Below are 456091 nucleotides of genomic sequence, written 5' to 3'. Positions count from 1 at the left end.
TGAGGGCGATGGTGATCTCGGCACGCTGCGGAACCTGGTGGTTCCGGTCGATCTTCGCGAGGAACCGCGGAACATCGCCCTCGCGGGCCATCGCCAGGGTCGTGCGGCCGATTCCGGTCAGCAGCGCCAGGAGCGCGCCGAGCGAGGCGGCAGCCGCGGCCACGCGGAGCACCGGAATCCACACCGATGCACCGGCTGCGGCGAGCAGATCGACCAGCGGCGCCGTCGCCCCGATCGCTTCGGCACCGAGCACGAGCACGACGACCGACCCGACCAGTGCGTACACGACAACGGCGCCGCCCAGGGCGAACACGATCGCACGGGGGATCGTGCGGGCGGGGTCGACGACCTCTTCGCCCATCGTCGCGATGCGCGCGTATCCGGCGAACGCGAAGAACAGCAGCCCGGCTCCCTGGAGCACCCCGTAGACCGTCGCCTCGGGCAGCGGAGGAGGAGCGGCCGTCGGGGCGGCTGCTATACCGAATCCGACCGCGACCGCGAGCCCGAGCAGCGAGCACGCCACGAGGATGCGGGTGACCAGTGCTGTGCGGGTCACACCGAAGCAGTTCACGACGGCGAGAAGCACGACGGCCGAGACGGCGACGGGCACCTGCCAGCCGGCGGGGGCTGCATAGGCGGCGAACGTCATGGCCATGGCTGCGCAGCTCGCGATCTTGCCGATCACGAAGCTCCACCCCGCGATGAAGCCCCACCAGGGGCCGATCTCGGCGCGGGCATAGGCATACGTGCCGCCGGCGACGGGGTGGGCGGCGGCGAGCTGCGCCGACGAGGTGGCGTTGCAGTACGCGACGACGGCGGCGATCGCGAGGGCGATGAGGATCCCGCTCCCGGCGACCCCGATCGCGGGTGCCCACACCGCGAAGACGCCGGCGCCGATCATCGATCCGAGGCCGATGGCGACGGCATCCGCGAGTGTCAGGCGACGGGCGAGGGGCATCCCGTCATCGTGGCACGCGGCGGTGAACGGCGGGTGACGCCGCCCCCGCGTGCGCCCCAGCCGTCACTGCGGCGGGCAGGGTGAGGGTGGCGGGATCGGAGCCTCCCACACGCACGGTCTGCTCGCTGGCGATCAGGCGCGAGTGATCGCGCACCGGATCATCGGTGCCGGAGTTGCGCAGATGCAGCGGGTGGGCGCCGGACGACACCTGCACGCGCAGACGCGACCCTGCGGCGAAGCGGTGGGCAAGGGGCGCGAGTTCGAGCCGGATACGGCCGGTGTCGTCGGTGCCGGTGTCGTCGGTGCCGGTGACGTCGGTGCCGGTGTCCTCGGTGCCGGTTTCGTCGGGCGAGAGACGTCGATACCCGTCGGTGACCGCTCGGGAGACGCCCCTGGAGTCGACCTCGCAGAGACGCACGAACAGGTCGGCTCGAGGATTCGACGATGCGAGACGCAGGGCGATCTCGGGCACTCCGATGACGATCAGGTCTTCCGGAAGCGGATCACCGGTGAACACGAGGACATCGTCCCGGCGTTCGCGGGTGCTTTGTCTGCGTCGCCCTGCGGAGAAGGGATTGAGCGTGCGTCCGCCCCCGTCCGGCGTCGGGTCCGCCGGGTCGTAGCGGTATGTCAGCTCGGCGGTGGGGTGCTCGACACCGCTTCGGTCGAGTCGTCCGTCGGCGGTGAGGGCCATCGACATCGCCGAATGCGGCGGGGGCCAGATCTCCAGCTCCCGCGGGCCACCTCCTCCGGTCACGTCGAGGCGTACGCCCTCCGCGGCGGCGTCCGCGCGGAAGGAGCGCAGTACCTCGCAGGCGCCGATCACCGTGATCTCGGGGGCACCGTGCACCCAGTCGCCGATGATGAGGCGCACCGGGCGCCCCGCATCGCGGAGTGCGGCGTAGTCCGCCAGCTGACCGACCAGGAACAGGTCCTGCCATCCGGCCACGAGAGTGACCGGCGGGATGCTCTCGATGTCCTGTGCGAAGTGCATCGGCTCCCACCAGGGGTCGCCTTCGTCGCTGTGCTCGACCCAGTCGCGGAAGAACTGCGGGTCCGCGCCACGTGCCACGCGCACCGCGTCTGCAGGCGGGATCGCGAGCGCACCCCGACGGAAGGCGCGGCGGGCGCGCAGCAGTGCCCACGCCTTCGACGGCAGCGACCGCTCCTGGATGTCCAGCGCGTACGCCCACGTGAGCGGCGTGTCGATCGAGAATCCGCCGCCCGGGTAGAGGATCGCGTCGTCGAACCGCCGCGCCGAGATCGCGATGCCCAGGGCGTCCGGACGCACGTCGCCGTCGCAGTAGGCCCACTGGGTCACGCCGAAGTAGCTTCCGCCCCAGGAGTGCACGCGTCCTGTCGCCCACGGCTGCGCGCGCAACCACCGCATCGTCGCCTGTCCGTCGGAGACCTCGTCGTGCAGCGGGTCGAACACTCCTCCCGACCCGAATGTGCCCCGGCAGCTCTGCACCACGACATGGTGCCCGCGTTCGGCGAGGAACAGGGCCACCCCGGCGATGCCGTCACGCCCGTACGGGGTGCGGATCAGCACGGTGTGCCCGTCGGATCCCTCCGCATGCCAGTGGTCGGTGAGGAGTGCGGCTCCGTCGTCCGCCGAGACCGGGATGTCGGCCGTGCGCGTGACCTTCCGATGCGTCTGCGGGGGCATGTCGACGGATCGGGAGAGGCGTCGGTACTCACGGCGGGCTGTGCCGCCGAGACGGGGAGCATCGGTCATCGCACGCCCTTCACTCTGGTGACCGCGAATGCGGCGATCACGGCCATCACGACCGCGCCGATGTAGAGGGCCGCGAAGTTCTCACCTGTCGGCGAGCCTATGCGGGTGGCGAAGAATCCGAAAACGGGCACGAGGATGCCCGGCAGCAGATAGGCGAGGGCCACGATGCCGAGATCCTTGCCGGCGTCATCCACGGAGGGGAGGCACTCCGTCATCAGGGCGACATCGGCCGCGATGTAGGCGCCTTGACCGGCCCCGACGACCGCGATCCCGACGAGGAAGAACGCGATGTCACCGAAGGAGATCGCCAGTATCAGGCCTGCCGCGCTGGCGAGTGCGCCGATGACGACGCTCGGCTTGCGGCGGCCCGTGCGATCGGAGATCACCCCGAACACGAATGCCATCACCAGGTTCATGAGCGTGAAGGCCGCCGTGGCCTGCGTCTGCACCGCGGCGATCTCCGTCGGGTCGTCGATGCCGAAGCGGCCCGAGATCGTCAGGTAGAGGTAGCTCGTGACCGACACGATCGATGCGGTCATGAAGAAGCGGCACAGCCAGGCCCAGGCGAAGTCGGGGTAGCGGCGGGGGCTCAGCCAGAACGTCGCCAGAACGGCGTTCCAGTCCATCGGGTCGGCGGGCTGCCGGCGACGGATGTCCTTCAGCGTGAAGAACAGCATCAGTGCCAGGAGCACGGAGAACCCGCCGGGGATCAGGAACATGCCGACCTGGCCGATCGGGGCGACCACTCCGGCGAGCGACACTCCGCCGAGGATCCCGATCGCGGTGGCGGCCCCCGTGACGGCCGACATGATGGCGCGGATGCTGCGGCGGATCTGGTCGGCGAACAGCGTGTGGACCGTCATCGACACGGCGCCCCAGCCGACCAGGACCAGGATGGTGCCGGCTCCGAGCGCGAGGAGGGAGGGGGCGGTCGCCTGCACGACGTATCCGGCCAGGGCGATCAGCGAGCCGGAGAGGATCCAGGGGCGGCGGATGCCGAGGCGGGACATCGATCGATCGCTCAGACGACCGAAGATCGGCGTCGTGATGAGGATGGCGGCGCCGCCGAGCGTGAGGATGATGCTGAGGTCGCCCGTCGCCTGGTCGGGGTCCCACTCCTTGAGGAGCTGGGGGATCGCGACGCTGGCGACGCCCTGGGCGATGCCGGATCCGAGCCACGCGAGCACGAAGGCGATCCAGAACCAGCGTGTCTGGCGCTGACCGGGGATCGCGTCGGTGGTGAGTGGCGGAGCGGGGTCTGCGGGGAAGACAGGATCGACTGCGTGGGTGGACATCATCGTCTCCGGATCTCGGTCGGGGTGGGGAAGGGTCACAGGTGCGCTCCCGTGGTCGTCACTGCATCCGCGGGGGAGTGGCCGGCGGAGCGGTAGGCATCGGCGAGTTCCCGGACGAAGACGTCGCGCCACTGGCGTGCCCTCTCCCACCGGCCGGTCAGGCCGGGGGAGGCATGGTCGTGGCCGGCGCCGATGCGCAGGACCACGGGGACTCCGGCCTCGCGCAGCGCGTCGGCGTACGCCATCGCGCCGTCCAGGAGGGGATCGAATTCGGCGGCGAGGATCAGGGCGGGAGCGAGGTCGCGGTGGTCTGGCGCGTCCAGCGGAGAAGCGTCGGCGAGGGGAGCGCCGGCGCGATAGACCTCGGCGAGGTGCATGGCCGCCTCCCAGTCCGCGGCGGCGAGGCGGCGGGGCATCGATGCGCCGACGAGGCGCAGCGCGGCCGGAAGCACTTCGAGCGCCTGGTGGTGCAGAGATGTTCCGGCGTCGCGCTCGCGCAGCGCGGCGGAGGCTGCGATGGTCGCGCCGGCGGAGTTGCCGCCCACGCCCAGCCGATCCGCATCGATCGCGAGCTCGTCGGCACGTTCGCGCAGATCCGCCAAGGCCGCGACGGCGTCGTCGACCGGAGCGGGGAACGGGTGCTCGGGCGCCAGCCGGTATTCGAGCGAAATGATCTGGACGCCGGAGCGCAGTGCGCGATCCGCACAGAGCCGATCGTTGAGCGACTCGTCGATCGTGCCGCCGGTCCAACCGCCGCCGTGCAGCCACAGCATCGTGGGGAGGGCGCCCGGCGCGGCTGCGGTGCGGAACCGTCGGGCGCGCAGCGGACTTTCCCCTCCCGCCACCGTCAGATCGTCGATCTCCACGCCCGAGGGGACCGGCGCGGTGAACTCGGAGGCCAGGAGGTCGCTCAGCTCCCGCTGCGCCCGGCGACGCGCACCCATGGCAGGCGACTCCAGCTCGGGGAGGGTCGCGGAGAGCTCGCGGATGCGCTGGATCCACTCCAGGATCGCCGGACTCAGCGGCGGCTCGTGCTGCTCCTGGTCGCTCATGACGGCGTCCTTCCATGGAGGGTGCGCAGCTCGGAGACGACCAGGCGATGCGCGGCATCCGCTGCGGGCACGAATCCGGTCGAACCGAGCGAGCCGTGCGTCTGTCCGATGAAGCGCATCGCGGTCACCGGGACCCCGGAGGCGGAGAGCGCTCGGGCATAGGCTTCTCCGTCGCCGCGCAGGGGGTCGAGCTCGGAGGTGAGGATCACGGCGGGCGGAAGCCCCTCGTGCGATGCGGCCCGCAACGGGGACGCATACGGGAGGCGAGCGGCCGCGGCATCCTCGCCGACATACTGCCGGACCAGGGTGCGGCCGACCGCGCGCACGATGACTCCCGGCATCCGCGCATCGATGCCGGCCATATCGGCATGACCCATGGTCAGGTCGAGTGCGGGGTTCTCCAGCAGCTGCAGGGCGATCGGATGCGCCGAGCGATCGCGGTTCATCAACGTCACGGCTGCGGCGAGGTCGCCTCCCGATGAGGCCCCACCCACGGCGAGGCGGTCCGGCGATGCCCCCAGCTCCGTCGCGTGGGTGTGCGTCCACTCGAAAGCCGCCCAGCACTGCTCCGGTTGGGTCGGGAACTGCTGCTCCGGGGCATGGGCGTAGTCGGCGGCGACGATCACGATCCCCGCATCCCGCGCTCGGGCTCGGAACCGCGCGTCCCACGAGACCCAGTCGATCCCGGCGATCGTGAATCCGCCGCCGTAGAAGTACACCAGCGCGGGGAGGCCCGAGCCGGGTGGCGTGCGCTCCTCGCCGGGCCAGTAGACGCGCACGCGTACGTCGGGGTGCCCGTCGACCGGAACGATGTGCTCCTCGGCGGCGGTGGGGAGCGGCGTGATCCCGAGCGCGGCGCTCACGGTGTCGTCGTTCCTGGCAGCGACCCGGCGTCGTCCTGCGGGGTCTGCGGGTTCCTCCTCGATCAGAGGCGCGACCCGCTCCTCCCACGCCGCCACGGCGCTGTCGAGGGTCGGGCGCCGGAATCGGGACCGCGGTGTCGGCATCGGGCATCTCCTTCGACGGTTCCGCACCGGTGGGTTCCGACCGGGGCGGGTTCCGACCTAGTCTGAGGAATCGAAGAACTTCGATGAAGAAGGGAGGTCCGAGCATGCGCGCACGACCGGGGCGGGTCACCATCTACGACGTCGCGGAGCGCGCGGGAGTGAGCATCTCCACCGTGTCGCTGGCGGTGAGTGCGCCGCACAGGGTGCGACCCGAGACCCGCGAACGCATCGTCGCCGCGGCCACCGCGCTCGGGTATCGGATGACGCAGGGGCGACGCGTGGGGGCCGCGCGCATCGCGGTCGCTGCACCGTTCACGACCTACCCCTCGTACCTGCGTCGCCTGTCCGGGATGCTCCGCAGGGCCAGGGATGCGGCGGTCGACATCATCCCCTACGACCTCGATTCGGCGGCGGCCGCCGATGAGCCGCTGCTCGACGTGCTGCCCACGCGCACGGACGCCACCGGCCTCGTGGTGATGGGGGTTCCGCTCGGCGGCGCGGCGCGACGGGCGAGCAGGGCCGCGCGCATCCCGGTGGTCTACGTCGACGTGGTGCCGACGCGGTCGGACGTGGGAGGTCCGGTCGTCCTCGTCGACGACCGTGACGGCGGTGCGCAGATCGGCCGCCACCTCGCCGGCCTCGGACATCGTCGTGTCCTGTTCGTGCATGAGCCGCAGCGCTCGCCGGCCTACGTGTCGGCCGGGATGCTCCGTATCGAAGGGCTCACGCAGCACCTGGCGATGACCGACCTGGCGGTCGCTGATCCCTCCGCGGTCGACGGCCGGGTGATCGCTGCGGCCCGCGCCGCGGGTGCGACGGCGATCGTCGCGAACCACGACCAGTTCGCCGCCGCGGTGCTGTCGGCGTTGCGCGCGGACCCCGGCACCGCTCCGCTCGCGGTCGTCGGCTACGACGACGGCGAGGTCGCTGCGGCGCTCGACCTCACGACCGTGCGGCAGCCGTTCGAGGAGAGCGGTCGCACGGCTCTGGAGCTCGTCCTCGGACTGGTGTCGGGCGCATCGACCGCGCACGACACCGTGCGCCTCGCCCCCACCCTGATCGCGAGGGCGTCGACGCTCGCCGGCGGGATCAGCCCCGCGAAGCGGTGACGCGCTTCTTCTCCCGGATGTAGACCTCGCGGCGCACCTTCGCGACGACGTCGCCCTCACGGTCGGTGATGACGGTCTCGAACCACTCGAGCACCTTGGCTCCGCCGCGTGCACGCTCGCGGATCTCCTCCGCCTTCTCCTTCGACACCTCGAACTCGGCGGTGAGCACGCCTCGGCCGGGCTTGAGGAACTCGATCTCGCCGCGGGTGTCCCACACGACGTGGTCGCGTCCGAGCTGGTGCATGACCAGCATGAAGAAGTACGGGTCGGTCATCGCCGACATCGAGCCGCCGAACGCGGTCTTGACGTAGTTGCGGGTGAAGACGTTGACGTGCAGCTCGACGGTCGCGTGCGTCCAGTCCTCGCTGAAGCGGCGGATGCGGATGCCGCTGAAGAGGTTGGGGATCCACAGGCTCATGCCGATCGCGAGACGGCGGGGAGTGATGCGCATGAAGGCCAGTGTGCGGCACCAGGGCGGAAGCGACGAAGACGTCTGGAGGGTTGGCACAGTTGTTATAGTTCGCATAGAATAAGTAGCGATGATAGGAGAGGAGGGCCGGATGCTCATCCGCGTCGATCCCGACAGCCCCCGCGCGCTCTACGACCAGGTGGCGGCCTCCATCCGCTCCGACATTCTCACCGGGGTCCTCGCGCCCGGCGATCGCCTTCCCGCGGCCCGCGACGTCGCCGAAGCGCTCGACATCAACCAGCACACCGTCCTGCACGCCTACCAGCGGCTGCGCGATGAGGGGTTGGTCGATCTGCGTCGCGGGAGGGGAGCGGTCATCGCGGCCTCGGCTGCGCCCCTCGCCGAACTCGCTCACGACATCGACGAGCTGGTGCGCCGTGCCGCAGCCCTCGGCGTCTCCGCCGACACGCTCGCCGGCATCGTTCATGCGCACCGTGACGCCCGATCCGATCTCGACCGTTCTGATCTCCCCCGTTCCGATCCCGACCGCCCCGACAGCCGCGAGGAGGACTCGCCATGACCATCCACGACCTCACCCGCACGCCGCCTGCGCTGCTGCGACGCGCTCGGCTGACCTTCTTCGTCGTCGCGGTGATCCTGCCGATCGTGATCACCGCCGTCGCCGTCGTGATCCTGCTCGCCTGGCTGCCCACGCTGCCGCCACAGGTGGCGACCCATTGGGGTGTGAGCGGCGCCGACCGGTTCGGCCCGCCGTCCGTGTATCTCTGGATCCTCGTCGGGGTCGGGCTCGGCTTGCCGGCGCTGATGGCGATCGTCACCCTCGCGTCCGTCGGTGCGCACTGGGGCGGGGCGGCCCGGCTGATGGGCGCACTCTCCGCGGGGATGTCCGCCTTCGCGGCCGTGATGAGCCTCGGATCCCTCGCGATCCAGCGTGAGCTCGCCGACCCCGCGGAATCGCCCGGCATCGGGGGCACCATGGCACTCGCGTTCGCCGCACTCCTTCTGGTCGGCGGCATCGCCTGGGCCGTGCAGCCGCGCGTGCGGCCGGAGCAGGGGCGCACGCTCGAACCCCGCTACTCGGTGCACGTCGCGAAGGGCGAACGCGTCGTGTGGGTCGCCACGACGACGATGCCGCGCGGCGCGCTCGCCTTCCTGCTGTTCGTGCTCCTCGGTCTCGTCGCGCTCGCCGCGTACATGCTCGGCACCGGCGTCGAGGGTGGCTGGATCGTCGCGCTGGTCGTGGTCGTCGTGGGCTTCGCCCTCGCGGCGACCGCCTCGTTCCGCGTCACGGTCACACCGGAGGGCTTCTCCGCTCGTGCCCTGCTGGGCTGGCCGCGCATCCGTGTCCCGCTCGACGAGGTCGAGGCGGCGCGCGCTGTCGACATCTCCCCGTTCGGCGAGTTCGGCGGCTGGGGATGGCGCATCGCCGTCGACGGGCGCACCGGGATCGTCATGCGCCGCGGATCTGCGATCGAGGTCTCCCGACGGGGCCGGCGACCCTTCATCGTCACCATCGACGGCGCGGAAGAAGCCGCGGCGCTGCTCCAGGCCTATGTCGACCGCGCGCGGACCGTGGCCATCCCCTCGACCGATCGATCGACGGACTCCGGAAAGGAGACCTCATGAACGACCAGACCCTGAACCAGCGCCGTGTGCCGTGGACCGCGGTGATCGTCTTCGTGGCGGTCTCCTTCGTCCTCTCCTGGCTGGTCGCCCTGCCCCTGTGGCTGGGCGACGGGCTCGCCGAGCCGAGCTCGGTGTTCCTGCTGCCGGTGATGATGTTCACGCCTGCGGTGGCGGCTCTCATCGTCACTTTCGCGATGCGCGTCCCCGCACCCGGGCAGCGCGCCCGCTTCCTCGGACTGTGGCCGCTGCGCCCCGCGAAGCGCGTGATCTGGCTCATGGTCGCGGGGTGGCTCGTTCCGCCGCTGCTCGTGGGCCTGGGCGTCCTGCTCTCCGCCGCGCTCGGTTTCGTGCAGCTCGACCTGACATTCTCGGCTCTCGCAGCCGAGCTCGAGAAGGCAGTGCCGGCCGGAACGCCACTGCCTCCTGTCCAGGTCGTCGTGTTCGCGCAGCTCGCGATGATCCCCATCGGCGCGCTGTTCAACAGCCTCTTCGCGTTCGGCGAGGAGCTCGGCTGGCGGGGGTGGCTGCTTCCGGCGCTGCGTCCGCTCGGCACGTGGCCGGCTCCGATCCTCAGCGGCGTGATCTGGGGCGTGTGGCACAGCCCGATCATCCTGCTCGGCTACAACTTCGGGCGCACCGACATCACGGGCATCCTGTTCATGATCGGTGGATGCGTGGCCTGGGGCGTCCTGCTCGGCTGGCTGCGGCTGCGGTCCGCATCGGTGTGGCCGGCGGTCATCGCGCACGGATCTCTGAACGCCGCGGCGGGGCTCATCCTCATCGTCGCCGCGACGCAGCCCGACCTGGCGTTGGCGGGACCACTCGGCGTCGCGACCTGGGTCGTCCTCGCGCTCGTCGCGGTGGTGCTGCAGCTGACGGGACAGTTCCGTGCCCAGCCCGAGCTCGCCGACGCGTCGGGGCGGCTGCTCTCGGCACCGCGGCCTTGACGGAGGGCGGCGCCGGGGGTTGGCTGAGGCCATGGAATCCACCCCCGCCGCCTGGTCCGACGCCGACAGCTTCCTCTCCGATCTGCTCGTCGGTCCCGATCCGGCGCTGGAGTCGGCCCTCACTGCGCAGCGGGCCGCCGGCCTCCCGGAGATCGAGGTCGCGCCCGTCGCCGGCAAACTGCTGAACCTGCTGGTCCGCATCAGCGGCGCGCGCCGCGTGCTCGAGATCGGCACGCTCGGCGGCTACTCGACGATCTGGCTCGCCCGCGCCGTCGGCGCCGAAGGACGGATCGTGACGATCGAGGCGGAATCGGACAACGCGGCGGTCGCCCGTGCCAGCATCGACGCCGCGGGGGTCGGTGATCGCGTCGACATCCGGGTGGGGCGGGGAGCGGACGTGCTGCCGACCCTGGTCGGCGGATTCGATCTGGTGTTCATCGACGCCGACAAGGAGTCGAACACGATCTACCTCGATTGGGCGGCGAAGCTCGGGCACTCCGGCACGGTGATCGTGCTCGACAACATCGGGCGCGAGGGCGAGATCGTCCGCGACGACAGCACCGATCCCAAGGTCGTGGGCACCCGCGACGGACTGCGGATGCTGGGGGAGGATCCGCGCTTCGATGCCACGGCCCTGCAGACCGTGGGCGTGAAGGGATGGGACGGCTTCGCGATCGCCGTGGTCGTCTGACCTTCCGGGGCTTCCCGCCGCGGGCGATTCGCGTCCGGGCGAGTCCCGGAGTCCGTCGGGAGGCCGGGCTAGACTGGGCGCGGATCGACGACGCTCCACACAACGTTTTCCCCCTGAGCAAGGAGCACATCAGTGGCACTGATCGAGGCTGTAGGCGCACGCGAGATTCTCGACTCGCGCGGAAACCCGACCGTCGAGGTGGAGGTCCTCCTCGACGACGGCATCGTGCAGCGGGCGGCCGTTCCGTCCGGCGCATCCACGGGCGCGTTCGAGGCGTACGAGCTCCGCGACGGAGACAAGAGCCGCTACGGCGGCAAGGGCGTGCTGAAGGCCGTCGAGGCCATCATCGATGAGCTCGGACCGGCGATCGAGGGTGTCGAGGCGAGCGAGCAGCGCATCGTCGACGAGATCCTGATCGATGTCGACGGCACCGAGAACAAGAAGCGCGTCGGCGCCAACGCCATCCTCGGCGTGAGCCTGGCCGTGGCCAAGGCCGCCGCGGACTCGGCCGACCTCCCGCTGTTCCGCTACCTCGGCGGCCCGAACGCGCACGTGCTGCCCGTTCCGCTGTTCAACGTCATCAACGGTGGCGAGCACGCCGACAACGGCATCGACATGCAGGAGTTCTTCCTCGCGCCGATCGGCGCCGAGACCTACTCCGAGGCACTCCGGTGGGGTGTCGAGACCTACCACGTGCTGCGCGCCGAGCTGAAGGCCGCCGGCTACGCGACCGGTCTGGGCGACGAGGGCGGCTTCGCTCCCGACCTGCCCAGCAACCGTGAGGGCCTCGACTTCCTGGTGAAGGCGATCGAGAAGGCCGGGTTCACGCCCGGAACCGACATCGCCCTCGGGCTCGACGTCGCCGCGACCGAGTTCTTCAAGGACGGCGTCTACCGTCTCGACAACAAGGACTGGGACGCCGCCGCGCTCACCGAGTACTACGTCGGACTCGTGAACGACTTCCCGATCGTCACGATCGAAGACGCTCTCGCCGAGGACGACTGGGACAACTGGAAGCACCTCACCGACGTCCTGGGCTCCAAGGTCCAGCTGGTCGGCGACGACCTGTTCGTCACCAACCCGCAGCGTCTCGCCGACGGCATCAAGCGTGGCGTCGCCAACTCGCTGCTCGTCAAGGTCAACCAGATCGGCACGCTCACCGAGACGTTCGACGCCGTCAGCCTGGCGCAGCGCTCCGGGTACACGGCGATGCTCTCGCACCGCTCGGGCGAGACCGAGGACACCACGATCGCCGACCTGGTCGTCGCGACCAACGCGGGCCAGATCAAGGCGGGCGCCCCTGCCCGCAGCGAGCGTGTCGCGAAGTACAACCAGCTGCTGCGCATCGAGGAAGAGCTCGGCGACGCCGCGGTCTTCGCCGGCCGCTCGGCGTTCCCGCGCTACCAGGCCTGAACGCACGACACATCGAAGAAGCCGCCGACACGGCGGTGAACACCGCCGCTGAGCCGGCACGACGAAGGAGGAGCCGTGGCACGACGACCGGCTCCTCCTTCGTCGTCTCCGCGAGCGCAGCCGACGCCCTCGCCCACGAAGAAGGGCGCGAAGCCCCGGGCGCAGGCAGCGACGACGTCGTCTCGGCGTGCGTCGAGCGCGTCCCGAGGCGAGGCGCCTCGCGTCGACGTGCGCGAGTGGGCATCCGGCATCCGGCTCTCGGCGTTCTCCGTCATCATGCTCTCTCTCGTGGTGCTGGGAGCCTGGGTGCTCGTGCCCACGCTCGGGACCTTCATCGATCAGCGTCAGAAGATCGCTGCTCTCGAGGCATCGGTGAAGGTGAGCGAAGACCAGATCGAGGCGCTCGTCGCGGAACGCGAGCGTTGGAACGACCCCGCGTACATCGCCACCCAGGCCCGCGAACGCCTCTACTACGTCAAGCCCGGCGAGGTCGTCTACCTGGTCGACAACGACCTCGACCCCGCAGCACTTCCGCGTGAGCAGGACCCCGTGAGCGAGACGCTCGTCGAGACGCCGACGGACTGGATGCCGCAGTTGCTGCGCACCGTGGTCTCGACCGGGCTCAGCGACACGGCCGCCGTCGCTCCCTGAGCATTCGCTCCGAGCATCCTCCCTGGCGGCTCCCCTACGCTGGTGGGGTGACCACGCCGCCGTTCCCCGCCCCCACGCCCGCCGAACTCGCCGTCGTATCGGCTCAGCTCGGTCGTCCCGCCCGAGGCGTGGTGGGCATCGCGGCCCGCTGCGTGTGCGGCAACCCGACGGTCGTCGCGACCACCCCGCGTCTGCCGGACGGCACGCCGTTCCCCACGTTCTACTACCTGACGCACCCGGCGGCGACCGCGGCGATGTCGACGCTCGAGGCCACCCAGGTGATGCCGGAGCTCGCCGCCCTCCTCACCGACGACGAAGACGTGGCCGCGGCCTACCTCGCAGCCCACGAGGCCTATCTCGCCGACCGTGGGCAGTTCGGAGAGGTCTCCGAGATCGACGGCATCTCCGCCGGAGGCATGCCCACGCGTGTCAAGTGCCTGCACGCCCTGGCCGGACATGCCCTGGCTGCGGGCCCCGGGGTCAACCCGATCGGCGACGCCGCACTCGCACGCTCTTCATGGTCGCCCTCGGTCTGCCGCTGCGAAGACCCCGGTGCCGCCGTGCGCGACGGGGCGGCCCCCTCGGCATGACCGCGCGCCGGAAGCTGCGCAGCGCTGCCGCCATCGTGGTGGTCGCGGCGACCGTGCTGCTCATCGGCGCTTCCGCCACGCCGCCGCCGATCCCCGATGACCCCGCAGATCCGGTCCGCGCCTCGGAGTACTGGCTCGACGGCGCACGCATCCGCGAGGCCTGGCAGACGACCCGCGGCAAGGGCGTGACGATCGCGGTGATCGACACGGGCATCGGCAAGGTGCCGTCGGTCTTCGGCGACGCGGTCGTCGGGGGCACGGACGTGTCGGGGGCCGGGACTCCGGACGGACGCACCCCGCTGGGCGCGGTCGACGGCAACCACGGATCCTGGGTGGCTTCGCTGGCTGCCGGACGCGGTGCACCGGACGGAACGGGCATGATCGGCGTGGCTCCGGAGGCCAACCTGCTCTCGATCTCCGTGGGTTTCGGTGCGGCCGCGACGGTGCCGTTCACGGAACAGGTGGCGAAGGGCATGAAGTGGGCCGTCGACAACGGGGCCGACGTCATCAATCTGTCGTTCACCACGAACACGCTCGATTGGGACGAGAGCTGGGACGAGGCGTTCCTGTACGCCTTCGAGCACGACGTGGTGGTGGTCGTCGCCGCCGGCAACCGGGGGAGCGGGACGAACATCATCGGCGCCCCGGCGACCATTCCCGGCGTGCTCACCGTCGGCGGCGTCGACCAGACGGGCACGGCCAGCATCGAGGCGTCGACGCAGGGCATCACGATCGGGATCTCGGCGCCCAGCGAAGGCCTGATCGGTGTCTCGGCCGATGGCTCGGTCGTCCCCTGGCGCGGCACGAGCGGTGCGGCGCCCATCGTCGCCGGAGTCGCGGCGCTGATCCGCTCGGCGCACCCCGACATCAAGGCGATCGACGTCATCAACCGCATCATCAAGACCGCGATTCCGGTCGACGATGCGATCAAGCCCCAGGATCCGCTGTACGGGTACGGGCTGGTGGATGCGGCGGCGGCGATCTCTGCAAACATCCCCGCAGTGAGCGAGAACCCCATGGGAGACCTGGCGGAGTGGATCCGCGTGTTCCGCCGTGCGCAGTCGGAACCGCAGCCGGTGGAGACGAGGACTCCGGTCGCCGTTCCCCCTCTTCCTGCCGCAGACGCTCCGACCGAGGCGGGTTCACCGTTGCTTCCCAGCGCGGATTCACTGCGCTACGGTACCCTGCCGCTCATTGCGCTCACCGTCCCTGGTATCCTGGTAGCGCTTGGCGTCACCGCAGCTGCCCGGCGCATCCGATCGGCGCGCATTTCCGTACGCCACACCCCCGACTCCGAGGAGTAGTTCTTCTGTGCCTCAGAACAGCACTGTGCCCAAGATCCTGATCGTCGGCGGAGGGTACGCGGGTTTCTACACCGCGTGGAAGCTCGAGAAGCACCTGCGCAAGGGCGAAGCCGACGTGACCATGGTCGACCCGCTGCCGTACATGACGTACCAGCCGTTCCTGCCCGAGGTCGCCGCCGGCTCCATCGAGGCGCGACACTCGGTGGTCGCGCACCGTCGTCACCTCAAGCGCACGAACGTCCTCACCGCCAAGGTGACGAACATCAACCACGCGCAGAAGGTCGCGACCATCACACCGCCCGTGGGTGAGCCGTACGAGTTCGCGTACGACCAGATCGTCGTCACCGCCGGTGCCGTGTCGCGTACCTTCCCGATCCCCGGCATCGCCGACAACGCGATCGGTCTGAAGACGATCGAAGAGGCCGTCGCGATCCGCGACAAGGTCATGTCGAACTTCGACAAGGCCGCGTCCCTCCCGGCCGGCCCTGAGCGCGACCGTCTGCTGACCGTCGTGGTCGTCGGTGGTGGCTTCGCCGGCATCGAGGTGTTCGCCGAGCTGCGTTCGCTGGCGTCCGCGCTGGTGGCCAAGTACCCGCAGATCAGCTTCGACGACACGCACTTCCACCTCATCGAGGCGATGGGCCGCATCATGCCCGAGGTCTCGCTGCAGACCAGCGAGTGGGTGCTCAAGGACCTGGCCAAGCGCGGAGCCAACGTGCACCTCGACACGCAGCTGACGAGCGCCGTCGACGGCAACGTCGAGCTTTCCACCGGTGAGGTCATCCCGACCGACGTCATCGTGTGGACCGCGGGTGTCATGGCCAACCCGACCGTCGTCCGCGGCGGAGACCTGCCGGTCGAGGAGCGCGGTCGCATCCAGACCCGCGCCGACCTGCGCGTCGGCACCCCCGAGGCGTTCGTCGAGGGAGCCTGGGCGGCCGGTGACGTCTCGGCCGTTCCCGACCTGTCCGGTGGCGGGGTCGGCGGCTTCTGCGTGCCGAATGCCCAGCACGCGGTCCGCCAGGCCAAGCTGCTCGCGAAGAACCTCGTCGCGGTCCTCCGGGGAGAGAAGCCCAAGGAGTACTTCCACAAGAACCTCGGTGCCGTCGCCGGCCTCGGCCTGTACAACGGTGTCTTCCAGTCCGGCAAGATCGCCCTCAAGGGTTTCGTGGCCTGGGTCGCGCACCGCGGCTACCACGGTCTTGCGATGCCCACGTGGGAGCGCAAGTTCCGCGTCATCTGGGGCTGGTGGAACAACCTGTGGCTCGGCCGCGACCTGGTGAACCTCGAGACCGTGCAGAACCCGCGCTACGTCTTCGAGGAGTTCGCGGCGCGCCCGCGCCCGGCTGCTCCGGCCGCGCCCGTGGCAGAGGCTGCTCCGGCCGCGAAGGCTGCTCCGGCTGCGAAGAAGTCGGCGGCCAAGGCCGCTCCGGCCGCATCGGCTGAGGTGACGGAGAAGCCGGCTGCGAAGAAGCCGGCGGCGAAGAAGCCCGCAGCGAATAAGCCCGCCGCCGAGAAGGCCCCCGAGCCGGCCGAGGCTGCCGCCAAGTAGCAGACACGCTCGCACACGAACATCGGCCCCCACGCGCTCCGCGTCGGGGTCGATGTTCGTCTCTGCGGGGCGGCTCCGAGGCCATGCATAGGTACGGCCGGTATCGTCACGCGAGCAAGGGGAGTACTCCCGAATGCGGCGACGTCGTCATTACGAGCACGAGATCGTGCTCCGGCCCGCCGGCCCGTGAGGGTGGAGGAGACCTTGGCACCCGCATCGCGGGCTGCCGAGAGAACCCTGCCGTCGTCCCGGCGTCGTGGATCCGCGGTGGTCCGCACCACGAAAGGGACCACTCATGGGAAAGCTCTCCCGACTGATCGGAATGGCATCCGAAGCACTCGAGAAGAACGCCGGCACGGGGCGCGACCCTCACGCGGGCGACCGATCGCGCTCGCAGGACGGGTCCCGGTCGACGGACTGGGGAGGCATGCTCCGTGGAGCAGTCGACGCGGTCCGCGGTCCTGCCGACCCCGCACGGTCGTCAGGCCAGGACAGGCCTTCGTCGGCCGACCCGTACGCGCCGCCGGCCGCGTCCGGTGGACGACCGCGTCCCGCGCACACGGCACCATCTGCTGCAGACCCGTACGCGCCGCCTCCTCCCGGAACCGCGCGGGGCTCACACGCCGTGACCGACGCCGACCGAGCGGCCATCGCCCGCTACGACTACCTCCTCCAGACGGCGGATCCGCAGCGTGTCGAACAGATCCACCGCGAGGCGTTCGCCCGCCTCACACCTGACCAGCGCGCGCAGGTCGAGGCCCGGATGAGGCAGGAGCTCGAACCCGGTGAGCGACCGCGGTCCTCGTCGGCGGACGACCTCGCCCGCGCCGCCGGACGTGCTGAGGCCATGAAGCCGGGCCGGATGCGCGGACTGCTGTCGCGAGCACGTGGAGCCGGTATCGGTGGCGCGGCTGGTGGTGCGGCGGTCGCGGCTGGCGGCGCGGCCGTCGGATTGCTCGGCGTGGTGGCGGGCGGGGCCGTCCTCAGCACCGTGGCGGGGCCCCTGTTGGAGCAGGCCGCGAACAGCGGCGTCGACTTCGGCGCTATGGCGGAGGGCATCGACATCGAGTCCCTGGCCGCCGGCATCGACGTCGAGTCGCTCACGGGAGGTGCCGGTGAGCTCCTGGGCTCGGCCGGCGAGACCGTGTCGGGTCTGGGCGATGCGGCGAGCGGGTGGGGCGAGCAACTCGGCAATCTCGGCATCCCCGGTATCGGCGACATCTTCGGGCGCTGATCGCGGATGGTCCTCACTGCTGCCGCCGATCATGGCTTCACCGGGCTCACCGGATTCGCGGCCGACGTCCTCACCGCACTCGGGGATGTCGGGGTGGGTGTGCTGGTCTTCCTCGAAGTCCTGGTGCCCCCCATCCCGAGCGAGGTCATCCTGCCGTTCGCGGGGTACCTCAGCCAGAGCGGCGCCCTGAACCTGGGGTGGTTGATCTTCTGGAGCACCCTCGCGTCCCTGCTGGGCGCTTTGCTGCTGTACGGACTCGGTGCCGCGATCGGCATGGATCGGGCCGTGCGCATGCTGGCGGCCACTCGGCTGGTGAGCCGGTCCGACCTCGAGCGGGGAGGGGACTGGTTCGTGCGCAGCGGCGGTTGGACCGTGCTGGTCGGGCGGATGGTCCCCGGCGTCCGCAGCCTCATCTCGATCCCGGCGGGCGCATCCCGCATGAACCTCGTGACGTTCAGCATCTACACGGTCATCGGCAGCGGCCTCTGGAACACACTCCTGCTGGGCGTCGGCGCAGCGCTGGGCACGCAGCACGAGCAGTTGGAGCAGTATCTCGGCTATCTCGACTACGTCGTGTACTCGGCGATCGCGATCGCACTCGTCGTCCTGATCGTGCGGAGGATCCGTGAGGCCTCGGGCGAGAAGAAGCGAGCCATCGACGTCGAAGACTGAGAGGGCGGGGGCGGAACCCCGGTGTGCCCCCGCTGGGACTCGAACCCAGACTGAAGCGATTTTAAGTCGCCTGCCTCTGCCATTGGGCTACGGGGGCCTCGCCGCCAGCCTATCGCCGTGCCCGCATGCGACGCGGTGCCGCAGGGGGTGATCCCGAGTCCGATGAGGCCTTAGGGTGGGGGAGTGCTCGACCTCATCGACGAACTGAGCCCCGTCCATGGTGCGCCCGCGGTCGCCCCCGAGTGGGAGGACCCGGCCCGCTACTGGCCGCGCCTGTCCGCCGTGACCGGGCATCTCCCCGCCCCGGTCGCGGTGATCGACCGGGAGGCGCTCCGCTACAACGCCATGGACCTTCTGGTGCGCGCCGGCGGGCTGCCGATCCGTGTCGCCTCAAAGTCGGTGCGCGTGCGATCCGTGCTCGATGCCGTGCTCGCGCTGCCCGGGTTCCACGGCATCCTCGCCTTCACGCTGGAGGAAGCGCTCTGGCTCGCCGAGACGCACGACGACATCGTGCTCGGCTACCCGACCGTGGATCGCGGAGGACTGGAACGGCTGTTCGCCGACGAGCAGGCCGCGCAGCGCATCACCCTGATGGTCGACGACCTCGTGCATCTCGATCTGATCGACAGCGTCGCCGGCCCGGGGTCGCGCCCCGAACTCCGCGTCGCGATCGACGTCGACGCCTCCTGGCGCTCGTCGCTCCTCGGCCACATCGGCGTGCGTCGTTCGGCGCTCTTCAGCGCCGGAGAGGTGGCGGCATTCGCTCGCAAGGTGGTCGCGCGGCCAGGATTCCGACTCGTCGGACTGCAGATGTACGACGCGCAGATCGCGGGCCAGGGCGACGACGCCGGCCCCGATGCGCCGTTGATCCGGATGGTGCAGGCCCGCTCGCGCAATGAGCTGCGGGAACGCCGGGCAGCCATCGTCTCCGCCGTCGGCGCGATCGCTCCGCTGGAGATCCTCAACGGCGGTGGCACCGGATCGCTCGAGTTCACCGGAAGCGATGAGTCCCTCACCGAGGCGAGTGCGGGGAGCGGGCTCCTGGGCGGCCATCTGTTCGACGGGTACCGTTCGTTCCGACCGGCCCCAGCCTCGGCGTTCGCGTTCGACGTGGTGCGGCGCCCGGCCGTCGACATCGCCACCGTGCTCGGCGGAGGCTGGATCGCCTCCGGCCCCGCAGTCGCGTCCCGTCAGCCGCGTCCCGTATGGCCGGAAGGGCTCCACACGCTCTCCCGGGAAGCGGCCGGAGAAGTGCAGACACCGCTCCAGGGTCCGACGGCCACGTCGCTGGGTGTGGGGGACCGGGTCTGGTTCCGCCATGCCAAGAGCGGCGAACCGGCCGAGCGCATCGAGAGTTACCACCTGGTCTCGGGCGACGAGATCATCGACGAGCTGCCGACCTACCGCGGCGAGGGAAAGGCCTTCCTGTGACGAGAATCGGCGGCACCTGGCAGAACTGGGGCCGCTCGGCCTCGGTCCGACCCGTGCGTGTGGAGCGTCCGCGCAGCCCGGAGGGCGTGCAGCGCGCGGTGATCGCCGCAGTCAAGCACGGGCTGCCGGTGAAAGCCGTCGGCGCCGGTCACAGCTTCACGGGCATCGCGGTGGCCCCGGGCGTCCTGCTCGAGCTCGACGACCTGCAGGGCCTCGTCTCCGCGGACGCCGCCACCGGGCGCGTGACGTTGCTCGCCGGCACTCGGCTGCACCGCATCCCGGCTCTGCTCGCGCCCTACGGGCTCGCGATGGAGAACCTCGGCGACATCGATCGGCAGTCGATCGCCGGTGCGATTTCGACGGGCACGCACGGAACGGGAGCCGGATACGGCGGCCTCGCGACCCAGGTGGTCGGTGTCACGATGGTCACGGCGGCCGGCGAGTTCCTCCGCATCGACGAGGAGCACGAGAATGAGCTCCTGCCCGCCGTGGCGTTGGGCCTCGGCGCGCTCGGCATCGTCGTCGAGGTGACTCTCCAGTGCGTGCCCGCGTTCGTCATGCACGCGACCGACGAGCCGGTGGCCCTGGACGAGGTGCTGGCCAGCCTCGACGAGCGCGTCGCTGCCGCCGATCACTTCGAGTTCTACTGGTTCCCCCACACCGATGTGGCCCTGACCAAGCGCCAGACGCGCATGCCGGAGGCGACGGTCCGCAAGCCGCTACCGGCGGTCGGGCGATGGATCGATGAGACGCTGCTCTCGAACGGCGTGTATCGCGTGGTGTGCGCGGCGGGCCAGGTCATCCCCGCGATCACTCCACCCTTCAGCCGGCTCGCCGTCAAGCTCACGGGCGATCGCGAATACACCGAGCTGTCGCACCGGGTGCTCATCCAGAGCAGGACCGTGAGATTCCGCGAGATGGAGTACGCGATCCCCGCCGAGAACGCCGTGGCCGCCTTCCAGGCGGTCCGGGCGCTCATCGACCGACGAGGGTGGCGGATCGAGTTCCCGATCGAGGTGCGGTTCGCGGCCGCCGACGACCGCTGGCTGTCGACGGCCCATGGGCGTGCCAGCGCCTACATCGCCGTGCACCGGTACTGGCGAGCCGACCCCACGGAGTACTTCGGTGCCGTCGAAGAGATCATGCACGAATACGGGGGACGCCCGCACTGGGGCAAGCTCCACACGCTGACCGCGGAGACGCTCCGGGAGCGGTACCCGCGGTTCGACGATTTCGTCACGCTGCGCGATCGCCTCGACCCCGAACGTCGATTCGCCAACCGCTATCTTGAACGGGTCCTCGGCAGCTGATCGGTCTGCGGTTGTCGCCGGGCATGCCCAGTCCACGTGCAGGCTGCGCGTCTAGGATGAGAGAAACACGAGGAAGGGTGGGCCTCTGATGGAATGGCTCGTGCCGGTACTGATCGTTGTCGGAGTGATCCTGCTCGTCGGCATCTATCTGTGGGCCACGTACAACTCGCTGGTGCAGCTGAACGTCCGCGTCGATGAGGCGTGGAGCGGAATCACGGTGCAGCTGAAGCGACGAGCCGACCTCATCCCCAACCTGATCGAGACGGTCAAGGGATATGCCTCCCATGAGAAGGCCGTCTTCGAGAACGTGACTCGTGCGCGTGCCGAGACCCTGTCGGCGGGAGGCCCCGGGGAAGCGGGCATCGCCGAGGGACACCTGCAACAGGCTCTGCGCAGCCTGTTCGCGGTCGCCGAGGCGTACCCGCAGCTGCAGGCGAGCACGAACTTCCTCCAGGTGCAGCAGGCACTGGTCGACACCGAGGACAAGATCCAGGCCGCACGCCGTTTCTACAACGGCGGTGTGCGCGAGCTCAACACCAAGATCAAGGTGTTCCCGAACAACCTGTTCGCGAAGGGCTTGGGCTTCTCCGAGCGGGAGTTCTTCGAGGTCGCCGACAGCAGCGCCATCTCCGAGCCACCGCGCGTGCAGTTCTGATGACCTCCGCCTGACCAGACCCCTCTCACCACGGTGAGAGCACGAGACCGTCGGCGGTGAATGAGACATCGCCGCGCAGGCTCCAGGAGTCGGTGCGATACGTGGTGGTGCGAGGTTCGCCGTTCTGGCCGGTCCCGGTGACGGTGGCCACGAGAACTCCACCCTCCGCTGTGAAACCGGCTGGGGACAGCGCGATGGTCGGTGACTCGTCGATCCGATAGCGGATGCCGGTCACATCGCGGAACTCCGTCCCCCAGGGGATTCGGATTCCGCAGCCCTCCGCCTCCGTGGTGGCTGGGGCGGTACAGGTCTCGAGGAGCTCGTCGAGACTGTCCTGTGCGGCAGCAGTCGCTTCCGGGCGCACGGCGACATCGACCGTCGCCGTGGTCTTCGCGCCGGGCAGCACCGACACCGAGCTCTCGCCGTCGAGCAGCGTCGTCGGCGCGACAGCCACGGTGTAGGTCGCAGGCAGCAGCGGAATACCCTTCCCTGCCGGAATGGTCGCGTCGCCGATCGCCACGTCGGAGCCGATGCTCGATTCAATGGTCAGGCTGCCCAGACCCGCGGAGTCGACGATCCAACGGTCCTCCACGACGCCGAGGCTCAGTTGCGCCTCCTGCGACGCGCCGTCGAGGCGGAAGGAGATGTCGACGACGGCGGATGCTCCGTCGGCGTCTTCACGGACGCGCGTGACCTTGGCATCCTCGATCAGTGAGGTCGCGGCGTCGAACGCGTCAAGGGCGGTCCTCGAGACCTTCATCCCGGTGGCTGCCACAGCATCGGGGTCGCCGGATTCCAGGGCGTGCAGGTAGTCGAGTGCCGCCTCCTCGGGAGTGGACGAGTGGGCTGTCGACTGCCAGATCCACAGGCCCGCGGCGGCCAGGACGAGTCCCGCGGCACCGCCGATGAGCCACCAGCGCGCCTTTCTCACGTCCGGCTCTCCCGCGCATGCAGATGACGGCCCACGGCACGGCTGTTCGCCAGCGCTGCATGCAGGGCATCGGTGGCGTCGCCCCAGCCGGAGACCGAGACGTTCTCCAGACCCTGCCACCCCGCCGCGAGGGCGAGCTCTGCCGCGATCGGTTCCGCATCGCCGGGGCGCGCCTGCGGTTCCCACCAGGCGGACTGGACCTGCAGCGTCGACGTCGCGCGGTCGGCCTTGAGGTCGACCCGCGCCACGATGCGGTCGCCGACGAGGACGGGCAAGGAGTAATAGCCGTACCGACGCTTCTCCGCCGGCACATAGATCTCGATGCGGTAGTCGAGTTCGAACGCGCGGAGTGCTCGATCGCGGAACCACACGACGGGGTCGAACGGGGTCAGGATCGCGGCCGCATCGATTCCCCGGGGAAGCACCGCGTCACGATGCCGCCAGGCCGCGAGCGGACGCCCGCCACGTTCCCAGCCGCGCACCTGCACCGGCTGCAACTCGCCCGCATCGGCGAGGTCGGCGATCGAGCGGGCGACGGCCGCCCGGTCGCGGATCCGGTAGTAGTCTGCGAGGTCGGACTGCGTCGCGACACCGCTCGAACGGGCCGCGCGACGCGTCAGCTCGAGAATCGCATCGGCGCGGGAGACCTCCTCCGAGCGGATGCCGTCGGGGATCACATGCTCGGCCAGCGCATACGTGCGCTCGAAACCGCGGCGCCCGCTGATCGCGACGTCGCCGACACGCCACAGGTGCTCGAGGGCGAGCTTCACATCGTCCCAGTCCCACCACGTTCCCCGCTCTCGGGGTGCATCGGCGCGGAGGTCGGCCGGCCGCAGCGGCCCACGCGCGCGCAACTCGTCCTGCACCCACTGCACCGTGCGCGCGTTGCTGCTCATCCAGGAGTCCTCGCCGGCCCACCGCCGACGGAAGTCCTCCATGCGGAACCGCCACAGCGGCCAGTCCTGGATCGGGATGAAGGTCGCCTCGTGCGCGAGGTACTCCACGTAGTGGGTCGTGCGGGAGAGGAAGACGCGGTCGAGGAGAGCGGGTTCATACGCGCCGAGTCGCGAGAACAACGGCAGGTAGTGGGACCGGGCGAACACGTTGACCGAATCGATCTGGAGCACCCCGAGCCGGTCCATGACCCGGTGCACGTGCCGCCCCGTGACCGATGCGGGGCGGGTGCGTGTGAAGCCCTGAGCAGCCAGAGCGATGCGGCGTGCCTGGGTGGAGCTGAGGGTGTCGGTCACACGGCCAGGGTATCTCCGGCCGCCGACATGCCACCCCCCGGAGAAGGGATGCGTCCGACGGCATACGGCATGACCGTAGACTTGGGCGATGAGCGAGGACCAGCGACCCCGGCTGCGAGATCTGTTCCGTCCGCGCCCGGTCTCCACCGACCGCACCGTGACGACCGAGGCCGACGAGGCGGTGCCCCTGCCCCTGCGGATAACGGCGGGATATGCCTGGCGGCTGCTCCTGATCGCCGCCGCGATCGGCGTCTTCATCTGGCTGGTGATGCTGCTCAAGCTCCTCGTCATCCCGCTGATGGTGGGCATCCTCATCACGGCGTTGCTGTGGCCGGCGTTCTCGTGGATGCTGCGACGTGGTCTTCCGCGCTGGCTGGCGATCGCGCTCTCGCTGATCGGCACGGCCGCCATCGTCACCGGATTGATGTGGCTCGTCGTCTGGCAGGTGCGGGCTCAGCTTCCCGACGTGCAGGCGCGCTCGACCGAAGCGTTCGATCAGTTCCAGGTGTGGCTGCACGACGGTCCGCTGAACCTCTCGGACACGCAGATCGCCGACTACCTCCAGCAGGGTCTGGATCTCATCAGCGAGCAGGCGCAGGTCCTCTGGACGGGCGCGCTCGCCATCGGCACGACGGTCGGTCACGTCGCCACGGGCGCCCTGCTCGCGCTGTTCATCCTCATCTGCCTGCTGGCCGATGGTGCGGGGATCTGGCGCTGGACCCTCAAGATCTTCCCGCGTCGCGCCCGCCCGGCCGTCGATGGTGCCGCGCGCAACGGCTGGACCACGATCGTGAACTACGCGCGCACCCAGCTCTTCGTGGCCACCATCGACGCGATCGGCATCGGCCTCGGGGCGTTCCTCCTCCAGGTGCCCCTCGCGCTCCCGGTCGCCGTGCTCGTCTTCCTCGGCTCGTTCATCCCGATCGTGGGTGCGGTGGTGACCGGCGCCGTCGCCGTGTTCCTCGCGCTCGTGTACAACGGTCCGTGGATCGCGCTCTGGATGCTCGTGGTGGTCCTCGCCGTCCAGCAGATCGAGGGGCATATCCTGCAGCCGATCATGATGGGTTCTGCGGTCAAGGTGCACCCGCTCGCCGTCGTCCTCGTAGTGGCGGGTGGCGCGATGATCGCCGGCATCCCCGGCGCCCTCTTCGCTGTGCCGCTGGCGGCCTTCGTCAACGTCGCCGCGGTGACCATCAGCTCGGGCTCCTGGCGCACCGGCGTCGGGCCGAGCGGAGACCTTATCTGGAGCACAGTTCCGCGCGAGCGGAGACGGAGGAATCGATGAGCGCAGTCCCCAGCCTGACCGAGTTCGAGCACGCCGCTCAGAGTCTGGCTGAGGTGATCTCGCACACGCCGACGCTGCCCTCGCGAGCCCTCTCCGACATCCTCGGAGCCCCCGTCCTGCTGAAGATGGAGAATCTCCAGCGCACCGGGTCGTTCAAGATCCGCGGGGCGGCGTACCGGCTGTCGAAGCTGAGCGCCGAGGAGCGCTCGCGCGGCGTGGTCGCGGCGTCCGCGGGAAACCATGCGCAGGGAGTGGCGCTCGCCGCGCAGGAGCTCGGCATCCCCGCCACCATCTTCATGCCGTTGGGCGTTCCCGTGCCGAAGCTGCTCGCCACGCGTGGCTACGGAGCGGAGGTCGTGCTGGAGGGCGAGACGGTGGCGACATCCCTGCGTCTCGCCGCCGAGTTCTCGGAGCGCACGGGGGCGGTGCTGATCCACCCGTTCGACCACCGCGACGTGGTGATCGGGCAGGGAACGCTCGGTCTCGAGCTTCTCGAAGATGCACCCGACGTCGACACCGTCGTGCTCGGCATCGGCGGGGGAGGTCTCATCGCCGGCGTCGCCGCGGCGGTGAAGGCACGCGCCGCCGAGCTCGGGCGCACGGTCCGCATCATCGGCGTGCAGGCCGAGAACGCGGCCGCGGTCCCGCCCTCGCTCGAGGCCGGAGAGCCCGTCGACATCGTGACGCGACCGACCATCGCTGACGGCATCCTGGTCGCTCGACCGGGCGCGGTCCCCTTCGACATCATCAAAGAGCTCGTCGACGAGGTCGTCACCGTCTCCGACGATGACCTGGCGAGGGCCATTCTCATCCTGCTCGAGCAGTCGAAGGTCGTGGTGGAGCCCGCCGGTGCGGCCGGTGTGGCGGCGATCCTGGCCGGCAAGGTGTCGGCCACCGGGACCACGATGGCCGTGTTGTCGGGCGGGAACATCGATCCGCTCCTGCTGCAGCGCGTGGTCTCCCACGGACTCGCCGCCTCCGGTCGCTATCTCACGATCCGCATCCCTCTGCCCGACCGTCCCGGCCAGCTGGCCCGCGTGTCGGAGCTCATCGCCGAGGCCGGTGCGAACGTGATCGAGGCGATGCATACCCGCCACGGCCACGGCCTCCAGATCAGCGAGGTCATCCTCGAGCTCAGCGTCGAGACGCGTGGACCTGAGCACTCGGAGCACACGCTCGACACGCTGCGCCGCGCCGGCTTCGAGCCCATCCTCGTCCCCGATTGAGCACACCGATCGATCACGCAGAAGCGCCCCCGCGTCCGACAGGATGCGGGGGCGCTTCTGACGGGATGCTCAGCCCGTGTAGGTCTCGACGTTCACGATCTCGACGCTGATCGATCGCCCGTTGGGAGCCTCGTAGGAGGACTTCTCGCCGACCTTCAGGCCGAGGATGGCCTGACCGAGGGGGCTGGCTTCGCTGTACACGTCGAGGTCGCTGCCGGCCGCGATCTCACGGCTGCCGAGGAGGAAGACCTCTTCACCGCCCGCGACGAGGGCGGTGACCACGGTGCCGGGCTCGACGATCCCGCGGCTGGCAGGAGCCTCGCCGACCTTGGCGGTCTTCAGCAGGCCTTCGAGAGTGCGGATGCGCGCCTCCTGCTTGCCCTGCTCGTCCTTGGCGGCGTGGTATCCGCCGTTCTCCTTGAGATCGCCCTCTTCGCGGGCCGCCTCGATGCGCTTGGCGATCTCGTCGCGGCCGAAGGTGGACAGGTGCTCCAGCTCGGCGACGAGCCGGTCATACGCTTCCTGCGTGAGGAAGGGAACCTGAGCATCGGTGGACATGACGAAGCTCCTTCTTTCGGGATCCCTCCGGCATGCTGCGGGGGATATGCCAAGACGCCCCGGCACGGTGCCGGGGCGTCGTCTTGTCTGGCACGAGTCTAAGCGACCCAGCAGGCGTTCACCAAACCTGTGGTGGCTGCCGAGACGGTCGGAATGGTGACGGAGCGGGCCTGGGAGTGGCTGTCTCCGGCCTCGATCTCGACGATCTTCCAACCCACTACGCCGAACTCCTCGTCGAGGGCCTCCACGGCGCACACGACATCCTTGCCCTGCACGCCGGTCACCTGGAAGCTGATGTTCACGGAGTGCTCGTCGACGAGTTCGAAGCCCAGGTCGTCCGCGTCGACGGACGCCATCGACTGGGCGACGGTCATCCAGCTGAACGCGCCCACGATCAACAGCGCGATCACGCCACCGATGATCCACGGCGTCCGGCGTCGTCGGGTTCGGCCATAGCGTTCGTCGAGCTCTTGTGCGGTCGTCACAGGTGGGTCTTCCGGTCGTTAGGCTGGTGTTACCAGGTTATGCGACCTGCGTACGAAAGGCCGATTCATGTTCTCTCTGTCCGAGACCCCGATGCCGACGCCGAGCATGACCGTCGATCCGGTGTCGGTCACCCCGGGGTTCGTCGGCTTCGCCGCGATCGTCGTGGTCGTGATCGCGGTGATCCTGCTGATCTGGGACATGAACCGTCGCATCCGCCGGGTCCGGTACCGCGAAGAGGTGCGTGACGAGCTGGACGCCGAAGAAGCGGCGCGGGCCGAGGGCGGTGCCGCTGCACCCGGAGCGAACGAATCGACAGCCGACGGCACGACCTCAGCGGAGGGCGAAGGCGACACGCCCGCTCGCTGACCGACCGCTACGGTGCGCCCAGCGAGGGCGACAGCGGTGACAGCGCGATGAGCAGGCACGCGGTCCAGTGGCACAGGAACGCGAGCACCGTGCACACGTGGAAGATCTCGTGGAACCCGAAGTGCCCCGGCCAGGGGTTGGGCTTCTTGAGCGCGTAGACGACGGCGCCCCCCGTGTAGAGAAGGCCTCCCACGATCACCAGCACCATCATCGCGAAGTTCGCGTTCATGAGGTCGACGATGTACATCACGGCCGCCCAGCCGAGCAGCAGGTACAGGGCGACGTAGAGCCAGCGCGGCGCGTGGATCCAGAAGACCCGGAAAAGGATGCCGACGAGGGTTCCGCCCCACACCAGGCAGAGGAGCAGTACGCCCTTCGCGGGCGGGAGCGCCAGAACCGCCAGAGGAGTGTAGGTACCGGCGATCAGCAGCAGGATGTTGGCGTGGTCGATGCGCTTGAGCAGCACCTTCACCTTCGGCCGCCAGTCGATGCGGTGGTAGAGCGCCGAATTGCCGAAGAGCAGCAGCGAGGTGAGCATGAACACGGCGGAGGCCCACTTCGCCGGGGCGCCATCGGCCACGACGATGAGGACGATGCCCGCGATCAGAGCCACCGGGAACGTGCCGGCGTGGATCCATCCGCGCCAGGTCGGTTTGACCTCGGTCGCCGCATCCACGGCGGCCGCTTCGAGCAGGGGCAGCTGGGGGACGTCGGGGCCGGAGGGCTCGGGAGTGCTCACGTGCTCACTCTAAGCCGACGCGCATACCCCACAGGGCACATATCCTCAGCGCGCACACACGATGCCGCGGGCCTCGACACGGTAGCGTAGGGAGGTGATGTCACGCGAGAGCCCGGGGCGAGGGCCGCTGTATCGGCTCTACACCAGCCGGCTGCGTCGCCACCTCGATCCGGCCAGCGTGCCGCATCATGTTGCGATGATGATCGACGGCAACCGTCGCTGGGCGCGTCAGCTCGGACTGGACACGCCCGCAGAGGGTCACAGGGCGGGCGCCGCCAAGATGCGCGAGTTCCTCGGCTGGTGCGACGAGCTCGGTGTGCGCGTGGTGTCGCTGTATCTGCTCTCGAGCGACAACCTGCGAAAGCGCGATTCCGCGGAGCTCACCGACCTCATCGAGATCATCGCCGAACTCGCCGAGGCTTTGTCCCGTGAAGGCAACTGGCGGGTCAAGCACGTCGGCCGATCCGACATCCTCCCGGCGGAACTCGCGCGCGTGCTCTCCGACGCCGAGAAGCGCACGAAGGATCACACCGGATTGCACGTGAATCTCGCCGTCGGCTACGGCGGACGCAATGAGATCGTCGACGCGGTGCGGAGCATCATCACGAAGCACGAGGCATCCGGCGGCACGCTGGAAGACCTCGCCGCCCATCTCACGCCCGAGATGATCGGCGAGCACCTCTACACCGGCGGTCAGCCCGATCCCGACCTGGTGATCCGCACGAGTGGGGAGCAGCGGCTGAGCGACTTCCTGTTGTGGCAGAGCGCGCACAGCGAGTTCTACTTCGTCGAGGCGCTGGGTCCTGATCTCCGACAGGTGGACTTCCTCCGTGCGATCCGCGACTACGCCGATCGGGACCGACGCTTCGGGCGCTGAACGGGTGTCGGGAGGCCGGGGACCAGGGACCTGTGAGCCGTGCCACAATGACGCAGTGAGCACTTTCCGGGACTATGTCGACACGTTCGACACCGAGTCCGGCTATCTGAACTGGGCGGCCTTCGGTCCGCTGTCGCCGTCCGTCCGTGAAGAGGTCTTCGCCGACGCCGATCTGCTCGGCAGCGGGCGGCCGTCATCGCTCTCCCTGGTCGCCGAGCGCATCGGTCAGGCCCAGGAGCTCGTCGCCGAGCTGCTGGACGCGGAGGCCGACGACGTCACTTTGCAGCCGTCGTCGACCCACGGGCTCATGCACGCGCTGTTCGGGCTCTCCGGCGACGTGATCGCGAGCACCGCCGAATTCCCGAGCGTCAGTCTGACCCTGGAGCGCGCATCCACGGCATCGGATCGAACGGTCGCACCGCGCTGGATCACACCCGGCGACGGGCGGGTGACACCCGAGACCGTGATCGAGGCCCTCGATGACGAGGTGGTCGCGCTGGCGGTGAGCCACGTCGACTTCCGCACCGGATTCCGCGTCGATCTCGCGGCGCTTCGCGAGTCGATCGGGCCCGACCGCCTGCTCATCGTCGACGCCGTCCAGTCGTTCGGTGTGATCGACGCCGACTACTCCGCTGCCGACGTGGTGGTCGGACACGGCTACAAGTGGTTGCGCGCGGGTCGTGGCAGCGCCTTCGCGTGGTTCTCGCCCCGTGCACGAGAGCGCATCACCCCCGTGTTGTCCGGTATCACCGGCACGACGGCTGCGGCGCTGTTCGTCGACGAACTGCCTGCACCTGCGCCGTCGGCCCGCGCCTTCACCGTGAGCCAGCCCGACACGCTCGCGGCCGGCCGACTCGCGATCGGCGTGCGCGACGTGCGCGATGCCGGCGTCGTCTCGATCGAGGAGCGGCTCGCCCAGAACGTCGACACCGTGATCGAGATCGCCGACCGCCACGGCATCGAGGTGAGCTCCCCGCGCGAGCGCAGCCGGCGTGCGGGCATCGTCGCGCTCGCTCCGGAGGAGCCCGCGCGGCTCGCCGCGGCACTCGCCAACGCCGGAGTGGTCGTCACGGCACGGGGTGCCTCGGTGCGGATCGCGCCGCACGCGGGCACCGACGCCGCGACATTCGAGCTCCTCGACGATGCTCTGCGGGCGTTCGGCAACGAGACGTTCATCAGCGCGTAACGAATCATTGGCGTGTCGAATTCGGGTTAATCACCCGCACGGTCGTACGTTCTAGGCATCGGGCAAGGCGCCCGTTCGAGTCGGCCTCAGGTTGACGACTCGTGACCCCCTGGTCGACTCGTTCGAATAGCCGGGATTCCCCGGGTCGGGAGTGGGTCGTGACCACACGTACAGCGCAGCAGGCCACCAGCACCGCGCAGCAGTCCACCCGTAAGACGTCGAGCCGGGCATCGTCCGCCGATCCGGATCAGGATCTGCGCACGTATGTCCTCGACACCTCTGTCCTGCTGAGCGATCCGCAGGCGTTCTTCCGTTTCGCGGAGCACTCGGTCGTCCTTCCCGTCGTCGTGATCACGGAACTCGAGGGCAAACGCCACGACCCGGAGATCGGCTACTTCGCACGGCAGGCCCTGCGCCACCTCGACGACCTGCGCATCGAGCATGGACGGCTCGACTTCCCGGTGGAGGTCGGCGAGGGTGGCACGCTCCGCGTCGAGCTGGCGAACACCGACTCCTCCGTGCTTCCCGCCGGCATCCGCCTCAGTGACAACGACACGCGCATCCTCTCGGTCGCCATGCACCTCGCGCAGGACGGGCAGGACGTCACGATCGTCTCGAAGGACCTGCCGATGCGCGTCAAGGCCGCCTCTCTCGGCCTGCGCGCCGAGGAGTATCTGGCCGAGCAGGCGGTGGACTCCGGGTGGACCGGCATCTCGACGCTCGACCTCTCCGGTGACGACATCAGCGACCTCTACGAGAGCGAGGTCGGCATCAGCGAGCAGGCACGCGGTCTCCCGGTGAACACCGGACTGATCATCCACTCCGAGCGCGGTTCCGCGCTCGGCCGGGTGACGGGCGACGGCGAGTACCGACTCGTACGAGGAGACCGCGACATCTTCGGTATGCACGGCCGTTCGGCCGAGCAGCGCATCGCGATCGACCTGCTGCTCGATCAGGAGGTCGGCATCGTCTCCCTCGGCGGACGCGCCGGTACCGGCAAGTCGGCGCTCGCGCTCTGCGCCGGACTCGAAGCGGTGCTGGAGCGGCAGCAGCAGAAGAAGATCATCGTGTTCCGGCCGTTGTTCGCCGTCGGCGGGCAGGAGCTCGGCTACCTTCCCGGCGACCAGGGCGAGAAGATGGGGCCCTGGGGTCAGGCGGTGTTCGACACGCTGGGCTCGGTGGTGTCGGGAAACGTGATCGAGGAGGTCATCGAGCGCGGACTGCTCGAAGTGCTCCCGCTGACCCACATCCGCGGACGCTCCCTCCACGACGCGTTCGTGATCGTCGACGAGGCGCAGTCGCTCGAGCGCAACGTGCTGCTGACGGTGCTGAGTCGGATGGGCCAGAATTCCCGGGTGATCCTCACCCACGACGTCGGTCAGCGCGACAACCTCCGGGTCGGACGTCACGACGGAATCGCCAGCGTGATCGAGACGCTGAAGGGGCACGACCTCTTCGGGCACGTGACTCTGACGCGCTCCGAGCGTTCGGCCATCGCCGCCCTCGTCACCGAGCTCTTGGAGGGTGGAGAGCTCAGCTGACGACGGAAACAGCGGATGCCGCGGGGACTCGCTCCTCGCGGCATCCCCGGTTTCGGCTCGGTGCCGTTTCGTCCGTTCGCATGGACCCCGCCCGATCGCATGATGATTTGTCGTGCTCGGTCATGCATTCGTCGGATGGTCATGCGCCTGAGACGCGGAAGCGAATCAATCGGACTGCACGGCGGCGCGTTCCGCACTCGTGCTCACCGTTCACGTGAAGGAGTACTGTTCGAGTGGGCGCACGCCCTCAGAATCGGACGATGATCGACGTCAACGTGTTCCTCGAACGCCTGGGAGGCGTCGCACGCGGAACCCGGCTGCAGGCCTTCGGATGCTCGCGATCGCGGCTGGGCGCGGAGTGCAGAGCGGGTCGTATCGTCCGCGTGCGTCCGGGCGTGTTCGCATCTCGACGCGCAGCGACCGATGTGGTCGCTGCAGCGGCTCACGGGGGCGCCCTCACGTGCGCGAGTGCCTTGAGGATCAGGGAGGTGTGGACGCTGGAGGTTCCGACGGAAGTGCATGTCTGGATGGGGCTCGGCGGGCGGCGACATCACCCGGAGCACTGCGGCTGCGTCGGGCACTTCACCCGCGGTCGCATGGAGGTCGGCATCGCGCCGATCGAGGTCGCGTTGACCCACGCATACGCCTGCTACGGGGAGGAGTTCTTCTTCGCCGCATACGAGTCGGCTTGGAACAAGCGGATGCTGACGGCTGCGGCGCGTGCGCACGTCCGCTCTGCCCTTCCTGCGACGGCGCGCTGGCTCGTCGATTTCGCGCGTCCGGACGCCGAGAGCGGCCTGGAGTCCCTGGTGCGGCTGAGGCTCCATCTCATCGGAGTCGCTGTGCGCACCCAGGTGGCCGTCGACGGGGTCGGGCGGGTCGACTTCGTGATCGAAGATCGTGTCATCCTCGAGGCCGACGGTCGCGAGAACCACGACGGTGCCGCGAAACGGCATCGTGATCTCATGCGAGACGCGCGCGCATCCGACCTCGGCTTCGAGACGCTCCGCTTCGACTATTCGATGATCGTGTACTCGTGGGACGTGGTCGAGGCGGCGATTCTGGCCGCGCTCGCACGGGCTCGTGCGTGAAGTGGCGCACCTGCATGAGGTGATGCCGGATGCACGTGCCGTCCCGCCGAATGGTCATGCAATCGTCGATTGGTCATGCGTGTGCACCGAGAGCGGGGAAGCGGGCCCGGAAAAAGCGGATGCCGCGAGGAAGAGTCCTCGCGGCATCCGCTGTTTCGCGCTATGGGTCAGCCCGGGTGCGTCATCGACAGCAGGTCGAGCTTCTCGTCGAGCTGCTCCAGGGTGAGGTCGCCGCGCTCCACGTAGCCGAGGTCGATCACGGCATCGCGCACCGTGATGCCCTTGGCGACCGAGTGCTTGGCGATCTTCGCAGCGGCTTCGTAGCCGATGAGCTTGTTCAGCGGGGTCACGATCGACGGGCTCATGCCCGCGAAGGCAGCGGCGCGCTCGACGTTGGCCTGCAGGCCGTCGATCGTCTTGTCAGCGAGCACGCGCGAGGCGTTCGACAGCAGACGGATCGACTCGAGCACGGCCGTGCCCATGACGGGGATGGCGACGTTGAGCTCGAAGGACCCGGATGCGCCCGCCCAGGCGACGGTCGCGTCGTTGCCGATCACGCGCGCGCACACCATCAGCACGGCTTCGGGCACGACCGGGTTGACCTTGCCGGGCATGATCGAGGATCCGGGCTGCAGGTCGGGGATGTGCAGCTCTCCGAGACCCGTGTTGGGGCCGGAGCCCATCCAGCGCAGGTCGTTGTTGATCTTGGTCAGCGAGACTGCGATCGTGCGCAGGGCGCCGGAGGCCTCGACGAGACCGTCGCGGTTGGCCTGCGCCTCGAAGTGGTCCTTGGCCTCGGTGATCGGCAGCTCGGTCTCCGCTGCCAGCAGCGCGATGACCTTCTGCGGGAAGCCGAGCGGGGTGTTGATGCCGGTGCCGACTGCGGTGCCGCCGAGCGGGACCTCGGCGACGCGGGGGAGGGCCGACTGCACGCGCTCGATGCCGAGGCGGATCTGGCGGGCGTAACCGCCGAACTCCTGGCCGAGCGTGACGGGCGTCGCGTCCATGAGGTGCGTGCGACCGGACTTGACCGCGTCCTTCCATAGCTCTGCCTTTGCCTCGAGGGCGACGGCAAGGTGGTCGAGCGCGGGGATGAGAGTATCGATGAGAGCCTGGGTGACCGCGATGTGCACCGAGGTCGGGAACACGTCGTTGGACGACTGCGAGGCGTTCACGTGGTCGTTGGGGTGCACCGTCGCGCCGAGGATGCGCGTCGCGAGCGTGGCCAGCACCTCGTTCATGTTCATGTTCGACGAGGTGCCGGATCCGGTCTGGTACGTGTCGACCGGGAACTCTCCGTCATGGGCGCCGGACGCTACCTGATCGGCGGCCTGGGCGATGGCGTCGGCGATGGCGCCGTCGAGGGTGCCGAGCTCCTTGTTGGCGAGCGCCGCGGCCTTCTTGATGCGGGCCAGGGCAGCGATCTGCGTCGACTCCAGACCCTTGCCCGAGATCGGGAAGTTCTCCACGGCGCGCTGGGTCTGCGCTCCGTACAGCGCGTTCACGGGCACCCGCACCTCACCCATGGTGTCGTGCTCGATGCGGTAGTCCTGCTCGGTCATTCCGAACCCTCCTCGGTTGCGGGGTCAGTTCCCTCGGTGGTGACGCCGTCGGCGTCGATTCCGACCGTGATCACGGGCACCGCGGTGCCCTCGGCCAGACGGTAGTTGGCGCCGACGATGCCCAGGCGGCCCGCGGAGACGGCGTCGCTGATGATCTCGGACGACTGCAGCAGGTCGCTCACCGTGTTGCGCAGGTGTTCGATGCCGACGAGCTCCGAGTCGATCTCGGCGACGGTGGTTCCGCCGTTCTCGGCCAGCACCTTCCGCGCCGCGGGGACGATCGGGGCGATCAGCTTCCAGATGTGCGGTGGCAGGGGAGCGGCGTCGATCGCGGTGCCCTCGATCGCTGCGCGCACGGCGCCGCAGGAGTCGTGGGCGAGAACGACGATCAGGGGCACTTCGAGCACCGCGACGGCGTATTCGAGGCTCGCGACGATCGACTCGCCGATCACCTGTCCGGCGTTGCGCACCACGAACAGGTCGCCGAGGCCGAGGTCGAAGATGATCTCGGCGGCCAGACGCGAGTCCGAGCAGCCGAAGAGCGTCGCGACCGGGTGCTGGGCCGCTGTCAGATCCTTGCGGCGGGCGACGTCCTGGTTCGGGTGCCGCGGCTCGTCCTGCACGAAACGGCGGTTGCCGTCCTGCATCTGCTTCCAGGCGGCGGTGGGGGTCAGCGGGTGCGTCATGAAGCCTCCGAGATGGTGCGGATCTGCGGAATGAGCGACTCGGCGAGCTCAGCGGTCGAATCCGCCGACCGCGATCCGTAGAGCAGGATGTAGTCGTCGCCGGCCTGGGTGCCGATGGCGTAGGTGACGTTCGCGTTGGATTCGGCGCTGCCCGGCTTGTAGACGTCCCAGTCGAGTCCGCCGATGCGCACCGTGTCGGTGGGGGCAATGCCGTTCAGGCGCTGCGGTGCCCAGGAGGAATCGGCGTCGAACGCTTGCGCGACCTTGATGAAACCACGTTCCTTGTCGGACTTGGGAGCGAGGGTGACCTCCCACACCACGGTGGCTCCACCCTGCATCTCTGCACCGTTCGCACGCCAGAAGTCGCCGAGCTCGGGGATGAGGACAGGGCGGTCCATCGAGGACTCCACACCTTCGGCGACCGCGGCGACGTCGAGGGGCTTCTGCTCGACGGGGGCGCCGCGAGGCACGGCGAAGATGATGACGGCGACCACGGCGAGAGTGACCAGCAGCGCGGCGACGAGGTTGCGCACCGTCTGGCTCGATCGGTAGGCCTTGCTGGATGCGGCCTTGCGTGCGGCGGTCTCGTCCGGAGTCTCGGGGCGGCCGAGTTCGGCGATGATCGGGGGCTGCTTGCTCATGAATCTCCCGCCGGGGTCTCGGCGTCGGAAGCCGCGGCGCGGGCGGCATCCAGGCGGCGCTTGGCCCCCAGCAGCCACTCCTCGCAGCGGGCGGCGAGAGCCTCACCGCGTTCCCAGAGGGCGAGGGAGTGCTCGAGCGTCGGGGAACCCTGCTCGAGTTCGGCCACGACCTTGACCAGCTCGTCACGGGCCGCCTCGAACGACAGCGTGTCCACAGGGGTGTCGTTCAGGGCGCTCACTCCTCCATCTTACGTCGTGTGCCGCGGGTGCTCGGCTCAGGCGTCTTCCGCGATCTCACCCTCCGAGCGGGCGCTCAACGAGCCCCGATCGAGGGTGATCGTGAGCGCGCTCCCGGCCGGCGCGTCGGCGGCGTCACGCAGGATCACGCCGCCGTCGAGATGGGCGATGGCATAGCCCCGGGCCAGCGTCGCCGCGGGGGAGAGCGCGCGCAGCGACGCGCGGAGCTCGCCGGTGCGGCGGCCGGCGTCGTCGAGCTGTCGGTTCACGGCGTCTCGTCCACGTCCGAGCAGCAGCCAGATCTCCTGGGCGCGGGCGTCGATGATCGGCGCGGGCGAGCGCAGCACGGGGCGCGAGCGCAATTGCTCCAGCTGCGAGATGTCGTGGGTGAGTCGCTGCGTCAGCCGCGTGGTGGCGCGGGAACGCAGCTGGGCGATGAGCGCACGCTGTTCGCCGACGTCGGGCACGACGCGTTTCGCGGCGTCGGTCGGGGTCGAGGCGCGCAGATCGGCCACGTCGTCGAGCAGCGGGTGGTCGTTCTCGTGCCCGATCGCACTCACCACCGGGGTGGAGACCGCGGCGACCGCTCGCACCAGCTTCTCGTCGCTGAAGCCGAGCAGCGTCTGCGGGTCGCCGCCGCCGCGGGCGATGATGATCACGTCGACCTCGGGGTCGGCGTCGAGTCGAGCGAGGGCCGCGAGCGTGTCGGGAACGCAGCGGTCGCCCTGCACAGCGGCGTACTCGGTGCGGAAGCGCACCTGCGGCCAGCGCAGTTCGGCATTGCGGTGGACATCCTTCTCGGCGTCGGACCGCTCACCGGTGATCAGACCGATCACGTGCGGGAGGAACGGCAGGCGCCTCTTCCTGGCCGGGTCGAACAGACCCTCCTGCCGCAGCTGCACGCGGAGCTTCTCGAGCCGCTCGAGCTGGTCGCCGAGCCCGACGTGCTTCATCGCGGAGACCGCGAAGCTGAAGTCGCCGGCCTTGACGAAGTAGTCGGCCTTCACTGCGGCGACGACGTGATCACCGACGCCGATGTCGGACGGGATGCGTCCGCGCACGCTCGACCACACCCGGATGGAGATCTGCGCATCGGAGCGGGTGTCCTTCAGTCGCGCGAACACGTTGCCGGCGCGGACGTTCCAGGAGGTGATCTCGCCCTCGACCCAGACGGTGTTCCACCGGGCGATGAAGTCGCGGATGGTCGCATTCAGACGCGTGACCGAGGTGGGGGCGTCAGCGGTCGAGTCGCGGGGTGCGACGGAATCGGCCGGAGGGGTCTCGCCCTGGCCCGTCGTCGCTTCGAAGACTGTCATCCGCTCCCGTTCCGTGCCCCTGAACCTCCCCGGCCGCGCACAGCTGTGCGACGGTAGAATTCAAGGGTGACTTCGACTGCCGTTCATCTCCCCGTGCCCCGCCTTCCACGAGTGCGTGCGGCGGCCGGGCGGCTTCAGGATAACCCGGTGGCCGGACACAAGCGCGTTCTGCTCGCCGCACCGCGCGGCTATTGCGCCGGCGTCGACCGCGCTGTGGTCGCCGTCGAGAAGGCCCTCGAGCGCTATGGCGCTCCGGTCTACGTGCGCAAGCAGATCGTGCACAACATCCATGTCGTGACGGAGCTCGAGGAGAAGGGCGCGATCTTCGTCGAAGAGGTCGACGAGGTCCCCGAGGGCGCTCACGTGGTCTTCAGCGCTCATGGCGTCTCGCCGGCGGTCGTGAACGCGGCCGCCGATCGCGGACTCCACGCGATCGACGCGACGTGCCCGCTGGTCACGAAGGTGCATCGCGAGGCCGTGCGTTTCGCCCGGGACGACTTCGAGATCCTGCTCATCGGCCACGACGGCCACGAAGAGGTCGAGGGAACGGCCGGTGAGGCTCCCGAGCATGTGACGGTCGTGAACTCTCCGGAAGAGGCCGACACGGTCGTCGTGAAGGATCCGAACAAGGTCGTCTGGCTCTCGCAGACCACGCTCTCGGTCGACGAGACGATGGAGACCGTCAACCGCCTGCGCACTCGTTTCCCCGAGTTGCAGAACCCGCCGTCCGACGACATCTGCTACGCCACGCAGAACCGCCAGGTGGCGATCAAGAAGGTCGCCGCCGGTGCGGATCTCGTGATCGTCGTGGGCTCGTCGAACTCGTCCAACAGTGTGCGCCTCGTCGAGGTCGCGCTCGAGTACGGGGCGAAGGCCGCTTATCGCGTCGACTACGCCGAGGAGATCCAGCAGGAGTGGCTCGACGGCGTCGAGACCGTCGGCGTGACCAGCGGCGCCTCGGTGCCCGAGGTCCTGGTGCGCGAGGTGCTCGACGCGATCGGCGACGCCGGTTACCGCGACGTCGAAGAGGTGAAGACGGCAGAGGAGGACCTCATGTTCTCCTTGCCCAAGGAACTGCGTCAGGACGCTGCGGGACAGCGCGACGCGCGGGCACTCGGCGGTCGTGCATCAGGAGGAGGCGCGTAGCGGTGAACGCCGCGGAGGCGGAGCCCACCCTCATCGGGTCGGTGCAACGCGCTCTGCGGCTGGTCGACATCGTGGCCAACTCTCCTCGTCCTCTTCCGCCCAAGATGCTCGCGGCGATCACCGGTCTGACCCCGGGCACCACCTACAACCTGGTGCGCACGCTCGTGCACGAGGGGTATCTCGCGTCGGAACCCGACGGGGTCGTGCTCGGCGCCCGGTTTCCGTCTTTCCAGGAGCAGATCAGCTCGCGGGGCGTGTTCCTCGCCCGCGTGCGCGCGGCGCTCCGCGAGGTGACGGAAGACGTGGGTGCCACGGCCTATCTCTCACGCTTCGACGACGGGGAGATGCACCTGGTCGATATCGTCGACGCGGTCCGCAACCCCCGCATCGAACTATGGGTGGGGCTACAGTCGAGCGCCCACGCGACGGCGTTGGGGAAGCAGATCCTCGCAGCCCTGCCGGAAGCCGATCGCCTGGACTACCTCTCGAGGCACCGTCTGCCGGAACTCACCCCGCGGACGATCACCGACCGCAGGGCGCTGCTCACTCAGCTGGACCGCTCGCCGGGCTGGGCGATCGATCGGGAGGAATACGCCATCGGCGCCACCTGCGTCGCCGTGCCGGTCATCGCGCCGGGGATCACCGCGTCCCTGGCGATATCGCTGCCGGCGGATCGGGCCGTCGTGGATCGCACGCTCGTCTCGGCTCTACAGCAGACCGCGCGGAAGCTCTCGCTGCAGTTGGGGGCGGATGCGCTGGACGAGGGGAGCTCCGGAGCGGAGTTCACTATCTGAAGTACGACCCCTGGTATTGCGGCATGCGTTTTCCTACTATGGGGAGAGTAGCGGCATACATGAACGCTACTGATCGCCTTCAGCGTCCCCAGCGCTGGCGATCAATCTGGATGAGGAGCGTCCCCAGTGCTCCACGTCCGCGGCCCCGAGAAGTCCCCACTTCTCCGGGGCCGCTATCGTTTCCGGCGCGCGGTCCCGCGGCGATCGGCTGTGAACCGGCCAGAGGTGGGGCCGTTAGCATGGCGAGATGAGTGAAGAACGGCCCCGGTACGGCGAAATCGCGACTCCCGAGGAGCAGCGACGAGCGGCCGGTCTGCCGCCGCTCGAAGACGTGGTGATCGCACCGCCCACGACGCCCCTGCCGCCTGCTCCACAGGCAGGTCCTTCGACGAGTGATCCCGCGACGAAGCGATCGCACCCTCTCGATCGTTTTGCGACGATCGCGATGCTCGCCTACGGGCTGATCAACATCGTCGTCACCGGTCTGTCCTACCTCGACCTGCCCACGGTCATGAACCAGACGATGAAGGTCCTCGGCATCGAAGGGGAGTTCACGAACTTCGCGCAGGGGAAGACCTGGGGGACGATCGCCGCGATCGTGCTCGCGGTCGGATGGTCTGTCACCGCCGCGCTCTCGATCCGTCGCCTGCGTCGAGGACGGATCACCTGGTGGCTCCCGATCGTCGGCGCAATCATCACGATGGGCGTGGTGTCGATCTGCATCGCGGTGCCGATGATGAGCGATCCGGCGTTCGTCGCCCACCTCGAGCAGATGACGGCTCCCTGACCTCATCCCGTCGGCGTCGACGCACGACGCCCCTCGGCTACGAAGAAGGGGCCCGGCAGGAATGCCGGGCCCCTTCTCTCGTCTCGCGACCGATCAGCTCTGGGACTGGCCGTACGAGCCGAGCTGACGGGTCGACTCGACCACGCGGGCAGCCATCGCCGACTCGGCGATCTTTCCCCAGGCGCGCGGGTCGTACTGCTTCTTGTTCCCGACCTCGCCGTCGACCTTGAGGACGCCGTCGTAGTTCTTGAACATGTAGTCGGCGATCGCACGCGTGTAGGCGTACTGCGTGTCGGTGTCGATGTTCATCTTGATCACGCCGTTGGCGACCGCGAGGGCGATCTCCTCATCGGTGGAACCCGATCCGCCGTGGAACACCAGGTCGAGCGGCTTGGCGCCGGTGTTGTACTTGGCGGCGACCTCGGCCTGGATCTCGCCGAGGAGCTCCGGGCGCAGCTTCACTCCACCGGGCTTGTACACGCCGTGCACGTTGCCGAAGGTGAGGGCGGCGATGTAGCGGCCCTGCTCGCCGAGGCCCAGTGCCTGGACGGCCTGGTCGACATCGGCGAAGGTCGTGTAGAGGGCTTCGTTCGAGCCTTCGTGCTGCACGCCGTCCTCTTCGCCGCCGACGACGCCGATCTCGACCTCGAGGATGGCGTTGATGTTCTTCATGCGGGGGAGCAGGTCCTTCGCGATCTCGATGTTCTCCGCGAGGGGAACTGCCGAGCCGTCCCACATGTGGGACTGGAAGATCGGGTTGCGACCGGCCTTGACCTCTTCTTCGGACGCGGCGATGAGCGGCTCGACGAAGCCCGCCAGCGCATCCTTCGGGCAGTGATCCGTGTGCAGTGCGACGGTGATCGGGTAGTTCTTCGCGACCTCGGTGGCGAAGCGGGCGAACGCGAGGGCGCCCGTGGCGCGGGCCTTCACCGTGTGGCCGGCGAAGTAGTCGGCTCCACCCGTGGTGACCTGGATGATGCCGTCGGAGCCGGCTTCGGTCAGCCCCTGGAGGACGGAGTTGATCGTCTGCGAGCTGGAGACGTTGAATGCGGGGTACGCGAAGCCGCCGGCCTTCGCGCGGTCGAGCATTTCGGCGTACTGATCCGGGGTGGCGACGGGCATGAGAACTCCTGCGATAGGGGAAGCCGGGACAGCTGCCACTCTATCGGGGCGTGTGGGCCTCTACCGCAGTCATGACCTCCAGTGCGCAAGACCGCTTCTGCTTCCTTGTTAAGAATCGCGAATCCTTCGCGGGATACGGGCCGAAAGGGGCCGGATTCGGACCCGTCGGTGGCTAGGCTGACCGCATGGTGAGTCTGACAGCGGATCTGAGCCCTCTTCGTCCCGACCGTAACCTCGCGATGGAGCTGGTGCGTGCGACGGAGGCCGCGGCGATCCGCGCGGTGCCGTTCATCGGCCGCGGTGCCAAGGAGGCGGCGGACGGTGCGGCTGTCGATGCCATGCGCGCCTTCCTCGGCACGGTCGACTTCCAGGGCCGCGTCGTCATCGGCGAGGGGGAGAAGGACAACGCCCCGATGCTCTTCAACGGCGAGGTGGTGGGCACGGGCCGCGGACCTCTGTGCGACATCGCGGTCGACCCCATCGACGGAACCTCTCTCACGGCCGCCGGTCGGCAGAACGCCCTCTCCGTGATCGCCGTCTCGGATCGTGGCACGATGCTCGACGCATCGACCGTCTTCTACATGGACAAGCTCGTCACGGGCCCGGCAGGTGTCGGGGTCGTCGATATCCGTCTGCCGATCGGTGAGAACATCCGCAAGCTCGCGGGTGCGCTGGACAAGCCGGTCGACGAGATCGTCGTCTCGGTGCTGAACCGCCCGCGTCACGAGCAGCTGATCCAGGAGATCCGCGACGCCGGCGCCGGCACCCGTCTGATGAGCGACGGTGATGTCGCCGGTGGCATCAACGCCGCCCGTCACGATGCGCGCACCGACATGTGCGTCGGGGTCGGCGGCAGTCCGGAGGGCATCGTCACGGCGTGTGCGATCAAGGCTCTCGGCGGGCACATCCAGGGTCGCCTCTGGCCCCGCGACGATGACGAGCGTCAGCGCGGCATCGACGCCGGACTCGACATGGACAAGGTCTACGAGGCGGATGACCTGGTGCAGGGGAACAACACGATCTTCGTCGCGACCGGTGTCACCGACGGGCAGCTCGTCGCCGGCGTCCGTCGCGAACGCGGCTACGTCTACACCGAGAGCGTCGTGCTCCGCGGGGCATCCGGAACCCTTCGGCGCATCGCATCGGAGCACCTCGTCTCGAAGTGGCTCTGATCGTTCGGGAGCCTGCCTTCACGTGATCGTCGGCCGGGGAACCGGTGGCATCGTTATCGAGCCGGTATCGCCCGGCAGGGGCACGATCCACGGTTCTCCGGGGCGCCGTGTCACAATTGTCACTGGGTTTGTCGCCGTCGACGGAGCCGCCAGGCACCGCAGGCACAGGAGGGCGAACAGATGACAACGCAGCACACGAGCGGCTCGAAGGCCGCCCCGACGAAGATCATCACGACCAACACGGGCCGCATCCTGCGGGTGAGCGCCGATGCGGAATCCGTTCCGACACCGCCCGTCGCCACACCGGCCGCTTCGGTGGTCGATCCGGCTCGCCGGGCCGACGTGCTCTTCCGTGTGCGTCGAGACGAGGGACACGAGATCAGCGCCTGGTGGATGATCGGCGCGTTCCTCGCGACCAGCGGTCTCGTCATCCTGCTGCTCAGCGGCGTTCCCGGCATCGCCTGAGGGCCGTCCCCGGTCGCTGATCCGCCCGCATCATCCCTCGTCGAGTCGATGCCGCACGTCGCCGACGTCCGCACGGACCGTCTCGCCACGCGTGGCCTCGAGAGCGGCGATCCCGCCGGTCTGCGACGCATGATCGCCGGAGGCGGTGTCATCCGTCGTGAGGAGCTCAGGTGCGGTGAATCTTCTGGCTGCGCCCACCGTGGTGGCAGATGCGGTCGCGAGCGCAGAGGCATCGACGCCTGGGAACTGGCGGGCGGTGACGAGCACGCGCGTCTCGAGTGAGCCGGCGAATCGGTTGTAGCTGTCGACGGTGCGCTCCAGCGCCCGACGCAGGTCGTCGGCATGCCCGGCGAGCGTACCCAGCCGGTCGTACAGCTGTGTGCCGAGGGCGAGCAGCGTGCGCGCCTCGGTCGACACCTCCTGCTGCGTCCAGGTGAAGGCGACGGTCTTCAGCACCGCCCAGAGGTTGACGGGGGAGGCGAGCGCCACCCGGCGGCTGAACGCATAGTCGAGCAGGGTCGGGTCCTCATCGATGGCGGCGGCCAGCAGCGACTCGCTCGGCAGGAAGCAGATCACGAACTCGGGACTGGCATCGAGCCCGGCCCAGTAGGCCTTCTTCGCCAGGGCGTCGATGTGCGCACGGACCGCCTTGACGTGCTTCTGCATCAGCGTGCGGCGTTGCGGCTCTCGCGCATCGCCCCCGGGGAGAGCGGAGGCCTCGAGGTAGGCGTCGAGAGGCACCTTGGCGTCGACCGCGATCGAGCTGCCGCCGGCGAGGCGGATGACCATGTCGGGCCGCCCCTGACCACGGTCGGAGGAGATCGTCGCCTGCAGGTCGAAGTCGATGTGACGGGTGAGCCCGGCAGCCTCCACCACGCGGCGCAGCTGGGTCTCTCCCCAGACACCGCGCGTGGCGGTGGAACGCAGAGCGCCGGCCAGCGATTCCGTCGTCGCCCGCAGCGCCTCGTCGGACTCCTGGGCGCGACGCAGCTGCTCTTCGAGAGTGCCGAACTGGGCGTGCCGCTCCCGCTCGATGGCCGTGACCTTGGTCTGCATCTGCTGCAGACTCTCGCGGACCGGAGCCAGGGCCGTCAGCACCGCGTTCTGCTGCTGCACCCGCTGCGCCTCCGCACGCTGCTCGTTCCGCGCATGCTCGACGGCGTCGCGGTACAGGTCGTACTGCCGGTCGCGATCGTCACGCGCGGCCGCCAGCTCGGCCTGGGCACGCGCGAGGTCAGCTGCCCCGCGACCGGCACGGAGGAACCAGCCCACGGCGACACCCGCCGCGAGGGCGACGAGGAGGAGAACGACAGCCAGAGCATCCATGTGTTCATGATGCGGCCGGCATCCGACATTCCCGGGTCGCCGCGCACGGATGCCGTGTGACGCGCCGGCCGCGGTGCGGCGGTGCGGCGGTTCAGGCTCTGCGGTTCAGGCCCGGCGGTTCAGGCGACGGCGCGCTCCAGAACGGGCGCGACGGGTGCGACGGGAGCGGTCACACGCAGGCTCAGGGCATCGGCGAGTGCGAACACGTCGGCCGCGCCGGCCCTCGCGGCCGCATCGATGACGATCTGCGCGCAGGCGCGGGCATCGGCGAGGGCGTCGTGGTGCGCGAACTCCTCGAATCCGGCAGCGGCGGCGGCGATCGGCAGGCGATACGAATCGAGTGTGTACGTCTTGCGGGCGACCTGCAGGCTGCACAGCGAGCGGTAGGGCGGGCAGAGCTGCCCGGTCGCCTCGGAGGCGCGACGCAGGACGTTGAGGTCGAAGCCCGCATTGTGCGCCACGAGCACGTCGGCCCCGGCGAACGCGCACAGGCGATCGAATTGATCGACCCACGTGGCGGCCGACAGCACGTCCTCGGGCTGGATGCCGTGGATGCGGACGTTCCACTCCTGGAACTCGTCGTGCCCTGGCGGTGGTTGGATCAGCCATCCCGTGGTCGCGACGACTTCACCGCCGCGCACGCGGACGAGACCGACGGAGCAGGCAGAGGCCGGACTGGAGTTCGCGGTTTCGAAGTCGATCGCAGTGAAATCCAGTGGCACATCCCCACTTTCCCCCGGCGGCTCGCCGAGGGGTCGGAGACTCGCCGTATGCTGGCGACATGGCTGAGGACATGGCGACGTCGTTCGGAGCGCAGGCCGGGGATTACGAGGCCGGACGGCCCGACTATCCGTTCGAGGCGGTGGCGTGGATGCTCGAACGGATGCCCGCGGATTCCCGTCGCGTCGCCGATGTCGGCGCGGGAACGGGCAAGCTCACGCGCGTCCTCTCGCAGGCTCCCGACGCCGAGGTCGTCGCGGTCGACCCCGACCCGGAGATGCTTGCCACGCTCCGCGCTGCGGTTCCGGGGGTGCCCACCTTCGTCGGGTCCGCGGAGCAGCTGCCGCTTCCGGACGCGAGCGTCGACGCCGTCGTGCTGGGGCAAGCCTGGCACTGGGTGGATCCGGTCGCCGGCTCCGCGGAGATCGGGCGCACCGTACGCAGCGGGGGAGTGCTCGGCCTCATCTGGAACATCCGCGACGATCGTGTCGAGTGGGTCCGCAGGCTCACCGAGATCATGCACGGCAGTCACGCCGAGATCATGCTCGCCGAGGGAGATCCGGTCGTCGCCGCGCCGTTCGGGCCGCTCGAGCAGGAACGCTGGGAATGGGTCCGCCCCGTCACCCGCGACGTGCTGCACCGGATGGCGGCATCACGGAGCTACATCATCACCGCCCCTGACGAGGAGAAGGAGCGCATCCGCCGGGAGCTCGACGCCCTCTTCGATGAGCTCGACCTGCATGGCGATGCGACCATCGACCTTCCGTACGTGACCCGTGCGTACCGCGCCGTCCGCGACTGACCCACAGCTCCCGCAGGATCGCCGGGCACCGGCCAGGTAGACTCGTGCCCCGTGGCTCTCACTATCGGCATCGTCCGTGATGGCAACGTCTAAGTAAGTCCACTTCTATCGCGGGGCAGCACATGGCAGGCCCCGCCAGTGGTCTAGGACGTCGCCCAACTCCGTATCTCGGCCTCCATCGATGGGTCAGCAGCGCCGTGGAGTGCGAATACGGGGGCCGCGGGCGAGCCGCCAATGGTGCAGTACGAGATGGTGTCGCCAACTGCGGATGTGGCGGGTACGATGACGAGCCACGGCGGGTCGGCTTCGATTGCTTCCACCGTCGCTTGGTCCTTCTTGAACTCCGGCGAGCCGCCGTGGTCTTGCGTGGTCTTTTCGATGCAGAGATCGACGAGTAGTGAGTCGGTGAACTCCGCCTCAGCAACCGGAGCTGACGTCGGGGAAGAGGTGGGGGTCGCGGTCGCGGCGGAGCCGTTGGTGGCCGACTCGACCGGTGCCGGAGAATTGATGGGTCCGGTCGCGGTACAGCCGGTCAGGGCGACGAGGGTGAAAATAGCCGCGAGGCCGATTCGTGTGCGCATATTCGAATGCTACTGAGCTTGCGGCGAACTGCACGAGTGACCACGCGGGAAGGAGCGCCCGATAAGCTCTTCATGCCATGCCTAACTTATCCATAGGAATCGTCGGCCTGCCCAACGTCGGCAAGTCCACCCTCTTCAACGCACTCACCAAGAACGACGTGCTCGCGGCGAACTATCCGTTCGCGACGATCGAGCCCAACGTCGGCGTGGTGAACCTGCCCGATCCGCGTCTGGAGAAGCTCGCGGAGATCTTCGGCAGCGAGCGGATCCTCCCCGCCGCCGTGTCGTTCGTCGACATCGCCGGCATCGTGCGCGGTGCGAGCGAGGGGGAGGGCCTGGGCAACAAGTTCCTGGCCAACATCCGTGAGGCCGACGCCATCGCGCAGGTCGTTCGCGGCTTCGCCGACGACGACGTCGTGCACGTCGACGGCACGGTCAACCCGGCATCCGACATGGAGACGATCAACGCCGAGCTCATGCTCGCCGATCTGGAGACCGTCGACAAGGCGATCGCCCGGTACGAGAAGGAAGTCCGCGGCAAGAAGATCGAGCCTGTCGTGCTCGAGACTGCGAATGCGGCGAAGGATGCGCTGGAGCGCGGCGTGCTGCTCTCGGTCGCCGGCATCGACCTGACGCCCATCCGCGAGCTGGGTCTGCTCACCGCGAAGCCCGTCATCTTCGTCTTCAACGTCGACGAGGCCGTGCTGACCGACGACGCGCGCAAGGCGGAGCTCGCCGCTCTCGTCGCCCCGGCGAAGGCCATCTTCCTCGACGCGAAGATCGAGTCGGAACTGATCGACCTCGACCCGGAGGATGCGGCGGAACTGCTGGCTTCGACCGGCCAGGACGAGTCCGGACTCGACCAGCTCGCCCGCATCGGGTTCGACACGCTCGGCCTGCAGACGTACCTCACGGCCGGTCCGAAGGAAGCTCGCGCCTGGACGATCCCCAAGGGGTCGAAGGCGCCTCAGGCGGCCGGTGTCATCCACACCGACTTCGAGAAGGGCTTCATCAAGGCCGAGATCGTCTCGTTCGAAGACCTGGTCGAGACCGGATCCGTCGTCGAGGCCCGCGCCAAGGGCAAGGCCCGCCTCGAAGGCAAGGACTACGTCATGCAGGATGGCGACGTGGTGGAGTTCCGCTTCAACAACTAGCGCGATTCGTCGGGCGCCTGCCAGGGTAACCCTGTGGACACTGTGGAACGCTCTCGTCGGAGCCTCGCGCTGAAGATGCTTCCCGCCGTGGCGATTCTGTTCGTGACGTGGGCGGCTCTGTGGGCGGCGCAGTACATGCCGACGCTGTGTGCGTTGGCATCGCCGTGCCCGGCTCCCGATGTTCGTGTTGCGCCCGCTTTGCTGTTCGGAGGGCTGATGCTGGTGCCCATGGGAACCCTGGTCCTCACTACCGCCGCCGGTCGTTCGAACGGGTGGGTGCGGGGTGTCGCTTATGTCATGCTCGTGGGTTTGGCGATCGTGGGCCTGGCTGCGGTGATGTTCTCCGGAGGATTCACGATCCCGTTCGTGTAGATTCGCCGGCCCGTTCTGCCTGATCATCGTCATCGTCGCGCTCGTGCTGACCCGCCGACTCGAGAGATCTCGTATCGGCGCTCGCGGAGAACCCGCGTCCGCGGCCCACCCGCACGGGTGACAGGATTGACGGATGACCGCAACACTCGTGGCCCAAGGGCTGGCCGGCGGGTATGGCCACCGCACCCTGTTCGATTCCCTCGACCTGACCGTCACCGCGGGTGACGTCGTCGGCCTCGTCGGGGCGAACGGGGCGGGGAAGTCGACCCTTCTGAAGCTGCTGGCCGGTGTCGACGAGCCCCAGGCCGGCACGATCCGGCTCTCACCGGCGGATGCCTTCGTCGGCTGGCTGCCGCAGGAGCACGAACGCATCGTCGGGGAGAGCGTCATCGACTACATCGGCCGTCGTACCGGTTGCGCGGCCGCGACCGAAGCCATGGATGCTGCCGCAGCGGCCCTGGGGGACCCGTCTCTCGCCGCTCCTGGCACCGATCCTGCCGACACCTACTCCGTCGCGCTGGACCGCTGGCTGGCGAGCGGTGCCGCCGACCTCGACGAGCGACTTCCGGTGGTGCTCGCCGACCTCGGACTCGACCTGGGCGACGACCTGGCCGCAGCGATGATGACCTCGCTGTCGGGCGGACAGGCCGCCCGCGTGGGGCTCGCCGCGCTGCTGCTCTCGCGCTTCGACATCGCGCTGCTGGATGAGCCGACCAACGACCTCGACCTCGACGGGATCGAGCGGCTGGAGGCCTTCGTGCGCGGACTCCGCGGCGGTGTCGTCGTGGTCAGCCACGACCGCGAGTTCCTCGCGCGCTGCGTGACCCGCGTGCTGGAACTCGATCTCGCGCAGAACAGCAACCGGGTGTTCGGCGGTGGTTATGACGCGTACCTGGAGGAGCGGGCCACGGTGCGTCGACACCAGCGCGAGAAGTACGACGAGTTCGCCGACAAGAAGGCCGACCTCGTCGCTCGTGCCCGGACCCAGCGCGAGTGGTCGAGCCAGGGTGTGCGCAACGCGATGAAGAAGGCTCCGGACAACGACAAGATCAAACGCAAGGCGTCGGCCGAGTCGAGTGAGAAGCAGGCGCAGAAGGTGCGTCAGATGGAGAGCAGGATCGCCCGGCTCGAAGAGGTCGAAGAGCCGCGCAAGGAGTGGCAGCTCGAGTTCACCATCGGCTCGGCACCGCGCTCCAGCTCGGTCGTGTCGACACTGAGCTCGGCCGTGTTCCGGCAGGGGAGCTTCCAGCTCGGACCGGTGTCGCTCCAGGTGAACGTGGGGGAGCGGATCGGCATCACCGGCCCCAATGGCGCGGGGAAGTCGACGCTGCTGCGCGGGCTGCTCGGGCGGCAGCTTCCGGACGAGGGCAGGGCGAGTCTCGGTGCGAGTGTGCAGATCGGGGAGATCGACCAGGCCCGCGCCCAGCTCGTCGGCACGCAGCCGCTCGCTGTCGCCTTCGAGGGGCTCGTGCCGGAGATGGCGTCCGGCGAGGTCCGTACTCTCCTCGCGAAGTTCGGACTCAAGGTCGATCACGTGATGCGCGCTGTCGACGAACTGTCGCCGGGGGAGCGCACCCGCGCCGGACTGGCGTTGCTGCAGGCGCGGGGCGTCAACCTGCTCGTGCTCGACGAGCCGACGAACCACCTCGACCTGCCCGCGATCGAGCAGCTCGAACAGGCGCTCGAGTCCTACGAGGGAACCCTGCTGCTGGTCACCCATGACCGGCGGATGCTCGCGACCGTGCAGACCGACCGGCAGTGGCGGGTGGAGGCCGGGCAGGTCGTCGAGGCATGACGAGCGTCGTCATCGACAGCGTCCCGCACGATCGGCTGACCACGAACGACCTGGCAGGGCTGCGGGAGCTTTTCCACGCCGAGTACTCCGCGGAACTCGGGGTGTGGAATCCTGATCAGCCCTACGGTTACGCGCCGCACGACCTCCATGTCATCGCCCGACTCGATGATGCCGTGGTGGGACACGTCGGCTGGGCGCGGCGCACCATCAGCGTCGGTGCAGCCGAGGTCGTGATCGCCGGAGTCGGTGGGGTTCTGATCGCCCCGCAGGCACGAGGAGAGCGGGTCGGCGCCCAGCTCATGGAGTGCGCAGCCGCATCGATGACGGAGGCCGGGGGCATCGCGTTCGGGTACCTCGGATGCCGTGAAGAGGTCGTCGCCTTCTACGAATCCTGCGGATGGCACCGCGTCTCTGCAGCGGAGCACTCGATCGATCGCGCCGGTCAGCCCACCACGCAGCCTCCGGGGCCACCGATTCTGACACTCCCGCTCGGCTCCCCACCGCGCAGGTGGCCCGAGGGCACGATCGATCTTCGCGGGCGGGCCTGGTAGCGGCCGACTCTGCTGATCCGCTGCCGGAACGTCTTGCTGACCGCCGGGTCGGGATACGCTGGAACATGGCGGCTTCGGCCGCGGTTCGGTCGCTGGCGTCCACCGTGGACGTTCCGCCGGAGTTCCTGACCCTGACGGCACGAGGAGATTGACGCCGATGACCGACACCCAGATCTTCGAGCCCGACGGCCGCGCGATCCCCTTCGTCGACGAGGGCGACGGTCCCGTCAAGCTCGTCCTGATCCAGGAGCGCGATCTGGCGGCGGATGTTCTCGGCGTCGTCGCGCACTACCTCGCCGAGGAGGCGGGCTTCCACGTGCTGCGCATCGGTCATCGCGCCGAGGTCAAGCATGAAGAGGTCTCGCTGGAGGATCGGGTCGAAGACGTACTCGCCGTGATCGATCACGTCGGTCTGGGCGACACCTGGATCGGCGGCCATGGCTTCGGCGGTACCGTCGCACGGGCCTTCGCTCTGGCCCACGCCGATCGCGTGAACGGCCTGGCCCTGCTGGCTGTCGAAGAGAATGACATTCCGCTCGCGCCGGTGATGCCGATCCTCATCATCCAGGGCACGAAGGACATCGACGCTCCGTTCGCAAACGGAGAGCAGCTGCAGTCGACGGCGCCGGAGCGCGCGAGCGTGAAGAGCATCGACGGGGCCGATCACATGTTCCCGATGACGCACCCGATCGAGACCGCCGTGGTCATCGAGGAGTACCTCGACTGGGACTGAGCACCTCGCCCAGAGGCCCTCGCCGAGCGACTTGACCCGCTATCGACCCTGACGCTTCTTGTACGGCTTCGGCTGCCCCTTCACGGCGGGCGTGCGGCCCTTGCCCTTCGATGCTTTGGCCTTTCCTCCGGCCGGGGCGGGTGCATTGCGCACCGGCTCCGGAGCCGCGGCGACCTCTGCCTTCGCTTCGACGAGGAGGAGTTCGCCGACAGGGGTGAGCCGGGTCGGGCCTTCGCGATGGACGATCGGATGACCGACCTCGGCTTCGAGCTTGTCGATCGACGTGTAGAGGGAAGCCAGCGGGATGCCGAGCTTTTCCGCCGCACGCGGGAAATGCAGTTCCTCCGCGAGGACGACGAAGCGGCGGAGCAGAGAGATCTTCACGGTGGCCTTTCCAGAGTTCGCACGGGTGTGCGAGCTTCTTCCAGGTTACGCGGTGCAGGCAGACGGATGCCGCGACCCCATCGGCCGCGGCATCCGGAATCCTTCGGTCAGGCGACCTGAGGGGTGACGGCGAAGGACACGGAGCCTTCGTCGTCGACGCCGGCATCGAGGATCTTGTCGTCGAGTGCAGCGGCCGCCGACTCATCGAGGAACAGCCGGGTGCCGGCGACCTCCACGACCTGGTCCTGCGGCTCGGGGTCCGCGGCGACGAGCACGGCGAGGCGTGCACCGCCCTCGGGTCCCTGGGCCTCGGTGGAGTGGATGCGGAGCCCGGCATCCGGTGCGTCGGTCTGACGGCTGACAAGGGTCGTCACGATGGCGGAGGCGTTGTCGGTGAGGGTGAGCACGAGACTCTCCTTCCGGTTGGGGCATGCCACGGTCGCGGCATGTCCGGGCCACGATGCCGGACCTCGGAGATCGTCTCAACCCCCTTGCGCGGATTCGGAGGAGGCTCTTACCCTGCTCGCAGGTTCTTGCGCAGAAACACCTGCGCGGTGCCGTCGCCGTCGGGCACCCGCTCATGCTCCTCATAGCCGCACGACTCGTACAGGCGGATGTTCGCCTCGCTCAGGCTTCCGGTGAACAGCTCGGCGACGTCTGCGCCCGAGGCCTTCTCGGCGCTCTCGAGCAGCAGCCTCCCGATTCCCTCGCCCTGCATATCGGGGGCGATCGCGATCCTGCCGATCAGGAGCAGACCGTCCTTCTCGACGTAGCGGATGGCACCGACGAGGCGCCCGTCGATGCGCGCCGTCAGCCCGGACTCGGACCGCAGCTCCGCCTCCAGCTCGGAGAGCGTCTGCGTCAGCGGCGGCATGTCGACGCTCCCGTAGATCGCGGCCTCCGAGACGAAGGCGGCGCGCTGCACGGTCAGCACCTCGCCGGCATCCGCGTCGCCGATCGGGGAGATCACGATCGCCGGCCGGGTTCTGCTCGGATCTTCGTTCACGGAGTCTTCGTTCACGGAGTCTGCTTTCACGTTGTCTGCGTCATTCACCCGAGCCACATTCCGGGTCGCCTCCCCACGGTGTCAACCCCCTCGCCGCGCGTCGCCGCCCCGGCTAGCGTCACCGGTAGGAGGTCACACCATGGCTGAAAGCAAGACCACGAAGACCGGCGGCTCGACGAAGGGCGCGGCGAAGACGACCAGGCAGCAGAACGCGGAGAAGGGGTTCACCGCCTCGACGACGCTCGCGAACAACCTGCAGGCGGTGCTCGTCGACCTGCTTGATCTCGCGATCCAAGGAAAGCAGGCGCACTGGAACGTCGTCGGACGCAACTTCCGCGACACGCATCGTCAGCTCGACGAGATCATCGACGATGCACGGGCCTTCAGCGACACGATCGCGGAGCGCATGCGTGCGCTGCACGCCGTCCCCGACGGGCGCAGCGCGACCATCGCGAAGACGACGTCGCTTCCCGAGTTCCCTGCGGGGGAGGTGTCGACGACGGAGACCATCGACCTGATCACCGAGCGCCTCGAGGCCGCGGTGGGAACGGTGCGCGACGTGCACGACGCCGTCGACGAAGAGGACCCGACCTCGGCCGACCTCCTGCACGCCATCATCGAGCGGCTCGAGCAGTTCGCGTGGATGGTCAGTGCGGAGAACCGGAGTCCGGCGGGTCGCTGAGCCCTCTCGCGTCCGCGGAGTCGCCGTCACTCGTCGGCGGCTCCGCGGACGAGTGGACTGCCACGCATGACGCGGGGCAGCGCCACCCACAGGGATACCACCAGGACGACCGCTGCGACGAGAGCGATGATCCCCGCCGTACGGTCCACCGTGAAATCGACGATCAGGGTCGTCACGCCGATGGTCAGGGCACCGATGACGACCAGGTCGATACGGACGATCCGGGCGGCGATGCGGACGAGGTCGGGCTTGCGACGGCGGCCGAAAAGTGCACGATGCATCCCCACCGGCGCGAGTGCGAGGATGGTCGCCACCGCAGCGAGAGCGACGAGGACGACGTACAGATCTCGCTGGAGCTCGTCCATGTCGGTGAAACGCGGTTGGAAGGCGACGGCGAGGAGGAATCCGGTGAGGATCTGCGTACCGGTCTGCATGACGCGCAACTCCTGCAACAGCTCGTCCCAGTTGCGATCCGCGCGTTCATTCGCGGTCTCGTCGCGTCCGTCGGCACGGTCGTCGAGACCGTCCCCACGACCAGATGGTTCTGATGTCATGGTCTCAGTGTGGATTCCGCACTCCGGTGCTGTCCAGACGCGTGCACCCGCGGAACGAAAGAAGGCACGATGACGCTCCCGCCGATCCGCGACTGGTGGTCCGAACTCTCGGAAGACGGGCGCCGGGCGGTGCTCGACAGCAAGACCCCGCACCTGGAAGAGGAGGTGCGCGAGGAGATCCGCGTCATCACCGGCGCCGTGGTCGGGATGGTGGAATCGCTGAGCGACGACGACCTCGAGTACGCCCGCTCGCACGCCGAGCACGAGGAATGACCTCCTGCGTGCACGGCTCGGTTGCTTACGCGTCGTCGGTCTCGGTCGTAGCCGCATCCTCTTCACGCAGCCGTGGTTCGGTGCGTCGTTCCGGGCGCACGCCGGCCTTGTCGGCGTAGAACGCGCGGATCCGGTCCATGTCCGACGCGACATCGCCGGTCAGGTCGATCGTCGGCCCGAGTCCCGTGGTCATGGTCGTCCGATCGACGAACCCGAGCGTCACCGGCATGCCTGTTTCTCGGGCGATCCGGTAGAAGCCCGATTTCCAGTACTCGTTGCCGCCGCGGGTGCCATCCGGGGTGACCACCAGGCCGAAGACCGTGCCGTCGTGGACCTGGCTCACGACGTCTTTCACCACGCGTGCCGGATCGGCGCGGTCGACGGGGATGCCGCCGAGGCGACGCATGATCGGCCCTCGCCAGCCGTGGAAGAGGCTCTTCTTCCCCAGCCAGTGCACGTCGATATCGAGCTTCCAGGCGATGGCGAGCATCAGGACGAAATCCCAGTTCGACGTGTGGGGCGCGCCCACGAGCACGGTCGGGCGCGTCGGCGCGGCCTCGCTCACGAGCGTCCATCTGCTGAACGCCCAGAAGATGCGGGCGAGGAGTCGTGTGAGCATGGATCAACCGTAGGGGAGAACAGCTGTCCGCCCGCTGTCGACGCCTCCCGGGCAGGTTCGGCGCCACCGCCTCCGGGCGGGCGTACGATCGAGGGATGAAGAAAACGCAGCAGGACTCCGTGCAGCAGGAAGCGCCCGTCGGGCTGCAGCCGCTCCTGGACTCTCTGAATCTGCTCGAGGGCGATGCTGCCGGCTATTGCAGCAATGGCGTCTGCCAGTTCCCCGCCCCGAAGAGCGAGTAAGCGGCAGACGCCATCGCAGGCCGTCTACGGAGGGTCAGTGACCGCCGTGGAAACCCTCGCCGGCATCGTCGGCGGGCTTGCGGACGAACGGGCTGAGCGCCACCGCCGCGAGCGAGATGATCGCCGCGATGAGGAACGCCATGCGCGCGCCGGGAGCGCCGGCGACCGCGGTCGACAGCCCCTCCTGCTCGCCCGCGTGCAGGATCGACGAGTACGTCACCAGCAGCAGCGCGACACCGGCCGCGCCGCCGACCTGCTGCAGCGTGTTCAGCACCGCAGAACCGTGCGAGTACAGCGATCGCTGGAGCGACCCGAGCGAGGCGGAGAACAGCGGCGTGAACGACATCGCCAGGCCGACCGACATCGCCGCCTGCACGATGATGAGAACCCACCATACGGTGTGCTCGCCCACCGTCGAGTAGAAGAAGAGCGACGCCGAGACCAGGATCGTGCCGGGGATGAGCAGCGGACGCGTGCCGCGCGCATCGTAGACACGGCCCATGACGGGCCCGAGCAGCCCCATGAGCAGCGAGCCCGGAAGCAGGATCAGGCCGGACTGCAGCGGGTTGAGACCGGCGACGTTCTGCAGATACTGCGGAAGCAGCGTCAGCGTGCCGAACATCGACAGCGCCAGGATCGACATGATGATCACCGACAGCGTGAAGTTGCTGGAGCGGAACACGCGCAGATCGAGCAGCGCGTCGTCGACGCGCTGCAACACGAGCTGACGCCAGACGAACAGGCCGAGCGACACCGCGCCGACCACCAGCGAGATGATGCCGGCGGTCTCGCCCGATCCGCCCTCGCCGCCGAACTGGCTGAGTCCGAACACGATGCCGCCGAAGCCGAGCGCCGCGAGCGGGATCGACAGCACGTCGAGCGGCACGGCGCGGGTCTCACCCAGGTTCGTCATCCACTTGACGCCCATGAACAGGGCGATGAGGGAGATCGGGAGGATGATTCCGAAGAGCGCGCGCCAGCTGGCGAGTTCGAGCACCGCACCCGCGAGGGTCGGGCCGATGGCGGGAGCGAGCGAGATCACGAGGCCGACACGGCCCATCATGCGACCGCGGGACTGCGGCGGCACGACGTTCATGATCGTCGTCATGAGCAGCGGCATCATGATGCCGGTACCGGCCGCCTGGATCACACGGCCGACGAGCAGCACGGCGAAGCCGGGGGCGACGAGCGCGACGAGCGTGCCGAGCGAGAACGCGATCATCGCGGCGATGAAGACCTGACGCGTCGTGAACCGCTGCAGGATGAACCCGGTGGTCGGGATGACCACGGCCATGGTGAGCATGAAGGCGCTCGTGAGCCACTGGCCGAGCTCGGGCGGAATGCCCAGGTCGGTGTTCAGATGAGGGATCGCGATCCCCATCGTGGTCTCGTTGAGGATGGCGACGAAGGCGGCGACCAGTAGCAGCCAGATCACCCGCATGTCCTTGCGGGAGATCTCGCCCCCTGCCGCTGCGGGGGTCGTCGAGATGGAGCCGGTATCGACGGCAGACATGGGCGGCCTCCAGGGCGAAGAAGAAACGGAGTATCGCGAGAGTTCGCAAGAGTCACTCAGCGTAACGGCAGCCGCGGACATTTCATTCCGAATTCACAGATATCCGCCGACGGCGGAGGCGCGGGCCTCGGTGTCCCCGCACGTGAGTACGCTGGCGCCATGAGCATGGGCGGCGGCATGGGCGGTGGCCCGCGGGGTGGTGGCTTCCGCGGGGTCGACGAGAGCGCGCAGCGGAAGCTGAATGCCGAGGCCCCCCGGATCAACGGCCTCGGTGCGCGGGTCGTCTCGCTGTTCCGCGCGTATCGCTGGCGCATCTTCTCCACCGGCATCCTGGTGGTGGTCGGCGCCGCGATAGCCGTCGTGCCGCCGCTGATCGTGCAACGGATCTTCGACGATGCACTCTTCCCCGTCGCCGGGGGAGGGCCGCACCTCGAACTGCTGGCCTGGCTCGTCGCCGCCATGATCGGTCTCTTCCTGCTCTCCGCTGCTCTCGGAGTGGCCCAGACCTGGCTCACGGCAACCGTCGGCAACAGTGTCACCGGCGACCTGCGTGTGAAGCTGTTCGAGCACCTGCAGGCGATGGAACTCGGCTTCTTCACCCGCACCAAGACGGGCGTCATCCAGTCACGCCTGCAGAACGACGTGGGTGGCGTCTCCGGCGTGCTGACGAACACCGTCACCAGCATCCTGGGCAACGTCGTCACGGTGATCGCCTCGCTCGTCGCGATGATCCTGATCGACTGGCGTCTCACGCTCATCGCCGTGATCATGATGCCGTTCCTGATCTTCGTCCAGCGCAAGGTGGGCCAGGTGCGGGCACGTATCGCGGGAGAGACGCAGGAATCGCTGTCCGAGCTCACCTCGATCACGCAGGAGACGCTGAGCGTCTCGGGCATGCTGCTGTCGAAGGCCTTCAACCGCCAGCGCACCGAGTCGGAGCGCTACCAGGCGGAGAACCGCAACCAGGTGGTCCTCCAGGTGCGCCGGGCGATGAGCGGCCAGGGTTTCTTCGCCGTCGTGCAGGTGCTGATGGCCAGCGTTCCTGCCGTGATCTATCTCGTCTCCGGATACCTGATCGCCGGCGGCACCGGGGCGATCACCGCAGGAACCGTCGTCGCGTTCACCACGGTGCAGGCGCGGCTGCTCATGCCGTTGATGGGTCTGATGCGGGTGTCGCTCGATCTGCAGACGTCGTCGGCGCTGTTCGCGCGCATCTTCGAATACCTCGACCTCGTCCCGGAGATCCAGGATGCGCCCGACGCGATCACGGTCGACGACGCACCCGGGCCGCGAGGACGCCTGGAGTTCGCCGAGGTGGTGTTCCGCTACCCGGACGCGTCCTCCGACGCCCGTCCGACGCTCGACGGAGTGTCCTTCGTGGCGGAACCCGGCCAGCACGTCGCGTTCGTGGGCCCCTCGGGCGCCGGCAAGACCACGATCCTGTATCTGGCTCCTCGCCTGTACGAGGCGAAGGGAGGAGCCGTGATGTTCGCCGGTGCCGACGTGCGCGCGCTCACGCAGGAGTCGATCATCGACAACGTCGGCATCGTGTCGCAGGAGACGTACCTCTTCCATGCCACGATCCGTGAGAACCTGCGCTACGCCAAGCCCGATGCGACCGAGGAAGAACTGATCGCCGCTTGCACCGCCGCGAACATCCACCACATCATCGCCGGCTTCGAGCAGGGCTACGACACCGTGGTGGGGGAGCGCGGCTACCGGCTCTCCGGTGGCGAGAAACAGCGCATCGCGATCGCCAGGGTGCTGCTGAAAGACCCTCCGGTGCTGCTCCTCGACGAGGCGACCTCGGCACTCGACACGGTCTCGGAGCGCGTGGTGCAGGAGGCGCTCGACGAGGCCGCGAAGGGGCGCACGACCCTCTCCATCGCCCACCGGCTCTCGACGGTGATGGGCGCGGACGTGATCCACGTTCTGGAGGCCGGGCGCATCGTCGAGTCGGGTTCGCACGTCGAACTGCTCGCCCGCGGCGGTCTGTATGCCGAGCTCGCGGCCGAGCAGGTTGCGGCGTCGCGCGTGCTCGAGACCGAGGCCGCCGTCGAGGAAGAAGTGACCGGGGGCGCCGTGGCACCCCTCGCCGATCGCCGCGCGGACAAGGCGCCCGCCGATTCCGCGGGGGCGGATGCGGTCGCGACCATCACCGCTGCGGTGCCGCTGCTCGCCGAGCCTCGACCGGACGAACGGGTCTACCCGCCTGAGCACTGAGTACTGAGCCCTGAGTACTGAGTACTGAGCCCTGAGTACTGAGCCCTGAGTACTGAGTACTGAGCCCTGAGTACTGCACCCTGAGGCGGCGTCGTGGCGGCGAGCGTCAGTGTACCGAGAGGCCGCCGTCGACGAACAGCGACTGGCCGGTGACGTAGGCCGAGCCGGCTCCGGCAAGGAACACCGCCGCTCCCGCGAAGTCGCTCGGCAGACCGTTGCGCCCGATCATCGTGCGCGCGGCGAGCTCCGCGACCTTCTCCGGGTCCTGCTGCAGCCGGGCGTTCAACGGGGTGAGCACGAAGCCGGGGACGAGCGTGTTGCTGGTGACGCCGGTGCCACCCCAGGCCTCGGCCTCGGAGCGCATGAGCGATTCCACCGCGCCTTTCGACGCGCCGTAGATGCCGCTGCCCACGAAGGCGCGGTGGGCCTGCTGGGAACTGATGTGAATGAGTCGACCGTACCCGCGTGCGGCCATGCCCTGCGCAAAGCGCTGACCGAGCAGGAACGGCGCGAGGGCGTTGACCGTCATCGTCGCGTCCCAGTCGTCTTCGGTGATCTCCGCGAACGGCGGGCGGATGTTGATGCCGGCGGAGTTGACGAGGATGTCGGGCGCGCCGAACGGTGCGGCCGCGGCTTCGCCGACCGCGTGGATCCCGTCCCTCGTGCTGAGGTCGCCGATCACGCCGTGGGCGCGGCATCCGAGCGCGCGCAGCTCGTCGACCGTCTCGCGGATGCGATCCTCACCGCGCGCGACGATGACCGTCGACGCTCCGGCGCGAGCGAGTGCGGTGGCGATCCCCCGGCCGATCCCGGAGCTGCCGCCGGTGACGACGGCGGTGCGACCGTCGAGTGAGAACAGGGAGGAGAGGTAGTCGTTCATGTGTTCACCGTCAGGGTTCGGAGGGCGGGGATCACCACGCGAGCGCGGCGGCGATGGCGGGGTCGGGCGCGGCGTCGGCGAACTCGGGGAGGGCCCGCAGCTCCGAGATGAAGGCGTCGACCTCGGCGGCGTAGGTCGGGTCGGCATGGCTCTCGGCGATCTCGAGGAGCGAGGCGACGTCCATCGCGAGGATGAGTTCGATGCGAGCGGTCACCGAGGCGTGGGCACCGGCCTCGTGCAGCACGTGGAGGCCGCCGCGGAGGGCCGCGAGGTAGTCGCGCAGCACCGGCAGCTGTGCCTTGCCCTGAGTGATTGAGGTGCCATCGGCGCGGAGCCGCCAGCGCACGACCACATCGGGGATCACATCGAATGCGCGTGCCCGGGTGTACATGAGCTGCGCGACCACCTGGTCTTCGTAGGCGACCCCCTCGGGGAAGCGCAGGTCGTGCCAGAACGAGGTGCGGCTCACCTTCGACCAGGCGACGATGTTCGAGACCGCCAGGGGGTGCGCGGCGAGGGTCGTGCCGAGTCGCTCCGGAGACGTGGCCGCAGCGACCCAGGGCTGCACGCGGCCGGCGACGTAGCCGTCACCGCGGACCCGCGAGCGTACGTAGGCGCCGGCGACGAAGTCGCTTCCGGTCCGGCCCAGTGTCTCCGTCATGCGGGCGAGGGCGTTCGGCAGCAGTTCGTCGTCGCCGTCGAGGAAACCGAGGTACGGGGTGTCGACGAGCTCCAGACCGACATTGCGCGCGGCGCCGAGACCGCGGGAGGCCCCGTGGCGGATCGTCGTGAAGCGGGGGTCTTCGGCTGCGGCGGCGTCGAAGATCGCTCCTGTGTCATCCGTCGAGCCGTCGTCGATGAGGATCGCCCGCCATCGTGACTCGGTCTGCGCGCGCAGCGAGTCGAGAGCGGCGGGGGCGAAGGCCGCGATGTCGCGTCCGGGGACGATCAGCGTCACGATCGGGGCGGAGGCAGTCACCTGCTGAGTCTATGACCGTGGCTCAGCCGCGGGCCGCGCGCACCGACTCGGCGACGAGCACAGCCAGCCGTTCGGGAGCATCCGGGGGCAGAGCCGCGCGATCGAACGTGAAACGTACGGCGGTCTGCGCCACTTCGGGGGCCACACCGCAGGCGAGCAGCACGTGCGACGGCTCGTCGCTGCCCGCCGCGCATGCCGATCCGCTCGACGAGATGACCCCGCGGCGCTCCAGCTCGAGCAGAATCGACTCCCCGCTGGTGCCGGCGAACGTGAAGCTCGCCGTTCCGGGCAGACGGCCTCGGGAATCCCCGGTGAGCGTGGCATCGGGGATGCTCGTGAGCACCTGGGTGATGAACCGCGCGGTCGCCGATCCGACCTGCGCCGCAACCGTTACGCGTTCCGTCTCGGCGAGTTCCAGCGCCGTCGCGAGTGCGACTGCGCCCGCGACGTTCTCGGTGCCTGAGCGTCTCCCGCGCTCCTGGCCGCCGCCGTGCAGCAGCGGCTCCACCGGCACGCGCCCACGGACGGCCAGGGCACCGATGCCTTTCGGAGCCCCGAGCTTGTGGCCGGCGATCGACACCGCGTCTGCGCCGAGATCACCCAGAGGGAGCCATCCCGCCGACTGCACGGCATCCAGATGCAGGGGGACGCGGGCGGCACGGGCGACGGCGGCGAGCGCCGACACATCCTGGACGGTGCCGATCTCGTTGTTGGCGTGGCCGATCGAGATCAGAGCGGAGTCGTCCCTGATCGCCGCAGCCAGGTCATCCGGGTCGATCCGTCCGCGCGAGTCCACGGGCAGGAGGGAGACCTCGATGGCGTGGAAGCGTCGTAGATAGTCGGCGGATCCGAGGATCGACTCGTGCTCGATCGGCGAGGTCACCAGATGCCGCCGCCCCGTCTCGAGAGCCGCGAGCATGATGCCCTTCACCGCGAGGTTGTTCGCTTCGGTGCCGCCGGCGGTGAACACGACGTCGCCCGTCCGCATCCCCAGCACGCGCGCCACCCGTGCACGGGCATCGTCGAGCGCGCCCGCCGCGGCCTCGCCGGCCGTGTGATGGCTCGACGGGTTTCCGAACACGCCGGAGAGGAACGGCCGCATCGCTTCGAGCACCTCCGGTCGTACCGGGGAGGTCGCGGCGTGATCGAGGTAGAGCATGCCGGTGCGGGGCAGGTCCGAGGGCGACATCGCGGTCAGTCGATCCGCAGATCCAGGCCCAGATCGAGGGCGCGCGCGGAGTGTGTCAGCGCCCCCACCGAGATCACGTCCACTCCGGTGCGGGCGATGTCGCCGACCGTGTCGAGGTTCACGCCTCCCGAGGCCTCGACCGTGGCACGGCCGGAGATGAGGGCCACCCCCGCGCGCAGGTCGTCGAGCGAGAAGTTGTCGAGCAGCACGGTGTGGGCACCGCCGTCGAGGACGGCGGGGATCTGGTCGAGCCGGTCGACCTCGACGACGACGTGGGTCGTGTGCGGGAGGCGGGACAGTGCCTCGCGGAGCGCCGTCGCGAGGTCGAGCCCCGAACGCGTGAGCACGGCCAGGTGGTTGTCCTTCGCCATCACGGCATCCGACAGCGAGTACCGGTGGTTGTGTCCGCCGCCCGATTCGACCGCATGCCGTTCGAACGCCCGCAGTCCCGGCGTGGTCTTGCGGGTGTCGGCGATGCGAGCACCAGTGCCCTCGATCGCGGCGACGTACGCGGCGGTGAGGGTGGCGATACCGCTCATCCGCTGCGTGAAGTTCAGGCCAACGCGCTCTGCGGTGAGCACACTGCGGGCCGACCCCGAGACCGAGGCGAGCACGTCGCCCGCGGCGAACTCGTCGCCGTCACCGACGTGCAGGTCGATGTCGAGAGTCGCGTCGGTGAGCCGGAACGCGGCGGCGAAGACCTCTCCACCACTGAAGACTCCGGGTTCCCGGGCGACGAGATCGGCGGTCGCGGTGGCATCCGCTGGCAGCAGCGTGGTACTGGTGACGTCCCCCCAGGGCGCGTCTTCTTCGAGGGCCGCGCCGACGACGCGGTTCATGGTGGCGGTGGTCAGCATCAGACGGGCTCCAGGATCGATGAGGGGAGGCGAGAAGAGGCATCGGCGGCGGGTTCCGCCGCATCGACACGATGGTGGGCGCCGACGGATACCGTGCGGGCGAGCGCTGCGGTGGCCGTCGCCTGCGCGAGCAGCAGCAGATTCGCGTCTTCGTGCGCCGACACGGTCGTCGGCGCCGAGCTCTCCGCGGTCCAGGTCTGCAGGACGTCGAGCGCGCGGGAGAGACCGTCTCTGTTCCGCAGCAGTCCGACGTCTTCCCACATCAGCCGCTGCAGCGAGGTGCGGCTGAACGCGGGGGCGATCGCACCGCGGCTCCCTTCCGCACGGGGGCGGGCCTGAGGGGAGCCGTGCGCGACATCCGCCCAGGGTCTCGTCAACGCCGCCGCCGCACGGGCCCCGAACACCGCGCCTTCGAGCAGCGAGTTCGACGCCAGACGATTTGCCCCGTGCACCCCGGTGCGTGCCACCTCTCCCGCGGCGAAGAGGCCGGGCACGGTGGTGCGGCCGTCGAGGTCGGTGACCACGCCACCCATCAGGTAGTGCGCGGCCGGCGTCACGGGGATCGGTTCGCGGGCCCAGTCGAAGCCGCGTTCTCTGGTCACCCGATCGATCGTGGGGAACCTCCGCGCGAGGGTCTCGGCACCGAGCATCGTGGCGTCGAGCCTGACCGGGGCGGCCTGAGCCGTGGCGCGGCGTGCGATCGCTCGCGCCACCACGTCGCGCGGTGCGAGCTCGCCGTCGGGGTGGCTGTCGAACACGAACCGACGGGCGTCGTCGTCGATCAGTGTCGCGCCCTCGCCGCGCACCGCCTCGGAGATGAGGAACGCGGGGCCCTTCGCCAGGATCGTCGGATGGAACTGGACGAACTCCAGGTCGGCGACCGCAGCGCCCGCCCGTATCGCGGCGGCGATGCCGTCTCCGGTCGTCCCCGCCGCGTTCGTCGTGTGCGCGTAGAGGTGGCCGGCGCCGCCGGTGGCGAGGATGACGGCATCGGCGGGGATCTCGGAGACCTCACCGTCGAGGAGGATCCGGATTCCGCGCACGGCGCCTTCCTGCCTCAGCAGGTCGACCAGGAAGGCATGTTCGATGAGGGGGATGTCCGTCCGCCGCACGGACGCGACGAGCGCCGCGGAGATCGCCGCGCCCGTGGCGTCACCTCCCGCGTGCACGATGCGGGCGTGGCGGTGGGCGGCTTCACGCCCGAGCAGCAGAGTGCCGTCCACCGCACGATCGAAGCCGACACCGCGTGCGATCAGCTCGGCGATCCGTGCCGCTCCGTCCGTGACCAGCACCTGCACGGCGTCCCGGTCCGACAGCCCGGCACCGGCGTCTCGGGTGTCGGCGGCGTGCAGTGCGGCAGAGTCGTCCGGACCGTAGATGCCGGCGACGCCACCCTGAGCGAGCCCGGTGCAGCCGTCTCCGAGGTCGCGCTTGGTGACGATCGTCACGTCGTGTCCGGCCTCGTGCGCATGAAGCGCCGCGGTGAGTCCCGCAATGCCCGACCCGACGACGATGACGTTCATCGTGCGCCCGCGACCACCGGAGGCCTCGCCGCGAGCATCCGCTCCAGCGCCACACGCGCGGGGTCGGCCACATCGTCGGAGACGGTGATCCGGTTCGGCGTGCGGCCGGCCACCAGCTCCTCCAGAACCCAGGCCAGGTATCCGGGGTGGATGCGGTACATCGTCGAGCAGGGGCACACCACCGGGTCGAGGCAGAAGATCTCGTGCTGCGGGTACTGGGCGGCGAGCCGGCGGACGAGGTTGATCTCCGTGCCGATCGCGAATGTGGTCGGCTCGGTGGCCGTGTCGATCGCCCGGCGGATGTACTCGGTCGAACCGGCCTCATCCGCGGCGTCGACGACCTCCATCGGGCACTCGGGGTGCACGATCACGCGCACGCCGGGGTGCTCGGCACGGGCCTGGTCGATCTGGCCGACGGTGAAACGCCGGTGCACCGAGCAGAAGCCGTGCCACAGGATCACGCGCGAGTCGAGCAGGTCTGCGGCCGAGGATCCGCCGAGCGCTCGCCGTGGGTTCCACATCGGCATGTGTTCGAGCGGCACCCCCATCGCCTTCGCGGTGTTCCGACCCAGGTGCTGGTCGGGGAAGAACAGCACGCGGCGCCCACGCTCGAAAGCCCACTCGAGCACGGTCTCAGCGTTGGACGAGGTGCAGACGATCCCGCCGTGCCGTCCGACGAAGCCCTTGATCGCCGCTGAGGAGTTCATGTACGTCACCGGGATCACCGGCACGCGGCCGTCGGCGTCGACGGCGTCGAGGTCGCCGAGCACGTCTTCGAGCTGTTCCCAGCAGTCCTCGACCTGGTCGATGTCGGCCATGTCCGCCATCGAGCATCCGGCGGCGAGGTTGGGCAGGATCACCGCCTGGTCGGGCTGCGAGAGCAGATCAGCGGTCTCGGCCATGAAGTGCACGCCGCAGAACACGATGGCTTCGGCATCCGTCCGTCCCTTGGCCGCGGTCGCGAGCTGAAACGAGTCGCCGACGTAGTCCGCATGCTGCACGACCTCCTCGCGCTGGTAGAAATGGCCCAGGATCACGACCCGGTCGCCGAGGGTGGCTTTCGCGGCGCGGATCCGTCTGTCGAGCTCCTCCTCCGTCGCCTCGCGGTACTCGGTGGGCAGCTCTCCCTGACGCGGCGCCCCCGTCGGGATCACGTCGCCCATAGAAGAGCCGGGTCCGTAGCCCGGTCGCGCGTCGAAGTCCCACGGACCGGCGGCGAGGTCGGTGGTGCATGTGGCGTCGGTCGACGCGCCGCTGACGATGGCCTGGATCGCATGGTCGACCGAGGCGTCCAGCGGCGGGACGGCCGGCGCGGGGACGAAGGTGATACTCATCGGGTGCTCGTTTCTTCGGGACCGAGCGGGCCGCGATCGGCCAGCTCGACGTCGGTGTTGTCGCGGTACAGACGTGCAGGTCGGTGGCTTCCGGTGCGGAACCGGTCGGTGGGGAGCAGGTTGCCCGCGGCCTCCACCTGACGCCGGAAATTGGCGGGGTCGAGGGTGCGGCCGAGAATCGCCTCGTAGGCTTCGCGCAGCTCGGCGAGGGTGAACTCCGCAGGAAGGAATCCCTGGGCGACGCGGCTGTAGCCGACCTTGTTGCGCAGACGCCACAGCGCGTACTCGATGATCTTCGCGTGGTCGAAGGCCAGCTGCGGCAGCTCGTCGATGTCGAACCACTCCACGTTCTCGGGCGCGTGACCGGACGCGCGATGCGCCGCGCTCTGCGCTGTCACATCGTCCTGTCGCAGCAGCGCCCAGTAGACGATCGACACGACCCGGGTGGGGGAGCGGTCGACGGCGCCGAAGGCGTAGAGCTGCTCGAGGTAGCTGGGGGAGAGTCCTGTGGTCTCGGCCAGGGTGCGTGCCGAGGCGTCGACGGGCGATTCGGTCGGGGTGAGCCAGCCGCCGGGGAGAGCCCATCGATCGGCGTACGGCTCGCGGGTGCGCCGCACGAGGGGCAGCGCGAGGACCGCGCGTCCGTCGTCCGTGCGACGCAACGTCAGGATGACCGTCGAGACGGCGACCCGGATGTCGCTAGTTTGAGTCATGGACACCTTAACCTCCGACACCGATCTTAGTGTCATTCGGACACTTAGTGGGCGCCGATGACGGCGGTCCGCGTCGAGTCCGAAACGTTATCTCGTGGGCGCAGGGAAGCTTGTTCGGCGGGGCGGGGTTTGTTAGGTTACTGTCCTAACAAACCCCTTCGGGAGGAGCCGACCGGCTGCCTCCCAGGGCCCAGGAACCCCACCTCCGGGGTTCTGCTCCATCCGGAGCGATCCCTCCTGCAGTGCAGCACCGAGAGGAAACAAGAGAAATGATCCGTAACGGAAGGCGCAAGATTGCGCTCACCGCGATTGCCGGAGCATCCGTCCTCGCCCTGGGCCTCACGGCCTGTGGTGGCGGCAGCGACAGCGGCAACGCCGATGGCGACCGGGCCCTGCGTGTCTGGGCCGGCAGCCAGACCCCGATCGCCGCGAACTACAACCCGTTCGCACCGACAGTGCTTCATGGCGCGCTCGGACCGATCTACGAACCGCTGTTCTTCTACAACAAGACCGCGGACTCCGAGCCGGTCGGCCTGATCGGTGACTCGTTCGAGTACAACGAGGACGGCACGGTCATCACCGTGACCATCAAGCCCGACCTCAAGTGGAGCGACGGCGAGCCGCTCACGGCCAAGGACGTGGCGTTCTCGTTCAACTACGAGGCCAACAACCCCGAAGGCAACGGTCTAGTCTCCGCCGAGGCCACCGACGACACGACCGCCGTCCTGACCTACTCGTCCGCGCAGTACACCACGGAATTCCAGCGGATGGGGTCGAGCTACATCCTCCCCGAGCACGTGTGGAAAGACGTCAAGGACTTCGCCAACTTCACGAACGAGGACCCCGTCGGATCCGGCCCCTACGTCGTCGACAAGACCACGAGTGAGTCCTACACGCTGGTGGCCAACGAGAACTACCGTGATGCCGACAAGCTCGGCATCAAGAAGGTCCAGTACATCGCGGTCGACAACAACCAGACCGCTCAGGATCTGCTCGCCGCCGGCAAGCTCGACTGGACCGGCATGTTCATCCCGAACCCGGACGACGTGACCGGCAACGGCAAGATCGACTGGATCAACACGCCCCAGGACCCGACGGTTCTCTACACCTGCTCGAACGCCGACCTCGGCTGCACCGGTCCGCAGACCGACGTCGCCGTGCGTCAGGCGCTCAACGTCGCGATCGACCGCTCCACCATCAAGGACAAGGCGTTCGTGGGGCTGACGGGCGACATCTCTCCCGCGTTCACTCTGCTGCCGCGCGACGAGAAGTGGCTCGCCGATCCGGCCAACGAGGTCAGCCCGCAGGAGGCGAACGCCGCCGAGGCTGGTTCGATCCTCGAGGCCGCCGGCTATACCAAGGGCTCCAGCGGCATCTACGAGAAGGGTGGCGTGCCGCTCGAGCTCACGCTCACCTCGGTCGACGGGTGGACCGACTACAACGACGCCGCGAAGCTGATCGCCGAGCAGGCAGAGGCGGCCGGCATCAAGATCACGGCATCGACCGTGCAGTGGCAGGAGTTCTCCGACTCCCGTCAGGGTGGCGACTTCCAGCTGATCATGGGTGGTGTGATCGGCACGTCCGTCGCCGACCCGTTCCAGATCTACCGCGACTGGTTCGGCGGCACCGCCGTCGAGTCGACGAGCCCCGTCGGCACGGAGGTCCCGGCAGGCCGTTGGAACTTCAGCCGTTACAGCAACCCGGTCGTCGACACCGCGATCCAGTCGGCGATCAGCACGAACGACGAGGCGACGAAGAAGGAGCTGTACGCGACGATTCAGACCGAGATCGTCCGTGACCTGCCCTACATCCCGCTCGTGATCAACGCGACGCAGACCTTCTACAACACGAAGGACTACACGGGCTGGCCGACCGAGGAAGACCTCTACGCCTTCCCGCCGTCCTGGGGTGCGATCGCGGCAGGCTACGTGCTGACGCAGCTGCAGCCGGTCAAGTAGTAAAGGAGTCGGGGAAGAAGGAAGTCAGGAAAACAGTGACATGAAGTTCTATGCACGAAGAATCGGGTTCTACGCGTTCACGCTCTGGGCCGCGATCTCCATCAACTTCCTTCTTCCCCGGCTCATGCCGGGGAACCCGGCCGACATCATGATCGCCAAGATGCAGCGAGCAGGCGGTGAGGTCTCCGAGACCGCCATCCGCAACATCAAGCTCCTGCTCGGCGGCGACGATTCCTCTCTCTGGGAGCAGTATCTGTCCTACTGGGGACGCATGTTCCAGGGCGATCTCGGAGTATCGGTCACCAAGTTCCCCACTCCGGTGACGGAGCTCATCGCCGGTGCGCTTCCCTGGACGCTCGTCCTGGTCGGCACCGCGACCGTCATCTCCTTCGTCCTCGGCGTCGTGCTCGGCGCCTGGGCCGGATGGAAACGAGGCACCTGGGTCGACCACCTGATCCCCGTCACGACTGTGCTCCAGTCGATCCCGTACTTCTGGTTGGCGCTGATCCTCGTCTCGGTGTTCGCGGTCGGTCTCGGCTGGTTCCCGATCTTCGGCGGGTACGACGTCTTCGACTACCCGGACGGCCCCGAGCCGACCTGGGCGTTCTTCACCGACGCCGTCGCGCACGCGATCCTGCCCGCTATCACGATCGTGATCAGCTCGGTCGGCGGGTGGATGTTCGGCATGCGCAACATGATGGTCTCCACGCTCGCCGAGGACTACGTGCTGACGGCGGAGGCGAAGGGTCTCCGGCCCCGTCGCGTGCTCACCACCTACGCGGCCCGCAATGCGGCGATCCCCTCGATCGCGGGCTTCTCGATCACGCTCGGTTTCGTGGTCGCCGGCTCGATCGTGATGGAGCAGGTGTTCACCTACCCCGGAATCGGCAAGCTGATGTTCCAGGCCGTGACCAACAACGACTACGCGCTGATGCAGGGACTGTTCCTCGTCATCACCCTGACGGTGCTCGCCGCCAACTTCATCATGGACCTCGTCTATGGCTTCATCGACCCGAGGGCTCGCCAGAATGTCTGACACGAAGAACCCGCTCCTGACGCAGGAGCCACCCGTCACCGCCCCGGCCAGCACGGTCTCGCTCGCCACGCAGCAGGGGCGCAAGCGTCGTCGCATCCTTCCCAGCACTTCGCCGAAGTTCATCGTCGGCGTGATCCTGGTCGCGGCCATCGTGCTGTTCGCGATCATCGCGCCGATCTTCTCGCAGGACCCGCGCAGCACGGCGAACCCTGCGCTCCAGCCGCCCTCCGCGGAACACTGGCTCGGCACCACCAAGCTCGGCAACGACATGTTCGCGCAACTGGCGATCGGCGCTCAGGGGTCCCTGCTCATCGGTGTGACCGCCGGCGGCATCGCGATCGTGCTGTCGTTGTTCTTCGGCGTTCTGGCCGGATATCTGGGCGGCTGGCGCGAAGACGGTCTCGCACTCCTCACGAACGTGATGATCGTGATCCCCGGGCTTCCGCTGGTGATGGTCATCGCCTCGTTCGTGCCGCAGCGCAGTTGGCAGCTCGTCGCGTTCGTGCTCGGCATCACCTCCTGGGCCGGGGCGGCATATGTGCTCCGGCTCCAGACACGATCGCTCCGTACGCGTGACTACGTCTATGCGTCGAAGGTCGCAGGGGAGCGGTCGTTCCGCGTGATCCTGGTCGAGATCATGCCGAATCTCCTGCCGCTGCTCACGGCCCAGTTCCTCTTCGCGATCATCTTCGCGATCCTCGGAGAGGCCGGCCTGTCCTACCTCGGTCTCGGCCCCAACTCCTCGATCACGTGGGGGTCGATCCTCAACGACGCGCAGTCGGGGCAGGCCCTCGGACGCGGTGCCTGGTGGTGGTTCGTCCCGCCGGGGCTCATGATCGCGATTCTCGGCGCCGGCCTGTCGCTCATCAACTTCGCGATCGACGAGGTCATCAATCCGAAGCTACGCAATGCGCCCGAAGCCGCGCGGCGTGTGCGCAAGGCCGCCAAGACCAAGGGAGTCACCGCATGAGCGAGCCGGTCCTGACGGCGCGGAACGTGTCGATCGAGTATGAGGTGGATCCGCCGGTGAAGGCCGTGCGGGATGTGTCGCTGACGTTGAACCGGGGCGAGATCCTGGGGTTGGCGGGGGAGTCGGGCTGCGGGAAGACGACCCTGGCCTACGGCATGAACCGTCTGCTCAAGGCTCCGGCTCTGATGACGGGCGGGGAGATCGTGTTCCATGACCGGGATGGTCATGACATCGACATAGTGGGACTGGACGGCGAGGGTCTGCGCGCGTTCCGGTGGGACAAGATCTCGATGGTGTTCCAGGGGGCGATGAACTCGTTGAACCCGGTGATCAGTGTCAAGGCACAGATCTTCGACATCTTCGACACGCACCGGCCCGGGATGAGCAAGAAGGCGAAGACCGCGCGGGCGGAGGAACTGCTGACGCTCGTCGGCGTGGACCCCAACCGCCTGTCGAGTTTCCCGCATGAGCTGTCGGGTGGCATGAGGCAGCGCATGATGATCGCGATGGCTCTGGCCCTCGATCCGCAGGTGATGATCATGGACGAGCCGACCACGGCGCTGGACGTGGTCGTGCAGCGGGGCATCATCCGGGAGATCATGCGGCTGCGGGAGAAGCTCGGATTCGCGGTGATCTTCATCACGCATGATCTGCCGATGCTGATCGAGATCAGTGATCGGATCGCGATCATGTTGCAGGGGCAGATCGTCGAGGAGGGAACGGCGGAGGAGATCTACCGGACTCCGCAGCACGAGTACACGAAGCGGTTGCTGTCGAGCTTCCCGTCGCTCAAGGGCGAGCGGGGCGACTTCGTCCGCACCGGTGTGAGCCAGGAGGGCGTCCGATGACCACGAGCATCACGAGCTCCACCGCGGCCGTGCCGCAGGTGGCGACGTTGGAAGCGCGGAATCTGGTGAAGGATTTCCACCTGCGGTCGGGATTCAAGACCAGCATCCTCCATGCGGTGAAGGACGTGTCGTTCACCATCGAGGCGGGCAAGACGGTCGCCCTGGTGGGGGAGTCGGGGTCGGGGAAGTCGACGATCGCCCGGATGCTGATGAAGCTGGAGACGCCCACCAGCGGCGAGATCCTGTTGGACGGGAAGGCGTCCGGGGCTCGGGGGCGGGCGTTGGAGCGCTACCGCGCGGACGTGCAGATGGTGTTCCAGGACCCGTTCGCGTCGTTGAACCCGTTCCACACGATCGTTCATCATCTGGAGCGGCCGATCCGTCTGCACCACCCGGAGCTGTCGCGGGCGCAGGTGCGGGAGCGCGCGGTGGAGCTGTTGGAGCGGGTGCGTCTGACCCCAGGGGAGAGTTTCGCGGAGCGGCGCCCGCACGAGCTCTCGGGCGGGCAGCGACAGCGTGTCGCGATCGCGCGGGCTCTCGCCCCGGGCGCCCGGTTCATCGTCGCCGACGAGCCGGTCTCGATGCTGGACGTGTCGATCCGGCTGGGGGTGTTGAACCTTCTCGCAGATCTGCAGCGCGAGGAGAACCTGGGTGTGCTGTACATCACACACGACCTGGCCACGGCGAGGCACTTCTCGGATGAGATCATGGTGCTCTACAAGGGCGACGTCGTCGAGCGCGGCCCCGCGGACGAGGTCATCCTCAACCCGCAGCACGAATACACCAAGACGCTCCTCGGTGCAGCACCAGAGCCCGACAACCTCGGCCGCCTGCGCGACGAGGTGCGGGCCGAACTCGGCATCACCCGCTGACGGCCGGCGCTCCGCCTTCGAATCGCGTGAATGGTCGCGTCTGACCCCGGAACGGGACCATTCGCGCGATTCGAACGCGCTTCCGGAGAATCCGGCACCGAGGATCCGACCGGCTAGACTGGACCCACAATTGAAGACAGGCCGAATGAACCACGCGGGAGAGCCCCGGCGAACGCAGCCGGGCACCGAAGGAGCAAGCCTCCCCGCCAATCTCTCAGGTACGCGTACCGCGCGGTTCCGGCCACTCTGAAAAGCGATCCGGCGACTCTGCGGATCCGCCGACGGTGAAAGCCCCGCCTCCGCGCACGGGTGAAGCTCTCAGGCCCATGACAGAGGGGGAGTTCCGAGGAACGACGGTGCCGCCGTTCCGCCCGACACAGCCCGGGAGAACTCCATGTCCGACCCCCGCTACACCCCGCTGCGCGCATGCCATGAGGCGCTGGGCGCATCGTTCACCGACTTCGGCGGCTGGCAGATGCCGGTGCGGTACACCTCCGACCTCGCCGAACACCACGCCGTGCGCCAGAGCGCGGGCATCTTCGACATCTCGCACATGGCCGAGTTCACGGTCCAGGGCAGCGGAGCCGCCGATTTCCTCGACAACGCCCTGGCCGGCCGCCTCTCGGCGCTGGCCGTCGGGAAGGCGAAGTACTCGCTCCTGCTCGCCGAGTCCGGCGGGATCATCGACGACGTGATCGTCTATCGCCTCGAGGGCGATGACTTCCTCATCATCTCCAACGCGGCCAACCGCGACGCCGTCTCCGCTGCTCTGCGCGATCGCACCGACGGCTTCGACGTCGTGGTGCAGGACGTCTCCGACGACTATGCACTCATCGCCGTGCAGGGACCGAACGCCGAGGCCATCCTCGCCGAGACCCCGGGCATCACCGACGTCAGCATTCCCTGGACCGAGCAGAAGTACTACGCCTGGGCGTCCGCGAACTACGACGGCGTGCCCGTCCTCCTCGCGCGCACCGGTTACACCGGCGAGGACGGCTTCGAGCTTCTGGTCGCCGCCGACCGCGCCGCGTCGCTCTGGGATGCGCTCCTCGCCGCGGGCGCACCGCACGGCCTCGTCCCCGCCGGACTCGCCGCGCGCGACACCCTGCGGCTCGAGGCGGGTATGCCCCTGTACGGACACGAGCTGAGCCTCGACACTCGGCCGGCGCAGGCGGGCCTTGGCCGGGTCGTCGTGAGCGCGAAGGAGCAGTTCGTCGGCAAGGCCGCTCTCTCCGCCGCTGCGGAGTCGGCCGAAGCACCGGAAGCGCCGGTCCTGGTCGGACTCGTCGCCGAGGGCAAGCGCGCCGGTCGCGCCGGCTACGCCGTGGTCGACGAACACGGGTCGGTGCTCGGTGAGATCACGAGCGGCGCGCTCAGCCCCACGCTCGGTCATCCGATCGCGATGGCCTACGTGACCCCGTCTTCCGCGGAAGAGGGAACCGCAGTATTCCTTGATGTGCGGGGAACCAGAATCCCCGCGACCGTGACCGCCCTGCCTTTCTACCGGAGGACCAAATGACCGATCTCGCCGCACTCCACTACACCGAAGAGCACGAGTGGATCGCCGCTGACGGCGACACCGTGACCATCGGGATCACCGACTACGCCGCCGAGAAGCTGGGCGACGTCGTGTTCGTCGAGCTCCCCGCAGTCGGCACCGAGGTCACCGCAGGAGCGGTCGTCGGCGAGATCGAGTCGACGAAGTCGGTCGGCGAGCTCTACGCTCCCGTCTCGGGCACGGTCGTCGAGATCAACGACGCAGCGGTGGATGACCCGTCGCTCGTCAACGCGGCGCCGTTCGAGGGCGGATGGCTGCTCAAGGTCACCGTCGCCGCCGGTGCTCTCGACGGTCTGCTCGACCGCGACGCCTATGTCGCTCTCACGGAGGGCTGATTCTCCAGTGGTCACTTTCGCCGATCGTCACATCGGACCCACGGATGCCGCGCAGCGCACGATGCTCGCCGCCCTCGGTCTCGACACCACCGCAGCCGACTCTGCGCTGAGTCCGGTAGAGGCGCTCATGCGCCAGGCCGTGCCGGCGTCGATCTACACCGGTCCGTCTGCCGAGGCCACGGATGCGCCCTCGCTCATCCCGTCCGCGGCGAGCGAGACCGAGGCTCTCGCCGAGCTCCGGACGCTCGCGTCGCGCAACACCGTGAACCGCCCGATGATCGGCTTGGGATACTACGGCACCATCACGCCGCAGGTGATCCAGCGCAACGTGCTGGAGAACCCCTCCTGGTACACGGCGTACACGCCGTACCAGCCGGAGATCTCCCAGGGGCGTCTGGAGGCGCTCATCAACTTCCAGACGATGGTCGCCGAGCTCACCGGGCTGACCACGGCCAACGCGTCGATGCTCGACGAGTCGACCGCGGTCGTCGAGGCGATGCTGCTCGCCCGTCGTGCCTCGAAGTCGGCGTCGACCGTGTTCGCGGTCGACGCCGATGCCCTCCCGCAGACGAGGGCGATGCTCGACACGCGTGCTGAGGCCCTGGGTATCGAGATCGTCACGGTCGATTTCGCCGCTGGCGAGGAGCTGCCGGCCGACCTGTTCGGTGTGTTCGTCCAGTACCCCGGGGCATCCGGACGGGTCTGGGACCCGTCCGCCGTCTTCGACGCCGCGCACCTCTCCGGTGCTCTCGCCGTCGCGGCGGCGGATCTGCTCGCACTCACCCTGATCGCCTCGCCCGGATCCCTCGGCGCCGACGTGGCGGTCGGCACGACCCAGCGCTTCGGCGTGCCGATGGGCTTCGGCGGGCCGCACGCCGGCTACATGGCGGTCCGCTCCGGCCTCGAGCGTCAGCTGCCCGGTCGACTCGTGGGAGTGTCGGTGGATGCCGACGGCAAGCCCGCGTACCGGCTCTCGCTGCAGACGCGCGAGCAGCACATCCGTCGCGAGAAGGCGACGTCGAACATCTGCACCGCCCAGGTGCTGCTGGCCGTCATGGCATCGATGTACGCGGTGTACCACGGCCCTGACGGGCTCCGGGCGATCGCCCTGGACGTGGCCCGCAAGGCGGACGCTCTGGCCACGTGGCTCATCGAGCTCGAACTCGACATCGAGCACAGGGAGTTCTTCGACACTCTCCGTGTCCGTGTGCCGGGCCGCGCCTCCGAGATCGTCGCCGCCGCGCACGACGCGGGCTATCTCCTCCACGAGGTCGACGCCGACACCGTCGGCGTCTCGGTCGATGAGACCACGACGTTCACCGACCTCGATCGGGTCGCGGGCTGCTTCGCGTCGGGTACAGGGCGCTCTTTCGGCTACATCGCCGCCTCCGAGCACGGCCGGCTTCCCGAGGCGCTGCGGCGTCACGACGAGTACCTCACGCACCCGGTCTTCCACTCGCATCGCTCGGAGACCGCCATGATGCGGTATCTGAAGAGCCTCTCCGACCGCGACTACGCGCTCGATCGCGGCATGATCCCGCTGGGCTCGTGCACCATGAAGCTCAACGCCGCCACCGAGATGGCTGCCATCACCTGGCCCGAGTTCGCCGGCATCCACCCGTTCGCCCCGGCGTCCGACGTGCAGGGCTACCTCGAGCTCATCGACCAGCTCGAGGGCTGGCTCGCCGAGGTCACCGGTTACGACGCGGTCTCGCTGCAGCCGAACGCCGGTTCGCAGGGTGAGCTCGCGGGTCTCCTGGCCATCCGCGGGTACCACCACGCGAACGGCGACACCCACCGCACCGTGTGCCTCATCCCCTCGTCGGCCCATGGCACGAATGCGGCATCGGCCGTGCTCGCGGGCATGAAGGTCGTCGTGGTCGCGACGGACGAGCTCGGCAACGTCGACCTCGACGACCTGCGCGCGAAGATCGCCCAGCACGCCGACGACCTCTCGGCCCTGATGATCACCTACCCCTCCACGCACGGTGTGTACGAGGAGCAGGTCGTGGAGATCACGGCCGCCGTGCACGACGCCGGTGGGCAGGTGTACGTCGACGGCGCCAACCTCAACGCCCTGCTCGGCTATGCGCGCTTCGGTGACCTGGGCGGCGACGTCTCGCACCTCAACCTGCACAAGACATTCGCGATCCCGCACGGCGGTGGCGGCCCCGGCATCGGGCCGGTCGCGGCGAAGTCGCACCTCGCACCGTTCCTGCCTTCGCACCCCCTCGCGCAGAGCGCGGAGCACTTCGGCGGCTTCACGTTCGAGGGCGGTGTGATCTCCGCCGCTCCCTACGGGTCCGCGGGGATCCTGCCGATCTCGTGGGCGTACGTGCGCATGATGGGCGCCGACGGGCTGCGTCGCGCCACGGCAGCAGCCGTGCTCTCGGCGAACTACATCGCCGAGCGCCTCGGCGGCCATTTCCCGGTGCTGTACACCGGCGAGAACGGTCGGGTGGCGCACGAGTGCATCCTCGATCTGCGTCCGCTCAAGGAAGCCACCGGCATCACGGTCGACGACGTCGCCAAGCGCCTCATCGACTACGGCTTCCACGCGCCGACCATGTCGTTCCCCGTCGCGGGAACCCTGATGGTCGAGCCGACGGAGTCGGAGGACCTCGACGAGATCGAGCGCTTCATCGAAGCGATGATCATGATCAAGGCCGAAGCGGAGGCCGTCGCTGCCGGTCGCTGGCCGGCCGATGACAACCCGCTGGTGCACGCGCCGCACACCGCTGTCTCGCTCATCGCGGGGGAGTGGAACCACGCGTACTCGCGCGAGGACGCCGCCTACCCGGTGCATGCGCTGGTCGCCGGAAAGTACTGGCCGCCCGTGCGCCGCATCGACCAGGCCTACGGCGACCGCAATCTGGTGTGCGCCTGCCCGCCCGTGGAGGCCTTCGCCTGAGCCTCGTGCTCATCCGAGCAGGCGGTGTCGCGCTTCCGAGTGGAGCGCGGCACCGTCTTCTGTTTCGTGGTGTTTCCCCGGTGTTACAGATGGTCACCACTCAGTAACAGTTCGTTAGCTGAGGGCGGCTGCGACAGAGGCGCGGGTTACTCTCAGGTATCCCTGCGTGCTCGACGATGCGCACGCAGAACCCCGAATGTCCACAGGAGGACACAAAGTGAAGCGCAACAAGATCGCCCTTGCGGGCACCGCGTTGTTCGTGATCGGCGCGCTGGCGCTGGCGGGCTGCGCCAGCGGTGGCGGAAACGACTCGAAGGGCGACGCCGGCGGCAACGTCGACGCGGACGCTATCATCACGACGAACGGATCCGAGCCGGAGAACCCGCTCATCCCGACCAACACCAACGAGGTCGGTGGCGGAAAGATCCTCGACGAGATCTTCGCTGGGCTGATCTACTACGACGCCGACGGCAAGCCGGTCAACGACGTGGCTGAGGAGATCACCACCGAGGACCCCCAGCACCTCACGGTCAAGCTCAAGAAGGGCGAGACCTTCACCGACGGCGAGGAAGTCACCGCCGACAACTTCATCAAGGCGTGGAACGAGGGCGCGAAGCTCTCCAACGGCCACCTCTCCAGCTACTTCTTCGAGGACATCGAGGGCTTCAGCTACGACGAGGACTCCGAGCTGACCGGCCTGCAGCAGGTCGACGACTACACCTTCACCATCGCGCTGAACAAGCCTGCGTCTGACTTTGCTCTGCGTCTCGGCTACTCCGCGTTCTACCCGCTGCCCGATGTCGCTTTCGAGGACATGGACGCCTTCGGGCAGAACCCGATCGGCAACGGTCCGTACAAGATCGCCGGCGATGACGCGTGGCAGCACGACGTCCAGATCGAGCTCGTCCGCAACGACGACTACGACGGCGGTCGCAAGGCAGCCAACGGCGGTCTCACCATCAAGTTCTACGCGACGCAGGAAGCGGCTTACGCCGACCTGCTGTCGAACGAGGTCGACGTCATCGACGCGATCCCGACGAACTCCCTGGCGGTCTTCACCGACGAGCTCGGCGACCGCGCCGTGAACCAGCCCTCCGCTGTGTTCCAGTCGTTCACGATCGGCCAGTTCCTGCCGCACTTCAGCGGCGAAGAGGGCAAACTGCGTCGTCAGGCGATCTCCATGGCGATCAACCGCGACGAGATCACCAAGACGATCTTCTCGGGCACGCGTACGCCCGCGAAGGACTTCACGTCGCCCGTCATCGACGGCTGGTCCGACTCGGTCCCCGGCAGCGAGGTCCTCGACTACGACCCCGAGAAGGCGAAGGAGCTGTGGGCCAAGGCCGACGCCATCGCCCCCTGGGACGGCGAGTTCAAGATCGCGTACAACGCAGACGGCGGGCACGACGCCTGGGTCGACGCGGTGAGCAACAGCATCAAGAACACGCTCGGCATCGAGGCGTCCGGCGACCCGTACCCGACCTTCCAGGACCTGCGGACCAAGGTCAACGACCGCACCATCACCACCGCTGCACGTTCGGGATGGCAGGCCGACTACCCGGGTCTGTACAACTTCCTCGGACCGCTCTACGCGACGGGCGCCGGTTCCAACGACGGCGACTACTCGAACCCCGAGTTCGATGACCTGATCAAGGCCGGCATCAGCAACCCCGACGCCGACGCACAGATCGAGGACTTCACCAAGGCGCAGGAGGTTCTGTTCAAGGACCTCCCGGCGGTCCCGCTGTGGTACTCGAACGTGACCGGCGGCTTCAGCGAGAACGTCAGCAACGTGACGTTCGGCTGGAACTCGGTTCCGCTGTACTACGAGATCACGAAGGCCGGCGAGTAAAGCCCGACGGCACTTCACCTGTGAGGCGGTGACGATTCTTCGTCACCGCCTCACAGGCTTGTGTTCGCCTCGCTTCTCTCACCCCTCTAAGAAGGGACAAGCGGATGCTCGGTTACATTCTGAGACGTCTTCTGCAGGTGATCCCGGTCTTCTTCGGAGCCACCCTGCTCATCTACTTCCTCGTGTTCGCCATGCCTGGCGATCCGATCCTCGCTCTGTTCGGGGACAAGACCCCGAACCCGGCTGTCATCGAACAGCTCCGCGAGCAGTACCACCTGAATGACCCGTTCATCGTGCAGTACTGGTACTACATCACCGGCGTCTTCCAGGGTGACCTCGGAACGACCTACTCGGGTCGTCCGGTCTCGGCGGTCCTGGCAGCCACCCTCCCCGTCACCGGGCGCCTCGCTGTCATGGCGATCGGGATCGAGTTCACGCTCGCGATCATCATCGGAACGATCTCGGCGCTGCGCAAGGGCAAGCTGTTCGACAACGTGTCGCTCGTCGTCGCCCTCGTGGCGATCGCGATCCCGATCTTCGTGGTCGCGTTCCTCGCACAGTACTTCCTCGCGATCCAGCTCGGATGGTTCAAACCCACCGTGGGTGCGGATAACGACTGGGGCGGTCTGTGGCTTCCGGCGATCGTGCTCGGATTCAGCCTCTATGCCGTGAGCATGCGTCTGATGCGCAGCTCCGTCATCGAGACCCTGAACCAGGACTGGGTACGCACCGCCTACAGCAAGGGACTGTCCAGGGGTCGCGTGCTTCCCGTGCACGTGCTGCGCAACTCGCTGATCCCCGTCATCACCAACTCCGCCACGAACTTCGGCGTGCTGCTCGTCGGTGCGACCGTCACCGAGGGAATCTTCAACGTCCCCGGTGTGGGTAACACGCTGTTCCAGGCGATCCAGCGCGGCGAAGGCCCGACGGTGGTCTCGTTCGTCACGGTGTTCGTCATCCTTTACGTGCTGGTGAACCTTCTCATCGACCTGCTCTACGGTCTGCTCGACCCGAGGATCCGCTATGCCTGACACCACTCCGCAGCACTACGTCGCCCCGGTCGAGACCGAGTCGATCTCTGTCGACGCCGTCCGCATCTCGGACAAGCCCAGCAACCTGTGGAGGGATGCCTGGGCCGACCTGCGCCGTCGTCCTCTGTTCTGGTTCTCGATCGCGCTCGCGCTGTTCTTCCTCGTGATGGCGTTGTGGCCGACGCTGTTCACCACGACGCCGCCGAACGACGACTGCCAGCTGTCCAACAGTAACGGCGGCCCGACCGAGGGACACCCCCTCGGCTTCACGTTCCAGGGATGCGATATCTACGCCCGCATCGTGTGGGGATCGCAGACGTCGCTGGCCGTGGGCCTGATCGCCACGGTGATCTCGTCCGTGCTCGGCCTGATCATGGGAGCCCTCGCCGGTTTCTACGGCGGCTGGCTCGACGGGCTGCTGTCGCGCATCGGCGACATCTTCTTCGCCATCCCGTACATCCTCGCGGCCGTCGTCGTGATGACGGTGTTCCGTGACGCCCGTTCGGTGTGGACCCTGGCATTCGCGATCGGCGCCTTCGCCTGGGCCTCCACTGCGCGAGTCGTGCGAGCGGAGGTGCTCCGAGTGCGACAGGCCGACTTCGTGATGGCGTCCCAGGCTCTCGGGCAGTCGAAGTTCCGGATCCTCGTGAATCACGTCGTCCCGAACGCGATCGCTCCGCTTCTCGTCGTCTCGACCCTCGGGCTCGCCGCGGCCATCGTCGCCGAAGCCACGCTCTCGTTCCTCGGAGTGGGTCTCGGCAGCAATGTGATGTCGTGGGGTAACGACATCGCGAAAGCCCAGGCCTCGCTTCGCGTCGCTCCGATGGCTCTCATCTATCCGTCGATCGCCCTCACCCTGGCGGTGCTGGCGTTCGTGACCCTGGGCGAGCTCATCCGAGACGCCCTCGACCCGAAGGCGAGGGCACGCCGATGAGCGAGCGCATCACCGAACAGGTCCCTCTGCTGAGCGTCCGCGACCTGAAGGTCGCCTTCCGCACCCAGGAGGGGCTGCGCGAAGTGCTCCACGGAGTCAGCTTCGACATCATGCCGGGAGAGACCGTCGCCATCGTCGGCGAGTCCGGGTCGGGCAAGTCCACGACGGCGACCGCCATCGTGAACCTGCTTCCCGGAACCGGACAGGTCACCGGCGGGTCCATCACGCTCGAGGGGCGAGAGCTCACGACGCTGAACCGTCGCCAGATCGAAGCCGTCCGCGGCCGGGACATCGGCTTCGTGCCGCAGGACCCGATGTCGAACCTCAACCCGGTCTGGAGCATCGGCTTCCAGGTCAAGGAAGCGATCCGAGCGAACGGCATCGCGGGAGATCGTGGGAGCGCCAAGGCGCGCACGGTCGAGGTCCTGCAGCAGGCGGGGCTGGCTGACGCTGAGAAGCGACTGCATCAGTTCCCGCACCAGTTCTCGGGCGGAATGCGACAGCGCGCGCTGATCGGGATCGGTCTCGCCGCCGACCCGAAGCTGCTGATCGCCGACGAGCCGACCTCCGCGCTGGACGTGACGGTGCAGCGCGTGATCCTCGATCACATGGCTTCGCTCACGCGCGACAAGGGCACCTCGATGCTTCTGATCACGCACGATCTGGGCCTCGCAGCCGAGCGTGCGAACAAGATCATCGTGATGAACAACGGCAACATCGTCGAGGCAGGTCCGAGCCGGCAGATCCTCGAGGACCCTCAGCACCCGTACACGAAGCGTCTGGTCGCCGCGGCGCCCAGCGTCGCCTCGCAGCGCATCCAAGCGGTGGTGGAGGACCGGGGCATCGAGACGACCGAAGACCTCGCTGCCATCCCTCCGACGGTGCGGGTCGCCGGCCTCACGAAGGACTACAAGATCCGTCAGGGGAACTTCCGCAGCGAAGCCTTCCGTGCTGTCGACAACGTGTCCTTCGAGATCCCGCGCGGCAAGACCCTCGCTCTCGTCGGAGAGTCGGGATCGGGCAAGTCCACGGTCGCCAAGATGGTCCTGAAACTCGAGGAGCCGACCAGCGGCACCATCGAGATCGACGGCGTGGACGTGTCAAAGCTGTCGAATGCTCAAGCATTCGGCCTGCGTCGACGGATGCAGCCGGTCTTCCAGGACCCATACGGTTCGCTCGACCCGCTGCGCAACATCGGCAACACCATCGCCGAGCCACTGCAGATCCACGGCGTCGGCGATCGCTCGTCGCAGCGCGAGCGGGTCGAGGAGCTGCTGGATCAGGTCTCGCTGCCGCGCGTGCTCGCCACCCGGTACCCGAATGAGCTGTCGGGTGGGCAGCGTCAGCGCGTCGCGATTGCTCGAGCGCTGGCCCTCAAGCCCGACATCATCGTGCTAGACGAGGCGGTGTCGGCGCTTGACGTGCTGGTGCAGGATCAGGTCCTGCAGCTCCTCGCCGAGTTGCAGTCCGAGCTCGGCCTAACCTATCTGTTCATCACGCACGACCTTGCCGTCGTCCGCGTATCGAGCGACCTCGTGTGCGTGATGGAGAAGGGGAAGATCGTCGAACAGGGCACTGTCGACGAGATCTTCGCCAACCCGCAGCAGGAGTACACCGACCGTCTGCTCAAGGCGATCCCCGGGGCGTCGATCCCTCTCGGCGGTCGCTGACGGTGATCGAGCCACAGCACCCCGAGGGCGCGCGTACCTATCGCGCGTCCTCGGGACTGGTCATCCTGATCCCGAGCACGCTACTCGCGCTCTTCCTTCTTGGCGACGCCGTTGTCCGGGGGAGCTGGGCGCAGATGCTGCTCCTCGCGCCTTGGGTGCTGCTCGCACTGTGGATCGTGTACGAGCTCAGCTACATCTCCTCGGTGCGCGTGGATGCCGAAGGCGTCGTCGTGCAGAACCTGCTCCGTCGTACCAGCTTCGGGTGGGGGAACGTGCGTGACATCGACCTTCGCTGGCAGCTGCTGTTCTCGCTCGATGACGGGCGTGAGCTCTCCTGCTACGGCGGGCCTGCTCGGGCGCGTCCGCCGCGACCGGGACGAGGCGAGGACGCCGAGCCGAAGGCCCCTGCCGGGTTCCGCGCTCTCGCGGACATCCGTGACCTGTGGGCGGCGGCGTCACCGGCGAACTCGTCTGTACGTCGGACCTGGGACGTTCCCGCACTGATCGCGCTTGCGGTGATCGTGTTCTGGGCGCTGGGAGCGATCGCCATCGCCGGTGCCGCGGCGTAGTGACCTGACGCCAGGGCTCAGCTCGGCAGTCCGAACAGCTCGGGCCACGTCGATGCGGCCCACGGGTACCCCACGAAGGCGGCGGCGTCGATCACGAAGTGCGCGACGAGGAACGGCATCAACCGCCCGGTGCGCTGATACAGCCAGCCGAACAGCAGCCCCATCGCGAGGTTGCCGATGAACGCGGGATATCCCTGATACAGGTGATAGCTCGCGCGCAGGATCGACGTCGAGACGATGATCACCCATGGGCTCCATCCGAGCTGGCGCAGCCGTGTGAAGAGGTATCCGAGCACGACGAATTCCTCCTGGAGGGACGCGCGGGCCGCGGCGAGCAACAGGACGGGCACGGTCCACCAGTACGCGTCGATCCCCGCCGGATCGATCGCCACCGTGAGTCCGAGCGCCCGCCCGGCGAGGTAGAGGCCGAGGCCGGGGATGCCGATCGCGAGCACGAGCAGGATGCCGCGGCCCGCATCCTTCGCGATCCCGGTGCCGTCCAGACCCAGTCGCGCCAGATGCGGGCGGCGGGACTGCCACAGCAGGAAGCACACCAGCAGCACGGGGACGAGCGAGAATCCGATGGCGAGCACCTGGTAGATCAGGTCGAAGATCTCCCTGTCGCTCCGCGAGGGATTGAGCTTCGCCACCTGATCGGCGATCGGCACATCGTCCGTGAGGCGGTACGCGAGCTGAACGATCGCGTAGACCGCGGACTGGCCGAGGCCCAGCGCGAGGACGATGGCGATCTCCCACCACAGTCGCGCGCGGGAGGGTGCGGGGGAGAGGTCGGGGAGGTCCCACGGAGCCTGCGGTCGGGTCACGATCTCGATGCTACGACCTGCTTTTCAGGAACAAGCCCTGAGCTTGCGTTATCCTGGAACGTCGGCTTCCCGGCGAAACCCCACATCTTTTAGGACACCTGCATGGCGCACGCCCTTCGTTCTGACCTCCGCAACGTCGCGATCGTCGCGCACGTCGACCACGGCAAGACCACTCTCGTCGACGCCATGCTGCGTCAGACGGGCTCCTTCGGCGAACACGCCCACGTCGATGAGCGCGCCATGGATTCGAACGACCTGGAACGTGAGAAGGGCATCACGATCCTCGCCAAGAACACGGCGATCACATACAAGGGCAAGCACGCCCAGGGCAAGGAGATCACGATCAACGTGATCGACACCCCCGGTCACGCCGACTTCGGTGGCGAGGTCGAGCGCGGCCTGTCCATGGTCGACGGTGTCGTGCTGCTGGTCGACGCGAGCGAGGGTCCGCTGCCGCAGACCCGCTTCGTGCTGCGCAAGGCGCTCGAGGCGAAGCTCCCCGTCATCCTCCTGGTCAACAAGACCGACCGTCCTGACGCCCGCATCGCGGAGGTAGAGGAAGAGGCGCACGACCTGCTGCTGGGTCTCGCCTCCGACCTGGTCGACGATGTGCCCGACCTCGATGTCGACGCGCTCCTCGACGTTCCGGTGGTCTACGCCTCCGGTCGTGCCGGTGCGGCATCGCAGAACCGTCCCGCCGACGGCTCGCTGCCGGACAACGACGACCTCGAGCCGCTGTTCGAGGCGATCCTCGAGCACGTTCCCGCTCCGGAGTACGACGACGAGCACCCGCTGCAGGCCTGGGTCACGAACCTCGACTCCAGCCCCTTCCTCGGCCGTCTGGCGCTGCTGCGCGTCTTCAACGGCACGCTGAAGAAGGGCCAGACCGTGGCCTGGGTCCGTTCCGACGGCACGCACCAGAACGCGCGTATCACCGAGCTCCTGAAGACCCGCGCGCTCGAGCGCTACCCCGCCGAGTCCGCCGGTCCCGGCGACATCGTCGCCATCGCCGGCTTCGAGAACATCACGATCGGCGAGACCATCGCCGACCCCGAGGACGTGCGCCCGCTGCCGGCCATCACGGTCGACGACCCCGCCATCTCGATGACGATCGGCACCAACACCTCGCCCCTCATGGGCAAGGTCAAGGGGCACAAGCTCACTGCTCGCATGGTCAAGGACCGTCTCGACAAGGAGCTCATCGGAAACGTCTCGCTCAAGGTCGTCGACATCGGGCGTCCGGATGCGTGGGAGGTGCAGGGCCGTGGAGAGCTGGCCCTCGCCATCCTCGTCGAGAACATGCGTCGCGAAGGTTTCGAGCTCACCGTCGGCAAGCCGCAGGTGGTCACGAAGAAGATCGACGGCAAGACCTACGAGCCGTTCGAGCACCTCACGATCGACACTCCGGAGGAGCACCTCGGGGCGATCACCCAGCTGCTCGCGAACCGCAAGGGTCGCATGGAGAACATGACCAACCACGGCACCGGCTGGGTGCGCATGGAGTTCATCGTCCCGTCGCGCGGCCTCATCGGCTTCCGTAGCGAGTTCCTCACCACCACGCGTGGTACCGGAATCGCGAACGCGATCTCGCACGGGTACGAGCCGTGGGCCGGTTCCATCACGACGCGTCAGAACGGCTCCATCGTCGCCGACCGCCAGGGCGTCGTCACCCCGTTCGCGATGATCGCCCTGCAGGAGCGCATGTCGTTCTTCGTGCAGCCCACGCAGGAGGTCTACGAGGGCATGGTGATCGGCGAGAACTCCCGCGCCGACGACATGGACGTGAACATCACCAAGGAGAAGAAGCTCACCAACATGCGTGCGGCGAGCTCCGACACCTTCGAGTCGATGACGCCTCCGCGCCAACTGACGCTGGAGGAGAGCCTCGAGTTCGCCCGCGACGACGAGTGCGTCGAGGTGACCCCCGAGGTCGTCCGCATCCGCAAGGTGAACCTCGACGCGAACACCCGCGCGCGGGAGACCGCTCGTCTGAAGCGTCAGGACGCGAACGTCTGAGACCACACTCGGCGAAGCTCCGAGTGAGAGGGCCTCGTGCCGCCGGAAGGCGTGCACGAGGCCCTCTTCTCATGTAAATCCCAGGTGAGGGATGGTTTTCGCTCAGGTTCGTGGTTCAGAGTGGTTGACTTGCGCCTGGGACGAGCTCCCGATGAGTCTCCTGCAAGGGCGTACGACCACCCGAAAGTCGAACCCATGCTTCAGAAAACCCGTGCGCTTCGGCGCGCCTCCGCGGCGGCGTCCGCCCGTTCCGCCGCCCACCGCCCCATGACCCTCCTCGGCCTCGCCTCCGCCACCCTGGTCGGCATCACCCTCAGCGTCGGCCTCGCGTCCGCGCCGGCGGTCGGAGCCATCAACCCCGCGGTGGCCGTCACCGCCCCCGCGCTGGCCGGTGCAGAACCCCTCGCGCAGATCACCGAGGATGCGGCCGCCACGCTGGCGAAGGCGAAGGATGCCGCGACGGCGGCATCCACGCTGGAATCCGAGGTCGTCGCGTCCGGGCTCGACGTCGGCGCGGTGACGTCCGTCGACACCACCGACCTGCAGAAGGACATCGACAAACTCGACGACATCGACGTGACGCCGGTGCTCCTGGTGGGGTCCTCGCCGACGAGGTCGAAGAGGAGACGGCGAACGTCGTCTCCGATACCGACGAGCTTCGGAGCGCGCTCACCGCTGCGCAGCAGAAGCAGGCCGAGGAGGAGGCAGCCAGGGTCGCGGCGGAGCAGGCCGCTGCGCAGGCCGCGGCGGAACAGCAGGCCGCAGCTGCTCTGGCCGCAGCCAACACCCCGGAAGGCGCCAAGGCAGCCGCGCAGCAGATCATGTCGAGCACCTACGGATGGGGCGGCGATCAGTTCTCCTGCCTGAACTCGCTGTGGAACAAGGAGTCCGGTTGGAACTACCAGGCGTACAACCCGAGCGGCGCCACCGGCATCCCGCAGGCCCTTCCCGGCAGCAAGATGTCGTCCGCGGGCTCCGACTGGCAGACGAACGCGGCCACCCAGGTCGCCTGGGGTCTCGGATACATCTCATCGGTGTACGGAACGCCGTGCAGTGCGTGGTCGCATTCCCAGGCCATGAACTGGTACTGACCCCGGGTCATCCCGCCGAGGATTCTCTAGCCGAAGGCGGCCGTCGAGCGCTACGGTGACTCTGACGGCTGGGGGCGTCACGGATCCGAGGAGGAGATGTGCTCGACCCGACGGCGTGGCGCGGTGTTCCGCAGGAGGTGTCCACCGGCACCCTGCCGGGATGGGATCGCGTCGAGGAGCTCGTACGCGAGGCGCACTCCCGCTACGCGTGCGAGCACTCGGGCGGCGTCGCCGACTACATCCCCGTGCTTGCGGAGGTGGATCCGGAACTGTTCGGGCTGGTGGTGATCGAGGTCGGCGGCGGGCTGCACGACGCCGGCGATGCCCTGCACCCGTTCTCCATCCAGTCGATCTCGAAGATGTTCGTCTACGCACTGGCGATCCAGGAGCACGGCCACGAACGTGTGCGCGACATCGTCGGCGTGAACAACACCGGACTCGCGTTCAACTCCGTGATGGCGGTCGAGCTCAACGATGGGCACCCGATGAACCCGATGGTCAACGCGGGTGCCATCGCGACGACCGCGCTCATGCCGGGCGGCACCGCCGTCGAGCAGTGGGAGCGCGTGCGGGAAGGACTCTCCGCCTTCGCCGGGCGACCGCTGAGCCTCGACGGCGTCGTCTATGCCTCGGAAGCGCAGACGAACGACCGCAATCGTGCGCTGGGGCGTCTGCTGCGCAGCTACGGTCGGCTCGAGGGGGATCCCGATGAGGTGGTCGACGTCTACACGCGTCAGTGTGCTCTGGCCGTGACGGCTCACGATCTGGCGGTGATGGGGGCGACGCTCGCCGACGGGGGAGTCAACCCCGTCAGCGGTGAGCGGGTCGTCTCGGAAGAGGTGTGCCGAGACACCCTGGCCGTGGTCGCGTCGACCGGGCTGTACGAACGCTCCGGCGACTGGCTGTTCGAGATCGGGCTCCCGGCGAAGTCCGGCGTCTCCGGAGGCGTCGTCGCGGTCGCCCCCGGGAAGGGCGCGGTGGCCGGCTTCTCGCCACGGCTCGACGAGGCCGGAAACTCGATCCGATCGCAGATGGCGATCGGCTATCTGTCGCGCGTCCTGGGGCTGAACCTGTTCGCCTCCGCCCCGGCGCGCAGAGACCCACCCGCTTTCTCGACCGCACCGCAGGAGCACTCATGATCCAGCGGTTGCAGAGCCCGACCAAGACCTCGTGGCTGCCGATGGTCAGCCTGTTCCTCGCTCAGGTGCTGATGTCGTTCAACGTGGCGGCGCTGCCGATCTCGCTCGGCGGCATGGTGAGCGAATTCGGTGTTCCGCCCACGGTCGCGAGCACCACCATCGTCATGTACGGCCTCGCGGTGGCCGCCCTCGTGATGACCGGAGCGAAACTCGGCCAGCGGATCGGCTGGGTCGTCATCTTCCGGATCGTGATCGCGCTGTTCGCAGGCTCCTCGGTCATGATGATCCTCGCTCCCACCGTGTGGTGGGCGATCGCCGGCCAGGCGGTCGCGGGAGCAGCCGCGGCGATCATCGTGCCGTCGATCGTCGCACTCATCGCCGAGAACTACCGCGGACCGCAGCAGGCGACCGCCATCGGCGCGATCGGTTCGGCCCGCGCGATCTCGGGGGTGAGTGCCTTCCTCATCGGCGGCACCCTGGGAACGCTGGTCGGCTGGCGCCCGATGTTCTTCATCGTTCTGGGGATCGCCGTGGTGGTCTTCGCGCTGAGCTTCACCCTGCGCGGTGATCGCGGTGACGCCTCGATCCGCATCGACCTCGTGGCGTCGCTGCTGATCGGAGCGGCGATCGTGCTGCTGACGCTGGGTTTCAACAACCTGAACTCCTGGGGTGCCGTGGCGGCGACGACCGACGCTCCCTTCAACATCCTCGGCCTCTCGCCCGCTCCCGTGTTCATCGTCGTCGGCCTCGTGCTCGGCCAGGCGTTCTTCCTGTGGACGAGGAAGCGGATGGCGGAGGGGAAGGTGCCCCTGATCGACCTGAGCGTCCTCGGCTCTTCGCGGGAGCGGGCCGCCGTGTACGCCATGTTCATCGTGGTCGCGCTGGAGGCGTGCGTGAACTTCACGATCCCGCTCTACATCCAGATCGTGCAGGGCCGTACGCCGTTCGACACCTCCATGGCCATGATGCCGTTCAACCTCACCGTCTTCGTGACGGCCACCCTGGTGGTGCGACTGTACCGGCGCTTCCCTCCACGCACGATCGGTGTCGTGGGGTTCATCCTCACCACGGTCGCCCTGGTGTGGTTGTCGTTCGTCGTGAACAACAACTGGGAGACGATCCCGACCATCGTCGGGCTCATCGTGTTCGGCATCGGTCAGGGCGCGCTCGTCACGCTGGTGTTCAACGTGCTCGTGACCGCAGCCCCCGCCGAGCTCGCCGGTGACGTCGGGTCGCTGCGCGGCACCACCCAGAACCTCGCATCGGCGGTCGGCACCGCGCTGGCGGGCGCACTTCTGGTGTCGCTCCTCGGACTCAGTGTCGGTCGTGCCGTGGTCGAGCACCCCGAGCTGCCCCCGTCGCTCGTCGCCCAGGTCGACATGGACAATCTCAACTTCATCAGCAACGACGACCTGCGCGTCGCGCTCGAAGCGACCGACGCGACGCCCGCGCAGATCGACGCGGCGGTGGTGGTGAACGAGGAATCGCGGCTCGGCACGCTCAAGCTCGGCCTGCTGCTGCTGGCGGGGGTCAGCGCGCTGGCGATCCTCCCGGCCTCGCGGCTGCCGCAATACCGGCCGCACGAGATCCCCGACCCGTCTCCGGCCGCCGGTCCGGAATGACGGTCAGCGGAGCTCGGATATGAGCACGGCGCTGGTTCCCGATGCGGTCGCCTCGAAGATGTGCGTGGCATCGCCGGGGTACGTGAGATAGTCGCCGGGGTTCAGCAGCACCGGTTCACCCGCCGGGCCGATCCGCGCCTGCCCGGTCATCAGGATCACGTGCTCGATCGTCCCGGGGTGATGAGGATCGGAACGGCGGGCATCGCCGGGCTCGGCCTGGATCAGGTAGATGTCACGGCGGGCTCCCGGCGGGCTCGCCGACAGCAGTGTCGCACTGTACGCCGCGGCGGAGGAGGGGACGCCGGCGAGATCGTCGGCGCGGATGAGCGTCGGTGCGTTCGCCTGCTGATCGACCAGCACGGCGAAGGGCACGCCCAGCGCGACGCCGAGAGCCCACAGCGTCTCGACGCTGGGGTTCCCGGCGCCGCTCTCGAGCTGGGAGACGGTCGCCTTGGAGATGCCGGCGCGTCGAGCGAGCTCGGAGACCGACAGGCCTGCGGTCTCTCGCTCCCGGCGCAGGGTGCGGGCGATACGTGTGCGGAGTTCCTCCATGTGTTCATCATGTCAAACGTTCGTTCGCTTGACTATCCGATCTCGACTGTTCAGAATTATGATCATGTGTTCAGTGGAGCGAACGACAATGCGCGGGATGCCTGATGACCGCGGAGCGTGAGGTCTGGCGCGAAGCGCTCGGGGTCGTCATCGCGACCAGTGCGTACGGTGTCTCGTTCGGTGCGCTCGCCGTGGCATCGGGCCTCGACGTCTGGCAGACCTGTGTGCTGAGTCTGCTGATGTTCACGGGCGGATCGCAGTTCGCCTTCGTGGGCGTCTTCACGGCCGGGGGGCTTGCGGCCCTGCCATCGGCGGTCGCTTCGGCGGCACTCCTCGGCGTCCGCAACGTCGCCTACGGCATGCGGATGTCATCGATCGTCGGGGGAGGTCCCGTCCGTAAGGCGGCGGCCGCCCATTTCACGATCGACGAGTCGACGGCGGTGGCGATATCGCAGGGCGACCCACGGCTGCGACAGGTCGGCTTCTGGGTGACCGGGATCGGCATCTTCGTCGGCTGGAACATCACCACCCTCATCGGAGCGCTGGTGGGGGATGTGCTCGGAGATCCTCGGACATGGGGGCTGGATGCGGCGGCAGCCGCCGCCTTTCTAGCTCTGCTCTGGCCTCGTCTCCAGCAGCGCCAGGCCATCGCGGTCGGCATCGCCGCGGCGGTCGTCGCCGCGGCCCTCACTCCGTTCCTGATGCCCGGCCTGCCCGTGCTCGTCGCCGCGGTCGTCGCTATCGCGGTCGGCTGGTTCAACTGGATGGGGCGTCCGACCGCGCCGGGCCGCCCATCGTCGGGTGCGGGGTCGGAGGTGAGCTCATGAGCCTGTGGAGCGCGATCCTCCTCGCAGCGTTGATCTGTCTGGCGCTGAAGGCCGCCGGCTACCTCGTTCCTCCCCGGGTGCTCGAGGCGCCACGCACGGCCCGCATCTCGGATCTTCTGACGGTCGCGCTGCTGGCCGCCCTCGTGGCCGTCCAGACCCTCGGCGATGGGCAGGCGATCATCGTGGATGCACGTGTGCCCGCACTGCTGGTCGCTGGTGGGCTCCTGTGGTTGCGGCAGTCGTTCCTCGTGGTCGTCGTGGCGGCCGCGCTGGTCGCCGCCCTGCTGCGCCTGTTCGGCCTCGCCGGCTGATGCTGCGCCCCTCCGCCTGTTCGGCGGGGCCTCGTCGGTAAGATCGACAGGTGCGCGTGAGCTGGATGTCGAGAGTGTTGTCATGGATCGCTGCCGCCCTGGTGGGCGGCGTCTACGGCATCGCCGGCACCATCAGCCACAGTGTGATGTGGGGCCCGATCCCGATCGGCATGATCGTGGCCGCCATCGCCTGCGCGGCCATCCTCGTCGCCGTCCGCGCTCTGACCCACGACAGGGGCGCGGCCGTGGCCGCCGGTCTCGGGATGATCGGCATGCTGGTGCTGATCTCCGGCGAAGGGCCCGGAGGGTCCGTCGTGGTCCCGGCCTCGTTCGCCGGACAGATCTGGACCTATCTGGTCGCCGGAATCGTGCTGCTGGTCGTCGCGTGGCCGTCCGTTCGGCGTCTTCCCGTTCGCACCGAGGGGCCAGCCGCGCAGGAACCCGAGCCCCGCGAGTCGTAGACTGAAGGGGTGACGTATGTGATCGCCCTCCCGTGCGTCGATGTCAAGGATCGCGCCTGCATCGACGAGTGCCCCGTTGACTGCATCTACGAGGGCGAACGCTCGCTCTACATCCACCCTGACGAGTGCGTCGACTGCGGTGCCTGCGAGCCGGTGTGCCCGGTCGAAGCCATCTACTACGAAGACGACCTTCCCGACGAGTGGCAGGACTACTACAAGGCCAACGTCGAGTTCTTCGACGAGATCGGGTCGCCCGGAGGCGCAGCCAAGGTCGGCGTGTACGCGTTCGACCACCCGATCATCGCCGCTCTCCCGCCGCAGGGCGAGTAGGCGCATTCCGTGAGCGTCCGCGACCTCGCCGACTACCCGTGGGATGCCGTCATCCCGTTCCGTGAGCGTGCCGCGCGGCATCCGGACGGTCTGATCGACCTCTCGGTCGGTTCTCCCGTCGACCCGACTCCCGAGATCATCCGGCGCGCACTGGCGGAAGCCACGGACGCCCATGCCTACCCGCAGACGGTCGGAACGCCGAGCCTGCGCGAAGCCATCGTCGAGTGGTACGCGCGACGCCGGGGGGTGCCCTACCTCCGTGTCGACAACGTTCTTCCCACGATCGGCTCGAAGGAGCTCGTCGCACTGCTGCCGACCCTGCTCGGTCTCGGCGACGGCGACATCGTCGTCCACCCCCGCGTGGCCTACCCGACCTATGAGGTGGGCGCCCGCGTCGTGGGGGCGACGCCGCTGCCCGCGGATGATCCGGAGGAGTGGCCGGAGGGTACGAAGCTCATCTGGATCAACACCCCGGGCAATCCGGACGGGCGCACCTGGACCGTGAGCGAACTCGCCGCCGCCGTCCGTCGTGCCCGTGAACTCGGTGCCGTGCTCGCGAGCGATGAATGCTACGCGGAACTCGGCTGGGACGGCGAGTGGGCGACCGAGCCGATCCCCTCCATCCTCGACCCGCGGGTGACGGACGGGAGTCGAGCGAACCTGCTCAGCGTGTACTCCTTGAGCAAGCAATCGAACCTCGCCGGGTACCGCGCAGCCTTCGTGGCCGGATGCGCACGCATCGTCGGCGAGCTTCTCACGGCGCGCAAGCACCTCGGTCTCATGCCGCCGGCGCCGGTGCAGCACGCGATGGCGGTCGCCCTCGGCGACGACGAGCACGTGGCGGAGCAGAAGGAGCTCTACCGCGTCAGGCGCGACGCCCTGCGTCCTGCTCTGGAGGCCGCGGGCTTCCGCATCGACGGCTCCGAGGCAGGACTCTATCTCTGGGTGACGGAGGGGCGCGATGCCTGGGAGTCGATGGAGCGACTCGCCGCTCTCGGCATCCTCGCCGGTCCCGGGCCCTTCTACGGTGCCGACTCCGGGGAGCACGTCCGGCTGGCGCTCACGGCGCCGACCGCGCACGTCAGAGAGGCGGCGCGCCGACTCTCTGACGGCGATATATAGGTTCTCTCCCTGAAATGGGCTTCCCTTTGGCGGATGTCACAGTAGGCCTGCGCGACTACTAGGCTGTAAAGGCGATTCGGTCGTGACCCGACCTGGCGCTTCAGCGCCGTGAGATCGCCAGTTCAGGCTTGATCAAGATCTTGTCCGACAGCACCGCGACGAGCGGGCTCGGACACTACGAGGAGGTCCGCGTGAGTGCAGCGGCAGACCAGACGGCGAAGCTGACGATCGGCGACACGACCGCCGAATTCCCGGTGCTGCGCGGCACGGCGGGGCACGACAGCATCGATTTCTCCACGCTGACGCGGCAGACGGGGTACACGGGCCTGGACTACGGGTTCGTGAACACGGCCTCCACGAAGTCCGAGATCACGTTCATCGACGGCGACAAGGGCATCCTGCGGTATCGCGGGTATCCGATCGAGCAGCTCGCGGGCTCCACCAGCTACCTCGAGGTGGCCTGGCTGCTCATCTACGGCGAGCTGCCGTCCGCCTCCGAACTCGCGGAGTTCGACGAGAAGATCCGTCGCCACACTCTGCTGCACGAAGACCTCAAGCGCTTCTTCTCGGCGCTGCCGCACACGGCGCACCCGATGTCCGTGCTGTCTTCGGCGGTCGCCGCGCTGTCGACGTACTACGAAGGTCAGACCGACCCGCACAACCCGGAGCACGTCGAGCTGAACATGGTGCGCATGCTCGCCAAGCTCCCCGTGATCGCGGCGTACGCGCACAAGAAGAGCGTGGGCCAGGCCTTCCTCTACCCGGACAACTCGCTGAGCTTCGTCGACAACTTCCTGAAGTTGAACTTCGGTGTGCACAGCGAGGAGTACGAGGTCAACCCGGTGATGTCGAAGGCTCTCGAGCTGCTCCTCATCCTGCACGAAGACCACGAGCAGAATGCCTCGACGTCGACCGTCCGCCTGGTCGGTTCCACCGGTGCGAACCAGTTCGCCTCGGTCTCGGCCGGCATCCAGGCGCTCTCCGGCCCGCTGCACGGCGGTGCGAACGAGGCCGTGCTGACGATGCTCGGGCAGATCCGCGACTCCGGCCAGAGTGTCTCGCGTTTCGTCGAGCGGGTGAAGAACAAGGAAGAGGGCGTGAAGCTGATGGGCTTCGGGCACCGGGTGTACAAGAACTACGACCCGCGCGCCAAGCTCGTCAAGGACGCGGCCGACGAGGTGCTCTCGTCGCTGGGTGTCACCGACCCGCTGCTCGACCTCGCGAAGGAGCTCGAAGAGCTCGCGCTGGCCGACGACTACTTCCGCGAGCGTCGCCTGTACCCGAACGTCGACTTCTACACCGGTGTCATCTACAAGGCCATGGGCTTCCCGACCCGTATGTTCACGGTGCTGTTCGCCATCGGGCGCCTGCCCGGTTGGCTCGCGCAGTGGCGTGAGCTGCAGCTCGACCCCCAGACCAAGATCGGCCGCCCCCAGCAGCTGTACACGGGGTCGCCCGAGCGGTCCTTCCCGACGCGCTGAGCTCCGGACCAGAAAGCGCCCCCTCCGTCGAGACGGAGGGGGCGCTTTTCTGCGTGAGTGCTGCCGGCCGGTGTCAGCGGCCCTGTGAACTGCGGCCGCCCTGGCGGGACTGGTTGCTCTGCGTGGAGTACCCGCCGCCCTGACCATTGCCGGATGCGCCGGAGCGGGGACGACGACGGCGACGCGACGGCGGGTTCGCCGCACCGTTTCTCTCGCCGCCCGCGGGGCGCTGCTTCGACGACTGTCGCTGCTGCTGCGGAGCCTGCACGGGCGCCGGACGCACGTGAGGTGCGCGCTCGGGAACCAGCGCGGTGACGGCAGCGGCCGTGACATCTTCCAGCGGGGCCGAGATGGCGGCCTTGCGCAGGAGGTCCTTGACGTCACGGCGCTGCTCGGGGAGCACGACCGTGACGACGGTGCCTGCGGCCCCGGCGCGGGCCGTGCGGCCGGAACGGTGCAGGTACGCCTTGTGCTCGACGGGCGGGTCGACGTGGACGACGAGATCGACGTTGTCGACGTGCACGCCACGGGCGGCGACATCGGTGGCGACGAGCACGCGCACTCCACCGTCTTCCGGGGCCGCGGAGAAGGCACCGAGGTTGCGTTCGCGGGCGTTCTGCGAGAGGTTGCCGTGCAGGTCGACCGCGGGGATCCCCGCGGCGGTGAGCTGCTTCGCGAGCTTCTTCGCCTGGTGCTTGGTGCGGGTGAAGAGGATGCGACGACCGGTGCCCGAGGCGAGCTCACGCACGAGGGCCGTCTTGTTGTCGGCCGAGTCGACGACCAGGACGCGGTGCGTCATCTCGCCGACGGGCACGCTCTCCTCGTCGACCTCATGGCTGACCGCGTTCGAGAGGAAGCGGCGGGCGAGGGTGTCGATGCCGCGGTCCAGCGTGGCGCTGAACAGCAGGCGCTGCCCACCGGCCGGCGTGGCCGTGAGGATGCGGGTGACGCCGGGGAGGAAGCCGAGGTCGGCCATGTGGTCGGCCTCGTCGAGCACGGTGACCTCGATCGCACTCAGGCGCACGACCTGCTGCTTCATGAGGTCTTCGAGTCGACCGGGGCAGGCCACGACGATGTCGACGCCGCCGCGAAGCGCCTGCTCCTGCGGGCGCTGGCTGACCCCGCCGAAGACGGTCGTGACGCGCAGGCCTGCGGCCTCCGCGAGCGGCGCGATGGTCGCGGCGATCTGGGTCGCGAGTTCACGGGTGGGCGCGAGGACGAGTCCGCGCGGAAGGCCGGCGCGACGCTGACCGCCCGAGGCGGCGAGGCGTGCGACGAGCGGCAGAGCGAAGGCGATGGTCTTGCCGCTTCCCGTGCGTCCACGGCCCAGGAGGTCGCGTCCGGCGAGGGAGTCGGGAAGGGTATCGCGCTGGATGGCGAATGCCTCGGTCTTGCCGGAATCGGCGAGAACGGCGGCGAGCTCGGCAGGAACGCCGAGTTCAAGGAAAGTAGACATGCAGAAACTCCGTCAGCGCACGAGTGAACGGCGCGAGATAGGGGGTGAGGTGGGCGACGGCGCAGGAATTGCGCATCGGTTCGCCGTTCGAAAGGCCAGCTCATGCTGGTGGTGGGAGCAGTTCCGCTCGCTTCGGTCCTCGGAGACCCCGTGACGACGACGATGTTGCGGGACCGGCGGTACGCGCAACGATGTCAGTCTACCAGTGCGCGCATGCCGTCGGCTGCATGTCGCCTCCCGCGCGGGTCGTCGGCTCCGCGGAGACGGGCCGGAAGACTGCTCTCAGGCGTGCAGAGCCTCGTTCAGGGTCACTCCGACACCGGCGCGACGGACGGCTTCCACCGCACCGCTGAGCGAGTTGCGGCGGAAGAGCAGGCCGTCCTGACCGGAGAGCTCCGCACCCTTGACGGTCTTGCGCCCGCCGTCGGCGGTCACGGGTCCGTCGACGAGGACGATCTTGGTGCCTGCGGTGACGTAGAGCCCCGCTTCGACGACACAGTCGTCACCGAGCGAGATGCCGATGCCCGCATTCGCGCCGAGCAGGGTGCGGGCGCCGATCGACACCCGATGCGTTCCACCACCCGAGAGGGTGCCCATGATGGAGGACCCTCCGCCGATGTCGCTGCCGTCTCCGACGACCACACCCTGCGAGATGCGGCCCTCGACCATCGATGCGCCCAGTGTGCCGGCATTGAAGTTGACGAATCCCTCGTGCATGACGGTCGTGCCGGGGGAGAGGTACGCCCCCAGGCGCACGCGGGAGGCATCGGCGATGCGGACGCCCGCCGGCTGCACATAGTCGGTCAGGCGGGGGAACTTGTCGAGCCCCTGCACCTGGATGCCCGCGCGCTGGAGCTGCGGGCGCAGGCGGGCGGCGTCAGCGGGGAGGACGGGCCCGGCGTTGGTCCAGGCGACATTCGGAAGGTGTCCGAAGACGCCGTCGAGGTTCAGCTCGTTCGGGCGCACGACGAGATGCGACAGGGCATGCAGGCGCAGATAGGCGTCGGCGGTGGAGGCCGGTGCCGTGTCGAGGTCGATCTGCAGCTGCACCACCTCGATCGTGACGTCGCGTCGTTCGTCGCTCCCCGCGAGGGGTTCGAGCGCAGCGACAGCCACCTCGTCGGTCGTGACCGCACCGGTGTGCACCTCGGGGTACCAGGCGTCGAGAACCGTGCCGTCCCCGGCGATGGTGGTCAGGCCGATACCCCATACGGTGCGTGCGTCGCTCATCCCTCCACGCTATCGCGCTCCCGGGGCGACGACCGCACTCATGACAGGGTAAGTAGGCTGGACCCATGGTGCTCGATCTGACCGCGTCCTCCGTCGACCTCACCCGTGCGATCTGCGACATCCCGAGCGTCTCCGGCGACGAGAAGACACTCGCCGATGCGATCGAGGCCGCAGTGTCCCCGCTCGACCATCTGGAGGTCTTCCGCCACGGGAACACGATCGTCGCCCGCACCGACCGCGGCCGGGCACAGCGCGTCGCCATCGCCGGTCACATCGACACCGTGCCGATCAATGCGAACCTGCCCACGCGCGACATCGAGATCGAAGGAGTCCCCCATCTCTGGGGTCGCGGCACCGTGGACATGAAAGCGGGCACCGCCGTGCAGCTGAAGCTCGCGGCCGAGCTGACCGACCCCGCGATCGACATCACGTGGATGTGGTACGACAACGAGGAGATCGAGGCGTCGAAGAACGGTCTCGGTCTGCTCGCCGCCGTGCGTCCCGACCTGTTCGAGGCGGACTTCGCGATCCTCGGCGAGCCGTCCAACGGTGAGGTGGAAGGCGGTTGCAACGGAACGCTCCGTGCGATCGTGCGCACCACCGGGGTGCGTGCTCACAGCGCGCGTGCCTGGATCGGCGAGAACGCGATCCACCGCGCGGCGCCCGTCCTCACGCGTCTGGCGGAGTACCGCGCCAAGGAGGTGCTGGTCGAGGGGCTGCTGTACCGCGAGAGCTTGAGCGCCGTGCGCATCGCGGGCGGCGTCGCGGGGAACGTCATCCCCGACGCCTGCGAGGTGGAGGTCAACTACCGGTTCGCGCCGAGCAAGTCTGCGGCCGATGCCGAGGCTCACCTCCGCGGAGTCCTCGCCGGCTTCGACGTCGAGATCACGGATGCCGCCGAGGGGGCGCGTCCCGGGCTCGACGCCGAGATCGCGAAGCAGTTCGTGGCGGCGGTCGGCGCCGAGCCGCGCCCGAAGTACGGGTGGACCGACGTCGCGCGATTCTCCGCGCTCGGGATCCCGGCTGTGAACTACGGGCCCGGCGACCCGCACCTCGCCCACCACGATGAGGAGCGTGTACCCCTCGCGCAGATCGACGCCGTGGAGCGGGGCCTGCGCGCATGGCTCACCTCGCACTGAGCGCAACGCGCCGCTGGGCGAAGGCGCCGGTCGCCGTGCGCGTGGCCGTCGTCTACCTCGGAGCCCGGGTCGTCACGACGGTGTTCCTGGTCATCGCCGCCTCACTGTCGACCTCGTCCTCGCGGTTCGGCGCGGAGGCGGGGCTCATCGATTTCGTCCTCGGCTGGGACGCGCAATGGTACTGGTTGGTCGCCGAGAACGGCTACCCGACGGATCTGCCCCTCACCGACTCGGGTGACGTCGCCGAGAACGCCTGGGCGTTCATGCCGGTGTTCGCATATGCGGCCAAGGGGATCGGCGTACTGCTCGGGTCCTGGGGTGCCGGTGCGCTCCTGCTCTCGCTCGTCGCCGGGTACCTGGCCTGTCTCGCGCTTCACCGCCTGCTTCGTGATCGCATCGGCAACTCCGCGGCGACGTGGGCCGTCGTATTCTTCGCGGCGGGACCGATCGCGGCGATGTTCCAGGTGGGGTATGCCGAGACGCTGTTCCTGCTGCTGCTGTTCCTCGCCCTCGATGCGACGACGCGGCGCACCTATGCCTGGCTGTACATCCTCATCCCCGTGATGGCCTTCACACGACCCGGTGTCCTGGCCTTCGCCCTGTTCCTCGGGCTGCACGGACTGCTGCGGTGGATACGACGTCGGCAGGATCCGCTCACCGGGCGCGAGATCGCACACATCCTCGCGCTCGGCGCGCTCGCGACTCTGTCCGGTTTCGCCTGGCAGGTGATCGCCGGCATCGCGACGGGGGATCCCGGTGCGTATCTCGCGACCGAGCTCGCGTGGCGCCAGCACTGGATCACCGGCGGAGTCGAGGGTTTCATCCCGTTCGAAGGGTGGATCCAGGCATCGCAGTTCTGGTTCGCCCTCTGGGGGATGCCGCAGTGGTGGGGGCCGATCGTGCTGGTGCTGTCGGTGGTCGGCGCTGCTGCCGCACTCCTCTTCTCTCCGCAGGTGCGCGCTCTGGGCGCCGACATCCGTCTGTGGAGTGCGAGCTACCTGCTGTATCTGCTCGCGGTGTTCTTTCCGCAATCGAGCACGTTCCGCCTGCTTCTCCCCCTGAGCCCGCTCTGGGGAGCGGTCGCGGTGCCGCGATCGCGGCTCTGGCGTGTCGGCGTGCTGGCCGCATGTCTCCTCGGGCAATGGTTCTGGATCTACCACGTGTATGCGCTCGGAAGCACGTTCTGGCAGGTGCCGTGAGGGTGAAGCTCGACCCAATTGTTGCTCCGTGACCTCCAGGTCCCGGTGACACCCGATAAACTCATCCCATACCACCGGAGGAAAGGGAGCCACGATGGCAGCGATGAAGCCGAGGACCGGAGACGGACCTATGGAAGCCGTGAAAGAAGGACGACTCATCATCGTGCGCGTTCCACTCGAAGGCGGCGGCCGCCTGGTCGTCTCCGTGAACGACGCCGAGGCCAAGGAGCTTCACGACGTGCTTGCCGCCGTCGTGGCACCGGCCTGATCGACCTGGGGTCCGCGTCGGCGGATCCGAAAGGGCGATGGATCCTCGGATCCATCGCCCTTTTCGCACTGTCTCGAGCCGCGCGGTCAGCCGCGTTCGGCGAGACTGATCAGCTGCAGCAGACCTTCGCCGGCGGGGGAGACCGTGGCGAGGACCGCCGAGGATTCCTGCGTCTCCTGCACGAGGGACCGGTAGGCGGAAGTGATCTCGTCGCGCTGGACCGGATCGGCGACGCGACCGCCGGCGAGCACGCGGGGCACGAGCACGAGTCCGCCGGTGCGCGCGAGACGCAGACCGTGTTCGACGTACTCGATGACATGCTCGGGGTCGGCGTCGACCAGCACGATGTCGTAGGAGTTCTCGTTCATGCGGGGGAGAACGTCGATCGCGCGGCCCGTGATGAAGCGGGCTCGGGTGGACGGCACCTTGGCATCGGAGAAGGCCTGTCGCGCCGCGGCGAGGTGCTCCGGTTCGTTGTCGATCGAGGTGAGGACCGCCTGGGGTGCGCCGCGCAGCAGCCAGAGACCGGAGACTCCGGCACCGGTGCCGATCTCGACGATGGAGCGGGCCGAGGTCGCGGCCGCGAGCACGGCGATCTGCGAACCCACGGCGGCGCTGATCGGCATCGCTCCCAGTTCGACCGCATGCGCGCGTGCGCGGCTGATGGCGTCGGGTTCCACGATGGACTCGCGCAGGAAACGCGCGTTCGCGTCATGCTCGCTCATGGCCTGTTTCTCCCTGCCTGACTGTGATCCTCTCCAGAGTATTCGGTCGGCGAGTGCGGGGACCGCAGGCGCGGCGGTAGCCTGTAGAGATGACGTTCGGGCTCACCTTCGAGAAGCTGTTGCTGATCGGCCTCATCGCGGTTCTGATCATCGGCCCCGAACGTCTCCCGCGAGCCGCGGAGAGCTTCTCGCGCATGGTCCGCAAGGCCGGCGAGTATCTGCGCGCGACCAAGTCGAGGGTGCGCGAGGAGATGGGGCCGGAGATCGACGACGTCGACTGGCGCAAGCTCGACCCGCGCCAGTACGACCCGCGCCGGATCATCCGCGATGCGCTCATGGAAGAGCCCCAGCCGGCGACCCCGCTGCAGGCGGCCCAGACCATCGCGGAGCCGATCGCCGGAGCTGCGGCCGCGGCGACCACGGCTCCCGCGACCCGAGCCGTTCCGCAGGAGTTCAGTGCGTCGAACCGCCCTCCCTTCGACGCCGAAGCCACCTGACGGGAACGCTCGCCGATCGAGCACGCAGGGCTCTGCGCGCTCGGCGCCTAGGAGATCTTCGAGCGGAGGGTGGCGATGTCGTCGTCCGTGAGCAGGCCACGAGGGATCGCGGTCGCGGCCGAGGTGTCTCGCAGCTTCAACAGCACGGCGTCCTTGCCCACTCGCATCCTCTGGAAGGTGCGGTAGGCGATGTCGGAGCGACGACGGCCGCTGCCCATCTGCAGGCTGTCCTCTTCCAGCGATGCCCACACGACGGTTCCGACGGGCATCGCGATCCGGACGGCGGTTCGCGCGCCCGATACGGACATCACGACGGCGAAACCCGCGAGCGCGACGATGATGACCGGCATCCATCCTGCTCCGAAGGGGCCCTGTTCCCCCGGACGGACGGGCGTGCCGAGGTTGAGGATGCTGAGCACGAGGGCTGCGGCGAGGGCGACCCACATGACGAGGGCTGCGGGTCGGGTCAGCGAGTAGATCGCTGCATCCCGAGCCATTCGTCGCAGCAGACCCTCATCGACGGTCAGAGAGCGGGGAGGCATCGGTCCATCTTCCCACGCGTTCAGGTGAGCGACATCGGCAGCGATCGACCGGAGAGGCCCCTGCCCCGCCGCGCCAGGGTGCTCGCGAGGTCGCGGATGGTCGTCGCCGCGACATCGTCGCTCTCGGTGGAGACGACCGGCTCGCCCGCGTCTCCGCCCTCGCGCAGAGCGGGGCTCAGGGGGATCGAGGCCAACAGTGGCACAGGGACTCCCGGTTCGGAGAGAGCCTCCGATACGGCGGCGCCTCCGCCCGAGCCGAACATGTCGATGACCGTTCCATCGGGCAGTGTGTACGCCGCCATGTTCTCGATGACGCCGATCACGCGCTGACCCGTCTGACGCGCGACGAGACCGCTGCGGATCGCCACCTCGGCGGCAGCGGTCTGCGGGGTGGTCACGACGAGCACTTCCGCATGGGGGAGGAGCTGGCCGATCGAGATCGCGATGTCGCCCGTCCCCGGCGGCATGTCGATGAGGAGGACGTCGAGGTCGCCGAAGAAGACGTCGGTGAGGAACTGCGAGACCGTGCGGTGCAGCATCGGCCCACGCCACGCCACCACCGATTCGCCGTCGCGGAGGAACATCCCGATCGAGATCGTCTTCACGCCGTGCGCGACCGGGGGGAGCATCAGGTCGTCGATGCGCGTCGGCTGCGTGCCCGCAGGGATGCCGAGGAGCCCGGGGATCGAGAACCCGTGCACGTCGGCGTCGACGAGACCGACGGACAGACCCTGCGCGGCGAGTGCGACGGCAAGGTTCGCGGTGACGGTGGACTTGCCCACACCCCCCTTGCCGCTGGAGACGAGGATCACACGGGTGAGGGAATCGGGCCCGAACGGCATGTGGCGTGCGGGCCTCCCGGCGCGGAGTCTCTCGGTGAGAGCCTTGCGTTCTGCCGGCGTCATCACGCCGACCTCGACGTCCACCTCCGCGATGCCCGGAACGGACGCCGCGGCATCGCGGACGTCCGACTCGATCCGCGCCGCCGCTGGACAGCCGACGATCGTGAGGACGATGCCGACGCGGGCTCGACCGCCGTCGACGGAGATGTCCCGGACCATGTCGAGATCCCCGATGGGTCGACGGAGCTCGGGATCCGTCACCGCGGCGACAGCCGCGCGGACACGCTCCGCCGCGGTCACGACGCGGCGCCGGATCGGGGCTTCTCCGGCGCGTCTTCGAGCTCGGCGAGAAGGGCTTTGAGCTCCTGGCGCAGCACGTCGCGCGTGACGACCTGCGAATTGCGCTCTTCGAGCGACATGCGCAGAGCCACGATCTCGCGGGCCAGGTACTCGGTGTCGGCCAGGTTGCGCTCCGCACGCTGGCGGTCCTGCTCGATCTGAACCCGGTCGCGGTCGTCCTGACGATTCTGCGCGAGCAGGATGAGCGGTGCGGCGTATGAGGCCTGCAGGGAGAGCATCAGGGTCAGTGCCGTGAAGCCGAGGGCGGCGTCGTCGAAGCGCAGCTCGTCGGGCATCAGCGTGTTCCAGACGATCCAGACCACACAGAACAGGCTGAGGATCAGCAGGAACGCGGGGGTCCCCATCGCGCGAGCCACCCACTCCGTGAAGCGCCCGAAGCGGTCGCGAGACGTCGCCCGGGGCCGTGTCGTGGTGCGGCCCGGCGCATCGAGGCGCGGAGAGCGGGGCATCAGCGCGTCTCCTTCGTCGGGGCGGCGGGGGTGGATCCAGGGACGGTGCTCGCAGCGGGGGAGGTGTCCTCGCTGTCATGCGAACGCCAGTCGTCCGGAAGGAGGTAGTCGAGGACGTCGTCGATGCTGATCGCTCCGACGAGGCGATGCGCCGCATCGATCACGGGGAGCGAGACGAGGTCGTAGCTCGCCAGCAGCCGTGCCACCTCGGCGGCGGAAGCGGTCACGGGCACGGGCTCGAGGCTGTCGTCGAGGATCGCGCCGAGTCGCTCATGCGGCGGGTAGCGCAGCATCCGCTGGAAGTGCACGAGCCCGAGCAGGCGCCCGGTCGGAGTCTCGAACGGCGGGAGGGTGACGAACACCGCGGCGGCCAGCGCGGGGTGCAGTTCGTGGCGGCGGATCAGCGCGAGCGCCTCGGCGACTGTGGCGTCGGCCGAGAGGATGATCGGCTCAGGCGTCATCAGACCGCCGGCGGTGTCCGGGCCGTAGCGCAGCAGCATCCTGACGTCTTCGGCTTCTTCCGGCTCCATGAGCTCCAGAAGCTGCTCCAGGCGGTCAGGCGCCAGCTGGGCGAGCAGGTCGGCCGCGTCGTCCGGTTCCATCTGGTCGAGGATGTCGGCGGCGCGTTCGTCTCCCAGACGGTCGAGGATGTGCACCTGTTCGTCTTCGGGCATCTCCTCGAGGGCATCGGCAAGGCGGTCGTCCGACAGCTCTTCGGCCACCTCGATCATGCGCTGCTGCGGAAGGTCGAGAAGCGTGTTGGCGAGATCGGCGGCGTGCAGCTCGGAGTACGAGGCGACGAGCTGCTCAGCCGACTGCGACTCACCGGGAGCGCGTTGCTCGGCGACCTCGCTCCATGCCGCGAACGTCGTCGGACCCTTCGCGAACGGGGAGGCACTGGTCTTCGGTCGGCGGAGGAAGAGCTGGCTGATCGCCCATTCGCCGAGGCGGTTCGGTTCGATCGCGATGTCCTCGATGACCGCGGTACCGCTGCCATCGACGAAGCTCACGCGTCGTCCCAGCATCTCGGCGAGCACGCGCACCTCGCCGGCGCGCGGGGAGAACCGCCGCACGTTGATCAGGCCCGTGGTGATGACCTGGCCGGAACGGATCGAGGTGACGCGTCCGATCGAGAGGAACACGTGGCGTCGTCCCGGGATCTCCACGACCAGACCGATGACGCGGGGCGCCGCGGTACTTCGATACACGACGACGACATCTCGGACCTTGCCGAGCCGGTCGCCGACGGGATCGAAGACGGCGCACCCGGCAAGGCGCGCGGCGAAAACCCGTTGTGTGCTCACTTCTCCAGCGTAGTCGGCGGCTCGCGTCTCCGGCGGGTCGGCCGTGCCTCGGGCCGTCCGACGGCACGCGTGGAAGAATAGCCGGATGAGCATGCTGAACCGGCCCGCGAGCGGCACAGACACCGGCGAGATCGTCGCGTCGATGCGCGACTACGAGAGCGCGCAGAAGACGGTCTCGAAGCTGATCGCGGGGGAGGTGCCGGCGCGCGACATCGCCATCGTCGGTCAGAGCGTGCGCACGGTCGAACGCGTGACCGGCAAGCTCGGCTACGCCGCCGCCGCGCGCTCCGGGGCGATCAACGGTGTGTTGATCGGGCTCTTCCTCGCCGCCATCCTCGTGCTCGGCAACCCGGAGGTGCCGATCCAGCTCTTCCTCGGCTTCGTCCTCATCGGTGTCGCGGTCGGGATGATCCTCAGCCTGGTCACCTACGCGATCGTCCGTCGCCGGCGCGACTTCGCCAGCGTCACGCAGTTCGCGGCCGATCACTACGAGGTCACCGTGCTGTCCTCGTCGCTGGGCAAGGCCCGGCAGGTCCTCGGCGCGAACAAAGTGGCGCCCGTGCGACCGCCGGTCAACCTCGACGAGCCGCCGCGCTACGGCGAGCGGATCACGCCCGGCGCGACCTCGCCTGAGCCCGCCCCGGCACCCGGGGATCCCGTGATCCCGCCGCGCCCGGCCGACCCCGTCGCACCGCCGGTCGCCGACCCGGTCGCCGACCCCGAACCCGAGACGACGCCCGAGCCCGGGTCCGCATCGGCGGGGACCGCTGCTCCGTCGACCGTGGCCCCGGTCGAGCCGGACGCCGCTCCCGGCACTGACGGCATCCAGGGCGAACGGGCATGACGGCGGCCTCCCCGCTCTCCGTCTGATGGTCGAGATCCAGGTCGCGCTCCCGACGGGACTCACCGCCGTGTCCGCCGACTGGACAGTCGGTGACAACGGGGTGACGGTGATCGTGGCCCACGGTGCAGGGACCGGCAAGGACCATCCGTTCCTCACCGGCTACGTCGATGCGCTGAGCGCGATGGGCTTCTCGACCCTCCGTTTCAACTTCCCGTATGTGGAGCAGGGGCGACGGATGCCGGGACCCGCCGCGCATGCGATCGCCACATGGAACGCCGTCGCGGCCTTCGCACGCGAGTCCGATCCCTCGGCGACCCTGTGGGCGACGGGCAAATCGTACGGCGGACGCATGGCGTCGATGGCGGTCGCCGAGGGCATGCGTGTCGACGGTCTCGTCTACCTCGGGTACCCGTTGCATCCGCCCGGACGTCCGGAGAAGCCACGGGTCGAGCATCTGCCGGGGATCACGGTCCCGCAGCTGTTCGTGGAGGGGACGAACGATCCCTTCATCCAGCCGATCTCGCAGTTCGAGGAGGCGATCGCGACCTGTCGGGATGCGCGCGTCGTCTGGATCGACGGAGGAGGACACACCTTCGAGGTGAAGGGCCGCAAACGCCCCGCCGCGGAGATCGGGGCCGCACTCGCCCCGATCGTGGCGGAGTTCGCCCTCGGCGGCGCGGAGGAGTGAGGGCCTCGGTCGGACGCCCCCTCAGTCGATGAGCCTCGACAGCTCCTCATCCGCGAGCACGCGCCCCACGGTCGAGATGCCCAGTGCGCTCATCCGCGGGTTCGATTCCGCGTAATACCATCCGAGCCCGAGCGCCTGCTGCAGCGCCCATCCCGCGCCGCGCCGCCACTCAAGGTCGTCGACAGCCAGGCCTTCGCGGAGCAGGTGTCGTCCCGGCGCGTCGAAGAGGTGCCAGGCGGCGACCAGGTCGAGTGCGGGATCCGCGGGACCGAAGTCACCGCCGTCGAGCACACCGGCCAGACGGGTATCGCCCTCGTGCTCCGCGACGAGGAGATTGAACGGCGTGAGGTCCCGGTGGCTCATCACCGGAGCGCTGGCGGACGGGAGCTCGCGCAGCACCGACCAGAGCCGCCCTGCGCGGGCCGCATCGAAGAGATGCGCACTCCGCCTCAGGCACGTCGCGACCCATTCGTCGTGGTCTCCGAGGTCTCCGCCCCGGCCCCTGCCGTCGAACACACGGTCGCGCACGTCGACGGCGCGCAGCGCCCGGATGAGGGCGACCAGGTCGTGCGCGAGCGTCTCGGACGTGGAGGAGAGCACAGGATCCGCCGGGTCACCCTCGACCCACGTCTGCACAGCCCAGGCCGAGTCGAACTCCTCCGACGCGGAGGCCGTGCCGTAGGAGCGCGGCGCGGGGAACGGGCTCGACGCCGCGAACTCCTCGAGTGCTGCGGCCTCGCGGACGAGCTCGTGCGCCGCTGCACCGAGGAGGGGGAAGCGGGCGACGAGTCCGTCGCCCACCCGGATGATCCTGTTCACCGTGCCCGTCATGGGGACCGGTCGCAGGGTCTCGCCACCGAGCTCGGGGAAGCGGCGCGCGATCAGGTGCGCCGCGACCTCGGTCTCGAGTGCGAGCTCGCCCTCATGCATCCGTCGGTGTCAGCTCTGCAGTCGCGCCATCCACGCCTCGACCTCGTCGGCCGTGCGGGGGATGCCGGCCGAGAGGTTCACGGGGCCGTCGTCGGTCATCACGATGTCGTCCTCGATGCGCACGCCGATGCCACGGAGCTCGGCCGGCACGGTGAGGTCGTCGATCTGGAAGTAGAGTCCGGGTTCGATCGTGAACACCATGCCCGGGGCGAGGATGCCGTCGTAGTACATCTCGCGACGGGCCTGGGCGCAGTCGTGCACGTCGATGCCGAGGTGGTGCGAGGTGCCGTGCACCATGTACCGACGGTGCTGGCCGCCCTTGTCGGCATCCAGAGCCTCTTCGGCGGTGACGGGCAGCAGACCCCACTCGGCCGTCCGCTCGGCGATGACCTTCATGGCGGCTCCGTGCACGTCACGGAAGCGTACACCGACCCGAGCGGCGGCGAATGCCGCGTCGGCGGCCTCGCGCACCGTCTCGTAGACGCGCCGCTGCACGTCGGTGAACGTGCCGGAGACGGGCAGCGTGCGCGTGATGTCGGCGGTGTACAGGCTGTCGGCCTCCACACCCGCATCCACCAGGATCAGGTCACCGGGAACCACGGTTCCGTCGTTGCGCGTCCAGTGCAGGTAGCAGGCGTGCGGGCCGGAGGCGGCGATCGTGTCGTAGCCCTCGCCGTTGCCGTCCTCGCGTGCGCGGCGGTGGAAGACGCCTTCCACGACGCGCTCGCCGCGTGCATGAGCCGTCGCGGCCGGAAGCTCGCGGATGATGTCGTCGAAGCCGTTCGCCGTGATCTCGACGGCGCGGCGCATCTCGGCGATCTCGAACTCGTCCTTGATGAGGCGCAGCTCCGAGACGAAGCGCGTGAGGTTCTCGTCCTCGTCGAGCACCAGCTCGCCCTCGACGGCTTCCCGGTCGTCCAGATGGGCGGTGGCGATGTCGAGATCGGCGGCGACCCCGGCGAGGGACGGTCGCGGACCGATCCAGAACTCTCCGACCGTGGCGTCGGCGTAGAACTCCGTCGTCGTGCGGTCGGCGCGCTCGCGGAAGAAGAGGGTGATGTCGTGGCCGGTCTCGGTCGGTGCGAAGACGAGGACCGAGTCGGGCTCGGCATCCGATGCCCACCCGGTGAGGTGTGCGAAGGCGGAATGCGCGCGGAAGACGTAGTCGGTGTCGTTGCTGCGCTGCTTGAGAGAGCCGGCAGGGATCACGAGGTGCTTGCCGGGGAAGGCCGCGGAGACGGCGGCACGACGCGTGGCCGCGTACGACGCCTGGGCGCGCGGCGCGGGAAGCGTCTCCGGGCGTTCGGCCCAACCGGTCGAGATCGTGTCGAGGAAGCCCTGGGGGAAGGGCTGCTTGCGGTTGGTGGTGCCGTTGTCGACAGACGCTTCGACGGTGGGTTCTGCGATCGTGTCGCGCTCTCCTGTGCTCATCCCTCCAGTCTGTCACCTGGCGGGCGGGTGCGGGAGTCAGCCGGCGGGCTCGAGCTGCACGACCAGAGCGCGGTGGTCGCTGCCACCGGCATCGTCCAGCACGACCGACCCCGTCGGAGACCAGTTCTGCGACGCCATCACATGATCGATCGGGGCGCCGGCGAGGGCAGGGAGAGAGCTCGGCCAGGTACCCGTGAGGCCGTTGCCGGTGCGGGACGCGACATCGCGGCAGTAGCCGATATCTCCGCCCTCGACTCCGAGAGGGGCCATGTGGTCGATCGTCGCGTTGAAGTCACCGGCCAGGATGAAGTCGCCCTGGGGGCACTGATCCGCGATCCACTGCAGGTCGCTGCGCCACTGCTGCATCTCCTCCATGCGCGGCGCGACCGCGTGCACGGCGACGATGGTGGGGCCGGAGCCGTCGATCGGCATGAGCACGACGCTGGGCACCGAGCCGGTGTTGCTGGTGCCATCCTTCGCCGACTCGATCACGGAGTACTCCCCGAGGTCCGGGGCGACCAGCACGGTCGTCTGCCACGACTGCGGCCCGTCCTGCACATCCGGGCGGAACTGCACGTGGTGCACCCACATCGGGTGTCCCTGCTCGCGGAGCATGATAGCGATGCGCTCGCCGACGGCCTCGGTCGTCTCGGGAAGGGCGACGATGTCGGCCCCCTGATCGAGGATCTGCTGGGCGATCACCTCGGCAGACACCGCTTCTCCCGCCGTGTTCCAGGTGAGCACGCGGACACTGTCCTCGGTCTTCTCCGGGAGCGGTGATCCCCCGAAACCGCGAACGGCACCGATCGCCGCGGTCGCGCCGGCGCCGAGCAGCGCAACGATCAGGACAGAGGCGGCGAATCCGCGGAGCGGACGGGCGAACAGGAGCAGGAGCGCGAGCACCGCGACGACGAGGAATCCGCCGAGCACGATGCCGCGCGCGGACACGAGCTGCGCGAACGGGTAGGTCTGCTCGAGACGGAAGAACTGCGGCCACACCACGACCGCCGTCGCGATCGCGAGCAGCACGGTGAAGAGGATCCCCAGGAGACGAAACATCCCCACCAGCCTAGGAGCGTCGCCTGTGAAGTCCCTGCCTCGACATCCGCTTCCGTGCGCCTCCGCGTCCGCGCGGGTCGCCGCTCGGTACGCTCGGAGGATGGCCTCTTCGTCCCACGGATTCGCCGGTCCCGCCGACCTGCACCTGCACTCCAACCATTCCGATGGCACGGAGTCGCCGGCCGAGGTCGTCCGGCAGGCGCACGCGCACGGGGTGCGCACGCTCGCGCTGACCGATCACGACCGCTCGACCGGTTGGGGCGAGGCGGGAGACGCCGCCGTCGCACGGGGGATGACCTTCATCCCGGGGATGGAGCTCTCCGCGAAGCACGAGTGGCGCAGCGTGCATGTTCTCGGCTACCTCTTCGATCCGGAGGATGACGCACTGCGGGCCGAGACCGATCGCATCCGCGGTGATCGGATCGGCCGTGCCGAGCGGATCGTCCGCAACATCGGGCGAGACTACGACCTGCAGTGGGACGACGTGGTGGCGCAGACGGCACTCGACGCGACGGTGGGGCGTCCGCACATCGCCGACGCCCTCGTCGCCCGCGGCATCGTGCGGGATCGGAGCGAGGCGTTCGACGGCATCCTGCATCCACGGGAGGGGTACTACGAGCCGCATTACGCACCCGATCCGCTGACCGCTGTGCGTCTGATCACCGAGGCGGGGGGAGTGGCGATCATCGCCCACCCCGTGACGGCGGGGCGCGACCGCATGATGCCCGTGGCGTTCATCGAGCGCCTCGTCGATGCAGGCCTCGGCGGGTTCGAGATCGAGCATCGCGAGAACACGGAGGCAGGCAAGCGGCTGCTGCGAGAGATCGCCGCGAAGCACGACCTCATCATCACGGGCTCGAGCGACTATCACGGCGACGGCAAGCCCAACCGTCCCGGCGAGAACACCACCTCTGACGAGATGGTGGCCAGGCTCATAGCACGCGGCACGGGCACCGCCCCGCGTTTTCCCTGATCCTCGGCATTCTGGCGGTCATCTCCCGGCGAGCTGTCGAGCGGGACCGATACCGTCCGAGGCATGCAGCGAGCGACTTCCCTCGAGCGACGCGTCGACGCGTGGGCTCATCGCCTCCTCCGCGATGCCCCGTCGAACGGCATCCGCGCCGGCCTGATCGAGTTCGCGGTGTTCGTCGTCAAGCAGGCGTGGGCGTGCATCTTCGGGGCGGCGCTGCTGGTCCTGATCGTCGCCGCGCGTCTGTGGTACCCCGACGATGCGGTGCTCGCCCGCAACGACGCACTCACCATCGCCGCTGTGCTCATCCAGGTGGCGATGCTCGTCTTCCGACTGGAGAGCGGGCGTGAGCTGTGGGTCATCGTCCTGTTCCACATCACCGGCACCGCCATGGAGCTCTTCAAGACCGACGTGGGGTCGTGGGCGTATGCCGCGGACGGGATCCTCCGCATCGGCGGTGTCCCGCTGTTCAGCGGTTTCATGTATGCGGCGGTCGGGTCGTACATGGTGCGCGTCTATCGGCTGTTCGACCTCGGGTTCACGCGGTATCCGCGGCGATGGATGACGGCCGTCCTCGCAGCGGCGATCTACCTCAACTTCTTCACCCACCACTGGTGGTGGGATGCCCGCTGGGTGCTCCTGGCGGGAGTCGTGGCGCTCTGGCTGCCCACAGTGATGCACGCGCGGGTGTGGCGGCGCACGATCCGTCTGCCGCTCTTGGCCGTCTTCGGCGGGGTCGCGGTGTTCATCTATCTCGCGGAAAACATCGGCACGTGGGCGGGCGCATGGGCCTACCCGGATCAGGCCGGAGGCTGGCAGCCGGTCTCGTTGAGCAAGCTGAGCTCGTGGTTCCTGCTGATGATCATCTCGGTCGTGCTGGTCGCCTGGGTGTATCCGCCGCAGGTACCGGCAGCCGTGCTGCGCACGGCCGACGAGGCACGCGCACAGGAGCCGGATGTCGGCGACCGACGGTGAACCCGCCGCAACCGGCTCTCGGCTTCCGCGTCCGCACATGCGAGAGGGCGCATACGCCGGAGTGAACCCGGTGGATGCGCCCTCTCGGTGACGTGCTCAGGCCCCGGTGACGGGAGCCGCGCCGGCGCCGGAACCGCCACGACGACGACGGCGACGACGTGCCGGAGCCGGCTTGCCGTCGTGGTGCTCCTTGCCCGCACCGTCATGCGTGCCCGCGCCCTCGGCACCGCGATCGGCGGCCGGTGCGGACTGCCCCTCGCCGGACGTCGACTCTGCCGCGCCTTCGGTGAAGGTCGAACCGACCGGAGTCGTGCTGTTGCGACGGCGACGACGGCGGCGGGTGCCGCCCTCATCGGTCCCCTCGGCGGCGGCGTCGGCCGCGCGCTCGGGTCGACGGGTGCGCTCGGTCTTCACGGACTCCGTCTTGGGCGCCGACACCAGGCGGCCCTTCGTGCCCTGGGGGATGTTGAGGTCCTCGTACAGATGCGGGCTGGACGAGTAGGTCTCGATGGGCTCGGGCTGGCCGAACTCGAGGGCGCGGTTGATCAGGGCCCACTTGTGCAGGTCTTCCCAGTCGACGAAGGTGACCGCGATGCCGGTCTTGCCCGCGCGGCCCGTACGGCCTGCACGGTGCAGGTACGTCTTGTCCTCATCCGGGATCGTGTGGTTGATGACGTGCGTCACGTCATCGACGTCGATGCCTCGGGCGGCCACGTCGGTCGCGACCAGGACGTCGCGCTTGCCCGCCTTGAAGGCGGCCATCGAGCGCTCGCGCTGATCCTGACCCATGTCACCGTGCACGCCACCCACATTGAAGCCGCGGTCGCTCAGCTCGTCGACGAGGCGCTGCGCCGCGCGCTTCGTGCGGGTGAAGATCACGGTCTTTCCGCGACCCTCGGCCTGCAGGATGCGGGCGATGACCTCGTCCTTGTCCATCGAATGCGCACGGTAGACGAGGTGCTTGATGTTCGCCTGCGTGAGGCCCTCGTCGGGGTCGTTCGCACGGATGTGGATCGGGTTCGACATGAAGCGACGTGCGAGGGCGACGATCGGGCCGGGCATCGTCGCGGAGAACAGCTGCGTGTGACGGACGGCCGGGACTTTCTGGAAGATCTTCTCGATGTCGGCGAGGAAGCCGAGGTCGAGCATCTTGTCGGCCTCGTCGAGCACGACCTCGGTGGCGTGCGAGAGGTCGAGCAGGCGCTGACCGGCGAGGTCGATCAGTCGACCGGGTGTGCCGACCACGATCTGCGCGCCGGCCTTGAGCTGGTCGATCTGGCCCTCGTAGGCCTTGCCGCCGTAGATGGCGACGACGCTGGTCGAGCGGTTGCTGGTGAGCAGGTCGATGTCCTCGTACACCTGCACCGCGAGCTCGCGCGTCGGCACCACGATGAGTGCCTTGACGCCGTGCTCCGGGTCCTTGCCGAGGCGCTGGACGACGGGGATGCCGAAGCCGAAGGTCTTGCCTGTTCCCGTCTTGGCCTGACCGATGATGTCCTGGCCGGGAAGGCCGAGGGGGATGGTCTGCTCCTGGATGGGGAACGCGTCGACGATGCCCTTGGCGGCGAGTGCGTCGACGATGTCCTGATCGATGCCGAGATCGGCGAAAGTTGTCACTTTATTCAGATTGCCTGTCCGGCGAGCCTGCGGGATCGCCACGTTAACGGATCCACGCCGTCTCTTGTGCCACAGGCGCGGGGCCCCGCTCCGACGGCGGGGACACGCCCAGCCTACCCCGAGGGGCGCCTCCGGCCAGGAAGGAGCGTTCGGCACGAGTATTGTGAACGTCGTGGTGGACTCGGGAGGACGACCTCGTGGTTAAGTGGTTCTGGCAGCGCGACGACGCGCCGCGACGCACCCTCGCGCTGCGCGGCAGAGGCGAGCAGGGAGATGCGACGCGCATCGACTTCGCCGAACTCGCCCCCGAACTCAATCGGTTCCTCGGGCAGGCCGCCTATCTGCAACTGGGCTACTTCGAGACGCTGACGCGTCTCATCCGCGCCACGACCGCGCTCTCCGAGAAGGAGTCGCTGTCTCGTGCGGCAGGGGCCGCCTTGACCAAGCACCGGGGGATCGTGGAGCTCATCGCCGAGCACGGGGACGACCCCACGCAGCTGATGCTCCCGTTCCGGGAGAACCTCGACGCGTTCCGTCGAAAGACCATCGGCGCGCGCCCACGGGAGACGCTTCTCGCCGTGTACATCACCGCCGGAATGCTCGACGACTTCTATCTCGCGCTGGCGTCCAGCTACGGAGACACCGGGCGGCGCGTGGCGGAGATCCTCCGCGAGGACGACGCTCGACACGAGATCGTCGCCATCATCCAGGAGACGATCGAGAGCGACGAGGAGTGGCGTTCGCTGCTGTCGATGTGGGCGCGCCGCCTGGTCGGCGACACGATCCTCGTCTGCCGCTCTGCGCTGCGGCCCGAGCGTCTCGAGATCGACGAGGAGCGCATCGAACCGGTCTACACCGAGCTCATGGGTGCGCACGCTCGTCGCATGGACGCGATGGGACTGGCGTCCTAGGCGACGCAGTTCGACGGGTCAGATGCCCAGCGCCGCCCTGCTCTGGGCGTCGGAGCGCTTGCGCATCCCGGTGATGGCCACGGTCGCCAGTGCGGCGACGACGGGAGCGCCGAGGACGCTCGCGAGCCACAGCCAGATACTGTCCTCGCCCACACCGGCCCACTGCAGGCCCGTGTAGGTGAGCGCCGATACGGCGGTGGCGATCGCCGGGGTCAGGGCGACGCCGCGCAGCTCGCGATCGCGGATCAGGAAGTGCGCGGCGATTCCCAGAGCGCACGCGCCGATGAGTGCGAGGAGGATGTACATCGCGCGGTCAGGCGACGAAGCCGACGCGGCGCGATTCCTCGGTGCCCAGCTCGATGTAGGCGAGGTTCGCGGTCGGGACGATGTAGGAGTTGCCCTTCACGTCGGCGAAGCTCACGTGCGACGCGCTCTGCTCGAGCGCCGCGGCGACCTGGGTGCGGACCTCTTCAGCGCTGGCGCCGGTGTCGAAGCTCAGTTCACGGCCGGTGTTGATGATGCCGATGCGGATTTCCACGCGTGCTCCTTGAAGTTCGGGGACTGCGCCAACTCTACCCCGCGGGCACCGGGCAGGATCGGCCGCGGGGACCGGTTTCGCCGTGAGCGCACAGCGCGGACGACTGCGACCCCGGACGTGCCTGGCGGGTGCGGGCTGCGATGTCCGCACGTCCGGATAGCGTGGAGGTCATGACACCCGATACCGCTCAGCGCGCTGTGATCGCCGCAGAGCCGTCGGCATCCGGCGTCGTCATCGGCGCGCCGGGAACGGGCAAGACGCGCACCCTCATCGAGCGTGTCGTGCACCTGCTCGACGTCGAGGGGCTGCGCCCCGAACAGGTTCTCGCCCTCACCCCGAACCGCCAGGCGGCGACGGCTCTGCGCGATCGGATCGGCGTGCGCATCGGTCAGGCGACGCCGGGACCGTTGGCCAGATCGCTCGGTTCCTTCGCCTTCCAGCTCGTCCGTGGAGCGATGGTGCGAGAAGGAGCCGAACCGCCGGCGCTGCTGACCGGTGCCGATCAGGACCGCATCATCGCCGAACTGCTCGCCGGAGATGCGGAAGACGGGCGCATCCGGTGGCCCGACGCGCTGAGCACTTCCGTGCGCGCCTCGAAGGGGTTCCGCTCCGAGCTGCGTGCCTTCCTCGCCGAGTGCACCGAGATCGGCGTCGACGCCGCGGAACTCCGGGCCTCGGGAAACGAGGTGTGGGTGGCGACGGCGGAGTTCCTCGTCGAGTACCGCATGGTCCTCGACGCGCTCCGCTCGGCGCACCGCGACGCCGCTGATCTGCTCAGCGAGGCGAGCACCATCCTGGATACGGCAGACGCGAACACCCTCGGCCCGCTCGCTCCCTTGCGCGTGGTGCTCATCGATGACGCGCAGGAGCTCACCCGCGGTGGGATCGCCGTCGTGACGGCCTTGCGCAGCCGCGGGATCGCCGTGCACGCCTTCGGCGATCCCGACATCTCATCCGGGTCGTTCCGTGGAGCCAGCCCCGAGCTGTTCGCCCAGCTCGCCGGCGTGCTGGGAGACGTGCACGTACTCGACGGGCCGCACCGCCAGCGTCCGGCGCTCACGGCGCTCACCCGCACCGTGACGCAGGCGATCGGCGTGTCCGGACGGGTCGAGCACCGGCGCGCTCCGGTGCCGGTGACCGCCGAAGAGGTCGAAGCCGGAGTCGCGACGTTCGTTGCTCCTTCCCCCTATGAGGAGCTCGATCGCATCGCCGGCGTCATGCGCGAGTGGCACCTCTCCGACGGCATCCGCTGGGACCGGATGGCGGTCATCGCCCACGACACCCGGCAGGTCACCGCACTCGAGACCGAACTCGCCGCCAGGGAGATCCCGACACGAGCGGCCGGTGTGCAGCGCCCGCTCGGCAGCGAGGGGATCGTACGCGACATCGTCGGCATCGTGCGTCTGGCACTCACCCCGGTCGAAGAGCGCACGTCGCCCGCACTCGAGGAGGCGCTGCGCACCCCCTTCGGAGGGATGGACGCGATCGGGCTGCGGCGACTGCGTGCGCGCCTCCGACACGTCGAACTCGAGCAGGGAGGATCGACGCCTGCACGCGAACTGCTGCGCCGGGCGATGGCGAATCCTGCGCACCTCACGCTGATCGACGCTCCGGAATCGCGCACGGCCGAACGGTTCGCCGAGACGATCGAAGCGCTCTCCCGCGGCGCGGCGGCGGGGGAGACGATCCACGACCTGCTGTGGCGGGTCTGGGATCAGGCTCGGGCCGTCGACGGCCGGCGGCTGCAGGTCGCCTGGCGCGAGATCTCGCTGCTGCCGACGGGAGCGGAGACGGCTCGTTCGCTCGATGCGCTGGTCTCTCTGTTCGACTCCGCGAAGCGCTTCGTCGAGCGTACGCCGAACGAGAGGCCCGAGGTCTTCGTGCGCGACATCCTCGACAGCGAGGTTCCGGAGGATTCGCTGTCGACTCCCGACCGGCCGGGAAAGGTCACGCTGCTGACCCCCGCCACCGCCCTCGGCACGGAGTTCGACGCGGTCGTGGTCGCCGGCGTGCAGGACGGCATCTGGCCGAACGTGCGGTTGCGTGGCGGTCTGCTGCAGACCTGGCGTCTGCCGGATGCGATCCAGGCCGCCCGCACGGGGATCTCCATCGAGGCTCCAGGGGTCCTCGACCGTCGACGTGCGGCACTGCACGATGAGCTCCGGCTCTTCGTGCGCGCTGTGTCGCGCGCACGCGATCGTCTCCTGATCACGGCGGTGGACGACGACGACCTCACGCCCAGCCCGTTCTTCGGCTTCCTTCCTGCGCCGGAACCACCCGAGCGGCATGCCTCGGCGGAGCACCCGCTCACCCTGCGCGGACTCGTCGCGCGGCACCGACGCACGCTCACGACGACGGTCGCCGAGCCGGTGCGCCGTGCCGCCGCGGCACAGCTCGCCGTCCTCGCTCGCGAAGGCGTCCCTGGAGCCGACCCGGCGGAGTGGTACGGGATCACCCCACCATCGACGCAGGCGCCGCTGCGCGATCTCGCCGTCACCGGAGCCCGGGTATCGCCCTCGAAGATGGAGTCCTACGAGGAATGCGGCCTCAACTGGGTCGTCTCGGCGCTCGGCGGCGACACCGTGATGCCGCCGACCGCCGGCATCGGCACGATCGTGCACGAGGCGATGGAGAGGGTACCCGAAGGAGATCTCGAGCGGATGCGGGAGATCGTGGCCGAGCACTGGCCGGAGCTCGATTTCGAGACCGAGTGGATCGGACGCAAGGAACGACGTCGTGCCGATCTGCTCGTCGATCGGCTGCACACCTACCTGGGCGACGTGCGCCGGGAGGGAGGGCGCGTCATCGGCAGTGAGGTCGAGTTCCGCTTCGCCGTCGACGTGGCTCCCGCGACCGACGAGGAGATCGCGCCGACGGTGCACGCGGTGGGGGAGGACCGGGCGAATAAGGCGATCATCCACGGCTACATCGACCGTGTGGAAGCCTACCCGCCGGGCGCCGGCGAGCATCCGGCAGCTCGAGGCCGCGGCTGGGAGCCGATGTCGGGGGGTCCTGACGGCCCGACGGTCGTGGTCGATCTGAAGACGGGGAAGAACGATCCCGAATCCGACTCCGGTGTGATCGAGCACGCGCAGCTGGCCGCCTATCAGGTGGCGGTCCAGCAGGGACTGATCGAGGGGGCGCCGTCGTCGTCGCTGGCCGGCGCTCGACTCGCGATCGTCTCCAAGACACTCGCCAAGAGCGACTACCGCATCGCCCATCAGCACACGCTCGACGATGAGTCGCGAACGGCGTTCCTGAAGCGCGTGTCGGATGCGGCTCGCGGCATGTCGGCATCGAGCTTCACCGCGCAGGTCGAGTCGCACTGTGCGGACACGCAGCGCCGAGTGCACCCCTGCCGCATCCACACGGTGCCGGCGGTGAGCTCATGACGGGCGTGAGCGGACCGGAGCGGAGCGGCGCAGGGTGGAGCGGCGGTGCGGGCATCTCCGCCACAGACATCGCGGCTGCGCTGGGGCAACCGTCGCCGACACCCGCACAGCAGCGGGTGATCGAAGCGCCGCCGGAGCCTGCCCTGGTCGTCGCCGGAGCAGGAAGCGGTAAGACCGAGACGATGTCGGGGCGGGTGGTCTGGCTCGTGGCCAACGGGCACGTCCGCCGCGACGAGATCCTCGGCCTCACCTTCACGCGCAAAGCCGCAGGAGAGCTCGCGGAACGGATCGCCCATCGGCTCGCGGTCATCGACGAGTACGGACGCCGGGGGCTCCTCCCGCATCTGCCCGAGATCGTGGCGGACGGGTCACTTCGGAGGGTCGACGAGGCCGTGCCGGGCCGACAGCGTGAGCTGGTGCGCGCGCACGTGCTCGACGAACTCGCTGCGCACCGCGGAACGGGATGGGATCCGGTGACCCCTCGTGCTGCGGAAGACCTGATGATCCGGCCGCGCGTCTCGACCTACAACGCCTTCGCCGACGGCATCGTCCGTGAGCACGCGGCGCGCATCGGACGGGACCCCGACGTGGCGATGCTCAGCCAGGCCGCCTCCTGGATGCTGGCACGCGAAGTGGTGCTCCGCAGCGACCTCCCCGAGCTGGAGAACATCGATTTCGCGCTCGGCACGGTCATCGACGCTGTGCAGAGGCTCGCCGGCGATGCCCTCGACCACCGCGTCGACCTCGACCGTGCCGAGCACATCGCCCGCGATCAGGCACTCGCGTTCGAGCCCTATCGGGGCAACGCCGACGTCGAGAAGGCGGCGGTGAACCTGCTCAGTCTGCCGACGCTGACCCGCCTCGTGCGCGACTACATCGCCGAGAAACAGCGCCGAGGCGTGCTCGACTTCGCCGACCAGGTGGGCGGGGCCTACGACATCGTCGAATCGGCTCCCGACGTACGGGCCGAACTGCGCGAGCAGCACCGTGTCGTGCTGCTCGACGAGTACCAAGACACGTCGGTCATCCAGACCCGCTTCCTCGCCGAGCTGTTCCGCGACTCCGCGGTGATGGCCGTGGGCGACCCGCATCAGTCGATCTACGGTTGGCGAGGTGCGAGCGCCGACAACCTCTACGCCTTCTCCCGCACGTTCTCGAGCACCGCAGCGGCGCAGACCTACAGCCTCATGACCAGCTGGCGCAATGATCGAGGCATCCTCGGGATCGCTAACCGCGTGCTCGAACCCCTGCAACGCCCGGGGCTCGACGTGCCGCCGCTCGAACCGCGCCCCGGCGCCGGGGAAGGCACCGTGACCATCGAGTACCCGTTCACGGTCGACGAAGAGGCATCCGCCGTGGCGGAATGGTTCGCCGAGCGCCGTGCCGCGCACGACGCCCGCAGCGCCGGTGAGTCCCCGGGCGCGAAGCCGCACACCGGTGCCATCCTGTTCCGTTCGAAACGCCACATGCAGACGTTCGCCGCCGCGCTCGCGGCGCGTGGCATCCCGCACCGCATCCTCGGCCTCGGCGGTCTGCTGGCGACGCCGGAGGTGGTCGACGTCGTGTCGACGCTGCGCGTGGTGCACGACCCCACCGCGGGGTCGGCGCTCATCCGCCTTCTCACGGGTCCTCGTTTCGGTGTCGGCGTTGCCGACATGGCGGCGCTCTACGACCTCGGGCGCACACTCTCCGAGCGCGACCCCGCCATGGCTCCGTTGCCCGAGGAGGTGCGCGCGCGGCTGCGTTCCTCGCGGGGGGCCGACGAGGCGGTCTCGATCATCGACGCGGTCGACGTGGTGCGTGCGGTGCGCGACGACTATCGGCTCCTCGAGTCCATCACGCCCGACGGCAGGGCGAGGGTGCGTGCGGCGGGGGAGATGCTCGAGCGACTGCGCCGCGCGTCCTCCCAGCCGATCCCCGAGCTGATCCGGCTGGTCGAGCTCGAACTGCGGCTGGACATCGAGTTGGCGGCCAACGAGACCAGAGGCCCGGCCCGTGTCGCCGCGACCCAGCTGCGGGCCTTCGCCGATGAGGTACGAGCCTTCCTCGCGGCGGACGAGCGGGGGAGCATCGGCAGTCTGCTCGCGTGGCTCGACAAGGCCGAGAGCACCGACGAGCTCATGCCCCGGCCCGAGCCGCCGGAGGCCGGAGTCGTGCAACTGCTGACGATCCATGGGTCGAAGGGGCTGGAATGGGACGCGGTCGCCGTGGTGCGGCTCGTGATCGACGAACTTCCCAGCCGGGTCTCCGACACCTCCGGCTGGTTCGGCTTCGGAGTCGTTCCGTTTGCTCTGCGCGGTGACCGCGACGCGCTGCCCCGATTCGAGTGGGATCCGGTCGAGGCGATGGGTGACGAGGCCGACCCCGTCAAGCGCCAGAAGCTCGCGCAGGCCTCACTGTCCGGTGGTGCGACGAAGGCGAATCCCCGGGGCGGCGCGATCAAACGCTTCAAGGATGCCTACCGGACCTATCAGCAGCAGGAGGAGCGGCGTCTGGCGTACGTCGCGGTCACCCGCGCGCGCACCGATCTGCTTCTCAGCGGTGCGCATTGGGCAGGACAGAAGTCTCCGCGCACCCCGAGCCCCTATCTGGTCGAGGCCATCGAGGTGCAGGGGCTCGACGAGGTCGAGGCGGTCGACCCCGACGACAACCCCTATGACGGCCCCGGTTCGACGTTGCGGTGGCCCCTCGACCCGTTGGGGGCACGACGAGAGGTCGTGTCCGCGGCGGCTGCGGCCGTGGATGACGCCGCCCGCAGAGGGACGGCGGAACCGTCGGTGGAGCTCGCCCGCCTGCTGGCCGAGCGTGCGGCGAGGCAGCGCGGAACCGACGCGGACGCCCCGACGCGCGTCCCGGCATCGCGATTCAAGGACTACGTCACCGACTTCTCCGGCACGCTCTCCTCGATCGTCAGACCCATGCCCGAGCGACCGTACCGGCAGACCCGGCTCGGCACGCTGTTCCACGCCTGGGTGGAACAGCGTTCGGAGCTGGTCGGTGTCGGCAGCCGCCCGGATGAGGCCCTCTGGGAGCTCGACGAGGATGAGATCGCGTCGGAACCCGCGCAGGCGACGGTGGAGACGCGGGAGGGGGCGGCAGCGACCGCAGATGCCGCCGATCTCGCCGCTCTGCAGGCGACCTTCGAGCACAGCGAATGGGGAGGACTGCAGCCGATCGCCGTCGAGATCGAGATCGACTTCGCCCTCGGCGCCGGACTTCCCTCGTCGGAGGTGGCAGGATCGCACATCGTCATCTGCAAGCTCGACGCCGTCTACCGACGTGCCGACCGTGGTGGACGCATCGAGATCGTGGATTGGAAGACCGGGAAGGCTCCGCGAACGGCAGACGAGCGCGAGGAGCGGATGCTGCAGCTGGCGCTCTACCGTCTGGCGTACCATCGGCGCTTCGACGTGCCTCTGGAGGACATCGACGTCGCGCTGTACTACGTCGCGGACGACCTGATCATCCGTGGCGACCGTGTCTACTCGGAGGAAGAGCTCTTCCAGCGCTGGAGCGCCGCCCGCGCCGCACGCTGAGCTTCGTCCGAGTCGGACTCGTCGTACTCGGCCGCAGCGTCCGATGCGGAAGGACGTGTCTGTTCGCGGGGCTCGAAACCACGGGTACCCGCGAAGATGCTCCGCGCCTCGGAGAGATCCTCGGTCTCGACATTGAGCATCTCGGTGCGGTGAGCGCTGTCGTCCTGGTCCCGGTCGGTCGTGCGTCCGGTGTCGATGGTGCGCACCGGTTCCAGTGACTCCGTGTCCTGCGGCGACGACTCCGCCTCCTCCGGGACTTCGATCCACAGTTCTTCGGGGTTGTAGGCATCGGTGTGCATGGAGGTGTCGACCTCGGCGACGGCATCCCGGGGCACGCGGTCGAGCGCGTCCATGGCGGAGTCGACGCCGGCAGCGCGGGCATCGATGATGCTGAGGTCGTCCGTTCGCAGGCCCTCGGCGAGAGCATCGAGCAGTGCGGCGGCATCGTCGACGATGTCCGGCCGATGCATGGAGTCGCCGTGCACGAGCCAGCGTGCGAACTCGAGTTCGGCGAGCAGGCGGGCTCGCACCTCGAGGCCGGGATCGGGGGCACGGTCGACGGCGCGGGCATACGCGGCGTGGACGTCGTCTGACGCATCGGGAGCTGCGGAGAGCCAGGAGAGGTCGACCGCCGGGTCTCCCACCGCGAGCCCATGCCAACCGACGAGGCCGACCACTTCGGGCCCGCGCTCCGGATCGTCGTCGAACAGGAACGAGGTCGACTGCACGCCTCCGAGGACCACGGTGGACTCGAAGCGCCAGAGGTCGTCGTCGGCGACGGCATCGCGCCAACGCACTGTGAGACGTGCCGGCACGCGTCCGGTGGCCGCCGCGGTGTCGATCAGGCGCTCCAACTCGGCGCGGCTCTCTTCGGCGGTGCGGGTTCCGAGTCCTGCGCCCCGGACGACCGAGGTGGGAAGGCCGTGCACGGCGGCGATCGCGGCTCCCATCGACGGCGCGGCACCGCGCCCCGCGGGCACCAGGGCCGCCTCGATCTGGAAGCCGGGGAGGAGCTCGGTGACGAGTGCGCGACCCTCGCCGATGCGCGTCTCCCCGATGTAGGCGGGCACGCGGAACGGCAGCATGGCGCGGGCGCCGTCGGTGAGCGCTCGAAGAGCGAGGGCTTCGGCGGCGAGTTCGCGCGCCGTCTCGTCGTCGTCCGCGACGCGGATCGCGAGTTCACGGCCGTCCGCCAGCGAGGCGATGGCGGAGTCGAATCGACCGTCGCCGTCCGCGCTCAGACCGCGGGCACCCGTGACCTCCGCCCCGGGCAGTGCGGCGGTCACTGCCGCGGCTAGAGTGAAAGGAGAGCGTCCCATGCCCCCAGGGTAGGTCGGCTCAGGGGCGGTCCCGCCTCCGCCACGCCCGTGAAAGAGGGAGTCGATGACCATTCAGCGCCCGTCCCTCGACCGTGCAGCCGAACTCCGCGAGGAGCCGGATGTGCTCGATCGTCTGCGCGCCGACCCGGCGACCCGCGTCATCGTCGTGCGTGAGGGACGTGTCCGGGTCGTCGATTCCGCGCTGCTGCGCGTCGCACCGGATGCGGTCGTCGAGGCGACCTGGGCTCTCCTCGGCCGCGATATCGACGGCACCGTGCTGCTCCTCGCCGCCGCCCCGCCGGAGAACGACGCACTCGACACGGCCCCGGACGAGATCTGGCTCGGCCTCCGTGACCTCGGCGGACGTCTCGACGGGCAGGAGTCCGAGCTCCTGATCGGCGCGATCGCCCTCGCGGGATGGCTGCGCGATGCCCCGTTCTGCCCTGCGTGCGGTGGAGCGACGCGACTTCAGCAAGGCGGATGGTCGCGGCGCTGCCTCGTGTGCGGGCGCCAGCATTTTCCGCGCACGGATCCAGCGGTGATCGTCGCCGTCGAGAGCCGGGACGGCGAGCGCCTCCTGCTCGGCGCCAACGCGAACTGGGGCGGACGGATGTTCTCGTGCTTCGCGGGCTTCACCGAGGCCGGGGAGTCCCTCGAATCGACCGCATATCGCGAGATCGAGGAGGAGTCGGGCGTGCGACTGTCCGCTCTGCGGTACGTCTCGTCCCAGGCCTGGCCGTTCCCGCGCTCGCTCATGGTGGGCTTCCGCGCCGTGGTCGACGACGAGTCCGCTGCACGCCCCGACGGGGAAGAGATCATCGAGGTGCGCTGGTTCACGCGCGCGGAGATCGGCTCCGCACTCGCCGGAGACGGGCCTGTGGGCCTTCCGGGCCCGGCATCCATCGCCCGTGCCCTGATCGTCGAATGGTACGAGGACCACGCGTGAGCGCACTCGATGCCCTCGATGAGCGGCAGCGGGCAGCGGCATCCGTGCTGCGGGGACCCGTCGCCGTGCTCGCCGGTGCCGGGACCGGAAAGACACGGGTGATCACGCATCGCATCGCGCACGGCGTCGACACCGGCGCCTATTCGCCTTCGCGTGTCATGGCCGTCACGTTCACCGCCAAGGCCGCGGGCGAGCTCCGCGGTCGCCTGCGTGCTCTCGGAGTCGAGGGTGTGGCTGCCCGCACCTTCCACGCGACAGCACTCGCTCAGCTGAACTTCTTCTGGCCCACGCTGGCCGGTTCCCCGGCGCCCTCGATCATCGACAACAAGGTGCGGATGCTGGGGCAGGCCGCCGACGCGATACGCCTCCGTCCCAGCACGGCCACACTGCGCGACATCGCCTCCGAGATCGAGTGGCGCAAGGTCTCGATGCTGTCGATCGACCAGTACGCGGCACTCGGGCGTCCGATCAGCGGTGTCGATGCGGGCCAGCTGATCGAACTGATGCGGGGATACGAAGCACTGAAGGACGATCGTCGTCAGCTCGACTTCGAAGACGTGCTCCTCGCCTGCGCGGGCATGCTGGAGGCGGAGCCCCGGGTCGCCGCATCCGTCCACGAGCAGTACCGGCACTTCACGGTCGACGAGTTCCAAGACGTCTCGCCGTTGCAGAACCGGCTGCTCGAGCTCTGGCTGGGCGATCGCCATGACATCTGCGTGGTCGGCGATGCCAGCCAGACCATCTATTCGTTCGCGGGGGCCGAGCAGCGGTTCCTGCTCGATTTCGAGCGCCGCCACCCGGACGCGACGGTTGTGAGGCTGGAGACGAACTACCGCTCGCAACCGCCGATCCTCACCGCAGCCAACGCCCTGATGCACGGCCGCCCCGGCGCGTTGGAGCTCGTGCCGGCCCGGGAGCAGTTCACCGCGGATGCGCCGACCATCACCGCCTACGACACCGAGGGGGAGGAAGCCGCGGGGATCGCTGCGGCGATCTCCGCCCGCATCGAGGCGGGTGCCTCCCCCTCGGAGATCGCAGTCCTCTACCGGGCGCACGCGCAGTCCGCGGTTCTGCAGCAGGCGCTCGCGGCCGAGGGCATCGCGACGTCGGTGCTGGGCGGCACACGCTTCTTCGCCATGCCGGAGGTTCGTCAGGCGATCCTCGCGCTCCGGGCCGCCGCCGTGGCTCCCAGCGAGCAGGGCTTCCTCCCCGGGGTGGAGCGGGTGCTTCGCGAGCTCGGTCTCACAGAGGAGCCGCCGGCGGCAGGGGGAGCGCAGCGCAGCGGATGGGAGGCGCGACGTGCCATCCTCCGGCTCGCGGAGGAGGCGGGGCCCGAGGCGGATCTGCGAAGCTTCAGCGACGCGCTGATGGCGCGGGCGAAGGACCAGCACGAGCCGACCATGCGCACCGTCACGCTGTCGACCCTGCATGCCGCCAAGGGGCTGGAGTGGCCGCACGTGTACCTCGCCGGATGGGCGGAGGGATCGCTGCCGATCTCGTATGCGACGACGTTCGAGGCGATCGACGAGGAGCGGCGACTGGCCTACGTGGGCGTCACGCGCGCCGCCCGTACGCTGGCGCTGTCGTGGTCGAGATCAGCGGGTCGGGGGGAGCGCTCTCCGTCGCGGTTCCTCGCTGAGATGGGGACCACGGGCCGCGGCACCGGCATTCTTCGTGAAACGACACCGGACGCCACTCGCGGGAACCGTCCGCGCTGATCCGCACCATCCTCCCGGACGCACCTTCGTCGTCGGCGAGGAGCAGCGCGGCGAGCCGCCCGGCTTCAGCGACCTGCGCGGCGCGGATCGGGCCCGGATCACGACCGATCATCTGCGTGTGCAGCAGTGGCCAGGCCGGGTCGAGGTCTCGGGCATGGGCGTCGCGACACGCGAGACAGGCGGACACACCGGGGACCACGAGCGGCCCGACGGTCACGCGGCCGGGCTCGAACGCGACCGGTAGGTGCGCGACGTCCTCGCGCAGGTAGCGGGCGAACTGCAGTGCCGCGGACACGCCGTTCACGAGCACGATGGCCACGCCGGGCCGGTGACCGATGTCCACGAGTTCGATGCCTTCGTCGGAGAGTGCCTCGCGCATCCGGTACTCGCTCCGGCCGTCGGCGATCCCGATGTTCTCGACCCAGGCAGGGCGTGCCGCAGCGACATCGTCGAGGAGCACGTCGTCGAGACGCGCGAGGAGTGTGCGTGCCGCCTCCCGCGGAGCGCCGGCCGCGTGCGCGATCACGTCGAAGGAACCCCGCCGGAAACCGGAGCGCAACCGGCTGAGAAGCGGTTCCACCCAGGGGTCCTCCGCATCGATGCGCAGGCCGCCGTCATCTCCGAGCTGAAGGGTGTGCTCGTCGCGCCACAGCAGGGGAGAGCTCGGGTGCAGACGTGTGAGGAGCGGAGGGGTGAGCGGCATCTCTCCGATTGTGGGGAGGATGGCGGCATCGCGGGGCCGCAACCGGGCATCCGTGGACAACTCGCCGACGTTCGTCGAGCGGGGGAGGAGAGGTGCGGGCATCCTCGGACGCCCGCACCCTGCCTCAGACCGGTCGGTCGCCCTCCGGGGCCGCGTCGCCGTCTCCGTCCGCTTCATCCGTGGTTCCCGCTGCGGGCTCGTCGGCCGAGAAGTCGTCGCCGTCGAGCAGGCGGGCCAGTGCTTCATCGAACTCGTCGGCCACCGGCTGTTCGCCACGCTCAGCCGCCTGCAGCCGGGCGACGAGTCCGCTCGGGTCGTCGATGTCCTCGGCCGTCGGCATCAGGTCGGGGTAGTCCCACAGCGAGTCGCGTCCGCTGATGCCGACGGCGTCGGTCACCGCCTGCCACATCGCGGAGGCTTCGCGTATGCGTCGGGGGCGCAGCTTGAGCCCGACCAGTGCGCCGAGTGCGTCTTCCGCAGGACCGCCGACGGCGCGTCGGCGTCGAGCGGCTTCCGCGATGCGGGCACCGTCGGGCAGCCGCGAGGTCGCCTCGGCTGTCACCACGTCCACCCAGCCGTCGATCGTCGCGATGAGGTTCTCGAGTCGGGTGAGCGCCTCGCGCTGCGCCTCGCTCTGCACGGGGAGGAGAGCGCCGCCCTCGATCGCCGCGCGCAGTTCCTCGGGGTCGGAGGGGTCGAGGCGGCTGGCCACGTCTTCCAGCGCGTCCACATCGACGGTGACTCCGCGCGCGAAGTCGGTGATCTGCGCCATCACGTGCAAGTGGAGCCACTTCGCGTGCCGGTAGAGCCGCGCGTACGCGAGCTCGCGGGTGGCGAGGTAGAGCGCGATCTGGTCTTCGGGGATCTCGAGACCTTCGCCGAACGCGGTGAGGTTCTGCGGGATGACGGCCGCCGTCCCCGCGGGGAGCACGGGGATGCCGACATCGCCTCCGGAGACCACCTCGAGCGAGAGGTTGCCGAGCACCTGACCGAACTGCGCGGCGAACACCGAGCCGCCCAGGCCTCGCATCAGCTTGCCTGCCCCCTGGACGACGTCGCGCATCTCCTCCGGCACCTGCGTGTCCAGCGCGGAGGTCAGCGCGTCCGCGATGCTCGTCGACACCGGGTCGGCGATCTCCTTCCACACCGGCAGCGTCTTCTCGACCCACTCCCCGCGGGTCATCGCTGTCGGTGTCTCGGAGAGCTCCGAGATCGTCGTCGCCTCGCCGAGCCACAGATTCGCCAGCGCGAAGGAATCGGCGAGCGAGGTGCGTGAACCGTCGGTCACACCCTGCCCGTCGCGGTTGGCGATGAACAGGGCCTGGCGCAGCGCGTTCTCCCAGGGATCGCCACCGAAGGCGCCCTGCAGCTGCGACATGATCGTCTGCATCATCGCGGGATCGAGTGTGAAGCCGTCCATCCCCTCGAAGGCGCCCCGGAGCGCTTCGGGGTCGATGTCCCCGCCGCCCTGATTCGAGAGCATCTTCCGCAGGAACTCCTGGAAGTCCTCGGGTGTCGGGTCGTTGTCTGCCATGTCGCTCGCCCTCTCAGCACTTCTGTTGCCGTGGCCTCTACGCTAGTCACAGGTTTCTGCGCGCGAACCCGATGCGGGCAGATCGGTGTACGCCGCTCGCGAACGACGGAGGAATGCAGTGGATCGAACGCGGTCTGGGAAGCTCGGACTCGGAGTCTGGGCGCTGATCGTCGCGCTCATCGCCCTTGTTGTGCTGACGTTCCTGCCGTCGCCCTACGTGATCCAGCGGCCGGGCCCGGTGTACGACACCCTCGGCACTGCGGAGGGAGCGGACGGCGAGCAGGTTCCGCTGATCAGCGTCGAGGGCGCCGAGACCTTCGAGACCGCGGGCACTCTGGACCTCACGACGGTCCAGGTCGTCGGCAACCGCGAGCGCACACCGAGCTGGTTCGAGCTGGCACTGGCGTGGATGGACTCGTCCAAGGCGGTCGTCCCGCTCGACACGGTGTTCCCGCAGGGGGTGACGAGTGAGCAGCGCGACGAGCGCAACGCCACGCTGATGGTGGACTCGCAGCACGAGGCGACGGCCGCTGCGCTGAACGAGCTCGGGTACGACACCGGTGCTCAGGTCGTCGTCGTCGACGCCGTCGCCGACTCCCCGGCCGCCGGCATCCTCGAAGCCGACGATGTGATCACCGCGATCGACGGCACGCCGGTCACCTCTGCGACGCAGCTGCGCGAGGCGATCCAGGCTGCCGAGGGAGCCCCCGTGCAGCTCACCGTGCTGCGCGCCGGAGCCGAGCAGACCGTCGAGATCACTCCCGAGAAGCACACCGAGGGCGACGCGACCCTGTGGCTCATCGGCATCACGCTCCGCACCGACTACGACTTCGAGATCGACGTCACGATCCAGCTCGACAACGTCGGCGGCCCCAGCGCCGGGATGATGTTCGCGCTCGGCATCATCGACACCCTGACCGAGGGCGAGCTCAACGGCGGGAAGGACGTGGCCGGTACCGGCACGATCGACGCGGCCGGCACCGTCGGGCCTATCGGCGGCATCCGGCAGAAGCTCTACGGTGCCAGGGACGCGGGGGCCGAGTACTTCCTCGCTCCCGAGGCCAACTGCGACGAGGTCGTCGGGCATGTGCCGGACGGGCTCCAGGTCATCCGCACCGCGACGCTCGACGAGTCTCTCGCCGCGCTCGAGGTCATCGCGGACGACGGAGACGTCGCCGCTCTTCCGACCTGCGAACGCGCCGGGAGCTGAACACACATGTGCGGCCGTGACCTCGCCGTGACCGGGATGACAGCCTGCCCACAGTGAGCGATGCCTAGGATGGTGGGGTGACCTCCTCGCCTTCAGCTCCGAACCCGGCCACGCCTCGAACCTCACGACGCATTCTCGGCATCTCCCTGGTGATCATCGCCGCCTTGATCGCGGTGTTCTTCGTGTTCGCCTCCCTGTACACCGAGTTCCTCTGGTTCGACCAGGTGGGCTTCACCGGCGTCCTCACGACGCAGTGGATCGCCACGGCGGTGATGTTCGTGGTCGGCTTCCTCGGGATGGCCGTTCCGCTGTTCGTCGTCATCCAACTCGCGTACCGCCTGCGTCCGGTGTACGTGCGACTCAGCTCGCAGCTGGATCGGTACCAGGAGGTCATCGAACCGCTGCGTCGCCTGGCGATGTGGGGCATGCCCATCTTCTTCGGACTGTTCGCCGGCTTCGCGGCCGCGGGGCAGTGGAAGACCGTCTGGCTCTGGGCCAACGGTGTGGCGACGTCCGACGTCGACCCGCAGTTCGGCATCGACACCGGCTTCTACATGTTCGCGATGCCGTTCTACACGATCCTGCTCGCCTTCATCTCGGCCGTTCTGCTGCTCTCGCTCCTGGTCACCGCCCTCGTGTCGTACCTGTACGGCTCGGTGCGCATCGGCCAGGGTGAGCTGCGCATCTCGAAGCCCGCACGCATCCAGCTCGCGGTCATCGCGGGCCTCTACCTGCTGGTGCAGGCGGCGAGCCTCTGGCTCGATCAGTACAAGACGCTCGTCGAGCCCGACGACCGCATCACGGGCGCGGCGTACACGGGCGTGAACGCGACGATCCCGGGTCTCGCGATCCTCGCGATCATCGCCGCCGTCGTCGCGATCCTCTTCTTCGTCACCGCCGTCATCGGCCGCTGGCGCTTCCCGCTGGCCGCGACGGCGCTGCTCATCGTGGCGTCGCTCGTCGTCGGCGTGGGATACCCGTGGGTGGTCACCACCTTCCAGGTGAAGCCGAACCAGAACGCCTACCAGGCCGAGTACTACCAGCGGAACATCGACGGCACGAAGGAGGCGTACGGGGTCGCGGACCTCGAGACCACGCCCTTCGCCGCCAAGACCGACGCAGAGGCGGGGCAGCTGCGCGCCGACGCCGAGACCACCGCCTCGACGCGCATCATGGACCCGAAGGTCATCCCGCCGACGGTACGCCAGCTCGAGCAGTACCGCGGGTACTACCAGTTCCAGACGACGATGGACGTCGACCGGTACGAGATCGACGGGAAGATGCAGGACACCGTGGTTTCCGTGCGCGACCTCGACATGTCCGGACTCGGCGACGGCGACAACTGGAACAACCGCGTCGCGGTCTACACCCACGGCTACGGCCTCGTCGCAGCCGCCGGAAACCAGCGCACCACGGACGGCGAACCGGTGTTCCTCGAGCGCGGCATCCCCACCTCCGGGTTCCTGTCGGACCGCGAGAACTTCGAGCCGCGCGTGTACTTCGGCGAGAACTCGCCCGAGTACTCGATCGTCGGCGCCCCCGAGGGGTCGGAGCCTGCGGAGATCGACTACCCACGCGGCAAGGACGGCTCGAGCGAGACGAAGACCACGTTCGAGGGGAACGGTGGTCCGAAGATCGGTGACACGTTCACGAAGCTCCTCTACGCGCTGAAGTTCCAGTCCGAGCAGATCCTGTTCTCGAACCTGGTGAACGAGGACTCGCAGATCCTCTACGACCGCGATCCCAAGACGCGCGTCCAGAAGGTGGCGCCGTACCTCGAGCTCGACAGCGACCCGTACCCGAGCGTGGTGGACGGCCGCATCGTCTGGATCGTCGACGGCTACACCACGAGTCAGACGTACCCGTACTCGACGAGCGTGAGCCTGTCGGATGCGATCGCCGACTCCAACATCCCGTCGCCGACGCTCGCCATCGACGACATCAACTACATCCGCAACTCGGTCAAGGCGACAGTCGACGCCTACGACGGCTCCGTGACGCTCTACGCGTGGGACGACGAGGACCCGGTGCTGAAGACCTGGCAGAAGGTCTACCCGTCGACGGTGAAGCCGATCAGCGAGATGTCCGGCGAGCTCATGAGCCACGTGCGCTACCCGACCGACCTGTTCAAGGTGCAGCGTGACATCCTCGGGGTCTACCACGTCGACAAGGCCGGATCGTTCGCACAGCAGGACAACCGGTGGCAGACGCCGAACGACCCGCGCAGCGAATCGATGCTGCAGCCGCCGTATTACCTGACCATGCAGATGCCGGGGCAGGACACTCCGAGATTCTCGATGTTCTCGACGTTCATCCCGAACTCGCAGGGCGCGGGTGGAAGCCGTGACGTGCTGATGGGCTACCTCGCGGTCGATTCGGACGCCGGCTCGGAGAAGGGCAAGAAGGCAGAGGGTTACGGCCAGCTGCGCATGCTCGAGATCGACACCGACACGACCGTCCCCGGCCCCGGTCAGGTGCAGAACACCTACAACTCGGACACGTCCGTGGTGCCTCAGCTCAACCTGCTGCAGCAGGGGGAGTCCGAGGTCATCTACGGCAACCTGCTGACACTGCCCGTCGGTGGCGGTCTGCTCTACGTGCAGCCCGTGTACGTGCAGTCGTCCGAGGGGACGCAGCTGCCTCGACTGCAGAAGGTGTTGGTCGCCTTCGGTGACCGCGTGGCTTTCGAGAACACGCTCACCGAAGCCCTCGATACCCTCTTCGGCGGTGACTCCGGTGCAACCGGCGGCGATGACACGGTCGAACCTGATCCGGACGCTCAAGTGCCCGATACCGGCGAGGTGCCGACGACGGAGCCCACGCAGCCCACGGGGGCCGAGGCGGAGGCGCTCGCGGCTGCGCAGTCTGCCTTGGTCGACCGTGAGACGGCACTGAAGGCGGGAGACCTCGCGAAGTTCGCCGAGGCGGACGAGCGTCTCACCGCAGCGGTGCAGAAGCTGATCGAGCTCGACTCCGCCGCAGGCAACTAATTCGAGACATCCGCATCGAATGGGCGTCCCTCCGGGGGCGCCCGTTCGCGTCTGTCCGGTGGACCTTCCTCGGTCAGGCGGGCCGAAGTGCGGCGGAGGCGGCGTCGATGGCCTCGACGTCGAGGGAGAAGTACGCCCAACGTCCACGCTGCTCGCGCCTGACGAGTCCTGCGTCGGAGAGGATCTTCATGTGGTGGGAAACGGTGCCCTGAGAGAGCCCGACGGGCTCCGTGAGATCGCAGATGCACGCCTCCCCGCCGTCACCGGCGGCGATGAGGGAGAGCAGACGCACACGGGTCGGATCTCCCAGCGCCTTGAACACGCGCGCCACCTTCTCGGCCTCCTCGGTGCTGATGGTCGAGGTGATGCGCGGTACGCAGCAGGAGGTGCCGGCGTCGATCGTGGCAGGGATGGTCATAGGGCCATGCTACCCACGTATTGACAAACATCGATAGATCACGCACTGTGTTCATATCGAAGTTCATCAATGTAAGGAACGTGATGTCCGAGCTTCCCGTCGTCGTCATCGGCGCAGGCCCCCAGGGGCTAGCCGTCGCCGCACACCTCACCGAGCGCGGGTGCGATGTGATCGTGTTGGAACGTGGGTCGAGCCCCGCCACCGCGGTCTCCGAGTGGGGGCACGTGCGCTTGTTCTCCCGCTGGCCCGAGCTGACCGATGCGGCCTCCCGTCGCCTGCTGGAACCCTCGGGATGGACCCCTCCGACGGACGGGTATCCGACCGGCGCGGAGTGGATCGTGCGGTATCTCGCGCCCCTCGCTGATGTGCTGGGGAAGCGGGTCCGCTACTCGACGACGGTCACCGGCGTCGCGCGCAAGGGGCGGGACCGTGTGGTCGAGAGCGGTCGCGCAGGACAGCCCTTCGTCGTTCATGCGATCGGCGCGGATGGTGAAGAACTCCGGATCGGTGCACGTGCCGTCGTCGATGCGAGCGGTACCTGGGGTCGCCCCAATCCGGCCGGAGCCGAGGGACTCCCCGCGATCGGCGAGACAGGCTTCGCCTCGCATATCTCCTACCGGATTCCGGATGATGTCACGGCCCAGGCCGGGCGGCACGTGGTCGTCATCGGGTCCGGGCACTCGGCCACGCACACCGTGCTGCGCCTGACCGCGTTGGCGCGACGACACCCCGGTACACGGGTCTCGTGGCTGATGCGCCGGGGAAAGGCGGCGTCCCGCCTGCTCGGTGGCGCAACGGGCGATGCGCTTCCCGAGCGCGCGGCGCTGGGCGCGCGGGCTCGAAAAGTCATCGAGTCCGGTCTCGTCGATGTCATCCAGGGGTTCCGCGTCGCGGAGTTCCGCGCGGACGAAGAGGGTCTCACGATCATTGCGGACAGCGGAGGTGCGGTGAGGGGCGTCTCGCACGTGTTCGCCTTGACGGGATTCCGTCCCGACCTCGGCATGCTCTCGGAGGTGCGTGTGGCATGGGACCCGACTCTGGAGGCGGTGGCCGGCATCGCCGCGGACATCGACCCGAACGTCCACTCCTGCGGGTCGGTCGGGGCGACAGGGGCGGCCGAGCTCACCCAGCCGGAAGACGATTTCTACATCATCGGCGCGAAGAGCTACGGGCGTGCGCCCACATTCCTGGCGCTCACGGGATTCGAGCAGGCACGCAGCGTCGCCGCACGGCTCGCGGGCGACCTGATCGCCGCGCGGAGCACGCAGCTCACCCTGCCTGCGACGGGTGTCTGCGGGGGATCGGGTGACTTCGATGGCGAAGGCGGCGGCTGCTGTGGGAATCCCCTCGTCCAGGTCGGCACGGTTCGGGCGAGAATGGAGTTGATTCCGGCAACCGCCGATCACGCCGCAGAGAACTCCGACAGCACGCCCGCGAGGAGCATCCGATGACCGACGTACCCGTCAAGCCCTCCGTCCTCTTCGTCTGCGTGCACAACGCCGGCCGCTCGCAGATGGCCGCGGGTTTCCTGCGTGACATCGCGGGGGATCGGATCGACGTGCGCTCTGCCGGTTCCCTGCCCGCGGATCAGATCAACCCGGTCGCGGTGGAAGCCATGGCCGAGCTCGGTGTCGACATCACGGCGGAATCGCCCAAGGTGCTGACCACCGAAGCCGTGCAGGCCTCCGATGTCGTGATCACGATGGGCTGTGGCGATGCCTGCCCGTTCTTCCCGGGAAAGCGCTACGAGGACTGGGAGCTCGACGATCCTGCCGGACAGGGGATCGACGCCGTGCGACCGATCCGGGACGACATCCGCGCCCGGATCGAACGTCTGGTGGCCGACCTGATCTGAGCCGGGGGCGACGCACTCGATCGAATCCGATCGAGTGCGTCGCACGCGAAGCAAAGCGAAAGGCCCCCTGACCTGGATTTCTCCGAGTCAGAGGGCCTTTCATTTGTTGCGGGGACAGGATTTGAACCTGCGACCTCCGGGTTATGAGCCCGGCGAGCTACCGAACTGCTCCACCCCGCGGCACAAGAAGAAACTTATCACGGATTCCGGAGTCGGTCGAATCGAGAGGGCATCGGGGCGACGTCCCGGGCGTGTCGATGCGAGAGGATGGAGTCATGTCCGAGATCGCAGCCGTCCCCGTCGCCGTGTGCCAGTTCGCGCCCACCGCATCCCGAGCCGACAACCGCGAGCGGATCGCCGAATTGACGGCCGATGCCGCCGCACGTGGTGCGAAGCTGGTCGTGTTCCCGGAGTACTCGAGCTACTTCGTCGATCCTCTGGACGAGAGCCTCGCGGCGAACGCCGAGGACCTCGATGGGGAGTTCGTCGCGACCTTGGCCGCTCTGGCCGCCGAGTACGCCGTCGTGATCGTCGCCGGTCTCGCGGAGCGGGCCGCGGACGGTGAGCGGGTGCGGAACTCCGTCGTGGCGGTGCGCGGCGACGGCATACTCGCCGTGTACCGCAAGCAGCATCTGTACGACGCATTCGGGCAGCGGGAGTCCGACTGGGTCGAACCGGGTGAGCTGGGCCTAGCGGCCATCTTTGACCTCGGCGGTCTGCGCTTCGGACTCATGACCTGCTACGACCTCCGCTTCCCCGAGGTGGCCCGTTCGCTCGTCGATGCGCAGACCGACGCCCTCGTCGTGCCGGCGGAGTGGGTCAGAGGACCGCTCAAGGAGCATCACTGGACCACGCTGCTCGCCGCCCGTGCGATCGAGAACACCGTCTATGTGATCGCCGCGGACCACCCGACTCCGATCGGCGTTGGACATTCGCAGGTCATCGATCCGCAGGGCGTGATCCTCGCCGGTGTGGGCACTGCTCCCGGGATCGCGGTCGCCGTGGTGGAGGGGGAGACGATCGCGCGCGTGCGGGCGACGAACCCGTCGCTGCGGGTGCGGCGCTACGCGGTCGTGCCGCATGACACCGTCCCCGGCGGAGCGGTCGCCCCCGGGGCTCCCTCCTGATCCGCAGTCAGGCGGAGAAGCCTGCGAGACGCGCAGCTGCCTCTTCGAGCACGTCGACGCGCTTGCAGGCCGCGAAGCGCACCAGGCCCGAGTACTCGCCCCGGTGCGCCTCCGAGACGAAGGCCGTGAGCGGGATCGCGACGACGCCCGCGCGTTCGGGCAGAGCGCGGCAGAACGCTGCGGCGTCCGCGCCGCCCAGTGCGGTCGCATCGGCGACGGTGAAGTAGCCGCCCTGCGGGGCGTGCACGGTGAATCCGGCCTCCCTCAACCCGGCTCCGAGGATCTCGTGCTTTCGCGCGAGCGCGGCGGCCGCATCCGCGAAGTACGCGTCGTCCATCCGCAGCCCCACAGCGATGGCAGGCTGGAAGGGGGAGCCGTTCACATACGTGAGGTACTGCTTCACCGTCAGCACGGCCGTGATGAGCGCGGCCGGCCCGTGCACCCAGCCGATCTTCCATCCCGTCGTGGAGAAGGTCTTGCCGGCGGACGAGATGGTCAGTGTGCGCTCGGCCGCTCCGGGGAGGGTCGCGATCGGCGTGTGCGGCGCATGGAAGGCCAGGTGCTCGTACACCTCGTCGGTGACGATGATCGCGTCGTGCCTCTCCGCCAGACGCACCACCTCGCTGAGAACCTCGCGCCCGAACACCGCGCCCGTGGGGTTGTGCGGGTCGTTGACCAGGATGATCCTGGTGCGGTCGGTCACCGCTGCCGCGAGTCGGTCGAGGTCGGGCTGGAAGTCCGGGGCCCGCAGCGGGACGGTGCGAAGGCGCGCCCCCGCGAGAGCCACGGCCGCGGCGTAGGAGTCGTAGTACGGCTCGAACACGACCACCTCGTCGTCCGGGCTGTCGATCAGCGCCAGCAGTGTCGCGGTCAGCGCTTCCGTCGCCCCGGCCGTCACGATCACCTCGCGTGTGGGATCGACGGTCAACCCGTAGAAGCGACGCTGATGAGCGCTGATGGCGTCGAGGAGATCCGGGGTTCCGCGACCGGGAGGATATTGGTTCGCTCCATCTGCGATGGCCTGTCGCGCCGCCTCCAGCACCGCTGCGGGACCGTCTTCGTCGGGGAAACCCTGACCGAGATTGATCGCTCCGGTTCGGGCCGCTGCTGCCGACATCTCTGCGAAGATGGTGGGCGCGACGGTTCCGTCCGCAGCGAGCAGACCTGCACCCGCTGCTGTACGACGCCATGCGCCGGGAATGACACTCATGAAGAACAGGCTAAGGCCATAGCTGAAACTCATCTTCGGCATAAGGAACGCACAGATACAGGCGTCATTCTGAAATGGTCGTCGAAGGAGCACACACCATGAACGAAGACAACCCCCAGGACCAGTCGGCACCCGCGTCGAACGACGCCGTGCCGTCCACCGAGGCCGCAGAGGTCGCCGCTCAGTCGGCGACGGATGCCGCCGCTGACAACGCCACACCGGCGCCCGCCACGCCGGCGTCGGCCGCGCCGGCACCCGTCACACCGGCGTCGGCCGCGCCGGCGCCCGCTGCGCCGGTGCACGGGCATGAGATGCCGTCGACGTTCGCCTCGCAGGCCCCGGCCGCACCGGTGATCGCACCGGTCCCGCAGGGCTACGCGGCACCCGCCACCACCGCGCCGGCAACCGCCACCGCGCAGGGCGCGGCGTTCGGCATCCCCACCGCATCGTCGTACACCCAGCCGACGCAGCCGCTCGACGGCGGTGCCGGCCTTCCGGGCGAGGGGACGAAGACCAAGGAGCAGAAGCCTCGTAGCGGCGCGAAGTTCGCCGCTTTCATCGTCGCGGCCGCTCTGGTCGGCGGGGTCGCCGGTTTCGGCGGAGGCGCTCTGCTGAACGGGCTCCAGGACCAGCCCTCCTCGGGCACGGCGACCGGGCCGCAGACGGTGACCGTGAACAACCCCGGTTCCGTCAACGAGACCACGGCTGTCGCGACCGCCGCACTTCCGTCCGTCGTCACCATCGAGGTGGCGGGCTCCGACCAGGCAGGCAGCGGATCCGGTGTCATCATCAGCGATGACGGCTACGTGCTCACCAACACGCACGTCGTGACGCTGGGCGGCGCTGTCGCGGATCCGACGATCCGGGTGACCACGTCCGATGGACGCATCTTCGAGGCGACCGTGGTCGGCACCGACCCGATCTACGATCTGGCCGTGATCAAGCTGAAGGATGCCAAGGGGCTCACCCCGATCGACTTCGCCGATTCCTCGAAGCTCAACGTCGGCGACACCGCGGTGGCGCTCGGAGCCCCGCTCGGGCTCGCGAACTCGGTCACGACGGGCATCGTGAGCGCGCTGAACCGGAGCATCCAGATCGCTTCCTCCGCTCTGCCCGACTCGTCCTCCGAGGACGCTCCGAACCAGCAGCAGACGCCCGATCAGGGACAGGGCCAAGGGCCGTTCCAGTTCGACATCCCGGGCAGCGGCACGCCGCAGACCTCGGACTCCATCTCGATCGCCGTGATCCAGACGGATGCCGCGATCAACCACGGGAACTCCGGTGGTGCGCTCGTGAACAGCAAGGGCGAGCTGATCGGTATCAACGTGGCGATCGCGAGCTCGGGAAGCTCCGAGGAGTCGGGCTCGATCGGCATCGGCTTCGCCATCCCGTCGAACATCGCCAAGCGGGTCTCCGACGAGATCATCGCCGACGGTGCGGCGACGCACGGCCTTCTCGGCGCCTCGGTCCAGGACGCGTCGAGCGTGCAGGGTGCCACCGTCTCCGGCGCGTACATCGCCAAGGCGACGGACGGCGGCGCTGCGGCTGCGGCCGGCATCCAGGAGGGTGACGTCGTCACCACGTTCAACGGAGTCCCGATCACCAGCGCGAGCGATCTCACCGCTCAGGTGCGTGCGGCGGCGGCCGGCAGCGATGCCAAGGTCACCTACGTGCGCGGCGGCAAGCAGTATGACGTCGAGGTGAAGCTCGGCGAACTCGCCGGCTGAAGCCCACCGCGCGCCGAGAAGGACGCCACCCCGCGATAGGCTCGCGGGGTGGCGTCCTTCTCTTTCGGCACCGGCAATGCGGCCAAGCTCCTGCGGATCCCGCTGTATGCCGTCGGACGCATCGGCACGGTCCTCCTTCCGCGCGGTCGGCGCTGGGTCTTCGGCTGCGGAGCCGGGGTGGGCGACGGCGCCCTCGCACTGCAGCGCTTCGCATCGGCGGCCGGCCACGACACGATATGGCTCACATCGTCGGAGCGCGAGGACCGGGATGCGGCGGCGCTCGGCATCCGGTCCGCGCGCAAGGGCGGGCTTCGCGGCTGGTGGCACACAGCGCGGGCCGGGGTGCTCGTCGTGACGCACGGGCTCGGCGATGTGAACCGCTACGCGAACGGCGGCGCCTTCGTGGTGCAGCTCTGGCATGGGATCCCCCTGAAGCGCATCGGCCTGGACTCGCCCGCGACGACCCAGGTTCCGAATGTTCCCGGCGCAGCGCTGCTCCGCCGTGCCGTCGGCATCCTCTACCGCGCGGCGGCCCAGCGCATCCGAGTGCTCCCCGCGGCTTCGCACCGCGCGAGAGGGCGTCTGGAGTCCGCCTTCGGACTCGGGGGCGACCGCGTAGTGGTGACTGGAGAACCCCGAGTCGACGTGCTCTCGCGTGGTGCGGTCGACGAGGTGCGGTCGGCGGCATCCACTCTTCTCCGTGCAGTGGCGGGAGAGATCCCGGAGACGGCGCGCTCCATCCTGTATGCGCCCACCTGGCGTGACGGTGCCCCCGACCCCGCGGTTCCCACGGCCGACGAGTGGATCCGCATCCTCCGGCTCCTCGAAGAACGTGACGCCGTCCTTTTCGTACGCTCGCATCCTCTCGGCGAAGGCGGGTATGCGCCGCCACTTCCGAGCAGGCGGGTGCGCGCGCTCGGGGCCCCAGTGCTGTCGGACGTGACACCGGCGCTCGCGGCATTCGACGTGCTCGTGACCGACTACTCGTCACTCGCGTACGACGTCGGTCTCCTGCGCATGCCGGTGCTCTTCCTGGCTCCCGATGCGGAGGAGTACGCCACCACCCGTGGGTTCTACGGTCGGTTCGACGACGTCGCGGGCCCGGATGCCGCCGCTGACTGGACGGAATTGCTCGCGCAGCTCGACGCCCTCCTCGCAGACGATGCCGTCCGCGACGCGGCATCCGTCCGTTCCGCTACGCTCAGCGCGGAGATGCACGCGTATCGGGACGGACGCAACACCGAACGCGTCTATCAGGTCATCCGCGCACGGGGGATTCCCGCGCCGAAGGGAGCAGTATGACAACGGCCCGCATCGATGACGCGGCGGAGGCCCTGATCATCGAAGGGACCGGTCAGCGACCGGAGACGGCCGACCTGCGCGGACCGCGGGCGCACGTCGAGGCTCGTATCAGCGGAGGCGGCGCGACCTGGAAGGCGACGTTCCCGCTGCAGGCATCGCGTTGGGGCGGGCCCTCGCTCCCGCTGCCGACCGGCTCCTACGAACTGCGGATCGCCGGCGCCGACCTCGACGGCGTGCGCATCGCTCCGGTGGTGCTCACCGGGGTGCGCATCGCCGTCGATGCCGGTGTCGTGCGCATCGCCGCGCCGATCGATCCGGTGTACGAGACGGCGGAAGGAGGATCCACCCTCGAGGAGAGGTACGTCGCACAGGTGGGAGGCACGGAGAACGCCGTGTTCTTCGAGAGCTTCTACGGACGCAGCGTCGGCTGCAACCCTCGGGCCATCGACCGGGAACTGGCGGCGCGAGCCCCCCAGGTGCGACGGTATTGGAGCGTGGTCGACCTCTCCGTCGAGGTGCCGGAGGGCGCGATCGCGGTCGTCGAGGGCAGCCCGCAGTGGTGGCACGCACGCGGAGCCGCTCGACTGCTGGTGGTGAACGACTGGCTGCGACGGCGCTTCGCTCGCAAGCCCGGCCAGAAGGTCCTCCAGACCTGGCATGGCACGCCCCTCAAGCGGCTCGCGCTGCACCGTCCCGGTTTCGATCCGCGCCGGATGGCGGCGGTCGTGAAGGAATCCCGGCGCTGGGACGTCCTGCTGGCGCAGAACCCGTATTCCGAGCGCATCCTCCGGAAGGCGTACGCCTTCTTCGGGCGACCGATCTGGGTGGAGGGATACCCCCGGAACGATGCGCTCACGACGGGTGATCCCGTCGCGGTCCGTGCAGCGCTCGGCATCGGCCCCGATGAGCGGGTGCTGCTCTACGCGCCGACCTGGCGTGACGATCGCGCCGAGATGGTCGACTTCGTCGACGCGGAGCTTCTGGCACGCCAGGCGAACGCCGTGGTCCTCGTTCGCGGTCACTCCCGCACTCTGGAACAGGGGCGGGATCTCGCCGGTGCACGGGTCATCGATGTGACCGGCTACCCGGAGACGGCGCGGCTGCTGCTCGCCGCGGATGCGCTGATCACCGACTACTCCTCGGTCATGTTCGACTTCAGCGTCACCGGCAAGCCGATGTACTTCCTGGTGCCCGACATCGATCACTATCGCGGACAGCTGCGCGGTTTCTACTTCGATCTCGCGGAGAGGGCGCCCGGTCCGCTCGTGCGGACGCAGGAGGAACTCACCGCTGCCCTCGACGACGAGCGCCACGAGGCGACGTATGCGGATCGCTATGCCGCCTGGCGCCAGCAGTTCAACGCTCGCGACGACGGTCATGCCGCGCGGCGCGTGGTCGACCGCATCCTGGACCTCGGGTTCGTCACGGCCTGAGCGCGGCGGGGCGCGAGCACGCTCGCGTGGAACACCTCCGGCGAGAGATCTCGTCAGCGGGGGTGTCAGCTCGACGGTTTCCGTGCGAGGGGGTCAGGGCAGCGGGGTGTTGCGGGTGCCGAGACGCGAGGCGTCCACGGTGTCGTGGGCTCCCCGGAGCACGCCTCCGAGGAAGCCCAGACCCCAGGAGATGTGCATCGTCGGCAGGACGAGGAGCGTCCACATCCGCTGTCGCACGCCCCCTCCGCCGGGAGCCAGCGCGACGCCGAGGATGAGCAGCAGGTAGAGGGCGAGCGGTCCGTACACGAGAAGGGAGGCGACCATCGAGGCCACCCCGGTGAGCACGCCGGTCACCTGCAGGACCCCGACGAGGACGGCGAGGGCGACGGCCACGACAAGCGCGGGCGGGGCGAAGTATCGAAGCCCGTTGCGCCGTCCGAACCGCCGAACGAGCTCGCCCCGCCAGGCTCCGGTGGCACGGAACTGTCGGGCCAGACGCAGCCAGCTCTCCCGTGGCCAGTAGGTGACGGACAGGTCGGGGTCGAACCAGACCCGATGACCTGCCTGGCGGATCCGGAGGTTGAGCTCCCAGTCCTCGCCGCGTCGAATCGTCTCGTCGAACAACCCGACCTCGTCGAGCACGTCACGCCGCATCACGCCGAGGTAGGCCGACTCCGCCTCGCCTTCCTGGGAGCTCCCGTGATATGCGCCACCACCGAGCCCGACCGGCGAGTTGTACAGACGCGCCACGGCCTTCTGGAAGGGGGTGCGTCCTTCGGCATGCATCACGCCGCCGACGTTCGCGGAGTCGGTGCGTTCCAGGGTCTTCAGCGCCCGAGCGGCGTACCCGGGGGAGAGCTCGGAGTGCGCGTCCACGCGCACGATCGTGTCGTAGCGGCTTGCGCGGATCGCGGCGTTCAGGCCGACGGGGATGTGCGCCGCAGGATTGTCGACCAGCCGGATGCGGTCGTCCGCGTCGGCGAGCCGTCGCGCGAGCTCGGTGGTGCCGTCCGTCGACGGCCCCAGCGCGAGCACGAGTTCGGTGGGAGCGTCGACATCCTGTGCGAGCACCGACGCGATCGCGTGTTCGAGGTATGCACGCTCGTTGAGCACCGGCATCACGAAGGACACCCCGGGCCGGGGAGTGGGGAATTCGTCTGCGGGCACATGACGATCATGGCACGGCGTCGACGGACGTTGCCTGAGGGTGTGGGAGGGGCAGACCTCGGGTACGTGGCTGGGGCTCAGCCGGAGGAAGCGACGCGGACGAACTATTCTGGAGGGATGGGTGCACTGTCTGACGCGAAGAAGGCATATCGTCTGCTGAAGCGGGCGCTCGCGTCTCGCACCGCTGTGCAGCGTGTGCGGCGGCGTCTCGCCGAACGCGAACCGCTTCCGGCCGATCATTTCAAGGTTGCGGTCTACTTCGCCGACGGCGCGGTGAACATGTACCAGATGCGCCAGTGGTACCGCCCGCTCGCCGAGCTCTCGAAGCGCTGGCCCGTCGTCGTGCTCTCCCGCCAGGCGACCGGGACCGAGAAGCTGCTCGAGGAGGATTCGCCGCCCGTGGCTTTCGTGCCGAAGGTGCGCGACATGGAACGCTTCATCGCGACCCAGGACATCCGCCTGGTGCTCTACGTGAACCAGAACACTCGGAACTTCCAGATGTTCCGCTACGGGCGGCGTTGGCACGTGTTCATCAACCACGGCGAGTCCGACAAGATGTACATGACGACGAACCAGTACAAGGCCTACGACTACGCGTTCGTCGCCGGACAGGCCGCCCGTGATCGTCTCTCGCGCACGCTGTGGGACTACGACGTCGACCGCCGCACGATCGAGATCGGTCGCCCGCAGGCCGATCATTACGCCGGCACCCTTCCGTACACTCCCGATGAGCGCACCGTGGTGCTCTACGCGCCGACGTGGGAGGGAGACCGACCCAGCGCGCACTACGGTTCGATCGCATCGCACGGCGAGGTTCTCGTGTCTCGCCTGCTCGCGACCGGCGCCCACCGTGTCATCTACCGTCCCCACCCTCGCAGCGGGGTCGTCGACGAGGAGTACGGAGCCGCGCACCGACGGATCGTGGCTGCGATCCATGCGGCGAACACGGCGGACCCGAACGCACACCACATCTACGATGCAGCTCCGGAACTCGGTTGGCAGCTGACGGCGGCTGACGTCGCGATCGTCGACATCTCCGCGATGGTGTACGACCGGCTTGCGGCGGGGAAGCCGCTGATGATCACGCGTCCGACCGACGAGCAGGCATCGATCGACACGCAGGGCTACCTGGCGGACTGCGAATGGTTGACCGCCGAGGCGGCGGCCGACATCGTGGCCGAGGTCGACCGCGTCCGCGCGGATGAGGCTGCGATCGCCCGGTTGCGGATGTGGGTCCAGCACTATTTCGGTGACACGACGCACGGGGTGGCCACCGCGAAGTTCCATGCGGCTGTCGACGGCCTCATGCAGGAGTGGGAGCGCTGGCAGGCTCACGAGGTCGGGACCGTTCGAACCGACGAGGATGACGACGACGACGAGGAAGCCGACGAGGACTCCTGATCATGGATCTCCCCCTCGCGCGTGCGATCGCCGCTCGTCTCGATCTGGTGGGTGCCACCGGCTCCACGAACGCCGATCTGCGCGCGCACGCGTCCGATGCCGACGCGTGGCCGCACCTGGCGGTCCTGGTCACGCACGACCAGACGGCCGGACGTGGCCGCCTCGACCGCACCTGGACGGCACCCGCGGGCGCGGCCATCGCCGTCTCGGTCCTGCTTCGGGCGCTTCCCGCCGATCCTGCCGCGCGCGGGTGGATCCCGCTCGCCGCAGGGGTGGCCATGGCGGAGGCGATCGCTGAGCAGCTTCCGACGCACGACGTCGCCGTGAAGTGGCCGAACGATGTCCTCGTGGATGGACGCAAGATCTGCGGCATCCTCGCGGAAGCGACGACGGACGCCGTCGTTCTCGGCGCCGGCGTGAACACCGCCATGACGGCCGAGCAGCTTCCCGTGCCGTCGGCCTCGTCGTTCGCCGCACTCGGCGCCGTCGCGGACGACGATCTCCTGCTCTCCAGCTACCTCGAGAGACTCGACGGCCTGCTCTCCGCGCTGACCGTCACGGAGAACGCGGTCGTGAGCGGTCTGCACGGCGCCGTGTCGGCGCGGTGCGCGACTCTCGGGCAGACGGTGCGGGTATCGCTGCCGGCTGGACGCTCTCTCGAAGGAGTGGCGACGGCGATCGACCCGGACGGTCGTCTTCTCGTCGAATCCGAAGGTCTCGAGCACGCGATCTCTGCGGGGGATGTCGTGCACGTGCGCCCGGCCGGAAGCTGACACGCCGCCGCACAGACGGCTTTGTCGCAGATCACGGGCACAATGGTGGGGTGACCCAGCCTGTGACGCTCGGCGGGCGGCCCCTGATGCCGCCGCCCGGTACGCCTTCGGAGGAGCTGCTGATCGCGCGCTTCCGAAGCCACGCACGTCGGCTGTTCTGGTCGGCTCTCGTCCTCATCGCCACCTTCGGGGCGACGGCATACTTCTTCGGCAACCTCCCGGCGGGGTTCGAGGACTGGATGCTCCTCGCCGCGGCGGGTGCGCTGTTGCTGTTCGCCGTCGTGCTGCCGTTCATCGTCTGGTACTCGCGGAGCACCACCGTCACGACGCGGCGGGTCATCGTCCGCCAGGGGATCGGTTCTCGTCGGCGCCATGAGATGTCGCATGCCCGGGGCTACACGATCGCCGTTCGGCGGGGGCCCTTGCAGCGGTTGTGGGGGTCGGGCACGATCACCCTCTCGAACGGCGTCGACGCGCCGCTGCGACTGCCGAACGTGCCGAACGTGACTCTGGTGCACGAGACTCTTGCCGACCAGATCGAGGTCGGGCAGATCCTCGCCCACCGCGACGCGCAGGCCGTCGGCGACTGAGTTCCCTCGCCGGGCATGCCGCGGAGCGAGCCGGCGCCGGCGACGCCCATCGGCAACCGGTCGTGCGCGCCCGGTCGCGTGCGGAAGAATGGGTGCAGACGAATGGAGGCGGCACATGGCGTTGCGTGTTGGCGTGATCGGCGGAGGACAGCTGGCCCGGATGATGATCGCTCCGGCGGTCGAGCTCGGGATCGAACTGCGGGTGCTCGCAGAGGGGGAGGGGATGTCTGCCGAGCTGGCGTCCACCGCCGTGGGCGACTACCGCGATCTTGATACGGTGCGGGCTTTCGCGGCCGGCGTCGATGTCGTGACCTTCGACCATGAGCACGTGCCGCAGGACGTTCTCCGACAGCTGGTCGCGGACGGCGTCTCCGTGCACCCGGGGCCGGATGCGCTCCAGTACGCCCAGGACAAGCTCGTGATGCGCGCGCGCCTCGCAGAGCTGGGGATCCCTCAGCCCGAATGGGCGGCTGTGCGCACCGCCGCCGAACTGCAGGCTTTCCTGGACGAGCACGCCGGAGCAGGCGTGGTGAAGACGCCACGCGGAGGCTATGACGGCAAAGGCGTGCGGGTCGTGCGTGCGGCGGAGGAGGCACAGGACTGGCTGGCGGCGCTCGCCGACGGAGACGCCCTGCTCGTCGAGGAGCTCGTCCCGTTCGTGCGTGAGCTCGCCCAGCAGGTGGCGCGTGGCGTCGGCGGCGAGATCGTCGCCTACCCCGTCGTCGAGACCGTTCAGCGCGACGGGGTATGTGCCGAGGTCATCGCCCCGGCTCCTGCCGCGACCGAGCGTTTGGTGGAGGTCGCGGAGTCGATCGGTCGCACCATCGCGGAAGGTCTGGGCGTGACGGGCATGCTGGCGGTTGAGCTGTTCGAGACCGACGACGAGCGGATACTCGTCAACGAGCTCGCGATGCGTCCGCACAACAGCGGCCACTGGAGTCAGGACGGCGCCGTCACCGGCCAGTTCGAACAGCATCTGCGGGCGGTCGCCGATCTTCCTCTCGGGAGCACCGCGCCGAGCGCCGCGTGGTCAGTGATGGTGAACATCCTCGGCGGCCCGGCCGAAGGGACGTTGGACGAGCGCTTCGGGGCCGCGATGTCTGAGCACCCGCAGGCGAAGATCCACACCTACGGGAAGGCGCCCCGGCCCGGTCGGAAGGTCGGCCACGTGAACGTTGCAGACGATGATCTCGACGATGCGGTCTACGTCGCCCGTGCCGTCGCCGCGCACTTCGTCTGATCAGATCGCATGTGGCGGCTCTTCGCCACACATGCGCGGCAAGTGGTGTGCCGTTCGGGGAATCTCACAGCGGCAGACCGTACCCTGATCTGGTGACCGAGCCACTGCATTCTTCCGCCGAGCCCCTGGTCGGCGTCGTGATGGGATCCGACTCCGACTGGCGCGTGATGAGCGATGCGTCTCAGGCGCTCACGGATTTCGGGATCCCCCACGAGGTGGAGGTCGTCTCCGCGCACCGCACACCCGACAAGCTCATGTCGTACGCGCGCGACGCGCGTTCACGTGGCATCCGCGTCATCATCGCCGGTGCCGGGGGAGCCGCCCATCTGCCCGGCATGCTCGCCTCCATGACACCGCTTCCCGTCGTCGGCGTGCCGGTGCCGCTCGCATATCTCGACGGCATGGATTCCCTGCTGTCGATCGTGCAGATGCCCGCGGGTATCCCGGTGGCGACCGTGTCCATCGGCGGGGCGCGCAACGCCGGTCTGCTGGCCGCGCGGATTCTCGGAACGTCGGATGAGGCTCTCGCCGATAGCGTCGAGGAGTACGCACGTGCGCTCGAGGCGCAGGTCGAGGAGAAGAACGAACGGCTGAAGGGTTCACTGTGACTCTTGCGCCTCCGCGCGCAACACGGCGCCCGCTCATCGAGACCCGGCCGCTGCGGCATCCTGATCCCGCCGATTCGGGGACGATGGTCAAACGCGGGTGGTGGCTGATCGCGGTGAACCTCCTGGTTCCGGGCTCCGCGCAGGTGCTCGCCGGCAACCGTCGCCTCGGGCGATTCGGTCTCGGTGCCACGTTGCTCTCCTGGTTCCTCGCGATCGTGGCACTGGGCCTCGCGCTCTTCGCCCGCCCTGTCCTGCTCTGGCTCACGATCGGTGGCGGGTTCTTCTCCGCCGTGGTCCTGACGATCGTGCAGGTGCTGCTGGTGGGGTACGTCGTGCTCTGGGCCGTGCTCACCTTCGACACTCTCCGCCTGGTGCGACTCGTGAAAGTGCCTGGGCCGTCCCGATTCGCCATCCCGGTCGTCGCGTTGGTGCTGTTGGGACTCGTGGGAGGCGGCGCAGGCTACGCTGCGACCGCCGTCGGATCGGTGCGCAACACGATCGGCTCGATCTTCGGACAGAGCGGACCGAGCGTGCAGCCCAGCGACGGCTACTACAACATCCTTCTCCTCGGCGCCGACAGTGGTGACGGGCGCGATTCGATGCGGTTCGACAGCATCTCGGTGGTCTCCGTGAACGCCGACACCGGGGCTGTCACGATCACCGGTATCCCGCGAGAGCTTCCGAATGCGCCGTTCAGCGACGGCAGTCCGATGCAGGAGCTGTATCCGAACGGGTTCGAAGGCCATGGCTCATCGACCTGCGGCTGGAACGGCTGGATGAACCATGTACGGAACGCCGCGGAGGTCTGTCGAGAGGATGGTGGCACCGGCCTCTATCCGGATGCCAAGGCCAACGGCTCGGAACCCGGGATCGAGGCGACGAAGGACGCGGCGGAGGGAGTTCTCGGAATCGAGATCCCGTACTACGTCTTCGTCGACATGCACGGCTTCGCAGAGCTCGTCGACGCTCTGGGCGGCGTGGAGATCGACGTCACCGAGCGTCTGCCGAAGGGCGGCCCGCCGGAGGGATGGACGGGCAGCGATGTGAACGAGTGGGCTATCGGATGGATCGAGCCCGGCAAGCAGCGCATGGATGGCGATACGGCGCAGTGGTACGCCCGCTCGCGGTACACCACCAGCGACTGGGATCGCATGAAGCGTCAGAGAGAGCTGCAGGCCGCGATTCTGGCGCAGTTCACCCCGCAGACGGTTCTCACGCGTTTCAACGAGGTGGCCGCGGCGGGGACGGCGCTGATCAGCACCGACCTTCCCTCCGACAAGCTCCCGGAGTTCTTCGATCTGATGCTCAAGGCCAAGGAGCAACCGGTCACCTCGATCGAACTCACACCCGAGACCGGCGTGGACGAGCACCAGCCCGACTACGCATTCATCCACGAGATGATCCAGCAGAAGCTGCATCCTCCGACGGAGACGCCGACTCCTGAGCCGTGACCCCGGGTGTCCCGGAGCGGCGGAATTCTGTGCTGGTCCGTGCCCGCTGGAGCGCGAGGTCAGTGCGCATGACAAAGCCCACGGTCGCCTCCCGAAGGAGAGCGGCCGTGGGCTTCCGGTGGGTTCCACCGGATGCACCAGACGACGGTGATCGGAGGGGGAGGGATCACCGTCGTCCAGTCGACCACCGCACGAGGCGGCAGCCGGACCTAGGCGCGCTTGCGGCGTGCAGCTCCGACCGCGACGAGTGCTCCGCCGGCGACCAGCGCAGCTGCTCCGCCGCCGAGGATCCACGGCGAGACGTTCCCGCCCGTGAGGGCCAGCTCGATACCCCCGCCGGTGAGCGGCAGCTCAGAACCTGCGGCCGCGACTCCAGGATCGTGGTCGCAGCTCACGGCAGCATCGTGGCCGTGCGAGACCGTGATCGTCGCCGTGTACGCACGCGAGCCGTTGAAGGCGACGGCGTAGGAGCCCTCTCCGTCGGACGGCGGACGGAACGTGAGCGTCAGGCTGCCGTCTCCGGCAGCGGTGTTGCCGGAGACCGCGGCTTTCCCTGCGTTGTAGCCAGAAACCGAAACGTTCACGTTCTCGGACGGCAGGAAGTAGCCCGGTCCGAACACGATCGTCGAGGCTTCGCAGATGTCGATGATCGGATCGCCGACCTTGGCGCCGGGAGGCGTCGGATACGAGTCGGACGACGCGGACGGAACCGTCGGCGCAGCGGTTGCGACGGTGGGCGCGACGAGTACGAGCGCGCCGGCGGCAAGGCTGATGGCAGCCAGTTTCTTCAGCATGATTTCTCCCCAGAATTTCACGCGGAATCGCCTTTGGATACACCCCTGCATCCAACTGCGTGACGTCGTCCTGCCCCCACGGCAGGATTGCGGACGTCAGATATTCCCCAGTGAGTCGACAGTACCCTATCGAGCTGTCAATGTCACGAAGCGCATCGGAGCGGTGATCGACTCGTGACGGGGGTGTCGATCAGCGGGGTGTGCAGCACTTCGGTGAGACGCTCACCTGCGCCGGTGCCCTGGAACTCGATCGTGATCGTGGTCGATTCTCCGGGCGCGAGGGAGACCTCGTGCTGCACCGCCGATCGATCCCCGATCATCGCCGTCTGCACGCCCTCCTCTGCGCCGTCCCGATCGATATGCGACGGTGTCGACCCCTCGGGGCCGTATACGGCGATCAGAGTGCGCACCGTTCCTGCCGGTACGCCGTAGAAGCCATCGGCCGTGACGTAGGCGGGCAGGGTGGTCGCGGCGTCGGCGGGGGCTGTGTTCGTCCACGTCACCCGCACCTGCGTGGTGGGTGTTCCCTGGCACGTGCCGACCGATGTCGAGATGGCGGCGCGGGTGTAGTAGTCCATCTTGCCGCCGGTGGTGTCGTTCATCAGCACCCCGACGGAGGTCGTATCGGAGGTGTCGTCGGGGATCGTCCCGCCCAGGGCGGAAGCCGCGAGCACGGTCTCCTCGGGCTCGTGGGCACTCCAGATGCGGATGCGTCCCTCGGCCGCCGAGTCAGAGAGAGCTCCGAGCAGTGCGCGCGGTTCCGCGCGGGACAGGGCGGCACCGAACAGGGCTCCAGCGGCCTGAGCGAAGATCTCGTCCTGTACCGCGGGATCGGGGACGGCAGCGTAGATCTCCGACAGGAGGATGTCGGTGATGTTCTCGGACGTGGCCGTGAAGGGGCCGAACGTGAGATCTCCGGTCGCGGCGATCAGATGCTTTGCGACGACGGCGTCCACGGCGATGACGCCGTCCACGGTCCCGCCGAACCGTCCCTCCCACCGCGCGGCGATGGCGGCGCCGGCCTCACGGAAATCAGGGATGCTGGTGAGATTCTGCAGATATCGGCCGGGGCGATCCTCGAACAGGGCGATCGTGGAGTCGCTGAGAGGCAGGCCGGTCTCCAGCGGAGGAAAGTCCCGAGTCGATGCCTGGGTCTGAAGCGAGATCTTGCCGCCCTCGGCATGCAGCAGGGCGATCGATCCGATGATCCCGCCCGAGGATCGCAGCTCCGCGTTGTTCTGCATCGCGAGCACATAGTTGCGCGGGCCTTCGCCGCCGAGCATCGTCGGCAGCAGCACGGCGGCGCCGTGGAGCGAGCCGACGACGGTCGCCGCCTCGTCGACCGATGAACGCATGGTGCGGATGGCATCGGCGAGCGGGGGGAGCGTGGCGTCCGCGTCGATGCGTCTGCCCTTCGACTCCGCGGTGCCGAGCGCCGTGTCCGCGGCGCCGAGCGGGCCGGCGATCTCGGCGAACGGTGCGAGGTCGATGGTTCCGCCGGCGAAGCCGAGGCTCGCCAGGTCGAAGTCCGCGGCAACATCCAGGAGCGGCGTGAGGGCGTCGTTCGACACATCGTCGGCGATCTCGGCGATGTCGCTCACAGCGCTGAAGTTCGGTCCGATCCAGGGGAGGGCGCCGAAAGCGTGCCACACCGGGTCGGAGGTCAGGGCGTGCGCAGACTCCGCGTTGTGAGCGATGCTCCGCGCGATCGGCCTCGCGCCGTCGAGATCACCGGTAGCGATCGAGGCCTTCAGCTGCGAGGCACCCTTCGCGACCTGCTGAAGGTCGTTCACGGCGCCGATCCCGCGGACGGTGACCCAGCCGACGGCGATGAGGAGAAGGGTCAGCAGAATGCCGACGGTCCACCCGATCCATCGGCGCCGGACGGGAAGTCGACCATCGCTCACCCGAGCATTCAAGCATGAACCGCTGCGGCCGTGGTGGGCGAAAACTGTGCGAACGCTGACACTACGGCGGCGCGGGCGCTGACCTCACGGGGGGAGCGGCACAGCGGGGATAGCCTGTGTGCATGGGTGCTCGACTGCGTGTTGTTCTGGATCAGCTCGTGGATGTCGTCGATGCCGATCACGCGGACGCCGCGGTGGGAATCACCGCCGGCCTGGTCGCGACCGCCCCCTCCGGTTGCGCCGTGGACGCCATCGTTCCGGCCGGCGCGTCCGTGCCTGTGGCGGGAATAGGGGACATCCGCACGCTCGGGATGGGGCGTCGTGAACTCGCCGCAGCCTGGCAGCTCGGGATCGCTCCGGGTGTCGGCGGCGGACTCATCCATTCGCCGACGCTGATGGCGCCCCTTGTGCGCCATGATCGGGTGCACGACAACCACCAGACCACGGTCACGGTGTGGGATCTGCGAGCCTGGGATGCGCCGGAGCTGCTGTCCAAGGGGAATGCGGCCTGGCAGCGAGGCATGCTCCGTCGAGCTGTGAGACATGCCGACGCGGTGGTGGTGCCGTCTCACGCCGTGGCTGAGCGTCTTTCGGAGCTGGCGAAGATCGGCGACCGCGTTCGGGTGATCGCGGGCGCACCGCCGCAGGGATTCGACGTTCCCTTCGACGCTGCTGCGCGTCGGAACGCGCTGTCGCTGCCCGACCGCTACATCGTGGTCAGCGGATCTCCGTCGGGACTTGCCGACGGCATCCGAGGTGCGGTGGCCGCGGGGCTCGACGCGGTGGTGTTCGACGCTCCCGAGGGGTCGGAACCACACTATGTGGAAGTCGCCTCTGCCGCCGGGCTGCCTGAGCGGCGCGCGCACGTCCGCGGGGTGCTGTCGATCGAGGATCGCGCCGCCATTCTCTCGGGTGCATCCGCCTATGTCGCCACCAGTGCCGTCGCCGGGTGGCCGTGGCGCGCCGTCGAGGCGATGGCACTCGGCATCCCGGTGGTGGCAGTCGACAGCGGGTCGCACCGTGATGTTCTCGCAGACGGCGGGGTGCTCGCTAGCGCCGATGAACTCTCCGAAGCCGTTGCCGCAGCTACCGGAGACTCCGCGACACGCCTCAGTGTCCTCGCCGCCGACCGTTCGCGAGCGTTCTCGTGGGCGAGCGCAGCTGAGCGGCTCTGGGCCCTTCACGCCGACCTCTGATTGGCTGAGAGCCACCTGCGCATACGTGCGACACGCCGGAAACTTGTGGTGCGATCCCGGCAACAGTGGCATCATCCCGCAACTTCCGTCACACTGGTCACATGTCTCGACGTGCCCCACGCTCGCGAAACACCCTGAGGACCGCCCGTCTCCTCACCTGTTTCCTTGCTGCCTCCGCCCTGGTCCTCGGCACCGTGGCCCCCGCCACTGCTGCCACGGCGTCGGTCTCCTTGAGTGCTCCGAGTACGTCTCGAACGATGGTCGACCCCGCCGCGAGCGGGATCGTCAAGACGACGCTGGCCGGCTTCACGCCTGGCAACCTCATCAGCGATGCCGTGTTCACGGACAAGACCACGATGACCGAGGCTCAGATCCAGGCATTCTTCAACAGCAAGGTGTCACGGTGTCAGGGGGGAAGGGACGAGAACAACGAGCCGATCGTGTGCATCAAGGACTTCACGATGAACACCGTCACTCGTCCGGCCGACGCTTACTGCAGCGGGTACTCGGGGGCGGCGAACGAATCGGCGGCTCGCATCATCTATCGCGTCGCGCAGGCCTGCAACATCAACCCGCAGGTGCTTATCGTGATGCTCCAGAAGGAACAGGGGCTCGTCACTCACATCTGGCCCAGCGCATGGCGCTACCGGATCGCACTCGGGCAGGGATGTCCTGACACCGCGCCCTGCGACCCGAACTACATCGGGTTCTTCCATCAGATCTACGGCGCAGCACGTCAGATGCAGATCTACATGGAGGGCAAGTGGTTCCAGTGGTATGCCCCGGGCAGGACCTGGAACATCCTCTACAACCCCAACGCCAACTGCGGGAGTTCACCGGTGTACGTCGCCAACAAGGCGACGTCGGCTCTCTACTACTACACGCCGTATCAGCCCAACGCCGCTGCGCTCAACGCCGGATACGGTCTGGGAGACGGGTGCTCCGCGTACGGAAACCGCAACTTCTACAACTACTTCACCGACTGGTTCGGATCCACCCAGGTCTCGTCGGGCCTCGCCACGGCGACGGCAGCGATTCAGGGTGAGTACCTGGCGCAAGGCGGTGCTGCCGGGCCCGGAGCCCCGGTCTCCGACGTCACTCGTCTGCAGCAGAACGGCGGGGGCTACGGGCGTGCGTTCTCCATTGCCTCGATCTACTGGACGGGATCCTTCGGAGCGAAGACGGTGTGGTCCGGTCCGCTCCGGGAGTACTACTTCGCGCGGCAAGGCGCCGACGGGCCCCTGGGGTGGCCCGTGCTGAACCAGCAACCGCTCACACAGGGCATCGGGCAGCTCTTCTCCGGAGGATCCGTGTATTCGGGCTCCAAAGGTACGTTCGTCGTCGCGGAACCGTTGCGCTCAGGCTATTTCGCACAGAACGGTGCGAACGGTGAACTGGGGATGCCTACTGCCGATCAGGTGTGTGCGGGTGGGGTGTGTTCTCAGACCTTCGAGGGTGGGATGGTGTCGTCTTCTGGGGCGGGTGCGTTCGGTGTGTCGGGCCCGGTCTATGCGGCGTATGCCGCTGCAGGCGGGATCTCCGGTTCGTGGGGGGTGCCGGTTTCTGCGGTGGCCGCTCTGCCGGGAGGGACCGGTCAGGCGTTCGGGAGTGGTTCCGCGTATGCGGTGACGAATGGGACGGCGTTCTTCGTGTCGGGTCCCATCCGTGATCAGTACTTCACGCTTGGTGGGGCCACGGGTCGGCTCGGTTTCCCCGTGGGGGCGCAGACGTGCACGTCCACGTTGTGCTCGCAGGAGTTCCAGTACGGGTGGATCAGTTGGTCGGCGGCTGCCGGAGCGCGGGTGGGTGCGCCTGCGATCGATGCCGTGGCGACGGCTCAGGCCGCGACGCTGGGGGCGAGGATTCCTTCGTCGTTCGTCTATTACTCGTTCAACGGCGGGGGGATGGCCGAGGGATTCGCGAATGGCGCCGTCTTCTTCAAGCGCACCCTGGGTGCGTTCGCGGTCACCGGAAAGGTTCGCGATGCGTACTTCGCCGCGGGAGGTGCCTCGGGTTCGTACGGATGGCCTACCAGCGCACAGGTGTGTGCGGGTGGGGTGTGTTCTCAGACCTTCGAGGGTGGGATGGTGTCGTCTTCTGGGGCGGGTGCGTTCGGTGTGTCGGGCCCGGTCTATGCGGCGTATGCCGCTGCAGGCGGGATCTCCGGTTCGTGGGGGGTGCCGGTTTCTGCGGTGGCCGCTCTGCCGGGAGGGACCGGTCAGGCGTTCGGGAGTGGTTCCGCGTATGCGGTGACGAATGGGACGGCGTTCTTCGTGTCGGGTCCCATCCGTGATCAGTACTTCACGCTTGGTGGGGCCACGGGGCGGCTCGGTTTCCCCGTGGGGGCGCAGACGTGCACGTCCACGTTGTGCTCGCAGGAGTTCCAGTACGGGTGGATCAGTTGGTCGGCGGCTGCCGGAGCGCGGGTGGGTGCGCCTGCGATCGATGCCGTGGCGACGGCTCAGGCCGCGACGCTGGGGGCGAGGATTCCTTCGTCGTTCGTCTATTACTCGTTCAACGGCGGGGGGATGGCCGAGGGATTCGCGAATGGCGCCGTCTTCTTCAAGCGCACCCTGGGTGCGTTCGCGGTCACCGGAAAGGTTCGCGATGCGTACTTCGCCGCGGGAGGTGCCTCGGGTTCGTACGGATGGCCTACCAGCGCACAGGTGTGTGCGGGTGGGGTGTGTTCTCAGACCTTCGAGGGTGGGACGATCCGCTTCTGAGGGGGCGTGAGGCCTTGGGCACCGGTCCGTTCATCGGCCGGCGCCCAAGGAGTCCTCAACCAGCGTTCAAGTAGGCGTTCAGCGTCTCGCGGAACGGAGCCGGCTCGAATCCGGATTCCACGATCTTATCTAGCGCGAGCACACTGTTCGCCGGGCGCGGGGCGACCGGCGTCGAGGCAGAAGCGAAGTACTCGGAGGTCGAGACACCGCTCACGCGCTCGGGCGCATTCCCGGTCAGAGCGAAGACTTCGGCAGCGATCTCCGCCCAAGTTGCGGGTTCGCCCGTACCGGACAGGTTGTAGGTGCCGTAGGCGGCGTCGGTGTGAAGAAGATGCACGATCGCCGCAGAGATGTCGCTCGTGAACGTCAGCCGTCCCGTTTGATCGTCGACCACTTGCGGATCGATGCCGCGCTCCGCAAGCGACACCATGGTGCGGACGAAGTTCTTGCCTTCGCCGATCACCCATGACGTGCGGACGATGTAGTGCCTCGGCACAGTGCTGACGATCGCGTCGCCCGCAGCTTTGGTCTGGCCATAAACTCCGAGCGGGCGGAAACAGTCGTCTTCGGTGTAGGCATCTTCCTTTGTGCCGTCGAAGACATAGTCGCTCGAGACGTGCACGAGGGTGATGCGGTTCTCCGTTGCCACTTGAGCCAGCGCAGCGACTCCGGCGACGTTTGCCGCCCACGCGGCGGCGCGCCCTTCCGGTGTCTCCGCGAGGTCGACCGCGGTGAACGCGGCGGCGTTGATGATCGTCTCGTAGTCACGCCAGCGCCGTGCGGAGGCGAAGCCGGGGTCAGTGAGATCCAACTCGCTGCGTCCGGCGTACTCGTACTGCGCCGAATCGCCGAGGAGTCTGCGCAGAGCGACACCGAGCTGACCGTTGGCCCCGATCACCAGGGTCTTCTTTGCCGGAATCGGGGCGATGTCCGCGAGGCGCGGATGTGCGAGGTCCTTGGCCGAGATCTCGACCTCGGACAGCGGGATGGGCCACTGGACGGACGCGGTCTCGTCAGCCAGATTCAGGAACGAGTACTCCGCATCCGCCGACCAGTGGTCGTTGACGAGATAGACATAGGCGGTGTCCGGCTCGAGTGTCTGATACGAGTTCCCGACTCCACGCGGGACGAAGATCGCGCGTGACGGATCGATCTCAGCGGTGAACACCGCGCCGAAAGTCGGGCCCTCGCGGAGGTCGACCCACGCGCCGAAGATGCGCCCGGTCGCCACCGATACCCACTTGTCCCACGGCTCCGCGTGGATGCCACGTGTGGTCCCGACCTCGTCGTTAAAGGAGATGTTGTTCTGCACAGGACCGAAGTCCGGAAGACCTGCGGCGATCATCTTCTCGCGCTGCCAGTTCTCCTTGAACCAGCCACGGGAGTCCCCGTGAACGGGAAGGTCGGCGATCAGGAGTCCGGGGATGCCCGTCTCCGACACTGTCAGCGACTTTCCGAACTCCGTCATCACTGTCCCTTGGATGCGTAGAACGTCTCGGTCGCGTCTTTGGAGGGAGCCCACCACGCCTCGTTGTCGCGGTACCACGCGATCGTCGAGGCGAGACCGGATTCGAAGTCCCCGTATGTGGGCGTCCAACCGAGCTCGTTCCGGAGCTTGGTCGAGTCGATCGCGTACCGCAGGTCGTGGCCCGCGCGATCCGTGACGTGATCGTACGCGTCCGCAGGCTGACCCATCTCGGTGAGGATGAGTTCCACGACCGACTTGTTGTCCTTCTCGCCATCGGCGCCGATCAGGTAGGTCTCGCCGATCTCGCCCTTGTCGAGGATCGTGAGAACGGCTGACGAATGATCGTCGGCGTGGATCCAGTCGCGCACATTCTGTCCGGCGCCGTAGAGCTTCGGACGGATACCGCGCAGCACATTCGTTATCTGACGCGGGATGAACTTCTCGACGTGCTGGTACGGACCGTAGTTGTTCGAGCAGTTCGAGATCGTGGCGCGCACACCGAAGGAGCGCACCCAGGCGCGGACGAGGAGATCGCTGCCTGCCTTGGTGGAGGAGTACGGAGAGGAGGGGTTGTAGGGGGTCTGTTCGGTGAACCTCTCGGGATCGTCGAGCTCGAGATCACCGTAGACCTCGTCTGTCGAGATGTGGTGGAAGCGGCGGTCATGACGGCGCGCTGCCTCGAGAAGGGTGTAGGTGCCGATGATGTTGGTGTCGAGGAACGGACGCGGATCGTGCAAGGAGTTGTCGTTGTGCGACTCCGCCGCGTAATGCACGACGGCGTCCACCTCGGAGAAGAGGTCGTCGACAAGCTCGGGGTCCGCGATATCGCCTTCCACGAACCGGAGACGATTCGCCGGGAGGCCCTCCAGCGAGGCCCGATTGCCCGCGTAGGTGAGCTTGTCGAGCACGGTGACATGGGCATCGGTCTTCTCGATGACGTGGTGCACGAAGTTGGAACCGATGAAGCCGGCGCCGCCGGTGACGAGCAGTCTCTGCATGACGACCAGCGTACCGGGTAGGGTCTGCCCGATTCGGGGCGTTTGTTCAGGCGAGCGCGATCAGGGAGACTAGTGATCATGCGTGGCATCATTCTCGCCGGCGGCACAGGCTCCCGGTTGCACCCGATCACCCTCGGCGTCTCCAAGCAGCTGGTCCCGGTGTACGACAAGCCGATGATCTACTACCCGCTGTCGACGCTGATCCTCGCCGGCATCCGCGACATCCTGATGATCACGACGCCCCACGACGCAGAGTCCTTCCAGCGTCTGCTCGGGGACGGGTCGAAGTTCGGTGTCTCCATCACGTACAAGACCCAGCCGTCCCCGGATGGCCTTGCGCAGGCATTCATCTTGGGGGAGGAGCACATCGGCGACGACTCGGTGGCCCTCGTCCTTGGTGACAACATCTTCTACGGCCAGGGCATGGGCACGCAGCTTCGTCAGTACACAGAACTCGACGGTGGCGTCGTCTTCGGCTATTGGGTCGACGACGCCGCGGCATACGGGGTGGTGGAGTTCGACCGCGAAGGCAAGGTGGTCTCCCTCGAGGAGAAGCCCGCCCACCCGAAGAGCAACTACGCCGTTCCCGGGCTCTACTTCTACGACAACGACGTGATCGAGATCGCGAAGGCTCTCAAGCCCTCACCTCGTGGAGAGCTCGAGATCACCGACATCAATCGCGAGTACCTCGACAGGGGAAAGCTCAAAGTGCAGCTGCTCACCCGTGGCACCGCTTGGCTCGACACGGGGACATTCGATTCACTCGCCGAGGCGACGGACTTCATCCGCACGGTGGAGAAGCGCCAGGGACTCTCGATCGGTTGCCCGGAAGAGGTCGCGTGGCGGATGGGGTTCCTCACGGATGACGAGCTGCGAGAGCGCGCGGAGCCGTTGCGCAAGAGCGGGTACGGCGAGTACCTCCTCAAGGCGCTCGCACAGGGACGCTGACTAGGCTCGTCCGAGTTCAGTGACATTCCGCGCTTGGCGCGGGCATGAGTTGTGCCCTCCCACCGAGGGTCTGGAGGGATCAGATGACGACGCCGGGGCAGAAATCAGCGACATTTCCTGATGGCGGGAAGCGGCTGGTCATCTACGTCGTCTACGACCGTCGTGGGACGGTCGAGGAGTTCGTCCGGTTCGCGTTGGAAGGCATGCGAGACGACGCCGCGCACATTCTCGCGGTGGTGAACGGGCCTCTGGACGATGCCGGTCGAGCCACGCTCGAGAGCGTGACCGACGACATTCTGGTGCGCACCAACACCGGTTTCGATATCTGGGCGCACAAGGAGGGACTGGCGCATATCGGCGATCGAATCGCCGAGTTCGACGAGGTGCTGCTGACGAACGACACCTGGTTCGGCCCGGTTCGTCCGTACGGTCCGGTCTTCGAGCGGATGAATGCTCGTGAGGTGCATTTCTGGGGCATGACCGATCACGAGTGGGAGCCGCTCAACAAGTTCACGAACGAGGGTGAGCTTCCGTATCACCTCCAGTCCTTCTGGATCGCCGTCCGCAAGGAGATGTTCTTGTCTCCCGACTGGCAGGAGTACTGGCGGGATCTGCCGGAGATGCCGTCCTACTTCGACGCGGTGCTCAAGCACGAGACACAGTTCACGAAGCATTTCCAAGAGCGCGGCTACTCTGCTTCGGTCGCTTTCGCGTCGCACGACTATCCGACCGAGCACCCCTCGCTGTTCAACGCCGATCTTCTTCTTGCCGACGGCTGCCCTCTGGTCAAGCGTCGTCCCTTCTTCCACTATCCCCCCTTCCTCGACCGGCATGCCGTCATCGGACGGCGGACGGCTGCGGCGATCGCCGGATACGGCTATCCGATCGAGCTGATGTGGAGCAACCTCGCGAAGAACGTGCAGCCGAAGACGCTGAACACCGATGCGGGAATGCTCGAAGTGCTCGACGAGAGCGCTCATGCCCCGGCACCGAGCAGACGCATCGCGGTCCTTGCTCACTGCGCGGATCCGCGGACGATCGACCATATTCTCAATCGGCTCGAGCAGATCCCCGTCGATTTCGATCTGGTGGTGACGACACTCGACGACGACAGCGCGACCCGTATCCGGACGGCGATCGATGATCGGCGACTCACGAAGGCGACCGGCTTCGACATCCGTGTCGTGCCGTCGAAGCACGGACGCGACATGAGCGCGTTCTTCATCGGATGTCGGGACATCCTCGTGTCCGACCGGTACGACCTCGTCGTCAAGATCCACTCCCGCGCCCCGCGGAAGCGCGGGGCGAACATCGCACGGTACTTCCGCCGCTACCAGCTCGAGAACCTCATCTCGAGTCCCGGGCAGTTCTCGAACCTTCTCGCCCTGTTCGAGCGTGAACCAGGACTCGGAGCGGTCTTCCCGCCGATGATGCATATCGGATACGCCCTCGCCGGGCGAGGATGGTCGCAGTACCGGGAGCCCGCGCTCGAGATCAGCGAGCGTCTCGGCATCAACGTGCCGTTCGACGGCGCCTCGCCCCTGGCCCCGATGGGCGGCATGTGGGTTGGACGTCCGAAGGCTCTCCGCCTGCTGCTGGATGACCAGCTCCGTTATGAAGACTATGTCGCCGCGAAGCGTGGCGGGGCCGACCTCGCCCGCGTGCAAGAGCGTCTTCTGCCGCTTGCACTGGGCGAGATCGGCTACCACTGCCGCACGGTGCTCAATCAGGAGCACGCGGGGATTGCCTACGCGAATCTTGCGTACAAGCTCGATCAGCTCTCGATCACGCCCCCGGGCTACCCTCTGGAGCAGATCCAGTGGCTGCATCGCGCAGGATGGGCCGGCGCCGGCGGAATCGTCGCGATGACCCGCATGTATATGCGTTTGAACCATCCGACGACTTCCGCGCGTCTCGCGCCGGTCATGCGCCCGTTCGTCGCCGTGGCCCGCATCGGGATGCATACGCTCCGCAAGGTGCTCCGACGAGGACGTCCGATCGAGGGAGAGCTGCTGTGATTGTCAACGATCAGCCATCGGGACTCACGTCGGAGAGCAGACGCGCGGTCATCTACGTCGTGTTCGACCGCCGCGGCGCGGTCGAGGACTATGTGCTGTATGCGCTGGAGCAGATGCGCGCAGACGCGGACCACATCCTCGCGGTCGTCAACGGCGCCCTGAGTCCGGAGGGACGCGAGCGTCTCGAGGCAGTGACGGACGACATCCTCGTGCGTCCGAACGAGGGGTTCGACATCTGGGGCCACAAGGCAGGTATCGATCACCTGGGCGACGGCATCGAGAAATTCGACGAGGTCGTGCTCACCAACGACACCTGGTTCGGTCCGGTGCGACCGTACGGGCCGGTGCTGGACAGGATGGCGTCGCAGGATCTGGACTTCTGGGGCATGACGGACAACGTCCGAATGAAGAATCCTGCGACAGGTGAGGGGCGGGTGCCTGACCACCTGCAATCGTTCTGGATCGCGGTGCGCAAGCGCATGTTCATGTCCGGCATCTGGCGCGACTACTGGCGCGATCTGCCGGCTATGGATGATTACTATGCGGCTGTCCTCAGTCACGAAGTGACGTTCACACAGCGGTTCCATGACGCGGGTTTCGTCTCTGCAGCGGCTTTTTCCGCCGAGAACTATCCGACGGATCATCCCGCGCTCTTCAACGCCGATCTGCTCATCGCCGACGGATGCCCGCTCGTCAAGCGTCGTCCGTTCTTCCACTGGCCGCCGTACCTGGACCGTCACGGCGTGATCGGCAGGTGGATCGCCGAGGACATGGCATCGCACGGATATCCCGTCGAGTACATGTTCTCGAACCTCGCCCGCAATGTGCCGCCGAAGGATCTCAACGTCGATCTCGGGTTGAACGATGTTCTGGGCGACATCGACCACGGGTTCGACCCCTTGCGCGCCCCCCGGGTCGTCGCCATCCTCCACATCTTCTACGTCGACATGACGGACGAGATGCTGGACCGCGTCGACATGCTCCCCACCACCTACGACCTCGTCATCACGACCCAGGATGAGAGGCGTGCTGCGGACATTCGTGAGATCGTCGATGCGCGGCCGCGTGACGGTCGCGCGGTCGACGTGCGCGTGGTCGCGTCGAACGATGGTCGTGATCAGAGCGCGTTCCTCGTGGGCTGCAAGGATGTGCTCCTCGACGGCGGCTACGATCTCGTCGTCAAGCTTCACTCGAAGAAGACCCCGCAGGATGGTTTCAACGTCGGGCGCGCCTTCAAGGAGCAGCAGTTCACGAATCTGCTCGCAAGTCCGGGATATGCCGCGAACGTGCTCGCCCTGTTCCAGCGCGAGCCGGGACTCGGGATCGTCTATCCGCCCATGGTGCACATCGGCTACCCGACCATGGGGCGCGCCTGGTGGGCGAACAAGCCGGGATTCGAGAAGCTTGCTGCCCAGATGGGGATCATGGTGCCTCTCGACGACATCTCACCGCTTGCGCCGTACGGTTCGATGTTCATCGCGCGACCGGAGGCGCTTCGTCTCCTGGTAGAGCAGCCGTGGGAGTACTCGGACTTCGGAGGTGCTGAGGCCTACCAGGACGGCGGCCTCGCCCACGTCCTGGAGCGGGTACCGAGCTATGCGGCCGCGGAGCTCGGGTTCCACACGCGCACGATCACGAACGCCGAGTACTTCGCCGTGAGCTACACGACGCTCGACTTCAACTTCGACGAGATGTCCTCGACCGTTCCCGGACGCACCTACGAGCAGATCACCTTCCTGCGCGGTATCGGACATGTGGGGGAGGGGAAGCTGCGCGATTTCGCGCGGATGTACATGCGTCGCAACCACCCTGGCGCCGGAGCCCGAATCCGTGCCGCGCGCGAGCGTATCGTCGGCGGCATCCGCCGGCGCCTCCCCGGGCATCGGTGAGGCGCGCCGCGCCGAGGCACAGGTTCTGCTGAGGATAGGCTCAGGGACGACCCGAACACCCGAAAAAGGAAACCCCCGTGGACAGATTCACTCGGCTCGCCGCCGAGCCGTTCACCACGATCGACGCGCGCGGACTCCGCGACGGTGGTCGTGGCGGCAAGGTCGGCGAACTGTACCGACGGCGCGAACTTCTGATACTGCTCATCCGTCGCGACCTCCAAGCACGCTATCGCGACAGCTTCCTCGGGTTCCTGTGGACCGTGATCCGCCCGCTGGTACAGTTCCTGGTCTATTTCATCGTGCTCGGACAGATCCTCGGCGCTTCACGGGGGATCGACAACTTCGCGATCTACCTTTTCGCCGGTTTCACTCTCTACACGTTCTTCGCCGACGTGATCTTCGGCTCGACGGGGTCGATCATCTCCAACGCCGGACTCGTGAAGAAGATCTATCTCCCGCGTGAGATCTTCCCGCTGGGAAGCATCGGTGCGGCCAGCTTCATGTTCCTGGTGCAGCTGGGTGTGCTGCTGGTCGCGGCGCTGCTCCTCAACGGACTCCCAGAGCCGGTGCACATGCTGTGGTTCTTCCCGTCGCTCGGGATGGTGCTGCTGTGGGGAATTGCGACCGGGCTGCTGCTGTCCGCCCTCAACGTCTACCTTCGGGATATCCAGTACCTCACCGAGGTCGTCATGATGCTCGCGATGTGGGCCTCGCCGATCGTCTACTCGTGGACCATGGTCAAGACGGTGGTGGCGCAGTACGACCTTCCCGCGTGGCTTCTCGAGGTGTACCTCGCGAACCCGCTCACCGTGGGGGTATTCGGATTTCACCGGGCGTTCTGGGGCTCCGGCACCGTCGCCGACTACCCCCCGAACCTCGGGCTGAGGATGGCGATCATGAGTGTCATCGGGCTCGTGTTCCTCTGGATCTCGCATCGCGTCTTCACGCGCATGCAGGGCAATTTCGCGCAGGAGCTGTAGGCCATGATCGATAACACCGACCTCTCATCCCGCCCGGACATCATCCGTCTCAAGGGCGTGAGCAAGAAGTTCCGCGTGCGCAAGGACAACAACCTCAAGGACCGCATCGTCCACTTCGGAAGGCACGGCAAAGCCTTCCGAGAGGAGTTCACCGCTGTCGACGAGATCTCGCTCGACATCAAGGCGGGCACGACCGTCGGGCTGCTGGGCCAGAACGGCTCGGGAAAGAGCACGTTGCTGAAGCTCATCGGCGGTATCGTGGCGCCGACGACCGGTACCGTGGAGGCTCGGGGGCGCATGGCCGCGCTTCTGGAGCTGGGCGCAGGGTTCCACCCCGATCTCTCCGGCAGGGAGAACGTCTATCTCAATGCCGCGATCCTCGGGCTCAGTCGCGCTCAGATCGACGAACGGTTCGACGACATCCTCGAGTTCAGTGGAATCGGCGAGTTCATCGAAACCGCCGTGAAGTTCTACTCGTCCGGAATGTATGTGCGACTGGCTTTCGCTGTTGCGGTGCACACCGATCCGGACGTGCTTCTCGTCGACGAGGTTCTCGCCGTCGGCGATGAGGCTTTCCAGCGCAAGTGCATGGACCGCATCCACCAGTTCCGTGAGGAGGGCCGGACGATCATCCTCGTGAGCCACTCCGCGCAGCAGGTTCAGGAGCTCTGCGACCGCGGCATCCTGCTCCATCACGGGAAGCTGGTGTTCGACGGGGACATCAATCGCGCGGTGGACGGACTGCGTGACGTGCTCGCCGACCGCGAGGTGGGCGAGGCGCCTCCGGAGGAGACCATCCATCCGATCCAGGTGAAGCGCATCGAGCTGGTGGACGACGATGGCGCAACCATCAAGGAGCTCCAGACGGGCGATCCGTTCACGGTCCGTGTGCATGTCGATACGCTGCGGCCGATCGAGCGATGGGAGATCGGCTTCAGCATGGACACCCCGCTCGGGCAGATGGTGATGGCCTCGAACACCGAGGTGCTCGGCGTGGTGCTCGATCCGATCGCAGGCAAGACCGTCGTGGATCTCCGCATCGCCCAGGCCGGATTCGGTCCGGGGGACTACTTCGTGAATGCGAACGCCGCCGGCGTGAGCGAACCGAGCAGCCACGGCCTCATGCGCGGCGCCACGTTGCGGGTGCGGACCGACGACACCACGATGGGTACCGTGGCGGCGAAGATCACCGTGGACTCCTCGGTGGGACGATGACGCCACCGCCGAAGGTCGCCGCTGTTGTCCTGGCCTACCGTCCGTCATCGAGCATCCGCGACAACCTTGCGAAGCTCGCCGCCCAGGCAGACCACATCTACCTGGTGAACAACTCGCCGGACGACGAAGGCACTGAGAAGCTCCTCGCCCCGTTACGCGACGGTGACGCCCTGACCGTCCTGGACCAGACGAAGAATGTCGGCGTCGCCGCAGGATTCAACGCGGGGATGAGGCAGGCTCTCGGCGCAGGATTCGACTATGTGTGGGTCTTCGACCAGGACAGCACTGTGGCAGACGGGATGCTTGAGGCGCTCATCGGTGCCTTCTCGCCTGCCGGCCGTCCCGTCGCCATCGCCGGGCCGGCGCTGCGTGCCGAGGAGACCGGCCACTTGTACGACGGCGAGAACCGGGTGGGTGTCGAGGAGCAGGTGGCAGTGATCTCCTCGGGTGCGCTCTTCTCCCGGGCGGCGCTGGAGAAGATCGGGCTTCACGATGAACGCCTCTTCATCGACTACGTCGATCACGACATTTCGCTCCGAGCACGCCGAGCGGGTTACCGCGTGGTCAAGGTGTACGACACGGTACTCGACCATCGGTTCGGCGACTCGGTGCCGTCTACTTTCCTCGGCAGACGGATCTACCTCTCGAACTACTCGCCCATGCGTCAGTACTACATGACGCGTAACCGCATGATCATGATCCGACGGTACGGCTTCGGCCGTTGGTTCTGGGACGACGCTGCATACGCGACGAAGGCCTGGATCAAGATGCTGCTCTGCGAGCGCGAACGGGGCCCGAAGATTCGCGCTGGCATACGCGGGTTCATCGACGGAGCGCGGTTTCGTCAGGTGAGATCAACCGTCGGCTGAGTGCGTGCCTTGGGCGGGCCGGCCTGCGAACGGGGGAGCACCGCGTTCTCAGGCTTGATCAGATCCTGTCGATAGGATGTGACCTGCTGTTCGGCTCGACGGGCAGTTCCCTCTTCCCGCCATCATGGCAGTGATCTAGTGAGGCATGAGTTGTTGTCATCGTCAACGCCCCCGAACGAGGCAGGGTCCAGGCCGTCCCGCTGGGCGGCGGTCCGAGATTCCTACCGCAGTTTCGTCATGCCGAGGGAGGACGGGCTGCCCAATCGTCGAGTCCTGCTCGCCCCTCTGAGCCTGCTGGCAGCGGTGTTCGTGCTACTGGTCATCCTCGGCATCACCGGTTCGTCCACGGGAGTGATGCACGGCCTCGTGAGCAACGACGCCGATTCGGATCTGATCGCAGGCATGCCCGAGCCGATCCGGAGCGACGAGTGGTTCGTGCAGACGACATGGACGATCTCGCAGGTCGAGCAGGGGCTGCCTACCCGCAACGAGACCTTCCCGGGCGGCATGGACGCGACGGTCCAGCATGACCTGCCGACGCGCGACTGGTCGACAGCCCTCCGCCCGCACCTCGTCGGCTTCCTCTTCCTTCCACTCGACCAGGCGATGGCCGTGAAATGGTGGCTCCCGGCATTCGCATTGGTCGCCGCCGCGTTCCTGTTCGCCGTGACGCTCCTCCCTCGACGCCCGATCACCGCCTTGCTCCTGTCTTGCGGCTTCTTCCTCGCGCCATTCTTCCAATGGTGGTTCTTGTCGATCACGCTTTATGCGCCCGCGTGGGCGCTTCTGGTGATGGCGGCGATCGTCTGGTGCGTGAGGTCTCGGCACCGGACGGGGAAATGGGTGCTGGCGGCGCTCGTGGCCTACCTCACCGCGACGATGGGAACGGGAATCTACGTGCCGTTCATCGTCCCCGTCGTGTGGGTGGTCGCTGCCTTCGGCGTCGGATTCGTCCTCATGCCCTCTGTCGACAGACCGCGATTCGTGGACCGTCTGAAGGCGGTGGTCCCGGTCTTCATCGCCGGTGCGGCCGGTGTGGCACTCCTCTGCATCTGGCTGGTGACCCGTTGGGACACGATCGTGGGCTTCACGAGCACGGTCTATCCCGGGGAAAGACTCCAGCCGGTCGGTGGGGGTGGCGGGTACGAGCTCGCGGCTTTGTTCAGTGGTCCCTTCTCGCCGATCATCGGACCGTCCGGCGGCGTGCCATGGGGCATGAACAGCTCCGAATCGGCGACATTCGTACTTCCCGGTCTCTTCCTGCTCGTGCCGCTCATCTGGATCGCTCTTCGCCGCTTCCGAAGAGGCGAGGGGGTCGATTGGCTCACCGTATGCCTCTCCGTCGTCGCCGTGGTGTTCCTGGCATACATGTTCCTGCCCGGGTGGGACCCGGTCTCGCACCTGCTCCTGCTGGATCGAACAACCTATGGCCGGGTGAGGCTCGGATTCGGACTTCTCAGCCTCGTCCTCGTCGTGGTCGCCGGCACCCGACTCGCCGATGAGCGCGGTCGGGGCGGCGGTCTTCGGCTGCCTGCCGCGGTCGCGACGATACTCGCCGCCGCGAGCGTCGGGGTCGCCGCTCTCATCGGCGCTTCCGGCGACTTCAGCTTCCGGGACTTCGCCGCGGCGAATCCATTGGTCGCGGGGGCCACGGTCCTGTGCGTCGCTCTGTTCGTCGCGAGCGTGTGGCTGTTCGCGACCAACCGGATCGCTGTCGGGGCGGGGCTCGTGCTCGTGCTGTCGCTGCTGTCCACGGCGGGTGTCAATCCGCTCTACCGTGGTGTGCTCGACCTCCGCGAGACGCATGCGGTGGATGCCATCGAGAAGATCGACGCGACGGAACCGGGGGATTGGGTGGGCATAGCCGACTCTCCGCTGCCGACGATGATGCTCGTTCAAGCCGGGGTCGCCTCCTACAACGGTTTCCAGAGCGCACCGTCGCCGGAGATGTGGGAGGAGATCGATCCGACGAACAGCAGTGAGAAGAATTGGAACAGGCTGGCGAACGTCTCGTGGGTGGTAGGCGACGGAGATCCCGATCCCCGCAACCCGGCACCGGATCAGATCCAGTTGTCCTTCGATTCCTGCAGTGCGTTCGCGCAGGCGAACGTGGAGTACGTGATCGCCGAGAGCGACATCTCGCAGGACTGCGTCCGTCTGGTGACCACGACGACGGACGGACCGACCAAGATGCGCATCTACGAAGTCGTTCCCGTGTCCTGACGGCGATTCGGACGTCGGCGGAGGAGCCGGCGTCCGAATCCGCTCAGTCCAGGAAGCCGGCCCTCCGGCAGATATCCTCCGCGATGACCAGGGCACTCGTGGCCGCCGGTGAAGGTGCATTCAGCACGTGCACCTGCTGAGGGGCGATCTCGAACAGGAAGTCATCGTCGAGTTTGCCGTCCTTCGTGATCGCCTGCGCGCGGATACCGGCGGGGGACGAGGTCAGGTCACGGGCTTCGATACCGGGGACGAGGACCGACAGACTCTGCGCGAACATCCGTCGGGAGAACGAGCGCAGGACCTCTTTCACGCCGACCGGGATGTTGTGAGAGGCCATGCGGAGGAACCCGGGGTAGGTGATGTCGCCGATCGCCTCGGGAATGTTCAGTTTCGCCCAGCTGTAGCTCTCTCGTCCGAGTGCGGTGACCGCGTTCGGACCCGCATGGCGACTGCCGTCGATCATCTTCGTCAGGTGGACGCCGAGGAACGGGAGGTCGGGGTCCGGAACCGGGTAGATCAGTCCCCGAACGAGGTGTTCCTTCTCGGCCGAGAGGTGGAAGTACTCACCGCGGAAGGGCACGATGCGTGCCGAGGGGCGCAGCCCCGCGAGTCGCGCGACCTTGTCGCTGTGCAGACCGGCGCAGTTGATCAGGAAGTCTGCACGTGTCGTGCCCTTAGTGTGCTCGACGACGACGTGCCCGTTCTCATTGCGGATCGCTGTGGCCTGGGCTCCGAGGATCATCTCTGCGCCGTGCTCGGCCGCCATCTCCGCGAGACGTCGGCTCACGGCGGCGTAGTCGATGATTCCCGTCGTCTCGACGCGAAGTGCGGCCACACAGGCGACGTGCGGCTCGTACTCGTGCGCCTCCGCGGCCGTGAGCCAGCGGGTGGGGACGCCGTTCGCCTGGGCGCGCCGCTCCAGCTCCTTGAGGTTCGGCAACTCGGACTCATTCGTCGCGACGATGAGCTTGCCCGTGAACTCGTGTGGGATACCGTGCTCGACCGCGAACCTCCGCATGCTCGCGTTGCCCTGGACGCACATCTTCGCCTTCAGGGAACCCGGCTTGTAGTACGGTCCCGCATGAATGACGCCGGAATTGCGGCCCGTCTGGTGCAAGGCCCACGCCTCTTCCTTCTCGAGGACCACGACGCGCTGTCCCGAGCGTGCCGCGCGCTCCGCAACGGCGAGGCCGACGATGCCGCCGCCGATGATGACGACACTGGTTCCTGGCACGGTAAATCTCCTTGACGACAACAAGCGGGTAGGATGGCGGTGGCGATTCTGGTGCCCGCACCACGTTTCGATCCTACGGCTCCGAGTGCCGTGAACTCTCCGAACCCCACTTCAAGCGAAAGGTGAACGATGGCGCACACCGTCGCTCTCGGCGAACCGACTGTCGGACCAGAAGAGCTCGCGGCGGTTCAGCGCGTGTTCGATTCGGGATGGCTTTCCGGAGCAGGACCGACGTGCCGTGAGTTCGAAGGGCGCTTCGCGGAAGCGGTCGGCACCGCGCACGCACTCGCCACGAGCAACTGCGGATCTGCGCTCCACCTCGGGCTCGATGCCCTCGGCGTCAAGCCGGGGGATGAGGTCATCGTCGGCGACTACACCTTCCCTGCCACCGGACACTCCGTCATGTGGACGGGGGCGAAGCCGGTGTTCGCGGACATCCGTCCTGACATCTGGTCGGTGGATCCGGCGGCAGTCGAGGCGTCGATCACCGAGCGCACCGTGGGCATCCTCGCCGTCGACGTGTTCGGTCAGCCTGCGGATTACGACGAACTTCGCGCCATCGCCGACAAGCACGGCTTGTTCCTCATGGAGGACGCGGCCTGTTCTGCCGGAGCCTCCTACAAGGGGCGGCCCGCGGGAAGCCTTGCGGACGTGGCGACCTTCAGCTTCCACGGGCGAAAGGGCATCACCGCCGGCGAAGGCGGAGCCCTCGTCACCGACCGTTCAGACCTCGCCGAGCGCGCACGAAAGCTCCACACCTACGGCATCGCGCCCGCCCTGTCGCGCGAGGGGAGCTCGGACCTCCCGATCCCGTCCTTCGACGAAGCGGGCTACAACTACCGTCTCTCCGACATCTCCGCGGGGATCATGCTCGCGCAGCTCGATCGGCTTCCTGGGCTCGTGGCTCGCCGCGGCGAGATCGCCGCCGCCTACGCGGAGCGTCTTCGTGGCCTCGAGGGAGTCACCGCTCCGGTCGCCCTGGACGACCGCACTCACCCGTGGCAGTCGTACGTGGTGACGCTCGATGCTGATATCGATCGTGGGCTCGTCGCCGCGCATCTCCGCAACAGCGGTGTGCAGTGCAACTTCGGAACCTACGCATCGCACATCCAGCCTGTGTACGGGTTCGAGGGTTCACTGCCGGTGTCTGCAGACCTTTTCACGCGTCATCTCGCGATCCCGATGCACGCGAATCTGACGTTCGACGACGTGGATCGTGTCGTTGAGGTCCTTGCCGAAGCCATCCCGCTCGCGCGTTGACGCGGGCTGTTTCCACTTACCAAAGGAGTATCGATTCAATGAGTGACAAGAAGGTCTTCGTCGTCGGAGGCGCCGGGTTCATCGGGCTTCACGTGGTCCAGCGACTGCTCGACGAGGGATGGACCGTTCGCATCTTCGACAACATGTGGCGCGGTGACCGCGACGCAGCGAACGAACTCACGAAGACGGGCCGTGTTGACGTCATCGATCAGGACATCCGCAACGGCGCAGCCGTTCGGAACGCCATGGAGGGATATGACTACGTCATCAACCTCGCCGCGGACTCCATCAACAAGTCTGTCGCTGATCCGTACGCTTCGTTCGACACCAACGTCGTCGGCATGCACAACGTGATCGCCTCCGCATCCGAGCTCGGCGCGAAGCGCATCGTGATCGCGTCCAGCGCATCGGTGTACGGCGACCCGGAGAAGCTCCCGATGCACGAGGATGACCGCCTCAACCCCCTCACGCCGTACTGCATCGGTAAGCGCACTGCCGAGGACATGCTCGGTTACTACCAGCGTCAGACGAATCTCCCGTGGATCGCGCTGCGCTTCTTCAACGTGTACGGCGAGGGACAGAAGACGACGGCCTACTACACGTCGGTCATCAACCACTTCGTCAACCGCCTCAAGAACGGTGAGGCGCCGGTCATCGACGGCGAAGGCAAGCAGTCCATGGACTTCATCCATGTCAAGGACATCGCCCGTGCTGTGGTGCTCGCCCTCACCTCGGAGAAGGCCAACGTTCCGGTCAATGTCGGAACCGGAATCGATACGACGGTCGCCGACCTCGCGCGCATCCTGATCGCCGCGGTCGGAGCTGACGTGGAGCCGCAGTTCAATCCGCGTCCGGTGCTCGTCTCGCGTCGTGCGGCAGACACGACGCGCGCGAAGGACGTGCTCGGGTTCGAAGCCGAGATCGACGTCGTGTCGGGCATGACCCGACTCGTGCAGAACTCCTGACGCGGGTTCACCCTACGAGATGGGGGCGCGATGGCCACGCCGTCGCGCCCCCAGTTCGTTCATTCGGCGCAGAGGAGCGACCATGACCAGCCTTCCGGACAACCCCTACAATCCAAATGCCTGGATCATCGGCGAGCCGCGCATCGGTGCGGGCACCTGGATCGGCGCATTCACGCTCATCGACGGGTCGGGCGGACTGTCGATCGGCGAAGGATGCGATATCTCCTCCGGAGTGCACATCTACACCCATTCGAGCGCGAAGCGCTGCGTTTCGGGTCGCGCGTACGATCAGGTCGACCGGCAGCCCGTGGCCATTGGCGACCGCGTGTTCATCGGCGCGAACGCCGTGATCAACATGGGCGTCACGATCGGTGATGAGGCGGTGATCGGTGCCGGTGCAGTGGTCACGGGGCCCGTCGCTGCGCGGAGCATCGTCGCGGGCGTACCTGCGCGGGTGATCGGTACTGTCGACTTGTCCGAGCCTGCAGATCCGAGCTTCGAGCCTGTCACGAAATCCCGTTCAGATCGCGCCTGACACCGTACCGAGACCGGTGAGCACGGCGATGACGGCGAGTAGCATCGCGAACCAGCGGTTGCGTATCATCAGCAGTGCGAGCATCGCGAGCAGCGGTGTGAACGCGCTGGAGTAGCGATCGACGATCGGGAAGTCGAACCCGAAGTTCATCCAGTTCATGATCCGCAACGCCGGCGGATACACGATGATGGTCGCGAGGGTCCCGAGGGCGACGAGATTCACCGAGGCGTCGAAGGCGGTCGGTGCCCAGCCCCGGGCACCAGTGACCTGCGCGCGCGGCAGGAGAGCGTCGACGGTGCTGAACTTGTACCATCGCTGGAGCAGCAGTGCGACGACGATGCCACCGAAGATGAGCGTTCCGATCCAGATGGGCGCTCCTTCGGAGAAGGCGTGCGCGAGCCGCCCGATGAAGCTCTCAGGCTGGCTCTTTATCCCGTGAGTCTCTCGCCAGGGCGTGTGCAGCAGAGAGAGCTCCAGAGTCGCCCCGACCAGAATGTCCTTCTTGCCGCTGGGGGGGAGGAAGCCATACAGCGCTTCGTTCGACACCGTTGCTCTCGCAGCGATGAATCGACCCCAGGCGATGATCGGCAGCAGGACCAGCGCTGAGAGGGTTCCCAGTTGCCACCATCGTGGGTGCCACTCCAGCTCGCGGAAGAACGCGGCTCGCTTCCAGATGAGTGCGACGAGCATTGCGAGGCCGAAGCCACCAGCCGGCAGCACGACGGTGACTGCGATGGACGACGCGAACGCCACGGAGAGCGCGAACCAGACGAAGCCCCTGCCTCGCCGCATCCATAGCAGCCCGGTACCCCCGATCAGTGCCCCTGCGAGTACGGATGTCGACGTCGGGTTCACGATCGTGCCGGCGAAGACGACCATCGAGGTCGCGATCGGCACAGCGGTGACGGCGATCAACCGGGCACCCCGCAAGCCGAGCAGCCAGCCGAAGACGGCGGTCGCCACGACACCGAGGAAAAGCGTGAGGGCGCTGAAGACGCGAAAGCCCTGGAGGAGATCCTCGGAGCCGGTGATTGCGCCGAAGATCTTCTGGAACCCCGCCGCTGCGAAGAAGTAGGTGGGATAGTGCCCGTAGCCTGTGCTGTACTTACCCGATGGAATAGCGTCGGGCGTGACTCTGGGGTCGCCGCACGGGTAGGGGATGTCTCCTCCTTCGTGCCCGACGCCGCAAGCCCACTCATCCAGGAGTTCCTGGCCGAGAAGCATGCCCCGGTAGGGCAACTCGCCCTGCCCCGCCTTGACCGCCGTGTCGAAGTGGATGTGCTCGTCGATGACGGAGAGCGGATGTCCGTCCTGCGCGATGGTGAACAGCCCCGCCCCGAAAAGCGAGATGAACAACGAGAGAACTACGAGGGGGATCGCCCTCCGCGCCGCCACGACGCCTCTTCTCGGGAGATCCTTACCCACGGCCTGCGAGAAGGGCAGCGATCACCATGTGCGCGGGAGCGATCGAGCTTCGCTCGGCGTCGGCGTCGGCGTCTCCGTTCACGAGGTCGACGAAGTGGTCGAACTGCGCCGCGAGCGGCTCTCGCGAGGTCACGAGTTCGGGAATGTCGATCGTTGTCTGCTGGCGGTAACCCCGTCCGTCCACGTCTACGGCATCTGCTGAGACATGCCGGTAGACGGTGACGTCGCGACGAAGGAGGTCGATCTCCACCAGACGATCGAGTTCGTGGATCAGCAGGCTCCGTTCCTTGCGCTGGCCGATACGGCTTGCTGACAACTGTGCGACCTGACCTCCGCTGAACCCGAGCGTAGCCGTCGCGACATCCTCCGCGCCGGACTCGGAGTCCGGGTGGAAGTAGCCGAGGCTTCCCTCGATCTTGGTGGGTTCTCCACCCAGCAGGCTGATCGCCAGGTCGGCGTCGTGGATGAGGAGATCCCATGCGACACCGGTTCGAATGCGCGGGGCGTAGGGGGAGTGGCGCACGGAGGTGACGTGCAACGGTTCGTTGATCAGGTGGCGAGCGGTGAGAACAGCGGGATTGAACCGCTCGAGCAGACCGCACAAGATCGGCACGCCGGCGGCTTCCGAGAGAGCGAGGATTTCCTGCGTGCGCTCGTAGCCGTTGACGACCGGTTTCTCGACGAGGAGGGGCTTGCCTGCAGCCAGGACCTGTCGGGCGAGGGCGTCGTGCGACTCGGTGGACGCGGCGACGATCACAGCATCAATGTCGTCGAGGTCGCCCAGCTCGGGTGCCCACTCGGAGTCGTACTTCGTTGCGACTGCCTCGCCGACGGAGCGTCGGCCGTCGATCACTCGCGCCAACGAGGCCCGATCGGAGGAGGCGACGACGCGGGCGTGATACGACCCCATCGTGCCGGCTCCGACGAGTGCAATACGAGGCTGGCTCATGACTCTCCTTCAGCGACGGTGCGGACTGTTGCGATGATGGTGTCGAGCTGCTCGCGTGTCAGGTGATTGTGCACGGGGAGTGAGACGACCTGGGCCGCGAGCATCTCCGCGACCGGCGTCGGCTCGATCACCACATCGGGGCGGTTGCGGTATGCGTCGTAGTCGAACACGAGTCTCGGGTAGTACACGCCCGCGCCGATTCCCGCGTCGTTCATTCGCTCGACGAACTCGTCTCGCGTCACCGCAGCGTCGGGAGTGACACGAATCGTGTACTGGTGCCACACGTGTCGGCGACCGGGAAGCTCTCCAGGGGTGATGACCCCCTTGACGTCGGCGAGACCGGCGCTGAGGTACGCGGCATTGTCGCTGCGCGTCTCGACGATGCCGTCGTAGCGATCGAGCTGCGGCAGCACCAGAGCCGCCTGGAGGTCGGTCAGACGATAGTTCTGTCCGAGCATGGCGTAGTCGTAGCGGGCGCGCATCCCCTGGTTGCGGAGGATGCGCAGGCGGTCGGCGAGTTCGTCATCGTTCGTGGTGACCATCCCGCCTTCGCCGGTGGTCAGGTTCTTCGTCGCGTAGAAGGAGAACGAGCCGATGTCGTAGCTGCCGGCCGCCTGGTCGCCGAGCTTGCTTCCGTGGGCCTGTGCTGCGTCCTCGAGGATTCGGAGGCCGCGGTCTCTCGCGATGCCGGAGATGGCTTCCATCTCGGCGATCTGGCCGAAGATGTGGACGGGCATGATCACCTTGGTGCGGTCGCTCAGGCGCGACTCGATCGAGGCAGCCGTGATGTTGAAGTCTTCCTCGGAGATGTCCGCGAAGCGTGCGGTCGCGCCGGCCTCAAGGATCGCGTTCAGTGTCGCCGCGAAGGTGAAGGGGCTCGTGATGACCTCGTCGCCGGGCTCGAGGTCGAGGCACTGCAGGGATGCGATGAGCGAAGTAGTGCCGTTGTTCACCGCGATCGCGTGTCGAACGCCCGTGAGTTCGGCGAAGCGCTTCTCGAACTCCGCGACGAGCGGACCCTGGGCGACTCGACCGGAGCGGAGGACCTCGAGCACGAGACGCTCTTCCTCGGCTCCGAACTCGACGACGGTGATTGGTATCATGAGACCTACTCATCTGGATGAACGTGAACCAGACCAGCATAACGTCGAGTGACCGTGCCCCCAGTTCACACGGCGGAAGCCCATATGTCCGGCGTCACCGCCTTGCTTGCAAAGAAAGAGGGAATCCTCATCGCTGAATCCCGCAGCGCCCGCTCCTGGGTGCTTCTGATCCTGCGCTATGTGCTGCTGGCACTGGTCCTCGGGTTTGCTGCGTACTATCTCATCTCGCAGTGGGACGAGGTCTCGGCCGCCATCAAGCTGATCGCCTGGCAGTCTGCTGTTCTGTCGTTCCTGCTCGTGCTCGCAGGCCTCGCGCTCGGCACGATCAGTTGGATCGCCATCCTGAACGGTCTCGGTGAGGACAGGGTGCCATTTCTTCGAGCGGCCCAGATCCTCCTGGTCGGACAACTCGGGAAGTACGTGCCGGGATCGGTGTGGTCGTACGTCATGCAGATGGAACTCGGGCGCCAGTACAACGTCTCGAGGCCGCGCGTGCTCATCACCGCTCTCTACTCTGCGGGCGTCGGCGTGGTGGCCTCCCTCATCCTCGGCGCGCTGGCCGTTCCGCTGCTCTCCCAGGAGCAGCCCGAGTTGCTGTGGTTGTTCGCACTGCTTCCGGTCGGGCTGATCTGCCTGCATCCCGCAGTGATGACCTGGTTAGCTTCCCTCGTTCTGAAACTGTTCCGGCGACCGCCGCTCGATCATCGGGTCAAGGTGTCGACGGTGCTCATCGCCCTCAGCACCTCCATCGGGTCGTACATCTGCTACGGCTTGCATCTGACATTGCTGGTCAACTCCCTGGCGGATCCCGACCCGCAGACCGTGGTGTTGTTGACGGGTGCGATGGCGATCGGGTTCTCGCTCAGCCTGTTCGCCTTCATCCTTCCGTCGGGGATCGGGGTGCGCGAGGCCGTGCTCGTCGCAGCGATGGCGACGATCGTCACCGTCCCGCAGGCGGCCGCCGTGAGCGCCGTGTCGCGGATGATGTTCACCGTCGGCGACGTGGCAGCGGCCGGGGTCGCGGTGCTCTTCGTCATCATCATGCGCCGTCGACTACGTGACGAAGGGTCGATCAGCACCCTCGACCTGAGCGGGGAGCACGAAGCTCCCTCACATGAGCACCCTGCAGCGCCTGTGCGCGGCGAGGATGACGCAGCCGTGAAGAAGGATTCCTCCTCGTGAACACGATCCATCCGAGCGCACATGTTTCCCGCGGGGTCGAACTCGGCAGCGGAAACGTCGTCGGGCCCGGGGTCGTCATCCATCCCGGGGTGCGCCTCGGCGACGACAACTGGATCGGTGCGGGTGTCGTCCTCGGCGCACCGCCGGAGGTCAGATCGTTCGCCCATCCTCGCGACGAGGAGGATTCGTACGGAGCTGGCCTTCTGATCGGGTCGCAGAACGTCATCCGCGAGGCGGCGCAGGTCCATCAGGGTTCCCAGCGACCGACCGAGATCGGCGACGGCGCCTTCATCATGAACCAGGTGTACGTCGCGCATGACGGCAACATCGGGAACGGCGTGACGCTCGCGTCCAGCGTGTTGCTCGCAGGTCACGTCACGGTCGGCGAGCGGGCGAACCTCGGTCTGGGCGTGGCGGTTCATCAGTTCCGCACCGTGGGCGTGGGAGCGATGGTGGGAATGGGTTCGGTCGTGACCGCCGATGTTCCCGCCTTCGCCAAGGTCTACGGCGTGCCCGCGCGGGTCGTGGGTGCGAACGTGGTCGGCATGCAGCGTTCCGGCATCTCGATCGCTGATGCCGAGGATCTCGATCGCCGCTATCGGGACGGCACAGCATTCGACGATGTCCTGTCCCGGCTGCTCGGCTGACGCGGCGCTCGCTGTCTGACCCTCACACTTCGATCAAGACTGGGAAACTGACGTGTCTACATTGGATCTCCTCGTAGTCGGTTCGGGCTTCTTCGGCCTCACCGTCGCGGAACGCGCTGCCGAGGCCGGCCGTCAGGTGACGGTCATCGACAGGCGTCCTCACATCGGTGGCAACGCCTACAGCGAGGCAGAGCCCGAGACAGGGATCGAGGTCCACCGCTACGGAGCGCACCTCTTCCACACGTCGAATCCGACGGTGTGGGAGTACGTCAACCGCTTCACCTCATTCACGAACTACGTGCATCGCGTCTACAGCACGCACAAGGGCACGGTCTTCCCGATGCCGGTGAACCTCGGCACGATCAATCAATTCTTCCAATCCGCGTACACACCCGATCAGGCTCGTGCATTGATAAGGGAGCAGGCAGGCGAATTCGATGTGAAGACGGCTGCCAATTTCGAAGAGAAGGGCATCGCGCTCGTCGGGCGCCCGCTGTTCGAGGCGTTCTTCCGCGACTACACCGCGAAGCAGTGGCAGACCGATCCTCAGAAGCTCTCCGGCGACATCGTCAGCCGCCTCCCCGTGCGCTACACCTACGACAACCGCTACTTCAACGACACTTGGGAGGGGCTGCCTACGAACGGCTACACGGCGTGGCTCGAGCGGATGGCCGATCACCCGAACATCGACGTGCAGTTGGAGGTCGACTTCTTCGACGAGTCGCAGCCGTTCAACAAGAGGGCCACGGTCGGACAGGTGCCCATCGTGTACACGGGGCCCGTCGACCGCTACTTCGGTTATGCGGAGGGTGCTCTGAGCTGGCGGACCCTCGACTTCGAGCAGGAAGTCCTCGACGTCGGCGACTTCCAGGGCACCAGTGTGATGAACTACCCCGATATGGATGTGCCGTATACCCGAATCCACGAGTTCAAGCACTTCCATCCGGAGCGCAAGGACGTCTACGACTCCGACCGAACGGTGATCATGCGCGAGTTCTCGCGCTTCGCGAGCCGTGACGACGAGCCGTACTACCCGGTGAACACGGCGGCTGACAGGGGCGGCCTCCTGGCGTACCGTGAGCTCGCCAAGGGCGAGACGGGTGTCCACTTCGGCGGACGCCTCGGCACCTACCAGTACCTCGACATGCACATGGCCATCGGCTCGGCGCTGTCGATGTGGAACAACAGTCTCTCGTAGACTCGACATCGTGAGTCACGCTGCTGTCGGGGCGCCCGGGACGCCCCGGCGATATCTGCATTCGTTGTGGCTGCTGTCGTCCCGTGACCTGAAGGTCCGCTACTCGACCAGCCTCCTCGGGTATCTGTGGTCGGTGCTGGATCCGCTCGTGATGAGTGCGATCTACTGGTTCGTGTTCACACAGGTGTTCAACCGCGACGTCGGCGAAGAGCCCTACATCATCTTCCTGATCAGCGCGCTGCTCCCGTGGGTGTGGTTTAACGCTTCGGTGTCCGACTTCACCCGTGCGTTCAAGAAGGACGCCCGGCTGGTGCGCTCCACCGCCATCCCACGCTCGATCTGGGTGAATCGGATCGTGCTCAGCAAGGGCATCGAGTACTTGTTCTCGCTGCCGGTACTGGTGCTCTTCATCGTCGTGAACCTGTTCGTCGAGCTGGATCCGGGGCGAACCGTGCACGTCGGCTGGGGCATCCTGTGGATGCCGGTGGCGATGATTCTGCAGACCGTTCTCCTCGTCGGGTTGGGCCTGCTCATTGCCCCGCTCTGCGTGCTCTTCGTCGACCTCGAACGCACGACGGCACTGGTTCTGCGCGCGATGTTCTATGCGACACCGATCATCTACAACGTCACCGATCTTCCCGGCATCTTCCAGACGCTCGGGGCATTCAACCCTCTTGCGGGAATCATGATGCTCTATCGCATGCCTTTCTTCCCTGATCAATGGAACCCGTTCACCCTGACCATCAGCGTCGTCATGAGTCTGTTGATCCTCGGACTGGGCATCTGGACATTCCGGAGCCTGGAACGACCCGTCCTGAAGGAGCTGTGATGGGCGCGGCCATCGAAGTGCGGGGGCTCGGCGTCCACTTCCGTCGCAACAGGCGCGGCAGCCGCAGCTTCAAGGATCTCTTCGCCGGTGCTTCTCGGCGTTCGCGCCCGGGTGAGTTCTGGGCACTCCGCGACGTGACGTTCTCGGTCGAACCGGGGGAGTCGATCGGTGTCGTCGGGCGCAACGGTCAGGGGAAGTCCACTCTCCTCCGTCTGGTCGCGAAGGTGCTTCTGCCGGACGAGGGCACGGTCGAGGTGAACGGCGGAGTGGCTCCGCTCATCGAGATCACCGGGGGGTTCGTCGGAGATCTCACGGTTCGGGAGAACGTGCGTCTGACCTCGGGTCTGCACGGGATGTCACGCGAAGAGGTGAGTCGACGCTATGACGGCATCATCGAGTTCGCCGAGCTCGCTGGATTCGAGGACACGCCTTACAAGCATCTCTCCAACGGGATGAAGGTCCGACTCGCCTTCGCCGTCGTCTCGCAGCTCGACGAGCCCATCCTGCTCGTCGACGAGGTGCTGGCGGTGGGCGACAAGGCTTTCCGTGAGAAGTGCTACACGCGCATCGACGAGTTGCTGGCAGACGGGCGCACGCTTTTCTTCGTGAGCCACAACGAGCGCGACCTCCGGAGGTTCTGCACTCGGGGACTCTACCTCGACAAGGGTGCGCTCGTCCTCGACGCCTCGATCGGCGAAGTCCTCGACATGTACAACGCGGACCACTCGGGGTGAGATGTCCCCAGCCGGAGTCTTGTTAGGCTGGTCAGCTGTGCGCGGATTCCCGCGGTCGCACGTATCGAAATGGACTGGGCATGAGAATTGCAGTCGTAAACAACTTCTTCCCGCCTCGCCCTGGTGGCTCGGCGCATCTCGCTCAGCACCTTGCGAAGAAGTATGCAGCAGCCGGGCACGAGGTCCTCGTGCTCACCGCGACATACGGCGAGGCGCCGCGGGAAGAGACGAAGGACGGGATAAGGATCGTGCGGATTCCCGCCTGGACCCTGCCCAAGACGCGGTTCGCCGCGAACTTCGACATCGGGTTCGTCTCTTCCCCGAGCGCGAAGCGTCGTGTATTCGAACTGCTCGATGCGTTCGCGCCCGACGTCGTCCACCAGCACGGGCAGTTCTTCGACCTCACCTGGCTCAGTGGATGGTGGGCGAGAAAGCGACGTGTGCCCACCCTCCTGAGCATTCACACCCGGCTGGAAAGCCCGTTGAGCAAGTTCAACTCGTTCGTCTACGGGGTCGCCGACCGGATGCTCGTCGCTCCTCTCATGCGGGTCCATCGGCCGAAGCTCGTGGTGATGGACATCCTGATGGATCGCTACATCGACAAGCGGTACGCGCGCTGTATCAGTGGAAAGGTGAACATTCCGGTGGGCATCGATCCCGCCGTCATGCGAGGCGGGGATGCCTCCGTCGCGATCGCGAAGCTGGGGCAGCCGGGCAAACGCATCATCGTCTCGATCGGACACGTGATTCCGCAACGGAGCCGCATCGCGCTCGTTCGCGCTCTGCCGCAGATCCTCGTCGAGCACCCCGACACCCTGGTCGTGGTCGTCGGCGGGGTCTACCACGATGAGTTCCTGAAGATCGCGGCTGAGCTCGATGTCGAGCACGCCGTCGTCGCGCTGGGCGCTCTGCCTCAGGCAGAGGTGCCCGACTATCTCGCTGCGGCGGAGATCGAAGTCCACGAACTCGAAGGTGGTGGGTTCGGGACAGCGAGCCTCGAAGCGCTCGCATCCGGTATCCCCGTGATCGCGGCGATCGAGCCGGACAACTTCCTCGATCTCGTCGTGGAGAGCGGGCGAGAACTGTTCATCGTTCCGCCCGTGAGTTCGAAGGATCCCGGAGCCGATCCCGTGGCGCTGGCCGCTCTGATCAATCAGATTCTCGACAACCCCGAAGCGACGCGCGAGGCCGTGTCGATGAATGCTCAGGCGTTCATCGACCAGAACTTCACCATCGATGCCGTCGCCGGGCGCCACCTCGAGGTCTTGAAGGAGCTCGCGGAGGAACCGATTCAGACGGGTTCACGCTCGAACCGCGCCGGGTAGGCCGGACAGCCGGCGTGAACGTGGTTGCCGTGCCGACAGCAACCACGTCTGCCCGCTAAGAGCGGGCAACCACCCGCGCGGGGTTGCCGAGGACCTGGTCGCCGGCAGATACCTCGCGAAAGACCACGCTCCCGATTCCGATACGTGCACCCGCGCCGACCCGGACCCGGTCGATGAGCGTCGCGTTGGGGCCGACCCAGACGTCATCTCCGACTGCTGTGCTTCCTGCCAGGACCGCACCCGCGGCAACGAACACGCGTTCCCCGAGCTGGCTGCCGTGGGCGATCATCACGTTGCAATCGATGCGACAGTCTGCGCCGAGGCGAGTGTGGCGACGAGAGAAGCCACGTCCCACAACCGTGAGCGACCCGATCTCGGACCCTTCGCCGATGACCGTCTCCCCGTCGTGGACGACGCTCAACACGCCGCGGCTCGTTCGCTTGTGCTCGAATCCGCTGGTGCCGATCACTGCGCCCGCCCTGATCACGGCGTTGGCGCCGATCCGGGCCGACCGCAGAACGGTCGCGTTGGCCTCGATGATCACGTTCGCGCCGATCTCGACGCCGATGGGGTCGACGAACGCTGTCGGATGGATCGAGGCGCTGTCCGCGATGACACTGGGTTCCGTCTCGAGCGTCGAGGTCAGCGCGACCTGATTGTGCAGTGAGTAGAACGCCCAACGGGGATCGTCGGTGACGACGATCACCACGTCGTGAAGAACCGCCCGTGCATCCGTTTCCAGCGGCGTCGCGACCAGGAGGACGCGGAGGGCAGGGTTGGCTGCGGCCTCCGGCAGGAAGCGGGCGTCGTCGATGAAGCTGAGAATCGACCGACCGGGATCCGTGCCTGCCATATCCAGCCCGGCAACTTCGAATGGCTCTGCGGCTTCTATGTCGGTAGCGCGGCGGAGGTCGTCGTGAGTGATCATCTAAGTGATTCTATTCGGCCCTCGACGCCTCTCTGAGAGTCCCGAGGGATATACTTTGTGTCGTGCGTCGAGAAGTTCGATGCCTGAGAGGAGTCAGCCGTCGTGATGTCATCTGCGGAACTTAAGTCGCTCATCGATGAGGCGCTCGGCGGTGTGCAGCCCGACGGTGCTCCCAGCGATCGTCTCTGGGACTCCCTCGACCAGCTCGAGATCACCACGCACCTCCACGACCACCTCGGCGACGGCGTGAGCGACATCGACGCGCTCGCCTCGTTCAAGGATTTCGACGAGCTCGCGGGCATCCTCAGGACAGAGGGCTTCATTGAGTAAGCTCTGGGTCTACGGGCCTTCGACCGCGCTTGGTTCCGAGAGGATCGATGTCGCCGAGCTTCTCGAACAGTACGGCCCGGTGCGCCCTGACTTCATGGACAAGACCGGGTTCCACACGTTGTACGCCACACCGGACGACGTCTCGGCCATGGATCTTGCCGTCGAGTCGATCGAGAAGATCGACGATGGTTGGTGGCGGGACGCGGTCGACGGACTCGTGCATGTCTCGTCGACGAGTGTCTTGACGGCCCCGGGCAACGCACATCTCCTTCAGGCGCGGCTCGATCTCAAGAAGGAGACGTTCGTCCTCGACATCAATGACGCGTGCACCGGATTCGTCCGCGCACTGGCCGTCGTCGACGCGATTATCGCCGCGGGGCTCGCGCGTACCGTGCTTCTTGTCGCCGCTGACACCTACACGAAGCTCTACGACCCGTCGGAGCTCAAAGTCTCGCCGTTGTTCTCGGACGGAGCAAGCGTGCTCATCGTGAGCGGCGCGCCTCTGTCCAACGTTCCGGACGGTGTCGTCGCACACGAGTGGGAGATCATCGCTTCGACCTTCCGATCCGAGGGAGGCCACGCAGCGGACCTCTGCATCACACCTGATGCGCTCCGCGAGTCGGGGCATCTCACGATGAATGGTGGAGCGGTCTACACGTTCGTGCTGCGCAACATCGCCGAGGTCGTCCAGGACCTGACCGACCAGGCCGGTTCGCTCGATGATGTCTCGTGGTATGTGCATCAGGGATCGAGAACTGTGGTCACCGCCGTCGAGAAGGTCCTGAACGCAGAGCAAGGCAGTCTCTTCCGCTCCGCAGGCTACGGCAACGTGGTTCAGAGCTCCATCCCGTTCCAGCTTGCGGACGCTTCGGGTGATGAGTCGATGATCGGATTCCTCGGGTTCGGAGTTGGGCTGACCATTGCGGGTGCCGTCGTCAGGCAGCGCCGCATCTGAGGTTCCTGCGCGACCCACGCGCACGATTCATCGAACCGGGGATCGGCCCGCGTTCGACGAACCGTGCGCGTGGGTCTCTTCGTTCACCTCAGCGTGCGTCTGTGAGTCGTTTCGACTCGGCCAGGCTCCACAGCGTCGTGAACTCCGCATCGAGCGTGTTCTTGGCCTCCAGCATCGACTGGATGAAAGTGCGCGCCCCAGGGGCCGTGCCTCTGAACTCGGCGGCGTCAGCTTCCGTCACGTTGCGCATGTTGCCCAGGGCGGCTTTGAGGCGCTCATACGGGCCGACGCTCGCGCTGTTGAGAGCGAAGTGGATCGGGTGGACATCGATGATCGTAATCTCATCCGACGTACCGCGATCCGTGATGAAGCGGGGCCCGTCCCAGCGGGGTTCCTCAGCGAAGAACTCGAGGTCGTCTTCCCAGACGTAAGCGAATCGAGTCAGGCTGCGTCCATGGTCCAGAGGCAGCGTCGAAGGAGAAACCCCGCTGAGGTCTCGCAGGTAGACGCTTGCGTCGACACTGATGGGGCTCGCGTCCACGACCGTCTGCAGGATCGGGGTCGATTGCACGAGGCAATGGGTCCTCATCGTGCGCGCTTCGGGGGCGAAGCGAAGACACTCGCTGATGACCTCCTCGGGGCTCTCGCCGTGGCTGGAGCCCGGGAGGAAGTTTGGGTGAACGCCGATCTCGACGAGTGTCGGGTGCTCACGCAGAACGTCGAGCATCGGAGATTCATGCGTGACGAACCACGTCGACGGTGTCTCAGCCTCCACGAGTACATCCAGTAACTGTTTCATCGCCCAATCGGGTGCCCAATCGACATCGACGGTGAGTACGACGTTGTGCATTATTGCCCTTCCGTATTGTTCTTCCGCTCACAGACCCAGGAGGGACTGAAGTTCGTGGGCGGAGGCTCGGGCTGCGGCGACAGCCGCCTTCGTCTCGTTTCCGGCAGAGGCGGCCGTGCGCAGATCTGACAGCGTCTGACCGTAGGCGGTGACGCCATCGCGCCACATCTGGTCGATCGAGGCCGGCGGTCGCGCATCCGACAAGCGCTGCGCATCCATCTGGAGGCTGTCGATCACCGACACCGCATCCTGCGCATCTGAGCTGGAAACGATATCGAGACCGCGATCGGCGGCGCCTAGCCATCCGCCCACCTGAGCACGGAAATTCTCAAGGCTCGGGTCGGTCGGCGCGGGGGGAGTGATCTCCGGCGTGCGCGTGGGAGAGCTCGACGGTGTGGTCGTCGATGACGGGTCCGGCGATGCCGTCGCCGCTGGGCTGGGAGATCCGCTGACTCCAGGCGTCGGGCTCTCGCCGCGCGGGAGAAGGAGGATCAGCAGAATGGCGAGGACCGCCAGCCCGGCGATCGCGAGGCCGACGATCAGCCAGATTCGGCCCCTGTTCCTCGGCTTCGGTTCGATCGGTGCCCACCGGAGCTCGGGGGACGGCTCACTCATGAGGCGTCTTCCAGCGCGGGCATGGGCTTCCAGGAGCGGTCGCGGCTGATCTTGCGGCCTTCCTTGAGCCCGCGGAACAGGTTGCTCGTGCCGCGGACGGTGCGCTCGACGAAGAAGAGGCGGATGAGCTCCTTCGCGAAGGTCATCCCGGTGCCGAGTCCGAACAGCACGGGGTTGTAGTTGTCGTGCGCGCGGTAGTAGTGCTTGATGTAGGCGCGATTGCGCATGATGTAGAAGCGGTAGGCGTTGCTCGAGGCGTTCATGTGGCGGATGCCCATGTCCCACTGCTTGATCTCGCGTGTGCGGCGCAGCACGAACTCGTCGACGATGACGGCCGTGGTCTTTCGCGAGGCCAGCCACCCGTACATCTGGTCATCCCAGTAGATGAAGAAGCGGTGGTCGGGCAGGCCGATCTGCTTCACGATCGATCGGTGGATGAACATGCCTTCGAAGCAACCGCTGTTCATCTCTTTGAAGCCGGAGTCGTCGAAGCCCGAGGGAGCGAAGGGGATCGGGATGCCCATGCGCTCCGCGATGCGGTACTGCCAGTAGAACTCGCTGCCGTCGTAGTCGTAGCGGCGACCCTGGATGCTCTTGAAACGAGGGGCCCACTTGCCCATCTTCGCGAGACCGTCCGGAACGACCTCGACATCGTCGTCCATCATCCAGATCCACTCGGAGCCGAGCTCATACGCGGTGCGCATGCCTTCGCTGAACCCGCCGGAGCCTCCCGTGTTGGTCTCCAAGCGGCGATACACCACCTCGGTGTCGATGGTGTCGCGGAAGGATTCGACCACGTCGGTCGTGTCGTCGGAGGAGGCATTGTCGATGATCACGACGCGCCCGGGTTTCGGGTCCATCGCCGTGATGCTGGTGAGAAGTCCGGTGAGCAGATGCGATCTGTTGAAGGTGACGACGACGATCGTCGCCGCTTTCGGATCGAATGCAGCGGGCGCCGCGGTCATACCTTCTCCTCGAAGATCGATGGCAGTTCAGGGGGCTGAGGGCTCCGTCACCACGTGTCACCGTCGGGGACGATGCGGGACATGACGAGCAGTGAGTAGCCTACCGTCCGCTCCCTCGGGATCAGCGGAGAGGCTCACCTCGGCCGCAGAGAGACGATGGTTAGACTGGCTGCGATGAAGGTACTGATCACCGGCGGCGCCGGATACATCGGATCCACTGTCGCCACCGCGTGCATCGAGGCGGGGATGCAAGTGGTCATCCTCGACGACCTGTCCACGGGCCTTCGAGCGTTCTGTGAGGGGCGCGATCTCTATGAGGGCGACATCGCCGACCCGGAGATCCTCACCCGTCTCCTTTCGGATCACCCCGACATCGATGCTGTCGTCCACTGCGCGGCCCGCATCGTGGTGGCCGAATCGGTAACCGACCCCCTCGGCTACTACGACACCAACGTGGGCAGGACCATCGTGCTGCTCCAGCGACTCCGTGACGCGGGTATCTCCCGCATCGTGTTCAGCTCGTCGGCGGCGGTGTACGCGGGGGAGAGCGGTCAGGGCGCCGACGAGAACAGCCCCCTCGCACCGTCCAGCCCCTACGCCACGACAAAGGCCATGGTCGAGCAGATCTTGAAGGACGCGGCGACGAACGACGACTTCCGCGCGATCGCTCTCCGCTACTTCAATCCGATCGGAGCCGATCCGCAGATGCGTACCGGCCTGCAGAACCCCCTGCCCTCGCACGCGCTGGGGAAGATCATGCGGGCCCGCGCGACCGGCGAGCCGTTCTCGATCACGGGCACCGACTGGCCCACCCGCGACGGCTCAGGGCTGCGCGACTACATCCATGTCTGGGACCTCGCGCTCGCGCACGTGGCCGCTGTCAAGAGGTTCGACGACGTCTCCACACCCGATGAGCCCTACCAGGTGATCAATATCGGTACAGGGGAGGGCGTGACCGTCCGCGAGCTCGTGGCGGCGTTCGAGCGCGTCACCGGTGAGCCCCTTCCCACGATCGACATCGATCGCCGCCCCGGAGACCAGGCGGGCGCCTTCGCGATCGTCGATCGCGCGGCGGATGTCCTGGACTGGCGTGCGGAGCGCTCTGTGGACGATGGCGTGCGCGACGCGATCACCTGGGCGGCGAAGCTTCCCTCGGTGCGCTGACGACGCTCTCCGGCTACTCCTGCGGACGCAGCGTCGGGATGGCGCCCGTATGCGCCGCATCGATGTTCTCGCGCCACGACCGCGATTGCCCGGCACGTAGGGCGCACAGCACGAGCATGAACCACCCGGCGCCGACGAGCGTGAAGCTCTCGAACATCGAGTCGACCGCCAGGGTCACGAGCATGATCGGGGTCCACGCGTAGACGACCGATCGTCGTGTGCTCGCCACGAGCCAGGAGCGGATCAGGGCGACACCGCCCAGGAGCAGGAACACCACCAGGCCCGCGGCGCCGAGTTGCAGGAGCACGTCGAAGAACGCGTTGAGCGCGCTCTGGTGGCGATCGTCGAGCTGGAAGTTGATGTAGGTGAACGGGTATTCGCCGCGAGCCCAGTCACCGAACCAGCCCCAGCCCTGGATCGGCTTCACCGCGACGAAGTCCAGGATGGTGTTCCACAGCGAGGCGCGGAGCGAGAAGTCGGATCCGGCGTCGAGCAGGGCGATGATCTGGTGGCGCAGCGCGAAGCCGGCAGCGAGAGCGAGGGTGACCACGACCCCGAGCATCCATTGCACGATCGTCCGTCGTTCCGGAGGCGCATGCCGGACGATCGTGAGCGCCACCGTGACGACGCCCACGGCACCGGCGAGCACCAGGACGGTCGGAGAGGAGGAGAGCACCGCCAGGAACCCCGCCAGCCCTATCGAGATCACGGCGAGTGGTGCGTTCACCGATTGCGTCCGCCACTCGATCACGAACGTGATCAGTGCGATCACCGCGATGAACCCGAGCATGTTGCGACTGCCGAACAGCCCCTGGATCGGGCCGCCCGCCGCGAGGTCGCCCTGCACGCCGAGGAATGTGAACGGCAGGTCGAGAAGCACGCCCGACAGGATCTCCACGGCGAGCGAGGCGGCGAGGAGCACCCGCAGCGTGTCTCCGATCGCCCGCACGGTCTGGAGGGTGTCCCGGACGTGTCCGATCGTGATCGCCAGGAACGCATAGCCGAACAAGGACATCCAGCCGAAGATCGTGTCGGACTTGTCCGTGCTCCAGAAGACGCTCACGAGGGCCCACGCGAGGAATGCGAGCAGCGACGACGGCGCGATGCGCAGAAGGGAGAGCTCGTCCCTGCGCACCCACAGGATCGCCGCGCCGAGCAGGCACAGCGCCGCGATGATCGTCGCCAGCGTGACGGCTGACGTCATCTGCCGGATCGCGTACGATCCGAACACCGCGGTCAGGGCAGCGAGCGTGAACGCACGAGCCAGCTCCACCGATCCGAGCAGGCGGACCATCGGGCGCGCCGGCGTCACGGCACCCGCCGCTGCCGAGCGCCGCGTTCGAACAGGAGGTCGCGCTCGCCGACGCCGACCAGCGGCACCGACTTGAGCTTGAACGACAGGAGCACCAGGAGCATCCACCCCCACAGCATGATCGGGGTGGACTCGGAGAAGCCCTGCACCAGCAGCACCACCGTGAACAGGCTGGGAAGCAGGGTCAGCGGGGAGAACGGTCGTGCGCCGTCGAGATCCCAGCGGGGACGGTCGACGGCGAAGAACCAGGAGCGCCACAGCAGCGTGCCGTACGCGACCGCCATGAGCACAACGCCGACGACACCGAGCTGGAGCAGGACGTCCAACCACATGTTGTGCGCGTGGAACACGGTGATGCCGTGGTCGGTGATCCACTCGTCGAAAGCGGGGTCCGTCGGGATCCAGGGGCTCGAGAAGCCGTTGCCGAAGATCGGGTGCTCGACGGCGCGCTGCAGCACCTTGGTCCAGATCTTGTCCGAACGGCCGGTCAGATCGGCGCTGCGGCCGAGGAGACCGAGCAGCGGCTCGCGCAGCAGCCAGACGCCCAGGGCCGCGATCGCCGCGCCGCCGATGGCCACGATGTAGATGCGCGTGCGTGCGCCGGGGGTGCGGGCGCGGCGCATCAGGAGTGCGACGACGAGGACCACCGCGACGGCGGCTGCGCACACCATCGCGGTGGCCGATGCCGTACGGAACAGGAAGTACGCCGCGAGGAGCATCCACAGGGCGAGCGTCGTGCGCCACCGCGCTCTGGCGGCGAACAGCACTCCGAATGTGATGATCGCGAAGAGCGAGATGATCGCCAGGAGATTCGCGTTTCCGACGATGCCCTGGATCCTGCCCCCGTCGAACAGGTTGTCGCGCACCCAGTACCACTGCGGATCGATCTTTCCGTCCGGGAGTTCGAGGAAGTTCGGCAGCAGCGGTCCATGAAGCACCAGAGAGACCCAGAGCTCGATCGCCAGGGAGAGGCCGAGGATCCACTTGAACGCGGAGGAGAGAGCGCGGACGATCTCATGCCAGGTGAGCACGTGGGCGATGAAGAGAGCGTTGACCGTGACGGACGCGAGCAGGACCCAGGTGATGAGCGTCGGCCCGCGCCACTGCGACCAGGCCACGGATACGAGCGCGAGGGTCGTGTAGCCGAGCGCGGTCCAGGGCAGGCGACGCCAGCGGAAAGGCTGCGGGCGATTGCGGGCGAGCATCGTGACGCCGATGCCGAGCGTCGCCAGCGTGAAGACGGCGAGCGTGATCGCGGCGCCCTCCGGCCCGAGCAGGTTGTAGACGGCAGAGTGGGCGAAGGTGACGAATAGCACGATGATCGCATACCCGCGCAGCAGGAGATGCCCCGTCGACTCGCGCTCCGGCGCGGTGGGCGGGGCAGACACCGGATGCTTCGTGTACTGGGCCATCGCGTTCAGGCTACCGCCCCGCGCTCCCGACGTCGCTGAACGCGGCGACGCGGCTCTACGCTGGTGGCATGCTGCTGAGCCTCACCAACACGCCCCGTGATTACGCCTGGGGATCGGACTCCCTCCTCGCCGGACTCGAGGGACGCACACCGACCGGCGCTCCGGAGGCGGAGGTCTGGTTCGGCGATCACCCCGGTGACCCCGCCGACGTCGCCGGTGGTGGCACACTCGATCAGGTCACGGGAGGCACGCTTCCCTACCTCCTCAAGCTGCTCGCGGCGGGACGCCCGCTCTCGATCCAGGTGCATCCGACGATCGAGCAGGCGCGCGCGGGGTGGGCGCGGGAGAGCGGTCTCGACGCCGACGACCCGCAGCGCAACTATCGGGATGACAACCACAAACCCGAACTCCTGGTGGCGCTCAGCGATCGGTTCGAGTCGCTGAGCGGACTGCGTCCCGTCCCCGACACGCTCTCTCTGCTCGAGGCGCTCGATGACAGCCGTGGGGTCCGACAGCTGCGCGCACGTCTGCGCGCCGAGGGCGACGCCCTCCGCGACGTGATCGCCTGGCTGCTCGGCGGTGAGGCGGACGACGAGGTCGACGAGATCATCGGCGCGATCGTCACGGCCGCGGCTCGGGGCGAGGCGGGGGAGTGGAGCACGACGCTCCGCGCCATCGCCGACGTCGCGGAGACGTACCCGGGGGACCCGGGGGTCGTCGTGGCGCTGCTCATGAACCATGTGGTGCTCGCGCGTGGAGAAGGCGTGTTCCTGCGCGCCGGTCTGCTGCACGCCTATCTCTCCGGGCTCGGCGTCGAGATCATGGCCGCGAGCGACAACGTGCTCCGCGGGGGCCTCACGCCGAAGCGCATCGATGTGCCCGAGCTCCTGGCCATCCTCGACACCACTCCCGGGGAGGTGCCGGTGCTGCGCGCAGAGAGCGCGGGGCCGGTCACGCCGTATCCCGTTCCGGTATCCGACTTCGCCCTCGAGCGCGTCGTGGTCGACGGAGCCGTCCTCACCCTCGACGTCTCCGGGCCGACGATGGTGCTCGCCACCGCGGGAGACGTCACCGTCTCTTCGGCCTCCGGGGACGAACTCGTGCTCGCGGTCGGCACGGTCGCCTTCGCCGACGCGGACGAGGCGACCGTCACGCTCTCGGGCGTGGGCGAGGTCTTCATCGCTGGTCCAGGGCGATGATCCCCGCGGCCGATCACCGCATCCCGACACGCCGGTGATGGTCCATGAACCTTCAAGAGTCGCTTGAGGGTTTACGATCCGCGACTTGACCGGAGCGAATGACACGGGTGTAATTAGTCATGCGCACGGCCCGCCGGGGGGCGGAGACAGGGTTGGAGATCGAGATGACGGGTTACCGTTCAGACGTACCGGAGAACTGGTTCGTCGATCCGATCAACCTCGGTGTTCCCGGGGTTCGACGCACCGATGCCGGCGATGACGACAACGCTCTCGCCTGGCAGAGCGACGCTCTCTGCTCGCAGACCGACCCGGAGGCGTTCTTCCCCGAGAAGGGTGGATCGACGAGGGACGCCAAGCGGATCTGCACGTCGTGCGACGTCCGCGGGGAGTGCCTGGAATACGCTCTCAACAACGATGAGCGGTTCGGCATCTGGGGTGGCCTGTCCGAGCGCGAGCGCCGGAAGCTCAAGCGCCGCGCGAGCTGAACGGACCCGCATCGGCGCGAGAGCGACGATGCCACCGGCTTCGCGGGCGCGCCGTATCCGGTGCGTCGACGTCGCCCCTCGCGCGCATAGGCTGACGACGTCATGCCAGCCCGAGTTCACGCCATCATCGTCGCGCGCACTGGATCCTCTTCCCGAGCGCAACTCCTCCGCACTCTCGACGCCCTTCGCACGCAGACCACCCCCGCGGCGGCGGTGACCCTCGTCGTATGCGGCGATGCGTCGTCCGTGCGCGAGAGCGACGTCGTGGCGGGCACCGTCGAAGGGATCATCGAGGCGCGTGCCTCGACGTCCTTCGCCGAGGCGGTGGAGCTCGCCCGACCTCGAGTGCCCGAGGGGTCTGCGGTCTGGCTGCTGGCACAGGACACGACGCCGCACCCTCGGGCGCTGGAGCGTCTGAGCGGCACGCTGGAGCGCTCGCCGTCCGCCGCCATCGTCGCCCCCAAGCTCGTCGCCACGGACAACGAGCGCGAGATCGTCTCGCTCGGCGTCAGCATGACCGCGTGGGGCCGCTCCGTCGAACTCGCGGCGGGAGAGCTCGATCAGGGTCAGCACGACCGTTCCGACGATGCTCTCGGCGCCGATGTGCGGGGGATGCTCATCCGTGGCGAGGTGCGCGATGCCCTGCGACCCGATCCGGCCCTCGCGGGGGCCGATGAGGGACTCGACCTCGGGGTCCGTGCACGCCTCGGCGGTGGCCGTGTCGTCCTCGCGCCGAGTGCGCGGGTCTCAGCATCATCGGGCGGTCCTGCTGCGCTTCCGCCGGGTCGATCGCGCCGCGCCTACGTGACCCGCCTGGCCCAGCTGCACCGACGGCTGGCGTACGCGCCGGCCGCGGCCGTGCCGCTGCACTGGCTCAGCCTGCTTCCTCTCGCGCTGTGGCGCTCCATCACCGACCTCGTCGGCAAGCGGCCCGAGGCTGTTTTCCCCGAATGGGGGGCTGCCCTCACGGCCATGTTCCGATTCGGTGCGGTCGCACGTTCCCGCGCCGGCATCCGCGCCTTCCGCACTTCCGCCTGGGCCGGCATCGCTCCGTTGCGCGTGACGTCCTCCGAGCTGCGACGGCGTCTGGATGACGGGCACGGAAGCGAGGGAGGTGCGGTCAGCGAACTGCGTTTCTTCTCCGGTGGTGGGGCCTGGGCCGTACTCGCGGCCCTGGTCGTCAGCATCGCGTCCTTCACGAGCCTGCTCGCCTGGCCGACGCTCGGGGGCGGGGGACTGCTGCCGCTCCGTCAGACCATCGCCGCGCTCTGGAGCGATGCGGCGTGGGGAACCCGCGACGTCGCCCTCGGCCTCGTCGGCCCTGCCGACCCCTTCGCCTCCGTGGTCGCGGTACTCGGGACGCTCTGGCCTGCCGGTCCTTCCTTCGCCATGGTGCTGTTGTGGATCCTCGCCCTCCCGCTCGCAGTTCTGGGAGGGTGGTTCGCCGCCACGCGAGTGACCGATCGCGGAGGGCTCCGGATCTTCGCCGGCATCGCGTGGGCGCTCGCGCCCACGTTCCTCACCGCCCTGGTCGACGGACGTCCGGCCGCGGTGCTCGTCCATCTCCTGCTTCCTTGGCTCTTCCACAGCGCTGTGGTCGCCCATCGGTCATGGGGCGCCGCCGGGAGCGCGTCGCTGCTCCTCGCCGCCGTGCTCGCCTGCGCACCGTCGCTGGCACCCGCCCTTGCGCTGCTCTGGATTGTCGCCCTGGGCATCGTGCTGGGAACGGCGCAGTTCCGTGGCGCGGGGCGACTGCTCTGGCTGCCGGTGCCGACGATCGCCCTGTTCGCACCACTGGTGATCTGGCAGCTCGCTCACGGCACGCCTCTGGGGATCCTCGGCGACCCCGGACTCATCTGGGCGGGCCCCCAGGCCGCCGCTGACGCCGCCGGACGCCTCGCGATCGCCGGTGGCTTCCCGACATCGGAGCTGGGCGGCTGGATGGCGCTTCTGCCCGCACCCATCGCCGTGTGGGCGCCACTCCTGTGCGCACCTCTCGCCGTGCTGGCGCTCGGTGCGGCGGTCGCTCCACGCTGGCGCGCGGGGATCACCCTGCTCGTGGTCGCCCTGTCCGGGCTCGCCACGGCGTTCCTCGCGGTCGGGGTCACGGTGAGCTTCGCGCAGGGGACGCCGGTGGCGATCTGGCCGGGTACCGGACTCAGCCTGGCGTGGATCGGTGTCGTAGGGGCTGCCCTCGTGACGCTCGACACCGCGCTCACGCTTCCGCGTCTGCGGATCTTCGCGGCCGTCGCCGCGGCGGTGACACTGGCGGTCTGCGCGATCCCGGCGCTCAGCGCGCTGCACATGGGGCGCTCGGTGCTCACGAACGGTCCTGAGTCGACGCTGCCCTCGTATGTGGCTGCACAGGCCGCAGGGGATCGGCCGATCGCGACCCTCGTGCTCACCCCGCAGAACGACGGAGGACTGGCCGCAGAAGTGGCCTGGGGAGCCAGCGAGACGCTGGGGTCGCAGTCGACGATGATCTCCACCGCGGTCGAGCCGCAGGGAGCCGACATCTCCGCCCTGGCCGTGGATCTCCTCTCGGCCCGCGACTTCGATGCGCCCGGAGCATTGGCCGCCGAAGGGATCAGCTACGTCCTGGTCGCTGAGGTTCCTGGTGAAGGGGACAAGGCGCGGGCGCTTCGTACCGCGGCGGTCGCCTCGATCGATCAGCGTGCCGGCCTCGTGCACGCGGGCACCACCGATCGCGGCGTGCTCTGGCGTCTCGATGCCGACGCCGCCGAACAGCCACCGCTGACATCCGCCCAGCAGGGCACTGCTCGCCTCGTGATCACCGTGCAGCTGCTCGCAGTCTTCGCGGCCCTCCTGCTGTCCATCCCGACCCGTGCGTCGCGTCGTGCGGCTCGCGCCCAGTCGCGCATCGTCGGTCGCGTGCCTGAGGAGCCGATCGTGCTGCCTCGGCACGCGGAGGACAGGGATTCCCTCGATGAAGCGCCCGTCGGGGTGATCGAGGACCCCCAGGACGCGCCCGCCCTGAATGACGAGGCACTGGCGCCGATCGCTGATCCGGTGATCGATGACGCCGCTGGGCCGGTGGACGAGGTGACAGTGGGCGACGCGACAGCGGGCGACGCGACGGTGGGCGACGCGACGGTGAGCGAGGCGACAGCGGACGGTGGGTCGGCGGACGGCGCTTCGGCGAGCCCCCACGACGAACACGCGAAGCCGATGGAGGAGGACCGATGAGCAACGGGAACCGCGCCTTCCGGGTCGCCGCGACCAGCGCCCGTGTCATCACGGGCGTGGCCGTGATCGCCGCCTGCGTCGTCGGTGTCGCCACGGCGATCCATGCGCCGTGGCCGACCGTCGCGCACGACCCCGCGCAGGTCGAGGTCACACCCGTGCCCGGCGACAGCGTGCTGGTCTGCAACGGCGATCTCCGTGCTCTCGGTCGTGACGCGTCGGCCCCCCTGGACATGCTCTCCGCGGCACCGACGAGCCTCACGTCCGGAGGCACGGCCGGAAGACCGTCGTCCGAGACGCTTGAGGTACCCGATCTGCCCGATGCGGGTGGACCGCAGGTGCTCACCGGCCCGGTCGACGGGCGTTCGGCACCGTTGATCGCCGGTGCCGAGTCCGTCACGATCGCCGCGGACGACCTCGCGGGGTACGCTGCCCTGCCCTGCGGCGTGCCGAGGCTGGAGTCGTGGCTCGTGGGCGGGAGCATCGACACCGGCACCGAAGACATCATCACCCTCACCAACGCGACCGAGGTCCCGTCGACGGTGACCCTCGCCGTGTACGGAGCCGCCCGCAGCACCCGGACGGTCATCGTCCCTCCGCGCTCGCAGACGGCGCTCCCTCTGACCTCGTTCGCCGCCGGCAACGATCTGCCGGTTGTCAAGGTGAGCGCGGTGGGAGCTCCGGTGAGAGCGGCCCTGCAGTCCTCGCTCGTGCGCGTCCTCGATCCTGCGGGCATCGATCTCCAGGACTCGGTCGCGGGCCCCCAGCAGAGACTCGTCTTCACCGGAGTGCAGGCGTTCCCGGCCAACGGCGATGACGCGGAGATGGCCGTTCTGCGGGTGCTGGCCCCCGGCGTCGACGCTCGGGTCCAGGTGAGGGTGCAGGCCGAGGGCGCCACGGTGCCTGTAGACGAGTTCACCGTGCCCGTCGAGGCGGATCTTCCCGCTCAGGTCTCGCTCTCCGGCCTCGAGCCCGGTCGGTACACCGTCGAGGTCGAATCCGACGTGCCGCTCCTCGCCGGGGTCAGACAGCAGGACGGCTTCGGTCTCGATTCGGACTTCGCGTGGGTCACCCCCGCGCCGGAGATCGACGCCGAGGTGGTCTTCGCCGTGCCCTCCGGTCCCGATGCACGACTGCAGGTGTCGAACACCTCGGACCGGGACGCGACCGTCACACTCGAGCCGGTCGACGGCGGTCAGGCCCAGGAGGTCGTCATCCCCGCGGGGGAGACCGGCGGGATCGCGGTGGAGGGGCGGACGACGTACCGGATGCGGACGACGGCGCCCGTGCACGCGGCCGTGACCCTCACGGCACCCGGGGCGCTCGCAGTGCTCCCGGTGCAGGCGAGCAGCGGCGGAGAGAAGCCGATCACGGTCTATCCCTGACGGAATGCGGGGCCCCGGCCGCCGGAGTGTCAGTGCTCGTGACCGAGATCCCACGGTTCACGGCCGACGTACTCCGCGGCGGCCCGGAACACCGCGCTCTCGATGGCCATGCGTCTGTGGGCGGCATCGTCGTGCCCCGGAGGCAGGAGCCGCTCGATGGGAAGTCGGAACAGGACGATACGTCGATTGTCGCGATCGAGGTACCAGCGCGGCACCTCTTCGCCGGCGTCGAAACCCGGGATCGCGCCGATCTCGAACCGGACGTTCTGCAACTCTGGCCATGTCCCGCGGAGGAACTCCACGGCCGTTCCGACGGTGAGGTCGAATCTGTCGAGGCGGCCGTCGAGCGGAGCCAGCGGTGGTCGTACGACCTCGCTGCGGCCGAGACGCCCGTGTCGTCCGTGCCGTGCACCGCGCCGCGGGGCAGCGGAGGCATGAGCGGTGCGACGGCGGGGCATGACGAAAGTCTAGGCGGTGCGAGGATCACTCGGCGCGGCATCCGGCGCTCACCCGGGGCGCGCCGTACGCTGGCGGAGATGGACGGACGACTGTGCTCGAAGGTCGGCTGCGCGCGCGAAGCCGTAGCCACCCTCACCTACGACTACGGCGATCAGATGGCGGCGCTCGGCCCGCTCGGCGCCGCGAACGACCCGCAGGCACATGATCTGTGCTCACCGCATGCGGACCGGCTCTCGGTTCCCGCGGGCTGGCTGGTCGTCCGTCACGAGGCCCTCCGCGCCTGACGGCGTTGCGTCGACACGCGGACGCAGCCGTCGGCGAGGATCCGAAGTCTGGATACGCTGACCGCAGGCGTGCCAGGGCGGCACGGCCGGAAAGGCACTCGTGATCGTCTGGCGTCGCTGGATCTTCCCCCTGCTTCTCGTGGTGGTCTTCGGAGCGTGTGCCGCGGCACTCGTCAAGATCGCGTTCTTCCCCGACCGCGCGGAGAGCGTCGTCAGCCCTGAGGCGGGGATCACGGATCCGGTGGTGGTGGTGGAACGCGGTTCGGTGGTCAATGCGCTGAGCCTGAGTGGGAACGTGGCCCGCGACGACGCCTACGTCGTCCGCGGCGAGCTCAACGGCACCGTCCTCGCCGTGCACGTGGGTGAAGGAGCAGCGGTGGCCGCCGGCCAGAAGCTCTACACCGTGCGCCAGGAAGAGCCGCGGAAGGACATCGACGTCGTCGCGCCGGAAGCGGGCGACGTGTCGGAGTTCGCCATGGTCAAAGGCCAGGCCACCACGGTCGGGACAGAGGCGTACAAGCTCACCCCGGCCAAGTACCACCTGCTCGCGACGGTCGACCCTGTGCAGCTGTACCGCCTCGTCAACGCGCCCACGGAGGCGACGGTCACCATCACCGGCGGTCCCGCGCCGTTCGCGTGCACCGGAGTCGGGGTGCAGGTCACCGCGGAGGGCACGGCGAGTGTGCGCTGCGCCATCCCCGTCGATCAGACCGTCTTCGCCGGACTCCCCGCGAAGATGGACCTCGCTCTCGGCCAGGTCGACGATGCTCTGGTGATCCCGGTCACCGCCGTCCAGGGCGGCGCGGGATCCGGCAAAGTCTGGGTGGACGCGGGCGACGGATCCGACCCCGAGGAGCGCGCAGTGACGCTCGGCGTCAACGACGGCGTCACGGTCGAGGTGACGGAGGGGCTGGCCGAGGGGGACAGCATCCGTCAGTTCGTCCCCGGCTTCGTGGCTCCCGTCGAGGAGTTCTGCTACGAGGTCTCCCCGGGAGTGGAGCAGTGCGACAGCGGGATGAACTGGTGAGTCTCGTCGCGCTCGACGACGTCTCCAAGAGCGTGCTCCTGGCGGATGACTCCCGGCTGGAGATCCTCCGCGGGATCACCCTCGAGGTGGTAGCCGGTGACCACGTCTCGATCGTGGGTCGGTCGGGATCCGGGAAATCCACCCTGCTCAACATCCTGGGCATGCTGGACGCACCCACATCGGGCTCCGTCGCATTCGAAGGGCGCGAGGTGCGCAGGATGCGCTCCGGTCGGCTCGACCGCCTGCGCGGGGACAACGTCGGCTTCGTCTTCCAGCAGTTCAATCTTCTTCCCGGGCGCACGGCGATCGACAACGTGATGATGCCGCTGGGCCACGCCAAGGGGAAGATGTTCTGGAACCGTCGTCAGATCGCCGCCGACATGCTGGAGCGGGTCGGCCTCGGGCATCGTGTCGAGCAGATCGCGGACAAGCTCTCCGGCGGCGAACAGCAGCGCGTCGCGATCGCCAGGGCGCTGGTACGCCGACCCGTCCTGATCCTCGCCGACGAGCCGACGGGCGCGCTCGACATCGACACCGGCGCATCCGTGATGGCGCTCCTCGACGAGGTGGCCACCGAGACGGACGCTGCACTGGTCACGATCACCCATGACCTCCATGTCGCGGCACGGGCACGTCGGCACTACCGCCTCGATGCGGGCCGCCTGGAAGCCGCCGACCTCAGCCGCGCCTTCGAAGCGTCGACCCTCGCGGCGTCGGTGCCTTCGGCGCCGCCGGAGGTGATCGCATGACCGGCTTCCTCGGTGCTCTCTCCGACGCCTGGGCCGAGATCCGGGTGCACAAGCTGCGTGTGCTGCTCAGCCTGATCGGCATCGCGGTGTCGGTGGGCGCTCTGACCGCGGTCGTCGCGTTCTCCGAGTACCAGCGCCAGTTCCAGGCCGAGCAGTCCGACCGGTGGGGCGGGCGCGCCGCGACCGTCGTCGTCTCCGTCAACACCGATGACGGCTCTCCCGTCGACGCCGACGGCTTCGATGCCCGCTTCAGTCGTGTGTCCGAGCGGTTCGGTTTCAGCCACACCGCGCGCATCTCCCAGGGGCTGACGGTCGACCTGCAGCTTCCCGACGGCATAGCGCAGGTTCCGGCGCGCATCATGGATCCTGCGTTCTCGCAGATCCATCGCGAGCGACTTCTGGACGGGCGCTGGTTCCTCGACTCGGACACCGAGGCGATGGCACCCCCCGTCGTGATCACCGAGCCCCTCTGGGACCGTCTGGGGCGTGTGCCGCTGTCGCAGCACCCCACGGTGACCCTGAGCGGTCCGGCCGGTGGCACGTACCAGGTGATCGGAGTCACACCTCGCCAGGGCTTCGGCGACGAAGAGCTTCGCGTCGATCTGCTCTACGACGCGTACCGGGCCCGCGTGGACGCGTTGCCCACGGAGGCGTGGACCCAGTACGAGATCTGGATGGGCACGGGGCAGGTCGACCAGATCGCCCCGGTGCTCGCGATGGACCTCCGGGCGGGCCTGCCTGCCGGACAGACGGTCACGGTGAACAGATCGGACTGGGCGGCGCAGCCCGGCGCGATGGACGCCCAGGCGACCTTCGAGATGATCACCGGAGGAATCGCCGCGCTGATCCTCGCCCTCGGAGCGCTGAGCCTCATCAACATCCAGCTCGTGGCGATGCGCCAGCGCGTGCGCGAGATCGGTGTGCGACGCGCGTTCGGGGCGAGCTCGGGCCGGGTCTTCTTCGCGGTGTTCCTGGAGAGTCTGGTGGCGACGACGGTGGCCGGCGTGATCGGGATCGCGATCGTCGTCGCGGTGCTGCGGTCGGAATGGGTCATCACATCGCTGTTCTACGGCATCCAGGACATCCCGCCGTTCCCGATGCGGGCGGCGCTCATCGGGCTTCTCGCCTCCGTCATCGTCGGCGCGGTGTCGGGCTTCATACCCGCTCTCGTCGCCCTGCGGGTGAAGGTGATCGACGCGATCCGCTTCTGACGCACCGGCGGGCTCGATCGGGTCGCCCGGTGCTGGTGGGAGGGTTCCTGCGGACGTCCGCTAGACGCCGACCCGACGGCCGGTGAGCCGTTCGGCACGACGATCGGAGTTCTCCAGCGCCCGCCGCTCGCGCTCGCGACGCAGAACGGTGATGCCGATCAGAACCTGCTCGGGCGGCGCCGAGGGCAGCGGGGAGACGAACGGGCTCGCCTCGGTGAGCAGATCCTGGGCGACGCGTGCCCGCGCCGCCGGGATCATGCGCGGGGCACTCTGCAGGAACTGGGAGATCCGGCGTGCGAGACGGTCGGGCAACCGGGCGACGTCGGCGATCTGCGCCCAGCCGGCCAGCGGTGAGGGAAGGAGGGGGAGGTGCGAGCTCAGAGCGGGTGTGCGCACGCGCTGGCTGTAGGTCCCGGCGACGAGGTCGCCCAGACGCTGCGATCGCGCGGTGAACGCGCCCGTGAGCACGGCGATCCCGCCGAAGGTCATGTAGATCTCGAGGACGCCGAGCAGCCCGCGGATGAACGCGTGACGGAAACCCGCGGCGCCGCCGTCCATGCGCACGATCCGTCCACCGACCGCGAGCTTGCCGAGGCTGCGTCCCTTCAACGCGACCTCCATCGTGATCGGGAGCACGACGAAGCTCACCACGAACGCCGAGACCACGGCGATGCGATCCGTCGTCTCATCGAGCACGCCCGCGTCCAGCAGCCAGATGCGCAGGAAGATCCACAGGATGAAGACGGCGTAGCCGAGGAGCATGTCGATCGCGGCGCCGAGCGCTCGCAGCAGGAACCCGACGGGCTGCACGTCGAGCGCGACGGCCTCGCCGGACAGGACCTCGTCGGAGACGTCGATCGGGACGGACATGAGTACAGTAAATCAGGTGGATGCCGATGCGCTGACAGATGCACGCCGCGCCGAATGGGAGCGGCTCGACCAGCTCAGTCGCGCCCGTCTCGACGGCGACGGGGTCGATGAGCTCATCGTCCGGTATCGGGCGGCCTCCGCCGATCTCGCCGAACTGAAGACGTCCGTCGGCGACTCGCCGCAGGGCGCGTACCTGTCGACGATCCTGGTTCGCGCCCGGCTGCGACTCACCGGCGCATCCGACAGCATCCTCACCCAGACGAGCCGCTTCTTCCGGTGGCAGCTGCCCGCGGCCCTGTACCGCTTGCGTTGGACGACGCTGGTCATCGCGATCTCGTTCATCGCGGTCGCCGTCGGCACCGCCGCATGGATCGCGAGCGACCCCGCGATCGTGGCCACGCTGGGGCCGCCTGCGGCCCTCGCGCAGTATGCGGAGGAGAGTTTCACGGGCTACTACACGGAGAACCCGGCAGCGGCGTTCATGGGCATGGTCTGGACGAACAACGCCTGGATCGCCATGCAGTGCGTGCTCTTCGGCGTCACGGGGATCTGGCCGGTGTACGTGCTGGTGCAGAACGCGATGGGTCTCGGCACGACCGGGGCGATCATGGCCGTCCACGACAAGGCCGACCTCATGGTGCTGTACATCCTTCCGCACGGGATGCTCGAGATGACCTGCATCTTCGTCGCGGCCGCCGCCGGGCTGCACGTCTTCTGGGCCTGGGTCGCCCCGGGGCACCGTACGCGTGGGCAGGCGCTCGCCGAGCAGGGAAGGGCGCTGGCGACCGTCGCGATGGGTCTGGTCTTCGCGCTGTTCCTCGCCGGGCTCGTCGAGGGATTCGTGACGGGCTGGGCACTGCCCTGGCCGGTGAAGATCGGGATCGGTGCGGCCGCGCTCGCCGTGTTCCTCATCTACATGCTGGTGATCGGCGGGAGGGCGCATCGCGCGGGTGAGACCGGCGACCTCGTCGAATACGAAGCGGGCACCCCGCGCCTGGTCGTCGGCTGACGCGATCGGTTGGGCGTCAGAGTCGACCGGCGGCCTTCAGCTCGAGGTAGCGGTCGGCGATCCGCGGTGGGAGGTCTTCCGGATCGGCGGCGATCGCTTCGCCCCCGGCCCTGCGGATCGCGTCGGCGACGTTCTCCGCGTCGCGGAGAGTTCGCTCGGCGGCCGCGGCGAGATACACGTCCTCGCGGGAATCACGACGGCGCGCGAGAGCGGAGATGCCGTCGTCGGTCACGGATCCGACGAGGACCGTGGTCGCACGTGAGGCGTTCGGGAAGGCACCGAGGAAGCCACGGGCCGACTCGGCCGCGTCCTGCGCCGTCAGGGCCACGATCAGCGAGGGCCGCGTCGTGAGCGAGCGCACGGTGGCGAATGCGCCGTGCCAGTCCGTGTCGACGAGCCGCGCGTGCACGGGAGCCATGGCGTCGGTCAGAGCCGGAAGCAACGCGGCGCCGTCGACCCCGGTGACCCGACCGCGGACGACCCTGTCGTACATCAGCAGGTGCACGTGATCACCGGCACGCGAGGCGAGCGCCGCCAGCAGCAGTGCCGCCTCGAGCGCGGCATCAATGCGCGTACCGTCGCCGACACGAGCTGCCGCTGTACGTCCGGTGTCGATGATGATCACCACATGACGGTCCCGTTCCGGTCGCCAGGTGCGCAGCATCGTCGTTCCTGCGCGGGCGGTCGCCCGCCAGTCGATCGAGCGCACGTCGTCCCCGCGCACGTACTCACGCAATGAATCGAACTCGGTACCCTGACCGCGCACCTGGATGCTCGTGTTGCCATCCAGCTCGCGCAGCCGAGCGAGGCGGGACGGAAGGTGCTTGCGCGAGGAGAAGGCAGGGAGCACGCGGATCGCTCCGCGGACGGAATGCCGTGCCTGCCGGCCCGCGATGCCGAGTGGTCCGCGGGAGCGGATCATCACGAACTCGCTGGCCAGTTCCCCGCGACGGCGGGGGAGGAGCGGAATGGCGACACGGCCGCGCTCACCCGGCGGGACGACCAGGTGCTGCCGGTCCGACGGCGCCCCCGCCGTCGGCTGCCATGCGTCGCGAAGCAGGGCGTGCAGTGGCTTGGTGCCGTGGTTGTGCACGGCCACGCTCACCGGGACCGGCTCCCCGATGCGCACACGCGCGGGCACTCTGCGACTCACCGTCACCGATCGGGGGCTCGCCGCGAGCGCGACGTCGACGGCGACGAGCAGCGCGCACAGGCCGATCCAGGCGCCGAGGACCGCGTACGCCGGATAGCCCGCGAGTCCAGCGATGACGAGCGGGAAGACGCCCACGGCGAGGGCGACGGCGAGGCGGCCGGTGACGAACACCTAGATCGGCACCCGGGTCTGCTGCACCACGGAGGTGAGCACCGCGTCGGCGGACACGCCTTCCATCTGCGCGTCGGGTCGCAACTGGAGGCGGTGACGCCACACGGGCACCAGCATCGTCTGCACGTGGTCGGGGGTCACCGCGGAGGAGGCGTTGAGCCACGCCCACGCCTTCGCCGCCGCGAGCAGACCGGTCGATGCGCGCGGGCTGGCACCGAGTTCGACCGACGGAGACTGACGGGTCGCCCGAGCGAGGTCGACGACGTAGCCGAGCACGTCGTCCGTGACCTCGACGGCGGCGGCCGCCTGCTGGGCTGCGCGGATCTCGTCGGCGGTGACCACCGCCTCCACACCGGTCAGCTCGCGCGGCGAGAAGCCCTCCGCGTGCCGACGCAGCACCGAGACCTCCGCGTCGCGTTCGGGCATGCCGACGACGAGCTTCATCAGGAAGCGGTCCAGCTGCGCCTCGGGCAGTGAGTAGGTGCCCTCGTGTTCGATCGGGTTCTGCGTCGCGGCGACGAGGAACGGGTCGGGCAGGGGGCGACTGACGCCGTCAGCCGACACCTGGCGCTCCTCCATGGCTTCCAGGAGCGCGGCCTGGGTCTTCGGCGGCGTGCGGTTGATCTCGTCCGCGAGCAGGATGTTCGTGAACACCGGGCCGGCGCGGAAGTCGAACTCGCCGGTGCGCGCGTCGTACACGAGCGAGCCGGTGACATCGCCCGGCATCAGGTCGGGAGTGAACTGGACGCGTTTGGTGTCGAGGCCGAGCGCTCGTGCGAAGGAGCGGACGACCAGCGTCTTCGCGACGCCCGGCACACCCTCGAGGAGCACATGGCCTCGGGCGAGCAGCGACACGAGCAGCCCGGTGACGGTGCCGGCCTGGCCGACCACCGCCTTGTCGACCTCGGTGCGCACCCGGTGCATGGCCTGGCGCAGTGCGGCGTCGTCGGTGGGATGGTTCTCAACGGTCACGTGTTTCCCTCTGCTTCTCGGGGATGGGCGGTCGGTTCTGATCGGTCGACGTGCGTGCTGTCGTCCACTGCGGTCTCGAGCTCGTCGAGGCGTCTGGCGAGGTCGACCAGAGCGGCGTCGTTCTCGGGGAGCGGCCCGGCGATCAGCGCCTGGAGCGTGCCCCGGGGAATCCGCAGTCGATCAGAGGCCGCATCCGCGACCTCGTCTGCGCCTGCGTGGACGGCGAGTCCGAGCCGTCGAGCCAGTCGTCGCTGGGTTCCGTCGCGGAGCGCCTGCCCGGCGTGCGGTGCATCTGCGGCTCTGGCCGTGAGACGCGCACGTCCGTGCATCGTCTCCGACGCCCGCACGGTGACCGGCAGCGTCTCGGCGACCAGGGGACCGAACCGCTGACCGCGCCAGATCGCCGTGGCGATCCCCGCGATGATCAGCAGCAGGATCGCAGGTGTGACCCAGGGAGGCGTGAGACTGCCGAGGGTGTCGACCGGCTCGGCCTCGATGTCGGAGTCAGCGAAGCTGGGGACGTACCAGACGACGCGATCGGTCTGACCCAGCAGCGCCAACCCGAGGGCGGCGTTGCCGTTCTCGGCGAGATAGGCGTTGCCGAAGAGCCTGGTGCCCTCCACCACCACGCGTTCGGGCGTGGAACGGCGGTCCACGAGGACGGCGGCGCCCTCGGCATCGCCGAAGCAGGCCTGCACGCCGTCCGCCGGGGTGAACAGGCGGTCGGCACGGATGGTCCCGATCCTCGCGAACTCGGCGACGTCGCAGTCGGGGGCCGCCGCCGGCAGTGTTCCCGTGGCGTTCTCTCCGATGCCGAGCTCGTTCAGCAGGTGCGTGCCCGTCGAGAGGAACACGACGCGCCGCGCCGGAGCGGTGAGCGTCTCCAGGGCTTCGTCGGTCAGGGTGTACGGGTTGGCCATCACGAGTGTCGTGTCTTCGTCGATCGCTGTGAGCGCCTCGGCCCGCGAGCGGCGGACGTCGACCTCGACGCCCTGATCGCGCAGGATGTCCGCGAGCGCGAGGGCGCCGCCGTCGTCTCGGGCTTCGGGGTCGAGGGCACCGCGCGCGCCGGGGGCGGTCACGGCGACACGCAGTCCGACCGCAGCGACGATCAGGACCAGGGCGGCGACGATCGTCCATCCGATGATCGTCTTGGCCCGGCTCGGGCGGTGTTCCGCCGTGGAAGGGGCAGCCGGGGAGGAGGCGGCGTGGTCAGGCTCGATCACGGTCATGCCGGTACCGCCTCGGGGCGGCGTGCGCGGATCCGATCATCGATGTCGACGAGATCCCGATAGGTCTCGGCGCTCGCGCTGTGCCCGAGGTAGCGGACGTCGTCGAAGGAGGAGGCTGCTCGACGCATGGCGGCTGCCTCGTCGACGAACACCGTGCTCGCCTCGCGGGCGATCGACTGCGCCGTCGCGCCCGGTGCCGGATCGATCAGATCGCGCTCCCGCAGGCTGCGCGCGATCGCCCGGTACCGGAGGATCGTCGCGGCGTCCCAGTCTCGTTCGCGGGCGGCCCGCTCGGCGTCCGATCTCAACTGCGCCGCACTGCGGTCGTCGGCCGCTCCGAGGAGGTCGCCCTGTGCCCGCCTGACGGCGCGGGAGCTGCGCGGTCTGCCCCAGATGATGAGAGCGGCGACCAGCGCGGCCGCGATGATGACGATGACGATGATGAGGGCGGACGGCCCGATGCCCGCCCCGTTGCCGGAGCTGAACAGGTCGGTGAGGAAACGGCCGATGTCACGCGCCAGGAGATCGAACCACGTGGGCTTCGCGTCGGCGTAGCGAGGGTTGGAGAGCTCTTCCTCCGCCCAGCGTCGGGCTTCGTCCCCGTCGGGGACGAACAGGTCGTCGAACGGTCGGATCATGCGGTGCCGTCTGCGCCGGGCGCGGCCCACCCGCCGTCATCGGGTGCTGCTTCCGCTGAGGGGACGCTCGGCATGGTGGATGTTCCCGATGCGGCGGTCGGCGCGGGAGGCGGCGGTGGCGGGAACGCGACGGCAGGCGGTGTCACGGGTGCCGCCGCCGGATACGGCATCGGAGGCTGCGCCGGCTGGCCCTGCGCCGGCTGGCCCTGCGCCGGCTGGCCCTGCGCGGGGTACGGCTGTGCGGGATACGGCTGTGCGGGATACGGCTGTGCGGGATACGGCTGCGCGGGGTACGGCTGTGCGGGATATGCCTGAGGCGCTCCCGGCTCTCCGAACGTCGGCTGTGCGCCGTAGGGCGGATACCCGTAGCCCTGCGACATCATGACGTGCTCCGGCACCTGGCGGGGCGGCGGTGCAGAGGTGACGGCCCGTGACGGATCGACGCGGAACGGATCGTCCTGCTGCTCGTCGGTCCAGCCGAGGTCACGGCGCTCCACGTATGCGATCAAGGTCTGGTCCAGACCCTCGTAGCGCATCCGGCAGTCGAGGTAGACGAGCGCCGATCCGGTGCTCTGGACCACGAGGGTGATCGCCTGGATGACGAGGAGCAGGATCTGCGGGGCGATCAAGGTCACGACGAAGGCGACCACCGCACTCGGGTCCTCTGCTCCTGTGGGCGCGACGACCGAGCCGAGGAGAGAGCCGAGCAGCGTGGCGGGGACGCTGACGACCTGGGCCGCGATGCCCATGATCGCGCTGATGAGGAAGGTCACACCGAACGCGACCCAGAAGCGCCCGCGGGTGAGCCTCCAGGAGCGGACGAAAGCGTCTCGGAAACGTGCACGCTCGAGGACCAGGATCGACGGTACGAGCAGCAGCTTCGTGGTGAGCCACACCGCCAGCGGGATGCAGGCGAGGACGATGACGATCACCACGAGCACGACGATGCCGACCATCTCGGCGCTCCCGCCCATGCCGCCGGCGATGAAGGCCGCGATGACGACGGCAGCGATGATGAAGATGCCGAACACGGCCGCGACGGAGAGGGAGGCGAAGCCGGCGAGTCGCCAGAACGCCGGGGCCATCCGGCGCCACAGCATCCGCAGCGTCGCCTTCACTCCGATCGCGGCATAGCCGATCTCCGCGGCGACGACGCCTTGCATCATCGCCGTGAAGGCGATCGAGGCGACACCCACGGCGAGCCCGGCGATCAGGTTCACCGCGATGGTCCCCGCCATCACCGCCTCGAAGTCCGGAGAAGAGGGAGAGACGGTCTCCAGGCGGCTGAACGTCGTGAAGAAGACGACGCCCATGACCACGGCCGTGACGACCACCACGACGAGCTGGATGACCACGGCGAAGCCGAAGAGCACCTTCGGGTTGTGGCGAAGCGCGGCGAAGGCCTTTCCCAGCAGCATTCCGAACGAGAGCGGATGAAGGGGGATGATGCCCTTCTTCGGGGCAGGCGTCCACGTCTGTCCGGTCACAGGCACTCCCTCTCCATCGTGCGCTCCCATCGTGTCATATCCCTCGCGCGGTGCGTCATATCCCGCACACGGTGCGCAGACCTGGGATCGCTGGGACTCGGTGCCATAAGGTAACTCTTATGACCTCACGTATTCTCGTGGTCGACGACGACACCGCGCTCGCCGAGATGATCGGGATCGTGCTGCGGACCGAAGGCTTCGAGCCGGTCTTCTGCGCGGACGGTGCGCGCGCCGTCGACGAGTGGCGAGCACAGCGACCCGACCTCGTGCTGCTCGACCTCATGCTCCCCGGCATGGACGGGATCGAGATCTGCACCCGCATCCGTGCCGAGTCCGGCGTGCCGATCATCATGCTCACCGCGCGCAGCGACACCGCCGACGTCGTCCGCGGGCTCGAGGTGGGCGCCGACGACTACATGGTCAAGCCTTTCAACCCGAAGGAACTGGTCGCCCGCATCCGCACCCGGCTTCGTCCCACGCCGCAGGCCACGAGCGAGCAGCTCCGCGTCGGCGACCTCACCGTCGACGTCGATGCGCACGAGGTCCGTCGGGGGACGGCGCCGATCGCGCTCACGCCGTTGGAGTTCCAGCTTCTCGTCGCACTCGCGTCGAAGCCCCAGCAGGTGTTCTCCCGGGAGATGCTCTTGGAGCAGGTGTGGGGCTACCACTACAAGGCCGACACCCGACTGGTGAACGTGCATGTGCAGCGCCTGCGCGCGAAGGTGGAGCTCGACCCCGACAACCCGAAGATCGTCATGACGGTGCGCGGCGTGGGCTACCGCGCCGGGAGCGTCGGCTAGGAGCACGATGGCCGCGACGACAGCGACCACCGCGACGGTCGCTGTCCTGCGCGACTGGCGAGGTTGGCCGACGATGCTCGGCATCCTGTGGCGCCGCTCCTTGCGGTTCCGCACGCTCTCGATCACCCTGCTCGCGACCTCCCTGGCGATCTTCATCACGTGCGTGACGATGGCTCTCGTCATCCAGAACGATCTCTTCATCTCCCGCAAGGACGTCGCCCTCGAAGACTCCCGCCGCGCGGTCGATCAGGCGCAGGGGATCCTTGACGTGGCCGAGGTGGGGGATGACTCCGCGGCCCTCACCGAACTGTGGAACAGCGTCCAGTCGAATCTCACCCGCACGTCGAGCACCGATCAGCTCGCCGGCTTCAAGATCGACAATGCGAACGGTGTCCGACTGAACGGCTTCGAGGCCGGGCTGAGCAGGAGCCTGCTGAGCCCGGAGCTCCAGGCGCGCGTCGTGGAGTTCGACGACCGCCAGGCCTGGCAGTCGGTGGCTCTGCCCTCCCCGGACGGGGGAGAGGTTCCCGGAATCATCGTCGGGCAGCAGCTCCAAGTGCCGGAAGCCGGGGCGTTCGCGATCTACTTCGCCTACGACCTCGGCGACGCGGACCAGACCCTGGTGTTCGTGCAGCGGACGCTGTGGATCGCGGGGATCGGTCTCGTGGCGATCGTCGCCGCGATCTCATGGATCGTCCTCCGCGCCGTCTCGACCCCGATCGTGCAGGCTGCGGAGACCAGCGCGCGGCTGGCGGCGGGGGATCTCGGCGTGCGCCTCGAAGTACACGGAGAAGACGAACTCGCCACTCTCGGACGGTCGTTCAACGCGATGGCCGACAGCATCGAGTCGCAGATCAAGGAACTCGGCGAGCTGTCGATGGTGCAGCAGCGGTTCGTGTCGGACGTGTCGCACGAGCTGCGGACTCCGCTGACCACCATCCGTCTCGCCGCGGACATGCTCAACGATCAGCGTGAGGAGTTCGACCCCACCACCGCCCGCACGGCCGAGTTGCTGCACGCCCAAGTGCAGCGCTTCGAGACCTTGCTGTCGGATCTGCTCGAGATCAGCCGTTATGACGCGGGATCGGTGCAGCTCGAGTTGGAAGCGACCAGTCTCACCCACCTGGCCGAGGACATCATCGAGCAGATGCGTCCGCTGGCCGAGGGGCACGGCACCGAGCTGCGGCTGGTGGCACCGGGCGGCTACTCGCCCGTCGACATGGATCCGCGTCGGGTGCGCCGGGTGCTGCGCAACCTGATCGGCAACGCGATCGAGCACGGCGAGGGACGCCCGGTCGTCGTCACGGTCGACAGCAACCAGCACGCGGTCGCCGCCGGGGTGCGGGATTTCGGCCTGGGCATGGAGCCGGCCGATGCGGAGCGTGTCTTCGATCGCTTCTGGCGCGCCGACCCTTCGCGTCAGCGCACGATCGGGGGGACGGGACTCGGGCTCTCGATCGCCCTGGGAGATGCGACCCTGCACGGCGGTACCCTCGACGTCTGGTCCGAACTCGGCGTCGGGACGAACTTCGTGCTCACGATTCCCCGACACGGTGGAGTGCTGGACGGTCCGAGCCCGATCCCGATCGAACCCCAGGAGCCCTTCGCGGAGCTCGGCGACGCGACCCAGCCGATCTCGCTGACGGACGCGCCCGCCGGCATGTTCGATGAGGAGGACTGGTCGTGACCGAGCGGAGACCGAATCGGCGGCTGCGAGGCCTCGCGCTGATACTCGTCGCAGCGCTGCTTCCCGCATGCGCGGGGTTGCCGACGAGTGGTGACGTCGCGGTCGGCCTCAAGCTGGGGGAGTCCCCGCAGGACGTCGACATCCTCCCCGTGGCCTCCGGCCCGATCACCGGTGCGGGACCCGAGGAGATCGTCGAGGGCTTCCTCGAGGCCGGTATCACGACGACCGACAACTGGGACACCGCACGCGACTTCCTCGCGCCTTCGCTGCAGCGCAGCTGGAGCCCGTCGGCAGGGGTGTCGATCGACATCGGCACGGACACCAGGACCGTCACCTCTTCGGTCCCCGACGATGAGGTGGAGAGTGCGGACACCGCAGAGGTCCAGGTCACGCTCGACCTGGTCGCGAGTGTCGATGACGCCGGAGAGTACTCCGAGGCCCTCGGATCGTCCAACGTGGCATTCACGCTGCAGCGGATGGAGAACGGCGAATGGCGCATCACGCAGGCGCCGGACGGCGTGGTGATCGATGAGACGCGATTCACCAAGGTGTTCGAAGGGTATCCGTTGCAATACTTCGACCTCGGCTGGTCGAGGCTGGTGCCCGACATGCGCTGGTTCCCGCGGCGCCAGAGCCCCGCGACGACGGTGACACGGGCGCTCATCGGCGGCGAGCCCAGCGAGTGGTTGGACCCCGCAGTGCAGAACGCGTTCCCCGCCGACGTGCAGTTGGCGCAGGATGCGGTTCCCATCGTCGGCCAGGTGGCGGATGTCGCGCTCACCCGCCCCGCCTCGGGCCTCGATGCCGCCACGCTCTCCCGGATGCGCACCCAGCTCCAGGCGACCCTCCGCGCTGCCGGCGTCGCGGTGACCGAGGTCCGGTTCACGGTGGACGGCCGCAACCTCGAGGCCGGGGTGGCGGATGTCGTCCCCCCGTCGGCCACGACGGGCACTCTCGTGCTGCAGAACGGCGCGTTCGGGCGGATCGTCGGCGATGAGATCTCGCCCATCCCCGGTATCAGCTCGGAGATCAGCGCCGTCACGCAGCCGATCGTCTCCATCGACGTCGCCGCCGATGACTCCCGCGCCGCCGTGCAGCTCGCCGATCAGCACGTGTATCTGATCGGCGAAGGCAGCCTCGACGAGCTGGACGCCCGTCCTGGTCTCATCAAGCCCTCACTCGATCCGTACGGCTACACCTGGTCGGTCCCCGCGGGAGCACCGGCGGCGGTGCAGGCGGCGGGAAGCGATGCCGTCGGTCATCAGATCGCGAAGGCATGGCCGAGCGCATCGACGATCTCTCATCTGCGGGTATCGGCAGACGGCGCCAGGGTGGCGGCCGTGGTGACCGTCGGCAAGCAGATGTGGGTGGTCGTCGCGGCGGTCGTCCGTGACGCCGCCGGCATCCCGATCGAGCTCGGCGAGTTCACGCAGCTGACCCAGCTCTCCGAGCCGGCGATGGGTTTGGTGTGGCTGGGGGCCGATCGTGTGGGTGTGCTCGCCGACCAGAGCAGCCCGCGTCTCCTCACCCAGGTGGTCGGCGGTCCGGGGTCGGCGGAGGCCGCACCGAGCAACGCCCTCTCGATCGCCGGCGCACGCACCGCGTCCGGGGTGAGGATCCTCGGCTCCAACGGCGAGCTGTTCGCGCACGCGGGGTCGGCCTGGCGAGAGGTCGCCTCCGACGTCTCCGTGCTCGCGACACGCGTGGGTGAATGACCTTCCCTGCACGGAGGGGACCTGCCTTCAGCTCATTCGCGCAACGGGGATGATCGGCAACTCCGGCGTAGGTCGAGGGCTCAGGATCTTCGAATGTGGAAGACAAGGAGTCCCCGCGGCGTCGGTGCCGAGATCGCCGCATTCCTCCTCGCTGCCACGTGTGCCGGATGCGATGAGCCGGCCACGCTCCTGTGCGGGCGGTGTGAAGCGGCGCTCCGGCCCGCCCTGCAGCTCGGGCAGACCCCTCGAGGCATTCCGGTCAGAACCGCCCTCGTGTTCGATGGGGTGGCCGCGCGCTGCATCCGCCGTCTGAAGGGAGAGGGGGAGACGCTTCTCGCCCGCCCCCTCGGCGCCGCCCTGGCGGCGGTGCTCGAGCCTGTGGTCACGCCGAGCACGTGGATCGTGCCGGTCCCGACCAGGAGAAGCGCGTTTCGGCGTCGCGGATACCGCGTGCCCGAGCTCTTGATCCGTCGCGCGCACGCAGAGCCTCAGCGATTGCTCTCGTTTGCGGACCGTACCGCCGATCAGCGCGGCCTCGGTGCACGCGCACGAGAGTCCAACGTGCATGGTGCGATGCAAGCACGCCGGTCAGGTGGGGGCGCAGAGGCGGTCATCGTCGACGACGTCGTCACGACGGGGGCGACCCTCGACGAAGCGGCACGAGCACTGGCATCGACCGGCTTCCGCGTCGTGGCGGCGGTCGCGCTCGCCGCCACGCCGCGTCGTGGCGGATTCTGATGAAGCTCATCGGGAATGCACCGGCGACACAGCGGAATGATCCCGTGACATCCGTCGGCGGGCGGACTACGGTGGGGGGACACAAGGCGACCACGGTCCGCCCTTGGCCGGGAGGACCGGGACAAGGAGGCAGCAATGGAAACAAGCATCGTTGGCGTCGGAGTGGGTATCACCGATCGCTTCCGAACCGTTGTCGAAGAGAAGATCGCCAAGATCCAGATGCTCGCGTCTCGCGCGCAACGGCTGGACGTGAAAGTCACCCATCGCGTATATCGCAACGGTCATGTCCCGGATGAGACCGTCGAGCTGACCTTGATCGGCAAGGGTCCGGTCGTCCGCGCAGAGGCGACGGATGGAGACAAGTTCGTGGCCCTCGACCTCGCGGTCGACAAGATGTCCGAGCAGCTGCGTCGCGCGAAGGAGAAGCGAGTCGACGGACGACAGCATCCGCGCGGCGCGCATTTCGAGAAGGAGAGTGGAGCGCTCGAGGGCATCGACGTCCAGCCGGCATCGGCCGACATCCTCCATGCGGTCGCGACCGGCAGCGTGCCGGTGCAGCAGACCGAAGAAGACGACTATTCGCCCGTGGTCATCCGCACGAAGAGCTTCGATGCCGAATGGATGACCGTCGAAGAGGCGGTCGACAGGATGGAGCTGGTCGGACACGACTTCTTCCTCTTCGTCGACGTCCGCACCGACCACCCGAGCGTCGTCTATCGACGCAAGGGCTGGGACTACGGTGTCATCGCGTTGAGCACTCAGGCTCCGCCGTCCGAGGCGCTCGCCTCCTGATCTGAATCGCAGAACGGCCCGATCCCGTGAGGGACCGGGCCGTTTCTGTGTCGAGGGATGCGGCGGAGACTGAATGTCAGTCGAAGATGCCGTCCAGCAGACTGCCGATCACGAGGCCACCGAGGATGCCCGAGGCGAGATCGCCGCCGCCACCGCCGCGCCGTCCGCCGCCGCCCCAGCCGCCGCCGCCCCAGTTCTGATCCTGGGGACGCGAGGAATCGATGTCGCGCTGCGCGAGCTGCAGCGCTTCGGAGGCCAGGTGCGCGACGCGACGCGCCTGGACGAGCGCCGCTTCGCGAGTGTCCTCGGCGGGGAGGAGGTCGGACAGATCGACGCGAAGGCGCTCCGCCTCGGCGAGGCGGGTGCGGGCGTCGGCACCGATCCAGCCGCGGTGTCCGGAGATGAGGCCGCGCGCCACCCCCAGCTGCCGGTCGGCATCGTCGATCGCGTGCTGCACCTGAGCGATGCTCGGGAGAGGGTTCTCGGCGCGGTGACGGGCCTGAGCGATCGCCTGGTCGAGGGCCGAGTTCGCGTCGCGCAGCTGGGACAGCTCGGCAAACGGATCGTTGGGCTGTCCGGAGGGCGTCAGCGCGCCCAGCGCGGCCTGGAGTGCGGCGACCGCCTGGGCGACGGCAGGCACGTTCGGGGCTGTCCGCGCCGCGATGAGATCGCCGCGGGAGTCGGCGACCACCTCGGCCAGGGTGGATTCGGCGCGCAGGGCCTCGATCTCGAAGTCCTCCACCGCATCGAGCAGGGCAGACGCACGGCGGGTGGCTTCCGTCGCCGTCTCGAGGGCGACGTTGGCCTCCTCGTTCTGCTTCGCCGCGCGACGGCGTTCCGACACGTCGGCGCTGTGCGTAGCGAAGCTGATGAGCTGCTCCGCCTCCGCCGCGCTGGCGGTGATCTGGTGCATGGCGGAATCGGCGTACCGGGCCGAGAGGCGGGAGACGGCTTCGTTGGTCTGGGGGATGCGGGCGCTGAGCGCGGCTGCCTCGGCCCGCACCTGCGCGATGATCTCCGGGGCGCGTCGCACCTTGGCGACCGACTCGGCGAGGACGGAGGTCTTCTCGTCGAGCAGGTCCTGCGCCCAGTCGCAGAGCTGGAGGATGCGCGCGTTGCGCGTACGCAGCTCCTCGTCGGTGTCCGGGATCTCGTCGTGGTTCAGCTGGTGGAGCTGGAACGCTTCGCGCAAGTGGGTGCGCACCGCAGCGAGTGCCGTGCGCAGATCAGCGGTGAGGGACTCGCCGAGCTCGGCTTCCGCGAAGGAGAGCTCGTCGGAGGTCGTGCGGATCCGCTCGTCGGCGCTGACCAGGGCCTGCTCAGCACGTCGAGCCAGATCGGCATCCTGTGCGGCGAGTTCTTCCTGTTCGCGTTTGCGTCTGCCCCAAAATCCAGCCATGACCCGATCCTAGTTTCCCCGGGCACAGGGATGGCTGAGCATCCGCTCGGGGCGAACGGCGATCCCGTGTCCGTCCTGGCGTGCGGAGCGCGCCTGTGACGTGGGTCAGAGTGCCGGGAGGGCGTCGGACATCGCCGACACGGTCTTCGCGGGTCGCCCGCGCTTGGGGCGATCGGCGGTGAGCTCGAGCGCCATCGCATGGCGGGGATGCCCGCTGAGGCGCTGAGCGGTGTGATCGAGCCAGCGCACCTCGGCCTCCGCGGCGAAGATCATGGAGTCGGTCAGGAGGGCCCACGCGAGTCCTTCGGGATCGTCGGCGTCGCCCCGCGCTCGGCGCTCCTGCCGAAGAGCTTCCAGCTGTCGCAGGGAGGCCGATCGCTGGGCGAGGATGGCTGCGGTCGCATCGACGCCCGGAAGAGTCGCCGCGACCGCGAGCTTGATCGCGAGTTCGTCCCGGGTGCCCTGGGGGCGCACGACGGGGGAGGAGAGCCACTCGTCGACGTCGGCGATCCCGGCATCCGTGATCCGCCAGTACACGTGTCCGCGATCGTCGGCCTCGCCGCGCGACACCAGGCCGTCGCGTTCGAGGCGCTCGAGGGTGTTGTAGATCTGCCCGACGTTCAACGGCCAGACCGATCCGGTGCGGCGATCGAATTCGTGGCGGAGCTGGTATCCGTAGCAGGGCCCCTGCGCGAGGATGGCGAGCAGGCTCTGGCGTACTGACATCGTTCGTCCCCCGTGACCGTTCTTTGGAATGCGATACCGAGTATATGGTTACCGGGCAACCCGACGATCCGACGCGCGGGACCGCCATGCAGGCGACGTGCAGGTCACAGCCCGGTAACATGGCGAAGTATGCCTGGCGTCGGGTTCACCGATGACCGGCGATTTACCCACTGACAGGGAGATGACATCCGTGGCCAATCCTCTTGAGAAGCTGCTGCGTGCGGGCGAAGGGCGGGTCATCCGCCGCCTGAATCAGGTCGTCAAGGCAGTGGGGGCGCTGGAAGAGGACATCTCCAAGCTCACCGACGACGAGCTGCGCAACGAGACCACGGAGCTGCGTGCTCGCTTCGAGAAGGGCGAGACGCTCGACCAGCTGATGCCCGAGGCATTCGCCGCGGTGCGTGAGGCCGCCAAGCGCACGCTCGGAATGCGCGCGTACGACGTGCAGATCATGGGCGGCGCCGCCCTCCATCTCGGTAACATCGCCGAGATGAAGACCGGTGAGGGCAAGACGCTGGTCGCCACGCTCCCGGCCTACCTGAACGCGATCGCCGGCAAGGGCGTCCACGTCATCACGGTCAACGACTTCCTCGCCAGCTATCAGGCCGAGCTCATGGGGCGCGTGTTCCGCGCGCTCGGGATGACCACCGGCATCATCGTCTCCGGTCAGACTCCCGCGGTGCGCCGCGAGCAGTACGCCGCTGACATCACCTACGGCACGAACAACGAGTTCGGCTTCGACTACCTGCGCGACAACATGGCGTGGCGCAAGGAAGACCTCGTGCAGCGCGAGCACTTCTTCGCCATCGTCGACGAGGTCGACTCGATCCTCATCGACGAGGCGCGCACGCCGCTCATCATCTCGGGTCCGTCGTCGGGCGAGGCCAACCGCTGGTTCGCCGAGTTCGCGAAGATCGCCCGCACGCTCGAAGTCGGCGAGGACTACGAGGTCGACGAGAAGAAGCGCACCGTCGGCGTGCTCGAGCCCGGTATCGAGAAGGTCGAGGACTACCTCGGCATCGACAACCTCTACGAGTCCGCGAACACCCCGCTGATCTCCTTCCTCAACAACTCGATCAAGGCGCTGGCCCTGTTCAAGAAGGACACCGACTACGTCGTCATGAACGACGAGGTCATGATCGTCGACGAGCACACCGGCCGAATCCTGGTCGGTCGTCGCTACAACGAGGGCATCCACCAGGCCATCGAGGCCAAGGAGGGCGTGCCGGTCAAGGCCGAGAACCAGACCCTCGCCACCGTCACCCTGCAGAACTACTTCCGCCTGTACGACAAGCTCGCCGGCATGACCGGTACGGCCGAGACCGAGGCCGCCGAGTTCATGTCCACGTACAAGCTCGGTGTCATCCCGATCCCGACGAACCGTCCGATGATCCGCAAGGACCAGTCCGACCTCGTCTACAAGAACGAGACGGCGAAGTTCGCACAGGTCGTCGAGGACATCGCCGAGCGTCACGCATCCGGTCAGCCGGTGCTGGTGGGAACGGTGAGCGTCGAGAAGAGCGAATACCTGTCGCGCCTGCTCGCGAAGAAGGGCGTCAAGCACGAGGTCCTCAACGCGAAGAACCACGCACGCGAGGCCGAGATCGTCGCTCGGGCCGGTCGCCTGGGAGCCGTCACCGTCGCCACGAACATGGCCGGACGAGGAACCGACATCATGCTCGGTGGTAACGCCGAGTTCCTCGCCGTCCAGGAGCTCAAGGGCAAGGGCCTCGACCCCGTGGAGACGCCCGAGGAGTACGAGGTCGCGTGGGATGAGACCTACGAGGCGATGAAGGCCGTCGTCGCGGAGGAGGCCGAGAAGGTCATCGAGGCCGGCGGCCTCTACGTGCTCGGCACCGAGCGTCACGAGTCCCGCCGCATCGACAACCAGCTCCGTGGCCGTTCCGGACGTCAGGGCGACCCCGGTGAGAGCCGCTTCTACCTGAGCCTCACCGACGACCTGATGCGTCTGTTCCAGTCGGGGGCGGCCGAGGCGATCCTCGCCCGCACGAACTTCCCGGACGACGTGCCGATCGAGTCGGGGCTCGTGTCCCGTGCGATCCGCAGCGCGCAGTCGCAGGTCGAATCCCGCAACGCGGAGATGCGTAAGAACGTCCTCAAGTACGACGACGTCCTGAACCGCCAGCGCGAGGCCATCTACGCCGACCGCCGACACATCCTCCAGGGCGATGACATCGCCGACCGGGTGCAGCACTTCATCGAGGACGCCATCAGTGGCGTCGTGAAGGATCACACCGGGGAAGGTCACAACGAGAGCTGGGACTTCGATGCTCTCTGGACCGAGCTCAAGACCCTTTACCCCGTCGGCGTGACGATCGATGAGGTGGTGGCCGAGGCCGCCGACCGCAAGGGCGGAATCGATGCCGATGGGCTCACCCGTGAGCTGCTCTCCGACGCCAAGATCGCGTATGAGGCGCGCGAGGAGTCGCTCGGCGAAGCCGCCACACGTGAACTCGAGCGTCGTGTCGTGCTCCAGGTGCTCGACCGCCGCTGGCGCGACCACCTCTACGAGATGGACTACCTCAAGGACGGCATCGGCCTGCGTGCGATGGCTCAGCGCGACCCGCTCATCGAGTACCAGCGCGAGGGCTACGCGATGTTCCAGTCGATGATGGGGCAGATCAAGGAGGAGTCGGTCGGCTACCTCTACAACCTCGAGGTCGAGGTGCGCCGTGCCGGTGACTCGCAGACCGCAGAGGTCGAGGCGAAGGGCCTCGCCACGGACGGCGGCGAGCAGCGACTCGAGTACTCCGCCGCGAACGATGCGGGAGAGGTCGAGGTGCGCAACGACCGCGGTCAGGTCCAGCAGGCGGCCACCGATCGCGTACGCCAGGCGGCGGCTCGCGCGCAGGCTCCGCAGACCGAGCCGGAGGAAGCGCCGCGCGGGGCTTTCGGTCAGCGCACCGATGCAGAGGCGCCCGCTGCCGGGAACCGCGAGCAGCGGCGCGCCCAGGGCAAGAAGAAGAAGTAGCGTCAGCGCAGGGAGGGCCAGTCCGCGTGGATTGGCCCTCCTTTCGTCGCTGTAGGCTTGGCCGATGACCCCAACGCGCAACTTCGACCAGTCGTCGAAGCTCAAGAACGTCCTGTACGAGATTCGCGGAAACGCCCTCGTCGAGGCGGCGCGGTTGGAAGCCGAGGGACACAAGATCCTCAAGCTGAACACGGGCAATCCGGCGATCTTCGGTTTCGACGCTCCGCACCAGATCGTGCGCGACATGCTCGCGGCGCTGCCGACGGCGCACGGCTACAGCGACAGCAAGGGCATCATCTCCGCCCGGCGTGCTGTCGTGAGCCGCTATGAGGAGATCGAGGGCTTCCCTCGATTCGACCCCGATGACGTGTATCTCGGCAACGGTGTCTCCGAGCTCATCACGATGACCATGCAGGCGCTGCTGGATGAGGGCGACGAAGTGCTCATTCCGGCGCCGGACTACCCGCTCTGGACGGCGATGACCAGCCTCGCCGGCGGGACGCCCGTGCACTACCTCTGCGACGAGGATGACGAGTGGCAGCCGGACCTCGAGGACATCCGCTCGAAGATCACCCCACGCACCAAGGCGCTCGTCATCATCAACCCGAACAACCCCACGGGCGTCGTGTACTCCCGTCAGATCCTCGAGGGGCTGGTGCAGATCGCCCGCGAGCACCAGCTGCTGCTGCTGTCGGACGAGATCTACGACCGCATCCTGTTCGACGGCGCCGTGCACATCCCGACAGCGACCCTTGCTCCCGATCTGCTGTGCCTGACCTTCAACGGCCTGTCCAAGACGTATCGGGTGGCGGGATACCGGTCGGGTTGGATGGTCATCACGGGACCACAGGACCACGCCAAGGGCTTCCTGGAGGGCATCACGCTCTTGGCGTCCACGCGACTTTGCCCGAACGTCCCGGCACAGCATGCCGTGCAGGCGGCGCTCTCCGGAGTGCAGTCGATCGAGGCGCTGATCGCTCCGACCGGTCGCCTGCACGAGCAGCGCGACATCGCGTGGGAGGGGCTCGAGTCGATCCCCGGCGTCTCCTGCGTCAAGCCGCAGGGGGCCCTGTACGCATTCCCGCGGCTCGACCCGAATGTGCACGAGATCCGGGATGACGCACGGCTGGTGTACGACCTGCTGGTCTCGGAGCACATCCTGCTCGTTCAGGGCACCGGCTTCAACTGGGCGACCCCGGACCACCTCCGGCTCGTCACGCTCCCCGAACCCCGAGTGCTGAGCGAAGCCGTCGAACGACTGGGGAACTTCCTCTCGAGCTACCGGCAGTAGCGGTCTCCGCCTCGGCGGGACAGAGCGTCGTCGCCAGTCGTCTCACGGCGGCAGCGAAGGGCGAGCGGGGAGCCACATCGGTCATGGGGCGCGCATGCAGCAGCGCCGCGTCGGCCGCGCGCTGGTCGAACGGCAGGAAGACGACGTCGGTGATGCCCGCGAACCTCTCGAGCGTGCGCCGCACCTGCCCTCGCGCATCGATCCCGAGGGGCCCCGATCGCACCCGATTGACCACGACGACCACGGGAGTGCGTGCGGCGATGCGTCGCAGCTCGGCATGGTCGCGCACGAATCTGCTGATTCCGAGCGGATCGGCCGAGGCGACCGCGATGATCAGATCAGCCTCTTCCAATGTCGCCGAGGTCGCCGCGTGACGACGTGGCCCCGCGAGATCGTAGGTGACCTCGTCGTCGGCATCGAAGGCGTCGGACACATCGACGACGGTCTCCTCGATCCACTCGCGGCAGGCGGCGAACGTGGCTCTGAGGCGCGTTGCAGAGAGCTCCGGCCAACGGCTGGGACGGTTGATGCCGGGCAGCACCTCGACGTCCCCTCCGCCCGTGGGGACCGTGGTGGCGAGTCTGGTCAGTTCGGCGGAGTCGAGAGCCCCGCGCTCCGCCCGCCGGCACGCGGCGGCCACGCCCGGTGAGTCGTCGCCGAGCCCGAGCAGGAGAGCGAGAGCCGGAGCGACGGTATCGGCGTCGACCAGAGCGGTCCGGCGTCCGGTGCGGGCGAGCTCGGCCGCCAGCTGGATAGCCAGCGTGGATCGCCCCGGGGCGCCGTGCGGACCCCAGACGGCGATGACGCGGTGGGGGAGGATGGACGGCGGCCGCGGCGCCGCATCCGCCTCTGTCGCCAACGTCGCTGCGACCTCCCATCCCGCGGCGTCGGCGCGCAGGGCCGCGGACAGCCCGAGACGGCCCAGCAAACGGCTGTCCGCTCCGCCGAGAGCCAGGATGCGCACGCCGGCCCGATCGCACGTGGAGATCAGTTCTGGGGTCAGCACCGCGCGCGTGGCAGGGACGATGACGGCTTCGGTGCCGGGAGGGATCTCGACGCCCGGGGCGGGCACGACGATCGAGACCACCTCGATGCCTTCCAGTCCGAGTTCCGCGGCCAGCACGCTCGCGCGGGGCTCGGGAACCGCCACGACGACAGCCGTCACGATCCGGACCCGACCGGCACGACCGAGAGGGCGGCCCCACCGGTGGTCGCGGCGAGCACGTCGGCCACATCGGCGCGGTCGATCACGACTTCGAGCTGGCTTCCGGTATCGGCGAGCACGCCCTCCTGGTCGAGCACGTCGTGCACGATCACGTCGGCGACGAGGATGCGCGGGACATCGTAGGACCTGCCCTCGTCGAGGGGCGGCGCCTGCCAGATCTCCACAACCGTGCCCGCCTCGACTCCTTCCGGGATCCCGGTGCTGCTCTGGATCACGACGGTCGTGGAACGGCTGCTGTCGGCGTCGGTCAGGGCTGACGTCGGAACGAGCTCGCCGCTCTGCAGAGTGCGCGCCGCCACGCTGCCAGGACGGACGTCTTCGGGCCCGAGATAGTCATCGGCCAACGAGCCCAGACCGACGTCGACGACCTGGAAGTCCGAGGAGGTCAGCTCCTCTCCCTGCGTGATCGTCCGCGTGGCCTGGAGGGCCGGTACCGCATGGTCTGATGCCGACACGATCAGCCAGACGCCTGCGATGGAGAGCGCTACCAGTGCGATGCCCACGAGGAAGCGGACGTCGCCCCAGAACGCACGCCGAGGAGGAGGGAGGGATGCCATGGCGATATCGTCACAGAAACGGCGTCGATGGTCCGTGAGTTATCCACAGGAGGCGATCGGACCGGAATTCTGGCTCTCCGCGGGAGAGAATGAGGACATGTCCGCCTCTCGTGTTCGCGCCTCGCGTTATCTCGCGCCGGCACAGGTGGCCGAGCTGCTGAGCATCGAGGTGGATGAGGTCATCGCCCTCGTGCATGAGGGACGACTTCGGGGCGCACAACTCGGATCGCCGCCTCGGTGGCGGGTGGAGGAGACCAGTCTCGAGGGGTATCTGGCCGAGGAGTCCGAGAACTCCCGACGGATGGCGCTGTGGCATCAGTCCCAGACCGCGAGCTTCCCCGAGGTCTGGGGCACATCATCGGCTCATCGCAACTGATCGCCGGGGGCGCGTACCGCGACGAGCGCTGAGAACGGGATGATGCGGAACCCGTGCACGGCCCCGGCGAGCCGAGCCTGTCCCGCGTCGTGCACGGCCAGATCGAGGTGATCGGCAGCGGCGCGGTCGATCGTGCCATGGAGGTCGTCGCCCACCCGTGTGCTGATGTGCACCGGGACGCGTCGCCGCGCGAGGTCACGCAGCACGAAACCGAGAGTCATCCGCTCTCGTAGCGGTATGTCAGCAGAAGGCGGTGCGTCGAGACTCGCCAGGAGCATGCCGTGATCCGTCGCGACACCGCTGACGGCCGCGAGCGGAAGGAAGAGGGCGGTGGAGTCGCCGTGTGCCGCGCCAGTGCCGCGCGAGGAAACCGCGACCCAATCCGCACCGAGGCACTGCAGCGAGACGGGAATCCGTCTCCCGTTCGTGAGGTCGATCGTGGCGTCCGCACCGGTGCGGCACAGCGCGCGCAGCCGAGAGCGCAGATCCAATCGCGCGATGCGAAGCCGTTCCGACTCGGCATCCAGCACCGCGCGCTCGGCCTCCCATTCCGATGCCAGCTGGCCTTCGAGGTCTTCGAACAGTCGGTCCCAGTGCATTCGACAGAGCGTAGGCGACACCATTCCCCGGCTGTACGAGTTATCCACATTCCTCCAGCTTTTCCGCCCTCGTCCGGGCATCGCGGTGCTGTACTTGCTCACTCGCAGACCTCCCCGATCGAGAGTTCGACATGATGCCGCACGAGTACTTCGCACCCCAGCCGACACCGACCATCGAGCTGCCTGACCCTGTTCCGCTTCTGCGCAGCCTCACGCACGGCGTGCTCGAGGTCCTTGCGGGTGTCAGAGAAATCGATCAGCTCGCCCGATGGTTCAGCGAAGAGGCGTTCCGCAGCCTGGTCACCCGATCGAACCTCTCCGCGCGAGCACGCAGTGCACGCGGAGTGCCTCCTGCACGTCCGACCTTCGAGATCCGCGCGCTACGAGTCACCGAGCCCCTCGACGGTGTCATCGAAGCCGTGGTGGTGGTCGCGGGTCCCGGTCGAACCCGGGCGGTCGCGGTGCGCCTGGAAGGGACGGATCGTCGCTGGCGCGCGACTTCGCTGGCGATTCTCTGAGGCATGTGACCGTAGGCTGGTCAGGTGTCAACCCTCAGCGATCTCGCCCATGCCCAGGGACTCCTGAACGACAGCGATGTCGAATGGCTCCACCGTCTCGCCGGCGACGGACAGCTCCTCGCGGACCTGGCCTCGGCCGACATCGTGATCTGGATCCAGACCGACGACGGCTCCTTCATCGCGGTCGCGCACGCGCGACCGAGCGGCGCCGCGACCCTCTTCTATCGCGACATCGTCGGTGAACGGGTGCGGCCGCAGTGGCGCACGCAGGTCCAGGGCGCCTTCGAGTCCGCCGAGATCGTCGATTCCTCTTCGCCTGACTGGTTCGAAGAGACGCCGACCAGAGTGCGAGCCGTGCCGATCGTGAGTGTCCGCCGCGGCGCCGACGCCCAGTCCACCGTGATCGGAGTGGTCACCCGGCACACCAACCTCGGCGAGGTGCGCACGCCCTCCCGTCAGCAGATCACCTTCGACGAGTGCGCGAACGATCTTTTCCGCATGATCGCCGACGGAAGCTTCCCCGACCTCACCGCACCGACGTCACCGCGTCGCGGCGCCCCGCGAGCCTCCGACGGACTCATCCGCATCGACGTCGACGGGATCACCACATTCGCCAGCCCGAATGCGCTCTCCGCCTTCAACCGGATGGGTTTCGACGACGAGCTCGAGGGGGAGTCGCTCGCCGAGGTCACCACTCGGCTGGTGCCGCCTTCCCGACAGGTAGACGAGTCTCTGCCCGTCGTCGTCACCGGACGCGCGCCGTGGCGCACCGATATCGAGGCCCGCGGGGTGACGGTGTCGCTGCGCGCCATTCCGCTGAAGGACCACGGCACCCGGATCGGGGCGATCGTCCTCTGTCGCGATGTGTCGGAGCTGCGTCATCAGGAGCAGGAGCTCATCACCAAGGATGCGACGATCCGGGAGATCCACCACCGGGTGAAGAACAATCTGCAGACGGTGGCCTCCCTGCTGCGGATCCAGGCACGTCGCACGCATTCCGACGAGGCACGGGACGCGCTCACGCAGGCCATGCGCCGCGTGGATGCCATCGCCGTCGTGCATGACACGCTCGCTCAGGGCCTCACGCAGAAGGTCGATTTCGATGAGGTCTTCCACCGCGTGCTCAAGCTCGTCGCCGAGGTCGCCTCCGCGCCCAACACGCGCGCACGCACGCAGTCGACCGGACGCTTCGGTGTGCTGCCGAGCGAGTATGCAACTCCGCTCGCGCTGGCGCTGACGGAGGTCGTGACCAACGCGGTGGAGCATGGTCTCGCCGGGCAGGAGGGCGTCGTGACGATCGACGCCAAGCGCACCGAGGAGAATCTCCGCGTGACGGTGCGGGACACCGGACTCGGCCTGCCGGAGGGGCGGATCGGCCAGGGGCTCGGCACTCAGATCATCCGCACCCTCATCCAGGGCGAACTCGGTGGAACGATCGAATGGCACGGGAGCGACGGAGAAGGCACCGAGGTGGTCATCGACATCCCGCTGCGCTGGCTCGAGAGGTGAGCACGCCCTCTCCCGAACAGACGGAAGCGGCCTGAGAGTCGATCTCAGGCCGCTTCCGGACGATCAGGAGGCGCGGCGGGCGCGGGCGGCGCGACGCTTCAGAGCGCGGCGCTCGTCTTCGGAGAGACCGCCCCACACGCCCGAGTCCTGGCTGGTCTCCAGGGCGTACTGCAGGCAGATCTCGGTGACGGTGCAGGTGGCGCACACAGTCTTCGCCTTCTCGATCTGATCGACGGCCGGGCCGGTGTTCCCCACGGGGAAGAAAAGCTCGGGGTCGACAGTCAGGCAGGCGGCCTTATCGCGCCAGTCCATGGGGGCTCCTCGGTGTGGATTTCAAGAGATGTCGCGATGCGACCTCTCGGATTCGGGTAGTAGTTCGGGTTCCGCTACCCTGTTGAGATGCGGACGGAATGCCCGCGAATTGTGATGCGAGCGTGAACGCTCGCCCCACGCCGCTGTGGGAGCACATGACTTTCTCTATTCTGTTACATGAAAACCGTGAAATCAAGGGTTTTCTCCTCTTTCGATCCTTGGGAGACACCGTGCGCGCACCCGGAATCGCCCTCGCAGCTGCGGCGGTCCTCGGCCTCGAGGCGGTGGCACTCCTGGTCTTCGCCGTGATCGAGCTCGCCGGCCTCGGTGCGGGCGACGCGGCCTCGCTGCCGACGGCGCTGGCACTCATCGTGCTCACGCTGATCGGTGCCGCAGCCCTCGTCGCGTTCGCCGTCGGCACACGTGTGGGCAAGTCGTGGGCGCGGTCCGGGGGAGTGGTCTTCCAGGTGCTCGCCGTGGCTCTCGCGCTGGCGTCTCTCACGCTGCAGCCGATCGCGTGGACATTCACCCTCGGCGTCGGGCTTCCCGGGCTGCTCGGATTCGTCCTGCTGATCTCGAGCGCGCGTCTGGAAGGCCCGCAGCGCGCTGCCGAGTGACCTCAGCGCCGTGCGGGCCGCGGGGCTCATCGGCCTCGGATCGAAAGTCGCGGCTCAGGCGTCGATGCCGAGATACTTGCGCAGTCGTGCGACGTGGCCGGTGGCCTTGACGTTGTACTGCGCGAGAGCGATCTTGCCCTCTTCGTCGAGCACGAAGGTCGAGCGGATAACGCCCTCGATGCGCTTGCCGTAATTCATCTTCTCGCCCCACGCGCCGTACGCCGTGTGCACCGCGTGGTCGGGATCGCTCAGGAGCGGGAAAGTCAGCCCGTCGCGCTCGCGGAACTTCGTCAGCGTGGCGGGTTCGTCGCGCGAGATGCCGATCACCCGATAGCCGGCGCCCTGGAGTGAGGAGATGCTGTCGCGGAAGTCGCAGGCCTCGGTGGTGCATCCGGGGGTCATCGCAGCCGGATAGAAGTACAGCACGGTCTTCTGGCCGCGCAGGTCGTCCAGACGGACGGTGTTCCCGTCCTGGTCGAGGAGGGAGAAGTCGGGGGCGGCGGTTCCGGGTTCGAGGCGCTGAGTCACGTGTCCAGCCTAACGGCCGGGCGCCTGCTCCGCCTTGTCCGCGAAGGTCTGCAGGAGCCGCTGCAGGGAGTCGAGCCGCGCTCGACCGGTCTCGCCCAGTTCGCCGCTCTCCGCGGCCTCGATGAGGGCGCAGTCGGGGGCGTCGGCGAGATGGGTGCAGCCGCGTGGGCAGTTCTCGGCGATCGCGGCGAGCTCGGTGAACGCCGCAAGGATGTTCGCGGGATCGACGTGTCCGAGACCGAACGAGCGCACGCCGGGGGTGTCGATGACCCAGCCGGTCCCGCGGGGGCCTTCGTAGCGCAGCGACACCGTCGACGACGAGGTGTGCCGCCCGCGTCCGGTGACCTGATTCACGTGGCCGGTGGCGCGCAGCGCCGTCGGGACGAGCGCGTTGACGAGCGTGGACTTGCCCACTCCGGAGTGGCCGACGAAGACGGTGGAGTGTCCTACGAGGGATGCGCCGATCTCGTCAACGGGCATCTGATCCTGCGCACTGGTGAACACCCGCAGGTCGAGCCCGTCGAAGTGCGTGAGGAACTCGGTGGGATCCGCGATGTCGGTCTTGGTGACGACGAGGAGTGGGCGGATGCCGGCATCCAGCGCGGCCACGAGATAGCGGTCGACGAGTCGGGCGCGGGGCTCGGGGTCGGCAGCCGCGACCACGACGAGCATCTGATCGGCGTTGGCGACGATCACGCGCTCCACCTGGTCGGTGTCGTCGGCACTGCGTCGCAGCAACGAGGTGCGGTCGATGATGCCGACGATGCGGGCGAGGGTGCCTTCGTCTCCCGATGTGTCGCCGACGACTCGTGCCTGATCGCCGGTGACGATCGGCATACGTCGCAGCTCCCTGGCGCGCGTGGTGGTGATCATGCGCTCCTCGGCGGTGTCCTCGCCGAGGAGGACGGAGTACCTGCCGCGGTCGACGCCGAGCACTCGACCCACCTGCGCATCCTCGTGCGCTGGGCGACGTTTGGTGCGCGGGCGGTTCGCCTTCGGGTTGGGGCGCGTCCGGATGCTGCTCTCGTCGAAGTCCTCGAAGTCGTCTTCGAGGTCGTCGGCGTCGTCGAGCCAGCTCATCCTCAGCCCCGCAGCATCCGCTCCCAGAGCATCGTGAACTCCGGGAGGGTCTTGGCGGTCGTACCGATGTCGTCGATCTCGACGGCGGGGATGCGCAGGCCGATGAGCGCTCCGGTGGTGGCCATCCGGTGATCGTGATGTGCGGCCCATCCGCCGCCCTGCAGTGGGCGGGGGATGATGCGGAGGCCGTCGGGAAGTTCTTCGGCTTCGCCGCCGAGCTTTCGGAGGTTGCCGATCAGTGCGGCGATCCGGTCGGTCTCGTGCAGACGGATGTGCCCGATGCCGCGGATCGTGGTCGGAGACTCCGCGAAGGCGGCGAGGCCGACCAGGGTCGGCGTCAATTCGCTGGCCGCGGAGAGGTCGAGATCGAGGCCGCGGATTCCGGAGCCGGCGCGCACGGTGAGCGTGCCGCCGTGACGGCCGACGTGCGCTCCCATGGCCTGGAGGATCTCGGGCAGCAGCGCACCGGGCTGGGTGGAGTGGGCGGGCCAGCCCGTGATCGACACCGATCCGCCGGTGACGAGTGCCGCGGCGAGGAACGGTGCGGCGTTGGAGAGATCGGGTTCGATCGCGATCTCCTTGGCGCGCGGCACGCCCGCTTCGACCAGCCATTCGCCGACAGCGGGGCGCTCGATGCGGATGCCGCGTCGGCTGAGGGCCTCGATCGTCATGTCGATGTGCGGGAGGCTCGGCAGGTGCTCGCCGGTGTGGACGAGGTGCAGGCCGACGTCGAACCGAGGAGCGGCGAGCAGAAGCCCGGAGACGAACTGGCTGGATGCCGAGGCGTCGATCTCGACCCGTCCACCGCGGATCCGACCGTGACCGCGGATCGTGAAGGGGAGCGCCCAGGTGCCCTCGTCGTCGATGTCGACGCCGAGATCGCGCAGCGCGCTGATCAGGCCGCCCATCGGACGGTGGAGGGCGGTCTCATGGGCGGTGAGATGCACGTCATGTTCCGCGAGTCCGGCGAGCGGGGCGATGAATCGCATCACGGTTCCGGCCTGCCCGCAATCGATCGTGGTGCCGCCACGGAGCTTCGCGGGGGTGACGACCAGATCAGGTCCGAACTCGTGTCCGGCGTCCACCTCCTCGATACCGACCCCGAGAGCGCGGAGAGCGTCGACCATGCGCGCGGAGTCGTCGGAGTGCAGCGGCGAGATCAGGCGGCCGGGGCCGTCGGCGATCGCGGCGATCATCAGCTCGCGGTTCGTCAGCGATTTGGAACCGGGGATCGTGAGCTCGGCGTGCACCGGCACGTCGATCGTGGGCGCGGCATAGGCGCCCTGCACACGGGAAGGGGAATACCTGTTGGCGCTCATCGGTTCTCACCTTAGTAAACACAGGGAGCTTCGTCGCGAAAGACAGGCATCCCGGCGCGAAGGAGAGAGTATGCCGGCGACGTTGGAGCGCGAGGTGTTCGACCTCAGCGGCCTAGACTGGCCGATGATGGATGACACCGCAACCGCAGACACCGTCAGCGACCCTCGGCGCGAGTTCGAGGAGCAGGCGATCCCTTTCATGGATCAGCTCTACGCCGCGGCGATGCGCATGACGCGCAACCCGGCCGACGCCGCCGACCTCGTGCAGGAGACCTTCGTCAAGGCCTATGGGTCCTGGGCGACGTTCTCGCAGGGCACGAACCTCAAGGCGTGGTTGTACCGGATTCTCACGAACACCTACATCAACATCTACCGCAAGCGCCAGCGGGAGCCGTTCCAGGGAACGATCGACGAGCTCGAGGACTGGCAGCTGGGCGGAGCAGAGTCGACCACGGCGTCGCACAGCCGGTCGGCCGAAGCCGAAGCCATCGACCGGATGCCCGCGTCGGTCGTCAAGGACGCGCTACAGGCCGTTCCGGAGGATTTCCGGCTGGCGGTGTATCTCGCCGACGTCGAGGGCTTCGCGTACCAGGAGATCGCCGACATCATGAAGACCCCCATCGGCACCGTCATGAGCCGTCTGCACCGTGGCAGGCGGATGCTGCGGGAACTGTTGGCAGATTACGCCGCTGAGCGGGGCATCGCCGCGGCTGAGACGAGGAGCAAGAAATGAGCGACTGCGGCTGCGACAAAGCCCGTCAGGATCTGGAGGAGTACCTCCGCAACGAGGTGTGCAAGACCGAACACACCGAGATCCGCGAGCATCTCGAGAACTGCCCGTCGTGCCGGGACGAGGCGCTCGTCGCCACCACCCTCACCGATGTGATCGCCCGTGCCTGCAAGGAGACGGCTCCGGAGGAGCTGCGCGACCAGGTGTTCGCGCGTCTGCGGGCCGTTCAGGCGACACAGCACTGACACACGCGTCTGAGGCCGTCGCTAGTGTGGATGGATGACCTCCATCGATGCGCGCGACGTTCCCGCTGACAACACCTCGACGGAAAGACTGGCCGGATCCGGGCTCGAGTACCGAGTCGTCGATCTGAGCGACGAGGCGAGCGCTTCCGCCTTCGCCCGCGCTGTCGACCGAGGGTTCCTCGGGTCCGACCCGAACGCCGAGATGCGGGCTCAGGTGCGGAAGACGTTCGCCGAGCGACGGAACATCGGTGTCTTCGAGAAGACACCGCCGGCGACCGCTCTGCCGGTGGCGACGATCAACAGCTGGGTGACTCCGCTCACCGTCCCCGGCGGCGAGATCCCCATGTGGGCCATCAGCGTGGTCACGGTCTCGGCGACGCACCGGCGTCGCGGGATCGCCCGGGCACTGCTCGAGGGCGAACTGCGCGCGGCAGCATCCGCAGGGGTGCCGATCGCGGGGCTCACCGTGTCTGAGGCGACGATCTACGGTCGGTACGGGTTCGGATCGGCGATCCCGGTCGCGCGTCACACGGTCGACACCCGACGCGCAGGCTGGAGGGGTCCGACGCCGACCGGCCGGCTCGAGTACATCGATGGCGAAACCCTCGCCGCCGATCTCGGCACGGTGCACGAGCGCGCCCGGGGCCGGGCGTCGGGCCAGATCCCCGGCTGGCAGGGTCGATGGGAGGGGTACGCGGGCGTCGCGCCCACCCCGGATCGCGACCAGGCGCGCGGGGTGCGCTACCTCGACGAGGAGGGTGCGCTGCGCGGTGTGATGGCGTACACGGTGGGGGAGGCCGGCGGAACCTTCCGCTTCCGGATGGACGTGCGCCTGCTGGTCGCCGAGACCGACGATGCGCGCACCGCGCTGTGGCGTTTCGCGCTGCAGCACGATCTCGTCGACGAAGTGGTCGCCGACCTCCGCCCGATCGACGACCCGCTGCCGTGGCTGGTCCACGACACCCGCGGGGTGAAGCAGGAGGTGCACGATCACGGGTGGCTGCGCATCCTGGATCTGCCGACCGCCCTGACCGCGCGCCGCTATTCCGCACCGATCGACACGGTCCTTCGCGTGGAGGACTCCCTGGGCTTCGCGAGCGGCGACTGGCGTCTGCGCGTCGATGACGCCGGGGTCGCGACGGTGGACGCGGCCGCGGGAGGCTCCGCGGTCGACGTCACACTCGACGTCTCGACGCTCTCCGCGCTCTACGCGGGGGGTGTCCGTGCGTCCACACTGCACGGTGCCGGACGGATCTCCGCCGAATCCGAGGCGGTCGAGGCGCTCGATCGGGCGCTCGTCGCCTTCCCGGCACCGTCGCTCGACATCTGGTACTGATTCCGGAGGGGAGACGAAAGGGGCGCCACGACCGAAGTCGCGGCGCCCCTTCTCGTCTGACGATCAGCCGAGGGTGACCGCCGCGCGGATCAGCGCGGCCTGCTCAGCCGCGTGGACCTTCGAGGATCCGGTCGCCGGCGATGCCGAGGCCGGGCGCGACACCGGGCGGAACGAGCGGTCTCCGGGAACGTCGGCGAAGGCGAGCGCCAGGAACGGCCAGGCGCCCTGGTTCTCCGGTTCTTCCTGCACCCACACCAGTTCGGCGTTCGGGTAGGAGTCGGTGATGGCCTTGAGCTCGTCGATCGGCGTCGGGTACAGCTGCTCGAGCCGGACGAGGGCGACCTCGGGGTTCGGGTTCTTCTCGAGCTCGGCACGCAGATCCCAGTGCACCTTGCCCGAGTGCACGAGCACCCGCTTGACGGCGGTGCGGTCGAGCCCGCGGTCGTCATCGATGACCGGCTCGAAACGACCCTGCGTGAACGCCTCGACCGGGCTCGTCGCGCCGCGCAGACGCAGCATCGCCTTCGGTGTGAAGACGATGAGCGGCTTGCGCGGTCGGGCGTAGGCCTGGCGGCGCAGCAGGTGGAAGTACGACGCGGGGGTCGACGGACGCGACACGATCATGTTGTCCTGCGCGCACATCTGCAGGAAGCGCTCGATGCGTGCCGACGAGTGGTCCGGCCCCTGGCCTTCGTAGCCGTGGGGGAGGAGCAGGGTCACGCTGGACTGCTGTCCCCACTTCTGCTCGGCGGCCGAGATGTACTCGTCGATGACCGACTGGGCACCGTTGACGAAGTCGCCGAACTGGGCCTCCCAGAGCACGAGCGCCTCGGGAGCCTCCACCGAATAGCCGTACTCGAAGCCGAGGGCGGCGTACTCGCTGAGCAGCGAGTCGTAGACGAAGAAGCGCCCTTGAGCGTCGGAGAGGTTCGACAGCGGCAGCCATTCCTGGCCGTTCGCACGGTCGTGCAGGGTCGCGTGCCGCTGCACGAACGTGCCGCGGCGAGCGTCCTGGCCGGCGAGCCGGACGGGCGTTCCCTCCACCAGCAGCGAACCGAATGCGAGCAGTTCGCCGAAGCCCCAATCGATGTTGCCGTTTCGGCTCATGTCGAGGCGCTTGTCCAGCAGCTGCTGGATCTTCGGGTGCACCGTGAAGCCCTCGGGCTTGTTCACGAAGGCGTCGCCGATCATCTGGATGACCTCGCTCGGCACACCGGTGATCTCGGGGGCACCGACCTGGTCGTCGACGGGGGCCTGCTCCGGAGCGATCGGCAGAGCGCCGGTCTCGGCGGCGTGCGTCTCGGCGAACGCGATCTCCAGGCGGTTCTGGAAATCGGCCTTGGCCTCGTCGTACTCCTGCTCGGTGATGTCACCACGGCCGACGAGCGACTCGGTGTACAGGCGGCGGACGGAACGCTTCGCCTGGATGAGGTCGGTCATCAACGGCTGCGTCATCGAGGGGTCGTCGCCCTCGTTGTGACCACGTCGGCGGTAGCAGACGAGGTCGATCACGACGTCACGGTGGAAGCGCTCGCGGTACTCGAACGCGAGCTGCGCGACGTGGATGACGGCCTCGGGGTCGTCGCCGTTCACGTGGAACACCGGCGCCTGGATCGTCTTGGCGACGTCGGTCGAGTAGATCGACGTGCGGCCGTCGTTCGGCGTCGTGGTGAATCCGACCTGGTTGTTCACGACCACGTGGATCGTGCCACCGGTGCGGTAGCCGCGCAGCTGCGACATCTGCAGCGTCTCGACCACGACACCCTGACCGGCGAAGGCCGCGTCGCCGTGCACGAGGATCGGCAGCCAGGCGAAGGTGCCGATCGGCTTGCGGTCCTGTTTGGCGCGGACGATGCCTTCCAGCACGCCATCGACGGTCTCGAGGTGCGAGGGATTGGCGGCCAGGTAGACCGGAAGCTCGGAGTCGTCGTCGGCGACGAAGGTGCCCTCGGTGCCGAGGTGGTACTTGACGTCGCCGGAACCGCGCTGGTTGCCCGGGGTCTGCGTGCCCTCGAACTCACGGAACACCTGGCCGTAGGTCTTGCCGGCGATGTTGGTGAGCACGTTCAGACGGCCGCGGTGCGCCATGCCGATCGCGGCGCCCTCGAGGCCGGCGGTCGCGGCGCCCTGAAGGATCTCGTCGAGCAGCGGGATGAGCGATTCGCCGCCCTCGAGCGAGAAGCGCTTCTGACCGACGAACTTGGTCTGCAGGAAGGTCTCGAAGGCCTCGGCCTCGTTGAGCTTGCGGAGAACCCGCAGCTGCTCGTCGTGGCCGGGCTTCTGGTACTTGACCTCCACCTTCTCCTGGAACCAGCGACGCTGCTCCGGGTCCTGGATGTGCATGTACTCGATACCGAGCGTGCGGCAGTACGAGTCGCGGAGCACCCCGAGGATGTCGCGGAGCTTCGCGATGCGCCGACCGCCGAACCCGCCGGTGACGAACTCGCGGTCCAGGTCCCAGAAGGTGAGGCCGTGGCTCTCGATCTCGAGGTCGGGGTGCGAGCGCTGCACGTACTCGAGCGGGTCGATGTCGGCCATCAGGTGTCCGCGCACACGGAACGAGTTGATGAGCTCCTGCACACGGGACTGCTTGTCGACGCGTTCGGCGAGGTCGACGGCGATGTCGGGGTTCCAGCGGATCGGCGCGTAGGGGATGCGCAGGGCCGCGAAGATGTCGTCGTAGAACCCGCGCTGGCCGATGAGCAGCTCGTGCACCTTCTTCAGGAACTCGCCGGAGCCGGCGCCCTGGATGACGCGGTGGTCGTAGGTGCTCGTGAGCGTGATCGTCTTGCCGATCGCCAGCTCGTTGAGCGTCTTCTCGCTCGCGCCCTGGAACTCGGCGGGGTACTCGAGGGCGCCGGCGCCGATGATGCAGCCCTGGCCCTTCATCAGACGCGGCACCGAGTGCACGGTTCCGATGCCACCCGGGTTCGTCAGCGACACCGTGGTGCCCTGGAAGTCGCCGGCCGTCAGCTTGTTGCCGCGGGCGCGGGTGACCAGGTCTTCGTATGCTGAGAGGTACTCGGTGAAGGTGAGGGTGTCGGCGCGCTTGATGCTGGGCACCATGAGGGCGCGTGTGCCGTCGGGCTTGGGCAGGTCGATCGCGATGCCGAGGTTGACGTGCGCCGGCGCGACCACGGAGGGCTTTCCGTCGACCTCCGCGTAGAACACGTTCTGGCTGCGGAACTCGTCGAGTGTCCGGATGAGCGCCCAACCGATGAGGTGGGTGAAGCTCACCTTGCCGCCGCGGGTGCGTGCCATGTGGTTGTTGATGACGATGCGGTTGTCGATCATCAGCTTGGCCGGCACGGTGCGAACGCTGGTGGCGGTCGGGACGGTGAGCGACTCGTCCATGTTCGCGGCGAGGGTCTTGGGCAGACCGCGCAGCGGCGTGACCTTGTCCTCTTCGGCGGGTGCCGGAGCGTCCTTCGACTCGGATTTCGCCGGCTTCGGGGCCTGGGCGGGGATCGGCGCGGCAGCGGCGGGCTTGGCCGTCGTGCGCGCCACCGGCTGCGAACCGATCACCGGGATCGGTGCGGTGACGGGATGAGCCGCCGCCGGCGCATCGGGTGTTGCCGTGGGAGCTGCGGAAGCCGTCTCGGAGTGGTACTTCTCCAGGATGGGCCACCACTCCTTGTCGACGGAGTCGCGGTTCACCTTGAACTGCTCGTAGAGCTCTTCAACGAGCCAGGAATTGGCTCCGAACCCCCCGTCGCCGTTGACGCCGGTCACCTGGTTCGACACTCTCGATCGCCCTCTTTCATCGCTGAAGCTCTCTGGTGCGGACGTCGACGCAGGATGCGTTCGGGCCCGCACACTCTCGACCAACAAGCCTAACGTGTTTCGCTATGGGAATCGTCGAAGCTGAGCGCCCACCGCGTCGCGATCTGGGTACCGTGGAAGCATGAAGTTCTCTGGAGAGCAGCCGACCGTCGATCTGACCTACTCCGACGTCTTCCTCGTACCGCGCAGATCCGCGGTCACCAGCCGTCTCCAGGTCGATCTCGCCCCGCAGGACGGCACCCCGGCGACCCTGCCACTCGTCGCCGCGAACATGAACTCCGTGACCGGTCCGCGCATCGCAGCCGTGCTCGCGCGGCGTGGCGCGCTCGGCGTGCTGCCCCAGGACCTGCCGCTGCAGGATCTCGATGCGGCGATCCGCGAGGTGAAGTCGCAGCCCGTGCTCTGGGACACGCCCATCGTGCTGCCTCCCGAAGCATCGGCGGCCGATGCGCTCCGTCTGCTCCCGGCGACCAGCGGTCACGGGATCGTCGTCGCCCGCGGGACGGCGCCGATCGACGTCGAGCGCATCCTCGGGATCCTCCCGGCGACCCGCCTGGCCACGGCGCTCCCCGATGCGCAGCTCGGCGATCTCGTGCACCACGGCACGCCGGCGATCGACGCGGACGACATCGGCTCGGAGCGGCACGCGTTTGACGTGATCACCGACGCAGGCGTCGAGATGGTGACCGTCGTGCACCACGGACACCTCGTCGGAACGCTGAGCGCCCGGAGTGCGCTGCGCTCGACGCTCTACCGCCCTGCGGTCGATTCCGATGGGCGCCTCGCGGTCGCCGCGGCCGTCGGGATCAACGGCGACGTCGCGGCCAAGGCCAAGGCACTCGCGGCGGCAGGCGTCGACGTTCTGGTCGTCGACACCGCCCACGGCCACCAGGAGGGGATGCTGCGGGCTCTGCGCGCGATCGCCGAGCTCGACCTCGGCCTCCCCGTCGTCGCAGGCAACATCGTCACCGCCGACGGCGTGGCCGATCTGGTCGACGCGGGGGCCTCGATCCTCAAAGTCGGCGTCGGCCCCGGCGCCATGTGCACCACCCGCATGATGACCGCGGTCGGCCGCCCGCAGTTCTCCGCCGTGCTCGAGACCGCGCAGGCGGCACGCGAGCTCGGTGCGCACGTCTGGGCCGACGGTGGCGTGCGCTATCCGCGCGATGTCGCTCTGGCCCTCGCCGCCGGCGCGGCCTCCGTCATGGTGGGATCCTGGTTCGCCGGCACCATCGAGGCACCGGGGGAGTTGCAGCGCGACGCAGAGGGGCGTCTGTTCAAGGAGTCCTGGGGCATGGCGTCGACCAAGGCCGTCCAGGCGCGCTTCGGTCGCCTCGACGCTTACGAGCGTGCTCGCAAGGAGCTCTTCGCCGAGGGCATCTCCTCATCGAAGATCTATCTCGACCCGCTCCGTCCCGGGATCGAAGACCTTCTCGACATGATCACCTCCGGTGTCCGCTCATCCTTCACCTACGCCGGCTCCTCGTCTGTACCGGAGTTCCATGAGCGCGCAGTGGTGGGCCTGCAGTCGGCGGCCGGCTACGAAGAGGGCAAGGCGCTGCCGGTCAGCTGGTGACCGCGAGCGCACTCCCCGTCGTCTTCGGTACAATCGTCGGCATAATGGACGACCCTCCCAGTTGTAGAACATCGCCCCACTGTCCGCCTCTCTCACAGGAGAGGAACCTCTGATGGACTACATCATGTTGGGCGTGGGGCTCCTGCTCACGGTCGGCACCGGCCTCTTCGTGGCGAGCGAGTTCGCATTGGTGAACCTCGATCGCGCCGAACTCGAAGCCAGGCAGGCACGCGGTGAATCGCGGCTCTCGCTCACGATCAGCGCCCTCAGGCACACATCGACGCATCTCTCGGCGGCCCAGCTTGGCATCACGCTCACGACGCTTCTGACCGGTTACACGATGGAGCCGGCGCTGTCGAACCTCCTGCGCCCGACCCTCATCGCCTGGAACCTCCCTGAAGCGGCCGTCGCGCCGATCGCGACCATCGTGGCGATGCTGGTGGCGACGGTGCTCTCGATGATCCTCGGCGAACTCGTCCCCAAGAACTTCGCCCTCGCTCTGCCGCTGGCCACGGCGAAGCTCGTGATCCCTTTCCAGATCGCGTTCACGACCGTGTTCAAACCGGCCGTCGTGGTGCTCAACGGCAGTGCGAACGGCGTACTGCGCGGCATGGGGATCGAGCCGAAGGAAGAGCTGTCAGGCGCCCGCAGCGCGGAGGAGCTGTCATCGCTCGTGCGGCGGTCCGCCAACGCGGGCCTGCTGGAGGCCGACACCGCCTCGCTGCTCGACCGCACCCTCATGTTCTCGCGCCTCACGGCCGCCGACGTGATGACGGCCAGACCGAGCATGCACGCGATCGCTGCAGGCGACTCGGTGGACGACGTCATCCAGCTCGCGCGACGCACGGGCCACAGCCGCTTCCCCGTGTACGACGACGACCTCGACGACATCACGGGCGTCGTGCACCTGAAAGCCGCCATCTCGGTTCCGCGCGAGCGGCGCACGGAGGTGCCGGTGGGCGCTCTCGCGACGGAACCGCTCCGCGTTCCGGAGACCGTGCACGTCGACGCCCTGATCGCGGAACTTCGTGCGCGCGGTTATCAACTCGCGATCGTCGTGGACGAGTACGGCGGGACCGCGGGGCTGGTGACCTTGGAAGACCTCGTCGAAGAACTCGTCGGAGAGGTCGCCGATGAGCACGATCGCACCCGCGCGGGAGTCATCCGCAACCGGGAGGGCGTCACGTTCCCCGGAGAGCTGCGCCCGGACGAGCTGCGTCGCCGTGCCGGTGTGGAAGTACCCGAGGGTGATGTGTACGACACCGTCGGCGGCTACGTCATGAGCGTGCTCGAGCGCGTGCCCGCGGTGGGCGACGAGGTCTCTCTCGACAGCGGCGTGCTGCAGGTGGTCCGCATGGATGGCAGACGGGTGGATCGGGTGCGCTACGTGCCGAATCCGCTCGATGGCGATGAGGAGGTGACCCGATGAGCGATTGGGCAGGACTCGCCTGGCTCGTCGTGCTCCTGGTCGCGAATGCGTTCTTCGTCGGTGCCGAGTTCGCGGTGATCTCGGCCAGGCGATCGCAGATCGAGCCTCGAGCCGACCAGGGCTCGCGCGCCGCGAAGACCGCACTGTATGCGATGGAACACGCGACGCTGATGCTCGCGACGTCGCAGCTGGGCATCACGATCTGCTCGCTTCTCATCCTCAATGTGTCCGAGCCGGCGATCCACCATCTGCTCTCCGTGCCGTTGCACGCGCTCGGGTGGCCGGACGGTGCGGTCGACGCCGTGTCGTTCACGATCGCATTGGTGATCGTGTCCTTCCTGCACGTGGTGTTCGGCGAGATGGTGCCGAAGAACCTGGCGTTCTCGGTGCCGGACCGTGCCGTGCTGATCCTCGCCCCACCGCTGGTGTGGGTGTCGAAGGTGTTCATGCCCGTGATCTGGGTGCTCAACGCGGCAGCCAACGGCGTCCTGCGCCTGTTCCGGGTCGAGCCCAAGAACGAGGCCGCATCGACGTTCACGCTCGATGAGGTCGCGACCATCGTCAGCCAGTCGCGTCGCGAAGGCGTGCTCATGGACACGGCGGGAACAGTCGCCGCAGCGGTCGAGTTCACCGACAAGAAGGCGCGGGACGTCGCGGTGCCACTGAGCGATCTGGTCACGCTGCCCCAATCGACGACGCCCGACGACATCGAGAAGGCGGTCGCACGATACGGGTTCTCGCGCTACGTGATCGTCGACGACGCATCCGTACCGATCGGCTATGTGCACCTGAAGGACATCCTCCGCGCGTCCGAAGGCCCCGACGCCGAGGCCAAGATGGTCGAGCCGGTTCCAGCCAAGCGCATCCACCACATGGTGCCGGTGCAGGAGGACACGGATCTCGAGGACGCCCTCGCGGTCATGCGTCGCGCGGGTCGGCATCTGGCGAAGGTTCGTGACGCGCAGGGCAACACCACCGCCGTGCTGTTCCTCGAGGACATCCTCGAGGAGTTGGTCGGGGAGGTGCAGGACGCGACCCGTCGCTTCCGCGGACGCTGATCGTCGCTCGGACGGACGAAGGCCGCCGACCCCTCTCAGGGGATCGGCGGCCTTCGTCGTCCGGGCACTGTTCAGCGCAGGCGGGCGCGCTCGTACTGCGGTGGCCAGACGATCTCGGCGTCGAGCTCGTGCGCAGCACGGAGCGCGAAATGGGGGTCGCGCAGCCACTCCCGTCCGGCGAAGATCGCATCCGCGGCTCCCTCGCTGAGCACCTGCTCGGCCTGGGACGCCGCGGTGATGAGACCGACCGCCGATACCGGGATCCGACCGCCCTGACGCACGGTCTCGGCGAGCGGGACCTGATAGCCGGGGAAGACACTGATCCGCTGGTGCGCGACCAGGCCGCCACTCGAGACGTCGATCAGATCGGCACCTCGCTGCGCGGCCCAGTCGCCGACGATCGCCGCTTCCTCGGGTGTGAACCCGCCGTCGGCATGATCGGTGGCGGAGATGCGCACGAACAACGGCACATCGGCTCCTACGGCTTCGCGGACCGCGTCGACGACGCGCAGCAGCAGGCGGGCACGGTTCTCGAGCGAGCCGCCGTACTCGTCCCTGCGCCGGTTCGACAGGGGAGACAGGAACTGGTGCAGGAGGTACCCATGCGCCCCGTGCACCTCCAGCACGTCGAACCCGGCGTCCGTCGCGCGTCTCGCGGCGGACGCGAATGCGTCGACCACGCGGTCGATCCCGGCGAGGTCGAGGGCGACCGGCTCGTCGAAGCCGTCGAAGGCGATGGCCGAGGGAGCGGATGTCGTCCACCCACCATCGACGGCCGGCACCGATCCGCGTTCGGGTGCCCAGGGCCACCACGTCGATGCTTTGCGGCCGGCATGGGCGAGTTGGATGCCGGCGTGGGCTCCGCGGTCATGGATCGCCTGGACGATCGGGGCGAGGGCGTCGCGCTGCGCGTCATCCCAGAGCCCCAGGTCACGCGGTGAGATCCGTCCCTCGGGGGCCACGGCCGTCGCCTCGGCGATGATGAGTCCCGCGCCGCCGGACGCGAACTGTACGAGGTGCGTGTGATGCCACTCCTGGGCCACGCCGTCGACCGCGCTGTACATGCACATGGGCGAGACCCAGAGGCGGTTGCGGAAGTCGACGGAACGGATGCGCAGCGGGGAGAAGAGAAGACTCACGGTTCGACGGTACCGCCGCGCGGGTGCAGGACGGGCCGTCGCACTAACGTGGAGTCATGTTCGAGGTGCGCGAGTGGACACGCGGCGACACGGCGCGGTTGTTGCGTGCGCCGACCGCGGATGACGACAAGTACGCCCGTGGCGTGGTGGCGCTGCGCACCGGATCGCCCGCGTATCCCGGTGCCGCGGTGCTCGGCGTCGAGGCGGCGTGGCGGGCCGGGGCGGGCTTCGTCCGCTACGTGGGCGCGGAGCGGGTGGCGGATGCCGTTCTCGCCCGGCGACCGGAGACCGTCGCCGGGGCGGACACGGGGCGTTCGAGGGTCGACGCCTGGGTGATCGGATCGGGGACGGACCCGGCGCACCGCAGCGACACGGAATCCGGTGCTCTGCGGGAGATCCTCTCCGGCACCGCCGCCGTCGTGATCGACGCCGGAGCGCTCGATCTCGCCGAACGCGCGACGGCGCCGTTCCTCGTGACGCCCCACGCGCGGGAGTTCGTCCGGCTGCAGGAGAGGCTCGGAATGTCCTCGACCGCGGAGGATCGCGCGCAGGCCGCGCGGCACATGGCGGACACGCTCGGGGGCGCCGTGCTGCTCAAGGGCGCGCGTACGCTGATCGCGGCCCCGGACGGGACGGTCATCGCCGTCGAAGCGGGGACCGGCTGGCTGGCCACCGCGGGGACGGGCGACGTCCTCGCCGGCGCGCTGGGTGCTGTGCTCGCGGCGAACCCCGGACGCCCGATCGCCGAGGTCGCCGCGGCCGGAGCATGGCTGCACGGCCACGCCGGGCGTATCGCCGCCGGCGTGCGTGACGGCGGGACGGGGCATCCGATCGTCGCGATGGACGTGGCCGAGGCCCTTCCACTCGCGATCGCGGACGTCCTGGCGTGAATCGCGCGTCGACGGCCCGGGTGGTCGCGCTGTGGAGCGTCTTCCTCGTCGTGCACGCGCTGACCGCATGGGCCGGCTGGGTCTACCCCAGCCAGCCCATGGGCGATGTGGTGCTCGTGTACGAGCCCTGGGCGTCCTCTGCACTCGGTGGGGGGCCGATCGTCGGTGTCACCGAGACATGGGTCTACCCTCAGCTCGCCCTCGTGCCGATGCTCGTCGCCGCCGTGCTCTCCGCGCCGCTCGTGCCTCTGCTCGGAGTATCCAGTGCGTATCTTGTCGGATGGGCGGTCCTGGTCGTCATCCTCGACGCTGTCGCCTTCGCTGTGCTGGTGGGGCGCGCGCCCTCGCACGCGCGCCGTGTCGCGGCCTGGTTCTGGTGCGGCGCACTGGTGCTCCTCGGACCGATCGCGCTCTACCGGATCGATGCGATCACCGTCCCGATCGCCGTGATCGGCGGACTCTGGCTCGTGTCGCGGCCCGCTGTCGGAGCCGCTCTCCTCACGATCGGGGCATGGATCAAGATCTGGCCCGGTGCGCTCGTGCTCGCCGCCGTCGTCGCGCTCCGCGCGCGCGTGCGGGTGCTGGTCGCCGCCGCCGTCGTCAGTGTCGGGGTCGTCGCGACTCTGCTCCTGCTCGGGGCAGACACCGAGGTCCTCGGCTTCCTGACCGAGCAGACCGGACGAGGGCTGCAGATCGAAGCCGTGGCCGCCACCCCCTTCCTGTGGCTCGCGGTCGCCGGCGCCGCCCGCATCGAGTACAGCTTCGAGATCCTGACCTTCCAGATCACCGCGCCGGGGGTCGACGTCGTCGCCGCGGCGCTCACACCCCTCATGGCGATCGCGGTGCTCGCGGTGACTGCGGTCGGGGCACTCAAGGCGGTGCGCGGCGCGAGCTTCCCGAGACTGTTCCCTCCGCTCGCTCTCACACTGGTGACGCTTCTGATCGTCACCAACAAGGTCGGTTCACCGCAGTTCCAGACCTGGTTGATCGCTCCGGTGATCCTGTGGCTCGTGCTCGATCGGGCCCGAGCACGCGTTCCCGCCGTCCTCGTCCTCGCGCTCTGCCTGCTCACGTGCCTCGTCTATCCGATCGGCTACGACGGGCTGCTGCGGGCCGACGCCCTCTCGGTCGCCGTCCTCACGGTGCGCAACATCCTTCTCGTCGTCCTGCTCGTCCTCGCAGCCCGCGCTCTCCTGCGCGTGCCTGTCCGCCATCCGAAAACCCAGGAGTGAAACCATGCTGATCGCCTTCTCCGTCGCCCCGAGCGGCACCCCCTCCGCGGGAGCAGAGCGCACCGATGCCTCCGTGCATGACGCCGTGGCCGCCGCCGTGCGGGTGGTGCGCGAGTCCGGACTGCCGCACCGCACCACGAGCATGTTCACCGAGATCGAGGGACCGGACTGGGACACGGTCATGGACGTCGTGAAGCGTGCGACCGAGGCCGTGATGCCCTTCGGCTCGCGGGTCTCGCTCGTGCTCAAGGCCGACATCCGCCCGGGCTACTCCGGAGAGCTGGACGCGAAGATCGAGCGGCTGGAAGCAGCCATCGACGAAGCAACGGTCGAGGAGTCCGGTGACTGATTCCCCGTCGTCCATGTCGATCGCTCTTCGACCGGCGACGGCCGACGACTCCGAGTGGATCGCGGAACTCCGCGCCGAAGTGCTTCGGGCCGACCTGGAGCGGCTGGGGCGTTTCGACGAGACCCGCGTCCGGCAGCGGTTCCGTGATGCGTTCGAACCGACGCAGACCCGGATCATCGTCGTGGACGGCACCGATGTCGGCTCGGTCGCCATCCGTGCGGAGGGGGAGTCCCGCTGGCTGGAGCACTTCTACATCGCGACCTCGCATCAGGGCCGTGGTCTCGGTGACCGCGTGCTGGGGATCGTGCTCGATGACGCGACCCCGTATCGACTCAACGTGCTCCAGGGCAGCCCGGCGCGCCGTCTTTACGAACGCCACGGTTTCGTCGTCGACACCCAGGACGACGTTGATGTCTTCATGACGCTCGATCGCGCAGGGCGGGCGACCTCCGGGTCCGACGGCCGCTAAGCTGATCCGGTGAATCCCTCGACTGAATCGAGGGGTGCGGCGAAGTGGGCGCTCCTCTCCCTCGCCATCGGCAGCTTCGGCATCGGCATGACCGAATTCGTGGTCATGGGCCTGCTGCCCAACATCGCCGCCGACCTGCTGTCTTCGCTCTGGGCGACCAGCCAGGAAGATGCGCTGAGCCAGGCCGGCTGGCTGATCTCGCTCTACGCGCTCGGCGTGGTGGTGGGCGCACCGACCATCGCCGGCTTCGTCGCGCGTTACCCGCGGCATCGGGTGATGATCGTGCTGGCCCTCGCGTTGACGGTGTTCAACGCCCTCACGGTCGTGCTGCCCACGTTCGAGCTCGTCGCCGCGTCGCGCTTCCTCGCCGGGCTGCCGCACGGTGCATACTTCGGCATCGGTGCGCTCGTGGCCGCCGATGTGATGGGGCCGGGCAACCGCGCCAAGGGTGTGGCGTTCATCCTCACCGGCCTCACGGTCGCCAACGTCGTGGGCGTGCCGTTGGGGACGTTCCTCGGGCAGCAGTGGGGCTGGCGCTCCGCCTTCGCCGTCGTGGCGCTCGTCTTCGCTCTCGCCACCCTCTGCATCGCGCTCTTCGTCCCGGAACATCCGGGAGACCCGGGGCGCACGATGCGCCAGGAACTGCGGGTGTTCCGTATCCCGCAGGTGTGGTTCACCCTGGGCGTCGGCGCGATCGGTTTCGGCGGATTCTTCGCCGTCTACAGCTACATCGCCCCGCTGGTGACCGAGGTCTCCGGCTCCCCGGAGTGGGTGGTGCCGATCGTCCTCGTGCTCATGGGGCTCGGGATGACGGCGGGAAACCTCGTCGGCGGTCACCTCGCCGACATCGACCTGCGCCGCACGCTGCTCTTCGGACTCGCCGCCATGGCCGTGGTCTTCGCGCTGCTGGCGTTCCTGTCGTTCTGGATCGTCAGCCTGGCCGCGGTGGTGCTGGTGGTCGGGTTCGTCTCCTCCGTGCTGAGCCCGACGATCCAGACCCGGCTCATGGACGTGGCGGGCGACAACCAGTCGATCGCCGCAGCCATGAACCACTCGGCGCTCAACATCGGCAACAGCCTGGGCGCGTTCCTCGGGGGCGTCGTCATCGCCGCCGGCTGGGGCTTCACCGCACCGGCATGGACCGGTGCCGCGCTCGCCGTGGCCGGTCTGCTGATCGCGCTGCTCTCGTACCGCGTCGAAGGACGTCGCCCGGCGGCAGCGGAGCTCGTCGCCTCGTAGTTTCGCCGCGGTCGGTCCGGTCGTAGAGTGACGGGGTGAGTGCCCCCGAGCTGTCCCTGCCCGTCGCCGGCACTGCTGTGCTGCTGCGCGCGTCGGATCCCGCCTTCGAGGTGCTGCTGATGCGTCGACCCGATCGCGGGTCGTTCGCGGGTGCATGGGTCTTCCCCGGGGGCAAGGTCGAACCGGGCGACGTCCACGACGGCGACGACGAGTCCGAGAACGCGCGCCGTGCCGCGATCAGGGAGACGCGCGAGGAGGTGGGCCTCGCTGTCGACGACCTCGTGGTGCTCTCCGAGTGGCAGCCGCCGGTGGAGGCCCCCACGCGTATCCGCACCTGGTTCTTCCTCGCCGAGGCGCCGGCCGGAGAGCCTTCGCCCGCTGCCGACGAGGTCGTGGAGATCGCCTGGGTGCCGCCGGGAGAGGCGCTCGCGAGGCACGCGGCGGGGGAGTGGACGCTGTATCCGCCGACGTGGATCACGCTCCACCAGCTTGCGGCGTTCAGCGACGTGGAATCGGCCCTGTCGTCGGGCGGTGCGGCGCAGCTGTTCCAGACCCGGGTGCTCGAGTCCGAAGCCGGGCGTGCCTTCGCCTGGGAGCAGGGACGCCTCGAGGCGGGTGCCCTGCCGTGGCGGTTCGTCGAGGCCTGAGGGATCGGGCTCAGCTGTCGAGCAGACGTCGTAGGTTCGCGCCCACGGCCTCGGTCTCGATGAGGAAGCCGTCGTGCCCGAAGTCGCTGGTGATGACGACGGCCTCGTCGTCGATGACGTTCGGGATGCTGCGGGCGATGCGCTGCTGCCCGTCGACGGGGAAGAGGCGGTCGCTGTCGATGCCGAGCACCAGCGTGGTGGCGGTGACGGCGTGCAGAGCTTCTTCGACGCCACCTCGCCCGCGACCGACATCGTGCGAGTTCATGGCTTCGACGAGCGTGATGTAGCTGTTCGCGTCGAAGCGGCGTGTGAACTTGTTGCCGTGGAAGTCGAGATACGACTCCACGGCGAAGCGACCGCCGTGCCCGAGCGGCGACACGTCGGACTGCCACGAACGCTGGAAACGCTGGTTGAGCTCGATCGGGCTGCGGTAGTTCAGCAGCGCCATGCGCCGGGCCAGTGCGAGGCCACGGTGTGGGCCGTCGCCGTCACCGAGGTCGTAGTACTCGCCGCCCTGGAACCGCGGATCCATCCGGATGGTCTCCAACTGCACGGTGTTGAGCGCGATCTGGTCGGCGGTGGTCACCGGGGGAGATGAGAGCACGGCGAGGCGCTGCACGCGCTCGGGATGTGTGGCCGCCCACTCCAGCGCATGCATCCCGCCCATGGAACCGCCGATGACAGCGGCCCAGCTCTCGATGCCGAGCGCATCCGCCAGGCGGACCTGGGCGGCGACCTGGTCACGGATCGTGAGGTAGGGGAAGCGGGAGGCCCACTCGTAGCCGTCGGGGGCGACGCTCGCGGGGCCCGTCGAGCCCTGGCAGCCGCCCAGCATGTTCGGGGCGATCACGAACCAGCGGTCCGTGTCGAGCGGAGCTCCCGGACCCGTGATGTCCTCCCACCAGCCCGCGGTGGGGTGCCCGGATCCCGCTGCGCCGCGCACATGGCTGTCCCCGGTGAGCGCGTGCAGCACGAGCACGGCGTTGTCCCGTGCCGTGTTCAGCTCGCCCCAGGACTCGTAGGCGATGCGGATGCCGGGGAGCTCGGCGCCGCTCTCCGTCGAGAAGGCGCCGAAGGCGGCGAACCGGCGACCGCCCACCGGGTCTCCGTCACGCCATGCTCCGGTCGCCGGCGGGCGGGCACGGAGCAGCCTGACGTCGGCCTCCGTCACGGGCGCCGAGGGCACCGTGTCCTCGGAGGTCGTCTGCCAGTCCATGCTCCCATTCTCGCCTGGTCCGGGACCCGTCGGTGGCAGGTTACGCTCCGATGTCCCGACTCTCCCGACCGCGACGATCGAGGCGGCCCGTCGGGATCCGTCGGGTCGGCATCGTCGCGTCGGTCGTCGGTCGTCGGTCGTCGGTCGTCGGTCGCGGTCGTCGGTCGTCGGTCGTCGGTCGCGGTCGTCGGTCGTCGGCAGGTGTATCAGCGCACTCGGGTCAGGGTGGCGAGATGATCGCTGTTCCCCGCCCGTATCGTGCCCGACGTGACGACATCGAGGCCGCGGACGAAGACCTGGTCGATGCGTACGAGGGGGAAGGCGACGGGCCAGGTGAGCCCGAGGCTCCCATCCGTCGGACGCACCCAATCGGCTTCCGCGCGCAAGGCCGTCAGGCTCGGATCGGTCGACGGTGCGTTGAAGTCGCCGACGGCGATGAGGGAGTCCGCAGGGTCGGAGCCGACCCGGTCCGCGAGTCCGCTCAGCATCGTGTCGCGGTCCTGCTGGTGCCCCGGCCGCACCGACGCGGCGTGCATCACGTAGACGGCGACCGGCGCGGACGGCACCTGCACCTCGACACGGAGCGCACGCTTCCAACTGAGTCCCAGCGTCAGGGGCTCGGCGTTCGCGAGGGGATATCTGCTCCACACACCGACGGTTCCGACCGTGTACGAATGCGGGTACTGCCCGGCGAGGGCGTTCTGCGCCGCGGAGAGGCTGTCTCCATCGAGCTCCACGAGGGCGATCACATCGGCGCCGCTCTGCGCGAGCTCGGTCGCGGATGCGGCGGCCCCGCCGGATCGCGCCCTCACGTTCTGGCTCACGACCGTCAGCCCGGAAGCGGAGGCCGACTCCGACCCCGTCGGACCGGGGAGGGCGGGAAGAGCCGGTGCCATCGCGAGGATCCACAGGAGTGCGGGAACCAGGATCACGACGACCACTCGGCGGGCGAGGAACAGCGCGGCGATCAGCAGTGCGAGAAGCACGAGACCGAGCCAGGGGAGGGCGGCAGCGACCGCTGTGCCGACGATTCCGGGGATCCAGCCGCCGGCGATGACGAGCAGCACGGCGACGCCAGCGGCGGCGAGCCATCGCGCGCGGGTCGTCGTCACGCGTCGGACGCGCGGCGGTCGGTGTTCGACGTCGATCATGCTCTCCTCACGGCGGTCTTCCATTGTCGAGGCCGTCGCCTGTGGGTCGGCCGGGTGAAGACGTCGCCTGCACGCGAAGATGCCCCGGAGCTCGGGCTCCGGGGCATCTCGTGGGGTGTGCGGGTCAGGCGCGCGCGGCCTCCGACACGGCGCGGGCCGCGGCGAGAGCCTGCTCGAGGTCGGCCTTGAGATCGTCGACGTTCTCGATGCCGACGGAGAGTCGGACCAGGCCCGGCGTGACTCCGGCGGTGAGCTGCTGCTCCGGCGTCAGCTGCGCATGCGTGGTCGATGCGGGGTGGATGACGAGCGAGCGCACGTCGCCGATGTTGGCGAGGTGGCTGAACAGCGACAGGCTGTTCACGAACTCGCGTCCGGCTTCGACGCCGCCCTTCAGCTCGAACGACAGCACGGCGCCGACGCCCTTGGGCGCGTACTCGTTCGCCTTGGCGTACCAGGGTGAAGAGGGCAGACCAGAGTAGTTGACCGTCGCGACATCGTCGCGGCCGTCGAGCCACTCGGCGATCTCCTGGGCGTTCTGCACGTGGCGCTCGATGCGCAGGGACAGGGTCTCGACGCCCTGGATGAGGTTCCAGGCGCTCTGCGGGGCGATAGCGGATCCGAGGTCGCGCAGGAGCTGCACGCGGGCCTTGATGATGTACGCGAGCGGGTCGCCGACGGCGGCGGTGTAGCTGGCGCCGTGGTACGAGGGGTCCGGCACCGTGAGGCCGGGGAACTTGTCGACGTTCTTCGACCACTCGAACTTTCCGCCGTCGATGATGACGCCGCCGATCGTGGTGCCGTGGCCGCCGAGGAACTTCGTGACCGAGTGCACGACGATGTCGGCGCCGAACTCGAACGGACGGATCAGGTACGGGGTGGCGATCGTGTTGTCGACGATCAGCGGGACGCCGTTCTCGTGGGCCACATCGGCGACGGTGCGGATGTCGAGGATGTTGATCTGCGGGTTTCCGATCGTCTCCGCGAAGAACAGCTTCGTGTTCGGGCGGACCGCTCGACGCCACTCCTCGGGGTCGTCCTGGTTCTCGACGAACGTGACCTCGATGCCGAGCTTCGCGAGCGTGTACTTGAAGAGGTTGTAGGTGCCGCCGTAGATGGAGCTCGACGCGACGAAGTGGTCGCCGGCCTGCGCGATGTTCAGGACCGCGAAGGTCGACGCTGCCTGGCCGCTGGCGAGCACGAGAGCACCGGTGCCGCCTTCGAGCGCGGCGAGACGCTGCTCGAGCACGTCCTGCGTCGGGTTCTGGATGCGGGTGTAGATGTTGCCGAACTCCGCGAGGGCGAACAGGTTAGCCGCATGGTCCGCACTGTCGAACACGTACGAGGTGGTCTGGTAGATCGGCGTGGCACGTGCCTTGGTGACCGGGTCGGGGGCAGCGCCCGAGTGGATCTGCTTGGTCTCGAAACGCCAGGACTCGGGTGCGGACATGTGATTCCCCCAGGAGTGGTCGGAAGGTCGTGTGGCGGATGCCGTTGCAGCGACAGTACGGAATATCGCTGTCTGTCAACAACAGACGGGAAATGTGACGTAACAGAGCGGAGGCCCGGAATCCTGCGGCGGATCGATCGACGACAACCCCAGGGGGGAGTCCGCATTCCGGGGAGAACGCCGTACGGTGGAGGCATGGTGAACAGACGAGCAGTGGTGACAGGTGCGAGTTCGGGCATCGGCGCGGCGACGGTGCGTGCCCTCCGTGCCCGGGGATGGGACGTCGTGGGGGTCGCGCGACGCGAGGACCGACTGTCGGCGCTCGCCGCGGAGACCGGAGCCTCGGCCATCGCCTGCGACCTCACCGATGCCTCCGCCGTCGACGCGCTCGTGGGCGAACTCGAGCGGTCGGGCCCCGTGCACGCTCTCGTCCAGGTCGCCGGCGGTGCTCGCGGCACCGACCGCATCGAGGACGCATCGGTCGACGACTGGCAGTGGATGTTCGACGCGAACGTGCTGGCGAGCCAGCGTCTCGTCGCGGGTCTGCTCCCGCTCCTGCGCCGAGCCGCGGCAGCGGACGGTCACGCGGATGCGATCTTCGTCACCTCCACGGCTGCGCAGACCGCGTACGCCGGCGGTGCAGGCTACAACGCCGCGAAGGCCGCGGAGTCGATGCTGGTGAAGGTGCTCCGTCAGGAACTCAACGGCGAGCCGATCCGTGTGGTCGAGGTGGCGCCGGGAATGGTGCACACCGAGGAGTTCACGCTCAATCGCCTGGGCGGAGACTCGGTCGCTGCCGAGGCCGTGTACGCGGGTGTCGACGCCCCGCTCGTCGCCGACGACGTCGCCGACGTGATCGCGTATGCGCTGGAGTCGCCCGGACGCGTGAACCTCGACCTGATCACGATGCGGCCGGTAGCGCAGTCCGCGCAGCACCTGCTCGCCCGCGGCCCGCTGCGGGTGCGCTCCATCGACTGACGATGGCCCAGACTCTCGCAGAGCTCGCCGAGGGCGGGCTGATCGACGCCGGATGGGCGGAGGCGCTGGCCCCCGTCCAGGACACGATCACCTCCCTGGGGGAGCGGCTCCGCGACGAGCAGGAGGCAGGGCGGGGATACCTGCCGGCGGGCGCGAACGTGCTCAGGGCCTTCCAGCGGCCGCTGTCCGACGTCCGCGTCCTCATCACCGGGCAGGATCCCTACCCCACGCCCGGACATCCCATCGGACTCTCGTTCGCCGTCGATCGCGATGTGCGCCCGCTGCCGCGCAGTCTCTCGAACATCTACAAGGAGCGCGAGACCGACCTGGGCATCCCTCCCGCACCGCACGGTGATCTGACGGCGTGGAGCGATCAGGGCGTCCTCCTGCTCAACCGTGTGCTCACCGTGCGTCCCGGTGAGGCGGCCTCTCACAGAGGGTGGGGGTGGGAGAAGGTCACGGAGCTCGCGATCCGTGCGCTCGTCGCGCGCGATCAGCCGCTCGTCGCGATCCTGTGGGGGAAGGACGCAGCCAACCTGCGGCCCCTCCTCGGGGAGACGCCGGTCATCTCCTCGGCTCATCCATCCCCGCTCTCGGCCCGCCGCGGCTTCTTCGGATCACGTCCGTTCTCGCGGGCGAACGCCCTCCTCGAGGAACGGGGTGCCGAGCCCGTGGACTGGAGGGTGGAAGGCGAAGCCTCTCCCTCTCTAAGCTGAGCGCATGCAGTTCGAGCCGGGGGACCGTCGTCGTGTCCTGCCGCGCCACCTGCGGCCTGCGCCCGCGCCCGAGATCTTCTCGTACACGATCCGCGCCGCGCGGCCTGCCGACCTGCCCCATGTGCGCGAGATCTACAACCACTTCGTGAGCAATTCGGCCGTGACACTCGACGAGCGACGCAGCAGCATTCCCTACTGGCGCGACAAGTACGCTCTGCTCGCCCGGCTCGAGCTTCCGTTTCTCGTCGCGGTGTCCCCGGGCGGCGAGGTGATGGGCTACGCCCTCGCGCAGCCATGGGCAGGCAAGAACGCCTACAAGTACACCGTCGAGGATTCGATCTACCTCGGTCCCGGTGCGGGAGGCAAAGGCCTGGGGGCGGCGTTGCTGCAGGCGCTCATCGATGCCTGCGAGCAGATCGGCCTCCGAGAGATGGTCGCGGTCATCAGCGACCACGGTGCGGAGGCGTCGATTCGACTGCACGAGAAGCTCGGCTTCGTCGAAGCGGGACGGATGGGACGCGTCGGGTACAAGTTCGGCCGAGACCTCGGCACCGTGTACATGCGCCGCGTGCTCAAGCCGACAGGGCGGCGGCGGGGAGGGCTCTTTGGCTCGCGGCGCTGAGGACGCTCGTCCGGTATCGCGATCGCTCTCTCAATGCCCGGGGCCGGCGGGGATGACGGGGATGGCCGAGAGCAGCCTCTTCGTGTAGTCCTGTGTCGGATGCAGGAGCACGTCGCGAGTAGCGCCCCGCTCGACGATATGGCCGTCCTTCATCACGACGACCGTGTCGCACAGGTTCTGCACCACTCCGATGTCGTGCGACACGAGAACCAGCGTGAGGGCGGTCGTGTGTCGCAGTTCGATCAGCAGCTCGAGGATCTGGGCACGAACGGTCACGTCCAACGCCGACAGCGGCTCGTCGCCGACCAGGATCCGCGGGCCATGCACGATTGCTCGCGCGAGGGCGATCCGCTGCCGCTGCCCGCCCGAGAACTCATGCGGATAGCGGTCACCCATCTCGGGTTCGAGCCCGACCCGGGCGAGCACCTCCCGCACACGCGCGCGGTGATCCCCCTCGATGCCGAGGGCCCAGAGCGGTTCTCGCACGATCTGGCCGGCCGTCATCCGGGGGTCGAGCGACGCGTACGGGTCCTGGAACACCAGCCCTGTCTCGCGGCGCAGCCAATGCAGGGACCTCGCCGATGCGGTGGCGTCGACCGGGCGGCCGCCGACGGCGATCGTGCCGGACGTCGGTCGGTCCAGTCCCAGCAGCAGCCTGACCAGCGTGGACTTGCCCGATCCGGATTCGCCGATGATGCCGACGGACGATCCTTCGACGATGTCGAGGTCGGTGGGAGCCAGGGCGGTCTGCGTGCGGGTGCGCTCGAATGCGGAGCGTTTCGGGACGAAGAAGTCGCGACTGAGCCCTCGGGCTTCGATCAGACTCACGCGGCACCCCCGTCCGGACGCCACAGGGTCGCCGTCGCATCCCGCAGCAACCCCTGGGTGATGGGCGAGGACGGTGCGGAGAGAAGGGTCGAGACCGGGGCGGCTTCGACGACGTGCCCGTGTTCGAGCACGACTCCCTCGGTCGCGACCTGTGCGAGCACGGCGAGGTCGTGGGTGATGAACACGAGGGACATGCCCTCGTCCGCGACGAGCGCGAGCAGCAGGGAGAGGATCTCGGCCTGGATCGTGACGTCGAGCGCGGTCGTCGGTTCATCGGCGATGAGCAGTCTCGGACGACACGCGAGTGCCATCGCGATGGCGACACGCTGGCGTTGACCGCCGGAGAGCTGATGCGGGTACCGGTCCACGATCGACGCGGGGTCGGGAAGCCGCACCCGTGCCGCTTCCGCGATCGCCCTCTCCCGGGCCTCGCGGCGCCCGAGTCCCTCGTGGATGCGGATCGATTCCGCGATCTGCCGCCCGACGGTCCTGATCGGATTCAGTGCCGTGCGCGGCTCCTGGAACACGATGCCGATGTCGTCGCCGCGAAGGCGGGCCAGCTCGCGATCCGGCATCCCCACCAGCTCGGTGCCGTTCCAGCGGATGCTCCCGCTCGTGGTCGCGCCGTCCGGGAGCAGTCCCAGCACAGCGAGCGCGGTGAGGGACTTGCCGGACCCGGACTCGCCGATGAGTCCGAGTCGCGCGCCGTCGGGCACCTCGAAGGAGATGCCGTCGACGACGTGTCGCCCATCGATCTCGACCACGAGGTCCTTCACGGAGAGGCTCATGCGACCACCCCCGGGGTGTGGATCTCGGCGGCGCGATGCCGCAGCGTCGGATCGGTCGCCTCGCGCAGACCGTCGCCCAGCAGGTTCAGCGCGAGGACGGTGATCGTGATCGTGAGCCCCGGCCAGAGCACGGACAGCGGATGCACCCCGATATACCGTTGGAGGTCGGCGAGCAGCAGGCCCCAGCTCGGTTCGACCACCGAGGCGCCGAAACCCAGATACGAGAGACCGGCTTCGGCGAGGACTGCGACCGCCATCGACCACGACAGCTGCACGATGAAGACGGGGGCGACGTTCGGCAGCAGGTGTCGCACGAGGCTCTGAGCAGGCGTGACCCCCGCGGCTCGCGCAGCCAGGACAAAGTCGCTCTGCTGCACACGGCGCAACTCGGGGCGGGTGACGCGCGCGATGTTGACGCCGAAGCCGATTCCCACCGCCCAGATCACCACCCAGAGGGATCCGCCCCAGACCGAGGAGATCATCATGGCGATCAGCAGCACGGGGAATGCGATCAGGATGTCGACGAGTACCGCCACGGTCTCACGCAGCCAGCGTGCGGTCAGTGCTCCGAGGGCTGCGAGTGCGATACCGACCACGGTGGCGACGAGCCCTGCTCCGATGCTCACGAAGACGGTCGTGCGGGCACCCGCCATCAGCAGGCTCAGGATGTCGCGACCCGTGTCGTCGGTGCCCAGCAGATGCGGCCAGCTCGGCGGCAGCCAGCGATCGCCGATGTCCGATGCCTGCGGATCGAAAGGTGTCCAGAAGAGGGCGACGAGCGCGGTGAGGGCGATCACGACGACGACGATGGCACCGAAGCGCCCCGTCGAGGTGTTCCACAGTCGGCCCAGCCAGCGCGGGGTCATGCGGCCTCCCGCTGTCGAGGGTCGATCGCGCGGTGCACGAGGTCGACCAGGAAGCCCACGACCAGCACGAATCCGGTGAGCACGAGCAGCTCGCTCTGCACCTTGATGAGGTCGCGCGTTCCGACATCGGCGACGAGCATGCGTCCGATCCCCGGGAGGGTGAACAGCTGCTCGATCACGACCGATCCGACGATGATGCCGGCGACCTGGAGGCCGAGCACCGTGATGATCGAGAGACCGACGGCCGGGATGCCGTGCTGGATGAGCGCTCGGGTGCGAGTGAGCCCCTTCGCCGCGGCGGTGCGGACGAAGTCCTGTCCTGCGGCTTGGAGCGTCGCACTGCGTACGAATCGCATCAGCATCGCCCCCTCCACGATCCCGATCGTCAGTGCGGGGAGCAGGAGCGACTCGATCGCCCTTCCGGGCGTCGACCAGCCGGTGCGGGGGAACCCCTGCGGTGGAAGCCAGCCCAGCCATACCGAGAAGACCACGATGAGCATCATGCCGGCCCACACCACGGGGACGGCAGCCAGCGCCTGAGCGCCGACGCTGAGCGCGGTGCCGCCGCGTCGGTTGCGCAGGAGCGCGGCCAGGATGCCGAAGGGCACGGCGATGAGCACGGCGATCAGGAGCGACATGATGCCGAGCGGGACGGTGACCTGGGCCTTGAGGAGGAGCTCTTCGCCGACGGAGGCGCCCGACAGCAGAGACGTGCCGAGGTCGCCGCGGAAGATGCCGCCGATCCAGTCGGCGTACTGGGCGAGCAGAGGCCGGTTCAATCCGAGGGATTCGCGCAGGGCCTCGACCTCGGCGGGGGAGGCCTGGGTGCCGGCGATGAGCTGTGCGACATCGCCGGGGAAGACGCGGAGCGTCAGGAAGATGAGCACGCTCGACACGAGGAGCCCTGCGATGAGCAGGACTCCTCGGACGAGCGCATAGCGGATCACGAAGGGGTGACCGCTCGCTACTTCTCGGCGGAGACGGTGACGCCCGCGAGGTTGATGCGCGAGTTGATCGAGTCCTCGGGGAAGCCGGCCACGATCGGGCTCACCGCCGTGATCGTCTCGCCGTTGTAGAGCCAGTCGGCGGCGTGGTCCTCCGACACGATGCGTGCGGCCTGCGCGAGCAGGTCCGCGGACTTGTCCGGGTCGACCTCGGCAAGTGCCTTCGCATACAGGTCCTGCACCTCGGCGTTGTCGTAGCCGAAGTAGTAGTCCGGATCGGCGAAGTTGCCGAAGTCCCGCGGCTCGACGTGCAGAACGAAGCTGAGGTCGTAGTCGTGGTTCGTGTAGACGTCCTCCAACCAGGTGGGGAACTCGACGGAGTTGACTTCGAGCGTCACCCCGATCTTCTTGAAGTCCGAGATCAGGACCTTCGGCACCGTCGTGCCGTAGAAGGAGGGGATCGTGAGCGTCAGCTCCAAGTCCTTCTGGCCGGCCTCTGCGAGCAGATCCTTGGCCTTCTCGGGGTCGTAGGAGATCACGTCGGACAGGTCTTCGTAGCCGGGGTCGAGCTCGGGGATCGGCCCGTACAGCGCGGTGCCGGCGCCGACCGCCTCGATGAGAGCTTCGTGGTCGATGGCGAGCCGGAGTGCTTCGCGCACGCGGACGTCGTCGAGCGGGGCCTTCTTGTTGTTGAAGGCGAGAGTGGCCTTGTCGGTGGTGCGCCCGGTCGTGAGGGCGAAGTCTCCCGAGTCCTCGAGCTGCGGCGCGAGGTTCGGATCCACGGCCGTGAGCACGTCCACGTCGCCGGCCAGCGCGGCGTTCACCCCCGCGGTGAAGTCGGGGATGTACTGGAACTCGACCTGAGCGACGCCGGCCGGATCGCCCCAGTAGGCGTCGTTGCGCGCGAAGGTGATGGTGCTGCCCTTGTTCCAGCGCGTCAGAGTGAAGGGACCGGTACCATTCTCGGCCGTCTTCAGATCGGTGGTGTCTCCGGTCTTGAACACCAGACCGGCGGGCCCCGTGAGGGCGAACAGGAAGTTCTGGTTCGGTGCGGACAGCACGATCTCGACCGTCGTCGGGTCCGGTGCAGTGATCGCCGTCACCGAGGCGAAGTCCGCGTTGCCCTGGACGGTCGCATCCGTGCGCACGGTCTCGTACGAGGAGACGACGTCGGCGGACGTGAGCGGCGTGCCGTCGTGGAAGACGACGCCGTCGTTCAGGGTGAACGTGTACGTGAGACCGTCGGACGAGACGGTGTAGTCGGAGGCGAGGCGACCCTCGATCTCATTGTCCTGCGTGCGGGTGACGAGACCCTCGTAGATGTTGTCGATCAGGATCTGCTCGAGCGCGGCACCACTGGTGTGGCGGATGTCGAGATTGGTCGGCTCGAGGACGAGTCCGACGTGGAGGGTGGCGCTCGGGTCGGGTGTTCCCGCTGCGCTGCTGGGCTCGGGCTCGGTGGTGCCGGAGCAGGCGCTCAGGATCATGGCGGTGGCCGCGAGCGCGGATATCAGCGCGAGACGTCGGGTGCGTCGGAACATGGGCGTTTCCTCTCGGTGCGGCAGCTGCTGTGTGCCGTGGAATCGAGCCTAGAGATGTGAGGCGGGGTGAGGGTCGTGTATGGAACGGAGAGTCATATTCCGGCGGCGGGTGCTGCCGAGCCGATGAGACCGGCGAGAGCGGTCGGTGCCGTCTCCTGCACGTTATGGGTGGCATCGAGGACGACCAGCTGCGCCGCAGGCACGCGTCGCTGGAGCTCGGCGGCATCGGCTTCGCTGACGAATCCTCGTGCGGCCCGCACCAGGGTGATCGGCGCGCGGACTGCGGCCAGGTCATCCCAGCCCGTCTCGTGCAGCACCGACGGGGCGGTTGCCGATCCGGGGTCGTGAGCGGCGAGAGCCTGGGCGGCGAGGTGTGCGAAGTGGTGCTTCCACTCCACGCGTCCGTCCTCGCGTACGCGCGTGTTCAGGAAGACACCGCGTTCGGTCTCGGGGCGGGATCCGCCGAAGCCGAGCGCGATCGCCTTGTCGACGAGTTCGTCCCGCGTGGCGAAGTCGGTCGGGCCCGCGTAGAACTCGCGCAGCGCCGCGGGTCCGGCTGTCACGTCGATCCCTGGCGTGATGTCGACGATGATGAGCTCGGACACCAGATCGGGTCGTGCGGCTGCGAGCGCGGCACCGGTGAGTCCTCCGAGCGACTGGCCGACCACGACCTGGGGCTGCGTGGCCCAGGCGTCGAGCGCGGCGGCCACGTCGCGGGCGAGCGTTCGCGGCGTGTAGTCGATGTCGTCACGCCAGGAGGAGTCGCCGTGCCCGGCGAGATCGATCGCGAGCAGCGGCTGCTGCAGCGCAAGCGATGTGGTGTCCCAGGTGTGCGCGTTCAGGCCCGCTCCGTGCAGCAGTGTCACGCGCGGCTCGTCGGTTCCGAAACGAAGGGCGCTCAGGGTGCGTCCGTCCGGCAGCGGAAGGGTGAGACGCTCCACCGCCGGGAACGGCACGCCGAGTGCTTCGGCTTGTGCGGGAAGATAGCTGAACTCGCTGATGTCGATCGCCACCTCCACATTCTGCGCCCTCGCGCAGACGCGCAAGAAATGCAGGACCATTACGACAAGCAATTGCGGCGGTCGGTTGCTCATTATGTCTCTATGTTTCGCTCTCCTGTTGTCAATATGCATTTCCTGCAGACGCGTCAGTCGGAGCGTGGGCAATGCTCGCCGAATATCATGGAGTCATGAGCGAGACGCGTGTGCACCTGTCCAAGACCGAGCCGACGGCGTACCAGGCGCTTGACGCGTTCTCGAAGACCGTGGGGCAGATCTGCGCGGCCAACGGCATCGACGACCGCCTCAAGGAGCTCGTCATGATCCACTGCTCGCAGCTCAACGGCTGCGCGTACTGCGCGCGGATCCATGTCGACCGAGCGGTGGCGGCGGGGGTCGACACCGACACTCTCACGCAGATCCCCACGTGGCGCGAGAGCGGTGTGTTCAGCGAGCGGGAACGCGCCGCCCTCGAGCTCGCCGAAGCGTTCACGTTCATCGCCGAGGACGGGATCTCCGACGAGGTCTACGACCAGGTGGGAAGTGTGTTCACCGAGAAGGAGTACGCGGCGCTCAGCTGGGCCTGCGTGTCGATCAACGCCTTCAACCGCATCGTGATCGCGGGACGCTACCCCGTTCCTGCTCGCGATCCGAAGGGTCAGGCATGACGATCCTCGAGGTCGAGGGTGTCTCGAACATCCGGGATGTCGGGGGTATGCCGGCGAACGGTGGTCGTATCCGTTCCGGGGTGCTGCTGCGATCGGGACAGCTCTCGGGTACGACCGCATCCGGCGCCGCCGCGCTGCGGGCACAGGTTCGGCACATCGTCGATCTGCGCGACGGCGAAGAGGTCGCTGCGGAACCCACGGAGATCGAGGGGCCGGACACCACGCACCTTCCCTTGTTCCTGGGTTCGGTGCGATCCTTCTTCGAGGCCGACACGAGTCTCGAAGACCTGTATCTGCATCTGCTCGAGGAGAGCGGCGATCGACTCGTCGACGCCATCCGCATCATCGCCGCGGGAGAGTGCACGTTGGTGCACTGCACCGTCGGCAAAGATCGGACCGGCGTCACCGTCGCCCTCGCTCTCGCCGCCGTCGGAGCCGATCGCGAGGCCGTGATCGCCGACTATGCGCTCACCGAGTCGCAGCTTCCTGCTCAGCGCACGCGGTGGATCGCCGAGTACCTGCGGACCCAGCACCCGGAGGCCGTGCACGCGGTGGCGCTCGCGACCCAGTCCCCGGCGCCCGTGATGCGTCGTCTGCTGCAGCAGGTCGACGAACGGTGGGGGTCTGCTGCCGCATACCTGCGCGCGCAGGGGATGACCGAGGCCGAACTGGCCGCCTTGGTGGCGGCGCTCGTCGAACCGGCTTCCTCCACCGAGAGCTCCCGGCGATGACCGAGCTGATGCAAGGTTAGGCAAGCCTTCACTTGGTGTACGATGAAGACACCATGGACACCTCGCTCGAGACTCGCGGCACGCGCGCCGAACGTCGCGCGGCACGTCAGCGTTCCCATCACCTGGTGACGGCAGACGAGCACTCGCTCACTGAGCTCGAGGTGTTCCTGACCACGCTGCCGTTGTGCGCGTCGGGTCGTATCTTCATCGAGGTGCCCGAGGTCGCCGACATCGGCGTGATCGATGCTCCTGGTCGAATGACGGTCACGTGGCTCGCTCGTGAGCAGCGGTCCGGTGCTCCCGGAAGCGGTCGGGCGTGCGCACCCGGTCAGGCTCTGGCAAGGGCGACCTGCGCGTGGGCCGACGAGATGATGTGCGACGACGAGATCGAGACCCACGTCACTCTGCTCGGCAGCTACCTCGGCACGGCCGACATCATCGACCACCTGACGAGTGCGCTGGAGATCTCCCCGGCGCTCATCCACGCTCCCGAGCGCTTCGGCCTGCTGCCCGCCGACCGCTGATCCACACGCGCAGGCGGCTCACGGCATGTTGACGTGCCGTCCAGTGGCCCACGCCCATGCGAAGGCCGTCAGCCCGTCACCGCGTGCGGCGCACGTAGTTGCCGTCTTCGAGTCCCGCCTCGATCTCGAAGCGATTGCGTAGGGGGTTCCTCCCCGCAAAGAGGTACAGCACCGGCATCAGGAAGCCGTAGCGGAGCCACTGCTTCCTGTGCACGGCCTCGTGGCGGAGAACCGCCTCGCTGGGGCGGGTGCCACCCGTCAGGAAGCAGCCGCCGACGCACACCCCGCCGCGATTGAAGGTCCATGAGGGCATGCCCTGGAAGATCCACAAGCCTTCGCGCCGCTCGACGGGGCCGGTGCTCCACAGCGAGCCCCAGATCCACCCGATGGCCGTGCCCCAGGCGTAGCCGAGGCGGCTGATCGGAGAGCGCAGCAGGAAAGAGGGAATCCGTCGGTCGAGGCGTCTTCCGCGAGCGAGAGCCTGTTCTGCGGCCGGCCGCCAGTCCGTGGCGGCGGTCACGCCACCGCTCCGACCAGCCGCAGCAGCGCACCGAGGTCGTCGACCGCGTCGGCCGGAGACCGGGGAGCGAACCCGGCGATCGTCGCGCCCGCCAGCGGCACTTCGCTGCGCAGCGCGCGGATGGCAGTGCTCAGAGCCGCGGGCGAGAGTCCGAACGGCACGGACGACGACACGCCGGAGAAGTCCGAGGGATCGAGCACATCCACGTCGATGTGGACCCACACCCGCGTCGCCCCGGTCGCGCGGACGGCATCGAGCAGCGCCGCGGGGTCTTCGAGGTCGTCGACAGAGAGGTTGGTCAGCGGGGTAATCTGTTCGACCTCCGCGTCATCGAGGTTGCGCATGCCGACGGTCACCACACGGCTCACCGGGATCGCGGGGGACAGCACGAGCTGCTCCTCGCCTTCGCCGAGCAGCGCCCGCAGTGCCATGCCGGAGAAGGCACCCGACGGTGAGCTCTCCGGGGTGTGCATGTCGGCGTGCGCATCGCACCACACCACCGCGAGACCCTCGGTGCCACCGGGAAGGGCGTCGAGGGCGGCGACGGTGACGCTGCAGTCCCCGCCGATCACCACGGTGTCGGCGTCGACGTGCCCGTGCACCATCTCACGGGTGCGTAGCAGGGCGCTCAGGCGGCGGACCCCGGTTCCCAACGACTCACCGGCCTCGACCGGCACATCGAGCACGGTCGTCGCCGTCCGCGGCAGATCACCCGCGATCGCTGCAGCACCGTCGGTGAGGAGCATCGCGCGCGGTGCGGGCGAGCCCTGCCACTGCGGGATGACGAGGAATCGCACCATGGGTGCCTCCGAAGAAGAGAGGGCGGATGCCCCGGCGCGCTGCCCGGGGCATCCGCCGGTCGTGTCAGTTGCCTTCGATGGCCTGGCGGGGAGCGCTGCCGCCGGCCTTGAGCTCGGCGAGACGTGCCTCGACCTCGGTCAGTTCGCCGAGGTCTTCCAGGCTCTCGAACTGGGCATCGAGGCTCGACGCTGCGAGCTCGATCTTGCCCTGCGCGATGGCCTCCTGGCGGCGGACCTTGTCCTCGAACCGGCCCAGCTCGCTGGTGGGGTCGAGCACGTTGATCGAGCCGACAGCGTCCTGCACCTTGGTCTGCGCCTCGGCGACCTTGGCGCGCGCGAGGAGCTCGCTGCGCTTGTTCTTGAGCTCGACCAGCTTGTCCTTCATGCCGTTCAAGCCGCTCTTGAGCTTGTCGACGATCTCGGTCTGCGCCGCGATCTGGGGCTCAGCACCGGTCGCCTCGCGCTCGGCGCTGATCTGGCGCTGCAGGGCGATCTTGGCGAGGTTGTCGAACTTGTCCGCGTCGGCGGTGTTGCCGCTCGCGCGCATCTCATCGGCCTTGCGGCTGGCGGCGAGGGCCTTGTTGCCCCATTCGGTCGACGCCTGGACGTCTTCCTCGTGGTCGCGCTCGAGCAGGCGCAGGTTGCCGATCGTCTCCGCGATCGCGGACTCGGCGTCGGCGATGCTGTTCGTGTAGTCGCGAACGAGCTGGTCGATCATCTTCTGCGGGTCCTCCGCAGAGTCCAGCAGGGAGTTGATGTTCGCGCGGACGAGGGTCGAGATACGTCCGAAGATGGACTGCTTGGTCATGCGTGGTTCCTTTCAGAGGGCGTCTTCGAGAGCTTGTCGTAAGTGTCTGTGTAGGGGATCAGAAGCGTCTACCTCCCGAGCGGCCGCTGCGGCCGCTGCTGCGGGATCCGCCGCCTCCGCCGAACCCGGAGCTGCGGAAGCCTCCGCCTCCGGAAGAGCGCCAGCCGCTGCTGCCGCCGCGGCGCGAGGATCCGCCGCTTCCGCCGCCGGCGAGCAGCCCGCCGATGATGCCGCCGAGGATGTCCCCGCCGATCCCCGAGCCGCTGGACGACGACCCGGATCCGCCGAACAGGCCTCCGAAGCCGCCCTGGTCGTAACCGGGAGGGGCGTACGCCTGCACATCGGATTGCGCAGCCGACGTCGCCTGGCCTGCCAAGGCGAGCGCCCGGTTTGCCTCCGCCAGCGCGGCGTCGGGGTCGGTCGCCCGCAGGTTGAGCGCCTGCGTCAGGCTCGCCTCCGCGTTCGCGAGGCGGGTGCGGGCGGTGGAGCCCACGGTTCCTCGGCGCGTCTCGATGAAGTCACGAGCCGCGCGGATCTCGGAGTTCGCCTGAGTGAGGGTCTGATCGAGCATCTGCTGCACACGACGCGCGCGTTCGATGCCCTCCCTGCCCTGAGCGATCGCGGCATCGATCTGCTCGTTGGCGGCGGTGAGCGCCTCGAGAACGCGCTGCGGATTACGCGTGGAGCCGGTGAGGTCGGTCTGTGCCACTTGGAGCTGCTGTGCGGTCGCGGAGGCCGCGCCGGCGATCGCTCCCGAAGGATCGGGCAGCTGCTGCGCCGCCGCGAGGTCTCCCTGCAGCTCGGTGACGAGCGCCTGGGACTGCGCCTCGATCGTCGAGAGCTCGGTGCCCAGCGTCGTCACAGCCTGGGCGAGCTGTGCCGCCTGCGCCACCGACTGCTCTGCGGTGCGGATCGCGAACGCCGCCTCGCCCGAACGGCCGGCCGCGATCGCCTGCGCCGCCGCCTCGATCGATCGATCCGCGAGGTCGGCTCGCTCGCGGGCCTGTGCGGGGTTGTCCGCGACCATCGCGAGCGCCGCCGGAGCGTAGCTGGACGTGAGTGCGGAGAGGGCTGGAGCGGCCGCGGCGAGGACCGGGTCGAGCGCCGCGCGCTCACGACGGACCCGCTCGAGCTCCTGCGGGGCGTTCTGCTCCAGTTTGCGGAGCTCGTCGAATGCGGCGGTGTTGTCATCCAGGATGTCGTCGATCTCGTCCGCGATCTGGATGATGCGAATATGCCACGCCCTGCGGTCGTGGATCGTGTCCTCGATCTCGTCGTCGAGCTTCTGCTTCAGGTCGAAGGCCTCGGAGATCTTGGCCTTCGCCGCATCGACGACGCGCGTGAACTCCTCGGTCGCGCCCTCGCCGAACTGGGCGATGGCGAAGCCGAGTTCCTCCCGGCTCGAGGTGATCGCATCGTCCGCCTGCACGAGCGCGAGTCCGGCCTGTGTCTCGACCTGCTGATCGGTCAGAGCGGAGAAGGGATCGGCGGGATCGGGGGTCTCGGGCATGGCGCCGCGCTCACGGATCTCGGCGCGGCGGCGCGCGCGGCGCACGAGAGCGACGACGAGCCACACCAGCAGCGCGACCACGACGATCGCGACGACGATCAGGCCGATCCGGAGCGCGCCGGCGCCCCCGTCTCCCTGGATCTCATCGGCGGCGAGGGTGATCGCTCCGACCCAGTCGCCGTCGGACGCGAAGGGAACCATCTTGTCCTCGATGCTGTCGAGCTGTCCGAAGCTCACGGGGCCGTCGGGGGCGGCGGAGATGTAGTAGCTCCGGCCGTCGACGGCGATCGCGAGAAGATACTGCTCGGTGCCGAGATTGTTGTCCTGTGCGACCGTATCCGCCCACTGCACGTTGTCGCTGGGATTGGTGAAGTCGTCGACGAGGACGACGAAGAGGTCGGCGTTCGAGTTGTCGGTGAGCTCCTGGAGCCGGGCTTCGACGGTGGCCTCTTCGTCGGCGCTCAGCACACCCGCCTGATCGGTGACGTACCCGGCATCGAGGGTGAGCGGATCGGTGGCCGATGCCGCGGAGGCGGTGAACGCTCCGGCGACCGCGGCGAGCGTGAGTGCGGCCAGCGCGAGCCACCGTTTCGTCATCGTGTTCCCTCCGACCGGCAGCCGAGCCCCATGCCACGAGTCTATGCACTGGATCCGACACGCGACAGCACTCGATGGTGCTTCTCCGTTCGCCCTCAGCGCAGACACATACGCTGGGAGGCATGGACGACATGTACGGTTCGGATGTGCTGGCCACTGGCTGGCGCGACCGCGGCGCGAAGCAGGTGCCGCAGGTCGCGGCGGAGACGGATCTCGTGGTGGAGGTCGCCGACGACGGTTTCTGCGGTGCCGTGACCCGCGTGCAGGGTGGGAACGTCGAGTTGGAGGACCGGGGCGGACGTCGACGCCTGTTCCCCCTCGGCGGAGGATTCCTGATCGACGGCGCACCGGTCCGTCTGGTCGTCCCCGCGGCGAAGGCCCAGGGCCCGCGTCGGACGGCATCCGGGTCCTTCGTGGTCGCGGATCAGCGCGCCCGCGTCGCGCTGCCCAGCCGTATCCTCGTCGAGGGCAAGCACGATGCCGAGCTCGTCGAGAAGGTGTGGGGTGCAGATCTGCGGGTCGAAGGCGTGGTCGTCGAGTTCCTGCAGGGGGTGGATCTGCTCGACGATCTGCTGGCAGCCGAACCACCCAGCGCGACGCGACGCTACGGAGTTCTCGTCGACCATCTCGTCCCGGGCTCCAAGGAGTCGCGGATCGCGGATGCGGTCGCCCGTGGCCCGCACGGTCGCCATCTCCGCATCGTCGGTCACCCCTTCGTCGATGTCTGGCAGTGCGTCACGCCGCGAGCCCTCGGCATCGCGAAGTGGCCGGAGATCCCGCGCGGCATCGAGTGGAAGGTCGGTATCTGCCGTGCCTTCGGGTGGCCGCACGAGACGCAGGCCGACACCGCGCGCGCCTGGCAGCACATCCTCTCGAAGGTGACGACCTATCGGGATCTGGAACCCGCCCTGCTGGGCCGTGTGGAGGAACTCATCGACTTCGTGACGGCGCCGACGCACTGAGCGCGGCTCTCGCGGGAGGTATCCGAGGCGCCGGACGCCGCGACGCCGACGGCTACCCTGGATTCATGCCCGAACCCCGTACCTTCCGAGACGAACCGGTGTCGTTCGTGCGCCGCAGCGGTCGGATGTCCGACGCCCAGGAGCGCGCGTTCTCCGAGCTCGGCGCGCACTACCTGCTCGACGTGCCGCGAGACGTCGCCTGGACGTCCGTGCACCCCGAGGCCCGTCTCGCCCCCGCGACCGAGTACGGACGCTCGGCCGATCTCTACGTGGAGATCGGCTCCGGGCAGGGGCATGCGATCGTGGCCGCGGCGTCGTCGCGCCCGGACGACGACTTCCTCGCCGTCGAGGTGTTCCGCGCTGGACTCGCGCGGACGATGCTCGACGCCGATCGCGAGGGTGCCCGCAACCTGCGCGTGGTCGAGGCGAACGCGCCGGAGGTGCTCGCCTCATTCCTCCCCGAGGCTGCGGCACGGGAGGTGTGGATCTTCTTCCCCGACCCGTGGCACAAGAAGAAGCACACGAAACGACGTCTGGTACGCCCCGGTTTCGGCGACACCGCGGCGAGAGCATTGTGTGACGGCGGACTGCTGCGACTCGCGACGGACTGGGAGGACTACGCGCTGCAGATGCGCGAGGTGCTCGATGCCGAGCCGCTGTTCGAGCGTGCATTCGACGGGGAATGGGCTGACCGCTTCGACGGCCGGGTGATGACCGCATTCGAGCGCAAGGGCATCGCCAAGGGACGGGACATCCGCGACCTCGTGTATCGGCGCAGGACGCGCGCGTGACCGACGTGCGGCGTGACACGATGCAGCGGCTGGGCTTCGTGCCGGCGCTGCTCGTGTGTGCGGCGGCTCCGGCATTCTTCGTGCTGGAGATCCCCTGGATCGGCTGGACGCTGCTCGCGGCGGGCATCGCTGTGGCGGGTCTGATCGAGCGCGGCCGCCGCGCCGAGGACGAGGTCGTGCGCGTGGGGTCTCGGTTGGAGACCGCGAGGGTGATCGGAGTGCACAGGCCGCCGTCTCTCACGAGGGATCTCTCCCTGATCGCGATCGGTCTTCTGATCGTGAGCATCATCCCGTTGGCTGCGGAGCTCGACAACCTCGCGATGCTGCGCTTCACTCTTGCACTCGGCGGGGCGGTCGCCGTGCCGTACGTCATCTCGCGGTTCGTCTACTGCGACCGCGCGATCAGCTTCCCGTGGCGAACGCGTAGACGCTGGGGTCGGCTGCAATGGGGCTGGCTGGTCGCCGTGCTGGTGCTCGGCTGGCTCATCCTGCCCTTCTACTTCATCACCAGCGGGGTTTATCAGAACTGGCCGGTGGTCGACACCCCCGACCTCATCGCGAGGCTCTTCGTCGGCGTCGGCGCCGTCGGCATCTGGGACGAGCTGTTCTTCATCTGTACGGTGTTCGCGCTGCTGCGACGCCACTTCCCGGACCTGGTCGCGAACCTGCTCCAAGCGATCGTCTTCGTCTCGTTCCTCTGGGAGCTCGGCTACCGGGAGTGGGGACCGCTGCTGACCATCCCGTTCGCCCTGCTGCAGGGGTACATCTTCCTCCGCACGCATTCGCTCGCCTATGTCGTCACGGTGCATCTGCTGTTCGACGCCGTGGTGTTCGCCGTGCTGGTGCACGCACACAATCCGGGACTGCTGCCGATCTTCCTCGTGTAGCCCCGATCGCGGTCAGCTTGCTCCCGACCCTTCGGAACGGGAGAATCAGCCCATGCTCATCGTCGGTCTCGTCCTCGCCGCAGCCGCCGCTGCGTTCCACGTCTTCATCTTCGCGCTCGAGTCGCTCAGGTGGACCGATACCGAGACGCGGAAGATCTTCGGCGTCGCCAGCGAGGCCGATGCGGTCACCATGAAGCAGTTGGCCTTCAACCAGGGGTTCTACAACCTCTTCCTCGCGCTGACGACCCTGCTCGGCATCGGTCTCGTGATCGTGGGAGCCGAGACGGTGGGGCTCACACTCGTCTTCGCCGGTACCGCGATGATGCTCGCCGCCGCGCTGGTGCTCGTGCTGTCCGACCGCACCAAAGTGCGCGCGGCCACGATGCAGGGAGCCCTGCCACTGCTCGCGGTGGTCGCCACGGCGATCGGCGTCGCGATCAGCTGATGCTCGAGGGGTGACATCCGCGCCGTCAGCGACCACACTCGTTGCATGGCCGACTGGGTGCTGCACGTGGACATGGATCAGTTCATCGCCGCGGTCGAGGTGTTGCGCAGGCCCGAGCTCGCCGGCCTCCCGGTGATCGTCGGTGGTCGGGGAGACCCCACCGAGCGCGCCGTCGTGTCGACCGCCTCGTATGAGGCGCGCGCCTTCGGAATCGGTTCGGGCATGCCTCTGAAGATCGCCGCACGCAAGGCACCCGATGACGCGGTCTTCCTCCCCGTCGACCACGAGGCCTATGCTCTGGCTTCCGGTGAGGTGATGGCCGCGCTCCGGGCGCTGCCGGATGTGGTGCTCGAGATCGTGGGGTGGGACGAGTGCTTTCTCGGCGTGACCACGGACGATCCGGAGACGATGGCGAGGTCCGCGCAGGCCGCGGTGCTCGATGCGACCGAGCTGCACTGCTCGGTGGGGATCGGCGACAACAAGGTGCGGGCGAAGATCGCGACCGGATTCGGCAAGCCCCGCGGCATATTCCGCCTCACAGCGGACAACTGGTTCGAGATCATGGGAGACAGGCCGACGCGCGAGCTGTGGGGTGTCGGGCCGAAGGTGCAGAGGAGACTGGCCGCTCACGGCATCCTGACCGTGCGCGAGCTGGCCGATGCGGACGAGCAGGCTCTGGTGGCGGAGTTCGGACCGCGGATGGGGGTCTGGTATCACGGCTTGGGATCCGGAATCGGTCCGCGTACCGTCGACGACACCCCATGGGTCGCTCGTAGCCACAGCCGCGAGATGACCTACCAGCAGAACCTGACGACACCGGATCAGGTCGAGACGGCGATCAGAGAACTCGCCGCCCAGGCTTTCCAGGACTGCGCCGCCGAAGGGCGACCCGTCGTGCGTGTGCACCTCAAGGTGCGGTACGCCCCGTTCGAGACCAGAACGATCGGTCGCACGCTTCCGGGGCCGACCACGGATCGCGAGGAATTCGTCGCGGCCGCGGCAGCACTCGGCGCGACGCTCGATCCCGAGCGTGAGGTTCGCCTGCTGGGCGTGCGCGCGGAGATGACCATGCCGGACGGCGCCGACGATGCGGAGCGCACTCCGGTGCGTGGCAGGATCTGACCTCCGTCCCGCACGCCCCCAAAAGCGCGGGGTTCGATCAGTCCCGGACGACGGCGGCGACGGCGCTCACCTCGATCAGCGCACCGGGCACCCCGAGCCCTGCCACCAGCGCAGCCGTGACGAGGGGCGGGGCGCCTTCCCTGGCGAGCCTCGAGGCGACCGCTCCATAGGCTGCGCGCAGATCCGCTTCCTGATGGATCAGCACGGTCCAGCTGATCACGTCGTCGAGTCCGGCACCGACCGACTCGAGAGCGATCCTGGCGTTCTCCACCGCGCGCAGCGACTGCTCGCCGGCATCGGAGGAGACGACGGCCCCCGTGGTGTCGACGCCGTTCTGGCCGCCGATGTAGATCGTCGTCGCTCCAGGCGGAACGACCGCCACGTGGCTGAATGCCGGACTCGCGACGAGCCCTTCAGGCTGAGTGAGTGTGATGTTCATGCGCACACTCTGCCTTGGGGTACCGACATCGGAGAGCTCCTCGGAGGCGCACGCGCTCAGAAGCGGAGGAGCACCTTGCCGACGCGCCCTGCGGTATCGCTCGCCTGCACGGCCGCGCTGATGTCGGCAGCGTCGAAGATGCCGGCGACGGGAAGGGTGAGGCTGCCGTCGGCGAGACGCTGGAAGAGCTCGCCGAACAGAGCGGTGCGCGTATCCGCGTCCAGGCGGGGGATCACCTTGCTGCCCCAGAAACCCTTCACCGTGGCCTGCTTGAAGATCACATCGGAGGACGCGATCTCCATGATGGGCGAGTCCATCGCGCCGAAGGCGACCAGGGTTGCTCCCTCGGCGAGCAACGAGAGCACCTGGCCCGCAGAAGCGCCGCCGACCGAGTCGACACCGGCGACGACGGGGGCACCGCCGGTGAGGGCTTCCACCTGTGCCTTCCAATCGGCCTGATCGGTGGCGACGATCCGGTCGATGCCCTGCTCATGGAGTTCCGTGATGCCCGCCGTCCGACGCACGAGGCCGACCACGTTCACACCACGTGCGGAGGCGAGCTGCGCGAGCATGCGCCCGACGGCGCCGTTCGCAGCGTTCTGGACGATCCAGTCGCCCTGCTTCACCGCGAGGAAATCGAGCAGGGTGATCGCGCTGAACGGCATCGACACGAGCTGGGCGGCCGTCTCATCGGGAACCCCGTCCGGGATGGGGATGAGCCCCGCGGCGTTCGTCACGATGTACTCCGCCCATGCGCCGAAGGTCCCGCCAGTGGCGACGCGCTGGCCGACGGCGAGGTTCTCGACACCGGCGCCGAGCGCATCCACCACGCCCAACGCCTCTGTGCCCGACGCCGCAGGGAGTTCGGGAGTGAAGCCGTAAGTGCCGCGCACCGTCCAGAGATCGTGATTGTGGATGGGGGAGAGGACCACTCGCAGGCGGACCTGTCCCTCGCCGGGCTCCGGAACGGGCCGGTCCTCGACGCGGAGGACTTCCTCCGGAGCGCCGAAGGTGGGGTGGATGAGTGCGCGCATGGCGGCTCCGTTCTGTCGGGGGTGAGGTCAGCGGGCGTCGCCCGGGCGGGCGCTGCCGAGGTCGATGGTCGCCTGCTGGAGGCGATCGGTGATGTCGTGCAACTCGGCGATGAGAGCTCTGCGGTGTGCGTCGTCGTGGAGTCCCGAGATCGCGGTGATCCTGGAATGGATCGGCGCGACCTCGGAGCGAAGGTCGCGCCCCTTTTCAGTGAGCGTCACGGTCACGACGCGCTCATCCTCGCGACTCCGCGATCGCGCCACGAGGCCTGCCTGCTCGAGTCGCCGAACGAGCGGGGAGAGCGTGCCGGAATCCAGGCGCATCACCTCGCCGAGTGAGCCGATCGTCTGCTCGCCGTCGAGCCAGAGCGCGGCGAGCACCAGGTATTGCGGGTACGTCAGTCCCCACGGCGCGAGCAGCGCCCGATATGCCTGCGTGGTGGCGCGAGCCGCGGAGTAGAGGGAGAAGCACACCATCTCATCGGTCACCGGCATGGATAAATCATTGCATGCAATTCGATTGTGCACAACTTGAATGACGGAGAACAGGGCGTGCCCGCGGTGCGCGGACACGCCCTGTATCGGTCCTAACGGAGGACCTTGGCCTTGATCGTGTTGTACTCCTCGGCCGTGATCGTCCCGGAGTCCAGCAATGCCTTCGCCTTCGCGATCTCCTCACTCGGACTCGTGCCGGCGACCTGCTGGATATAGGCATCTGCCGCGCTGCGGGCGCTCGCGGCCTCCGCATTGCTCCGCTCTGCCATGCCCGATCCCCGTGCGATCAGGTACACGAGCACCGTGAGGAACGGAACGAAGATCAGGAAGATGATCCACACCGCCTTCCACCAGCCGTTGAGCTTCCGGTCACGGAACAGATCGGCGACGATGGCGAACAGGGCGAACAGGTAGGAGATGAAGACGAACGCCAGCAGGAACCACCAGATGATGTCCCAGAACGATCCCCAAAAACTCATGACTACTCCTTCAAAAGATGTTCCGCGCGAAGTCGGCGGCTCGTCGGACGTTACCGGTGCGCAGGGCCGGCGGCACTGTCCGCGGCGGGAGTTCACCAGGGTGAGCCGCGCGTGGGACCCTTTCACCCGTGTTCCTCGCGGTGTCCGCCGCAGTACGCTTCTGACGACCCGACGACGGAGAGGCCGATGACAGTGACGAGACGACCCCCGTGGCTGTTCAGCACCGTTGTGGGCTACCGACGATCCTGGATCCTTCGCGACGTGATCGCGGGGCTCTCGGCCGGTGCCGTCGTGATTCCGCAGGCGATGGCCTATGCGACGATCGCGAACCTGCCCGTGCAGGTGGGCCTCTACACCTGCATCCTGCCGATGCTCGTGTACGCGTTCCTCGGGGGGAGCAGGGCGATGAGCGTCTCGACGACGTCGACCATCGCCACGCTGACGGCGACGACCCTGGTCACGGCGGGCGTGGCGGCCGGGGCCGAGGACGCGATGGGTTCGTTGATGATGCTGACCCTGCTGGTCGGCGCGATCCTGCTGATCGCCCGGCTCTGCCGGCTCGGCTCGCTCGTGGAGAACATCAGTGGCGCCACGGTCCTCGGCCTGAAGATCGGTGTCGGTGCGACGGTCGCGGTCGGACAGCTGCCGAAGCTGCTGGGCGAGAGCGACGACTTCTCCGGTCATGGATTCCTCGCATCGCTCGGCGCGGTGGCGCAGGCCTTCGGAAGTGCGAACGGGCCCACGATCGCCCTCTCCGCAGGCTCCATCGCGGTGATCCTCGTGCTCAAGCGCTTCGCTCCGAAGGTTCCGGGCACGCTGGTCGTCGTGGTCGGAGGGATCCTCCTGGTCGGGCTGGCCGGAATCGATCGGCTCGGCGTCGACCTGATCGCTCCGGTGCCCAGCGGCCTGCCCGTTCCAGGAATCCCGGACTTCGGACAGACGGTGGTGCTGTTTCCGGGCGCGCTCGCGATCGCCGTGATGGCCTTCCTCGAGTCCGCAGCCGTCGCCCGAAGCCTTCGCGTCGCCACCGAGCCTCAGATCGACAGTGACCAGGAACTGCTTGCGACCGGCGCGGCGAACACAGTCGGGGCCTTCTTCGGAACGATGCCTGCGGCCGGAGGGTTCTCGCAGAGCGCGGTCAATCAGAGCGCGGGGGCGCGCTCGCAGGTGGCGACCCTCGTGACCGTGGTCCTCGCCGTCCTCGTCGCCCTCTTCCTCGGCCCAGTGCTCAGTCTGCTGCCGGAGGCGACGTTGGCCGCGATGGTGTTCGTCGCCGTGGCGGGGCTCATCAACATCCCGGAACTCGTGCGCTGGGCACGCATCAGCCGCGTCGACTTCTGGATCGCCTCGTCCGTCGCCGTCCTCGGTCTCACCGCGGGTCTGCTCCCGGCCGTGGCGGTCGGCGTCGTCGTGACGCTGATCCTGGTGCTGCGCGAGGTCAACATCCCGAAGGCGACCATCGTGGGTGGTGACGGCGGGGTGCTGGGCATCCGCCTGGACCGCGGTCTCTACACTGCGAACGCCCTGGCGAACGAGCGGATGCTCCTCGAGACCGTGGCGGCCCAGGGGGCTCCGGTCCGCGCGCTCGTGCTCGGGTTGACGCAGCAGGAGGTGATGACGATCACCGTGCTCGACGCGCTGGAGGATCTCGACCGCGAGCTCTCGCAGCTCGGGGTCGTGCTGCACCTGGCTGCGGTGCCGGCATCAGCCAAGGTCGTGGCGGAGCGCACACCGTGGTTCGCAGGCCTCGAATCGGCGGGGCGCGTCCACGGGACGTTGCGAGAAGGCATCACCGCAGCCGAATCGGCGATCGATGCGGGGATGCCCAGCCTTCACCAGGGTGAAGTGGACGACGCACCCTGACGCACCGACGGCCTCCTCCCTAGGCTGGCTCCACGAGTGGGAGCGGCGGGCAGCCCCACGAGAGGGGGCGGTCGTGTCGAGCGACGAGCGGGCGGTTGCGGGGCCGAGGTGGACAGGATGGACGACCGCGCAGGGCTGAGTTGGCGGTGGTCTCGGTTCGGCCTCGGCATGCTCTTCGCCGTGCCCGCCATCGTGGTCGCCCCGTTCGATCTGTCGCTGGCGGTCGCCTTCGGGATCGGGGTCGTGCCCGCGGCGGCTTTCGGCATGCCGCCGCGACGGCGCAGTCGAGCGATCATCCCGGTCGTCGGGGCGCTCAGCGCCATGGCGCTGCTGCTCGGGTCCGTGCTGGCGGCTTCGTCCGTCATCGCCGTCGTCGGGGTGTTCGTGCTCGCGGTCCTGGCGAGCGTCAACGCGACGCGCGGACGCGGGGGTCAGCTCCTGCTGGTCCTGGCGCTGCCGATGACCGGTATCGGGCTGAGCTTCACCTGGTCGCCGGTCACCCTCGGTTTCGCGGCGTGCATCGTGGCCGGTTCGATCTATGCGTGGATCCTCATGCTGCTCTGGCCGGAACGCGACGAAGAGCCCCATCCGCCGCCGCCGGTGCCGCGCGGTCGCGCCATGCTGGTCTACGGAATCCTTCTCGGCGCGGGTGCGGCCACTGCCGCGGCGCTGGGCTTCCTGTGGGACCTCGAGCATGTCGGCTGGGCGACCGGTGCGGTGCTCCTGGTGATGAGGCCGGTGCGGGGGCAGCTCATCGCGCGCAGCATCGGGCGTGCGGTGTCCGTTCTGATCGGCGCACTGGCGGCGGCGGTCGTGGCGGTGCTCGACCCGGCGGACGTGGTCGTGGGGATCGTGGTGGGACTGGTCATCGGGTCGGCGTGCGCGATTCAGGAGAGCCGTTGGTACGTCGTGCCCGGATTCACCACGTTCCTCGCTCTCACGCTCATCATGTCGACGTCCCCGGAGCCCCCGGCGGAGCGGTTCGTCGAGCGCGCCGTGGAAACGCTGCTCGGGGTCGGACTCGCTCTCTTCTTCGGAGCCGTGGTGCCCTCGATCGTCTCGCTGCTCGCGAGGGTTCGGCGTCGTTCCTCCGCGTGATTCCACGCTAGACGAAAGTTCCTTGAGCCCGTGTTCTCTGGGGTGGGATACTTCGAGTGGGAGAGGGTCGAGTATCGTCTAACATGTTACGGGGGGTTCCGATGGCATCAGATGGACAGGATCCGCAATCGTCGCGGGCTTTCGTCGTTTCGGCTACCGCGGGGGATATCGCGCGGCCGCGACTGCTGGCGCGACTCACCGCCGCGATGGATGAGCCCTGGACGTTGCCCGTGCTCTCCGCGCCCGCCGGTTCCGGCAAGACGCGGCTGCTCGTCCACTGGGCTCACGCATTGGACGCCCATGGCGACACCGCGGTGGTGTGGTGGGCTCTGCAGCGTGGCGACATGGATCTCGAACCGTTGCGGAGCGCACTGGCAGACGTCGATGACGAACGGCTCCGCGAGAGCCTGGCGCGGGTCGCCGGCAGCTGGTCGGTGGAGACCGCACGCGCGCTGGCGCGCTCCCTCCGCGGCGCGGGGCGGCGCATCGTCGTCATCATCGACGACGTCCACCTCGTCGAGGACGATCGGCTCGCCGAGATGCTGACTTCTTTCGTGAACGCCGTTCCCGGCAACGGGCACGTCGTCCTCTCCGGACGGGGAACCCGCAGGGTTCCGCTCGCGCGCCGACGCATCGCCGGGATCGCCCTCGAACTTGATGCGAAAGATCTCGCCTTCACGCCGGCGGAGGTGCGGTTGTTCTTCCGTGCGCGGGACGTGAGCCTCTCACAGGGGGAGATCACGTCCGTGCTGCGCAGGACCGAAGGATGGGCGACCGGGCTGCGTCTCCTCGAACTCGCCGCGCTCCACGATTCGTTCGCGACCGTGCTCCCGCTGCGCGGCGATTCTCCCACGGTGACCGACTACTTCGCCGAGGAGGTCTTCGCCGACCTCGACCACGAGCTCAGCGACTTCCTCGTGCTCACCTCGGTACCCGATTCGTTCACTCCCCGACTGGCCTCGCGGCTCATCGGTGGAGCGCCGGCCGCGGGTCTGATCGAGCAACTCATCCGCCTCAACGTTCTCATCAGTCGCAACCGCGACGAGCCGGGGTGGTATCACTATCACCCCCTGCTGCGGGAGTTCCTCTACGCCCGGTTGAAGGAGCGCGGAGATGCGGCGGTCGAGTCCCTCGAGAAGGTGACGGCGGAGTGGTTCGCCGCAGAGCAGGAGCACAGGCTCGCGCTCACTCACGCGACGCGCAGTCACGACGCGCAGTCGATGTCCCTGATCCTGCGACAGTGCGGGATGCAGCTCGTTCTCATGGGGCATGCCTGCGAGGTGATCTCCGCGACAGCGGGGCTTCCGCATTCCGTGCTGGCCGAACCTTCCGTGCAGCTGTTGATCGCATCGGCGCGACTCGCGCGAGGAGACGCTTCCACGGCAGCTGCCCTGCTGGACTCCTCGCCGCCATGGCCGGGGGATGAGGGGTCTGCGGCCGTTCGTCAGTGGCGGAAGGGGCTGGAACTGCATATCGCCGTCCGGCGCGGGGGCCTCACCGAAACTCTCGACCGGCTGGAGCTCGCGCTCGATGAGGTGACCGGGGAGTCGCAACTGGACACCTATGTGTTCGTGCAGGCCGCCATGGCGGAGCTCTATGTCGGAGACCTCGACCGGGCAGGTCGATTCGCGCGGTTGGCGTGTGACCGCGCAATCGCCTCCGGCGCTGCAGCGGCGGAGTTGCAGGCGGCGGCCATCCTGAACACCGCTGAGTTCTTCCGCGGTCGCATGGGCGAGGTGCTCCGTTCGGGTGCGCGCCTCGATCAGCGCTGGGCCGAGCTCGGCACCCCGGATGATTCGTTCTACGAGGTCACCAGAGTGTGGCGCTATTGGGTTCCCTTCGAGAGGATGCTCGTCGGCGACGTCGACGAGACGCTGAAGGTCGCCGCCGGCATCATCGAATCGGGCGCCGAACCCTCGATCGCACGGGGTCTCCGCGGAATGATCACGCTTCTGGGAGTCGACTCCGCGATCGACGCGCATGCCGCGGCCACCGCTCTGCTCGACAACCTGGCGCCGCGCGCCGACATGCCGCTTCCGGTGCACTGGTACGCGATGATGAGCGCATTCGCCGTGCGGGCGTTCGATCGACTCGGGGAGCGCTCGCTCCGCGACCGCTTCATCGTCGAGATCGAGCGGGCGATCGGCTCGACCGGCGACGTCTTCCTGCTCAGGGCGATCGCGGCACTGCACGACCAGGACTTCGCGCGTGCCCGTCAGGCGCTCGCTCCCGTCCTGGAGGGAAGCTCGCAGTGTCTTCTGCCGGCATCGATGGTCGACGCGTGGCTGGTCGCGGCCTGCCTCGACGTGCAGTCCGGGCACCCGGACCAGGCGCAGGTGTCTCTCGCCTTCGCGCTCGCGCTGGCGGAGCCGGAGGAGCTGGTCCGGCGTTTCGCCGACGCGGGGCCGGTGGTGGCGCGTCTGCTCGCCGCACGCGCCACCCCGGGTTCCCGCGGGCGTTTCGCCGACTGCGTCCGCGAGCGCCTCGCCGCTGCGGGCATGCTGATCGACGAAGAACTCACGCGACGCGAGCGCATCGTGCTCTCCGCGTTGAGCCGCAATGCGACGCTGCGAGAGATCGCCCAGCAGGAGTTCATCTCGCCGAACACCGTGAAGACCCACGTCCGGAACATCTATCGGAAGCTCGGCGTCTCCGACCGCGAAGGAGTGACGGCGGCCGCGCTCGCTCTCGGTATCGACTGAACCGGTGCGTCGCTCAGAGCAAGGCAGCGATCCCCTTCTCGAGCTGAAGGGCACCGATGACCAGGAGCAGCGCGGCGTTCAGGACATGCGTGTTCCCGGCTATCCACGCCCGCACGCGATCGAGGAGCGGCTGGGCGTCGGCGCCGCGGACCACCACGTACAGCACGGGCAGCGCGATGGGGAGCGTCCCGATGATGACGAAGACGACAGCGACCCACAGGCCGGTGCTCCGGTCGACGTCCGACAACGAGATGTCGAGCGCGGCGAGGATAGCGCACGAGGCATCGACCGGATTGAGCACGAAGAGCCCGAGTCCCAGAAGCAGGGTCCGCCCAGGCCGAAAGGACTCCACGGAGTGCAGCCAGCCCGGGAGCTGGGGTGATGCGGCGACGACTTCGCGCGGTGATGACGCCGCGGCCATCTGTACGATGTGTGCGCGCCCCTTTCGGTACACCCAGACGGCAGACCCGATCAGGAACAAGCCGAGGAGGACGCGCACGATCGGGACCCACAGCGGAGGCTCACCGAGCTCGTGCACCGCGAGCAGGGGGAACAGCCAGAGGCACAGGGCCATGAGCCCGCCCAGACCGAGGAACCACCCGACCAGGTACGTGATGCCGTTCATCCGCGCATTGCGCGAGAGGAGAACGGCGACGAGCGCCATGATCGCGAGCGGGCTCAGGACCACACCGAGAGCGACCGGGACGAGCGCGAGTATCAGTTCTCCCACGTGCGCGTCCCTTCTGCGGGCCGGGCGCCCCGGCCGATCCTGGTTCTAGAAACTGCCGATTCCCTTGCCGATCATCGATACGCCGATCACCAGGAGCAGGACGGCCATGATGACGGCGTTCTCCGCCGCCAGCCACCCGCGCAGGGCGTCCAAGGGCGCACGGAGACGCTCGGCTGCGACGAGGTAGCCGACGACCGGGATCAGCACCGTCGATGAGGCGATGAGCGTGTAGATGACGACGACCACGACGGCGGACCCGAGCGGAAGGGCCGCGCCCCCGATGTCCGTGCCCGCGCCGGCGGCCATGATCAGGTTCTTGGGGTTCACGGCGGACAGGAGGAATCCGAGGCCGAACGCCACGGGGAAGGTGACCGTGTCGATGGCCTTCATCCACTTCGGCAGCGCCGCGTCCTCACCGGGCTTGGGGCGCTTGCGCCATTGTCCGAAGGCGAGGAGGAAGAGCAGCAGCCCCAGGACGAGCTGCACCACACCACGGATCGGCCGTGAGGCATCAGGGTCGTCCGCCGGCAGGATCGACGACAGGAGAGTGAACACGGTGACGGCGACGACGATCCCGATCACCCACCCGAGGAGGAAGCCGACACTGGTGATGCGCGCCTTGGGCGAGAGCAGCATGAGGATCGCCGCGATGATCGGGATCGGGCTGATCGCGACCCCGAGCGCGAGGGGGAGGATCTCTCCGATGACGGTTCCCATCAGTGACCTTTCTCTGGAGTCGACCCCGTCGTCGACGGAGCCAGATTCGTGATCGCTTCGCGGTTGGTGGCGTAGACGTCTTCCGCCTCGAGGAGTCCGAGCTCGGTCAGGCGGTGCAGTGTGTTCGGCCGCACTCGACTGAAAGCGAGGGAGACCGACTGACCGGCGAGCCAGTGCTTGAGGGCGACGAACGATTCCGCGCCGGTCACGTCCACATCGGTGACGGCTTCCATATCGACGACGAGGTGTTGGACACGGCCGTGGCCAGCAGACGAGATGGCGTCTTTCACGGCGCTCGAGAACACGGCACCGTTGGCGAAGAACAGCGGAGCGGCCAGCCGGATGACGATCACTCCCGGTGCCGTGACGTTTCCGGCCGGAGCGTCTTCGAGCAGCGACTCGCCGGGATCTCCGCTGGATTCGAGCACGTCGATCGCGGGATTCGACGCGCGTTTGGCGATGTTGATGAGCGCGAGCACGAACGCCACCAGGATGCCCGGGATCGAGCCGATCAGAAGCGTGACGAGGAAGCAGGTCGCGCCGATGAGGAACTCGAACCGGTCCTTGCGCCACAGGTCGATGAAGTCGCGGATGCCGAGCAGCGGGATGATCGCGACTCCGACGATCGCGCCGATGGCCGGCGACGGGATGTCGGCCAGGAGTGCCGTGCCGAACAGGAGCAGCAGCAGGGTGCCTGCGGCGAGGATCAACGCGGGGAACTGCGTACGCGAACCCGCTTGATCCATCGCCGCAGTGCGGGAGGTCGACGAGCCGACGGCGAAGCTGCCCTGCGCGCCGGCGACGATGTTCGACGCGCCGAATGCGAGGAGATCCCGGTTCGCGTGGAACGGGTAGCCGTGTTTCTCGGAGTATGACCGCGACACCAGCAGGCCCTCGGCCGTCGTGACCAGGGTCAAGGCGATCGCGGAGGGAATCAGCATGAGCCAGAGCGACCAGTCGATCATCGGCCACGTGAGCACGGGCGGTCCTGCCGGAACCTCGCCGAGGACGTCGACGCCCTGCTGATCGAGTCCGGTCACGACGACGACGAGCGTGGTCGCCACCAGGACGATCAGTGCCCAAGGGACGGCGCGGAGAAATCTGCGTCCCAGCAGCAGCACGGCGACCGCGCACACGGAGATCAAGACGGCCCAGCCGTTGACCGTGGTGAACCCTCCGACGAGGTCGACCAGTTTCCCGATGAAGTCCTTGCCGGAGTCGATCTTGACGCCGAGCATCTTCGCCACCTGGCTGACCATGATGTCGAGCGCCAGCCCGCCGACGAAACCCACGAGGATCGGTTTGGAGAGGAAGTTCGCGAGGAAGCCCAGTTTGAAGATCGCGAGGAGCACGAACATGACGCCGCAGATGATCGCCTGGGCCAGCGCGAGAGTGGCGTAGTCGGCACTGCCGGCGGCGGCGAGGCCGCCGATCGAGGACGCGACGAGCGCGGCGGCTGCCGCGTCCGGTGACGCGACCAGCTGTCGGGAGGAGACGATCAGCGCGTACACGATCGTGGGAACGATCAGGGCGTAGAGGCCGGCGGTGGGCGGGAGGCCGGCGATCTGGGCGTAGCCGATGTTCAACGGGATCGCGATGGCGAGCAGGGTGACCCCGGCGGTGAGCTCCGTGACGAAGTTGCGCCTGGTCAATCCCGCGAGTGGACGTTGCACATCGCCTCCATCCGCCGGCGCCCCCGTCGAGCGCTCCCGCCTCCACGATCCCACCGGGAACGTTCTCGGGACCACGTCTCGACGGCAACCTCACCCCTGGTGATTTACGGGGGAGGTGCGGGCACAGCGAGGTCGTGCGGGCGCAGCAGTGGGGAAGAGGCAGGTGCGGAGACGTCAGCGGCGACGAGGCGCACGACGTCGGCGACGTCGTCGCGCAGGCTCGACCGGCTCCGGCTCCGGCGCCACGGGAACCGCGGTGCGGTCTCCGGAGAGCCAGCGCAGCCAAGTCGCATCGGGATCGCCCTCGAAGACGAGCGTCCGCGCCAGCAGGGTGAGCGGGATCGACAGGATCGCCCCGAGGGGACCGATGATGAAGGTCCAGAAGATCACCGAGAAGAAGCTGAGCGTCAGACTGAGATCGACCGCATCGCTGACGAACTTCGGCTGGACGAGCACCTGGAGGACCACGTTGACGATGCAGTAGACCGCGACCACTCCGAGCAGCAGCGGCCAGCCGCCGACGACGAACGCCAGGATCGCCGGAGGGACGAGGCCGAGGACGAAGCCGATGTTCGGGATGAAGTTCGTCACGAACGCCAGGATCGCCCAGACGACCGGAGCCGGAACGCCCATCCACCACAGTGCGAGACCGTCGATGATCGCGACGATCGCGCCGAAGCTCGCGTTGACGATGTAGTAACGGCGGACGCCGGTGTTGAGACGCGAGATCCGCGCGATCACCGCGCCCTTGGTCGCGCCGAAGATCGCGGGCGCCTGGCGGTAACGAGCGGCATCCACCGCCATGAAGATGATGTAGGCGCACACGAAGAACAGGGCCGTCGCGACGCTGACCACGGTTCCCCCTATGCTCCGTGCGAGCCCGAGCAGCGTGGTGGGGTCGAGGACCGACGCTGCGGCGTCCGAGGCCTCCTCGTCCAGGCCGAGGGACTGCAGCCACGCCACGAGGTCGTCGACGGTCGTTGCCAGACCGCCTTCCGACACCAGGTCGCCGATCAGACGGGCGAACTGCGTACCTGCGAGCCAGAGCAGTGCTCCCATGATCAGGAGGATCAGATACGCGACTGCGATGACCGCGGTCGTGCTCGCCCACTGCGGCCAACCGCGTCGATCGAGAGGGCGACGGAGGGGCTCGCAGATGACCACGATGACGATCGCCAGCGCGATGGGCCCGAAGAGGTCACGGGCGAAGTAGACGCCGGCCAGAGCCACCGCGCTGGCCGCGAGCATGAGCAGCACCCGCAGACTGGGGGAGAGCATCCGGTCGGGGGCGCGCTCCGGCGCAGGCGAGGTGGTCACGCGGACAGCGTAGTCGACGAGCTCAGAACGGCTCCGGTGCGACCAGCGGTGCCGGGCCTTGCCGGGGGGTGACGACCGCTCTCACCCCGGCGGATTCCAGCGCCTCGGCCACGCCGCGGACCGTCGCCGACATCACGGCCGATCCGTGCAGCGGGTGGTGCCAGATCCGAAGGGTGAGCATCCATCGTGTCGGAGAGATCGAGGCGAACGACACGCCGGGATGCTCACGGGCATGAACGCCCTCGACCTCGCCGGCGGCACGGGAGATGATCGCGATGACATCATCCACGGCGATCCCCTCTTCTCTCGCGACCCGGATGTCCACCGCGCTGCGACGCGCGCCGTGACGGGAGTCGTTCACCAGAACCCCGGTGAGGAGCGTGGCGTTCGGTACATGCACCGTCCTGCCGTCGACCGTCGCCAGGAGCACCGCGCGTCCGTTGAGCTCCTGGACGACGCCGCGGATCGGCCCGTCGGGGCCGTCGATCTCGATCTCCTCCCCGATCTTCACGGACTGGCGGGATTGGATGAGCACCCCGGCCGCGAAATTGTCGGCGACGCCGCGGAGCACGAGGATCAGGACGACCACGGCGATGGCCGTCATGGCCAGGAGCGGCTGCACGTTCGCCCCGAGGAAGGCCAGCCCGACGCCGATGCCCACCAGGAGCAGGGCGTATTGAGTGAAGCGTGCCGCCAACTGCGCGACCGAGTCGGAGATGCCCGGCGTCCGTGTCGTCAGCTTGAGCACGCCTTTCCGGGCGAAGCGGGAGAGCAGCCAACCGATGAGGATGGACAGCACCGCCAGCACGATCTGCCACGGCGAGAGCCCATCGGGGAACAGAGCGTCCAGCGTCACGTTCGCCGACCACTCGATCGGGGGCTCCAGCGCATCATCCGACCAGGATGCGGCGCGCGCGCTCGCCGCGGAGGATCCCTCTCATCCGGAGGGGGTGAGCGCGGAGCACGGCTGGTCGGTATCGCCCGTTGAGGATGAACGATGTTCGTCCGCGCTTCCGCAGCATCGGAGACTGAGGGCATGTCGACGACGCCCCCATCGCCGGATCTCCTCACGGCAGCCCGCTCGCACGGCGCGACCCGCGAACGGGCGCGGGAGGCCATCGGTCTCCAGATCTCGATCTTCGCCTTCGTCGTCGCAGCGCTCGTGGCCCTCGTGGTGTTCCGTCTGCGGTCGGCGCCCATCTCCGGCCCCGACTCGCTCGGGCAGTTCGCGGCACTGGCATCCGCGGTCACTGCGGTCGTCGTCTTCGTGCTGGGTCGCGTCATCGCCGCCGATCCCGAGAGGCACAGGCGGCTCGGGGTGCTCGACATCATCGACATCGCGGCCTTCGCCTTCGCGCACGCCATCATCGCCCTGCTCGGGTGGACGCTCGCTGCGACGATCATCGAAGCGGGTCTGATCGGAGCCGTCGTCTACCCCGTGCCCGTCTTGATGCTCGCCGGCGCCGCGAGCGGGCTCACCGCCTACGTGACCTACTACTCCGCGACCCATCTGGACCTGCAGCTGCTGGCGACGGTCCTCGCGGTGTTCCTGGTCCTCGGGATCCTGGCGAGCATGCTGACGGCGAGCGACCCGCAGTGGTGGAAGGAGAACCTCAGCGCGCTCGGCATGACCGACGACCTCTCGGCGCGGGCGTTCAACCTCACTCTGATCGTCGCCGGGATCCTCGTGACCACGCTCGCCCGCTACGCGACGAGGGGCATCCCCACCCCGCACCCGCGCGGAGTGACCTCGGTGCGGACCTGCCTCATCATCGTCGGGCTCTTCCTCGGCATGGTCGGCGTGTTCCCCGTCGATGAGCACTTCGCGCTCCACACCGCGGTGGCGTCGGGAATGGTCGTCGCGTTCGCCGTGCTCGTCGTCGCGATGCGCTGGTGGGTGCCCGGAGTCTCGCGCACCTTCCTGCTGCTGGGTTACGTCTTCACTCTCCTGATCGTGGTTCTGGCGGTGTTCTTCGCCGTCGGCTACTACACGCTCACTGCCGTGGAACTGGTGGCCGGGACCGTCGTGTTCACCTGGATCATCCTCTTCATCCGCACCGCTGATGCCCTCAAACGAGACGAGGGAGCGAGGACGGGCGACTAAAGATCACCCGGAGGATGCCCTTGAGGGGTATCCGGCACGCCACTAGCTTTGGTGCCATGTCGCACCCCGTACGCTCGACGAGGCCGGGACCCACGGTGCGATTCCGGCCACCGGCTCCCCAGCCCGGCGCGATCCGTCGTGATCGGGTGAGCGCAGCGATAGGGGCGGCCGTCGTGAACGCGCAGTTGACGGTGATCAGCGCCCCGAGCGGATTCGGGAAGACGACCGCGGTCGCCGATTGGGCCTCGGGTGTCGATCGGGTCGCGTGGCTCGGACTCCACACGTTCGACTCCGACCCGTCCCGGTTGACTCAGGGGGTCGTGAACGCGCTGCTCACCGGCGCCGAGCGTTCCGGCCGTCCTCTCGATCTCGACCGTGATCTGGAGGATCCGGACCGGGCGTACCAGGAGATCTGCCGGGCGTTGGGAAATTCGGACGAGCGTATGCACCTGATCGTCGACGATGCGCAGCGCGCGGGCGAGGAATGGCGCAGGGGACTTCTCGGCATGCTCGCCGAGCAGGCGCCGGAGAGTCTGCACGTCGTCCTGGTAGGGACGACCCTGCTCGAGCTGACGCTCTCCCGTCATCGGCTGATGCACCCGGAGGCCTTCGTCGGCGTCGACACCCTCAGCTTCACGGGAGAGGAGGTTCGACTGCTGCTCGACGGGGACGCGGCCCACCTCGAACCCGAGACGATCCTCGACGAGACTCAGGGGTGGCCGATCGCCGTCAGACTGATGATGATCGGCGGAGCAAGACCCGACGCGCGGCCGCAGAGCGCCTCGAGTTTCCTGGGCAGCTACGTGAGGGAGCATGTGCTCGGGAGCCTTCCTCCCGACGTCGCGGACTTCGTGCTCAAGGCGAGCGTCTGCGGAGAACTCACCCCCGAACTCGCCGCCGCTGTCACCGGGCGCCCCGACACCGTCACGCTGCTCGAGACCTGCGTACGGCTCGGTCTGTTCCTCGACCGGTTCGAGAGTCCACAGGGCGTCGTGTATCGATGGCATGCCGCCTTCGCACGACGATGCGCCGAGATCCTGGGCCAGGATGCAGCGCGCGCGAAAGAATGCCACAGGCGCGCCGCCGCCGCCCTGGAACCGACGGATCCGACGGCGTCGATCGCGCATTCGCTCCAGGCGTTCGACTTCCTCGCTGCGCGCTCGACCCTTCTTCGGCACTGGCTCGGGCTCGTGGTCGGGGCGAGGGCGGACGAGGTCGAGCGCACCGCGACCGAGATGCTGCGACGCACGCCCGACGACGCCCAGGTGCTGCTCGTGCGCGCCTGCGCGAGCGATGTGTTCGGTGACCATCGCGTGGCGCGCGAGTTGTTCCGGCGTGCGGAGGCGTCGATCGCGCGATCGGCCGAACCCGATGAGCCTGTGGTGCTCCAGATCGCCCGACTGTTCATCGCCGATGAGCGCGCGGAGGTCGCGAGCGCGAGCGCCACGGTGCGGCAGATGCTGCTCGATGACGATTCGACGGAGCTGAGCGACCGCGCCGCGCTCAACTACCTGCTGGGATGGACCGAGATCCGGCATCGCGGCAATCCCCTGATCCCGCTCGAGTACTTCTCCGCGGCGGCCAGGGAGGCACGCGGCTCCGGAGATCGGGAACTCGCGAAACGGGCATCGGGACACCTCGCCTTCGGGCAGACGTGGGCGGGTCGCCTCACCGAGGCCCGGCAGTCGCTCATCCGTGTGCACGAGGAGGAGGACGTCGGTCTGCCCTGGAGCACCTACGCCGGCGGCAGCGCCGCGGCGGCCGCGGGATTCGTCTCCTACTGGTCGGGGGAGCTCGTCGACGCCATCCGCGAGTTCGGGACGGTGATCGCCAACGGCAGCTCCGATCGCTCGTTCACGAGCGTGGCGCGAATGATGATCGCCTATGCAGCGGCGGAGACCGGAGACGTCGCCGCCTGCCGTCGCGCGGCGATCGGCATCCAGGACATCCCGCTGGAGGTCGTGCACGGCATCTCCTGGCCGGCGTTCCGCGAATCATCGGTCGCCCTGCTCGAAGAGGCGGTCGGCCGGCAGGACCGGGCGATGCGGATCGCGCGCAGGTATGTCCATTGCCCCGACCTCCCCGTCGTCAACGTCGCACTGGCAGGGGTGTTCCGCCGGTCAGGCGAGTACTCGGCGGCGTTGGAGATGCTGCGATCCCTGCGGGCATTCAGCGAGGTGTCGTACGTGAAGTCGGCGACGCTCATCACGGCAGCTCTCCTACGCCGTCATGGCGGGCACCATGAGGAGGCGCACGAACTGTGCGAGGCTGCCGTCGCCGTCGCGGCGGGGGAGAACATCCGCCTTCCCTTCGGCCCGCGCGAGACAGCGGTGCGCAAGCTGTTGGGAGAGCATGTGCATTTCGGCACGCAGTTCGAGGACTTCATCGGCAGGTGTCTCGCCACGGATACGGCCGGGTCGCTCGTGGACGCGCTCTCGGAACGTGAGCGTGATGTGTTCCAGCAGCTCCAGACGGCGCGTACGCTGCAGGAGATCGCGCGGGAGCTGGCGGTGTCGATCAACACCGTGAAGACCCACCAGCGAGCGATCTACCGCAAACTCGGGGTGTCGTCGCGACGTGAGGCCGTGCGGACCACCGTCTGACGTCGACGGCGGCCCGGCAGGAGGCCTCACACCTGGTGCAGTGCCGACGAGAGGATCGTGTTCGCGATCGACGCCGGTATCGGCTGGGTCGCGAGGATGCGGTCCTCTCGGTGGTCGACGTCACGGGCGAACCGCTCGACCCAGATCGGCTCCACCAGGATGAGCGCCGCGAGTGCGCCGAGGGGAACCGTCGCCGCGAAGTGACGAGCGTCGTCCTCGCCGATGAGACCGGGAGTCTCGAGGGCGAGGCCGGCGAGTGCGAACTCGTCACGGTCGACCTCGACGATCCGGTGCTCCTCGAGGTCGAGCCGCTCGATCATCAGGAAGTCGAGGAGGCGGATGGCGCCGGCCTCCACCTGTCGCAGCAGGGCCTCGAGGACGTTCGGGCCGAGGCGGTCGCCCTCGAGGTGCACGGCGACGAACTCGACGTCGCCGAGCGCCTGCAGAGTCGTCACATCGACCACCTCGACCACGGCCTCAGCTCAGAGCGCGGGTCTTGATGGCCGCGAACTCGTCGGGGGTGATGGTCCCCGCGGCGAGCAGCTTCGATGCCTTGTCGATCTCGTCGCTCGGGCTGGAGCCGGCGACGCTGCGGATGTAGGAGTCGGCTGCCTGCTGCTGGTCCCTGTAGGCGGAGACACTCCGCTCGCCCATGCCTCTGCCGCGCGCGATCAGGTAGACGAGCGCCGTGAGGAAGGGGACGAAGATGAGGAAGATGATCCACACGGCCTTCCACCAGCCGTTGAGCGTGTGGTCGCGGAACAGGTCGGCGACGATGTTGAAGAGCACCATCAGGTAGGAGACGAACACGAATACCCAGAAGAACCACCAGATGATGTCCCAGAAACTGTCCCAGATGGACATGTCGCACCTCTTTCGTCGAGTGACTGCGTACGGCGATCGTGACAGGACGCATCTTCGCGTGGGGGAGTCGCTCACCCTGATCGGGCGACCCCGCACGACCGGCGGGGTGAGGGTCTCATCCGCTCGGGGTGAGAGAGCGGCCCGCACCGGGCGCGGCGATGCGAGCATGGTGCACAGTCGTGGCCGTGTGCCCCGTGAGAGAGGACCATCCATGAATGATTTCCGTTTCGGTCCCGCCGAGTTCTATCTCGTCGGGTTCGAAGGAACCCGGCCGGACCCCGCGACGTTCCGCGCGTTGACCGACCTCGTCGACAGCGGGATCGTGCGCCTGCTCGACTTCGTCGTGCTCGCGAAGTCGGAGACCGGGAAGGTCGAGATCGTCGAGCTCGACGACGACGACGGAGTCCTGGACCTCGGCGACTTCGAGCCGATCGCGGCGGGTCTTGCGGGCGAAGAGGACGTCGAGTCGTTGGCGGGCGCGCTCGCCCCGGGACAGTCGGCTGCCCTGGTCGTCCTGGAACTCGCGTTCGCTCGCACGCTCGCACAGAATCTCGCCGCGGCGGGCGGACAGGTGCTGCGCACCGAGCGTGTTCCGGCGCCCGTGGTGAACGCCATGATGGACATCCTCGATCAGGAAGGTGAATGACATGCCCTTGAGAAGATTCGGTCGCCCCGGACTGATCGGCCTCGCCGCCCGGACGGCAGTGGTGGCCGGGACCGCGACCGCCATCGGCGGGGCGATGTCGCGGCATCAGCAGGAGCGTGCGCAGGGAGAGTACGAGCAGCAGCAGTACGAAGCCGCGCAGCAGCAGGCGCAGATCGACGCCGCGGCTCAGAACGCCGCTTCGCAGTACTCGTCTCCGCCTCCGGCCGCGCCCGCGCAGGGGGACGACCTGATCGCGAAACTGCAGCAGCTCGCGTCCCTCAAGGACTCCGGCGTCCTCTCCGAGGCCGAGTTCGCCGCGGCGAAGCAGAAGCTCCTGAGCTGAACACACCGATGATTCGTCGTCTGCGGGATGGCCGAAACGAGAAGGACGAATGAGCGAACTGGACGATCTGCGAGCGCGTGTCCTGCTTCTCGAACAGGAGAACGAGACGCTCAAGAAGCCCCGTCGGCGTCCGGTGGCCAGAAGCATCGTCGCGGGGATCGTGCTGACCCTCGCGGTGCTGATGGCCCCGGTCGCCGCGATGGGCACCTGGGCGCGCCTGCAGCTCGTCGATGCCGATCGGTTCGTCGCGACCTTCGCGCCTCTGGCCGAAGACCCGGACGTACAGGACTTCGTCGCGGATCAGGTCAGCTCGGCGATCCACGAGCAGGTGGACTTCGACGCGATCGTCGGCGAGGTGTTCGACGGGATCCGCGAACTCGACCTTCCGCCCCGTGCCTCCTCCGCCCTGTCGTTGCTGGAGGCTCCGGCGGCCAGCGGGCTGACCTCCCTCGTCGACGGTGTCATCCATGACGTCGTGGCATCGGACCAGTTCGCCGACATCTGGGCGCAGACGCTGCGCATCACTCATGAACGTGCCGTCGCGATCCTGCAGAACAGCCCTGACACCGCCCTGCAGCTCGCAGACGACGGGGTTCTCTCGATCGACCTGGGTCAGGTCGTCGACCGCGTCAAGGCGGTGCTGACGGAGCGCGGTGTCGGGTTCGCCGACCTCATCCCGGAGATCGACCGATCGGTTCCCATCGCCCAGGCGGATGCCCTCGTCCTGGTGCGCACGATCTATCAGATCGCGGTGGCCGCCGGATTCTGGCTGCCATGGGTCGTTCTCGGTCTCGTCGTCGTCGGCATCCTCCTCGCGAGGAACCGCGCGCGTGCTCTCTTCTGGACCAGCGCGGGATTCGCCGTCGCGTTCCTGCTCCTGTCGGCGGGGATGGGCATCGGAAGAACGTTCTTCATCGGCGCCGTGAGCCCGTCGATCATGACGGCGGCGGCCGCGCAGTCGCTGTTCGACGAAGTCACGTCGCTGCTGAGCTCGACGATCGTGGCACTGGCCCTGGTCGGAGTGCTCGTCGCCGTGTGGGCGTGGCTGGCCGGATCGAGCCGCAGCGCCGTGGTGACACGCGGAATCCTGGAGAGCGGCTTCACGGCGGTCCGGAGCACCTGGGAACGACGAGGCCTGTCGACCGGACGATTCGGCCTCGCGGTCGATCGCTTCCACGGTCCGATCCTTCTGGTCGGGTTGGTGCTCGCGCTCCTCATCCTCATGGCGTCGAGACCGGTCTCGTTCGGTGTGGTGTTCGGGGTGACCGTCGGACTGCTCGTCTTCGCCATCGTGGTCGAGCTGCTCAGGCGGCCCCCGGGCGCAGCGATCGTTTCCCCGAGGGAAGAGCCACTGGTCGAAGAGACGGAGGAAACGGAACCGGCCGACGCGGAGAACGCCCGACGGTGAGTCTCCGACGGGCGTTCTCCACGGCATCTCACGCGCGCGCGGAGTCCGGAAAGACCTTCTCCCAGTCGTCTCTGACGCTCACGACGGTGTAGCCCTTGTCCGCAGCATCCGCGAGGGCCTTCTCGGCGCCCGCGTCGTAGGGGATGTCGCCGCGTGACGGGTCGTCGTGGTGGACGAGGAGTGCGAAACCCGGCCGCGGTCCTCGGCGTGCGAAGTCCATCATCGCCGTATCGCCGTTGGAGTTGCCCCCCACGAACAGGGGGCGCCGGCCGATGCGGGTCCAGATGCGGATCGGCTTCTCGGGACCGTCGTCGAAGAAGGCCAAGGAGGACGAGTACCGCACGGTCGCCTCTGCATCGTCCCACGCGAGACCGAAGGCCGACCCCACCACGCGCTCCGGGGGGATCCCGTAGTTGGCCTGCGTCATCGGACGCATGAAGTCACGCTCACCTCCCGAGACGATGTAGCAGGTGAAGCCGTGGTGCTCCAGAAACCTGAGCAACTCGACCATCGGCTGATACACGGTCTCGGCGTAGGGGCGCTGCAACGTCGGATGCTGCGCGGTACGGTAGAACTCCGCCACCGACGCCGCGTAGTCCTCCACGCTCATTCCATCCGTGAGCCCGACCAGCGCCTGGATGATGATCCCGAGGTCGGAGTCGTCACCACCGTAGTGCTTGTCGATCGCCGCTCCCAGCCACGCGAAGTCGCCGCTCACGGCTGCGAGATACGGCTGCCTCTCGGCGAGCTCCGGTGCCCGCTCCGCAGCCGCACGCCACTGCTCCACGACGAAGTGCAGCTGTGTGATCATCGGCTTCTCCGACCACAGGGTCCCGTCGTTGTCGAACACCGCGATGCGCTCCTCGACGGGAACGGCGTCTGGCCCCGATGTCACGGAGGCGACGAAAGCCTCGATGTCTCGGCGTGTGCGGGTGTCGCGCCAGGAGGGGAGGGAAGGGTGAGCGGTCATGTGCGATCCTCGCGTCTCTTCGAATGCCGGCGGAAGCATCAGCGTGGCATCGTCCCGCGGTTCTCGACAGGCTGACATCACCCCGCCGGGGCGATGGTCCGCGCGGTCGAACACGGAGATCACCGCGTGAGCGGAATACCCCAGGAGGGTATAGGGTTGACACGAAGGAGTACCCCACCCGGGTATGCTGAATCGAGAAAGGAACCCTCATGAACACGAGCGAGTACCAGGTGAGCGGAATGAGCTGCGGCCACTGCGAGGTCGCTATCCGCGGCGAAGTCAGCCAGATTCCCGGTGTCGATGCGATCGACATCAGCGCTCAGACCGGCAGGCTCGTCGTGACGAGCGCAGAGCCCCTCGACGACGCGGCGATCCTCGCGGCGGTCGACGAGGCGGGTTACCAGGCAGTACCCGCCTGATGAACACCGCAGGCCGTCTCGGCCTCTACGGCGCGGGTCTCGTGGTGGTCTTCGGGATCGCGTTCGCGGTGGCCGGCGCCGTCGTTCCCGACAGCGCTGTGGCCTCCTGGATGGAGCGCGGGGGAGCCGGCCACGATGAGCAGTCGGCGGAACTCGCCACGCAGAACACGGATAACGGGAAAGAGCAGGGGACAGACGTGAGTGGAGTGATGATCGCCGCATCCGGATACACCATCGGCGCGATCTCGGCCCCGGGGGAGACCGGGACCGCGGGGGAGCTCTCCTTCGTGGTGCGAGGGCCCGAGGGCGAGCCGGTCACCTCGTACGAGACGGCCCACGGCAAGCAGCTTCACCTGATCGTGGTGCGTAGTGACGGCAGCCGATATCGGCATGTGCATCCCGTGCTCGATGTCGGGACGGGGGCCTGGTCGCTGCCATGGACCTGGGAGGCTGCGGGTACGTACCGTGTGTACGCCGACTTCACCGCATCGGACGGGCCCGGGGTGACGCTCTCACGGACCGTCGATGTGGGCGGGCCCTTCACGCCGCAGCCTCCGGCCGAGACGCGGTCCACCGCCACCGTCGATGGATTCGACGTGTCGATCAGTGGTGACCTCGTCGCAGGTGCCGGGAGCGAGTTGACGGTCGAGATCGCTCGGGACGGGGTACCCGTCACCACGCTCGAGCCCTATTTGGGTGCGTTCGGGCATCTGGTCGCACTCCGTGACGGAGACCTGGCCTACCTGCACGTGCACGCGCACGGAGATGAGCCCGAACCGGGTGAGGTCGCCGGTCCCGAGGTTGTCTTCACCGCGCAGGCTCCGACCGCCGGCAGGTACCTGCTCTACCTCGATTTCCAGGTCGACGGGAAGGTCCACACCGCGCCGTTCGTCCTCGATGCGGTTCCCGCCGACCTGTCGTCGAACGACACGGGCGACGACCACGGCGGGCACTGAACCGCACGACCCCACTCTTTCCGCGTCCTCGGAGGCGGAGCGCAAGTATCGAGGAGATCATCATGACGGACACGCAGTCCGCGGCCGCACCGGCCAGCGTGGAGCTGGAGATCGGCGGCATGACCTGCGCATCGTGCGCGATGCGGATCGAGAAGAAGCTGAATCGGATCGACGGCGTCACGGCCACCGTGAACTATGCCACGGAGAAGGCCAAGGTGACCGCCCCGGCCGGCTTCGATCCTGCTCTGCTCATCGCGGAGGTGGAGAAGACCGGATACACCGCCGCCCTTCGTGCGCCCGAAGCCGAGACGGGTCAGGACGATGCGGGCGATGCCCCCGATGCCGAACTCACGAGTCTCAAGCACCGGCTCATCGCCTCGATCGTCCTGACGGTCCCGGTCATCGCGATGGCGATGATCCCGGCGCTCCAGTTCATGTACTGGCAGTGGCTCTCACTCGCGCTCGCCGGTCCCGTCATCGTGTGGGCGGCGTGGCCGTTCCACAAGGCGGCGTGGACGAACCTGCGCCACGGCGCAGCGACCATGGACACCCTGATCTCGATGGGGACCATCGCCGCATTGCTGTGGTCGCTCTACGCCCTGTTCTTCGGGACTGCAGGAGTCCCCGGGATGACGCACCCGTTCGAGCTGACCGTGGCTCCGAGTGACGGCGCCGCGAACATCTACCTCGAGGTGGGGGCGGGGGTGACGATGTTCATCCTCGCCGGGCGCTACTTCGAGAAGCGCTCCAAGCGTCAGGCCGGGGCCGCGCTGCGCGCGCTGCTCGAACTCGGAGCCAAGGACGTCGCCGTGATCCGCGACGGTATCGAGAAGCGGATTCCCACGGCCGACCTCCAGCCGGGCGATGAGTTCGTCGTACGCCCCGGTGAGAAGATCGCCACGGACGGGGTCATCGTCTCCGGGACCTCGGCCGTCGATGCCTCGATGCTGACCGGCGAGTCGGTGCCGGTCGAGGTCGGTGAAGGGGACGCCGTGACCGGCGCGACCGTGAACGCCGGCGGCCGCCTGGTCATCCGGGCGACCCGTGTCGGCTCCGACACGCAGCTGGCGCAGATGGCGAAGCTGGTCGAGGACGCGCAGACGGGGAAGGCCGAGGTGCAGCGCCTCGCCGACCGCGTCTCCGGGATCTTCGTGCCGATCGTCATCGCGATCGCCCTCGCCACCCTCGGGGCATGGCTGGGAGCCGGGTTCCCTGCCTCCGCAGCCTTCACGGCGGCCGTCGCCGTGCTCATCATCGCCTGCCCCTGCGCGCTGGGCCTCGCCACACCGACCGCTCTGCTGGTGGGGACGGGACGCGGAGCGCAGATGGGCATCCTCATCAAAGGACCCGAGGTGCTCGAATCCACCCGCAAGGTCGACACGGTCGTGCTCGACAAGACGGGCACCGTGACGAGCGGCAAGATGACGCTCACCGCCGTGCACACCGCGGAGGGCGTCGATCGACGCGAGCTCCTGCGGCTGGCAGGCGCCGTGGAAGACGCGTCGGAGCACCCCATCGCGCAGGCAGTGGCGAAAGCCGCGACTCAGGAGATCGGCGCACTCCCGGTGCCCGAGGACTTCGTCAACGTCGAAGGCAAGGGTGTTCAGGGCGTGATCGAGGGGCACGCGGTGCTCGTGGGTCGGGAATCGCTGTTGGCCGAGTGGTCGCTGCACCTGCCCGCCGCGCTCGCTGCCGCGAAAGCGGAGGCCGAGAGTCAGGGCAAGACCGCCATCGCGGTCGGGTGGGACGGCGAGGCGCGTGGCGTGCTCGTCGTCGCCGACGCGGTGAAGCCGACCAGTGCGCAGGCCATCTCGCAGCTCAAGAGTCTGGGTCTCACGCCCGTCCTCCTCACCGGCGACAACCGGGCGGTGGCGGAGCAGATCGCGGCAGAGGTCGGCATCACCGATGTCATCGCCGAGGTGCTCCCGAAGGAGAAGGTCGAGGTGATCACACGGCTGCAGCGCGATGGCAAGGTCGTCGCGATGGTCGGGGACGGCGTGAATGACGCGGCCGCACTCGCCCAGGCCGATCTGGGGCTCGCGATAGGCACAGGGACCGATGCGGCGATCGAGGCCAGCGACATCACACTGGTCCGCGGAGATCTGCGCAGTGCCGCGGACGCCATCCGCCTGTCCCGCAGGACTCTGGGCACGATCAAGGGCAACCTGTTCTGGGCCTTCGCCTACAACGTCGCGGCGATCCCGCTCGCTGCGCTCGGCTTGCTCAACCCCATGCTCGCCGGCGCGGCGATGGCGTTCTCCAGCGTCTTCGTGGTCGGCAACAGCCTCCGCCTGCGTTCCTTCCGGAGCCAGACGGCGGACCCCTCTCCGGCGGGGAGCCGTGCGGCGCGGGAACGCGCGACACCGGCAGTCCCCGCAGGAACCCACTGAAACCGAAAGAGGAGCATCTCATGTCCGATTCCCCCGCAGGATCCTGCTGCAGCGTCACCAGCAACGGTGCGGTCTCCGCCGAAGGTCGAAAGGATCTGCTGGCGTCGCCCTCCGGCGCCATGGCAGAGTGCCCGGTGATGGTCGGCAGCGCGGTCGTCGTCGCGGATGCCGAGGCCGCCGGCCTGTTCCGTGACTACGAGGGCACCCGCTACTACTTCTGCTGCGCAGGATGCGGGCCGGCGTTCGACGCCGACCCGGCGAAGTACGTCGCCGCAGCCTGACCGTTTCACCCGTGCGGGGCCGCACCACGCGGCCCCGCACGGGAATCGTCTTTCCGAGGAGGAGAGGGTAATGAGCACTCCGCACCACGACAGCACCGCACCCGGCGCCCCGCACCACGAGTCGAACGACTCCGACCATATGCATGGGGGACACGACGCCCACGGGGGACACGACGCCCACGGCGCCCACGGGGGACACGGCGGACACGGCGGACACGGAGGGCACGCCGACCACGTCGGCCAGTTCCGGCGGCTGTTCTGGATCATGCTCGCGCTTGCCGTCCCCACCGTCGCGTTGTCGGGGATGTTCGCGATGATCCTCGGCTACCCCCTTCCCGACCTCCCCGGGCTGATGTGGGTCTCGCCCGTGCTGGGAACCGTGATGTACGTGTGGGGAGGCAAGCCCTTCCTCGTGGGCGCCGTCAGCGAGATCCGCGCGCGCAAGCCCGGCATGATGCTGCTCATCGGCCTGGCGATCACCGTGGCCTTCCTCGCATCGTGGGGGGCGAGTCTCGGCATCCTCCATCACGAGCTCGACTTCTGGTGGGAGCTGGCCCTCCTCATCGTGATCATGTTGCTCGGGCACTGGATCGAGATGCGCTCGCTCGCGCAGACCACCTCTGCGCTCGACTCGCTCGCCGCTCTCCTGCCGGACGAGGCCGAGCGTGTGGAGGACGGTCAGGTCGTGATCGTCTCACCCGCAGATCTGGCCGTCGGCGACATCGTCGTCGTTCGCCCTGGCGGAAGCGTTCCGGCCGACGGGCGCATCGTCGACGGACGCGCGTCGATGGACGAGTCGATGGTGACGGGGGAGTCCCGCACGGTCGCACGCGGTGCGGGAGACCAGGTCACCGCCGGCACCGTCGCCACGGACTCCGGGCTCCGGGTGGAGATCACTGCGACCGGAGACGACACCACCCTCGCTGGAATTCAGCGCCTGGTGACCGAGGCGCAGAGCTCGTCTTCGCGAGCTCAGCGCCTCGCGGATACCGCAGCGGGGTGGCTGTTCTGGTTCGCTCTGGGATCCGCGGCGATCACCGCGATCGTGTGGACTCTCGTCGGATTCCCCGACGCGGCCGTCATCCGCACGATCACCGTGCTCGTGATCGCCTGCCCGCATGCGCTGGGTCTGGCGATCCCGCTCGTCGTGTCGATCGCGACCGAGCGCGCCGCCCGGGGTGGAGTCCTCGTGAAGGATCGCCTCGCCCTGGAGAGTATGCGAACCGTCGACACCGTGCTGTTCGACAAGACCGGAACCCTCACCAAGGGCGAGCCCGTCGTGTCGGAGGTGTCGGTCGCGGGCGAGCATGACGCCGATCGCGTGCTGGCGCTCGCCGCCGCTGCGGAAGCCGACAGTGAGCACCCGCTCGCGAAGGCGATCGTCCGCGCCGCCACCGAGAGGAGCCTCTCGGTGCCGCAGAGCCGCGACTTCACGTCGTCGCCTGCTGTCGGGGTCACGGCTACCGTCGAGGGATCGACCGTGCGCGTCGGCGGCCCGCACCTGCTCACGGAGGAGCAGGCGGACGAGCTCGCCGTCGCCGAGCAGTGGCGGGAGGACGGCGCAATCATCCTCCACGTCGTCCAGGACGGCCGAGTGATCGGAGCGCTGAAGCTCGCCGACGAGGTACGTCCGGAATCCCGCGAAGCCGTGGACGCGCTGCATGCGCTCGGTGTGCAGGTCGTCATGATCACGGGTGATGCCGAGGCCGTCGCGCAGACAGTCGCCGCCGACCTGGGGATCGACCGGTTCTTCGCGGGGGTGCGCCCCGAGGACAAAGCCGCGAAGGTGCAGGAGCTGCAGCACGAGGGGCGCAAGGTGGCGATGGTCGGCGACGGCGTCAACGACGCACCCGCGCTGGCGCAGGCAGACGTGGGGCTCGCCATCGGGGCGGGCACAGACGTCGCCATCGCCTCTGCCGGCGTGATCCTCGCAAGCGATGACCCGCGCTCTGTTCTCTCGGTCATCGAACTCTCGCGGGCCGCGTATCGGAAGATGAAGCAGAATCTGTGGTGGGCCGCCGGGTACAACCTGCTCTCGGTGCCGCTCGCGGCCGGCGTGCTCGCGCCGATCGGGTTCGTGCTGCCGATGTCGGTGGGGGCGATCCTGATGTCGCTGTCGACCATCGTCGTCGCGCTCAACGCGCAGCTGCTGCGGCGCCTCGATCTGCGGCCTGACGTCGCGACCCGCGCCATCCTCGATCGCTGATTCCCGTACGCAGAAAGACCCCGTCCAGCCGGACGGGGTCTTTCCGCGCACGGTTCTCGCGACTCACTGATGCCGCAGCGCGGCGTTCAAGTGCTCCTCTGGGTCGACCAGGTGGTTGTGATCGTCGGTGCCGAGTGCGACCTCTGCCCAATCGATCGTGCCGGTGAACTTGCCGCCCCACTCCTTGTATCCCTCGTAGGCGGGCATTCCGGTGTCCTCGCCGGTGTCCAGGCCCTCGTCGAAGGAGAAGTACAGCGGGTGCGTGTGCTCCACGCGTCCGGAGCCGACCGCGGCACCGTCGATGAACAGCGTGACCTCGCCGCCCTTGCCGATCCCCCCGCCGTCGTAGGCGAACTCCGCACGCACGAGGTGATCGCCACCGCCGATGGTCGTGTCGGACAGCACGGTCGTGCGGACCAGCCCGCAGTAGTTGTAGTGATACCCGAGCTTGCCGTCTTCTGCGAAGAACGACCACCCGCCGGTGCGTCCGCCCTGGGCGACGATGGCACCTTCGACTGCGCCGTCCTCGGGCACCGTGAGCTGGGCCGTCACCGAGTACGAACGGTTCTTCACATTCAGGGCGACGTTCTCTCCCAGACGGATCATCCCCGGGTACAGCCGCAGTCGGTCGCCGGTGACCAGCGTGGGCCTGCCGGCGATCGCGGGATTCATGCGCTCGGCCGCGCGGTCGTCGAGCGGGAACACGTTGTGTCGAGCCGCCTCGATCAGGAACATCTGCTGCATCTCTGCCAGCTTCTCCGGGTGTGTGGACGCCAGGTTGTCCGACTGCGTCCAGTCGACCGAGGTGTCGTACAGCTCCCACACGTCGGCCGAGAAGTCCGGAGCCTTCGAGACGACATCCCACGGAGTGCGGTGCTTCGTCTGCGCCGTCCAGCCCTTGTGGTAGATGCCGCGGTTGCCCATCAGCTCGAAATACTGCGTGACGTGTCGTTCATCGGCGTCCGGGGCGTTGAAGCTGTAGGCCATCGAGACTCCGTGCATCGGAATCTGGGTGACCCCGTTCACCGTGTGCGGCTCGGCGAGGCCCGCGACGTCCAGGACGGTCGGGGCGAGGTCGATCACGTGGTGCCACTGGTGCCGGACCTCGCCGGATCCCTCGATCGCGCTCGGCCAGTGGACGATGGTGCCGTTGCGCGTTCCGCCGTAGTGCGATGCCACCTGCTTGGTCCACTGGTAGGGCGTGCACATCGCGTGCGCCCACGCCACCGAGTAGTGGTTGTACGCCTCTGGACCGCCGACCTTGTCGAGATGCTCGTTCCAGAACTCGACGGTCTCGAACTGACCGCCGCCGTTGGAGGCGGTCGTCAGCATGTAGGCACCGTTGATGCCGCCCTCCGCGCTCGCCCCGTTGTCGCCGATGATGTAGTAGACGAGGGTCTCGTCGAGGATGTCCTGCTCCTCGAGCGCGTCGATGACGCGACCGGTGTGGAAGTCGGCGTACTCCAGGAACGCCGCATAGACCTCCATCTGGTGCGCGAGGATCGGCTTCTGCTCGTCCGGGACGTCGTCCCAGGCCGGCAGTCCCTCCGGGCGTTCCGTGAGCTTCGAGTCCGGCGCGATCACGCCGAGTTCGATCTGCTTCGCGAAGGTCTGCTCGCGCTGCGCGTCCCAGCCGTGGTCGAAGGCCCCCTTGTACTTCGCGATCCAGTCCTTCGGAACGTGATGCGGGGCGTGCGTCGCGCCCGGGGCGAAGTAGATGAAGAACGGCTTGTCCGGCGTCAGGCTCTTCTGCTGCCGGATGTAGTCGATGGTCTTGTCGGCCAGATCGGGCATGAGGTGGTAGCCCTCGTCCGTCGGCGGCTCGACCGCGGTGACTCCGTCGACGAGGGCCGGCGTCCATTGGTTCGTCTCACCGCCGATGAAACCGTAGAACCTCTCGAAGCCCGAGAAGGCAGGCCAGTGGTCGAACGGTCCCGTGGGGCCTGTCTCCCACACCGGCACCTCGTGGCACTTTCCGAACTGCGCGGTGTTGTAGCCGTTCTGGCGCAGGATCTCGGGCAGCGGGACGGCAGAGTTCGGACGCGTGGAACGGTAGCCGGGGGAAGGGGTCGCGGTCTCGGTGATGTGGCCCATGCCGACGGCGTGGTGGTTGCGTCCGGAGAGCAGCGCGGCACGGGTGGGGGAGCACAGCGCGGTCGTGTGGAATCGGGTGTACTTCAGCCCGGCGTTCCCGAGGCGTTCGGCCGTGGGCGTGTGGATCGGGCCGCCGAATGCGCTCGACGCGCCGAAGCCCACATCGTCGAGGAGGATCACCAGGACGTTCGGTGCGTTCTTGGGCGGGCGCTTGGCGACGAGGGGAGGGAAGTCGGCCTCCGACTTCTTCGCGTCGAAGACGACGGGCCCCTGATACTCACGGTCAGGAAGCGGCAGGATCGATCCGGGCAGTTCCGCGGTCATGGAAGTTCCTTCTTCTCATACATGGGGTGTATCGCGAGTACCTGGGGGTGTATCGTGAGCTGGACACCGAGCGCGGCGGGTCGGGCGGAGCCGGCCGTCGTGCTCGGTGTCCGCGTGGATCGACTACTGGGCGCCGCCGAGGTCGTGGATGAGCTCCTTCTCGTCCTCGGCGGAGAGGGAGGTCTGGACGACCGTGCCGTGGAACGGCGCGAGCGCGGCGGCGAACTTGTCCTCGGTGATCTTCGTCGCGTATACGACGACGGCGGACTTGCCGGCGGAGACCGTGCTCTTCACCCGGTCGCGGAACTCCGCATCGATCCCGGTCTTGTCGAGGCCGGCGAACAGCGCGCCAAAGAGGCCGCCGAAGAGCAGTCCGGCGATCGGCACGAAGAACAGGAGGCCGATGAGCATGCCGAAGAGTGCACCGCCTGCGGCTCCGACACCGACGTTGCCGGCAGCGCCCGGATACTCGACCTTGGTCTTGCCCTTCTCGTCGACCTTCACGAGCGCGAGGCCCGCGAGCTCGACGACCAGGTCGTTCTGCAACGACAGGATCTCGTCGTAGGCACCTTCCGCCTGGGGCTCGGAGTCGAAGGAGATGACGATCAGTTCGGCCATGGGTGAGTTCCCTTGTTCAGGGCTGAGTCGACCACCCTCAGCCGTTGACGACAGGAGGCCACTCCGCGGTGGCTCCCGCTCGAGGCCAGGCTAACCGTGCTGCACCCGCGAAACGCGGGCGTCATCGCGAATTCACCCGGGGGACCTTCGGCGATGACAGGGGATACGCAGGGAACTGATCACGCTCTGTAATGATTGCCCGCCGTCGTGGGAGGTCGGTCGAAAAATACTGGGCACACCGAAACGAAAGGTGTTCCCCGTGTCCGCTCCTGCTCCTCCTGTCGTATCCCCGTCCGCTCCGTCCGCCCGCCGCACGATCCTCGACATGCTCAGCCGGTGGATGTGCGAACAACCGCTGGCCGTCGCGGCCCGGCACGCAGGGCGGGAGCTGACATACGTAGAGCTCGATCAGCTGTCCGGCATGCTGGCGGCGGATCTCCGACGGAGAGGCGTCGGGAGAGGTGATCGGATCGGGATCTTCGTGGAGCGCGGATTCGAGATGGTGGTCGCCATCGTGGCCGCACTGCGGCTCGGGGCGGCGTACGTGCCCGTGGATCCGCGAATCGCCACCGAGGTCCATATGGCGCATGTGGTCGCCGTGACGGGCATGCGTGTCGTGCTCACCCAGGCGCGGTTCGCGGACCGCATGACGTCGGCGACGGGCATCCTGGTCGTGCCGATCGAGCGCGCCCGCACCGCGGACGCGGATGCCTCTTCGCAGGGGACCGTCGCGCCACGCGCCGGAGATGAATGCGTGATCATCTTCACGTCCGGAAAGACGGGTACGCCCAACGGCGTGCGGGTGACCCACCGCAACCTCGAGAACTTCCTGTTCGGAGGGCCCGGAGCGCTCGGCATGAAGCCCGGGACCGTGGTCGCCCAGATCCTCAACATCGCTTTCGACATGGCGGTCTGGGAGATCCTCGGCGCGCTCACCCACGGTGCCACGCTGCACATCCGCGGACGGGACTTCGCCGAGGCTCTGCGTGCCGCAGACGTCGTGATCGCGACCCCGTCGATCCTCACCCCGCACGACCCGCGACGGCTGGGCCGGTTCACCGCTGTCGCCGTCGCGGGGGAACGGTGCCCTCGTGCCCTCGCCAACCGCTGGGCTGCCGTGACGGATTTCTACAACTCGTGCGGTCCTACCGAGATCACGATCGTGAACACGATGCATCTGTGCACCCCCGATGAGGCGGATCCGCCGATCGGGCGGCCGATCCCGGGAACGACCGCCTACATCCTGGATGAGGGTGGCGCTCCGGTCGCCGACGGCGAGGTCGGGGAGATGTGGGTCGGGGGAGCGGGGGTCACCGCCGGGTACCTGGGAAACCCGCGTCTGACCCGCGACCGTTACCGACTCGACCCGTTCTCCGACGACGGCAGTCTCATGTTCCGCACCCGCGACCTCGCCCGATGGAATGCGGACGGAGATCTCGAGCACCTCGGACGCACGGACGACCAGGTCAAGATCCGGGGCTTCAGAGTCGAACCCGACGCCGTGAGCGCACTGCTCGAGCGGGAGGACTCCGTGCAGCACGCGGCCGTCCTCCCCACCGACGACCGCACGGCGCTGGTCGCTTTCGTGACTCCGGAGGACGCCGACGTGGAGGCTGCGCTCGCCCATGTACGTGAAGCACTGCCGTACTACTGCGTGCCGGAGATCGTCCATCTCGTACCGGCTCTTCCGATGACGACGCGCGGCAAGGTCGACCAGACGGTGCTGAGGAGCCACGCATGGCGAGCAGCGTGACTCCCGGGACCCACGTGCGCCCCGCGGCGCTCACCGGGTGGCGGCTTCTTCTCACCCGTCCTGCTCTGATGCCCTACAACAGGCTGGTGGTGCTGGTTCTCGCGATCAACGCCGTCGTCGCCGGGATCATCGCCACGACCCTGGCCTCGATGCCGCCGGCCGACGTCGCCACCCTCCTCATCACCATGAGCGGCGTGAACCTCACAGCCGCAGTGTTGATCCGCCAGCAGTACGTGATCAACCTCCTGTTCCGGCTCGCGACGAGCGTGCCGAAATCGGCGCCGCTGGCGGTCCGTCGACGTCTCGCGAAGGTCTACCACTTCGGTGGGATCCACGTCGGAGCCGCGGTCGCGGCCGTGGGCTGGTTCCTGGGGGGAGCCGCCACCGTCGTCTTCAGTGATTCCTTCTCCGTGTTCTCGAAGGGCGTGGCCGTCGCCCTCGTCGCGTGCCTGGTCGGAATCCTCGTACCGGCGCTGCCTCCGATCCGCCAACGCCGCCATGACCTGTTCGAGATGACCCATCGCTTCGGAGGATGGTCCGCTCTCACCCTCTTCGCCGTACTCACCGTGGCGCTCGCCGCCGATGCCGCCGACTCCGCCGGCGCTGCGGGGATCGGACGAGTCCTCGCCGCGTCGCCGTCGTTCTGGCTGCTGCTGGTCATCGTGCTCAGCGTCGTCGCACCGTGGCTGCGGCTCAGGAAAGTGCCCGTCCGCATCGCGACGCCGTCGTCTCACGTCGCACTCGCGGACTTCGATCACGGCGTGCGTCCCTTCGCCGGTTCGTCCACCACCCTGGCGCGGCATCCGCTCGGCCAGTGGCACTCGTTCGCGAATGTCGTCACCCGCGACGAGACCGGCTTCCGGCTCACCATCTCGCGGGCGGGGGACTGGACCGGAAGACTCATCGACGACGCGCCCTCGCATGTGTGGACACGAGGGATTCCGACGGCGGGCGTGGGAAACGTGGACCAGCTCTTCGAGCGCGTCGTGTGGGTCGCGACCGGAAGCGGGATCGGCCCGTGCCTGCCGCACCTCTTCGCCGACACCACGCCCTCGAAGCTCGTGTGGGCGACCAGAGAACCGGAAGCCACCTACGGCGACGATCTCGTCGAGTCCATCCGTGCCTCGCACCCCGATGCCGTGATCTGGAACACCAGCGAACAGGGGCGCCCCGACCTCGTGGCACTGGCGCTCGAAGAGTTCACGTCGTTCGACGCCGAAGCGGTGATCTGCATCTCCAACCAATCGACCACCCGCCGGGTCGTCTCCGCGCTGGAAGCCCTCGGGGTCCCCGCGTACGGGGCGATCTGGGACTCCTGAAAGGGCTTACCGTGTCCACACTGCTCATCAGCTCCGAGGGGACCACCCTCACCGTCACCCTCGACCGCCCCGCTCAGCTCAACGCCATGGGCATCGACGAGCTCCATGCCATCCGGCATGTGTTCACACAGCTCGCCGAGACGGTGCCCGCGGATCGCCACCGCGCCGTGGTCGTGCGTTCGACCGGAACACGCGCGTTCGTGGCCGGGGCCGACATCGCCGAGATGGCGGCCGCATCGTCCGACTCCGGTGAGCGCATCAGCCGCGCCGGACAGGCGGCCATGGACAGCATCGCCGCCTGCCCCGTGCCGGTCATCGCCGCCGTCGACGGTCACGCGCTCGGAGGTGGGTGCGAACTCGCGGCCGCCTGCGACCTCGTGTACGCCACGGCGAACTCGCTCTTCGCGCTGCCCGAGGTCGGGTTGGGCCTGATCCCGTGCTTCGGCGGCACGTATCGTGTTGCCGCCCGGATCGGCGACGGCCGGGCGCGACGCATGGCCCTGACGGGCGAGCGGGTGACGGCCGCGACGGCGGAGGAGTGGGGTCTCATCGACGCCGTGCTTCCCGACGCCGATGGGCTCGCCGCCGCGGTGGACGGCCAGGCGCTCGCGTTCAGCCGTGCGTCGAGGAGTGCGCTCGCCGCCGTGAAGGCCGCTTTCGCGCTGCCCGCGCCGCTGCGTGCGGTGGCGGAGCGCACACTGTTCCGGGACGCTCTGGCACACGCGGATGGCCAGGAGGGCATGGCGGCGTTCCTGTCGAAGCGCGCCCCGTCGTTCCGCTGAGAGTGCAGGACTCTGTCGGCAACGACGACGTATCTTCGGAAGGTGCGCAGAACCGTGGAAGTGCAGTTGGCCGACCTCGCGAACGGCCGGGTGCTGGTCGTCGAGGACGATGAGGAGCTTCGCAGCATCCTCGTGGCCTATCTGCGTCGTGCCGGGTTCTCCGTCGAAGCGGTCGCCGACGGCTTCGCGGCGTTGGAAGCCGCGACGCTCAGTCCTCCGGATGTGGTGCTCCTCGACCGCATGATCCCCGGCGTCGACGGCGTGGAGATCTGCCGTCGTCTGCGCACCACGTCGAACGCTCCGATCCTCCTGCTCACGGCGATGGGGCAGCCGCATGAACGCATCGACGGCCTGGAAGCCGGCGCGGATGACTACGTCGTCAAGCCCGTCGCACCGCGCGAGATCGTGCTCCGCGTGATCCGGCTGTTGCAGCGGACCGCGCACCAGGGCGCCGGCGAGTCGCCGATCACCCTCGGACGGTTCCGTTTGACGCCGGCGATGCGGGTGATCCAGAGCGATGGCGTCGACCTGGAGCTGACCGTCCGGGAGTTCGAGCTGTTCGCTTTCCTCCTCCGCCACCCCGATCGGGTGCACTCGCGCGAGGAGATCGCCGGCGGAGCGTGGGGATGGGAGGCCGGAGACACCTCGGCTGTGGCCGTCAACATCCGTCGCCTCCGCCTGAAGGTCGAGCCCGATGCCTCCCGGCCGGTCGTCATCCGCTCGGTGTGGGGGCACGGCTATCTGCTCGACAGCGAAGGGACGAGATGAACGCGATGCTCCTCGAAACGCTCGGAGTCGTCGTGGCGGCGGTGATCCTGACCGGAGTCTTCGGGGCGGTCGCGCTTCGGCTGACCCGCAGGTACTCGATGCGCTGTCAGATGATGATCGTCGTGATGACGGTGGTCGTGGGGATGTCGGCATCCTTCGCCTTCGCGGCCTCTCGGATGCAGATCGAGGAGGACGATCTGCCGCTCATCCTCGGAGCGACGATCCTCGCCGGCTCGGGCACGATGCTGCTGGCGTGGCGCCTGGGCAACCGGCTGGTCGAGGAGAGCAGACGGATAAGCCTGCACACCCGGCAACTGGCATCGGGTCGTCCCCTCGACGACCACACGGTGGTGTCGAACTGGGAGTATCGGCAGATCGATCGAGAGCTCCACAACGCTGCGCGCGCGCTCCACGAGGCACGGGAGACGAATCTCCGGCAGGAGGAGGCGAGACGGCACCTCATCACCGGGATCTCCCATGATCTGAGGACACCGTTGGCCGCCATCGACGCGATCATCCGCGCTCACGAGGATGGGATCATCGAGGACCGTGTCGAGTTCACGACGAGGCTTCGCGCGCAGAGCAGTCGTCTCGGGGCGCTGGTCGAGGACTTCTTCGCGTTCTCGCTCATCGAGATCGATCGGGTGCCGCTGAGCCCGGAGCACCTCGATGTCGCCGATCTGGTCGGCGATGCCGTGGGAACAGCCCGTAATCTCGGCGCGACGGTGCACCTGGAAGTCGACGAGTCAGGCGACGTCACGGCCTTCGCCGATCCTCTCAGCATCGAGCGCATCTTGATGAACCTGCTCGCCAATGCGGTGCAGCACACCCCTGAGGGGACCGCGGCGACGGTCTTCCTGGAGGCCGATGCCGACGCGGTCAGGATCAGCGTGGAGGACCACGGCTCCGGCATGACCCCTGAGGCTCTCGAGCAGGCGTTCGATGCCGGATGGCGTGGCGACCTCGCCCGCACCCGGAGCATGGCCCCCTTGGCGACGAGCGGAGCCGGGCTGGGGCTGGCGATCGCGCGCGGACTCGCGGTGGCGAACGGCGGAACGCTGGAAGGTCGTTCGCAGAGTGGGGCCGGCTGCCGGTTCACCCTCACGCTGCCGCAGCGAAACCGTCCACATGGATGATCCGCCTCCGTCGGGTCGGTCGTCGTACGCGCAGGTCGTGACTCCTCACTCCTTGCGCTGCGGTGCCGGTGCCTCGGTCTTCACCTGCGGACGGGCGGGCGCGGAGGCGAGCACCGTCGAGGGGCCGCTCAGCGCCCGCAGCGCGTACAGGATCGTCGCGAGATCGACGAGCTCCTGGACGAGTGCTCCGACCACCGCGGGGATGAGGCCGGTCATCGCGACGATCATGAGGCCGACGCTCAAGCCGATCCCGATCCAGATCGCGGTCAGGGCGACCCGCAGAGTGTGGCGACCGATCGACACCGCATCGACGAGCTTCGCGAGCGAGTCGACGAGGATCACGACATCAGCGGCATCGCCGGCAGCGGTCGCTCCCTTCGCGCCCATGGCGACGCCGATGTCGGCGGCGGCGAGCACAGGGGCGTCGTTCACGCCGTCGCCGACCATCATGATCGGCCGCGGTTGGAGTTCACCGGCGAGAGCGACCTTCTCGGGCGGAAGCAGCTCGGCGTGGATCTCCGAGATGCCCACCTGATGAGCCACTGATTCCGCCGTCGGCCCGACGTCGCCCGTGAGCATGACCACGCGATCCACCTCGTGCGTCCGCAACCACGAGACGACGGCCGCTGCTTCGGGCCTCGGGTGGTCGGCGAGTACGAGCACCCCGGCGAAACGGCCGTCGACGGCCACGTAGGCTGCGGCCTGACTCAGCTCCAGCGTCGCCCGCACGGTGTCGGGCGCGAGAGCGGCCACGTAGGCGGGCTTGCCGACGACGACCGCTCGACCATCGATCTCGGCGACGACACCGTTCGTGGCCTCCTCCCTGGCCTCTGTCGCGACACGCAGCGCGAGTCCGCGCGCGTCTGCGGCGCGACGGATGCCCTCGGCGAGCACGTGCGTCGAGTACTGCTCCGCCGAGGCGGCGAGTTGCAGGACCTCGTCCGCGCCGAAGCCGTTCGCCGGCCGGACATCGACGAGTTCCGGGCGGCCCTGCGTGAGCGTTCCCGTCTTGTCGAAGGCCGCCGATCGCACGCGCGCGATCTGTTCGATGACGGCGCCGCCCTTCATGATCACGCCTGACTTCGCCGCGCGTGAGAGGCCTCCCAGGAACGCGACCGGGGCGGCGATCAGGAGAGGACAGGGCGTCGCGAGCACGAGGACCTCGGCGAAGCGCGTCGCGTCGCCCGAGATGGCCCAGGCTGTGCCGGCCAGGACGAGCGACACCGCGGTGAAGGGGATCGCGAAGCGGTCGGCGAGGCGCACGACCGGCGCGTGGGAGTCCTCTGCGGCGTGCACGAGTGCGACGATCTGCTGGTACTGGCTGTCTGCGCTCGAGCGAACGGCCTGGATCCGCACAGCGCGACTGCCGTTGATCGCTCCGGAGAGCACCTCCCCTCCGGACTCGCGGGCCACGGGCATGCTCTCGCCGGTCAGCGACGACTCATCGAAGGTTCCGGTCTCGGTGAGCAGCACACCGTCGACGGGCACCACCTCCGACGGGCGCACGAGGAGCACATCGCCGATCGCGACCTCGTCGACGGGGAGATCCCTCACCTCGTCCGAATCCGCGGCCTGTGCGTGCACGAGCACGTGGGCGATGCGCGGAGAACGATCCAGCAACGCGGACAGGTCGCGCTTCGCGCGACGGCCGGCGAAGTCTTCGAGCGCCTCTCCGCCCGACAGCATGAGCACGATGATGAGGGATGCGATGTACTCGCCGACGGCGAGCGTCGCCACCATCGCGACCACCGCGAGGATGTCGAGACCCACGTGGCCGCGAAGCACATCCCGCACCATGCCGACGAGGGTCCAGACGACGAACGCGGCCACGTAACCGGTGGCGATCCACCGCCCGATGACGGCCGCGTCGACCGCGTGCAGGATGAGCACGCCGACGAACACGAGGACGGTGGTCGTGATCGCCGGATAGCGCCACAGCAAGCGGAGAAACCTCATGCTCCAGCTTCCCGCGAATCGGTGCGGAGTGCCACCGACGGGCGGCGGGTTCGGGTTGATCCCATGGAATCCCTGTGAGTGGACTGTGGCGAGGTCATTCTTAGAACCGTCTCAGAGCCCGGCCCCCAGGATGGCCCCATGACCACTCTCACGAACAGACCCCGAGGTGCCCTCTCCCCGGTGATCGGAGAGCACCAGGGCTCGGCCCACCGCCGCGCTCAGGCATGGCGGGCGGGCGCGATCATCGTCATCTGGGCGACGAGTCTCCTCGTCGTCGCGCTCTGGGTGGCCGGGGGAGGGATCGGTGCCGTCCTCGGAGCCAGCGGGGAGACCGTCACCACGCTGGGACGACTGACGGGTCTCGTCGCGGCCAACCTCCTGCTGTACCAGGTACTCCTCATGGCGCGGGTTCCACTCTTCGAGCGTGGATTCGGCCGTGACGGCATCACCCGTATGCATCGCTTCGTCGGGTTCTGGTCGTTCTGGCTGATGGGCGCGCATATCGCTCTGCTCGCGTTGGGCTACGCGATCACCGCCGGCATCAACCCCTTCGTGCAACTGTGGGGATTCGTCTGGGACTACCCGGGCATGCTCCTCGCCACCGCGGGGACCCTGCTGATCCTGCTCGTGGTGGTCACCTCGATCCGACGCGCGCGCCGGCGCCTGCGCTACGAGTCCTGGCATCTCCTGCATCTCTACGCGTACCTCGGCGTGGGCCTGGCCCTCCCGCACCAGCTGTGGACGGGCGCGGACTTCCTCTCGTCGCCGCTCGCGACCGCGTACTGGTGGACGATCTGGGCGCTCGCGGCGGCGTCGATCCTCGTGTTCCGATTCGGTATGCCCGTGCTGCGCTCCTCGCGGCGTGCCCTGCGCGTGGCGAGCGTCGAACCCGACGGTGCGCGGGGAGTGACCATCCGCGTCGTCGGGCGTGATCTCTCGACCCTGGGTGCCCGTGCCGGACAGTTCTTCGTATGGCGCTTTCTCGACGGGCAGGGGTGGACGCGTGGTCACCCGTTCTCGCTCTCCGCTGCGCCAGGGAGCGAGCTCACGCTGACGGCCCGAGTGGTGGGGGACGGTACGCGCCGTCTGGCATCGCTCACACCGGGCACGCGCGTCATCGTCGAAGGACCGTACGGGGGGATGACGGGGGAGCGTCGTACCGGGACGAAGCTGCTCATGATCGGTGCAGGTGCCGGGGTGGCCCCTCTTCTCTCCCTGTTGGAAGCCGAGGATTACGCGCCGGGGGAGGCGACCCTCCTCACTCGTGACTCCGTCGCCGAAGATGCACTCCGGCAGGACGCGATCGCCGACCTCGTCTCGCGTCGAGGAGTGCGGTACCTGCCCTTCATCGGTCCCCGGTCTTCCGGCCCGTCGAGCTGGATCGCGGCCAGCCACAGTGCTTGGAACGGTCCCGACCTGCTCCGCCACCTCGTTTCCGACCCCGAGGCCTACGACGTCTTCGTCTGCGGAACCGAGACCTGGATGAAAGGGCTCACGCGCGACCTCGAGAGCGCCGGGTTCCCTCCGCACCGCATCCACTCCGAATCGTTCACCGTCTGACCAGGGAGGTAGCCATGAAGAAGATCCTGTATGCCGTGCTCGCGACGATTAGCGGGCTCGTGCTGCTGTTCAGCTATCGCACGTCGCTCGATGCGGTCATGCCGCACGACGCGACTCCTCCGACCACAGGCGCCGTCGGCAGCTCCGGGACGTCGAACTCCGGAGCGTCGGACTCCGGAGCGTCGGCGGGTACCGGTCTCGCCGACGGGACCTACACCGGCGCGTCGTCGCAGACCCGGTACGGACCGGTGCAAGTCAGGATCACGGTTTCCGGCGGACAGATCAGCGACGCGCAGGCCATCGATTATCCCGACGGCAACGGCCGGGACCGTCAGATCAACGGCACCGCGATTCCTCGGCTGGTTTCGGAGACTCTGCAGTCGCAGAGCGCGCAGATCCAGATGGTGTCGGGAGCCACGTATACCAGCGACGGCTACCTCTCGTCGCTGCAGAGCGCGATCGATCAGGCGCACAGCTGATGCGTGGCGCACCGGAGAGCACGCGGGTCTGGGTCGAGAAGATCATGGGCATCCCGATGAGCATCCACCTGATCTCCGCGGGAGATCAGGATGCTGTGGCGACCGAGGGGGCGATCAGAGCGTGCTTCGATGAGCTGCACGACGTGGACGGCATCTTCTCGACCTATCGACCGGACTCCGACATCAACCGCATCCGCCGAGGAGAGCTGTCTCTGGCTGACGCCGACCCGCGGGTGGCGTTCGCGTCTGCTGCGTGCGAACGCGCAGCGCACGCGACCGGTGGGCTGTTCTCTGGGTATCGGGAAGGGTGGTTCGATCCCACCGGCTGGGTCAAGGGGTGGGCGGTCGAGGAGGCGAGCCGTCGCCACCTCGCACCGCTGCTGACCTCGGCGGTCGCGGTCGGGATCAACGCGGGCGGAGACCTGCAGCTGTTCACGGCGGACGGATCGGATCGGCGGTGGCACGTGGGGATCGCTGATCCGCACGACTGCGGCCGGGTGCTCGCCACGCTCGATATCGCCAACGGTGCTGTCGCCACATCGGGCACTGCCGAGCGCGGCCACCACATCCTCGATCCGCGAACGGGCGCGCCGGCGACCGCCGTGGCGTCCGCGACCGTCGTCTCTGACGGCCTCGCGCAGGCGGACGTCTGGGCGACCGCAGCCGTCGTGGCAGGAGCTCTTGATCGCTCCTGGATCGAGGCTTCCGCCTCGCGCACCGGCATCGTGGTGGACCACGAGGGGGTTGTCACGCGCTGGCTCGGTTCGACGATGATCGACGTGTGCGCGGTCAGCGGGACGCGGGAAGTGTGAGGAGGAAGGTCGTGCCGCGAGCGGTCGAACTCTCGACCTCGATGGAACCGCCGGCCCGGCGCGCGACATCGCGCACGAGCGAGAGTCCGAGGCCGAAGCCGCGCAGGCGCCCGCTCTCGGGCGGGCGGGCGAAGCGCTCGAAGATCTGATCCGAGGGGATCCCGGCGATGCCCGGTCCCTCATCGGTCACACGAACGGTGACGTCACGCGCGTCCGTGCCGATGCGGATGGTGACTGCGCCGCCGGCAGGAGAGTGCTGTACCGCGTTGTCGAGCAGAGCGACGAGGACGCGGACCAGTGTCACCGTGGGGATCCGAGCGACGGCCCCGTCGTCGACGACGGTCACCGTGAGAGCCACCTCGTGCTCGTCCGCGATCGTCGAGATCGCGGCGACCGCCGTGGACGCTGCACTCGCCACTTCGGCCTCTCCGTCGTCATGGGACGCCCCCTCGGCCGCTATCAACAGGTCGTTCAGCACATCTCCCATGGAGTCTGCATCTCGACGGAGCTCGACCAGGCCGGGGCCGATGTCCTCACCCCGGTCGAGGCGTCGCTGAAGCACTTGGATGCGACTCGTCACCGTCGTCAGGGGCGTGCGCAGCTCATGGCTGGCATCGGCCACGAAGTTGCGCTGTCGGCGCAGTGCCTCACCCAGCGGGCGAACCGACCGTCGGGCGGCGACGGCGGCCACGATCCCCAGCAGCACGACGCCGATGACGCCCAACACGATCACCACGGGCACGACCACGTCGATGTCGACGATGAAGTCGTCGCGTGCACCGACGGGGCCGCCGAACCATCCACCGCCGTGTTCCTCCCCTTCCCGGCGGGAGGTGGAGAGGATCACGGTGATCAGGATCCCGATGCCCATCGCAACGATCACACCCGACGCGACGCCCACCCACAGCCCGATCGACAATGCCGCTCGGCGCACCCGCGCCGCGTCGTCGCTCATGAGGGCGCCCCCGCCCGGTACCCCCGTGCGCGCACGGTCTCGATCATCTCTGCGCTCGTCTTGCGTCGCACATAGTGCACATAGGTGTCGACAGAACTCGTCGTGTCCCCCTCGTGGAACACCGCGTGCAGGATCTCCTCCCGGGTGAACACATGCTCAGGGCTGGCCGTGAGCAGCTCCAGCAGGGCGCTCTCGGTCGCCGTCAATGCCACGCGATACCCCGTCGGGTCGTAGACCGCCTGGGCATCAGGGGCGAAGACCCACTCGCCCAGAGGCCTGCGCGCGCCCTGCGCGCGGAACGCTCTCCGCAGCGCGCGAAGGCGCGCCAGCAGTTCGTCGTAGTCGAACGGCTTCACCAGGTAGTCGTTCGCTCCGCCGTCGAGACCTGTCACGCGATCATCAACGGTACCGAGGGCCGTCAGCATCAGGACGGGCGTCGTGATGTGTGCTGTGCGCACCGCATGCACGAAGGCCACGCCGTCCATGCCCGGGAGCCTCCGGTCGACCACCATCGCGTCGTAACGCCGACTCAGTGCGAGTCGCAGGGCGCTCTCGCCGTCCGGAGCATGATCCACGTCGTACACGTCGCCCAGCACCTCCACCGTCAAGGCGGCGATCTCCGCGTCGTCCTCCACATAGAGGAGCTTTCCGCGCGGCGCATCGGTCTGGTTCATGGCGGCCGTCCTCGGGGAGTCGTCCGTGATCTTGGTGATCAGAGTACGCCCGCACCGGCGTCGTGAGACTCACGACGCCCCCGTGCATTGCTGCGCGCCAGGATGATCCCGCCGAGGAGGGCGGCGACGAACGATCCGACCAGTACCCCGATCTTCACGTGTTCGTCTGCAACCGAGCTCGATCCGTAGGCGAGTTCGCCCACCAGGAGGGACACCGTGAACCCGATGCCGGCGAGGAACGCCATTCCGGTCAGGTCTGGCCAGCGCAGCGACTCGTCCAGGCGCAGCGCAGGGAAGCGACTCAGCAGGAAGGTCGTGGCGAGGATGCCGATCGGCTTCCCGATCACCAGGCCGACGACGATTCCGATGGTGATCGGGTCGGTGAACGCCGACGTGAGGCCTGCCCACCCGCCGACGGTGACCCCCGCGGCGAAGAAGGCGAAGACCGGGACCGCGAACAGCGTGGCCACGATGCTCCAACGGTCGGCGAAGTGTGCGGCCATGCCGTCGTAGACCGGTCGGCCGGCATCGTCCGTGCCGACCCGCACGCGGGCGCGCTCCGTCGCCGTGACGGGCACGACGAAGCCGAGAAGAACGCCGGCGACGGTCGCGTGCACACCGGATGCGTGGATGCACACCCAGACGGCGATGGCGAGGGGGAGCAGGATCCACCACGCCCGCACCCCCTTCGCCACCAGGGCGGCGAATCCCGCCAGCGGCAGCAGCGCCAGGATCAGCCACGGAAAGCTGATGGTGTCGGTGTAGAACGTCGCGATGATGGTGATCGCGATGAGGTCGTCGATGATCGCCAGCGTGAGCAGGAACACCCGAAGGGCGGGAGGCAGGAACTTGCCGACCACGGCGATCACGGCCACGGCGAACGCGATGTCCGTGGCCGTGGGGATCGCCCAGCCGCGCAGGGCATCCGAACCGCCGGCGGCGTTGATCACGACGAAGATGAGAGCGGGAACCACCACGCCGCCGATCGCGGCCGCGATCGGCAGGGCGGCTCGACGTGGATCGCGCAGACGTCCGGCGACGAACTCCTCCTTCAGCTCGAGACCGACGACGAAGAAGAAGATCGCCAGCAGGCCGTCGGACGCCCAGGCGCCGACGCTGAGTTCGAGATGCAGTTCCGGGATGCCGAACGTGAAGTCGCGCACTGACTCGTACCAGGGGGCGTCGGGACTGTTGGCGAGGACGAGCGCGGCGAACGTCGCCGCGAGCAGGAGCGACCCGCCGAGGACGTCGCTGCGGGCGTTGGAGCGGATGCCGTTCCACAGCGCATGCGGGGCGAGGGAGAAACGGGCAGGGGAAGAATTCGGGGACACGGAAAAGACCTCACGCGAGAGAAGGGGTGAATGGCGCAGAAGACCACCGCCCCGTTCGAGGCGTGGTCTAGTTCCGTGGCGGCGGGCAGCCGGCGATCTCGCCGTGCGAGAGGGTGCCCCAGACACTGGTCCACCCGTTCGTGCCCGGGTGCAGGATGACCCGCATCCATTCCCTCATCGGGGTCGCCGAACGGAGACGGTGCGGGGCACGCGTCGAACCGGCGATCGAGAGGAGGGGCACGTATCGAGCCTATCGTCGTCCCGCTGGGATACCGCCTACCGCGATCGAATTTCGCTAACTAGGCTAGCGATCATGGAAAGATACGTGCGCTGGCGTTGGCTCGGGCTCGTCTTCATCAGCATCGCGGTCTCGCTGATCATCGTCGATTCGACGATCGTCAACGTGGCGATCCCCGCGATCGTGGAGGACCTCGGCATCACCTCGACCGAGGTCCAGTGGGTGCAGGAGTCGTACACGCTCGTCTTCGCGTCGCTGCTGCTCGTCTTCGGCAGCCTCGCCGACCGTTTCGGTCGACGCCGGGTGATGATCATCGGCGTCGTCGTCTTCGGAGCCTCGTCGGTGTTCGCCGCCCTGTCGCCGGACGGCGGCATGCTCATCCTGGCCCGACTGGCGCAGGGCGTCGGCGGTGCGATGATCCTCCCCACCACCCTCTCGATCATCAACGCGACCTTCCGAGGCAGGGAGCGCGGAATCGCGTTCGCCGTATGGGGTTCCACGATCGGCGGCATGGCGGCCGTCGGTCCGCTCCTCGGCGGGTGGCTCACGACCGCCTACTCGTGGCGCTGGGCTTTCGGCATCAACATCCCCCTCGGCGTCATCATCGTGATCGGCGTGCTCCTGACCGTCGCGGAATCGCGCAGCGACCGCGTCTCCCGCGTCGACATCATCGGAGCATTGCTGTCGATAGCGGCGATGGGAAGCCTCGTGTTCGGCCTGATCGAGGGACGGACCTACGGCTGGTGGCTCGTCGACACGCGGCCGCAGATCGGTGACTGGGCCTGGCCGTGGGAGCTGTCGCCGATCCCGCTGTTCTTCGCCGTCGCCGTCCTCGCCGTCATCGCGTTCATCCTGTGGGGACGGCACCGCGAACGGGTGGGGAAGTCGACGCTGCTGGCGCTGCGGCTGTTCTCAATCTCCTCGTTCCGCAACGGGAACATCGCCGCAGCGGTGGTGTCGTTGGGGGAGTTCGGCATCATCCTCGCGCTTCCGCTCTGGCTGCAGTTCGTGCTCGGTTTCGAAGCCGTGCAGACAGGGCTGCTCCTGCTCGCGCTGGCGGGCGGATCGTTCCTCGCCAGCGGTGTCGCCGGCGCCTCGAGCGGAAAGGTCGCCCCGGTCTGGGTGGTGCGTGCCGGCCTCATCGCCGAGATCATCGGTGTCGCGGGAGTCGGCTTCGTCATCGGCCCTGACGCGTCCTGGGGACCGCTCATCCCGTTCCTCTTCGTCTACGGACTCGGTGTCGGCCTCGCCACGGCGCAGCTGACCGGGGTCGTGCTCGCCGAGGTGCCGGTCGCGGACAGCGGGGCGGCCTCGGGCACGCAGTCCACGTCTCGGCAGATCGGCGCCGCCCTCGGCGTCGCTGTTCTTGGCACTGTTCTCTTCACCAGCACCGCCGGGATCCTCGCGTCTTCGCTCGACGAGCGCGGTGTCCCCGCCGCCCAGCGCGACCAGATCGTGTCGGCCGTGGTCGACAGCGCAGGGGCGGCGATCAGCGGGCTGGAATCGAATGCCGCGACCGCTGATGTGGCCGATGATGCCAAGGCCGCCTTCTCCGAAGGGACCCGCTACGCCGCCTGGACAGCGGCAGGGTTCCTCGCCCTCGGCCTGCTCGCCACCGTGTCCCTCGGATCGACCACGGTGCGCACCCGACCGGAGGACGAGGACGGGCGGACGGAGGAAGAAGGCCGCCAGCAAGACGGCGAAAGAGCAATCTGACGGAGGGCGTCGCCACTCCCGCCCTACTGTCGCGAAGCAGGATCTCCGGTCCGCCGGTCGAAGCGCCCCGCGTAGTCGTCGTCGGTGATGTGCTCTTTCCACTCCGTGGTCTCCGCAGGGTCGTCCGCGTTCTCGAGCATGGCGATGTGCTCCATGAAAGAGTCTCCCGCAGCGGCGTGCCAGTGATCCTGTCCAGGCGGCGTGTACAGCGTCTCTCCGGGATGCACGTCGATGATCTGCCCGTCGCGCGTCCCGAAGCGGGCGACGCCCTGGGTGACACGAAGATACTGACCTCGGGCGTGCGAGTGCCACGCGGAGCGCGCCCCGGGTGCGAACTTGACGATGGCCACGGTCATCCGTTGGTCCCCATCGTGCGGTGCGGCGATTCGGTCCACCCAGACGTCTCCCACGAACTGGTCTGCAGTGTTCTTGGCGGTCGGTGTGGTCGGTTCGAGGTTCACAGTGGCGTTCCCGTCGCAGTGAAGGAGAAAGGGGGGGCAGAGGAGGCGGGGAGTCGGGTCAGCGGAGGGCATTCTCGCGGATGTCGGCGAGCGCGTTCATGAACCCTTCCGAACATCCGCTGGATCCCGCGAGTCGGTCGACCACGATGTCGTCGAGCGGCGTGCCCACCACCTCTCTCGGGAGGGCATCAGCGAACCGCTGTTGATACCCCAGCGATATCTCGTCATCTGCCGGCGTGGTGATGTCGACGTCTGTGACGATGCCGTTCTCGATGGTGAGAGTCACGTCGTGATGGGACGGGAGCGAGCCATACCAGCCGCGTGCGGAGTACTCTCCGTCACGATAGGCGTCCGTGGTCACGGCGTCTCCCTCGACCCTCGGTGGTGCTGATGGTGCCGAGACGTCGGGCCGTGCATCGTCTGATCCGGCGCACGCGGCGATCGAGACGGCCGATGCCACGATGCCGACAGCAGCGGCGACCCGGCGCCCGACTTTCGTAGGGCGTTGCGGGGAAGCGGTGCGGGCCATGTTTCGACGGTACGCCCATGCCTCATCGCCTGGGGTGCTCTGCTGTTACCTGGATAGGTGGCCCCTGGTGCTGCGTTGCGGCGGGCGGGACTGACCGCTTATCCGTGTAACGACAGTCACTCCCAGGTGCTGATGGATGGTCATAGTGTCGATCCCATGACGAACACTCACCTCACCCTGAACAACGGCGTCGAGATGCCCGCATTGGGTTTCGGCGTCTTCCAGACACCGCCGGACGAAACGGTCGAGGCTGTCTCTTCCGCCCTCTCCACGGGGTACCGTCTCATCGATACCGCCGCCGCATACGCCAACGAGCGAGGAGTGGGCGACGCCGTCAAGGCGTCCGGTCTTTCCCGCGACGACGTGTTCATCGAGTCGAAGGTCTGGATCAGCGACTACGGCTACGACCAGACGCTGCACGCGTTCGAGAAGAGCGCCCGCAAGCTCCAGGTCGACGTCATCGACCTCTTCATCCTCCACCAGGCCCTCCCCGGTGAGTTCGACAAGACCATCGCCGCCTACACGGCGCTGGAGACTCTCCTCGCCGAGGGCAAGGTCCGCGCCATCGGCGTGAGCAACTTCATGGTCGACCACCTCACGACGCTGCTCGCGCAGACCGAGATCGTGCCGGCGGTGAACCAGATCGAGGTGCACCCGTACTTCCAGCAGCGCGAGCTGCAGGCGTTCGGCAAGGACCGCGGCATCCTCACACAGGCCTGGTCGCCCATCGGCGGCATCACGTCCTACCGAGGGGACGATTCCCAGAGCACGTTCAACGACCCCGTCATCGTCGCCATCGCCGACGCACATGGAAAGTCGGCAGCGCAGGTGATGCTCCGCTGGCACATCCAGAACGGCGTCCAGGCCATCCCCAAGTCGGTGAAGCCTGCTCGTATTGCGGAGAACTTCGACGTGTTCGACTTCGAACTCACAGACGACGAGATCGCTCGCATCGACGCTCTCGATACCGGCGTTCGCGGGGGCCCGGAGCCCGAGGTCATCACGCTCGAGGCGTTCGGTCGCGATATCCCGGAGAACTGACATGAGCGAGCAGTCCACGGTTCTCGTCGTGGGGGCGACCGGAAGCATCGGCGTGCACGTCGTCCGCGAGGCTCTCACGAGAGGACGACACGTGCGCGCGTTGGTGCGTGACGCATCTCGTGCCGCGCGGGTCCCGGAGGGCGCGGAGATCGTCATCGGTGATCTCACCTCGGCCGAGACGCTGGCGGACGCTGTCGCCGGGATCGGCTCCGTGGTCTTCGTCCACGGCTCCCATGGTGGCCATGGTGTCGCCGAGAAGGTCGACTACGGAGCAGTGGCCAATGTGCTCACTGTGCTCGACGGACGCCCTGTGCGCATCGCCCTGATGACCGCTGTCGGCACGACGGATCGGGCGAACGAAGGTCACGACTGGAAACGGAGGGCCGAGCGCCTCGTCCGCGCGTCCGGCAACCGGTACACGGTCGTCCGCCCCGGCTGGTTCGACTACAACGCACCGGACGAGCGCCACATCGTCTTCCGCCAAGGGGACCAGTGCAGCACGGCCTCGCCGGCAGACGGGGTCATCGCCCGCGACCAGATCGCGCGCGTGCTGCTCGACTGTCTGGAGATCGACGCGGCGGACCACCGAACCCTTGAATTGGTCGCGGAGCGAGGGGCAGCGCAGGAGGACCTGGCCCCCGAGTTCGAGGCGCTCGTCCGAGATACTGGAATCGACGGCGCACTCGACATCCCGAACATGCCCCTCACCGACGAACCGGCCACCGTGCGGGACGACCTGAGCCGGCTCGGCCGGTAGCTCGTCGACCGGCGGCTCGTGAGCGCCGCCGGTCGGAACGTATCCGCACACGACACCCATCCACACACGACGGGAAGGCACGACGTGGCAGGCATGACACAACGAGCCGAGGTGAGTGAGTTCCTCTCCACGCGGCGAGCACGACTCACCCCGGAGCAGGCCGGCATCATCGGCGGAGGCCGACGACGTGTCACCGGTCTCCGCCGCGAAGAGGTGGCCATGTTGGCCGGGATGAGCGTCGACTATTACGCCAGGATGGAGCGCGGCAACCTGTCCGGCGTCTCCCCGGAAGTGCTCGAGTCGCTCGGGCGCGCACTCCACCTCGACGACGCCGAGCTCGCCCACCTCCATGACCTCGCCCGAAACGCCGCCCCGAACCGTTCGGCACGCGCACGTCCGCGGGCTGCGACGCCCGTCATCCGGCCCGCGCTTCAGCGACTCCTGGACAGCATCAGCGTTCCCGCCTACATCTCGAACGCACGCAAGGACTTCCTCGCCGTGAACGTCATCGGTCGGGCCGTCTTCGCGCCGATTCTGGACGACGCCGCCAATCAGCGCAACAACGCCCGCTACACGTTCTTCAACCCCGCTGCGCAGAACTTCTACGTCGATTGGGAGTCCGGGGCCAACAGCATCGTCGCCTCACTCAGAATCGAAGCGGGACGCAACCCGCACGACAAGGACCTCACCGATCTGATCGGCGAACTCGTCACGCGTAGTGACGTCTTCCGTACGCGCTGGGCAGCCCACGATGTTCGCTTCCACCGCACCGGAAGCAAACGGATCCACCATCCGGACGTCGGGGCGCTCCTCTTCGACTACGAGGGTTTCGAGCTGCCTGCGGATCCCGGGCTCGTCATGTTCACCATGACCCCCTCGCCGGGCGGCCCCACCGAAGAGCGTCTCCGATTGCTGGGGAGTCTGTCCGCCATGGAGAGCGCTCAGTCGGAGTGATCCACCGACGTCGAGCGGGCCCGGTGCTCGCCATGACGCGGGTCCGAAGCCCCACTAGTGCTCGCCGGTCCTGTGTACGAGAAAAGCCGCCTGAAACCAGGCGGCTTTCTCATACTCGGATGGACTTCGTATGGATTGACGTTCCATTCGCGTACAACGTGTGTGCCCCCGACAGGAGTCGAACCTGCGACCTACGGTACCGGAAACCGGCGCTCTATCCACTGAGCTACGGAGGCGTACCGATCGACAATATCACTCGTCGGGGGTGGTCTCCGACCCACCGGCCACAGTGACGGGCGCGGCGCGCAGTTCGTCCAGCGCCGCAGCGAGCTTCTCGGCCAGATAACGGTGGCCGTCCGTGGAGGGATGCTGGCGTCCCGCTTCCACGTCGATCACGTCGAGGTAGTTCTGCGGGGTGATCCAGTCCTGGGCGATGGGGGAGATGTACCACCAGCCGCGTGCGGCGGCGAGCTCGGAGAGATCCGCGTCGATACGCGCGGTGGCCGCGCCCACGGGGAGCTCGTGCGGCGCCGGACCGAGCACCACGATCGTCGCCTCCGGGTAGGTGGCGGCCATCGCGTCCCACGCGGCGTTGACGGCCTCGCGGTACCCGGCGACGCCCTGTGCGCGGTCGTTGATGGACCCCTGGATGATGACGAGATCCGGCGAGAGGGACGTGTCGAGGGCGGCGATCCGCTCGCCGAAGGAGGGGCCGTCGATCCCGGGCTTCAGGTATCCGCTCCCGCGGACTCCGTTCACGACGGTTTCGCCGTCGAGCAGGTCCGCCAACAGGTAGGCGTAGCCGAGGGTCGGGACGGTCGCCGCCGAACCGTAGGTCCAGGAGTCGCCGAACACCAGCACGGTCGGATGCTCCGGCAGGACGAGCGGCGCCGGAGCGATGACCGCCGAGGGGCCGGATGCCGCATCGGCGGGTGCGCTGATCGGAGTCGTGGAGGGCGCCGGGATCCATGGCCGCCACACGCCGAGGACCACTGCCGCGACGGCGATGAGCAGGCCGGCGGCGATACCGGCGGCGCCCACTCGGCGACGGGTGGCGGGCGGCTTCATGGCATGAGAGTAGATCACCGGAGGCCGAACGCAAATTCGGGAAGCCCCGCGCCGTCGGTCGTGACCTTCCGGCCCCGTAAACTGGGGAGGCTATGAACCCCGAAACCCTCGCCGCAGCCCTCCTCGCCGTGCTCGCCCCGATCGCCGAGGAACGACGTCCCGGCGAGCCGCTGGAGCTCTCCGCAGCCGACATCGTGCTCGAGCGCCCCCGCAACCGCGACCACGGCGACTGGTCCTCGAACATCGCCATGCGCATGGCCAAGCCGTTCGGCACGAACCCGCGCGAGCTCGCGCAGCAGATCGTCGACGGCCTCGCCGAGGTCGACGGCATCGCCAGCGCTGAGGTCGCCGGCCCCGGGTTCATCAACATCCGTCTCGACGCCGCAGCGGCGGGTGCGCTGGCGAAGGTCATCGTCGATGCCGGCGCCGCCTACGGCACGAACACGTCGCAGGCGGGAGTGAGTGTGAACGTCGAGTTCGTGTCGGCGAACCCGACGGGACCGCTGCACATCGCCCATACGCGCTGGGCTGCTCTCGGTGACTCGATCGTGCGTCTGCTCCTCGCGAGCGGTGCGAACGCCGTGCGTGAGTACTACATCAACGACGCCGGTGCGCAGATGGAGCGCTTCGCGAGCTCGGTGCTCGCGGCGGCGAAGGGCGAGCCCACCCCCGAGGGCGGCTACCCGGGTGCGTACATCACGACCCTCGCCGGTCGTGTGCTCGAGGCGCGACCCGACCTGCTGCAGCTGCCGGATGCCGAGCAGGCCGCCGTCGCGATGGAACTCGCGTACGAATTCCAGCTCGCCGAGATCAAGAGCTCGCTGGACCGCTTCAACGTGCCGTTCGACGTCTGGTTCTCGGAGCGCACGCTGCACGCCAAGGACGCGTCCGGCACGAGCCTGATCGACCAGGCCGTCGACCGTCTGCGCGAACAGGGACACGTGTTCGACGACGAGGGCGCCGTGTGGGTGCGCACGACCGACTTCGGTGACGACAAGGATCGTGTCATCCGCCGGTCGAACGGCGAGTACACGTACTTCGCCGCCGACGCCGCCTACTACCTGAACAAGGGCGACCGCGGCTTCCAGAACAAGATCTACCTTCTCGGCGCCGACCACCACGGTTACGTGCACCGCCTCAAGGCCGTCGCCGGAGCGGCAGGAGAGGACCCGGAGAAGAACGTCCAGGTGCTCATCGGCCAGATGGTGTCGATCAACGGTGCGCGCCTCAGCAAGCGTGCGGGAAACATCATCGAGATGGATGATCTGCTCGACTGGCTCGGTAGCGATGCGCTGCGATACTCGCTGGAGCGCTCGCCTGCCGACTCGCCGCTCGACCTCGACCCCGAGCTGCTGCAGAAGCGCACGAACGACAATCCGGTGTTCTACGTGCAGTACGCCCACGCGCGTACCCACAACGTCGCACGCAACGCCGGCCAGTCCGGTGTGGACCGCTCGGAGTTCGCTCCCGAGACGCTCACGCACGAGACCGAGGCGGCGCTGCTCGGTGCGCTGCAGGAGTTCCCGCGCATCGTGGCGTTCGCCGCCGAGGTGCGCGAACCGCACCGTGTCGCCCGCTACCTCGAGGAGCTCGCCGGCCTGTACCACCGCTGGTACGACAACTGCCGCGTGATCCCGCTGAGTGAAGACCCGATCGAGAGCGTCCACCGCACCCGGCTGTGGCTCAACGACGCCACAGGTCAGGTGCTGCGCAACGGACTCGAGCTCCTCGGCGTCTCCGCACCAGAGCGGATGTAGTGCGGCTCGGCGTTCTTCTCGGTGCGGCAGGATGGCAGGCATGAGCGACGACAACCACACCCTGCCGTACCCCGACGCCGCCGCGGAGCATCCGACGCTCGTGATCCCCGGTTCCGCCTCCGCTCAGGAGGCGGCCGCGCCGCGCACACGGCCCCGCTGGCCATGGGTGCTGCTGATCGTGGTCGTCGTGCTCGCAGTGCTCGTGGTCGCTGCGGAACTCATCGCTCGCGCCGTGCTCCCCGGCGTCGTGCGGTCGATCGTCGTGGAACAGCTCGACCTGCCCGCCGACCAGCAGCTCGACGTCGAGACGCAGGGGCTCCTGCTGCCGCAGCTGATCGGCGGCACCCTCGACACGCTGCGTCTGTCGACGGATTCGGTGACGTTGGAGGGCATCACGGGCGCCGTCGATGTGACAGCGACGGACGTCCCGCTGCACGGCGGCGATCTGGGCGGCGCCTCCGGGACCATCCGCATCGATCAGGAGCAGTTCACCTCTCTGCTCGCCGGGACCGATCTGCCCGTCGACTCCGTGGAGTTCGCCGCCCCGAACGCCACGGTGAGCGGGTCGATCAGCGTGCTCGGGGCCGCCGTTCCGCTGTCGCTCACGCTCACGCCCGGAACAACCGACGGCGACCTCGAGCTGACACCGGTCGCCGCGAGTATCGGCGGACTGGACATCGACATCGACCGGGTCGCCTCCACTCTCGGCGCCATCGGCGAAGGGCTGACGCAACCGCAACGGGTGTGCATCGCCGATCAGCTGCCCGCAGGCCTCACCCTCACCGGGCTCGAGGTCGTCGACGGTGCGGCGGTGATCGATATCGATGTGGACGGGGCGATCGTCACCGACACCACGCTCCAGGACAAGGGCGTCTGCCCGAGCTGACCCCGAGTCGTCTTCCGGCGGCGCTCTCACCCCGGCGTCCCGGGCTACGCGGGGTGAGGGGGCTCGTCGAGCGTCGCCTCGATGTGTCGGGCGAGCCACGAGGGACGCTGCAGGGGGATGCCGTGTCCGCAGTCGTCGACGACGCGCAGATCGCTGTGGGGGAGTGAAGCGTGGAGCAGAGCCGCTGAGCGCTTCATGAGCGACCTCTCCTTCCCCCCGACGAGGATCGACGCCGCTCCGGGATACGACCGCCAGGCTGGCGGTGGTGAGAATCGAAGGTTCTCCTCGACGGAGCGCAGCAGACTCGCCCGTGAGATGCCGGCCGACGTACGCACGTAGTCGTCCAGGAGCTTGTCCGGGATGAACAGCTCCCGGGCCTGCATCCGGGCGAACCACTGCTTCTTCGCGAGGCCGGCGGTCGCGCCGAGAAGGGCGAGTGTGGGACGGGTCGCCCACATCGGAACGGCCTGTGCGCTGACCACGACGACGTTCCGCACCCTCTCTGCGTGCCGAGCTGCGAGCTGCACGGTCAGCTGGGCGCCGAGTGAGAAGCCGACGACCGTGGCGGGTCTCCCGAAGTCGTCCAGCAGGCGGGCGAGGGCCGTGGTCGTGACCGCGTGAGACACATATGCCTCGTCGGTGCTGTGACCATGTCCGGGAAGATCGGGGACGACGATGCGCAGACCCTCGCCGAGGTGCGCGCGCAGCGGCTCCCACATCCACCCGGCGACACCTCCACCGTGCAGGAGCAGCAGGGGATGTCCGTCGCGTGCTCCGAAGCTCTCCACATGCATGGTCAGGTCCTCTCGAAGGTCTCGGCCATGCGGCCGATCGTGTCGATCGCGCGTTCGAGCTGCGCGGAGTCGAACGGTCCGAGCAGTCGAGCCGCCGAGAGGAGGCCGATCGACGCGCTCGAGAGCGCGAGGGCGAGCGCCTCGACGTCCACGTCCGCCACGATCTCGCCGCGCCGCTGCAGGCCGTGCAGCCACTCGACGACGCGTCGCTGCCGATCGCGATACCGGCCGTCCGTGATCTCCGCCACGTGCGCACCGAGGATGCCACGGTCGTCGAGGAACGCCGCTGTCATCAGCGCATCGGCACTCAGCGCGCGTGCGGAGGCGCGATACGCAGAACTCAGGCGGGGTCGGTCGCCCAGTTCGCGGCTCACGCGGTCATTCATGCGCGTCGTCCCGCGCTGCAGGAGTGCATCGAGGATCTCCCGCTTGCCGCTGAATTCCAGATAGACCGCACCCTTGCCGATCCCGGCGCCGTCGGCGATCGACGATACGCTCACGCTGTCGAAGCCTTGCGCGAGCACCAGTCGTTCGGCCGCGTCGAGGATGCGCTCGCGACGGTCAGGGACGCGGGGTCTGGGCATCGCCGCTCCTTTCCAGGTGTTCCCGCATGGCCGGGATGACGAGGTCGGGGCGGTCGCGCTGCACCCAGTGTCCGGCACCGGGTACGGTCACCAGCGACCCCACCGGCAGCTGCTCGGCGGCGATCCGGATGCGCGCGAGGGGAACGCCGGAGTCACGATCGCCGTGCACGAGGAGCGTGGGCGTCGTGATCGAAGGCAGCTGCTCGACGTACACGGTGCGCAGTCGATTCCAGAGCACCTGATCGCGCTGCCATTCCCCGAACGTCTCCAGGCCGGTGCCGGTGGCGGCCTCGGCGAGCACCGCATCCACGAGTTCAGGCGTGCGCGCTGTCGGGTTCCGCACCAGCTCTCGCAGCCCTCGTTCCATCGCTGAACGGTTGTGCGCGTACGCGCGGGTCATCCGGGCGAGCAGACCCGAACGCAGCAGGAGGAATGTGCCGAAGTGCGTGAGCCGACCGGAGAAGCCGTCGGCCAGACGGGGCATCAGACCGTAGCATCCGAGCAGTATCGCTGATCGCGCGCGGCCGGGTCGATCCAGGAGATGCCCGACCGCCATGCCGCCGCCGAGTGAGAGGCCGGCGACGGCGTAGTCGGCGAGACCGATCCCGTCGACGAGCTCGCCCACGTATCGCACGAGCCGTTCCTGAGTGAGCGGCCGGTCCGGACGTGGACTCTGCCCGAAGCCCGGATGGTCGGGCGCGATCACGCGATGCCCCGCCTCGGCGAGAGCATGTCCGACCGCACTCCACGAGAGTTCGGCGTTATCGGCACCGCCGCCGTGCAGGAGCAGGACGGGCACACCGGACTCGCATGCCGGTCGCCACTCCAGAGCGGAGACCGTGGCATGGGGGAGGACGATGCTCGTGCGTCGGGGATCCATGGCATCCTCTCGTTGTGACCAATCTACTTGATCTGGTCACAACGAGGGCACCCGGTCACGAAGTGGTGTCAGGACTCGCGGCCTTCTGCGCCGCTCGCAGTTCGGCCGTGGCGATCTGCACGTCGACCTCCGCGCGCTGCAGTCTTCGCTGCGGAAACGTGGTCGCCGCGAACTTCGCGTGCACGCGATCGGACTTCTCCTCTTCGGCCGTCACGATGTAGGCGCAGGCGAAAAGCATCACCTGTGCGGAGAAGTTCAGCCAGATCAGCAGCGCGAGCAGCGAGGCGAACGAGGCCAGCAGCGGATTGCTCGTGGCGCCACCCACGAAGAGGCCAGACAGCTCCTGCAGTGCCAGGAGTCCCAGCGCGCCCAGCAGCGCACCGGACCAGAGCGATCGAGGCGACGGGCGGACTCCGGACAGCAGGCGGAACACACCGATGATGATCACCGCGTCCAGGGCGAAGACGACCACGAGCGACACCAGGCGCACCGTCCAGGCCGCGACGGGTGAGTCCTCGGGAAGGCCGAGCATTCCGGCGATCCATGTGACGCCGAGCTGGCCGGCGAAGGTGAGGAAGGCCGAGGCGACGAACGCGACACCGATGCCGAGCGCGAGCGCGAGGTTGCGCAGGATCACCCAGATCCAGAGGATGTCGTCCTGCACGGTCCCGGCGAGCACGCGCACGGCCGTGCGCAGTGAGCCGATGGCGCCGAGCGCGGACCCCACGAGGGCGACGAGGGAGATGATCCCGGCGATCGACAGCGAGGCGGGCGCACGCAGATCCTCGGTCTTGATCACGCCGTCCTCGCCGATGAGCCCCGGTACCGCCGTCTGCACGGAGTCGATGATCGCCTGCCAGGCCACGGGATTCCCGGCGAGCCACAGCGCCGCGATGGAGAAGCCCAGCAGCACGCCGGCGAACACGCTGAAGAGCGCCCGGTACGTGACGCTGTCGGCGAGCATCGGTCCGCGACGCTCCGTGTAGAGCAGCGCGGCGCGCACCGGTCGGCGCGCGAGAGCCCAGGCGATCACCGGCCCGGTGATGCGCGCGATGAGTCCCGGCTCTGCGGGGGAGTCTGATCTCGTTTCGCTGTTCGTCACGCCCCCACACTATGAGGCGACGCCGGTCGCCCGCAGGGGCTTGACGCCGCGCGTCACCCTGACCAAGGGCGACCGGGCGGTGCCCTAGAATCGGGTCAGCCTCGATGTGCGTGCCCCGCCCGAGATCCTTCCCACGATTGGTGATCAGTGCTTCTCCCTGCCGATTCGCTCGCTCCGGAATGGCTCGCCGTCCCCGAAGACGCGAACGACCTCGCCGACGGCGTCTGGCCCGCCTCCGCGGTGCGCGATCCCGACGGCGTTCTCGACATCGCGGGCGTCAGCGCCACCACGCTCGCCCGCACCTACGGCACCCCGCTGCTGGTGCTCGACGAAGACGAGGTGCGGGGGCGTGCACGGCGGTTCCGGCTCGCCTTCGACCAGGCGGCGGCCGAGAACGGCACCACGGCTCAGGTCTATTACGCGGGCAAGGCGTTCCTCTGCACGACGGTCGCGCGGTGGGTGGTCGACGAGGGGCTTCGCGTCGACGTGTGCACCGGGGGAGAGCTGGCGGTGGCTCTCGCGGCCGGCGTCGTGCCGGCATCCATCGGCTTCCACGGCAACAACAAGTCGGTCGCCGAGCTGGAGAGAGCCGTCGAGGTCGGCGTCGGCACGATCATCGTCGACAGCGCTGTCGAGATCGAGCGCCTCGCGGCGATCACCGCTCGCACCGGAGCCACACAGCGTGTGCTGGTGCGCGTGATCAGCGGGGTCCATGCCGAGACCCATGATTTCCTCGCGACCGCTCACGAGGACCAGAAATTCGGCTTCCCGCTCCCGGATGCGGAGAAGGCTGTCGCGCGCATCCGTGAGTTCCCCGGCCTGGTCTTCGCCGGTCTGCACTGCCACATCGGATCGCAGATCTTCGGCGTCGCCGGGTTCCGCGAATCGGCGTCCCGCGTGCTCGACCTGCATGCGGCGCTGCTCGAGGGCGGCCCCGTGCCGCAGCTCAACCTCGGCGGCGGCTTCGGCATCGCCTACACGCGCGTCGACGACCCGACGCCCATCGAGGAACTCGCAGGCGCGATCATCACCGCCGTCGCCGAGGACTGCGCGGCTCGGGGCATCCCCGTCCCCGCGCTCTCGTTCGAGCCGGGCCGTGCCATCGTCGGCACGGCGGGCGTCACGATCTACGAGGTCGGCACGACCAAGGACGTCACGATCGATTCCGGAGCCGTGCGCCGCTACATCAGCGTCGACGGCGGCATGAGCGACAACGCGCGTCCCGCTCTGTACGGGGCCCAGTACTCCGCACGGCTCGCCTCCCGCGTGGGCGAGGGCGAGCCCCGTCTCAGCCGTGTGGTCGGCAAGCACTGCGAGTCCGGCGACATCGTCGTCGACCACGAGTACCTGCCCGAAGACCTCGTGCCGGGCGATCTGCTCGCGGTTCCGGCGACCGGCGCGTACTGCGTCTCGCTCGCGAGCAACTACAACCATGTGCCGCGTCCGCCGGTCGTCGCCGTGCGCGGTGGACGTTCGACGGTCATCGTCCGCGGCGAGACCATCGACGACGTGCTGGCCCGCGACGCGGGCATCGACGGGGCGAGCGCCCCCGAGGGAGACCAATGACCCACCTCCGAAGGAGTAACCATGACTGATTACCGACGACTTCGCGTGGCGCTGCTGGGTGCCGGAGCGGTCGGCTCTCAGGTGGCGGCACTCCTGCTGCGACACGGCGACGAGCTCGCCGACCGTGCCGGCGCCGAACTGGAGCTCGCCGGCATCGCCGTGCGCGACGTCGACGCTCCCCGTGACGTCGACCTGCCCAAGGAGCTCTTCACCACCGACGCCGAGTCGCTGATCCTGGGTGCCGACATCGTGATCGAGCTCATCGGCGGAATCGAGCCGGCCCGCACGAGCATCCTGCAGGCGATCGGATCCGGAGCCGACGTCGTGACAGCCAACAAGGCGCTGCTGGCGACGCACGGGCCCGAACTCTTCGAGGCGGCCGACCGCGTGGGCGCCTCCGTGTACTACGAGGCCGCGGCCGCGGGAGCGATCCCGATCATCCGTCCGCTGCGCGACTCGCTCGCCGGCGACCGTGTGGTGCGCATCATGGGCATCGTGAACGGCACCACGAACTACATCCTCGACCGGATGGACACCGAGGGCGCCGACTTCGCCGACGTGCTCGCCGATGCGCAGCGCCTGGGCTACGCAGAGGCCGATCCCACGGCCGACGTCGAGGGGTACGACGCCGCGCAGAAGGCCGCCATCCTCGCGAGTCTCGCGTTCCACACCGCGGTCCCGCTCGACGCCGTCTACCGCGAGGGCATCACTTCGATCACGGCCTCCATGATCGAAGAGGCTCGCGCCGCCGGCTTCGTGATCAAGCTGCTCGCCGTCTGCGAGCGCATCGAGGCGAACGGCGCCGAGTCCATCTCGGTGCGGGTCTACCCGGCCCTTGTGCCCACCTCGCATCCGCTCGCCTCCGTGCACGGCGCGAACAACGCGGTGTTCGTCGAGGCCGAGGCCGCCGGCTCGCTGATGTTCTACGGTGCAGGTGCCGGCGGTGTGCAGACCGCGTCCGCGGTGCTCGGCGACGTCGTCTCGGCCGCCCGTCGCCACATCGCCGGCGGGGTCGGGGTGGGGGAGTCCACTCGCGCCAACCTTCCCGTCGTGCCGATCGGCCACGTCACCACCCGTTACCAGATCACGCTCGAGGTCGCGGATGCGCCCGGCGTGCTGGCCACCGTCGCGAGCATCCTCAGCGACGGCGACGTCTCGGTGGCGACGGTCGTGCAGACCGTCGAGGGGGAGGACGAACCGACCGCCCGTCTGATCATCGGCACGCATCGCGCGACCGAGCAGGCACTCAGCGCCACCGTCGACGCTCTCGCCGACAGCGAGGTCGTGGCCCGCGTGGTCTCGGTGCTCCGGGTGGAGGGCGAGTGACGATGGCGGCAGCCCTCGCGCCGGCCGCAGGCGACGCGGTGCCGGGGCGCACCGTCGAGGTGCGGGTTCCCGCGACGAGCGCCAACCTCGGCCCCGGCTTCGACACGCTGGGCCTGGCGCTCAGCATCTACGACACCCTCGAGGTGACGGCCCTGCCTCCGGGGCAGTTGGAGATCGAGGTGACGGGATCCGGCGCGACCGAGATCCCCCGCGACGAGTCGAACCTGATCGTCCGCACCATCGCGTACGTCTTCGCCGACGCTGGCCGCCCGGTACCCGGGCTGCGGATCGTCGCCGAGAACGGCGTGCCGCACGGTCGCGGCCTCGGGTCCTCCGGAGCCGCCGTCGCCGCGGGAGTCCTCGCCGCGAAGGGGCTGCTCGCGGGCGACGTCGAGATCGGCGACACCGACCTCCTCCGCCTCGCGACCGAGCTGGAGGGCCACCCCGACAACGTGGCTCCGGCGCTGTTCGGCGGGCTGACGATCGCGTGGATGTCCGAGCGCGGACCACAGCACAAGAAGCTGCTCGTGCATCGCGGCGTGTCGCCTCTCGTGCTCGTCCCCGCGTACACGATGTCGACGTCGCAGGCGCGATCGCTGCAGCCCCCGCAGGTGTCCACCGCCGATGCCGTGTTCAACGTCTCGCGCTCGGCGTTGCTGATCGCCGCTTTGATGCAGAGCCCCGAACTCCTCCTGGACGCGACCGCCGACCGCCTGCACCAGGACTACCGGGCCGGAGCCATGCCCGAGACGCAGCGTCTCGTGCAGGCACTGCGGGCCGCAGGCTTCGCGGCCGTCGTCTCCGGAGCCGGCCCGAGCGTCCTCGTGCTTGCCGACGGTCCCGGCAGCCGCCAGGATGCGGTCGAGCTGGCCGATCGAGTCACCGACACCCCGTGGGAGGCGCTCCTGCTCGCAGTCGACGTCCGTGGTGGTACAGTGGGGACTCGAGCGGAGGGCTCCACGTAACTGCGTGAATCTGGCCCCATTGCATCTCTTGCAAGACCCGCACGCAAACCCCTGTGGCAGAGCTCATTCCAGAGCCGCCTGCCGAGGCTGGCTGGCGCCGAGCGTCAGCCCGTGCGATCGCGCGCAGCACCCGTTGTGTGCGTTCAACGCTCATTCCCCATGACATATAAGGGAGTACTCGTGGAGAACCTCTCCGAGACCCAGAACGATCAGTCGGCGCCCACCGCCGAGGCACCCGCGGCATCCGCGGAGTCGACGACCGAGTCCGCGCCTGCCCGCAAGCGCGCGCCGCGTCGTGCGAGCACCGCGACGGCTGCGGCCAAGGCCGAGAAGGCCGAGGCGGCGAAGGCCGAGAAGGCGGCGAAGACGGATGCCGCGCCGGAAGCGGCTGCAGCCGATTCCGCATCCGCCGGCGCAGATGCCGCCGAAGCCGCGCCGAAGGCGAAGCGCCCGAGCCGCAGCCGTGCGAAGAAGGCGGATGCCGAGGCTCCTGCCGCGGATACCGCTGCCGCCGAAGCGCCTGCTGCCGATGCCGCAGCTACTGCCACGGCCGAGGCGCCGGCCGAGCCCGCACCCAAGACGACCGGGCGCGGACGCCGCGGAGCACAGAAGCCCGCTGCCGACGCCGAGCCGCCCGCTGCCGAGCCGACGGCGGAAACCGGTTCCGACGCCGCGCCTGCGGAGAACTCGCAGAACGGCGACTCGGACTCGTCCGACGGTGGCGAGGAGCAGGGTGGCCGCGGTCGCAACCGCAACCGCAGCCGCAACCGCGGACGTGGCCAGAACGGCGCGGCGCAGGAGCAGCAGGCACAGCCCGCTGCCGATGACGACCAGGCCGGTGGCAACAACCGCAACCGTCAGCGCAACAAGCGCCGCAGCGGTGTGCCGACCGACGAGTTCGACACCGAGATCGGCGAGGACGATGTCCTGATCCCGATCGCCGGCATCCTCGACGTGCTCGACAACTACGCGTTCGTCCGTACGACCGGATACCTCGCCGGTCCGAGCGACGTGTACGTGTCGCTCGGTCAGGTGAAGAAGTACAACCTGCGCAAGGGCGACGCGGTCGTCGGTTCGATCAAGCAGCCGCGTGAGGGCGAGCAGCAGGGGCGCCAGAAGTACAACGCCCTCGTCAAGGTCGACTCGATCAACGGCCTCTCGATCGACGACGCGGCCACCCGCGTGGAGTTCGGTAAGCTCACCCCGCTGTACCCGCAGGAGCGCCTGCGCATGGAGACGGCTCCGGAGAAGCTGACCCAGCGCATCATCGACCTGGTCGCCCCGGTCGGCAAGGGCCAGCGTGGCCTGATCGTCGCGCCGCCCAAGGCCGGAAAGACCATCGTCCTGCAGCAGATCGCGAACGCGATCGCGCAGAACAACCCTGAGGTCCACCTCATGGTCGTGCTCGTCGACGAGCGCCCCGAAGAGGTCACCGACATGGAGCGCTCGGTCAAGGGCGAGGTCATCGCCTCGACGTTCGACCGTCCGGCCGAAGACCACACGACCGTCGCCGAACTCGCGATCGAACGCGCGAAGCGCCTGGTCGAGCTCGGCCGCGACGTCGTGGTGCTGCTCGACTCGATCACCCGCCTCGGCCGGGCCTACAACCTGGCGGCCCCGGCATCGGGTCGTGTGCTCAGCGGTGGTGTCGACGCGTCGGCGCTGTACCCGCCCAAGCGCTTCTTCGGCGCTGCGCGCAACATCGAGAACGGTGGATCCCTCACGATCCTCGCCACGGCGCTGGTCGAGACCGGCTCCAAGATGGACGAGGTCATCTTCGAGGAGTTCAAGGGCACCGGCAACAGCGAGCTGCGTCTGTCCCGCCAGCTGGCCGACAAGCGCATCTTCCCGGCGGTTGACGTGAACGCGTCGAGCACTCGTCGCGAGGAGATGCTGCTCTCGGCCGACGAGGTCAAGATCACCTGGAAGCTGCGTCGCGCCCTCGCCGGCCTCGACCAGCAGCAGGCCCTCGAGGTCGTGCTCGGCAAGCTCAAGGAGACCAACTCGAACGTCGAGTTCCTCGTGCAGATGCAGAAGTCGATCCCGACGCTCCCCTCGGGTGCGCACGGGCACGACAACAACATCCGCTGAGCGGCTGAGCCGTGTTCGAGTCCGTCCAGACTCTGATCGATGAGCATCGCCGGGTGCAGGAGGAGCTCTCCGACCCGGCGGTGCACGCCGACGCCGCCCGGGCCAAGCGCGTCAATCGCCGCTACGCCGAGCTGTCGCGCATCGTCGCCGCCTACGAGGCCTGGGTCGCTGCCACCGACGATCTGGAGACCGCTCGCGAGTTCGCCCGCGAGGACGAGTCCATCGCCGCGGAGATCCCGGCGATGGAGGAGGAGCTTCAGCTCTCGCAGGAGCGCCTCCGACGTCTGCTGATCCCGCGCGACCCGGACGACGCCCGTGACGTGATCATGGAGATCAAGGCGGGGGAGGGCGGCGCGGAATCCGCGCTGTTCGCCGCCGACCTGCTGCGCATGTACATCCAGTACGCGGCCTCCAAGGGCTGGAAGACGGAGCTGCTCGAGCGCAACGAATCCGACCTCGGCGGCTATAAGGACGTCCAGGTCGCGATCAAGGGCTCGTCCTCCGATCCCGCACAGGGCGTCTGGGCGCACCTGAAGTACGAGGGCGGAGTTCATCGCGTGCAGCGTGTACCGGCGACGGAGTCGCAGGGGCGCATCCACACCTCCACCACCGGTGTGCTCGTGTTCCCCGAGGTCGATGAGCCGGAAGAGATCCACATCGACCAGAACGACCTGAAGATCGACGTCTTCCGGTCGTCCGGCCCCGGCGGCCAGTCCGTGAACACGACGGACTCCGCCGTGCGCATCACCCACGTGCCGACCGGCATCGTCGTCTCGATGCAGAACGAGAAGTCCCAGCTGCAGAACCGCGAGGCCGGCATGCGTGTGCTGCGCGCCCGCCTGCTCGCGCGACAGCAGGAGGAACTCGACGCCGCGGCTTCCGACGCCCGCCGATCGCAGATCCGGGGCATGGACCGCTCGGAGCGCATCCGCACCTACAACTTCCCCGAGAACCGCATCGCGGATCATCGCACCGGGTTCAAGGCGTACAACCTCGATCAGGTGATGGACGGCGCACTCGATCCGCTGATCGAGAGCGCCATCACCGCCGACGAGGAAGCCCGGCTCGCCGCGGTCGGCTCCGAGTCCTGAGCGAGGGGCACGCGCCCCGCATCAGGTCCGTGCGATGTACCGATGCTCGGGACGTCCTGTCGTGCCGTAGTTGAGTCGAACCTCGACGACGGTCCTGGCGGCCAGCGCCGCCAGATGCCGTTGTGCGGTCGCGCGGGAGATCCCGACGCGTTCGCCGATCTCGGCGGCTGAGGCTTCGCCGTCGCCGAGTGCCGCGAGCACGAGCTGCTCCGTCGCCGAGCGCGAGATCGACACCGGCTCACCTGCACCGTGCAGGATCGCCGCGGCGCGATCGATGTCTTCCTGGCGCAGCGCACGATCACCGCTGAGGAGGTTCCGATAGCGGATGTAGCGGTCGAGGAGGCTCGACAGCGCTCGTCGCTCGAACGGCTTGACGAGGTAGCCCACGGCCCCCGACCGGAGCGCCCTGCGCACGGTGGACGCGTCGTCGGCCGCGGAGATGAGGATGGCGTCGACCCCGGACTCCCGTACGAGCGCGATGCCGTCGCCGTCAGGGAGGAAGACGTCGGCGACGAGGAGGTCAGGGCGCGACGAGCGGATGCTGTCGCGTGCCTCTGCGAGGGAGCGGACGGTCTCGGTGACGGTGCAGCCGGGGTGCTCCTCGACGATGCCCTGATGCAGCTGGGCCACTCGGAAGTCGTCGTCGAGGATGAGCACGCGCAGAGGCTCGGTCATGTGTTCTCCTTCTCATCGTGGCGGGCTCTGTCGATGGCTCCGCCGATGCGCGCGGCGAACACCGCGCCGCTGTCGGGCCCGCCCGGATCGATCACCCAGAGGTCTCCACCGCTCCGACGGGCGATCTCCGTCGAGAGGGGCAGCCCGATCCCGTGCCCGTGCACGTCTCCGGCGGCATCCTGCTCCCGCGACGGCGGCGCCCACGGGTCGCTGCCCCCGAGGCCGGACCCCGAATCGGAGACGGTGAACACGAGGGCGTCGCCGTCGTCCAGCACGGCGACCTCGACCCAGCGTGGTCTCCGCTCGCCTGCGACGGCGGCGGCAACGGCGTTGTCGATGAGGTTGCCGAGCACGGTGGCGACGTCTTCCGCCTCGCGGACGGTCCCGAGCACCTGGGTGTCGTCCGCGATCCGAAGGGCCACCCCGCGCTCCCCGGCCTCGACGCCCTTGGCGCCGAGGAACGAGTGCAGGAAGGGATCGCCGAGGAGGTCCAATCCGACGACGGGGAACACCACCGGCCCCCGCTCCACGAGTTCGCCGAGGAACGTGCGCGCCTCTCGCACCCGATCGGCGTCGATGAGCCCGGCCGCCACATGCATGCGGTTGGCGAACTCGTGCCGCTGTACGCGCAACGCCGCCGTCATCGTCCTGACGGTCTCCAGCCGCTCGGTCAGGGCGACCAGATCCGTGCGATCACGCACGATCAGCACGTCGCCGAGCGCGTGGCCGTCGCGCACCACGGGGCGAGAGTCGAGGTAGAGCATCCGGTCGCCGACGATGGCACGGGAACGGGGGCGTGCGCCTGTCGCCGCCTCGAGGACGGCTGTGGTCAGGCCGAGTTCCTCGATGGGCCTTCCGATGGGATCGTGGAGCCCCAGCAGGCGATCGGCGGCGGCATTGCTCACGCGCACCACTCCTCGGGGGTCGACGGCGATGACGCCGTCGTCCACGCCGTCCAGCACCGCCGTCTGGTTCTGGACGAGTGCCACGAGTTCTTCCGGCTGGACTCCGAAGGTCAGACGCTCCCAGCGCCGGCGGAGCAGCAGGAATGCGAGGCCGGCCAGGGCGAGCGCACCCGCCGCTGTGACTCCGATCACCGTCAGCAGGGGAGGGAGATCATCGAACACCCCGGCACGCTCGAAACCCACGCTGACCTCGCCCACCGGCGTACCGGCGTCGTTGCGGACGGGGACTTTCGCCCGTGCGGATTCGCCGAGTGTGCCCGTCTGCCAGTCGACCACCTCCGCGCCGGCGAGCACCTCCTCGTAGGGAGTGCTGACCACTTCTCCTATGCGGGAGGGAGTGGGGTGCGCGAGTCGGATGCCGTTGTCATCGGTGAGCACGACGAACAGCGCGCCGGTGCGGCTCGTCACGTCGGAGGCGATGCGCTGCAGGTCGCCGTCGCGCAGCTCCGCCGCGTCGGGAGTGCCGTCCGAGAGCGAGATGCGCGTGACCTCTGCACGTACCTGCGGGTCCTCGGCGAGGGTGCGGGCGATGCCCAACGCGGTCGACTCGGCCTCTGCGCGCAACTGCTGCACGGTGAGCAGCAGATACACGCCCGTACAGAGGGCGACGACGAGGGTCACCGTGGCGAGCTGGAGCAGCAGGGCGCGCGTGGCGAACCGCGGTCTGGTCGACATCGTCCTCGGCACCGTGCTTCTCCTCCGCTCCTGCCGCGCAATATGCGCAGAACCCACGCTACGCGCACAACGTCGGGGAATGCGGGATACCGCACCCGGACGTGGTCGATTGCCTAGTCTCGACAGGATCCGTCGCCGATGACGGAGCCACGACGAAGGAGTCAACGCATGCCAGACGCACTCACCGGCCTGTTCGCGGCCGCCGAAGAGGCGCCGACCTACGACGTGGCGTTCGTGCCGCCCGAGTGGGTGCTGGTGCTCCTCGGATTCACCATGGTGCTCGCGTTCATGACGCTCATCATGACCAAGCGCCTCACGCCCATGGTGGCCCTGATCCTCGTGCCGACCGCGTTCGGACTCTTCGCGGGAGCGGGCCTCGGCCTCGGCGACATGATCCTCGACTCGATCGGCGCGATGGCCCCGACCGCGGCGCTGCTCATGTTCGCGATCATGTTCTTCGGCATCATGATCGACGTGGGGCTCTTCGATCCCCTCATCCGGCTGATCACCCGCCTGCTCGGAGACGATCCCGCCAAGGTGGTGCTCGGCACCGCGATCCTCGCCGGTGCGGTGTCCCTCGACGGCGATGGCTCGACGACCTTCATCATCACGACCTCGGCGATGCTGCCGATATACCTCCGACTGGGGATGAGCCCGGTCGTGCTGACGTGCGTCGCCGGACTCATGAACGGCACCCTGAACATCGTGCCGTGGGGAGGGCCCACGGTCCGGGCGGCGACCGCTCTGGGACTGCAGCCGACCGACATCTTCGTCCCGATGCTTCCCGCGCTGGGCGCCGGGATCGTCGTGACGCTCGGCTTCGCGTGGATCCTGGGGCTGCAGGAACGCCGTCGACTCGGACGGCTGGACTCCGGGGGGCTGCTGGTCGGGGCCGACGGGGGATCGCTCTCGACGGTGCCGAAGATCTTCCGCGGAGCCGAGCCGAAGCCGGGTGCACGTGCGTCGCTGCGCACCGGGAACCTGGTGGTCGTCGCCGGTGGACACGCCCCTGTCTCGGCCGCGAACGTCGATCCTGCCGATACGGCCATGGCCGACACGATGCTGGATCCTGCACGCCCCACCCTCCGGCCGAAGCTCATCTGGTTCAACCTGGTGCTCACCGTCGCGGTGATGGTGCTGCTGGTGCTCGACATCCTGCCGCTGCCGTACGTGTTCATGGTGGGTGCCGGGCTGGCCCTCGTCATCAACTTCCGCGGCATCAAGGAGCAGGCGTCGGAGATCGTGGCGCACGCTCCGAGCATCGTGGGGGTCGTCTCCATGGTCATCGCGGCCGGGGTCCTGGTCGGCGTGCTCACCGGCACCGGGATGGTCGATGCGATGGCCACCTGGATCACGAACGTGCTGCCGCCGGCCCTCGGACCTTTCCTGGCGCCGATCACCGGCGTCCTCTCGATCCCGTTCACGTTCTTCATGTCGAACGATGCGTTCTACTTCGGCATCCTCCCGGTGCTCGCCCAGAGCGCGGCGAACTTCGGCATCGATCCTGTCGAGATGGCGAGGGCGTCCATCACGGGGCAGCCCGTGCACCTGCAGAGCCCGCTCGTGCCGGCGATCCTGCTGCTCGTGTCGCTCGCGAGCGTGAACCTCGGTGATCACCACCGCAAGGTGCTGTGGCGTGCGACGATCGTCTCGCTGGTCATGCTCGGTGTCGGCATCCTGACCGGCGCCGTCCCGTTCTTCGTGGCGCAGTGACGACCCGCCGACGGGGAGCGCGGATGCTGTGTTCCCCGACGGCCGGCGTGCGGAGCGCTATGCTCGGCGCGTGATCACATTCCTCTTCCGCGGCCTGCTCTACGTGGTGTCGGCCGGTCTCGGCCTGATCGCCGCCGACCTCCTGCTCGACGGCTTCGAGATCGAATGGGACAAGTGGTGGGGCTTCGTCATCTGCATCCTGATCTTCGCGATCCTGCAGAGCGTGCTCGCGCCGTGGGTCGCCAAGGTCGCCAATCGCTACGCGCCGGTGCTGATGGGAGGCATCGGGATCTTCTCGACGCTGATCTCCCTCATCGTCGTCGTCCTGCTCCCCATCGGCGGGCTGCGCATCACGGACCTCACCGGCTGGCTGCTCGGTTCGGTCATCGTGTGGCTGATCACCGCGGTGGGCAGCGTAGTGCTCCCTCTCATCTTCCTGCGCAAGAAGGTCGAGTCCGTGAAGTCCGCACGCCGCTGACGGGCCCACGCGGCACCGGGTTCAGATCGCGTAGTGGTCGGGAGCGGTGAGGAGCGCCCTGGTGTCTTCTCCGAGCGTGCGGTGGCGCGGCTTCGCCGGCACCCCGACGAGCACGCTGTCAGCCGGGGCATCGCGTGTGACGACGGCATTCGCCCCGACCACGGATCCCGCGCCGATCGTGACGGGCCCCAGGATCTTGGCACCGGCGCCCACGGCGACGCCGTCTCCGAGCGTGGGGTGACGCTTGCCCGATGTCCGCGTACGTCCGCCGAGGGTGACGCCGTGGTAGAGCATCACGTCATCGCCCACCACAGCGGTCTCCCCGATCACGACGCCCATTCCGTGATCGATGAAGAAACGCCGGCCGATCCTCGCACCGGGGTGGATCTCGATCCCGGTGAGCCAGCGCGAGACCTGCGAACCGGCGCGCGCGAGCAGGCGCAGCCGTCGCCGCCAGAGCGCGTGCGAGACGCGGTGCGCCCAGATGGCATGCAGGCCGGGGTACAGCAGAGCGACTTCGACGGCGCTGCGCGCGGCTGGATCGCGGAGGCGCGCTGCTGCGATGTCCTCGCGCATCCGCCCGAAAATGCCCATCGACAGCCTCAGTCTTCGCGCAGGTCCTCGAACAGCGCGGTGGAGAGATAGCGCTCACCGGTGTCCGGGATCACGACGACGATCGTCTTGCCAGCGTTCTCCGGACGGGCGGCGACCTTGAGCGCCGCGGCGACGGCAGCACCCGACGACATGCCGACGAGGAGACCCTCCTTGGCCGCGAGCTCACGCGCGACGCGGATGGACTCGTCGAACTCCGCCGTGAGGATCTCGTCGAGCACGTCGCGGTCGAGCACGTCGGGGACGAAGTTCGGGCCGATCCCCTGGATCTTGTGGGGGCCGGGGCGTCCCTCGGTCAGCACGGGGGAGTCCTTGGGCTCGACGGCGATCACCTGGACGCCGGGCTTGGCGGCCTTGAGCGCCTGCCCGGTTCCGGTGACGGTCCCACCGGTACCGACGCCCGCGACGAGGATGTCGACGGCGCCGTCGGTGTCGCGCAGGATCTCCTGCGCCGTGGTCTCGCGGTGGATCTGGGGGTTCGCGGCGTTCTCGAACTGCCGGATCCAGATCGCGCCGGGGGTCTCGGCGACGATGCGCTTGGTCTCCTCGATCGCACCGCTCATGCCCTTGGTGGGATCGGTGAGCACGATCTCCGCGCCGAACGCCTTGAGCAGGACCCGGCGCTCCTTCGACATGGAGGCAGGCATCGTGAGGATCACCCGGTAGCCGCGCGCGGCACCCACCATCGCGAGGGCGATGCCGGTGTTGCCGCTGGTCGACTCGACGATCGTGCCGCCCGGCTGCAGCTCGCCCGATGCCTCGGCGGCGTTGATCATGGCGATGCCGATCCGATCCTTCACGCTCGACGCAGGGTTGTAATACTCGAGCTTGGCGAGGACGGTGGCGCCCAGTCCCTCGGTCACCCTGTTCAGCCGGACGAGCGGGGTGTTGCCGAAAGCGGTCGTGATGTCGGAGTGGATACCGGGCATGGTGAGCCTTCCTGTGCGGGGGTCGCTGCCGCACCAGCCTAGGGGAGCGTCCCTATGGGCGAGGGTTTGTGACGTCAGCGCGCGCTCTACGCTGGAAGACATGTCCGACACCTCCCTCGCTGCCGTCGTCCGCACGGCTGCCCAGCGTCTCGCCGACGTCGGGGTCCCCGATCCGCTGGTCGACGCCGAGCTCCTCGCCGGTCACGTGCTCGGCCGTCGGCGCGGCGAGGTCCAGGCGGCGATCGTTCGCGGAGACGACGTCGACGACGAGACGGCAGCGGCTCTCGACATCCTCATCACGCGTCGGGCTGGCCGTGAGCCGCTGCAGCACATCACCGGTACCGCGCCGTTCCGCCACCTCGAACTCGCCGTCGGTCCCGGCGTCTTCGTGCCGCGTCCGGAGACCGAGACCGTCGTCCAGTACGCCATCGACGCCCTGCTGAACTCGGCCGAGCCCGCCCCGATCGGGATCGATCTCGGAACCGGGAGTGGCGCGATCGCCCTCGCGATGGCCACCGAGGTGCCGCACGCCCGCATCTTCGCGGCCGAGCTCTCCGCGGATGCCCACGCCTGGGCGCGTCGAAACGTCGCAGGGATCGACAACCTGACACTCGTCCTGTCCGACCTGGGCGAGGCGTTCCCGGAACTCGAGGGCACGGCGTCCGTGGTCATCTCGAATCCGCCGTACGTGCCCGACGCCGCGATCCCGCGCGATCCGGAGGTGCGACTCTTCGACCCGGCGATGGCGTTGTACGGGGGAGAGGACGGGCTCGACATCGTGCGCGTGCTCAGCTCGCGGGCGCTGCGATTGCTTCGTCCCGGGGGCCTGCTGGTCATCGAGCACGGCGAACTGCAGGGCGAATCGATCAGGGAGATCCTCACCCTCGACGGCTGGCGCGCGGCGGCGACACATCGCGACCTGACACTGCGCGATCGCACCACCACCGCACTCCGACCCTGATCAGCAACCTCGGAGCGTGCTCACCGGCCGCGCCGCATAGAATCGAACCGTCATGTCAACCATCTTCGACTGCAGCGACGAGTCGCAGCTCCTCGCCGGAATGCGTCATGCGCGCCAGGCGATCGGCCGTGGCGACCTCATCGTCATCCCCACAGACACGGTGTACGGCGTCGGCGCCGATGCCTTCTCGCCGGCCGCTGTCCAGCGGCTCCTCGACGCGAAGGGGCGGGGCCGCGACCAGCCGCCGCCCGTGCTGATCGGCACGAAGGAGACACTCGCCGCCCTCGCCGAATCGGTTCCCGAACCGGTGGAGCGGCTGGTCGAGGCGTTCTGGCCCGGTGGTCTCACGATCGTGCTGCCCGCGCAGCCGTCGCTGGTCTGGGACCTCGGTGAGACGCTCGGCACCGTCGCCGTCCGCATGCCGGAGGGGCGGGTCGCACTCGAACTGCTCGCGGAGACCGGTCCACTGGCCGTTTCCAGCGCGAACCTCACGGGGGAGGCCGCCGCCATCTCCGCGTACGACGCCGAGAAGATGCTGGGTGACAGCGTCGCGGTCTACCTGGCGGACGGACTGAGCAAGAACGGCATCGCGTCGACCATCGTCGATGCGACCTCGTTGGTCCGCCGCGGTGCGGACTCCGAGACGGGAGGCGTGCGCATCCTCCGCGACGGCGCCGTGACACGGGAGCAGCTGCAGGAGGTGCTCGGAGATCTCCTCGAGCCCGAGGACGATGCCGAGCACGAGCATCACCACCAGCATGCACCGGACCAGGACGGGGATTCGTGAAGCAGTATCTCTTCACGATCATCCTCACCGCCGCGATCACTTTCGTACTGACCTGGGCGGTGTGGAAGCTGAGCCTCCGGTTCAAGCTGTACCCCGCCATCCGCGACCGTGACGTGCACACCACGCCCAAGCCCCGTCTGGGCGGCGTCGCGATCTTCCTCGCCATCGCCGCGGCGTTCGGGTTCTCCGCGATCAATCCCTTCTTCCAGAGCATCTGGATCCCCCCGCAGACCATGTGGTCGATCCTCGGCGCCTCGCTGCTGATCGCGATCATCGGGGTCGTCGACGACCTGTGGGACATCGACTGGATGATCAAGCTGGGCGCGCAGTTCCTGGCGGCGGGCGTCATCACCGTCGGCGGCGGCCTGCAGATCCTCTCGTTGCCGTTCGGTGACCTCATCGTGGTATCGAGCTGGCTGAGCATCACCATCACGATGTTCGCGATCGTCATCGTGATGAACGCGGTGAACTTCATCGACGGGCTCGACGGGCTCGTCGCGGGCGTGTGCCTGATCTCGAACGGTGTGTTCTTCGCCTATTCCTACATCTTCACGCGCGACTCGGGCGCGTCCAGCTACTTCAACCTCTCGACCTTCATCGCGGCGGTGCTCATCGGCGCCTGCCTCGGCTTCCTGCCGTTGAACTGGAGTCCGGCGAAGATCTTCATGGGCGATTCCGGGGCGCTGGTGATCGGCCTGCTGATGGCCACATCGGCGATCGCGATCACCGGGCAGATGGACCCGTCCGCCCTCGACCCCGAGCGTCTCGGGCGTTCCCAGCTGGTCGGCGCGTTCCTGCCCATCCTGCTGCCACTGCTGGTCGTGCTGCTCCCGCTGCTCGACTTCGGGCTCGCCGTGCTCCGCCGGATGAGCGCCGGTCGCTCGCCGTTCTCGCCCGACCGGAAGCACCTGCATCACCGCATGCTCGATCTCGGTCACCGCGACCGCGACGCCGTGCTCATCTTCTATGCCTGGACGGCCGTCGTCTCGCTCGCCGTCCTCCTGATGTACGTCGGTGCCCGGGAGGACTGGCCCGGCCAGTATCTGCCGGGCGTCGGCTTCGGCATCGTGGGCATCGCCGCCTGCCTCGTCGTCACGCTGAGTCCCACCCGCCGCAGGAAGAGCGCAGCGGGCGCCGAACCCGAACCGACACCCGTGGAGTCCTGATGAGCCCGAGCCCCGTTTCCAGCACGCCGATCCTGCGCCGGACCCTGATCTGGTCGGCGATCGCCACCGCGGTGCTCGCGATCGTGGCGGGCGGAGTCGGTTATCTCGTCGCCCAGGGGGAGGGGCTCGTCAGTGGCCTGCTCGGTGTCGTCCTGGCTGCCGTCTTCCTCGGGATCACCGGACTCAGCATCCTGATCGCCAACCGCTGGTTCGGGGATCCGCTGTACGTGCAGCTGTTCTTCGCGATCGTCCTGGGCGGCTGGCTGCTGAAGCTCGGCCTCTTCGTTGTCGTGATGATCCTCCTCGCCGGTCAGCCGTGGCTGCAGCCGATGGTCTTCTTCCTCTCGATCGTCGCCGGTGTGCTCATGTCGCTCGTCATCGACGTCGTCGTGCTCACCCAGATGCGGCTCCCGAACGTCAGCGACACCACGCTGCCGACCGAGGTGCCCGAGGATCGTGCCCCCGGCGCGGCCAATCACATCGACGGCGGGCCGGTCGAGGGTGGCCAGCGGTCTTAGGGGACCCTCAGATTCTGATAGTGTTGAGACGTGCCCGCCGCTCGCCCGCGAGCGCTTGCGCTGTGAAGCACACCGACCATCGTCGCCCCGGTTCTGACCGGTGCCCCGAAGCTGGAGCCCGCGCTGTTTAATATCGCTGCGACCCTGACCCCCCGACTTGCCACCGACGGCGAGTTCCACGGCCCTTCGATCGATGAGTTCTTTCCGGAGATCCTCTTCCACGTAGGACCCATCCCGGTGAACCGGATCCACCTGATCCAGTTGCTCTCGGTGATCGCCGTGGTCCTCATCCTCTGGCTCGGCACCCGACGCATGAAGGTCGTCCCCGGACGTTTCCAGAGCGTCGTCGAGATGGGCCTCGGCTTCGTCCGTGGCGGCATCGCCCACGACCTGCTCGGTCGCAAGGACGGTGACCGGTTCCTCCCGATCCTGATGACCATCTTCTTCATGACTCTGTTCATGAACATCACCGGCATCATCCCGTTCCTGAACATGCCGGGTACGGCGATCATCGCGGTGCCGCTCACGCTCGCGGTGGTCAGCTACGTCACCTTCATCTACGCCGGCATCAAGAAGAGCCCCAAGAACTTCTTCAAGAACTCGCTCTTCCCCTCCGGTGTGCCGTGGCCCGTGTACTTCATCGTCACGCCCATCGAGCTGATCTCGACCTTCATCATCCGCCCGGTGACCCTCACCCTGCGACTGCTGATGAACCTGGTCGTCGGTCACATGATCCTGGTCCTCTGCTTTGCAGCGACCCAGTTCTTCTTCTTCACCGCGGGTGGCGGCTGGGCCGCTCTCGGTATCGGAACCCTCGCCTTCGGCGGCGCCTTCACTCTCTTCGAGATTCTGGTCGCCGTCCTCCAGGCATACGTCTTCACCGTCCTCACCGCGGTCTACATCCAGCTCGCGGTCGCAGAAGAGCACTGAGCGGGCGGGCAACAGCCCTCCCACCCAACGAAAGGAAAAACCCCGTGGACGCAACTACGGTTCTCGCTGACATCAACGGCAACCTCGCGGTGATCGGCTACGGCCTCGCAGCCATCGGCCCGGCCATCGGTGTGGGCATCGTCGTGGGCAAGACCATCGAGGGCGTCGCTCGTCAGCCCGAGCTGGCCGGCCGTCTCCAGGTCCTCATGTGGATCGGTATCGCCTTCACCGAGGCGCTTGCATTCGTCGGCATCGCCGTCGGATTCATCCCCTTCCCGTAATCCGAACCGACTTCTGAAGGAGACAGGATGCTGAACGCTCTTGTCACGAACCTCGCAGCAGAGGAGGGCGCGGTCAACAACCCGCTCATCCCGGCGTGGTACGACATCATCTGGTCGGGCCTCTGGTTCCTCATCATCCTCATCGTCGTGTGGAAGGTCGCCCTTCCCAAGCTGACGAAGATGCTCGACGAGCGGTCCGCCGCCATCGAGGGCAACATCGCCAAGGCCGACGAGGCGCAGAAGCAGGCGGAGGCGGCACTCGAGGAGTACACGCGTCAGCTCGCCGAGGCGCGTACCGAGGCCGGCGAGATCCGCGAGGCCGCCCGCGAGGACGGCAAGAAGATCGTCGCCGAGGCGAAGGACGCCGCGACCGCCGAGGCCGCACGCATCACCGCCACCGCGCACACGCAGATCGAAGCAGAGCGTCAGACCGCTCTCGTCTCGCTGCGCAGCGAGGTCGGATCGCTCGCTCTCGACCTCGCCGGTGGCGTGGTCGGCGAGACGCTCTCCGACGACGCACGTGCGACGGCTGTCGTCGATCGCTTCCTCGCCGAGCTCGAGGCATCCGAGAAGGCGGCTCAGTAATGGGCAGCGCGACCACTCAGGCACTCGCGGCATCCATCAAGACGCTTGCCGCAGCGAAGGACGTCACTCTCGACACCGCGCGGGAGCTGTTCGCTGCCGCGCATGCCGTGAGCGAGTCGTCCCAGCTGAGCGGCGCGCTTGCTGATCCTTCCGCACCCGCCGCGGCACGACAGAACGTCGTCGCCGCGGTGTTCGGCGGGTTCTCCGCAGGCGCCCAGGGCGTCTTGAAGACCGCCGTCGCCGAGCGCTGGTCCCACGCGGGTGAGCTCGTCGACGGTATCGAGGAGCTCGCGATCCGCGCCGCAGCGATCGCGGAGCCCGGCACGGACATCGAGGGGGAGCTCTTCGGATTCTCCCGGGTGATCGCGGCGAACCCCGAGCTCGAACTCGCTCTGGGCAGCCGCGTCGGTGGAGAAGACGCCAAGAGTGCACTCGTCGAGCGCCTCCTGGCCGAAGGCTCCACCAGCGCCGCGACGACGCTGATCATCACGTCGCTCGTGCGCGAGCCGCGCGGGCGACGGGTCCGACGGCTGCTGAACCGGGCGATGAGCGTCGTCTCGAGCCAGCGTGGTCGAGTGGTCGCCACGGTGCACACCGCGGCCCCTCTCAGCGACGCGCAGCGCGCCCGTCTCAGCGACTCGCTCTCGCGTCGCTACGACGGCCAGGTATCGCTCAACGTCGTCATCGACCCTGCCGTCGTCGGAGGCCTGCGCGTGCAGATCGCCGATGACGTCATCGACGGCAGCATCTCCGCACGACTCGCCGACCTTCGCCAGAAGCTCGCGGGCTAACACGACTTCGCGCGGGGAACCGCGCACCCAGATACAAAGGGAAGACAATGGCAGAACTATCGATCAGCCCCGACGTCATCCGTGACGCGCTGAAGGACTTCGCCGCAGCATACGAGCCCTCCGGGGCCGGGGCGACCGAGGTCGGCACCGTCATCGACGCCGCAGACGGCATCGCGCACGTCGAGGGACTGCCCGGCGTCATGGCGAACGAGCTCGTCATCTTCGCCGACGGCACCAAGGGTCTCGCACAGAGCCTGAACGAGCACGAGATCGGTGTCGTCGTCCTCGGCGAGTTCACCGGCGTCGAGGCCGGTCAGGAAGTCACCCGCACCGGCGAGGTCCTCTCGGTCCCGGTCGGCGACGGCTACCTCGGCCGCGTGGTCGACCCGCTCGGCAACCCGATCGACGGACTCGGTGCCATCGAGACCGAGAGCGTCCGCGCCCTCGAGCTCCAGGCTCCCGGCGTCATGCAGCGCAAGTCGGTGCACGAGCCGATGCAGACCGGCATCAAGGCCATCGACGCGATGATCCCCGTGGGCCGTGGCCAGCGTCAGCTGATCATCGGCGACCGCCAGACCGGCAAGACGGCCATCGCGATCGACACGATCATCAACCAGAAGGCCAACTGGGAGTCTGGCGACGTCAACAAGCAGGTCCGCTGCATCTACGTCGCCATCGGCCAGAAGGGCTCGACCATCGCTTCGGTGAAGGGCGCGCTCGAAGAGGCCGGCGCTCTGGAGTACACCACGATCGTGGCGGCTCCGGCGTCCGACCCCGCCGGCTTCAAGTACCTGGCTCCCTACACGGGTTCCGCCATCGGTCAGCACTGGATGTACGGCGGCAAGCACGTCCTCATCATCTTCGATGACCTGTCGAAGCAGGCTGAGGCCTACCGTGCCGTCTCCCTCCTCCTGCGCCGCCCGCCGGGCCGTGAGGCCTACCCGGGTGACGTCTTCTACCTGCACTCGCGTCTGCTCGAGCGTTGCGCGAAGCTGTCCGACGAGCTCGGCGCCGGTTCCATGACGGGTCTCCCGATCATCGAGACCAAGGCGAACGACGTCTCGGCCTACATCCCGACCAACGTGATCTCGATCACCGACGGCCAGATCTTCCTCCAGTCCGACCTCTTCAACGCCAACCAGCGTCCTGCGGTCGACGTGGGTATCTCGGTTTCGCGAGTCGGTGGTGACGCGCAGGTCAAGTCGATCAAGAAGGTCTCCGGAACGTTGAAGCTGGAGCTCGCGCAGTACCGCTCCCTCGAGGCGTTCGCGATGTTCGCATCCGACCTCGACGCGGCTTCGCGTCGTCAGCTCTCCCGTGGTGCGCGTCTGACCGAGCTGCTCAAGCAGCCGCAGTACTCGCCGTACCCCGTCGAGGAGCAGGTCGTCTCGATCTGGGCCGGTACCAACGGCAAGCTCGACACGATCGAGGTCTCCGACGTGCTGCGCTTCGAGCGCGAGCTCCTGGACTACCTTCGTCGCAACACCCAGGTCCTCGAGACCCTCCGCGACACCAACGTCCTCGACGACGCCACGGTCGCCGAGCTCGACAAGCAGACGGATGCCTTCATCCTGGAGTTCCAGGGTGGCAAGGGACACGCCATCGGCGCCCCGGGTCACGAAGAGCACGCTGCGGCCGAGGCGGAAGACGTCAACCAGGAGAAGATCGTCAAGGGTCGTCGCGCGTAACCGCGTGAGGTACTGACATATGGGCGCTCAACTCAGGGTCTACAAGCAGAAGATCTCTTCTGCTCAGACGACCAAGAAGATCACGAAGGCGATGGAACTCATCGCGGCTTCGCGCATCCAGAAGGCGATGGCACGCGTCAAGGCGTCCACTCCCTTCGCGCGTGCCGTGACGAGGGCCGTGTCGGCCGTCGCGACGCACTCGAACGTGGATCACCCGTTGACCCGCGAGTCCGAGAACATCACCCGCTCCGCGGTCGTGATCTTCTCCTCGGACCGCGGTCTGGCCGGAGCCTTCAACTCGCAGATCCTCCGTGAGGGTCTCGAGGTTGCGGAGCTCCTGCGGGAGCAGGGCAAGGAGCCGGTCTTCTACCTCATCGGTCGCAAGGCCGTCGGATACTTCCAGTTCCGACGCCTGGCTGCCGCTGCGGAGTGGACGGGCGACACCGACACCCCGTCGTTCCACACCGCGGAGGAGATCTCCGCGACGCTGCTCGAGTCCTTCTCCCGCGGGGGACAGGACGGCGGCGTCGACGAGATCCACCTCGTGTACAACCGTTTCGTCAGCATGATGACGCAGTCGCCCGAATCCGTGCGTCTGCTCCCGCTGGAGATCACGGAAGCCGATGAGTCGGAGGCCGGTAACACCGTTTACCCGCTGTACGAGTTCGAGCCGGACGCCGAGACTGTTCTCGACGCGATCCTGCCGGTGTACATCCAGAGCCGAGTCTTCAACGCTCTCCTGCAGTCGTCTGCCGCAAAGCAGGCGGCGACGCAGAAGGCGATGAAGTCGGCCAGCGACAACGCCGACAAGCTCATCACCGACTACACCCGTCTGCGCAACAACGCGCGCCAGGCGGAGATCACGCAGCAGATCGCCGAGATCGTCGGCGGCGCCGACGCCCTCTCGAGCAAATAGACCATCAGGAAAGAGACGAAAATGACCCTCACCGCTCCGGCTGACCAGCCGGCGACCGCGGTCGTCGGGCGCGTCGCACGCGTCAACGGTCCGGTTGTCGACATCGAGTTCCCTCATGACTCGATCCCCGACATCTACAACGCGCTGAAGACCACGATCGCGATGGGCGAAGAGTCCACCGAGATCACGCTCGAGGTCGCTCAGCACCTCGGCGACGACCTCGTCCGCGCCATCGCGCTGAACCCGACCGACGGCATCGTCCGCGGCCAGGAAGTCCGCGACACCGGTGAGGCCATCTCGGTCCCCGTCGGCGACGTGACCAAGGGCAAGGTGTTCAACGTCATCGGCGAGGTGCTGAACCTCGAGCCCGGCGAGACCATCGAGGTCACCGAGCGCTGGCCGATCCACCGCAAGGCCCCGAACTTCGACCAGCTCGAGTCCAAGACTCAGATGTTCGAGACCGGCATCAAGTCGATCGACCTCCTCACCCCGTACGTGCTGGGTGGAAAGATCGGTCTGTTCGGTGGAGCCGGTGTCGGTAAGACCGTCCTCATCCAGGAGATGATCCAGCGCGTCGCGCAGGACCACGGTGGTGTGTCGGTGTTCGCCGGTGTCGGTGAGCGCACCCGTGAGGGCAACGACCTCATCCACGAGATGGAAGAGGCGGGCGTCTTCGACAAGACCGCCCTGGTGTTCGGCCAGATGGACGAGCCGCCGGGAACGCGTCTTCGCGTCGCCCTGTCGGCTCTGACGATGGCGGAGTACTTCCGTGACGTGCAGAAGCAGGACGTTCTGCTCTTCATCGACAACATCTTCCGCTTCACGCAGGCCGGTTCCGAGGTCTCCACGCTGCTGGGCCGCATGCCCTCCGCCGTGGGTTACCAGCCGAACCTCGCCGACGAGATGGGTGTGCTCCAGGAGCGCATCACCTCGACGCGTGGTCACTCGATCACCTCGCTGCAGGCGATCTACGTGCCCGCCGATGACTACACCGACCCGGCTCCGGCGACGACGTTCGCCCACCTCGACGCGACGACCGAGCTCTCTCGTGAGATCGCCTCGAAGGGTCTGTACCCGGCCATCGACCCGCTGACCTCGACGTCGCGCATCATGGACCCCCGCTACTTGGGCGAGGACCACTACCGCGTCGCGACGACCGTCAAGCAGATCCTCCAGAAGAACAAGGAGCTGCAGGAGATCATCGCCATCCTGGGTGTCGATGAGCTCTCCGAGGAAGACAAGATCGTCGTGTCGCGTGCACGTCGCATCCAGCAGTTCCTCTCGCAGAACACCTACATGGCCAAGAAGTTCACGGGCGTCGAGGGTTCGACCGTCCCGCTGAAGGAGACCATCGAGTCGTTCGACGCGATCACCCGCGGTGACTTCGACCACGTGGCCGAGCAGGCCTTCTTCAACGTCGGTGGCATCTCCGACGTCGAAGAGCAGTGGGCGAAGATCCAGAAGGAGAACGGCTGACCATGGCGCTGCATGTCAGCCTCGTCTCCGCTGATGCGGAGGTCTGGACGGGAGAGGCGAGCCTCGTGGTCGCCAAGACCGTCGAGGGTGAGATCGGCTTCATGACCGGCCACGAGCCGGTGCTGGCCATCCTCGCCGAGGGCCAGGTTCGCATCACCCAGTCGGATGGCACCAAGGTGCTGGCCAACGCGCAGGACGGGTTCCTCTCGATGGAGGGCGACACCCTGACGATCGTTGCCGGCAACGCGGCTCTGATCGCTTAGCAGTTCCTGTTTCACGCGTCCGCCTCGGCACCCGCACGGGTTCCGAGGCGGACGCGTCTGTATCCACCGAGGTTCCATGAAGATCCTGCTCCCTCCTTCGGAGACCAAGCATGAGGGCGGTGAGGGGTCCCCGCTCGACCTCGCGTCGCTGGCACTCCCGTCTCTGAACGAGCGGCGCGCCGCTGTCGTCGAGGCTCTGATCGACCTCGCTGCCGACGAAGAGGCTGCCCGTCGGGTGCTCAAGCTGAGTGCGCGGCAGAGCGGCGATGTCGCGCACAACAGGGCGCTTCGCTCCGCTCCCACGATGCCCGCGATCGACCGATACACGGGGGTGCTGTTCGACGCGCTCGATGCCCGATCGCTCTCCGTCGCGTCCCGTCGATGGCTGGGTGCCCATGTCTGGATCCACAGCGCTCCGCTTGGACCGGTGGGCGCGCTCGACGCGGTCCCGACGTATCGGCTGGCCGCCGGCACCTCCGTCCCCGGGCTTCCCGCGCTTCGGCGGCATTGGGCGGAGGCCACCTCTGCAGCGATCGCGGAGGCGGATCCGTCGTTCGTGCTCGACCTGCGGAGTGAGGCCTACGTCGCGCTGGGACCCATGCCGGACTCCGTCTCCTCCGCTTACGTGCGGGTCGTGACGGAGCACGGGAGGGCCCTCAATCACTTCAACAAGAAATCGAAGGGTGCACTCGTCCGGGCGATTGCCGAGGATCGACCACGGGTCGGTTCCCTTCGCGGTCTTCGGCTCTGGGCGGAGAAGCGAGGGATCATTCTCCGCGATGGCGCACACCAGGGCGTGCTGGAGCTCGTCGTCGACGAGTGAGCAGGGGATCGGCCGGGTGTGCCGTGCGTCCACGCGCGGCCACGAGTCGAACGCGCCCGACGGCGTAAGAGACATGCGCGCGTACCCCGGGAAGCGCTAGTGTGTTCAGCGCATGATGCCGCATCATGACTTTCTGGAGGGAACCATGAACGACTACTACGGCTATGACGGCCTGTCAGGCGGAGCGATCCTCGCGCTGACCCTGGTCTACACGATCCTGCCACTCGCCATCTACGCACTCTACTCGTGGTTCTACATGAAGATCTTCGAGAAGGCGGGAGTGCAGGGGAAGTGGCGCGCGTGGGTGCCCGTCTACAGCACGATGATCTTCTACAAGCTCGGCGATCTGAGCCCCTGGCTCGTCCTCTACCTGATGGGTGCCGGTATCCTCGGCGCGATCATCCCGTTCCTCGGGTGGTTCCTGATCCTCCCGCTCGTCGGCATCGCGGGTCGCGTCGTCGACCTGATCGCCGCCTGGCGCGTCGGGCTGAAGCTGCAGAAGGACGCTGTCTGGGTCGTCCTCTACTTCTTCCTGCCTCCGGTGTGGCTCGGCATCAACGCGTTCGACAAGTCGCGCTGGAACCCGAGCATCCAGCCCGCTTCCTGGGCTGCCAACGGTCTGCTCGGCGACCGCACCGCGTGGGAGGGCATCCCCGCTCAGACGTCGGCCGCGGCGCCGCAGCCCGGTTACGGTGCTCCGCAGGGCTACGCGCAGCCCGGACCGCAGGGATACGCGCCTCCCGCGCAGCCGGGGTACGCACCGCCCGCGCAGCCCGGCTACGCACCTCCCGCAGGCCCTGCAGCTCCGGCGACCGGTGCCCCGGTTCCGCCGGTGCCGCCGACCACGCCGCCGGCGCCCCCTGCGGCACCGCCCACGGCTCCGCCCGCACCGCCGACGGCTCCGCCCGCTGCTCCGCCGGCTCCTCCCGCAACCCCGGCGTCCCCGCCGACCGATCCCACACAGCCTCCGGCGTGATGGTCTGACGGTGTGACCTTCTGACACAGAGCCCCCGACCTCGGTCGGGGGCTCTGTGCTGTTCCGAGTGGTCGTCTATCCGCAGCGGCCGCTAACGTGGTGGCATGGTCTCGTCCCAGCGCCGTGTGGGTGCCTCCGGTCTTCTCGTGTCCGCCACCGGCCTCGGCTGCAACAACTTCGGGCGCGCGGGGACGATGACGGAGAGTCTCGCCGGCACGCGCGAGGTGATGGATGCGGCTCTCGCCAACGGCATCACCTTCTTCGACACCGCTGACATGTATGGAGCAGCAGCGGGGGCGAGCGAGCTGCTGATGGGCGAAGCTCTCGAGGGACGCCGCGACCGTGTGGTGCTGGCGACGAAGTTCGGACACGAGCGCGACATGGGTTACGCGTTCCCCGCTGCCCGGGGTTCTCGTCGCTACGTGCGTCGGGCCGTCGAGGAATCGCTGTGCCGGTTGCGCACGGACTGGATCGATCTCTATCAGCTGCATCTCCCCGATCCCGAGACGCCGATCGCGGAGACCACGGATGCCCTCGATGAACTCGTGCGCGAGGGCAAGATCCGCTACTACGGGCACTCGAACTTCGCCGGGTGGCAGATCGCCGAAGCGGAGTTCACGACGAGGGCGCGATCGAGTGGCAGGTTCATCTCGGCTCAGAACCACTACTCCCTGCTGGCTCGGGCGGCGGAGCGGGAAGTGCTGCCGGCGGTGGAACGCTACGAACTCGGCTTCTTCCCGTATTTCCCCCTGCACAACGGCCTGCTCACGGGGAAGTTCACTCGCGACGGCGGGCCGCAGCAGAGCCGGATCATGTCGACACGGCGCCACGTGTGGGAGAACGCACCGTGGGATGCCCTGGATGCATTCCGCGATTTCTGCGATGAGCGCGGCATCACGATGGTCCAGGCGTCGTTCGGCTGGTTGCTCTCGCACGCGGCGGTCTCCAGCGTGATCGCGGGCGCGACCTCGGTCCCGCAGGTCGAGGCGAACGCAGACGCGGGGGAGGCCTGGCGCCCCGACGCGGCCGAACTCGCCATCATCGATGATCTGTTCCCGCTGCCGGCCGATCCGGGCGCCCGGGTGTGATCGAGGTGCGCGTGACTTCTACTACGATGTGTTGTGAGTATCCTGCGACCGTCCGACCCGCCGCAGGCCCATCGGAGGCAGCACGTGGCTGAGACGAAGACGCACCGCGTCACGGTTGCGCAGCGCCCGCTGCTGCTGTCGTGGTCCGGGATCACCGATCAAGGCCGACGCCGGGAGACGAATCAGGACGCGTTCCTCGCCGACTATCCGCTGTTCATCGTCGCTGACGGAATGGGCGGTCATGCCGGCGGCGAGATCGCGAGTCAGAGCACGGTGGCCCGGTTGCAGGCCGTCGTCTCCTCGGGGAAGGTCGACGGACCATCGATCGAGAATGCGCTCGAACTGGCTGTCGGAGACATCGCGGAGCATCCCGAGACCACCGACGAGGGCACGGGGACCACGCTCACGGGAGTGTACTTCGAGACCGACGGGGATGAGCCGCGCTGGACCGCACTGAACATCGGCGACTCCCGCGTGTATCTCCTTCGCGACGATCGACTGGTCCAGATCACCACCGATCACTCGGTCGTGCAGGAACTGATCACAGCGGGCAAGCTCAGCCCGGAGGAAGCTGAAGGGCACCCCTACAGCAACGTGATCACGCGTGCCGTGGGGGCGAGTGAGCTCACAGCTCCCGATTACGTCTCCATCGACGTGCGTCCCGGTGACCGATTCGTCATCTGCTCGGACGGCCTCACCAAGGAACTGACCGACTACGGGATCCAGCATTTCCTCCGGGAGCACGACGATCCGGGTGCCGCGGTGGACGCGATGCTTGCGGCGGCGTTGGAGAACGGCGGTCGCGACAACGTGACCCTCATCATCGTCCAGGTGGCGGCAGAGGACGACTCGTCCTCCCCAACCGAGAACACCGCGGAGTAACGCTCCAGCGCTGTGCACAGCCCTATTTCACGGGCCGTGATGCGGTCCACTGGATTCCATGGAATCCCCTCCGATCGTGCTTCCCGCGGCTCCGGCAGCGTCGCCTCGCGCTCCACTGCCTTTCATGGCCGCCCTCGTGCCGGTGGCCACGGGAGTGGTGATGTGGTTGGTCACCGGCTCCCTCCTCGCGCTCTGCTTCGCGGCATTGGGGCCGTTGATGATCGGCGCCTCACTGCTCGACGCGACACGTACGCGGCGCCGTGAACGCCGACGAACCGAGCAGCAGCTCGAAGCCGAGTGGGTTGCGGCGGAAGCGGATCTGGTCCAGCGTCAGCAGGACGAGCTCGAAGCCCTGTGGCAGCGGTGGCCCGACGCCGCGACCTGCATCGCACAGGCGCCCCTGCGCGGCGCTCAGGGAGTCGACGCGACGACTCCGATCGTCATCGGTGCCGGCAACACGACGAGTGCGGTCCGCTGCACCGGCGCGGATGACGCGCGCGGGCGGGACTTCCGTGAACGATGCCGTGTCATCGCGGACGCGCCGGTCTCCGCGCCGATCGGTGGGGGGATCTGTCTTCGAGGTGCGCGGCCTGTGGCCGAGGCGGCAGCGCGCGCTCTTGTCGTGCAGCTGTGTCTGCGGTTCGGCACCGGCCAGCTGTCGCTGATCGGCATCGATCCGGAAGACACTGATCTCGCTGACCACGGCCTGGCGAGCCTGCCCCACGCCCGGAGTGCGCGGCGTGGTGCTTTCCGGATCGGGTTCGGTCCTGCGGCGGGCGTCCGGGGGGATGCGGACGCCCTGATCGTGTTGACCGCGGTGGGGGAGGACGTCCCGGCGGGAATCACGACGGTCATCGACATCGTCGAACCGCGGCGGGCGACGCTGCGCACCCCGACAGGTAGCCAGGCAGTCGCTGTCGAGTGCCTGTCGCGTGCCCAAGCGGAGACCGTCTCCGCGGAGCTGGCGCGTCGCGACGACGAGACGGATGCGATCCCCGACGCGGTGCTGCTCTCCGAGCTCGAGCAGACCTCGGCCGGAGGCGGGCTCGTCGCGACCATCGGCCGAGGCGAACGCGCGAACATCACGGTCGACATCGTGGGAGACGGACCGCACGCGATCGTGACGGGGATGACGGGGACCGGCAAGAGCGAGCTGCTGGTCAGCTGGGTCACTGCCATCGCCACGGCGCACGGCCCGGACGAGGTGACGTTCGTGCTCGCCGATTTCAAAGGCGGTACGGCTTTCGAACCCCTGAGCGCACTGCCTCAGGTGGCCGCCGTCATCACTGATCTCGACGATCAGGGTGCAAGACGAGGCGTCTCCAGCCTGACCGCCGAGCTGCGACGTCGAGAGAGGGTGCTGGCCGCCGCCGGGGCGCGCGACGTCAGCGGTGTGTCGATGCCCCGGCTGATCATCGTCGTCGACGAGTTCGCGGCGCTTCTGACCGAGCACCCCGAGCTCGGTGCGGTCTTCATCGATATCGCTGCCCGTGGCCGCGCCCTCGGGATGCACCTGATTCTCGGGACACAGCGTGCTGCCGGGGTGATCAGAGACGCCCTGGCTGCGAACTGCCCCCTTCGCATCAGCCTGCGCGTCGGCGACGCCGCCGACAGTCGGCTCGTGATCGGTACCGATGCTGCCTCCGCGCTCACGGGAGACGTCGGTTCCCGCGGTCTCGGCTTGCTGCGTCGACCATCCGACCAGGAACCCGTCGCGATGCGCATCGCCCTGACTGAGGCTTCCGATATTCGTGGTGTCGGTCTGCGGTGGGCGGCAGCGGGCGAGTCATCCAGCCCGTGGCTTCCCCCGCTTCCGGCCATCCTGCCGATCGCCGAACTCGTCACGGAGGCCGGAATCCTCCCCGATGCGATCATCCTCGGTCGCGCCGATGACCCTGGTCGCCAGGCGCAGCCGCTGGAGATGCTCCGGCGCGGAGAGGAACGGGGGCTGGTGGTGCTGGGCGCCCCCGGATTCGGTAAGACCTCGGTGCTGAGAGCGATCGCGGCGCAATGCGATGACGCATTCTGGATGCCCGGCGATCCCGAGGGCGCCTGGGACGTGCTCGCCGCATGGGTCGAGGGCGGGGAGCGTCCGCCCTCGGTCGTCCTGATCGACGACATGGATGCGATGCTGGCGACCCTGCCGGCCGAATACGCGCAGCAGCTCGTCCACCGCTGGGAGCGCGTGCTTCGGGCGAGTCCGGACACCACCTTCGTTCTGACGGCCACCAGGGCGAGCGGGGCGTTGGGACGTGTACTCGATCTGGTGCCCCGTCGGGCGCTGTTGCGGATGCCGACGAGACTCGAGCATCTGGCGGCCGGCGGAGAGGCATCGGGGTTCGTGCGCGACCGCGTACCCGGGCGCGCCGTGATCGGAGATCGCGAGGTGCAGTTGGCGTGGGTCGACGAGGGCCGATGGCTGCCGCAGGCAGCGCAGACACCACGGTGGACGCCGTCGTCTGCGATCACCGCTGTCGTCAGTGCCGGCACCGATACGGTCATCGCCGCTCTTCACGACGCGCACCCCGCATGCGAGGTGGTGGCGGCAGGATCTGAGTCGACTTCGCCGGGAACACGCTGCATCCTGGTCGCCGACGCGGAAACCTGGCAGCGGAACTGGTCGCTGTGGCAGCGCATCAGATCGGCAGGCGAGGTGCTCATCCGATGTGAACATCCCGGCGAGCTCCGGCAACTGATCGGCGCGCGGGAGCTTCCTCCGTATGCACACCCGCACGCAGGCCGGGCCTGGTCGGTCACCGGCTCCGGTGCGCCGAAACGTGTCCACCTCGCCGAGCTGTCGCCTCGGTGAGGCGTTGCCCTGAGAAGCGTTGCCCTGAGAAGCGTTGCCGTGAGAAGCGTTGCCGTGCGGAGACGTTGTCGTGAGGAGAAGGCGCCGCGAATCGACGCTCGGCGCCGAGGAACACCGCCGCGGGCGTCAGACTCCTGCGCCGGGGCGGATGGAGCCGACGTTCTCCCCTCCGCCGAGCACGGCGAGCGGAAGTGCGTCCGCGAGCGATGCCACGTCGGCATCGCTCAGCCCGCCCGCCCGAGCGAGAAGGGTCGCGGCAACGATCGTCGAGGCGCGAGTGGCACCGTCGAGCATCTTCAGCGCCACGGTCGTGCCGTTGGGGGCGACCATCACCATCACGCCCTCGGCGCCGTACTTGGTGAACACGCCGAGCCTCTCGGTCGCGATCGTGTCGGGGCGGCCCGGACCCTCGATCGTCCAGGGGTTCTCCCGCACGGCGCGGACCAGGGAACCGGCCACGCGGTGGAGGGCGAAGGGCGAGCGGTCGGAAGCGGTGCCGATGCGGTGGATCGCGCGTGCCAGGCCGGTCAGCGTCATCGCATGGACCGGCGCACCGCACCCGTCGATAGCGGTATGGGCGATCTTCTCGCCAGTGAGGCGCTCGATGACGTCGCGGATGTGCTGTTGCAGTGGATGGGTCGGGTCGAGGTATCCGTCGGTCGGCCAGCCCGTCGCCACGCATGCGCGGAGCATCGCGGCGTGCTTGCCGGAGCAGTTCATGCGCACCCGGGTCGGCTCGCCGTGCTCGCGGACGAGCTCGTCTCGCGACGCCGAGTCGCTCGGCCACGTGGCCGGGCAGCGGAGATCGTCTTCCGTCAGCCCGCCCTCGGTCAGGATGTCGCGTACCACCGAAGCGTGACGGTCGGTGCCGACGTGACTGGCCGTGGAGAGCGCGAGCTGCTCGCCTTCGAGGACGGCACCTGCGGTGATGCAGGCGATCGCCTGGAGAGGCTTGAGGCTGGATCGCGGCAGGATCAGCGAATCGGCATTTCCATGGCGACCGACGATGTCCCCGTCGGGGGAGAGCACGACGGCCGCGCCGGCGTGGCGGGATTCGACGAATCCGCTCCGCTCGACGACGGCGAGTTCCACGGAATCCTGAACGGTGAGAGTCTCCTGCACCCGTCAACTCTAGCCCGGGGCGTGCGGCGTCTCGCGTCGTGTCGGAGGAGCCTGACAGACTGAGCAGATGGCAGAGACGACCATGCGCACGCTCGGCGAACACCGCTACGCGCTCACCTCGACGTGGACCGGCAACACCGGCACCGGGACGACCGGATACCGGGACTACCGGCGAGACGTGACGATCGAGGTCGAGGGGAAGCCCGATCTCCTCGCCTCGGCAGACAAGCCGTTCCGCGGCGATCCCTCACGATGGAATCCGGAGGACCTGCTGCTCGCCTCCCTCTCCGAGTGCCACCTGCTCTCATACCTGCACGCGTGTGTGACCGCGGGCGTCGTCGTGGTGTCCTATCGCGACCAGGCCAGCGGGACGATGCGCGAGGACGGTGCGGGGGGCGGATCGTTCGTCGAGGTGATGCTGCGGCCCGAGGTCGTCGTCGCCGAGGCCTCGATGATCGACGCAGCAGAGCGCGCCCACGCCCAGGCGAACGAGTGGTGCTTCATCGCGAACTCGATGAACTTCCCCGTACGCCACCAGGCGACGGTCACAGCCTTCGCCTGAGTGGGGCTCACAGGCCTCAGCGACGCTCGTGCGGGAGGGCCTGCTTGATCTTCTCGATGGCACCTTGCGCCGGTGCCTCGTTGTACGCGCCGGCGAGCTCCTGGCCGGAGAGACCGTGGATCGCCGCCATGATCTGATCGGTGGCGAGGCGACGTGCGCGTCCACTGGTCGCGGGCCCGTGCGGCGAGAGGTCGAGCGGCTCGCCGAAACGCACGGTGATGCGCTCCTTGAGGGTGGGGATCTTCGCTCCCACCGGCATCACCTTGTCCGTGCCGATGAGGCCGACCGGCACCACAGGGGCGCCCGTCTGCAGAGCGAGGAACGCGACGCCTGTGCGGCCTTTGTAGAGGCGGCCGTCGGTCGAGCGGGTCCCCTCCGGGTACAGGGCGACGGCGAGACCCTCATCGAGGAGCTGGCGTTGCAGATCGAGCGCGTCCAGCGCGGCTTGCCCGGCACCTCGTCGCACCGGGATCGCGCCGATCGATTCGAAGAAGGTCTTGCTCATCCAGCCTTTGAATCCGGTGCCTTCGAAGTACGTCGACTTCGCGAGGAAATGGACGGGACGAGGGGCCGCGACCGGGATCGCGATCGAGTCGATGAATGACAGATGGTTGCTCGCGAAGATGACGGGACCGGTCAGCGGCACGTTGTCGCGCCCCTCGATCCGGGGGCGGTACACCAGACGGGCGAGCGGCGTGATGAGGCTGCGGCCGAGCGTGTAGGCGAACCCGGCGTGGCGAGGCTTCGCAGTCTCCTCTGACGAGGATTCCTCTTCTGACGAGGATTCGGGCTCGACGGACTGCTCAGAGGTCATCAGAGCAGATTACTCCCGGATCCATGCCGGGGTGGGAATGAAGAGTTGCGCCGCGCCTCCCAGCGCGAGCAAAGGGGTATGGGGCAGGATGGAGTTTCCTGCCCGCGATCCCGAGGTCTCACTGTGCGCAAGCGTCCGCTCATCGTTCTGTCCACCGTCGCCGCGGCGACCCTGCTGCTGGCGGGTTGCGCCGGTGGTGGAGCCCCGGAGAGCTCCGGCACCCCGTCGCCCTCCGCATCGAGCGCGTGCCAGTTGGATGCGAAGTCCGGGGATACCTCGGACGCGGTCGTCGTGGAGGGGGAAGGGGCAGACACCACCGTGACGGTCCCGGCCGATGCGCCGTTCGCCGGCGTCGAGAGGACCGTCATCTCCGAGGGAGACGGAGACGACGTCGTGGTCAATGACCTGGTGTCCGTCGAGTACCAGATCGTCGACGCGACCAACAATCAGGTGCTCGACTCGTCGGCTCGTGGTGAAGGTGGTGTGCTGCCCGTTCTCCTCGACACCAACCAGTCCTCGCTCTTCGTCGCGGCGCTCGAGTGCAAGCCGGTCGGCTCGCGCATCGTGCTGACTCTTCCCGGAAAGGTCCTCGGCGAGGGCGCCAACAACGTGGTCGTCTACGCCGAGGCCGTCGAGCAGCTGCCCGAGGTGGCGACGGGAACGCCGGTCGACCCGACTCCCGGCATGCCGACTGTGAAGCTCGACGACAAGGGCGCTCCGACCGTGACGATCCCGGACGGCGACGCGCCGACGGAGACCCAGGTCGCCGTCCTCAAGCAGGGTGACGGTGCGACGGTCGCCTCCGGCGACCTCGTCGTCGTGCAGTACCTGGGCGTCAAGTGGTCCGACGGCAAGGAGTTCGACTCCAGCTGGAGCCGCGACGCCGCGCCCGCGCAGTTCCAGACCACCGGCGTGGTCGCGGGCTTCCAGAAGGCCCTCGAAGGTCAGAAGGTCGGCTCACAGGTCATCGTCGTGATGCCGCCGTCCGACGGATACGGTGCGAGCGAGGGACATGAGCTCCAGAAGGAGAGCCTCGTGTTCGTCGTGGACATCCTGGCGACGACACCGGTCCAGGCGCAGCAGTAGCCGCTGGGTGCCGAGAGCGTGACCTAGGCTGACGGTATGCGTCGCGTCATCGTCCTCGGCTCCACCGGTTCCATCGGCACCCAGGCACTGGATGTGATCCGTGCCAACCCTCGCCGATTCGAGCTGGTAGGCCTCGCTGCCGGGTCCAACGCCGAGATGTTGGAAGCGCAGGCCGCACAGTTCCAGGTCGAGTCGACCGCTCTCGGCGCGCTCGAGGCCGAGCAGCTGGTCCGTGACGTCGAGGCGGACGTGGTGCTCAACGCCATCACCGGCTCGATCGGACTGGGCTCGACGCTCGCGGCGCTGAAGGCGGGACGCACGCTCGCTCTCGCGAACAAGGAGTCCCTCATCGTCGGCGGCGACCTGGTCCTCGCCGCCGCCGCTCCCGGTCAGATCGTCCCGGTCGATTCCGAGCACTCGGCGCTCGCGCAAGCGCTCCTGGCCGGTACTCATGCCGAGGTGCGCCGCCTCGTGGTGACGGCCTCGGGCGGGCCGTTCCGCGGTCGCAGCCGCGCGGAGCTGACCGAGGTCACTCCGTCCGAGGCTCTCGCGCACCCGACATGGGACATGGGACGAATGGTCACGACCAACTCCGCGACCCTTGTCAACAAGGGACTCGAGGTGATCGAAGCGCACCTGCTGTTCGACGTCGCCTACGACGACATCGAGGTCGTGGTGCACCCGCAGTCCATCGTGCACTCGATGGTCGAGTTCATCGACGGTTCCACGATCGCACAGGCCTCCCCGCCCGACATGCGTCTGCCGATCTCCCTGGGTCTGGACTGGCCGCACCGCGTCGGTGGCGTCGGACGCCCCCTCGACTGGTCATCCGCCACTTCCTGGACGTTCGAGCCCCTCGACGCCGAGGCGTTCCCCTCCGTCGCACTCGCGAAGGCGGTGGGCCGCGCCGGCGGCACCTTCCCTGCTGTCTACAACGCCGCGAACGAACAAGCGGTCGACGCGTTCCACGAGGGACGGCTCTCGTTCCTCGGCATCGTGGACACGATCGCTCGGGTCGTCGACGCGCACGATGCGCCGGACGCCCTCACCGTCGAGACGCTCGCCGAGGCCGAGGCATGGGCGCGCTCGACGGCCGATCGGATGATCGCGGCGGTCTGATCGGGGACCAGGGCGGAGTCGCCCTGGTCGAGCAGGTCAATCCTCGTCGGGGTACGGGACCGGCCAGCGCGGATCGGGTACGGGCCAGCCGGCGTCGCGCAGCGCGCGGCGAGCGAGCTCGCGTGCGGAATACGGTGTGCGGACGCCGCGGATGTCGCGATAGTCCTGGTGCCCGGGGCCGGCCCACAGGATGGCGTCGCCGTCGCCGACCAGGCCGACGGCGGTGACGATGGCGTTCTCGGGCGGTGAGGCCTCGTGTATCTCGGCATCCGGTCGTGCCGTGCGGGCGCCCTCGATGAGGGTCGCCCGGATGGACGCGGGGTCCTCGAAACGGGGGTGGTGATCGGTGACGACGAGGATGTCACTGCCTTCGACCGCCGTGCGCGCCATGTCGAATCGCTTGCTCGCATCGCGGTCGCCGTCGGCGCCGAAGAGCATCAGCACCTTGCCCGGTGTCACACGCCGGACGGCGGCGAGGGTCTTCTCGAATGCGTCGGGTGAGTGTCCGAAGTCGACGAAGACGGCAGGCCCACGATCGCCGGAGACGAGCTGGGTGCGACCGGGCAGGTAGGCGCGGATCCCCCCGTCGCGGGTGAGCGCATCGACGATGCGATCCCAGGCGTAGCCGCCCTCGAGGAGCATCACGATCGCCAGAGCCGCGTTGGCCGCCATGTGCGGTCCGATCACCGGAACCGTCGTGGTGAGGGACCCGGCGGGGCCGGTCATCGTGAAGGTCGTACCGGCGGCGCGCTCCTCGTCGATGACGACCACCCAGTCCGCGGCGGTCGCGGCGTCGGGATCGGCGGCGATCGACGGAGTGCCGACAGTGACGACCGGGATCTCGGCCCGGTCGACGACGACCGCACCGGACGGGGAATCCAGGCAGATGACCCCGCGCTGGGCGCGGTCGGGCCGGAAGAGGGGCAGCTTCGCCTCGAAGTACTCCTCCATGTCGGCGTAGTCGTCGAGATGATCGTGGCTCAGGTTCGTGAATCCGGCGACGTCGAACAAGATGCCGTCGACGCGGTGACGTGACAGCGCCTGTGCGCTGACCTCGACCGCGACGGCTTCGACCTGGCGCTCACGCATCAGCGCCAGGAGCGCGTGCATCTCGGAGGCTTCAGGGGTGGTCAGGCGCGAGACGATGACCTCGCCCGCGATGTGACGTTCTGCGGTGGAGGAGAGGCCGGTGACCACGCCGATCTGATCGAGGATCCCCTCGAGCAGGTGGGAGACGCTGGTCTTGCCGTTGGTGCCCGTCGTCGCGAACAGCAGGGGGAGCGGGTCACCGGCGCCGGTGCCGTAGACCCACGCGCTGAGATCACCGAGCACGGCGCGAGGGTCGTCGACCACGAGGATCGGAAGCCCCGCGGCTTCGGCGATCTCCGCGCCAGCGTCGTCGGTGATGACGGCGACGGCACCCTTCTCAGCGGCGGTGACGGCGAAGTCCGCGCCATGCCGGTTGACGCCGCGGATCGCGACGAATGCCTCGCCGGGACGCAGGTCTGCCGTCGCGAGGGTGATGCCGGAGAGGGCGATTCCGTCGACATCGCCGCGGACGGTGCGGGCGAAACGGGAAGCGAGTTCGGACAGCTCACGCCGGGGCGGGTTCGCGGGGCGGAGCACGGGAGGCAGGCTCGGTTGTTGTTCAATCGACATGGCGCATCCATGATCTCACGACCGTGGTGGGAACCCTTCGCCGAGCGCCCCCTCGCGCGCCGCGTTGCGGAGCACGAGGGGGAGCTCGCGTCGTCAGGCTCGGCGTCGGTAGGCGAGGATCGCGACGACCAGGGCGGCGAAACCGGCGAGAAGCCCACCCGCCCCGAGCGCCACACCCAGGGGATCGGCGACCGTGGTCGGAGCCGTGCTCGCGGCCGCAGTGTCGGATTCGGTGTGCTCGCCGTGCCCGTCGGCGGCAGCGGCCGTGACGGAGACGACCGGAGCCGGCGCGTCGAGGCTGTGCGGATCCTGGCCGTTCTCGGCGATCTGCGTCCATTCGGTCGAGCCCTCGACGCACTGTTGGACCACGGGGAACGCCAGAGTGTCGGGGGCGGTCTCGTCCAGACCGACCCCCATGCTCACCGCGCCGCGAAGGTCGGTGGGCACCGGGGTGACCGCCGTATAGGTCACGGCGCTGACGAGACCGTCGTCGCCGCGCTCGACCTGGATGTCCCAGTCGGAGTCCATCGTCGGCGAGACGGATGCGAGCCCCTCGGGCATCGTGATGCGCAGCGCGGTGGTGGGGGAGTTCTCGCAGCCGTGGGAGAACGAGAACGTGAGCACGCCGTGGTCGCCCGCAGCGATCTCGTCGGGGCTGACGCCCACATGGGCACCTGCCATCGTGGGAACGGCCAGGGCGAGTGCGGCTCCGCCGAGGACACCGAGCGCGGCGCGTCGCAGAGTGAGCGAGCGCCGAGCGGTGGAGCGCAGGGTGGTGGGGCGCGGACTGCGGGTACGGATGTTGCGGGACATGAGAGTTCTCCTGGTGCTCGAAGTGCGGGCGCGCCACGGTGGCGCATCTCCGCGAGAAAGGGACGCTGCCCGTGTCGGAGCAGCGGATTCGAGTGCGACGGATCAGTCGCGCAGGAGAGCGGGAGGCCCGCGCCTCGGCACAGCGGCCGAGATGGTGACGGCGAAGCTGGCGATGGTGGTCGACCGCAGCCGCGGCGGCCGGCGATGCATGGCCGGTGCCCCGGCGGACGCGCGCCGGAAGAGGGCATCCACCCAGCGGGCGACGACCCGAACGACCGCTTCTCCGTGCCACACGAGAAGCGTCGTGAGCACGGCTGCGAAGACGTGCGCGAACAGCATCAACGTGCCAGGTGCTGCTGTGGGCGCCGTGGAAGAGAGCGCGCTCAGATCGAGATGATGGGCGTGACCGCCGCCGGCGATCGGAGCGGTACCGGTTGGCGAGCCCAGCAGTTGGAACACGACGTGGAAAGCGGCCTGTCCGAGGAACACGGCGATGGCGACACGACCCCGCGACTCACGGATGCCCACCAGGAGCGCCGACAGAGGGGTGAGCAGGGTCGCGACCGCCAGGATCAGCAGCATGTGCGGGACCGCTCCGCCGCCGAGGGTGTGCGAGAGGGCTGCGAGCAACGTCGCCACCGAGGAGACGGCGGCAGCGCGCACGAGTCGCAGCTGCCGGGCATTCACCGTCTCAGCCTAGCCGCGCGGCGTGCCGGGCGGATTCCTAGCTGTGGGCACTAACGTTGGCACGTGGAATTCCTGCTCTATCTGGCCGGCATCCTCTTCATGCTGATCGGCCTCGGGCTCTCGATCGGCCTGCATGAGGTGGGCCATCTCGTCCCCGCGAAGCTCTTCGGCGTGCGTGTCGGCCAGTACATGATCGGCTTCGGGCCGCGGCTGTGGTCCCGGCGCATCGGCGAGACCGAGTACGGGTTCAAGCTGCTCCCTCTAGGGGGCTTCATCTCGATGTCGGGCATGTACCCGGCGTCGAAGAACTCGGGCCCGGCGTCCGGCGTGTTCCGCTCGTTGATCCAGGACGCGCGCAGCGCCAACGACGAGACCATCGCCGAGGGTGCCGAGGATCGCGTCTTCTATCGTCTTCCCGTGTGGAAGCGCGTCGTCGTCATGCTCGGCGGGCCGGTGATGAACCTTCTCCTCGCGACCGTGATCTTCACCGTGCTGCTGTCGGGCATCGGCCTGCAGCAGGGAACGACGACGATCGCGTCCGTCACCGAGTGCGTCGTTCCGGCCGGTTCGACGGCGACCGAGTGCACACCCGATGACCCGGCCTCACCCGCCGCGGAAGCCGGGATCAAGCCGGGCGATGTGATCCTGTCCATCGACGGACAGCCCGTGTCGACGTTCGCCGAGGCGACGGCGATCGTGCAGGCCGCGCCAGGCGAGACGCTGGACATGGTCGTGAGCCGCGACGGGGCGGAGCAGTCGCTGAGCATCACGCCGATCGCCGCGGAACGCTCGATCACGGATGCCAGCGGCCAGCCCGTCCTCGATGAGGCCGGAAAGCCTGTCGTGAAGGAGGTCGGCTACGTCGGCATGGGCGCCCAGATGGGCTACGTGCAGCAGCCCCTCACCGCCGGCCCCGAGATGGCGGCGGACAGCACGGCGCGTGTCGCATCCTTGATCGTCACGCTCCCCGTGCGTCTATGGGACGTCGGCGTCTCACTCGTCACCGGCGGAGAACGCGACCCGAACGGACCGCTGAGCGTCGTCGGCGTCGGACGCCTCGCAGGAGAGGCGGCCGCTACCGATGCGCCGATCCTCAACCGGTTCGCGTTCCTGCTCGGTCTGCTGGGGTCGCTGAACATCGCGCTGTTCGTGTTCAACCTCATCCCGTTGCTCCCGCTCGACGGCGGTCACATCGTCGTGGCACTGTGGGACGGCATCAAGCGCGCGTGGGCCAAGCTCTTCCGCCGGCCCCCTCCGGCGCCCGTCGACGCGACCAAGCTCGTGCCGCTGACGGTGGTCGTCGCTGTGCTCCTGATCGGGATGGGAGCGCTGCTCCTGGTCGCCGACCTCTTCAACCCGGTCAACCTTCTCGGCTGAGTTCGCAGGCCTCGCCGGACCGCGCGGGAGGCGAACGCGAGCAGGGATTCCTGCTCAGGCCAGCGCGTGGGAGACGAGACGTTCGAGCGTGCGGATCCCGTCGCGGGACAGGATCGACTCCAGGTGTCCCTGCACCGAAGCGAAGTGGTCTCCGCGGAGCGCGTACACGTCTCCCGAGTCGGGGTCCGCCGAGACGTCGGCGGCGCCGACGACCGTCGTGCCCGGTGCGACCCGCGCGGTGAAGGTGTTGTAGAAGCCGATCGATGCGGTCTCCCCGAAGACCGGGACGGGCTTCTGCAGGCCCTGGTGAGGGGCATCGAGCGGAGTCAGGGCGATGCCGAGCTTGTCGGCGAGGATCTGGTGGCTGAGGCACACCGCGAGCAGCGGCGCGTCGGAGTCCAGTCGGCGGGCGACGACATCGCGCATCCTCGCGATGCGGGCGTTCCGTGTATCCCGAGGGTCGCCGGGGCCCGGGCCGGCGACGACCAGATCGGCGGCGTCCAAGTCCGCGTCCCGCACGTCGGCCCAGGGAGCGATCGTGACGGCGAGCCCGAGATGACGCAGCTGGTGGGCCAGCATCGTCGTGAACCGGTCCTCCGCGTCCACGACGAGAGCGGAGCGGCCGGCGAACGGACCGGTGAAGTCCTCGCCCTGCGGGTTGAGCCAGAACTCGGCCAGGCGGGCGTTGCGCGATGACAGCAGCTCGGCGACGGTCGGGTCGTCGGCGAGGGCGCGCGCGTCGCCGGGCGCGTCGGCGTCGCTACGTGCCTCTGCCACCCGGTCGCGGTCGATCGCGCCGATGGCGCCCAGGACGCCGGCGGCCTTCCCGTGGGTCTCGGAGACCTCACCCATCGGATCGGAGTGTCGAACCAGCGTCGCGCCGACCGGAACGCTGAGGGTGCCGTCCTGGAGGTAGACGGTCCGGATGAGGATAGGCGCATCCAGGTCGTGCCCGCCGTCCGCATTCGGGGTGAACAGCGCGGCGACACCGGAGTAGTAGCCGCGGGGCTTCTGCTCGTGACGGCGGATCACCGCGCAGGCGTTCTGCATGGGCGAACCTGTCACCGTCGGAGCGAACATCGTCTCGCGCAGGATGTCGCGGGGATCGAGGGCGCTGCGACCACGGAGCATGTACTCGGTGTGCGTGAGTCGCGACATCTCCTTGAGGTGCGGGCCGGTGATGCGGCCGCCGTCGGAGCAGACGGCGCTCATCATCTTGAGTTCCTCGTCGACGACCATGAAGAGTTCCTCGGTCTCCTTGGTCGAGGCGAGGAAGTCGATCAGCGTCTCCTTCGTCGCCCCTCCCGCCGGATGACGGAAGGTCCCGGAGATCGGGTTCATCGTGACGACGCCCTCGCGGGCGACCACATGCGCCTCGGGGCTGGCCCCCACGGCGATGTGCCCAGGAGTGACGACAGCGAACGTCCAGTAGGCGCCGCGCTCGTGCGTGAGGAGAGCACGGAACCACGTGAGTGCCGCGGTGCGGTCCTCGACGTCGATGGTCGCGGTGAAGTCTCGACGGATGACGAAGTTCGCGCCCTCGCCGCGTCCGATCTCGTCGGCGATGACCGTCTCGACGATGGCCGCGTAGTCCGCGTCGGCGATGTCGAAGCCGTCGTCGTGGAGGGGGACGGGCGTGCTCGGGAGCGCGGGCAGAAGCTCGGCTGTCGGGAGGTGCAGGTGCTCGTCGACGATCACGCAGCGCAGCGGCGCCCCGTCGTCCTGGGCGACGAAGCCGCGTTCGCGCACCTGGCGATAGGGCACCATGGCGAACACCTCGCGCGGGGTGCCGTCGACCGAGAGGGGGATGTCGGCAAGCAGCTCGACGTCGACGACGTCCCCGCTGAGCAGCTCGACGGTGTCGGCGCCGTCGCGTGCGATGAGCACGAAGGATGCCGTGGGATCGGCGCTGAGCTCGGCGAGTCGTGAGAGGGTCATCGATGTCTCCTGTGCAGTGCTCCGGCTCGGCGCAACGAAAAGACCGCCCCGGAGGCGGTCTGAATTCGTGGGAACGCGAACACACCGCCTAGAAGGCGGGCCACCAGGTGAAGTTCGCGAGCATGGGGCCGAAACTACCACATCGCGAGCGAGGGCCACGGCGCGATGACATCACCAGATGCTGCCGCCGGCCTCCGTCGACTCGGCGTCGAGGGCGTGATCCACGATGAGGCGCAGGGCGCGCGCCAGTTGCGCGTCGGCGAGGTGCGGCCCGCCTGCAGGGACCGTGGTCGTCGACCACGGAAGGTGCACGAATCCGGCACGCGCATCCGGCCGGACCGCACCCACTGCCGTGTACAGCACGTGGTTGCACACGTAGGTTCCCGCAGAGAGCGACAGCTGCGCCGGCAGCCCTTCCGCGGTCAGAACCTGGAGCAGGCGCTTCACGGGGAGCGTCGAGAATCGCGCGGCGGGACCGCCGGCCTCGCTGGGAGCATCGACGGGCTGTTCGCCGTCGTTGTCGGGGATGCGGGCGTCGATCAGGTTGACACCGATGCGCTCGATCGCGACCCTGCTGCTCCCGGCGGCGAGCCCGGTGGCGATGACGACATCGGGGGAGTGCGCGGCGATCAGGGTCCGGAGCCGGTGAGCGGATGCCTCGAACGCGACCGGAAGTGTGGCCACCACGAGCTCGTGCGGACCGTCGTATGCGGCCGCGACCGCGTTCACGGCATCGGCAGACGGATTGCGGTCCGCCCCGTCGAAGGGGTCGAATCCGGTGAGGAGGACGACGGCCATGCCTCCAGCGTAGGTGCGGCTGTTCAGCCCACTTGCATCCAGGCGGCGTAGGCTTGGGGCGTGCCAGCAGTGAACCTCGGAATGCCGAAGATCCCCGAAGTCCTCGCCCCGCGCCGCAAGTCCCGGCAGATCAAGGTGGGCAAGGTGCTCGTGGGCGGCGACGCTCCGGTCAGCGTGCAGTCGATGACGACCACCAAGACGACCGACATCAACGGGACGCTGCAGCAGATCGCCGAGCTCACGGCTTCGGGCTGCGAGATCGTCCGCGTCGCGGTGCCGCATCAGGACGATGCCGATGCGTTGAAGATCATCGCGATGAAGAGCCAGATCCCCGTGATCGCCGACATCCACTTCCAGCCGCGCTACATCTACACGGCTATCGATGCCGGATGCGGGGCGGTGCGGGTGAATCCCGGCAACATCCGCGAGTTCGACGGCAACGTGGGCAAGATCGCCGAGGCCGCGAAGGCGGCGGGAGTCTCTCTGCGCATCGGCGTGAACGCCGGATCTCTGGATCGCCGCATCCTCAGCAAGTACGGCAAGGCGACGGCTGAGGCGCTGGTCGAGAGCGCCGTGTGGGAGGCGTCGCTGTTCGAGGAGCACGACTTCCACGACTTCAAGATCTCCGTCAAGCACAACGACCCCATCGTCATGGTCAAGGCGTATCGGCAGCTGGCCGAGCGGGGCGACTGGCCCCTTCACCTCGGTGTGACCGAGGCGGGGCCGGCGTTCCAGGGAACGATCAAGAGCGCCACCGCGTTCGGAATCCTCCTCGGCGAGGGCATCGGCGACACGATCCGCGTGTCGCTCTCGGCGCCGCCGGCCGAAGAGGTCAAGGTCGGACACCAGATCCTTCAGTCCCTCAACCTGCGCGAGCGCAAGCTCGAGATCGTCTCCTGCCCCTCATGCGGACGCGCTCAGGTCGACGTCTACACCCTGGCCGAGAACGTGACGGAGGGGCTCAAGGACATGACCGTTCCGCTGCGCGTCGCCGTGATGGGCTGCGTCGTCAACGGACCGGGCGAAGCGCGCGAGGCCGACCTCGGCGTGGCTTCGGGTAACGGCAAGGGGCAGATCTTCGTGAAGGGCGAGGTCATCAAGACCGTGCCGGAGGCCGACATCGTCGCCACCCTGATCGAAGAGGCCAACCGGATCGCCGCTGAGATGGGACCTGAGGCCCCGCTCGGCACGGCCCAGGTCGTCACGGCCTGAGCTCGGAGGAGCGCGAGATGTCGGATGTCACCCTGCCCACGCCTGTCCAGGTGATGGTCGATGCGATCAACGCGGCCGATACCGATGCGTTCGTCGATGCCTTCACCCCGGATGGGCATGTCAGCGATTGGGGCACGGTCAAGGCCGGCCCTGATGGGGTGCGCGAATGGGCAGGCAGCGACGCGATCGGCGCCGGAGCGAGGATGACCGTGCTCTCCGCCGAGACCGACGGCGACACGACCCGCATCCGCTTCGGATGGGCGAGCCGGGTCTTCAACGGAGAATCCGACGGCATCTTCGTCGTCGAGGGCGACAAGCTCGCCAGCTTCACCATCCCGCCGTCCCACTGACCTTTCGTACCGGGTCCGCCCCGCTCTCACGACGGCCCGACGGCCGCGAACACTGTCGAGATCACCGACGAATCCGAGGAGAACCATGTCGACGCCCACCACTGTGACCTTCTCGGACGGGACCATCGCCGGAGATGGCATCGTCACACGTGTGGAGAGCTTCGCCGATGGAGCGGTCGTCGTCGTCGACGCGACGCCCTTCCATCCGGTCGACCACACCTGGCCGGATCAGCCGGGCGACAGCGGAACCATCACGGCCGCCGGCGTCACGGTCACGGTGACCGAGGCTCTCATGGCCGCGATCTCTGACGAGGGCGAGTTCGCCGTGGGCCGCGAGATCCCGGTCAAGCGCGGTGCGGAGGGCTGGACGTGGCTGGTCGGGCATCGCATCGAGGGTGTCGTGCCGGCATCACTCGTTGAGGGAGCACCGGTGGCGCTCGCGGTCGACGGTGCCCGTCGCGCGGGACTCAGCCGCGGCCACACGGCATGTCATGTCGCTTCACTGGCGCTTGACCTGGCCCTCGTCGATCTCTGGCGGAAGGACCCGGGGGAGGACGCTCTCGGGAACCCCGACTTCGAGGGTCGCGCCAACCAGTCCAGTCGTATCCACGAGGACGGGGCCGTCGACGAATACCGGCTCGGCAAGAGTCTGCGCAGGGCAGGCTTCGACACCGAGACGTTCGCTGCGACTCTCCCCGACCGCGAGGCGCAGGTGAACGACCGACTGGCCGCTTGGATCGCCTCGGGCGCTTCCAGCAGCATCGAGACCGAGGGGCCGACGATCGTCGACCGGCGTCGCTGGCACTGCTCCCTCCCAGAGGGCGAAGCCGTGATCCTCTGCGGGGGAACCCATGCCGACTCCCTCGCCGCGTTCGGATCGATCACGGTGTCGCTCGATCTCAGCGATCCCCAGCTCCTCGTCATGACGACCACGGCTGTCCCCGCCCCCTGACCTCAGCGCACGAACCCGGCCTGCAGCCGTCCGCCCGCTCGATCGAGCTCCTCCTCGACGCGGTCCGCGAAGGCTGCGAAGTCTCCGGCGAGCAGCGGCGCACTCAGCCGCTCGGTGCGCTCCTCGCTCAGAGCGCGCAATCGACGGGGGAGCCACTTCCCGGTGGCGATCCAGCGGCGGTCGCCTAGCAGCATCAGCTCCGCGATCCGCTCGAAGAGCACGTCGGCGACCACGCGTCGCCGATGAGCAGAAGGTCAGATCGCGAACTCGACCTCGCCCTTCGCGATGTCCGCACGCACGATGCGGAGTCGCACGATATCACCCGGCTTCGCACCCGGCCGTAGCGGTGCAGTCGCTGTCACGGCGGGATCGGCGATCTGCACGGCCGCGCGTTCACCGCGCAGCTCGATCACGGTCGCCTCGATCGTCGTGCCGACCAGGGGCGTGAGCAGCGCGGCCTCGACACTGTTGATCGTCGCCGCGTTGAGGCGCGATGCACGCTGGCCGGATTCCTGCATGAGGGCGGGGAGCTCGCCGAGCGATGCGCGCGCCCATTCGGGGGCGGGCTCGCCGTTCGCGGCGGCGAGGCAGATCGCCAGTGCCCACCGGTCGACGAGTCGGCGCAGCGGAGCGGTCGCGTGGGCATAGGGCGCGGCGATGGCGGCCTGCACGGCGGCGCCCGGCGCTTCGCCGTCGAACACCAGGTACCCTGCTCCGCGGAACAGCGACGACGCGGCCTCCAGCACGGGGAGCGTCATCGGGTCGGCGCGGTCGAGCCCGCGAAGGTAGTAGCCGTATGCACCGGCCGTCCACGGGCGCCCGAGGGCCTCGGTCTGATGCCGGAAGGTCTCGAAAGCGGCCGCATCCGGCTCCGGCATCGTCCGGAGGATGCCGACTCCGGCGTCGAGCATGAGGGAAGCTGCGGCCATCCCGGTCATGAGCGAGAGCTGGGCGTTCCACTCCTCCACGGGAAGTGGGCGGCGTCGTTCGATCGCATAGGTGCCGTCTTCTGCACGCACGACCTCTTCGTCGGGCAGATTCAGGCTCGCTCCTCCTCTCAGGCGCTCCCGCTCCATGCGCAAGGCTCCGATCTCCGGGAGCAGTGCCGCCGGGCCGTCCTCGCCGCGGTCGATCGCCAGCTGCGTCGTCGCGTAGTCGAGCTGTGCGCGCGAACGGATCAGCGCGCGTTCCAGGCGGAAGTCGGAGACGACACCGCTGGAGTCGAGGGCGAAGGTCCACACCAGCGCCGGTCGGTCGACGTCGGCGAGCAGCGAGGCTCGATCCTCGCTCAGCACGCGCGGATGCAGCGGGATCGAACCATCCGCGGCATACAGTGTCTGTCCGCGACGCCGTGCCTCGGCATCCACCGCTCCGCCCGGTGCGACGAACCCCGGGACGTCGGCGATCGCGTAGCGAACGGTGTATCCGGTCCCCGCGCGCTCGAGGTGGAAGGCCTGATCGAGGTCGCGAGACCCTTCAGGGTCCAGCGTTGCGAAGGGGACGTCGCGAAGGTCGATCTGTGGCACGGGGGCGGTGGATGCCTCGGCCTCGGCGATGACCTCGTCGGGGAAGTCGAGGGGAGCATCGACAGATTCCCGCAGCCCGGCGAGTGCCGAGGCCAGCTCGGTCTGCGCAGCGGACGGGGCGACGTGTGATCGGCGCTGGGGCATGGCTCCACCCTAGGCGTGGCGATCAGGCGGAGCGGAATGAACCGGCCCCGTGGACGTCATCCCGCGTTAGCGTGGAGTCATGACCACTGCAGCCAAGGCCCAGACCCTTGTCGGACTCTATGACGCACCGGAGATCCTTCGCGTCGTGAATGTGTGGGACGTCGTCTCCGCGCGGGCGGTCGCCGCCCTCCCCGAGACCCAGGCGATCGCCACCGCCGGACACGGCATCGCGGCGTCGTTCGGCTATGACGACGGCGCCACGCCGCGCGAGATCATGATCGACATGGTGGGTCGCATCGCGGCCGCCGTCCATGTGCCCGTGACCGCCGATCTCGACGACGGATACGGCGACGCGGGGGAGACCACCCGCCTCGCCATCGGGGCAGGCGTCGTCGGCGCGAACGTCGAGGACCGACTCAAGCCGCTCGACGAGTCCGTCGCCTCCGTCGAGGCGATCGTGAAGGCGGCGGAGGCCGAGGGCGTCCCGTTCGCCCTCAATGCGCGCACGGACGCCTTCGTCCGCGCCGGCGGTCGGCCCGTGCAGGAGAGCATCGCCGATGCCATCCAGCGTGGGCGGGCTTACCTCGACGCCGGAGCGACCGCGGTGTTCGTGCCCGGCATCCTCGACATGAACGTCACGCGTCAGCTCGTCGAGGGCATCGGCGAGCGCAAGATCAGCGTCATCGGGATTCCGGGTGCCCTCGCGGCCTCGGAGTACGAGAAGCTCGGTGTCGCGCGCATCTCCTACGGTCCGCTCCCGCAGCGGGTCGCGCTGACGGCGCTGCAGGAGCTGGCGGCCGACCTGTACGCCGGCGGCGTCGTACCCGCGAACCTTCCGGCGCTCAACTGACGTCGTCGAAGACGAGTGACCACGGCTCACTAGACTTGCTCCGTGGTCACTCGTCTTTCGAACTTCTTCCTCCGCACGCTCCGTGAAGACCCTGCAGGCGCAGAGGTCGCCAGCCACCGGCTGCTGATCCGGGCCGGGTACATCCGCCCGCAGGCCGCCGGCATCTTCGCGTGGCTGCCACTGGGTCTCCGCGTCAAGTCGAAGATCGAGACCGTCGTCCGCGAGGAGATGGCCGCCGCAGGCGCACAGGAGGTGCACTTCCCGGCGCTCATGCCCCGTGAGTCCTATGAGGCCACCGGCCGCTGGGACGAGTACGGCGACCTGCTTTTCCGTCTGCAGGATCGCAAGGGCGGCGACTATCTGCTCGCGCCCACCCACGAAGAGGCCTTCACTCTGCTCGTGAAGGACCTGTACTCCTCGTACAAGGATTTGCCGCTCACGATCTACCAGATCCAGGACAAGTACCGCGACGAGGCGCGCCCGCGGGCGGGCCTGCTCCGTGGACGCGAGTTCACGATGAAGGACGCGTACTCGTTCGACTCTTCTGATGAGGGGCTGGACGCCAGCTACCAGGCGCAGCGCGACGCGTACGAGCGCATCTTCCAGCGTCTCGGTCTCGAGTACGTCATCGTCCAGGCCGATGCGGGGGCGATGGGCGGATCCCGCAGCGAGGAGTTCCTGCACCCGACTCCGGTCGGCGAAGACACCTTCGTCCGCAGCGCCGGCGGCTATGCAGCGAACGTCGAGGCGTTCACCACCGCGGTGCCCGAGGCGATCGCGTACGACGCCGACGAGTCCCCGGTGATCTTCGACTCTCCCGACACACCGACCATCGAGACGCTGGTCGCGCATGTCAACCGAGAGCTCGAGGGCGAGTACACCGCAGGCGACACGCTCAAGAATGTCGTGCTCGCGCTGACCCACCTCGACGGCACCCGCGAACTCGTGATCGTCGGCATCCCCGGCGACCGTGAGGTCGACGAGAAGCGCGCCGAGGTCGCCTTCGCGCCTGCCGAGGTCGAGACCGCCACAGCGGACGACTTCGAGAACAACCCGCTGCTCGTGAAGGGCTACATCGGCCCCTGGTCGCCCACCGGTGCGGTGCTCGGCGAGGAGTCGGCCACGGGCATCCGGTATCTTGTCGACCCGCGCGTCAGCGAGGGCACCAGCTGGATCACCGGCGCGAACATCGACGAGAAGCACGCGCACTCCGTCGTGGCCGGGCGCGACTTCGCCGCGGACGGCATCGTCGAGATCGCGAACGTGCGCGCCGGGGACCCGGCTCCCGACGGCTCGGGCCCGGTGGAGCTCGCGCGCGGCATGGAGATCGGACACGTCTTCCAGCTGGGCCGGAAGTACGCCGAGGCTCTGGGGCTGAAGGTGCTGAACGAGAACGGCAAGCTCGTCACCGTCACGATGGGCTCGTACGGCATCGGCGTGACCCGTATCCTCGCGATCATCGCCGAGCTCAACAATGACGACAAGGGCCTCATCTGGCCGGCGTCGGTCGCACCGTTCGACGTGCAGGTCGTCGCGGCAGGTCGTGATCAGGTCGCATTCGAGGTGGCGGAAGGTATCTCCGCGCAGCTCGAGGCCGCCGGTCTCGATGTGCTGTACGACGACCGCCCCAAGGTGTCGCCCGGTGTGAAGTTCGGCGATGCCGAGCTCGTCGGAGTGCCGAAGATCGTCATCGTCGGCCGCGGGGCCACCGACGGCCAGGTCGAGCTGTGGGATCGCGCCACGGGGGACCGTGACGCGATCTCCGTCGACGAGGTCGTCGAGCGCCTCACCGTGGCACGCTGAGATCCACGGCCGCGTCGTCAGCAGACGATGCGGCCGTGGTTCATGATGTCGTCGTCCGGCGTATCGCGGGTGACGAGGGACTTGAGCGCTCCGGCAGCGAGGGCGAGTTTTCCCTTCGACGGCTCCCAGAACTCCGTGACCTTCGGAGTCACCTTGAGGAGAGCGATGCCCGGGGTGTCGAGGCCGTCGGCGAACCAGATCTCCAGCGACGCCGAGTAGAGCTCTTCCATCTTCGCGCGGTCGTGCACGACCTCTGCCGTTCCCGCGACGGACACGTAGCGCATCCCCTTCGCATCGCAATAGGCGAGGCCGACATCGCGGTGCTTGCGCGCCTCATCGACCTTCTCGGTGTCTTCGGCCGTGAAGAACCAGATGTCGCCGGCGTCGTCCATCTGCCGGGTCGACATCGGCCGACTCACGAGGTTGCCGTCGTCGTCGGTGGTGGTGAGCATCGTGATGTCGATGTCCTCCACGAGCTCGACGACGCGGGCGAGGGCTTCGGGTCCTGTGATCTCGGTCATGATGTCAGCGTGCCGCCTGCGGGCGTCGTGGTCACGGGCATTGACACCGTGGCGGTGTCGTGACAGGGAGGCGACGGCGTCTCGCGGCGACACCCCGGCGTTGCGGCCCGTCGTCGCACTGCCGCATGACACCCTGGTGACATGATCGACGCACCCCTCCCCGAAGCCCTCAGCTCCGAGATCAACGCCGTCCTCGACGATGCGGGAGTGCATACCGACCGCAGGCTCGTGATGCGGATGCTGCGCACCGCGATCCTGCTCGGCGAGGACGGCGCCGATCGGCTCGACCTGAAGATCGCCTCGGCGGCGTTGGCCGAGATGCGTGACGCGTTCCGCCTGTTCGCGCCGTTCCGGGGAGTCCCCAAGGTGACGGTGTTCGGGTCGGCCCGAACCCGGCAGGACGATCCGCTCTACCTCACCGCCCGCGACGTCGCCGCCGCACTGGCCGGCGACGGCTGGATGGTCGTCACGGGAGCCGGCCCCGGCATCATGCAGGCGGCTTCCGAGGGCGCGGGCCCCGCGCTCTCCCTGGGGGTCTCCATCCGCCTGCCCTTCGAGGAGAAGCCCAACGGCTTCGTCGCGGGCCAGGACCACGTGGTCGCGATGAAGTACTTCTTCACCCGCAAGCTCATGCTCATCAAGGAATCGCTCGGATTCATCTGCCTCCCTGGCGGCTTCGGCACGCTCGACGAGATGTTCGAGCTGCTCACGCTGCAGCAGACGGGGAAGGCGGAGCCGACGCCCATCGTGCTCCTCGACGAGCCGGGCGGCACCTTCTGGCAGGGGCTGCGGAGCTTCATCGACGACCACCTCGCCCCGACCGGCGTCATCTCGGAGGGCGACTTCGACCGCGTCGTCATCACCGATTCGGTCGACGCGGCCCGGGCGGAGATCACCGGGTTCTGGCACAACTACGACTCGCTGCGATGGGTCGGCGACGCGCTGGTGCTGCGTCTGCGGGCCGAGCCGACGGATGCCGAGATCGAGACGCTCAACGAGCAGTTCGCCTCGATGCTCTCGTCGGGACGGATCGAGCGGACGACGCCGCGGCCGCCGGAGGTGGCCGACGACGACAACCTCGACCTGCCGCGTCTGATCCTGCACCTGGATCAGCGCCAGGTGGGCAACCTGTTCCGGCTGATCGGTGCGATCAACGCACTTCCGTCTGCTCCCGCGCGGTGATACGGGCGGCGAAGTCCGCGAGGTCGACCGGCCGATCGAGGATGCGCTCCGCGGCCCTGTGCCCGGAGTAGAACGCCGCGCCGACCGTCGCCGGCTCGTCACCCCAGGTGGCCTCGCCGGCGAAATGCAGAACGCCGTCGACGGGTCCCGCCAGCGCGTCATGATCGTGATGCGTCGAGCCCAGCGCGAGGTGCGAGTAGGAGCCGTTCGAGAACTCGTCCTCACCCCAGCGGGTGACCCAGTGAGCGAGTGGCTCGCCGACGGCGTCCCCGTAGAGGAGACGCAGCGCGCTGACCGCGTCGGCGACGATCTCGTCGTCCGGACGGTTCTGCATCCGGCGGCCGAACGGCCCGGCGGCAAAGGTCAGCAGGGTGGGGATGCCGCTGACGGCGGAGACGTCGTACCAGGAATGCCAGTGCTCGCCCGCCTCGCCGAGCGCGCGGATCACATAGCTCTCCTCGTTCCAGAACCGCTCGGGGAATTGGACGAACACCTTGTTGAAGACGCCCATCCCCAGCCGTGAGACGGGACCGGCGACCGCATCCGGTAAAGCCGGTTCGAAGGTGATCGTCCCGGCTTTGAGCACGCCGAGCGGCACGGTGACGATCGCCCGGTCTGCGCGGTACTCGGTGCCGCCCGCGTGCACGACGACTCCGTCCGCCGAGCGGGTCACCCGGGTCACGACGGTCTTCAGCCGCACGTCGAGGCCGGCCCCGATGCGCCGCGGCAGCTCGTCGTACCCGCGAGGGAAGATCACCTCGTCTCCGTAGATCGCATCCTCGTCGAGACCGTGCGCGTCGAGGTCGCCGATCCACGCGCCGCACTGCTCCTCGACCCGATGGCGGAAGAACTCGCGGATGTCGTCGATGCGCTCGGGCGACAGCCCCGACCGGTCGAGAGCGCGTTCGGTGACATCGAGATAGGTGTCGCCGGAGGAGGACGCGGCGATCTCCTCGACGAGAAGACGGTCGGCGAGTTCGACGTCGGCGACCCATCGCGAGGTGGCTGCCTCGTCCATGGGACGACCCGTGCCATCGAAGTTCTCGATCGGTCGACCACCCACCTGGAAGCTGCCCACCGTGTACTCGATCGCCGGGATCCTGAGCGCGTGGACGAGGCTCCACAGCGGCGAGTCCTCGATGCCGTGGATCCACGATGCACCGAGATCGACGGAGAATCCGGCACTTCGGTCGGTGTGCATCCGGCCCCCGATGCGGTCACGTCCTTCGAGGACGACGACACTCCGGCCCGCGTCGGCGAGCATGCGGGCGCTCGTGAGCCCCGACATCCCCGCGCCGATCACGATCGTGTCGAATGTGCTCACGTGCTCCTCCTCGAGCGGCTCCGGATCCCGACACCGCCGCCGCCGTGCGAGGGCCGGTGGGCACAGGGTATCGTGGTACGGATGTCGCGCGTGCGAACAGGCGCGACGAGAGCTGAATAGAGAGGCCGTCATGGACATCGAACTGAGTCTGCTGCGAGGGATCGAGAAGGAGAAGGCGATCCCCTTCGATGAGCTCGTCGCGATCATCGAACAGGCGATCCTGACCGCGTACTCCAAGCACGTCTCCGCCGACGGCGTCACTCCCGAGGGCGTCCGCGTGGATCTCGACCGCAAGACCGGCCACGTCGCCGTGCTGCAGGTCGTCAAGGACGAAGAGGGCGCGATCATCGGCGAGGAAGACGCCACGCCGGACGACTTCGGGCGTATCGCGGCGTTCGCGGCCAAGCAGGTCATCAGCCAGCGTCTGCGCGACATCGCGGACGACGTCGTGCTCGGTGACTTCAAGGACAAAGAGGGCGACATCGTCGCCGGTGTGATCCAGCAGGGCCCGAACCCCCGCATGATCCACGTCGATCTCGGAGCCGTCGAGGCGATCCTGCCGCCGGAGGAGCAGGTTCCCGGCGAGGAGTACACGCACGGCTCGCGTCTGCGCGTGTATGTCACCAGTGTCGCCAAGGGTCTCAAGGGGCCGCAGATCACGGTCTCGCGCACGCACCCCGGCCTGGTCCGCAAGCTCTTCGCCCTCGAAGTGCCCGAGATCGCTGCCGGTCTGGTCGAGATCGTCGCCCTGGCCCGCGAGGCCGGTCACCGCACGAAGATCGCGGTGAAGGCGAACGACCCGTCGATCAACGCCAAGGGTGCCTGCATCGGCGAGCTCGGGCGTCGCGTGCGCGCCGTGACCGAGGAACTCGCGGGCGAGAAGATCGACATCGTCGACTACGACGCCGATCTGCCGACCTTCGTGGCGCACGCGCTCTCACCGGCCAAGGTGACGAGCTCTTTCGTGCTCGACGCCAGCACCAAGGCCGTCCGTGCCCTGGTGCCCGATTACCAGCTGTCGCTGGCGATCGGTAAGGAAGGTCAGAACGCTCGTCTGGCCGCCAAGCTCACCGGCGCGAAGATCGACATCCAGCCGGACAGCGTCCTCGACTGACACGGCTTCGGCCTTCCGCCGCGCCCGGGAGCGGGCGAGGTGGGGTGAAACGCAGGTGTAAGATGGAACCCGTACGAACGTGCGTCGGTTGTCGCACGCGTGCTCCCCGCTCCGCCCTTCTCCGGGTGGTGGCCCAGAACGACACCCTCATCCCCGATGAGCGTGCTGTCCTGCCGGGGCGTGGCGCGTGGGTGCATCCGACAGCTGAATGCATGGCGGCCGCTCTGCGGCGGCGAGCTTTCGGACGGGCACTGCGTGTGACCACTCAGCTGGACACACGGACCTTCGAACAGCACCCACCAAGAAACAAAGGCTGAACAGCTATGGAAACAAAGTGAACGGCTCGAAATGAGACCCGTCCGCGACTAGTGGTCTGCCCTGTCTGGGTGGACCGACTCAGACAGGAGAATTGTGGCTGGTAAACCACGCGTACACGAGATCGCCGCCGAACTCGGCGTCGACAGCAAGATCGCACTTGCGAAGCTCAAGGAGCTCGGCGAGTTCGTGAAGAGCCCGTCCTCGACCATCGAACCGCCCGTTGCGCGCAAGCTGCGCGCGGCGATCGAGGCCGATGGCTCGCTCAAGGGCTCCGCTGACGCCGCTCCCGCGGCGAAGCCCGCGGCTGCGAAGCCTGCAGCTGCGAAGCCCGGTGCCAAGCCGGCACCGACCCCGGGCCCCAAGCCCGGTCCGAAGCCTGCCCCGGAAGCTCCGGCCCCCGCACCCGCTGCGCCGGCTCCCGCCCCTGCCCCCGCGGCAGAGGCTCCCGCCGCATCCGATGCGGCGAAGCCGGCCGAGAGCGGCGCGCCGACTCCCGGTGCTCCGCGTCCGGGTAACAACCCCTTCTCGTCGGCGCAGGGCATGGGCCAGCGTCCGGCCGGTCCGCGTCCGGGTAACAACCCGTTCGCGTCGGCTCAGGGCATGGGCCAGCGTCCGACGCCGGGCAACATCCCGCGTCCGCAGGCTCCGCGTCCCGGCGCACCCCGTCCGGGTGCCCCTCGTCCCGGCTCGCCTCGTCCCGGTGCACCGCGCGGTGGCCAGGGCGGTCGTCCCGGTGCTCCGTTCCAGCAGCGTCCCGGCGGCCCCGGTCGTCCCGGCGGTGCCGGCGGACCCGGCGGTGCCGGCGGTCCTGGAGCACGCCCCGGCGGCGGCGGTTTCGCCGGTCGTCCCGGTGGCGGTGGCGGTCGCGGCCGTGGTCCCGGCGGTGGTACCGCAGGTGCCTTCGGCAAGGGCGGCGGCAAGAGCAAGCAGCGCAAGTCGCGGCGGGCGAAGCGGCAAGAGTTCGAGATGCGGAGTGCTCCGGTCGTCGGTGGCGTCAACGTCACCCGCGGTAACGGAGAGATCATCCGCATGCGCCGCGGCGCATCGATCGCGGACTTCGCCGACAAGATCGAGACGCTGACCGGCTACACGGTCCAGCCCGGAACCCTCGTCACCATCCTCTTCAACCTGGGTGAGATGGCCACGGCCACCGAGTCCCTCGATGAGGCGACGTTCGAGGTCCTGGGTGCTGAGCTCGGCTACAAGATCCAGATGGTCTCGCCCGAGGACGAGGACAAGGAGCTCCTCGAGGGCTTCGGCCTCGACCTGGAGGCCGAGCTGGAGGCCGAGAGCGAAGACGACCTCGAGATCCGTCCGCCGGTGGTCACCGTCATGGGTCACGTCGACCACGGTAAGACGCGACTGCTCGACGCGATCCGTCAGACCAATGTGATCGAGGGTGAAGCCGGTGGCATCACCCAGCACATCGGTGCCTACCAGGTGTGGACCGAGCACGAGGGCATCGAGCGCGCCATCACGTTCATCGACACCCCGGGTCACGAGGCGTTCACCGCCATGCGTGCTCGTGGTGCGCAGGTCACCGACCTCGCGATCCTCGTGGTCGCGGCCGACGACGGCATCATGCCGCAGACGGTCGAGGCGCTGAACCACGCCCAGGCGGCGAACGTGCCGATCGTGGTCGCGGTGAACAAGGTCGACAAGCCCGACGCCAACCCTTCGAAGGTGCGTCAGCAGCTGACCGAGTACGGGCTGGTCGCCGAGGAGTTCGGTGGAGACGTCATGTTCGTCGACGTCTCGGCTCGTGCGGGCACCGGCATCCAGGAACTCCTGGACGCCGTGCTGCTCACCGCCGACGCCGGTCTCGACCTGACCGCCAACCCGAACAAGGCCGCTCGTGGTGTCGCCATCGAGGCGAAGCTCGACAAGGGCCGCGGTTCGGTCGCCACGGTGCTCATCCAGTCCGGAACGCTCCGGATCGGTGATGCGATCGTCGCGGGCACGGCGTACGGCCGTGTGCGTGCGATGGCGGACGAGAACGGCGAGCAGGTCCTCGAGGCCTTCCCGTCGCGTCCGGTACAGGTGCAGGGTCTGAACTCCGTGCCGCGTGCCGGCGACGTCTTCATCGTCACCGAGGAAGACCGCATGGCCCGCCAGATCGCTGAGAAGCGTGAAGCGGTCGAGCGCAACGCCCAGCTGGCCAAGGCCCGCAAGCGCATCTCGCTCGAGGACTTCACCCGTGCGCTCGAAGAGGGCAAGGTCGAGTCGCTCAACCTCATCATCAAGGGTGACGTCTCCGGTGCCGTCGAGGCACTTGAGGAGTCGCTCCTCAAGATCGAGGTCGACGACTCGGTGCAGCTGCGCATCATCCACCGCGGTGTGGGTGCCATCACCGAGTCCGACGTGAACCTGGCGACGATCGACAACGCGATCATCGTGGGCTTCAACGTCCGTCCCGACACGAAGGCGCGTGAGCGTGCCGCCCGTGAAGGCGTGGACATCCGTTTCTACTCCGTCATCTACAACGCGATCGACGAGATCGAGAGCTCGCTCAAGGGCATGCTCAAGCCGGAGTACGAAGAGGTCCAGTCGGGTGTCGCCGAGATCCGCGAGGTGTTCCGCTCCTCGAAGTTCGGCAACATCGCCGGTGTCATCGTGCGGTCGGGAACGATCACGCGAAACGCCAAGGCTCGCGTCATCCGCGACGGTGTCGTGCTGGCCGATGGTCTCGCCATCGAGTCGCTGCGTCGCTTCAAGGACGATGTCACCGAGGTCCGCACGGACTACGAGGCCGGTATCGGCCTCGGCAAGTACAACGACATCCAGATCGGCGATGAGATCGAGACGACCGAGCTCGTCGAGAAGCCTCGCGGCTGATCACTTCGAAACACCTTCGGGCGTCTCCCTCTCCTGCTCCTTCCGAGCACGGAGACGGGGGACGCCCTGAGGGTTCCTGGACAGGGAGAGAATAATGGCAGGCGAAAGACAGGCCCGTCTCGCGGATCGGATCCGCGTGATCCTCGCCGAACGGCTGGAGAAGGGGCTGCGAGACCCGCGCCTCGGCTTCGTCACCATCACGGATGTCCGCGTGAGCGGAGACCTTCAGCATGCATCGGTGTTCTACACGGTGCTGGGGACCGAGGAGGAGCGCATCTCCAGTGGTGCGGCGCTCACCTCGGCGACCGGAATGCTGCGTAGCGAGGTCGGACGGCAGCTGAGCACTCGACTGGTTCCGACGCTCGAGTTCATCCCCGACGCGCTTCCGGAGAACGCCGACCACATCGGGGCGCTGCTCCGTGAGGCGCAGCAGCGTGATGCCGACGTCGCCAAGCTCGCCTCGTCGGCATCCCATGCCGGTGACGCGGACCCCTACCGTACGGACGACGACGCGGAGTGAGCGCCGTTTGATACGCTCGGCTTCGCGGGACCGGCTCCCGCGAAGCTGAGGGGGAACGGCATCGAGGGTACGGGCACGTCTGGGGGGCCGTTCATCGCGCCCGCCGCCGTCGGTCTCCTCCTGGAAGAACTGCTCGCGCAGGATCTCGGCTGTGCTCCACATGTGCTCGCCCGGTTGGCCGGCGATCTGGATGCCGACGCTGCCACGATCCGCGCGGTCGTCGAGCGGTTGACTCCGCACCAACGCCATGGGCTCCGACCGTTGCCGTCGCCGTTGCCCCTGGTCGCGGCGATCTCACGCAGGTTCGAGGGACTGCTGCTCGACGAGCGGGATCGTCAGCTCCTCCTCGCGCTCGCGGTCTGCTTGGACGATTCGTTGGGTCCGCTCCTGGAGTTCGACGGGCGCACGGCGACCGAGATCGCCGCTGCCGCCGTCGGCGATCACGTGACCCTGCACGCCGGCCGCGTGCGTTTCGTCGACGCCCGACTCTCGATCTGGGTGCGGGCGACGACCTGCACTGCCGGGACCGCGCTGGTCCATGAGCGTCTGAGTGCGGTCTTCCTCGATCGTGGTGACCCGATGAGCGCGGACTGGCACCGGGCTCGGGCATCTCTCGAGGGCGACCCGTCGACCGCACGGGAGCTCACCCTCATCGCGCGGCAGCTGAGCGAAGCCGGACATCCGGAGCGTGCACTGATGCTGGCGCGTGAGGCGGCAGAACATGCAGTCGGCGAGGATCAGGACGAGGCGCGGCTCGTGGCCGGGGCGTCGGCGGTCGGTGCCGGGTTCGCGGTGGAGGCCGCCGCCTGGTTGGGGACGCTGTATCCGCACAGCGGTGAACGACACAGGTGGGCGGGGCTCGGGGCTCTGATCGTGGCGCAGACCTTCGTGCAGGGGGCTGTTCCCGGGATCGATCCGACCACCGTGCGGCCGGGATCCGCCGACGAGAGCGATTGGCGTCATTGGACCAGAGCAGCCGCTCTCGCCGCCATCCTCTGCGCCGAGCGAGGAGACCGGCGGGGGATGCGCCTGTGGCTCGATGCCCTCCGCGACGGTGCCGTGCGGATCGGTGCCGAGCAGGAGCTGAGGGATCCGGTCGTCGCGCTGGGGTGGCTCATGGCCGGAGATCGCGATGCCGACATGGTGACGGAGTCGAGCTCGGTGAGCGGGGGGATGCTCCGAACTCTGCGCGCCGCGGTCGAGGGAGACATCGATCTGGGGCTGCGTCTGCTCGTCGTCGATGAATCGACGCCGTCCGGCGGTTCTGATCCTTTCGTGCCGGGCTACGAGCACAGCCCGGTCGTCCATGCGTATCGGTCGGTCGTCGAGGTCCTCCTGCTCGCGTGGCGAGGTGACATCGGTATCGCGCGGGACAGGCTGATCCAGGCGGCGCTCACCCTTCCCATCGCGCTGCCCCTCGCCGGGCTCGGAGTCGTCCTCGCCCGACGCCTCGATCTGGCGGTGCACGGCGAACTCGGCCCGTTCGCCCGGTCGCTCACGCTCACCCTTCCGCCTGGCGCGAAGATGGATCTGCTCGTGGACCGTGGTGTCCGGTCCTTCCTCACCGGCTCCTTCGACGATGCCGCAGCCACGGTCCGGCTCTGGTCCGATCTCGGCGCCCCGCAGACGACGATGACCGTGCCGGGTCTGGACGAGCTTGCCTCGCCTTCTCCCGGTGTCCCGTTGGCGGCCGCGTCTCTCGAGCCTCCGGAGATCGCGCTGGCGCAGCAGCTGCGGACACGCATCGCGACGGCGGCGGACGGGCGATGGCGTGCGGACGGCGACGAGGTCGCGGAGATCGCGCGAACGTTGCGTTCGCCGTTCGAGCGGGCGCGCGTGGAGATGATGCTCGGAAGCCGGCATGCGATCCGCGACGATCACTCGGCCGCGAGGATCCATCTGCAGTATGCCGAACGACTGTTCGAGCTCTCCGGCGCGACGGCATGGGCGAAGTCGGTGCGCGGGAGGCTGGACCGACTCGAGGCCAGAGAGGGGAGCATCGTCCCGGCGATGGGCCTGCTCTCGGCATGCCGTGCCGCCTGGTCGCTCCGGCTCACCGCCCGGGAGCTGGAAGTGGCGATGCGCGCGGTCCGAGGTGCAGCGAACCGTGAGATCGGCGAGGAGCTGAACGTTTCGGTCCGCACCGTGGAAGTCCACCTCGGCCGGATCTTCACCAAGCTCGACGTGCGGAGCCGCGTCGAGCTGACGGTACTTGCACATCGCACGGATCAACACGTCTGAGTCGTCATCGTCCGTGATCCGCCGTCGCGCGCGGCGCCGTCAGCGGGGCAGGAACAGGGTGGCCCCGTCGGCTTCGGCGAGCCCGTCGGCGATCAGCGAGTCGATCGCTCGTTCGCGCTGTCCGGTGTCGGGCCAATCCGGGAGGACGGCATCGAGCGGGACGGCCTCCGGATCCCGGCTCCGCAGCAGGCGCAGCACCGCGCCGCGTGCTTGCCGATCGGACCCTTCATAGGCGGCCTGGCGTCGGCGTCCGTCTCCCGTGTCCGGCCTGCCCGCTGCCAGCCATGCGCAACTCCCGGCGAGAGGGCAGAGCGGGCACCGGGGTGCCCGTGACGTGCAGACCGTGGCGCCGAGCTCCATCGCCGCCGCGTTGAACACGGCCGCCTCCGCGACATCCTCCGGCAGCAACGATGACATCAGGTCGAGGTCTCGGCGAGATGCCGCTCCCGGCTGCGCCCGCCCCTCGACGGCACGGGCGAGAACGCGCCGAGTGTTCGTATCGACCACGGGGTGCCGGTCGCCATAGGCGAACACGGCCACGGCGCGGGCGGTGTAGTCGCCGATGCCGGAGAGGGCCAGCAGCGCGTCCACGTCACGCGGAACGACTCCGCCATGACGATCCGTGATCTCGACGGCAGCGCGGTGCAGCCAGAGCGCGCGTCGGGGATACCCCAGGTTCGCCCATTGCTGCACGACCTCCGCCGTCGACGCCATCGCCATCGTGGCAGGGGTCGGCCACCGATCCAGCCATGCCTCGAGATGCGGAATGACCCTCGTCACCGGGGTCTGCTGCAGCATGAATTCGCTCACGAGAACGCCCCAGGCGCCGAATTCGTTATGAAACGCAGACCGACGCCACGGCAGGTCGCGCGCTGTGGATCGATACCATGCGGACAGGCGCGATCTCATCTCGGGACGGGCCTGTATATCGGGCATCCATCCAGCCTACGTGAGCTGCGAGACGAGCCCGGGACCGGAGACAGGGGCATCCATGATCAACACACGTACGAGCGCGCTCATCTTCGTGACGGCCTTGGCCGTCACGAGCCTGGTCGGGTGCACGGGAACGTCGGCACCCGCTTCGACGCCCAGCGGCGGATCCACGCCGAGCGGAACGACGTCGACCCCACCGACGCCGACACCGACAGCGGAGCCTCGGATCGAGGATCCGGCTGACCCCGGAACCTGGATCATCCACGAGGCGGGCGTCGGACCGATCGACGTCGGGGGCGACTTCACCTCGACGCTTGCCGGCCTCACCGGCTCCTGGACCAACGACACCGCGAACTGTTCGTGGTCGGCGTGGTGGATGGCAGCCGACTCCGCCTACGGTATCTCCTTCGTCCGCGGGACGGAGAGCGAGACGGCGCCCATCCGCGAGATCTCCGTCTACTCCGCGGCCGAGACTCCCGCCGTGGTCCCTGGACCGGTGACGGAGGACGGCCTCGGTATCGGAGCGACCAAGGCCGAGGTGCTCGCTGCGTATCCTGACGCGCAGGAGGGGGTGTCGACGATGGGGAGCGACACCTGGCTCATGCTTCCGAGCGCGACCGACGCCCACGTCTTCTTCGCGTTCCGCGAGAACAGCGACACCGCATGGGACGTCACGGTGACGACCGGCGCCGAACCCTCGTACGAGGTCTGCGGCTGACCCCCGGGCCGGTGCACGGCGTCGCTCTCGGTAGGCTGGGGGGATGGTCTCGCCCGGCATCCTTCTCGTCGACAAGCCCGCAGGGCTGACCAGCCACGACGTCGTCGCCCGCACGCGACGAGCGTTCGGCACCCGCAAGGTGGGGCACGCCGGAACGCTCGACCCGATGGCGACCGGTCTGCTGGTCATCGGCATCGAGGGAGCGACCAGGCTCCTGACGTACGTCGTGGGGGCTGACAAGACCTACGCGGCGACGATCCGGCTCGGACAGACGACGGGCACGGACGATGCGGACGGCGAGATCCTCACGACGGCGGCTCCCGAGGCATGGGAGTCCGTCAGCGATGAAGCGGTCTCCGCCGGAATCGCGAGGCTCACGGGCGAGATCTCCCAGGTCCCCAGCGCTGTCTCCGCCATCAAGGTGGACGGTCGCCGCGCGTACGAGCGTGTGCGTGCCGGTGAAGAGGTCGTGCTCGCAGCGCGCGACGTGGTCGTCTCGCGGTTCGATCTGCTCGGCCGTCGCGAGGGCGACGGGTACATCGATCTCGACGTCGTGGTCGACTGTTCATCCGGAACGTACATCCGTTCGCTCGCCCGCGACCTCGGCTCCGCTCTCGGCGTCGGCGGTCACCTCACCGCGCTGCGACGTACTCGTGTCGGGCCGTTCGATGTGACGGATGCCGTCGGCATCGAAGCGCTCGAGGGTGCACCGACCCTGACCCCCGGTGAGGCTGCAGGACGCCTTCTCCCGGTCCTTGCGATGTCGGTCGATGACGCGCGGGACCTCCGCCACGGCAAGCGTCTCGCAGGGCAGGCCGTCCGTCTCGAGAGCCGCCTCGGCGCAGCGATCGACGAGGACGGGGTTCTGATCGGGATCGTCGAGAGGCGCGGCGCAGACCTCAAGAGCGCCATGAACATGCCGGAGGGCGACCGATGATCCTGTGGTTCACGATCGCGCAGATCGTCGTCGCGGTCGCCGCGGGCGTGTTCTGTCTCGTCGCGGGGCTGATCGGCAGGCGACCGAGTGACTTCAGCGTCGGTGCTCTGGCCCTCGTCGAGGCGCTGCTCGTCGTCCAGGTGATCGTCGCCATCATCGCGCCCTTCTCAGGAAACCCGCCGACCGGAGACCTGCTCGAGTACTGGGTCTACCTGGTCTCCGCCGTGCTCCTGCCCGTCGGCGCGGTGCTGTGGGCGCTCATGGAACGCAGCCGCTGGAGCACCGTGATCCTGGGCGTCGCCGCACTCGCGATCGCGATCATGCTCTGGCGGATGCAGGTCATCTGGGCCGTCCAGCTCGCGTGAGGCGAGAGGCTTGCGCGGAGACCGGCCGTCTTCCGCGGCTCTAGGATGGAATGCGCTATGAGCTCCACCGCCCCCTCCTCTCGGATGACCGGAATCGGTCGTGTCCTCGTGATCGTCTACGCCGTCATGGCGCTGGCCGCCACGGGACGCAGCTTCGTGCAGATCGTCCGTCGGTTCGACGAGGCGCCGCTCGCGTACTCGCTCTCCGCACTCGCCGCGCTCGTCTACATCCTGGCCACGCTTGCCCTCGTCCTGGCTCGTCGTCGCGGCTGGTACACCGTCGCCTGGATCGCGATCGTCTTCGAGCTCACCGGCGTGCTCGTCGTCGGGTTGCTGAGCATTCTGCTGCCCGAGCTGTTCCAGCATGAGACCGTGTGGTCGCTGTTCGGGCGGGGCTATCTGTTCATCCCGCTGGTCCTCCCGATCTTCGGCATCTGGTGGCTGCGCACGCATCGCCCCGCCGAAGTCGCGCGCCCTGTCGAGGTCGACGCGTGATCATCTTCCGAAGCCCGGATGAGGTGCCGGACGACTTCGGCCCGAGCGCGGTCGCCATCGGCAAGTTCGATGGGGTCCACGCCGGCCACCGCGCTGTGATCGCGCGCCTCGAGGAGGCGGCTGCTGCCACCGAGAGCCGATCGGTCGCGGTCACGTTCGATCGCAACCCGTTGGCCGTCATCCGCCCGGATCGCTGCCCCGAGAACGTCGTCACGGTCGACCGCAAGCTCGAGCTCCTCGGTGAGCTCGGGCTCGACGCGACGCTGGTGCTCACGTTCGACGAGGAACTCGCGGCCCGCAGCGCGGAGGATTTCGTCGTCGACATCCTCGTGGGAGCCCTCCAGGTGTCGACGGTCCTGGTCGGGCAGGACTTCCGGTTCGGGAACAGGGGAGCGGGGACGCCGGAGCTGCTGCGCGAACTCGGACCCCGCTACGGCTTCTCGGTCGAGGTCGTCGACGACGTCTACCTTCCGGGTTCTTCGCGGCGCGTGTCGTCGAGCTGGATCCGCGAACTGTTGATGGAGGGCGATGTCGCGACAGCCGCGACCGTTCTCGGGCGGTACCCGGATGTGCGCGGCGAGGTCGTGCACGGGCTCAAGCGCGGGCGGGAGCTGGGCTTCCCCACCGCGAATCTCTCGACCATCGTCGATGCCTTCGTTCCGGCGGACGGCGTCTATGCCGGGTGGCTCGTCGACCACGACACCGGCATCCGGCACCCTTCGGCCATCTCGGTCGGGACCAACCCCACGTTCGACGATGTCCTCGTGCGCCAGGTCGAGGCCCACGTGCTGGGCGAGACCGGCCTCGACCTCTACGGGCACGACGTCACGGTCGAGTTCGTCGACCGACTGCGGGGCATGGTGGCCTTCGAGGGCATCGACAAGCTGATGGAGCAGATGGGTGCCGACGTGAACGATGCCGCACGGGCCCTCGGACTGACGTCGTAGCGCGCGACCCGTTCGGCGGTTCGAATGGGCGGCTCGGCGTGGGCGATCGCGTCCACGCGGGCACGATGACATAGAATGGACATCGGCTCCCGCCGAACTTCGCGAATCTCGCGATCCCCGACGGGAAGAAGATCCACTGTTCGTACGGTCCTGGCTCACGCCACACGCGGACAACGAGAACGGCCCATGGCTTCCTGGGGAAGCCGGAGCCTTCACGCTCAGGAGGAGCATGCCGACTACGGCAACCGCCGCCACGCGGCGCAAGAAGACGTCCCGTCGTGACGACGAGGCACCCCTCATCCCGATCCTCGCGCGCAAGGTGCGCGAGATCGAGGCCAAGTCGCAGCGAGGGAAGCTCGGCCCCACGAATCGGGTGAAGTTCCAGGTGATCGCCTTCCTGGTGCGCGAAGAGCGCGCGCGTGTGAAGGCGGATGCCGAGATCGGTGATCCTGCTCGCGCCGAGCTGTTGAAGCGGCTCGACGGCGTCGCCACGATCCTCGCCAAGACGGCTGCGCGCGACACCTCGCTCATCCAGCTGCTGGAGGCCGACCAGGCGACATCGCCGGTGGCGAAGCGCATGCGCCGCGACTGGCTGCTTGAATCCGGCGCCGACCTCGCCCCGGAAGAGCTCATCATCGCCGACGCTGCACCGGTGCAGATCTCCACGATCCCGGCGGCGATCGCCGAGCGACAGGTCACCCCGCCGTCCGTCGAAGCTCGACAACTGGCCAATCCCTTCCTCGCTCCCGACCTGACGCCCCGTTCGAGCGCCACGCCGCGACGCCGCCTCGACGGCTGGGAGCTCATGGGGCCGCTGTACAAGGCCTTCGAGACCGGAGCCGGCGGATCCGCCGCGTCCATGGATCTGCCTCCGGCGCCGGAGTTCGACCACATCTCGCCCAAGGGCCTCGAGGTCATGGTGCACCAGTCCCGGTTCCTCGAAGCCGTGAAGGCGGGGCACCGCAGCTTCCTCCTCGCCGATGAGCCCGGACTCGGCAAGACCGCGCAATCAGTGCTCGCCGCTTCCGTGGCGGGCGCGTACCCGCTGCTCGTCGTCGTCCCCAACGTCGTGAAGATGAACTGGGCGCGCGAGGTCGAGCGCTGGACTCCACAGCGTCGTGCCACGGTGATCCAGGGTGACGGCGACGACATCGATGCGTTCGCCGACGTGTTCATCGTGAACTACGAGATCCTCGATCGGCACATGTCCTGGCTCGCCTCGATCGGGCTGCGCGGCATGGTCGTCGACGAGGCGCACTTCATCAAGAATCTCTCCTCGCAGCGTTCCCAGAACGTGCTGTCGTTGGCCGCCCAGGTGCGCGAGCGCACTCCCGGGCACGACCCCCTGATGCTCGCCCTCACGGGTACGCCGCTGATCAACGACGTGGAGGACTTCGACGCGATCTGGCGCTTCCTCGGCTGGACCACCGGTGAGAAGCCGGGGCCCGAGCTCATGGAAAAGCTCGATGCGACCGGATTCACCCCGGCGGACAAGGCCTTCTATCCGGAAGCGCGCGACGCGGTGATCTCGATGGGCATCGTCCGCCGCAAGAAGAAGGACGTCGCCGCCGACCTGCCCGACAAGCTGATCGCCGATCTGCCGGTGCAGCTCGACGACGAGTTCGGGCGCAGCATCCGCCAGGCCGAGCGCGAGCTGGGGGAGCGCCTCGCCGCTCGCTACCGCCGCATCATCGAGGCCCGCGGCGACCGTGGACTCGCACCCGGAGAGATCGACGACGACATCGTGCGGCTGGTCGCCCAGAACGAGCTCGAGGAGTCGAAGGCCGCCGGCACCGGGGGAGACAATGTCTTCACCATGGTCCGGCGCATCGGTCAGGCCAAGGCGCCACTGGCTGCCGACTACGCCGCTCAGCTGCAGCGTTCGGTCGGCAAGGTCGTGTTCTTCGCGAAGCACATCGACGTCATGGACCAGGCCGAGGCGCACTTCGCCGCCGCCGGCATCCGTTCGGTCTCGATCCGTGGGGACCAGACGTCCACGACCCGCCAGCAGGCGATCGACGACTTCAACGGCGACCCCGAGGTCGGCATCGCCGTCTGCTCTCTCACCGCTGCCGGTGTGGGACTCAACCTGCAGGCGGCGTCGAACGTCGTCCTCGCCGAGCTGTCGTGGACGGCAGCCGAGCAGACGCAGGCGATCGACCGCGTGCACCGCATCGGGCAGGACGAGCCGGTGACGGCGTGGCGGATCATCGCCGCGCACACCATCGACACCAAGATCGCCGAGCTGATCGACCAGAAGCAGGGACTCGCGGCACGCGCCCTCGACGGGGAAGCGGTCGAGGAGTCGGCCGGGGAGCCGGTGCAGCTGGCGGCGCTCATGCACCTGCTGCGACAGGCGCTGGGCGGAGCGTAAGCCTCAAGATCGGCTGTTCTTAACGCGGGATCTGGTGCGAAAGCCGGCGTCGGCGGGAAGTTCATCGATATCGGCGAATCGCCTTGTCAAGATCGGCGTTTTTCGTCGAGCCCGAATGGCGCCCGGGCACGCAGGGGCGCTAGTGTCGATCGAAGGCAGCGTCGCCTGTTCCCCCCCCATCTCCCGAACGTCTGAAGGCACCAGCATGAAGATCGGCATCCTGACGAGCGGCGGCGACTGCCCCGGCCTCAACGCGGTCATCCGCGGCATCGTGCTCAAGGGCACGACCTCATACGACCTGGAGTTCGTCGGCATCCGCGACGGCTGGCGCGGACTCGTCGACGGGGACTTCATGCCGCTGACCCGGCACGAGGTGAAGGGGCTGTCGAAGGTGGGCGGCACGATCCTCGGCACCAGCCGCACGAACCCGTATGAGGGCGAGCGCGGGGGAGCCGAGAACATCGCCAAGACCCTCTACGGGCACAAGATCGACGGCATCATCGCGATCGGCGGTGAAGGCACGCTCGCAGCCGCCGACCGCCTCGCCAAGGACGGCATCAAGGTGATCGGCGTCCCCAAGACGATCGACAACGACCTGCAGGCGACGGACTATTCGTTCGGCTTCGACACAGCCGTGAACATCGCCACGGACGCGATGGATCGCCTCCGCACGACCGGTGACTCCCACCAGCGCTGCATGGTCGCCGAGGTCATGGGTCGGCACGTCGGCTGGATCGCCCTGCACGCCGGAATGGCTGCCGGTGCGCACGTCATCTGCATCCCCGAGGTACCGATGTCGATCGACGACATCACGGAGCTCGTCACCAGCGCCCACGACCGCGGTCGCGCGCCCCTGGTCGTCGTCTCCGAGGGGTTCAAGCTCCTCGGGATGGACGAGGCATACAGCGACAAGGGGCTCGACGCCTTCAATCGACCGCGCCTCGGCGGTATCGGCGACCAGCTCGCCCCCGAGATCGAGCGCATCACCGGCATCGAGACGCGTGCGACGATCCTCGGCCACATCCAGCGCGGTGGATCGCCGTCGGCCTTCGACCGCGTTCTCGCCACGCGCCTGGGGCTGCATGCGGCGGACGCGATCGTGGACGGCGCGTGGGGTCAGATGGTCGCCATGCAGGGCACCGACATCGTGCGGGTGCCGTTCGCCGATGCGCTCGGCGAACTGAACACCGTCCCGCGCTACCGCTACGACGAGGCTGCGGCGCTCTTCGGCTGAGTCCGAGAGCGATCGGATCCATCACGCCGAATCAGGCGACCTCGCGGAATCAGGCGACTTCTCCTCCCGCGTGCCTGATGCGGCGTGTTCGCCTGATCTCGCGTGCTCTATGTCGCGCGTCGAATCGCGCCCGGGTCGCGCGGTGAAACAGCCGCGGGTTCTCAGGTGTGCGTCTTGCGCCGGTGCAGACCCTGGACTGTTCTGACGTGATCGCCTGATGTGGCGCCCACGAACGGGCGCTCACACCAGGAGGTCCGGCGCTCAGGCGTCGGCGAGGCCGAGCGTCTCGAGGAGCCAGGCGAGTTCGAAGGCCCGCTCCTTCCAAGAGTTGTAGCGCCCGCTCACGCCGCCGTGCCCGGCGACCATCTCGCACTTGAGGAGCACGTCCTTCGCCCCGGCTTCGCGTAGACGGGCGACCCACTTGGCGGGCTCCACGTAGAGCACACGGGTGTCGTTCAGGGATGTGACGGCGAGGATCCGCGGGTATTCGACGCCGTCTCGGACATTCTCGTACGGGCTGTACGACTTCATGTAGGCGTAGACATCCGGGTCGTGGAGGGGGTCGCCCCATTCGTCCCACTCGATCACGGTCAGCGGCAGCGACGGGTCGAGGATCGTGGTCAGGGCGTCCACGAAAGGCACCCCGGCGAGGATGCCGGCGAAGAGCCCGGGCGCGAGGTTCGTCACAGCCCCCATCAGCAGGCCCCCGGCGCTGCCGCCCTCGGCCACCATGAGAGTCGGTGCCGTGACCCCGGTCTCGACCAGGTGCTCGCCGCAGGAGACGAAGTCCGTGAAGGTGTTGCGCTTGTGGAGGAGCTTGCCGTCCTCGTACCACTGTCGCCCCATCTCTCCTCCACCGCGGACGTGCGCCACCGCGAAGATCACACCCCTGTCCAGCTCGGAGAGGCGCGCGACCGAGAAGCCGGGATCGATCGAGTGCTCGTACGAGCCGTACCCGTACAGGTGCACCGGCCGTGCCTCGCCCCCGGGTTCGCCGAACGAGCGCTTCCAGACGAGCGAGATCGGCACGCGGACGCCGTCCGCAGCGGTCGCCCACTCACGCCTCTGCCCGTAGTCGGCGGGGTCGTATCCACCCAGCACCGGCACCTGCTTGCGCAGCACGAGCTCGCGGGTCGCGAGATCGAGGTCGTACACGGTCCCCGGCGTCACGAACGACGTGTATCCCAGGCGCAGGAACGGGGAGTGCCATTCGGGGTTCCCGCTCACTCCGGCGGAGTAGAGCGGCTCGTCGAAGGCCAGCTCGTCGACGACATCCGTCTCGTAGTCGAGCAGGCCGACGCGTTCGAGTCCTTCGCTGCGGTACTCCACGGTGGCGAAGTCGCGGAACGCGTCCACACCCAGCAGGCGTCTGCCCTGTTCGTGCGCCACCACCACGTGCCGCGATCCCCGGGGGTCCGCGGCGGCGACCGACACGAGCTCGAAGTCGAGGGCTCCGTCGTTGTGCAGCACGAGCAACCGGTCCTCGCCGCCCACGACCGCGTGCTCGACGGAATACTCGACGCCTTCGCGACGCGGCCAGACCAGCTGCGGCTCAGCGGTGAGCTCGCCGGTCAGATCGACGAGGTACTCCTCGCTCGTGATGCTCGAGCCGACCGCGATGACCAGATACCGGCGGCTGCGGGTGATCCCTGCCCCGAGCCAGAACTTCTCGTCCGGCTCGTGGAAGAGCCGCACGTCGTCCGACACCGGCGTGCCGAGGCGATGCAGCCACAGGGTGTCGGGGCGCCAGGCCTCGTCACGGGTCGTGTAGAGCACCCCGGTGCCGTCGGGCGTGAAGAAGGCGCCGCCCGTGTTCGGGATCTCGTCGTCGAGCGTGGTGCCCGTGGCGAGGTCGCGCACGTGCACGGTGTAGAGCTCGTCACCCTCGAAATCGGTGGACCAGAGCAGCTTCGTGGCGTCGTCAGACGTGTCGAAAGCGCCGAGCGAGAAGAAGTCGTGTCCTTCCGATTCGACATTGCCGTCGAGGAGCACGATCTCTCCCGGAACCGCGACTCCTGGCTCGAGACGCGGGGGAGTCCAGTCGTCCGGGGCGGCAGCGGCGCGGCAGTGGATGCCGTACTGGGCCCCCTCCTCGCTGCGGCTGTAGTACCACCAGTCCCCTCGGCGAGTGGGGACGGACAGGTCCGTCTCCTGGACACGGCCCTTGATCTCCTGGAAGAGTCTCTCGCGCAGATCGGCGAGGTGCGCCGTCTCGGCGTCTGTGTGGGCGTTCTCCGCTTCGAGGTGGGAGATGACCTCGGCGGATTCCTTGGCACGAAGCCATTCGTAGGGATCCTCGAAGGTGTCACCGTGATGGGTGCGGAGGGTCGAGCGGCGGTCGGCGGCAGGGGCGTCAGTCACCGTCTCACGCTATCCCAGGTCGAGTTGACCGGCACGGGGGAGGGTGGGAGAATTCACCGGGGCCGGTTAACGGAAGTCAAACCCACGGTGAACTCTTCGTTCGTCACGTCGATCTCGTCGACATCTCCTTCTTCCTCAAACGACCGAAAGCGAACGGTGGAAACCGCAGCCCTCATCGTCGTGCTTGTCATCGCGCTGGCACTCTTCTTCGACTTCACCAACGGCTTTCACGACACGGCGAATGCCATGGCGACGCCGATCGCCACCGGCGCGCTGAAGCCCAAGACCGCCGTCCTCCTCGCCGCAGTGCTGAACCTCGTCGGCGCCTTCCTGTCCACCGAGGTCTCCAAGACCATCTCGGGCGGCATCATCCGCGAGGATGCGATCATCTCCGCGGGAGCCGATCTGTTCCTCTCGTTGATCTTCGCCGGTCTCATCGGCGCGATCACCTGGAACATGCTCACATGGCTCCTGGGGCTGCCTTCGAGCTCGTCGCACGCGCTCTTCGGCGGACTCATCGGCGCCACTCTGGTCGGTGCGGGGATCGGGGGCATCGACTTCGGCATGGTGCTCTCGAAGATCGTGCTCCCCGCCCTGATCGCCCCTGTCACGGCAGGGCTGATCGCGTTCGCCGCGACGAAGATCGCCTACTCGGTCACCCGTCGCTACGACGGGAAGCCCGACGGCCGCGACGGCTTCCGATGGGGCCAGATCTTCACGTCGTCCCTCGTCGCGCTCGCCCATGGGACCAACGATGCGCAGAAGACGATGGGAGTGATCACCCTCGCGATGATCACGATCGGCTGGCAGTCCGGCGCCCATCACGAGCCCGAGCTGTGGGTCATCGTCGCGTGTGCCTTCACCATCGCCCTCGGCACCTACCTCGGCGGATGGCGCATCATCCGCACCCTCGGCAAGGGGCTGACCGACGTCAAGCCCGCCCAGGGCTTCGCTGCGGAGAGCTCGACCGCGGCCACCATCCTCGCCTCCAGCGCCCTCGGCTTCGCCCTCTCCACCACGCAGGTCGCGTCCGGTTCGGTGATCGGCTCCGGCCTCGGCCGCCGCGGGTCCACCGTGCGCTGGCGGACCGCCGGCCGCATCGGAGTCGGCTGGCTGCTGACGCTTCCCGCTGCCGGAGGCGTAGGCGCTCTCGCGGCGCTGCTGGTGGTCTGGCTGGGCAACTGGGGAGTGGCGATCGATGCCGTGATCGCCCTGGTGATCATCCTCGGCCTCTTCATGCGTTCGCGTCGCAATGCTGTCACCCCGGCGAACGCGATGAGTGACGTCGCCGAGTCCGGCAGGGCCGTCGAACTCCCCGATACGCCTCCGCCGACGCGCCGCCAGCAGCGCATCGAGCAGGCCAAGGCCGAGGCCAGGGCCCGTGCCGAGGCGCGCGAGCAGGCGAAGGCCCAGGCGAAGGCCCAGGCGAAGAAGGACGCCGAGAAGAAAGCCGAGAAGAAGAAGGCCAAGAAGGCGGAGGCCAAGGCCGGTGCCGGCTCGTCGAAGGCTGCGGCCTCGACGACGAAGCCCGACGCCGACCGGAACGGGGAGTCCGAATGAACGTCGTGATCGACTGGGTCGCCTTCCTCCAGGTGTTCGCGGCAGCCCTCATCGGCGCCGCCGCCATCGTCACGTTCTACGCGCTGGGACTCCGACTGCTCGTGCGCAGCGGGCGGGCCCCGGTGGTGAGTCCTGCAGAGTTCACGGACGCCATCACCGTGATCACGGAGAAGGAACTCAAGCGCGCCGAGAAGCAGGCGGCGAAGGCGGCACGCAAGAGCCCGCTGACCGAGGGCCAGAAGACGGTGGCCCTGGTCGGCGCCTACGGCTGTTTCGCGCTCTGCGCCGCCGCCGTGGTGAGCGGAATCCTGCTCCTCGTCGTCGGTCACTGACCTCGGAGGGCGAGCGCGGGTCGCGTCCGCCGCTGCCGGTGCGGCAATAGGCTGAGGCCATGTCCGCAGGAACCGGCAGTCCGTACGTCTTCGGCAGGCACGAGCCCGCGTCGCACGTGCTCATCCACGTCAGCGACCCGCATTTCCTCGCGGGGGGAGCGCGCCTGGGCGGACGCTACGACGTCGAGGCGAACTTCGACCGCACGCTCGACGCGATCCGCGCGGTGCATCCGCATCCGACGGCGATCGTCGTCACGGGTGACCTGGCCGACCTCGGCGAGCCCGACGCGTATCGCCGTCTGCGCGCTGCGGTCGAGCCGGTCGCGGCGGAACTCGGCGCCCCGGTGATCTGGGTGGCGGGAAACCACGACGAACGTCCGGCGCTGCGTGAGGGGCTGCTCGATCTGGCTCCGACCGAGGAGCCTGTGACCGGTGTCTGGGACCTCGAGGGTCTCCGACTCGTGGCGCTGGACACGAGTGTCCCGGGCTGGCATCACGGGGATCTCGATGACGGTCAGCTCTCCTGGCTCGCCGAGGTCCTCGCCGAGCCGGCCCCGCACGGCACCCTGCTCGCAATGCATCATCCGCCTCTTCCGAGCCACCTCCCGCTGTTCGACATCCTGGAGCTGCGACATCAGGACGAGCTCGCCGCCGTCGTCCGCGGCAGCGACGTCCGAGGCATCCTCGCCGGGCATCTGCACTACTCCTCGCACGGCACCTTCGCCGGCGTGCCGGTGAGCGTGGCATCGGCGACGTGCTACACCATGAACGTCGCCCGCCCGTCTGCCGAGGTCAACGGAATGGACGCCGCTCAGGCGTTCCAGCTCGTGCACGTGTACCCCGACACGATCACCCACACCGTGGTCCCGGTGACCGGTGCCGACACCGGCGACTACTTCTCCGAGGCCTGGCTGGAGCGCATGGCGAAGCTCGACCCGGAAGGGCGACTCGAAGCCTTCTCCCGCAAACCCGCACGCTGAGCGGCGTAGACTGAAGACATCCCCCACCCTTCTCACCCGCCACGACCCACGAGGATGTGACATGGCTTCTGCCGCGCCTACCCTGACCCGCACCGAGACCGATTCGCTCGGGAGCATGGAGATTCCCGTCGACGCGTACTGGGGGATCCACACCGCCCGCGCCGACGCGAACTTCCCGATCACGAAGCGGCCCATCTCGGTGTATCCCGACCTCGTGGTCGGCCTCGCGATGGTCAAGCAGGCCAGCGCCCGTGCGAACCGCGAGATCGGCGTGCTCGACCCGGAGCGGGCGGACCTGATCGACCGGGCGGCTCAGCGCGTGATCGACGGCGAGTTCCACGAGCAGTTCACGGTCGGCGTCATCCAGGGTGGAGCCGGCACGTCGACCAACATGAACGCGAACGAGGTCATCACCAACATCGCGCTCGAGATGGCGGGCCGCGAGAAGGGCGACTACGCCTTCCTTTCGCCGATCGACCACACCAACCGCAGCCAGTCCACGAACGACGTGTACCCGACCGCGGTGAAGATCGGCCTCTCGCTGACCCTGCGCTCCCTGCTCGAAGAGCTCGACCTGCTGCGGCTGTCGTTCCTGGGCAAATCGCGCGAGTTCCACGATGTGCTGAAGGTCGGGCGCACGCAGCTGCAGGATGCCGTGCCGATGACGCTGGGGCAGGAGTTCAACGGCTTCGCCACGACGCTCGGCTACGACCACACCCGTCTCACCGAGAACGCCTCGCTGATGTTCGAGATCAACATGGGCGCCACCGCGATCGGCACCGGGATCACCACCCACCCCGGTTACGCACCCGCCGTGCTCAAGCACCTGCGCGAGATCACGTCGCTCGACCTCCGCACTGCCGGTGACCTCGTCGAGGCCACCAGCGACACCGGCTCGTTCATGTCGTTCTCGTCGACTCTCAAGCGCAACGCGATGAAGCTGTCGAAGATCTGCAACGACCTCCGTCTTCTCTCGTCCGGCCCGCAGGCGGGTCTCGGCGAGATCAACCTTCCTGCCATGCAGGCGGGCTCCAGCATCATGCCCGGCAAGGTCAATCCGGTCATCCCCGAGGTCGTGAACCAGGTGGCGTTCGCCGTCGCGGGGGCGGACATGACGGTCACGATGGCGGCGGAGGCCGGGCAGCTGCAGCTGAACGCCTTCGAGCCGGTCATCGCACACTCGATCTTCCAGTCGATCACCTGGATGCGTCAGGCGATGTGGACTCTGCGAGTGAACTGCGTCGACGGCATCACCGCGAACCGCGACCGCCTCGGCGCGATGGTCGGTGCCTCGGTCGGAGTCATCACCGCGCTGACCCCGTTCATCGGCTACGCCGCGGCGGCCGCTCTCGCGAAGACCGCACTGCTGACCAACCGCAGCGTGGCCGACCTTGTGGTGGAGGCCGGCCTCATGTCGCGCGACGAGGTCGTCAAGCAGCTCTCGCCTGCGCGCCTGTCGGGACTCGAGACCATCACGGCCGCGATCCCGGTGATCTCACCGGAAGACCTGATCGAGATCTGATCTCACAGACGGATAGACGAAGGGGACGGATGCGCCGGCATCCGTCCCCTTCGTCTCCGTGAAGTCAGTCGGTGATGCGGCAGTGGGTGGTGAGCTCGCCGATGCCGTCGATGCCCACCGTGACGGTGGACCGGTCGCGAAGGAAGATCTGCGGGTCGCGCGAGTAGCCGGCACCGCCGGGGCTGCCGGTCGAGATGAGGGTGCCGGGGAGCAGCGTGAGCGACTGCGAGAGGTGCGCGATCAGCTTCGCCACCGAGCGCACCATCTGATCGGTGCTCGCATCCTGCACGGTGTGACCGTCGACGATGGTCCAGATGTGCAGGTCCTGCGGGTCGGCGATCTCATCCGCGGTCACCGCGAACGGCCCGGTCGGGGTGAATCCGTCGAACGACTTGCAGCGTGACCACTGGGCCTCGGAGAACTGGATGTTCCTGGCGGTGATGTCGTTGACCACCGTGTATCCCCAGACGTGCGACAGCGCATCGGCCTCAGCGATGTCCTTCGCAGGGGAGCCGATGAGCACGCCGAGCTCGGCCTCGTAGTCGACGGCCTCACTCAGCGTGCGCGGCCAGGATGTGGTCTGGTCGTGTCCGGTGAGCGAGTTCGGCCAGAGCGTGAAGACGGTCGGGGCGGCATCGGTCTTGAGACCGAGCTCACTCGAGTGCGCGGCGTAGTTGAGGCCGACGGCCAGGACCGCGGGCGGAGCGAGCACGGCCGAGGCGAACGCCCATCCCGCGAGCGGATGCCGCGGCGCGGTGGTGTCCGCCAGAGCGCGGCGCAGTGCGTCGAGACCATCGTCCCCTCTCTCGATCAGCTGCTGCAGCGTGGCAGGAGGGTCGGTCAGGAGATCAGAGACGAGGACGGCGTCCGAGCCCTCCACGACGGCGAGAACCGCGAGAGGGGAGTCGGGACGGCGCAGGTGAGCGAACCGCATGCTTCTACGCTACCGGGTGGGTGCAGGTCGCCGGGTGGAGGGGGTCGCCATATCCGGGTGCCCGGCGTTGTGCCCATAAGCTTTGCCTATGAGTTCCGGAGGACCGTCCCAGCCGCAGCAGCCCTCGCCGTATGCGCCTCCGCCGGCACCGCCGTTGCCGTCGACACCGCCGCAGCAGGTACCGCCGCAGCAGGCCCCGCAGCCGGTACCGCCGCAAGCCTTCGCGCCCGCGCCGTACGCGAGCCAGGTCTCGGCGCCCGCGGCCCGCACCTCCGTCACGGGGTATGCATCGTCCCTCGCGCAGCCGACGCCCTACACACCGCCGGCTCCCGTCGCCCCGTCGCCGGCGGAGTCGCTCCCGGCGCTGCCCGTTCCGACGAGGAAAGGGCGCACGGTGTCGCTCTGGCTCTTCGGGGTGCTCGGCTTCCTCCTGATCGCCCTCGTCGGCTACTTCGTCTGGGCGCTCGGATCGTTCGCTTCCGTCGTCGGGCTGGTCCTCGCGCTCATCCCTCTGACCATCGTGTTCCTGGGCGTGCGCCTGATCGATCGGTGGGAGCCCGAGCCCAAGCGGCTGGTGGCGTTCGCCATCGCATGGGGCGCCGTCGCGGCCGTCGGGCTCACCCTGCTCGTCGACACCGCGCTGACCCTCCTGCTCGACATCCGCTCCGAGGAGTTCACCGCCGTCGTGCAGGCGCCTATCGTCGAGGAGCTCTGGAAGGGGCTCGGCGTCTTCCTCATCTTCCTGCTCGCCCGACGAGCGTTCGACGGCCCTGTCGACGGCATCGTGTACGGCGCGCTGGTCGGGGCGGGTTTCGCCTTCACCGAGAACATCCAGTACTTCGGGGTGAGCCTCATCGAGGGCGGCGGCGAGCAGCTGACCGTCACGTTCGTGGTGCGCGGGCTCTTCTCGCCCTTCGCTCATGCCATGTTCACCGCGATCACCGGCTTCGCGATCGGCCTCGTCGCTCGGCGTCACGGCTCGGCGAGGGCCGCGCTCGGTGCTGGCGCGGTGGGGGTGGTCGGGGCGATCCTGCTCCACGCTCTCTGGAACGGCTCGGCGACGTTCGCCGACTTCTTCGGTCTCTACTTCACCCTTCAGGTGCCGCTCTTCATCGGATTCATCCTGTGCATCGTCGCGTTGCGTCGTGAGGAGGCCCGACTCACCCGTGCCCGCCTCGAGGACTACGCCGCGGCCGGATGGTTCACTCCCGAGGAAGTCACCATGCTCGCCACCCCTGCCGGGCGCAAGGTCGGACTCGCCTGGGCGTCACAGCTGCGGGGGGACCGTCGTCCCCTGATGCGTGCGTTCATCAAGGAGGCGACGGAGCTCGCCGCTGTCCGTCAGCGGGCAATCACCGGCCGCGACCCCATGGCCGTGGATGACGAGCGCGCGCTCCTGATCCGCACCAGGGCGACCAGGGCGGCCCTGCTGGCCTACTGACGCCACACGCGACGGCGTACCCTTGTCCGAGGGAAGGCGGTGGCGGATGAGCACCTTCGTCGCGATCCACGGTGGCGGAGATGTCGGATGGTCCTGGCATCTGGTCGCCGCCGAGCTGCGAGCGCGCGGGCACGAGGTGTTCGCGCCCGACCTTCCCGCCGACGACGACACGCTCACTCTCGACGACTACGCCGAGGTGGTTGCGGAGCCGGTGGGTGCGCAGGCGGGGGTGGTGGTCGTCGGTCATTCCTTCGGGGCCTTCACCGCGCCGCTGGTCGCCGAGCGCCTCTCCGCCGATCTCCTCGTCCTGATGGCGGGGATGATCCCGTCCCCGGGCGAGTCCCCGGATCAGTGGTGGGCGAACTCGGGATACGTCACGGCGTCTGCCGCCCAGTCGGCGCGGGACGGCGGGTTGACCGGGAACGACGACCCCCTCGTCAGTTTCTACAACGAAGTTCCGCACGAGCTGGCAGAGGAGGCGCTCCGACGGGAGAGGGCGCATCCGTCGCAGGCGGCGATGGAGAGGCCGTGGCCTCTGGCGGCGTGGCCCGACGTGCCGACGAGATTCGTGCTGTTCGCCGACGATCGCTTCTTCCCTGCCGCATTCCTGCGCGACCTCGCCGAGACCCGCCTGGGAGTGGTCGCGGATGAGCTGCCCGGCGGACACTGCGCGATGCTGAGCCGACCGGTGGAGATCGCCGAGCTCCTCGCAGGATACGTCGAGTGAGGGGCCGGGAATCGCTCCAGGACAAGACTCAGCGCCCGGTGCTGCGGCGATGCCTGCGAGTCTCCCGGGCGCTGAGTTGATCTGTAAACAGGGTGCACCCGGCCCTGCATGAGTGTCAAGAGCTTGTTGCCGAGGTTCGCCGGCGAGGGCGTGAGGTGTTCGCTGTGAGCAGGTGTGCGTGCGTTGACCGGGTCCGTCGGCCTCGGGTTTGATGGAGACATGACTGAACGCACAAAGCCTGAGTTCGAAGCCCCCAGCACTCCCGCTCCGGCGGAGCTCGTCGTCCGCGACATCATCGAGGGTGACGGCGCCGAGGCGAAGCCCGGCGACACCGTCACGGTCCACTACGCCGGCGTCGAGTTCGACTCCGGCGAGGAGTTCGACTCCTCGTGGGGCCGTGGCGAGACGATCCAGTTCCCGCTGCGCGGCCTGATCCAGGGGTGGCAGGACGGGATCCCCGGCATGAAGGTGGGCGGTCGCCGCGAGCTGATCATCCCGCCGCATCTCGCCTACGGCCCGGTCGGCGGCGGGCACTTCCTCTCCGGCAAGACGCTGATCTTCATCATCGATCTGGTCGCCGTCGGCTGACATCGGTCTCTTCCACGAGGCGTCTCTCTCCTCCGGGAGGGAGGCGCCTCGCGGCATGTGCGGGAAAGATTCTTCATTCAGGGGAATACATGCGAATGAATGTAAGTTGTCACAGTGGTCGCGGCGACGCGGCCCCTGTCCCTTGCCGCAGCAGCGGCTGAAGTCTCCAGAGGAGAAGCAATGACCAGCATCGACATCCCCGGCTACCGTCCCGGCACCTGGGTCCTGGACCCTTCGCACAGCGAGGTCACCTTCAGCGTGCGCCACATGATGATCTCGAAGGTGCGCGGCACCTTCGGGGTGAAGAGCGCGACGCTGATCGCTCCGGAGAACCCGCTGGACGCCAAGGTCGAGGCGACGGTCGACGTGACCTCCATCGACACCAATGACGAGGGTCGCGACGCGCACCTGCGCTCGGCGGACTTCTTCGACACCGAGAACTTCCCGACCATGGAGTTCGTCTCCACCGGTGCGCACGTCAAGGGCGACGACCTGTACGTCGACGGCGACCTCACCATCCGCGGCGTCACCAAGCCGGTCAGCTTCGAGCTCGACTTCGGCGGCTTCGGCACCGACCCCTACGGCAACTACAAGGCCGGCGCCTCTGCCAAGACCGTCATCAACCGCGAGGACTTCGGCCTCACCTGGAACGCGGCACTCGAGACCGGTGGCGTTCTCGTCGGCAAGGACGTCACGATCAGCCTCGACCTGCAGGGTGCCCTGCAGCAGGACTGACCGCGTCGGAGAGCCACCGGAACCCCGGGCCCGTCAGGGCTCGGGGTTCTCTGCGTCGTAGTCGTGGAACCGGCGGTTGCGCTGCGCGAGCGCGGCGACGAGGGCGATGACAAGCACTCCACCGAGCAGGGGAGGGAACCAGAGGGTCGTGAGCGTCGCCAGCGTGCCCGCGTACAGCGCCCCGACGCGGGGCCCGCCGGCGACCACGACGATGAACAGGCCTTGAAGGCGTCCGCGCATCGAGTCGGGTACGGCGGCCTGCATCATGGTGTTCCGATAGATCGAGCTGACGTTGTCGGATGCACCGGACAGGGCGAGGGCAACGCAGGCGGCGACGATCAACCCGATGTGGGGAGCCGTCTCGGTCGCGGGTGACGAGAACGCGCCGACGAGCAGCACGATCCCGAACAGCAGGATCGATGCGCCGTACGCCTCCACCGCCCGGGCGATGCCACGGCCATGCCAGCGGTACTGCACGACGCGACCGGAGAACAGGCTCGACGCGAAGGTGCCCACCGCCACCGCGGCGGTGAGGATGCCGGTCGTGAGCGCTCCGCCGCCCAGCAGCACCGTGCCGAGCGCGGGGAAGAGGACGAGCGGCTGCCCGAACGTCATCGCGATGATGTCGATGATGTACTGCATCCGGATGTTGCCTGCTCTGCGGAGGAAGCGCCAGCCGTCCACCAGCGACTCGAGGCCGGGGCGGACGATCTCTCCCTCCGGCCGCAGCGCCGGGAGCGTCCACAGTCCCAGGAACATCGACAGCATGAGCACGACGTCGATCGTGTACGTCCAGCCGTAGCCGGTGAGGGCGACGAGGAGGCCCGCCAGCGCGGGTCCGGCCATGACCGTCAGCCCGAAGGCCACACCGTTCAGCGCGGATGCTGCGGCGAGCTTCTCGCGGGGGATGAGCCGCGGCACTATCGCCGTGCGCGTGGCCATGCCCACCGAATTGGCGGCGGAGTTGATCATGCTCAGCGCATACAGCCACCAGATGGTCTCCATACCCGTCCAGGTGAGAGCCGCGAGCAGGGCGGTGGAGAGGAAAGTGATGGTCGCCGCGATCAGTGCCACCCGGCGTCGGTCGAACGCATCGGCGAGCATGCCGCCGTACAGGCCGGCGAGGATCATCGGCACGAGTCCGGCCACGGCGATCATCGAGACCGCGAAGGTGTTCTGCGTCAGGGCGAACACGTGCAGCATCACCGTGACGATGGTGAGCTGTCCGCCGATGCCGGCGAGTGTCGACCCGATCCACATCCGGGCGAACGCCGGACTGGACTTCAAGGGGGAGAGGTCGATCAGATGACCGCGGCGGGCGCTCACTCCTCGAACTTCTTCTGCACGTTTCGAGACTAGTTGACCCTGACGGACTCGCTCCGCCGCCGGTGTCACCGAGGGCGGTCGTCGGCTGGTAGACTCGTCAGGTTGCCGTTTGATCGGCCGCGGATAAAGAGAGCCCACGTATCAGGCGTCGGGCGCCGCGCAACAAGCAGAGAGGGGATCGAATCTATGGCACTGGAAGCAGACGTCAAGAAGGCGATCATCGAAGAGTACGCGACGCACCCCGGTGACACCGGATCCCCCGAGGTGCAGGTCGCAATGCTGACGCAGCGCATCAAGGACCTCACCGAGCACCTCAAGGAGCACAAGCACGACCACCACTCGCGTCGTGGGCTGTTCCTGCTCGTCGGTCAGCGCCGTCGTCTGCTCGGCTACCTCCAGGACATCGACATCGCGCGCTACCGCTCGCTGATCGAGCGTCTCGGACTCCGCCGCTAAGGCACTGCGATCCTGCGTTCAATCGCGCAGAACATTCTTGAGAAGGCCGCCCCACGGTGTGGGGCGGCCTTCGTCATGTCCGAGGGTTGATTCCCCACTCGCTTTCCGATAGGAAAGTAGAGAGCTTTCCACAAGGAAAGTGGGGGAGGCCCGACATGCAGCAGAAGCCGATTCCCGGTCACGACGCTCTCGTGCCGCCGGATGCCGACATCGCGCGCCGGTATCTGGCCGCAGCGGACGCGGTGGTGGAGCGCCGAGGCCGCGCCGTCGACCGACGTGCGCTCGCCGGGCTCCAGATCGCCAATGCGGTGATCACGGCCGGGTATCTCGTCGCGTTCGCGCTCGTCCTCCGGCAGAGCGATGTCCTCGCCTCCCAGGTGATCCTGTTCACCTTTCTGGTGTGGGGGCAGCTGGCGAGCGGGATGGCGCAACGCAACGGGATGCAGTGGCGCTGGAGCGCTTCCCGGTGGCCGCTCATCCTCGGCGAAGTCGTGGTTCTCGTCGGCGCTGTCGTCGTGTTCGGTCTCGTCGCGTTGGATCCCGGTCTCCCGGTCGGCGTCGTGCTGATCCCCGCGGGCATAGTCCTGGTGGGTATCGGCGGTTACGGCGTGGTCCAGCTGTTCCGCGCGGCCGGAGATTCTCGGTCCCCGCGGCCTCCGCGGGTCACCCTGCCCGCTCCGATCCGATGGGGGACCCTGCTCCTCGGCGTCGCTCTCGGCGTGCTGACCATGCTCGCGGGGGCGCCGGACGATGTGCTGCGCAGCGTGATCACCCTGCTGGTGATGCTGGTTCTCCTCGCCTGGATCGTCGCCTTCAACACACCCGTCGGGCTTCCCGCCATCGGTGCTTCCTGGCGGTGGCCGCATGTGGCGGCATTCTTGCTCGCGGCAGGCATCCCTGTGGCTCTCGTGCTGGGGGGAGGAGGGGGCAGCGCATCGGGGCTCGCCGGTGTCGTCGGAGGTGTCGTCGTGATCGTGCTCTTCGTCCTGGTGTCGTTCGTTCCGGGGCGGGAGGGTCGTGGCTGAGGCGGGGTTCCGGCCGCACCCGCGCACGCAGCTGGACGACAACTTCGCCTCACCGATCCGCTTCTCGTTGATGGCCGCGCTCGGCGACGGCATGGAGTTCGACTTCCCGGCGCTCCGCGACATCCTCCAATGTGGTGATTCGCCGCTGAGCAAGGCGATCGCGCACCTGCAGACCGCGGAATACGTGCTCGCGCGCAAGGGCGTCGTCGGGGGTCGCACGCGCACGTGGGTGCGTTCGACGAAGGCGGGCCGCGATGCTTTCGCGGCCCACCTCCAGGCGCTCCGGCAGATCGTCGCTCTCGGCGGCAGGCAGGAGTTGTGACCCGTGCGTCAGGCGGGCGCGTTCACGAGGTCGGCGTGGTGGATCGCGGCGACATCCGGGTGGGCGCGCAGGCGTGACTTGAGGGCGTTCTCGCCGTAGAGCGCGTGGATGGGATTGCTCGGGTCATCGGTCACCCCGTTCGCTTCGGCGGCCAGCTCCTCGGGCAGCGCGATCAGGGGCAGCCGCTTGTCGAGCGCAGGGTTGAAGAAGAACGGGATTGAGATCCGCTCGTCCGGTGCCTGCGGCGAGACCACCCGGTGGTTCGTCGCTTTGAGGTACCCGCCCGTCGCGTACTCCAGCAGCTCGCCGATGTTCACGACGAAAGCTCCGGGCACCGGGGGAGCGTCGACCCACGTGCCGTCGCGTTCGACCTGCAGACCGCCCTTGCCCGGCTCCACCCAGAGGAGGGTGAGCACGCCGGAGTCCTTGTGCGCACCGACGCCCTGCTGAGGCTCTGGTTCGTGCGTTCCGGGATAGCGGACGATCTTGATGAGGGTCGACGGCTCGCCGAAGTGCTCGTCGAAGTAGGACTCGTCGGCGCCGAGGGTCTGGGCCCAGGCGCGCAGCAGTTTGCGAGCGACCTCGGACAGGGTCTCGTGCCACTCGGCCACGACATCCTGCAGCTCGGGCTGCGCCGACGGCCAGAGGTTCGGCCCGATGAGGCGGTTGAAGGCGGGGCCGTCGTCGACGGGTTCGCGCTCGGGGCCGATGTCGATCTGCTCGCGCCAGTCGACCTTCCCCTGGGTGCGTTCTCCGCCGATGCGCGTGTAGCCGCGGAAGTGCGGGCTGTTCACGTTCTCGATGGCCAGCTTGTCCTCTTCGGGGAGGGCGAAGAAGTCCAGGGCGGCCCGGTGGAGCCGTGCCTCGAGCGCGGGGGAGATCCCGGTGCCGGTGAGGTAGAAGAAGCCGACGTCGTGGGTCGCCGCCCGCAGGTCGTCGCGGAATCGTGCCGCGGCCTCGGGGCTTTCGTCGAGCTGGGAGAGGTCGAGAATGGGGAGCGAGAGTTCAGCCATGGACCGAGGCTACGTCGCGTCGACCGGGGTGGGATCCTGTGTTGCGCTCCGTTACTTCCGTCCCTCGTGTGCGGTGGACGTCGATCTCGGTGCTAGAGTCTCCTCGGTAAGGGCTGCCTTACCTCAGTCACCGCCAGAGAGTGTTCTTCCGTGCTCGCCACTTTTCTCATCGGGCTCCGCGAGGGCCTCGAAGCCGCACTCGTCGTCGGCATCCTCGTCGCCTACCTCCGTCGTCTCGGACGGCAGGACGCCCTCCCGAAGATGTGGGCGGGCGTCGGACTCGCGATCGCACTGGCTCTCGGCATCGGCGCGGTGCTCACCTTCGGGGCCTACGAACTCACGTTCCAGGCGCAGGAGCTGATCGGTGGCGGCCTGTCGCTGCTCGCCGTCGCGATGGTGACCTGGATGATCTTCTGGATGCAGCGGGCCGGGCGCAGCATGAAGGCGACGCTGGAGGGTGGCATCGACCGCGCCCTCACTGCCGGCGGCCTGTGGGCGCTCATCGCGATCGGCTTCGTGTCCGTCGCCCGAGAGGGCATCGAGACGACGCTGCTGCTGTGGTCGATGGTCCAGTCTTTCGGCGACGCACCCTCGGCGCTGATGGGCGCCCTGCTCGGGCTCCTCACGGCCGTGGTCGTCGGATGGCTGATCTCCCGCGGTGCGCTGCGACTCGATCTGCGTCGCTTCTTCGCCTGGACCGGCGGGTTCCTCGTGATCGTCGCGGCCGGCGTGCTCGCCTACGCGCTGATGGATCTGCAGGAGGCCGGTGTGCTTCCCGGGCCGTTCACCGCGCTGGCACCGATCGATGCCGTGACCGGCGGCGTGGCTGTCGGATGGGCCGCCTTCCCGTTCGGGTGGGCGTTCGACGTCTCGGCGACGATCGCTCCCGGTGGCCCCCTCGCATCGATTCTGCAGGCGACGGTCGGCTTCATGCCCGCGATGACCTGGATGCAGGTCGTCGCCTGGGTCGCGTACATCTCCGTCGTCGGATGGCTCTACGTCCGCGGACTCCGCTCGAAGCGCCCGTCGAAGCCGCAGGACCCGACGGAGCCGCAGGACCCGACGGAGCCCTCGTCTGAATCTCCCTCCCTCTCACCACAAGGAGCAGCATGACCACCTCGCACCGGATCCTGGGGGCGCTGGCAGCCACCGGCGCCGCGGTTCTCGTCCTGAGCGGCTGCGTCGCGAAGAGCGACGCCGGAGCCACCGCGGCCTTCGACGTCTCCTCGACCGACAGCGACTGCGCGGTCTCCGCGGCGACCGCGAAGAGCGGGACCCTGACCTTCAACGTCAAGAACGACACCGCTCAGGTCACGGAGTTCTACCTCCTCGCAGACGACGGCCTCCGGATCGTCGGCGAGGTCGAGAACATCGCGCCGGCCGCCTCGCGCACGCTCACGGTCGTCGCACAGCCCGGTGACTACTTCACTCTCTGCAAGCCGGGGATGATCGGCGATGGCGTGGGGAAGACCGCGTTCACCGTGACCGGGGATCGCGTCGCGGTGGAAGGTCCAGACGCCGAGCAGAAGCAGAAGGCCGTCGACCTCTACGGTGCGTTCGTGAAGGACCAGGTCGGTCAGCTCGTCCCCGCAGTCGAGGACTTCGTCGCCGCCTACGAGTCCGGTGACGACGAGACCGCGCGCACGCTCTTCCCGCAGACCCGCGCGTTCTACGAGCGCATCGAGCCGGTCGCCGAGGCGCTGGGCGACCTCGACCCGCGGATCGACTATCGCGAGGTCGATGCCGTCGCCGAAGGACTGGACTGGACGGGCTTCCACCGCATCGAGAAGGACCTGTGGGTTCCGGCGCAGGACGCGCTGAACGCCGACGGGGAGACCCCCGCGTGGCAGGACTGGGTGCCGTCCACGCCGGAGGAGCGCGCCGACTACGGCGATCTGCTGCTCGCCGACGTGCAGGAGCTCTACGACTACGTGCACTCCGACGACTTCACCACCGCCCTCGACGACCAGGGCATCGGCGGCATCTCGAACGGCGCCATCGCGCTGCTCGACGAGGTCGCGACCGGGAAGATCTCCGGGGAGGAGGACTGGTGGTCCGGGACCGACCTCTACGACTTCGCCGCGAACGTCGAAGGGTCGAAGATGGCGTTCTCGCTCGTGCAGGACTTCGCCGTCGCGCAGGGCGACGAGGGGAAGGCTCTGGTCGCGGAGATCGAGTCGGGTTACACCGCGCTCGAGGAATCTCTCGCGGCTCACGGCTCGCTGGCCGACGGCTTCGTGGGCTACTCGCAACTGACCGAGGCCGACAAGCGCGAGTTCACCGACCTGATCAACGCTCTGGCCGAGCCGCTCTCGCAGCTCACCAGCACGGTCCTCGACTGATCAGCCGCACGCTACGGGATACCATCACGGACGTGAACGAACCAGAAGCGGATGCCGCACCCGAAGAGTCATCGATGGGCGCGGCGTCCGCTCCTGCCGGTTTGAGCAGGCGGGGCCTGCTCGGCCTGGCCATCGGGGGCGGCGTCGCGGGCCTCGCGGTCGGCGCCGGTGCGGGTCTCGCCGGCGGCGTCGCGCTCGGGCGGGCGCGTGCGGCGGAGGACGCGCATTCCGCATACGCGTTCTTCGGCGATCACCAGGCAGGCATCACCACTCCGGTGCAGGACCATCTGCATTTCGCCAGCTTCGACATGATGCCGCGCACGGATCGCGACGACCTCATCTCGTTGCTGCAGGACTGGTCGTACGCGGCCTCCCGCATGGCGCAGGGCCTCGAAGTCAGTGCGACGGGTGCGGTCGGTGGGCCGGCCGAAGCGCCGCCGGACGACACGGGGGAGGCGCTGGGGCTTCCCGCCGCCGGGCTCACGATCACGTTCGGCTTCGGGCCGGGACTCTTCGAGAACGAGGACGGCGACCGCTACGGGATCGCCGCGCAGCGTCCCCCGGGGCTGGAACGGCTCCCGGCGTTCCTCGGTGACGATCTCGATCCGCAGACCTCTCACGGCGACCTGTGCATCCAGGCCTGCGCCGACGACCCGCAGGTGGCGGTGCATGCGATCCGCAACCTCAGCCGCATCGCCTTCGGCCGGGCTCGGCTGCGCTGGTCGCAGCTGGGATTCGGCAAGACGTCGCGCACGACGGCGACGCAGGCGACGCCGCGCAATCTTTTCGGGTTCAAGGACGGCACCGCGAACATCCTGGCCGATGACACCGAGGCGCTCGGCGATCACGTCTGGGTATCGGAGAAGGACGAACCGGCGTGGCTGGCCGGCGGGTCCTACCTCGTGGCCAGGAAGATCGCGATGCTCATCGAGACCTGGGACCGCGTGCGCCTGTCGGAGCAGGACACCATCATCGGTCGGGACAAGGGCGAGGGTGCACCGCTCTCCGGCGGAGACGAGTTCACGACACCGGACTTCCACAGCAAGGCGATCGACGCGAACAGCCACGTGAGTCTCGCGCATCCGGAGAAGAACGACGGCATCCGCATCCTCCGCCGCGGCTACAACTACGTCGACGGGAACAACACGCTCGGACGCCTCGATGCCGGGCTCTTCTTCCTGTCGTACCAGCGCGATCCTGCACAGTTCATCTCGCTGCAGCGTCGGTTGTCGACAGATCTCATGAACGAGTACATCCGCCACGTCGGTTCGGGCATCTGGGCGGTGCCGGCGGGGGTGAAGCCGGGGTCCTTCGTGGGGGCCGGGCTGTTCGCCTGAGCGGTCACGGCTCGTGTGTGCTCGTGAGCGCCTCCACCGCGAACGCGGCGATGGCATCGGCGCCGAAGTGATCGTCTGCCGTGATCGTGACCACCGCGTCGTCGAGGAAGATGAGCAGCTGGCCGTAGGCGCCGTGAAGTCTCCACGCCGGCCCCGGCCCGCCCCATCCTGCAAGGGCGTAGCGATCGTAGTCCGTGCTCTCGCCGGCGACCCGCCATTCCGTGTGCATCGCGTCGATCCATCCTGGGGCAATCAGCTGTCGGCCCTCCCACACCCCGCGATCTCTGATCAGGAGTCCGAGACGGGAGAGCTCTTCGGTGCGCAGAGAGAGCCCGCCTCCGGCGACGATGCGACCCTGAGGGCTGCGCTCCCACTCCACGTCGATGATGCCGAGCGGGTCGAAGAGACGGGGGACGAGATAGTCGCCGATGTCTCCGACTAGCGCGGCCAGCGCCGTCATCGCGGTGTACGTGCTCGCGTTCGAGTACTGGAACGACCGTCCGCCCGACGGGCGTCGCAGGAACTCGCGGGCGAGGTCCGGCCAGTCCGTCATCAGAGTCTCCGACCAGGGCAGATCGATCCCGCTGGTCATCGAGAGCAGGTGCCGCAGCGTGACGTCCTCGACGCCAGCTCCCAGCTCGAAGCCGGGGAGGTACGTGCCGACGGGCATGTCGAGCGACACCGCACCCTCGTCGGCGGCCAGTCCCGCAGCCAGAACGCAGACGCCTTTTGCGACGGAGTGCACGTCCTCCCGCACGTCGTCGGTCCAGCGGTGGTCGGCGGTCTCGGTGGCGACGCGGACGTGCAGCCCGTGAGCGCCGAACCCCGTCTCCTCGATGCGTTCGACGATGCGGTCTCGAACGGTCTGTGCGCGGCTCACACCTTCGAGGTTATCGTCCGGTCTGGCGCGGGCGCCGCGAGCCCGTCGGGTCGTTCCGGCGCCCCTCCTTGGAGGCCAGCGCCGGGTCGGCGAAGAGCCACCCTGGGCGGGGTTCCACCAGCGGGCGGAAGACCCACCTGACCGGCTTCGTCGCCAGCGCGAGGGCGATCAGCACTGACGCCACGGTGACGAGGGGGAGCCAGATCCAGGTCGGCTCGAGGCTCTGCAGGATCCCGCTCTCGCGGAAGGGGTACAGCACGAACGAATGCAGGAGGAACACGTACATCGTGTACTGGCCGAATGCCGTCCACCAGTGGGCGCCCCGCGGGATGAGGGCGAAGAAGGCGGCGCTGAGCACGACGGCGAGCATCATCAGGAGGATCCGCACCCCGCCGGCCCACCACTGCTCCCCGCCCAGGTCGGCGTAGGAGTCCTCGTAGAAGAGCCAGTGCCGCAGGTCGGACGCCTGCCACAGCGGAAGCCAGTTCCAGGCCGCCCAGCCGGCCAGCGCGAAGATCGCGACGGCGCCGCCGCGGATCCACCAGGGGCGGAAGTCGAGGAGGCGGAACCTGTCGACGATGTCGTGCTCGCGCAGCCACCAGCCCAGCGTGAAGAAGGGAAGGAGCCCCAGGGTGCGGGACAGCGAGAACGTGCTGTCGACGTTCGGCAGGTAGCCCACGCCGACCGAGATGACCACGGTCCACAGCAGCGGCCACCGGAGCAGTGCGAGGTACGGGAGCACGAGCCGGAAGATCCCGAGCGCGAGGAGGAACCACAGCGTCCAGCTCGGTTTCGTGATGTTCGGATCGACCTGGCCCTCGACCAGCCATTTGGTGAGTGTCCACAGCGTCTCGAAGATGACGTAGGGGAGCAGGATGTCCGTGATCACCCTGGCCATCTGCGTCTTGGAGGGCGAGCCGGACTTCGAGAAGTAGCCGGAGATGATGGCGAACGCCGGCATGTGGAACGCGTACAGCGCGAGGTAGAACGCGAAGGCGATGTCGGAGTCGTACGTCAGGCGCTGGATCGCGTGACCGAGCACGACGAGCACGATGCAGACGTAGCGCGCGTTGTCCCAGAACGGCACACGTCTCCGCCTGCGGGGAACCGATCCTGTGGTGGGCCCTGAGATGTCGGCGCCGGCAGTGCTCATCGTTCGAGGCTACAGGCCGGGAATAAAGTTGCTGTGAGCGCGTTGACACAGATACATTCAAATGAATAGAAACGGATGCGAGTCATCCGGTTCGGAGACACGGAGCAATCATGAGCGAGCAGTCAGGCGCGCAGGCGATGCAGTTCGGCATCATGTCGGTCAGCGACATCACGCGCGATCCCACCACCGGGATCACCCCCAGTGAGCAGGAGCGCATCAAGGCGACCACGGCGATCGCCGTGCACGCCGAAGAGGTCGGACTCGACGTCTTCGCGATCGGCGAGCACCACAACCCGCCGTTCTGGTCCTCCAGCCCCACGACCTTCCTCGCGGCGCTGGCCGCGCAGACCGAGCGCCTGATCGTCTCCACGTCGACGACGCTCATCACCACGAACGATCCCGTGCGCATCGCCGAGGAGTACGCGATGCTGCAGCATGTCTCTGACGGCCGCATGGACCTCATGCTCGGTCGTGGCAACACCGGTCCGGTGTATCCCTGGTTCGGTCAGGACATCCGCCAGGGACTCCCGCTCGCGATCGAGAACTACGCCCTGCTGCACAAGCTGTGGCGTGAGGACGTCGTCGACTGGGAGGGCAAGTTCCGCACGCCGCTGCAGGGCTTCACGTCGACTCCGCGCCCCCTCGACGGGATCGCGCCGTTCGTATGGCACGGATCCATCCGTACCCCGGAGATCGCCGAGCAGGCTGCGTACTACGGTGACGGCTTCTTCGCGAACAACATCTTCTGGCCCAAGGAGCACTACCAGCGCCTCATCGAGCTGTACCGCCAGCGCTTCGAGCACTACGGCCACGGCACACGGGAACAGGCGATCGTGGGTCTCGGCGGACAGGTGTTCATGGCCGCGAAGTCGCAGGACGCGGTGAACCAGTTCCGCCCGTACTTCGACAACGCGCCCGTCTACGGTCACGGGCCGAGCATGGAGGACTTCACCGAGATGACTCCGCTGACGGTGGGTTCCCCGCAGCAGGTGATCGACCGGTACGCCGCGATGCGCGAGCACTACGGTGACTACCAGCGGCAACTCTTCCTGATCGACCACGCGGGTCTGCCGCTCAAGACGGTGCTGGAGCAGCTCGACATCCTCGGTTCCGAGGTCGTGCCGGTGCTCCGCAAGGAGCTCGCGAAAGACCGCCCCGCCGCCGTGCCCGACGCGCCGACCCACGCGGCACGCGTCAGGGCCGAATTCGGCGACGGTCCGACCCGTCAGGCGCGCCCCGGCGCCAACCGCGGTGACAACCTGACAGGCGATTCGCCCTACCAGGACAGCCCGGCCCCCGCAGGCGCAGCCTTCGGGCTCGGCCGCACGGAGGCGTGACATGGCCGTGCGTCGTATCGCCGTGGTCTCCGCCGGCCTGTCGAACCCGTCGTCCACGAGGATGCTCGCGGACCGACTCGCGGCCGAGACCGTGAAAGCCCTCGCCGAGCACGACATCGAAGCGAGCGTCGACGTGATCGAGCTGCGGGACTATGCGCACGACATCACGAACAACCTGCTCACCGGGTTCGCGCCGCCGGCCCTGGAGACGGCGATCAACACCGTGGTCTCCGCCGACGCGCTGATCGCGGTGACGCCGATCTTCTCGACGAGCTACTCGGGGTTGTTCAAGTCCTTCATCGACGTGCTCGACCCGGATGCGCTCACCGGCACGCCCGTGCTGATCGGTGCGAACGCCGGCACCGCGCGGCACTCGCTGGCGATCGACTACGCGATCCGCCCGCTCTTCGCCTACCTGCATGCGGAGCCCGTCTCGACCGGGGTGTTCGCGGCATCGAGCGACTGGGGTGGAGCGGGAGACGACGTCGCGCCGCTCGCCAAGCGCGTCGAGAAGGGTGCCAGAGAGTTGGCGGAGGCGATCGCCCGACGCGAGGCGACCGCGGTCGCCGACCCGTACGATCCGGCGACGTACCTGGGAGAGGGGCGTTCCTTCGGCCACATGCTCGGCGGTCTCGCGGGCGAGTGAGCGGCGCATGACGCCACCGTACGATGTCCGAGGGATATCGTACGGTGGCGTCATGCCCACACACCCCGCGCTCGTCGCGCTCCAGGAACGACTCACCGGCACCCTCCTCCTCCCCGAAGACGACGCTTACGATGCGGCGCGACAGCCGTGGAATCTCGCGATCGAGCAGCGGCCGGATGCGGTGGCGATACCTGCCGACGTCGACGACCTCCGTGCACTGCTGAGTGCGGCACGCGAGTCCGGCACGCCGCTCGCGATCCAGCCGAGTGGTCATGGCGCCTCCGGATCCCTGGCCGGCACCGTGCTCGTGCGCATGGGTGCTTTTGACGATCTGGAGGTCGACCTCGAAAGCGGCATCGTCAGAGTCGGTACCGGCGTGCGCTGGGGAGCTGTCGTCGAGGCGCTCGAAGGCTCGGGGTGGGTCGCTCCTGCCGGAACCAGTCCGGTGGTGAGCGTCGCGGGGTACACGCTGGGCGGCGGACACTCGTGGTTCAGCCGGACGGCGGGTCTCGGGTCCGACAACCTGCGCGCGGCGTGGGTGCTGCGCACCGACGGCACGCACGAGCGCGTCGACGACGACACCGATGCCGACCTCATGTGGGCGCTGCGGGGCGCCGGCGGCCTCGTCGGGATCGTGACCGCGACCGAGATCGATCTGGTGCGGGCACCCGCCGTCTGGGGGGCGAACCTCACCTTCGACGTCGCTGATGCCCCAGCGGTGGTCCGTGCCGTCCGCGACCTCGCAGCCTCGGCTCCGTCGACGCTCAACGTCTTCCTCAACTCGATGCGCATGCCGGACGCCCTGCAGCTTCCGGAGGAGATCAGGGGAAGGAGCTTCCTCACGGTCCAGGCGCTGTCGGCCGACGGGTCGCAGGAGGAGCTGATCGACACCATACGGCGGGCAGGGACGGTGCGCAGGGAGATCACCGGGCCGACGTCGCCGGCGGCACTCGCGGCCGCCTCGAACGAGCCGACGGATCCCACGCCGGGGCGTGGGGCGTCGATGGCGCTCAGCGTGCTCGACGATGCGACCATCGACGCCCTCCTCGAATTCCGGGAGCTGCCGGAGCAGTGGCCGATCATGGGCATCGACATCCGTATGCTCGGCGGTGCTCTCGATGCACCGCGGCGTGAGGGTTTCGCCTCGCTCGAATCCGTGGGCTGGCTGTTGCACGCTCTCGTGCCGGTGATCCCGGGAGTGCCCGCAGAACCGGGAGAGATGAGTCTCGAGGCCTTCCGAGAGCTGCTGGGACCGAACGAGGCATCGCAGACCGTGGCGACCTTCCTCGAACCGGAACAGACCCTCGAGCGCTGCGGGTCCGACGACGAGATCGCCCGGCTTCGTGATCTGCGTGCGCGCTTCGATCCGCACGCGGTGCTGCACGACGGACGGCTGCCGCGCTGACGGTCAGGTCCCCGGGCCGGGTCGCCTCTTCCAGTCGTACTCGGTCTCCGGCCGTCCGCGGGTCCCGTATCGCGCCGAACGCGTGAGTACGCCTTCGGCGACCAGGTGTTCCAGGTAGCGACGCACGGCGACCCGCGACATACCGAGACGCTCTGCCGCCTCGCTCGCCGAGAGCGGCCCGTCGGTGCGCAACTCGGCGGTGACCCTGTCGAGCGAGGCCGCCGAGAGCCCCTTGGGGAGGGGGATCGTCGCGGTGGAACGCCCGAGCAGGGCGTCGATTTCCGCCTGCGTCGCTTCGCCCTCGGTGCTCCGCGCCTGTTCGCGGTGCGTACGGTACTGCTCCATCCGCTCGCGGAACACCGCGAAGGGGAACGGCTTGATCAGATACTGGAAGACACCGAGTGCGGCCATCTGTCGAACGGCGTCGGCGTCGCGGACGCCGGTGATGGCGATCACATCCACGGCCGCGGATCGCCCGCGAAGCGTGCGGAGCACGTCGATGCCGGAGCCGTCCGGCATCGTGATGTCGAGCAGAACCAGGTCGAACGCATCGGGGCGCTCGAGCACGGCCCTCATGGCGGCTCGAGCCCCCGTGCACTCGCCGGCGACGACGAACCCGTCGAGGCGGGCCATGTAGTCGCGATGCAGTTCGAGGGTCAGAGCATCGTCATCGACGATGAGTGTGCGGATCATGCCGGAGACCTCCGTGGCCCTGCTGCGGGGAGGACGACCCGGAACGTCGTCGGATCGTCACTCACGGTCACAGAACCGCCGGCGCCGGTGACCACGGAATGGACGAGCGCGAGCCCGACGCCGCGACCCTGCGCGTCGGCGGGCTTCGTGGAGTAGCCCTGGTCGAAGATACGCTCCCGCAGGGAAGGCGGGATGCCGGGGCCGCTGTCCGAGACCTCGAGCATGATCCCGGCACCGTGCGGGCGGAGCGAGACCTGAACCCAGCGGTCGTCGGACTCAGCGGCCGCATCCATGGCGTTGTCCACGAGATTGCCGAGCACCGAGACGGCGTCCACCGGGGACAGCGGTGTGCGAGGTGTGTCGGGTTCGATGCGCACCCGCCAATCGATGCCGCGTTCCTTGGCCTGGGAGGCTTTGCCGAGAAGGAGAGCACCCACGGCGGGATCCCCGTGTCGTCGTGCGGTCACCTGGTCGACGAGCGACTGGCTCTGTCGAGAAGTCTCGGTGAGGATCTCGATCGCCTCGTCCCGGCGCCCGAGTTCGAGCAGAGCGACGGCGGCGTGCATCCGATTCCCGTGCTCGTGGGTCTGCGCGCGCAGGGCTTCGCTCAGAGTGCGGATCGATTCGTAGGAAGAGACCGCGTCGCGCACCTGACCGGGTGGCAGATCGCCCGCGATGCGGCGGGTCACGCGTCGGGCGATCACGGCACCGCCGGCACCGAGGGCGACGAGGCCGATCGTGATGCCGAGGGTGAGAGGCAGGCGGCGGATCAGGGTGTCGGTGATCGACTCTGTCGTCACGCCGGCCGACACCCAGCCGATCAGCGCGCCGTCCGTCGTCGTCACCGGCGCGATGGTGCGCACCGAAGGGCCGAGAGTGCCGGTGAACTCCTCGGTGAGTGGGATGGGCGACGACGGGATCGTTCCCAGGTAGTGTCCGCCGATCTGGTCGGTGTCGGGGTGCGTGATCCGCGTGCCGTCCGGCGTCATGACCGTGATGAAGTCGAGTCCTGCACTGGCGATCACCGCGAGCGAATAGGGCTCGAGCACCGGGGTCGCTGAGCCCGGATCATCCCCGCGCAGACCGTCGATCACCAGGGGAGAGGAGGCGAACGCGGCGGCGGTGGCCGCCGTCACCCGTTCGGCCTCGGCGCGGATCGACCGCTGCGCCTCGACCACCAGGTAGACGGCCACCACAGCGCCGATCACGACGGCCGCGACGAGCAGCACCGCGAAGACTCGGGATGCGGCGCTGCGTGCGCGGGAGGTGTGCGCCATCGCTTCCTCCGATCGTCGATGCTCCGGTGCCGTGACCAATACGACCACAAGTCGCCTCCGTGCGCGAAGTCGGAGACCGTGAGATCTGATCGGCGGCGACGCAGCCGCCCACCAGACGAAGACGTCGATGATCGAGGAGGATGCGATGGCGCTCACAACAGGATTCTCACTGCCGAAATTCAATTGGCGGCGAGGGAAGCAATCGTGGGACCGGCACACCTGGCTGTATGTGTCCGTGCTGCTGGCGGTCGTCCTCGGCGCCGTCGTCGGTCTCGTGTGGCCGGAGGTCGGCCAGGCGTTCGAGCCGCTGGGCAAGGGGTTCGTCGCTCTGATCAAGATGATGATCGCGCCGATCATCTTCTGCACGATCGTCGTCGGGGTGGGATCGATCGCCAAGGCGGCCACCGTCGGCAAGATCGGCGGACTGGCGCTGCTGTACTTCATGATCATGTCGACCTTCGCACTCGCGATCGGCCTCGTCGTCGGCAACATCATCCACCCCGGTGCCGGTCTCGACATGGCCTCCTCGACCTACGATGCGGTCGAGACCGAGGCCAAGACCACGCAGGAGTTCATCCTCGGCATCATCCCGACGACGTTCTTCTCGGCCTTCACGGGGGAGAGCGTGCTGCAGGTGCTGTTCATCGCGCTGCTCGTCGGCTTCGCCCTGCAGGGGCTCGGCGATCGCGGTGCACCGATCATGGAGGCTGTCAAGCAGCTGCAGAAACTGGTCTTCCGCATCCTCGGCATGATCCTGTGGCTTGCGCCTCTCGGAGCGTTCGGCGCCATCGCCGCGGTGGTGGGCAAGACCGGTGTCGCCGCCATCTGGAGCCTCGGAACGCTGATGGTCGCGTTCTACATCACCTGCATCCTGTTCATCGTCGTGATCCTCGGAGCGCTGCTGTGGACAGTCACGCGGGTGAACATCTTCTCCCTCATGAAGTACCTCGCCAGGGAGTACCTGCTCATCGTCGGCACCTCGTCGTCGGAGTCAGCGCTGCCTCGACTGATCGCGAAGATGGAGTTCGTCGGCGTCTCCAAGCCTGTCGTCGGCATCACCGTACCGACCGGATACTCGTTCAACCTCGACGGCACGGCCATCTACCTGACCATGGCCTCGCTGTTCATCGCCACCGGTATGGGGCAGCCGATGACGATCGGCGAGCAGATCGGCCTGCTGGTGTTCATGATCATCGCCAGCAAGGGGGCAGCGGGTGTCACCGGTGCCGGTCTCGCCACCCTCGCCGGTGGTCTCCAGGCCTACCGTCCCGATCTGGTGGACGGTGTCGGCGTGATCGTCGGCATCGACCGGTTCATGTCCGAGGGCCGCGCGCTCACGAACTTCACCGGCAACGCGGTGGCGACGCTCCTGATCGGCACCTGGACGAAGCAGATCGACCGCGACCGTGTGCGGCGCGTGCTCAGCGGCGAGCTGCCGTTCGACGAGTCCCTGTCCGACGGCGTCGACGCCCACGGACACGCGGACGCTCCGCAGGCGGCGGACATGCAGGAGCTGCGTGAGGCGGCGGTCACCGAGATGGCGGCGAAGGAGGAGCGGGCCAGGCTTCGCGCCGATCGCTCCTGACGCGAGATCGCGCACGACGAGAGGGTGAGGGATGCGGGAGGCCGGCCGAGCCGGCTCCCGCATCCGCGCGGTCAACCGCTCTTGCGTCGGAACTCGCGCCGGGTCTGCGGGGCGTTCGCACTGTGCACGGCGGAGTCGCCGTCGAGGTGTGCCTCGCCCTGCCGGTGGTGCGCGTTCTTCTTCTCGAGCGCTTCCTTGAACTTGCGCTTCATCTCTTCGGACGAGGAGGCGCCTTCTTCGGTGCTCATGCCCCGAGCCTAGAGCAACCGGTCCGGCCGGTCATCCTCTGGTGCGGCGCACGCACAGGTCGATCACCGCTCCGAGTCCGATCGCGAGCACGATCGACACCGGCACCGCGACAAGGGGGCCGCCGGGAAGGATCGCCGCAACGGCTGCACCGACCGCTGCCTGGTAGAGCGCCCACCCGGTCGCGGCCAGGGCGACGAGAGCGAGATAGCGGGGAGGATGGATGCGCGATGCTCCGGCGGCCAGGTTGATCGCCAGGCGCGCGAACGGCACGAACCGGGCGGTGAACAGCACCGTCGCCATCCCGCCGTCCAAGCGGCGTCGGGCCCACACCAGAGCCTGCTGCACACGGGGCATCCTCATCCACCGCCAGCGCTCGGTTCCCACCGAACGCCCGATGAGGTAGCAGCAGGCGTCTCCGACGGCCGCGGCGACGGCGGCGCAGACGACCACGGCCCAGAGCGGCGGGGAACCCGTGGTCACGGCGACGGCGCCGAGCGCCGTCACCGCGACCTCACCCGGCACGACGACGAAGAAGGCATCGCCGACGACGAGCAGACTCATCACCGCCAGGCTCCACGGGCTGGCGAGCGATGCGGTCAGCAGATCCGTCGGCACGTCGCCCACTGTGCCCGCGACGGGTGAACGGGAACCAAAGACCGGATAGCCGGTGACCCGTTCTCCAGCATCCGGTGAACATCTGGTGCAGGGGAGCGTCTCCGGCGCATGGAGCTCCCGAGTCCCGTCATCCTGGTGCTGTGAGAGTAGCGATCGTCACAGAATCCTTCCTTCCGCACATGAACGGCGTCACCGGCTCGGTGCTGCAGATCCTGCGGCACCTCGAGCGGCGAGGGCATGAGGCACATGTCGTCGCCCCCGCTGCGGTCGGCGTCCCCGCCGAGGTGAGCGGGGCACGCATCGAGGCGATTCCGAGCCTCGCGCTGCCGGGGTACCGTCATGTGCGGGTGGGCACGTCGAGCGCTCGCCGGGTCGCGTCCTCACTCGCGCGCTTCCAGCCCGATGTCGTGCACCTCGCCTCCCCGTTCGCTCTGGGATGGCGGGGGGTGCTCGCAGCCGAACGCCTCGACCTGCCTGCCGTCGCCGCTTACCAGACCGATGTCGCCGCATACACCCAGCGCTACCGGATCGCGGCGACCACCGGCATCGCCCAGACTCACATCGCCCGCTTGCACAGGCGCGCGACCCTGACCCTGGCGCCTTCGGCTGACTCGGCCGGGCAGCTCGCCGCGCTCGGCATCGATCGCGTCCGGCGGTGGGGGAGAGGTGTCGATGCCGAACGCTTCCAGCCCGCGCGGCGCCAGTATGCGCTCCGCTCCGAGTGGGGCGCCGACGTCGTGATCGGCTATGTGGGACGCCTCGCTCCTGAGAAGCAGGTCGAAGACCTCGCCGCGCTCCGCGACATCCCGGGCACGCGACTGGTGATCGTCGGAGACGGACCCAGCAGGGCACGGCTGCAGGGCCTGCTCCCCGACGCCCTGTTCCTCGGCCACCTCGACGGCGGTGAGTTGGCCGCGGCGATGGCGTCGTTCGACCTCTTCGTGCACCCGGGCGAGAGTGAGACCTTCGGGCAGACCCTGCAGGAAGCGCACGCGAGTGGCGTACCCGTCGTAGCCACGGGGCGTGGCGGCCCGCTCGACCTCGTACGCATGGGAATCGATGGTTGGCTCTACCGGCCGGGCGACCTCGACGATCTGCGGATGCGCGTGGCCGATCTCGCCGGAGATGCGCGCAAGCGACGCGCGTTCGGCGATGCGGGGCGCGTAGCCGTGCAGGAGCGCAGCTGGGAGAGCGTGTGCGATCAGCTCCTCGGCCACTTCGACGAGGCTCGGATGCTGCAGAGGGCCGATTCCGGGGCGCGCTCCCGCCGCGTCGTGCGACCGGAACCGTCCGCGCCGGTCACTGCCCGCCGATGGCACCGCTACGTCGCTCTCGGCGACTCCCTGACGGAAGGACTGTGCGACCCGGCACCCGACGGTGCCCTCCGCGGGTGGGCCGACCGCCTCGCCCTGCTGCTCGCCGCCAGAGGAAGCCTGCACTACGCGAACCTGGCGGTCCGGTCCAAGCGCGTGCGCGACCTCACCGGCCAGCAACTGACGCGAGCACTCGAACTGCGCCCCGACCTCGCGTCGATCCTGATCGGGGCGAACGACCTCGTGAAGCGCCGTGTCGACGTCACAGCGCTCGCCGCGGAGCTCGAGGGGGCGGTGCGACAGTTGCGGGGGATCGGTGCCGACGTGCTTCTGGTGACGCCGTTCCTTCCCGGGCGCCGCGCGGCATCGTTCTACACGAGGAGGTTCTCCGCCTTCGCGACCGCATTGACCGGTATCGCGGCTCGCACCGGAGCGATCCTGATCGACACGGACCTGCATCCCTCATTGGGCGAGCGCCCGAACTGGGGCGAAGACCTGGTGCACCTCAGCAGTCGAGGGCACCGTTTCCTCGCCTATCGCGCCGGCGAGATACTCGGAGTGCCCGATGCGGACACACTGGGAGTGCTCGATGCCGCGATGCACGAGCATGAGCCCATCGGCGCGGGGGTATGGTGGCGCCGTCACGCGTTGCCCTGGGTCTGGCGTCGGCTGCACGGGCGGGCGGCGGGCGACGGGCGGCTCGCGAAGCACGACGACTACGTCTACCTCGGTCGCTCGTCCGCAGCGAGGACGGCGTTCGTCCGCTGACCTCGTGCTCCGGTGGAGTGTTCGGTGCCGCCCCTGCCGTGGGTGCCTCAACGCCGCCCCATGCCGTGGTACTGCCAACCGGCAGCACGCCAGGAGAGGGAGTCGAGACAGTTCCGTCCGTCGATGATGATCCGTCCCCGCACGAGTGCGCCGGCGTGCTCGGGCGAGAGGTCGCGCCGGTACTCGTCCCATTCGGTGACGACGACGACGGCGTCGGCCTCCCGCAGCGCCTCGTCGCGGTCACGCGCGTAGCCGAGCTGAGGGTGCGCAGCCGCGGCGTTGTCGACGGCAGCCGGGTCGGTCACGACGACATCCGCGCCCAGCCCGCGCAGTCGCACGGCAACGTCCAGGGCCGGTGAATCGCGGATGTCGTCGCTGAACGGTTTGAAGGCGGCGCCCAGCACGGCGATCCGCCGGCCGAACACGAGCCCGCCCAGCGCGTCGACCACGAGCTGCACCGCCCGATCACGGCGACGGAGGTTGATGCTGTCGACCTCGCGCAGGAACCCGACCGCTTCGCCGCGTCCCAGCTCTTCGGCCCGTGCGGCGAACGCGCGGATGTCCTTGGGAAGGCACCCTCCGCCGAAGCCGATGCCCGCGCCGAGGTAGCGTCGGCCGATGCGGGTGTCATGCCCGAGCGCGTCGGCGAGCAGGCCGACATCGGCACCGGACGCCTCGGCGATCTCGGCCATCGCGTTGATGAACGAGATCTTGGTGGCCAGGAACGCGTTCGCCGCGCCCTTGACCAGCTCGGCCGTCGCGAGATCCGTGACGAGGAAGGGCGTCCCCGCGTCGAGGGCCGGCGCGTACACCTCTCGCAGGACTCCGACCGCGCGCTGACCCGCCGCATCGGCCTCGGCGCCGACCACGAGGCGGTCCGGGGTCAGAGTGTCGTGCACGGCCCAGCCTTCGCGCAGGAACTCGGGGTTCCACACGAGCGTCGCTCCCGTGACGGCGATGCGCCCGGCGACCGCGACGGCTGTACCGACCGGCACGGTGGATTTTCCCGCGACGACGTCGCCGACGCGCAGATGGGGGAGCAGCCCGTCGACTGCCGCATCGACGTGACGCAGATCCGCGGCATGCCCACCCGGCATCTGCGGAGTGCCGACGGCGAGGAAGTGCACGTCCGCACCCGCGGCGTCCGCCATCCGGTCGCTGAAGCGGAGCCGCCCCGAGCGCAGGCCATCCGCCAGCAGCTCCGGCAGCCGTGGCTCGAAGAACGGTGCGGTGCCGGAAGCGAGGGCCGCGATCTTCTGCGCGTCGACGTCGATGCCGATCACGTCGTGTCCGATGGAGGCCATGGCGGCGGCGTGCACGGCACCGAGGTAGCCGCAGCCGATCACTGACAAGCGCATGGACTCCACCACAGCGGACGCCCGTCGCTTCGCGGAGTCCGCACGGTGAACGGGCTGTGGACGCGAGATGTCGGATCCGCGATGCGCGACGAGACGCAGGATTTGAGGTCAGCGCTGGTAGGGTGGATGAGGTTGACGTGTGTCAACCGCATAATTTCATATCGACTCATGGAGCGATCGGCGGAGAAGCTGGTCCCCTGTGGTGGGTTCCTCGGCGGATGTCGGGTGGCTTTCTACTGGTGGCCAGCGCAGGCGAGATTCGCGGGAGTGCCCGCGCGCCCGAACCCCTCTGTTCCGCTCCTTTGAACACGCTCGCGCGTCACATGGATTCGCGAGTCTAAACAAAGAAGGAGAGACCTCTTGGAAGGTCCTGAAATCACCGCCACCGAGGCCGTTCTCGACAACGGCCGCTTCGGCACCCGCACCATCCGCTTCGAGACCGGCCGCCTCGCGCAGCAGGCTCAGGGCGCCGTCGCCGCGTACCTCGACGGCGAGACCATGCTCCTCTCGGCCACCAGCGCAGGCAAGCACCCGCGCGAGGGCTTCGACTTCTTCCCGCTGACGGTCGATGTCGAGGAGCGTTCCTACGCTGCCGGCAAGATCCCCGGTTCGTTCTTCCGTCGCGAGGGCCGCCCCTCCACCGAGGCGATCCTGGTCTGCCGTCTGATCGACCGCCCGCTGCGTCCGTCGTTCGTCGACGGCCTGCGCAACGAGGTCCAGATCGTCATCACCGTCCTGTCGATCGCACCGGGCGAGTTCTACGACGCTCTCGCGATCAACGCCGCTTCCGCGTCGACGCAGATCTCGGGTCTGCCGTTCTCGGGTCCCGTCGCCGGTGTGCGTCTCGCGTTCATCCCCGGCCAGGGCGAGCACGCCGACCAGTGGGTCGCGTTCCCGACCGCCGAGCAGGTCTCGGAGGCCGTGTTCGACCTGATCGTCGCCGGTCGCGTCGTGACCAAGGCCGATGGCACGGAAGACGTCGCCATCATGATGGTCGAGGCCGAGGCCACCGAGCACAGCTGGAACCTGATCAAGGCCGGCGCCACCAAGCCGAACGAGGATGTCGTGGCCCAGGGCCTCGAGGCCTCGAAGCCCTTCATCGCGCAGCTCGTCAAGGCTCAGGCTGAACTCGCAGCGACCGCCTCGAAGGAGCCGGGCGTGTACCCGGTCTTCCCCGCGTACAGCGACGAGGTCTACAGCTTCGTCTCGGAGCGCGCATTCGCCGAACTCAGCGACGTGTACCAGATCGCGGACAAGGTCGAGCGTCAGACCGCTGACGATGCGATCAAGGACCGCGTCAAGGCGGAGTTGATCGAGGCCACCGAGGCGGGTTCGCTCCCGGCCGCGGCGCCGCTCGAGTTCTCCGCCGCGTACAAGTCCGTCACGAAGAAGATCGTGCGCGGACGCATCCTCACCGAGGGCGCCCGCATCGACGGTCGTGGTCTGGCGGACATTCGTCCGCTCGACGCCGAGGTGCAGGTCATCCCGCGCGTGCACGGCTCCGCGATCTTCCAGCGCGGCGAGACCCAGATCCTCGGCGTCACCACGCTGAACATGCTCAAGATGGAGCAGCAGATCGACTCGCTGTCGCCTGTGACGAGCAAGCGCTACATGCACCACTACAACTTCCCGCCCTACTCGACCGGTGAGACCGGCCGTGTCGGTTCGCCGAAGCGTCGCGAGATCGGGCACGGCTTCCTGGCCGAGCGCGCCCTCGTGCCGGTGCTGCCGAGCCGCGAGGAGTTCCCGTACGTGATCCGTCAGGTCTCCGAGGCGCTGAGCTCCAACGGCTCCACCTCGATGGGCTCGGTCTGCGCGTCGACCCTGTCGCTGCTGAACGCGGGTGTGCCGCTGCGCGCCCCCGTCGCCGGCATCGCGATGGGCCTCGTCTCCGACGAGGTCGACGGCGAGACCCGCTACGCGGCTCTGACCGACATCCTGGGTGCGGAAGACGCTCTCGGTGACATGGACTTCAAGGTCGCCGGTACCAGCGAGTTCGTCACGGCGATCCAGCTCGACACGAAGCTCGACGGCATCCCGTCGTCTGTGCTCGCCGGCGCGCTGACCCAGGCCCGTGAGGCTCGTCTGACGATCCTCAACGTCCTGAACGCCGCGATCGACGCTCCGGACGAGATGGCGCCCACCGCGCCTCGCGTCATCAGCGTGCAGATCCCGGTCGACAAGATCGGCGAGCTGATCGGCCCGAAGGGCAAGACGATCAACGCGATCCAGGACGAGACCGGTGCGCAGATCTCCATCGAGGAGGACGGCACCGTCTACATCGGCGCGACCGACGGCCCCTCGGCCGAGGCCGCCCGCGCCCAGGTCAACGCGATCGCTAACCCCACGAACCCGGAGGTCGGGGAGCAGTTCCTCGGCACCGTCGTGAAGATCGCCACCTTCGGTGCGTTCGTCTCGCTGCTCCCGGGCAAGGATGGCCTCCTGCACGTCACCGAGGTGCGCAAGCTCGCCGGTGGCAAGCGGGTCGAGAACGTCGACGACGTGCTCTCGGTCGGCCAGAAGATCCTCGTGAAGATCACGAAGATCGACGACCGCGGCAAGCTCTCGCTCGAGCCCGTCCTGGACGACGCTCCTGCCGCTGACGCAGCACCCGCCGAGGACGCTGCAGCCGAGTAAGCGCAGCGTTCCAACGGAACCCGGGTCTCTCCGTCAGGGAGGGGCCCGGGTTCTGCGCTGTCACGGTGTGACCAAATCGTTATCGGGCGTTTCCGCGCCGTTCCCCGGATTGGTCAGGACGTTCGCTGAATTCGCTTACCCTCGAAGTACGCACCGGGGGGTGCAGATCGAGCAGGTACGCAGGTCGGCACGCACCGATCGACGCGGGGGTGAGAGAGTATGCGGTTGTTCAGCGTAGGCGCAGGAGCGTCTGAGGAACGTGCCCAGCAGGGCATCGCCGAGCATCCCTCTGCGCCCATCCCGATCGTCGGGCCAGGGATAGGGGAGACGATCCGAACCGCTCTCGGCGAGACCGGCTACGAGACGTTCCCGTTGATGCTGGGAGCTGCGGAGTTCGGCTGGAACGTCGACCTCGAGACCAGCCACGGCATCCTCGACCGCTACGTGGAGTTCGGCGGAAACGCGATCCACACGGCTGACGGCTTCTCCGGGGGTCGCAGCGAGCACATCATCGGGCAGTGGCTGCGTTCACGCGGCCAGCGCGACCGCAGCATCGTGAGTGTGCGCATCGGGGCCCACGCCGACAACCCCGGTCTGGGCTCGGTCAATCTCGTCCGCGCGGTGGAGGGGTCCCTGACGCGTCTCGACGTGGATCGCATCGATGTCGTCTACCTCGACGCCACCCTCGATGCGACCACGAACCTCGAAGACACGTTGGCGACCGTCGAATGGTTGATGGAGGCCGGAAAGATCGGTGCGCTCGGTGCGTTCGGGTTCGCGCCGGAGCGACTCGTCGAGGCGCGCATCCTTGCGTCGGCCGGCTACCCGCGCATCAAGGTGATCGATGCGCCGTACAACCTCGTCCGTCGTCAGCCGTTCGAGGGTGATCTCCGGCTCGTCGCGGGTGCGCAGAACCTCGCGGTCACGCCATCGCACGCGCTCGAGCACGGCTTTCTCTCCGGGCGCCACCGCAGCAAGGCGCTCACCTCGCGCGGCGTGCGGGGCGAGCAGCTGCGAGGGCATCTCAACCGCCGGGGCATCAAGATCCTGCGCGCTCTCGATCAGGTCGCCGACGAGGTGAGCGCTCCGGTCGCGGCGGTGTCCGTGGCTTGGTTGCTCGCCCAGCGCACGGTCGCCGCGCCGATCGTCAACGCCTTCGCCAGCGATCACGTCGATGAGCTCATGCAGGGAGCGGGCGTCTCGCTTTCGCGCAGCCAGGTCGCCGAGCTCACCCGGGCGGGAAACTGAGTATCCCTTCACCCGTGACATAGGGTGGAAGGGAGGCCCGGCGGATGCTGGCGATGAAGCGAGCGAGTTGTGACGCACTACATATATCTGGTCAGACACGGTGAACATCAGGATGCCGAGCATGGTCTCGCCGACGGACCCCTCTCTCCGAGAGGCCAGCGTCAGGCGGAACTGATCGCCGACCGTCTGTCGGGGCTTCCTCTCGATGCCGTCTGGCATTCACCGTTGCTGCGCGCGAACGAGACGGCGCGGGCGATCGCGGCGCGCCTTCCGTCGGTCGACCCCGAGCCGACCGCTCTGCTCTTCGATTGCGTTCCCACGGGGATGACCGAGGAGACTCCCTCGGTGTTCGAGCCGTTCTTCGGATCCGTCACCGAGGCGGAGATCGAGGCGGGGCGGGCGCAGATGTCGGATGCCGTGAACGAGTTCCTGGTGCGCAAGACCGGCGATGTGCACGAGGTGCTCATCACCCACAACTTCGTGATCTCTTGGTTCGTCCGGGAGGTGCTCTCCGCCCCCGAGTGGCGGTGGATGACCCTCAACCAGTCGCACTGCGGTCTGACGGTGATCGCGCAGAAGCAAGGGCGACCGTGGACGCTGCTCACGCACAACGACACCGGCCACCTTCCGGTGGAGCTGCGGACCGGGATCCCCGACGCGCTCCTGGTCTGAGCCACCTGCGCAGGCGCAAGATGGTGTATCCGGCCCCGCGCGCCCCGGGCCGGACGGCGTCACCCGCGAAATAGACTGGACGCATGACCACGCAGGTAGCACTCGTCGGCGGAACCGGGAAGCTCGGAACGATCATCGGTGCGGTGATCGACGAGCTCGAGGGGTTCGAGGTGAGCCGGGTGCTGACCTCATCCAGTGATCTGTCCGAACTCGACGGCGCCGACCTCGTGGTCGACGCATCGACGCCGCAGGTCAGCATCGACGTCGTCCGCGCCGCCGTCGAGCGCGGCATCAACGTGCTGGTCGCGACCTCCGGCTGGTCGGCTGAGCGCATCGCTCTGGTGCGCCCTCTCGTCGAGGCGGCGGGCACCGGCGCGGTGTTCATCCCCAACTTCTCGCTGGGATCCGTTCTGGGTTCGGCACTGGCCGCCGCGGCTGCGCCCTTCTTCGGCTCGGCCGAGATCATCGAAGCCCATCGTGAGACCAAGATCGACTCGCCGAGTGGAACCGCTGTGCGCACCGCGGAACTGATCGCTGCCGCCCGTGCCGAGCAGGGGCCGGTCAGCGCACCGCACGCCGACCAGCGCGCCCGCGGGCAGCAGGTCGGCAGCGTGCCGATCCACTCGCTGCGTCGTCCCGGTGTCGTCGCCAAACAGGAGGTCATCCTCTCCGGTCCCGGCGAATCGCTCACGTTCACGCACGACACGATCGATTCGGCGCTCGCCTATGCCCCCGGCATCCGGCTCTCGGTGCCGTTCGCGGTGCAGGCCACCGGTGTGTTCGTGGGTCTCGAGCACATGATCGACATCGGCATCCGGTCGTGATGTCGCGCATCGGCGTCGCGCTGATGGCCGCGGCGCTTCTGGTCTACCTCGCGGTGGCGATCTGGCTCGCCGTGATGTTCATCTCGGTCGGCACACCCGTGTCGATCGGTATGGGGATCACGCTCCTCGTTCTGGCGCCGATCGGAGCATGGGCGCTCATCCGCGAGATGATGTTCGGATTCGGTGCCGACCGCCTTGGGCGACTTCTCGATGCGGAAGGCGGGATGCCGCCGGTTGAGACCGAACTGACCCCCAGCGGCAGGATCGCCCGCGCCGACGCGGATCCGCTCATCGCGCGGTACGCGGCCGAAGCGGATGCGGCAGGCGAGGACTGGCGGGCGCGCTACCGGTTGGGCGTGGTGCAGGATGCGGCGGGCCGCCGCAAGGACGCCAGGGCCAGCATTCGCGAGGCCATCCGTCTCGCGCCACGCCGACCCTGACGACGCACTCAGGCGAGCGTGGCCTCGAGGGTGATCTCGATTCCGGCGAGCGCCTGCGACACCGGGCAACCGGTCTTTGCACCGTTCGCGATCTCCTGGAATGCCTCGGGCGTCAGGTTCGGGACCGTCGCGTTGACGTTGAGGTGGCTGCCGGTGATGCCGACGCCGGGCTTGAAGGTGACCGAGGCCGTCGTGTTCACGCGCTCCGGCGGGGTGCCGTTCTCGGCGAGCGCGTGCGAGAGCGCCATGCTGAAGCAGGAGGCGTGCGCGGCGGCGATGAGCTCTTCCGGGGTGGTCGTCGTGTCGCTGCCTTCGCTGCGGGCCTTCCAGTTGATCGGAAAGGTGCCGAGGTTCGACGACGAGAACGCGACGGTGCCGGATCCCTCCATGAGCGATCCGGTCCACGTGCTGGCGGCTTCGCTGGTGACGGGCATGATTCCTCCGGTTCTCGAGCTGCGGGCGCAGCGTCGACTCGTGGTCAGCCTAGCGAGCGTCCTGCCGACGCGGAACCGCGGTCAGGCGGGGGTGGCTTCGCGACCGACGACGCCCGCGCGCTGCAGCAGGAGGTAGAGCTGGCAGCCCAGGCAGAAGGCGAAGGCGGCGTTGAGGAATGCGGCGATGAATGCCGCGGACGTCGCGATCGGCAGCGCCCACGGAACACCCAGGAGGTGCAGGACGAGGCCGACACCCACGACGAAGAGCCCGACGCCCTGCGAGAACCGGGGCGGCCGCGGGTCTTCGAGCTCCGTCGGAGCGGCGAGGCGTGGACGGATCGCTGAGCGGAACAGCGTGGCCCAGGGGGCCGTCTGCGGAGAGACCAATCCCCAGAGGAACAGGAGAGCGATGACGACCGTGAGGAGGAACCCCGGGTCGAGAGCGCGCTGCAGGAGCGGGGCCGAGGAGATCGCCCACCCGGACGGAACGAATGTGGCATCGGCGAGGGGCTGGTAGGCGAACCAACCGAACGAGGCGATTCCGGTCCGGAGAGTCGAGATCCCGATCAGGGCCAGGAACGTCGCCACCAGCAGCAGGACCGCGGTGATGGCGGCGGCGAAGCGGGGGCCTCGGGGGTCGATGCCTGCGGGGGTGCTCATGGGGCGCTCCGGTCTTCCGGCTCAGACGGCGGTGAGGGCTTCGGTGAGGGCGTGCCTGGTCGGCACTCCGTGGAATCTGGCGCGGACGGCACCGGCACCGTCGACCACGAAGGTCGTGGGCGTCTGGAGCACCTTGTAGCGCGCGGAGAGATCGGGCCGGTGCGTCAGATCGACCTCCACATGGGCGAGACCGTCGTGGTCGTCGGCATACGAACCGAGCAGACGTCTCACCTGTGGGCACCGCGCGCACATCTCGGTGCTGAACTGCACGAGAGTCGCGCGGGACCCGAGCTCCGAGGTGACCGCGTCCGCCGGATCGAAGCGGAGAGCACCGCCGTCCCGCCGTCGTCCGTCTCGCCGGCGCAGCACGACGCCGATGCCCGTCGCGAGCACGAGGAGTGCTGCGGCGATACCGAGGGCGAGCGCGGGCGACATGGGTCGAGGATATGTCGTGTCGAAGCGGGATCGGGTCGATGTTTCCGACGATGACGGAGGGCCCACGCGCGGAAGCGGTTCCGCCCGAGGAGGCGAGCGTGACGGTATCGTGGCTGTCATGAGCGCAGCCGTCCCGACTCCTTATGAAGACCTGCTCCGCGACGTCCTGGAGACCGGCACGCATAAGTCCGATCGCACCGGGACGGGGACGACGAGCGTCTTCGGGCGTCAGATCCGCTTCGATCTGTCGAAGGGCTTCCCCCTCATCACCACCAAGCGCGTGCACTTCAAATCCATCGCGTACGAGCTCCTCTGGTTCCTGCAGGGTGATTCCAACGTCGGGTGGCTCCGCGAGAACGGGGTCACGATCTGGGACGAGTGGGCCGATGAATCCGGCGACCTCGGCCCGGTCTACGGGGTGCAGTGGCGTTCGTGGCCGACGCCGGACGGTGGGAGCATCGACCAGCTCTCCGACGTGATCGAGCAGATCCGACGCTCGCCCGACTCCCGTCGGCTCATCGTGTCTGCCTGGAACCCGGCCGACATCCCGGACATGGCGCTCGCGCCCTGTCACGCGCTGTTCCAGTTCTACGTCGCCGACGGCAAGCTCTCGTGTCAGCTGTATCAGCGCAGCGCCGACATGTTCCTCGGTGTGCCGTTCAACATCGCCTCCTACGCCTTGCTGACCATGATGATCGCCCAGCAGGTGGGCCTCGAGCCCGGAGACTTCGTCTGGACGGGCGGAGACTGCCACGTCTACGACAATCACGTCGATCAGGTGCGGGAGCAGCTCAGCCGTGAGCCCTACCCCTACCCGAGGCTGCGTTTCGCGCGGAAGCCCGAATCGATTCTCGACTACCGCTATGAGGACTTCCTCGTGGAGGACTATCAGCACCACGCGCCGATCAGGGCGGCGGTGGCGGTATGACCTGGGTCGGGTTGATCTGGGCCGAGGCGCACGGAGGGGTCATCGGTGCCGAGGGTGGCATGCCCTGGCACGTGCCCGAAGACCTGGCGCACTTCAAGGAGGTCACCCTCGGCGCTCCCGTGGTGATGGGGCGCAAGACCTGGGACTCGCTGCCCGAGCGATTCCGCCCGCTCGCCGGACGGGACAACATCGTGGTGACCCGGCAGCAGGACTGGTCCGAAGAGGGCGCGCGGCGTGCATCCACCGTCGCCGAGGCCGTTCGCGGACTCGACAGGGTCTGGATCATCGGTGGGGCGGAGATCTTCCGACAGGTGATCGGCGACGCCGATCGGCTGGAGGTCACCGAGCTCGATCTCGACGTCGCCGGCGATGCCTACGCACCGGCGAAGACCGGGTGGCGCCTCATCGACGAGGGGGAGTGGCTCACGTCGCGCACGGGAGTGCGGTACCGCTTCCTGGGATACGAGCGCTGATGCCCACCGCACTGATCACCGGAGCCAGCGCCGGACTGGGCGCCGAGTTCGCGCGTCAGCTCGCGCGGCGACGTGCCGACCTCGTCCTGGTGGCGAGATCAGAGGACGCGCTGGAGACGCTGGGCGCCGAACTGCGGAGCGAATACGGGGTCGCGGTCGAGATCATCCCCGCCGACCTGGCGGATGAGGCCGGCGTCGAGAAGGTCGCCGCGCGCCTGCGCGACACGGCGGACCCCATCGACCTCTTGGTGAACAACGCCGGGTTCGGTCTTCCGCTGCAGTTCGCCGACAACGACATCGACGATGAGGTGCGTCATCTCCGTGTACATGTGGAGGCGTCGATGCGGCTCATGCACGCGGCACTGCAGTCCATGCGTGGTCGTGGCGGTCGCATCATCAATGTGGCTTCCGTGGCCGGCGTCATCTCCCGGTCGACGTACTCCGCCTGCAAGGCCTGGCTCATCGGATTCAGCCGCTGGGCGAATGCCGAGTACACGCGCGACGGCGTCTCTGTCACGGCGCTGTGCCCCGGGTTCACGCACACGTCCTTCCACGAACGCATGGGGCTCGCGGTGGGCCAGGAGGGCGTTCCCGGCATCATGTGGTTGAACGCGCGGGACGTCGTGCGCGTCGGCCTGCGCGATGCCGCCCGTGGCAGGTCGGTCTCGGTGCCGTCGCTCCGGTACAAGGTGATCGTGGCGCTGACACGCCTCCTCCCGAGCACGCTCACCTCCCGCGTGGCGCGCCGAGGCCGCGTCTGACCGGCAGCGGTCATCTGATCGGCAGCGGTCAGTGGAACCTGCCGAGCAGGATCCCCGCCTTGGCGATCGCCGCGATGGTCTCTCCGTCGGTGATGTCGCCGTCGGCGATCATGCGCAGCACGTGCGCGAACGGTACCCACGAGACGGCCTGGATGCCTTCTTCGGCCTGGCTCTCGGCGGCGTCGCTCCCGTTCTCGGCGTCGTCCTCTGCGACCGGGCGCAGAGCGCGTGCGAGGAAGACGTGTTCGGTCGCCTCGGCGATCCCGTTCAGAGCGTGCATGGTGCCCAGGGCCGTCCACTCACCGGCTTCGAATCCGGTCTCCTCCCTGAGCTCGCGTCTCGCCGCGAGCAGGGGGTCTTCCCCGTCGCTGCCGCCCGCGGGGACCTCGATGGTCGTCCCCACGGTGTAGCGGTCGATCGTGACGAGACACACGCGGTCTTCCTCGTCCACGGCGACGATGAAGACCGCCGGGTGCTGCATGGTGACGACACCATAGATGCCGTCCGCGCCCGCTGGTCCCGTGACCCGGTCCTCCCGCACACGGATCCACGCGTTCTCGTACTTCGTCTCGGTGCCTCGTGTGACCCATGTCATGCTTCGAGCGTAGAACGGAGACGTCATGCGCGTCACCGCGTCCGCATGAGCGGCAGCCGAACCGATACGCTGGGTCTATGACGCACTCGGGCAACCCATTCGGACAGGTTCTCGTCGCGCTCGTCACTCCGATGACGGCCGACGGCGAAGTCGACTGGCCCGCCGTCGAGAAGCACATCGATGACGTGATCACCGCGGGAGCGGACGGCATCGTCGTGACGGGAACGACAGGTGAGACCTCGACCCTGACGGACCCCGAGAAGCTCAAGCTCGTCGAGGTCGGCAAGTCCGTCTCCGCAGGCCGCGCCAAGATCATCACCGGCGGCGGCTCGAACGAGACCGCCCACGCGATCGAGCTCTACAAAGCCAGCGAGAAGGCCGGCGCCGACGGCATCATGATCGTCACGCCGTACTACAACAAGCCGACGCAGGCCGGCATCCTCACGCACTTCCGTCTGGTCGCAGACGCGACCGATCTCCCCGTGATCCTCTATGACATCCCCGGGCGCACGGGTGTGCCGATCAAGTACGAGACGATCCTGCGTCTCGCGAAGCACCCGAATATCCTCGCCGTGAAAGACGCCAAGGGCGACTTCTCCGAGGTGAGCCGCGTGCTGAACCAGACCGATCTGATGTACTTCTCCGGCGATGACGCGAACGTGCTGCCGCACCTCGCGATCGGCGCGACCGGTCTCATCGGCGTGACGGCGAACGTCGCAGCGGCGCCGTACCGCACGATAATCGACGCGGTGAACGCCGGCGACCTCGCCACGGCGACCGCCGAGCACCAGCGCCTCGAACCGCTCGTCCGCGCGGTGATGACGCATGTTCCCGGAACCGTTGCGGCCAAGTACATCCTGCACGGACTCGGTCGCATCTCGAGCCCGCGCGTTCGCCTTCCCCTGGTCGGTCCCGAGGAATGGGAGGCTGCGCTCATCGAGGATGAGCTCGACCTCGTGCAGAACGTTCCCGGAGCCGATTTCTCGAACTTCCGACCCGACCGCAACGCGGCTGCGGGTGGTGCCCTGCCGAAGGTGCACGGCACGACGCGCTGAGTCGCGTCGCCATGAACGAACGGACGCGCGGAGTGTCCGACTGAGGAGACAGCATGTCCATTCCCCTGGTAGAACCGACCGCTCTCGACGAAGGGACGCTGCGGGTCATTCCGATCGGCGGACTCGGCGAGATCGGTCGTAACATGACCATGTTCGAGTACGACGGGAAGATCCTGATCGTCGACTGCGGTGTGCTCTTCCCCGAGGAGCACCAGCCCGGTGTCGATCTGATCCTTCCCGACTTCGAGCCCATCCGCGACCGGCTCGACGACATCGTCGGCGTGGTGCTCACGCACGGTCATGAAGACCACATCGGCGCGGTTCCGTATCTGCTCCGGCTCAAGAGCGACATCCCCCTGATCGGCTCGGGCCTCACCCTCGCATTGGTCGAGGCGAAGCTCAAAGAGCATCGGATCAAGGCCTTCACGCTCACGGTGAAAGAGGGGCAGCAGGAGCGGGTCGGTCCGTTCGACCTCGAGTTCGTCGCCGTCAACCACTCGATCCCCGATGCACTGGCCGTCGCCATCCGCACACCCGCAGGCATGGTGCTCGCCACCGGTGACTTCAAGATGGACCAGCTGCCGCTGGACGGTCGGATCACCGACCTGCGTGCGTTCGCCCGCCTCGGTGAAGAGGGCGTGGACCTGTTCCTCGTCGACTCGACGAACGCCGACGTCCCCGGCTTCACCCCGACGGAGCGCTCCATCGGTCCCGTGCTCGACCAGGTGATCGCGAAGGCGCCCCGTCGCGTCATCGTCGCGAGCTTCTCCAGCCACGTCCACCGCGTGCAGCAGGTGATCGACGCCGCGCACGCCAACGGCCGCCGTGTCGCGTTCCTCGGCCGCAGCATGGTCCGCAACATGACCATCGCCGAGCAGCTCGGCTACCTCAAGGTGCCGGACGGGGTGCTGATCGACTTCAAGAAGGCGCGCGACCTGCCGGACGAGCAGATCGTCTACATGTCGACGGGCTCCCAGGGTGAGCCGATGGCCGTGCTCAGCCGCATGGCGAACATGGACCACGCGATCGAGATCAGCGAGGGTGACACCGTCATCCTCGCCTCCAGCCTCATCCCCGGCAACGAGAACGCCGTGTACCGCGTCATCGACGGACTGACCAAGCTCGGCGCGAACGTCGTGCACAAGGCGAATGCGAAGGTGCACGTCTCCGGGCACGCCGCCGCCGGTGAGCTGATCTACTGCTACAACATCCTGAGGCCGAAGAACGTCCTCCCCGTGCACGGCGAGTATCGGCACCTGATCGCTAATGCCAAGCTCGCGCAGGACACCGGTATCTCCGAGGAGAACACGATCATCGCCTCGAACGGCACCGTGATCGACCTCAAGGACGGCGTCGCGAAGGTCACCGGGCAGCTCGACCTCGGATTCGTTTACGTCGACGGCTCCACCGTCGGAGAGATCACCGATGCCGACCTCAAGGATCGCCGCATCCTCGGCGAGGAAGGCTTCATCTCCGTGATCGTGGTCGTGGACGCCGGCACCGGACGCATCATCTCCGGTCCCGAGATCCACGCGCGCGGTGTCGCCGAGGACGACTCGGTGTTCGACGACGTCACGCCGAAGATCGTCGCTGCGCTCAAGGAGGCGTCGGGCAACGGCGTCCGCGACACCCACGCACTGTCGCAGGTCGTGCGACGCACGATCGGTCGCTGGGTGAACCAGCGGCTCCGTCGCCGTCCGATGATCGTGCCGCTCGTCATCGAGGCATGACGACAGGCGAGTCGTCTCGCACTCACGGGTGAGCGTCATCCCGATGTAACACCGACGTCCTATGCTCGCGTCATGTACAGGGGCTTCTCCCTTCGCAGGGCGGCGCAGACGGATGCGATGTTCCTCGGCGACATGCTCGTCGAGGCCGCCAATTGGCGCGCCGGGGGAGTGCGTCCCCGTCATGAGGTGCTGACGTCGCCCGACCATCGGCGTTACCTCGCGGGCTGGAAGCGCATGGCGGACGACGGACTGGTCGCGGCCGGCGACGACGGCACCCCGGTGGGTGCGGCCTGGTACCGGGTGCTCCCGCAGAACGATCCCGGGTTCGGTTTCATCGGCGTCGCGGTCCCGGAGCTGATCATCGGTGTGCACCCGCTCTGGCGTGCCCGAGGCGTCGGGCGGGCGCTGCTGCGCGGCGTCGTGCACCTGGCGGGCTCGCAGGGGCATGCCCGGATCAGCCTGAGCGTGGAACGGGACAACTTCGCGCGCAACCTGTATCGAGCCGAGGGTTTTGCCGTGGTGAGTCAGGGCGCGACCCACGACACGATGGCTCGCGGCACGGCGTGATCGCGCCCCTCGGATCCATGGAAAGCCGCGTCATTACGCGGAGATGTCGGCTGTTGGACGTAACGTGAGAGCATGGCCAGGAGTACCACGAAGACAGAGAGCGCGTCGACCAGCGCACCGTCGCGCCCCAAGCGGCAGACGGCTCCCAAGGCCCAGCCCGCTCGCAAGGCGCAGCCCGCTCCCAAGAAGTACATCGACGAGGCAGACAAGCCGCCGGTCGCCGTCCGGGCCTGGGTCGGGCTGGCGCACGGCGTCGGCGGACTCTTCCGCGCGTTCGGCCCCGAGACTCTCGAGAAAGACGATCGTCGCGACGGTTTTCCCTTCCTCCTCGTGCTCCTCGCCGTGCTCGGTGCGGTCAACGAGTGGTTCTTCATCGGCAACGAGGTCGCTGCGAACATCAGCGCGTATTCGGTCGGAGGGCTGATCGGGCGCGTCGCATTCGTGATGCCCGTTCTGCTGCTCCTGCTCGCCGGATGGCTGTTCCGCCACCCCTCGTCGGTTCACGACAACGGCCGCATCGGAATCGGTTTCGGATTGTTCGTCCTGACGCTCGCCGGCTTCTGCCACGTCGCGGGCGACGGCCCTCAGCCCAAGGAGGGCATGCTCGCACTGAGCGAGTCCGGCGGACTCTTCGGATGGATGCTCGGCCAGCCGCTCAGCTACCTCACCGACATCCCCGCGTACATCGTGCTGTCGCTGCTGGCGGCGCTCAGCATCCTCATCCTCACCAAGACTCCGCCGAACCGCATCGGCGCCCGTCTCGGCGATCTCTACGCCTGGATGTTCGACGCCGAGCGTCCGGAGAAGTCGACCAAAGACTCCGCGGCGATCGACGACACCGACAAGGTCGACGATCCCGACGTGCTGCCGTGGTGGCGGCGCAACAAGACCGGCCGTGAAGAGGACCCCGACGAAGGCACGCTCGGCTCCGACGACATCACCGCACTGCTCACGACCTCCGACCCGACTCCCGCCTACGATCAGGCCGTCGTCGTCGAGAACCCGTACGACGCCGCCACCGAGGTGCTGTCCGACGTGAGGTCCGTCGCCGATTCGCTCGCGGAGCAGCAGACCACGGCACTGCTCGACGACTCCTCCGACACCGGAGAGGTGCCGGAGCTTCCCGGCCTCGACGGCTTCGGCACCGAGGGGCCAGGCGACCGCGGGCCGCAGGCGCCCGTGACGCCGTACATCCTGCCCTCTCCCGGTCTTCTGGTCGAAGGGCCGCCTCCGGTGATGCGCTCCGAGGCCACCGACAAGGTGATCGAGCAGATCACCAGTGTGCTGTCTCAGTTCAAGGTGGATGCGAAGGTCACCGGCTTCTCGCGCGGCCCGACGGTCACCCAGTACGAGGTCGAGGTCGGCCACGGCGTCAAGGTCGAGAAGATCCTGCAGCTGAGCAACAACTTCGCCTACGCGGTCGCCTCGAACGACGTCCGCATCCTCTCGCCGATCCCGGGCAAGAGCGCGATCGGCATCGAGATTCCCAACGCCGACAAGGAGATGGTCGCACTCGGCGACGTGCTGCGTTCGCCCGCCGCGCAGAAGAGCACGCATCCGATGACGATCGGCGTGGGCAAGGACGTCGGCGGCAACATCGTCATCGCGAACCTCGCGAAGATGCCGCATCTCCTGGTGGCAGGTTCCACCGGCTCCGGTAAGTCGAGCTTCGTGAACTCCATGATCACCAGCCTGCTGATGCGGGCGCGGCCCGCCGATGTGCGCATGGTCCTCATCGACCCGAAGCGCGTGGAGCTCACCAGCTACGCCGGTGTCCCGCACCTGATCACGCCCATCATCACGAACCCCAAGAAGGCGGCCGAAGCGCTGCAGTGGGTCGTGAAGGAGATGGACATGAGGTACGACGACCTCGCGTCTTTCGGCTTCCGTCATATCGACGACTTCAACCGTGCCGTGCGCGCCGGGGAGGTCGAGCTGCCGGTGGGCAGCGAGCGCGTTCTGAAGCCGTACCCGTACCTCCTGGTCGTGGTCGACGAGCTCGCCGACCTCATGATGGTCGCCCCTCGCGACGTGGAGGACTCGATCGTGCGCATCACGCAGCTCGCGCGAGCCTCCGGCATCCACCTCGTCCTCGCGACCCAGCGGCCGAGCGTCGACGTCGTCACCGGACTCATCAAGGCGAACGTCCCGTCTCGACTGGCCTTCGCCGTCACCAGTGTCACCGACAGCCGCGTCATCCTCGATAGCCCCGGGGCGGACAAGCTCATCGGTCAGGGTGACGCGCTGTTCTCGCCGATGGGCTCGTCGAAGCCGTTCCGTCTGCAGGGCGCGTGGGTCGACGAGAAGGAGATCGACGCGGTCGTCAAGCACGTCACCCGCCAGGCTCGTCCGGACTATCGTCCCGACGTGCAGGAGGCGATGGAGCCGACCAAGAAGAAGGAAGTCGACGAAGACATCGGCGACGACCTGGAACTGCTGCTCGCGGCTGCCGAGCTCATCGTCTCGTCGCAGTTCGGATCGACCTCGATGCTCCAGCGCAAGCTGCGGGTCGGCTTCGCGAAGGCCGGTCGCCTCATGGACCTGCTGGAGTCACGTGAGATCGTCGGCCCGTCCGAGGGCTCCAAGGCGCGCGACGTGCTGGCCACGGCCGAGCAGCTCCCACAGGTGATGGCGAAGCTGCGCGGTGACGACGTTCCGACGTCGCCGCCCGCTTCCGCCGCCCCTGTCGCTCCGCCGGTGCCACCCCTGCCCCAGACGCACGATCCGGTCGCTGCCCAGTATGAGGGGCTTCCCGAGGTGGAGGCCGAGGGCGACGAAGACGCCTGGGGCCTGACGGGACGCGACTGATGGCCATCCCGCGGCAGCTGCCCAACGCCATCACCGTCGCGCGCATCCCGCTGGCGGTCGTCTTCTTCGTCCTGTTGCTGCTGGGCGGAACCTACGGCCTCGCCGAGCCCGGCCTCCGGTGGGCGGCCGCGGTCATCTTCATCGTGGGGATCTCCACGGACTGGGTCGACGGCTACCTCGCGCGCAAGTACGACATCGTCAGCGATTTCGGCAAGCTCTGGGATCCCATCGCCGACAAGATGCTCACGGGGGCCGGGTTCATCGGACTCGCCATCCTCGGCGAGGTCGGCTGGTGGATCGTCGCCCTCATCCTCGTGCGCGAGTGGGGGATCACAATCCACCGGCTCATGGTCGCCAGCGAGCATGTCGTCGCTGCGGCCTGGATGGGCAAGATCAAGACGGCGTTCCAAGGTGTGGCGCTCGGCTGGGCGTTGCTTCCGCTGCACTATTTCGTCGGTCTCGACGCATGGACGTTGATCACCTTCATCCTCATGCTCATCGTCCTGGTGCTCACGGTCGCGAGCGGTATCGACTACATCGTGGCGCAGGTCCGCGGCTCGCGCCGGAAGTCGTGAGCGACGCGGCTGCTGCCGTCCTTGCGGCGCTGGGTCGACGGGGATGGACGCTCGGAGTCGCGGAGTCGCTGAGCGGCGGCGCCCTGTGCGCCGACCTGGTCTCGGTTCCCGGCGCGTCCACGGTGCTGCTCGGCGGGGTGGTGGCGTACGCGACGCCGGTGAAGGCGTCGGTGTTGGGCGTCGACGCGGACCTTCTCGCCGTGCACGGGCCGGTGCATCCGCAGGTCGCGCTGCAGATGGCAGACGGAGTGAGGAGTGTCGTGAGCGTCGGTGGCTCGCCGGCCGATGTCGGGGTGTCGACGACGGGAATCGCCGGTCCGGATTCCCCCGACGGGCAACCGGTCGGCACGGTGCACATCGGCGTGGCGACGCCGGCGGCGATGAGGACGACGGCCTTCCGTTTCCTCGGAGATCGCGACTCGATCCGCGCGCAGACGGTCGCGGCAGCGCTCGAAGAACTGTGCGCGATGCTGGCGGAATAGCAGGACCGCCGGGGTGGTTATCTCTGATGTGCTCACACTTAAACCACAGAGTGCAGGGGTAGATTCTGTGCATGCCAGGGGTACTAGACTGGCTGTCTCATCGGGGGAGACCTCGAACGATCACATGGGGAGGAGGTTCCGATGATTCTTGTACGACAGGAAATCGGCGATGTGCTGAGGGACTTCCGCCTGCAGAAGGGGCGCACGCTCCGGCAGGTCGCAAGCAAGGCGTCGGTTGCGCTCGGCTACCTCAGCGAGGTCGAGCGTGGGCAGAAGGAGGCGTCGAGCGAGATCCTCGCTTCCGTCGCCGACGCGCTCGACGTTCCCATTTCGACGATCATGCGCGAGGTCGGAGACCGCATCTCGGTGCTCGAGGGCATCCAGGTCTTCCCGGACGTCGTTCCCGACGACCTCGTCGCGTCGATCGAACCTCAGCTTTCGCTGCACTGATCCCCGGTCGGGGAAGCCATGCGTCGTAGTGAGTTCCTTCGCGCCGTCGAGACCGAGTTTCAGGCGCGCGCGTCCTCTCTGGTGAACGACCTGACGCTCAGCGCTGTCGGCGGTCGAACCGCGCTCGAGGCGCTGGCCGAGGGAACCCCACCACGCGACATCTGGTTGGCGTTGTGCGTCGAGATGGACGTTCCGGAGAACAGGCGACACGGCGTCGGTCGGCAGGAGCCGCGCGGACGCTGAGTCGTTCGTCGATCTCCGATGCCTACGGGAAACGACCTGAGATTCACGGCGTGTCGTCGAAGATCTGTTCGAAGCGGGCGTAGTCTTCTGCACAAGTGGTTCAGGGAATCTGTTCTGCACGGTATGTGAGCTCTCCGCGTCGATGTCGGTGGCCTCTCCTACGGTGGAAAACAAGCCGAAGAGCCATTACGCCTTGTCGGAGAGTTTCTCCCAGCCGGGAGAGCCGCGACAGCCTACAGGCGGCATCACGCGCGCAGAAGGAGCACATCATGCCATCACCCGCCGACCGCGAGAAGTCCCTCGAGACCGCCCTCGCCCAGATCGATCGCCAGTTCGGAAAGGGCTCGGTCATGCGGCTGGGCAGCGATGAGCGCGCCCCCGTGGCGGTCATCCCCACCGGCTCCATCGCCCTCGACGTCGCTCTCGGCGTCGGAGGCCTCCCGCGTGGTCGAATCGTCGAGATCTACGGACCGGAGTCCTCGGGTAAGACGACCCTCACCCTGCATGCGATCGCGAACGCTCAGCGCGCAGGCGGAATCGCCGCGTTCATCGACGCCGAACACGCGCTCGACCCCGACTACGCCGCGAAGCTCGGCGTCGACATCGACGCGCTCCTGGTGTCGCAGCCTGACACCGGTGAGCAGGCCCTCGAGATCGCCGACATGCTCGTGCGCTCGGGAGCCATCGACCTCATCGTCATCGACTCCGTGGCGGCGCTCGTGCCCCGCGCCGAGATCGAGGGCGAGATGGGCGACTCGCACGTCGGTCTGCAGGCGCGACTCATGTCGCAGGCGCTGCGTAAGCTCACCGGTGGCCTGAACCAGACCAACACGACGATGATCTTCATCAACCAGCTTCGCGAGAAGATCGGCGTCTTCTTCGGCTCGCCCGAGACGACCGCCGGTGGTAAGGCGCTGAAGTTCTACGCCTCGGTCCGCATGGACATCCGTCGTATCGAGACCCTCAAGGACGGAACCGACGCCGTCGGAAACCGCACCAGGGTCAAGGTGGTCAAGAACAAGATGGCGCCGCCGTTCAAGCAGGCCGAGTTCGACATCCTCTACGGCGTCGGCATCTCCCGTGAGGGCAGCCTGATCGACTTCGGCGTCGAGCACGCCATCGTGAAGAAGTCGGGCTCGTGGTACACCTACGACGGCGACCAGCTGGGCCAGGGCAAAGAGAACGCGCGCACCTTCCTGTTGAACAACCCCGATATCGCGCTGGCGATCGAGACGCAGATCAAGCAGAAGCTCGGTATCGGCGGCCCCGCTTCGGTGCCGGCAGCTGCAGACGAGCTCGCTGAGCGTCGTCCGGCCTGATGAACGACACGCGTGGGGGCGATCCCGACCGGATCGCCCCCATCATCCCCCTCTTCGGCGGTGGGTCGAAGAAGCAAACGCATACGCCGCCGCCTCGCCTGGCGGAAGGCGACGACCAGTCGACCGACGATCCCCGCGCCAGCGACGCGGCGCTCTGGCGCACGACCTGGGATGCCCCTCCGGACAGTGCGTCGCACATCGACGCGTCCGACGCGGGTACTCCCAGCGATCGTCATCCCGCGCGGGGGATCAGGGGCAGTTCCGCCACAGCGTCGACGCGCCCGACGAAGTCCGCTCCTCACCTTCGCGCACTCGGCGGCGGAAAGAGCGACGATGCCGGCGCCGACGAGAAGGCATCGCCGGACGAGGTGCGTGTGGCCGCGGAGGAGTCTCTCGTCCGTAAGCTGCGGGCGCGATCGCTGTCCATCTCGGAGGCCCGACAGGTCCTGCGAGGCGTCGGCCTCGACGGTGCGGTCGTCGACGAGGTGATCGATGACTTCTCCCGTCGCGGCTATCTCGACGACGCCGCCCTCGCCGCCGTGCTGGTGACATCGGGCGTCGAGCGGAAGGGACAGGGACGGGTCGCGATGTCTCGCGCACTCGCGCAGCGCGGCATTCCGCGCGATGTGATCGACGGTGCTCTCGATGAGTTGCCGGACGACGATGACGATCGCGCGCTCGAGTTCGCTCGCGGCAAGGTGCGGTCGATGAGCCGGCTCGATCACGACACGGCTCTGCGGCGGTTGGTGGGCCAGCTCTCACGACGCGGCTACAACGGAGCCGTGGCGATGAAAGCTGCGAAGGCTGCGCTGCGGGAGAACTCCTTCGGAGGTTCCACGTCCGGGGTCCGATTCGTCGACTCGGACTGATGCCGGGACGCCGCGACAGCTCAGCGACGGCTCGTACAATGGGGGATCATGACTATCCCGCGCAGCGAACCGACGATCATCGGCGCGTCGTCGGCAGCCGTCGACGACGACGGACGACAGCGATCGTATGAAGTGCGCACCTTCGGGTGCCAGATGAACGTGCACGACTCCGAGCGGCTTTCGGGCTCGTTGGAGAGCGCCGGTTATGTGAGAGCCGTCGATGGTGACGAGGCCGACGTGGTGATCATCAACACCTGTGCCGTCCGCGACAACGCGGCAGGCAAGCTGTACGGCACCCTCGGGCACCTCGCTTCCGTCAAGCGTCGCAAGGAAGGCATGCAGATCGCCGTCGGCGGCTGCCTGGCGCAGATGGACAAGCAGGCCGTGCTCGACAAGGCGCCCTGGGTCGACGTGGTGTTCGGCACGCATAACATGGGCTCATTGCCGGGTCTGCTCGAGCGCGCGCGACACAACGGCGATGCCGAGCTCGAGATCCTCGAGTCGCTCGAGGTCTTCCCCTCGACGCTGCCGACCAAGCGTGACTCGGCGCACAGCGGCTGGGTCTCGATCTCGGTCGGCTGCAACAACACCTGCACCTTCTGCATCGTTCCGAGCCTGCGCGGCAAAGAGAAGGATCGTCGCCCCGGCGACATCCTGAACGAGATTCGTCTCCTGGTCGAAGACGGCGCGATCGAGGTCACGCTTCTCGGCCAGAACGTCAACTCCTACGGGGTCGAGTTCGGTGACCGTCAGGCCTTCGGCAAGCTCCTGCGCGCGGCCGGCGACATCGAGGGGCTGGAACGGATCCGGTTCACGAGCCCCCACCCCGCGGCGTTCACCGATGACGTGATCGACGCCATGGCAGAGACGCCGAACGTGATGCCGCAGTTGCACATGCCGCTCCAGTCGGGGAGCGACCGCATCCTCAAGGCGATGCGCCGCTCCTACCGGAGTGAGCGTTTCCTCGGGATCCTCGAGCGGGTTCGTGCCCGCATCCCGAATGCCGCCATCACCACGGACATCATCGTCGGGTTCCCCGGTGAGACCGAGGACGACTTCGAGGACACGATGCGGGTGGTCGAGCAGGCGCGTTTCTCCAGCGCGTTCACCTTCCAGTACTCGATCCGCGAGGGCACACCCGCGGCGACGATGGAGGATCAGGTCCCCAAGGAGATCGTGCAGGCCCGCTACAACCGCCTGATCGCTCTGCAGGAACGTATCTCGCTGGAGGAGAACCAGAAGCAGGTCGGCCGTGAGATCGACGTGCTGGTCTCGACCGGCGAAGGCAAGAAGGATACCGAGACACACCGCCTCACGGGACGCGCCGAAGACAATAGGTTGGTGCACTTCGAGGTGACCCCGGGGTCCGAGCTGCCTCGCCCCGGAGACGTGGTCACCGTCACCGTGACACACGGCGCCCCGTTCCATCTGCTCGCCGACGATCCGACGGGCGCGCCCCTGAAGATCCGTCGGACCCGCGGCGGCGACGCGTGGGATCGATCGCAGTCGGAATCGTGCGCAGTCCCCGCCTCTGTCGGCGACGGTGCGCCGAAGGCCGTGTCGCTCGGTCTGCCCACGCTGCGCGTGGGCGTGTGACCGGACGGAACGTGCCAGCGCCACGTCTCTGGGCGATCGTCGGGGCGACCGGCACCGGTAAGAGCGATCTCGCGATCGAGCTGGCCGAGACGCTGCGTGCGGAGGGAAACCCCGCCGAGGTCGTGAACGCCGATGCCATGCAGCTCTATCGCGGGATGGACGTCGGCACCGCGAAGGTCTCGATGACGGAACGCCGGGGCATCCCGCACCACCTCTTCGACGTACTCGACGTCGACGAAGATGCGGCTGTCGCGTGGTACCAGCCGAGAGCTCGTGAGGCGATCGAAGAGATCCACCGCGGGGGAGGAGACGCGATCCTCGTCGGAGGATCCGGTCTCTATGTATCGAGTGTCGTCTACGACTTCCGATTCCCTCCGCGCGACCCGGAACTGCGGGATCGTCTCGAACAAGAGCTCGAGACCCGAGGGGCCGCGCATCTGCTCGAACGTCTGCGAACTCTCGACCCGCAAGCGGCTACTCGCGTCGATCCACAGAATCCGCGCCGCATCATCCGTGCGCTCGAGGTTCTCGAGCAGGGGAGCGAGACGCACGGTGCCTCGCTTCCGGAGAAGCCTGTCCTGTGGCATCCGCATACTCGTCTCATCGGTCTGCATGTGGACCGCCCCTCTCTCGTGGAGCGGCTGGACTCCAGAGTCGAGCGCATGTGGAAGGGCGGCCTCCTCGCCGAAGTCGAGGATCTTCGTGCGCACGGGCTCGAGCGTGGAGGAACGGCTCCTCGCGCGATCGGGTACGCGCAGGCCCTGGCCCAGCTCGACGGCGGCCTCACGGAGCGTGAGGCGATCGCACAGACCCAGGCGCTCACGAGACGCTATGCGCGACGCCAGGTGTCCTGGTTCAAGCGGTATCCCGACCTGGAGTGGTGGGAGGCTCCGGTGCGGGCCGTGACGCTTCTCCACGCCTGATCTCGATGTCGGAGGGTGCTGCGAAGCTGGCCGGATGACGACGCACTTCTACACGGCCTCCAGCCTCGACGGGTTCATCGCCACCGAGGAGCACTCATTGGACTGGTTGCTCACACAGGACATCGACCAAGACGGACCGATGGCGTACACGGGTTTCGAGCGGAACATCGGCGCCCTGGCGATGGGGTCCTCCACCTACGAGTGGGTGATGCGCCATGAAGAGGGCCGCTGGGGGTACAGCCAGCCCACGTGGGTGTTCACCCACCGTCGACTCGACCTCCCGAAGGGTGGCGATGTCCGACTGACGCAGGCCGACATCCGCACGGTGCACGCGGAGATGGCGCAGGCGGCGGGTGGGAAGGACCTCTGGGTCGTGGGCGGCGGAGACCTGGCGGGGCAGTTCGCCGACGCCGGCCTGCTCGATGAGGTGTGGGTGCAGTACGCACCCGTCACACTCGGCTCGGGCGCCCCGTTGTTGCCGCGCAGACTCGACCTCGAGCTGATCGAGGTGGCGCGAAACCGGAACTTTCTCTGCGGTCGGTACCGGCTCGCGCGGGACGGAGAAGTCCGCGACGATCTCTAGACTGGACCCATGGTCGCATTCACCAAGGGGCACGGCACGGGCAACGATTTCATCATCATCGCTGACCCGGACGGTGAGCTCGACCTCACCGTCGAGCAGGTCGCCGTGCTCTGCGATCGTCACTTCGGCATCGGTGCAGACGGAATCCTCCGCGTGGTGAAGTCGTCGGCGATTCCCGACGGTGCGGCTGCACTCGACGAAGAGCCACAGGCGGAATGGTTCATGGACTACCGCAATGCCGACGGATCGGTCGCCGAGATGTGCGGGAACGGCGTCCGCGTGTTCGCCCACTATCTCGTGCGCTCCGGCCTTGCGGCGATCGAACCCGGCTCGACCTTGCCGATCGGCACGCGGGCGGGAGTGCGCGATGTCACCCGAAGCGCGACGGGATATCAGGTCGACCTCGGCCGGTGGAAGCTCTCCGGGGACGACCCGCTCGTTCGAGTGGACGGCCTGTCTGTCACCCGTCCAGGTCTCGGAATCGACGTCGGGAATCCGCACGTCGTGGTGGCGCTCGCGTCGGAGGCTGAGCTCGCGTCCCTCGAGCTCCACCGTGCGCCCGGCCTCGACCCGCTGCTGCCCGCGGGAGCCAACATCGAGTTCGTCGTACCCGGCGAACCGCTCGTGCGCGACGGTATCGGACATGTGAGCATGCGTGTCTATGAGCGCGGGGTCGGAGAGACTCTGAGTTGCGGCACGGGTGTCGCGGCGACGGCCCTGGCGGTGCGCTACTGGGCGGGCGAGAACGCTCCGAGCAACTGGCAGGTCGAGGTGCCCGGGGGGACGCTCGGCGTTCGGATGTTCCCGGCGGAAGACGGCGAGCACGTCGCTCTGTCCGGGCCGGCTCAGCTCGTGTTCCAAGGTGAGGTCGACCTCGCCTGAGGTCCCGACCGTCGGCTTCGGCAGGCCCGCATCGGCCTCATCCGAGAATGATCGGCTCCGTCGGCGGGTTTCCGTGCTTGCGCACCTTCAGGATGCGATAGCCCTTGCCCGTAGCGGTGCGGAAGACGCTGTAGCCGGGCTGGAAGGTCGATCCGATCCACCGCTGGAGCGAATCCGCACCGAGATTGCGCTGCACGACCAGCCAGGCATCACTGCGCTCGTCGAGGCGCGGGATCCATCGCTCCAGAAGGCCGTGGAGTTCGTTCTTCCCGACGCGGATCGGCGGATTCGATCGGATCGTGCGGAATGAGACGTGCTCGGGAACATCGTCGGGCAGGGATGCGTTGACATTGGTGAGCCCGAGAGCTGCGGCGTTGCGACGCACCAGATCGAGGGCACGCTCATTCACGTCGACGGCCCATACCGTCGCATGGGGAGCGGCCAGGGCCATCGACAATGTCACCGGACCCCAACCGCTGCCGAGGTCGAGAAGATCGCCGCCCGGGGGTACCGGGGGCATGTTGGCGAGGAGCACTGCAGTGCCGGCGTCGAGACGATCCGGGCTGAAGACCCCACCGGCGGTGGTGACTTCGAGCTCTCGACCCGCGAGTGATACGCGGATCTTACGCAGATTCTCGGGGCTTGCCGGGGCCGCAGTGAAGTAGTGATCTGACCCCATACGGTGAGCGTACCGGACAGCGCGGGCTAAGGTTAAGGCTCGCAACAAATCCCAGAGACAAGGAACGGATGACGGAGACCACCACACCCTCCACCGACGACCACACGGTCGATCGTGTGCTCGCGAACGCGGAGAAGCGCTCGGACGTCCACGTCTTCGGCGCCGCACAGGCGCTGCAGGACGAATCGACGGCATCGCACGCGAGTACGGACGGCGTGCAGTGGGATCTCGAAGACCGACACGCTCTCCGACGCGTCGGTGGACTCTCGACAGAGCTCGAGGATGTCACCGAGGTCGAGTACCGGCAGTTGCGACTCGAGAACGTCGTACTGGTGGGGGTCTACCCCCAGGGGGCGCAGGAAGATGCCGAGAACTCTCTGCGGGAACTCGCTGCTCTGGCGGAGACCGCCGGCGCCGTCGTGCTCGACGGTGTCCTGCAGCGCCGCCCGCACCCCGACGCCGCGACATACCTCGGCCGCGGAAAGGCCCAGGAGCTCAGAGACATCGTCGCCGCTGTCGGGGCCGACACCGTCATCGCCGACACGGAGCTCGCGCCGAGCCAACGACGCGCTCTCGAGGACGTCGTCAAGGTCAAGGTCATCGACCGCACCACCGTGATCCTCGACATCTTCAGCCAACACGCGAAGAGCCGAGAAGGCAAGGCCCAGGTCGAGCTCGCCCAGCTCGAGTATCTGCTGCCTCGTCTTCGCGGTTGGGGTGACTCGATGAGCCGCCAAGCCGGCGGTCAGGTCGGCGCCGGCGGCGCAGGCATGGGCTCGCGCGGTCCCGGTGAAACCAAGATCGAACTCGATCGCCGACGGATCCGCACGAAGATGGCTCTGCTTCGACGCCAGATCCGAGACTTCGGCCCTGCCCGCGACGCCAAGCGCGCCGAGCGCAAGCGGAACACGATTCCTTCCGTCGCGATCGCCGGATATACGAACGCCGGCAAGTCGAGTCTGCTCAATGCGCTGACCAGCGCTGGCGTCCTGGTCGAGAATGCCCTGTTCGCGACGCTGGATGCGACCGTGCGTCGTACGGAGACGGAGGACGGTCGCGTCTACACGCTCACGGACACCGTCGGGTTCGTGCGCAATCTCCCGCATCAGCTCGTCGAAGCGTTCCGGTCGACCCTGGAAGAGGTCGGCGAGGCCGACGTCGTGCTCCACGTCGTCGACGGTTCGCATCCCGACCCGGCGGGTCAGCTGCAGACCGTGCGCGACGTGCTCGGGGATGTCGGCGTCCGTGACCTTCCGGAGATCGTCGTCTTCAACAAGGCCGATCTGATCGCGGAGGACGAGAGGCTCGTGCTCCGAGGCCTTCAGCCGCACGCCCACTTCGTGTCGTCGCGGTCGGGCGAGGGAATCGCGGAACTGCGCGCAGCCGTCGAAGAAGCGCTCCCGAAGCCCGCCGTCGAGGTGCATGCCGTGATTCCGTATGACCGCGGCGATCTCGTGGCAGCGATCCACGAGTCGGGCATGCTCCTCTCCGTGGACCATCGAGAGGATGGCACCGCGGTGCATGCACGCGTGTCAGAGCGTCTCGCCGCGGAACTGGCTCCTTTCACCGCCCACGGCTGAACGCGACTATCGCGCGAGGAACCGCGCCTCCACCGTTGCGGAGATGACGATCTCCTCGGGCTCGTACTCCATGGCCGGTGCCGAGTCGGCGGCGAACGCCACACCTCCACGCGCTTTGAGCATCGGAGCCCCAGGTGACGGCTGTCCGCTGGAGATGAGGCCGGTATCGGCGATCTCCAGCGGCGTGACCTCACCGAGGCCGAGCGCGCCCGCGTAAGCCTCGGCTCGGGTCACGGCGACACCGACAGCGTCCGCCGCCACATCGCGCTCGATCCGCGTGCGTGTCTCGGGCGTGAGGTGCCAGTCCACCCCGCCGACCTCGACGCCGTCCCAGGGGGAGATGTCGGAGACCCACAGCGAGAGCTCGGATGCTTCCGCGAAGGTGGCGGTGTAGTCGATGCTGGCGTAGTAGACGGGGGCGAGGCGCTTGCCCTCGCTGCTCCAGGGGCGTTCGGCGCGCACCGAGAGCCGCTTGCTGGTCCAGTCGACGACGCTGCCGGCGTCTGCGCGCTCGGTGATGCTCGCGCGCACCGGCTCGGCGAGCCGCATCACGTTCTCGACGACCGTGGTGCGCTCGGGGCCCTCGGCGCGTACCCCGACACGGATGGTGGCGCGCTCCGGCGCGACTCGCGCTTCATGCTCGCCGCGGACGGTGACGGTGACTTCGCTCATGGGGCGACTCTACGCCAGCGGCTGGACCCGCCGTGGAATGGCGTGGCGGCGGAGAACGTTGTAGTCTGTGATGCTCGGGTGTTCCTCACCCGGGATGGTAATTCCACAGTGTGACAGCGGCTCCTTCGAGAGAAGGACCACGGGGCTGATCGGTTTCGACAGCGCCTGTGAATCCACGAGAAGCGGGCCGAGGATGCAGAGTTATCTCGTAAACGCTCTCTGCAAAACAATAGTTGCCGAAACCAAGCGCAACGACTTCGCCCTCGCTGCATAAGCGAGCCCGATAGTCCGTCAGGCCGTATGTGATTCCGATACGGATCCTGGCGTCATCTAGGAATCTTGCTGCGTGATGGCGTCTGGACGTCACGTGGGACTCTTCCCAGGCTGGGCTCGTCGACTTAGGTGTCTGTGACAAAGGTCGGAGCCGAGCAGAACGTCTTCACAGACTGCGCCCGGAGAAGGCGTGGAGACTCAGCGTTGGACGGGGGTTCGATTCCCCCCAGCTCCACCATGTCGCTGTCACACAGGAATGAGGCCCGCCTCCCCAGTGATCACTAGGGAGGCGGGTCTTTTCATGTCCGCTCAGACGCCTGGGTACCGATGTCGTGGACCTATATTGAAGTCTGTGGACACGACCCCCGCAGACGTCTCAACCGGTCTCACGCAAGCTCAGGTCTCCGAACGCGTCGCCGCCGGAAAGACGAACGCCTTCGTTGCCGACACGAGTCGCAGCGCCTGGAGCATCGTGCGCGCGAACGTGTTCACGCTCTTCAACGGCATCGTCTTCGCCTGCTTCTTCGTGCTGTTCCTGGTCGGACGCTGGCAGGACGCACTCTTCGGACTCGCCGCGTTCGCGAACGCGATCATCGGATGTGTGCAGGAGTTCCGGGCGAAGTCGGCGCTCGATCGTCTGGCGCTGATGAACGCGCCGCGTGCGCTGGTGCTGAGAGACGGCGAGGAGGCGGAGATCGCCCCCAGCGACGTGGTCCTCGACGACGTCCTCGTGCTCCGCGCCGGCGAGCAGGTGCCGGCCGATGCGCGGGTTCTCGCGTCGCGCGGGCTCCAGATCGATGAGTCGATGCTCACCGGGGAGTCGGACCCGGTCGAGAAGCAGCCCGGCGACGATGCGCTGTCCGGAGCCGTGGTCGTCGCAGGGGAGGGGACCGCGATCGCGACCCGCGTGGGCGCCGATTCCTACGCGAACCACTTCGCCGGGGAGGCGAAGCGTTTCTCCCTCGTCTCGAGTGAACTGCGCACCTCGGTCAACCGGGTGCTGAAATGGGTGAGTTGGATCATCGGCCCCGTCGGCCTGCTCGTCCTGAACGCGCAGATCATCGTGCTCGGCGGCTACACGACCGTGTTCTCGAACGGCGCGTGGGTACAGGCGGTGGTGAACACGATCGCGTCGTTGACGGCGATGATCCCGCTCGGCCTGGTACTCATGACGAGCATCGCCTTCGCCGTCGGAGCCTCACGACTCGCACGCCGGCAGGTTCTGGTGAACGAACTACCGGCTGTGGAAGGCCTCGCGCGCGTCGACGTCATCTGCCTCGACAAGACCGGCACGCTCACCGTCGGGGAGATCGGCTTCGACGAGGCACATCGCCTCCACGGCCTCGCCCCGGAACAGGCAGAGGACGCGGCGGCGGCGCTTGCCTGGTATGCCGCGGCGCCCGATGCGAACCCGACAGCACGGTCGATGCGGACGGCCTACCCGGTCGCCTCGCCACTCGTCGTGTCGGGGTACATCCCGTTCTCATCTGCACGAAAATGGAGTGCGGCGTCTTTCACCGGCATCCCTGGGACCTGGGTGATGGGAGCACCGGAGATGGTGTTCGGCGATGCGGCCACATCGGCGGAGACGGAGCTGGGGCGCACCGTGACGGCACTCGCCGAGACGGGCCGCCGCACTCTCGTGCTCGGCCACGCGCACGCGACGCTCTCGGACGCCGACGTCGACTCCGAGCGGCTCCCTGACGGACTCGCGGCCATCATCGTGCTGACCTTCCGCGAGCAGGTGCGCCCCGACGCCGCTCAGACACTCGCCTATTTCGGGCACCAGCAGGTGGGCATCCGCATCATCTCCGGCGACAACCCGCGTACGGTGGCGGCCATCGCCCGAGAAGTCGGTCTCGACGTGGCCGACGGCTTCGATGCCAGAGAGCTTCCCGATGATGACGCCCAGCTCGCCGACGTGCTCGACCAGCACACGGTGTTCGGGCGCGTCACCCCCGAGCAGAAGAAGCGCATGGTGACGGCGTTGCAGAGCCACGGACACACCGTCGCGATGACCGGAGACGGTGTCAATGACGCCCTCGCGATAAAGTCCGCGGATATCGGCATCGCGATGAACTCGGGCTCGCCGGCCACGAAGGCCGTTGCGAGGCTCGTGCTGCTCGACGGACAGTTCTCGCACCTGCCGGACGTCGTCGCCGAGGGGCGCCAGGTCATCGCGAACATCGAGCGCGTGTCGATGCTGTTCCTGAACAAGACGGTCTACGCGACACTGCTCGCGATCATCTTCGGGGCGTTCCTCCTCGAGTTCCCGTTCCTGCCGCGACAGCTCTCCATCACGGACGGCCTCACGATCGGCATCCCCGCCTTCTTCCTCGCGCTCATGCCGAACGCGGCGCGCTACGTGCCGGGTTTCCTCCGACGGTCTTTGAGTTTCGCGATCCCGTCGGGCATCGTCGTCGCGCTCGGGCTGACCTGGTACACGTTCGTCGCGCGTGGACTCGGTGTGCACGAGGAGCAGCTGCGCACGGGCGCCACCGTGATCCTGGCCGTCGTCGGCATCTGGATTCTGGCGGTCCTCGCCCGCCCGCTCAACCGGTTCAAGGTGGCGGTCGTCGGGGCGATGTTCATCTTCCTCATCGCGGTGTTCACGATCCCGCGCGCTCGCGAGTTCTTCGTGCTCGTCGACCCGGGGGAGGACCTCGCCGTCGCGCTCACCGGGATCACGATCGTGATGGTCGCGGCCATCGAAGTTGTGCGCTTCGTGCATCGCCGTCTGGTGCTGACGGTGCCGACGAGGAACGCTCCACGCGTGACGACGTCCTCCTCCACGGTGCCCGTCTCCTCGTCGGCCCCCGTCGCCACGGTGATCACCACGGTGGTCGCCGTGCTCGCATACGTCTTCGGCGCGCTGGCGACGGGCTTCGGGATACTGGTGTTCCTGGGACGCTACGACCCGGACGTGAGCGCCTCGGCCTTCTCGCTCACCGGTGCCGCCATCGCCCTGTTCGGTCTTCTGGTCTTCGCCGTCGCCGCCGGGGTCCGCCGCGGAAGCGGGCTCTCCCGCCTCATGCTCACGATCTTCCTCGGCATAGCGATCGCGTTGAGTGCGGTCGTCCTCGTGTTCGGAGACCGCTGGGACTGGGGAGCGGCCTTGACGGTCGCGTTCGCGGCCGCGATCATCGTGCTGCTGTGGACGCCACCGGTCTCCCGCACCTTCGGGCGGATACTCGAGAGTTCGATGGGGTCGGGTCGCCCCTGACGGAGATCGACCCCGACGGGAGTCGACGAGGGATCTAACGCGGCCACTCGATCAGGATGAGCCCCTGGCGCGTGTCCGCGAGGCGCACCCATCCGTCGCCGAAGAGATACGTCATGCCGTAGCCGTCTTCGTCCGTGCCCATGGCGTATCGGGCGTCTTCGGTGAAGTAGACGCCGTCAGGGCCGTCTTCCCGTTTCCAGCCCTCGGCGAGGAGTGCGGCCTGTGCCGCTGCGGCATCGGAGTCGTCGACCGGAGACCAGCCGTACAGCTGCCCATGGTCGGATCCGACGGTGTAATCGGCCCAGAAGCACAGCAGCCCCTCGGTCAATTCGACACCCCCGACGACGAACTCCTTCGTCTCGGCGGTCCAGCCGGCATCGGCGAGAGCGGTGACCGTGCCGGCCGAGATCATCGACTCGCAGGTGAGTTCCGTTTCGGCCGGCTCCGGCGTCGGCGAGGTCACCGGCACGGAGGACGGCGTCGGCTGCGGACTGCCGGCATCAGGCGTGGGCGACGTACGCGGCTCCGGAGCGGCGCACGCGGTGAGGGCTCCGACGAGCAGCAGGACGCCCGCGGCTGCGGACATGATGCGGAAATTCATCGCGGGGGCCTCGTGGTTCGATCAGTTCTGCATCAGGGTGAGGAAGTCGTCGTGAAGGGTGCCGTTGGTTGCGAGTGTCGAGCGGGCGGAGATCGTCTCGACACCGTCGACGTCGGTCATGCGCCCGCCGGCCTCGCGGACGATCGGGACGGCCGCTGCGATGTCGTACTCCTTGACGTCGAACTCGGCGACCATGTCGATGCGTCCTTCGGCGAGGAGCATGTACGAGTAGACGTCCCCATAGGCCCGGTCTCGCCAGACACGCCCGGCCACGGCCAGCAGCGTGTCGAGGCGCCCCGCCTCCGACCACTGCGCGATGCTCTGGAAGCTCACGCTCGCGTCGTCGAGAGAGGAGACCGACGACGTCCGGAGCCGACGCGGTTCGCCCTCGAGCGTGGTCCAGGCGCCTCCGCCGGCCGATGCCCACCAGCGCCGTCCGAGCGCCGGCATGCTCACCACTCCCACCTGGGGGACGCCGTCGATAGCCAGCGCGATCATCGTGCCCCACAGCGGGACGCCACGAAGAAAATTGGCCGTTCCGTCGATCGGGTCGATGATCCACTGACGCTGGGTACTGCCCTGCGCGCCGAACTCCTCGCCGAAGATGCCGTCTTCCGGCCGCTCGGTTTCGAGGATGCTGCGGATCGCACGTTCCGTCGCGAGATCGGCGTCCGTCACATGGGAGTTGTCGGCCTTCGTCGAGATCTCGAGGTCGGACGCGTCGAACCGGGGGAGCGACTGGGCATCGGCGGCATCGGCCAGGCGGAGTGCGAGGTCGAGGTCGTGCCGCAGGCTGTCGGGGGAGGTGGTCACGGTCTAAGAATACTGGCCGGATCGACGGGGCCGGAGGGTCGAAAGACCATGTTTCGCCGCCCGCCCGGCGGCGGCGCGCCCGGGTGCCGGTGTCGATTTCACATGGGACCGGTCGGCTGGTAATGTAATTCCTCGGTCGGGGTTATCCCGGGCCACGCACCTCTAGCTCAATCGGCAGAGCAACTGACTCTTAATCAGTGGGTTCTGGGTTCAAGTCCCAGGGGGTGCACGGAACAGCCTCAGTAGATCTCGCCATCTACCGAGGCTTTTCTGTTTTCCCGGTTGCTCCCCGATGGGGCGAACCTTTCCGCCCGCTTCTCCTCGACGTGTCGGCCGTTTTCTCCCGCGCGACGACAGCGATGTCATCGTGTGTCCGAGCGACGAGCGCGACGGATTCTGCGGTATCGCGTAATGGATCGAGCCCGCCGCCGTCTCTCATATGGGGACACATGCCTCGCGCCCTCGGACGCCTCACTGCTTCGCAGCAGCGCCGACGGGATGGGCTACATCAAGAACTGGGGAAGATCTTGTACGAGAGAAACGGTGGCGCCGTCGTGCGCCGGAAGACAACCGCGATCATCGCCGCTGCGGCCGCAGCGCTGGGCGCCGTGATCACACTGGCGGGTGCGGGAGCCGCCTCAGCTGCGGAGTACGACTATCCCGCGGCCATCGATCCTTCGTCGATCACCGTGACCACGGTCGGGGGCGGCGGAGCGGTCTCGCAGTGGGACCAGGTGCGGGTCGACGCCGAGTGGTCGGTGCCGGACGGCGCGGTCGGTGGACAGACCTTCGGGTTCACCCTGCCGAAGGAGTTCGCCCGGGCGGGGACATCCTTCTCGGTACCCTCTGCGGAGGATCCGAGCAAGACGATCGCCGAGTGCACCGTGAGCACCGACGCCGCACCGGTCGTCACCTGCACGCTCACCGACTACGTGAACGGGCGCACCGGGGTCAGCGGCTCCCTGTGGTTCGTCGCCTCCGCCGATGAGCAGACGACCGAGAGCACGGTGGAGTTCACCGTCGATGGCACCATCACGCCCGTCGAGATTCCCGGCGGCGGCATCGGACCGTCGTCGCCGCTGCCCACAGAACCGCAGAAGTGGTCGTGGCAGACGGATGATGGCAGGATCGCGTGGCAGCTGGCGCTGCCGGGTGCGAGCTTCGCGGGCGCGGAGTCGATCGTCGTCGACGACACCCTGACCGGGGCGGGCGACGGATTCGCCGAACATCACAACGAGGATGAGCAGCTCGAGGTATGGAGCACGACGATGCAGGATCGGGATCCGCAGTCGATCACGAACTGGACCGGATCATGGAACGACGGCGGCACGGCCTTCCACCTCGTGATCCCCGGCCCGATCGACCCGACGCGGATGTACTTCGTCAAGTACTTCACGGTGCCGAGCTCGCAGGTCGACGGTGCCACCTACGCCAACACCGCCGACGTCAACGGGATCAAGCTCCAGGACAGGGAGGTGTGGTCTGTCACCGGTGGGGGAAGCGGAGACGGCGACGCCACCGGCGCGTTCACCCTCACTAAGGTCGTCGGCGGCTCCGGTTCGTCTGAGGTACCGGCCGATGCCGTCTACACCGTGCGCTACAGCTATGGCGACCCGGTCGTCGAGCGCACCGTCACGGTCACGGCGGGAGCGACCGCACCGCTCATCCAGCTGCCCACGGGGACCGTGGTCACACTCGTGGAG

426 protein-coding genes, 4 tRNA genes, 1 other RNA gene, 1 pseudogene and 1 riboswitch (2 of these 433 only partly in view) are annotated in these 456091 nt (G+C 68.2%); of the genes and pseudogenes, 270 read left to right on the top strand and 162 right to left on the bottom strand.

Annotated elements, in window-relative coordinates:
* The 5 genes in view from ABDC25_RS12135 to ABDC25_RS12115 are tightly spaced (at most 35 nt apart) and all read right to left on the bottom strand, a layout consistent with a single transcriptional unit that may run on beyond the window.
* Positions 1-958, bottom strand: partial view of an APC family permease gene (locus ABDC25_RS12135; protein WP_021199516.1) — the 5' portion only. Its footprint begins 272 nt before the window's first position; 958 of the gene's 1230 nt are visible here — the first part of the coding sequence; it begins with the start codon at positions 956-958; its stop codon lies off the left edge, out of view.
* A gap of 4 nt (positions 959-962) precedes the next feature.
* Complete coding sequence (locus ABDC25_RS12130) at positions 963-2696, bottom strand: CocE/NonD family hydrolase (RefSeq protein ID WP_347123062.1); 1734 nt, start codon at positions 2694-2696, stop codon at positions 963-965.
* Entirely contained in the window at positions 2693-3991 is a 1299-nt protein-coding gene (locus ABDC25_RS12125) for an MFS transporter (RefSeq protein WP_347123061.1), read from the bottom strand. Before ABDC25_RS12125 ends, ABDC25_RS12130 begins: the two co-directional genes overlap by 4 nt.
* A gap of 35 nt (positions 3992-4026) precedes the next feature.
* Entirely contained in the window at positions 4027-5043 is a 1017-nt protein-coding gene (locus ABDC25_RS12120) for an alpha/beta hydrolase fold domain-containing protein (protein ID WP_021199519.1), read from the bottom strand.
* On the bottom strand, positions 5040-6050 hold the full coding sequence (locus tag ABDC25_RS12115; RefSeq protein ID WP_347123060.1) for an alpha/beta hydrolase: 1011 nt from the start codon (positions 6048-6050) through the stop codon (positions 5040-5042). Before ABDC25_RS12115 ends, ABDC25_RS12120 begins: the two co-directional genes overlap by 4 nt.
* A 104-nt stretch (positions 6051-6154) precedes the next feature.
* On the opposite strand from ABDC25_RS12115, the gene ABDC25_RS12110 reads away from it, so the two are divergent.
* A complete protein-coding gene (locus tag ABDC25_RS12110; protein WP_031207208.1) occupies positions 6155-7159 on the top strand; it encodes a LacI family DNA-binding transcriptional regulator in 1005 nt (334 codons plus the stop codon).
* Here the strand turns inward: ABDC25_RS12110 and ABDC25_RS12105 are convergent.
* A complete protein-coding gene (locus ABDC25_RS12105) occupies positions 7140-7610 on the bottom strand; it encodes a DUF4442 domain-containing protein (protein ID WP_021199522.1) in 471 nt (156 codons plus the stop codon). The two genes, ABDC25_RS12110 and ABDC25_RS12105, sit on opposite strands and share 20 nt — an antisense overlap.
* A gap of 109 nt (positions 7611-7719) precedes the next feature.
* On the opposite strand from ABDC25_RS12105, the gene ABDC25_RS12100 reads away from it, so the two are divergent.
* The 11 genes from ABDC25_RS12100 (at position 7720) to ABDC25_RS12050 (ending at position 18269) form a co-directional block, all read left to right on the top strand.
* Positions 7720-8148, top strand: coding sequence for a GntR family transcriptional regulator (locus ABDC25_RS12100; RefSeq protein WP_021199523.1), 429 nt, complete (start codon positions 7720-7722; stop codon positions 8146-8148).
* Positions 8145-9215 carry a DUF1648 domain-containing protein gene (locus ABDC25_RS12095; protein ID WP_029260399.1) on the top strand — a complete coding sequence of 357 codons (1071 nt, stop codon included), beginning with the start codon at positions 8145-8147 and terminating at the stop codon, positions 9213-9215. The genes ABDC25_RS12100 and ABDC25_RS12095 overlap by 4 nt, the downstream gene beginning before the upstream one ends.
* Complete coding sequence (locus ABDC25_RS12090) at positions 9212-10162, top strand: type II CAAX endopeptidase family protein (protein ID WP_347123059.1); 951 nt, start codon at positions 9212-9214, stop codon at positions 10160-10162. Before ABDC25_RS12095 ends, ABDC25_RS12090 begins: the two co-directional genes overlap by 4 nt.
* 31 nt (positions 10163-10193) lie before the next feature.
* Positions 10194-10853, top strand: coding sequence for an O-methyltransferase (locus ABDC25_RS12085; RefSeq protein WP_167254606.1), 660 nt, complete (start codon positions 10194-10196; stop codon positions 10851-10853).
* A gap of 132 nt (positions 10854-10985) precedes the next feature.
* Complete coding sequence (gene eno, locus ABDC25_RS12080; protein ID WP_021199527.1) at positions 10986-12266, top strand: phosphopyruvate hydratase; 1281 nt, start codon at positions 10986-10988, stop codon at positions 12264-12266.
* A gap of 75 nt (positions 12267-12341) precedes the next feature.
* A complete protein-coding gene (locus tag ABDC25_RS12075) occupies positions 12342-12917 on the top strand; it encodes a septum formation initiator family protein (RefSeq protein ID WP_021199528.1) in 576 nt (191 codons plus the stop codon).
* Positions 12918-12964: 47 nt separating this feature from the next.
* Complete coding sequence (locus ABDC25_RS12070) at positions 12965-13507, top strand: DUF501 domain-containing protein (RefSeq protein ID WP_021199529.1); 543 nt, start codon at positions 12965-12967, stop codon at positions 13505-13507.
* The gene (locus ABDC25_RS12065) at positions 13504-14811 is read left to right on the top strand and encodes a S8 family serine peptidase (protein ID WP_347123058.1); all 1308 of its coding nucleotides are present in this window, start codon (positions 13504-13506) and stop codon (positions 14809-14811) included. Before ABDC25_RS12070 ends, ABDC25_RS12065 begins: the two co-directional genes overlap by 4 nt.
* 25 nt (positions 14812-14836) lie before the next feature.
* Positions 14837-16363, top strand: a complete 1527-nt coding sequence (locus ABDC25_RS12060; protein WP_347125991.1) for an FAD-dependent oxidoreductase — start codon at positions 14837-14839, stop codon at positions 16361-16363.
* A 295-nt stretch (positions 16364-16658) separates the two neighbouring features.
* A complete protein-coding gene (locus ABDC25_RS12055) occupies positions 16659-17597 on the top strand; it encodes a cation-transporting ATPase (RefSeq protein WP_347123057.1) in 939 nt (312 codons plus the stop codon).
* 6 nt (positions 17598-17603) lie between these two features.
* Positions 17604-18269 (top strand): DedA family protein, encoded by a 666-nt coding sequence (locus tag ABDC25_RS12050; protein WP_347123056.1) that lies wholly within the window; start codon positions 17604-17606, stop codon positions 18267-18269.
* A 24-nt stretch (positions 18270-18293) separates the two neighbouring features.
* Here the strand turns inward: ABDC25_RS12050 and ABDC25_RS12045 are convergent.
* Positions 18294-18366 (bottom strand) — tRNA-Leu (locus tag ABDC25_RS12045).
* Positions 18367-18452: 86 nt separating this feature from the next.
* On the opposite strand from ABDC25_RS12045, the gene ABDC25_RS12040 reads away from it, so the two are divergent.
* The 3 genes from ABDC25_RS12040 to ABDC25_RS12030 all read left to right on the top strand — a co-directional run bounded on the left by ABDC25_RS12040 (position 18453) and on the right by ABDC25_RS12030 (position 21665).
* Positions 18453-19700, top strand: coding sequence for an amino acid deaminase/aldolase (locus tag ABDC25_RS12040; RefSeq protein ID WP_347123055.1), 1248 nt, complete (start codon positions 18453-18455; stop codon positions 19698-19700).
* Complete coding sequence (locus tag ABDC25_RS12035) at positions 19697-21010, top strand: D-arabinono-1,4-lactone oxidase (RefSeq protein WP_347123054.1); 1314 nt, start codon at positions 19697-19699, stop codon at positions 21008-21010. The genes ABDC25_RS12040 and ABDC25_RS12035 overlap by 4 nt, the downstream gene beginning before the upstream one ends.
* A gap of 88 nt (positions 21011-21098) precedes the next feature.
* On the top strand, positions 21099-21665 hold the full coding sequence (locus tag ABDC25_RS12030; RefSeq protein ID WP_021199536.1) for a LemA family protein: 567 nt from the start codon (positions 21099-21101) through the stop codon (positions 21663-21665).
* A 25-nt stretch (positions 21666-21690) separates the two neighbouring features.
* Here the strand turns inward: ABDC25_RS12030 and ABDC25_RS12025 are convergent, their stop codons facing one another.
* Together ABDC25_RS12025 and ABDC25_RS12020 are read right to left on the bottom strand one after the other, a co-directional pair.
* Positions 21691-22596, bottom strand: coding sequence for a hypothetical protein (locus ABDC25_RS12025; RefSeq protein ID WP_347123053.1), 906 nt, complete (start codon positions 22594-22596; stop codon positions 21691-21693).
* Positions 22593-23846 carry a crosslink repair DNA glycosylase YcaQ family protein gene (locus tag ABDC25_RS12020; RefSeq protein ID WP_167254595.1) on the bottom strand — a complete coding sequence of 418 codons (1254 nt, stop codon included), beginning with the start codon at positions 23844-23846 and terminating at the stop codon, positions 22593-22595. Before ABDC25_RS12020 ends, ABDC25_RS12025 begins: the two co-directional genes overlap by 4 nt.
* Positions 23847-23934: 88 nt before the next feature.
* Between ABDC25_RS12020 and ABDC25_RS12015 the strand changes: the two genes are divergently transcribed.
* Together ABDC25_RS12015 and ilvA are read left to right on the top strand one after the other, a co-directional pair.
* Complete coding sequence (locus tag ABDC25_RS12015) at positions 23935-25131, top strand: AI-2E family transporter (RefSeq protein ID WP_021199539.1); 1197 nt, start codon at positions 23935-23937, stop codon at positions 25129-25131.
* On the top strand, positions 25128-26357 hold the full coding sequence (gene ilvA, locus ABDC25_RS12010) for a threonine ammonia-lyase (protein WP_029266649.1): 1230 nt from the start codon (positions 25128-25130) through the stop codon (positions 26355-26357). The genes ABDC25_RS12015 and ilvA overlap by 4 nt, the downstream gene beginning before the upstream one ends.
* Before the next feature lie 69 nt (positions 26358-26426).
* Here the strand turns inward: ilvA and greA are convergent, their stop codons facing one another.
* Both greA and ABDC25_RS12000 read right to left on the bottom strand, forming a co-directional pair.
* Positions 26427-26915, bottom strand: a complete 489-nt coding sequence (gene greA, locus ABDC25_RS12005) for a transcription elongation factor GreA (RefSeq protein WP_021199541.1) — start codon at positions 26913-26915, stop codon at positions 26427-26429.
* 98 nt (positions 26916-27013) lie between these two features.
* A complete protein-coding gene (locus tag ABDC25_RS12000) occupies positions 27014-27400 on the bottom strand; it encodes a DUF4307 domain-containing protein (RefSeq protein ID WP_021199542.1) in 387 nt (128 codons plus the stop codon).
* 67 nt (positions 27401-27467) lie between these two features.
* Here ABDC25_RS12000 and ABDC25_RS11995 point away from each other — a divergent pair, with 67 nt between their 5' ends.
* Complete coding sequence (locus ABDC25_RS11995; protein ID WP_021199543.1) at positions 27468-27767, top strand: hypothetical protein; 300 nt, start codon at positions 27468-27470, stop codon at positions 27765-27767.
* Between the two features lie 7 nt (positions 27768-27774).
* Here the strand turns inward: ABDC25_RS11995 and ABDC25_RS11990 are convergent, their stop codons facing one another.
* Positions 27775-28506 (bottom strand): hemolysin III family protein, encoded by a 732-nt coding sequence (locus ABDC25_RS11990; RefSeq protein WP_021199544.1) that lies wholly within the window; start codon positions 28504-28506, stop codon positions 27775-27777.
* A gap of 97 nt (positions 28507-28603) precedes the next feature.
* Here ABDC25_RS11990 and ABDC25_RS11985 point away from each other — a divergent pair, with 97 nt between their 5' ends.
* From ABDC25_RS11985 to ABDC25_RS11970, 4 genes are all read left to right on the top strand, one after another.
* Positions 28604-29383 carry an isoprenyl transferase gene (locus ABDC25_RS11985; RefSeq protein ID WP_347125989.1) on the top strand — a complete coding sequence of 260 codons (780 nt, stop codon included), beginning with the start codon at positions 28604-28606 and terminating at the stop codon, positions 29381-29383.
* 55 nt (positions 29384-29438) lie between these two features.
* On the top strand, positions 29439-30569 hold the full coding sequence (locus ABDC25_RS11980) for an aminotransferase class V-fold PLP-dependent enzyme (protein ID WP_347123052.1): 1131 nt from the start codon (positions 29439-29441) through the stop codon (positions 30567-30569).
* 254 nt (positions 30570-30823) lie between these two features.
* The gene (locus ABDC25_RS11975; protein WP_231479887.1) at positions 30824-32110 is read left to right on the top strand and encodes a PhoH family protein; all 1287 of its coding nucleotides are present in this window, start codon (positions 30824-30826) and stop codon (positions 32108-32110) included.
* 260 nt (positions 32111-32370) lie between these two features.
* Positions 32371-33201, top strand: coding sequence for a DUF559 domain-containing protein (locus ABDC25_RS11970; RefSeq protein ID WP_347123051.1), 831 nt, complete (start codon positions 32371-32373; stop codon positions 33199-33201).
* A 167-nt stretch (positions 33202-33368) separates the two neighbouring features.
* Here ABDC25_RS11970 and ABDC25_RS11965 read toward each other — a convergent pair whose 3' ends face one another.
* Genes ABDC25_RS11965 through xseA form a run of 5 tightly spaced genes read right to left on the bottom strand, consistent with a single transcriptional unit; the run spans position 33369 to position 37643 of the window.
* The gene (locus ABDC25_RS11965; protein WP_021199548.1) at positions 33369-34763 is read right to left on the bottom strand and encodes a class II fumarate hydratase; all 1395 of its coding nucleotides are present in this window, start codon (positions 34761-34763) and stop codon (positions 33369-33371) included.
* The gene (locus tag ABDC25_RS11960; RefSeq protein ID WP_167254587.1) at positions 34760-35449 is read right to left on the bottom strand and encodes a carbonic anhydrase; all 690 of its coding nucleotides are present in this window, start codon (positions 35447-35449) and stop codon (positions 34760-34762) included. The genes ABDC25_RS11965 and ABDC25_RS11960 overlap by 4 nt, the downstream gene beginning before the upstream one ends.
* Positions 35446-36090, bottom strand: coding sequence for a DUF4245 family protein (locus tag ABDC25_RS11955; RefSeq protein WP_021199550.1), 645 nt, complete (start codon positions 36088-36090; stop codon positions 35446-35448). The genes ABDC25_RS11960 and ABDC25_RS11955 overlap by 4 nt, the downstream gene beginning before the upstream one ends.
* Positions 36087-36329, bottom strand: coding sequence for an exodeoxyribonuclease VII small subunit (locus tag ABDC25_RS11950; RefSeq protein WP_021199551.1), 243 nt, complete (start codon positions 36327-36329; stop codon positions 36087-36089). Before ABDC25_RS11950 ends, ABDC25_RS11955 begins: the two co-directional genes overlap by 4 nt.
* A 36-nt stretch (positions 36330-36365) precedes the next feature.
* Positions 36366-37643, bottom strand: a complete 1278-nt coding sequence (xseA, locus tag ABDC25_RS11945; protein WP_021199552.1) for an exodeoxyribonuclease VII large subunit — start codon at positions 37641-37643, stop codon at positions 36366-36368.
* Between the two features lie 66 nt (positions 37644-37709).
* On the opposite strand from xseA, the gene ABDC25_RS11940 reads away from it, so the two are divergent.
* From ABDC25_RS11940 to ABDC25_RS11930, 3 genes are all read left to right on the top strand, one after another.
* On the top strand, positions 37710-38789 hold the full coding sequence (locus tag ABDC25_RS11940) for a 4-hydroxy-3-methylbut-2-enyl diphosphate reductase (protein ID WP_172889151.1): 1080 nt from the start codon (positions 37710-37712) through the stop codon (positions 38787-38789).
* A 2-nt stretch (positions 38790-38791) separates the two neighbouring features.
* Positions 38792-39583: an IclR family transcriptional regulator gene (locus tag ABDC25_RS11935; RefSeq protein ID WP_167254585.1), complete on the top strand. Its 792-nt coding sequence runs from the start codon at positions 38792-38794 to the stop codon at positions 39581-39583.
* Between the two features lie 247 nt (positions 39584-39830).
* Positions 39831-40370, top strand: a complete 540-nt coding sequence (locus ABDC25_RS11930; protein WP_021199555.1) for a DUF6264 family protein — start codon at positions 39831-39833, stop codon at positions 40368-40370.
* A gap of 93 nt (positions 40371-40463) precedes the next feature.
* On the opposite strand, the gene fbaA is transcribed toward ABDC25_RS11930, so the two are convergent.
* On the bottom strand, positions 40464-41492 hold the full coding sequence (gene fbaA / locus ABDC25_RS11925; protein WP_021199556.1) for a class II fructose-bisphosphate aldolase: 1029 nt from the start codon (positions 41490-41492) through the stop codon (positions 40464-40466).
* A 185-nt stretch (positions 41493-41677) separates the two neighbouring features.
* Here fbaA and glpX point away from each other — a divergent pair, with 185 nt between their 5' ends.
* Both glpX and ABDC25_RS11915 read left to right on the top strand, forming a co-directional pair.
* A complete protein-coding gene (gene glpX, locus ABDC25_RS11920; RefSeq protein WP_017828697.1) occupies positions 41678-42664 on the top strand; it encodes a class II fructose-bisphosphatase in 987 nt (328 codons plus the stop codon).
* A gap of 180 nt (positions 42665-42844) precedes the next feature.
* Complete coding sequence (locus ABDC25_RS11915) at positions 42845-43129, top strand: hypothetical protein (protein WP_021199558.1); 285 nt, start codon at positions 42845-42847, stop codon at positions 43127-43129.
* Positions 43130-43159: 30 nt separating this feature from the next.
* Here ABDC25_RS11915 and ABDC25_RS11910 read toward each other — a convergent pair whose 3' ends face one another.
* Together ABDC25_RS11910 and ABDC25_RS11905 are read right to left on the bottom strand one after the other, a co-directional pair.
* Positions 43160-44455: a DNA recombination protein RmuC gene (locus ABDC25_RS11910; protein WP_021199559.1), complete on the bottom strand. Its 1296-nt coding sequence runs from the start codon at positions 44453-44455 to the stop codon at positions 43160-43162.
* A 119-nt stretch (positions 44456-44574) separates the two neighbouring features.
* Positions 44575-45177 (bottom strand): exonuclease domain-containing protein, encoded by a 603-nt coding sequence (locus ABDC25_RS11905; RefSeq protein ID WP_021199560.1) that lies wholly within the window; start codon positions 45175-45177, stop codon positions 44575-44577.
* A gap of 59 nt (positions 45178-45236) precedes the next feature.
* Here ABDC25_RS11905 and ABDC25_RS11900 point away from each other — a divergent pair, with 59 nt between their 5' ends.
* On the top strand, positions 45237-45977 hold the full coding sequence (locus tag ABDC25_RS11900) for a class I SAM-dependent methyltransferase (RefSeq protein ID WP_096359590.1): 741 nt from the start codon (positions 45237-45239) through the stop codon (positions 45975-45977).
* A gap of 143 nt (positions 45978-46120) precedes the next feature.
* Here the strand turns inward: ABDC25_RS11900 and ABDC25_RS11895 are convergent, their stop codons facing one another.
* The gene (locus tag ABDC25_RS11895) at positions 46121-46558 is read right to left on the bottom strand and encodes a hypothetical protein (protein ID WP_021199562.1); all 438 of its coding nucleotides are present in this window, start codon (positions 46556-46558) and stop codon (positions 46121-46123) included.
* A gap of 77 nt (positions 46559-46635) precedes the next feature.
* On the opposite strand from ABDC25_RS11895, the gene ychF reads away from it, so the two are divergent.
* From ychF to ABDC25_RS11870, 5 genes are all read left to right on the top strand, one after another.
* Positions 46636-47712: a redox-regulated ATPase YchF gene (ychF, locus tag ABDC25_RS11890; protein WP_167254577.1), complete on the top strand. Its 1077-nt coding sequence runs from the start codon at positions 46636-46638 to the stop codon at positions 47710-47712.
* Between the two features lie 87 nt (positions 47713-47799).
* Positions 47800-48084, top strand: a complete 285-nt coding sequence (locus ABDC25_RS11885; RefSeq protein ID WP_347123047.1) for a hypothetical protein — start codon at positions 47800-47802, stop codon at positions 48082-48084.
* 133 nt (positions 48085-48217) lie between these two features.
* Positions 48218-49879: an ABC-F family ATP-binding cassette domain-containing protein gene (locus tag ABDC25_RS11880; RefSeq protein ID WP_347123046.1), complete on the top strand. Its 1662-nt coding sequence runs from the start codon at positions 48218-48220 to the stop codon at positions 49877-49879.
* On the top strand, positions 49876-50430 hold the full coding sequence (locus ABDC25_RS11875) for a GNAT family N-acetyltransferase (RefSeq protein ID WP_021199568.1): 555 nt from the start codon (positions 49876-49878) through the stop codon (positions 50428-50430). Before ABDC25_RS11880 ends, ABDC25_RS11875 begins: the two co-directional genes overlap by 4 nt.
* A gap of 157 nt (positions 50431-50587) precedes the next feature.
* Complete coding sequence (locus ABDC25_RS11870) at positions 50588-51163, top strand: alpha/beta hydrolase (protein ID WP_021199569.1); 576 nt, start codon at positions 50588-50590, stop codon at positions 51161-51163.
* A gap of 39 nt (positions 51164-51202) precedes the next feature.
* Here the strand turns inward: ABDC25_RS11870 and ABDC25_RS11865 are convergent, their stop codons facing one another.
* The 3 genes from ABDC25_RS11865 to ABDC25_RS11855 form a co-directional block, all read right to left on the bottom strand.
* Entirely contained in the window at positions 51203-51547 is a 345-nt protein-coding gene (locus tag ABDC25_RS11865) for a LysR family transcriptional regulator (protein ID WP_021199570.1), read from the bottom strand.
* Between the two features lie 107 nt (positions 51548-51654).
* Positions 51655-51954, bottom strand: a complete 300-nt coding sequence (locus ABDC25_RS11860; protein WP_017828684.1) for a hypothetical protein — start codon at positions 51952-51954, stop codon at positions 51655-51657.
* Positions 51955-52061: 107 nt separating this feature from the next.
* Positions 52062-52553, bottom strand: a complete 492-nt coding sequence (locus ABDC25_RS11855; RefSeq protein WP_084487307.1) for a GNAT family N-acetyltransferase — start codon at positions 52551-52553, stop codon at positions 52062-52064.
* A 139-nt stretch (positions 52554-52692) separates the two neighbouring features.
* Here ABDC25_RS11855 and ABDC25_RS11850 point away from each other — a divergent pair, with 139 nt between their 5' ends.
* On the top strand, positions 52693-53235 hold the full coding sequence (locus ABDC25_RS11850) for a DNA starvation/stationary phase protection protein (protein ID WP_021199572.1): 543 nt from the start codon (positions 52693-52695) through the stop codon (positions 53233-53235).
* 26 nt (positions 53236-53261) lie between these two features.
* On the opposite strand, the gene ABDC25_RS11845 is transcribed toward ABDC25_RS11850, so the two are convergent.
* Positions 53262-53789, bottom strand: a complete 528-nt coding sequence (locus ABDC25_RS11845) for a DUF6328 family protein (RefSeq protein WP_347123045.1) — start codon at positions 53787-53789, stop codon at positions 53262-53264.
* A 69-nt stretch (positions 53790-53858) separates the two neighbouring features.
* On the opposite strand from ABDC25_RS11845, the gene ABDC25_RS11840 reads away from it, so the two are divergent.
* Positions 53859-54062 carry a hypothetical protein gene (locus ABDC25_RS11840; RefSeq protein WP_021199574.1) on the top strand — a complete coding sequence of 68 codons (204 nt, stop codon included), beginning with the start codon at positions 53859-53861 and terminating at the stop codon, positions 54060-54062.
* 25 nt (positions 54063-54087) lie between these two features.
* Here the strand turns inward: ABDC25_RS11840 and ABDC25_RS11835 are convergent, their stop codons facing one another.
* The gene (locus ABDC25_RS11835) at positions 54088-54681 is read right to left on the bottom strand and encodes a 1-acyl-sn-glycerol-3-phosphate acyltransferase (protein ID WP_347123044.1); all 594 of its coding nucleotides are present in this window, start codon (positions 54679-54681) and stop codon (positions 54088-54090) included.
* Positions 54682-54776: 95 nt separating this feature from the next.
* On the opposite strand from ABDC25_RS11835, the gene ABDC25_RS11830 reads away from it, so the two are divergent.
* Complete coding sequence (locus tag ABDC25_RS11830; RefSeq protein ID WP_021199576.1) at positions 54777-54923, top strand: hypothetical protein; 147 nt, start codon at positions 54777-54779, stop codon at positions 54921-54923.
* Between the two features lie 34 nt (positions 54924-54957).
* On the opposite strand, the gene ABDC25_RS11825 is transcribed toward ABDC25_RS11830, so the two are convergent.
* Entirely contained in the window at positions 54958-56436 is a 1479-nt protein-coding gene (locus tag ABDC25_RS11825; RefSeq protein WP_021199577.1) for an MDR family MFS transporter, read from the bottom strand.
* Between the two features lie 165 nt (positions 56437-56601).
* On the opposite strand from ABDC25_RS11825, the gene ABDC25_RS11820 reads away from it, so the two are divergent.
* Complete coding sequence (locus ABDC25_RS11820) at positions 56602-58659, top strand: ABC transporter ATP-binding protein (protein ID WP_292776430.1); 2058 nt, start codon at positions 56602-56604, stop codon at positions 58657-58659.
* A 106-nt stretch (positions 58660-58765) separates the two neighbouring features.
* Here ABDC25_RS11820 and ABDC25_RS11815 read toward each other — a convergent pair whose 3' ends face one another.
* Genes ABDC25_RS11815 through ABDC25_RS11785 form a run of 7 tightly spaced genes read right to left on the bottom strand, consistent with a single transcriptional unit; the run spans position 58766 to position 66134 of the window.
* On the bottom strand, positions 58766-59539 hold the full coding sequence (locus ABDC25_RS11815) for an SDR family oxidoreductase (RefSeq protein WP_347123043.1): 774 nt from the start codon (positions 59537-59539) through the stop codon (positions 58766-58768).
* 31 nt (positions 59540-59570) lie between these two features.
* Positions 59571-60518, bottom strand: coding sequence for a glycosyltransferase family 2 protein (locus ABDC25_RS11810; protein ID WP_347123041.1), 948 nt, complete (start codon positions 60516-60518; stop codon positions 59571-59573).
* Positions 60519-60540: 22 nt separating this feature from the next.
* The gene (locus ABDC25_RS11805) at positions 60541-61677 is read right to left on the bottom strand and encodes a cysteine desulfurase family protein (protein ID WP_031207225.1); all 1137 of its coding nucleotides are present in this window, start codon (positions 61675-61677) and stop codon (positions 60541-60543) included.
* Between the two features lie 35 nt (positions 61678-61712).
* Positions 61713-62564, bottom strand: coding sequence for a carboxylating nicotinate-nucleotide diphosphorylase (nadC, locus tag ABDC25_RS11800; RefSeq protein ID WP_021199582.1), 852 nt, complete (start codon positions 62562-62564; stop codon positions 61713-61715).
* Positions 62564-64087, bottom strand: a complete 1524-nt coding sequence (gene nadB, locus ABDC25_RS11795; protein WP_347123040.1) for an L-aspartate oxidase — start codon at positions 64085-64087, stop codon at positions 62564-62566. The genes nadC and nadB overlap by 1 nt, the downstream gene beginning before the upstream one ends.
* Positions 64084-65421, bottom strand: a complete 1338-nt coding sequence (gene nadA, locus ABDC25_RS11790) for a quinolinate synthase NadA (protein ID WP_029266694.1) — start codon at positions 65419-65421, stop codon at positions 64084-64086. Before nadA ends, nadB begins: the two co-directional genes overlap by 4 nt.
* Positions 65418-66134, bottom strand: coding sequence for an NUDIX domain-containing protein (locus tag ABDC25_RS11785; RefSeq protein ID WP_167254558.1), 717 nt, complete (start codon positions 66132-66134; stop codon positions 65418-65420). Before ABDC25_RS11785 ends, nadA begins: the two co-directional genes overlap by 4 nt.
* 269 nt (positions 66135-66403) lie before the next feature.
* Between ABDC25_RS11785 and ABDC25_RS11780 the strand changes: the two genes are divergently transcribed.
* The 13 genes from ABDC25_RS11780 (at position 66404) to ABDC25_RS11720 (ending at position 82678) form a co-directional block, all read left to right on the top strand.
* Complete coding sequence (locus ABDC25_RS11780) at positions 66404-68092, top strand: ABC transporter substrate-binding protein (protein ID WP_029260355.1); 1689 nt, start codon at positions 66404-66406, stop codon at positions 68090-68092.
* Positions 68093-68132: 40 nt separating this feature from the next.
* A complete protein-coding gene (locus ABDC25_RS11775; protein WP_021199587.1) occupies positions 68133-69128 on the top strand; it encodes an ABC transporter permease in 996 nt (331 codons plus the stop codon).
* A complete protein-coding gene (locus ABDC25_RS11770) occupies positions 69121-70098 on the top strand; it encodes an ABC transporter permease (protein ID WP_021199588.1) in 978 nt (325 codons plus the stop codon). Before ABDC25_RS11775 ends, ABDC25_RS11770 begins: the two co-directional genes overlap by 8 nt.
* Positions 70095-70946 (top strand): ABC transporter ATP-binding protein, encoded by an 852-nt coding sequence (locus tag ABDC25_RS11765; RefSeq protein ID WP_021199589.1) that lies wholly within the window; start codon positions 70095-70097, stop codon positions 70944-70946. The genes ABDC25_RS11770 and ABDC25_RS11765 overlap by 4 nt, the downstream gene beginning before the upstream one ends.
* A complete protein-coding gene (locus ABDC25_RS11760; protein WP_021199590.1) occupies positions 70943-71818 on the top strand; it encodes an ATP-binding cassette domain-containing protein in 876 nt (291 codons plus the stop codon). The genes ABDC25_RS11765 and ABDC25_RS11760 overlap by 4 nt, the downstream gene beginning before the upstream one ends.
* Positions 71819-71963: 145 nt before the next feature.
* Positions 71964-72058: riboswitch (glycine riboswitch) on the top strand.
* A gap of 154 nt (positions 72059-72212) precedes the next feature.
* Positions 72213-73337 (top strand): glycine cleavage system aminomethyltransferase GcvT, encoded by a 1125-nt coding sequence (gene gcvT, locus ABDC25_RS11755; protein WP_347123038.1) that lies wholly within the window; start codon positions 72213-72215, stop codon positions 73335-73337.
* The gene (gene gcvH / locus ABDC25_RS11750; protein ID WP_021199592.1) at positions 73334-73711 is read left to right on the top strand and encodes a glycine cleavage system protein GcvH; all 378 of its coding nucleotides are present in this window, start codon (positions 73334-73336) and stop codon (positions 73709-73711) included. Before gcvT ends, gcvH begins: the two co-directional genes overlap by 4 nt.
* Positions 73689-76622, top strand: a complete 2934-nt coding sequence (gene gcvP / locus ABDC25_RS11745; RefSeq protein ID WP_347123037.1) for an aminomethyl-transferring glycine dehydrogenase — start codon at positions 73689-73691, stop codon at positions 76620-76622. The genes gcvH and gcvP overlap by 23 nt, the downstream gene beginning before the upstream one ends.
* Positions 76623-76839: 217 nt before the next feature.
* Complete coding sequence (locus ABDC25_RS11740; protein ID WP_292776304.1) at positions 76840-78474, top strand: ABC transporter substrate-binding protein; 1635 nt, start codon at positions 76840-76842, stop codon at positions 78472-78474.
* A gap of 104 nt (positions 78475-78578) precedes the next feature.
* Positions 78579-79505 (top strand): ABC transporter permease, encoded by a 927-nt coding sequence (locus ABDC25_RS11735; RefSeq protein WP_045263068.1) that lies wholly within the window; start codon positions 78579-78581, stop codon positions 79503-79505.
* Positions 79498-80439 carry an ABC transporter permease gene (locus ABDC25_RS11730; RefSeq protein ID WP_045263069.1) on the top strand — a complete coding sequence of 314 codons (942 nt, stop codon included), beginning with the start codon at positions 79498-79500 and terminating at the stop codon, positions 80437-80439. The genes ABDC25_RS11735 and ABDC25_RS11730 overlap by 8 nt, the downstream gene beginning before the upstream one ends.
* Positions 80436-82109, top strand: a complete 1674-nt coding sequence (locus ABDC25_RS11725) for an ABC transporter ATP-binding protein (RefSeq protein WP_167254546.1) — start codon at positions 80436-80438, stop codon at positions 82107-82109. Before ABDC25_RS11730 ends, ABDC25_RS11725 begins: the two co-directional genes overlap by 4 nt.
* 2 nt (positions 82110-82111) lie before the next feature.
* Positions 82112-82678 (top strand): PH domain-containing protein, encoded by a 567-nt coding sequence (locus ABDC25_RS11720; protein WP_347123036.1) that lies wholly within the window; start codon positions 82112-82114, stop codon positions 82676-82678.
* Positions 82679-82695: 17 nt separating this feature from the next.
* On the opposite strand, the gene ABDC25_RS11715 is transcribed toward ABDC25_RS11720, so the two are convergent.
* Positions 82696-83502 carry a type II CAAX endopeptidase family protein gene (locus tag ABDC25_RS11715; RefSeq protein WP_297554852.1) on the bottom strand — a complete coding sequence of 269 codons (807 nt, stop codon included), beginning with the start codon at positions 83500-83502 and terminating at the stop codon, positions 82696-82698.
* A 102-nt stretch (positions 83503-83604) separates the two neighbouring features.
* Here ABDC25_RS11715 and typA point away from each other — a divergent pair, with 102 nt between their 5' ends.
* The 4 genes and pseudogenes from typA to ABDC25_RS11695 all read left to right on the top strand — a co-directional run bounded on the left by typA (position 83605) and on the right by ABDC25_RS11695 (position 89370).
* On the top strand, positions 83605-85518 hold the full coding sequence (typA, locus tag ABDC25_RS11710; protein ID WP_021199602.1) for a translational GTPase TypA: 1914 nt from the start codon (positions 83605-83607) through the stop codon (positions 85516-85518).
* A gap of 195 nt (positions 85519-85713) precedes the next feature.
* Positions 85714-86609, top strand: a pseudogene (locus tag ABDC25_RS11705) (phospholipase).
* Between the two features lie 98 nt (positions 86610-86707).
* Positions 86708-87748, top strand: a complete 1041-nt coding sequence (gene glsA, locus ABDC25_RS11700) for a glutaminase A (RefSeq protein ID WP_347123035.1) — start codon at positions 86708-86710, stop codon at positions 87746-87748.
* Entirely contained in the window at positions 87745-89370 is a 1626-nt protein-coding gene (locus ABDC25_RS11695; protein ID WP_347123034.1) for an MFS transporter, read from the top strand. The genes glsA and ABDC25_RS11695 overlap by 4 nt, the downstream gene beginning before the upstream one ends.
* A gap of 3 nt (positions 89371-89373) precedes the next feature.
* Here the strand turns inward: ABDC25_RS11695 and ABDC25_RS11690 are convergent, their stop codons facing one another.
* A complete protein-coding gene (locus ABDC25_RS11690; RefSeq protein WP_347123033.1) occupies positions 89374-89922 on the bottom strand; it encodes an XRE family transcriptional regulator in 549 nt (182 codons plus the stop codon).
* Positions 89923-90026: 104 nt separating this feature from the next.
* Here ABDC25_RS11690 and ABDC25_RS11685 point away from each other — a divergent pair, with 104 nt between their 5' ends.
* The 6 genes from ABDC25_RS11685 (at position 90027) to ABDC25_RS11660 (ending at position 94454) form a co-directional block, all read left to right on the top strand.
* Positions 90027-90749, top strand: a complete 723-nt coding sequence (locus tag ABDC25_RS11685) for an AzlC family ABC transporter permease (protein ID WP_347123031.1) — start codon at positions 90027-90029, stop codon at positions 90747-90749.
* Positions 90746-91060: an AzlD domain-containing protein gene (locus ABDC25_RS11680; protein WP_021199608.1), complete on the top strand. Its 315-nt coding sequence runs from the start codon at positions 90746-90748 to the stop codon at positions 91058-91060. The genes ABDC25_RS11685 and ABDC25_RS11680 overlap by 4 nt, the downstream gene beginning before the upstream one ends.
* A gap of 50 nt (positions 91061-91110) precedes the next feature.
* The gene (locus ABDC25_RS11675; RefSeq protein WP_029260340.1) at positions 91111-91521 is read left to right on the top strand and encodes a hypothetical protein; all 411 of its coding nucleotides are present in this window, start codon (positions 91111-91113) and stop codon (positions 91519-91521) included.
* 9 nt (positions 91522-91530) lie between these two features.
* Positions 91531-91851, top strand: coding sequence for a ferredoxin (gene fdxA / locus ABDC25_RS11670; RefSeq protein ID WP_021199610.1), 321 nt, complete (start codon positions 91531-91533; stop codon positions 91849-91851).
* A gap of 9 nt (positions 91852-91860) precedes the next feature.
* Positions 91861-92973, top strand: coding sequence for a succinyldiaminopimelate transaminase (dapC, locus tag ABDC25_RS11665; protein ID WP_347123029.1), 1113 nt, complete (start codon positions 91861-91863; stop codon positions 92971-92973).
* A 191-nt stretch (positions 92974-93164) separates the two neighbouring features.
* Positions 93165-94454 carry a citrate synthase gene (locus ABDC25_RS11660; RefSeq protein WP_046398932.1) on the top strand — a complete coding sequence of 430 codons (1290 nt, stop codon included), beginning with the start codon at positions 93165-93167 and terminating at the stop codon, positions 94452-94454.
* Between the two features lie 73 nt (positions 94455-94527).
* Here ABDC25_RS11660 and ABDC25_RS11655 read toward each other — a convergent pair whose 3' ends face one another.
* The gene (locus ABDC25_RS11655; RefSeq protein ID WP_021199613.1) at positions 94528-95910 is read right to left on the bottom strand and encodes a DEAD/DEAH box helicase; all 1383 of its coding nucleotides are present in this window, start codon (positions 95908-95910) and stop codon (positions 94528-94530) included.
* A 282-nt stretch (positions 95911-96192) separates the two neighbouring features.
* Positions 96193-97140 carry a 2,3,4,5-tetrahydropyridine-2,6-dicarboxylate N-succinyltransferase gene (dapD, locus tag ABDC25_RS11650; protein ID WP_021199614.1) on the bottom strand — a complete coding sequence of 316 codons (948 nt, stop codon included), beginning with the start codon at positions 97138-97140 and terminating at the stop codon, positions 96193-96195.
* A gap of 65 nt (positions 97141-97205) precedes the next feature.
* Between dapD and dapE the strand changes: the two genes are divergently transcribed.
* The 3 genes from dapE (at position 97206) to ABDC25_RS11635 (ending at position 99746) form a co-directional block, all read left to right on the top strand.
* Entirely contained in the window at positions 97206-98279 is a 1074-nt protein-coding gene (dapE, locus tag ABDC25_RS11645) for a succinyl-diaminopimelate desuccinylase (RefSeq protein ID WP_292761437.1), read from the top strand.
* Positions 98261-99478: a hypothetical protein gene (locus ABDC25_RS11640; protein ID WP_347123026.1), complete on the top strand. Its 1218-nt coding sequence runs from the start codon at positions 98261-98263 to the stop codon at positions 99476-99478. The genes dapE and ABDC25_RS11640 overlap by 19 nt, the downstream gene beginning before the upstream one ends.
* A gap of 94 nt (positions 99479-99572) precedes the next feature.
* Positions 99573-99746, top strand: a complete 174-nt coding sequence (locus ABDC25_RS11635) for a DUF3117 domain-containing protein (protein WP_017203323.1) — start codon at positions 99573-99575, stop codon at positions 99744-99746.
* 86 nt (positions 99747-99832) lie between these two features.
* Here the strand turns inward: ABDC25_RS11635 and ABDC25_RS11630 are convergent, their stop codons facing one another.
* Positions 99833-100471 (bottom strand): class I SAM-dependent methyltransferase, encoded by a 639-nt coding sequence (locus ABDC25_RS11630; RefSeq protein WP_021199617.1) that lies wholly within the window; start codon positions 100469-100471, stop codon positions 99833-99835.
* Positions 100472-100560: 89 nt separating this feature from the next.
* On the opposite strand from ABDC25_RS11630, the gene ABDC25_RS11625 reads away from it, so the two are divergent.
* The gene (locus ABDC25_RS11625) at positions 100561-100968 is read left to right on the top strand and encodes a twin-arginine translocase TatA/TatE family subunit (RefSeq protein WP_021199618.1); all 408 of its coding nucleotides are present in this window, start codon (positions 100561-100563) and stop codon (positions 100966-100968) included.
* 47 nt (positions 100969-101015) lie between these two features.
* Here ABDC25_RS11625 and ABDC25_RS11620 read toward each other — a convergent pair whose 3' ends face one another.
* Genes ABDC25_RS11620 through ABDC25_RS11605 form a run of 4 tightly spaced genes read right to left on the bottom strand, consistent with a single transcriptional unit; the run spans position 101016 to position 104465 of the window.
* Positions 101016-101510, bottom strand: coding sequence for a YcxB family protein (locus ABDC25_RS11620; protein ID WP_347123025.1), 495 nt, complete (start codon positions 101508-101510; stop codon positions 101016-101018).
* 20 nt (positions 101511-101530) lie between these two features.
* Positions 101531-102652 (bottom strand): Mrp/NBP35 family ATP-binding protein, encoded by a 1122-nt coding sequence (locus ABDC25_RS11615; protein WP_347123024.1) that lies wholly within the window; start codon positions 102650-102652, stop codon positions 101531-101533.
* Complete coding sequence (locus ABDC25_RS11610) at positions 102649-103161, bottom strand: DUF1003 domain-containing protein (protein WP_029260330.1); 513 nt, start codon at positions 103159-103161, stop codon at positions 102649-102651. Before ABDC25_RS11610 ends, ABDC25_RS11615 begins: the two co-directional genes overlap by 4 nt.
* On the bottom strand, positions 103161-104465 hold the full coding sequence (locus ABDC25_RS11605) for a CBS domain-containing protein (protein WP_029266737.1): 1305 nt from the start codon (positions 104463-104465) through the stop codon (positions 103161-103163). Before ABDC25_RS11605 ends, ABDC25_RS11610 begins: the two co-directional genes overlap by 1 nt.
* 85 nt (positions 104466-104550) lie before the next feature.
* Between ABDC25_RS11605 and ABDC25_RS11600 the strand changes: the two genes are divergently transcribed.
* Together ABDC25_RS11600 and ABDC25_RS11595 are read left to right on the top strand one after the other, a co-directional pair.
* The gene (locus tag ABDC25_RS11600; RefSeq protein ID WP_031207235.1) at positions 104551-105309 is read left to right on the top strand and encodes a general stress protein; all 759 of its coding nucleotides are present in this window, start codon (positions 104551-104553) and stop codon (positions 105307-105309) included.
* Positions 105310-105334: 25 nt separating this feature from the next.
* Positions 105335-105997: an alpha/beta family hydrolase gene (locus ABDC25_RS11595; protein WP_021199624.1), complete on the top strand. Its 663-nt coding sequence runs from the start codon at positions 105335-105337 to the stop codon at positions 105995-105997.
* 21 nt (positions 105998-106018) lie between these two features.
* Here the strand turns inward: ABDC25_RS11595 and ABDC25_RS11590 are convergent, their stop codons facing one another.
* The 3 genes from ABDC25_RS11590 to ABDC25_RS11580 are packed head-to-tail and all read right to left on the bottom strand — an operon-like array spanning position 106019 to position 109417.
* Positions 106019-106927, bottom strand: a complete 909-nt coding sequence (locus tag ABDC25_RS11590; RefSeq protein ID WP_347123022.1) for a phosphotransferase — start codon at positions 106925-106927, stop codon at positions 106019-106021.
* A 9-nt stretch (positions 106928-106936) separates the two neighbouring features.
* Positions 106937-108358: an aminopeptidase P family protein gene (locus ABDC25_RS11585; protein WP_021199626.1), complete on the bottom strand. Its 1422-nt coding sequence runs from the start codon at positions 108356-108358 to the stop codon at positions 106937-106939.
* Between the two features lie 36 nt (positions 108359-108394).
* The gene (locus ABDC25_RS11580) at positions 108395-109417 is read right to left on the bottom strand and encodes an endonuclease/exonuclease/phosphatase family protein (RefSeq protein ID WP_021199627.1); all 1023 of its coding nucleotides are present in this window, start codon (positions 109415-109417) and stop codon (positions 108395-108397) included.
* A gap of 100 nt (positions 109418-109517) precedes the next feature.
* On the opposite strand from ABDC25_RS11580, the gene ABDC25_RS11575 reads away from it, so the two are divergent.
* Together ABDC25_RS11575 and ABDC25_RS11570 are read left to right on the top strand one after the other, a co-directional pair.
* Complete coding sequence (locus ABDC25_RS11575; RefSeq protein ID WP_021199628.1) at positions 109518-110390, top strand: PHP domain-containing protein; 873 nt, start codon at positions 109518-109520, stop codon at positions 110388-110390.
* Between the two features lie 63 nt (positions 110391-110453).
* Positions 110454-111362 carry a DUF817 domain-containing protein gene (locus ABDC25_RS11570; RefSeq protein ID WP_021199629.1) on the top strand — a complete coding sequence of 303 codons (909 nt, stop codon included), beginning with the start codon at positions 110454-110456 and terminating at the stop codon, positions 111360-111362.
* 96 nt (positions 111363-111458) lie between these two features.
* On the opposite strand, the gene ABDC25_RS11565 is transcribed toward ABDC25_RS11570, so the two are convergent.
* Complete coding sequence (locus tag ABDC25_RS11565) at positions 111459-112979, bottom strand: DEAD/DEAH box helicase (RefSeq protein ID WP_021199630.1); 1521 nt, start codon at positions 112977-112979, stop codon at positions 111459-111461.
* A gap of 197 nt (positions 112980-113176) precedes the next feature.
* On the opposite strand from ABDC25_RS11565, the gene ABDC25_RS11560 reads away from it, so the two are divergent.
* Positions 113177-113890 carry a ferritin-like fold-containing protein gene (locus tag ABDC25_RS11560; protein ID WP_021199631.1) on the top strand — a complete coding sequence of 238 codons (714 nt, stop codon included), beginning with the start codon at positions 113177-113179 and terminating at the stop codon, positions 113888-113890.
* An 18-nt stretch (positions 113891-113908) separates the two neighbouring features.
* Here ABDC25_RS11560 and ABDC25_RS11555 read toward each other — a convergent pair whose 3' ends face one another.
* Positions 113909-114196, bottom strand: a complete 288-nt coding sequence (locus ABDC25_RS11555; RefSeq protein ID WP_021199632.1) for a hypothetical protein — start codon at positions 114194-114196, stop codon at positions 113909-113911.
* 7 nt (positions 114197-114203) lie between these two features.
* Entirely contained in the window at positions 114204-114428 is a 225-nt protein-coding gene (locus tag ABDC25_RS11550) for a DUF3107 domain-containing protein (protein ID WP_017828623.1), read from the bottom strand.
* Positions 114429-114598: 170 nt separating this feature from the next.
* Here ABDC25_RS11550 and ABDC25_RS11545 point away from each other — a divergent pair, with 170 nt between their 5' ends.
* Both ABDC25_RS11545 and ABDC25_RS11540 read left to right on the top strand, forming a co-directional pair.
* Positions 114599-117820, top strand: coding sequence for an ATP-dependent DNA helicase (locus tag ABDC25_RS11545; RefSeq protein ID WP_347123019.1), 3222 nt, complete (start codon positions 114599-114601; stop codon positions 117818-117820).
* Positions 117817-121356: an ATP-dependent DNA helicase gene (locus tag ABDC25_RS11540; RefSeq protein WP_347123017.1), complete on the top strand. Its 3540-nt coding sequence runs from the start codon at positions 117817-117819 to the stop codon at positions 121354-121356. The genes ABDC25_RS11545 and ABDC25_RS11540 overlap by 4 nt, the downstream gene beginning before the upstream one ends.
* Here ABDC25_RS11540 and ABDC25_RS11535 read toward each other — a convergent pair.
* Positions 121302-122675, bottom strand: coding sequence for a hypothetical protein (locus tag ABDC25_RS11535; protein ID WP_040569699.1), 1374 nt, complete (start codon positions 122673-122675; stop codon positions 121302-121304). The genes ABDC25_RS11540 and ABDC25_RS11535 overlap by 55 nt on opposite strands.
* Before the next feature lie 64 nt (positions 122676-122739).
* Between ABDC25_RS11535 and nudC the strand changes: the two genes are divergently transcribed.
* Both nudC and ABDC25_RS11525 read left to right on the top strand, forming a co-directional pair.
* Positions 122740-123621 carry an NAD(+) diphosphatase gene (gene nudC / locus ABDC25_RS11530; protein ID WP_347123015.1) on the top strand — a complete coding sequence of 294 codons (882 nt, stop codon included), beginning with the start codon at positions 122740-122742 and terminating at the stop codon, positions 123619-123621.
* Positions 123618-125339: an ATP-dependent helicase gene (locus tag ABDC25_RS11525; RefSeq protein ID WP_021199637.1), complete on the top strand. Its 1722-nt coding sequence runs from the start codon at positions 123618-123620 to the stop codon at positions 125337-125339. Before nudC ends, ABDC25_RS11525 begins: the two co-directional genes overlap by 4 nt.
* A gap of 827 nt (positions 125340-126166) precedes the next feature.
* Here the strand turns inward: ABDC25_RS11525 and ABDC25_RS11520 are convergent.
* Entirely contained in the window at positions 126167-127576 is a 1410-nt protein-coding gene (locus ABDC25_RS11520) for a zinc-dependent metalloprotease (RefSeq protein ID WP_021199639.1), read from the bottom strand.
* Positions 127577-127694: 118 nt separating this feature from the next.
* Between ABDC25_RS11520 and ABDC25_RS11515 the strand changes: the two genes are divergently transcribed.
* Both ABDC25_RS11515 and ABDC25_RS11510 read left to right on the top strand, forming a co-directional pair.
* Positions 127695-128786, top strand: coding sequence for a PDZ domain-containing protein (locus ABDC25_RS11515; protein WP_021199640.1), 1092 nt, complete (start codon positions 127695-127697; stop codon positions 128784-128786).
* Positions 128787-128863: 77 nt separating this feature from the next.
* The gene (locus ABDC25_RS11510) at positions 128864-131776 is read left to right on the top strand and encodes a UPF0182 family protein (RefSeq protein WP_029260315.1); all 2913 of its coding nucleotides are present in this window, start codon (positions 128864-128866) and stop codon (positions 131774-131776) included.
* Between the two features lie 73 nt (positions 131777-131849).
* On the opposite strand, the gene ABDC25_RS11505 is transcribed toward ABDC25_RS11510, so the two are convergent.
* Positions 131850-132194 (bottom strand): metalloregulator ArsR/SmtB family transcription factor, encoded by a 345-nt coding sequence (locus ABDC25_RS11505; protein ID WP_136023677.1) that lies wholly within the window; start codon positions 132192-132194, stop codon positions 131850-131852.
* 83 nt (positions 132195-132277) lie between these two features.
* Between ABDC25_RS11505 and ABDC25_RS11500 the strand changes: the two genes are divergently transcribed.
* The gene (locus tag ABDC25_RS11500; RefSeq protein ID WP_347123014.1) at positions 132278-133645 is read left to right on the top strand and encodes an FAD-dependent oxidoreductase; all 1368 of its coding nucleotides are present in this window, start codon (positions 132278-132280) and stop codon (positions 133643-133645) included.
* On the top strand, positions 133642-134049 hold the full coding sequence (locus ABDC25_RS11495; RefSeq protein WP_021200357.1) for an arsenate reductase ArsC: 408 nt from the start codon (positions 133642-133644) through the stop codon (positions 134047-134049). Before ABDC25_RS11500 ends, ABDC25_RS11495 begins: the two co-directional genes overlap by 4 nt.
* 106 nt (positions 134050-134155) lie before the next feature.
* Here the strand turns inward: ABDC25_RS11495 and ABDC25_RS11490 are convergent.
* Positions 134156-134229: transfer RNA gene (locus ABDC25_RS11490), tRNA-Met, on the bottom strand.
* 95 nt (positions 134230-134324) lie between these two features.
* Here ABDC25_RS11490 and ABDC25_RS11485 point away from each other — a divergent pair.
* Positions 134325-135176 (top strand): carbon-nitrogen hydrolase family protein, encoded by an 852-nt coding sequence (locus tag ABDC25_RS11485; RefSeq protein WP_347123013.1) that lies wholly within the window; start codon positions 134325-134327, stop codon positions 135174-135176.
* A 7-nt stretch (positions 135177-135183) separates the two neighbouring features.
* On the opposite strand, the gene ABDC25_RS11480 is transcribed toward ABDC25_RS11485, so the two are convergent.
* On the bottom strand, positions 135184-136386 hold the full coding sequence (locus tag ABDC25_RS11480) for an aminotransferase class I/II-fold pyridoxal phosphate-dependent enzyme (protein WP_347123011.1): 1203 nt from the start codon (positions 136384-136386) through the stop codon (positions 135184-135186).
* A gap of 98 nt (positions 136387-136484) precedes the next feature.
* Between ABDC25_RS11480 and ABDC25_RS11475 the strand changes: the two genes are divergently transcribed.
* Genes ABDC25_RS11475 through ABDC25_RS11465 form a run of 3 tightly spaced genes read left to right on the top strand, consistent with a single transcriptional unit; the run spans position 136485 to position 140848 of the window.
* Positions 136485-138113: a trypsin-like peptidase domain-containing protein gene (locus ABDC25_RS11475; RefSeq protein WP_347123010.1), complete on the top strand. Its 1629-nt coding sequence runs from the start codon at positions 136485-136487 to the stop codon at positions 138111-138113.
* Between the two features lie 48 nt (positions 138114-138161).
* Positions 138162-139415, top strand: coding sequence for a CDP-glycerol glycerophosphotransferase family protein (locus tag ABDC25_RS11470; protein ID WP_167254493.1), 1254 nt, complete (start codon positions 138162-138164; stop codon positions 139413-139415).
* Positions 139412-140848 carry a CDP-glycerol glycerophosphotransferase family protein gene (locus tag ABDC25_RS11465; protein ID WP_347123009.1) on the top strand — a complete coding sequence of 479 codons (1437 nt, stop codon included), beginning with the start codon at positions 139412-139414 and terminating at the stop codon, positions 140846-140848. Before ABDC25_RS11470 ends, ABDC25_RS11465 begins: the two co-directional genes overlap by 4 nt.
* Positions 140849-140941: 93 nt before the next feature.
* On the opposite strand, the gene ABDC25_RS11460 is transcribed toward ABDC25_RS11465, so the two are convergent.
* Positions 140942-142015: a glycosyltransferase family 2 protein gene (locus tag ABDC25_RS11460; RefSeq protein ID WP_347123008.1), complete on the bottom strand. Its 1074-nt coding sequence runs from the start codon at positions 142013-142015 to the stop codon at positions 140942-140944.
* Between the two features lie 117 nt (positions 142016-142132).
* On the opposite strand from ABDC25_RS11460, the gene ABDC25_RS11455 reads away from it, so the two are divergent.
* From ABDC25_RS11455 to ABDC25_RS11430, 6 genes are all read left to right on the top strand, one after another.
* A complete protein-coding gene (locus ABDC25_RS11455) occupies positions 142133-143416 on the top strand; it encodes a CDP-glycerol glycerophosphotransferase family protein (protein ID WP_021200313.1) in 1284 nt (427 codons plus the stop codon).
* A gap of 2 nt (positions 143417-143418) precedes the next feature.
* On the top strand, positions 143419-144189 hold the full coding sequence (locus tag ABDC25_RS11450) for a biotin--[acetyl-CoA-carboxylase] ligase (protein ID WP_347123007.1): 771 nt from the start codon (positions 143419-143421) through the stop codon (positions 144187-144189).
* 86 nt (positions 144190-144275) lie between these two features.
* Positions 144276-144779: a PH domain-containing protein gene (locus ABDC25_RS11445; protein WP_172889180.1), complete on the top strand. Its 504-nt coding sequence runs from the start codon at positions 144276-144278 to the stop codon at positions 144777-144779.
* Positions 144780-144894: 115 nt separating this feature from the next.
* Positions 144895-146019, top strand: coding sequence for a 5-(carboxyamino)imidazole ribonucleotide synthase (locus ABDC25_RS11440; protein ID WP_347123005.1), 1125 nt, complete (start codon positions 144895-144897; stop codon positions 146017-146019).
* A gap of 140 nt (positions 146020-146159) precedes the next feature.
* Positions 146160-146627, top strand: a complete 468-nt coding sequence (purE, locus tag ABDC25_RS11435) for a 5-(carboxyamino)imidazole ribonucleotide mutase (RefSeq protein WP_036271441.1) — start codon at positions 146160-146162, stop codon at positions 146625-146627.
* Positions 146624-148078 carry an LCP family protein gene (locus ABDC25_RS11430; protein ID WP_029266776.1) on the top strand — a complete coding sequence of 485 codons (1455 nt, stop codon included), beginning with the start codon at positions 146624-146626 and terminating at the stop codon, positions 148076-148078. Before purE ends, ABDC25_RS11430 begins: the two co-directional genes overlap by 4 nt.
* A 209-nt stretch (positions 148079-148287) precedes the next feature.
* Here the strand turns inward: ABDC25_RS11430 and ABDC25_RS11425 are convergent, their stop codons facing one another.
* Positions 148288-148872, bottom strand: coding sequence for a hypothetical protein (locus ABDC25_RS11425; RefSeq protein WP_021200307.1), 585 nt, complete (start codon positions 148870-148872; stop codon positions 148288-148290).
* A gap of 143 nt (positions 148873-149015) precedes the next feature.
* Entirely contained in the window at positions 149016-150779 is a 1764-nt protein-coding gene (locus ABDC25_RS11420) for a DUF4012 domain-containing protein (RefSeq protein WP_167254487.1), read from the bottom strand.
* A gap of 122 nt (positions 150780-150901) precedes the next feature.
* Between ABDC25_RS11420 and ABDC25_RS11415 the strand changes: the two genes are divergently transcribed.
* Both ABDC25_RS11415 and ABDC25_RS11410 read left to right on the top strand, forming a co-directional pair.
* Positions 150902-151975 carry a glycosyltransferase gene (locus tag ABDC25_RS11415; protein ID WP_167254485.1) on the top strand — a complete coding sequence of 358 codons (1074 nt, stop codon included), beginning with the start codon at positions 150902-150904 and terminating at the stop codon, positions 151973-151975.
* Between the two features lie 257 nt (positions 151976-152232).
* Complete coding sequence (locus ABDC25_RS11410; protein ID WP_347123003.1) at positions 152233-154698, top strand: hypothetical protein; 2466 nt, start codon at positions 152233-152235, stop codon at positions 154696-154698.
* Positions 154699-154753: 55 nt separating this feature from the next.
* On the opposite strand, the gene ABDC25_RS11405 is transcribed toward ABDC25_RS11410, so the two are convergent.
* Both ABDC25_RS11405 and rfbB read right to left on the bottom strand, forming a co-directional pair.
* A complete protein-coding gene (locus tag ABDC25_RS11405) occupies positions 154754-156166 on the bottom strand; it encodes a bifunctional dTDP-4-dehydrorhamnose 3,5-epimerase family protein/NAD(P)-dependent oxidoreductase (RefSeq protein ID WP_021199797.1) in 1413 nt (470 codons plus the stop codon).
* The gene (gene rfbB / locus ABDC25_RS11400; protein WP_021199798.1) at positions 156166-157164 is read right to left on the bottom strand and encodes a dTDP-glucose 4,6-dehydratase; all 999 of its coding nucleotides are present in this window, start codon (positions 157162-157164) and stop codon (positions 156166-156168) included. Before rfbB ends, ABDC25_RS11405 begins: the two co-directional genes overlap by 1 nt.
* Before the next feature lie 78 nt (positions 157165-157242).
* Between rfbB and rfbA the strand changes: the two genes are divergently transcribed.
* The 7 genes from rfbA (at position 157243) to ABDC25_RS11365 (ending at position 167306) form a co-directional block, all read left to right on the top strand.
* Positions 157243-158112, top strand: a complete 870-nt coding sequence (rfbA, locus tag ABDC25_RS11395; RefSeq protein WP_031207335.1) for a glucose-1-phosphate thymidylyltransferase RfbA — start codon at positions 157243-157245, stop codon at positions 158110-158112.
* Positions 158113-158195: 83 nt separating this feature from the next.
* Positions 158196-160130 carry a rhamnan synthesis F family protein gene (locus ABDC25_RS11390; protein WP_021199800.1) on the top strand — a complete coding sequence of 645 codons (1935 nt, stop codon included), beginning with the start codon at positions 158196-158198 and terminating at the stop codon, positions 160128-160130.
* On the top strand, positions 160127-162019 hold the full coding sequence (locus tag ABDC25_RS11385; RefSeq protein WP_292776396.1) for a rhamnan synthesis F family protein: 1893 nt from the start codon (positions 160127-160129) through the stop codon (positions 162017-162019). The genes ABDC25_RS11390 and ABDC25_RS11385 overlap by 4 nt, the downstream gene beginning before the upstream one ends.
* Positions 162020-162096: 77 nt before the next feature.
* On the top strand, positions 162097-162999 hold the full coding sequence (locus ABDC25_RS11380; protein WP_021199802.1) for an ABC transporter permease: 903 nt from the start codon (positions 162097-162099) through the stop codon (positions 162997-162999).
* 3 nt (positions 163000-163002) lie between these two features.
* Positions 163003-164214 carry an ABC transporter ATP-binding protein gene (locus ABDC25_RS11375; RefSeq protein WP_021199803.1) on the top strand — a complete coding sequence of 404 codons (1212 nt, stop codon included), beginning with the start codon at positions 163003-163005 and terminating at the stop codon, positions 164212-164214.
* A complete protein-coding gene (locus ABDC25_RS11370; RefSeq protein WP_167254482.1) occupies positions 164211-165083 on the top strand; it encodes a glycosyltransferase family 2 protein in 873 nt (290 codons plus the stop codon). Before ABDC25_RS11375 ends, ABDC25_RS11370 begins: the two co-directional genes overlap by 4 nt.
* A gap of 237 nt (positions 165084-165320) precedes the next feature.
* The gene (locus ABDC25_RS11365) at positions 165321-167306 is read left to right on the top strand and encodes a hypothetical protein (protein ID WP_347123002.1); all 1986 of its coding nucleotides are present in this window, start codon (positions 165321-165323) and stop codon (positions 167304-167306) included.
* 43 nt (positions 167307-167349) lie between these two features.
* Here ABDC25_RS11365 and lhgO read toward each other — a convergent pair whose 3' ends face one another.
* Entirely contained in the window at positions 167350-168540 is a 1191-nt protein-coding gene (gene lhgO, locus ABDC25_RS11360; RefSeq protein WP_347123000.1) for an L-2-hydroxyglutarate oxidase, read from the bottom strand.
* Between the two features lie 129 nt (positions 168541-168669).
* On the opposite strand from lhgO, the gene ABDC25_RS11355 reads away from it, so the two are divergent.
* The 3 genes from ABDC25_RS11355 (at position 168670) to ABDC25_RS11345 (ending at position 171300) form a co-directional block, all read left to right on the top strand.
* The gene (locus tag ABDC25_RS11355) at positions 168670-169800 is read left to right on the top strand and encodes a DegT/DnrJ/EryC1/StrS family aminotransferase (RefSeq protein WP_021199807.1); all 1131 of its coding nucleotides are present in this window, start codon (positions 168670-168672) and stop codon (positions 169798-169800) included.
* Between the two features lie 38 nt (positions 169801-169838).
* A complete protein-coding gene (locus tag ABDC25_RS11350; RefSeq protein ID WP_021199808.1) occupies positions 169839-170765 on the top strand; it encodes an NAD-dependent epimerase/dehydratase family protein in 927 nt (308 codons plus the stop codon).
* An 82-nt stretch (positions 170766-170847) separates the two neighbouring features.
* Positions 170848-171300 carry an acyltransferase gene (locus ABDC25_RS11345; protein ID WP_021199809.1) on the top strand — a complete coding sequence of 151 codons (453 nt, stop codon included), beginning with the start codon at positions 170848-170850 and terminating at the stop codon, positions 171298-171300.
* Here ABDC25_RS11345 and ABDC25_RS11340 read toward each other — a convergent pair.
* The 3 genes from ABDC25_RS11340 to ABDC25_RS11330 are packed head-to-tail and all read right to left on the bottom strand — an operon-like array spanning position 171286 to position 174777.
* On the bottom strand, positions 171286-172695 hold the full coding sequence (locus ABDC25_RS11340; RefSeq protein WP_021199810.1) for a hypothetical protein: 1410 nt from the start codon (positions 172693-172695) through the stop codon (positions 171286-171288). The genes ABDC25_RS11345 and ABDC25_RS11340 overlap by 15 nt on opposite strands.
* A 22-nt stretch (positions 172696-172717) precedes the next feature.
* The gene (locus ABDC25_RS11335) at positions 172718-173674 is read right to left on the bottom strand and encodes a Gfo/Idh/MocA family oxidoreductase (protein WP_021199811.1); all 957 of its coding nucleotides are present in this window, start codon (positions 173672-173674) and stop codon (positions 172718-172720) included.
* Positions 173671-174777: a DegT/DnrJ/EryC1/StrS family aminotransferase gene (locus ABDC25_RS11330; RefSeq protein ID WP_021199812.1), complete on the bottom strand. Its 1107-nt coding sequence runs from the start codon at positions 174775-174777 to the stop codon at positions 173671-173673. The genes ABDC25_RS11335 and ABDC25_RS11330 overlap by 4 nt, the downstream gene beginning before the upstream one ends.
* Before the next feature lie 84 nt (positions 174778-174861).
* Here ABDC25_RS11330 and ABDC25_RS11325 point away from each other — a divergent pair, with 84 nt between their 5' ends.
* The 6 genes from ABDC25_RS11325 (at position 174862) to ABDC25_RS11300 (ending at position 180692) form a co-directional block, all read left to right on the top strand.
* Positions 174862-175959, top strand: a complete 1098-nt coding sequence (locus ABDC25_RS11325) for a lysylphosphatidylglycerol synthase domain-containing protein (RefSeq protein WP_021199813.1) — start codon at positions 174862-174864, stop codon at positions 175957-175959.
* The gene (locus ABDC25_RS11320; RefSeq protein WP_347122996.1) at positions 175956-176606 is read left to right on the top strand and encodes an acyl-ACP--UDP-N- acetylglucosamine O-acyltransferase; all 651 of its coding nucleotides are present in this window, start codon (positions 175956-175958) and stop codon (positions 176604-176606) included. Before ABDC25_RS11325 ends, ABDC25_RS11320 begins: the two co-directional genes overlap by 4 nt.
* A 61-nt stretch (positions 176607-176667) precedes the next feature.
* On the top strand, positions 176668-177804 hold the full coding sequence (gene glf, locus ABDC25_RS11315) for a UDP-galactopyranose mutase (protein WP_167254782.1): 1137 nt from the start codon (positions 176668-176670) through the stop codon (positions 177802-177804).
* 10 nt (positions 177805-177814) lie between these two features.
* Positions 177815-178633 (top strand): ABC transporter permease, encoded by an 819-nt coding sequence (locus ABDC25_RS11310; protein ID WP_031207347.1) that lies wholly within the window; start codon positions 177815-177817, stop codon positions 178631-178633.
* On the top strand, positions 178633-179367 hold the full coding sequence (locus ABDC25_RS11305; protein WP_021199817.1) for an ABC transporter ATP-binding protein: 735 nt from the start codon (positions 178633-178635) through the stop codon (positions 179365-179367). Before ABDC25_RS11310 ends, ABDC25_RS11305 begins: the two co-directional genes overlap by 1 nt.
* A gap of 80 nt (positions 179368-179447) precedes the next feature.
* On the top strand, positions 179448-180692 hold the full coding sequence (locus ABDC25_RS11300; RefSeq protein ID WP_347122994.1) for a glycosyltransferase family 4 protein: 1245 nt from the start codon (positions 179448-179450) through the stop codon (positions 180690-180692).
* A 55-nt stretch (positions 180693-180747) separates the two neighbouring features.
* Here ABDC25_RS11300 and ABDC25_RS11295 read toward each other — a convergent pair whose 3' ends face one another.
* A complete protein-coding gene (locus tag ABDC25_RS11295) occupies positions 180748-181620 on the bottom strand; it encodes a hypothetical protein (protein WP_152525883.1) in 873 nt (290 codons plus the stop codon).
* A 102-nt stretch (positions 181621-181722) separates the two neighbouring features.
* Between ABDC25_RS11295 and ABDC25_RS11290 the strand changes: the two genes are divergently transcribed.
* Together ABDC25_RS11290 and ABDC25_RS11285 are read left to right on the top strand one after the other, a co-directional pair.
* Entirely contained in the window at positions 181723-181950 is a 228-nt protein-coding gene (locus ABDC25_RS11290) for a hypothetical protein (protein WP_152525884.1), read from the top strand.
* A complete protein-coding gene (locus ABDC25_RS11285) occupies positions 181943-182905 on the top strand; it encodes a 3-oxoacyl-[acyl-carrier-protein] synthase III C-terminal domain-containing protein (protein ID WP_167254477.1) in 963 nt (320 codons plus the stop codon). The genes ABDC25_RS11290 and ABDC25_RS11285 overlap by 8 nt, the downstream gene beginning before the upstream one ends.
* Before the next feature lie 88 nt (positions 182906-182993).
* Here ABDC25_RS11285 and ABDC25_RS11280 read toward each other — a convergent pair whose 3' ends face one another.
* The 3 genes from ABDC25_RS11280 to ABDC25_RS11270 all read right to left on the bottom strand — a co-directional run bounded on the left by ABDC25_RS11280 (position 182994) and on the right by ABDC25_RS11270 (position 185335).
* Complete coding sequence (locus ABDC25_RS11280) at positions 182994-183632, bottom strand: hypothetical protein (protein ID WP_167254475.1); 639 nt, start codon at positions 183630-183632, stop codon at positions 182994-182996.
* A gap of 150 nt (positions 183633-183782) precedes the next feature.
* Positions 183783-184370 (bottom strand): hypothetical protein, encoded by a 588-nt coding sequence (locus ABDC25_RS11275; RefSeq protein WP_021199823.1) that lies wholly within the window; start codon positions 184368-184370, stop codon positions 183783-183785.
* The gene (locus tag ABDC25_RS11270; RefSeq protein WP_167254473.1) at positions 184367-185335 is read right to left on the bottom strand and encodes a glycosyltransferase family 2 protein; all 969 of its coding nucleotides are present in this window, start codon (positions 185333-185335) and stop codon (positions 184367-184369) included. Before ABDC25_RS11270 ends, ABDC25_RS11275 begins: the two co-directional genes overlap by 4 nt.
* 174 nt (positions 185336-185509) lie before the next feature.
* Here ABDC25_RS11270 and galE point away from each other — a divergent pair, with 174 nt between their 5' ends.
* A complete protein-coding gene (gene galE / locus ABDC25_RS11265) occupies positions 185510-186499 on the top strand; it encodes a UDP-glucose 4-epimerase GalE (RefSeq protein WP_167254471.1) in 990 nt (329 codons plus the stop codon).
* A gap of 13 nt (positions 186500-186512) precedes the next feature.
* Here galE and ABDC25_RS11260 read toward each other — a convergent pair whose 3' ends face one another.
* Together ABDC25_RS11260 and ABDC25_RS11255 are read right to left on the bottom strand one after the other, a co-directional pair.
* A complete protein-coding gene (locus tag ABDC25_RS11260; RefSeq protein WP_347122991.1) occupies positions 186513-187811 on the bottom strand; it encodes an O-antigen ligase family protein in 1299 nt (432 codons plus the stop codon).
* A complete protein-coding gene (locus ABDC25_RS11255) occupies positions 187808-189223 on the bottom strand; it encodes an O-antigen ligase family protein (RefSeq protein ID WP_347122989.1) in 1416 nt (471 codons plus the stop codon). The genes ABDC25_RS11260 and ABDC25_RS11255 overlap by 4 nt, the downstream gene beginning before the upstream one ends.
* A 68-nt stretch (positions 189224-189291) precedes the next feature.
* Between ABDC25_RS11255 and manA the strand changes: the two genes are divergently transcribed.
* The 4 genes from manA (at position 189292) to ABDC25_RS11235 (ending at position 195496) form a co-directional block, all read left to right on the top strand.
* Complete coding sequence (gene manA / locus ABDC25_RS11250) at positions 189292-190422, top strand: mannose-6-phosphate isomerase, class I (RefSeq protein WP_347122988.1); 1131 nt, start codon at positions 189292-189294, stop codon at positions 190420-190422.
* A 164-nt stretch (positions 190423-190586) separates the two neighbouring features.
* Complete coding sequence (locus ABDC25_RS11245; RefSeq protein ID WP_081859749.1) at positions 190587-190907, top strand: WhiB family transcriptional regulator; 321 nt, start codon at positions 190587-190589, stop codon at positions 190905-190907.
* 102 nt (positions 190908-191009) lie between these two features.
* Complete coding sequence (locus ABDC25_RS11240; protein WP_347122987.1) at positions 191010-194114, top strand: glycosyltransferase; 3105 nt, start codon at positions 191010-191012, stop codon at positions 194112-194114.
* Entirely contained in the window at positions 194111-195496 is a 1386-nt protein-coding gene (locus tag ABDC25_RS11235) for a DUF5719 family protein (protein WP_347122986.1), read from the top strand. Before ABDC25_RS11240 ends, ABDC25_RS11235 begins: the two co-directional genes overlap by 4 nt.
* 29 nt (positions 195497-195525) lie before the next feature.
* On the opposite strand, the gene ABDC25_RS11230 is transcribed toward ABDC25_RS11235, so the two are convergent.
* Complete coding sequence (locus tag ABDC25_RS11230; RefSeq protein WP_021199832.1) at positions 195526-195954, bottom strand: hypothetical protein; 429 nt, start codon at positions 195952-195954, stop codon at positions 195526-195528.
* A gap of 78 nt (positions 195955-196032) precedes the next feature.
* On the opposite strand from ABDC25_RS11230, the gene ABDC25_RS11225 reads away from it, so the two are divergent.
* From ABDC25_RS11225 to ABDC25_RS11210, 4 genes are all read left to right on the top strand, one after another.
* Positions 196033-196239, top strand: coding sequence for a DUF3499 family protein (locus ABDC25_RS11225; RefSeq protein ID WP_021199833.1), 207 nt, complete (start codon positions 196033-196035; stop codon positions 196237-196239).
* Between the two features lie 100 nt (positions 196240-196339).
* A complete protein-coding gene (locus tag ABDC25_RS11220) occupies positions 196340-197266 on the top strand; it encodes a hypothetical protein (RefSeq protein WP_021199834.1) in 927 nt (308 codons plus the stop codon).
* Positions 197263-198015 (top strand): ABC transporter ATP-binding protein, encoded by a 753-nt coding sequence (locus ABDC25_RS11215; protein ID WP_347122984.1) that lies wholly within the window; start codon positions 197263-197265, stop codon positions 198013-198015. Before ABDC25_RS11220 ends, ABDC25_RS11215 begins: the two co-directional genes overlap by 4 nt.
* Positions 198012-199226, top strand: a complete 1215-nt coding sequence (locus ABDC25_RS11210; RefSeq protein ID WP_347122983.1) for an ABC transporter permease — start codon at positions 198012-198014, stop codon at positions 199224-199226. Before ABDC25_RS11215 ends, ABDC25_RS11210 begins: the two co-directional genes overlap by 4 nt.
* A 60-nt stretch (positions 199227-199286) precedes the next feature.
* Here the strand turns inward: ABDC25_RS11210 and ABDC25_RS11205 are convergent, their stop codons facing one another.
* Positions 199287-200096, bottom strand: a complete 810-nt coding sequence (locus ABDC25_RS11205; protein WP_347122982.1) for an RDD family protein — start codon at positions 200094-200096, stop codon at positions 199287-199289.
* Positions 200097-200112: 16 nt separating this feature from the next.
* Here ABDC25_RS11205 and ABDC25_RS11200 point away from each other — a divergent pair, with 16 nt between their 5' ends.
* Complete coding sequence (locus ABDC25_RS11200) at positions 200113-201105, top strand: stage II sporulation protein M (protein WP_021199838.1); 993 nt, start codon at positions 200113-200115, stop codon at positions 201103-201105.
* A 16-nt stretch (positions 201106-201121) separates the two neighbouring features.
* Here ABDC25_RS11200 and ABDC25_RS11195 read toward each other — a convergent pair whose 3' ends face one another.
* From ABDC25_RS11195 to ABDC25_RS11175, 5 genes are read right to left on the bottom strand one after another with little or no spacing between them, the layout of a single operon-like run.
* Complete coding sequence (locus ABDC25_RS11195) at positions 201122-202429, bottom strand: DUF58 domain-containing protein (protein ID WP_347122980.1); 1308 nt, start codon at positions 202427-202429, stop codon at positions 201122-201124.
* Positions 202430-203353, bottom strand: a complete 924-nt coding sequence (locus tag ABDC25_RS11190; RefSeq protein WP_208323723.1) for a MoxR family ATPase — start codon at positions 203351-203353, stop codon at positions 202430-202432.
* Positions 203354-203397: 44 nt separating this feature from the next.
* On the bottom strand, positions 203398-204633 hold the full coding sequence (locus ABDC25_RS11185; protein ID WP_347122978.1) for a DUF4350 domain-containing protein: 1236 nt from the start codon (positions 204631-204633) through the stop codon (positions 203398-203400).
* Positions 204630-205271: a DUF4129 domain-containing protein gene (locus ABDC25_RS11180; protein WP_347122976.1), complete on the bottom strand. Its 642-nt coding sequence runs from the start codon at positions 205269-205271 to the stop codon at positions 204630-204632. Before ABDC25_RS11180 ends, ABDC25_RS11185 begins: the two co-directional genes overlap by 4 nt.
* The gene (locus ABDC25_RS11175) at positions 205268-206758 is read right to left on the bottom strand and encodes a hypothetical protein (protein WP_347122975.1); all 1491 of its coding nucleotides are present in this window, start codon (positions 206756-206758) and stop codon (positions 205268-205270) included. The genes ABDC25_RS11180 and ABDC25_RS11175 overlap by 4 nt, the downstream gene beginning before the upstream one ends.
* A 119-nt stretch (positions 206759-206877) precedes the next feature.
* Here ABDC25_RS11175 and mtrA point away from each other — a divergent pair, with 119 nt between their 5' ends.
* From mtrA to raiA, 5 genes are all read left to right on the top strand, one after another.
* Positions 206878-207558 (top strand): MtrAB system response regulator MtrA, encoded by a 681-nt coding sequence (gene mtrA, locus ABDC25_RS11170; protein ID WP_021199844.1) that lies wholly within the window; start codon positions 206878-206880, stop codon positions 207556-207558.
* A 7-nt stretch (positions 207559-207565) separates the two neighbouring features.
* A complete protein-coding gene (mtrB, locus tag ABDC25_RS11165) occupies positions 207566-209245 on the top strand; it encodes an MtrAB system histidine kinase MtrB (protein ID WP_021199845.1) in 1680 nt (559 codons plus the stop codon).
* On the top strand, positions 209242-210960 hold the full coding sequence (locus ABDC25_RS11160) for an LpqB family beta-propeller domain-containing protein (protein ID WP_051668012.1): 1719 nt from the start codon (positions 209242-209244) through the stop codon (positions 210958-210960). Before mtrB ends, ABDC25_RS11160 begins: the two co-directional genes overlap by 4 nt.
* A gap of 93 nt (positions 210961-211053) precedes the next feature.
* Positions 211054-211698 (top strand): phosphoribosyltransferase family protein, encoded by a 645-nt coding sequence (locus ABDC25_RS11155; protein ID WP_347122973.1) that lies wholly within the window; start codon positions 211054-211056, stop codon positions 211696-211698.
* A gap of 135 nt (positions 211699-211833) precedes the next feature.
* Positions 211834-212490: a ribosome-associated translation inhibitor RaiA gene (gene raiA, locus ABDC25_RS11150; protein ID WP_029258249.1), complete on the top strand. Its 657-nt coding sequence runs from the start codon at positions 211834-211836 to the stop codon at positions 212488-212490.
* 76 nt (positions 212491-212566) lie between these two features.
* On the opposite strand, the gene ABDC25_RS11145 is transcribed toward raiA, so the two are convergent.
* Complete coding sequence (locus ABDC25_RS11145; RefSeq protein WP_347122972.1) at positions 212567-213889, bottom strand: hypothetical protein; 1323 nt, start codon at positions 213887-213889, stop codon at positions 212567-212569.
* A gap of 105 nt (positions 213890-213994) precedes the next feature.
* The gene (locus ABDC25_RS11140) at positions 213995-214615 is read right to left on the bottom strand and encodes a PadR family transcriptional regulator (protein WP_021199850.1); all 621 of its coding nucleotides are present in this window, start codon (positions 214613-214615) and stop codon (positions 213995-213997) included.
* Between the two features lie 190 nt (positions 214616-214805).
* On the opposite strand from ABDC25_RS11140, the gene secA reads away from it, so the two are divergent.
* Positions 214806-217607: a preprotein translocase subunit SecA gene (gene secA / locus ABDC25_RS11135; RefSeq protein ID WP_029258246.1), complete on the top strand. Its 2802-nt coding sequence runs from the start codon at positions 214806-214808 to the stop codon at positions 217605-217607.
* Positions 217608-217671: 64 nt separating this feature from the next.
* Positions 217672-218898, top strand: coding sequence for a pyridoxal phosphate-dependent aminotransferase (locus ABDC25_RS11130; protein ID WP_021199852.1), 1227 nt, complete (start codon positions 217672-217674; stop codon positions 218896-218898).
* Here the strand turns inward: ABDC25_RS11130 and ABDC25_RS11125 are convergent.
* A complete protein-coding gene (locus tag ABDC25_RS11125) occupies positions 218822-220063 on the bottom strand; it encodes a P-loop NTPase (protein ID WP_297554641.1) in 1242 nt (413 codons plus the stop codon). The two genes, ABDC25_RS11130 and ABDC25_RS11125, sit on opposite strands and share 77 nt — an antisense overlap.
* The gene (locus ABDC25_RS11120; protein ID WP_347122971.1) at positions 220060-220680 is read right to left on the bottom strand and encodes an SAF domain-containing protein; all 621 of its coding nucleotides are present in this window, start codon (positions 220678-220680) and stop codon (positions 220060-220062) included. The genes ABDC25_RS11125 and ABDC25_RS11120 overlap by 4 nt, the downstream gene beginning before the upstream one ends.
* 97 nt (positions 220681-220777) lie before the next feature.
* On the opposite strand from ABDC25_RS11120, the gene ABDC25_RS11115 reads away from it, so the two are divergent.
* Positions 220778-221056, top strand: coding sequence for a helix-turn-helix domain-containing protein (locus ABDC25_RS11115; protein ID WP_347122970.1), 279 nt, complete (start codon positions 220778-220780; stop codon positions 221054-221056).
* Here the strand turns inward: ABDC25_RS11115 and ABDC25_RS11110 are convergent.
* Complete coding sequence (locus ABDC25_RS11110) at positions 221044-221655, bottom strand: hypothetical protein (protein ID WP_021199856.1); 612 nt, start codon at positions 221653-221655, stop codon at positions 221044-221046. The two genes, ABDC25_RS11115 and ABDC25_RS11110, sit on opposite strands and share 13 nt — an antisense overlap.
* A 131-nt stretch (positions 221656-221786) precedes the next feature.
* Here ABDC25_RS11110 and ABDC25_RS11105 point away from each other — a divergent pair, with 131 nt between their 5' ends.
* Positions 221787-222173 (top strand): Rv3235 family protein, encoded by a 387-nt coding sequence (locus ABDC25_RS11105; protein WP_021199857.1) that lies wholly within the window; start codon positions 221787-221789, stop codon positions 222171-222173.
* A 24-nt stretch (positions 222174-222197) separates the two neighbouring features.
* Positions 222198-223682, top strand: coding sequence for a PAS domain-containing sensor histidine kinase (locus tag ABDC25_RS11100; RefSeq protein WP_029266826.1), 1485 nt, complete (start codon positions 222198-222200; stop codon positions 223680-223682).
* Positions 223683-223745: 63 nt separating this feature from the next.
* Here ABDC25_RS11100 and ABDC25_RS11095 read toward each other — a convergent pair whose 3' ends face one another.
* Positions 223746-223994 carry a WhiB family transcriptional regulator gene (locus ABDC25_RS11095; protein ID WP_017203224.1) on the bottom strand — a complete coding sequence of 83 codons (249 nt, stop codon included), beginning with the start codon at positions 223992-223994 and terminating at the stop codon, positions 223746-223748.
* A 230-nt stretch (positions 223995-224224) separates the two neighbouring features.
* Between ABDC25_RS11095 and ABDC25_RS11090 the strand changes: the two genes are divergently transcribed.
* Positions 224225-224611, top strand: coding sequence for a hypothetical protein (locus ABDC25_RS11090; protein WP_322953962.1), 387 nt, complete (start codon positions 224225-224227; stop codon positions 224609-224611).
* A 54-nt stretch (positions 224612-224665) separates the two neighbouring features.
* On the opposite strand, the gene bcp is transcribed toward ABDC25_RS11090, so the two are convergent.
* The 3 genes from bcp to aroA are packed head-to-tail and all read right to left on the bottom strand — an operon-like array spanning position 224666 to position 227538.
* A complete protein-coding gene (gene bcp / locus ABDC25_RS11085) occupies positions 224666-225139 on the bottom strand; it encodes a thioredoxin-dependent thiol peroxidase (RefSeq protein ID WP_347122968.1) in 474 nt (157 codons plus the stop codon).
* 9 nt (positions 225140-225148) lie between these two features.
* The gene (rsgA, locus tag ABDC25_RS11080; protein WP_021199861.1) at positions 225149-226219 is read right to left on the bottom strand and encodes a ribosome small subunit-dependent GTPase A; all 1071 of its coding nucleotides are present in this window, start codon (positions 226217-226219) and stop codon (positions 225149-225151) included.
* 2 nt (positions 226220-226221) lie between these two features.
* A complete protein-coding gene (aroA, locus tag ABDC25_RS11075) occupies positions 226222-227538 on the bottom strand; it encodes a 3-phosphoshikimate 1-carboxyvinyltransferase (protein WP_031207372.1) in 1317 nt (438 codons plus the stop codon).
* Between the two features lie 124 nt (positions 227539-227662).
* On the opposite strand from aroA, the gene ABDC25_RS11070 reads away from it, so the two are divergent.
* The 3 genes from ABDC25_RS11070 to ABDC25_RS11060 are packed head-to-tail and all read left to right on the top strand — an operon-like array spanning position 227663 to position 229849.
* A complete protein-coding gene (locus tag ABDC25_RS11070; RefSeq protein ID WP_231479889.1) occupies positions 227663-228271 on the top strand; it encodes a sigma-70 family RNA polymerase sigma factor in 609 nt (202 codons plus the stop codon).
* The gene (locus tag ABDC25_RS11065; protein WP_021199864.1) at positions 228268-228513 is read left to right on the top strand and encodes a zf-HC2 domain-containing protein; all 246 of its coding nucleotides are present in this window, start codon (positions 228268-228270) and stop codon (positions 228511-228513) included. Before ABDC25_RS11070 ends, ABDC25_RS11065 begins: the two co-directional genes overlap by 4 nt.
* Positions 228514-228547: 34 nt before the next feature.
* The gene (locus ABDC25_RS11060; RefSeq protein ID WP_347122966.1) at positions 228548-229849 is read left to right on the top strand and encodes a GNAT family N-acetyltransferase; all 1302 of its coding nucleotides are present in this window, start codon (positions 228548-228550) and stop codon (positions 229847-229849) included.
* A gap of 63 nt (positions 229850-229912) precedes the next feature.
* Here ABDC25_RS11060 and ABDC25_RS11055 read toward each other — a convergent pair whose 3' ends face one another.
* The gene (locus ABDC25_RS11055; protein ID WP_029258234.1) at positions 229913-233593 is read right to left on the bottom strand and encodes a multifunctional oxoglutarate decarboxylase/oxoglutarate dehydrogenase thiamine pyrophosphate-binding subunit/dihydrolipoyllysine-residue succinyltransferase subunit; all 3681 of its coding nucleotides are present in this window, start codon (positions 233591-233593) and stop codon (positions 229913-229915) included.
* 160 nt (positions 233594-233753) lie between these two features.
* Here ABDC25_RS11055 and ABDC25_RS11050 point away from each other — a divergent pair, with 160 nt between their 5' ends.
* The 3 genes from ABDC25_RS11050 (at position 233754) to ABDC25_RS11040 (ending at position 237695) form a co-directional block, all read left to right on the top strand.
* The gene (locus ABDC25_RS11050; protein WP_347122965.1) at positions 233754-235208 is read left to right on the top strand and encodes a GuaB1 family IMP dehydrogenase-related protein; all 1455 of its coding nucleotides are present in this window, start codon (positions 233754-233756) and stop codon (positions 235206-235208) included.
* A 112-nt stretch (positions 235209-235320) separates the two neighbouring features.
* Positions 235321-236637, top strand: a complete 1317-nt coding sequence (locus ABDC25_RS11045; RefSeq protein ID WP_021199868.1) for a hemolysin family protein — start codon at positions 235321-235323, stop codon at positions 236635-236637.
* Complete coding sequence (locus ABDC25_RS11040; RefSeq protein WP_021199869.1) at positions 236634-237695, top strand: hemolysin family protein; 1062 nt, start codon at positions 236634-236636, stop codon at positions 237693-237695. Before ABDC25_RS11045 ends, ABDC25_RS11040 begins: the two co-directional genes overlap by 4 nt.
* Positions 237696-237766: 71 nt before the next feature.
* On the opposite strand, the gene ABDC25_RS11035 is transcribed toward ABDC25_RS11040, so the two are convergent.
* A complete protein-coding gene (locus ABDC25_RS11035; RefSeq protein WP_347122963.1) occupies positions 237767-238834 on the bottom strand; it encodes an NADH:flavin oxidoreductase/NADH oxidase in 1068 nt (355 codons plus the stop codon).
* A gap of 56 nt (positions 238835-238890) precedes the next feature.
* On the opposite strand from ABDC25_RS11035, the gene ABDC25_RS11030 reads away from it, so the two are divergent.
* Genes ABDC25_RS11030 through ABDC25_RS11005 form a run of 6 tightly spaced genes read left to right on the top strand, consistent with a single transcriptional unit; the run spans position 238891 to position 243660 of the window.
* Entirely contained in the window at positions 238891-239724 is an 834-nt protein-coding gene (locus ABDC25_RS11030; RefSeq protein WP_347122962.1) for an ADP/ATP-dependent (S)-NAD(P)H-hydrate dehydratase, read from the top strand.
* A complete protein-coding gene (locus ABDC25_RS11025) occupies positions 239721-240956 on the top strand; it encodes a hypothetical protein (protein WP_347122961.1) in 1236 nt (411 codons plus the stop codon). The genes ABDC25_RS11030 and ABDC25_RS11025 overlap by 4 nt, the downstream gene beginning before the upstream one ends.
* Positions 240957-240960: 4 nt before the next feature.
* Positions 240961-241305 (top strand): thiamine-binding protein, encoded by a 345-nt coding sequence (locus tag ABDC25_RS11020; RefSeq protein ID WP_021201024.1) that lies wholly within the window; start codon positions 240961-240963, stop codon positions 241303-241305.
* A 13-nt stretch (positions 241306-241318) separates the two neighbouring features.
* The gene (locus ABDC25_RS11015; protein WP_292766405.1) at positions 241319-241774 is read left to right on the top strand and encodes a GNAT family N-acetyltransferase; all 456 of its coding nucleotides are present in this window, start codon (positions 241319-241321) and stop codon (positions 241772-241774) included.
* A 9-nt stretch (positions 241775-241783) separates the two neighbouring features.
* Positions 241784-243013 carry an MFS transporter gene (locus ABDC25_RS11010; RefSeq protein ID WP_347122960.1) on the top strand — a complete coding sequence of 410 codons (1230 nt, stop codon included), beginning with the start codon at positions 241784-241786 and terminating at the stop codon, positions 243011-243013.
* A gap of 35 nt (positions 243014-243048) precedes the next feature.
* Complete coding sequence (locus ABDC25_RS11005; RefSeq protein ID WP_347122958.1) at positions 243049-243660, top strand: NUDIX domain-containing protein; 612 nt, start codon at positions 243049-243051, stop codon at positions 243658-243660.
* A 10-nt stretch (positions 243661-243670) separates the two neighbouring features.
* Here ABDC25_RS11005 and ABDC25_RS11000 read toward each other — a convergent pair whose 3' ends face one another.
* From ABDC25_RS11000 to ABDC25_RS10990, 3 genes are all read right to left on the bottom strand, one after another.
* Entirely contained in the window at positions 243671-244876 is a 1206-nt protein-coding gene (locus ABDC25_RS11000) for a homoserine O-acetyltransferase (protein WP_347122957.1), read from the bottom strand.
* A 206-nt stretch (positions 244877-245082) separates the two neighbouring features.
* Positions 245083-246027, bottom strand: a complete 945-nt coding sequence (locus tag ABDC25_RS10995) for an endonuclease/exonuclease/phosphatase family protein (protein WP_021198514.1) — start codon at positions 246025-246027, stop codon at positions 245083-245085.
* A 124-nt stretch (positions 246028-246151) separates the two neighbouring features.
* A complete protein-coding gene (locus ABDC25_RS10990) occupies positions 246152-247474 on the bottom strand; it encodes a bifunctional o-acetylhomoserine/o-acetylserine sulfhydrylase (protein ID WP_021198513.1) in 1323 nt (440 codons plus the stop codon).
* A gap of 195 nt (positions 247475-247669) precedes the next feature.
* Here ABDC25_RS10990 and ABDC25_RS10985 point away from each other — a divergent pair, with 195 nt between their 5' ends.
* The 3 genes from ABDC25_RS10985 to ABDC25_RS10975 are packed head-to-tail and all read left to right on the top strand — an operon-like array spanning position 247670 to position 249790.
* Positions 247670-248452, top strand: a complete 783-nt coding sequence (locus tag ABDC25_RS10985; RefSeq protein ID WP_029258481.1) for an SDR family oxidoreductase — start codon at positions 247670-247672, stop codon at positions 248450-248452.
* Between the two features lie 2 nt (positions 248453-248454).
* Positions 248455-249168 carry a uracil-DNA glycosylase gene (locus ABDC25_RS10980; protein ID WP_021198511.1) on the top strand — a complete coding sequence of 238 codons (714 nt, stop codon included), beginning with the start codon at positions 248455-248457 and terminating at the stop codon, positions 249166-249168.
* A 4-nt stretch (positions 249169-249172) separates the two neighbouring features.
* Entirely contained in the window at positions 249173-249790 is a 618-nt protein-coding gene (locus tag ABDC25_RS10975; RefSeq protein ID WP_021198510.1) for a GNAT family N-acetyltransferase, read from the top strand.
* Positions 249791-249820: 30 nt separating this feature from the next.
* Here ABDC25_RS10975 and ABDC25_RS10970 read toward each other — a convergent pair whose 3' ends face one another.
* From ABDC25_RS10970 to ABDC25_RS10945, 6 genes are all read right to left on the bottom strand, one after another.
* Complete coding sequence (locus ABDC25_RS10970) at positions 249821-250618, bottom strand: ATP-binding cassette domain-containing protein (RefSeq protein WP_031206731.1); 798 nt, start codon at positions 250616-250618, stop codon at positions 249821-249823.
* A complete protein-coding gene (locus ABDC25_RS10965; RefSeq protein ID WP_029266363.1) occupies positions 250615-251406 on the bottom strand; it encodes an ABC transporter ATP-binding protein in 792 nt (263 codons plus the stop codon). Before ABDC25_RS10965 ends, ABDC25_RS10970 begins: the two co-directional genes overlap by 4 nt.
* Complete coding sequence (locus ABDC25_RS10960; protein ID WP_021198507.1) at positions 251403-252272, bottom strand: ABC transporter permease; 870 nt, start codon at positions 252270-252272, stop codon at positions 251403-251405. The genes ABDC25_RS10965 and ABDC25_RS10960 overlap by 4 nt, the downstream gene beginning before the upstream one ends.
* Entirely contained in the window at positions 252269-253219 is a 951-nt protein-coding gene (locus ABDC25_RS10955) for an ABC transporter permease (RefSeq protein ID WP_021198506.1), read from the bottom strand. Before ABDC25_RS10955 ends, ABDC25_RS10960 begins: the two co-directional genes overlap by 4 nt.
* A gap of 17 nt (positions 253220-253236) precedes the next feature.
* A complete protein-coding gene (locus tag ABDC25_RS10950; RefSeq protein ID WP_167254435.1) occupies positions 253237-254757 on the bottom strand; it encodes an ABC transporter substrate-binding protein in 1521 nt (506 codons plus the stop codon).
* A 92-nt stretch (positions 254758-254849) separates the two neighbouring features.
* Positions 254850-255776 (bottom strand): alpha/beta hydrolase, encoded by a 927-nt coding sequence (locus ABDC25_RS10945; RefSeq protein ID WP_292774678.1) that lies wholly within the window; start codon positions 255774-255776, stop codon positions 254850-254852.
* A gap of 170 nt (positions 255777-255946) precedes the next feature.
* Between ABDC25_RS10945 and ABDC25_RS10940 the strand changes: the two genes are divergently transcribed.
* Genes ABDC25_RS10940 through ABDC25_RS10930 form a run of 3 tightly spaced genes read left to right on the top strand, consistent with a single transcriptional unit; the run spans position 255947 to position 257678 of the window.
* A complete protein-coding gene (locus tag ABDC25_RS10940; RefSeq protein ID WP_021198503.1) occupies positions 255947-256423 on the top strand; it encodes a carboxymuconolactone decarboxylase family protein in 477 nt (158 codons plus the stop codon).
* Positions 256420-257154: a tyrosine-protein phosphatase gene (locus ABDC25_RS10935; RefSeq protein WP_347122954.1), complete on the top strand. Its 735-nt coding sequence runs from the start codon at positions 256420-256422 to the stop codon at positions 257152-257154. Before ABDC25_RS10940 ends, ABDC25_RS10935 begins: the two co-directional genes overlap by 4 nt.
* 53 nt (positions 257155-257207) lie before the next feature.
* The gene (locus ABDC25_RS10930) at positions 257208-257678 is read left to right on the top strand and encodes an SIP domain-containing protein (RefSeq protein WP_021198501.1); all 471 of its coding nucleotides are present in this window, start codon (positions 257208-257210) and stop codon (positions 257676-257678) included.
* A 76-nt stretch (positions 257679-257754) separates the two neighbouring features.
* On the opposite strand, the gene ABDC25_RS10925 is transcribed toward ABDC25_RS10930, so the two are convergent.
* From ABDC25_RS10925 to ABDC25_RS10910, 4 genes are all read right to left on the bottom strand, one after another.
* The gene (locus tag ABDC25_RS10925; RefSeq protein ID WP_136023746.1) at positions 257755-258198 is read right to left on the bottom strand and encodes a Fe-S oxidoreductase; all 444 of its coding nucleotides are present in this window, start codon (positions 258196-258198) and stop codon (positions 257755-257757) included.
* The gene (locus ABDC25_RS10920) at positions 258195-258998 is read right to left on the bottom strand and encodes an arginase family protein (protein WP_347122952.1); all 804 of its coding nucleotides are present in this window, start codon (positions 258996-258998) and stop codon (positions 258195-258197) included. The genes ABDC25_RS10925 and ABDC25_RS10920 overlap by 4 nt, the downstream gene beginning before the upstream one ends.
* A gap of 64 nt (positions 258999-259062) precedes the next feature.
* Entirely contained in the window at positions 259063-259806 is a 744-nt protein-coding gene (locus tag ABDC25_RS10915; RefSeq protein ID WP_017831053.1) for a PspA/IM30 family protein, read from the bottom strand.
* 58 nt (positions 259807-259864) lie between these two features.
* Positions 259865-261913 (bottom strand): TPM domain-containing protein, encoded by a 2049-nt coding sequence (locus tag ABDC25_RS10910; RefSeq protein ID WP_347122950.1) that lies wholly within the window; start codon positions 261911-261913, stop codon positions 259865-259867.
* Positions 261914-262035: 122 nt separating this feature from the next.
* On the opposite strand from ABDC25_RS10910, the gene ABDC25_RS10905 reads away from it, so the two are divergent.
* The 5 genes from ABDC25_RS10905 (at position 262036) to ABDC25_RS10885 (ending at position 266120) form a co-directional block, all read left to right on the top strand.
* On the top strand, positions 262036-262875 hold the full coding sequence (locus ABDC25_RS10905) for a DUF3097 domain-containing protein (protein WP_021198497.1): 840 nt from the start codon (positions 262036-262038) through the stop codon (positions 262873-262875).
* Between the two features lie 65 nt (positions 262876-262940).
* Complete coding sequence (gene trmB, locus ABDC25_RS10900) at positions 262941-263666, top strand: tRNA (guanosine(46)-N7)-methyltransferase TrmB (RefSeq protein WP_167254429.1); 726 nt, start codon at positions 262941-262943, stop codon at positions 263664-263666.
* A gap of 20 nt (positions 263667-263686) precedes the next feature.
* A complete protein-coding gene (locus ABDC25_RS10895) occupies positions 263687-264553 on the top strand; it encodes a CPBP family intramembrane glutamic endopeptidase (protein ID WP_347125983.1) in 867 nt (288 codons plus the stop codon).
* A 52-nt stretch (positions 264554-264605) separates the two neighbouring features.
* Entirely contained in the window at positions 264606-264998 is a 393-nt protein-coding gene (locus ABDC25_RS10890; RefSeq protein ID WP_021198039.1) for a DUF1304 domain-containing protein, read from the top strand.
* A 45-nt stretch (positions 264999-265043) separates the two neighbouring features.
* Positions 265044-266120 carry a DNA polymerase IV gene (locus ABDC25_RS10885; RefSeq protein WP_208323577.1) on the top strand — a complete coding sequence of 359 codons (1077 nt, stop codon included), beginning with the start codon at positions 265044-265046 and terminating at the stop codon, positions 266118-266120.
* A 37-nt stretch (positions 266121-266157) separates the two neighbouring features.
* Here the strand turns inward: ABDC25_RS10885 and ABDC25_RS10880 are convergent, their stop codons facing one another.
* The 4 genes from ABDC25_RS10880 to ABDC25_RS10865 all read right to left on the bottom strand — a co-directional run bounded on the left by ABDC25_RS10880 (position 266158) and on the right by ABDC25_RS10865 (position 268564).
* Complete coding sequence (locus tag ABDC25_RS10880; RefSeq protein WP_029258462.1) at positions 266158-266559, bottom strand: RidA family protein; 402 nt, start codon at positions 266557-266559, stop codon at positions 266158-266160.
* Positions 266560-266615: 56 nt separating this feature from the next.
* Entirely contained in the window at positions 266616-267593 is a 978-nt protein-coding gene (locus ABDC25_RS10875) for a zinc-binding dehydrogenase (protein ID WP_347122946.1), read from the bottom strand.
* A 27-nt stretch (positions 267594-267620) separates the two neighbouring features.
* Positions 267621-268085, bottom strand: coding sequence for a MarR family transcriptional regulator (locus ABDC25_RS10870; RefSeq protein WP_208323576.1), 465 nt, complete (start codon positions 268083-268085; stop codon positions 267621-267623).
* Between the two features lie 92 nt (positions 268086-268177).
* Positions 268178-268564 carry an SHOCT domain-containing protein gene (locus ABDC25_RS10865; protein ID WP_021198034.1) on the bottom strand — a complete coding sequence of 129 codons (387 nt, stop codon included), beginning with the start codon at positions 268562-268564 and terminating at the stop codon, positions 268178-268180.
* Positions 268565-268750: 186 nt separating this feature from the next.
* Here ABDC25_RS10865 and ABDC25_RS10860 point away from each other — a divergent pair, with 186 nt between their 5' ends.
* The 3 genes from ABDC25_RS10860 to ABDC25_RS10850 all read left to right on the top strand — a co-directional run bounded on the left by ABDC25_RS10860 (position 268751) and on the right by ABDC25_RS10850 (position 274227).
* Entirely contained in the window at positions 268751-270427 is a 1677-nt protein-coding gene (locus tag ABDC25_RS10860; protein ID WP_167254427.1) for a SulP family inorganic anion transporter, read from the top strand.
* Positions 270428-270544: 117 nt separating this feature from the next.
* The gene (locus tag ABDC25_RS10855) at positions 270545-271525 is read left to right on the top strand and encodes an FUSC family protein (protein ID WP_347122943.1); all 981 of its coding nucleotides are present in this window, start codon (positions 270545-270547) and stop codon (positions 271523-271525) included.
* Positions 271526-271626: 101 nt separating this feature from the next.
* Positions 271627-274227, top strand: a complete 2601-nt coding sequence (locus tag ABDC25_RS10850; protein WP_347122941.1) for a LuxR C-terminal-related transcriptional regulator — start codon at positions 271627-271629, stop codon at positions 274225-274227.
* Between the two features lie 13 nt (positions 274228-274240).
* Here ABDC25_RS10850 and ABDC25_RS10845 read toward each other — a convergent pair whose 3' ends face one another.
* From ABDC25_RS10845 to ABDC25_RS10825, 5 genes are all read right to left on the bottom strand, one after another.
* Complete coding sequence (locus ABDC25_RS10845; protein ID WP_347122939.1) at positions 274241-274957, bottom strand: GAP family protein; 717 nt, start codon at positions 274955-274957, stop codon at positions 274241-274243.
* A gap of 45 nt (positions 274958-275002) precedes the next feature.
* The gene (locus tag ABDC25_RS10840) at positions 275003-275674 is read right to left on the bottom strand and encodes a GAP family protein (RefSeq protein WP_347122937.1); all 672 of its coding nucleotides are present in this window, start codon (positions 275672-275674) and stop codon (positions 275003-275005) included.
* Entirely contained in the window at positions 275674-277326 is a 1653-nt protein-coding gene (locus tag ABDC25_RS10835; protein WP_297554530.1) for a solute carrier family 23 protein, read from the bottom strand. The genes ABDC25_RS10840 and ABDC25_RS10835 overlap by 1 nt, the downstream gene beginning before the upstream one ends.
* Positions 277327-277521: 195 nt before the next feature.
* A complete protein-coding gene (locus ABDC25_RS10830; RefSeq protein ID WP_347122935.1) occupies positions 277522-278664 on the bottom strand; it encodes an AI-2E family transporter in 1143 nt (380 codons plus the stop codon).
* A gap of 22 nt (positions 278665-278686) precedes the next feature.
* Entirely contained in the window at positions 278687-279520 is an 834-nt protein-coding gene (locus ABDC25_RS10825) for a mechanosensitive ion channel domain-containing protein (RefSeq protein WP_347122933.1), read from the bottom strand.
* 180 nt (positions 279521-279700) lie between these two features.
* Here ABDC25_RS10825 and ABDC25_RS10820 point away from each other — a divergent pair, with 180 nt between their 5' ends.
* Together ABDC25_RS10820 and ABDC25_RS10815 are read left to right on the top strand one after the other, a co-directional pair.
* Positions 279701-280768 carry a DUF998 domain-containing protein gene (locus ABDC25_RS10820; protein ID WP_084487203.1) on the top strand — a complete coding sequence of 356 codons (1068 nt, stop codon included), beginning with the start codon at positions 279701-279703 and terminating at the stop codon, positions 280766-280768.
* Positions 280769-280824: 56 nt separating this feature from the next.
* The gene (locus tag ABDC25_RS10815) at positions 280825-283371 is read left to right on the top strand and encodes a LuxR C-terminal-related transcriptional regulator (protein WP_347122930.1); all 2547 of its coding nucleotides are present in this window, start codon (positions 280825-280827) and stop codon (positions 283369-283371) included.
* 26 nt (positions 283372-283397) lie between these two features.
* On the opposite strand, the gene ABDC25_RS10810 is transcribed toward ABDC25_RS10815, so the two are convergent.
* Entirely contained in the window at positions 283398-283844 is a 447-nt protein-coding gene (locus ABDC25_RS10810; RefSeq protein ID WP_347122928.1) for a DUF6325 family protein, read from the bottom strand.
* Positions 283845-283848: 4 nt separating this feature from the next.
* Positions 283849-284235 carry an SHOCT domain-containing protein gene (locus ABDC25_RS10805; RefSeq protein ID WP_029258448.1) on the bottom strand — a complete coding sequence of 129 codons (387 nt, stop codon included), beginning with the start codon at positions 284233-284235 and terminating at the stop codon, positions 283849-283851.
* A 211-nt stretch (positions 284236-284446) separates the two neighbouring features.
* On the opposite strand from ABDC25_RS10805, the gene ABDC25_RS10800 reads away from it, so the two are divergent.
* Genes ABDC25_RS10800 through ABDC25_RS10790 form a run of 3 tightly spaced genes read left to right on the top strand, consistent with a single transcriptional unit; the run spans position 284447 to position 286632 of the window.
* Complete coding sequence (locus tag ABDC25_RS10800) at positions 284447-284881, top strand: DUF6325 family protein (protein ID WP_021198022.1); 435 nt, start codon at positions 284447-284449, stop codon at positions 284879-284881.
* A gap of 1 nt (position 284882) precedes the next feature.
* On the top strand, positions 284883-285224 hold the full coding sequence (locus ABDC25_RS10795) for an SHOCT domain-containing protein (protein ID WP_297554513.1): 342 nt from the start codon (positions 284883-284885) through the stop codon (positions 285222-285224).
* Positions 285225-285273: 49 nt separating this feature from the next.
* The gene (locus tag ABDC25_RS10790) at positions 285274-286632 is read left to right on the top strand and encodes a hypothetical protein (RefSeq protein ID WP_347122926.1); all 1359 of its coding nucleotides are present in this window, start codon (positions 285274-285276) and stop codon (positions 286630-286632) included.
* A gap of 28 nt (positions 286633-286660) precedes the next feature.
* Here the strand turns inward: ABDC25_RS10790 and ABDC25_RS10785 are convergent, their stop codons facing one another.
* A complete protein-coding gene (locus tag ABDC25_RS10785; protein WP_297554507.1) occupies positions 286661-287602 on the bottom strand; it encodes an HAD family hydrolase in 942 nt (313 codons plus the stop codon).
* A gap of 209 nt (positions 287603-287811) precedes the next feature.
* Between ABDC25_RS10785 and ABDC25_RS10780 the strand changes: the two genes are divergently transcribed.
* From ABDC25_RS10780 to ABDC25_RS10760, 5 genes are all read left to right on the top strand, one after another.
* Complete coding sequence (locus ABDC25_RS10780; protein ID WP_347122924.1) at positions 287812-288021, top strand: heavy-metal-associated domain-containing protein; 210 nt, start codon at positions 287812-287814, stop codon at positions 288019-288021.
* Complete coding sequence (locus ABDC25_RS10775; protein WP_347122922.1) at positions 288021-288977, top strand: heavy-metal-associated domain-containing protein; 957 nt, start codon at positions 288021-288023, stop codon at positions 288975-288977. The genes ABDC25_RS10780 and ABDC25_RS10775 overlap by 1 nt, the downstream gene beginning before the upstream one ends.
* A gap of 62 nt (positions 288978-289039) precedes the next feature.
* Positions 289040-291367 carry a heavy metal translocating P-type ATPase gene (locus tag ABDC25_RS10770; RefSeq protein WP_347122920.1) on the top strand — a complete coding sequence of 776 codons (2328 nt, stop codon included), beginning with the start codon at positions 289040-289042 and terminating at the stop codon, positions 291365-291367.
* 20 nt (positions 291368-291387) lie between these two features.
* A complete protein-coding gene (locus tag ABDC25_RS10765) occupies positions 291388-291648 on the top strand; it encodes a YHS domain-containing protein (RefSeq protein WP_021198015.1) in 261 nt (86 codons plus the stop codon).
* 139 nt (positions 291649-291787) lie between these two features.
* A complete protein-coding gene (locus ABDC25_RS10760) occupies positions 291788-293854 on the top strand; it encodes a heavy metal translocating P-type ATPase (RefSeq protein WP_347125981.1) in 2067 nt (688 codons plus the stop codon).
* A gap of 63 nt (positions 293855-293917) precedes the next feature.
* Here ABDC25_RS10760 and ABDC25_RS10755 read toward each other — a convergent pair whose 3' ends face one another.
* On the bottom strand, positions 293918-296272 hold the full coding sequence (locus ABDC25_RS10755; protein ID WP_347122918.1) for an arylsulfatase: 2355 nt from the start codon (positions 296270-296272) through the stop codon (positions 293918-293920).
* A 123-nt stretch (positions 296273-296395) separates the two neighbouring features.
* Positions 296396-296890 carry a DUF1269 domain-containing protein gene (locus ABDC25_RS10750; RefSeq protein ID WP_021198012.1) on the bottom strand — a complete coding sequence of 165 codons (495 nt, stop codon included), beginning with the start codon at positions 296888-296890 and terminating at the stop codon, positions 296396-296398.
* 259 nt (positions 296891-297149) lie between these two features.
* Here ABDC25_RS10750 and ABDC25_RS10745 point away from each other — a divergent pair, with 259 nt between their 5' ends.
* The 5 genes from ABDC25_RS10745 to ABDC25_RS10725 are packed head-to-tail and all read left to right on the top strand — an operon-like array spanning position 297150 to position 302648.
* Positions 297150-298643 (top strand): amino acid adenylation domain-containing protein, encoded by a 1494-nt coding sequence (locus ABDC25_RS10745; RefSeq protein ID WP_347122916.1) that lies wholly within the window; start codon positions 297150-297152, stop codon positions 298641-298643.
* Positions 298628-299962 (top strand): hypothetical protein, encoded by a 1335-nt coding sequence (locus tag ABDC25_RS10740; RefSeq protein WP_021198010.1) that lies wholly within the window; start codon positions 298628-298630, stop codon positions 299960-299962. Before ABDC25_RS10745 ends, ABDC25_RS10740 begins: the two co-directional genes overlap by 16 nt.
* An 11-nt stretch (positions 299963-299973) precedes the next feature.
* Positions 299974-300744, top strand: coding sequence for an enoyl-CoA hydratase/isomerase family protein (locus ABDC25_RS10735; RefSeq protein ID WP_347122914.1), 771 nt, complete (start codon positions 299974-299976; stop codon positions 300742-300744).
* A 42-nt stretch (positions 300745-300786) separates the two neighbouring features.
* The gene (locus tag ABDC25_RS10730) at positions 300787-301512 is read left to right on the top strand and encodes a response regulator transcription factor (protein WP_046398829.1); all 726 of its coding nucleotides are present in this window, start codon (positions 300787-300789) and stop codon (positions 301510-301512) included.
* A 5-nt stretch (positions 301513-301517) separates the two neighbouring features.
* Positions 301518-302648, top strand: coding sequence for a HAMP domain-containing sensor histidine kinase (locus tag ABDC25_RS10725; RefSeq protein ID WP_167254400.1), 1131 nt, complete (start codon positions 301518-301520; stop codon positions 302646-302648).
* A 45-nt stretch (positions 302649-302693) separates the two neighbouring features.
* On the opposite strand, the gene ABDC25_RS10720 is transcribed toward ABDC25_RS10725, so the two are convergent.
* Complete coding sequence (locus tag ABDC25_RS10720; RefSeq protein WP_347122911.1) at positions 302694-304604, bottom strand: heavy metal translocating P-type ATPase; 1911 nt, start codon at positions 304602-304604, stop codon at positions 302694-302696.
* 138 nt (positions 304605-304742) lie between these two features.
* Between ABDC25_RS10720 and ABDC25_RS10715 the strand changes: the two genes are divergently transcribed.
* From ABDC25_RS10715 to ABDC25_RS10705, 3 genes are read left to right on the top strand one after another with little or no spacing between them, the layout of a single operon-like run.
* Positions 304743-306164 (top strand): ferredoxin reductase family protein, encoded by a 1422-nt coding sequence (locus ABDC25_RS10715; RefSeq protein WP_347122909.1) that lies wholly within the window; start codon positions 304743-304745, stop codon positions 306162-306164.
* A 14-nt stretch (positions 306165-306178) separates the two neighbouring features.
* Positions 306179-306643: an FMN-binding protein gene (locus ABDC25_RS10710; RefSeq protein ID WP_021198004.1), complete on the top strand. Its 465-nt coding sequence runs from the start codon at positions 306179-306181 to the stop codon at positions 306641-306643.
* Positions 306643-307455 carry an FAD:protein FMN transferase gene (locus ABDC25_RS10705; protein WP_021198003.1) on the top strand — a complete coding sequence of 271 codons (813 nt, stop codon included), beginning with the start codon at positions 306643-306645 and terminating at the stop codon, positions 307453-307455. The genes ABDC25_RS10710 and ABDC25_RS10705 overlap by 1 nt, the downstream gene beginning before the upstream one ends.
* On the opposite strand, the gene ABDC25_RS10700 is transcribed toward ABDC25_RS10705, so the two are convergent.
* From ABDC25_RS10700 to ABDC25_RS10685, 4 genes are all read right to left on the bottom strand, one after another.
* Positions 307433-308410, bottom strand: coding sequence for a HAMP domain-containing sensor histidine kinase (locus ABDC25_RS10700; RefSeq protein WP_167254394.1), 978 nt, complete (start codon positions 308408-308410; stop codon positions 307433-307435). The two genes, ABDC25_RS10705 and ABDC25_RS10700, sit on opposite strands and share 23 nt — an antisense overlap.
* Positions 308407-309084 (bottom strand): response regulator transcription factor, encoded by a 678-nt coding sequence (locus tag ABDC25_RS10695; RefSeq protein ID WP_021198001.1) that lies wholly within the window; start codon positions 309082-309084, stop codon positions 308407-308409. The genes ABDC25_RS10700 and ABDC25_RS10695 overlap by 4 nt, the downstream gene beginning before the upstream one ends.
* 38 nt (positions 309085-309122) lie before the next feature.
* On the bottom strand, positions 309123-310415 hold the full coding sequence (nhaA, locus tag ABDC25_RS10690) for a Na+/H+ antiporter NhaA (protein ID WP_347122906.1): 1293 nt from the start codon (positions 310413-310415) through the stop codon (positions 309123-309125).
* Between the two features lie 67 nt (positions 310416-310482).
* The gene (locus ABDC25_RS10685) at positions 310483-310656 is read right to left on the bottom strand and encodes a hypothetical protein (protein WP_017831028.1); all 174 of its coding nucleotides are present in this window, start codon (positions 310654-310656) and stop codon (positions 310483-310485) included.
* Between the two features lie 72 nt (positions 310657-310728).
* Between ABDC25_RS10685 and ABDC25_RS10680 the strand changes: the two genes are divergently transcribed.
* A complete protein-coding gene (locus ABDC25_RS10680; protein ID WP_152525824.1) occupies positions 310729-312369 on the top strand; it encodes an MFS transporter in 1641 nt (546 codons plus the stop codon).
* Between the two features lie 23 nt (positions 312370-312392).
* On the opposite strand, the gene ABDC25_RS10675 is transcribed toward ABDC25_RS10680, so the two are convergent.
* Together ABDC25_RS10675 and ABDC25_RS10670 are read right to left on the bottom strand one after the other, a co-directional pair.
* Entirely contained in the window at positions 312393-312830 is a 438-nt protein-coding gene (locus ABDC25_RS10675) for a cupin domain-containing protein (RefSeq protein ID WP_029258425.1), read from the bottom strand.
* 58 nt (positions 312831-312888) lie between these two features.
* Entirely contained in the window at positions 312889-313191 is a 303-nt protein-coding gene (locus ABDC25_RS10670) for a hypothetical protein (RefSeq protein ID WP_347122904.1), read from the bottom strand.
* A 324-nt stretch (positions 313192-313515) separates the two neighbouring features.
* Between ABDC25_RS10670 and ABDC25_RS10665 the strand changes: the two genes are divergently transcribed.
* The 3 genes from ABDC25_RS10665 to ABDC25_RS10655 all read left to right on the top strand — a co-directional run bounded on the left by ABDC25_RS10665 (position 313516) and on the right by ABDC25_RS10655 (position 316111).
* The gene (locus ABDC25_RS10665) at positions 313516-314400 is read left to right on the top strand and encodes an aldo/keto reductase (protein ID WP_347122902.1); all 885 of its coding nucleotides are present in this window, start codon (positions 313516-313518) and stop codon (positions 314398-314400) included.
* A gap of 1 nt (position 314401) precedes the next feature.
* The gene (locus tag ABDC25_RS10660; RefSeq protein ID WP_347122900.1) at positions 314402-315157 is read left to right on the top strand and encodes an SDR family oxidoreductase; all 756 of its coding nucleotides are present in this window, start codon (positions 314402-314404) and stop codon (positions 315155-315157) included.
* A 111-nt stretch (positions 315158-315268) separates the two neighbouring features.
* A complete protein-coding gene (locus tag ABDC25_RS10655) occupies positions 315269-316111 on the top strand; it encodes a helix-turn-helix transcriptional regulator (protein WP_021199349.1) in 843 nt (280 codons plus the stop codon).
* Positions 316112-316274: 163 nt separating this feature from the next.
* Here the strand turns inward: ABDC25_RS10655 and ABDC25_RS10650 are convergent.
* Together ABDC25_RS10650 and ABDC25_RS10645 are read right to left on the bottom strand one after the other, a co-directional pair.
* Positions 316275-316347 (bottom strand) — tRNA-Arg (locus ABDC25_RS10650).
* A 16-nt stretch (positions 316348-316363) separates the two neighbouring features.
* Positions 316364-317179, bottom strand: coding sequence for an SGNH/GDSL hydrolase family protein (locus tag ABDC25_RS10645; protein WP_243844754.1), 816 nt, complete (start codon positions 317177-317179; stop codon positions 316364-316366).
* A gap of 92 nt (positions 317180-317271) precedes the next feature.
* On the opposite strand from ABDC25_RS10645, the gene argS reads away from it, so the two are divergent.
* Together argS and ABDC25_RS10635 are read left to right on the top strand one after the other, a co-directional pair.
* On the top strand, positions 317272-318936 hold the full coding sequence (gene argS, locus ABDC25_RS10640) for an arginine--tRNA ligase (RefSeq protein ID WP_347122897.1): 1665 nt from the start codon (positions 317272-317274) through the stop codon (positions 318934-318936).
* Between the two features lie 40 nt (positions 318937-318976).
* A complete protein-coding gene (locus ABDC25_RS10635; RefSeq protein ID WP_315072990.1) occupies positions 318977-319822 on the top strand; it encodes a DUF2993 domain-containing protein in 846 nt (281 codons plus the stop codon).
* Positions 319823-319866: 44 nt separating this feature from the next.
* Here ABDC25_RS10635 and ABDC25_RS10630 read toward each other — a convergent pair whose 3' ends face one another.
* Genes ABDC25_RS10630 through ABDC25_RS10615 form a run of 4 tightly spaced genes read right to left on the bottom strand, consistent with a single transcriptional unit; the run spans position 319867 to position 323182 of the window.
* Positions 319867-320616 carry an alpha/beta fold hydrolase gene (locus tag ABDC25_RS10630; RefSeq protein ID WP_347122895.1) on the bottom strand — a complete coding sequence of 250 codons (750 nt, stop codon included), beginning with the start codon at positions 320614-320616 and terminating at the stop codon, positions 319867-319869.
* A 2-nt stretch (positions 320617-320618) separates the two neighbouring features.
* Positions 320619-321200: a TetR/AcrR family transcriptional regulator gene (locus ABDC25_RS10625; protein ID WP_021199354.1), complete on the bottom strand. Its 582-nt coding sequence runs from the start codon at positions 321198-321200 to the stop codon at positions 320619-320621.
* The gene (locus ABDC25_RS10620; protein ID WP_021199355.1) at positions 321178-322080 is read right to left on the bottom strand and encodes an alpha/beta hydrolase; all 903 of its coding nucleotides are present in this window, start codon (positions 322078-322080) and stop codon (positions 321178-321180) included. The genes ABDC25_RS10625 and ABDC25_RS10620 overlap by 23 nt, the downstream gene beginning before the upstream one ends.
* A 55-nt stretch (positions 322081-322135) precedes the next feature.
* Positions 322136-323182 carry a YihY/virulence factor BrkB family protein gene (locus tag ABDC25_RS10615; RefSeq protein ID WP_347122893.1) on the bottom strand — a complete coding sequence of 349 codons (1047 nt, stop codon included), beginning with the start codon at positions 323180-323182 and terminating at the stop codon, positions 322136-322138.
* A 147-nt stretch (positions 323183-323329) separates the two neighbouring features.
* Here ABDC25_RS10615 and lysA point away from each other — a divergent pair, with 147 nt between their 5' ends.
* From lysA to prfA, 5 genes are all read left to right on the top strand, one after another.
* The gene (lysA, locus tag ABDC25_RS10610; RefSeq protein WP_347122891.1) at positions 323330-324748 is read left to right on the top strand and encodes a diaminopimelate decarboxylase; all 1419 of its coding nucleotides are present in this window, start codon (positions 323330-323332) and stop codon (positions 324746-324748) included.
* 21 nt (positions 324749-324769) lie between these two features.
* Positions 324770-326074, top strand: a complete 1305-nt coding sequence (locus ABDC25_RS10605) for a homoserine dehydrogenase (protein ID WP_029258411.1) — start codon at positions 324770-324772, stop codon at positions 326072-326074.
* Positions 326075-326076: 2 nt separating this feature from the next.
* A complete protein-coding gene (thrB, locus tag ABDC25_RS10600; protein WP_029258410.1) occupies positions 326077-327039 on the top strand; it encodes a homoserine kinase in 963 nt (320 codons plus the stop codon).
* A 180-nt stretch (positions 327040-327219) separates the two neighbouring features.
* Positions 327220-329130 (top strand): transcription termination factor Rho, encoded by a 1911-nt coding sequence (gene rho / locus ABDC25_RS10595; RefSeq protein WP_347122889.1) that lies wholly within the window; start codon positions 327220-327222, stop codon positions 329128-329130.
* Positions 329131-329141: 11 nt separating this feature from the next.
* A complete protein-coding gene (gene prfA, locus ABDC25_RS10590) occupies positions 329142-330221 on the top strand; it encodes a peptide chain release factor 1 (RefSeq protein WP_021199361.1) in 1080 nt (359 codons plus the stop codon).
* A 21-nt stretch (positions 330222-330242) separates the two neighbouring features.
* On the opposite strand, the gene ABDC25_RS10585 is transcribed toward prfA, so the two are convergent.
* Together ABDC25_RS10585 and ABDC25_RS10580 are read right to left on the bottom strand one after the other, a co-directional pair.
* Positions 330243-330896 carry a response regulator gene (locus ABDC25_RS10585; protein ID WP_021199362.1) on the bottom strand — a complete coding sequence of 218 codons (654 nt, stop codon included), beginning with the start codon at positions 330894-330896 and terminating at the stop codon, positions 330243-330245.
* Positions 330893-332536 carry a sensor histidine kinase gene (locus ABDC25_RS10580; RefSeq protein ID WP_347122886.1) on the bottom strand — a complete coding sequence of 548 codons (1644 nt, stop codon included), beginning with the start codon at positions 332534-332536 and terminating at the stop codon, positions 330893-330895. Before ABDC25_RS10580 ends, ABDC25_RS10585 begins: the two co-directional genes overlap by 4 nt.
* A gap of 168 nt (positions 332537-332704) precedes the next feature.
* On the opposite strand from ABDC25_RS10580, the gene ABDC25_RS10575 reads away from it, so the two are divergent.
* The gene (locus tag ABDC25_RS10575) at positions 332705-334249 is read left to right on the top strand and encodes a CitMHS family transporter (protein WP_347122884.1); all 1545 of its coding nucleotides are present in this window, start codon (positions 332705-332707) and stop codon (positions 334247-334249) included.
* 70 nt (positions 334250-334319) lie between these two features.
* Positions 334320-334727 (top strand): phage holin family protein, encoded by a 408-nt coding sequence (locus ABDC25_RS10570; RefSeq protein ID WP_031207104.1) that lies wholly within the window; start codon positions 334320-334322, stop codon positions 334725-334727.
* Positions 334728-334748: 21 nt separating this feature from the next.
* Here the strand turns inward: ABDC25_RS10570 and epsC are convergent, their stop codons facing one another.
* Positions 334749-335321 (bottom strand): serine O-acetyltransferase EpsC, encoded by a 573-nt coding sequence (gene epsC, locus ABDC25_RS10565; RefSeq protein WP_029258405.1) that lies wholly within the window; start codon positions 335319-335321, stop codon positions 334749-334751.
* An 8-nt stretch (positions 335322-335329) separates the two neighbouring features.
* Positions 335330-336268: a cysteine synthase A gene (cysK, locus tag ABDC25_RS10560; protein ID WP_347122882.1), complete on the bottom strand. Its 939-nt coding sequence runs from the start codon at positions 336266-336268 to the stop codon at positions 335330-335332.
* Positions 336269-336368: 100 nt separating this feature from the next.
* Between cysK and prmC the strand changes: the two genes are divergently transcribed.
* From prmC to ABDC25_RS10475, 17 genes are all read left to right on the top strand, one after another.
* Entirely contained in the window at positions 336369-337229 is an 861-nt protein-coding gene (gene prmC, locus ABDC25_RS10555; protein ID WP_167254366.1) for a peptide chain release factor N(5)-glutamine methyltransferase, read from the top strand.
* A 52-nt stretch (positions 337230-337281) separates the two neighbouring features.
* Positions 337282-338016 carry an L-threonylcarbamoyladenylate synthase gene (locus ABDC25_RS10550; protein ID WP_021199369.1) on the top strand — a complete coding sequence of 245 codons (735 nt, stop codon included), beginning with the start codon at positions 337282-337284 and terminating at the stop codon, positions 338014-338016.
* Positions 338013-339182 (top strand): MraY family glycosyltransferase, encoded by a 1170-nt coding sequence (locus ABDC25_RS10545; RefSeq protein WP_021199370.1) that lies wholly within the window; start codon positions 338013-338015, stop codon positions 339180-339182. Before ABDC25_RS10550 ends, ABDC25_RS10545 begins: the two co-directional genes overlap by 4 nt.
* The gene (locus ABDC25_RS10540; RefSeq protein WP_021199371.1) at positions 339182-339700 is read left to right on the top strand and encodes a hypothetical protein; all 519 of its coding nucleotides are present in this window, start codon (positions 339182-339184) and stop codon (positions 339698-339700) included. The genes ABDC25_RS10545 and ABDC25_RS10540 overlap by 1 nt, the downstream gene beginning before the upstream one ends.
* A 210-nt stretch (positions 339701-339910) precedes the next feature.
* A complete protein-coding gene (atpB, locus tag ABDC25_RS10535) occupies positions 339911-340630 on the top strand; it encodes a F0F1 ATP synthase subunit A (protein WP_231479872.1) in 720 nt (239 codons plus the stop codon).
* 44 nt (positions 340631-340674) lie between these two features.
* On the top strand, positions 340675-340911 hold the full coding sequence (atpE, locus tag ABDC25_RS10530; RefSeq protein WP_021199373.1) for an ATP synthase F0 subunit C: 237 nt from the start codon (positions 340675-340677) through the stop codon (positions 340909-340911).
* Between the two features lie 27 nt (positions 340912-340938).
* The gene (locus ABDC25_RS10525) at positions 340939-341496 is read left to right on the top strand and encodes a F0F1 ATP synthase subunit B (RefSeq protein WP_021199374.1); all 558 of its coding nucleotides are present in this window, start codon (positions 340939-340941) and stop codon (positions 341494-341496) included.
* Positions 341496-342287: a F0F1 ATP synthase subunit delta gene (locus tag ABDC25_RS10520; RefSeq protein WP_021199375.1), complete on the top strand. Its 792-nt coding sequence runs from the start codon at positions 341496-341498 to the stop codon at positions 342285-342287. Before ABDC25_RS10525 ends, ABDC25_RS10520 begins: the two co-directional genes overlap by 1 nt.
* Before the next feature lie 47 nt (positions 342288-342334).
* Positions 342335-343975, top strand: a complete 1641-nt coding sequence (gene atpA, locus ABDC25_RS10515) for a F0F1 ATP synthase subunit alpha (protein WP_021199376.1) — start codon at positions 342335-342337, stop codon at positions 343973-343975.
* 19 nt (positions 343976-343994) lie between these two features.
* A complete protein-coding gene (locus ABDC25_RS10510; RefSeq protein WP_017830990.1) occupies positions 343995-344891 on the top strand; it encodes a F0F1 ATP synthase subunit gamma in 897 nt (298 codons plus the stop codon).
* 21 nt (positions 344892-344912) lie between these two features.
* Entirely contained in the window at positions 344913-346367 is a 1455-nt protein-coding gene (gene atpD, locus ABDC25_RS10505; RefSeq protein WP_017830989.1) for a F0F1 ATP synthase subunit beta, read from the top strand.
* Positions 346368-346369: 2 nt separating this feature from the next.
* Positions 346370-346630 (top strand): F0F1 ATP synthase subunit epsilon, encoded by a 261-nt coding sequence (locus tag ABDC25_RS10500; protein WP_017830988.1) that lies wholly within the window; start codon positions 346370-346372, stop codon positions 346628-346630.
* Positions 346631-346706: 76 nt separating this feature from the next.
* Complete coding sequence (gene yaaA / locus ABDC25_RS10495; protein ID WP_347122877.1) at positions 346707-347453, top strand: peroxide stress protein YaaA; 747 nt, start codon at positions 346707-346709, stop codon at positions 347451-347453.
* A gap of 145 nt (positions 347454-347598) precedes the next feature.
* Entirely contained in the window at positions 347599-348429 is an 831-nt protein-coding gene (locus ABDC25_RS10490) for a DUF5684 domain-containing protein (protein ID WP_052514688.1), read from the top strand.
* A gap of 104 nt (positions 348430-348533) precedes the next feature.
* Entirely contained in the window at positions 348534-349517 is a 984-nt protein-coding gene (locus tag ABDC25_RS10485) for an aldo/keto reductase (RefSeq protein WP_347122875.1), read from the top strand.
* A gap of 84 nt (positions 349518-349601) precedes the next feature.
* Positions 349602-350399: a protein phosphatase 2C domain-containing protein gene (locus tag ABDC25_RS10480; protein ID WP_292775481.1), complete on the top strand. Its 798-nt coding sequence runs from the start codon at positions 349602-349604 to the stop codon at positions 350397-350399.
* A 58-nt stretch (positions 350400-350457) separates the two neighbouring features.
* A complete protein-coding gene (locus tag ABDC25_RS10475) occupies positions 350458-353208 on the top strand; it encodes an FtsK/SpoIIIE domain-containing protein (protein ID WP_347122873.1) in 2751 nt (916 codons plus the stop codon).
* 126 nt (positions 353209-353334) lie between these two features.
* On the opposite strand, the gene ABDC25_RS10470 is transcribed toward ABDC25_RS10475, so the two are convergent.
* Positions 353335-354330 (bottom strand): asparaginase, encoded by a 996-nt coding sequence (locus tag ABDC25_RS10470; RefSeq protein ID WP_347122871.1) that lies wholly within the window; start codon positions 354328-354330, stop codon positions 353335-353337.
* A gap of 67 nt (positions 354331-354397) precedes the next feature.
* On the opposite strand from ABDC25_RS10470, the gene ABDC25_RS10465 reads away from it, so the two are divergent.
* Positions 354398-354892: an OsmC family protein gene (locus ABDC25_RS10465; RefSeq protein WP_347122869.1), complete on the top strand. Its 495-nt coding sequence runs from the start codon at positions 354398-354400 to the stop codon at positions 354890-354892.
* A 16-nt stretch (positions 354893-354908) separates the two neighbouring features.
* On the opposite strand, the gene ABDC25_RS10460 is transcribed toward ABDC25_RS10465, so the two are convergent.
* On the bottom strand, positions 354909-355706 hold the full coding sequence (locus ABDC25_RS10460) for a lysophospholipid acyltransferase family protein (RefSeq protein WP_029264704.1): 798 nt from the start codon (positions 355704-355706) through the stop codon (positions 354909-354911).
* A 123-nt stretch (positions 355707-355829) separates the two neighbouring features.
* On the opposite strand from ABDC25_RS10460, the gene ABDC25_RS10455 reads away from it, so the two are divergent.
* On the top strand, positions 355830-356792 hold the full coding sequence (locus tag ABDC25_RS10455) for an FKBP-type peptidyl-prolyl cis-trans isomerase (protein ID WP_167254354.1): 963 nt from the start codon (positions 355830-355832) through the stop codon (positions 356790-356792).
* Between the two features lie 36 nt (positions 356793-356828).
* Complete coding sequence (gene dxr / locus ABDC25_RS10450; protein WP_167254352.1) at positions 356829-357911, top strand: 1-deoxy-D-xylulose-5-phosphate reductoisomerase; 1083 nt, start codon at positions 356829-356831, stop codon at positions 357909-357911.
* A gap of 36 nt (positions 357912-357947) precedes the next feature.
* Here dxr and ABDC25_RS10445 read toward each other — a convergent pair whose 3' ends face one another.
* The 3 genes from ABDC25_RS10445 to ABDC25_RS10435 form a co-directional block, all read right to left on the bottom strand.
* The gene (locus ABDC25_RS10445; RefSeq protein WP_208323571.1) at positions 357948-359570 is read right to left on the bottom strand and encodes a UDP-N-acetylmuramoyl-L-alanyl-D-glutamate--2,6-diaminopimelate ligase; all 1623 of its coding nucleotides are present in this window, start codon (positions 359568-359570) and stop codon (positions 357948-357950) included.
* Positions 359571-359663: 93 nt separating this feature from the next.
* Positions 359664-360383, bottom strand: a complete 720-nt coding sequence (locus ABDC25_RS10440) for a YcnI family protein (protein ID WP_347122867.1) — start codon at positions 360381-360383, stop codon at positions 359664-359666.
* A gap of 102 nt (positions 360384-360485) precedes the next feature.
* Positions 360486-361070, bottom strand: coding sequence for a hypothetical protein (locus ABDC25_RS10435; RefSeq protein ID WP_347122866.1), 585 nt, complete (start codon positions 361068-361070; stop codon positions 360486-360488).
* Between the two features lie 63 nt (positions 361071-361133).
* Between ABDC25_RS10435 and ABDC25_RS10430 the strand changes: the two genes are divergently transcribed.
* Entirely contained in the window at positions 361134-362447 is a 1314-nt protein-coding gene (locus ABDC25_RS10430; RefSeq protein ID WP_021199389.1) for a M50 family metallopeptidase, read from the top strand.
* Between the two features lie 54 nt (positions 362448-362501).
* On the opposite strand, the gene ABDC25_RS10425 is transcribed toward ABDC25_RS10430, so the two are convergent.
* Positions 362502-364385 (bottom strand): chorismate-binding protein, encoded by a 1884-nt coding sequence (locus ABDC25_RS10425; protein ID WP_347122865.1) that lies wholly within the window; start codon positions 364383-364385, stop codon positions 362502-362504.
* A gap of 171 nt (positions 364386-364556) precedes the next feature.
* Positions 364557-365183 (bottom strand): pyroglutamyl-peptidase I, encoded by a 627-nt coding sequence (locus ABDC25_RS10420; RefSeq protein ID WP_347122863.1) that lies wholly within the window; start codon positions 365181-365183, stop codon positions 364557-364559.
* Between the two features lie 81 nt (positions 365184-365264).
* On the opposite strand from ABDC25_RS10420, the gene ispG reads away from it, so the two are divergent.
* The 3 genes from ispG to ABDC25_RS10405 all read left to right on the top strand — a co-directional run bounded on the left by ispG (position 365265) and on the right by ABDC25_RS10405 (position 367697).
* Positions 365265-366395 (top strand): flavodoxin-dependent (E)-4-hydroxy-3-methylbut-2-enyl-diphosphate synthase, encoded by a 1131-nt coding sequence (gene ispG, locus ABDC25_RS10415; protein WP_021199392.1) that lies wholly within the window; start codon positions 365265-365267, stop codon positions 366393-366395.
* Positions 366396-366412: 17 nt separating this feature from the next.
* Entirely contained in the window at positions 366413-366745 is a 333-nt protein-coding gene (locus tag ABDC25_RS10410; RefSeq protein WP_136023690.1) for a nuclear transport factor 2 family protein, read from the top strand.
* An 85-nt stretch (positions 366746-366830) separates the two neighbouring features.
* The gene (locus tag ABDC25_RS10405) at positions 366831-367697 is read left to right on the top strand and encodes a hypothetical protein (protein WP_021199394.1); all 867 of its coding nucleotides are present in this window, start codon (positions 366831-366833) and stop codon (positions 367695-367697) included.
* Positions 367698-367699: 2 nt separating this feature from the next.
* On the opposite strand, the gene ABDC25_RS10400 is transcribed toward ABDC25_RS10405, so the two are convergent.
* Entirely contained in the window at positions 367700-367930 is a 231-nt protein-coding gene (locus tag ABDC25_RS10400) for a hypothetical protein (protein WP_021199395.1), read from the bottom strand.
* A 21-nt stretch (positions 367931-367951) separates the two neighbouring features.
* Complete coding sequence (locus ABDC25_RS10395; protein WP_347122860.1) at positions 367952-369367, bottom strand: RNB domain-containing ribonuclease; 1416 nt, start codon at positions 369365-369367, stop codon at positions 367952-367954.
* A gap of 79 nt (positions 369368-369446) precedes the next feature.
* Between ABDC25_RS10395 and ABDC25_RS10390 the strand changes: the two genes are divergently transcribed.
* Both ABDC25_RS10390 and ABDC25_RS10385 read left to right on the top strand, forming a co-directional pair.
* Positions 369447-370217: an isocitrate lyase/phosphoenolpyruvate mutase family protein gene (locus ABDC25_RS10390; protein ID WP_021199397.1), complete on the top strand. Its 771-nt coding sequence runs from the start codon at positions 369447-369449 to the stop codon at positions 370215-370217.
* Between the two features lie 42 nt (positions 370218-370259).
* The gene (locus ABDC25_RS10385; protein WP_029258181.1) at positions 370260-372020 is read left to right on the top strand and encodes a proline--tRNA ligase; all 1761 of its coding nucleotides are present in this window, start codon (positions 370260-370262) and stop codon (positions 372018-372020) included.
* 17 nt (positions 372021-372037) lie between these two features.
* Here the strand turns inward: ABDC25_RS10385 and ABDC25_RS10380 are convergent, their stop codons facing one another.
* Positions 372038-372541: a pyridoxamine 5'-phosphate oxidase family protein gene (locus ABDC25_RS10380; RefSeq protein WP_029258182.1), complete on the bottom strand. Its 504-nt coding sequence runs from the start codon at positions 372539-372541 to the stop codon at positions 372038-372040.
* Between the two features lie 141 nt (positions 372542-372682).
* Here ABDC25_RS10380 and ABDC25_RS10375 point away from each other — a divergent pair, with 141 nt between their 5' ends.
* Positions 372683-373723: a TIGR00730 family Rossman fold protein gene (locus ABDC25_RS10375; protein ID WP_021199400.1), complete on the top strand. Its 1041-nt coding sequence runs from the start codon at positions 372683-372685 to the stop codon at positions 373721-373723.
* Here ABDC25_RS10375 and ABDC25_RS10370 read toward each other — a convergent pair.
* Positions 373692-375047 carry an NAD(P)/FAD-dependent oxidoreductase gene (locus tag ABDC25_RS10370; RefSeq protein ID WP_347122857.1) on the bottom strand — a complete coding sequence of 452 codons (1356 nt, stop codon included), beginning with the start codon at positions 375045-375047 and terminating at the stop codon, positions 373692-373694. The genes ABDC25_RS10375 and ABDC25_RS10370 overlap by 32 nt on opposite strands.
* A gap of 130 nt (positions 375048-375177) precedes the next feature.
* Here ABDC25_RS10370 and nusA point away from each other — a divergent pair, with 130 nt between their 5' ends.
* The 5 genes from nusA (at position 375178) to ABDC25_RS10345 (ending at position 382075) form a co-directional block, all read left to right on the top strand.
* Positions 375178-376161 carry a transcription termination factor NusA gene (gene nusA, locus ABDC25_RS10365; protein ID WP_021199402.1) on the top strand — a complete coding sequence of 328 codons (984 nt, stop codon included), beginning with the start codon at positions 375178-375180 and terminating at the stop codon, positions 376159-376161.
* A gap of 62 nt (positions 376162-376223) precedes the next feature.
* Positions 376224-376478, top strand: a complete 255-nt coding sequence (locus tag ABDC25_RS10360; RefSeq protein WP_081859620.1) for a YlxR family protein — start codon at positions 376224-376226, stop codon at positions 376476-376478.
* Between the two features lie 94 nt (positions 376479-376572).
* Positions 376573-379314, top strand: coding sequence for a translation initiation factor IF-2 (infB, locus tag ABDC25_RS10355; RefSeq protein ID WP_021199403.1), 2742 nt, complete (start codon positions 376573-376575; stop codon positions 379312-379314).
* 94 nt (positions 379315-379408) lie between these two features.
* Positions 379409-379834, top strand: coding sequence for a 30S ribosome-binding factor RbfA (gene rbfA / locus ABDC25_RS10350; protein WP_021199404.1), 426 nt, complete (start codon positions 379409-379411; stop codon positions 379832-379834).
* 162 nt (positions 379835-379996) lie between these two features.
* Positions 379997-382075 carry a helix-turn-helix transcriptional regulator gene (locus ABDC25_RS10345; protein WP_347122854.1) on the top strand — a complete coding sequence of 693 codons (2079 nt, stop codon included), beginning with the start codon at positions 379997-379999 and terminating at the stop codon, positions 382073-382075.
* Positions 382076-382114: 39 nt separating this feature from the next.
* Here ABDC25_RS10345 and ABDC25_RS10340 read toward each other — a convergent pair whose 3' ends face one another.
* Complete coding sequence (locus tag ABDC25_RS10340) at positions 382115-383011, bottom strand: A/G-specific adenine glycosylase (protein WP_347122852.1); 897 nt, start codon at positions 383009-383011, stop codon at positions 382115-382117.
* Between the two features lie 55 nt (positions 383012-383066).
* Between ABDC25_RS10340 and ABDC25_RS10335 the strand changes: the two genes are divergently transcribed.
* The 7 genes from ABDC25_RS10335 (at position 383067) to ABDC25_RS10305 (ending at position 390078) form a co-directional block, all read left to right on the top strand.
* A complete protein-coding gene (locus tag ABDC25_RS10335; RefSeq protein ID WP_152525873.1) occupies positions 383067-383726 on the top strand; it encodes a hypothetical protein in 660 nt (219 codons plus the stop codon).
* 43 nt (positions 383727-383769) lie between these two features.
* Positions 383770-384663, top strand: coding sequence for a tRNA pseudouridine(55) synthase TruB (gene truB / locus ABDC25_RS10330; RefSeq protein ID WP_021199409.1), 894 nt, complete (start codon positions 383770-383772; stop codon positions 384661-384663).
* Positions 384660-385028 (top strand): hypothetical protein, encoded by a 369-nt coding sequence (locus tag ABDC25_RS10325; protein WP_021199410.1) that lies wholly within the window; start codon positions 384660-384662, stop codon positions 385026-385028. Before truB ends, ABDC25_RS10325 begins: the two co-directional genes overlap by 4 nt.
* 57 nt (positions 385029-385085) lie before the next feature.
* Positions 385086-385523, top strand: a complete 438-nt coding sequence (locus ABDC25_RS10320) for a hypothetical protein (protein WP_231479831.1) — start codon at positions 385086-385088, stop codon at positions 385521-385523.
* Entirely contained in the window at positions 385520-386470 is a 951-nt protein-coding gene (locus ABDC25_RS10315) for a bifunctional riboflavin kinase/FAD synthetase (RefSeq protein WP_021199412.1), read from the top strand. Before ABDC25_RS10320 ends, ABDC25_RS10315 begins: the two co-directional genes overlap by 4 nt.
* 229 nt (positions 386471-386699) lie before the next feature.
* Positions 386700-388844 carry a DEAD/DEAH box helicase gene (locus ABDC25_RS10310; RefSeq protein WP_021199413.1) on the top strand — a complete coding sequence of 715 codons (2145 nt, stop codon included), beginning with the start codon at positions 386700-386702 and terminating at the stop codon, positions 388842-388844.
* A gap of 205 nt (positions 388845-389049) precedes the next feature.
* Complete coding sequence (locus ABDC25_RS10305) at positions 389050-390078, top strand: 6-phosphofructokinase (RefSeq protein WP_021199414.1); 1029 nt, start codon at positions 389050-389052, stop codon at positions 390076-390078.
* 261 nt (positions 390079-390339) lie between these two features.
* Here ABDC25_RS10305 and ABDC25_RS10300 read toward each other — a convergent pair whose 3' ends face one another.
* Complete coding sequence (locus ABDC25_RS10300) at positions 390340-392439, bottom strand: S9 family peptidase (protein ID WP_021199415.1); 2100 nt, start codon at positions 392437-392439, stop codon at positions 390340-390342.
* A 156-nt stretch (positions 392440-392595) separates the two neighbouring features.
* Here ABDC25_RS10300 and ABDC25_RS10295 point away from each other — a divergent pair, with 156 nt between their 5' ends.
* The 4 genes from ABDC25_RS10295 (at position 392596) to ABDC25_RS10280 (ending at position 396833) form a co-directional block, all read left to right on the top strand.
* Positions 392596-393999: an inorganic phosphate transporter gene (locus ABDC25_RS10295; RefSeq protein WP_021199416.1), complete on the top strand. Its 1404-nt coding sequence runs from the start codon at positions 392596-392598 to the stop codon at positions 393997-393999.
* Complete coding sequence (locus ABDC25_RS10290) at positions 393996-394331, top strand: hypothetical protein (protein WP_021199417.1); 336 nt, start codon at positions 393996-393998, stop codon at positions 394329-394331. The genes ABDC25_RS10295 and ABDC25_RS10290 overlap by 4 nt, the downstream gene beginning before the upstream one ends.
* A 59-nt stretch (positions 394332-394390) precedes the next feature.
* Positions 394391-395311 carry a phosphodiesterase gene (locus tag ABDC25_RS10285; RefSeq protein ID WP_021199418.1) on the top strand — a complete coding sequence of 307 codons (921 nt, stop codon included), beginning with the start codon at positions 394391-394393 and terminating at the stop codon, positions 395309-395311.
* Between the two features lie 61 nt (positions 395312-395372).
* Entirely contained in the window at positions 395373-396833 is a 1461-nt protein-coding gene (locus ABDC25_RS10280; protein WP_021199419.1) for an aspartate ammonia-lyase, read from the top strand.
* 64 nt (positions 396834-396897) lie between these two features.
* Here the strand turns inward: ABDC25_RS10280 and ABDC25_RS10275 are convergent, their stop codons facing one another.
* Positions 396898-397767: a fumarylacetoacetate hydrolase family protein gene (locus tag ABDC25_RS10275; RefSeq protein WP_347122847.1), complete on the bottom strand. Its 870-nt coding sequence runs from the start codon at positions 397765-397767 to the stop codon at positions 396898-396900.
* Between the two features lie 88 nt (positions 397768-397855).
* Between ABDC25_RS10275 and ABDC25_RS10270 the strand changes: the two genes are divergently transcribed.
* From ABDC25_RS10270 to ABDC25_RS10255, 4 genes are all read left to right on the top strand, one after another.
* On the top strand, positions 397856-399208 hold the full coding sequence (locus tag ABDC25_RS10270) for a PrsW family intramembrane metalloprotease (protein WP_243844753.1): 1353 nt from the start codon (positions 397856-397858) through the stop codon (positions 399206-399208).
* A 46-nt stretch (positions 399209-399254) separates the two neighbouring features.
* Complete coding sequence (locus ABDC25_RS10265; RefSeq protein ID WP_347122845.1) at positions 399255-399935, top strand: alpha/beta hydrolase; 681 nt, start codon at positions 399255-399257, stop codon at positions 399933-399935.
* 219 nt (positions 399936-400154) lie between these two features.
* Positions 400155-400523: an FKBP-type peptidyl-prolyl cis-trans isomerase gene (locus tag ABDC25_RS10260; protein WP_021198599.1), complete on the top strand. Its 369-nt coding sequence runs from the start codon at positions 400155-400157 to the stop codon at positions 400521-400523.
* 180 nt (positions 400524-400703) lie between these two features.
* A complete protein-coding gene (locus ABDC25_RS10255) occupies positions 400704-401258 on the top strand; it encodes a YceI family protein (RefSeq protein ID WP_029265550.1) in 555 nt (184 codons plus the stop codon).
* A gap of 33 nt (positions 401259-401291) precedes the next feature.
* Here the strand turns inward: ABDC25_RS10255 and ABDC25_RS10250 are convergent, their stop codons facing one another.
* Positions 401292-402584 (bottom strand): MFS transporter, encoded by a 1293-nt coding sequence (locus tag ABDC25_RS10250; protein WP_029265549.1) that lies wholly within the window; start codon positions 402582-402584, stop codon positions 401292-401294.
* 186 nt (positions 402585-402770) lie between these two features.
* On the opposite strand from ABDC25_RS10250, the gene rpsO reads away from it, so the two are divergent.
* The 3 genes from rpsO to ABDC25_RS10235 all read left to right on the top strand — a co-directional run bounded on the left by rpsO (position 402771) and on the right by ABDC25_RS10235 (position 404387).
* Positions 402771-403040, top strand: coding sequence for a 30S ribosomal protein S15 (gene rpsO, locus ABDC25_RS10245; protein WP_017830938.1), 270 nt, complete (start codon positions 402771-402773; stop codon positions 403038-403040).
* Between the two features lie 155 nt (positions 403041-403195).
* On the top strand, positions 403196-404065 hold the full coding sequence (locus ABDC25_RS10240; protein WP_167254324.1) for a hypothetical protein: 870 nt from the start codon (positions 403196-403198) through the stop codon (positions 404063-404065).
* A complete protein-coding gene (locus tag ABDC25_RS10235) occupies positions 404058-404387 on the top strand; it encodes a transcriptional regulator (protein ID WP_347122842.1) in 330 nt (109 codons plus the stop codon). The genes ABDC25_RS10240 and ABDC25_RS10235 overlap by 8 nt, the downstream gene beginning before the upstream one ends.
* An 8-nt stretch (positions 404388-404395) precedes the next feature.
* Here ABDC25_RS10235 and ABDC25_RS10230 read toward each other — a convergent pair whose 3' ends face one another.
* Entirely contained in the window at positions 404396-405400 is a 1005-nt protein-coding gene (locus ABDC25_RS10230) for an isopenicillin N synthase family oxygenase (RefSeq protein WP_167254320.1), read from the bottom strand.
* Between the two features lie 150 nt (positions 405401-405550).
* Here ABDC25_RS10230 and efeU point away from each other — a divergent pair, with 150 nt between their 5' ends.
* The 3 genes from efeU to efeB all read left to right on the top strand — a co-directional run bounded on the left by efeU (position 405551) and on the right by efeB (position 409079).
* Positions 405551-406513, top strand: coding sequence for an iron uptake transporter permease EfeU (gene efeU, locus ABDC25_RS10225; RefSeq protein ID WP_297554339.1), 963 nt, complete (start codon positions 405551-405553; stop codon positions 406511-406513).
* Positions 406510-407742 carry an iron uptake system protein EfeO gene (gene efeO / locus ABDC25_RS10220; protein ID WP_297554336.1) on the top strand — a complete coding sequence of 411 codons (1233 nt, stop codon included), beginning with the start codon at positions 406510-406512 and terminating at the stop codon, positions 407740-407742. The genes efeU and efeO overlap by 4 nt, the downstream gene beginning before the upstream one ends.
* Before the next feature lie 74 nt (positions 407743-407816).
* The gene (gene efeB / locus ABDC25_RS10215) at positions 407817-409079 is read left to right on the top strand and encodes an iron uptake transporter deferrochelatase/peroxidase subunit (protein ID WP_347125978.1); all 1263 of its coding nucleotides are present in this window, start codon (positions 407817-407819) and stop codon (positions 409077-409079) included.
* Positions 409080-409083: 4 nt separating this feature from the next.
* On the opposite strand, the gene ABDC25_RS10210 is transcribed toward efeB, so the two are convergent.
* Together ABDC25_RS10210 and ABDC25_RS10205 are read right to left on the bottom strand one after the other, a co-directional pair.
* Complete coding sequence (locus ABDC25_RS10210) at positions 409084-409959, bottom strand: serine hydrolase (RefSeq protein ID WP_021198608.1); 876 nt, start codon at positions 409957-409959, stop codon at positions 409084-409086.
* Between the two features lie 10 nt (positions 409960-409969).
* Positions 409970-411112 (bottom strand): acyltransferase family protein, encoded by a 1143-nt coding sequence (locus ABDC25_RS10205; protein ID WP_347122839.1) that lies wholly within the window; start codon positions 411110-411112, stop codon positions 409970-409972.
* Between the two features lie 110 nt (positions 411113-411222).
* Between ABDC25_RS10205 and ABDC25_RS10200 the strand changes: the two genes are divergently transcribed.
* From ABDC25_RS10200 to ABDC25_RS10190, 3 genes are read left to right on the top strand one after another with little or no spacing between them, the layout of a single operon-like run.
* The gene (locus ABDC25_RS10200; protein ID WP_347122838.1) at positions 411223-412449 is read left to right on the top strand and encodes an LLM class flavin-dependent oxidoreductase; all 1227 of its coding nucleotides are present in this window, start codon (positions 411223-411225) and stop codon (positions 412447-412449) included.
* Position 412450: 1 nt separating this feature from the next.
* The gene (locus ABDC25_RS10195) at positions 412451-413095 is read left to right on the top strand and encodes an FMN reductase (protein WP_315068257.1); all 645 of its coding nucleotides are present in this window, start codon (positions 412451-412453) and stop codon (positions 413093-413095) included.
* A 52-nt stretch (positions 413096-413147) separates the two neighbouring features.
* Complete coding sequence (locus tag ABDC25_RS10190; RefSeq protein ID WP_347122837.1) at positions 413148-414500, top strand: FAD-binding oxidoreductase; 1353 nt, start codon at positions 413148-413150, stop codon at positions 414498-414500.
* 3 nt (positions 414501-414503) lie between these two features.
* Here ABDC25_RS10190 and ABDC25_RS10185 read toward each other — a convergent pair whose 3' ends face one another.
* Together ABDC25_RS10185 and ABDC25_RS10180 are read right to left on the bottom strand one after the other, a co-directional pair.
* Positions 414504-415193: a response regulator gene (locus tag ABDC25_RS10185; protein WP_347122835.1), complete on the bottom strand. Its 690-nt coding sequence runs from the start codon at positions 415191-415193 to the stop codon at positions 414504-414506.
* Positions 415190-416470, bottom strand: coding sequence for an ATP-binding protein (locus tag ABDC25_RS10180; RefSeq protein WP_347122833.1), 1281 nt, complete (start codon positions 416468-416470; stop codon positions 415190-415192). The genes ABDC25_RS10185 and ABDC25_RS10180 overlap by 4 nt, the downstream gene beginning before the upstream one ends.
* Positions 416471-416615: 145 nt before the next feature.
* Between ABDC25_RS10180 and ABDC25_RS10175 the strand changes: the two genes are divergently transcribed.
* Complete coding sequence (locus ABDC25_RS10175; RefSeq protein WP_347122831.1) at positions 416616-418055, top strand: cation:dicarboxylase symporter family transporter; 1440 nt, start codon at positions 416616-416618, stop codon at positions 418053-418055.
* A gap of 71 nt (positions 418056-418126) precedes the next feature.
* Here the strand turns inward: ABDC25_RS10175 and ABDC25_RS10170 are convergent, their stop codons facing one another.
* Together ABDC25_RS10170 and ABDC25_RS10165 are read right to left on the bottom strand one after the other, a co-directional pair.
* The gene (locus ABDC25_RS10170) at positions 418127-418303 is read right to left on the bottom strand and encodes a DUF5302 domain-containing protein (RefSeq protein ID WP_017830923.1); all 177 of its coding nucleotides are present in this window, start codon (positions 418301-418303) and stop codon (positions 418127-418129) included.
* A 31-nt stretch (positions 418304-418334) separates the two neighbouring features.
* A complete protein-coding gene (locus ABDC25_RS10165; protein WP_347122829.1) occupies positions 418335-418919 on the bottom strand; it encodes a VTT domain-containing protein in 585 nt (194 codons plus the stop codon).
* Positions 418920-419098: 179 nt separating this feature from the next.
* Between ABDC25_RS10165 and ABDC25_RS10160 the strand changes: the two genes are divergently transcribed.
* Positions 419099-421000 (top strand): GDSL-type esterase/lipase family protein, encoded by a 1902-nt coding sequence (locus tag ABDC25_RS10160; RefSeq protein WP_347122827.1) that lies wholly within the window; start codon positions 419099-419101, stop codon positions 420998-421000.
* A 47-nt stretch (positions 421001-421047) separates the two neighbouring features.
* Here the strand turns inward: ABDC25_RS10160 and ABDC25_RS10155 are convergent, their stop codons facing one another.
* Positions 421048-422358, bottom strand: coding sequence for a UDP-glucose/GDP-mannose dehydrogenase family protein (locus ABDC25_RS10155; protein ID WP_322953718.1), 1311 nt, complete (start codon positions 422356-422358; stop codon positions 421048-421050).
* Positions 422359-422718: 360 nt separating this feature from the next.
* On the opposite strand from ABDC25_RS10155, the gene ABDC25_RS10150 reads away from it, so the two are divergent.
* The 5 genes from ABDC25_RS10150 (at position 422719) to ABDC25_RS10130 (ending at position 428179) form a co-directional block, all read left to right on the top strand.
* Positions 422719-424995: a polyribonucleotide nucleotidyltransferase gene (locus tag ABDC25_RS10150; protein ID WP_347122825.1), complete on the top strand. Its 2277-nt coding sequence runs from the start codon at positions 422719-422721 to the stop codon at positions 424993-424995.
* Positions 424996-425214: 219 nt separating this feature from the next.
* Entirely contained in the window at positions 425215-426243 is a 1029-nt protein-coding gene (locus tag ABDC25_RS10145; protein ID WP_021198620.1) for an aldo/keto reductase, read from the top strand.
* Between the two features lie 69 nt (positions 426244-426312).
* Positions 426313-426915 (top strand): histidine phosphatase family protein, encoded by a 603-nt coding sequence (locus tag ABDC25_RS10140; RefSeq protein WP_021198621.1) that lies wholly within the window; start codon positions 426313-426315, stop codon positions 426913-426915.
* 83 nt (positions 426916-426998) lie between these two features.
* The gene (gene dapB, locus ABDC25_RS10135; protein ID WP_021198622.1) at positions 426999-427739 is read left to right on the top strand and encodes a 4-hydroxy-tetrahydrodipicolinate reductase; all 741 of its coding nucleotides are present in this window, start codon (positions 426999-427001) and stop codon (positions 427737-427739) included.
* Positions 427739-428179 carry a hypothetical protein gene (locus tag ABDC25_RS10130; RefSeq protein WP_021198623.1) on the top strand — a complete coding sequence of 147 codons (441 nt, stop codon included), beginning with the start codon at positions 427739-427741 and terminating at the stop codon, positions 428177-428179. Before dapB ends, ABDC25_RS10130 begins: the two co-directional genes overlap by 1 nt.
* Positions 428180-428187: 8 nt before the next feature.
* On the opposite strand, the gene ABDC25_RS10125 is transcribed toward ABDC25_RS10130, so the two are convergent.
* The 3 genes from ABDC25_RS10125 to ABDC25_RS10115 form a co-directional block, all read right to left on the bottom strand.
* Positions 428188-428613, bottom strand: a complete 426-nt coding sequence (locus tag ABDC25_RS10125; protein WP_021198624.1) for an OsmC family peroxiredoxin — start codon at positions 428611-428613, stop codon at positions 428188-428190.
* Between the two features lie 81 nt (positions 428614-428694).
* Positions 428695-429273 (bottom strand): DUF4395 family protein, encoded by a 579-nt coding sequence (locus ABDC25_RS10120; RefSeq protein ID WP_029259012.1) that lies wholly within the window; start codon positions 429271-429273, stop codon positions 428695-428697.
* 21 nt (positions 429274-429294) lie between these two features.
* Positions 429295-429708 carry a thioredoxin family protein gene (locus ABDC25_RS10115; protein WP_021198626.1) on the bottom strand — a complete coding sequence of 138 codons (414 nt, stop codon included), beginning with the start codon at positions 429706-429708 and terminating at the stop codon, positions 429295-429297.
* Positions 429709-429826: 118 nt separating this feature from the next.
* Between ABDC25_RS10115 and ABDC25_RS10110 the strand changes: the two genes are divergently transcribed.
* Genes ABDC25_RS10110 through ABDC25_RS10100 form a run of 3 tightly spaced genes read left to right on the top strand, consistent with a single transcriptional unit; the run spans position 429827 to position 431870 of the window.
* Positions 429827-430636, top strand: coding sequence for a thymidylate synthase (locus ABDC25_RS10110; RefSeq protein ID WP_347122821.1), 810 nt, complete (start codon positions 429827-429829; stop codon positions 430634-430636).
* Positions 430633-431109: a dihydrofolate reductase gene (locus tag ABDC25_RS10105; protein WP_029259015.1), complete on the top strand. Its 477-nt coding sequence runs from the start codon at positions 430633-430635 to the stop codon at positions 431107-431109. The genes ABDC25_RS10110 and ABDC25_RS10105 overlap by 4 nt, the downstream gene beginning before the upstream one ends.
* Entirely contained in the window at positions 431109-431870 is a 762-nt protein-coding gene (locus ABDC25_RS10100; RefSeq protein WP_347122819.1) for an SDR family oxidoreductase, read from the top strand. The genes ABDC25_RS10105 and ABDC25_RS10100 overlap by 1 nt, the downstream gene beginning before the upstream one ends.
* A 28-nt stretch (positions 431871-431898) precedes the next feature.
* On the opposite strand, the gene ABDC25_RS10095 is transcribed toward ABDC25_RS10100, so the two are convergent.
* A complete protein-coding gene (locus ABDC25_RS10095; protein WP_315068229.1) occupies positions 431899-432465 on the bottom strand; it encodes an NUDIX hydrolase in 567 nt (188 codons plus the stop codon).
* Positions 432466-432542: 77 nt separating this feature from the next.
* Here ABDC25_RS10095 and dapA point away from each other — a divergent pair, with 77 nt between their 5' ends.
* From dapA to dapF, 14 genes are all read left to right on the top strand, one after another.
* A complete protein-coding gene (dapA, locus tag ABDC25_RS10090; RefSeq protein WP_021198631.1) occupies positions 432543-433520 on the top strand; it encodes a 4-hydroxy-tetrahydrodipicolinate synthase in 978 nt (325 codons plus the stop codon).
* 53 nt (positions 433521-433573) lie between these two features.
* Positions 433574-435250 carry a ribonuclease J gene (locus ABDC25_RS10085; RefSeq protein ID WP_021198632.1) on the top strand — a complete coding sequence of 559 codons (1677 nt, stop codon included), beginning with the start codon at positions 433574-433576 and terminating at the stop codon, positions 435248-435250.
* 72 nt (positions 435251-435322) lie between these two features.
* Positions 435323-435817, top strand: a complete 495-nt coding sequence (locus tag ABDC25_RS10080; protein ID WP_347122816.1) for a GNAT family N-acetyltransferase — start codon at positions 435323-435325, stop codon at positions 435815-435817.
* A gap of 72 nt (positions 435818-435889) precedes the next feature.
* Positions 435890-438625 (top strand): DNA translocase FtsK, encoded by a 2736-nt coding sequence (locus ABDC25_RS10075; protein WP_021198634.1) that lies wholly within the window; start codon positions 435890-435892, stop codon positions 438623-438625.
* Positions 438625-439200, top strand: a complete 576-nt coding sequence (pgsA, locus tag ABDC25_RS10070; RefSeq protein WP_021198635.1) for a CDP-diacylglycerol--glycerol-3-phosphate 3-phosphatidyltransferase — start codon at positions 438625-438627, stop codon at positions 439198-439200. Before ABDC25_RS10075 ends, pgsA begins: the two co-directional genes overlap by 1 nt.
* A complete protein-coding gene (locus ABDC25_RS10065; protein ID WP_315068218.1) occupies positions 439197-439682 on the top strand; it encodes a CinA family protein in 486 nt (161 codons plus the stop codon). Before pgsA ends, ABDC25_RS10065 begins: the two co-directional genes overlap by 4 nt.
* Before the next feature lie 141 nt (positions 439683-439823).
* Positions 439824-440132: a helix-turn-helix transcriptional regulator gene (locus ABDC25_RS10060; RefSeq protein WP_017830901.1), complete on the top strand. Its 309-nt coding sequence runs from the start codon at positions 439824-439826 to the stop codon at positions 440130-440132.
* A gap of 18 nt (positions 440133-440150) precedes the next feature.
* Complete coding sequence (locus ABDC25_RS10055) at positions 440151-440375, top strand: DUF3046 domain-containing protein (protein ID WP_021198637.1); 225 nt, start codon at positions 440151-440153, stop codon at positions 440373-440375.
* Between the two features lie 269 nt (positions 440376-440644).
* A complete protein-coding gene (recA, locus tag ABDC25_RS10050; RefSeq protein ID WP_021198638.1) occupies positions 440645-441694 on the top strand; it encodes a recombinase RecA in 1050 nt (349 codons plus the stop codon).
* The gene (locus tag ABDC25_RS10045; RefSeq protein ID WP_347122812.1) at positions 441694-442563 is read left to right on the top strand and encodes a regulatory protein RecX; all 870 of its coding nucleotides are present in this window, start codon (positions 441694-441696) and stop codon (positions 442561-442563) included. The genes recA and ABDC25_RS10045 overlap by 1 nt, the downstream gene beginning before the upstream one ends.
* Positions 442564-442611: 48 nt before the next feature.
* Positions 442612-444159, top strand: coding sequence for a tRNA (N6-isopentenyl adenosine(37)-C2)-methylthiotransferase MiaB (miaB, locus tag ABDC25_RS10040; protein WP_029259025.1), 1548 nt, complete (start codon positions 442612-442614; stop codon positions 444157-444159).
* An 11-nt stretch (positions 444160-444170) separates the two neighbouring features.
* Complete coding sequence (miaA, locus tag ABDC25_RS10035; RefSeq protein ID WP_347122810.1) at positions 444171-445082, top strand: tRNA (adenosine(37)-N6)-dimethylallyltransferase MiaA; 912 nt, start codon at positions 444171-444173, stop codon at positions 445080-445082.
* Between the two features lie 34 nt (positions 445083-445116).
* Positions 445117-445665 (top strand): dihydrofolate reductase family protein, encoded by a 549-nt coding sequence (locus ABDC25_RS10030; protein ID WP_347122808.1) that lies wholly within the window; start codon positions 445117-445119, stop codon positions 445663-445665.
* A 9-nt stretch (positions 445666-445674) separates the two neighbouring features.
* Positions 445675-446547: a diaminopimelate epimerase gene (gene dapF / locus ABDC25_RS10025; RefSeq protein ID WP_029265520.1), complete on the top strand. Its 873-nt coding sequence runs from the start codon at positions 445675-445677 to the stop codon at positions 446545-446547.
* 37 nt (positions 446548-446584) lie between these two features.
* Here the strand turns inward: dapF and ABDC25_RS10020 are convergent, their stop codons facing one another.
* Positions 446585-447226 (bottom strand): methyltransferase, encoded by a 642-nt coding sequence (locus ABDC25_RS10020; RefSeq protein ID WP_021198644.1) that lies wholly within the window; start codon positions 447224-447226, stop codon positions 446585-446587.
* Positions 447227-447294: 68 nt separating this feature from the next.
* On the opposite strand from ABDC25_RS10020, the gene hflX reads away from it, so the two are divergent.
* Entirely contained in the window at positions 447295-448806 is a 1512-nt protein-coding gene (gene hflX, locus ABDC25_RS10015) for a GTPase HflX (protein WP_167254298.1), read from the top strand.
* Positions 448807-448812: 6 nt separating this feature from the next.
* Here hflX and ABDC25_RS10010 read toward each other — a convergent pair whose 3' ends face one another.
* On the bottom strand, positions 448813-449478 hold the full coding sequence (locus ABDC25_RS10010; RefSeq protein WP_021198646.1) for an SIMPL domain-containing protein: 666 nt from the start codon (positions 449476-449478) through the stop codon (positions 448813-448815).
* 141 nt (positions 449479-449619) lie between these two features.
* On the opposite strand from ABDC25_RS10010, the gene ssrA reads away from it, so the two are divergent.
* Positions 449620-449989: a transfer-messenger RNA gene (gene ssrA / locus ABDC25_RS10005) on the top strand.
* Between the two features lie 114 nt (positions 449990-450103).
* Complete coding sequence (locus ABDC25_RS10000) at positions 450104-452974, top strand: HAD-IC family P-type ATPase (RefSeq protein WP_347122805.1); 2871 nt, start codon at positions 450104-450106, stop codon at positions 452972-452974.
* 34 nt (positions 452975-453008) lie between these two features.
* Here ABDC25_RS10000 and ABDC25_RS09995 read toward each other — a convergent pair whose 3' ends face one another.
* Positions 453009-453560: a hypothetical protein gene (locus tag ABDC25_RS09995; RefSeq protein WP_347122803.1), complete on the bottom strand. Its 552-nt coding sequence runs from the start codon at positions 453558-453560 to the stop codon at positions 453009-453011.
* A 36-nt stretch (positions 453561-453596) separates the two neighbouring features.
* Complete coding sequence (locus ABDC25_RS09990; RefSeq protein WP_029259031.1) at positions 453597-454388, bottom strand: inositol monophosphatase family protein; 792 nt, start codon at positions 454386-454388, stop codon at positions 453597-453599.
* A 156-nt stretch (positions 454389-454544) separates the two neighbouring features.
* Between ABDC25_RS09990 and ABDC25_RS09985 the strand changes: the two genes are divergently transcribed.
* Together ABDC25_RS09985 and ABDC25_RS09980 are read left to right on the top strand one after the other, a co-directional pair.
* Positions 454545-454617: transfer RNA gene (locus tag ABDC25_RS09985), tRNA-Lys, on the top strand.
* A 325-nt stretch (positions 454618-454942) separates the two neighbouring features.
* On the top strand, positions 454943-456091 hold the 5' portion of the coding sequence (locus ABDC25_RS09980) for an Ig-like domain-containing protein (protein WP_315068188.1). Its footprint extends 360 nt past the window's final position; only the first 1149 of its 1509 coding nucleotides appear in the window; its start codon is at positions 454943-454945; its stop codon lies off the right edge, out of view.

It is taken from the genome of Microbacterium sp. SY138, from assembly GCF_039729145.1.
In the GTDB taxonomy this organism is placed as follows: Bacteria; Actinomycetota; Actinomycetes; order Actinomycetales; family Microbacteriaceae; genus Microbacterium; species Microbacterium maritypicum_A.
Note: the sequence above shows the minus strand (reverse complement) of the source record. Positions and strands in the feature narration are given on the sequence as shown.

Coding starts and splice junctions, on each gene's coding strand:
- ABDC25_RS11725 (WP_167254546.1), top strand. CDS start 80,436: ATGAGCGAGCGCATCACCGAACAGGTCCCTCTGCTGAGCGTCCGCGAC.
- ABDC25_RS11900 (WP_096359590.1), top strand. CDS start 45,237: ATGGCTGAGGACATGGCGACGTCGTTCGGAGCGCAGGCCGGGGATTAC.
- ABDC25_RS10580 (WP_347122886.1), bottom strand. CDS start 332,536: ATGTCGACCAGACCGCGGTTCGCCACGCGCGCCCTGCTGCTCCAGCTC.
- ABDC25_RS10715 (WP_347122909.1), top strand. CDS start 304,743: ATGACCACTCTCACGAACAGACCCCGAGGTGCCCTCTCCCCGGTGATC.
- dapB (WP_021198622.1), top strand. CDS start 426,999: ATGACCACGCAGGTAGCACTCGTCGGCGGAACCGGGAAGCTCGGAACG.
- ABDC25_RS10465 (WP_347122869.1), top strand. CDS start 354,398: ATGGCAGAGACGACCATGCGCACGCTCGGCGAACACCGCTACGCGCTC.
- ABDC25_RS10700 (WP_167254394.1), bottom strand. CDS start 308,410: ATGAGCGACGACGCGGCGCGGGTGCGCCGAGCGGCATTGTCGATCGGG.
- ABDC25_RS11680 (WP_021199608.1), top strand. CDS start 90,746: ATGAGCCTGTGGAGCGCGATCCTCCTCGCAGCGTTGATCTGTCTGGCG.
- ABDC25_RS11120 (WP_347122971.1), bottom strand. CDS start 220,680: ATGGCATCCCTCCCTCCTCCTCGGCGTGCGTTCTGGGGCGACGTCCGC.
- ABDC25_RS10785 (WP_297554507.1), bottom strand. CDS start 287,602: ATGACCGCTCACCCTTCCCTCCCCTCCTGGCGCGACACCCGCACACGC.
- ABDC25_RS10985 (WP_029258481.1), top strand. CDS start 247,670: ATGGTGAACAGACGAGCAGTGGTGACAGGTGCGAGTTCGGGCATCGGC.
- ABDC25_RS10780 (WP_347122924.1), top strand. CDS start 287,812: ATGAACACGAGCGAGTACCAGGTGAGCGGAATGAGCTGCGGCCACTGC.
- ABDC25_RS11685 (WP_347123031.1), top strand. CDS start 90,027: ATGACCGCGGAGCGTGAGGTCTGGCGCGAAGCGCTCGGGGTCGTCATC.
- ABDC25_RS11635 (WP_017203323.1), top strand. CDS start 99,573: ATGGCAGCGATGAAGCCGAGGACCGGAGACGGACCTATGGAAGCCGTG.
- ABDC25_RS11695 (WP_347123034.1), top strand. CDS start 87,745: ATGATCCAGCGGTTGCAGAGCCCGACCAAGACCTCGTGGCTGCCGATG.
- ABDC25_RS12105 (WP_021199522.1), bottom strand. CDS start 7,610: ATGCGCATCACTCCCCGCCGTCTCGCGATCGGCATGAGCCTGTGGATC.
- ABDC25_RS11180 (WP_347122976.1), bottom strand. CDS start 205,271: ATGATCCGACCGTTCGACGACCTGTTCGTCCCCGACGGGGACGAAGCC.
- ABDC25_RS11145 (WP_347122972.1), bottom strand. CDS start 213,889: ATGGCTGGATTTTGGGGCAGACGCAAACGCGAACAGGAAGAACTCGCC.
- ABDC25_RS10705 (WP_021198003.1), top strand. CDS start 306,643: ATGCGTGGCGCACCGGAGAGCACGCGGGTCTGGGTCGAGAAGATCATG.
- ABDC25_RS10965 (WP_029266363.1), bottom strand. CDS start 251,406: ATGAGCCTCTCCGTGAAGGACCTCGTGGTCGAGATCGATGGGCGACAC.
- ABDC25_RS11850 (WP_021199572.1), top strand. CDS start 52,693: ATGGCTGAAAGCAAGACCACGAAGACCGGCGGCTCGACGAAGGGCGCG.
- ABDC25_RS12065 (WP_347123058.1), top strand. CDS start 13,504: ATGACCGCGCGCCGGAAGCTGCGCAGCGCTGCCGCCATCGTGGTGGTC.
- ABDC25_RS10885 (WP_208323577.1), top strand. CDS start 265,044: ATGGCCGACTGGGTGCTGCACGTGGACATGGATCAGTTCATCGCCGCG.
- manA (WP_347122988.1), top strand. CDS start 189,292: ATGCTGCTGAGCCTCACCAACACGCCCCGTGATTACGCCTGGGGATCG.
- ABDC25_RS10390 (WP_021199397.1), top strand. CDS start 369,447: ATGACCACTGCAGCCAAGGCCCAGACCCTTGTCGGACTCTATGACGCA.
- ABDC25_RS10060 (WP_017830901.1), top strand. CDS start 439,824: ATGATTCTTGTACGACAGGAAATCGGCGATGTGCTGAGGGACTTCCGC.
- prmC (WP_167254366.1), top strand. CDS start 336,369: ATGTCCGACACCTCCCTCGCTGCCGTCGTCCGCACGGCTGCCCAGCGT.
- ABDC25_RS11050 (WP_347122965.1), top strand. CDS start 233,754: ATGAAGTTCTCTGGAGAGCAGCCGACCGTCGATCTGACCTACTCCGAC.
- ABDC25_RS10875 (WP_347122946.1), bottom strand. CDS start 267,593: ATGCGCGCACTCATCCACCCCACCTTCGGCGCTCCGGAGGAAGTCCTC.
- ABDC25_RS11965 (WP_021199548.1), bottom strand. CDS start 34,763: ATGACCGAGCAGGACTACCGCATCGAGCACGACACCATGGGTGAGGTG.
- ABDC25_RS10490 (WP_052514688.1), top strand. CDS start 347,599: ATGAACGACTACTACGGCTATGACGGCCTGTCAGGCGGAGCGATCCTC.
- gcvH (WP_021199592.1), top strand. CDS start 73,334: ATGACCGATCTCGCCGCACTCCACTACACCGAAGAGCACGAGTGGATC.
- ABDC25_RS12095 (WP_029260399.1), top strand. CDS start 8,145: ATGACCATCCACGACCTCACCCGCACGCCGCCTGCGCTGCTGCGACGC.
- ABDC25_RS11575 (WP_021199628.1), top strand. CDS start 109,518: ATGGCCTCTTCGTCCCACGGATTCGCCGGTCCCGCCGACCTGCACCTG.
- ABDC25_RS11440 (WP_347123005.1), top strand. CDS start 144,895: ATGGCGTTGCGTGTTGGCGTGATCGGCGGAGGACAGCTGGCCCGGATG.
- ABDC25_RS11355 (WP_021199807.1), top strand. CDS start 168,670: ATGGCGCACACCGTCGCTCTCGGCGAACCGACTGTCGGACCAGAAGAG.
- ABDC25_RS10285 (WP_021199418.1), top strand. CDS start 394,391: ATGTCCGCAGGAACCGGCAGTCCGTACGTCTTCGGCAGGCACGAGCCC.
- ABDC25_RS10360 (WP_081859620.1), top strand. CDS start 376,224: ATGGAACCCGTACGAACGTGCGTCGGTTGTCGCACGCGTGCTCCCCGC.
- ABDC25_RS11960 (WP_167254587.1), bottom strand. CDS start 35,449: ATGACGCACCCGCTGACCCCCACCGCCGCCTGGAAGCAGATGCAGGAC.
- ABDC25_RS12110 (WP_031207208.1), top strand. CDS start 6,155: ATGCGCGCACGACCGGGGCGGGTCACCATCTACGACGTCGCGGAGCGC.
- ABDC25_RS11370 (WP_167254482.1), top strand. CDS start 164,211: ATGACGCCACCGCCGAAGGTCGCCGCTGTTGTCCTGGCCTACCGTCCG.
- ABDC25_RS11610 (WP_029260330.1), bottom strand. CDS start 103,161: ATGCCCCGCTCTCCGCGCCTCGATGCGCCGGGCCGCACCACGACACGG.
- nusA (WP_021199402.1), top strand. CDS start 375,178: ATGGACATCGAACTGAGTCTGCTGCGAGGGATCGAGAAGGAGAAGGCG.
- ABDC25_RS11480 (WP_347123011.1), bottom strand. CDS start 136,386: ATGAGTGTCATTCCCGGCGCATGGCGTCGTACAGCAGCGGGTGCAGGT.
- ABDC25_RS10335 (WP_152525873.1), top strand. CDS start 383,067: ATGATCAACACACGTACGAGCGCGCTCATCTTCGTGACGGCCTTGGCC.
- ABDC25_RS11540 (WP_347123017.1), top strand. CDS start 117,817: ATGACGGGCGTGAGCGGACCGGAGCGGAGCGGCGCAGGGTGGAGCGGC.
- ABDC25_RS10720 (WP_347122911.1), bottom strand. CDS start 304,604: ATGAGGTTTCTCCGCTTGCTGTGGCGCTATCCGGCGATCACGACCACC.
- greA (WP_021199541.1), bottom strand. CDS start 26,915: ATGTCCACCGATGCTCAGGTTCCCTTCCTCACGCAGGAAGCGTATGAC.
- typA (WP_021199602.1), top strand. CDS start 83,605: ATGGCGCACGCCCTTCGTTCTGACCTCCGCAACGTCGCGATCGTCGCG.
- ABDC25_RS10770 (WP_347122920.1), top strand. CDS start 289,040: ATGACGGACACGCAGTCCGCGGCCGCACCGGCCAGCGTGGAGCTGGAG.
- ilvA (WP_029266649.1), top strand. CDS start 25,128: ATGAGCGCAGTCCCCAGCCTGACCGAGTTCGAGCACGCCGCTCAGAGT.
- ABDC25_RS11040 (WP_021199869.1), top strand. CDS start 236,634: ATGAGCGATTGGGCAGGACTCGCCTGGCTCGTCGTGCTCCTGGTCGCG.
- ABDC25_RS11000 (WP_347122957.1), bottom strand. CDS start 244,876: ATGGACTGGCAGACGACCTCCGAGGACACGGTGCCCTCGGCGCCCGTG.
- ABDC25_RS11770 (WP_021199588.1), top strand. CDS start 69,121: ATGTCTGACACGAAGAACCCGCTCCTGACGCAGGAGCCACCCGTCACC.
- ABDC25_RS10255 (WP_029265550.1), top strand. CDS start 400,704: ATGACCAGCATCGACATCCCCGGCTACCGTCCCGGCACCTGGGTCCTG.
- rfbB (WP_021199798.1), bottom strand. CDS start 157,164: ATGCAGAGACTGCTCGTCACCGGCGGCGCCGGCTTCATCGGTTCCAAC.
- ABDC25_RS11815 (WP_347123043.1), bottom strand. CDS start 59,539: ATGAACGACTACCTCTCCTCCCTGTTCTCACTCGACGGTCGCACCGCC.
- ABDC25_RS11735 (WP_045263068.1), top strand. CDS start 78,579: ATGCTCGGTTACATTCTGAGACGTCTTCTGCAGGTGATCCCGGTCTTC.
- ABDC25_RS11405 (WP_021199797.1), bottom strand. CDS start 156,166: ATGACGGAGTTCGGAAAGTCGCTGACAGTGTCGGAGACGGGCATCCCC.
- ABDC25_RS11765 (WP_021199589.1), top strand. CDS start 70,095: ATGAGCGAGCCGGTCCTGACGGCGCGGAACGTGTCGATCGAGTATGAG.
- raiA (WP_029258249.1), top strand. CDS start 211,834: ATGGAAACAAGCATCGTTGGCGTCGGAGTGGGTATCACCGATCGCTTC.
- ABDC25_RS10440 (WP_347122867.1), bottom strand. CDS start 360,383: ATGTCCCGCAACATCCGTACCCGCAGTCCGCGCCCCACCACCCTGCGC.
- ABDC25_RS12120 (WP_021199519.1), bottom strand. CDS start 5,043: ATGAGCGACCAGGAGCAGCACGAGCCGCCGCTGAGTCCGGCGATCCTG.
- nadC (WP_021199582.1), bottom strand. CDS start 62,564: ATGCTGACCACCGCCACCATGAACCGCGTCGTCGGCGCGGCCCTCGAA.
- ABDC25_RS11445 (WP_172889180.1), top strand. CDS start 144,276: ATGCCGCCGCCCGGTACGCCTTCGGAGGAGCTGCTGATCGCGCGCTTC.
- ABDC25_RS10380 (WP_029258182.1), bottom strand. CDS start 372,541: ATGACCGAGATCACAGGACCCGAAGCCCTCGCCCGCGTCGTCGAGCTC.
- ABDC25_RS11545 (WP_347123019.1), top strand. CDS start 114,599: ATGACACCCGATACCGCTCAGCGCGCTGTGATCGCCGCAGAGCCGTCG.
- ABDC25_RS10990 (WP_021198513.1), bottom strand. CDS start 247,474: ATGTCCGCACCCGAGTCCTGGCGTTTCGAGACCAAGCAGATCCACTCG.
- yaaA (WP_347122877.1), top strand. CDS start 346,707: ATGAAGATCCTGCTCCCTCCTTCGGAGACCAAGCATGAGGGCGGTGAG.
- ABDC25_RS11730 (WP_045263069.1), top strand. CDS start 79,498: ATGCCTGACACCACTCCGCAGCACTACGTCGCCCCGGTCGAGACCGAG.
- ABDC25_RS11780 (WP_029260355.1), top strand. CDS start 66,404: ATGATCCGTAACGGAAGGCGCAAGATTGCGCTCACCGCGATTGCCGGA.
- ABDC25_RS10085 (WP_021198632.1), top strand. CDS start 433,574: ATGTCCATTCCCCTGGTAGAACCGACCGCTCTCGACGAAGGGACGCTG.
- ABDC25_RS10975 (WP_021198510.1), top strand. CDS start 249,173: ATGCAGTTCGAGCCGGGGGACCGTCGTCGTGTCCTGCCGCGCCACCTG.
- ABDC25_RS11535 (WP_040569699.1), bottom strand. CDS start 122,675: ATGGGACGCTCTCCTTTCACTCTAGCCGCGGCAGTGACCGCCGCACTG.
- cysK (WP_347122882.1), bottom strand. CDS start 336,268: ATGCCCGGTATCCACTCCGACATCACGACCGCTTTCGGCAACACCCCG.
- ABDC25_RS10895 (WP_347125983.1), top strand. CDS start 263,687: ATGCAGCGGCTGGGCTTCGTGCCGGCGCTGCTCGTGTGTGCGGCGGCT.
- purE (WP_036271441.1), top strand. CDS start 146,160: ATGGGATCCGACTCCGACTGGCGCGTGATGAGCGATGCGTCTCAGGCG.
- ABDC25_RS11450 (WP_347123007.1), top strand. CDS start 143,419: ATGGATCTCCCCCTCGCGCGTGCGATCGCCGCTCGTCTCGATCTGGTG.
- gcvP (WP_347123037.1), top strand. CDS start 73,689: ATGTCGCTCTCACGGAGGGCTGATTCTCCAGTGGTCACTTTCGCCGAT.
- ABDC25_RS10305 (WP_021199414.1), top strand. CDS start 389,050: ATGAAGATCGGCATCCTGACGAGCGGCGGCGACTGCCCCGGCCTCAAC.
- rbfA (WP_021199404.1), top strand. CDS start 379,409: ATGGCAGGCGAAAGACAGGCCCGTCTCGCGGATCGGATCCGCGTGATC.
- ABDC25_RS11295 (WP_152525883.1), bottom strand. CDS start 181,620: ATGATCACTCACGACGACCTCCGCCGCGCTACCGACATAGAAGCCGCA.
- ABDC25_RS10880 (WP_029258462.1), bottom strand. CDS start 266,559: ATGAACATCACACTCACTCAGCCTGAAGGGCTCGTCGCGAGTCCGGCA.
- ABDC25_RS10605 (WP_029258411.1), top strand. CDS start 324,770: ATGACTGATTACCGACGACTTCGCGTGGCGCTGCTGGGTGCCGGAGCG.
- ABDC25_RS10520 (WP_021199375.1), top strand. CDS start 341,496: ATGGGCAGCGCGACCACTCAGGCACTCGCGGCATCCATCAAGACGCTT.
- ABDC25_RS11275 (WP_021199823.1), bottom strand. CDS start 184,370: ATGAGTGAGCCGTCCCCCGAGCTCCGGTGGGCACCGATCGAACCGAAG.
- ABDC25_RS11870 (WP_021199569.1), top strand. CDS start 50,588: ATGACCGACACCCAGATCTTCGAGCCCGACGGCCGCGCGATCCCCTTC.
- ABDC25_RS10020 (WP_021198644.1), bottom strand. CDS start 447,226: ATGGGGTCAGATCACTACTTCACTGCGGCCCCGGCAAGCCCCGAGAAT.
- ABDC25_RS09995 (WP_347122803.1), bottom strand. CDS start 453,560: ATGTCCGCAGCCGCGGGCGTCCTGCTGCTCGTCGGAGCCCTCACCGCG.
- fbaA (WP_021199556.1), bottom strand. CDS start 41,492: ATGCCCGTCGCCACCCCGGATCAGTACGCCGAAATGCTCGACCGCGCG.
- nadB (WP_347123040.1), bottom strand. CDS start 64,087: ATGAACGTCATCGTCGTCGGGTCGGGCATTGCGGGACTCACCGCGGCG.
- ABDC25_RS10115 (WP_021198626.1), bottom strand. CDS start 429,708: ATGTCGCCCGCGCTCGCCCTCGGTATCGCCGCAGCACTCCTCGTGCTC.
- ABDC25_RS10105 (WP_029259015.1), top strand. CDS start 430,633: ATGACCTGGGTCGGGTTGATCTGGGCCGAGGCGCACGGAGGGGTCATC.
- efeB (WP_347125978.1), top strand. CDS start 407,817: ATGGGCGCGGCGTCCGCTCCTGCCGGTTTGAGCAGGCGGGGCCTGCTC.
- ABDC25_RS11240 (WP_347122987.1), top strand. CDS start 191,010: ATGCCAGCCCGAGTTCACGCCATCATCGTCGCGCGCACTGGATCCTCT.
- ABDC25_RS10635 (WP_315072990.1), top strand. CDS start 318,977: ATGAGCGACGACAACCACACCCTGCCGTACCCCGACGCCGCCGCGGAG.
- ABDC25_RS10265 (WP_347122845.1), top strand. CDS start 399,255: ATGAGCACCTTCGTCGCGATCCACGGTGGCGGAGATGTCGGATGGTCC.
- nudC (WP_347123015.1), top strand. CDS start 122,740: ATGACCATTCAGCGCCCGTCCCTCGACCGTGCAGCCGAACTCCGCGAG.
- gcvT (WP_347123038.1), top strand. CDS start 72,213: ATGTCCGACCCCCGCTACACCCCGCTGCGCGCATGCCATGAGGCGCTG.
- ABDC25_RS11585 (WP_021199626.1), bottom strand. CDS start 108,358: ATGAGCACAGGAGAGCGCGACACGATCGCAGAACCCACCGTCGAAGCG.
- ABDC25_RS10525 (WP_021199374.1), top strand. CDS start 340,939: ATGCTGAACGCTCTTGTCACGAACCTCGCAGCAGAGGAGGGCGCGGTC.
- epsC (WP_029258405.1), bottom strand. CDS start 335,321: ATGGGCATTTTCGGGCGGATGCGCGAGGACATCGCAGCAGCGCGCCTC.
- ABDC25_RS12115 (WP_347123060.1), bottom strand. CDS start 6,050: ATGCCGACACCGCGGTCCCGATTCCGGCGCCCGACCCTCGACAGCGCC.
- ABDC25_RS11415 (WP_167254485.1), top strand. CDS start 150,902: ATGGGTGCTCGACTGCGTGTTGTTCTGGATCAGCTCGTGGATGTCGTC.
- ABDC25_RS10485 (WP_347122875.1), top strand. CDS start 348,534: ATGGTCTCGTCCCAGCGCCGTGTGGGTGCCTCCGGTCTTCTCGTGTCC.
- galE (WP_167254471.1), top strand. CDS start 185,510: ATGAAGGTACTGATCACCGGCGGCGCCGGATACATCGGATCCACTGTC.
- ABDC25_RS10755 (WP_347122918.1), bottom strand. CDS start 296,272: ATGACCGCGGAACTGCCCGGATCGATCCTGCCGCTTCCTGACCGTGAG.
- ABDC25_RS10095 (WP_315068229.1), bottom strand. CDS start 432,465: ATGACATGGGTCACACGAGGCACCGAGACGAAGTACGAGAACGCGTGG.
- ABDC25_RS12030 (WP_021199536.1), top strand. CDS start 21,099: ATGGAATGGCTCGTGCCGGTACTGATCGTTGTCGGAGTGATCCTGCTC.
- ABDC25_RS10680 (WP_152525824.1), top strand. CDS start 310,729: ATGGAAAGATACGTGCGCTGGCGTTGGCTCGGGCTCGTCTTCATCAGC.
- ABDC25_RS11500 (WP_347123014.1), top strand. CDS start 132,278: ATGTCCGAGCTTCCCGTCGTCGTCATCGGCGCAGGCCCCCAGGGGCTA.
- ABDC25_RS10180 (WP_347122833.1), bottom strand. CDS start 416,470: ATGGCGCACACCTCCCGCGCACGCAGCGCCGCATCCCGAGTCTTCGCG.
- ABDC25_RS12055 (WP_347123057.1), top strand. CDS start 16,659: ATGGGAAAGCTCTCCCGACTGATCGGAATGGCATCCGAAGCACTCGAG.
- ABDC25_RS11775 (WP_021199587.1), top strand. CDS start 68,133: ATGAAGTTCTATGCACGAAGAATCGGGTTCTACGCGTTCACGCTCTGG.
- ABDC25_RS10200 (WP_347122838.1), top strand. CDS start 411,223: ATGAGCGAGCAGTCAGGCGCGCAGGCGATGCAGTTCGGCATCATGTCG.
- ABDC25_RS10820 (WP_084487203.1), top strand. CDS start 279,701: ATGTCGACGACGCCCCCATCGCCGGATCTCCTCACGGCAGCCCGCTCG.
- ABDC25_RS10775 (WP_347122922.1), top strand. CDS start 288,021: ATGAACACCGCAGGCCGTCTCGGCCTCTACGGCGCGGGTCTCGTGGTG.
- ABDC25_RS11590 (WP_347123022.1), bottom strand. CDS start 106,927: ATGCATGAGGGCGAGCTCGCACTCGAGACCGAGGTCGCGGCGCACCTG.
- ABDC25_RS10030 (WP_347122808.1), top strand. CDS start 445,117: ATGACGACGCACTTCTACACGGCCTCCAGCCTCGACGGGTTCATCGCC.
- efeO (WP_297554336.1), top strand. CDS start 406,510: ATGACCACCTCGCACCGGATCCTGGGGGCGCTGGCAGCCACCGGCGCC.
- ABDC25_RS10920 (WP_347122952.1), bottom strand. CDS start 258,998: ATGGTGCGATTCCTCGTCATCCCGCAGTGGCAGGGCTCGCCCGCACCG.
- ABDC25_RS11895 (WP_021199562.1), bottom strand. CDS start 46,558: ATGCGCACACGAATCGGCCTCGCGGCTATTTTCACCCTCGTCGCCCTG.
- ABDC25_RS10950 (WP_167254435.1), bottom strand. CDS start 254,757: ATGTTCCGACGCACCCGACGTCTCGCGCTGATATCCGCGCTCGCGGCC.
- trmB (WP_167254429.1), top strand. CDS start 262,941: ATGCCCGAACCCCGTACCTTCCGAGACGAACCGGTGTCGTTCGTGCGC.
- xseA (WP_021199552.1), bottom strand. CDS start 37,643: ATGACAGTCTTCGAAGCGACGACGGGCCAGGGCGAGACCCCTCCGGCC.
- ABDC25_RS11015 (WP_292766405.1), top strand. CDS start 241,319: ATGTCGATCGCTCTTCGACCGGCGACGGCCGACGACTCCGAGTGGATC.
- ABDC25_RS11455 (WP_021200313.1), top strand. CDS start 142,133: ATGGGTGCACTGTCTGACGCGAAGAAGGCATATCGTCTGCTGAAGCGG.
- ABDC25_RS11880 (WP_347123046.1), top strand. CDS start 48,218: ATGACCGCAACACTCGTGGCCCAAGGGCTGGCCGGCGGGTATGGCCAC.
- ABDC25_RS10860 (WP_167254427.1), top strand. CDS start 268,751: ATGACAGTGACGAGACGACCCCCGTGGCTGTTCAGCACCGTTGTGGGC.
- mtrB (WP_021199845.1), top strand. CDS start 207,566: ATGGCCGCGACGACAGCGACCACCGCGACGGTCGCTGTCCTGCGCGAC.
- ABDC25_RS11475 (WP_347123010.1), top strand. CDS start 136,485: ATGAACGAAGACAACCCCCAGGACCAGTCGGCACCCGCGTCGAACGAC.
- ABDC25_RS11205 (WP_347122982.1), bottom strand. CDS start 200,096: ATGTCCGTCCCGATCGACGTCTCCGACGAGGTCCTGTCCGGCGAGGCC.
- dapD (WP_021199614.1), bottom strand. CDS start 97,140: ATGAGCGACGCACGCACCGTATGGGGTATCGGCCTGACCACCATCGCC.
- ABDC25_RS11065 (WP_021199864.1), top strand. CDS start 228,268: ATGAGCGACTGCGGCTGCGACAAAGCCCGTCAGGATCTGGAGGAGTAC.
- ABDC25_RS11245 (WP_081859749.1), top strand. CDS start 190,587: ATGACGGGTTACCGTTCAGACGTACCGGAGAACTGGTTCGTCGATCCG.
- ABDC25_RS11425 (WP_021200307.1), bottom strand. CDS start 148,872: ATGCTGAAGAAACTGGCTGCCATCAGCCTTGCCGCCGGCGCGCTCGTA.
- ABDC25_RS11760 (WP_021199590.1), top strand. CDS start 70,943: ATGACCACGAGCATCACGAGCTCCACCGCGGCCGTGCCGCAGGTGGCG.
- ABDC25_RS11410 (WP_347123003.1), top strand. CDS start 152,233: ATGGTCGACCCCGCCGCGAGCGGGATCGTCAAGACGACGCTGGCCGGC.
- ABDC25_RS12130 (WP_347123062.1), bottom strand. CDS start 2,696: ATGACCGATGCTCCCCGTCTCGGCGGCACAGCCCGCCGTGAGTACCGA.
- ABDC25_RS12125 (WP_347123061.1), bottom strand. CDS start 3,991: ATGTCCACCCACGCAGTCGATCCTGTCTTCCCCGCAGACCCCGCTCCG.
- ABDC25_RS10980 (WP_021198511.1), top strand. CDS start 248,455: ATGGCCCAGACTCTCGCAGAGCTCGCCGAGGGCGGGCTGATCGACGCC.
- ABDC25_RS10290 (WP_021199417.1), top strand. CDS start 393,996: ATGAACGTCGTGATCGACTGGGTCGCCTTCCTCCAGGTGTTCGCGGCA.
- ABDC25_RS10890 (WP_021198039.1), top strand. CDS start 264,606: ATGCTCATCGTCGGTCTCGTCCTCGCCGCAGCCGCCGCTGCGTTCCAC.
- dapF (WP_029265520.1), top strand. CDS start 445,675: ATGGTCGCATTCACCAAGGGGCACGGCACGGGCAACGATTTCATCATC.
- ABDC25_RS11110 (WP_021199856.1), bottom strand. CDS start 221,655: ATGCACTGGGACCGACTGTTCGAAGACCTCGAAGGCCAGCTGGCATCG.
- ABDC25_RS10125 (WP_021198624.1), bottom strand. CDS start 428,613: ATGCCCGTCACCAGCGAAGCCGCCAGCACGTGGACCGGATCGCTCATG.
- ABDC25_RS10760 (WP_347125981.1), top strand. CDS start 291,788: ATGCATGGGGGACACGACGCCCACGGGGGACACGACGCCCACGGCGCC.
- ABDC25_RS10665 (WP_347122902.1), top strand. CDS start 313,516: ATGACGAACACTCACCTCACCCTGAACAACGGCGTCGAGATGCCCGCA.
- ABDC25_RS10445 (WP_208323571.1), bottom strand. CDS start 359,570: ATGTCGATTGAACAACAACCGAGCCTGCCTCCCGTGCTCCGCCCCGCG.
- ABDC25_RS10750 (WP_021198012.1), bottom strand. CDS start 296,890: ATGGCCGAACTGATCGTCATCTCCTTCGACTCCGAGCCCCAGGCGGAA.
- ABDC25_RS10045 (WP_347122812.1), top strand. CDS start 441,694: ATGAACGACACGCGTGGGGGCGATCCCGACCGGATCGCCCCCATCATC.
- ABDC25_RS10405 (WP_021199394.1), top strand. CDS start 366,831: ATGTCGACGCCCACCACTGTGACCTTCTCGGACGGGACCATCGCCGGA.
- ABDC25_RS10320 (WP_231479831.1), top strand. CDS start 385,086: ATGAGCTCCACCGCCCCCTCCTCTCGGATGACCGGAATCGGTCGTGTC.
- ABDC25_RS11235 (WP_347122986.1), top strand. CDS start 194,111: ATGAGCAACGGGAACCGCGCCTTCCGGGTCGCCGCGACCAGCGCCCGT.
- ABDC25_RS10995 (WP_021198514.1), bottom strand. CDS start 246,027: ATGATCGACGTCGAACACCGACCGCCGCGCGTCCGACGCGTGACGACG.
- ABDC25_RS10585 (WP_021199362.1), bottom strand. CDS start 330,896: ATGACCGAGCCTCTGCGCGTGCTCATCCTCGACGACGACTTCCGAGTG.
- rsgA (WP_021199861.1), bottom strand. CDS start 226,219: ATGAGCTGGCTCGACGACGCCGACGACCTCGAAGACGACTTCGAGGAC.
- ABDC25_RS10155 (WP_322953718.1), bottom strand. CDS start 422,358: ATGCGCTTGTCAGTGATCGGCTGCGGCTACCTCGGTGCCGTGCACGCC.
- ABDC25_RS11825 (WP_021199577.1), bottom strand. CDS start 56,436: ATGTCTGCCGTCGATACCGGCTCCATCTCGACGACCCCCGCAGCGGCA.
- ABDC25_RS11600 (WP_031207235.1), top strand. CDS start 104,551: ATGAGCATGCTGAACCGGCCCGCGAGCGGCACAGACACCGGCGAGATC.
- ABDC25_RS11325 (WP_021199813.1), top strand. CDS start 174,862: ATGTCCGGCGTCACCGCCTTGCTTGCAAAGAAAGAGGGAATCCTCATC.
- ABDC25_RS10725 (WP_167254400.1), top strand. CDS start 301,518: ATGCTCCTCGAAACGCTCGGAGTCGTCGTGGCGGCGGTGATCCTGACC.
- ABDC25_RS10620 (WP_021199355.1), bottom strand. CDS start 322,080: ATGGATCCCCGACGCACGAGCATCGTCCTCCCCCATGCCACGGTCTCC.
- ABDC25_RS10100 (WP_347122819.1), top strand. CDS start 431,109: ATGCCCACCGCACTGATCACCGGAGCCAGCGCCGGACTGGGCGCCGAG.
- ABDC25_RS11620 (WP_347123025.1), bottom strand. CDS start 101,510: ATGCCTCCCCGCTCTCTGACCGTCGATGAGGGTCTGCTGCGACGAATG.
- ABDC25_RS11830 (WP_021199576.1), top strand. CDS start 54,777: ATGAAGAAAACGCAGCAGGACTCCGTGCAGCAGGAAGCGCCCGTCGGG.
- ABDC25_RS11655 (WP_021199613.1), bottom strand. CDS start 95,910: ATGTCTACTTTCCTTGAACTCGGCGTTCCTGCCGAGCTCGCCGCCGTT.
- ABDC25_RS10550 (WP_021199369.1), top strand. CDS start 337,282: ATGTCAACCATCTTCGACTGCAGCGACGAGTCGCAGCTCCTCGCCGGA.
- ABDC25_RS10795 (WP_297554513.1), top strand. CDS start 284,883: ATGCCCTTGAGAAGATTCGGTCGCCCCGGACTGATCGGCCTCGCCGCC.
- ABDC25_RS10120 (WP_029259012.1), bottom strand. CDS start 429,273: ATGAGCACCCCCGCAGGCATCGACCCCCGAGGCCCCCGCTTCGCCGCC.
- dapA (WP_021198631.1), top strand. CDS start 432,543: ATGACGCACTCGGGCAACCCATTCGGACAGGTTCTCGTCGCGCTCGTC.
- ABDC25_RS10740 (WP_021198010.1), top strand. CDS start 298,628: ATGGCGAGCAGCGTGACTCCCGGGACCCACGTGCGCCCCGCGGCGCTC.
- atpD (WP_017830989.1), top strand. CDS start 344,913: ATGACCCTCACCGCTCCGGCTGACCAGCCGGCGACCGCGGTCGTCGGG.
- ABDC25_RS11840 (WP_021199574.1), top strand. CDS start 53,859: ATGACGCTCCCGCCGATCCGCGACTGGTGGTCCGAACTCTCGGAAGAC.
- ABDC25_RS10160 (WP_347122827.1), top strand. CDS start 419,099: ATGAACGGCGTCACCGGCTCGGTGCTGCAGATCCTGCGGCACCTCGAG.
- truB (WP_021199409.1), top strand. CDS start 383,770: ATGGTCTCGCCCGGCATCCTTCTCGTCGACAAGCCCGCAGGGCTGACC.
- ABDC25_RS10510 (WP_017830990.1), top strand. CDS start 343,995: ATGGGCGCTCAACTCAGGGTCTACAAGCAGAAGATCTCTTCTGCTCAG.
- ABDC25_RS10930 (WP_021198501.1), top strand. CDS start 257,208: ATGGACACCTCGCTCGAGACTCGCGGCACGCGCGCCGAACGTCGCGCG.
- ispG (WP_021199392.1), top strand. CDS start 365,265: ATGCCGAAGATCCCCGAAGTCCTCGCCCCGCGCCGCAAGTCCCGGCAG.
- ABDC25_RS11520 (WP_021199639.1), bottom strand. CDS start 127,576: ATGGCAGACAACGACCCGACACCCGAGGACTTCCAGGAGTTCCTGCGG.
- rpsO (WP_017830938.1), top strand. CDS start 402,771: ATGGCACTGGAAGCAGACGTCAAGAAGGCGATCATCGAAGAGTACGCG.
- ABDC25_RS11910 (WP_021199559.1), bottom strand. CDS start 44,455: ATGGATGCTCTGGCTGTCGTTCTCCTCCTCGTCGCCCTCGCGGCGGGT.
- aroA (WP_031207372.1), bottom strand. CDS start 227,538: ATGAGCGCCAACAGGTATTCCCCTTCCCGTGTGCAGGGCGCCTATGCC.
- ABDC25_RS12090 (WP_347123059.1), top strand. CDS start 9,212: ATGAACGACCAGACCCTGAACCAGCGCCGTGTGCCGTGGACCGCGGTG.
- dxr (WP_167254352.1), top strand. CDS start 356,829: ATGCGTCGCGTCATCGTCCTCGGCTCCACCGGTTCCATCGGCACCCAG.
- ABDC25_RS11095 (WP_017203224.1), bottom strand. CDS start 223,994: ATGGACTGGCGCGATAAGGCCGCCTGCCTGACTGTCGACCCCGAGCTT.
- ABDC25_RS11210 (WP_347122983.1), top strand. CDS start 198,012: ATGACCGGCTTCCTCGGTGCTCTCTCCGACGCCTGGGCCGAGATCCGG.
- ABDC25_RS11060 (WP_347122966.1), top strand. CDS start 228,548: ATGACCTCCATCGATGCGCGCGACGTTCCCGCTGACAACACCTCGACG.
- ABDC25_RS11305 (WP_021199817.1), top strand. CDS start 178,633: ATGGGCGCGGCCATCGAAGTGCGGGGGCTCGGCGTCCACTTCCGTCGC.
- ABDC25_RS10910 (WP_347122950.1), bottom strand. CDS start 261,913: ATGACGAAACGGTGGCTCGCGCTGGCCGCACTCACGCTCGCCGCGGTC.
- ABDC25_RS11030 (WP_347122962.1), top strand. CDS start 238,891: ATGTTCGAGGTGCGCGAGTGGACACGCGGCGACACGGCGCGGTTGTTG.
- glpX (WP_017828697.1), top strand. CDS start 41,678: ATGGTGAGTCTGACAGCGGATCTGAGCCCTCTTCGTCCCGACCGTAAC.
- ABDC25_RS11155 (WP_347122973.1), top strand. CDS start 211,054: ATGTGGAAGACAAGGAGTCCCCGCGGCGTCGGTGCCGAGATCGCCGCA.
- ABDC25_RS10145 (WP_021198620.1), top strand. CDS start 425,215: ATGCGGTTGTTCAGCGTAGGCGCAGGAGCGTCTGAGGAACGTGCCCAG.
- ychF (WP_167254577.1), top strand. CDS start 46,636: ATGCCTAACTTATCCATAGGAATCGTCGGCCTGCCCAACGTCGGCAAG.
- ABDC25_RS11270 (WP_167254473.1), bottom strand. CDS start 185,335: ATGACCGCGGCGCCCGCTGCATTCGATCCGAAAGCGGCGACGATCGTC.
- ABDC25_RS10280 (WP_021199419.1), top strand. CDS start 395,373: ATGGCTTCTGCCGCGCCTACCCTGACCCGCACCGAGACCGATTCGCTC.
- atpA (WP_021199376.1), top strand. CDS start 342,335: ATGGCAGAACTATCGATCAGCCCCGACGTCATCCGTGACGCGCTGAAG.
- ABDC25_RS11835 (WP_347123044.1), bottom strand. CDS start 54,681: ATGCTCACACGACTCCTCGCCCGCATCTTCTGGGCGTTCAGCAGATGG.
- ABDC25_RS10055 (WP_021198637.1), top strand. CDS start 440,151: ATGCGTCGTAGTGAGTTCCTTCGCGCCGTCGAGACCGAGTTTCAGGCG.
- ABDC25_RS11350 (WP_021199808.1), top strand. CDS start 169,839: ATGAGTGACAAGAAGGTCTTCGTCGTCGGAGGCGCCGGGTTCATCGGG.
- ABDC25_RS10075 (WP_021198634.1), top strand. CDS start 435,890: ATGGCCAGGAGTACCACGAAGACAGAGAGCGCGTCGACCAGCGCACCG.
- ABDC25_RS10395 (WP_347122860.1), bottom strand. CDS start 369,367: ATGCCCCAGCGCCGATCACACGTCGCCCCGTCCGCTGCGCAGACCGAG.
- ABDC25_RS10695 (WP_021198001.1), bottom strand. CDS start 309,084: ATGAACCAGACCGATGCGCCGCGCGGAAAGCTCCTCTATGTGGAGGAC.
- ABDC25_RS10940 (WP_021198503.1), top strand. CDS start 255,947: ATGAGCGAGACGCGTGTGCACCTGTCCAAGACCGAGCCGACGGCGTAC.
- ABDC25_RS10800 (WP_021198022.1), top strand. CDS start 284,447: ATGAATGATTTCCGTTTCGGTCCCGCCGAGTTCTATCTCGTCGGGTTC.
- ABDC25_RS10325 (WP_021199410.1), top strand. CDS start 384,660: ATGATCCTGTGGTTCACGATCGCGCAGATCGTCGTCGCGGTCGCCGCG.
- ABDC25_RS10425 (WP_347122865.1), bottom strand. CDS start 364,385: ATGACCCTCTCACGACTCGCCGAGCTCAGCGCCGATCCCACGGCATCC.
- ABDC25_RS10195 (WP_315068257.1), top strand. CDS start 412,451: ATGGCCGTGCGTCGTATCGCCGTGGTCTCCGCCGGCCTGTCGAACCCG.
- ABDC25_RS10010 (WP_021198646.1), bottom strand. CDS start 449,478: ATGAGCGAAGTCACCGTCACCGTCCGCGGCGAGCATGAAGCGCGAGTC.
- ABDC25_RS11345 (WP_021199809.1), top strand. CDS start 170,848: ATGACCAGCCTTCCGGACAACCCCTACAATCCAAATGCCTGGATCATC.
- ABDC25_RS11225 (WP_021199833.1), top strand. CDS start 196,033: ATGGACGGACGACTGTGCTCGAAGGTCGGCTGCGCGCGCGAAGCCGTA.
- ABDC25_RS10110 (WP_347122821.1), top strand. CDS start 429,827: ATGAGCGCAGCCGTCCCGACTCCTTATGAAGACCTGCTCCGCGACGTC.
- ABDC25_RS11185 (WP_347122978.1), bottom strand. CDS start 204,633: ATGACCGTGATCGAGCCTGACCACGCCGCCTCCTCCCCGGCTGCCCCT.
- ABDC25_RS10790 (WP_347122926.1), top strand. CDS start 285,274: ATGAGCGAACTGGACGATCTGCGAGCGCGTGTCCTGCTTCTCGAACAG.
- ABDC25_RS10960 (WP_021198507.1), bottom strand. CDS start 252,272: ATGACCCCGCGCTGGCTGGGCCGACTGTGGAACACCTCGACGGGGCGC.
- ABDC25_RS10710 (WP_021198004.1), top strand. CDS start 306,179: ATGAAGAAGATCCTGTATGCCGTGCTCGCGACGATTAGCGGGCTCGTG.
- ABDC25_RS11300 (WP_347122994.1), top strand. CDS start 179,448: ATGAGAATTGCAGTCGTAAACAACTTCTTCCCGCCTCGCCCTGGTGGC.
- ABDC25_RS11020 (WP_021201024.1), top strand. CDS start 240,961: ATGCTGATCGCCTTCTCCGTCGCCCCGAGCGGCACCCCCTCCGCGGGA.
- ABDC25_RS11230 (WP_021199832.1), bottom strand. CDS start 195,954: ATGCCCCGCCGTCGCACCGCTCATGCCTCCGCTGCCCCGCGGCGCGGT.
- ABDC25_RS10575 (WP_347122884.1), top strand. CDS start 332,705: ATGCCAGACGCACTCACCGGCCTGTTCGCGGCCGCCGAAGAGGCGCCG.
- ABDC25_RS10410 (WP_136023690.1), top strand. CDS start 366,413: ATGTCGGATGTCACCCTGCCCACGCCTGTCCAGGTGATGGTCGATGCG.
- ABDC25_RS11280 (WP_167254475.1), bottom strand. CDS start 183,632: ATGCTCGACGTTCTGCGTGAGCACCCGACACTCGTCGAGATCGGCGTT.
- ABDC25_RS11140 (WP_021199850.1), bottom strand. CDS start 214,615: ATGTCAGTACGCCAGAGCCTGCTCGCCATCCTCGCGCAGGGGCCCTGC.
- ABDC25_RS10935 (WP_347122954.1), top strand. CDS start 256,420: ATGACGATCCTCGAGGTCGAGGGTGTCTCGAACATCCGGGATGTCGGG.
- ABDC25_RS11115 (WP_347122970.1), top strand. CDS start 220,778: ATGTCCGCCTCTCGTGTTCGCGCCTCGCGTTATCTCGCGCCGGCACAG.
- ABDC25_RS10625 (WP_021199354.1), bottom strand. CDS start 321,200: ATGCCCAGACCCCGCGTCCCTGACCGTCGCGAGCGCATCCTCGACGCG.
- ABDC25_RS10310 (WP_021199413.1), top strand. CDS start 386,700: ATGCCGACTACGGCAACCGCCGCCACGCGGCGCAAGAAGACGTCCCGT.
- ABDC25_RS10500 (WP_017830988.1), top strand. CDS start 346,370: ATGGCGCTGCATGTCAGCCTCGTCTCCGCTGATGCGGAGGTCTGGACG.
- ABDC25_RS11465 (WP_347123009.1), top strand. CDS start 139,412: ATGACAACGGCCCGCATCGATGACGCGGCGGAGGCCCTGATCATCGAA.
- ABDC25_RS11985 (WP_347125989.1), top strand. CDS start 28,604: ATGTCACGCGAGAGCCCGGGGCGAGGGCCGCTGTATCGGCTCTACACC.
- ABDC25_RS11580 (WP_021199627.1), bottom strand. CDS start 109,417: ATGTTTCGTCTCCTGGGGATCCTCTTCACCGTGCTGCTCGCGATCGCG.
- argS (WP_347122897.1), top strand. CDS start 317,272: ATGAACCCCGAAACCCTCGCCGCAGCCCTCCTCGCCGTGCTCGCCCCG.
- ABDC25_RS11785 (WP_167254558.1), bottom strand. CDS start 66,134: ATGACTCAAACTAGCGACATCCGGGTCGCCGTCTCGACGGTCATCCTG.
- ABDC25_RS10260 (WP_021198599.1), top strand. CDS start 400,155: ATGACTGAACGCACAAAGCCTGAGTTCGAAGCCCCCAGCACTCCCGCT.
- mtrA (WP_021199844.1), top strand. CDS start 206,878: ATGACCTCACGTATTCTCGTGGTCGACGACGACACCGCGCTCGCCGAG.
- ABDC25_RS10870 (WP_208323576.1), bottom strand. CDS start 268,085: ATGCCGGTGACCGATGAGATGGTGTGCTTCTCCCTCTACTCCGCGGCT.
- ABDC25_RS11875 (WP_021199568.1), top strand. CDS start 49,876: ATGACGAGCGTCGTCATCGACAGCGTCCCGCACGATCGGCTGACCACG.
- ABDC25_RS11820 (WP_292776430.1), top strand. CDS start 56,602: ATGGGCGGCGGCATGGGCGGTGGCCCGCGGGGTGGTGGCTTCCGCGGG.
- ABDC25_RS10660 (WP_347122900.1), top strand. CDS start 314,402: ATGAGCGAGCAGTCCACGGTTCTCGTCGTGGGGGCGACCGGAAGCATC.
- ABDC25_RS10765 (WP_021198015.1), top strand. CDS start 291,388: ATGTCCGATTCCCCCGCAGGATCCTGCTGCAGCGTCACCAGCAACGGT.
- ABDC25_RS11970 (WP_347123051.1), top strand. CDS start 32,371: ATGATCGACGTCAACGTGTTCCTCGAACGCCTGGGAGGCGTCGCACGC.
- ABDC25_RS11915 (WP_021199558.1), top strand. CDS start 42,845: ATGACAACGCAGCACACGAGCGGCTCGAAGGCCGCCCCGACGAAGATC.
- ABDC25_RS11255 (WP_347122989.1), bottom strand. CDS start 189,223: ATGGCCCAGTACACGAAGCATCCGGTGTCTGCCCCGCCCACCGCGCCG.
- ABDC25_RS11570 (WP_021199629.1), top strand. CDS start 110,454: ATGCAGCGAGCGACTTCCCTCGAGCGACGCGTCGACGCGTGGGCTCAT.
- ABDC25_RS11930 (WP_021199555.1), top strand. CDS start 39,831: ATGAGTGAAGAACGGCCCCGGTACGGCGAAATCGCGACTCCCGAGGAG.
- ABDC25_RS11190 (WP_208323723.1), bottom strand. CDS start 203,353: ATGCACCGGGTGCGCACCGAGGTCGACAAGGCGGTGGTCGGCCAGGCC.
- ABDC25_RS11485 (WP_347123013.1), top strand. CDS start 134,325: ATGTCCGAGATCGCAGCCGTCCCCGTCGCCGTGTGCCAGTTCGCGCCC.
- ABDC25_RS11495 (WP_021200357.1), top strand. CDS start 133,642: ATGACCGACGTACCCGTCAAGCCCTCCGTCCTCTTCGTCTGCGTGCAC.
- ABDC25_RS11845 (WP_347123045.1), bottom strand. CDS start 53,789: ATGACATCAGAACCATCTGGTCGTGGGGACGGTCTCGACGACCGTGCC.
- nadA (WP_029266694.1), bottom strand. CDS start 65,421: ATGAGTATCACCTTCGTCCCCGCGCCGGCCGTCCCGCCGCTGGACGCC.
- ABDC25_RS10340 (WP_347122852.1), bottom strand. CDS start 383,011: ATGCCCGATATACAGGCCCGTCCCGAGATGAGATCGCGCCTGTCCGCA.
- ABDC25_RS12085 (WP_167254606.1), top strand. CDS start 10,194: ATGGAATCCACCCCCGCCGCCTGGTCCGACGCCGACAGCTTCCTCTCC.
- ABDC25_RS10865 (WP_021198034.1), bottom strand. CDS start 268,564: ATGAGTTTTTGGGGATCGTTCTGGGACATCATCTGGTGGTTCCTGCTG.
- ABDC25_RS10850 (WP_347122941.1), top strand. CDS start 271,627: ATGGCATCAGATGGACAGGATCCGCAATCGTCGCGGGCTTTCGTCGTT.
- ABDC25_RS11690 (WP_347123033.1), bottom strand. CDS start 89,922: ATGGAGGAACTCCGCACACGTATCGCCCGCACCCTGCGCCGGGAGCGA.
- ABDC25_RS10375 (WP_021199400.1), top strand. CDS start 372,683: ATGATCGACGCACCCCTCCCCGAAGCCCTCAGCTCCGAGATCAACGCC.
- ABDC25_RS11070 (WP_231479889.1), top strand. CDS start 227,663: ATGATGGATGACACCGCAACCGCAGACACCGTCAGCGACCCTCGGCGC.
- ABDC25_RS10420 (WP_347122863.1), bottom strand. CDS start 365,183: ATGGCCGTCGTCCTCCTCACCGGATTCGACCCCTTCGACGGGGCGGAC.
- ABDC25_RS10630 (WP_347122895.1), bottom strand. CDS start 320,616: ATGCATGTGGAGAGCTTCGGAGCACGCGACGGACATCCCCTGCTGCTC.
- ABDC25_RS10645 (WP_243844754.1), bottom strand. CDS start 317,179: ATGAAGCCGCCCGCCACCCGTCGCCGAGTGGGCGCCGCCGGTATCGCC.
- ABDC25_RS10805 (WP_029258448.1), bottom strand. CDS start 284,235: ATGTCCATCTGGGACAGTTTCTGGGACATCATCTGGTGGTTCTTCTGG.
- ABDC25_RS12050 (WP_347123056.1), top strand. CDS start 17,604: ATGGTCCTCACTGCTGCCGCCGATCATGGCTTCACCGGGCTCACCGGA.
- ABDC25_RS11805 (WP_031207225.1), bottom strand. CDS start 61,677: ATGCTCTACCTCGATCACGCCGCGACCTCCCCGGTACGACCGGAGGTG.
- ABDC25_RS11330 (WP_021199812.1), bottom strand. CDS start 174,777: ATGATACCAATCACCGTCGTCGAGTTCGGAGCCGAGGAAGAGCGTCTC.
- ABDC25_RS11105 (WP_021199857.1), top strand. CDS start 221,787: ATGATGCCGCACGAGTACTTCGCACCCCAGCCGACACCGACCATCGAG.
- ABDC25_RS10130 (WP_021198623.1), top strand. CDS start 427,739: ATGTCGCGCATCGGCGTCGCGCTGATGGCCGCGGCGCTTCTGGTCTAC.
- ABDC25_RS10905 (WP_021198497.1), top strand. CDS start 262,036: ATGGACGACATGTACGGTTCGGATGTGCTGGCCACTGGCTGGCGCGAC.
- ABDC25_RS10275 (WP_347122847.1), bottom strand. CDS start 397,767: ATGCGGTTCGCTCACCTGCGCCGTCCCGACTCCCCTCTCGCGGTTCTC.
- ABDC25_RS11995 (WP_021199543.1), top strand. CDS start 27,468: ATGTTCTCTCTGTCCGAGACCCCGATGCCGACGCCGAGCATGACCGTC.
- ABDC25_RS10815 (WP_347122930.1), top strand. CDS start 280,825: ATGTCGCACCCCGTACGCTCGACGAGGCCGGGACCCACGGTGCGATTC.
- ABDC25_RS11390 (WP_021199800.1), top strand. CDS start 158,196: ATGACGACGCCGGGGCAGAAATCAGCGACATTTCCTGATGGCGGGAAG.
- ABDC25_RS11130 (WP_021199852.1), top strand. CDS start 217,672: ATGACCCCAACGCGCAACTTCGACCAGTCGTCGAAGCTCAAGAACGTC.
- ABDC25_RS10175 (WP_347122831.1), top strand. CDS start 416,616: ATGGCGCTCACAACAGGATTCTCACTGCCGAAATTCAATTGGCGGCGA.
- ABDC25_RS10540 (WP_021199371.1), top strand. CDS start 339,182: ATGAGCCCGAGCCCCGTTTCCAGCACGCCGATCCTGCGCCGGACCCTG.
- ABDC25_RS11955 (WP_021199550.1), bottom strand. CDS start 36,090: ATGAGCAAGCAGCCCCCGATCATCGCCGAACTCGGCCGCCCCGAGACT.
- ABDC25_RS12100 (WP_021199523.1), top strand. CDS start 7,720: ATGCTCATCCGCGTCGATCCCGACAGCCCCCGCGCGCTCTACGACCAG.
- miaB (WP_029259025.1), top strand. CDS start 442,612: ATGACTATCCCGCGCAGCGAACCGACGATCATCGGCGCGTCGTCGGCA.
- recA (WP_021198638.1), top strand. CDS start 440,645: ATGCCATCACCCGCCGACCGCGAGAAGTCCCTCGAGACCGCCCTCGCC.
- ABDC25_RS10475 (WP_347122873.1), top strand. CDS start 350,458: ATGGAATCCCCTCCGATCGTGCTTCCCGCGGCTCCGGCAGCGTCGCCT.
- ABDC25_RS10460 (WP_029264704.1), bottom strand. CDS start 355,706: ATGACCTCTGAGCAGTCCGTCGAGCCCGAATCCTCGTCAGAAGAGGAA.
- ABDC25_RS10240 (WP_167254324.1), top strand. CDS start 403,196: ATGCAGCAGAAGCCGATTCCCGGTCACGACGCTCTCGTGCCGCCGGAT.
- ABDC25_RS11595 (WP_021199624.1), top strand. CDS start 105,335: ATGGTCGAGATCCAGGTCGCGCTCCCGACGGGACTCACCGCCGTGTCC.
- ABDC25_RS10080 (WP_347122816.1), top strand. CDS start 435,323: ATGTACAGGGGCTTCTCCCTTCGCAGGGCGGCGCAGACGGATGCGATG.
- ABDC25_RS11555 (WP_021199632.1), bottom strand. CDS start 114,196: ATGTACATCCTCCTCGCACTCATCGGCGCGTGCGCTCTGGGAATCGCC.
- pgsA (WP_021198635.1), top strand. CDS start 438,625: ATGGCCATCCCGCGGCAGCTGCCCAACGCCATCACCGTCGCGCGCATC.
- ABDC25_RS11335 (WP_021199811.1), bottom strand. CDS start 173,674: ATGAGCCAGCCTCGTATTGCACTCGTCGGAGCCGGCACGATGGGGTCG.
- ABDC25_RS10840 (WP_347122937.1), bottom strand. CDS start 275,674: ATGGGAACCGTCATCGGAGAGATCCTCCCCCTCGCGCTCGGGGTCGCG.
- ABDC25_RS10230 (WP_167254320.1), bottom strand. CDS start 405,400: ATGGCTGAACTCTCGCTCCCCATTCTCGACCTCTCCCAGCTCGACGAA.
- ABDC25_RS11640 (WP_347123026.1), top strand. CDS start 98,261: ATGGCTCACCTCGCACTGAGCGCAACGCGCCGCTGGGCGAAGGCGCCG.
- ABDC25_RS11045 (WP_021199868.1), top strand. CDS start 235,321: ATGGACTACATCATGTTGGGCGTGGGGCTCCTGCTCACGGTCGGCACC.
- ABDC25_RS10170 (WP_017830923.1), bottom strand. CDS start 418,303: ATGAGCACCGAAGAAGGCGCCTCCTCGTCCGAAGAGATGAAGCGCAAG.
- ABDC25_RS11375 (WP_021199803.1), top strand. CDS start 163,003: ATGATCGATAACACCGACCTCTCATCCCGCCCGGACATCATCCGTCTC.
- ABDC25_RS11630 (WP_021199617.1), bottom strand. CDS start 100,471: ATGAGCGAGCATGACGCGAACGCGCGTTTCCTGCGCGAGTCCATCGTG.
- ABDC25_RS10855 (WP_347122943.1), top strand. CDS start 270,545: ATGGACGACCGCGCAGGGCTGAGTTGGCGGTGGTCTCGGTTCGGCCTC.
- dapE (WP_292761437.1), top strand. CDS start 97,206: ATGGTGCTCGATCTGACCGCGTCCTCCGTCGACCTCACCCGTGCGATC.
- ABDC25_RS11505 (WP_136023677.1), bottom strand. CDS start 132,194: ATGACCATCCCTGCCACGATCGACGCCGGCACCTCCTGCTGCGTACCG.
- ABDC25_RS11625 (WP_021199618.1), top strand. CDS start 100,561: ATGACGTTCGGGCTCACCTTCGAGAAGCTGTTGCTGATCGGCCTCATC.
- ABDC25_RS10915 (WP_017831053.1), bottom strand. CDS start 259,806: ATGACCAAGCAGTCCATCTTCGGACGTATCTCGACCCTCGTCCGCGCG.
- ABDC25_RS10185 (WP_347122835.1), bottom strand. CDS start 415,193: ATGATCCGCACACTCATCGTCGATGACGATGCTCTGACCCTCGAACTG.
- thrB (WP_029258410.1), top strand. CDS start 326,077: ATGGCGGCAGCCCTCGCGCCGGCCGCAGGCGACGCGGTGCCGGGGCGC.
- rfbA (WP_031207335.1), top strand. CDS start 157,243: ATGCGTGGCATCATTCTCGCCGGCGGCACAGGCTCCCGGTTGCACCCG.
- hflX (WP_167254298.1), top strand. CDS start 447,295: ATGACGGAGACCACCACACCCTCCACCGACGACCACACGGTCGATCGT.
- ABDC25_RS10205 (WP_347122839.1), bottom strand. CDS start 411,112: ATGAGCACTGCCGGCGCCGACATCTCAGGGCCCACCACAGGATCGGTT.
- ABDC25_RS10270 (WP_243844753.1), top strand. CDS start 397,856: ATGAGTTCCGGAGGACCGTCCCAGCCGCAGCAGCCCTCGCCGTATGCG.
- ABDC25_RS12015 (WP_021199539.1), top strand. CDS start 23,935: ATGAGCGAGGACCAGCGACCCCGGCTGCGAGATCTGTTCCGTCCGCGC.
- ABDC25_RS11365 (WP_347123002.1), top strand. CDS start 165,321: ATGCCGAGGGAGGACGGGCTGCCCAATCGTCGAGTCCTGCTCGCCCCT.
- ABDC25_RS10190 (WP_347122837.1), top strand. CDS start 413,148: ATGCCCACACACCCCGCGCTCGTCGCGCTCCAGGAACGACTCACCGGC.